At 64.0% G+C, this 457,552-nt stretch carries 412 protein-coding genes, 7 tRNA genes and 2 pseudogenes; 236 read left to right on the top strand and 185 right to left on the bottom strand.

The annotated features are described in order from the left end of the window. The first annotated feature begins 35 nt into the window (after positions 1-35). The 13 genes from DOM54_RS03305 (at position 36) to DOM54_RS03245 (ending at position 10,011) form a co-directional block, all read left to right on the top strand. Entirely contained in the window at positions 36-1,970 is a 1,935-nt protein-coding gene (locus DOM54_RS03305; protein ID WP_110715116.1) for a DEAD/DEAH box helicase, read from the top strand. Between the two features lie 107 nt (positions 1,971-2,077). After that, positions 2,078-2,155, top strand: coding sequence for a pyrroloquinoline quinone precursor peptide PqqA (pqqA, locus tag DOM54_RS20560; protein WP_075569317.1), 78 nt, complete (start codon positions 2,078-2,080; stop codon positions 2,153-2,155). 29 nt (positions 2,156-2,184) lie between these two features. Continuing rightward, positions 2,185-3,087 (top strand): pyrroloquinoline quinone biosynthesis protein PqqB, encoded by a 903-nt coding sequence (pqqB, locus tag DOM54_RS03295; RefSeq protein WP_240613743.1) that lies wholly within the window; start codon positions 2,185-2,187, stop codon positions 3,085-3,087. Beyond that, positions 3,084-3,914 (top strand): pyrroloquinoline-quinone synthase PqqC, encoded by an 831-nt coding sequence (gene pqqC, locus DOM54_RS03290; protein ID WP_110714953.1) that lies wholly within the window; start codon positions 3,084-3,086, stop codon positions 3,912-3,914. The genes pqqB and pqqC overlap by 4 nt, the downstream gene beginning before the upstream one ends. Next, positions 3,911-4,231 (top strand): pyrroloquinoline quinone biosynthesis peptide chaperone PqqD, encoded by a 321-nt coding sequence (gene pqqD, locus DOM54_RS03285; RefSeq protein ID WP_240613742.1) that lies wholly within the window; start codon positions 3,911-3,913, stop codon positions 4,229-4,231. Before pqqC ends, pqqD begins: the two co-directional genes overlap by 4 nt. After that, complete coding sequence (gene pqqE / locus DOM54_RS03280) at positions 4,228-5,352, top strand: pyrroloquinoline quinone biosynthesis protein PqqE (protein WP_110714952.1); 1,125 nt, start codon at positions 4,228-4,230, stop codon at positions 5,350-5,352. Before pqqD ends, pqqE begins: the two co-directional genes overlap by 4 nt. Before the next feature lie 113 nt (positions 5,353-5,465). After that, a complete protein-coding gene (locus DOM54_RS03275; RefSeq protein ID WP_110714951.1) occupies positions 5,466-6,431 on the top strand; it encodes a segregation and condensation protein A in 966 nt (321 codons plus the stop codon). Next, a complete protein-coding gene (gene scpB, locus DOM54_RS03270; protein WP_110714950.1) occupies positions 6,428-7,339 on the top strand; it encodes an SMC-Scp complex subunit ScpB in 912 nt (303 codons plus the stop codon). Before DOM54_RS03275 ends, scpB begins: the two co-directional genes overlap by 4 nt. 75 nt (positions 7,340-7,414) lie before the next feature. After that, entirely contained in the window at positions 7,415-8,281 is an 867-nt protein-coding gene (gene rluB, locus DOM54_RS03265) for a 23S rRNA pseudouridine(2605) synthase RluB (protein WP_110714949.1), read from the top strand. 87 nt (positions 8,282-8,368) lie between these two features. Then, positions 8,369-8,444, top strand: a tRNA-Lys gene (locus tag DOM54_RS03260). A 21-nt stretch (positions 8,445-8,465) separates the two neighbouring features. Further along, a tRNA-Lys gene (locus DOM54_RS03255) sits at positions 8,466-8,541 on the top strand. 61 nt (positions 8,542-8,602) lie between these two features. Continuing rightward, a tRNA-Lys gene (locus tag DOM54_RS03250) sits at positions 8,603-8,678 on the top strand. 88 nt (positions 8,679-8,766) lie between these two features. After that, the gene (locus DOM54_RS03245) at positions 8,767-10,011 is read left to right on the top strand and encodes a serine hydrolase domain-containing protein (protein ID WP_110714948.1); all 1,245 of its coding nucleotides are present in this window, start codon (positions 8,767-8,769) and stop codon (positions 10,009-10,011) included. A 10-nt stretch (positions 10,012-10,021) separates the two neighbouring features. Here the strand turns inward: DOM54_RS03245 and DOM54_RS03240 are convergent, their stop codons facing one another. Further along, entirely contained in the window at positions 10,022-11,485 is a 1,464-nt protein-coding gene (locus DOM54_RS03240; protein WP_110714947.1) for a M48 family metalloprotease, read from the bottom strand. Between the two features lie 62 nt (positions 11,486-11,547). Between DOM54_RS03240 and DOM54_RS03235 the strand changes: the two genes are divergently transcribed. Further along, positions 11,548-11,916: a sulfurtransferase TusA family protein gene (locus tag DOM54_RS03235; protein WP_338067004.1), complete on the top strand. Its 369-nt coding sequence runs from the start codon at positions 11,548-11,550 to the stop codon at positions 11,914-11,916. After that, on the top strand, positions 11,913-12,998 hold the full coding sequence (locus DOM54_RS03230) for an AI-2E family transporter (RefSeq protein WP_110714946.1): 1,086 nt from the start codon (positions 11,913-11,915) through the stop codon (positions 12,996-12,998). Before DOM54_RS03235 ends, DOM54_RS03230 begins: the two co-directional genes overlap by 4 nt. 18 nt (positions 12,999-13,016) lie before the next feature. Here the strand turns inward: DOM54_RS03230 and DOM54_RS03225 are convergent, their stop codons facing one another. Next, complete coding sequence (locus DOM54_RS03225; protein WP_110714945.1) at positions 13,017-13,487, bottom strand: peroxiredoxin; 471 nt, start codon at positions 13,485-13,487, stop codon at positions 13,017-13,019. Positions 13,488-13,864: 377 nt separating this feature from the next. On the opposite strand from DOM54_RS03225, the gene dapA reads away from it, so the two are divergent. The 4 genes from dapA (at position 13,865) to purC (ending at position 17,387) form a co-directional block, all read left to right on the top strand. Beyond that, on the top strand, positions 13,865-14,749 hold the full coding sequence (gene dapA, locus DOM54_RS03220; protein WP_110714944.1) for a 4-hydroxy-tetrahydrodipicolinate synthase: 885 nt from the start codon (positions 13,865-13,867) through the stop codon (positions 14,747-14,749). Positions 14,750-14,808: 59 nt separating this feature from the next. Next, entirely contained in the window at positions 14,809-15,762 is a 954-nt protein-coding gene (bamC, locus tag DOM54_RS03215) for an outer membrane protein assembly factor BamC (protein WP_110714943.1), read from the top strand. Continuing rightward, entirely contained in the window at positions 15,762-16,583 is an 822-nt protein-coding gene (locus tag DOM54_RS03210; protein WP_240613741.1) for an MBL fold metallo-hydrolase, read from the top strand. The genes bamC and DOM54_RS03210 overlap by 1 nt, the downstream gene beginning before the upstream one ends. Positions 16,584-16,673: 90 nt before the next feature. Continuing rightward, the gene (gene purC / locus DOM54_RS03205; RefSeq protein WP_110714942.1) at positions 16,674-17,387 is read left to right on the top strand and encodes a phosphoribosylaminoimidazolesuccinocarboxamide synthase; all 714 of its coding nucleotides are present in this window, start codon (positions 16,674-16,676) and stop codon (positions 17,385-17,387) included. Positions 17,388-17,510: 123 nt separating this feature from the next. Here the strand turns inward: purC and DOM54_RS03200 are convergent, their stop codons facing one another. Further along, positions 17,511-18,077, bottom strand: a complete 567-nt coding sequence (locus DOM54_RS03200; RefSeq protein WP_110714941.1) for a peptidylprolyl isomerase — start codon at positions 18,075-18,077, stop codon at positions 17,511-17,513. A gap of 112 nt (positions 18,078-18,189) precedes the next feature. Here DOM54_RS03200 and DOM54_RS03195 point away from each other — a divergent pair, with 112 nt between their 5' ends. Then, positions 18,190-18,711 (top strand): GNAT family N-acetyltransferase, encoded by a 522-nt coding sequence (locus DOM54_RS03195; RefSeq protein ID WP_110714940.1) that lies wholly within the window; start codon positions 18,190-18,192, stop codon positions 18,709-18,711. Between the two features lie 5 nt (positions 18,712-18,716). Here DOM54_RS03195 and tsaA read toward each other — a convergent pair whose 3' ends face one another. Then, entirely contained in the window at positions 18,717-19,529 is an 813-nt protein-coding gene (tsaA, locus tag DOM54_RS03190; RefSeq protein ID WP_110714939.1) for a tRNA (N6-threonylcarbamoyladenosine(37)-N6)-methyltransferase TrmO, read from the bottom strand. A gap of 185 nt (positions 19,530-19,714) precedes the next feature. Between tsaA and DOM54_RS03185 the strand changes: the two genes are divergently transcribed. From DOM54_RS03185 to fabF, 4 genes are all read left to right on the top strand, one after another. Beyond that, positions 19,715-20,275 carry a cupin gene (locus DOM54_RS03185; RefSeq protein ID WP_110714938.1) on the top strand — a complete coding sequence of 187 codons (561 nt, stop codon included), beginning with the start codon at positions 19,715-19,717 and terminating at the stop codon, positions 20,273-20,275. Between the two features lie 42 nt (positions 20,276-20,317). After that, entirely contained in the window at positions 20,318-20,812 is a 495-nt protein-coding gene (locus tag DOM54_RS03180; RefSeq protein ID WP_110714937.1) for a GNAT family N-acetyltransferase, read from the top strand. A gap of 73 nt (positions 20,813-20,885) precedes the next feature. Further along, positions 20,886-21,464 (top strand): winged helix-turn-helix transcriptional regulator, encoded by a 579-nt coding sequence (locus DOM54_RS03175; RefSeq protein ID WP_110714936.1) that lies wholly within the window; start codon positions 20,886-20,888, stop codon positions 21,462-21,464. A 12-nt stretch (positions 21,465-21,476) separates the two neighbouring features. Next, on the top strand, positions 21,477-22,739 hold the full coding sequence (fabF, locus tag DOM54_RS03170; RefSeq protein WP_110714935.1) for a beta-ketoacyl-ACP synthase II: 1,263 nt from the start codon (positions 21,477-21,479) through the stop codon (positions 22,737-22,739). A gap of 124 nt (positions 22,740-22,863) precedes the next feature. Here fabF and DOM54_RS03165 read toward each other — a convergent pair whose 3' ends face one another. After that, positions 22,864-23,658, bottom strand: a complete 795-nt coding sequence (locus DOM54_RS03165) for an SDR family NAD(P)-dependent oxidoreductase (RefSeq protein ID WP_110714934.1) — start codon at positions 23,656-23,658, stop codon at positions 22,864-22,866. A 398-nt stretch (positions 23,659-24,056) separates the two neighbouring features. Here DOM54_RS03165 and DOM54_RS03160 point away from each other — a divergent pair, with 398 nt between their 5' ends. The 5 genes from DOM54_RS03160 to astB all read left to right on the top strand — a co-directional run bounded on the left by DOM54_RS03160 (position 24,057) and on the right by astB (position 30,420). Beyond that, complete coding sequence (locus DOM54_RS03160) at positions 24,057-25,271, top strand: aspartate aminotransferase family protein (RefSeq protein ID WP_110714933.1); 1,215 nt, start codon at positions 24,057-24,059, stop codon at positions 25,269-25,271. A gap of 26 nt (positions 25,272-25,297) precedes the next feature. After that, positions 25,298-26,392: an arginine N-succinyltransferase gene (locus tag DOM54_RS03155; RefSeq protein ID WP_110715111.1), complete on the top strand. Its 1,095-nt coding sequence runs from the start codon at positions 25,298-25,300 to the stop codon at positions 26,390-26,392. Beyond that, a complete protein-coding gene (gene astA, locus DOM54_RS03150; protein ID WP_110714932.1) occupies positions 26,392-27,411 on the top strand; it encodes an arginine N-succinyltransferase in 1,020 nt (339 codons plus the stop codon). The genes DOM54_RS03155 and astA overlap by 1 nt, the downstream gene beginning before the upstream one ends. A gap of 181 nt (positions 27,412-27,592) precedes the next feature. Beyond that, positions 27,593-29,062 carry a succinylglutamate-semialdehyde dehydrogenase gene (gene astD / locus DOM54_RS03145; RefSeq protein WP_110714931.1) on the top strand — a complete coding sequence of 490 codons (1,470 nt, stop codon included), beginning with the start codon at positions 27,593-27,595 and terminating at the stop codon, positions 29,060-29,062. Beyond that, positions 29,059-30,420 (top strand): N-succinylarginine dihydrolase, encoded by a 1,362-nt coding sequence (gene astB / locus DOM54_RS03140; RefSeq protein ID WP_110714930.1) that lies wholly within the window; start codon positions 29,059-29,061, stop codon positions 30,418-30,420. The genes astD and astB overlap by 4 nt, the downstream gene beginning before the upstream one ends. A 9-nt stretch (positions 30,421-30,429) precedes the next feature. On the opposite strand, the gene DOM54_RS03135 is transcribed toward astB, so the two are convergent. The 3 genes from DOM54_RS03135 to DOM54_RS03125 all read right to left on the bottom strand — a co-directional run bounded on the left by DOM54_RS03135 (position 30,430) and on the right by DOM54_RS03125 (position 33,326). Continuing rightward, positions 30,430-31,479 (bottom strand): SPFH domain-containing protein, encoded by a 1,050-nt coding sequence (locus DOM54_RS03135; protein WP_110714929.1) that lies wholly within the window; start codon positions 31,477-31,479, stop codon positions 30,430-30,432. Positions 31,480-31,484: 5 nt separating this feature from the next. Then, positions 31,485-31,940 carry a nodulation efficiency, NfeD-like protein gene (locus DOM54_RS03130; RefSeq protein WP_110714928.1) on the bottom strand — a complete coding sequence of 152 codons (456 nt, stop codon included), beginning with the start codon at positions 31,938-31,940 and terminating at the stop codon, positions 31,485-31,487. 183 nt (positions 31,941-32,123) lie between these two features. Next, entirely contained in the window at positions 32,124-33,326 is a 1,203-nt protein-coding gene (locus DOM54_RS03125) for a CynX/NimT family MFS transporter (protein ID WP_240613740.1), read from the bottom strand. A gap of 161 nt (positions 33,327-33,487) precedes the next feature. Here DOM54_RS03125 and DOM54_RS03120 point away from each other — a divergent pair, with 161 nt between their 5' ends. After that, on the top strand, positions 33,488-34,015 hold the full coding sequence (locus tag DOM54_RS03120) for a TetR/AcrR family transcriptional regulator (protein ID WP_110714926.1): 528 nt from the start codon (positions 33,488-33,490) through the stop codon (positions 34,013-34,015). A 135-nt stretch (positions 34,016-34,150) separates the two neighbouring features. Further along, positions 34,151-35,449, top strand: a complete 1,299-nt coding sequence (locus DOM54_RS03115) for an MFS transporter (RefSeq protein WP_162619746.1) — start codon at positions 34,151-34,153, stop codon at positions 35,447-35,449. A gap of 49 nt (positions 35,450-35,498) precedes the next feature. On the opposite strand, the gene DOM54_RS03110 is transcribed toward DOM54_RS03115, so the two are convergent. The 8 genes from DOM54_RS03110 to DOM54_RS03075 all read right to left on the bottom strand — a co-directional run bounded on the left by DOM54_RS03110 (position 35,499) and on the right by DOM54_RS03075 (position 43,203). Next, complete coding sequence (locus DOM54_RS03110) at positions 35,499-36,041, bottom strand: ureidoglycolate lyase (RefSeq protein WP_206018988.1); 543 nt, start codon at positions 36,039-36,041, stop codon at positions 35,499-35,501. A gap of 9 nt (positions 36,042-36,050) precedes the next feature. Further along, positions 36,051-37,442, bottom strand: coding sequence for an amidase (locus DOM54_RS03105; protein WP_110714924.1), 1,392 nt, complete (start codon positions 37,440-37,442; stop codon positions 36,051-36,053). Continuing rightward, complete coding sequence (locus DOM54_RS03100) at positions 37,439-38,122, bottom strand: DUF2848 domain-containing protein (RefSeq protein WP_110714923.1); 684 nt, start codon at positions 38,120-38,122, stop codon at positions 37,439-37,441. Before DOM54_RS03100 ends, DOM54_RS03105 begins: the two co-directional genes overlap by 4 nt. Before the next feature lie 103 nt (positions 38,123-38,225). Beyond that, positions 38,226-39,506, bottom strand: coding sequence for a TRAP transporter large permease (locus DOM54_RS03095; protein ID WP_110714922.1), 1,281 nt, complete (start codon positions 39,504-39,506; stop codon positions 38,226-38,228). Next, a complete protein-coding gene (locus DOM54_RS03090; RefSeq protein WP_110714921.1) occupies positions 39,506-40,129 on the bottom strand; it encodes a TRAP transporter small permease subunit in 624 nt (207 codons plus the stop codon). The genes DOM54_RS03095 and DOM54_RS03090 overlap by 1 nt, the downstream gene beginning before the upstream one ends. A gap of 59 nt (positions 40,130-40,188) precedes the next feature. Beyond that, positions 40,189-41,235, bottom strand: a complete 1,047-nt coding sequence (locus DOM54_RS03085) for a TRAP transporter substrate-binding protein (protein WP_110714920.1) — start codon at positions 41,233-41,235, stop codon at positions 40,189-40,191. Between the two features lie 74 nt (positions 41,236-41,309). After that, positions 41,310-42,125: a putative hydro-lyase gene (locus DOM54_RS03080; protein WP_240613739.1), complete on the bottom strand. Its 816-nt coding sequence runs from the start codon at positions 42,123-42,125 to the stop codon at positions 41,310-41,312. Positions 42,126-42,303: 178 nt separating this feature from the next. Next, positions 42,304-43,203: a LysR family transcriptional regulator gene (locus DOM54_RS03075; protein WP_110714918.1), complete on the bottom strand. Its 900-nt coding sequence runs from the start codon at positions 43,201-43,203 to the stop codon at positions 42,304-42,306. Between the two features lie 350 nt (positions 43,204-43,553). On the opposite strand from DOM54_RS03075, the gene ilvD reads away from it, so the two are divergent. From ilvD to DOM54_RS03055, 4 genes are all read left to right on the top strand, one after another. Next, positions 43,554-45,263 (top strand): dihydroxy-acid dehydratase, encoded by a 1,710-nt coding sequence (gene ilvD / locus DOM54_RS03070; protein ID WP_110714917.1) that lies wholly within the window; start codon positions 43,554-43,556, stop codon positions 45,261-45,263. 263 nt (positions 45,264-45,526) lie between these two features. Further along, positions 45,527-46,708 (top strand): cobalamin-independent methionine synthase II family protein, encoded by a 1,182-nt coding sequence (locus DOM54_RS03065; protein WP_110714916.1) that lies wholly within the window; start codon positions 45,527-45,529, stop codon positions 46,706-46,708. 97 nt (positions 46,709-46,805) lie between these two features. Continuing rightward, entirely contained in the window at positions 46,806-47,240 is a 435-nt protein-coding gene (locus tag DOM54_RS03060) for a hypothetical protein (RefSeq protein ID WP_110714915.1), read from the top strand. 82 nt (positions 47,241-47,322) lie between these two features. Continuing rightward, a complete protein-coding gene (locus DOM54_RS03055; RefSeq protein ID WP_167406499.1) occupies positions 47,323-47,817 on the top strand; it encodes a metallophosphoesterase family protein in 495 nt (164 codons plus the stop codon). A gap of 9 nt (positions 47,818-47,826) precedes the next feature. Here the strand turns inward: DOM54_RS03055 and DOM54_RS03050 are convergent, their stop codons facing one another. After that, positions 47,827-49,041 (bottom strand): PQQ-dependent sugar dehydrogenase, encoded by a 1,215-nt coding sequence (locus DOM54_RS03050; protein WP_110715108.1) that lies wholly within the window; start codon positions 49,039-49,041, stop codon positions 47,827-47,829. A 172-nt stretch (positions 49,042-49,213) separates the two neighbouring features. Here DOM54_RS03050 and DOM54_RS03045 point away from each other — a divergent pair, with 172 nt between their 5' ends. Continuing rightward, on the top strand, positions 49,214-50,314 hold the full coding sequence (locus tag DOM54_RS03045; protein ID WP_110714914.1) for an AbrB family transcriptional regulator: 1,101 nt from the start codon (positions 49,214-49,216) through the stop codon (positions 50,312-50,314). 125 nt (positions 50,315-50,439) lie between these two features. Here DOM54_RS03045 and DOM54_RS03040 read toward each other — a convergent pair whose 3' ends face one another. After that, positions 50,440-50,805 carry a hypothetical protein gene (locus DOM54_RS03040; RefSeq protein WP_162619745.1) on the bottom strand — a complete coding sequence of 122 codons (366 nt, stop codon included), beginning with the start codon at positions 50,803-50,805 and terminating at the stop codon, positions 50,440-50,442. A 412-nt stretch (positions 50,806-51,217) separates the two neighbouring features. On the opposite strand from DOM54_RS03040, the gene DOM54_RS03035 reads away from it, so the two are divergent. Continuing rightward, a complete protein-coding gene (locus DOM54_RS03035; protein WP_110714912.1) occupies positions 51,218-52,699 on the top strand; it encodes an amino acid permease in 1,482 nt (493 codons plus the stop codon). A 130-nt stretch (positions 52,700-52,829) separates the two neighbouring features. Here the strand turns inward: DOM54_RS03035 and DOM54_RS03030 are convergent, their stop codons facing one another. The 10 genes from DOM54_RS03030 to DOM54_RS02985 all read right to left on the bottom strand — a co-directional run bounded on the left by DOM54_RS03030 (position 52,830) and on the right by DOM54_RS02985 (position 61,867). After that, entirely contained in the window at positions 52,830-53,600 is a 771-nt protein-coding gene (locus DOM54_RS03030) for an ABC transporter substrate-binding protein (protein ID WP_110714911.1), read from the bottom strand. Between the two features lie 163 nt (positions 53,601-53,763). Continuing rightward, positions 53,764-54,882: a succinylglutamate desuccinylase/aspartoacylase family protein gene (locus DOM54_RS03025; protein ID WP_110714910.1), complete on the bottom strand. Its 1,119-nt coding sequence runs from the start codon at positions 54,880-54,882 to the stop codon at positions 53,764-53,766. Between the two features lie 67 nt (positions 54,883-54,949). Next, positions 54,950-55,771, bottom strand: a complete 822-nt coding sequence (locus tag DOM54_RS03020; RefSeq protein WP_110714909.1) for a transporter substrate-binding domain-containing protein — start codon at positions 55,769-55,771, stop codon at positions 54,950-54,952. 46 nt (positions 55,772-55,817) lie between these two features. Next, positions 55,818-56,549 (bottom strand): ABC transporter permease, encoded by a 732-nt coding sequence (locus DOM54_RS03015; RefSeq protein WP_110714908.1) that lies wholly within the window; start codon positions 56,547-56,549, stop codon positions 55,818-55,820. Continuing rightward, entirely contained in the window at positions 56,537-57,253 is a 717-nt protein-coding gene (locus DOM54_RS03010; RefSeq protein ID WP_110714907.1) for an ABC transporter permease, read from the bottom strand. The genes DOM54_RS03015 and DOM54_RS03010 overlap by 13 nt, the downstream gene beginning before the upstream one ends. Before the next feature lie 13 nt (positions 57,254-57,266). Beyond that, positions 57,267-58,037 carry an ABC transporter ATP-binding protein gene (locus DOM54_RS03005; protein ID WP_110714906.1) on the bottom strand — a complete coding sequence of 257 codons (771 nt, stop codon included), beginning with the start codon at positions 58,035-58,037 and terminating at the stop codon, positions 57,267-57,269. A gap of 321 nt (positions 58,038-58,358) precedes the next feature. After that, positions 58,359-59,354 (bottom strand): succinylglutamate desuccinylase, encoded by a 996-nt coding sequence (locus DOM54_RS03000; RefSeq protein ID WP_110714905.1) that lies wholly within the window; start codon positions 59,352-59,354, stop codon positions 58,359-58,361. 229 nt (positions 59,355-59,583) lie between these two features. Beyond that, the gene (locus DOM54_RS02995; RefSeq protein WP_110714904.1) at positions 59,584-60,615 is read right to left on the bottom strand and encodes an SMP-30/gluconolactonase/LRE family protein; all 1,032 of its coding nucleotides are present in this window, start codon (positions 60,613-60,615) and stop codon (positions 59,584-59,586) included. A 99-nt stretch (positions 60,616-60,714) separates the two neighbouring features. Continuing rightward, positions 60,715-61,299, bottom strand: coding sequence for a lipocalin family protein (locus DOM54_RS02990; RefSeq protein ID WP_110714903.1), 585 nt, complete (start codon positions 61,297-61,299; stop codon positions 60,715-60,717). Between the two features lie 127 nt (positions 61,300-61,426). After that, entirely contained in the window at positions 61,427-61,867 is a 441-nt protein-coding gene (locus tag DOM54_RS02985) for a hemerythrin domain-containing protein (RefSeq protein WP_110597951.1), read from the bottom strand. Between the two features lie 212 nt (positions 61,868-62,079). Here DOM54_RS02985 and DOM54_RS02980 point away from each other — a divergent pair, with 212 nt between their 5' ends. After that, complete coding sequence (locus DOM54_RS02980; protein WP_110714902.1) at positions 62,080-63,840, top strand: IlvD/Edd family dehydratase; 1,761 nt, start codon at positions 62,080-62,082, stop codon at positions 63,838-63,840. Between the two features lie 31 nt (positions 63,841-63,871). Here DOM54_RS02980 and DOM54_RS02975 read toward each other — a convergent pair whose 3' ends face one another. Continuing rightward, a complete protein-coding gene (locus DOM54_RS02975; RefSeq protein WP_110714901.1) occupies positions 63,872-64,600 on the bottom strand; it encodes a GntR family transcriptional regulator in 729 nt (242 codons plus the stop codon). Between the two features lie 329 nt (positions 64,601-64,929). Here DOM54_RS02975 and DOM54_RS02970 point away from each other — a divergent pair, with 329 nt between their 5' ends. The 10 genes from DOM54_RS02970 (at position 64,930) to DOM54_RS02925 (ending at position 77,022) form a co-directional block, all read left to right on the top strand. After that, entirely contained in the window at positions 64,930-65,910 is a 981-nt protein-coding gene (locus DOM54_RS02970; protein ID WP_110714900.1) for a tripartite tricarboxylate transporter substrate binding protein, read from the top strand. Between the two features lie 32 nt (positions 65,911-65,942). Beyond that, on the top strand, positions 65,943-66,422 hold the full coding sequence (locus DOM54_RS02965; protein WP_110714899.1) for a tripartite tricarboxylate transporter TctB family protein: 480 nt from the start codon (positions 65,943-65,945) through the stop codon (positions 66,420-66,422). A gap of 58 nt (positions 66,423-66,480) precedes the next feature. Further along, the gene (locus DOM54_RS02960) at positions 66,481-67,989 is read left to right on the top strand and encodes a tripartite tricarboxylate transporter permease (RefSeq protein WP_110714898.1); all 1,509 of its coding nucleotides are present in this window, start codon (positions 66,481-66,483) and stop codon (positions 67,987-67,989) included. A 29-nt stretch (positions 67,990-68,018) separates the two neighbouring features. Further along, positions 68,019-69,137, top strand: coding sequence for a mandelate racemase/muconate lactonizing enzyme family protein (locus tag DOM54_RS02955; RefSeq protein WP_110714897.1), 1,119 nt, complete (start codon positions 68,019-68,021; stop codon positions 69,135-69,137). Positions 69,138-69,199: 62 nt separating this feature from the next. Then, complete coding sequence (locus DOM54_RS02950) at positions 69,200-70,120, top strand: dihydrodipicolinate synthase family protein (protein ID WP_110714896.1); 921 nt, start codon at positions 69,200-69,202, stop codon at positions 70,118-70,120. A gap of 77 nt (positions 70,121-70,197) precedes the next feature. Continuing rightward, positions 70,198-71,364 (top strand): alpha-hydroxy acid oxidase, encoded by a 1,167-nt coding sequence (locus DOM54_RS02945; RefSeq protein WP_110714895.1) that lies wholly within the window; start codon positions 70,198-70,200, stop codon positions 71,362-71,364. A 409-nt stretch (positions 71,365-71,773) separates the two neighbouring features. Next, positions 71,774-72,202: a hypothetical protein gene (locus DOM54_RS02940; RefSeq protein WP_206018987.1), complete on the top strand. Its 429-nt coding sequence runs from the start codon at positions 71,774-71,776 to the stop codon at positions 72,200-72,202. After that, on the top strand, positions 72,195-73,388 hold the full coding sequence (locus tag DOM54_RS02935; protein ID WP_240613738.1) for a hypothetical protein: 1,194 nt from the start codon (positions 72,195-72,197) through the stop codon (positions 73,386-73,388). Before DOM54_RS02940 ends, DOM54_RS02935 begins: the two co-directional genes overlap by 8 nt. A gap of 24 nt (positions 73,389-73,412) precedes the next feature. Further along, on the top strand, positions 73,413-76,238 hold the full coding sequence (locus DOM54_RS02930) for a bifunctional diguanylate cyclase/phosphodiesterase (protein WP_110714893.1): 2,826 nt from the start codon (positions 73,413-73,415) through the stop codon (positions 76,236-76,238). Between the two features lie 10 nt (positions 76,239-76,248). Then, the gene (locus tag DOM54_RS02925) at positions 76,249-77,022 is read left to right on the top strand and encodes a PEP-CTERM/exosortase system-associated acyltransferase (RefSeq protein ID WP_206018986.1); all 774 of its coding nucleotides are present in this window, start codon (positions 76,249-76,251) and stop codon (positions 77,020-77,022) included. Positions 77,023-77,097: 75 nt separating this feature from the next. Here the strand turns inward: DOM54_RS02925 and DOM54_RS02920 are convergent, their stop codons facing one another. Then, positions 77,098-78,192, bottom strand: a complete 1,095-nt coding sequence (locus tag DOM54_RS02920; RefSeq protein WP_110714891.1) for a tartrate dehydrogenase — start codon at positions 78,190-78,192, stop codon at positions 77,098-77,100. A gap of 7 nt (positions 78,193-78,199) precedes the next feature. After that, positions 78,200-79,081, bottom strand: a complete 882-nt coding sequence (locus DOM54_RS02915) for an alpha/beta fold hydrolase (RefSeq protein WP_110714890.1) — start codon at positions 79,079-79,081, stop codon at positions 78,200-78,202. A 114-nt stretch (positions 79,082-79,195) separates the two neighbouring features. Between DOM54_RS02915 and DOM54_RS02910 the strand changes: the two genes are divergently transcribed. Continuing rightward, a complete protein-coding gene (locus DOM54_RS02910; protein ID WP_110714889.1) occupies positions 79,196-80,110 on the top strand; it encodes a LysR family transcriptional regulator in 915 nt (304 codons plus the stop codon). Between the two features lie 289 nt (positions 80,111-80,399). Here the strand turns inward: DOM54_RS02910 and DOM54_RS02905 are convergent, their stop codons facing one another. Continuing rightward, positions 80,400-81,359 carry an ABC transporter substrate-binding protein gene (locus tag DOM54_RS02905; protein WP_420852726.1) on the bottom strand — a complete coding sequence of 320 codons (960 nt, stop codon included), beginning with the start codon at positions 81,357-81,359 and terminating at the stop codon, positions 80,400-80,402. Positions 81,360-81,490: 131 nt separating this feature from the next. Beyond that, entirely contained in the window at positions 81,491-82,732 is a 1,242-nt protein-coding gene (locus DOM54_RS02900) for a TauD/TfdA family dioxygenase (protein WP_240613737.1), read from the bottom strand. A 218-nt stretch (positions 82,733-82,950) separates the two neighbouring features. Here DOM54_RS02900 and DOM54_RS02895 point away from each other — a divergent pair, with 218 nt between their 5' ends. After that, the gene (locus DOM54_RS02895; RefSeq protein WP_110714888.1) at positions 82,951-83,826 is read left to right on the top strand and encodes a LysR substrate-binding domain-containing protein; all 876 of its coding nucleotides are present in this window, start codon (positions 82,951-82,953) and stop codon (positions 83,824-83,826) included. 68 nt (positions 83,827-83,894) lie between these two features. Then, positions 83,895-84,335, top strand: coding sequence for a hypothetical protein (locus DOM54_RS02890; RefSeq protein ID WP_110714887.1), 441 nt, complete (start codon positions 83,895-83,897; stop codon positions 84,333-84,335). A 10-nt stretch (positions 84,336-84,345) separates the two neighbouring features. Here DOM54_RS02890 and ltaE read toward each other — a convergent pair whose 3' ends face one another. Further along, entirely contained in the window at positions 84,346-85,359 is a 1,014-nt protein-coding gene (gene ltaE / locus DOM54_RS02885; protein WP_110714886.1) for a low-specificity L-threonine aldolase, read from the bottom strand. Between the two features lie 169 nt (positions 85,360-85,528). On the opposite strand from ltaE, the gene DOM54_RS02880 reads away from it, so the two are divergent. Together DOM54_RS02880 and DOM54_RS02875 are read left to right on the top strand one after the other, a co-directional pair. Continuing rightward, positions 85,529-85,825 carry a YciI family protein gene (locus tag DOM54_RS02880; protein ID WP_110714885.1) on the top strand — a complete coding sequence of 99 codons (297 nt, stop codon included), beginning with the start codon at positions 85,529-85,531 and terminating at the stop codon, positions 85,823-85,825. Positions 85,826-85,830: 5 nt separating this feature from the next. Continuing rightward, positions 85,831-86,175: a hypothetical protein gene (locus DOM54_RS02875; RefSeq protein WP_110714884.1), complete on the top strand. Its 345-nt coding sequence runs from the start codon at positions 85,831-85,833 to the stop codon at positions 86,173-86,175. On the opposite strand, the gene DOM54_RS02870 is transcribed toward DOM54_RS02875, so the two are convergent. Continuing rightward, on the bottom strand, positions 86,165-86,929 hold the full coding sequence (locus DOM54_RS02870) for an SDR family oxidoreductase (protein ID WP_110714883.1): 765 nt from the start codon (positions 86,927-86,929) through the stop codon (positions 86,165-86,167). The genes DOM54_RS02875 and DOM54_RS02870 overlap by 11 nt on opposite strands. Before the next feature lie 100 nt (positions 86,930-87,029). Between DOM54_RS02870 and DOM54_RS02865 the strand changes: the two genes are divergently transcribed. After that, on the top strand, positions 87,030-87,971 hold the full coding sequence (locus DOM54_RS02865; RefSeq protein ID WP_110714882.1) for an AraC family transcriptional regulator: 942 nt from the start codon (positions 87,030-87,032) through the stop codon (positions 87,969-87,971). A 230-nt stretch (positions 87,972-88,201) separates the two neighbouring features. Here the strand turns inward: DOM54_RS02865 and DOM54_RS02860 are convergent, their stop codons facing one another. Both DOM54_RS02860 and DOM54_RS02855 read right to left on the bottom strand, forming a co-directional pair. Further along, on the bottom strand, positions 88,202-88,582 hold the full coding sequence (locus tag DOM54_RS02860) for a sirohydrochlorin chelatase (RefSeq protein WP_206018985.1): 381 nt from the start codon (positions 88,580-88,582) through the stop codon (positions 88,202-88,204). Positions 88,583-88,652: 70 nt separating this feature from the next. Next, complete coding sequence (locus tag DOM54_RS02855) at positions 88,653-89,558, bottom strand: LysR family transcriptional regulator (RefSeq protein ID WP_110714881.1); 906 nt, start codon at positions 89,556-89,558, stop codon at positions 88,653-88,655. A 116-nt stretch (positions 89,559-89,674) separates the two neighbouring features. Here DOM54_RS02855 and DOM54_RS02850 point away from each other — a divergent pair, with 116 nt between their 5' ends. From DOM54_RS02850 to DOM54_RS02840, 3 genes are all read left to right on the top strand, one after another. After that, positions 89,675-90,265, top strand: coding sequence for a flavodoxin family protein (locus tag DOM54_RS02850; RefSeq protein WP_110715104.1), 591 nt, complete (start codon positions 89,675-89,677; stop codon positions 90,263-90,265). 124 nt (positions 90,266-90,389) lie between these two features. Then, positions 90,390-91,445, top strand: a complete 1,056-nt coding sequence (locus DOM54_RS02845; protein WP_110714880.1) for an aldo/keto reductase — start codon at positions 90,390-90,392, stop codon at positions 91,443-91,445. A gap of 85 nt (positions 91,446-91,530) precedes the next feature. Then, positions 91,531-91,821, top strand: a complete 291-nt coding sequence (locus DOM54_RS02840; RefSeq protein ID WP_110714879.1) for a DUF1330 domain-containing protein — start codon at positions 91,531-91,533, stop codon at positions 91,819-91,821. 42 nt (positions 91,822-91,863) lie between these two features. Here DOM54_RS02840 and DOM54_RS02835 read toward each other — a convergent pair whose 3' ends face one another. Then, positions 91,864-92,748, bottom strand: a complete 885-nt coding sequence (locus DOM54_RS02835; RefSeq protein WP_110714878.1) for a sirohydrochlorin chelatase — start codon at positions 92,746-92,748, stop codon at positions 91,864-91,866. A 486-nt stretch (positions 92,749-93,234) separates the two neighbouring features. Here DOM54_RS02835 and DOM54_RS02830 point away from each other — a divergent pair, with 486 nt between their 5' ends. From DOM54_RS02830 to DOM54_RS02810, 5 genes are all read left to right on the top strand, one after another. After that, the gene (locus DOM54_RS02830) at positions 93,235-93,804 is read left to right on the top strand and encodes a TetR/AcrR family transcriptional regulator (RefSeq protein WP_110714877.1); all 570 of its coding nucleotides are present in this window, start codon (positions 93,235-93,237) and stop codon (positions 93,802-93,804) included. A 61-nt stretch (positions 93,805-93,865) separates the two neighbouring features. Continuing rightward, positions 93,866-94,342, top strand: a complete 477-nt coding sequence (locus DOM54_RS02825; protein WP_110714876.1) for a nuclear transport factor 2 family protein — start codon at positions 93,866-93,868, stop codon at positions 94,340-94,342. A gap of 390 nt (positions 94,343-94,732) precedes the next feature. Beyond that, positions 94,733-95,194 (top strand): Rrf2 family transcriptional regulator, encoded by a 462-nt coding sequence (locus DOM54_RS02820; protein WP_110714875.1) that lies wholly within the window; start codon positions 94,733-94,735, stop codon positions 95,192-95,194. Beyond that, positions 95,178-96,074 (top strand): NAD(P)/FAD-dependent oxidoreductase, encoded by an 897-nt coding sequence (locus DOM54_RS02815; RefSeq protein ID WP_110714874.1) that lies wholly within the window; start codon positions 95,178-95,180, stop codon positions 96,072-96,074. The genes DOM54_RS02820 and DOM54_RS02815 overlap by 17 nt, the downstream gene beginning before the upstream one ends. Before the next feature lie 17 nt (positions 96,075-96,091). Further along, positions 96,092-96,766, top strand: a complete 675-nt coding sequence (locus DOM54_RS02810) for a class I SAM-dependent methyltransferase (protein WP_110714873.1) — start codon at positions 96,092-96,094, stop codon at positions 96,764-96,766. Between the two features lie 380 nt (positions 96,767-97,146). On the opposite strand, the gene DOM54_RS02805 is transcribed toward DOM54_RS02810, so the two are convergent. Then, the gene (locus tag DOM54_RS02805) at positions 97,147-97,992 is read right to left on the bottom strand and encodes a M90 family metallopeptidase (RefSeq protein ID WP_110714872.1); all 846 of its coding nucleotides are present in this window, start codon (positions 97,990-97,992) and stop codon (positions 97,147-97,149) included. Positions 97,993-97,995: 3 nt separating this feature from the next. Then, complete coding sequence (locus tag DOM54_RS02800) at positions 97,996-99,558, bottom strand: bifunctional GNAT family N-acetyltransferase/carbon-nitrogen hydrolase family protein (protein WP_110707858.1); 1,563 nt, start codon at positions 99,556-99,558, stop codon at positions 97,996-97,998. A 242-nt stretch (positions 99,559-99,800) separates the two neighbouring features. Here DOM54_RS02800 and DOM54_RS02795 point away from each other — a divergent pair, with 242 nt between their 5' ends. The 3 genes from DOM54_RS02795 to DOM54_RS02785 are packed head-to-tail and all read left to right on the top strand — an operon-like array spanning position 99,801 to position 103,003. After that, a complete protein-coding gene (locus tag DOM54_RS02795) occupies positions 99,801-100,964 on the top strand; it encodes a porin (RefSeq protein WP_110714871.1) in 1,164 nt (387 codons plus the stop codon). A gap of 10 nt (positions 100,965-100,974) precedes the next feature. Next, a complete protein-coding gene (locus DOM54_RS02790) occupies positions 100,975-101,403 on the top strand; it encodes a type 2 periplasmic-binding domain-containing protein (protein WP_110714870.1) in 429 nt (142 codons plus the stop codon). A gap of 4 nt (positions 101,404-101,407) precedes the next feature. After that, the gene (locus tag DOM54_RS02785) at positions 101,408-103,003 is read left to right on the top strand and encodes a sensor domain-containing diguanylate cyclase (RefSeq protein ID WP_110714869.1); all 1,596 of its coding nucleotides are present in this window, start codon (positions 101,408-101,410) and stop codon (positions 103,001-103,003) included. A 63-nt stretch (positions 103,004-103,066) separates the two neighbouring features. Here DOM54_RS02785 and DOM54_RS02780 read toward each other — a convergent pair whose 3' ends face one another. Continuing rightward, the gene (locus DOM54_RS02780; protein ID WP_110714868.1) at positions 103,067-103,687 is read right to left on the bottom strand and encodes a flavin reductase family protein; all 621 of its coding nucleotides are present in this window, start codon (positions 103,685-103,687) and stop codon (positions 103,067-103,069) included. Positions 103,688-103,800: 113 nt separating this feature from the next. Then, positions 103,801-104,049 (bottom strand): GlsB/YeaQ/YmgE family stress response membrane protein, encoded by a 249-nt coding sequence (locus tag DOM54_RS02775; protein ID WP_110597918.1) that lies wholly within the window; start codon positions 104,047-104,049, stop codon positions 103,801-103,803. A 213-nt stretch (positions 104,050-104,262) separates the two neighbouring features. Here DOM54_RS02775 and DOM54_RS02770 point away from each other — a divergent pair, with 213 nt between their 5' ends. Further along, the gene (locus tag DOM54_RS02770) at positions 104,263-105,204 is read left to right on the top strand and encodes a TIGR03571 family LLM class oxidoreductase (protein WP_110714867.1); all 942 of its coding nucleotides are present in this window, start codon (positions 104,263-104,265) and stop codon (positions 105,202-105,204) included. Between the two features lie 90 nt (positions 105,205-105,294). Here DOM54_RS02770 and DOM54_RS02765 read toward each other — a convergent pair whose 3' ends face one another. Next, positions 105,295-106,020 (bottom strand): dienelactone hydrolase family protein, encoded by a 726-nt coding sequence (locus DOM54_RS02765; protein ID WP_110714866.1) that lies wholly within the window; start codon positions 106,018-106,020, stop codon positions 105,295-105,297. A gap of 210 nt (positions 106,021-106,230) precedes the next feature. Between DOM54_RS02765 and DOM54_RS02760 the strand changes: the two genes are divergently transcribed. Beyond that, positions 106,231-106,755 carry a YgjV family protein gene (locus DOM54_RS02760; RefSeq protein ID WP_110714865.1) on the top strand — a complete coding sequence of 175 codons (525 nt, stop codon included), beginning with the start codon at positions 106,231-106,233 and terminating at the stop codon, positions 106,753-106,755. Between the two features lie 268 nt (positions 106,756-107,023). On the opposite strand, the gene DOM54_RS02755 is transcribed toward DOM54_RS02760, so the two are convergent. Next, positions 107,024-107,452: a winged helix-turn-helix transcriptional regulator gene (locus tag DOM54_RS02755; protein ID WP_110714864.1), complete on the bottom strand. Its 429-nt coding sequence runs from the start codon at positions 107,450-107,452 to the stop codon at positions 107,024-107,026. 102 nt (positions 107,453-107,554) lie between these two features. Between DOM54_RS02755 and DOM54_RS02750 the strand changes: the two genes are divergently transcribed. Then, positions 107,555-108,676: an NADH:flavin oxidoreductase gene (locus DOM54_RS02750; protein ID WP_110714863.1), complete on the top strand. Its 1,122-nt coding sequence runs from the start codon at positions 107,555-107,557 to the stop codon at positions 108,674-108,676. 135 nt (positions 108,677-108,811) lie between these two features. On the opposite strand, the gene DOM54_RS02745 is transcribed toward DOM54_RS02750, so the two are convergent. After that, entirely contained in the window at positions 108,812-109,501 is a 690-nt protein-coding gene (locus tag DOM54_RS02745; protein ID WP_110714862.1) for a glutathione S-transferase family protein, read from the bottom strand. A 208-nt stretch (positions 109,502-109,709) separates the two neighbouring features. On the opposite strand from DOM54_RS02745, the gene DOM54_RS02740 reads away from it, so the two are divergent. Continuing rightward, positions 109,710-111,518 (top strand): assimilatory sulfite reductase (NADPH) flavoprotein subunit, encoded by a 1,809-nt coding sequence (locus tag DOM54_RS02740; protein WP_240613757.1) that lies wholly within the window; start codon positions 109,710-109,712, stop codon positions 111,516-111,518. A 59-nt stretch (positions 111,519-111,577) separates the two neighbouring features. Here the strand turns inward: DOM54_RS02740 and DOM54_RS20490 are convergent, their stop codons facing one another. Then, a complete protein-coding gene (locus DOM54_RS20490) occupies positions 111,578-111,703 on the bottom strand; it encodes a hypothetical protein (protein ID WP_276309658.1) in 126 nt (41 codons plus the stop codon). On the opposite strand from DOM54_RS20490, the gene DOM54_RS02735 reads away from it, so the two are divergent. After that, positions 111,702-113,477 carry an NADPH-dependent assimilatory sulfite reductase hemoprotein subunit gene (locus tag DOM54_RS02735; protein WP_110714860.1) on the top strand — a complete coding sequence of 592 codons (1,776 nt, stop codon included), beginning with the start codon at positions 111,702-111,704 and terminating at the stop codon, positions 113,475-113,477. The two genes, DOM54_RS20490 and DOM54_RS02735, sit on opposite strands and share 2 nt — an antisense overlap. Positions 113,478-113,498: 21 nt before the next feature. Here DOM54_RS02735 and DOM54_RS02730 read toward each other — a convergent pair whose 3' ends face one another. Together DOM54_RS02730 and DOM54_RS02725 are read right to left on the bottom strand one after the other, a co-directional pair. Beyond that, positions 113,499-114,332, bottom strand: a complete 834-nt coding sequence (locus tag DOM54_RS02730; protein WP_110714859.1) for a citryl-CoA lyase — start codon at positions 114,330-114,332, stop codon at positions 113,499-113,501. A gap of 14 nt (positions 114,333-114,346) precedes the next feature. Next, entirely contained in the window at positions 114,347-115,507 is a 1,161-nt protein-coding gene (locus DOM54_RS02725; protein WP_110714858.1) for a CaiB/BaiF CoA transferase family protein, read from the bottom strand. Between the two features lie 131 nt (positions 115,508-115,638). Here DOM54_RS02725 and DOM54_RS02720 point away from each other — a divergent pair, with 131 nt between their 5' ends. Beyond that, positions 115,639-116,304, top strand: a complete 666-nt coding sequence (locus DOM54_RS02720; RefSeq protein WP_110714857.1) for an IclR family transcriptional regulator — start codon at positions 115,639-115,641, stop codon at positions 116,302-116,304. A gap of 101 nt (positions 116,305-116,405) precedes the next feature. Here DOM54_RS02720 and DOM54_RS02715 read toward each other — a convergent pair whose 3' ends face one another. Then, on the bottom strand, positions 116,406-117,398 hold the full coding sequence (locus DOM54_RS02715) for a Bug family tripartite tricarboxylate transporter substrate binding protein (protein ID WP_206018984.1): 993 nt from the start codon (positions 117,396-117,398) through the stop codon (positions 116,406-116,408). A gap of 339 nt (positions 117,399-117,737) precedes the next feature. Between DOM54_RS02715 and rluF the strand changes: the two genes are divergently transcribed. Beyond that, positions 117,738-118,781: a 23S rRNA pseudouridine(2604) synthase RluF gene (gene rluF / locus DOM54_RS02710; RefSeq protein ID WP_110714856.1), complete on the top strand. Its 1,044-nt coding sequence runs from the start codon at positions 117,738-117,740 to the stop codon at positions 118,779-118,781. A 9-nt stretch (positions 118,782-118,790) separates the two neighbouring features. Here the strand turns inward: rluF and DOM54_RS02705 are convergent, their stop codons facing one another. The 6 genes from DOM54_RS02705 to DOM54_RS02680 form a co-directional block, all read right to left on the bottom strand. Next, entirely contained in the window at positions 118,791-119,192 is a 402-nt protein-coding gene (locus DOM54_RS02705; protein WP_110714855.1) for a GlcG/HbpS family heme-binding protein, read from the bottom strand. Positions 119,193-119,308: 116 nt separating this feature from the next. Continuing rightward, positions 119,309-120,574 carry a glycolate oxidase subunit GlcF gene (gene glcF / locus DOM54_RS02700; protein ID WP_110714854.1) on the bottom strand — a complete coding sequence of 422 codons (1,266 nt, stop codon included), beginning with the start codon at positions 120,572-120,574 and terminating at the stop codon, positions 119,309-119,311. A 15-nt stretch (positions 120,575-120,589) separates the two neighbouring features. Next, positions 120,590-121,741: a glycolate oxidase subunit GlcE gene (gene glcE / locus DOM54_RS02695; RefSeq protein ID WP_110714853.1), complete on the bottom strand. Its 1,152-nt coding sequence runs from the start codon at positions 121,739-121,741 to the stop codon at positions 120,590-120,592. Between the two features lie 36 nt (positions 121,742-121,777). Next, positions 121,778-123,277, bottom strand: a complete 1,500-nt coding sequence (gene glcD / locus DOM54_RS02690) for a glycolate oxidase subunit GlcD (RefSeq protein WP_110714852.1) — start codon at positions 123,275-123,277, stop codon at positions 121,778-121,780. A 188-nt stretch (positions 123,278-123,465) separates the two neighbouring features. Next, entirely contained in the window at positions 123,466-125,163 is a 1,698-nt protein-coding gene (locus tag DOM54_RS02685; RefSeq protein WP_110714851.1) for an L-lactate permease, read from the bottom strand. A gap of 343 nt (positions 125,164-125,506) precedes the next feature. Further along, entirely contained in the window at positions 125,507-127,858 is a 2,352-nt protein-coding gene (locus tag DOM54_RS02680) for an FdhF/YdeP family oxidoreductase (RefSeq protein WP_110714850.1), read from the bottom strand. 235 nt (positions 127,859-128,093) lie between these two features. On the opposite strand from DOM54_RS02680, the gene DOM54_RS02675 reads away from it, so the two are divergent. Then, entirely contained in the window at positions 128,094-128,804 is a 711-nt protein-coding gene (locus DOM54_RS02675) for a glutathione S-transferase N-terminal domain-containing protein (RefSeq protein WP_110714849.1), read from the top strand. Positions 128,805-128,934: 130 nt separating this feature from the next. After that, positions 128,935-129,620, top strand: a pseudogene (locus DOM54_RS02670) (glutathione binding-like protein). Positions 129,621-129,730: 110 nt separating this feature from the next. Here DOM54_RS02670 and DOM54_RS02665 read toward each other — a convergent pair. The 8 genes from DOM54_RS02665 to DOM54_RS02630 all read right to left on the bottom strand — a co-directional run bounded on the left by DOM54_RS02665 (position 129,731) and on the right by DOM54_RS02630 (position 138,139). Beyond that, a complete protein-coding gene (locus DOM54_RS02665; protein ID WP_338067003.1) occupies positions 129,731-130,687 on the bottom strand; it encodes a D-2-hydroxyacid dehydrogenase family protein in 957 nt (318 codons plus the stop codon). A gap of 81 nt (positions 130,688-130,768) precedes the next feature. Next, positions 130,769-131,623: an amino acid ABC transporter ATP-binding protein gene (locus DOM54_RS02660; RefSeq protein WP_110714848.1), complete on the bottom strand. Its 855-nt coding sequence runs from the start codon at positions 131,621-131,623 to the stop codon at positions 130,769-130,771. Beyond that, positions 131,616-132,281, bottom strand: coding sequence for an amino acid ABC transporter permease (locus tag DOM54_RS02655; RefSeq protein WP_110714847.1), 666 nt, complete (start codon positions 132,279-132,281; stop codon positions 131,616-131,618). The genes DOM54_RS02660 and DOM54_RS02655 overlap by 8 nt, the downstream gene beginning before the upstream one ends. 23 nt (positions 132,282-132,304) lie before the next feature. After that, positions 132,305-132,946, bottom strand: a complete 642-nt coding sequence (locus tag DOM54_RS02650; RefSeq protein WP_110714846.1) for an amino acid ABC transporter permease — start codon at positions 132,944-132,946, stop codon at positions 132,305-132,307. A 97-nt stretch (positions 132,947-133,043) separates the two neighbouring features. Beyond that, positions 133,044-133,955 carry a transporter substrate-binding domain-containing protein gene (locus DOM54_RS02645; RefSeq protein WP_240613736.1) on the bottom strand — a complete coding sequence of 304 codons (912 nt, stop codon included), beginning with the start codon at positions 133,953-133,955 and terminating at the stop codon, positions 133,044-133,046. A 206-nt stretch (positions 133,956-134,161) separates the two neighbouring features. Then, positions 134,162-135,118: a CobW family GTP-binding protein gene (locus DOM54_RS02640; protein ID WP_110714845.1), complete on the bottom strand. Its 957-nt coding sequence runs from the start codon at positions 135,116-135,118 to the stop codon at positions 134,162-134,164. Continuing rightward, the gene (locus DOM54_RS02635) at positions 135,111-136,739 is read right to left on the bottom strand and encodes an amidohydrolase (RefSeq protein WP_110714844.1); all 1,629 of its coding nucleotides are present in this window, start codon (positions 136,737-136,739) and stop codon (positions 135,111-135,113) included. Before DOM54_RS02635 ends, DOM54_RS02640 begins: the two co-directional genes overlap by 8 nt. Next, positions 136,736-138,139 (bottom strand): sodium/glutamate symporter, encoded by a 1,404-nt coding sequence (locus tag DOM54_RS02630; RefSeq protein ID WP_110714843.1) that lies wholly within the window; start codon positions 138,137-138,139, stop codon positions 136,736-136,738. Before DOM54_RS02630 ends, DOM54_RS02635 begins: the two co-directional genes overlap by 4 nt. Before the next feature lie 249 nt (positions 138,140-138,388). Between DOM54_RS02630 and pdxR the strand changes: the two genes are divergently transcribed. Beyond that, on the top strand, positions 138,389-139,849 hold the full coding sequence (pdxR, locus tag DOM54_RS02625; protein WP_110714842.1) for a MocR-like pyridoxine biosynthesis transcription factor PdxR: 1,461 nt from the start codon (positions 138,389-138,391) through the stop codon (positions 139,847-139,849). Positions 139,850-139,976: 127 nt separating this feature from the next. Here the strand turns inward: pdxR and DOM54_RS02620 are convergent, their stop codons facing one another. Beyond that, entirely contained in the window at positions 139,977-141,293 is a 1,317-nt protein-coding gene (locus tag DOM54_RS02620) for an aspartate aminotransferase family protein (protein ID WP_110714841.1), read from the bottom strand. Positions 141,294-141,596: 303 nt separating this feature from the next. Here DOM54_RS02620 and DOM54_RS02615 point away from each other — a divergent pair, with 303 nt between their 5' ends. Beyond that, complete coding sequence (locus DOM54_RS02615; protein WP_206018983.1) at positions 141,597-142,373, top strand: sulfite exporter TauE/SafE family protein; 777 nt, start codon at positions 141,597-141,599, stop codon at positions 142,371-142,373. A 145-nt stretch (positions 142,374-142,518) separates the two neighbouring features. Further along, positions 142,519-143,280, top strand: a complete 762-nt coding sequence (locus DOM54_RS02610) for an SDR family NAD(P)-dependent oxidoreductase (RefSeq protein WP_110714840.1) — start codon at positions 142,519-142,521, stop codon at positions 143,278-143,280. 116 nt (positions 143,281-143,396) lie between these two features. Here DOM54_RS02610 and DOM54_RS02605 read toward each other — a convergent pair whose 3' ends face one another. The 3 genes from DOM54_RS02605 to DOM54_RS02595 all read right to left on the bottom strand — a co-directional run bounded on the left by DOM54_RS02605 (position 143,397) and on the right by DOM54_RS02595 (position 146,282). Beyond that, on the bottom strand, positions 143,397-144,227 hold the full coding sequence (locus DOM54_RS02605; RefSeq protein ID WP_110714839.1) for a Tim44 domain-containing protein: 831 nt from the start codon (positions 144,225-144,227) through the stop codon (positions 143,397-143,399). 141 nt (positions 144,228-144,368) lie between these two features. Further along, complete coding sequence (gene yaaA / locus DOM54_RS02600) at positions 144,369-145,151, bottom strand: peroxide stress protein YaaA (protein ID WP_110714838.1); 783 nt, start codon at positions 145,149-145,151, stop codon at positions 144,369-144,371. A gap of 93 nt (positions 145,152-145,244) precedes the next feature. Further along, on the bottom strand, positions 145,245-146,282 hold the full coding sequence (locus DOM54_RS02595; protein ID WP_110714837.1) for an NADP(H)-dependent aldo-keto reductase: 1,038 nt from the start codon (positions 146,280-146,282) through the stop codon (positions 145,245-145,247). Between the two features lie 316 nt (positions 146,283-146,598). Between DOM54_RS02595 and DOM54_RS02590 the strand changes: the two genes are divergently transcribed. After that, positions 146,599-147,114 carry a tetratricopeptide repeat protein gene (locus tag DOM54_RS02590; RefSeq protein ID WP_110714836.1) on the top strand — a complete coding sequence of 172 codons (516 nt, stop codon included), beginning with the start codon at positions 146,599-146,601 and terminating at the stop codon, positions 147,112-147,114. A gap of 123 nt (positions 147,115-147,237) precedes the next feature. Continuing rightward, positions 147,238-147,747, top strand: a complete 510-nt coding sequence (locus DOM54_RS02585) for a 3'-5' exonuclease family protein (RefSeq protein ID WP_110714835.1) — start codon at positions 147,238-147,240, stop codon at positions 147,745-147,747. A gap of 197 nt (positions 147,748-147,944) precedes the next feature. Here DOM54_RS02585 and DOM54_RS02580 read toward each other — a convergent pair whose 3' ends face one another. From DOM54_RS02580 to ybaK, 5 genes are all read right to left on the bottom strand, one after another. Next, entirely contained in the window at positions 147,945-148,916 is a 972-nt protein-coding gene (locus DOM54_RS02580; RefSeq protein ID WP_110714834.1) for an NAD(P)H-quinone oxidoreductase, read from the bottom strand. A 166-nt stretch (positions 148,917-149,082) separates the two neighbouring features. Next, positions 149,083-149,634: an LOG family protein gene (locus DOM54_RS02575; protein ID WP_162619744.1), complete on the bottom strand. Its 552-nt coding sequence runs from the start codon at positions 149,632-149,634 to the stop codon at positions 149,083-149,085. Between the two features lie 57 nt (positions 149,635-149,691). Beyond that, complete coding sequence (locus DOM54_RS02570; RefSeq protein ID WP_110714833.1) at positions 149,692-150,213, bottom strand: DUF501 domain-containing protein; 522 nt, start codon at positions 150,211-150,213, stop codon at positions 149,692-149,694. Then, positions 150,182-150,511 (bottom strand): hypothetical protein, encoded by a 330-nt coding sequence (locus tag DOM54_RS02565; protein WP_110714832.1) that lies wholly within the window; start codon positions 150,509-150,511, stop codon positions 150,182-150,184. Before DOM54_RS02565 ends, DOM54_RS02570 begins: the two co-directional genes overlap by 32 nt. 8 nt (positions 150,512-150,519) lie before the next feature. Continuing rightward, the gene (ybaK, locus tag DOM54_RS02560) at positions 150,520-151,002 is read right to left on the bottom strand and encodes a Cys-tRNA(Pro) deacylase (protein ID WP_110714831.1); all 483 of its coding nucleotides are present in this window, start codon (positions 151,000-151,002) and stop codon (positions 150,520-150,522) included. Positions 151,003-151,087: 85 nt separating this feature from the next. Here ybaK and DOM54_RS02555 point away from each other — a divergent pair, with 85 nt between their 5' ends. After that, entirely contained in the window at positions 151,088-151,420 is a 333-nt protein-coding gene (locus tag DOM54_RS02555; RefSeq protein WP_110714830.1) for a hypothetical protein, read from the top strand. A gap of 6 nt (positions 151,421-151,426) precedes the next feature. On the opposite strand, the gene DOM54_RS02550 is transcribed toward DOM54_RS02555, so the two are convergent. Then, positions 151,427-151,873, bottom strand: a complete 447-nt coding sequence (locus DOM54_RS02550) for a hypothetical protein (protein ID WP_110714829.1) — start codon at positions 151,871-151,873, stop codon at positions 151,427-151,429. 39 nt (positions 151,874-151,912) lie between these two features. On the opposite strand from DOM54_RS02550, the gene DOM54_RS02545 reads away from it, so the two are divergent. After that, positions 151,913-153,079, top strand: a complete 1,167-nt coding sequence (locus tag DOM54_RS02545; protein ID WP_110714828.1) for a MalY/PatB family protein — start codon at positions 151,913-151,915, stop codon at positions 153,077-153,079. 66 nt (positions 153,080-153,145) lie between these two features. Here DOM54_RS02545 and DOM54_RS02540 read toward each other — a convergent pair whose 3' ends face one another. After that, the gene (locus DOM54_RS02540) at positions 153,146-154,081 is read right to left on the bottom strand and encodes a tetratricopeptide repeat protein (protein WP_110714827.1); all 936 of its coding nucleotides are present in this window, start codon (positions 154,079-154,081) and stop codon (positions 153,146-153,148) included. Between the two features lie 106 nt (positions 154,082-154,187). On the opposite strand from DOM54_RS02540, the gene DOM54_RS02535 reads away from it, so the two are divergent. After that, positions 154,188-154,994 carry a DUF3750 domain-containing protein gene (locus DOM54_RS02535; RefSeq protein WP_110714826.1) on the top strand — a complete coding sequence of 269 codons (807 nt, stop codon included), beginning with the start codon at positions 154,188-154,190 and terminating at the stop codon, positions 154,992-154,994. A gap of 126 nt (positions 154,995-155,120) precedes the next feature. Here the strand turns inward: DOM54_RS02535 and DOM54_RS02530 are convergent. Continuing rightward, positions 155,121-155,197 (bottom strand) — tRNA-Met (locus tag DOM54_RS02530). Between the two features lie 28 nt (positions 155,198-155,225). Beyond that, positions 155,226-157,994 (bottom strand): DUF349 domain-containing protein, encoded by a 2,769-nt coding sequence (locus DOM54_RS02525; protein ID WP_110714825.1) that lies wholly within the window; start codon positions 157,992-157,994, stop codon positions 155,226-155,228. Between the two features lie 245 nt (positions 157,995-158,239). Between DOM54_RS02525 and minC the strand changes: the two genes are divergently transcribed. The 4 genes from minC (at position 158,240) to sbcB (ending at position 161,698) form a co-directional block, all read left to right on the top strand. Further along, a complete protein-coding gene (gene minC / locus DOM54_RS02520; RefSeq protein WP_110714824.1) occupies positions 158,240-158,980 on the top strand; it encodes a septum site-determining protein MinC in 741 nt (246 codons plus the stop codon). Positions 158,981-159,026: 46 nt separating this feature from the next. After that, entirely contained in the window at positions 159,027-159,848 is an 822-nt protein-coding gene (gene minD, locus DOM54_RS02515) for a septum site-determining protein MinD (protein WP_110597870.1), read from the top strand. Beyond that, positions 159,845-160,114, top strand: a complete 270-nt coding sequence (gene minE, locus DOM54_RS02510; protein WP_110597869.1) for a cell division topological specificity factor MinE — start codon at positions 159,845-159,847, stop codon at positions 160,112-160,114. Before minD ends, minE begins: the two co-directional genes overlap by 4 nt. 90 nt (positions 160,115-160,204) lie before the next feature. Continuing rightward, positions 160,205-161,698, top strand: a complete 1,494-nt coding sequence (gene sbcB / locus DOM54_RS02505; protein ID WP_110714823.1) for an exodeoxyribonuclease I — start codon at positions 160,205-160,207, stop codon at positions 161,696-161,698. Between the two features lie 92 nt (positions 161,699-161,790). Here sbcB and DOM54_RS02500 read toward each other — a convergent pair whose 3' ends face one another. Both DOM54_RS02500 and DOM54_RS02495 read right to left on the bottom strand, forming a co-directional pair. After that, positions 161,791-164,703, bottom strand: coding sequence for an insulinase family protein (locus DOM54_RS02500; protein WP_240613735.1), 2,913 nt, complete (start codon positions 164,701-164,703; stop codon positions 161,791-161,793). A gap of 83 nt (positions 164,704-164,786) precedes the next feature. After that, complete coding sequence (locus tag DOM54_RS02495) at positions 164,787-165,461, bottom strand: SOS response-associated peptidase (protein WP_110714822.1); 675 nt, start codon at positions 165,459-165,461, stop codon at positions 164,787-164,789. Positions 165,462-165,747: 286 nt separating this feature from the next. Here DOM54_RS02495 and DOM54_RS02490 point away from each other — a divergent pair, with 286 nt between their 5' ends. Further along, on the top strand, positions 165,748-166,362 hold the full coding sequence (locus DOM54_RS02490; RefSeq protein ID WP_110714821.1) for a TetR/AcrR family transcriptional regulator: 615 nt from the start codon (positions 165,748-165,750) through the stop codon (positions 166,360-166,362). Then, the gene (locus DOM54_RS02485; protein WP_110714820.1) at positions 166,359-168,260 is read left to right on the top strand and encodes an MFS transporter; all 1,902 of its coding nucleotides are present in this window, start codon (positions 166,359-166,361) and stop codon (positions 168,258-168,260) included. Before DOM54_RS02490 ends, DOM54_RS02485 begins: the two co-directional genes overlap by 4 nt. 243 nt (positions 168,261-168,503) lie before the next feature. On the opposite strand, the gene DOM54_RS02480 is transcribed toward DOM54_RS02485, so the two are convergent. Continuing rightward, positions 168,504-169,787 (bottom strand): HlyC/CorC family transporter, encoded by a 1,284-nt coding sequence (locus DOM54_RS02480; RefSeq protein WP_110597864.1) that lies wholly within the window; start codon positions 169,785-169,787, stop codon positions 168,504-168,506. Positions 169,788-169,891: 104 nt separating this feature from the next. Beyond that, positions 169,892-170,695 carry a cytochrome C assembly family protein gene (locus DOM54_RS02475; protein ID WP_110714819.1) on the bottom strand — a complete coding sequence of 268 codons (804 nt, stop codon included), beginning with the start codon at positions 170,693-170,695 and terminating at the stop codon, positions 169,892-169,894. Positions 170,696-171,012: 317 nt separating this feature from the next. Between DOM54_RS02475 and ffh the strand changes: the two genes are divergently transcribed. The 12 genes from ffh (at position 171,013) to DOM54_RS02415 (ending at position 182,957) form a co-directional block, all read left to right on the top strand. Then, positions 171,013-172,410: a signal recognition particle protein gene (gene ffh / locus DOM54_RS02470; protein WP_110714818.1), complete on the top strand. Its 1,398-nt coding sequence runs from the start codon at positions 171,013-171,015 to the stop codon at positions 172,408-172,410. A gap of 135 nt (positions 172,411-172,545) precedes the next feature. After that, on the top strand, positions 172,546-172,797 hold the full coding sequence (gene rpsP, locus DOM54_RS02465; RefSeq protein ID WP_071231752.1) for a 30S ribosomal protein S16: 252 nt from the start codon (positions 172,546-172,548) through the stop codon (positions 172,795-172,797). A gap of 74 nt (positions 172,798-172,871) precedes the next feature. Continuing rightward, on the top strand, positions 172,872-173,408 hold the full coding sequence (gene rimM / locus DOM54_RS02460) for a ribosome maturation factor RimM (protein WP_110715097.1): 537 nt from the start codon (positions 172,872-172,874) through the stop codon (positions 173,406-173,408). 79 nt (positions 173,409-173,487) lie between these two features. Next, complete coding sequence (gene trmD / locus DOM54_RS02455) at positions 173,488-174,267, top strand: tRNA (guanosine(37)-N1)-methyltransferase TrmD (RefSeq protein ID WP_110714817.1); 780 nt, start codon at positions 173,488-173,490, stop codon at positions 174,265-174,267. A 132-nt stretch (positions 174,268-174,399) separates the two neighbouring features. After that, entirely contained in the window at positions 174,400-174,756 is a 357-nt protein-coding gene (gene rplS, locus DOM54_RS02450; protein WP_110714816.1) for a 50S ribosomal protein L19, read from the top strand. Positions 174,757-174,886: 130 nt separating this feature from the next. Continuing rightward, on the top strand, positions 174,887-175,774 hold the full coding sequence (xerD, locus tag DOM54_RS02445; RefSeq protein ID WP_110714815.1) for a site-specific tyrosine recombinase XerD: 888 nt from the start codon (positions 174,887-174,889) through the stop codon (positions 175,772-175,774). Between the two features lie 2 nt (positions 175,775-175,776). Further along, complete coding sequence (locus DOM54_RS02440; protein WP_110714814.1) at positions 175,777-176,523, top strand: DsbC family protein; 747 nt, start codon at positions 175,777-175,779, stop codon at positions 176,521-176,523. Between the two features lie 177 nt (positions 176,524-176,700). Then, positions 176,701-178,017 carry a homoserine dehydrogenase gene (locus tag DOM54_RS02435; protein ID WP_110714813.1) on the top strand — a complete coding sequence of 439 codons (1,317 nt, stop codon included), beginning with the start codon at positions 176,701-176,703 and terminating at the stop codon, positions 178,015-178,017. A gap of 79 nt (positions 178,018-178,096) precedes the next feature. After that, on the top strand, positions 178,097-179,485 hold the full coding sequence (thrC, locus tag DOM54_RS02430) for a threonine synthase (RefSeq protein WP_110714812.1): 1,389 nt from the start codon (positions 178,097-178,099) through the stop codon (positions 179,483-179,485). A gap of 51 nt (positions 179,486-179,536) precedes the next feature. Continuing rightward, the gene (locus DOM54_RS02425; protein WP_110714811.1) at positions 179,537-180,157 is read left to right on the top strand and encodes a glutathione S-transferase family protein; all 621 of its coding nucleotides are present in this window, start codon (positions 179,537-179,539) and stop codon (positions 180,155-180,157) included. A 7-nt stretch (positions 180,158-180,164) separates the two neighbouring features. Beyond that, a complete protein-coding gene (locus tag DOM54_RS02420; protein ID WP_110714810.1) occupies positions 180,165-181,970 on the top strand; it encodes a single-stranded-DNA-specific exonuclease RecJ in 1,806 nt (601 codons plus the stop codon). Between the two features lie 375 nt (positions 181,971-182,345). Beyond that, positions 182,346-182,957 carry a YitT family protein gene (locus tag DOM54_RS02415; protein ID WP_110714809.1) on the top strand — a complete coding sequence of 204 codons (612 nt, stop codon included), beginning with the start codon at positions 182,346-182,348 and terminating at the stop codon, positions 182,955-182,957. Positions 182,958-182,996: 39 nt separating this feature from the next. Here the strand turns inward: DOM54_RS02415 and DOM54_RS02410 are convergent, their stop codons facing one another. The 3 genes from DOM54_RS02410 to DOM54_RS02400 form a co-directional block, all read right to left on the bottom strand. Continuing rightward, positions 182,997-183,431, bottom strand: coding sequence for a VOC family protein (locus DOM54_RS02410; protein ID WP_110714808.1), 435 nt, complete (start codon positions 183,429-183,431; stop codon positions 182,997-182,999). Positions 183,432-183,541: 110 nt separating this feature from the next. Continuing rightward, entirely contained in the window at positions 183,542-186,067 is a 2,526-nt protein-coding gene (locus DOM54_RS02405) for a heavy metal translocating P-type ATPase (RefSeq protein ID WP_240613734.1), read from the bottom strand. Further along, positions 186,064-186,507 (bottom strand): MerR family transcriptional regulator, encoded by a 444-nt coding sequence (locus DOM54_RS02400; protein WP_110714807.1) that lies wholly within the window; start codon positions 186,505-186,507, stop codon positions 186,064-186,066. The genes DOM54_RS02405 and DOM54_RS02400 overlap by 4 nt, the downstream gene beginning before the upstream one ends. A gap of 314 nt (positions 186,508-186,821) precedes the next feature. Here DOM54_RS02400 and DOM54_RS02395 point away from each other — a divergent pair, with 314 nt between their 5' ends. Next, complete coding sequence (locus DOM54_RS02395; protein WP_110714806.1) at positions 186,822-188,129, top strand: OmpP1/FadL family transporter; 1,308 nt, start codon at positions 186,822-186,824, stop codon at positions 188,127-188,129. Between the two features lie 283 nt (positions 188,130-188,412). Continuing rightward, positions 188,413-191,880, top strand: a complete 3,468-nt coding sequence (locus tag DOM54_RS02390) for a hypothetical protein (RefSeq protein ID WP_110714805.1) — start codon at positions 188,413-188,415, stop codon at positions 191,878-191,880. 97 nt (positions 191,881-191,977) lie between these two features. Here DOM54_RS02390 and DOM54_RS02385 read toward each other — a convergent pair whose 3' ends face one another. The 14 genes from DOM54_RS02385 to DOM54_RS02320 form a co-directional block, all read right to left on the bottom strand. Then, on the bottom strand, positions 191,978-194,113 hold the full coding sequence (locus DOM54_RS02385; protein ID WP_110714804.1) for a M13 family metallopeptidase: 2,136 nt from the start codon (positions 194,111-194,113) through the stop codon (positions 191,978-191,980). A gap of 77 nt (positions 194,114-194,190) precedes the next feature. Further along, positions 194,191-196,689, bottom strand: coding sequence for a TonB-dependent receptor (locus DOM54_RS02380; protein WP_206018982.1), 2,499 nt, complete (start codon positions 196,687-196,689; stop codon positions 194,191-194,193). Positions 196,690-197,189: 500 nt separating this feature from the next. Further along, positions 197,190-197,591: an ExbD/TolR family protein gene (locus tag DOM54_RS02375; RefSeq protein ID WP_110714803.1), complete on the bottom strand. Its 402-nt coding sequence runs from the start codon at positions 197,589-197,591 to the stop codon at positions 197,190-197,192. 51 nt (positions 197,592-197,642) lie between these two features. Beyond that, positions 197,643-198,359, bottom strand: coding sequence for a MotA/TolQ/ExbB proton channel family protein (locus tag DOM54_RS02370; RefSeq protein ID WP_206018981.1), 717 nt, complete (start codon positions 198,357-198,359; stop codon positions 197,643-197,645). A 41-nt stretch (positions 198,360-198,400) separates the two neighbouring features. Continuing rightward, positions 198,401-199,264, bottom strand: coding sequence for an energy transducer TonB (locus DOM54_RS02365; RefSeq protein WP_110714802.1), 864 nt, complete (start codon positions 199,262-199,264; stop codon positions 198,401-198,403). A 620-nt stretch (positions 199,265-199,884) separates the two neighbouring features. Further along, entirely contained in the window at positions 199,885-201,780 is a 1,896-nt protein-coding gene (gene pepF / locus DOM54_RS02360; protein ID WP_110714801.1) for an oligoendopeptidase F, read from the bottom strand. Between the two features lie 61 nt (positions 201,781-201,841). Continuing rightward, positions 201,842-203,446, bottom strand: a complete 1,605-nt coding sequence (locus DOM54_RS02355; protein ID WP_110714800.1) for an ABC transporter ATP-binding protein — start codon at positions 203,444-203,446, stop codon at positions 201,842-201,844. Positions 203,447-203,456: 10 nt separating this feature from the next. Further along, a complete protein-coding gene (locus DOM54_RS02350; protein ID WP_110714799.1) occupies positions 203,457-204,416 on the bottom strand; it encodes an ABC transporter permease subunit in 960 nt (319 codons plus the stop codon). A gap of 76 nt (positions 204,417-204,492) precedes the next feature. Then, positions 204,493-205,419: an oligopeptide ABC transporter permease OppB gene (oppB, locus tag DOM54_RS02345; protein ID WP_071231767.1), complete on the bottom strand. Its 927-nt coding sequence runs from the start codon at positions 205,417-205,419 to the stop codon at positions 204,493-204,495. A gap of 71 nt (positions 205,420-205,490) precedes the next feature. Beyond that, complete coding sequence (locus tag DOM54_RS02340) at positions 205,491-207,053, bottom strand: peptide ABC transporter substrate-binding protein (protein WP_162619743.1); 1,563 nt, start codon at positions 207,051-207,053, stop codon at positions 205,491-205,493. 128 nt (positions 207,054-207,181) lie between these two features. Beyond that, complete coding sequence (locus DOM54_RS02335; protein WP_240613733.1) at positions 207,182-208,738, bottom strand: peptide ABC transporter substrate-binding protein; 1,557 nt, start codon at positions 208,736-208,738, stop codon at positions 207,182-207,184. Between the two features lie 158 nt (positions 208,739-208,896). Then, positions 208,897-209,880, bottom strand: coding sequence for a C40 family peptidase (locus tag DOM54_RS02330; protein WP_110714797.1), 984 nt, complete (start codon positions 209,878-209,880; stop codon positions 208,897-208,899). 53 nt (positions 209,881-209,933) lie between these two features. Beyond that, positions 209,934-211,532, bottom strand: a complete 1,599-nt coding sequence (locus tag DOM54_RS02325) for a peptide ABC transporter substrate-binding protein (protein WP_110714796.1) — start codon at positions 211,530-211,532, stop codon at positions 209,934-209,936. A 253-nt stretch (positions 211,533-211,785) separates the two neighbouring features. Further along, a complete protein-coding gene (locus tag DOM54_RS02320; RefSeq protein ID WP_240613732.1) occupies positions 211,786-213,366 on the bottom strand; it encodes a peptide ABC transporter substrate-binding protein in 1,581 nt (526 codons plus the stop codon). 210 nt (positions 213,367-213,576) lie between these two features. Between DOM54_RS02320 and prfB the strand changes: the two genes are divergently transcribed. From prfB to DOM54_RS02285, 7 genes are all read left to right on the top strand, one after another. Next, positions 213,577-214,675, top strand: a protein-coding gene (prfB, locus tag DOM54_RS02315) for a peptide chain release factor 2 (RefSeq protein WP_110707787.1) whose coding sequence is annotated in 2 segments (ribosomal slippage) — positions 213,577-213,651 and positions 213,653-214,675 — 1,098 coding nt in all. Because the reading frame shifts where the segments join, the coding sequence is not laid out codon by codon here. Positions 214,676-214,870: 195 nt separating this feature from the next. Next, positions 214,871-216,400: a lysine--tRNA ligase gene (gene lysS / locus DOM54_RS02310; protein ID WP_110714795.1), complete on the top strand. Its 1,530-nt coding sequence runs from the start codon at positions 214,871-214,873 to the stop codon at positions 216,398-216,400. 165 nt (positions 216,401-216,565) lie between these two features. Next, positions 216,566-216,952 carry a hypothetical protein gene (locus DOM54_RS02305; protein ID WP_110714794.1) on the top strand — a complete coding sequence of 129 codons (387 nt, stop codon included), beginning with the start codon at positions 216,566-216,568 and terminating at the stop codon, positions 216,950-216,952. Between the two features lie 46 nt (positions 216,953-216,998). After that, positions 216,999-218,387, top strand: a complete 1,389-nt coding sequence (locus DOM54_RS02300) for an MFS transporter (RefSeq protein ID WP_110714793.1) — start codon at positions 216,999-217,001, stop codon at positions 218,385-218,387. Positions 218,388-218,458: 71 nt separating this feature from the next. Beyond that, complete coding sequence (locus DOM54_RS02295; protein ID WP_110714792.1) at positions 218,459-218,770, top strand: BolA family protein; 312 nt, start codon at positions 218,459-218,461, stop codon at positions 218,768-218,770. Beyond that, positions 218,767-219,633, top strand: a complete 867-nt coding sequence (locus DOM54_RS02290) for a hypothetical protein (RefSeq protein ID WP_110714791.1) — start codon at positions 218,767-218,769, stop codon at positions 219,631-219,633. Before DOM54_RS02295 ends, DOM54_RS02290 begins: the two co-directional genes overlap by 4 nt. 55 nt (positions 219,634-219,688) lie before the next feature. Next, positions 219,689-220,183 (top strand): GNAT family N-acetyltransferase, encoded by a 495-nt coding sequence (locus tag DOM54_RS02285; protein WP_110714790.1) that lies wholly within the window; start codon positions 219,689-219,691, stop codon positions 220,181-220,183. A gap of 124 nt (positions 220,184-220,307) precedes the next feature. Here the strand turns inward: DOM54_RS02285 and DOM54_RS02280 are convergent, their stop codons facing one another. Both DOM54_RS02280 and rsmD read right to left on the bottom strand, forming a co-directional pair. Continuing rightward, on the bottom strand, positions 220,308-220,511 hold the full coding sequence (locus tag DOM54_RS02280) for a cell division protein ZapB (RefSeq protein ID WP_110602144.1): 204 nt from the start codon (positions 220,509-220,511) through the stop codon (positions 220,308-220,310). A 110-nt stretch (positions 220,512-220,621) separates the two neighbouring features. After that, positions 220,622-221,254 carry a 16S rRNA (guanine(966)-N(2))-methyltransferase RsmD gene (gene rsmD / locus DOM54_RS02275; protein ID WP_110714789.1) on the bottom strand — a complete coding sequence of 211 codons (633 nt, stop codon included), beginning with the start codon at positions 221,252-221,254 and terminating at the stop codon, positions 220,622-220,624. A 128-nt stretch (positions 221,255-221,382) separates the two neighbouring features. Between rsmD and ftsY the strand changes: the two genes are divergently transcribed. The 4 genes from ftsY (at position 221,383) to rpoH (ending at position 225,631) form a co-directional block, all read left to right on the top strand. Next, positions 221,383-222,864, top strand: a complete 1,482-nt coding sequence (ftsY, locus tag DOM54_RS02270) for a signal recognition particle-docking protein FtsY (RefSeq protein ID WP_110714788.1) — start codon at positions 221,383-221,385, stop codon at positions 222,862-222,864. After that, positions 222,861-223,529: a cell division ATP-binding protein FtsE gene (gene ftsE / locus DOM54_RS02265; RefSeq protein WP_110602150.1), complete on the top strand. Its 669-nt coding sequence runs from the start codon at positions 222,861-222,863 to the stop codon at positions 223,527-223,529. Before ftsY ends, ftsE begins: the two co-directional genes overlap by 4 nt. Beyond that, a complete protein-coding gene (gene ftsX, locus DOM54_RS02260) occupies positions 223,526-224,506 on the top strand; it encodes a permease-like cell division protein FtsX (protein WP_110714787.1) in 981 nt (326 codons plus the stop codon). The genes ftsE and ftsX overlap by 4 nt, the downstream gene beginning before the upstream one ends. Before the next feature lie 258 nt (positions 224,507-224,764). Then, positions 224,765-225,631 (top strand): RNA polymerase sigma factor RpoH, encoded by an 867-nt coding sequence (rpoH, locus tag DOM54_RS02255; protein ID WP_110714786.1) that lies wholly within the window; start codon positions 224,765-224,767, stop codon positions 225,629-225,631. Positions 225,632-225,751: 120 nt separating this feature from the next. Here the strand turns inward: rpoH and slmA are convergent, their stop codons facing one another. From slmA to DOM54_RS02180, 15 genes are all read right to left on the bottom strand, one after another. Then, on the bottom strand, positions 225,752-226,372 hold the full coding sequence (slmA, locus tag DOM54_RS02250) for a nucleoid occlusion factor SlmA (RefSeq protein WP_110714785.1): 621 nt from the start codon (positions 226,370-226,372) through the stop codon (positions 225,752-225,754). Positions 226,373-226,495: 123 nt separating this feature from the next. Next, a complete protein-coding gene (gene argB / locus DOM54_RS02245; RefSeq protein WP_110714784.1) occupies positions 226,496-227,398 on the bottom strand; it encodes an acetylglutamate kinase in 903 nt (300 codons plus the stop codon). Positions 227,399-227,490: 92 nt separating this feature from the next. Continuing rightward, on the bottom strand, positions 227,491-228,909 hold the full coding sequence (locus tag DOM54_RS02240; protein ID WP_110714783.1) for a phosphomannomutase/phosphoglucomutase: 1,419 nt from the start codon (positions 228,907-228,909) through the stop codon (positions 227,491-227,493). 43 nt (positions 228,910-228,952) lie between these two features. Continuing rightward, entirely contained in the window at positions 228,953-229,504 is a 552-nt protein-coding gene (locus tag DOM54_RS02235; protein WP_110714782.1) for a YaeQ family protein, read from the bottom strand. A gap of 46 nt (positions 229,505-229,550) precedes the next feature. Then, entirely contained in the window at positions 229,551-230,027 is a 477-nt protein-coding gene (gene dut, locus DOM54_RS02230) for a dUTP diphosphatase (protein WP_110714781.1), read from the bottom strand. 83 nt (positions 230,028-230,110) lie between these two features. Beyond that, entirely contained in the window at positions 230,111-231,370 is a 1,260-nt protein-coding gene (gene coaBC, locus DOM54_RS02225) for a bifunctional phosphopantothenoylcysteine decarboxylase/phosphopantothenate--cysteine ligase CoaBC (RefSeq protein WP_110714780.1), read from the bottom strand. A 105-nt stretch (positions 231,371-231,475) separates the two neighbouring features. Continuing rightward, positions 231,476-231,871 carry a hypothetical protein gene (locus DOM54_RS02220; RefSeq protein WP_110714779.1) on the bottom strand — a complete coding sequence of 132 codons (396 nt, stop codon included), beginning with the start codon at positions 231,869-231,871 and terminating at the stop codon, positions 231,476-231,478. 96 nt (positions 231,872-231,967) lie between these two features. Beyond that, a complete protein-coding gene (gene uxuA, locus DOM54_RS02215) occupies positions 231,968-233,143 on the bottom strand; it encodes a mannonate dehydratase (protein ID WP_110714778.1) in 1,176 nt (391 codons plus the stop codon). 2 nt (positions 233,144-233,145) lie between these two features. Continuing rightward, positions 233,146-234,639 carry a mannitol dehydrogenase family protein gene (locus DOM54_RS02210; protein WP_240613731.1) on the bottom strand — a complete coding sequence of 498 codons (1,494 nt, stop codon included), beginning with the start codon at positions 234,637-234,639 and terminating at the stop codon, positions 233,146-233,148. Between the two features lie 4 nt (positions 234,640-234,643). Continuing rightward, positions 234,644-235,924, bottom strand: coding sequence for a TRAP transporter large permease (locus DOM54_RS02205; RefSeq protein WP_110714777.1), 1,281 nt, complete (start codon positions 235,922-235,924; stop codon positions 234,644-234,646). Further along, positions 235,924-236,499, bottom strand: a complete 576-nt coding sequence (locus tag DOM54_RS02200; protein ID WP_110714776.1) for a TRAP transporter small permease — start codon at positions 236,497-236,499, stop codon at positions 235,924-235,926. The genes DOM54_RS02205 and DOM54_RS02200 overlap by 1 nt, the downstream gene beginning before the upstream one ends. A 79-nt stretch (positions 236,500-236,578) precedes the next feature. Further along, on the bottom strand, positions 236,579-237,562 hold the full coding sequence (locus DOM54_RS02195) for a TRAP transporter substrate-binding protein (protein ID WP_110714775.1): 984 nt from the start codon (positions 237,560-237,562) through the stop codon (positions 236,579-236,581). A 100-nt stretch (positions 237,563-237,662) separates the two neighbouring features. Next, the gene (locus DOM54_RS02190) at positions 237,663-238,685 is read right to left on the bottom strand and encodes a Zn-dependent oxidoreductase (RefSeq protein ID WP_110714774.1); all 1,023 of its coding nucleotides are present in this window, start codon (positions 238,683-238,685) and stop codon (positions 237,663-237,665) included. A gap of 57 nt (positions 238,686-238,742) precedes the next feature. Next, positions 238,743-239,954: a D-mannonate dehydratase ManD gene (gene manD / locus DOM54_RS02185; RefSeq protein ID WP_110714773.1), complete on the bottom strand. Its 1,212-nt coding sequence runs from the start codon at positions 239,952-239,954 to the stop codon at positions 238,743-238,745. A gap of 29 nt (positions 239,955-239,983) precedes the next feature. Continuing rightward, a complete protein-coding gene (locus tag DOM54_RS02180; protein WP_110714772.1) occupies positions 239,984-240,688 on the bottom strand; it encodes a GntR family transcriptional regulator in 705 nt (234 codons plus the stop codon). Positions 240,689-240,919: 231 nt separating this feature from the next. Here DOM54_RS02180 and radC point away from each other — a divergent pair, with 231 nt between their 5' ends. The 7 genes from radC to DOM54_RS02145 all read left to right on the top strand — a co-directional run bounded on the left by radC (position 240,920) and on the right by DOM54_RS02145 (position 245,499). After that, positions 240,920-241,594: a RadC family protein gene (gene radC / locus DOM54_RS02175; protein ID WP_110714771.1), complete on the top strand. Its 675-nt coding sequence runs from the start codon at positions 240,920-240,922 to the stop codon at positions 241,592-241,594. Positions 241,595-241,902: 308 nt separating this feature from the next. After that, positions 241,903-242,139: a 50S ribosomal protein L28 gene (gene rpmB / locus DOM54_RS02170; protein ID WP_110602189.1), complete on the top strand. Its 237-nt coding sequence runs from the start codon at positions 241,903-241,905 to the stop codon at positions 242,137-242,139. Positions 242,140-242,150: 11 nt separating this feature from the next. Beyond that, complete coding sequence (gene rpmG / locus DOM54_RS02165; protein ID WP_035472447.1) at positions 242,151-242,306, top strand: 50S ribosomal protein L33; 156 nt, start codon at positions 242,151-242,153, stop codon at positions 242,304-242,306. 109 nt (positions 242,307-242,415) lie between these two features. Further along, the gene (gene mutM / locus DOM54_RS02160; RefSeq protein WP_110714770.1) at positions 242,416-243,231 is read left to right on the top strand and encodes a bifunctional DNA-formamidopyrimidine glycosylase/DNA-(apurinic or apyrimidinic site) lyase; all 816 of its coding nucleotides are present in this window, start codon (positions 242,416-242,418) and stop codon (positions 243,229-243,231) included. A 229-nt stretch (positions 243,232-243,460) separates the two neighbouring features. Further along, complete coding sequence (locus tag DOM54_RS02155) at positions 243,461-244,651, top strand: class I SAM-dependent rRNA methyltransferase (protein WP_110715090.1); 1,191 nt, start codon at positions 243,461-243,463, stop codon at positions 244,649-244,651. A gap of 27 nt (positions 244,652-244,678) precedes the next feature. Beyond that, positions 244,679-245,008, top strand: coding sequence for a putative signal transducing protein (locus DOM54_RS02150; protein WP_110714769.1), 330 nt, complete (start codon positions 244,679-244,681; stop codon positions 245,006-245,008). 50 nt (positions 245,009-245,058) lie between these two features. After that, positions 245,059-245,499, top strand: a complete 441-nt coding sequence (locus DOM54_RS02145) for an acyl-CoA thioesterase (RefSeq protein WP_110714768.1) — start codon at positions 245,059-245,061, stop codon at positions 245,497-245,499. 58 nt (positions 245,500-245,557) lie between these two features. On the opposite strand, the gene DOM54_RS02140 is transcribed toward DOM54_RS02145, so the two are convergent. The 3 genes from DOM54_RS02140 to DOM54_RS02130 are packed head-to-tail and all read right to left on the bottom strand — an operon-like array spanning position 245,558 to position 248,792. Next, a complete protein-coding gene (locus tag DOM54_RS02140) occupies positions 245,558-247,072 on the bottom strand; it encodes a sodium:solute symporter family protein (RefSeq protein WP_110714767.1) in 1,515 nt (504 codons plus the stop codon). Then, on the bottom strand, positions 247,065-247,346 hold the full coding sequence (locus DOM54_RS02135; RefSeq protein ID WP_110714766.1) for a hypothetical protein: 282 nt from the start codon (positions 247,344-247,346) through the stop codon (positions 247,065-247,067). The genes DOM54_RS02140 and DOM54_RS02135 overlap by 8 nt, the downstream gene beginning before the upstream one ends. 54 nt (positions 247,347-247,400) lie before the next feature. Continuing rightward, on the bottom strand, positions 247,401-248,792 hold the full coding sequence (locus DOM54_RS02130; protein WP_110714765.1) for an amidase: 1,392 nt from the start codon (positions 248,790-248,792) through the stop codon (positions 247,401-247,403). A 347-nt stretch (positions 248,793-249,139) separates the two neighbouring features. Here DOM54_RS02130 and ald point away from each other — a divergent pair, with 347 nt between their 5' ends. The 7 genes from ald (at position 249,140) to DOM54_RS02095 (ending at position 258,684) form a co-directional block, all read left to right on the top strand. Beyond that, entirely contained in the window at positions 249,140-250,258 is a 1,119-nt protein-coding gene (gene ald / locus DOM54_RS02125; RefSeq protein WP_110714764.1) for an alanine dehydrogenase, read from the top strand. A gap of 201 nt (positions 250,259-250,459) precedes the next feature. After that, on the top strand, positions 250,460-251,257 hold the full coding sequence (locus DOM54_RS02120; protein ID WP_240613730.1) for an IclR family transcriptional regulator: 798 nt from the start codon (positions 250,460-250,462) through the stop codon (positions 251,255-251,257). A gap of 5 nt (positions 251,258-251,262) precedes the next feature. Continuing rightward, positions 251,263-252,552 (top strand): NAD(P)/FAD-dependent oxidoreductase, encoded by a 1,290-nt coding sequence (locus DOM54_RS02115; protein WP_162619742.1) that lies wholly within the window; start codon positions 251,263-251,265, stop codon positions 252,550-252,552. An 84-nt stretch (positions 252,553-252,636) separates the two neighbouring features. Continuing rightward, positions 252,637-254,055, top strand: coding sequence for a Na+/H+ antiporter NhaC family protein (locus tag DOM54_RS02110; protein WP_110714761.1), 1,419 nt, complete (start codon positions 252,637-252,639; stop codon positions 254,053-254,055). 122 nt (positions 254,056-254,177) lie between these two features. Further along, positions 254,178-255,191, top strand: a complete 1,014-nt coding sequence (locus tag DOM54_RS02105) for a tryptophan--tRNA ligase (RefSeq protein WP_110714760.1) — start codon at positions 254,178-254,180, stop codon at positions 255,189-255,191. Positions 255,192-255,509: 318 nt separating this feature from the next. Continuing rightward, a complete protein-coding gene (locus tag DOM54_RS02100; protein ID WP_110714759.1) occupies positions 255,510-256,724 on the top strand; it encodes a YeeE/YedE family protein in 1,215 nt (404 codons plus the stop codon). Between the two features lie 277 nt (positions 256,725-257,001). Continuing rightward, a complete protein-coding gene (locus DOM54_RS02095; RefSeq protein ID WP_110714758.1) occupies positions 257,002-258,684 on the top strand; it encodes an NAD-dependent malic enzyme in 1,683 nt (560 codons plus the stop codon). A 432-nt stretch (positions 258,685-259,116) separates the two neighbouring features. On the opposite strand, the gene acnA is transcribed toward DOM54_RS02095, so the two are convergent. Further along, on the bottom strand, positions 259,117-261,879 hold the full coding sequence (gene acnA, locus DOM54_RS02090; RefSeq protein WP_110714757.1) for an aconitate hydratase AcnA: 2,763 nt from the start codon (positions 261,877-261,879) through the stop codon (positions 259,117-259,119). Positions 261,880-262,270: 391 nt separating this feature from the next. Between acnA and DOM54_RS02085 the strand changes: the two genes are divergently transcribed. The 3 genes from DOM54_RS02085 to trxB all read left to right on the top strand — a co-directional run bounded on the left by DOM54_RS02085 (position 262,271) and on the right by trxB (position 264,345). Then, a complete protein-coding gene (locus DOM54_RS02085) occupies positions 262,271-262,477 on the top strand; it encodes a zinc ribbon domain-containing protein (RefSeq protein WP_110714756.1) in 207 nt (68 codons plus the stop codon). Between the two features lie 149 nt (positions 262,478-262,626). Then, a complete protein-coding gene (locus DOM54_RS02080) occupies positions 262,627-263,229 on the top strand; it encodes a peroxiredoxin (protein WP_110602207.1) in 603 nt (200 codons plus the stop codon). 162 nt (positions 263,230-263,391) lie between these two features. Next, positions 263,392-264,345, top strand: a complete 954-nt coding sequence (trxB, locus tag DOM54_RS02075; protein ID WP_110714755.1) for a thioredoxin-disulfide reductase — start codon at positions 263,392-263,394, stop codon at positions 264,343-264,345. An 81-nt stretch (positions 264,346-264,426) separates the two neighbouring features. On the opposite strand, the gene DOM54_RS02070 is transcribed toward trxB, so the two are convergent. After that, on the bottom strand, positions 264,427-264,705 hold the full coding sequence (locus DOM54_RS02070) for a SlyX family protein (protein ID WP_110714754.1): 279 nt from the start codon (positions 264,703-264,705) through the stop codon (positions 264,427-264,429). 140 nt (positions 264,706-264,845) lie between these two features. Between DOM54_RS02070 and DOM54_RS20485 the strand changes: the two genes are divergently transcribed. After that, a complete protein-coding gene (locus tag DOM54_RS20485) occupies positions 264,846-265,328 on the top strand; it encodes a cold-shock protein (protein ID WP_110602212.1) in 483 nt (160 codons plus the stop codon). 63 nt (positions 265,329-265,391) lie between these two features. Here the strand turns inward: DOM54_RS20485 and DOM54_RS02060 are convergent, their stop codons facing one another. Genes DOM54_RS02060 through DOM54_RS02040 form a run of 5 tightly spaced genes read right to left on the bottom strand, consistent with a single transcriptional unit; the run spans position 265,392 to position 269,409 of the window. Beyond that, positions 265,392-266,327: a cation diffusion facilitator family transporter gene (locus tag DOM54_RS02060; RefSeq protein WP_110714753.1), complete on the bottom strand. Its 936-nt coding sequence runs from the start codon at positions 266,325-266,327 to the stop codon at positions 265,392-265,394. A 49-nt stretch (positions 266,328-266,376) separates the two neighbouring features. Then, positions 266,377-266,769 carry a hypothetical protein gene (locus DOM54_RS02055; protein ID WP_110714752.1) on the bottom strand — a complete coding sequence of 131 codons (393 nt, stop codon included), beginning with the start codon at positions 266,767-266,769 and terminating at the stop codon, positions 266,377-266,379. After that, complete coding sequence (gene dapE, locus DOM54_RS02050; protein WP_110714751.1) at positions 266,753-267,934, bottom strand: succinyl-diaminopimelate desuccinylase; 1,182 nt, start codon at positions 267,932-267,934, stop codon at positions 266,753-266,755. The genes DOM54_RS02055 and dapE overlap by 17 nt, the downstream gene beginning before the upstream one ends. 31 nt (positions 267,935-267,965) lie before the next feature. Beyond that, positions 267,966-268,991, bottom strand: a complete 1,026-nt coding sequence (dapD, locus tag DOM54_RS02045) for a 2,3,4,5-tetrahydropyridine-2,6-dicarboxylate N-succinyltransferase (RefSeq protein WP_110714750.1) — start codon at positions 268,989-268,991, stop codon at positions 267,966-267,968. Between the two features lie 58 nt (positions 268,992-269,049). Then, positions 269,050-269,409 (bottom strand): ArsC family reductase, encoded by a 360-nt coding sequence (locus DOM54_RS02040; RefSeq protein WP_110714749.1) that lies wholly within the window; start codon positions 269,407-269,409, stop codon positions 269,050-269,052. A 212-nt stretch (positions 269,410-269,621) separates the two neighbouring features. On the opposite strand from DOM54_RS02040, the gene copM reads away from it, so the two are divergent. Then, positions 269,622-270,029: a CopM family metallochaperone gene (copM, locus tag DOM54_RS20480; protein ID WP_276309657.1), complete on the top strand. Its 408-nt coding sequence runs from the start codon at positions 269,622-269,624 to the stop codon at positions 270,027-270,029. Positions 270,030-270,056: 27 nt separating this feature from the next. On the opposite strand, the gene DOM54_RS02030 is transcribed toward copM, so the two are convergent. Both DOM54_RS02030 and map (DOM54_RS02025) read right to left on the bottom strand, forming a co-directional pair. Further along, positions 270,057-272,732 (bottom strand): [protein-PII] uridylyltransferase, encoded by a 2,676-nt coding sequence (locus tag DOM54_RS02030; protein WP_110714748.1) that lies wholly within the window; start codon positions 272,730-272,732, stop codon positions 270,057-270,059. Positions 272,733-272,774: 42 nt separating this feature from the next. Then, positions 272,775-273,566 (bottom strand): type I methionyl aminopeptidase, encoded by a 792-nt coding sequence (gene map / locus DOM54_RS02025; RefSeq protein WP_110602224.1) that lies wholly within the window; start codon positions 273,564-273,566, stop codon positions 272,775-272,777. Between the two features lie 523 nt (positions 273,567-274,089). On the opposite strand from map (DOM54_RS02025), the gene rpsB reads away from it, so the two are divergent. The 18 genes from rpsB to tilS all read left to right on the top strand — a co-directional run bounded on the left by rpsB (position 274,090) and on the right by tilS (position 295,112). After that, positions 274,090-274,821 (top strand): 30S ribosomal protein S2, encoded by a 732-nt coding sequence (gene rpsB, locus DOM54_RS02020; protein ID WP_110602225.1) that lies wholly within the window; start codon positions 274,090-274,092, stop codon positions 274,819-274,821. A gap of 168 nt (positions 274,822-274,989) precedes the next feature. Then, positions 274,990-275,859, top strand: a complete 870-nt coding sequence (tsf, locus tag DOM54_RS02015) for a translation elongation factor Ts (protein WP_110714747.1) — start codon at positions 274,990-274,992, stop codon at positions 275,857-275,859. A gap of 155 nt (positions 275,860-276,014) precedes the next feature. After that, positions 276,015-276,770: a UMP kinase gene (gene pyrH / locus DOM54_RS02010; RefSeq protein ID WP_110602227.1), complete on the top strand. Its 756-nt coding sequence runs from the start codon at positions 276,015-276,017 to the stop codon at positions 276,768-276,770. Between the two features lie 10 nt (positions 276,771-276,780). Further along, positions 276,781-277,338: a ribosome recycling factor gene (gene frr / locus DOM54_RS02005; protein ID WP_110714746.1), complete on the top strand. Its 558-nt coding sequence runs from the start codon at positions 276,781-276,783 to the stop codon at positions 277,336-277,338. A 63-nt stretch (positions 277,339-277,401) separates the two neighbouring features. Continuing rightward, positions 277,402-278,163, top strand: a complete 762-nt coding sequence (gene uppS, locus DOM54_RS02000) for a polyprenyl diphosphate synthase (RefSeq protein ID WP_110714745.1) — start codon at positions 277,402-277,404, stop codon at positions 278,161-278,163. Next, positions 278,156-278,956, top strand: coding sequence for a phosphatidate cytidylyltransferase (locus DOM54_RS01995; protein ID WP_110714744.1), 801 nt, complete (start codon positions 278,156-278,158; stop codon positions 278,954-278,956). The genes uppS and DOM54_RS01995 overlap by 8 nt, the downstream gene beginning before the upstream one ends. A gap of 7 nt (positions 278,957-278,963) precedes the next feature. After that, the gene (ispC, locus tag DOM54_RS01990) at positions 278,964-280,184 is read left to right on the top strand and encodes a 1-deoxy-D-xylulose-5-phosphate reductoisomerase (protein ID WP_110714743.1); all 1,221 of its coding nucleotides are present in this window, start codon (positions 278,964-278,966) and stop codon (positions 280,182-280,184) included. Then, positions 280,184-281,539: a sigma E protease regulator RseP gene (gene rseP / locus DOM54_RS01985; RefSeq protein WP_110714742.1), complete on the top strand. Its 1,356-nt coding sequence runs from the start codon at positions 280,184-280,186 to the stop codon at positions 281,537-281,539. The genes ispC and rseP overlap by 1 nt, the downstream gene beginning before the upstream one ends. Before the next feature lie 157 nt (positions 281,540-281,696). After that, positions 281,697-284,036, top strand: coding sequence for an outer membrane protein assembly factor BamA (bamA, locus tag DOM54_RS01980; RefSeq protein WP_240613729.1), 2,340 nt, complete (start codon positions 281,697-281,699; stop codon positions 284,034-284,036). Between the two features lie 97 nt (positions 284,037-284,133). Next, the gene (locus DOM54_RS01975) at positions 284,134-284,637 is read left to right on the top strand and encodes an OmpH/Skp family outer membrane protein (RefSeq protein ID WP_110602239.1); all 504 of its coding nucleotides are present in this window, start codon (positions 284,134-284,136) and stop codon (positions 284,635-284,637) included. A gap of 22 nt (positions 284,638-284,659) precedes the next feature. Next, positions 284,660-285,700 carry a UDP-3-O-(3-hydroxymyristoyl)glucosamine N-acyltransferase gene (lpxD, locus tag DOM54_RS01970; protein ID WP_110714741.1) on the top strand — a complete coding sequence of 347 codons (1,041 nt, stop codon included), beginning with the start codon at positions 284,660-284,662 and terminating at the stop codon, positions 285,698-285,700. Positions 285,701-285,849: 149 nt separating this feature from the next. Continuing rightward, entirely contained in the window at positions 285,850-286,293 is a 444-nt protein-coding gene (gene fabZ, locus DOM54_RS01965; RefSeq protein WP_110714740.1) for a 3-hydroxyacyl-ACP dehydratase FabZ, read from the top strand. After that, positions 286,290-287,057: an acyl-ACP--UDP-N-acetylglucosamine O-acyltransferase gene (gene lpxA / locus DOM54_RS01960; RefSeq protein ID WP_110714739.1), complete on the top strand. Its 768-nt coding sequence runs from the start codon at positions 286,290-286,292 to the stop codon at positions 287,055-287,057. Before fabZ ends, lpxA begins: the two co-directional genes overlap by 4 nt. 10 nt (positions 287,058-287,067) lie before the next feature. Next, positions 287,068-288,237: a lipid-A-disaccharide synthase gene (lpxB, locus tag DOM54_RS01955; RefSeq protein ID WP_110714738.1), complete on the top strand. Its 1,170-nt coding sequence runs from the start codon at positions 287,068-287,070 to the stop codon at positions 288,235-288,237. 8 nt (positions 288,238-288,245) lie between these two features. Further along, positions 288,246-288,869, top strand: coding sequence for a ribonuclease HII (gene rnhB, locus DOM54_RS01950; protein WP_110714737.1), 624 nt, complete (start codon positions 288,246-288,248; stop codon positions 288,867-288,869). 162 nt (positions 288,870-289,031) lie between these two features. Then, entirely contained in the window at positions 289,032-292,541 is a 3,510-nt protein-coding gene (gene dnaE / locus DOM54_RS01945; protein WP_110714736.1) for a DNA polymerase III subunit alpha, read from the top strand. A gap of 123 nt (positions 292,542-292,664) precedes the next feature. Then, complete coding sequence (accA, locus tag DOM54_RS01940) at positions 292,665-293,618, top strand: acetyl-CoA carboxylase carboxyl transferase subunit alpha (protein WP_110714735.1); 954 nt, start codon at positions 292,665-292,667, stop codon at positions 293,616-293,618. Between the two features lie 186 nt (positions 293,619-293,804). Next, the gene (gene tilS / locus DOM54_RS01935; protein WP_110714734.1) at positions 293,805-295,112 is read left to right on the top strand and encodes a tRNA lysidine(34) synthetase TilS; all 1,308 of its coding nucleotides are present in this window, start codon (positions 293,805-293,807) and stop codon (positions 295,110-295,112) included. Between the two features lie 13 nt (positions 295,113-295,125). On the opposite strand, the gene DOM54_RS01930 is transcribed toward tilS, so the two are convergent. Next, a complete protein-coding gene (locus tag DOM54_RS01930) occupies positions 295,126-296,634 on the bottom strand; it encodes a Ppx/GppA phosphatase family protein (RefSeq protein ID WP_110714733.1) in 1,509 nt (502 codons plus the stop codon). A 192-nt stretch (positions 296,635-296,826) separates the two neighbouring features. Here DOM54_RS01930 and DOM54_RS01925 point away from each other — a divergent pair, with 192 nt between their 5' ends. The 5 genes from DOM54_RS01925 (at position 296,827) to folM (ending at position 302,244) form a co-directional block, all read left to right on the top strand. Then, positions 296,827-297,159: a thioredoxin family protein gene (locus DOM54_RS01925; protein ID WP_110714732.1), complete on the top strand. Its 333-nt coding sequence runs from the start codon at positions 296,827-296,829 to the stop codon at positions 297,157-297,159. 569 nt (positions 297,160-297,728) lie between these two features. Next, entirely contained in the window at positions 297,729-298,988 is a 1,260-nt protein-coding gene (gene rho, locus DOM54_RS01915) for a transcription termination factor Rho (RefSeq protein WP_110602257.1), read from the top strand. A gap of 222 nt (positions 298,989-299,210) precedes the next feature. After that, complete coding sequence (ubiD, locus tag DOM54_RS01910; RefSeq protein ID WP_110714730.1) at positions 299,211-300,728, top strand: 4-hydroxy-3-polyprenylbenzoate decarboxylase; 1,518 nt, start codon at positions 299,211-299,213, stop codon at positions 300,726-300,728. 20 nt (positions 300,729-300,748) lie between these two features. Then, positions 300,749-301,555 (top strand): FAD-binding oxidoreductase, encoded by an 807-nt coding sequence (locus DOM54_RS01905; RefSeq protein WP_110715087.1) that lies wholly within the window; start codon positions 300,749-300,751, stop codon positions 301,553-301,555. Beyond that, entirely contained in the window at positions 301,552-302,244 is a 693-nt protein-coding gene (gene folM, locus DOM54_RS01900) for a dihydromonapterin reductase (protein ID WP_110714729.1), read from the top strand. The genes DOM54_RS01905 and folM overlap by 4 nt, the downstream gene beginning before the upstream one ends. Before the next feature lie 23 nt (positions 302,245-302,267). Here the strand turns inward: folM and DOM54_RS01895 are convergent, their stop codons facing one another. Next, positions 302,268-302,975 (bottom strand): anti-sigma factor, encoded by a 708-nt coding sequence (locus DOM54_RS01895; RefSeq protein WP_110714728.1) that lies wholly within the window; start codon positions 302,973-302,975, stop codon positions 302,268-302,270. Further along, complete coding sequence (locus DOM54_RS01890) at positions 302,954-303,508, bottom strand: sigma-70 family RNA polymerase sigma factor (protein WP_110714727.1); 555 nt, start codon at positions 303,506-303,508, stop codon at positions 302,954-302,956. The genes DOM54_RS01895 and DOM54_RS01890 overlap by 22 nt, the downstream gene beginning before the upstream one ends. A 181-nt stretch (positions 303,509-303,689) precedes the next feature. On the opposite strand from DOM54_RS01890, the gene DOM54_RS20475 reads away from it, so the two are divergent. The 3 genes from DOM54_RS20475 to DOM54_RS01880 all read left to right on the top strand — a co-directional run bounded on the left by DOM54_RS20475 (position 303,690) and on the right by DOM54_RS01880 (position 307,246). After that, on the top strand, positions 303,690-303,815 hold the full coding sequence (locus DOM54_RS20475; protein WP_276309656.1) for a hypothetical protein: 126 nt from the start codon (positions 303,690-303,692) through the stop codon (positions 303,813-303,815). Between the two features lie 130 nt (positions 303,816-303,945). After that, complete coding sequence (locus DOM54_RS01885; protein WP_110714726.1) at positions 303,946-305,013, top strand: 3-deoxy-7-phosphoheptulonate synthase; 1,068 nt, start codon at positions 303,946-303,948, stop codon at positions 305,011-305,013. Between the two features lie 103 nt (positions 305,014-305,116). Further along, positions 305,117-307,246: a PhoX family protein gene (locus DOM54_RS01880; RefSeq protein WP_110714725.1), complete on the top strand. Its 2,130-nt coding sequence runs from the start codon at positions 305,117-305,119 to the stop codon at positions 307,244-307,246. Positions 307,247-307,333: 87 nt separating this feature from the next. Here DOM54_RS01880 and ppk1 read toward each other — a convergent pair whose 3' ends face one another. The 15 genes from ppk1 to DOM54_RS01800 all read right to left on the bottom strand — a co-directional run bounded on the left by ppk1 (position 307,334) and on the right by DOM54_RS01800 (position 323,573). Beyond that, positions 307,334-309,544 (bottom strand): polyphosphate kinase 1, encoded by a 2,211-nt coding sequence (ppk1, locus tag DOM54_RS01875; protein ID WP_110714724.1) that lies wholly within the window; start codon positions 309,542-309,544, stop codon positions 307,334-307,336. A 39-nt stretch (positions 309,545-309,583) separates the two neighbouring features. Next, complete coding sequence (hemB, locus tag DOM54_RS01870) at positions 309,584-310,591, bottom strand: porphobilinogen synthase (RefSeq protein ID WP_110602289.1); 1,008 nt, start codon at positions 310,589-310,591, stop codon at positions 309,584-309,586. 173 nt (positions 310,592-310,764) lie between these two features. Beyond that, entirely contained in the window at positions 310,765-311,532 is a 768-nt protein-coding gene (gene tatC / locus DOM54_RS01865; RefSeq protein ID WP_110602290.1) for a twin-arginine translocase subunit TatC, read from the bottom strand. Continuing rightward, the gene (gene tatB, locus DOM54_RS01860; RefSeq protein ID WP_110714723.1) at positions 311,529-311,936 is read right to left on the bottom strand and encodes a Sec-independent protein translocase protein TatB; all 408 of its coding nucleotides are present in this window, start codon (positions 311,934-311,936) and stop codon (positions 311,529-311,531) included. Before tatB ends, tatC begins: the two co-directional genes overlap by 4 nt. 5 nt (positions 311,937-311,941) lie before the next feature. After that, positions 311,942-312,223: a Sec-independent protein translocase subunit TatA gene (tatA, locus tag DOM54_RS01855; protein WP_110710429.1), complete on the bottom strand. Its 282-nt coding sequence runs from the start codon at positions 312,221-312,223 to the stop codon at positions 311,942-311,944. A 39-nt stretch (positions 312,224-312,262) separates the two neighbouring features. Continuing rightward, complete coding sequence (locus DOM54_RS01850; protein ID WP_110714722.1) at positions 312,263-312,604, bottom strand: phosphoribosyl-ATP diphosphatase; 342 nt, start codon at positions 312,602-312,604, stop codon at positions 312,263-312,265. Positions 312,605-312,707: 103 nt separating this feature from the next. Continuing rightward, positions 312,708-314,330: a ubiquinone biosynthesis regulatory protein kinase UbiB gene (gene ubiB, locus DOM54_RS01845; RefSeq protein ID WP_110714721.1), complete on the bottom strand. Its 1,623-nt coding sequence runs from the start codon at positions 314,328-314,330 to the stop codon at positions 312,708-312,710. Beyond that, positions 314,327-314,950, bottom strand: coding sequence for a ubiquinone biosynthesis accessory factor UbiJ (locus DOM54_RS01840; protein ID WP_110714720.1), 624 nt, complete (start codon positions 314,948-314,950; stop codon positions 314,327-314,329). Before DOM54_RS01840 ends, ubiB begins: the two co-directional genes overlap by 4 nt. 11 nt (positions 314,951-314,961) lie before the next feature. Next, on the bottom strand, positions 314,962-315,708 hold the full coding sequence (gene ubiE / locus DOM54_RS01835; protein ID WP_110714719.1) for a bifunctional demethylmenaquinone methyltransferase/2-methoxy-6-polyprenyl-1,4-benzoquinol methylase UbiE: 747 nt from the start codon (positions 315,706-315,708) through the stop codon (positions 314,962-314,964). Positions 315,709-315,932: 224 nt separating this feature from the next. After that, positions 315,933-316,316, bottom strand: coding sequence for a gamma-butyrobetaine hydroxylase family protein (locus DOM54_RS01830; RefSeq protein WP_110714718.1), 384 nt, complete (start codon positions 316,314-316,316; stop codon positions 315,933-315,935). Positions 316,317-316,417: 101 nt separating this feature from the next. Next, positions 316,418-317,794, bottom strand: coding sequence for an ATP-dependent protease ATPase subunit HslU (gene hslU / locus DOM54_RS01825; RefSeq protein ID WP_276309655.1), 1,377 nt, complete (start codon positions 317,792-317,794; stop codon positions 316,418-316,420). Between the two features lie 14 nt (positions 317,795-317,808). Continuing rightward, the gene (hslV, locus tag DOM54_RS01820) at positions 317,809-318,327 is read right to left on the bottom strand and encodes an ATP-dependent protease subunit HslV (protein ID WP_110602302.1); all 519 of its coding nucleotides are present in this window, start codon (positions 318,325-318,327) and stop codon (positions 317,809-317,811) included. 313 nt (positions 318,328-318,640) lie between these two features. Then, a complete protein-coding gene (locus DOM54_RS01815) occupies positions 318,641-319,339 on the bottom strand; it encodes an SPOR domain-containing protein (protein ID WP_110714717.1) in 699 nt (232 codons plus the stop codon). A gap of 3 nt (positions 319,340-319,342) precedes the next feature. Beyond that, positions 319,343-321,028 carry an arginine--tRNA ligase gene (argS, locus tag DOM54_RS01810; RefSeq protein ID WP_110714716.1) on the bottom strand — a complete coding sequence of 562 codons (1,686 nt, stop codon included), beginning with the start codon at positions 321,026-321,028 and terminating at the stop codon, positions 319,343-319,345. 292 nt (positions 321,029-321,320) lie between these two features. Continuing rightward, entirely contained in the window at positions 321,321-323,573 is a 2,253-nt protein-coding gene (locus DOM54_RS01800; protein ID WP_206018980.1) for a primosomal protein N', read from the bottom strand. Between the two features lie 204 nt (positions 323,574-323,777). Between DOM54_RS01800 and rpmE the strand changes: the two genes are divergently transcribed. Continuing rightward, positions 323,778-323,993, top strand: a complete 216-nt coding sequence (gene rpmE, locus DOM54_RS01795) for a 50S ribosomal protein L31 (protein WP_110603446.1) — start codon at positions 323,778-323,780, stop codon at positions 323,991-323,993. A 333-nt stretch (positions 323,994-324,326) separates the two neighbouring features. Further along, positions 324,327-325,598, top strand: a complete 1,272-nt coding sequence (locus DOM54_RS01790; RefSeq protein WP_110714714.1) for a malic enzyme-like NAD(P)-binding protein — start codon at positions 324,327-324,329, stop codon at positions 325,596-325,598. 105 nt (positions 325,599-325,703) lie between these two features. Here DOM54_RS01790 and DOM54_RS01785 read toward each other — a convergent pair whose 3' ends face one another. Together DOM54_RS01785 and DOM54_RS01780 are read right to left on the bottom strand one after the other, a co-directional pair. Beyond that, a complete protein-coding gene (locus DOM54_RS01785; RefSeq protein WP_110714713.1) occupies positions 325,704-326,450 on the bottom strand; it encodes a DUF481 domain-containing protein in 747 nt (248 codons plus the stop codon). Between the two features lie 91 nt (positions 326,451-326,541). Next, positions 326,542-329,064, bottom strand: coding sequence for a penicillin-binding protein 1A (locus DOM54_RS01780; RefSeq protein ID WP_110714712.1), 2,523 nt, complete (start codon positions 329,062-329,064; stop codon positions 326,542-326,544). Positions 329,065-329,300: 236 nt separating this feature from the next. On the opposite strand from DOM54_RS01780, the gene pilM reads away from it, so the two are divergent. The 10 genes from pilM to DOM54_RS01730 all read left to right on the top strand — a co-directional run bounded on the left by pilM (position 329,301) and on the right by DOM54_RS01730 (position 342,992). Continuing rightward, complete coding sequence (gene pilM, locus DOM54_RS01775) at positions 329,301-330,350, top strand: type IV pilus assembly protein PilM (RefSeq protein WP_110714711.1); 1,050 nt, start codon at positions 329,301-329,303, stop codon at positions 330,348-330,350. Beyond that, positions 330,347-330,916: a PilN domain-containing protein gene (locus tag DOM54_RS01770; protein WP_110714710.1), complete on the top strand. Its 570-nt coding sequence runs from the start codon at positions 330,347-330,349 to the stop codon at positions 330,914-330,916. Before pilM ends, DOM54_RS01770 begins: the two co-directional genes overlap by 4 nt. Beyond that, the gene (locus DOM54_RS01765; protein ID WP_240613727.1) at positions 330,913-331,599 is read left to right on the top strand and encodes a type IV pilus inner membrane component PilO; all 687 of its coding nucleotides are present in this window, start codon (positions 330,913-330,915) and stop codon (positions 331,597-331,599) included. Before DOM54_RS01770 ends, DOM54_RS01765 begins: the two co-directional genes overlap by 4 nt. After that, complete coding sequence (locus DOM54_RS01760; protein WP_110714709.1) at positions 331,596-332,147, top strand: pilus assembly protein PilP; 552 nt, start codon at positions 331,596-331,598, stop codon at positions 332,145-332,147. Before DOM54_RS01765 ends, DOM54_RS01760 begins: the two co-directional genes overlap by 4 nt. 11 nt (positions 332,148-332,158) lie before the next feature. Beyond that, positions 332,159-334,225, top strand: a complete 2,067-nt coding sequence (locus DOM54_RS01755; protein ID WP_110714708.1) for a type IV pilus secretin PilQ — start codon at positions 332,159-332,161, stop codon at positions 334,223-334,225. Further along, on the top strand, positions 334,225-334,785 hold the full coding sequence (gene aroK / locus DOM54_RS01750) for a shikimate kinase AroK (protein WP_110714707.1): 561 nt from the start codon (positions 334,225-334,227) through the stop codon (positions 334,783-334,785). The genes DOM54_RS01755 and aroK overlap by 1 nt, the downstream gene beginning before the upstream one ends. A 5-nt stretch (positions 334,786-334,790) precedes the next feature. Then, complete coding sequence (gene aroB / locus DOM54_RS01745) at positions 334,791-335,903, top strand: 3-dehydroquinate synthase (protein WP_110714706.1); 1,113 nt, start codon at positions 334,791-334,793, stop codon at positions 335,901-335,903. 620 nt (positions 335,904-336,523) lie between these two features. Further along, complete coding sequence (gene gltB, locus DOM54_RS01740; RefSeq protein WP_110714705.1) at positions 336,524-340,975, top strand: glutamate synthase large subunit; 4,452 nt, start codon at positions 336,524-336,526, stop codon at positions 340,973-340,975. Between the two features lie 94 nt (positions 340,976-341,069). Continuing rightward, positions 341,070-342,500, top strand: coding sequence for an FAD-dependent oxidoreductase (locus DOM54_RS01735; protein WP_110714704.1), 1,431 nt, complete (start codon positions 341,070-341,072; stop codon positions 342,498-342,500). A gap of 252 nt (positions 342,501-342,752) precedes the next feature. After that, entirely contained in the window at positions 342,753-342,992 is a 240-nt protein-coding gene (locus DOM54_RS01730; RefSeq protein ID WP_162619741.1) for a hypothetical protein, read from the top strand. A gap of 34 nt (positions 342,993-343,026) precedes the next feature. On the opposite strand, the gene DOM54_RS01725 is transcribed toward DOM54_RS01730, so the two are convergent. After that, positions 343,027-344,220, bottom strand: a complete 1,194-nt coding sequence (locus DOM54_RS01725; protein WP_110714702.1) for an NAD(P)/FAD-dependent oxidoreductase — start codon at positions 344,218-344,220, stop codon at positions 343,027-343,029. Positions 344,221-344,471: 251 nt separating this feature from the next. Here DOM54_RS01725 and DOM54_RS01720 point away from each other — a divergent pair, with 251 nt between their 5' ends. The 4 genes and pseudogenes from DOM54_RS01720 to eno all read left to right on the top strand — a co-directional run bounded on the left by DOM54_RS01720 (position 344,472) and on the right by eno (position 349,927). After that, positions 344,472-345,782, top strand: a complete 1,311-nt coding sequence (locus DOM54_RS01720) for a solute carrier family 23 protein (RefSeq protein WP_110714701.1) — start codon at positions 344,472-344,474, stop codon at positions 345,780-345,782. A gap of 123 nt (positions 345,783-345,905) precedes the next feature. Beyond that, positions 345,906-346,628: pseudogene (locus tag DOM54_RS20340) on the top strand (gamma-glutamylcyclotransferase). 141 nt (positions 346,629-346,769) lie between these two features. Beyond that, complete coding sequence (locus DOM54_RS01705) at positions 346,770-348,428, top strand: CTP synthase (protein WP_110714698.1); 1,659 nt, start codon at positions 346,770-346,772, stop codon at positions 348,426-348,428. Positions 348,429-348,634: 206 nt separating this feature from the next. Further along, entirely contained in the window at positions 348,635-349,927 is a 1,293-nt protein-coding gene (eno, locus tag DOM54_RS01700) for a phosphopyruvate hydratase (protein WP_110714697.1), read from the top strand. Between the two features lie 94 nt (positions 349,928-350,021). Here eno and fdxA read toward each other — a convergent pair whose 3' ends face one another. After that, a complete protein-coding gene (gene fdxA / locus DOM54_RS01695) occupies positions 350,022-350,345 on the bottom strand; it encodes a ferredoxin FdxA (RefSeq protein WP_110714696.1) in 324 nt (107 codons plus the stop codon). A gap of 83 nt (positions 350,346-350,428) precedes the next feature. On the opposite strand from fdxA, the gene DOM54_RS19940 reads away from it, so the two are divergent. Together DOM54_RS19940 and DOM54_RS20555 are read left to right on the top strand one after the other, a co-directional pair. Continuing rightward, positions 350,429-350,749 carry a hypothetical protein gene (locus DOM54_RS19940; RefSeq protein WP_162619740.1) on the top strand — a complete coding sequence of 107 codons (321 nt, stop codon included), beginning with the start codon at positions 350,429-350,431 and terminating at the stop codon, positions 350,747-350,749. Positions 350,750-350,764: 15 nt separating this feature from the next. Continuing rightward, positions 350,765-351,061 (top strand): DUF1203 domain-containing protein, encoded by a 297-nt coding sequence (locus DOM54_RS20555; RefSeq protein ID WP_420852728.1) that lies wholly within the window; start codon positions 350,765-350,767, stop codon positions 351,059-351,061. 15 nt (positions 351,062-351,076) lie between these two features. On the opposite strand, the gene mutS is transcribed toward DOM54_RS20555, so the two are convergent. Further along, on the bottom strand, positions 351,077-353,656 hold the full coding sequence (mutS, locus tag DOM54_RS01685) for a DNA mismatch repair protein MutS (RefSeq protein WP_110714694.1): 2,580 nt from the start codon (positions 353,654-353,656) through the stop codon (positions 351,077-351,079). Positions 353,657-353,872: 216 nt separating this feature from the next. Here mutS and DOM54_RS01680 point away from each other — a divergent pair, with 216 nt between their 5' ends. The 10 genes from DOM54_RS01680 (at position 353,873) to DOM54_RS01635 (ending at position 361,851) form a co-directional block, all read left to right on the top strand. Further along, positions 353,873-354,058 (top strand): hypothetical protein, encoded by a 186-nt coding sequence (locus tag DOM54_RS01680; protein WP_110598906.1) that lies wholly within the window; start codon positions 353,873-353,875, stop codon positions 354,056-354,058. A 202-nt stretch (positions 354,059-354,260) separates the two neighbouring features. Next, complete coding sequence (locus DOM54_RS01675) at positions 354,261-354,842, top strand: CinA family protein (RefSeq protein ID WP_110714693.1); 582 nt, start codon at positions 354,261-354,263, stop codon at positions 354,840-354,842. Between the two features lie 128 nt (positions 354,843-354,970). Beyond that, positions 354,971-356,035, top strand: coding sequence for a recombinase RecA (gene recA, locus DOM54_RS01670; protein WP_110714692.1), 1,065 nt, complete (start codon positions 354,971-354,973; stop codon positions 356,033-356,035). 28 nt (positions 356,036-356,063) lie between these two features. Continuing rightward, on the top strand, positions 356,064-356,573 hold the full coding sequence (locus DOM54_RS01665) for a regulatory protein RecX (RefSeq protein ID WP_110714691.1): 510 nt from the start codon (positions 356,064-356,066) through the stop codon (positions 356,571-356,573). 380 nt (positions 356,574-356,953) lie between these two features. Next, the gene (alaS, locus tag DOM54_RS01660) at positions 356,954-359,557 is read left to right on the top strand and encodes an alanine--tRNA ligase (RefSeq protein WP_110714690.1); all 2,604 of its coding nucleotides are present in this window, start codon (positions 356,954-356,956) and stop codon (positions 359,555-359,557) included. Positions 359,558-359,616: 59 nt separating this feature from the next. Next, complete coding sequence (locus DOM54_RS01655) at positions 359,617-360,861, top strand: aspartate kinase (RefSeq protein ID WP_110598897.1); 1,245 nt, start codon at positions 359,617-359,619, stop codon at positions 360,859-360,861. 229 nt (positions 360,862-361,090) lie between these two features. Further along, positions 361,091-361,288, top strand: a complete 198-nt coding sequence (gene csrA / locus DOM54_RS01650; protein ID WP_075570877.1) for a carbon storage regulator CsrA — start codon at positions 361,091-361,093, stop codon at positions 361,286-361,288. A 217-nt stretch (positions 361,289-361,505) separates the two neighbouring features. Next, a tRNA-Ser gene (locus DOM54_RS01645) sits at positions 361,506-361,598 on the top strand. A 54-nt stretch (positions 361,599-361,652) separates the two neighbouring features. Beyond that, positions 361,653-361,729: transfer RNA gene (locus DOM54_RS01640), tRNA-Arg, on the top strand. Between the two features lie 45 nt (positions 361,730-361,774). Next, positions 361,775-361,851, top strand: a tRNA-Arg gene (locus DOM54_RS01635). Positions 361,852-361,924: 73 nt separating this feature from the next. Here the strand turns inward: DOM54_RS01635 and DOM54_RS01630 are convergent. The 7 genes from DOM54_RS01630 to DOM54_RS01600 all read right to left on the bottom strand — a co-directional run bounded on the left by DOM54_RS01630 (position 361,925) and on the right by DOM54_RS01600 (position 369,258). Continuing rightward, positions 361,925-362,935: a tRNA dihydrouridine synthase gene (locus DOM54_RS01630; RefSeq protein WP_110714689.1), complete on the bottom strand. Its 1,011-nt coding sequence runs from the start codon at positions 362,933-362,935 to the stop codon at positions 361,925-361,927. Between the two features lie 327 nt (positions 362,936-363,262). Continuing rightward, positions 363,263-364,768 (bottom strand): tripartite tricarboxylate transporter permease, encoded by a 1,506-nt coding sequence (locus DOM54_RS01625; RefSeq protein ID WP_240613726.1) that lies wholly within the window; start codon positions 364,766-364,768, stop codon positions 363,263-363,265. An 82-nt stretch (positions 364,769-364,850) separates the two neighbouring features. Next, on the bottom strand, positions 364,851-365,384 hold the full coding sequence (locus DOM54_RS01620; RefSeq protein ID WP_110714688.1) for a tripartite tricarboxylate transporter TctB family protein: 534 nt from the start codon (positions 365,382-365,384) through the stop codon (positions 364,851-364,853). Continuing rightward, the gene (locus DOM54_RS01615) at positions 365,381-366,394 is read right to left on the bottom strand and encodes a Bug family tripartite tricarboxylate transporter substrate binding protein (protein ID WP_110714687.1); all 1,014 of its coding nucleotides are present in this window, start codon (positions 366,392-366,394) and stop codon (positions 365,381-365,383) included. Before DOM54_RS01615 ends, DOM54_RS01620 begins: the two co-directional genes overlap by 4 nt. Before the next feature lie 120 nt (positions 366,395-366,514). Then, positions 366,515-367,045 (bottom strand): chromate transporter, encoded by a 531-nt coding sequence (locus DOM54_RS01610; RefSeq protein ID WP_110714686.1) that lies wholly within the window; start codon positions 367,043-367,045, stop codon positions 366,515-366,517. Then, entirely contained in the window at positions 367,042-367,623 is a 582-nt protein-coding gene (locus DOM54_RS01605) for a chromate transporter (protein WP_110714685.1), read from the bottom strand. Before DOM54_RS01605 ends, DOM54_RS01610 begins: the two co-directional genes overlap by 4 nt. 3 nt (positions 367,624-367,626) lie before the next feature. Next, entirely contained in the window at positions 367,627-369,258 is a 1,632-nt protein-coding gene (locus DOM54_RS01600) for a gamma-glutamyltransferase family protein (RefSeq protein WP_110714684.1), read from the bottom strand. 199 nt (positions 369,259-369,457) lie between these two features. Here DOM54_RS01600 and DOM54_RS01595 point away from each other — a divergent pair, with 199 nt between their 5' ends. After that, positions 369,458-370,144, top strand: coding sequence for a GntR family transcriptional regulator (locus tag DOM54_RS01595; RefSeq protein WP_110714683.1), 687 nt, complete (start codon positions 369,458-369,460; stop codon positions 370,142-370,144). A gap of 39 nt (positions 370,145-370,183) precedes the next feature. Here DOM54_RS01595 and DOM54_RS01590 read toward each other — a convergent pair whose 3' ends face one another. Both DOM54_RS01590 and DOM54_RS01585 read right to left on the bottom strand, forming a co-directional pair. Beyond that, positions 370,184-370,795: an IMPACT family protein gene (locus DOM54_RS01590; protein WP_110714682.1), complete on the bottom strand. Its 612-nt coding sequence runs from the start codon at positions 370,793-370,795 to the stop codon at positions 370,184-370,186. Continuing rightward, positions 370,795-371,268, bottom strand: coding sequence for a LexA family protein (locus DOM54_RS01585; protein WP_110714681.1), 474 nt, complete (start codon positions 371,266-371,268; stop codon positions 370,795-370,797). Before DOM54_RS01585 ends, DOM54_RS01590 begins: the two co-directional genes overlap by 1 nt. Positions 371,269-371,455: 187 nt before the next feature. On the opposite strand from DOM54_RS01585, the gene ccmA reads away from it, so the two are divergent. The 13 genes from ccmA (at position 371,456) to DOM54_RS01520 (ending at position 386,183) form a co-directional block, all read left to right on the top strand. After that, on the top strand, positions 371,456-372,091 hold the full coding sequence (gene ccmA / locus DOM54_RS01580) for a cytochrome c biogenesis heme-transporting ATPase CcmA (RefSeq protein WP_281430351.1): 636 nt from the start codon (positions 371,456-371,458) through the stop codon (positions 372,089-372,091). Continuing rightward, positions 372,088-372,810: a heme exporter protein CcmB gene (gene ccmB / locus DOM54_RS01575; protein WP_110714680.1), complete on the top strand. Its 723-nt coding sequence runs from the start codon at positions 372,088-372,090 to the stop codon at positions 372,808-372,810. The genes ccmA and ccmB overlap by 4 nt, the downstream gene beginning before the upstream one ends. A 52-nt stretch (positions 372,811-372,862) precedes the next feature. After that, the gene (locus DOM54_RS01570; RefSeq protein WP_110714679.1) at positions 372,863-373,594 is read left to right on the top strand and encodes a heme ABC transporter permease; all 732 of its coding nucleotides are present in this window, start codon (positions 372,863-372,865) and stop codon (positions 373,592-373,594) included. 57 nt (positions 373,595-373,651) lie between these two features. Next, positions 373,652-373,831 (top strand): heme exporter protein CcmD, encoded by a 180-nt coding sequence (ccmD, locus tag DOM54_RS01565; RefSeq protein WP_110714678.1) that lies wholly within the window; start codon positions 373,652-373,654, stop codon positions 373,829-373,831. After that, on the top strand, positions 373,828-374,283 hold the full coding sequence (gene ccmE, locus DOM54_RS01560; RefSeq protein WP_110714677.1) for a cytochrome c maturation protein CcmE: 456 nt from the start codon (positions 373,828-373,830) through the stop codon (positions 374,281-374,283). The genes ccmD and ccmE overlap by 4 nt, the downstream gene beginning before the upstream one ends. 33 nt (positions 374,284-374,316) lie before the next feature. Then, entirely contained in the window at positions 374,317-376,326 is a 2,010-nt protein-coding gene (locus DOM54_RS01555; RefSeq protein WP_110714676.1) for a heme lyase CcmF/NrfE family subunit, read from the top strand. Continuing rightward, entirely contained in the window at positions 376,323-376,853 is a 531-nt protein-coding gene (locus DOM54_RS01550) for a DsbE family thiol:disulfide interchange protein (protein ID WP_110714675.1), read from the top strand. Before DOM54_RS01555 ends, DOM54_RS01550 begins: the two co-directional genes overlap by 4 nt. Continuing rightward, positions 376,841-377,371 carry a cytochrome c-type biogenesis protein gene (locus DOM54_RS01545; RefSeq protein WP_110714674.1) on the top strand — a complete coding sequence of 177 codons (531 nt, stop codon included), beginning with the start codon at positions 376,841-376,843 and terminating at the stop codon, positions 377,369-377,371. Before DOM54_RS01550 ends, DOM54_RS01545 begins: the two co-directional genes overlap by 13 nt. Continuing rightward, positions 377,368-378,651, top strand: coding sequence for a c-type cytochrome biogenesis protein CcmI (ccmI, locus tag DOM54_RS01540; RefSeq protein ID WP_110714673.1), 1,284 nt, complete (start codon positions 377,368-377,370; stop codon positions 378,649-378,651). The genes DOM54_RS01545 and ccmI overlap by 4 nt, the downstream gene beginning before the upstream one ends. A 77-nt stretch (positions 378,652-378,728) precedes the next feature. Then, the gene (smc, locus tag DOM54_RS01535; RefSeq protein WP_110714672.1) at positions 378,729-382,232 is read left to right on the top strand and encodes a chromosome segregation protein SMC; all 3,504 of its coding nucleotides are present in this window, start codon (positions 378,729-378,731) and stop codon (positions 382,230-382,232) included. Between the two features lie 209 nt (positions 382,233-382,441). Next, positions 382,442-383,716 carry a cell division protein ZipA gene (gene zipA, locus DOM54_RS01530; protein ID WP_110714671.1) on the top strand — a complete coding sequence of 425 codons (1,275 nt, stop codon included), beginning with the start codon at positions 382,442-382,444 and terminating at the stop codon, positions 383,714-383,716. 155 nt (positions 383,717-383,871) lie between these two features. After that, a complete protein-coding gene (gene ligA / locus DOM54_RS01525; protein WP_110714670.1) occupies positions 383,872-385,917 on the top strand; it encodes an NAD-dependent DNA ligase LigA in 2,046 nt (681 codons plus the stop codon). Beyond that, positions 385,914-386,183: a YheU family protein gene (locus DOM54_RS01520; protein WP_110714669.1), complete on the top strand. Its 270-nt coding sequence runs from the start codon at positions 385,914-385,916 to the stop codon at positions 386,181-386,183. The genes ligA and DOM54_RS01520 overlap by 4 nt, the downstream gene beginning before the upstream one ends. A gap of 108 nt (positions 386,184-386,291) precedes the next feature. Here DOM54_RS01520 and DOM54_RS01515 read toward each other — a convergent pair whose 3' ends face one another. Beyond that, complete coding sequence (locus DOM54_RS01515) at positions 386,292-387,605, bottom strand: 2-hydroxycarboxylate transporter family protein (protein WP_110714668.1); 1,314 nt, start codon at positions 387,603-387,605, stop codon at positions 386,292-386,294. Positions 387,606-387,952: 347 nt separating this feature from the next. Between DOM54_RS01515 and DOM54_RS01510 the strand changes: the two genes are divergently transcribed. After that, a complete protein-coding gene (locus DOM54_RS01510) occupies positions 387,953-389,554 on the top strand; it encodes an ATP-binding protein (RefSeq protein ID WP_240613725.1) in 1,602 nt (533 codons plus the stop codon). Positions 389,555-389,557: 3 nt separating this feature from the next. Then, on the top strand, positions 389,558-390,289 hold the full coding sequence (locus DOM54_RS01505) for a response regulator (RefSeq protein WP_110714666.1): 732 nt from the start codon (positions 389,558-389,560) through the stop codon (positions 390,287-390,289). A gap of 286 nt (positions 390,290-390,575) precedes the next feature. On the opposite strand, the gene mnmC is transcribed toward DOM54_RS01505, so the two are convergent. The 3 genes from mnmC to DOM54_RS01490 all read right to left on the bottom strand — a co-directional run bounded on the left by mnmC (position 390,576) and on the right by DOM54_RS01490 (position 393,653). Beyond that, positions 390,576-392,597, bottom strand: coding sequence for a bifunctional tRNA (5-methylaminomethyl-2-thiouridine)(34)-methyltransferase MnmC2/FAD-dependent 5-carboxymethylaminomethyl-2-thiouridine(34) oxidoreductase MnmC1 (mnmC, locus tag DOM54_RS01500; protein ID WP_110715082.1), 2,022 nt, complete (start codon positions 392,595-392,597; stop codon positions 390,576-390,578). A 205-nt stretch (positions 392,598-392,802) separates the two neighbouring features. Next, entirely contained in the window at positions 392,803-393,102 is a 300-nt protein-coding gene (locus tag DOM54_RS01495) for a YciI family protein (RefSeq protein WP_110714665.1), read from the bottom strand. Then, a complete protein-coding gene (locus tag DOM54_RS01490; RefSeq protein ID WP_110714664.1) occupies positions 393,102-393,653 on the bottom strand; it encodes a septation protein A in 552 nt (183 codons plus the stop codon). Before DOM54_RS01490 ends, DOM54_RS01495 begins: the two co-directional genes overlap by 1 nt. Positions 393,654-393,763: 110 nt before the next feature. Between DOM54_RS01490 and DOM54_RS01485 the strand changes: the two genes are divergently transcribed. Both DOM54_RS01485 and DOM54_RS01480 read left to right on the top strand, forming a co-directional pair. After that, positions 393,764-394,687: a PHP domain-containing protein gene (locus DOM54_RS01485; protein ID WP_110715081.1), complete on the top strand. Its 924-nt coding sequence runs from the start codon at positions 393,764-393,766 to the stop codon at positions 394,685-394,687. Between the two features lie 115 nt (positions 394,688-394,802). After that, positions 394,803-395,423: an L-threonylcarbamoyladenylate synthase gene (locus tag DOM54_RS01480; RefSeq protein ID WP_110714663.1), complete on the top strand. Its 621-nt coding sequence runs from the start codon at positions 394,803-394,805 to the stop codon at positions 395,421-395,423. A 62-nt stretch (positions 395,424-395,485) separates the two neighbouring features. Here the strand turns inward: DOM54_RS01480 and DOM54_RS01475 are convergent, their stop codons facing one another. From DOM54_RS01475 to DOM54_RS01465, 3 genes are all read right to left on the bottom strand, one after another. Beyond that, complete coding sequence (locus DOM54_RS01475) at positions 395,486-396,286, bottom strand: 5'-nucleotidase, lipoprotein e(P4) family (protein WP_338067002.1); 801 nt, start codon at positions 396,284-396,286, stop codon at positions 395,486-395,488. Between the two features lie 322 nt (positions 396,287-396,608). Further along, complete coding sequence (locus DOM54_RS01470; RefSeq protein ID WP_110714662.1) at positions 396,609-398,276, bottom strand: methyl-accepting chemotaxis protein; 1,668 nt, start codon at positions 398,274-398,276, stop codon at positions 396,609-396,611. A gap of 111 nt (positions 398,277-398,387) precedes the next feature. Continuing rightward, positions 398,388-399,290 carry an ion transporter gene (locus DOM54_RS01465; RefSeq protein WP_110714661.1) on the bottom strand — a complete coding sequence of 301 codons (903 nt, stop codon included), beginning with the start codon at positions 399,288-399,290 and terminating at the stop codon, positions 398,388-398,390. A 213-nt stretch (positions 399,291-399,503) separates the two neighbouring features. Here DOM54_RS01465 and DOM54_RS01460 point away from each other — a divergent pair, with 213 nt between their 5' ends. After that, positions 399,504-400,070 carry a heme NO-binding domain-containing protein gene (locus DOM54_RS01460; RefSeq protein ID WP_110714660.1) on the top strand — a complete coding sequence of 189 codons (567 nt, stop codon included), beginning with the start codon at positions 399,504-399,506 and terminating at the stop codon, positions 400,068-400,070. Beyond that, the gene (locus DOM54_RS01455; protein ID WP_110714659.1) at positions 400,067-402,016 is read left to right on the top strand and encodes a GGDEF domain-containing phosphodiesterase; all 1,950 of its coding nucleotides are present in this window, start codon (positions 400,067-400,069) and stop codon (positions 402,014-402,016) included. Before DOM54_RS01460 ends, DOM54_RS01455 begins: the two co-directional genes overlap by 4 nt. A gap of 57 nt (positions 402,017-402,073) precedes the next feature. Here the strand turns inward: DOM54_RS01455 and DOM54_RS01450 are convergent, their stop codons facing one another. Beyond that, the gene (locus DOM54_RS01450) at positions 402,074-402,973 is read right to left on the bottom strand and encodes a CYTH domain-containing protein (RefSeq protein WP_110714658.1); all 900 of its coding nucleotides are present in this window, start codon (positions 402,971-402,973) and stop codon (positions 402,074-402,076) included. Positions 402,974-403,149: 176 nt separating this feature from the next. On the opposite strand from DOM54_RS01450, the gene DOM54_RS01445 reads away from it, so the two are divergent. From DOM54_RS01445 to glrR, 6 genes are all read left to right on the top strand, one after another. After that, positions 403,150-403,830 carry a TIGR00153 family protein gene (locus tag DOM54_RS01445; protein WP_110598834.1) on the top strand — a complete coding sequence of 227 codons (681 nt, stop codon included), beginning with the start codon at positions 403,150-403,152 and terminating at the stop codon, positions 403,828-403,830. A gap of 55 nt (positions 403,831-403,885) precedes the next feature. Next, a complete protein-coding gene (locus DOM54_RS01440; RefSeq protein ID WP_110714657.1) occupies positions 403,886-405,154 on the top strand; it encodes an inorganic phosphate transporter in 1,269 nt (422 codons plus the stop codon). Between the two features lie 311 nt (positions 405,155-405,465). Then, a complete protein-coding gene (argA, locus tag DOM54_RS01435) occupies positions 405,466-406,776 on the top strand; it encodes an amino-acid N-acetyltransferase (protein WP_110714656.1) in 1,311 nt (436 codons plus the stop codon). Between the two features lie 820 nt (positions 406,777-407,596). Further along, complete coding sequence (locus tag DOM54_RS01430; RefSeq protein WP_240613724.1) at positions 407,597-409,156, top strand: sensor histidine kinase; 1,560 nt, start codon at positions 407,597-407,599, stop codon at positions 409,154-409,156. Next, the gene (locus tag DOM54_RS01425) at positions 409,141-409,683 is read left to right on the top strand and encodes a hypothetical protein (RefSeq protein ID WP_110714655.1); all 543 of its coding nucleotides are present in this window, start codon (positions 409,141-409,143) and stop codon (positions 409,681-409,683) included. Before DOM54_RS01430 ends, DOM54_RS01425 begins: the two co-directional genes overlap by 16 nt. A 204-nt stretch (positions 409,684-409,887) precedes the next feature. Further along, positions 409,888-411,267: a two-component system response regulator GlrR gene (glrR, locus tag DOM54_RS01420; protein WP_110714654.1), complete on the top strand. Its 1,380-nt coding sequence runs from the start codon at positions 409,888-409,890 to the stop codon at positions 411,265-411,267. A 357-nt stretch (positions 411,268-411,624) separates the two neighbouring features. Here the strand turns inward: glrR and DOM54_RS01415 are convergent, their stop codons facing one another. Further along, on the bottom strand, positions 411,625-412,572 hold the full coding sequence (locus tag DOM54_RS01415) for a LysR family transcriptional regulator (RefSeq protein WP_110714653.1): 948 nt from the start codon (positions 412,570-412,572) through the stop codon (positions 411,625-411,627). Positions 412,573-412,674: 102 nt separating this feature from the next. Here DOM54_RS01415 and DOM54_RS01410 point away from each other — a divergent pair, with 102 nt between their 5' ends. Beyond that, complete coding sequence (locus DOM54_RS01410; RefSeq protein ID WP_110714652.1) at positions 412,675-413,481, top strand: NAD(P)H-dependent oxidoreductase; 807 nt, start codon at positions 412,675-412,677, stop codon at positions 413,479-413,481. A 14-nt stretch (positions 413,482-413,495) separates the two neighbouring features. Here DOM54_RS01410 and xseA read toward each other — a convergent pair whose 3' ends face one another. After that, positions 413,496-414,872: an exodeoxyribonuclease VII large subunit gene (gene xseA / locus DOM54_RS01405; RefSeq protein WP_110714651.1), complete on the bottom strand. Its 1,377-nt coding sequence runs from the start codon at positions 414,870-414,872 to the stop codon at positions 413,496-413,498. 73 nt (positions 414,873-414,945) lie between these two features. After that, the gene (locus DOM54_RS01400; protein WP_206018979.1) at positions 414,946-415,713 is read right to left on the bottom strand and encodes a sulfite exporter TauE/SafE family protein; all 768 of its coding nucleotides are present in this window, start codon (positions 415,711-415,713) and stop codon (positions 414,946-414,948) included. A gap of 419 nt (positions 415,714-416,132) precedes the next feature. Here DOM54_RS01400 and guaB point away from each other — a divergent pair, with 419 nt between their 5' ends. The 4 genes from guaB (at position 416,133) to DOM54_RS01380 (ending at position 423,716) form a co-directional block, all read left to right on the top strand. Continuing rightward, complete coding sequence (gene guaB, locus DOM54_RS01395) at positions 416,133-417,602, top strand: IMP dehydrogenase (protein ID WP_110714650.1); 1,470 nt, start codon at positions 416,133-416,135, stop codon at positions 417,600-417,602. 130 nt (positions 417,603-417,732) lie between these two features. After that, positions 417,733-419,307: a glutamine-hydrolyzing GMP synthase gene (gene guaA, locus DOM54_RS01390; protein ID WP_110708139.1), complete on the top strand. Its 1,575-nt coding sequence runs from the start codon at positions 417,733-417,735 to the stop codon at positions 419,305-419,307. 281 nt (positions 419,308-419,588) lie between these two features. Then, positions 419,589-423,266 carry a YobI family P-loop NTPase gene (locus DOM54_RS01385; protein ID WP_206018978.1) on the top strand — a complete coding sequence of 1,226 codons (3,678 nt, stop codon included), beginning with the start codon at positions 419,589-419,591 and terminating at the stop codon, positions 423,264-423,266. Between the two features lie 72 nt (positions 423,267-423,338). After that, complete coding sequence (locus tag DOM54_RS01380; protein ID WP_240613723.1) at positions 423,339-423,716, top strand: alpha/beta hydrolase family protein; 378 nt, start codon at positions 423,339-423,341, stop codon at positions 423,714-423,716. Positions 423,717-423,864: 148 nt separating this feature from the next. Here the strand turns inward: DOM54_RS01380 and DOM54_RS20175 are convergent, their stop codons facing one another. Further along, positions 423,865-424,212, bottom strand: a complete 348-nt coding sequence (locus DOM54_RS20175) for a hypothetical protein (RefSeq protein ID WP_167406496.1) — start codon at positions 424,210-424,212, stop codon at positions 423,865-423,867. An 83-nt stretch (positions 424,213-424,295) separates the two neighbouring features. Continuing rightward, a complete protein-coding gene (locus tag DOM54_RS20170) occupies positions 424,296-424,637 on the bottom strand; it encodes an ArsR/SmtB family transcription factor (RefSeq protein ID WP_167406495.1) in 342 nt (113 codons plus the stop codon). A 206-nt stretch (positions 424,638-424,843) separates the two neighbouring features. Between DOM54_RS20170 and nosP the strand changes: the two genes are divergently transcribed. Both nosP and DOM54_RS01365 read left to right on the top strand, forming a co-directional pair. Beyond that, a complete protein-coding gene (nosP, locus tag DOM54_RS01370; protein ID WP_110714647.1) occupies positions 424,844-426,076 on the top strand; it encodes a nitric oxide-sensing protein NosP in 1,233 nt (410 codons plus the stop codon). Beyond that, positions 425,991-427,445, top strand: a complete 1,455-nt coding sequence (locus DOM54_RS01365) for a hybrid sensor histidine kinase/response regulator (protein WP_110714646.1) — start codon at positions 425,991-425,993, stop codon at positions 427,443-427,445. Before nosP ends, DOM54_RS01365 begins: the two co-directional genes overlap by 86 nt. Before the next feature lie 9 nt (positions 427,446-427,454). On the opposite strand, the gene DOM54_RS01360 is transcribed toward DOM54_RS01365, so the two are convergent. Next, on the bottom strand, positions 427,455-428,192 hold the full coding sequence (locus DOM54_RS01360; RefSeq protein ID WP_110714645.1) for a response regulator: 738 nt from the start codon (positions 428,190-428,192) through the stop codon (positions 427,455-427,457). Positions 428,193-428,324: 132 nt separating this feature from the next. Here DOM54_RS01360 and exaC point away from each other — a divergent pair, with 132 nt between their 5' ends. From exaC to DOM54_RS01330, 6 genes are all read left to right on the top strand, one after another. Continuing rightward, positions 428,325-429,845 carry an acetaldehyde dehydrogenase ExaC gene (gene exaC, locus DOM54_RS01355; protein WP_110714644.1) on the top strand — a complete coding sequence of 507 codons (1,521 nt, stop codon included), beginning with the start codon at positions 428,325-428,327 and terminating at the stop codon, positions 429,843-429,845. A 245-nt stretch (positions 429,846-430,090) separates the two neighbouring features. Beyond that, a complete protein-coding gene (adhP, locus tag DOM54_RS01350) occupies positions 430,091-431,119 on the top strand; it encodes an alcohol dehydrogenase AdhP (RefSeq protein WP_110714643.1) in 1,029 nt (342 codons plus the stop codon). Between the two features lie 340 nt (positions 431,120-431,459). Continuing rightward, entirely contained in the window at positions 431,460-432,443 is a 984-nt protein-coding gene (locus DOM54_RS01345) for a DUF1852 domain-containing protein (RefSeq protein ID WP_110714642.1), read from the top strand. 117 nt (positions 432,444-432,560) lie between these two features. Continuing rightward, positions 432,561-433,589 (top strand): methionine synthase, encoded by a 1,029-nt coding sequence (locus DOM54_RS01340; protein ID WP_110714641.1) that lies wholly within the window; start codon positions 432,561-432,563, stop codon positions 433,587-433,589. 121 nt (positions 433,590-433,710) lie between these two features. Further along, on the top strand, positions 433,711-434,187 hold the full coding sequence (locus tag DOM54_RS01335; protein ID WP_110714640.1) for an NYN domain-containing protein: 477 nt from the start codon (positions 433,711-433,713) through the stop codon (positions 434,185-434,187). A gap of 114 nt (positions 434,188-434,301) precedes the next feature. Further along, a complete protein-coding gene (locus DOM54_RS01330; RefSeq protein ID WP_110598784.1) occupies positions 434,302-434,754 on the top strand; it encodes a DUF2846 domain-containing protein in 453 nt (150 codons plus the stop codon). A gap of 357 nt (positions 434,755-435,111) precedes the next feature. Here DOM54_RS01330 and DOM54_RS01325 read toward each other — a convergent pair whose 3' ends face one another. Both DOM54_RS01325 and DOM54_RS01320 read right to left on the bottom strand, forming a co-directional pair. After that, positions 435,112-435,609 carry a lipocalin-like domain-containing protein gene (locus DOM54_RS01325; RefSeq protein WP_110714639.1) on the bottom strand — a complete coding sequence of 166 codons (498 nt, stop codon included), beginning with the start codon at positions 435,607-435,609 and terminating at the stop codon, positions 435,112-435,114. Positions 435,610-435,648: 39 nt separating this feature from the next. Beyond that, complete coding sequence (locus DOM54_RS01320; RefSeq protein WP_110714638.1) at positions 435,649-436,482, bottom strand: SDR family oxidoreductase; 834 nt, start codon at positions 436,480-436,482, stop codon at positions 435,649-435,651. Between the two features lie 108 nt (positions 436,483-436,590). Between DOM54_RS01320 and DOM54_RS01315 the strand changes: the two genes are divergently transcribed. Then, on the top strand, positions 436,591-437,490 hold the full coding sequence (locus tag DOM54_RS01315; RefSeq protein ID WP_110714637.1) for a LysR family transcriptional regulator: 900 nt from the start codon (positions 436,591-436,593) through the stop codon (positions 437,488-437,490). A 175-nt stretch (positions 437,491-437,665) separates the two neighbouring features. Here DOM54_RS01315 and DOM54_RS01310 read toward each other — a convergent pair whose 3' ends face one another. Next, a complete protein-coding gene (locus DOM54_RS01310) occupies positions 437,666-438,055 on the bottom strand; it encodes a nuclear transport factor 2 family protein (protein WP_162619739.1) in 390 nt (129 codons plus the stop codon). A gap of 156 nt (positions 438,056-438,211) precedes the next feature. Here DOM54_RS01310 and DOM54_RS01305 point away from each other — a divergent pair, with 156 nt between their 5' ends. Next, the gene (locus tag DOM54_RS01305; protein ID WP_110714635.1) at positions 438,212-438,841 is read left to right on the top strand and encodes a TetR/AcrR family transcriptional regulator; all 630 of its coding nucleotides are present in this window, start codon (positions 438,212-438,214) and stop codon (positions 438,839-438,841) included. A 184-nt stretch (positions 438,842-439,025) separates the two neighbouring features. Here the strand turns inward: DOM54_RS01305 and DOM54_RS01300 are convergent, their stop codons facing one another. The 5 genes from DOM54_RS01300 to DOM54_RS01280 all read right to left on the bottom strand — a co-directional run bounded on the left by DOM54_RS01300 (position 439,026) and on the right by DOM54_RS01280 (position 443,071). After that, on the bottom strand, positions 439,026-439,280 hold the full coding sequence (locus DOM54_RS01300; protein ID WP_162619738.1) for a GNAT family N-acetyltransferase: 255 nt from the start codon (positions 439,278-439,280) through the stop codon (positions 439,026-439,028). 48 nt (positions 439,281-439,328) lie between these two features. Continuing rightward, positions 439,329-440,837, bottom strand: coding sequence for a DUF2252 domain-containing protein (locus tag DOM54_RS01295; protein WP_110714633.1), 1,509 nt, complete (start codon positions 440,835-440,837; stop codon positions 439,329-439,331). Positions 440,838-441,029: 192 nt separating this feature from the next. Further along, positions 441,030-441,779, bottom strand: coding sequence for a type I methionyl aminopeptidase (gene map, locus DOM54_RS01290; RefSeq protein ID WP_110714632.1), 750 nt, complete (start codon positions 441,777-441,779; stop codon positions 441,030-441,032). Continuing rightward, positions 441,776-442,366: an SbtR family transcriptional regulator gene (locus DOM54_RS01285; RefSeq protein WP_110714631.1), complete on the bottom strand. Its 591-nt coding sequence runs from the start codon at positions 442,364-442,366 to the stop codon at positions 441,776-441,778. Before DOM54_RS01285 ends, map (DOM54_RS01290) begins: the two co-directional genes overlap by 4 nt. 117 nt (positions 442,367-442,483) lie before the next feature. After that, on the bottom strand, positions 442,484-443,071 hold the full coding sequence (locus DOM54_RS01280; protein WP_110714630.1) for a TetR/AcrR family transcriptional regulator: 588 nt from the start codon (positions 443,069-443,071) through the stop codon (positions 442,484-442,486). Between the two features lie 157 nt (positions 443,072-443,228). Here DOM54_RS01280 and DOM54_RS01275 point away from each other — a divergent pair, with 157 nt between their 5' ends. Further along, on the top strand, positions 443,229-443,990 hold the full coding sequence (locus tag DOM54_RS01275; RefSeq protein WP_110714629.1) for an SDR family NAD(P)-dependent oxidoreductase: 762 nt from the start codon (positions 443,229-443,231) through the stop codon (positions 443,988-443,990). 203 nt (positions 443,991-444,193) lie between these two features. Here the strand turns inward: DOM54_RS01275 and DOM54_RS01270 are convergent, their stop codons facing one another. Next, a complete protein-coding gene (locus DOM54_RS01270; RefSeq protein WP_110714628.1) occupies positions 444,194-445,213 on the bottom strand; it encodes an AraC family transcriptional regulator in 1,020 nt (339 codons plus the stop codon). A 62-nt stretch (positions 445,214-445,275) separates the two neighbouring features. Here DOM54_RS01270 and DOM54_RS01265 point away from each other — a divergent pair, with 62 nt between their 5' ends. After that, positions 445,276-446,481 carry an MFS transporter gene (locus DOM54_RS01265; RefSeq protein ID WP_110715077.1) on the top strand — a complete coding sequence of 402 codons (1,206 nt, stop codon included), beginning with the start codon at positions 445,276-445,278 and terminating at the stop codon, positions 446,479-446,481. A 166-nt stretch (positions 446,482-446,647) separates the two neighbouring features. On the opposite strand, the gene DOM54_RS01260 is transcribed toward DOM54_RS01265, so the two are convergent. After that, a complete protein-coding gene (locus DOM54_RS01260; RefSeq protein WP_110714627.1) occupies positions 446,648-447,544 on the bottom strand; it encodes a LysR family transcriptional regulator in 897 nt (298 codons plus the stop codon). Positions 447,545-447,687: 143 nt separating this feature from the next. On the opposite strand from DOM54_RS01260, the gene DOM54_RS01255 reads away from it, so the two are divergent. From DOM54_RS01255 to lldD, 3 genes are all read left to right on the top strand, one after another. Next, positions 447,688-448,329, top strand: coding sequence for a glutathione S-transferase family protein (locus tag DOM54_RS01255; protein ID WP_110714626.1), 642 nt, complete (start codon positions 447,688-447,690; stop codon positions 448,327-448,329). Between the two features lie 28 nt (positions 448,330-448,357). Then, the gene (locus tag DOM54_RS01250) at positions 448,358-450,022 is read left to right on the top strand and encodes a pyridoxamine 5'-phosphate oxidase family protein (protein WP_110714625.1); all 1,665 of its coding nucleotides are present in this window, start codon (positions 448,358-448,360) and stop codon (positions 450,020-450,022) included. Positions 450,023-450,219: 197 nt separating this feature from the next. Then, positions 450,220-451,416: an FMN-dependent L-lactate dehydrogenase LldD gene (gene lldD, locus DOM54_RS01245; RefSeq protein WP_110714624.1), complete on the top strand. Its 1,197-nt coding sequence runs from the start codon at positions 450,220-450,222 to the stop codon at positions 451,414-451,416. A gap of 81 nt (positions 451,417-451,497) precedes the next feature. Here the strand turns inward: lldD and DOM54_RS01240 are convergent, their stop codons facing one another. The 3 genes from DOM54_RS01240 to DOM54_RS01230 form a co-directional block, all read right to left on the bottom strand. Beyond that, complete coding sequence (locus DOM54_RS01240; protein WP_110714623.1) at positions 451,498-452,931, bottom strand: PQQ-dependent sugar dehydrogenase; 1,434 nt, start codon at positions 452,929-452,931, stop codon at positions 451,498-451,500. Next, positions 452,928-453,356, bottom strand: a complete 429-nt coding sequence (locus DOM54_RS01235) for a DUF2231 domain-containing protein (RefSeq protein WP_110714622.1) — start codon at positions 453,354-453,356, stop codon at positions 452,928-452,930. The genes DOM54_RS01240 and DOM54_RS01235 overlap by 4 nt, the downstream gene beginning before the upstream one ends. 221 nt (positions 453,357-453,577) lie before the next feature. Beyond that, positions 453,578-454,597, bottom strand: coding sequence for an NAD(P)-dependent oxidoreductase (locus DOM54_RS01230; RefSeq protein ID WP_110714621.1), 1,020 nt, complete (start codon positions 454,595-454,597; stop codon positions 453,578-453,580). A 94-nt stretch (positions 454,598-454,691) separates the two neighbouring features. Here DOM54_RS01230 and DOM54_RS01225 point away from each other — a divergent pair, with 94 nt between their 5' ends. The 4 genes from DOM54_RS01225 to DOM54_RS01210 form a co-directional block, all read left to right on the top strand. Next, positions 454,692-455,345 (top strand): TetR/AcrR family transcriptional regulator, encoded by a 654-nt coding sequence (locus DOM54_RS01225; RefSeq protein WP_240613722.1) that lies wholly within the window; start codon positions 454,692-454,694, stop codon positions 455,343-455,345. Then, entirely contained in the window at positions 455,346-455,723 is a 378-nt protein-coding gene (locus DOM54_RS01220) for an ester cyclase (protein WP_110714620.1), read from the top strand. Positions 455,724-455,807: 84 nt separating this feature from the next. Beyond that, the gene (locus DOM54_RS01215) at positions 455,808-455,948 is read left to right on the top strand and encodes a DUF2256 domain-containing protein (RefSeq protein ID WP_110714619.1); all 141 of its coding nucleotides are present in this window, start codon (positions 455,808-455,810) and stop codon (positions 455,946-455,948) included. Positions 455,949-456,063: 115 nt separating this feature from the next. Then, on the top strand, positions 456,064-457,552 hold a 1,489-nt coding region (locus DOM54_RS01210), incomplete at its 3' end, for a mechanosensitive ion channel family protein (protein ID WP_110714618.1).

Raw genomic sequence — 457,552 nt, 5'->3', positions numbered from 1 at the left:
TTCCCCGGCCGCGAGACCTGAGTACCATGCCGCTCATGCCCAGATCCTCCGTCACCTACGCCGCCCCTCGACTCCGCCCCTATCAGCGCCAGGCCGTCGATAACGTCATCGAACACTTCCGGCTTAGCGACGATCCGGCGGTGGTCGTGTTGCCCACCGGTAGCGGCAAGTCCCTGGTCATCGCCGAACTGGCCAGGCTCGCTCGCGGCCGCGTGCTGGTGCTGGCCCATGTGCGCGAGCTGGTCGAGCAGAATCATGCCAAGTACCTCGCTTACGGCCTGGAGGCGGACATCTACAGCGCCGGCCTCAAGCGCAAGGAGAGTGAGCTCCAGGTGGTGTTCGGCTCGGTGCAGTCGGTGGTCAACGGGCTGGACGATTTCACCAGTGGCGAGTTCACGCTGCTGGTGATCGATGAGTGTCACCGCCTGTCGATTTCAAAAGAGGCGCTGGCTCGCGGTGCCGGCAACACCGAGGATGACCGTCGGCGCAGCGTCTCGACCTACGAGAGGGTGATCGCGCGGCTGCGCGAGGCGCGGCCCAACCTCAAGGTGCTGGGACTGACGGCAACGCCCTATCGGCTCGGCGAGGGTTTTCTCTACCACCGCCACTACCACGGCATGGTGAAGGGGCCGGAGGATGCCTTCTTCCGCGACTGCGTATTCGAGCAGCCGCTACGGGTGATGGTGCGTCAGGGCTACCTCGCCGAGCCCAGGCGCATCGATGGCGCCCTGGCGTTCTACGACTTCTCCCGGCTGACGCCACAGCGCAATGGTCAGTTCGCCGAACGTGATCTCGACGGCGTGGTTCGAGGCAATCGTGCTACGCCACGGATCGTTGATGACGTGATCGAGCGTGCCCGCGATCGGCAGGGCGTGATGATCTTCGCCGCCACCGTCGCCCACGCCGAGGAAGTGCTGGGGCTGCTGCCTGGGGAGGAGAGCGCGCTGGTGACCGGGGCGACGCCGGGGCCGGAGCGAGAGCGATTGATTGCGGCTTTCAAGGCCCGCGAGCTCAAGTACCTGGTCAATGTGGCGGTGCTGACGACCGGCTTCGATGCGCCGCACGTGGACGTGATCGCCATTCTGCGCCCGACCGAATCCGTGGGGCTCTATCAGCAGATCGTCGGTCGCGGCCTGCGGCTCTCGCCGGGCAAGACCGACTGCCTGATCCTCGACTATGCCGGCAACCCCTGGGAACTCTACGCCCCGGAGATCGCCCAGGCACGCCCGGACGGCGAGAGTGAGCCGGTGCAGGTCGAGTGTCCCGAGTGCGGTTTTGCCAATACCTTCTGGGGCAAGCGCGACGGTGAGGTCGTGATCGAGCACCATGGTCGGCGCTGCCAGGGGCTCGTTTATCGCGCCCAAAGCCGCGCGAAAGGCGCAGAGCCAAAATCGACGAGAGAATCGGCTGTCGGCGCGGGGTCGGGCGCCAATGCAAGCGAGAGCGCGGGGTCGGGTGCGATGAAAAGCCAGTGCACCTTCCGCTTCCGCTTCAAGGTGTGCGAGCAGTGCGGCGGCGAGAACGACATCGCCGCCCGCGTGTGCGGGCAGTGTGGCGAGCGACTGGTCGACCCCGACGACAAGCTGCGCGATGCGCTCAAGCTGCGTCACGCCAAGGTTCTGCGGGTCGGTGGCATGCAACTGACGGCGACCACCAACGGGCGCGGCGTGCCACGGCTCAAGGTGACCTATCACGATGAGGACGGCGACACCCTGGACGAGTGGTTCGGACTCGACACGCCGGGGCAGCGGCATGTGTTCGAACGCGTCTTTCTGCGCCGGCATCTACGTGCACCGGGTAGCGGCTGGCAACCTCGTTCGGCCGAGGAGGCCGCCGAGCAAGCGGCACGCCTGCGCGCGCCGGACTTCGTCATCGGTCGCAAGACCGGACGTCATTGGCGGGTCGACGAGAAGTTGTTCGACTATGTCGGGCGTTATCGCACGGCGGACACGGCCGCCGCCGAAGGATGAAATTGTTTTCTTGCTAATAAAGTCATTGGGCCAATCGCGACCTTTGACTAGAATGAAGTGGCGCTCGTTCGAGCGTTTACCCCAACCCGAAAGCCAAGGAGCTCCCCATGAGCTGGACGACCCCTGAAGTGAAGGAAATCTGCGTCGGCATGGAAATCAACGACTACATGCCCGCTGAGTTTTGATCCCGCAGCGAGACCCGCGCGGCGGCGCTGTGCTGCAGCTGCGTGTACTGGGGGCGGCCGCCGGTGGCGGTTCGCCTCAGTGGAACTGCCGCTGCGATGTCTGCCGCCTGGCCTGGAAAGGGGATCCACGCGTCTCGCCACGCACCCAATCCTCGATCGCCGTCAGTGTCGACGGCGAGAACTGGGCGCTGATCAACTGCGCGCCCGATATTCTCAAGCAGATCCAACAGACGCCGGCACTGCATCCGCGCGAGGGTCGTCGGCATACGCCGATCGCCAGCGTGCTGCTGACCAATGCCGATGTCGATCATATCGGCGGCCTGCTCAACCTGCGCGAGAGCTCGCCGTTCCGGCTGCTGGCAACGCCGATAATTCAGGATGTGCTGCGCGGCAGTCCGATCTTCGAGGTGCTGAACCCAGACTACGTCAGTCGTGAATCGATCGTCCTGGGCCGGCCGTTTGCCCTGCTCGAAGGTCTGCAAGCGCGGCTGTTCGCGGTGCCCGGCAAGACCGCGCTCTATCTCGAGGGCGACCAGGTCGAGATCGGCGTCGAAGACGAGAGCACCGTAGGCGTCGAGTTGACCAGTGGCGACAAGCGGGCCTTCTACATTCCCGGCTGTGCGGCGATGACCCCGGCACTCGCCGCGCGCCTCGATGGTGCCGACCTGCTGCTGTTCGACGGCACGCTGTGGCGCGACGACGAAATGGTGCGGGCGGGCGTCGGCCACAAGACGGGCCAACGCATGGGCCACATGTCGATGTCCGGGGAAGATGGCAGCATCGCCGCGCTGGCCGACCTCTCGCTGGGCCAGCGTGTCTTCGTTCACATCAACAACACCAACCCGGTGTTGATCGCGGGCTCTCCCGAGCGCCAGGCCGCCGAGGGCGCCGGCTGGGAGATCGCCCATGACGGCATGGAGCTGAGCTGTTGAGCCTCTCTTTCGAGAATCATCCGGATCTCGTCGAGCCGCTGAGCGTGGAGGCGCTGGAAGCCCGCCTGCGCGAGGTGGGCGAGACGCGCTATCACCATCGTCATCCGTTCCAGCTGATGCTGCAGAACGGCGAGCTCGACAAGCGCCAGGTCCAGGCCTGGGCGCTCAACCGCTACTACTACCAGGCGATGATCCCGATCAAGGATGCCTCGCTGATGGCGAGGCTCGACGATCCCGAGCTGCGTCGAACCTGGCGCTCGCGACTGGTCGACCATGACGGCGAAGCGCCGGGCGAGGGTGGCATCGAGCGCTGGCTGAAGCTGACCGATGGTCTCGGGCTGTCGCGGGAACTGGTCGTCTCGACCCGCGGCATCCTCCCGGCGACGCGCTTTGCCGTCGAGGCCTATACCCACTTCGTGCGCGACCGGACGCTGCTGGAAGCGATCGCCTCGTCGCTGACCGAGCTGTTCTCGCCGATGGTGATCGGCCAGCGCGTGCGCGGCATGCTCGAACACTACGATTTCGTCTCCCGCGAGACGCTTGCCTACTTCGAGCCGCGGCTGACCCAGGCGCCGCGGGATGCCGAGATGGCGCTGGACTACGTCAAGCGCCACGCGGTGCGTGCCGATCAGCAGCAAGCGGTGATCGATGCACTGCGCTTCAAGTGCAGCGTGCTGTGGGCAATGCTCGATGCGCTCCAGCACGCCTACGTGGGCTCCGGCTCGGAGGGCTCGGGCCAGGTGCCGCCGGGCGCCTGGGGCAGTGGTGTCGAAGGGCAGGAGATCGAGGGCGACGGCCTGAATGACCACGGGGGGCTTGCTCGGTGAGTGCCGATACCGATAGCAATGGCGACGCCGGCGGCGTGCCCGGTCTTCACGAGTCCGACGTGGTCAAGATCCCGCGTGGCGTGCGGCTGCGCGAGGACAAGACCCGCGGTGGCTGGGTGCTGCTGGCGCCGGAGCGGGTGTTCCAGCTCGATCCCATCGCCCAGCAGGTACTGATGCGTGTCGACGGCGAGCGCGATATCGCCGCCATCGTCGACGATCTGGCGCAGGCTTTTGCCGCACCGCGGGAGCGCATTCTCGGCGACGTGCGCCGCATGCTCGCCGACCTGATCACCAAGAACGTTCTGGAAGTGACATGAATACCCGGCCGGAAGCGCACCAGTCGCCCCCGATGCCGCCGGCGCCTATCGGCATGCTGGCGGAGCTAACCCACCGCTGCCCGCTGCAGTGCCCGTACTGCTCCAACCCGGTCGAACTGACCCGCAAACGCGAGGAGCTCGAGACCGAGACCTGGCAGCGAGTCTTTGCCGAGGCGGCCGAGCTCGGCGTGCTGCAGGTGCATCTTTCCGGCGGCGAGCCGGCGTTGCGCCAGGATCTGGAAGCGCTGGTGGCGAGCTGTGCCGAACATGGCCTCTATTCCAATCTGATCACCGCCGGCGTCAATATCGGTCGCGCGCGTCTCGAAGCGCTGGCAGACGCCGGGCTCGATCACGTCCAGCTCTCGGTGCAGGGTGCGACGGCGGAGGTCAACGATCATATCGCCAACCTTCCCGGCGCCTTCGACAAGAAGCTGGCCTTTGCCGCCGAGGTGACCGACGTCGGGCTGCCGTTGACGCTCAACAGCGTGATCCATCGTGCCAACCTGCGTCAGATCCCCGATCTGGTCGAACTGGCACTGGAACTGGGCGCGCGGCGCCTCGAGATCGCGCACGCGCAGTATTACGGCTGGGCGCTTCAGAACCGTGGCGCGCTGATGCCGCCGCGGGAACAGGTGATGGAAGCGCTCGATCTGGTGGAAGCGGCCCGCGAGCGGCTCAAGGGCAAGTTGGTGATCGACGCCGTGGTGCCGGATTACTATGCGCGGCTGCCCAAGCCGTGCATGAACGGCTGGGGGCGCCAGTCACTCAATGTGACGCCCGCGGGCAAGGTGCTGCCGTGCCACGCCGCCGAGACGATCCCCGGCCTCGCGTTCTGGAACGTGAACGAACATTCTCTTGGGGATATCTGGCAGCATAGCCCCGCCTTCAACGCCTATCGCGGTACCGACTGGATGCCGGACGCGTGCCAGAGCTGCGAGCGGCGCGAGATCGACTGGGGCGGCTGCCGCTGCCAGGCCTTGATGTTGACCGGTGACGCCACCCAGATGGACCCGGTCTGCGAGCGCTCGCCCTATCATGACGAGATCCAGACGCTGGCGATCGTCGATTCGAAGCGAGACGACGACTTCACCTACCGGCGTTTTTCGCGCCAGCCCGCTTGATACTTGGCCGGAGCGGTGTGGCCATCGCCGAACCGTCGACTTCGTGCCGATAGGCCAGCGTCGCCTGCCTTGTTAGACTGCGGTCACTATCCATCAGCGATCCGGGAGGCGGCGTGAGCGTGATCGAATCCGAACAGCCCGATGCCGCCGAGGCGTCGCCATCAGGGCAGTTGCCACTCGACTTCGTGGTCCGGGTCAACGGCGAACGCCTGACCGAGCTGCCGCAGGATCTCTATATCCCGCCGGAAGCGCTCAAGGTCTTCCTCGAGACCTTCGAGGGGCCGCTCGACCTGCTGCTCTATCTGATCCGGCGGCAGAATCTCGATATCCTGGCGATCAACGTCGCCGCCATCACCCACCAGTACGTCGAGTACGTGGATCTGATGCAGGCGATGGAGATCGACCTGGCCGGCGAGTATCTGGTGATGGCCGCGATGCTCGCCGAGATCAAGTCGCGCACGCTGTTGCCGCGGCCGCCCAAGGGCGACGAAGACGACGAGGAAGCCGACCCGCGCGCCGAGCTGAGCCGGCGGCTGCAGGAGTACGAACAGCTCAAGCTCTCCGCCGAGGAGCTCGACACGCTGCCACGCATGGGGCGCGACTGGTATCCGGCACAGGCGGCGCTGCCGGAACTCGAACCGCGGGTGGTCCATCCCGACGTATCGCTGAACGATCTGCTCGGGGCCCTCGGCGGCATGCTCAAGCGGGCCGATCTGCGCCAGACCCACCGGATCAGTCGCGAGGTCCTCTCGACCCGCGAGCGGATGCTGTCGATCATGGCCAGACTGAACGCGGATCGCTACACGCCGTTCGAGGCACTGTTCGACCTTTCCGAGGGCCGCGCCGGGGTCATCGTCACCTTCATGGCGATTCTCGAATTAGCGCGTGAGTCGATGATCGAAATCGTGCAGAATGCGCCGCTCTCGCCGATACACCTGCGGGCCAGGCTGGCGGTCGAGGACGGCGCCGCAGGCGACGATGGCGATATCCCGGGCGAGCCGGCTTTCGAGACCGGGACGTCCGCGCCGGCGAGCGGCATCGAGGCATCCGATAACGGCGACGGCGAGATCCGGGCATGAACCGTCTGACCGACCCTTACGTGACCCCAGCGCTGGACGAGATTCTGGAGGCGGTACTGCTGGCCGCCGGCGAGCCGCTCTCGCTGGAACGGATCGAGGGGCTGTTCGGCGACGGCCCGCTCGGTTCGGGGCAGCCGCCGTCCCGTGCCGCCATCCGCGAGTCGCTGAACAAGCTCGGCGAACGGTTGATGGCGGGCGGGGCGCTGGAGTTGCAGGAGTCCGCCTCGGGTTATCAGGTCAGGATCCGTCAGCGCTACTCGCCGTGGGTATCGCGGCTGTGGGACGAGAAACCGCAGCGATACTCGCGGGCGCTGCTCGAGACCCTGGCGCTGATCGCCTACCGCCAGCCGGTCACCCGCGGGGACATCGAGGAAGTGCGCGGCGTGGCGGTCAGCAGTTCGATCATGCGCACGCTGGTGGAGCGGGGCTGGATCCGGGTCGTCGGTCATCGCGACGTGCCGGGACGGCCGGCGGTCTACGCGACTACCCGGGCGTTTCTCGATGACCTGGGGCTGCAGACGCTGGATTCGTTGCCGCCGATGCATGAACTCAAGTCCTTCGAGACGTTCGAAACGGCCATGCACCAGCCGTTCGCCGATGTGCCCGACGGCGTCGCTGCCGATGCCGGTCCCGGCGCCGACGAGGCGGACGGTAGCAATGCCGAAGCCGGCGTGGATGACACCGCGTCTTCCGACGACACAACGGCCGGCAGAGAAGATTCATCGGTAACGTCGGAACCTGCTTCCGACAATGACGAACACGCCGAGATGGCGTCCCCCGGCGAGTCGCTGAGTTTTGCCGAGCTCGAGGCGCGACTGGCCGAACGTGCCCGCAGACGTCGGGATGAATCGGAGGTGCCGGGTAGCGGCACCGATTCGGACCCCGATGGATCGGACACGGACATCTGACAGTCGCCGCCTCGAGCCGGGCTGCCGACAGCCCGGGCGGAAGCTGGCGACTAGCCGAAGAGGCAATGAAGCATCATGACGGATACCAACACCGAGAAACTGCAGAAAGTGCTGGCGCGCGCCGGATATGGCTCGCGACGCGAAATGGAAGCCGCGATCAGCGCCGGCCGGATCAAGGTCAATGGCCAGGTCGCCAAGCTGGGCGACCGCGTCGGCTCGCGCGACCGCGTGGCGCTCGACGACCGGGCCATCAACCTGCGCGCCGTCGAGGAGGTGCCTCGCCGGGTCATCATGTACAACAAGCCGGAAGGCGAGCTGTGCACGCGCAAGGATCCGGAGGGGCGGCGGACCGTGTTCGAACGCCTGCCGCGACTGAAGGGCGAGCGCTGGATCGCGATCGGCCGCCTCGACATCAACACCAGCGGGCTGCTGCTGTTCACCACCGACGGGGAGCTGGCCAACCGGCTGATGCACCCCTCGCACCAGATCGAACGTGAATATGCCGTTCGCGTCATGGGCGAAGTGAAGCGTGAACACGTGGTCGCCATGGTCGAGGGCGTGATGCTCGAGGATGGCCCGGCGCGCTTCTCCGATGTCCAGGAGTTCGGCGGCGAGGGCATCAACACCTGGTTCCACGTCGTGATCCTCGAAGGTCGCAACCGCGAGGTGCGGCGGCTGTGGGAGTCCCAGGGCCTGACCGTGAGCCGGTTGAAGCGAGTCCGCTACGGCAATATCTTCCTCGACAAGCGGGCCAAGGCCGGCGAGTGGACCGAGATGACCCAGGACGAGATCGACGAGCTGTCGAACCTGGCTGGCCTCGAACCGCGCAAGGTGCCCGAGCTGACGCCGGACGAGAAGAACCGCTGGAGCCGCGACAAGAACAAGCGTCGCCCGGTGACGGCGATGAAGAAACCGCGTCGCCCGCGTCGTCAGGACTCCTGATTCCGGCGTTGCGACATCGGCCGCGGGGCGGGAAAAAACGCTTGCCTGCTCCGAGGCTTATGAGTAATATGTGCGCCCAGTCGGAAGGGGTCGTTAGCTCAGTTGGTAGAGCAGTTGGCTTTTAACCAATTGGTCGTAGGTTCGAATCCTACACGACCCACCACTTTCCGACGGGTCGCACGATGGGTCGTTAGCTCAGTTGGTAGAGCAGTTGGCTTTTAACCAATTGGTCGTAGGTTCGAATCCTACACGACCCACCATCGATCGCTCCCCCGCCGTTTCGGCAGCACTGCACAGCGCCCGCTGTCAGTGTCACGTCTCGGGTCGTTAGCTCAGTTGGTAGAGCAGTTGGCTTTTAACCAATTGGTCGTAGGTTCGAATCCTACACGACCCACCATTTCGATGATTTCCCACTTCGCCGACAAATCGATGCACCTCTTCGCGTGGCTGTGTTACTGATTGAGGATTCCCTAAGGAGCCCCCTCATGACGTCTCGTCCGTCCCAGCCAGATTTCGCCCGTTCTGCCGATGCGACTCGCCTCGAACCGTCCCGGTCCGACGCCATCTACCGTCATGCCGGCGAGCCGATCGGTGACATCGAGCAAGCCTACAGTGGCCGCCTGGCGCCCGATCTGGCGGTGAATACCTTCCGCAATATCGACCGCTTGTTTCCCTCGCGGATCATCGCCGCGGGTGCTTCTCCGCGTCCGCTCGGGCAGGCGCCGACGTGCCTCGATGGGGTGGTCGCCAGCATCAACGGCGAGGCTTACGATCTCTACGACTACCTGGCGTTGAACAGTGTCACCGGCCTGCTGGTGCTACGACGCGGCGACATCGTCCATGAGACCTACCAGCGCGGTAATCATCGCGATACCCGCTGGATGTCGATGTCGGTGGCCAAGTCCGTCTGTTCGACGCTGGCCGGCATGGCCATCCGGGACGGTCTGATCCGCGAAGGCCTGGCCGCACAGGTGACCGATTACGTACCGCTGCTGGCGGGAAGCGCCTACCAGGGCGTCAGCCTGCGCGACCTGCTGATGATGGCGTCCGGCGTCGCCTGGAACGAGACCTATACCGACCCCCGATCCGATCGTCGCGCGCTGTTGAAGGCGCAGATCGCCCAGCAGCCGGGCGGGGCGATGAAGGTGATGGCAGCACTGCCTCGTGCCGCCAAACCGGGCACGCGCCATAACTACAGCACCGGCGAGACGCAGATTCTCGCCGAACTGGTTCGGCAGGCCGTTGGACGACCGCTGGCCGACTATCTCTCGGAGAAACTGTGGCAGCCCTACGGCATGGAGAGCGATGCCAGCTGGTGGCTGGCGTCCGCCGACGGCGTCGAGATCGGCGGCAGTGGCATCGCGGCAACCTTGAGAGACTACGCACGCTTCGGTCAGTTCATGCTCGATGGCGGCAGGATCGAGGGTCGATCTCTGCTACCCGATGGCTGGATCGACGCCGCCACGCGCCCCACGACACTCGCCGGCGGCGATTCGCTGGAATACGGCTACATGTGGTGGACCGCGTGGACGCCATCGTCGCGCCGGGATCGCGCCTTCGCCGCGAGGGGCATCCACGGCCAGCTCATCTACGTCAACCCGGCGCGTGGCATCGTGATCGCTCAGAACGCCGCCGCGCCGAAACCGCTCGGCAGATTGGTGATCGATCCGATGGTGTTCTGCGACGCGGTCGTGGCACATCTCGAGGGGCAGGCCGGCGTGCCAGCCTGAGGCCATGCGGTCAGAAACTCCGCATCGTCTCCCGGTAGCCGAGGAAATCCTTGCGTCGTTGCTCGACGCGGCTGGCCATGGCGTAGTCGCCACTCCGTTTGGCGACATCCTCGGCGGAGTCGATCTGACGAATGGCGGTGTCGATGCGACCCTCGAGCTGGAGCTGCTCGGCGCGAGCCAGCTGGCCCCAGGCATCGCGGCCGGTGCGGCCGGCCGCCTCGGACAGCAGGCCGAACACGTTGGGGTCCTCCGGATACTGCTCGCTCATGTCTCGCAGCACGTCGAACGCCTGTGTCGGCGCCGTCTGCACCAGCGCCTCCGCCTGCACCCACTGTGCCGGATAATAGCCAGGAGAGAGCCGCAGGATGTGTCGTGCTCTCGCCAGCGCGTCCTGGTGGCGCCCGGCGTCGTAGGTGACCTGGGCGGCGGTGGCGGGGATCATCGAAAGGTCGGGATAATCTCCGGCAAGCTCGTCGAGCGTCTTCAGCGCCGCGTCGGGACGCCCCTGTTGTGCATCGGTGAGCGCTTGCAGGTAACGCACGGCAGCCGCTGGCGGGTCATCCTGCTCGAGTATTGTCATTGCCTGGGTCGGGTTATCCCGGTTGAGCATCAACAGTGCTCGCCCGCGGATCATGGCGTAGGTCGGATCGTCCCGGTGGGGCGGGGAGGGCAACTGGTCGGCACGGGCCTGGGTGTCGCTGATCCGCGATTCGGTGACCGGGTGGGTCAGCAGGAATTCGGGGGGATTGCCGCCTTGAAGCGCGGCGAGCTTCTGCAATGTGCGGAACATTTCCGGCATCGCCTGCGGGTCGTACCCGGCCTTGGCCATGGCGCTGAGGCCGACGCGATCGGCCTCCTGTTCGAACCGGCGGGAGTAGGCGAGCTGATCCTGCATGAATGCCGCCTGAGAGCCCATCATCGCGGCGATACCCGCGCCGCCGCCGCCACCTGCCGCGAAGATCATCCCGGCCAGCATGGCCGCCATGGTCGGTAACTGCGTCTCCTCGACCCGCTCCATGCGCCGGGCATAGTGGCGCTGGGCCAGGTGGCCCAGCTCGTGCGCCAGCACCGAGGCGAATTCGTCCTCGTCGGGCGCGGTGGCGAACAGACCGGCGTTGACCCCGACCACGCCACCCGGTACGGCGAAGGCGTTGAGCAGGCGGCTGTCGACCATCGTCACCACGAGGTTCTCGTTGACGCCGCTGTAGGGCACCAGCTTGGCCAGCATCGAGCGCACATAGGTCTGCGTGATCGGATCCTGCCACGGATCGGTCTGGGCACGAAATTGACGCAGCCAGGCCCGACCCAGACGATATTCGTCATTGGACGTGACGGCGGCGCTGGTACTGCCGAGATCCGGGAGCTGGTAGCCTTGCTGAGCGTGCGCGGGCGGCAAGGCGCCGGCCAGCCCCGCGGCGAGCAGTGAAACGGCCAGCAGGCGCCGCTGGAATGATGTCAGTCGTTGACGGTTCATGCTGACGATCTCGTTCCTCATTCAGGCTGAAGCCGGGGTGGCCGATGGTGGTCTGCGCTATCATGCGTTCGACCGCAGCTTGTGGCAGACGTTGCCTAGAAAAGCCGGGCGTTGCAACAGCCGTCATGCCGGGCCTGTCGCGCGAGCGCGCCTCTTTTCCAACCAACCTGGGGTATGTCATGTCTCAACAGCCGGATCGTCGACTGGATGCCTCCGGTCTGAACTGCCCATTGCCGCTGCTGAAAGCCAAGCAGGCGCTGGCGGACATGCAGGCCGGGGAATTGCTCGAAGTGATCGCGACGGATGCCGGTTCGTGGCGGGATTTCGAGAGTTTCGTCGAGCATAGCCGACATACGTTGGTCGGGCGCGAGGAGAATTCGGGTGTGTATCACTACTGGCTGCGTAAAGCCGATGGAGAGGCGCGAGCATGAGTTTGAAGGGCATCCTGCGTAACTGGTTCGAGCGATACCTGTCCGACGAAGAGGCCATCGTTCTGCTGGCGCTGCTGATCGGCGGCTTTGCCATCGTCATCTGGCTCGGCGGTGCGCTGGCCCCGTTCTTTACGGCGCTGGTGGTCGCCTTCCTGCTGCAAGGCGTGGTGGCCTGGCTGGAACGTCGGGGGTTGCCTCGGCTGCTGGCGGTGGGGCTGGTCTTTCTGCTGTTCGTGGGCGCGCTGCTGGCGTTGGCGCTGATCGTGATGCCGCTGGTCTGGAACCAGCTGGTCGAACTGGTGAGGGAGGCCCCCAACATGTTCGCCAGCAGCCAGCGCTGGCTGGGTGAAATGCAGGCCAGATACCCCACCATCGTCACGCCGGATCAGGTCCAGGGCTGGATCGCCACGGCCGGTCACCAGGCGTCGCAGCTTGGCCAGCGCGCACTGACGTTCTCGCTGGCGTCGCTGGGCAACCTGATGGCCGTGATCATCTATCTGGTCCTGGTGCCGATCCTGGTCTTCTTCATGCTCAAGGACCGCGAGCGGCTGGTCGACTTCATGCTGTCGATGCTGCCCGGCAAGCGCACCCTGATGACTCGCATCTGGCAGGAGATGGACGACCAGATCGCCAACTACGTGCGCGGCAAGACGATCGAGATCATCATCGTCGGCAGCGTGGCGTTCATCGTCTTCTGGGCGTTCGGGTTGCCCTATTCGGCGCTGCTCGGCCTCACCGTGGGCCTGTCGGTGCTGGTGCCCTACATTGGCGCAGCGCTGGCGACGCTGCCCGTGGCGGCGGTGGCCGGCTTCCACTTTGGCGTCGGCGACCAGTTCTTCTACGTGCTGGTGGCTTACGCCGTCTTGCAGGCGCTCGACGGCAACGTGCTGGTGCCGATTCTGTTCTCGGAAGCGGTCAACCTGCACCCGGTCTCGATCATCCTGGCGGTGCTGTTCTTCGGCGGGCTATGGGGATTCTGGGGCGTCTTCTTCGCCATCCCGCTGGCAACCCTGATCAAGGCGCTGGTCCAGGCCTGGCCGCGCGGGGAGTCGGACCAGGCCGTGATCACGGAAGAGAGCTGATCGCCGCCATGGCTGTGTTCAGCCGTTCAGCTCCCGCGCTGCTTCCAGCACCTCGTCGACGTGGCCGGGAACCTTGACGCCACGCCATTCGCGGGCGAGCTTGCCTTCCGCGTCAATCAGGAAGGTGCTGCGCTCGACGCCCAGGTGTTCCTTGCCGTACATCTTCTTGAGCTTGATCACATCGAACTGGCGGCAGATCGCCTCGTCGCGATCCGAGATCAGCTCGAACGGGAAACCCTGCTTGGCCTTGAAGTTCTCGTGGGACTTGAGACCGTCCCGCGAGACGCCGAAGACGACCGTGTTGGCGGCCTCGAACTCGCCGATCCTGTCGCGGAAGTCGCCGCCCTCCGTGGTGCACCCGGGCGTGCTGTCCTTGGGGTAGAAGTAGATCACCACCTGTTTTCCACGATAGTCGCCGAGCCGAAAGGGCGTGTCGCCGGTCGCTTCGGCGGAGAAGTCTTCTACGGGTTGTCCAACGCTGAGAGTCATGAGGCGCTCCGAAACCGGGAAGTGAATGGCGAACGATAGCCGATCCTGGCGGTCAATGCTCGGTAGCCGAGGCCTTGCGATGCGCCGGCAGTCGCGCCGATCGCGGCGACAGCCGGCCTGGCGGCTGTACACGCTGGGGCTGCCTGAGTACCATCTGGGGGCGTGAAATCGCGCCTGGGCAGGCGCCACGACCGCATCGACATCATGTCTGACGTGCTGGAGCCCGAGACCGGAACGCGTTGGCCTGGCCTGCACAGGGCACGCCAGCGATTCGGGTGTCGGGGTGCATCCGGCCGGCAATTCGGTTTCCGGCCGTTCGATATCGATTGGACAAGGCGGCCGGCCGCCCATCCGGTCACAGTAGAGAGAGCTGCAAGATGATCACAGGCAGTATCGTTGCCATGGCGACGCCGATGAAAGCCGGTGGCGAGATCGATTGGGAGGCGCTGCGCCGTCTGGTCAATTTCCATCTCGAACACGGCACGGACGCCATCGTTGCCGCTGGTACCACCGGCGAGCCGACCACGATGTCGTTTGCCGAGCATTTCGATGTCATCCGCACGGTGGTCGAAGAGGTCAACGGCCGGATCCCCGTCATCGCCGGCACGGGAGCCAACAACACCTCGGAAGCGGTCGAACTGGCCCGCTATGCCAGTGAAGTGGGTGCCGACTGCTGTCTTTCGGTGGCGCCTTATTACAACAAGCCGACCCAGGAAGGCTTGTATCAGCATTTCAAGGCGGTCGCCGAGGCGAGCGAGCTGCCGATCATTCTCTACAACGTTCCCGGACGGACCTGCTCGGATATCTACAACGAGACGGTTTTCCGGCTGGCGGAGCTCGAGCGGATCATCGGCCTGAAGGATGCCACCGGCAACCTGGAGCGTGCCGAGGAGTTGATCGACCGCCTCGCGGGCAGCGGCTTCGCTCTCTACTCCGGCGACGACGCCACCGCCTGCGATTTCATGCTGATGGGCGGCCATGGCGACATTTCGGTCACCGCCAACGTCGCGCCGAAGTCGATGCACGATCTCTGCGTCGCGGCGACCAGCGGCCAGCGCGAAAAGGCGCACCAGATCAACGCGCGCCTGGCGCCGCTGCACACGGCGCTCGGTATCGAATCCAATCCGATTCCGGTCAAGTGGGCACTCAATCGCATGGGATATGCCGAGACCGGCATCCGGCTGCCGCTGACCTGGCTTTCCGAGCGCTATCACGGCAACGTCGGCGAAGCGCTGCAACTCGCCAATATCGAGACGACGTGAAATCTGCCGACGTGGTTCGAATCGCCAACCAGCCCATTGCTTCAAACAAAGGTGGATGCATGAAGCCCATCCTCAAATGGATGCCTCTGATGTTGTGCTCGTCGCTGGCCCTCTCCGGCTGCGGACTTTTCCAGGACGGTTACTATTACGACCGCAATGCCGAGTATCAGACGGCGGAGATGGCCAAACCGCTGGAGCTGCCGGCTTCGCGCAATCAGGTGCGTTACCAGGATTCGATGCCCGTGCCCCAGGCCGACAGCGATTTCTCCACGTCGGACGCCGTCGACGATGCGCCTCGTCCGCAGCCGCTGGCATCGGGACAGGGCGACGAGCAGCCCTATGCCGAGCTGCGCCAGGCCGGTAGCGAGCACTGGCTTCTGGTCGATGCCGCGCCGGCCAGCGTATGGCCACGGCTGCAGGGCTTCGCCGTCGATCACGGCGTCAACCCGACGGCGATCAATGCCGCCGCCGGTCGCATCGAGGCGGCGCAGGGTAGTGTGAGTCTGCGCCAGGGCCTGCGTAGCGGCACCAGTGAGGTCCGCTGCGACATCGGCGGCAGCGCCCAGTGCCTGAGCTCGATCAAGGCCTACTTGGACAGCAACCACACCGCGGATAGCGGCGTCTCGCTGGCCGCCCAGCCGCTCGATCAGAGCGAGCGCGTGAAGCTGCGCAATCGCGGCGGCAACTGGGAGCTCGACCTGGCACTGGATGGCGAGCGCGCCTGGTCCGAACTCTACTATCAGTTGCAGAATGGCTTCGACAGCAACCGCCTGACGGTGACCGACCAGAACCGAAGCGCGGGCCAGTTCTTCATCGACTACCTGCCGCAGGATGCGGATGACGGTGGCTGGTTCAGCTGGTTCGGCAGCGATCCGCAGCCCAGCCACTATCGTCTCCAGCTCGACTCGAGCGCCGGCAACAGCGTGGTGACGGTGGCCGGCGCCGATGGGCAGCCGGTCGAGCCTGCCACGGCCCGGGAGCTGCTGGATGCCATCGCGTCCACGCTGCGGTGATGCCACTGCCGTCGATGCCCGCTCAGCGGGCTCTACCGGGGCCGCGCCCCGAACCTGGGCTCAGCTTCGCCTCGCTGGGCAGTGGTAGCAAGGGCAACGCGACCCTGGTCAGCGACGGTGAGACCCTGGTTCTGGTGGATTGCGGATTTGGCGTGCGCGAGGCGGAAAAACGCCTCGCCCGTTTCGGCGTCCACCCTCGCCAACTGGCCGCCATACTGGTCACGCACGAGCACAGCGACCATATCACCGGAGTCGGCGCGTTGGCGCGGCGCCATCAGTTGCCGGTCTATCTCAGTGCCGGCAGTTGGCTCTCCGGCAAGCTCGGCGACGTACCCTGTCACCAGCTTCTGGTGCCGCAGGCACGCTTCGCCATCGGCGGGCTGGAGATCGACCCGGTCACCGTGCCCCACGATGCCCGCGAGCCGATCCAGTTCTGCTTTCGCGCCCACGGTCGCCGTCTTGGCGTGCTGACGGATCTAGGCCACCCGACATCCCACGTGGTCGATGCCTTCAGCGGCTGCGATGCGCTGTTCCTGGAGTGCAATCACGATCCGCGGATGCTGGCCGAGGGGCCTTACCCGCCGCATCTCAAGCGACGGGTTGCCGGGCGCTGGGGACATCTGGCCAACGCTCAGGCGTCGGACCTGCTGCGGCGGCTGGGACTCGACCGGCTGCAGCGGATTGTCTGCTCGCACCTGTCGGCGCAAAATAACCACCCCGAGCGGGTACTGGAGGCGTTGGTGCCATTGCTCGACGGCGATGAATCGCGTCTGCTGGTCTCGACCCAGGATCGGGGTATCGACTGGCAGCAGGTGGCGTAACGTTGGCTCCCGCCCACCCCGTCGCCACACCACGCTACACACCCTCTTCATGAACCTGCTGCCCCACGGGGCCGCGACGGAGACAGCTCCATGCAAAAACGCGATCTTCTCTATGCCGGCAAGGCCAAGTCGGTCTACCTGAGCGACGACCCGCAGCGGCTCGTCCTGCACTTCCGCGACGATACCAGCGCCTTCGACGGCAAGAAGAAAGAGGCGCTCGAGCGCAAGGGAATGGTCAACAACAAGTTCAACGCGTTCATCATGGAGAAACTCCAGGCGGCCGGCATCCCCACGCATTTCGAGCAGTTGCTGTCGGACACCGAGTGCGTGGTCAAGAAGATGGAGATGATCCCGGTGGAGTGCGTGGTGCGCAATCTGGCCGCCGGTGGTCTGGTGCGCCGTCTTGGTGTCGAGGAGGGTATCGCCCTGAACCCGCCGACCTTCGAGCTGTTTCTGAAGAACGACGAGAAGGGCGATCCGATGATCAACGAGTCGCTGGCGGAGACGTTCGGCTGGGCGACGCCCGAGCAGCTGGCGACCATGAAGTCGCTGACGTTCCGGGTCAACGATGTGCTCAAGCAGCTGTTTCTCGACGGTGGCATGCTACTGGTGGACTACAAGCTCGAGTTCGGTCTCTTCGAGGGCGAGATCGTGCTGGGCGACGAGTTCTCGCCGGATGGTTGCCGACTGTGGGACGCCGAGACGCGCGAGAAGCTGGACAAGGATCGCTTCCGTCAGGGCCTAGGCGGTGTGATCGAGGCCTACGAAGAGGTGGGGCGCCGTCTCGGCATGACCTTCGGTTGAGCCTTCGCCTGCCGTTCGAGCGACGAAGCCCCGGCGTGGTGACGCCGGGGCTTCGTCGTGTCGGGCCCGTGATGCCCGTGGGCCGTGGCGGGAAAGCGGCGCCTCGGGGGGGCGTCGCCGGGATCAGTCCAGGCGCTCGGCGCCGGTTATCGTGATTGGGGTCTTGGGCACGTCGGCATGCGGGCCCTGGCGTCCGGTGGGCGTCTCGGCGATCTTGTCGACCACGTCCATGCCGGACACGACATGACCGAACACCGTGTAGCCCGGGTTGTAGAGATCGCGATAATTCAGCGCTCTGTTGTCGACCAGGTTGATGAAGAATTGGCTGGTGGCGGAATCCGGGTTGGCGGTGCGCGCCATGGCGATGGTGCCGCGGGTATTGTCGAGACCGCTCTTCTCCAGTGCGATCGGCGGGTGGGTCTGCTTGGGCTCGAGTTCCGCCGTCATGCCGCCACCCTGGATCATGAAGTCCTGCATGACACGGTGGAAGACCGTGCCGGCGTAGAAGTCCTCATCGACGTAGCGCAGGAAGTTCTCCACCGTCTTGGGCGCTGCCTGGGTGTCGAGCTCCACCTCGATGGGCCCCTGGCTCGTCTCCAGGCGCACGTGGGGATGGTCGGCATCGGCGAGCGCCGGCAGCGAGAACAGGGTCAGGGCGGACAGGCACAGCGGGATCAGCGACTTTCGCATCGAAGGCACTCCAGTCTTTCATCGAAGCTCGCCAGCCTAGCGGCATCTGGACGGGCTTGCCAGCGCCGACCGGGGCGTCTACACCGCCAACGGGCCAATGACGAGGTGAAACATGACACGCCATGAGACCGATCGACTGATCCTGAGGAAGCCGGATAGCGCCGATGGACCGCGGCTGTTCGCCATCTACGGCGATCCCGAGACCCACCGCTTCAATCCAGCCGGCCCCCATACCGACGCCACGGTATCGATGGCGGTGTTGAGCGGGTGGCTCGACCACTGGCAGCGCCACGGCTTCGGGATATGGGCCATCGAGGAGAAGGCGAATCCGGGAGGCGTCATCGGCTTTGGCGGCCTGGGCTGGACGAAAGAGGCGGGTTGGGGCTGGATTCTGAACCTGGGATATCGCTTCTGTCACGCCGCGTGGGGCAAGGGGTATGCCACCGAGATGGGCCAGGGGGCGATCGACTACGCGGCCGAGCGACTGGCGGCGGACAGGGTGCACGGCCTGGTTCGCCCGCAGCACGCGAAATCGGTTCGGGTCCTGCACAAGCTGGGCTTCCGCGACGTCGGCACGCTGGAAGACACGCCGGGCGAGCCGGCCAGCCTGGTGCTCGAGCGACTGCTGCGCTGAGCCAGTCAGCGCGGCTCGATCGCTGCTACCCGAATTTCGGTGTCGCCGTCGCGCTCGTCGACCAGAAAGCGAACGTTGACGTCGCGCAGCAGGACGCCATACGGCCTCGAGGCGCCCTGCCGGGCCGTGGCGCTGCCGTGGTAGGCGGGGCGCGGATCCTGCGCCAGTACCTCCTCGATCAGCCGAGCCAGCGACTGGCCGTCGGCGTGCCGACGAAGCGCTTCGCCGGCAGCAGCATCGAAGACGACGCGGCAGCGGGGCGGCGAGGCGGGGGCGAAACCGGCATCGGCGTCGGGGCGGGACTCCGCCCAGGGGAGATACGGCTTGATGTCGAGGATCGGGGTGGCATCGCACAGATCGTGCCCCCGCAGGTGCAGCTTGACCCGGCTCTCGTGCCCGGCCAGGCGCGAACCGGCGATCGGCGAACGGGCCCGCGAAGGGCGCGGGCTGCACTCCACCTCGACCAGTTCCACCAGTGACTGGCCCAGTCGATTGGGACGGTGAGTGCTTCGACTGGCGAATACGCCGACACGACGATTGCCGCCCAGGCGCGGCGGCCGAACCCGCGGTTTCCACGTCAGCGGGCTGCGATCGAAGAGGAACGTCAGCCAGAGATGGCTCATTGTCTCGAGGCCCTCGACGGCAAGCGGGTCGTCGAAAGGCCGCGCCAGATATAGAATCGCCCGCGCCGACGGCGCCAGCCCAGGTTGCCGGGGGACTCCGAACTTGTCGGGATAGTCGCTGGCCACGTGACCGATCGCCTCCAGCGTGAGGGTGTCATCGGGCGAAGGGGAGCCATGGCGGGGCGCTGGTGTCATCGAATCACGCTTCTCAAGGTGAAATTGGGTATTGGTGCCATACTGCAGTGACGTTAGGGCTGTCGACGTATCGGCGCGAACCGGGTTGCGGTGCCGGCGTGGCCGTGGTCGAGACGTCGACAGCCCCCAAGCTCACCGGGCACGAGAGTGGTTAAGGCTCGCATGATACCAAGGAGAGGTGTTGGATGAGTTTCTTGCATGTATATCACGAGGCGGACGGTGATCAGCCGCTGTTGAGCAGCCACGATGCCTATCGTATCTCTCTCGAACTCAGCTCCATCGAGGTCTATTTCGATCGGCTCGAGTTGACGGAGCTACCGGTCGGTGTCGATCGTCGCCAGCTCATGGTGCTGAACAACGATGCGGCGGAGGAGATCCAGCAACTGAGCGGCCGCCGTTATTGCGACCTGCGCGGCATGAGCCCGCAATACCCCGATCTCGAGCTCAGGCGAGAGTTGTTGTGCACCGAGTCGGCGAGCGATGAGGAGGCCTGGCATCTGTTTTTGAGGGGGCAGGCGATCTTCTACTTTCATCTCGACCATCGGGTGTATGTCGTCGGCTGCGACCGGGGCGATCTGATCTCGGTGCCGGCAGGGCTGCCGCACTGGCTGGATATCGGCCCGGAGCCCGACTTCCTGGTGATGACGATGTGCAATGTCCCGTCCCATGACGTGATCGCGACGGCGAGCGATATCGCGCTTCGGTTTCCACGCTTCGAGACGCTCGTCGACGCTGTAACGGCTTGAGACGGCCGCCATGCCATCCTCGATGGCAGGAGAGAGATCGCCATGCTCGAACGAATTCGCTTTCGCCAGGCCCTGCCCAGAGACGCCTCGGATCAGGCCGAGGTCTTTCACCATGCGATCATGGAGGGGGCCGCCGGACACTACACGCTGGCCCAGCGCGAGGCCTGGGCCGGCTCGCTGCCGCGCACCGCGGAGGCGTGGGCGGCACGTCAGGCCCTCTATCCGACGCTGGTCGCCGAGTGTGATGGCCACTGCATCGGCTTTTGCGAGCGCGATGCCACGGCTGGCCGCATCGAGACGCTCTATGTCTGGCCGTCGGTAGCGCGCCAGGGGATAGGCGCACGCCTGCTGGCGCTGTCCGTCAAGGCGGTACGGGAAGCAGGCGTCGCGGAGGTGTCGATCGAAGCCAGCCTCATGTTGGCGTCCTCGCTCTCCGGGCGCGGCTGGGAGACCCTCGGCGAGGAGTGGGTCGAGCGTCGTGGTGAACGGCTGCCGAGGGTGTGCATGCGCCTTCCGGCAGTGTCGTCCGGCGAATAGCGGGGGGATTTCGTGATGGCGGTCCCGGACGGGATTCCCTTGTGGCGGAAAATTCGGTAGAGTCGCTTCCATAATGAAAGTGACCGATGATAGCTCACCCCTCTGCCCGGTAGCCCGCGCGCTGACGTGCGTTGGCGACAGCTGGACCCTGCTGATCCTGCGCGACGCCATGCAGGGCGCGCGTCGTTTCGACGAGTTCCAGCGCGGCCTGGGTATCGCTTCCAGCATGCTGACGCGACGGCTGGAGCGCATGGTCTCCAACGAACTGCTCGAGAAACGCTGCTATCAGCGGCATCCGCCGCGTCACGAGTATCATCTGACGGCCAAGGGCCACGATCTCGCTCCGGTTATCCTGACGCTCTACCGCTGGGGCGAGCAGCATCTGCCGATCGAAGCCAGCGGCTTTCAGCTTGTCGATCGACGGACCCTGGACCCTGTCGAGCCAATCCTCTACGACCGATGCCACGATCGACCACTGTCGCCTGGAGACGTGTGTCTGGCCCCGGGGCCCGATGCCAATCCGGCGGTCCATGCCCGTGTCGAACGTATGCGCAACGCCCTCGGACGAGGCGATTTTCCCGACTCGCAGCCAGCGGCGGCGCGCGCCGACTGCCGGGCCGCCATGGCGGCGAGTGACTCGATCAATGAATGAAAGGACATCGTCATGCGACGTATCGTAGTGACCGGTATGGGGCTTCTCACGCCACTGGGTTGTGGCGTCGAGACGGTATGGCAGCGCCTGCTGTCGGGCGCTTCCGGTCTGCGCAAGCTGCCGGCGGAGATCGTCGAGGGGCTGGCGGCCGGCGTCGGCGGGCCGGTGCCGACGATCGCCGAGGACAGCGCGGGTTTCGACCCCGACGCCACCATGGATCCGAAGGAGCGGCGCAAGATGGACCGCTTCATCCAGATGGCCGTCGCGGCGGCGGAAGAGGCGCTGGCCCAGGCCAACTGGTATCCGAAGACGGAAGCGGAACAGGAGCGCACCGCGACCCTGATCGGCTCGGGCATCGGCGGCTTCCCGGCGATTGCCGATGCCGTGCGCACCACCGACAGCCGTGGCCCCCGCCGCTTGTCGCCGTTCACGATTCCCTCGTTCCTGGCCAACCTGGCGTGTGGCCAGGTGTCGATTCGCCATGGCTTCAAGGGTCCGCTCGGGGCGCCGGTGACCGCCTGCGCCGCCGGCCTGCAGGCGATCGGCGACGCCGCACGGATGATTCACGCAGGCGAAGCCGATGTCGCCCTCTGCGGCGGCAGTGAAGCGTGTATCGATCGTGTCAGCCTCGGTGGCTTTGCCGCCGCCAAGGCGCTGTCGAGCCATTTCAACGACACCCCCGAGCAGGCTTCCCGTCCCTTCGATCAGGCGCGGGACGGCTTCGTCATGGGCGAGGGTGCCGGGCTGATCGTGATCGAGACGCTCGAGCACGCGCTGGCGCGTGGCGCCACACCGATCGCGGAACTGGTCGGCTACGGCACCACCTCCGACGCCTACCACATGACCGCCGGTCCGGAAGATGGCTCCGGCGCGGCACGGGCGATGAAGATTGCGCTGCGCCAAGCCGGGCTGGAGGCGAGCGATATCCAGCACCTCAACGCCCACGCCACCTCGACGCCGGTGGGCGATCGTGGGGAATTGGCGGCGATCCATGGCCTGTTCGGCGATCACTCGCCGGCGATCAGCGCCACCAAGGCGACCACGGGCCACCTGCTGGGCGCTGCCGGCGGGGTGGAGGCGATCTTCACCGTGATGGCGCTACACGATCAGGTGGCACCGCTGACCCGCAACTACACCGAACCCGACCCGATGGCGGCGGATCTGGACGTGGTTCACGGCGAGTCGCGCAAGATGCCGATGGAGCATGCGATCTGTAACGGCTTCGGGTTTGGCGGAGTGAACGCCAGCGCTATCTTCAAGCGCTACGAGGGCTGAGACGGGCTGCGCTTGGCAGCGTGGCTACGAGCTACGAGCTAAGAAGAAAGCCAGCGACAGATGTCGCTGGCTTTCTGCTTTACGGCAAACCGCGGGCGCAGGCTGGCTATCGCGGCTCGCGGCTTCAGGCCATGGTATCGACGATGCCGCCCTCCACCCGCATCGCGGCGCCGGTGGTGGCGCTGGCCTGGGGCGAGGCGAGATAGACACTGAGATTGGCGACTTCCTCGACTTCGGCCACGCGCTGGATGATCGACGACGGCCGATTCTCCTTGACGAAGTTGGCTTCCGCCTCGGCCTCGCTGATGCCCTGCTGGCGAGCGATATCGGCGATCATCTTGCCGACGCCCTCGGACTTGGTCGGTCCGGGAAGCACGGCGTTGACCGTGACTTGGGTGCCGGCGAGCACCTTGGCCAATCCGCGGGAGATCGACTGTACCGCGCTCTTGGTCATGCCGTAGTGGACCATCTCGGCGGGAATGTTGAGCGCGGACTCGCTCGACAGGAACTGGATTCGGCCCCAGTCGCGCTCTTTCATTCCCTTGGCGTAGTGACGCGACAGCCGCACCGCGCTCATCACGTTGACGTCGAAGAACTGCTGCCACTCCTCATCCGGGATCTCGAAGAAGTCCTTGGGCCCGAAGATGCCGACGTTATTGATCAGGATGTCGCAGGAGGGCTTCTGGTCGATGAGTGTGCGGCAACCCTCGGCCGTCCCCAGGTCCGCCGCGACCCCGTCCACGGTTGCATCCGGGAGCTTGCGCTCGAGCTGGGCGATGGCGTCGTCGACCCGCGCCTGGGTACGCCCGGTGACGGTGACGGCTGCACCGGCGCCGGCCAGCCCCTCGGCGATGGCCAGTCCGATGCCGGCGGTGGAGCCGGTGACGATGGCGGTCTTGCCTGTCAGATCGATTTTCATCAGATCTCTCCTCTGTCCTGCGCTGTGGTCTGCGTTTCGCGCGAGTCACGCCGTCTCGAGAGCGAGGGTGATGGCTCCGACGAAAGTCGCGGGGGTACACTTCGAGATCGGGGCATTGGCAGCGAACACAACCCCGTGAGGTCTTTCAGCGTGGGACGCTTTTCGCAATTCGCCGTCCCATTGCTGAAAGCCGCCTGACTGCCGCCTCCTTATACTCAACTGAAACAACCCTAAGGAAACGCTGAATAGATCGACGAGCAGGATGAAGCGCAAGACGCACGGAGCGCAGGAGCCGGAGCCTATGGGGTATAGGTGAGGATTCCGAGCACCGCGCAACGCAGCGATTCGCCTGCGCAGGCATTTATGCAGTGCTTCCCTAAACTTCCAGGGAGAGAGACATGGCCGCGAGCCCGACACGTGACGATTTCGACCACTACATGACCCCCAACTATTCGCCACAACAGGCGATTCCGGTGCGCGGCGAAGGTAGCCGACTGTGGGATCAGGCGGGCAAGGAGTACATCGATTTCGCCGGCGGTATCGCGGTCAATGCGCTAGGGCATTGCCATCCGGCGCTGGTCGGCGCGCTGACCGAGCAGGCCAAGAAGCTGTGGCATCTCTCCAACGTCTACACCAACGAGCCGGCACTGGCGCTGGCCAAGCAAATGGTCGAGCGGACCTTCGCCGACAAGGCGTACTTCTGCTCTTCCGGCGGTGAAGCCAACGAAGCGGCGTTCAAGCTGGCACGGCGGTGGGCGTTCGACAACTTCGGCGAGCGCAAGCACAAGATCATCTCGTTCAAGCAGGCGTTCCACGGCCGCACGCTGTTCACCGTCAGCGTCGGCGGTCAGCCCAAGTACTCCGAGGGCTTCGGTCCGATCCCGGGGGGCATCGTGCATGCCGAGTTCAACGATCTCGACAGCGTGCGCGCGCTGATCGACGACGATACCTGCGCCATCGTGGTCGAGCCGATCCAGGGCGAGGGCGGCGTGACGCCGGCGACGCCTGAGTTCATGCGCGGTTTGCGCGAACTGTGCGACCGACACCAGGCGCTGCTGGTCGTAGACGAGGTGCAATCCGGCGTCGGCCGCAGCGGCAAGCTCTACGCCTACATGCACTACGGCGTGACGCCGGACATCCTGACCACGGCCAAGGCGCTGGGCGGCGGCTTCCCGATCGGCGCCATGCTGACCACCGACCGGGTGGCGCCATCGCTGGCGGTGGGCACCCATGGTTCCACCTACGGCGGCAACGCACTGGCCTGCGCGGTGGGACTGGCGGCGCTGACCACTATCGACACGCCGGAGGTGCTGGCTGGGGTCGAGCGTCGTCATCAGCTCTTCCGCGAACATCTCGAAGTGATCAATCGCAAGTTCGGCGTGTTCAAGGAGATTCGCGGCATGGGGCTGCTGATCGGTGCCGAGATGAGCGACGACTTCGAGGGCCGGGCGCGGGATATTCTGCCGCTGGCCATCGAACAGGGCTTGATGGTGCTGGTCGCCGGCCCCAACGTTCTGCGCATGGCGCCGTCGCTGGTGATCCCGGAAGCCGACGTCCAGGAGGGTATGGCGCGTCTCGAGATCGCCATCGGGCAACTCGTCGAGCCGTCATGATCGACGCCGACGTGGTTTCAGGTGCGATGGAGCAGGGCGCGTCACGTAGCGTCGGTCACCTGCTGGTTCGTCCGGCCCGGCCGGGCGACCTGGCGGCGATCGAGCGGCTCGCCGGCGGCTCCACACCCAGGTTGACCAACCTGCCTGCCCATCGCGACCGGCTGGAGGAGCGAATCGCCCGCTCGACCCGCGCACTCTCCCATAACGTCGATTTCCCCGGCGACGAACTCTACACCTTCGTGCTCGAGGACCGGGATCTGGGCGAGATCGTCGGTACCGCCAGCATTCGGGCCCAGGCGGGAGCGCAGGACGCCTATTACACCTACCGCCAGGAAACCCTGATCCACGCCTCTCAGCAGCTCAACCTGCGCCACGAGGTGCAGACGCTGTCGCTCTCCCACGAGATGTCCGAGGTGTCGCTGCTGTGTGCGCTGTCGCTGGACGCGCGCTACCGCGGCACCAGCGCGGCAACCCTGCTGAGACGGGCCCGGCTGATGTTCATCGCCCAGTACCCCGAGCGCTTCGCGGAAACGCTGGGCGTCGCCTTTCCGGGCTATCTGGATGAGGAGGGCGGATCGCCGTTCTGGGACAGTGTCGGCCGACATTTCTTCGAGCAGGGCTACCACGAGATCAACCTGTTGGCGGGCGTGCGCTCGAAGAGCTTCATTGCCGAGGTGATGCCGCAGTTCCCGCTCTATCTGCCGCTGCTGACGCCGCAGGCCCGGGCCGCGATCGGCCGCGAGCATCCGGCCCACGAGCAGGCGTTGCAGGAGATGCTGGCCGAGGGATTCGTGCGGTCGCGCCATGTCGATATCTTCGACGCGGGGCCGGTGGTAAGGGGAGAGCGCCAGCGGCTGCATACGCTGACCCACTGTGGCTGGCACCCGGTACGGATCCGTCCGGCCGCCTCGTTGCCGGATGCGGAGCCGGCGATGGTGGCCAACCAGCAGTTGGCGGACTTCCGCTGCACCGTGGCGCGCTACGCGCTCACGCCGACCGGCCAACTGCTGCTGTCCGAGGAGCAGGCAGCACTGCTTGGCGTCGAGGAGGGGCGTGCGGTACTGGTCGCGCCGCTGGCGTTACCCGATGTCGAAGACGCGTTGGACGAGGGAGAACTGTAATGCGCCTGCGACCCATTGGGCACCACGATATCGACGAGCTGCAGGCACTGGCCCAGGAAACCGGGGTCGGTTTCACCTCGCTGCCCAACAGCCGAGAATTCCTGGCAGCCAAGATCGCCAACGCGGTGGCGGCTTTCGAGGGCCGAGTCCCCGAGTCGGAGCGACTCTATTTCTTCGTACTCGAGGATGAGCAGAACGGCGAACTGGCCGGATGCTGCGCGATCGAGGCCGAGGTTGGCCGCGAGACACCGTTCTATCACTACCGTGTCGGCAAGCTGGCCCACTCATCGGTTCAGCTCGATCTGCATCGCACCATCGATACGCTGTTTCTGAGTTCGGATCACACCGGCGATGCCGAGGTGGCTTCGCTGTTCCTGCGTCCGGCCTATCGCCGCGATCGCAACGGCACGCTGCTCTCCAAGGCGCGCTGGCTGTTCATGGCGGAGTTTCGCGACTGCTTTCCGGCCAAGGTGCTGGCGGAAATGCGCGGCGTGTTCAGCCCGGAGGGCGTCAGCCCGTTCTGGGAGAGCCTCGGCAGCCACTTCTTCCCGATGGAGTTCAAGCAGGCCGACCAGCTCACCGGGCTGGGCCAGAAGAGCTTTATCGGCGAACTGATGCCGAAGTACCCGATCTACACGCCGTTCCTGCCTCAGGCGGCGCGGGAGTGCATCGGCCAGGTCCACGAGCACACCCGGCCCGCGCTGGAGATGCTCAAGAAGGAAGGGCTGCGCTGGGAAGGCTACATCGACATCTTCGACGGTGGCCCCACGGTCGAGGCCTACATCGACGACGTCCGCGCCATTCGCCACTCGTCCTGCGTCACGGTGGAAGTCAGCGGCGACTCTCTCGCTCAGCCCGAACGCCCCGGCTGGATGGCCGCGACCACCGGCATGAGCGACTTCCGCTGCAGCTGGATCGGGCGCGGACCCGACGAGGATGGGGTGATCGCGCTCACCAGCGCGGAAGCCGAGCGGCTGGGCGTGACCAGCGGCGACGCGCTGCGGGTGCTGGAAACGTAACCCGGCTGCGCCGGGAGCTATAAGCTGTAAGGAAAACCAGCTTTAAGCCGTAAGAAAGGTCAAAAGCGAAAAACCGATTGTTGGATTTCGTGGTGGTGGTTTGACTTTGGCTTGCGGCTTGCGGCTTGCGGCTTGCGGCTTATGGCTTATGGCTTACCCATGAATCATCAGGAGCGACCTAATGCACGCCAAACAACAACTGCTGATCGACGGCCGCTGGATCGACGGCGCCGCCACGCGTTTCGACAAGCGCGATCCCGTCTCGGGTGACTTGCTGTGGCAGGCCGCGGCGGCGTCTCCCGAGCAGGTCGACGAAGCGATCGCGGCGGCGCGGCGTGCGTTCCCAGGCTGGGGGCGGCGGCCATTCGCCGAGCGCCAGGCCATCGTCGAGCGCTTCCGGGACGAGCTGGAAGCCAATCGTGAACCGCTGGCCCGGAGCATCGCCTTTGAGACCGGCAAGCCGATCTGGGAGGCGCGCACCGAAGTGGGCGCGATGATCGGCAAGATCGCGATCTCGCTCACCGCCTACCACGAGCGCACCGGCGAGCGTGCCCGCGATGCCAGTGGCACGCGGGCCGTGCTGCGCCATCGCCCTCACGGGGTGCTGGCGGTCTTCGGCCCCTACAACTTTCCGGGCCACCTGCCCAATGGGCATATCGTGCCGGCGTTGCTGGCGGGCAATTGCGTGGTGTTCAAGCCCAGCGAGCAGACGCCGATGACCGCCGACCTGACGCTGCAGTGCTGGGAGCGGGCGGGGCTGCCCGCCGGCGTGATCGATCTGGTCCAGGGTGCGGCGGAAGTCGGGCAGGCATTGGCGGGCAGCGCCGCTATCGACGGCCTGCTGTTCACCGGCAGCGCCAAGGTCGGCGGCCTGCTTCACCGCCAGTTCGGCGGTCAGGTCGGCAAGATCCTGGCCCTGGAGCTGGGCGGCAATAACCCGCTGGTGGTCAAGGATGTGCGTGATCTCGATGCGGCGGTGCTGACCGTCGTGCAGTCGGCATTTCTCTCCGGTGGCCAGCGCTGCACCTGTGCCCGCCGCCTGATCGTGCCGGAAGGCGAGGCTGGCGATCGACTGGTCGAAAAGCTGGCACGAACCATGGCCGAACTGCGCGTGGCGGAACCTTTCAGCGAACCGGCGCCGTTCTACGCCGGGCTGGTCAGCCCCCAGGCCGCGGAGGGGTTGCTCGAAGCGCAGCGTGACCTCGAAGCCCGAGGCGGGCGCGTGCTGGTGCGGATGCAGTCACTGCAGGCGGGGACCAGCCTATTGTCACCGGGCCTGGTGGATGTCACCGGCTGCGACGTACCCGACGAGGAGCATTTCGGTCCGCTGCTCAAGATCCATCGCTACACGGGCTGGGATGAGGCGATCGCACTGGCCAACGACACCCGCTATGGGCTCTCCGCCGGTCTGATCGGCGGCGATCAGGCCGACTGGGACGACTTTCTGCTGCGAATTCGCGCCGGCATCGTCAATTGGAATCGCCAGACCACCGGGGCCTCCAGCGATGCTCCCTTCGGCGGCATCGGCGACAGCGGCAATCATCGCCCCAGCGCCTACTACGCAGCGGATTACTGCGCCTATCCGGTCGCCTCGATGGAAGCGGATACGCTGACCATGCCCGCGGAGCTGCCGCCCGGAGTCACGCTATGAGCCGCGACGGTGTGAAGGACGACGTCCTCGAGGTCAACTTCGACGGCCTGGTCGGACCGACCCACAACTACGCCGGGTTGGCTCACGGCAACGTGGCCTCGATGCGCCATGGCGGGCTTGCGTCCAACCCCCGCGAGGCGGCGCTGCAGGGCCTGGCCAAGATGAAGTCGCTGATGGATGCCGGCTACGCCCAGGGCGTACTGCCGCCCCAGCAGCGCCCGGATCTGGGCGCGCTGCGCTCGCTCGGCTTTGCCGGCAGCAACGCCGAGGTGCTGGCGCGGGCCGGGCGAGAAGCACCGCAGATCCTGCGGGCGGTCTGCTCGGCCTCGTCGATGTGGACCGCCAATGCGGCGACGATCACGCCGAGTCCCGATGCGCCGGATGGCCGGGTACACTTCACCCCGGCCAATCTGCAGTCGAGCTTCCATCGCTATCTCGAGCCGGAGACCACGGGCCGGGTGCTGGCGGCGATCTTCCGCGATCCGGCGCACTTCGCCCATCATTCGGCGCTGCCGGCGACCCCGGCGTTCTCCGACGAGGGCGCGGCCAACCACACCCGGCTCTGCGGCGACCACGGCGAGCCCGGCGTGCATCTCTACGTCTACGGGCGTCAGGCGTTCGGCGGCGAGCGCGGCCCGCAGCGTTATCCCGCCCGCCAGACCCTCGAGGCGAGCCAGGCGATCGCGCGTCAGCACGGCCTGACTGATGCGCAGACGGTGTTCGCCCAGCAGCACCCCGAGGCGATCGATGCCGGGGTGTTCCACAACGACGTGATCGCGGTGGGCAACGGCCCGGTACTGCTCTACCACGAGATGGCGTTCCTCGACGAGGAGCAGACCCTGGATGCGCTGCGCAGCCGAATGGCCACGCCGCTGATCCCGGTGCGCGTCCCCAGCGAGGCGATCAGCCTGGAGGAGGCGGTCTCGACCTATCTGTTCAACTCGCAGCTGCTCACCAACCCTGGCGGCGACATGACGCTGGTGGTGCCGGGCGAGTGCCAGGAGAACGAGACGGTGTGGCGGGCGATCCAGGATCTGCTGCTGGCCGGGCACAACCCGATCGGCGAGATCCTGGTCAAGGACGTCAAGCAGAGCATGCGCAACGGGGGCGGGCCGGCGTGTCTGCGTCTGCGGGTGGCGCTCTCGGCGCAGGAGCGCGGCGCCCTGGGCGGGCGCGTGCTGCTCGATGAGGGGCTGCACGCCGAGCTGGTGGCGTGGGTCGAGCGTCACTACCGTGACCGGCTGACGCCCGACGATCTGGCCGACCCGCAGCTCGCCGAGGAGACACTGGCAGCGCTGGACGAACTCACCCGCCTGCTGGGCATCGGCAACGTCTATCCATTTCAACTGGCGACATGAGCCTGCCGCTCAGCCTTGCCCCGCGGCGCCACCGACCATGCCGCTGCGCAGGTCGGCGCCACTCTGGCGGTTTCTGACGTGCTGGCTCACCACCTCTTCCGGTGAGCCGGCCATCTCGCGGAACATCCCCATGCTGCCCAGCAGGGCGGAAGACTCGTAGGGGACGAACACGCGCTCGCCATCCTTGGCCATGGTCGGCAGGGCCTTGATGTAGCTCTGGCCGAGCAGGTAACCCACCACGGTGCGCTTGTTCTCTTCCGTCTCGCCGATGGCACTGAGCACCAGCTTGATCGACTCCTGTTCGCCCTGGGCGCGCAGAATGGCGGACTGCTTGTCGCCTTCGGCATTGAGAATCGACGATTCGCGCTGACCCTGGGCCATGGCGATGGCAGCGGATTTCTCGCCCTCGGCTTCGGTCACGGTGGCGCGTCGTTTACGCTCAGCCGCCATCTGCAGGCGCATGGCGCTCTCGACCTCTTCCGGCATGGCGATGTCCTGCACCTCCACGCGAGAGATCTTGACGCCCCATTTCGAGGCCGGCTCCTCCATGGCGGACTGTATGGCGTTGTTGACCTCGGCGCGGGATTCGAACAGCTTGTCGAGCTCCATCTTGCCCACTACCGAACGCAGCGTGGTCTTGGCCAGCACCTCGACGGCCTGGCTCATGTTGGCGACTTCATAGACCGCCCGCTTGGGATCGATGATCTGATAGTAGAGCGCGCCATTGATCGTGACCGTCACGTTGTCGGTGGTCACCACCGGCTGGCCCGGGAAGTCCATCACCGTCTCGCGACGGTCGATGCGAATCTCGTCGGTGGCGATGGGGTAGTACTCTTCGCCCTGCTTGCGATAGCGGATCATGCTGATGGCACGGGGTTGCTCGATGAATGGGATGATGATGTTGATCCCGCTCTCGAGCAGTCGGTTGAAGGAGCCCAGTCGCTCCACCACCATCACCTCCGACTGGCGAACGATCACCAGTCCCTTGACGATGAGCAGCACGCCGATGGCGACGATGATCAGGCTGATGATCAGACCCGGGCTGGCGAGAAGATCCATGAGCGTTACTCCGTAGGACGCTTCAGCGTGACGATGGCTTCGGTACCGTCGAAACGCTGAAAGATGACCGGGCTGCCGAGCGGCAGTTCGGTGGTATCGGTATCGGCGACTCTCAATCGATAGAAGTCGCCATTGATCTTGAGGCCGGTCGCGCCATCGAAATCGCGCTTGAGCGTGCGGTACTCGTTGCCCTTCTCGACGCCGGTGCCGGTGGTGCCGTAGTCGACGCCCGGCGGCGAGAACCTCGGTCGGATCACCTTGACCACCAGCGGCAGCAGCACGCCGGCTGCAAATCCCAGCCCGAGCAGTTGCCAGGTCATCGAGGCACCCAGCCAGGCCAGCAGCGCCGCGATGGCGGCAGCGATCGCCAGTGCCAGCAGCACCAGGGCACCGGAGGCCAGCTCCGCCAGCCCCAGCAGCAGGGCGACGGCCAGCCAGACATAAGCCACGTTCCAGTCCATATCGATTCCCGACGCGCGGTGATGGAAGAGAGGAGGTTGCGATGGGCAATCGAGGCCTGATGGGCGGGTTCCCGTCACCGATTGCAGCACGATCCCGAAGTTTGCCCGCATTCGACCGGCCAGCGTATCAGAGATTGCCGACAAGGGCGGTGAGCGTTTGCCGCCAGCCTGTTCCCCGGGAGGTCAGTCGTCTCCCAGCTTGACCATTCTGGGCCGGCCGATCAGTACGCCGGCCACGCTCTGGCCGGCGAGCAGCACGATCAGAAAGATCAATGACAGCTGCCAGTCGCCGCTCAGGCCGTGCAGGGCGCCGAACAGTAGTGGGCCGCTGGCACCCATCAGATAGCCGATGCTCTGGGACATCCCCGAGAGCATCGCGGCATGCTGGGGCTGACGGGTACGCAGCACGATCATGGTCAGCGCGAAGGCGAAACAGCCGCCCTGGCCGGCGCCCAGCAGCACCGCCCACAGTAGTGGCGAGGCCGCTGGTGCCAGTAGCAGGCCGAACAGCGCCAACGCCACCAGCGAACAGAGCCCGAGCACCAGCAGGCTGTGATGGGTCAGCCGCGAGGCCAGGCGGGCAACGATGTAGCTGCCCGGAATGCTGGTGAGGTTGATCAGCGACAGCATGATCCCCGCGGTCGCTTCGGGGACGCCGGCCTGGATCGCCACCGCCGGCACCCAGGTCTGCAGCGTATAGAAGCTCAGTGACTGGGCGCCCATGAACAGCGTCAGGGTCCACGCCACCGGACTGCGGAACAGGCGCGACATGGGCGGCCGACGGGAGGCGGTCGGTTGCTCGGGCCCCAGCGACAGCGCCATGCGCCACCACACGATGGCGGATCCGATTCCGAAGGCGGCCCACAGCCAGATCGGGGTGGACCAGCTTCCCGAGGCGTTCATCAGCGGGATGGCGCTCCCGGCGCTGATCGTGGCGCCAACGCCCATCATGACCGTGTAGAGACCCATGGTACGGCCCAGGCGGTCACCGCGATCGCGCTTGACCAGGCTCGGCATGAACACATTGCCGAAGGCGATACCCATTCCTGCGCACAGCGTGCCGAGCAGCATGACTGTCAGGCTCTCGACGCCGCGCATCACGCCGCCGACAGCGATCAGCGTGATCGCGCAGGCGATGGCGCGATCGAGCCCGACACGGTCGGCGAACCCCGGCGCCAGCGGCGACAGCAGGCCGAAGCAGAGAATCATTCCGGTGGTGAACAGGCTCGCCGTGCCGGCACCGATGGCCAGTGTCCCCATGATCGGTTCGAGCACCGGCCCGATCACCACGATCGGTGCGCGCAAGTTGATCGCCGCCAGACCGAAGGCCACAAGCCATAGCCAGGCGGGCAGCGATCGAGCAGCAGGGGGAACGGATCGGGACACGGTTGGCGGCCTCCGGTAAAGGGGGCGGCATCTTAGCATTTTCCTGCCAAGGGGCGGATCCGACCTTGCGCGAAGCGCCCGGCACAGGCGGACCGCGAAGATGGCCGAAGACCGGTGAATCGGGCCTTGCACGAGTAAAGTTATCGTTTTACATTGGGGTCATGGACATTCGCACACGACTGATCGACACCGCCGAGCAGCTCTTCGATCGCCATGGCTTCACCGCCACGGGGATGGACCGGCTGACCCACGGCGCCGGCATCTCCAGCCGCACGCTCTACAAGCATGTCGGCAGCAAGAACCGCCTGCTGGCGATCGTCCTCGACGAGCGCGATCGTCGCTTCATGCGCTCGCTGGCGAGCGCCGTCAGCCTGGATGACCTGTTCGGGGCGCTGGGCGCGTGGTTCGCCGACGAGGGCGCGCGGGGCTGTCTGTTTCTGCGCAGTTGGGCCGAGACCGGCGGCGACGTGCCGGAAATCGTCGAGGCCATGACGCGTCACAAGGCGCGGCTGCGGCAGCGCATCGAAGAGATCGTCGAAGCGGAGACCGGGCGTCGCGACGACGAACTGGCCGAATCGATTCTGCTGCTGGTCGAAGGTGTGACCCACGCCGCGACCTATCGGGGTAGCGCGACCGTGGACGTGGCTCTGCGAGCGGCGCGGCGGCTGGTCGAGTCCGCTATGGTCTGACCGCAGGAAATTGCTCTCTCCGGCTCGATGTCGGCGGCTGTGTCACGAGCGTGGGGAAAACGATCATTTTACATCAGGGGCGTCGTCTTGGGATCGTCACTCGAGCCGGATTCGGTAGCCAGGGAGGATTGCATCATGACTCACCAGGAACGTCGGCTCATCGTCGCGGGGACGCTACTGATCGGTGTGAGCTACGGCCTGGCACGCTTCGCCTACGGCCTGTTCCTGCCCAGCATGCGCGAGGATGTCGGGATGGGTTCGACAATGGCGGGGGCCATCGGCAGCGGTGCCTACGTGGGCTACTGTTTCGCCATCGTGATCAGCGCGCTACTGGTGGAGCGGCTCGGCGCTCGAGCCATTGCCGTTGCCGCGGCCCTGGTCGCCGCGACGGGAATGGCGGTCATCTCCGTCAGCACCAGCGCGCCGTGGCTGGCCGGCGCCATCCTGCTGGCGGGAGCCAGCACCGGACTGGCATCGCCACCCATGGCCCAGGCCGTCTCGAGTTCGATCGCAACCGACCGCCAGGGCCGGGCCAATACCGTCATCAATGCCGGTACCAGCCTCGGCGTCGCCATCTCCGGCCCGGTGGCGTTTATCGCCACGGGGCAGTGGCGAATCGCCTATGCCGCTTTTGCGGTGGCCGCTTTGCTCAACGCCGTGCTGTTGTTCGTCAGCGTGCCGCGTGCCGGGACGAGCGAAGCGCGTGACGACACCGCCTCGAAGGCAGCGGGCAGGCCGAACCGAGAAGGAGTGCGGCGGGCCTCGGCCTGGCGCGTGATGGTGGCCGCGATGGGCATGGGCATTGCCAGTGCCGCCTACTGGACGTTCTCGAGCGAGGCGCTGCTGACGCAGGGGGAGTTCTCCCAGGCGCTGGCCAACAGCGTCTGGATTCTGATTGGCGTCGCCGGCCTGGTCGGTGGCCTTGCCGGGGATCTCGTCAACCGCTTCGGCATCAATGGGGTGCACCGGGCAACGCTGCTCGCGCTGGCACTTGCGCTGTCGCTGCTCGCGCTGATGCCCTCGAGCCTGCCGGCCGCGCTGGGGTCAGGCGCCCTGTTCGGGGCGAGCTACATCATGCTCACGGGTATCTATCTGGTCTGGGGCGTGCGCCTCTACAGTGACCGTCCCGCCATCGGGCTCGGGTTGCCGTTCTTGATGATCGCGGCGGGCCAGATCGTCGGTTCGCCACTGGCAGGCTACCTGATCGGCAACCACGGCTACGCCTTCTGTTTCATCGTCTTCGCGTCGATCGCGTTGGCGACGATGCCGATCGGATACCGGTCCGCGCGAGGGGCGCAGGCCGATGCCGCGCCGAAAGCGACGGTATCGAGCCGGCCGGGCGTGCCACTGCAGCACTTCTATCTGCCTGCCATGCCGCCGCTGGGACTGATCGACAAGATCGGCCGGCTCGCTCGTCGTGGGTCCGGACGTTGATGAGGTGACTAAGGCCCGGGTGCGTGATGCATCTCGACGCGTGGCGACATCACCGTTGGAGATCCAGCTCGATCGCGGCCGGCAGCGGTGTCAACCGGCTCTCGCTACCGGCCGCGCCTTCGGTCAGCATGGCGATCAGCTCCCGAGTGGTGGAGTGACGGGTCAGCATCAACGCCGTAACCTCGCCGTCGAGTGCCCTCGTGGCATGCCAGCAGCCGGGATGCATCGACACGCCCAGGCCCTGGGGCAGCCGAAAGGCTTTCAGCGAATCGATATCCGGACCGCCGTCGTGATCGAGACAGACGATCTGCACGAGATCGCCGCCGTGGATCGGCACGACGGCCTGATGGGTCAGCCGATGCATCTCCAGCTTGTCGATGCGCGATGAGTTATCGCGATAGTGCACCCAGAGCACTTCAGCGGGACCGCCATCGATGCCGGTGTCGAAGCTGAGCTGGTGGACGAAATCGCTGGCTGCAGAACGATATCCCGGCTCGCCTTCGGCAAGATCGGCGGGCCACCCCATCACATCGCCATAAGGGGCGAATGACGTCGGCGAGAGTGCGTCGATCGGTAGCGTCTTGATGTCCACGCGCTCTCCTCAGCGGGATTGATCGGTGTCTTGCAGCATCGCTTCCACCACGCAGGCATGCTGCAACAGCATGGTATCGTCGCCCTGGGGGCGCGATAGCATCAGGCCGATGGGAAGCTCGGCGCCGGTCGCGACGTAGGGCAGCGAGATCGAGGCCGCGTCGAGATAGTTGAAGACGCTGGTATTGCGCAGCGCCAGCCGGTTGGCGCGCTGGAAGGCGGCGGCATCGTTCTCGAGCGCGGCCCGTCTCGGGGGCAGCGTGGCGACGGTGGGCAGCAGCACCGCATCGAAGCCGGTCATCTCCTGTTCAAAGCGTTGCTGCCAGCCCGCTCTTGGCCACAGGCGCTGCAGGTAGTCCGCGGCGCTGATGTCCCGGCCGCCCTTCAGGCGTTCGGCGATCAAGGGGTCGTAGTCGGCTTCGGCGCGGGCGAGCTGCTCGCGATGCAGCGCGGCCGCTTCCGGTACCACCAGGCCACCCTGCTGGTTGATGGCCAGCGCCGCGTCGATCGCGGTGAACGACACTCGCTCGATATGGCACCCCTGGGCCTCGAGTACCGCGATCGCGGCCTCGAAGCCGTCACCCACGGCGTCGTCCAGTTCGCTCAGCAGGCCGCCTGCTGCCACTGCCAACCGCAGCGGTCGCGGCGTGGCATCCAGCGCCGGTAGCGGCCTCTCGGCCAGAATCGACCAGAGGCTGGCGCAGCACGCGACGCTGGGCGCGATCGGACCCACGCAGTCGAGACTCGGTGCCAGCGGATAGGCCCCTTCACCGGGCACGCAGGCCTGGCTCGGCTTGAAGCCGGTCAGACCGCAGAACGCCGCCGGGATCCTGAGCGAACCGCCGGTATCGCTGCCCAGCGTGGCGGCGGCGAGGCCGAAGGCGACCGAGGCGGCGCCACCCGAGGTCGAACCGCCGGTGACGCGTTCGCCATCGAACGGATTGGGGGGCGTGCCGTAGTGTTGGTTGAGGCCGAGCCCCGAGAATGCGAACTCGCTCATGTTGGTGCGCCCGGTCAGCAGCGCCCCGGCGCGTCGCAGACGCTGGACCGCCGGCGCATCGCGACTGGCTGGCGGGTTGTCACCCAGCACGCGGGAGGCGGCCTGGGTCACCTCGCCTTGGACATCGAACAGATCCTTGATGCTGATCGGCACACCCGCCAGGGGTTGGGTGGGATCGACCCGCGCCAACCGGTCCCGCAGCTTGTCGGCATCGAATTCGATATAGGTCGTGGCGGTGACCTCGGCCCGTGACCGTGCCCGCTCGATCAGTGCCTCCAGTGCCTGGGTGGGGGTGAAGTCGCCGCTGTCGATGGCCGCCTGCCAGTCGTGCAGCCGGCGTTGGCCGGCAGGGCGATCCCAGAACGCGCGTGCGTCATCTTGTGACGTCTCGGGCGAGCTCATTGCGCGACCTCGAGCTCGATGACGGTGTAGCTATGGCTCAGGCGGCGGTTCAGCACGGGGTCGGTGAGCGTCATCGAGAAGCGCGGGCTGGGGCGGATACCGCCGATGGCTGGCACCGTGCCGCACAGCAGCAGCGTGTTGGGGGCCAGCGATTCGCCCTGCTTGAGTGCGGCGGGCAGCTTGGCCAGTAGCGTCTCGATATCCAGCAGCTCGGCCAGCGTGCCCTGCTGATAGGTGACGACCTGGCCGTTCTCTTCGATCTCGCTGGCCAGTTCCAGCGCATCCCAATGCTCGCGGATGGCCGCTAGCGGCCAGGCCTGTCGGGCGACCGGCTTGGCGCAGAGCTGCTTGGATTCGGCGACACCGACCGCCTCGAGTTTACGGTCGGTGTGGTCGGAGGCGAGCGTCACCCACAGCCGGCCAGCGCTGTCGCTGACGAGGCAGACCTCGGCTTCGCCGGAGCCGTCGCCGCCGAGCATCTCGACGTTTTCAGCCTGGGTCAGCAGTTGCGCACTGGCCCGATAAAAAAGCGGCACGCTGGAGGGCGGCTTGACGCCGATGGCGGCCAGTTCGTCGATATGATGTTGCACGTTCGCCTGATCGCGGCCTGCCCAGCCGGCGATCGCCAGCCGTTCGGGTGTGACGGTGAGCGTGTCTTCGGGGGTATCGAAAGTCAGCATGAGCGGTTCCTGAGTTGTCGTTGGAGCGGCCATTGGCGTCGGCTGCCGCGGGTCATCGATGGCACGGCGTAGCGATAACGCGGCGCCTCGACGACGCGGCGGATCAGAGCGAGTTCGGCAGCCATAGGGCGATGCCGGGGAACAGAATCAGCAGCACGGCCATCACCACCATGGCGGCGATGAACGGCAGCGTGCCGACGATCACGTCGGAGAACGGCTTGCCGCGCCGGGCTGCCTGCACGATGTAGAGGTTGAGGCCGACCGGAGGAGTGATCAGCGCCATCTCGACGAACAGGATCATCACCACGCCGAACCACACCTTGTCGAAGCCCGCGGCGAACAGCAGGGGCGCGATGATCGGCAGCGTGATCACCATCATCGATAGCGTCTCGATGAAGAAACCGAGAACCACCAGCAGCGCCAGCACGCAGAGCAGCAGTGCCATCGGCGACAGGTCCAGTTGCGTCAGCAGTTGCGTCAGTTGGTTGGAGAGACCGGCCGAGGCGAGCGCGAAGTTGAGAAACGAGGCTGCCAGCATGATGAACAGGATCATCGAGGTGGTGCGCACGGTATTGTCGAGCGCTTCGGTCAGCATGCGCCAGTCCAGTCGCCGATTGAACGCCGCGAGCATCAGCGCGACCACCACGCCGATGGCGGCGGCTTCGGTGGGCGTGGCCCAGCCGGTGTAGATCGAGCCGACGATGGCGACGAACAGGATCAGCAGCGGCAGCAGGAACTTCAGATGGCGCAACCGCTCCGGCCAGCTCGAGCGACTGCGTGGCCCACCCAGCGATGGCTTGAAAGCGCAGAACAGGATCGCCGTCAGCATGAACAGGCCGGTCAGCAACAGCCCCGGCAGCAGCCCGGCCACGAACAGCTTGGGGATCGAGGTCTCGGTGAGGAAGCCATAGACGATCAGGTTGATCGACGGCGGAATCAGAATGCCCAGCGTGCCGCCGGCGGCGATGCTGCCGCAAAAAAGCCGTGGGTGATAGCCGAGCTTGTCGCCCTGCGGCAGCGCCACGGTGGAGATCGTGGCCGCGGTGGCCACGGAGGAGCCCGAGGTCGCGGAGAACAGCATCGAGGTCATCACGTTGGCATGCAGCAGGCCGCCGGGCAGCCAGGAGAGCCAGTGATCCATGGCGCGATAGGCGCGTTCGGCGATCCCCGCGCGGACGATGATCTCACCCATCAGCACGAACAACGGAATCGCGATCAGCAGAAAAGAGTCCGCCGCCGACCACAGGTTCTGGCCCAGCGCCCGCATCAGCGGGAAGAACGAGAAGAATTGATCGATACCGAAGGCGAGCAGGAACAGCGTGATGGCGACCGGGATGCCGGTCAGCAGCAGCGCCAGAATTCCGATGGAGAGATAGGCAAGCATCAGGATTTCCCTCCGGTTGCGGCGTTGTCGTGCACGCGGACCTCGAGCGAATCGGCCTCGAGCTGATCGGCGTCGTGGCCCATGCCGATCAGCGTGCGAATCGTGGCGCTATCGCCGCCGGCCGCCGCCAGCAGGGCGCGAATCGCAAGCACCGCCGCCGACACGGCAAACCAGGTGTAGCCCAGCACCCAGACCAGTTGCGGTATCCACAGCGGCGTCGACAGCGGCGTGTTGGCGGTGGTGTGGTTGGAGAGTGATCCCGAGAACACCGGCCAGGCGTGGATGACAATCATCCAGCCGACCAGATTGACGGCGAGTATCGAGAGCAGGTCGAGCGCTGCCCGGGCGGCGATCGGCAGCTTCGAGTAGCCGACATCGATGCGGATATGGGCACGTTCGACCAGCGTGTGCGAAAGCCCCCAGGCCGAGAGAACGGCGAGGACATAACCGGCATATTCCTGGACGCCTTCGAAGGAGCGGCCCAGCAGTTTGCGGCTGACGACCTCCATGATGACCATCACCACGACGGCCAGCAGCAGCAGGCCGATGAGTCGAGCGGCCCAGCGCGAGACGAGGCGGACGGCGCCCACGAGCGCGTCGAACAGAGAGACGAGAGCGAGCATGTTGGATACCTGCCGACGGGCAAGGGCCGAGCACCGGCGTGCTCGACCCTGTTGCCCGTTTACTTGACGATGGGGAGTGCGACGAGCGGCGCGACGTTCTCGTTCCACAGCGAGATCGTCTCATCATCGATCCGCGAGGCCCAGCTCGGCAGGACGGCACTGACCAGCGCCTGGTGGGCGCGCTCGCGGTCGGCATCGGTCACCTCGACCAGGGTCATGTCGCCCGGATTGCCGTGCTCGCACTCGCCATTGCCGGTCAGGCAGGCGATGCCCTGCTGCTCGTCCTTGGCCAGGTTGTTCCACACCGGATCGATGAAGCCGGGTTCGATCTGGTCCTCGATGGTCTGCTTGGTCTGGTCATCCAGCGAGTTCCAGGTGTCGTTGCTGACCGCAGTAATCACCGTGTCCCAGCCACCGATCGGCAGCGGCAAAAGGTAGTCGGCGACGTCCTGCCAGCCGGAGTTGTAGCCGGACAGCGAGCCCGTCACGGCACAGTCGATCACCCCGCGCTCGAGCGAACCAGGCACTTCATTGAAGGCCATGACCGTGCTCTGGGCGCCGATGGCGGAGAGGAACTCCGCCGTGGTGCGGCCACTGGCGCGGACCTTCTTGCCCTGCAGATCGCCGAGGCCCTTGATCGGCGTGTTGCAGAACACCACCTGCGGCGTGTTGGGCGCGATCGCCAGCACATGCGCATTGTAGTGAGACTGCATTGTCTTCTCGGCGATCGGCATGAACGCCTCGCTGACCTCACGAGCCTTCTCGGGGTCGGTGGTCATCATCGGCAGGTCGAGCCCTTCCAGTGCCGGCGCTTCGCCGCCGACGTAGTCGGAGAAGGTCATGCCGACATTGAACAGGCCGTTCTTCAGGTAGGTGAAGACATCACTGCCTTCGATACCCATCTGATCGAAGGTCGTCATCTGGACCTGGATCTGGCCATCGCTCGCCTTGGGCAGGGTCTCGGTCCAGAACGGCTTCTCGAAGTTCTTGTGCAGGGAGACTGCGCTCCAGGTACCGACGACGTTGAGGCTGGTATCGGCGGCGGCGCCCTGGACAAGGCCGGCAGTCAGGGCGGAGAGCGTGAGGCCAAGCAGTGTCTTCTTCATGGGAGTCTCGCTTGTTGAGGTTGTTTTACGAGTCTTCGGCAGGCGCGAGCGGCGCGACTACCGCGATATCGCCGCTACCGATACTTCAGGCGATAGTTGGGAATGTCGGTGATCAGCATGTGACCCGGTGCGTGGGCCATGGCGAAGGGTAGTTTCGCATTCATCAGCGCGATCTGCGGTGTCACCCCGCAGGCCCAGAATACCGGGATGTCGCCGGTTTCCATCACCGGAGCATCGCCGAAGTCCGGCTGGTGGATATCGTCGATGCCGATCAACTCCGGTCGCGCCAGATGCAGGGGCGCGCCATGAACGCTGGGCATGTCGGTGGTGATCTGCACGGCGCGGATGGCCTCGGCCGGTGACATGGCGCGCATCGACACGACGTAGCTGCCGTGGAACGGGCCAGCGGGGATCAGCGGAATGCGGGTCCGGTACATTGGCACGATGGTGCGCGCGGCCATATGGCGAACCGGCACGCCCTCGGCGATCAGCGACTCCTCGAACGAGAACGAGCAGCCGATCGAGAAGGTGACCAGGTCGTCGCGCCAGCGGGAGACGAGGTCGGCTGGCTCGTCGACCAGTTCGCCATGTTCGTAGACGCGGTAGCGCGGCACGTCGGTGCGCAGGTCGATCGCCTCTCCCAGGGCCTGCGGATGGAAGCTGCCCGGTTCGCTGACGTCGAGCACCGGACAGGCGGCGCGATTGGCCAGGCAGAAGCGCAGGAAGTCGGCAGCGTAGGTTTCGGGAATGATGACCAGGTTGGCCTGGGCGAAACCGTTGGCGATACCGGTGGTGGTGGTGGGCCAGTCACCGCGGCGGATGGCGGCGCGCGCCTCGGCCGGAGAGACGGTGGCGTCGAGAGAGAGCATGTTGTCGATCCTGGTTGTCATTGTCGTGGCAGCCTTGGCCGGCAGAACCGGGTGGCGCCTTATGACATCCCACGCTATGGGTTCACGACGCATCAATCCAATCGATTTTTATGATTCTTATTCATCGGTAAAACCTTTCAACGCCAGGTTCATCGATAACGCCCTCCATCATGAGACCATCGGCAACGCCCTGGCAGCGTCAGGCGTGCTCGCGCTGATCCCGTTGCCCGAGTTCGATCGCCAGGTCGATGACACCATCGGCCAGCGCCTTGTCGATGTGCTGCGGCCAGGAGGCCGCGAAGTCGAGCCGAGGCAGATCACAGGGCAGGGTGATGAGCTCGCCGCGGGCGATCTCCTGCTCGACGATGCGGGGCGGGATGGCACCGACGCCGATACCATCCAGCGCCAGGCGTACGATGGTCCAGACCGAGCCGGAGCAGTGCAGCTTGATCCGCTCCAGGCGCTGCTGATGCAAAAGCGACTGCAGCTCCCGGTAGGGGCGGCTGTCGCTGGCGAAGGTGATCAAGGGCGTGCCGGTACGCGCCAGCGCTTCCAGGGTGAACGTCTGGGCCGAGAAGCCCAACTGCGGAGTGGCGATCAGGCCCGTGGCATAGTGGCATAGCGGCCGACTGAGGATGTCCTGGGCATCGACCGGTCCCAGCGTGAAGGCCATGTCGATCTGGCGATTGAGCAGCCGGTTGGCGAGTCCCGGCGTGCCGTCCACTTCGAGCTGCAGCGTCATGTCGGGGAAGCGGTTGGCGAGTTCGGCGATGAACGCCGGCAACCAACTGTGGGCGATGGTTTCGACCACGCCGAGGCGCAGGACGCCCTGGAACGGGTTGTTGGCCTCGAGCATCGCCATCGCTTCCTGGCGCGTCTCCAGCATGTGCTGTGCGTGGCGGTAGAACTGTCGACCCTTGGGCGTAGGTTGGATCGGGCGCTGGGCGCGATCCAGCAGTGGCCCGCCGACGAACTCCTCGAGCCGGGCAATACGATCCGAGATGGAAGGCTGGGTCAGGTGCAGGTGCTGTGCGGCAAGGCGGAACGATCCCAGGCGTACGATCCAGACGAAGGCTTCGATTTCCTTGAAGTCGAACATGGCGGGCTCGCTCGGCGTGCGGTGAAGACGGCAGACGTGATGCCGGCCAGTATTGCACGGATGGCCGCCCTCGAGAGACGCGCGATTTCCGCCATCGTCGGATGTCCGCGCGCGCTCGGTGCCGTTACAATGGGCCACCCTTTCTGCATCGGGCGCGTCCGATTCGCTTCACGAGAGCCGCTTCACAAGAGCCATCGCGTCCGAGCATTGTCATGTGACCGTGACACCTCGACGCCTGCCGACCGTCATCTTTCGAGGCATCGTTTCAGCCGGCATGTGTCGCTCAACCTTCGCCCGACGAGGCAGCCAGACCGCCCTCGAGGCGAACAGCCGAAATACAGGAGCGCTTGATGAGTCAGGATTACCCGGAAAATACCGATCACCGTCGCCGCCACTCCGCCAACGTGGTCGATGGCCCCGGCAAGGCCGCCAGTCGTGCCATGCTGCGCGCGGTGGGCTTCACCGACGAGGACTTCAAGAAACCGCAGGTGGGCATCGCCTCGACCTGGAGCCGGGTGACGCCGTGCAACAGCCATATCAACGTGCTGGCGGAAGCGGCCAGCGACGGTGCCGACGCTGCCGGCGGCAAGGGCGTGATCTTCAATACCATCACCATCTCCGATGGCATCGCCAACGGCACCGAGGGCATGAAGTACTCGATGGCCTCGCGGGAGATCATCGCGGATTCCATCGAAGCCGTCTCCGGTTGCGAGGGCTTCGATGGCGTGGTCGCGATCGGCGGCTGCGACAAGAACATGCCGGGCTGCATGATCGGGCTGGCGCGTCTCGATCGGCCCAGCATCTTCGTCTACGGCGGCACCATCCAGCCGGGCGCAGGCCATACCGATATCGTCTCGGTGTTCGAGGCGATGGGGGCCTACTCCCAGGGCAACAAGTCGCTGATCGAGGTCAAGCAGATCGAGGAGACCGCGATTCCGGGGCCGGGCTCCTGCGGTGGCATGTATACCGCCAACACCATGGCCTCGGCAATCGAGGCCATGGGCATGAGCCTGCCCAACTCGTCAGCCCAGGAGGCGGTCTCCCAGACCAAGCACGACGACTGCCGCGCCGCCGGCGAGGCCGTGCTCAAGCTGCTCGAGCTGGATCTCAAGCCTTCCGACATCATGACCCGCAAGGCGTTCGAGAACGCCATCACCGTGGTCATTGCCCTCGGCGGCTCCACCAATGCGGTGCTGCACCTGCTGGCGATCGCCAACACCGTCGGCGTCGAGCTCACGCTGGACGATTTCACCGAAATCGGCAAGCGGGTGCCGGTGCTCGCCGACGTGCGTCCCAGCGGCCACTACATGATGAGCGAGCTGGTGGCGATCGGCGGCATCCAGCCGCTGATGAAGGTCCTGCTGGATGCGGGCATGCTCCACGGCGACTGCGTTACCGTCACCGGCAAGACACTGGCCGAGAACCTGGCGGACGTGGCGCCGTATCCGGTCGACCAGCAGATCATCAAACCGCTGGACAAGCCGGTCAAGGCGAGCAGCCACCTGCGGATTCTCTACGGCAATCTGGCGCCGGAAGGTGCCGTGGCCAAGATCACCGGCAAGGAAGGCACTCGCTTCACCGGTCGCGCGCGCGTCTTCAATTCCGAGGAGGAGGCCCAGGCACGCATCAACGACCTGACCGTGGTCGCCGGCGATGTCGTAGTCATCCGCTACGAAGGACCCAAGGGTGGCCCGGGCATGCGCGAGATGCTGACGCCCACCTCCGCGATCATGGGCCGCGGCCTGGGCGACAAGGTGGCGTTGATCACCGACGGCCGCTTCTCCGGCGGCAGCCACGGCTTCGTGGTCGGCCATATCACGCCGGAAGCGTTCGTTGGCGGGCCGATCGGCCTGGTCGAGGATGGCGACGAGATCACCATCGACGCCGAGAACGATGTTATGACCGTGCATATCGACGATGCCGAGATGGAGCGGCGTCGCGCGGCCTGGCAGCGTCCGGCACCGCGATACACCCGCGGGACGCTGGCCAAGTACGCCAAGACGGTCAGTTCCGCATCGAAAGGCGCGGTCACCGACCTGCCCGAAGCACTCGAGGACTGAGGTGCTGGACGATTGAGGCGGCTGGCGCGGTCGCCTCCGCAGAATGAACGCCCCGAGGTTCTTCCTCGGGGCGTTTTTCGTGGCTAGGCGACTGCTGGAGCGAGTCATGAGCCCGGTTCATGATCGAGCTGCACAACTTTCATGCGGCTGCACGTCTATTGCGTCTCTGGCTTGGGTATCCTGGCGGCCTGCCTCTTCGGTGGCGCCATGCCAGCCGATCCGCTCGCCACCGCCGAACCGTTCTATAACGCCAGGGAATTGCCATGCAAGCCAGTCGCGACCGCATCATCACCACTCATACCGGCAGCCTGCCGCGCACCCCGGCGCTGTCGCGCATGCTGGTGCTGCGGGAGCAGGGCAAGCCGGTGGATAGCGCAGCGTTCGAGGCTGAGGTCGCGCGCTGTCTCGACGGCGTGATCGGCGCCCAGCTCGAGGCGGGACTCGACAGCATCAACAACGGCGAGGCGCCGCGAGTGGGCTTCTCGACCTACGTGACCGAGCGCATGAGCGGCTTCGGCGGCGAGGGTCGGCGCAAGCCGACGCTGGATATCCAGAAGTTCCCCGGCTACGCCGAACACATGGCGCGCCAGATCGGTGTCTCCGAGGATCTGGCCAAGGTGTGGAACACACCGCTGGCCCAGCGTGCGGTGCACTACGATCCGACACTGGCCGGGGTCAAGGCGGAGCTGGCCTCGTTTTCGGCGGCGCTTGCCGGCAAGCCGGCACCGCTGGAGACTTTCATGACCGCGGCCTCTCCCGGCGTGGTCACCACCACCATGCTGCGCGCCCAGGACAACCCCGACTATCCCACCGACCGCGACTACGTGCTCGCCGTCGCCCGCGAGCTGAAGCGGGAGTACGAAGCGATCGTGGCGGCAGGACACGTGCTGCAGCTGGATGCCCCGGACCTGGCCATGGAACGCGTGATCCTGTTCGGCGACGCCGACCTGGGCACGTTTCTCGAACGCGTCGAGTTGCACGTCGAGGCGATCAACCTGGCGCTGGAGAACATTCCGGCGGACAAGGTTCGCCTGCACGTCTGCTGGGGCAACTGGCAGGGCCCGCACCAGGATGACGTGCCGGTGGCCGAGCTGCTGCCGATCCTCTACCGGGCCAAGGTGGGGGCGTTGAGCATCCCGCTGGGCAATCCGCGTCACGAGCACGAGACGGTCTCGTTCAAGACCCATCCGCTGCCGGATCATATGCTGCTGATGCCGGGGGTGATCGACGTCACCACCAACTATCTCGAACACCCCGAGGTGGTGGCCAATCGCATCTGCGCCTCGGTCGATGCCATCGGCGATCGCGAGCGTGTCGTGGCCGGCACGGACTGTGGTTTCGGCACCTTCGCCAGCTACGAGTTCGTCGCCCAGGACGTGGCCTGGGCCAAGCTCAAGGCGCTGAGCGAAGGTGCGGCGATCGCCAGCCGACGTCTCTGGGGGTGAGGAGTTACTGCCTATCGCGGTCTCGGCGTCGATGACTTTGCAGATCGCGAGGCTCTCCTATACTGCGAGGGCAAATGGCACAACAGGGAGAGGTGCAATGGCGACCCAATGGATGAGGAATGCCGGGCTGGGCCTGGTACTGAGCACGGCGATGTTCGCCGGTGGCGCCGTGGCGCAGGACAAGACGAGCGATCAGCCCAACGTGAACAAGCAGGAGGGGGCGCAGACCAACGAGCAGGAGCCGGCCCATGAAACCGAGACGCAGGCGGAGGGAGCCCCCAAACTCGCCAAGGCGTGTCTCGATCTCGCCCTGCAAAAAGACGAAGGTAGCGAGAAATTTCGAGGCAATTCGATCTACGAGAACAACGCCAAGGACTACGACGCCGATGAGCTCGAGAGGGGAGATACCTTCGAGCTGCGAGTCGATCTGCTCGGCGAGGGCAATGCGAAATACAACCTGACCTGCCAGATCGATGCCGATGGCAACATGACTTACGAGGGCATGGGCAAGTCGACCAGCGTCAAATCATGAGGCGGACTCGTGCAACGCTTCAGACGGCCCCTCGGGGCCGTTTGTGTCTGCACTCCTCGACCGTTTCATCAGGAGATCATCGGTGAGCCTCACCGCGGACATTGTCGAGACGACGTCTCCGGTCGGGGTCATCTCGGATACCCACGGGTTGCTGCGGGACCAGGCCCTGGCGCTGCTGGCGGATTGTCGCCCGTTGATTCATCTGGGTGACGTCGGCGATCCGGCTATTCTCGAACGTCTGGCCGAGCTGGCGCCGGTCTATAGCGTACGCGGCAACATCGACCGGGAGGGGGTGTGTTCGACACTGCCGTCACACCGCCTGCTGGTGATCAACGGCCGGCCCCTGCAACTGGTCCATGATGTGGCGGACGTCGACGAGCGGATGGCGTGCGAGTCCGTGCTGCACGGCCACTCGCACAAGCCGCGCAACGAGTGGCGGGGAGAGGGCGGCGAGCGGAGGCTATGGTTCAACCCCGGCGCAGCGGGCAAGCGCCGATTCAGCCTGCCGATCACGCTGGGCAAACTGTGGATCGACGCCGACGGTATTCGTGGCGCGATCCTCCACCTGCCTCCTTGAGCCCGGCAATCACTCGCCGTCCGGGGTGATCCGGACCAGCGCGCCGTTGCTCGAGTCCGTCAGCACCCAGAGCGCGCCGTCGGGGCCCTCCGCGACATCGCGCACGCGCCCCAGTTGCTCCAGCAGACGCTGTTCGCCACTGACGCGCTTGCCGTCGAGTGTCAGTCTCACCAGCCCGCCCGGCGATAGCGACGCGATGACGAGATCTCCCTCCCAGCCTGGGAAGCGACCACCCTGGTAGAACGTCATGTCGCCGGGCGCGATCACCGGATCCCAGTAGTAGATCGGCTGCTCCATTCCCTCCCTGGCGGTCACGCCTTCACCGATTGGCGCGCCGCTGTAATCCTCGCCATAGGTGATGACGGGCCAGCCGTAGTTGTTGCCGGCTTCGGGGACGTTGAGTTCGTCGCCGCCCTTGGGCCCGTGTTCGATGGTCCAGAGTTCACCGGTGGCGGGGTTCAGCGCCGCGCCCTGCACGTTGCGATGGCCGTACGACCAGATCTCGGGCAGACCGCCATCGCCGTCGGCGAACGGGTTGTCGTCGGGAATCGAGCCGTCGGCGTGGATCCGCACCACCTTGCCCAGATGCGTGTCCAAATCCTGGGCCAGTTGGCGGGGTTCGGGTAGCGAGCGTTCGCCCAGGGTCACGTAGAGTCGATTCTGGTCGTCCCAGGTCAGCGTGGAACCGAAGTGCTTGGTGGAGCTCCAGGCCGGCGTCTGGCGAAAGATGACTTCGACGTCGCTCAGCCGGGCGTGGTCCTGGCTCAGGACGCCACGGGCGACCGAGGTGCCGTTCTCACCGTCGCCCCTGGGCTCGGCGTAGCTGAAGTAGATTCGTCGGTTGCTGGCAAACTCCGGGTCGAGCACCACGTCGAGCAAGCCCCCCTGGCCGCGGGCATCGATCTCCGGCAGGCCCTCGATTGGCGCGGACAGCGTCCCGGCATGCAGGTCGACGGCACGCAGTCGCCCGGCGCGCTCGGTCACCAGTGCCATGTCGTTGTCGACAAATGCCAGGCCCCATGGATGGGCCAGACCCTCCGCTACCGGCGTTGCCGTGAGCGTGACATCGTCATCGAGTGCCGGCGCGCGGGTCTGGCCGTCGAAGGCCGGGGTCTGATCCGGCGCATTGGGCGCGCCGCTCCGCACCGGCTCTGCAGCGAAGGCTTCACCGCCAAGTGACAACAACAGTGCGGCACCGGGGAAGGTCACGAGATTTCGAAGCATGTCGGTCTCCATGGCAGGGGCTGGCATCGCGTCTAATTCATTGACTGTAGCAGCCTTCCGGGCCGGCGTGAGCGGTGACGCGTCGCTGACAGTTTGAAACCAAAGATTGTCGACAAACGATGCCGCGATTTGGTCAAAGTTGATATCATTAGCCTTTTATCGGAGTTCGAACTTGCCCGCTGATCCCCCCGTGCCCCGCAAGCCCTCATCTCGCTTCCGCCCCCCGACGTGGTTGCGATGGCTGCTGCTCGTGCTCGGCTGCGTCATTGCCAACCGGTCGTTGAGTGCGGTGCATATGCCGGCCGGCGGGTTCATCGGCCCGATGGCGGTATCGATTGCCTACGGAGTGCTGGTCGGTGGCCTGAAGTTGCCTCGCACCGGTTTCAAGCTGAGCCAGGGCGTGATCGGCGTGCTGATCGCCCAGACGCTGACCCTGTCGGTCCTGTTCAAGATCCTCGATGCCTGGCCGGTGATGCTGGTCGCCACGGCGATCACGCTGCTGCTGAGCCTGGGGGTGGGCATAGGGCTGGTGCGTTATGGTGGCTTGCCCGGCTCGACGGCGGCCTGGGGCACGACGCCGGGAGCCGCCGCGGCGATGGTCGCGATGGCCGAGGAGAGCGATGCCGATCCGCGGATCGTGGCGGCGATGCAGTACGTGCGCGTGGTCTGCGTCGTGCTGGTGGGGGCGCTGGTCAGCCACTACTTTGGTGTGACGGATAGCGCCGGCAAGGGGCACGCTGCCAACCTGCCTGCCAGCCTGGGAGAGCTGGGCAGCTTCGTTGCCACGCTCGCGGTCGTCGTCGGCGGGGTGTGGTTATTCGACCGGCGGTTGCCCGCGGGCGCGTTGCTCGGGCCGGTAGTGCTGGGCAGTGTGTTGAGCCTGAGCGGTCTCATCACCATCGTGCTGCCCCAGCCGCTCCTCGAACTCGCGTACGGCGTGATCGGCGCCTACGTGGGATTGCGCTTCGACCGGGAGACGGTCCACAACATTGCGCGCGCGCTCGGCAAGATGATTTTCGCTTCGCTGGTGCTGATTGCGCTATGTGCCGTTTCTGCCTGGCTGATGACGCTGCTGATGCATACCACTTTCATCACCGCTTATCTGGGCACGAGTCCCGGCGGTCTCGATTCGATGACGATCATCGCGATCGATACCCATGCGGATGTGGGGTTGGTGGTCGCGTTGCAGACGCTAAGGCTGTTCACGGTCGTATTGGTCGGGCCGGGGATGGCGAGGCTGGTCGCGCGGTTCGCCAAGCCATCGGCGACCTGATGGGGATCTCGAGGGTCGGTCTCTTTGACTCTATCCAGGCGAAGGTTGGGCTGGTGTGGGACGTTCGGCGGGCCACCTGCTGATCGACGCCGGATGGCTTGGCACGAGCGGCTTATGGGCAACGCCTAATGAAGGCTCCATTGCCAGCGCTTGTGCTTTTGGCGCGGGGCCGGGGTGTGGCTGCGCACACGGCTGACCCAGGCCTGGCGCGACTCCCAGCGTATCAGGTAGACGGTCTCGCCATCGCGCAGCGGAGGATTCGCCGGATCGATCAGGACCGCGTCGAACCAGCGCGAGAGATGATAGACCTGGAGCTTGCCCGTGACGGGGTGAGCGGCCACCTGGACGGCGGCTTCCGCGCCGCCGCCGCTATCCGGTCGAAGCGACAGTGCCCACCAGCCCGGCATGCGGTGTCGAAAGATCACGGCGAGCGAGCAGAGCGCCAGCCAAAAGAGGATCTCTCCCGAGGTTGTATTGAACCATGACTCCATGGAATCCCCCTGCGACTCGGTGGCGATAGCCTCCAATGATGGGCAATCGTCCTTTTTATGCGACGCCTTCGAGGGCGCCGTCTGTCTCTGGTAGACCTAGCGTTACTCAGCACGATACGGATAGCCAGTGCCACTCTCCACATCAGAACGGTAAACAATTGCTGCCTTACGTAGCGGTTCCCGGTGATTGTTGCGGTGATTTTCCACCGCGCGAGACGGTTCTCCTCGTCACATTTTCCTGGACACTGTTCCATCCGCGCCAAGGGGTTTGCGGACCCGTGGGGTCTGCAGTATTTCTGAAAGCGCAAGGTCTCCTCGCACCTCGAGGGGAAGCGGGATGCGGGATGCAGCGGCCGGTTTCACCGCCCTGCACCGACGACAACAAGGACAACGACAGTGGCGAGAGGCGGATATGAAACAGCAACACTCCAACATTCAATACCGGCAGGAAGACGCCAGTTACTTCGAACAGCGCGGACTGAGCCGATATGCCGGCCCCTGGTCGCTATGGGCGCTGGGCGTCGGCGCGGTCATTTCCGGTCACTACTCCGGCTGGAATCTGGGGCTTTCCATTGGCGGCTGGGGCGGCATGGCGATCGCGACCGCGTTGATTGCGATCATGTATCTGGGGCTGACATTCTGTATCGCCGAGATGTCCCCGGCGTTACCCCACACGGGAGCGGCATACTCCTTCGCGCGCTCTTCGATGGGACCCTGGGGTGGCTTCATCACCGGTCTGTGCGAGAACGTCGAGTACATCCTGACGCCGGCGGTCATCGTCTTTTTCATCGGCTCCTATCTGGGCAGCATCTTCGAGACGCCAGCGGCGGTGCAGCCGCTATGGTGGGTGATAGGCTATATCCTGTTCGTGGGACTCAACATCGTGGGCGTGGAACTGTCGTTCAAGGTGACCTTGACGGTGACGCTGATGGCGCTGGCGGTGCTGATCGTGTTCTGGGTATCGGCGATTCCCAACATCGACTTCTCCACCTGGGCGCTCAATATCGGTAGCGACGGTGAACTGCTGGAGGGCGGCGGCGGACCGTTGTTGCCGATGGGCCTCGGCGGCGCGCTGGCGGCGATGCCTTTCGCGGTGTGGCTGTTCCTGGCGATCGAGCAGTTGCCACTGGCGGCGGAGGAGTCGGTCGATCCCACGCGAGACATGCCCAAGGGCATCATCCTGGGCATGATCACCCTGATCGTCTCCGCCTCGATGGTGCTTTTCCTCAACCCTTCACTGGTCGGCGTCGGGGCCTACGCCCTCGGCCAGAGCGGTGAGCCGCTGCTGGACGGTTTCGCCGCCATCTACGGCAGCGGCCTGGCCAAGATCCTGGCGCTGGTAGCGATCATCGGACTGATCTCCAGCTTCCACACCATCATCTTTGCCCAGGGGCGTCAGATCTACTCGCTGTCGCGTGCCGGCTACTTTCCGACCTGGCTGTCGGTCACCCACGGCACCCGCAAGACGCCGCACGTAGCGATGATTGCCGGTGCCTGCCTGGGGTTGGTCATCATGCTGACACTGTTCATCGGCCTGGGGATCGACCAGGGGTCGGCGGTGATCGGCGGCACCTTGCTCAACATGGCGGTGTTCGGCGCCATGTGCTCCTACATCGCCCAGGCTGCCTCGTTCATCCTGCTGCGCAAGAATCGCGCCGACATCCCACGCCCCTATCGCAGTCCTTTCGGGGTGCCCGGCGCCTGGATCACCATCGTCATCGCGCTGGTCACACTGTTTTTCCAGTTGAGCGATTCCACCTACCGGGTCGGCATCCTCGGCGTCATCGTGTGGTTCGCCGTCGCGATCACCTATTTCGCGCTGGTCGGTCGTCATCGGCTGATCCTGTCGCCGGAGGAGGAGTTCGCGATGGCGCAACGCGAGGCGACGAGCTAGAGCGTCGAGGCGGCGGTCGCGTTACGGCAGGGAAGCCGATCGCGTTGACTGGCAGAAACGACAAGGCCCCGATCCAGGAACCGGGGCCTTGCGTTCGAGAGTCGGGCGTGGGACGCCCGCCGTCGACCTTCTACTGCTGGGTCTTGAAATACTTGTCGTAGATCTTCTGGTAGGTGCCGTTGTCCTTCAGCGTGGCCAGGGCGTCGTCGAAGCGCTCGGCGAGCTCCTTGTCGCGGGGACGGAAGGCAATACCGAAGCCTTCGCCGAAGTATTTTGCCGGCTCGCTGATCATGTCGCCGACGGTGACGTAGTCGCCATCCTTGCTGTCCAGCAGCGTGGACTTGCCCACCGGGAAGTCGAGGAAGGCGATGTCGACGCGTCCGGCATCCATGTCCAGCACCAGGTCGTCGGCGGTGGTGTAGCGGCTGATGTTGGCCACGTCGCCGTACATGTCGGTGACGTAGTTGTCCTGCAGCGTGCCGCGCTGGACACCGATGGTCTTGCCCTTGAGCGACTCGGGGTAGGTGGTTTCGATACCGCTGTCGGCAGCCGCGAACCAGGCGGAGGGCGGCTTGATGTACGGATCGGAGAAGAGCACGGTCTGGCGGCGCTCGTCGTTGATCGTCATCGACGACATGATGGCGTCGTACTTGCGTGCCAGCAGGCCGGGGATGATACCGTCCCAGGCCTGGACGACCCACTCGCAGTCGGCGTTGATCTGCGCGCACATGGCGTTGCCGAGCTCGATGTCGAAGCCGGTCAGTTCACCGTCCGGGGTGCGATATTCCATCGGCTCGTAGGGAACGTCGACACCGATACGCAGCTGTTCGGTGTCCTGGGCCTGGACGACGCCCGCGATCAGCGCGGCGCCAAGCAGGCTGGTGGTCAGCAGTTTTTTCATGGATCGCTTCTCTCTCGTGATGCGTGTGTTCTTGTGTGTTGCGACTCGGTCCCGGTTCGTCCGGCGCTTCGTGGGCGGCGAACGATCCACGACATCCGATGGATGACAACCGCAGCATAACGAAAGCTTACACGGTTGAATATCACCGCGATCAACGCCTGATTCACGGCGCCAGCAGGTAGCCGCTGCGGTGACTGTGGTGGCCGGCGATATCGGCGACGATCATGCCGGCCGTGGCCATGCGGCGCTGGCTGCGAGCGTAGAACATGCCCGCCTGCGGCGCGCGGACCGGCTCGACGCGATCGCTGATCGGGTCGATGATCTCGGCGATGAGCTGCCCCGCCTCGACGGTCGTTCCCGGCTTGGCGTGGAACACCAACAGCCCCCCGATCGGGGCGTGCAGGAAGTCCATTGCCGCCAGTTCGGTGGCGGGATAGGCCAGCTCGGGCAGGGGTGGCGCCTCGCCGGCGACGAGTCCCAGGTGGCGGAGCCAGTCGATGATCGCCTGAGCGTCGTGAGCGGCGAGGTCGTGATCGACGTCTCGCTGTCCGCGCAGCTCCAGGGTTACCGACTGGCAGCCGTAATCGAGCGGGAAACGGTCGCCGAAGGTCTGCCGAAGCCGTTCCCAAACCAGCGTGAAGCACTCGTCGAACGACTGTCCGCCGGAGTCGGTCGCCAGCATGCTCGCCTTGGCGCCGAAGTAGCGTGCCAGTGGCTCGAACACCGGCCATGCCGCCGGGGTGGTATAGAGATGTTCCACCGCATCGAAATCGCAATGCAGGTCGAGCACGAAGTCGGCATGGCAGGCCAGCCGCTGCAGGGTCAGTCGCATCGACTCCAGCGTCGTCGTCGGCGTCATTGCATCGAGCGCGGCCTCGAACCGGTCGCGGATCAGGTCGCGATTGTGGGCGATGTCGTCGTCCAGCGCGGCGTCCAGACCATCGGCGATCTCGTCGGCAACGTTGGCGTAGCGGCGATTGAAGTTGGTCAGACTCTCGAAGTCATAGCGGCCCAGCGGCGTGTCCATCAGTTGCTGGTCCAGGCCGACCGGGTTGGCTACCGGGACGAGGGTGACGCGGCAGGCCAGCAGGCCCTGAGCTTCGAGTTCGGCCAGGCGCTGTTTCAGGGTCCAGGCCACCAACATGCCGGGCAGTTCGTCGGCGTGCAGGGCACCCTGAATGTACAGGTGGCGCTCGGCGTCTGCCGGGCCGTAGTGAAAGCTGTCGATCTGTCGCTCGGTGCCCGGCACCGGGCTGATCAATGGGTGTTTCCGATGTTCCACGACGCTTCCTCGGCTCGAGAATCGATAGGTCCGGTCGCTGGCGCGGCAACGACCGGGCGGGGCTGGGTTACTGGGCGCAGTCGGCTTCGCTGGGTCGGACCGAGAGGTCGTAGTCGAAGTACTCACCCATCAGCTTGTCGAAGGTACCGTCGGCGTACACTTCGCAGATCGCCTTGTCGAACTTGGCGGCCAGCGCCTTGTCGCGCTGGCGGAACGCCATGGCGGCACCCTTGCCGAAGATCGACGTCGGCGTCTTGATGCTGTCACCGAGCTGCTTGTAAGGGCTGTCTTCCTGGCGGAAATCGATGGCGTCGTTGGCGATCGGAAAATCCTCGAACGTCAGATCGAGTCGGCCGGACTTGAGATCGTTGACCACCTCCTGAGAGGAGCCGTAGCGGTGGATGTCGAGGACGTCACCGTACTCCTGAGTGACGTAGACGTCGCGAATGGTGCCGCGCTGCACGCCCACCGAGAGGCCCTTGAGCGAAGCCTTGTCGTCGATGTCGATATCGCGATCCCGGGCGGTGATCCACACGCTCGGCGTGTTGTAGTAGGGCAGCGAGAACATCACCTGGCGCTCGCGCTCCGGGGTGATCGCCATCGAGGAGAGAATCGCGTCGTACTTGCGTGCCAGCAGGCCGGGAATGATGCCGTCCCAGCTCTGTTCGACCCAGCTGCACTCGAGATTGGCGCGAGCGCACAGCTCGTTGCCGAGGTCGATCTCGAAGCCCTCGAGCTTGCCGTCGGCATCGCGCATGACGAACGGTTCGTAGGGCACGTCGATGCCCAGGCGAACGGTGTCCTTGTCGTCCTGCGCCATGGCCTGGCCGAGGAACTGGCCGGAGACGAGTGCGCCGGCGAGCAGGGCGCTGGTGATCCACTTGTTCATATTCGACTCTCTTGTGATTGGTGGTTGATGATCGGGAATCGGGCCGTCAGGCGCCCCGCGGTCGCAGGTGGGCCAGCAGGCGTTTTTCCAGCCGGCGGAAAACGAACATGATACTGAAGGTCAGGCACAGATAGATCAGGGCGACGAAGATGAAGGCCGGGAAGGGGGCATAGAAGCGTGCGTAGACGTAGTAGGCCGCCCCGGTCAGGTCCATGATCGTCACCACGCTTGCCACGGCGCTGGCGTGGAGCATGAAGATCACCTCGTTGCCGTAGGCCGGCAGCGCGCGGCGGAAGGCGCTGGGCAGGATGATACGACGCATCATCAGGCCCTTGGACATGCCGTAGGCACGTGCCGCCTCGATCTCGCCCTTGGCGGTGTTCTTGATCGCGCCACGGAAGATCTCGGTGGTGTAGGCCGCGGTGTTCAGCGTGAACGCCATCAGCGCCGGGTAGAAGGCGTCCTTGAACACCTCCCAGAAGATGGTGTCCTGAATGCCATTGAAGAACACCACGCCGTAGTAGACCAGATAGAGCTGGATCAGCAGCGGGGTGCCGCGGAAGACGTAGGTGTAGGCGTATATCGGCCATTTGATCCACCACCGCTTGGAGCCGCGGCCGATCGCCAGCGGTACCGCCAGCACGATGCCCAGCAGCAGACACAGGAACACCAGCTGCACCGTGGTGACCAGACCGTTCCAGTAGAAGCCCAGGGTATTGGCGGTGAAGATCGCGTTGCCCGCGAGCAGTTGGGTGAACCAGGCGTTCAGTTGGTCCATTCGCTGGCCTCCCCGAAACCGGTGCTGTAGCGCTTGCTGAGCTTGGCGAAGCCCCACTCCGAGAGCGAAGCGATGAGCAGGTAGATTCCCGCCACCGGCAGCATGAACAAGAACGGCTCATGGGTCGCCTTGGTCGCCTCGGCGGCGACCCGCACCATGTCGGTCAGGCCGATGATCGAGACCAGCGCAGTGGTCTTGAGCAGCACCATCCAGTTGTTGCCGATCCCCGGCAGGGCATGGCGCATCATCAGTGGAAACCGGACACGGCGGAAGGCGAGCAGCGGACTCATGCCGTAGGCTCGCGCGGCTTCCATCTGTCCCTCTTCCACTGACTGGAAGGCGCCGCGGAAGGTTTCGCCCATGTAGGCCCCAAAGATCAGGCCGATGGTGATGACACCCGCCACGAAGGCGTCGACGTTGATGAAGATGTCGATGTCGAAGGCGTAGTAGAGCTGGTCGGTGAGCATGTTGATCCCGATCTGCCCGCCGTAGAACAGCAGCATCATCAGCACCAGATCCGGCACGCCGCGCACCAGCGTGGTGTAGAGCGTGCCGATGCCGTGGATCAGACGGTTGCGCGACAGCTTGGCGCTGGCGGTCAACAACCCCAGGACGACTGCCAGTATCAGCGATAGCACCGCCAGTTCGACGGTAACCAGCGCCCCCTCAAGCAGCCGCGGGCCGTAGCCTTGCAGGTCGATCATGATGGTTTCCGCCTCAGTGCTTGGGCGCCAGGAACTGGCGCAGGCGCTCGGAGCGCGGGTTGTCGAGGACATCGGCCGGGGCGCCGACCTCTTCGACCACGCCCTGGTGCAGGTAGATCACCTGGCTGGAGACATCCCGGGCGAAGGCGATCTCGTGGGTCACCAGAATCATGGTGCGGCCCTCGTCGGCGAGATCGCGCATGACCTTGAGGACGTCACCGACCAGTTCCGGATCGAGCGCCGAGGTCGGTTCGTCGAACAGCATGACCTCCGGGTCCATCGCCAGTGCCCGGGCGATGGCGCCGCGCTGCTGCTGGCCGCCGGACATCTGGGTTGGAAAGTAGTCGGCGCGCTCCAGCAGGCCGACGCGGTCGAGCAGGGCGCGGGCCTCTTCGATCGCCTGTTTCTTGGGCTTCTTCAACACGTTGACCGGCGCCTCGATAACGTTCTCGAGCAGGGTCATGTGCGACCACAGGTTGAAGTTCTGAAACACCATCGAGAGCTTGGCGCGAATGCGCTCGACCTGCTTCCAGTCGGCGGGCTCGCGGCCGTGCTTGGTGGCGCGGAAACCGATGGTCTCGTTGTGAACGATCAGTTCGCCTTCGTCGGGCTGTTCCAGCAGGTTCATGCAGCGCAGGAACGTGCTTTTCCCGGAACCGGAAGCACCGATCAGCGTGATGACGTCGCCTTTCTGTGCCTGGAGAGAGATCCCCTTGAGTACCTCGTGATCGCCGAAGCGCTTCTTGATGCCCTTCGCTTCCAGGGGAATGGGGGTCGCGGCCATGATGTTGTCCACCGAGTGGGTTGGCTGGCGGGAAGCGGCACGGCGTCAGATGGCCCGTCTTGCTGTCGACCGTGCCATCGTCGATGGCGTTGGCGACGCCGACTCCCCGGCGAAAAATGCGGCGATTCTAGCAGTTTCGCCGTTAGGTTCCAGATAACGCCAGGTCGGAGCGTCGACGGGGGCGGGGCAGGGGTAGGTGATCGAAGTGTAAGTCTTTGTTCATTTTGGAAAACTCCTGAATGGTGTTGTCATTGTTTAGCGAATCGAAAATCGTCGTGGGCGAGTCGGCGATCGCGGTCGTCGATGCTGTCGCCGCCAGGTCTAGCCGGGAACATCGCAGGGTCGAACCAACAGCACCGCGCGCGCACCGAGCTCGACTTGGGCATTGGGAAAGACCACCGATAGCGGCGCCTCTTCCACCACGAAGGGGCCTGCCTTCTCGTCCTCGGCCAGCCTTTCTCCCACCGCGAACTCGCTGAAGTTGGCGACGTCCTCGGCGAACGTGAGTCGGAAGGCGTCGCTCGTACGCATTAGCTCGAAGGCGACCTGGAAGAACCGGAGGTCGGCCACGTCGCCACCGGCCGGCGGAACGCCCTGCGCCAGTGTGGCGAGCCAACTCCGCATGCCATCCAAGGCATCGAGGTCGTTGGCGCCGAATGGACGTACCTTGCCGAGTTCCAGCGTATAGGCCTCGGCAGCGTGGTAGTGGCGCGAGTAGTGGGAGAAGGTCCAGCTATGTCGATGCTGCAGCAGTACGGCCTGCATGCCGGCTGCCGCCAGCGCCCGCCACGCCGAACGAGGCTGGGTCCCTGCCTCTCCTTCCGTATAGGGCTCCACGGCGAAGCGCGGATAGCGACTGTCGCGTATGGCGGTGTGCAGGTCGAGATGCAGCGGGCAATGATGATGGCGCGCGAAGAAGCTGTCGACCGCATGCATCAACGCCCGCGCTCGCTCAGGCTCCTCTCCCTCCTGGTCGAGCCCACGCCGGAACAGGCGGTTGAGATTGGTGGTGACGAAACGGGTCTGCGCGCGAATCGAGGGAATGTTGCCAAGGATGACCAGCAGCGGCGCACCCAGCGCGACGCGCCCGGCCTCCAGCGCGGCGAGCAGTTCGCCGACCAGCTCGATGGGCGCGGTCTCGTTGCCGTGGATGCCCGCGGAAATCACCACGCTGCGCGCATCGGAAGCGGCCACATCCGGTACCAGTTCGAGAATCCCCTCGCCATGGAGCCGGTAACGACCGCCAGGTAGCCGGCCACTGGCGGGTCGACCGGCGACGCTGCCGTCGAGCGTTGCCGAGAGCCAGTCATCGAGCATGGATATCTCGGGGCATCGAGGCGCTGTGCGAACTCTCCCGGCAACCGGGAGAGGAGGAGGTCGGCGCGAACAGAGGTTGGATCGGGTTCATGCCGATTCTCGGCTGTTGTCAGGGAACGTCCAGCTTACCCCGATCGTGGGGCCCGGCAAGCGGCCTCGTCGATACGCTGAAAAAACGCGGCCTGATCTTGAAAGCCAGCGGCACCGGATTCAGCGACGACGCTGGCATTCATACGCCGCGGGTCCCGGTGTAGAGGGTATAGATGGAACGGCTCGCCGCCATCAGCAGCCGGTTGCGGTGTTCGCCGACGAAGCAGAGATTGGCGCACACTTCCGGCAGCAGGATCCGGCCGATACGGTCCCCGTTGGGAGAGAAGATCGAGACGCCGTCGTGGCCCTTGCCGCCGGATGTCGCTGCCCACAGGTTGTCGTCCTGATCCAGGGTGATGCCATCGTAGGTCTCGGCATCCTTGCTCGACACCAGGGTTTCGCGGTTGCTGAGCGACTGGCCGTCCTGGGAGAGCGCCCAGCGCGACACCGTTGCCGGGCGGTCGGGAAAATGGGAGGGAGCGGTATCACTGGCATAGAGTGTCCGGCCATCGCCGGACAGGGCGATACCGTTGGGTTTGCCCAGTTCGTCGCTCAGCAGCTTGGGGGTGTCCAGCGTGTCATCGACATAGTAGATCGCCGGCTTGATCTCCAGCGCGCGCTTCTCGCCCTCGTAGTCGACGTGGGCGCCGTAGCCGGGATCGGTAAAGATCACCCCATCGTTGGGCAGGATTACCAGGTCGTTGGGGGCGTTCAACCGCTTGCCCTGGTAGCGGCTCGCCAGCACGGTGGTGGTGCCATCCCATTCGTAGCGCACGACCCTTGCCGGTGAGTGCTCGCAGGCGACCAGGCGGCCGTGGTGGTCGAACGCATTGCCGTTGGAGTGACCCACGCCTTCGCGCAACACGCTGACCTGGCCGGTCATCTCGTCCCAACGCATCTGCCGGGCGCGGGGAATATCGCTGAAGACTGCGTAGCGGCCGACCGCGTTCCAGGCGGGACCCTCGAGCCATAGTCCGCCGGACCAGTGGCGCTCGAGCGGGGTGTTGAACAAGTAATAAGGCTTGAAGCGGTCGTCCAGCACCTGCCATGCCTCGTCGGGATAGCGAGTGGGCGGGGCTTGGGTGGTCTGGGCCAACAGGCCGGGCGAGAATGCGGCAGAGACGCCGATCAGGGCAGAGTTACGCAGAAGCTGTCGACGATCGAGGGGCATGGCGGGCTCCAGATGAAAATGGTTGTACCCACTATAGAACGTCTTTCGGCAATGACCGCCGGAGGCGCCGGGATGTCGACCAAAGCACGAGCGGCAGGCTCAAGCCCGTGGTTTTCCCGAACCGCCGGCTCGCGGGCAGGCATCCGGATCCTGGGTGACCTGAATCAGCTCGTCGACCGGAAACTCGAGCTGGCGGGCCTGCGAGATCAGCGCCGTATAGGTGGGCTCGTCCAGCGTCGGATCCCGTGAAAGTATCCACAGGTAGTCCCGGTCCGGGCCGGCGACGAGAGCATGTTGATAACTTTCGTCCAGCGCCAGCACGCTGTAGCCTGCGTAGAAAGGACCGAAGAAGCTGACCTTCAGATGGCCGACGCTGGGGTCCCCGGCGAAGCTGGCGTGCCCCTCGGCGCTTTCCCAACTGCCCTTGGCAGGGTCGTAGCCACGATTGACGACGCGGATGTCGCCGTCGGCGCGGCGAGTGTACTCCGCGGTGACGCACTCCAGGCCTTCCTCGAAGCCGTGGTCGAGCCGGGCGATTTCGTACCACTGGCCTAGATACTGGTCTAGCTGAAAGTCACCGACGGGTTGCGTACCTTCGGGGACGCCCGTGCAACCCGCGAGCAAAGTGAAAGGGGCGAGCCAAGTCAGTCGCGGATATCGCGGGAGTCTCGAGGGCAGCAACATGAGGATCCTTCCTTTTATGGCTGTTGCTGAGAGTTTTCCGACAGGAAAAAGTTGCACCTCCGCTGCCGGATCCCGGCGACTAGCGTGACGACCGCTCCGGTCGGAGCGGTCGACGGATGTTCGCCATTCAGCTGGCTTCCCGGCTCTCCATCTCATGGCGGTAGGTCTTGGCCAGATCGGCCTTCTTCGAGTCGTCCAGCGCCCGCCCCGCCAACTGGAACACTTCCTGTTCCTCTTCGTCGAGGTGGTGCGTAACCAGGTGCTGGAGTTTCTTGGCACTGGCCAGCCAGCCCGGCGAGTCGTATTCGGTGGCTTCCAGCGTTTCCAGCAACTCGTCGATCTCGTGATGTTCGGCAACGCTGTGCCGCGCCTTCTCCTGGGTCATGTCGTATTCCATCATCGGAATATAGAGCGCCCGCTCTTCGGCGGCGGCATGGTTCTCGAGTTCGGCGCGCAGCCGTTTGAACAGCTCGTCGCGGCCTTCACTGTCGCCATGGGTCTTGACCAGCAGGTCCAGCAGGCGGCGCTGCTTGTCGTGGCTCTCACGCAGGTCTTCGAAAAGCGTCATCGTCTTCATCCTTGTGTCGCGGTCCTTGCGGGTATCGGCAGCGGTTCGTGGCCGCCGCTCGCCACAAGGTTAGGCGATAAGGGTCGTTGCTGCTAAATCCGGTTCACGGTCCTGTCACGGGGAGGCTGCGGCTTAAGTCGGATGTCATTGCCGCGCCAACTGTGATTACCTGTGTCAATAATATTATTAATAATATTGACGATGAGGGTGCCATGACGACCAACTCAGCTAGCGACAAGCGGCATGACAATCCGGACGAGGTGCGCCAGACAGGGCTCAACCAGGGCCTGGTCAACTACGGCGATGCCGGTTTCTCGCTATTCCTGCGCAAGGCGTTCATCAAGGGAGCCGGCTACAGCGACGATGCGCTCAATCGTACCATCGTCGGCATCGTCAATACCGGCAGCGGCTACAACCCCTGCCATGGCAATGCCCCGCAACTGATCGAGGCGGTCAAGCGTGGGGTGATGCTGGAGGGCGGGTTGCCGATCGAATTTCCGACCATCTCGATAGCCGAGAGCTTTTCCACGCCGACCAGCATGTATCTGCGCAACCTGATGTCGATGGACACGGAAGAGATGATTCGTGCCCAGCCAATGGATTCGGTGGTCCTCATCGGCGGGTGCGACAAGACCGTCCCCGCCCAATTGATGGGGGCGGCTTCCGCCAACCTGCCGATGCTCGAGCTGGTCACCGGCGCCATGCTGACCAGCGGTCACCGCGGCGTCCGGGTGGGGGCCTGCACCGACTGTCGTCGCTACTGGGGCATGTATCGCGGCCAAGAGATCGACGACCAGGAGATCGAAGAGGTCAACGCCAAGCTGGTCGGCAGTGTCGGCACCTGCTCGGTCATGGGGACGGCCAGCACCATGGCGTGTATCAGCGAGGCGCTGGGGGTCGCTCTGCCCGGCAGTGCCTCGCCGCCGGCAGTGACTGCGGATCGCATGCGTGTCGCCGAGGCGACCGGCCGCCAGGCCGTGATCAACGCGCGGGCGGGCGTGACACCGGACAAGATACTGACCGAGAAGGCGTTCGAGAATGCGCTGCGCGTGTTGCTGGCGATCGGAGGTTCGACCAACGGCATCATCCACCTGACCGCGATCGCCGGGCGCATGGGTATCGATATCGATCTGGCCGCCTTCGACCGCATGAGCCGCGAGACGCCGGTGCTGGTCGATCTCAAGCCGTCGGGCCAGCACTACATGGAAGATCTGCATCGTGCCGGCGGACTGCCCACCGTGCTGCGCGAGCTGAAGCCGCTGCTGCATCTGGATGCCATGACCGTGACCGGTCGCACGCTGGGGGAGGAGATCGACGCCGCGCCGGCGTTCGAGCAGCGGGTGGTGCATCGCTTCGACGCGCCGCTCTACCCCGCCGGCGGGATCGCGTTCGTGCGTGGCAACCTGGCGCCCGGTGGCGCGATCATCAAGCAGTCGGCCGCCGATGCCCGACTGATGGAGCATGAGGGGCGTGCGGTGGTGTTCGAGGATGCCGAGGACATGGCCGCGCGAATCGACGATCCGACGCTGGACGTGACGGCGGAGGATGTTCTCGTGCTCAAGCGTATCGGCCCGGTGGGTGCGCCGGGAATGCCCGAAGCCGGGTATTTGCCGATTCCGCGCAAGCTGGCCCGGCAGGGCGTGCGCGACATGCTGCGAATCTCCGACGGTCGCATGAGCGGCACGGCGGCGGGCTCGATCGTGTTGCACGTGACGCCGGAAGCCGCCCTCGGCGGGCCGCTGGCGCTGGTCGAGAACGGCGACCGGATTCGCCTGAGCGTCAGTGAACGGCGCCTCGAGCTGCTGGTCGACGAGGCGGAACTGGCCCGGCGCCGGGAGGGCTGGCGGCCAGTCGCGCTGACCGCCGAGCGGGGCTATCGCAAGCTGTTTCTCGAGCAGATCACCCAAGCGGACCAAGGCTGTGATTTCGCCTTCCTGCGGCCGCCGACCATCCAGCGCCGGGTGCCGAAGTGATGGCGGGCCTCGAGGCCCGCCATCACTCTTGTCAGCCGCCTTCCCGAATCCGATAGAGATGCAGGTAACGCTCCTTGGAGGGCTGGAGATGCCGGTAGCAGAGTCGGTGTAGCTCGGCGCGATCCTGGCGCTCGAGCGCGTCGATCATGGCCAGATGCTCGTCCCGGGCCAGCAGGATGGCTTCACGGTCGGTGGTGCCGATGAAGCGGATGGCGTGGGCCTTCTGGGCGAACTCGTTGATCGTGTCGGCGAGGTAGTCGTTGCCGCAGGCCGCGAACAGGGTGCGGTGGAAGGCGATGTTGTGGTGAAACACCGCGCGCAGGTCGCCGCTCTCCACCGCGGCGCTGTGCCGAGCCTGTATGTCGGTCAGGGCCTCGATCAGCGAAGGCGGCGCCGGCATCGGGATACGATCCGCGGCGGCCTCCTCCAGGAGCTCGCGCATGACGTAGATTCCCTCCACCTCTTCGGGTGTATAGGACTTGACGAAGGCCCCGCGATTCTTGATCCGTTCCACCAGGCCGGCGTTCTCGAGCTGAAACAACGCCTGGCGCACCACGTGGCGCTTGCCGGCGAAGCGCTGCATCAGGTCTTCCTCGACCAGTCTCTCCTTCGGATGCGCGCGATTCAGCACGATATCCTCTTCGATGGCCGAAACGATATCGGCGACGCGCACCCCCTCGACCGGGGGTTCCGCGTGTTCATCGGCGAGACGATGGCCGGGGGCGGCGGAGGTCGGTTTGGCGGTGTCTCGCTTTGGCATGAATGTGTTCCCGTCACGATGAAGTTCGCGTCACTCGGTCGGCCATTGTCCGCAGCGGGCAGGGGGCGGAGCAAGCGCCCGTGCTGGGGTGACAGTCCCGCTCCACGGCTGGCTGCAGAATCGATTCTGCCATGCCGACTTCGAAGATGACCCTGCTTTTTCGGCCTTTGGCGTCATTTTGCAGGATGTTACTGCTTTAGTCGCTATTGGCGTCAATATTATTGACAATTTGATCGATAAATTAATACGTTCTTTCTGGCACGACAAGCCGGCAACACGAAGCGTAGGTACGACAACGACAAATTGACTCCGTCAGAGAGGAATCGACCATGCACGCCAAACCCCTCCGCCATTGGCTGACGATCGCCGCCGTGGCCATCAGTCTGTCTCCCCTGGCGCAAGCCGCCGATTACGTGGGAGGCGACGAGATCACCGTATTGCAGGGATTCAAGCCGGGAGGCGGCAGTGACGCCCTGGCTCAGCTGGTACAGCCACGGCTGAGCGAGATCCTCGGTGTCGATTTCGTCAACGAATACATGCCTGGTGCCACCGGGGCCGTCGCGTGGACGCGTCTGGCCAAGCAGTCGCCCAACGACGGCAGCACCATCAGCATCACCAACACGCCGATGCTGATGACCAACTACATCATGAACGATGCCATCACCTACAAGACCGATGAGATGACCCCGATCGCCAACGTGGTGACCGATCCGGGCATCGTCGTCGTCAGTGCGGACAGCCCCTACCAGACCATCGAGGATCTGTTCGCGGCCGCCGAGCAGAGCCCGGGCACCGTGACCATCGGCAATTCCGGCGTCGGTGGCGATGACTTCTTCACCACCATCCTGCTCGAGCAGGCCAAGGGGTTGTCGTTCAAGAAGGTGCCGTTCCAGGGTGATGGCCCCTCCGCGACGGCGGCCATGGGCGGCAAGATCGACGCCAGCTTCAACAACGTGGGCAACGTCTACGGTCAGGTCGAGTCCGGCAACCTGAGGGCGCTGGCGGTGTTCGCCGAGAAGCGTCTGACCAGTCTGCCCGACGTCCCCACCATGAAGGAGAAGGGCGTCGACGTGGTGGCGGGCTCCTCGCGCGGTTACAGCGCGCCGGCGGATATCCCGGCAGAGGCCCGGCAGCAGCTGATCGAAGCGTTCCAGACCCTGGCCAAGGACCCCGACTTCCAGGCCCAGGCGGAAAAGCGCGCCATGAATCTCGATGTCGTCACCGGTGACGACTACCGCGCCATGATCGACAAGATGGAGAGCGACTATCGGGAAATCTGGGACTCGGTCAAGGATCAGGTCGGCCGTTGAGCGACCGGCGAGTTGCCGAGGAGGAGGGCGCCATGAACGTCAGTCGTCTGCTGCTGGGAGTATTCGGCCTCGTCGTGGCTGGCGTCTTCTTCCTCGACGCCAGCCAATACCCCCGCGCCGCCGCCGAGATGCCGATGATCTACGCCGTGGCCGTGGCGCTCATGTCGCTGGCGATGGTGGCCAGTGAGCTGCGCCTGCGACGCCAGGGACCGGCCCTTCGCGAGCCCGCCACCGAGGCATCCGCCATGGCGCCGGACGACGCGCCGCCGCCGCCTCGGCGCTGGATGGCGGTCGCTGTCATCTTCCTGCTGGCGGTGGGATATGTCGCCATGATGACGACGCTGGGCTACGTGCTGGCCACGGCGCTGTTCTTGGCCCTGTCGCTGTCGATTCTGCGCACCGTGAAGTGGACCTTCGCGGTGATCGCCGGGGCGCTGTTGATCGCGATGGTCTGTCTGGTGTTCGTGCAGTTCCTGGGGCTGCCGATTCCGCTGCTGCCGAGCTTCCTTTAAACCCTGGCCGAAGCGGGTGGCCACGACGCTCGGTTCGGGCACAGGAGAGTAGACACGCATGGATTCCTCACTGGTGATGATCGGGCTGACCAACGTGATCAGCGTCAACAACATCGCCTGCATTCTGGGTGGCACCCTGCTGGGGCTATTCGTCGGGGCGATGCCTGGGCTATCGGCAACGATGGCGCTGGCCCTGCTGCTGCCGCTGACGTTCAGCTTCGATCCGGCGACCGGGCTGAGCATGCTGGCCTCGCTCTACGTCGGGGCCTCCTACGGTGGCTCCATCGCCGCGATCCTGCTGCGTACGCCGGGCACGCCATCGGCGGCGGCGACCGTGCTCGACGGCTTCCCGCTGTCGCAGCAGGGCAAGGCTGGACAGGCGCTGGGGATCTCGCTGTTCGCCTCCTTCTTCGGCGGGCTGATGAGCGGCATTGCGCTGCTGACCGCAGCCCCGCTGCTCGGCACCCTGGTGCTTGAGTTCGGCCCGGTGGAGCTGTTCGCCATCGCCGTGCTGGGCATTACCATCATCGGCTCGCTGGCTCAGGGGTCGGTGATCAGCGGTCTGCTCTCCGGTGGGCTGGGACTGCTGCTCAGTACGGTCGGGATGGACCTGACGACCGGCACGCCACGCATGACGTTTGGCCAGATCAATCTGTTTGCCGGAATCGACTTCACGGTGGCATTGATCGGCCTGTTCTCGGTGCCCCAGGCGTTGACGCTGATCGAGAATTCCCATCGGGGCGGCAAGGTCGCGAGCCGTATCACCGACCGGTTGATGCCGCGCTGGCGCACCATCAAGCAACTGATGCCCAACATCCTGCGCTCCAGCGGCATTGGCATCGTCGTGGGCCTGATTCCGGGGACCGGCGGCGATACCGCGAGCTGGTTTGCCTACAACGAGGCCAAGCGCTTCGCCAGGGACAAGAGCCGTTTCGGCAAGGGCGAGATCGCCGGGGTTGCCGCGCCGGAGGCGGCCAACAACGCGGTCGTCGGTGGTGCGCTGATTCCCACCATCGCCCTTGGCATTCCGGGAAGTTCCTCCACCGCGATCCTGCTCGGCGCGCTAATGGTGCAGGGCATTTTGCCGGGCCCCAATCTGCTCACCGACTACGGCGATGTCACCTACACCCTGATCTGGGCGGTGATCCTCGCCAATATCGCGCTGCTGGTGGTGGGGCTGGCGTTCACCAAGATGAGCGTGTCGGTGACCCGGATTCCCGATGGCTTCATCGCCTGCGCCATTCTGACGCTCTGCATCATCGGCGCCTTCGCCATCAACAACAGTCTGTTCGATGTCGGACTGATGCTGGGCTTCGGCCTGTTCGGCTACTGGATGAGCAAGGCGGGCGTCTCGCCGGCCCCGATGGTGATCGGTCTGATCCTGGGGCCGGTGATGGAGACCAGCTTCCAGCAGTCGATGCTGATCGGCAATGACAGTTTCGGTGTGTTCCTGGAGAGTCCGATCGCCACCGTCCTGCTGATCCTCGCGCTGCTCTCGATCCTGCAGGCGACACCTTTCTTCCGCTGGCTGCGCGTGCCGTTCAAGCGTCGCCTGAAACCCGATTGATGCCATCCCAAACATTCGGAGAGTGAGCGATGACCAGAATTACCGAGGTACAGGCGCGAACGGTCAATGTCGCGCTGGACAACCCGACCAGCTTCTCCAACCGGCAAGTCCTTAAGCGGGACTACGCCCTGGTCAAGGTGACCGGGGACGACGGTATCAGTGGCATCGGCTTCTGCTATGGCGGCAACAATGCCGGCCACCTGGTGACGCAGGCGGTGCGCGACCTGCTCAAGCCGGTAGTAATGGGGCAGGACGCTCATCGCGTCGAGGGGCTATGGCAGGAGATGTATGAGAGCCTGTTGCATGGCCGCGCCGGCTCGGTGATGCGGGCGTTGAGCATCCTCGACGTGGCGTTGTGGGACCGTAACGCCCGCGCCGCCGGCCTGCCCCTCTACCAGTTTCTCGGCGCCAGTGACGAACAGAGTGTGGCGGCCTACGCCAGCGGCGGTTATTACCTGGACGGCAAGACGCCGGCCAAGCTGGCGGAGGAGATGACCGGCTACGTCGAGATGGGCTTCCGGGCGGTCAAGATGAAGGTGGGGCGCGAGGATCTGGCTGGCGAGGAGGCGCGCCTGGCCGCCGTTCGAGAAGCCATCGGCCCCGACGTGCTGTTGATGATGGATGCCAACAACGCCTGGCAGGATCTCCCTTCGGCCCTGGCATTTGCGCGAATGGCTGAGCCCTACTCCCCCTATTGGATCGAGGAGCCGTTCAGCCCGGACGACATCGACAACCACCGCCGCCTGGCCGAGCGCACGCCTATTCCGGTGGCGACGGGCGAAATCGAGGCCGGTCGCTGGCGCTTCAAGGAGCTACTGGACAAGGAAGCGGCGATGATCCTGCAGACCGACGCGGCGGTCTGTGGCGGAATCACCGAATTCCGGCGGATCGCGGCCACTGCGGCCAGTTACGGCGTGGAGATCTGCCCCCACTGGTTCCATGACCTTCACGTCCATCTGGTCGGCTCGACGCCGAATGCGCCTTTCGTCGAATTCTTTGCCGACGACCAAGTGCTTAACTTCCGTAGATTGATCGATACCCAGTTGACCTTCGGTGACGGGCGCCTGCATCTGCCACGAGCGCCGGGGCTGGGATTCGATTTCGACGAAGCCGCCTTGTCGCGCTACGCCGTCGAGCCCTGGTCCTGAGTCGACCCGGCCTATCGTCACCATCACTCTCTAATCACCCTGTCTGCCAGAGGTCTGCGCTCATGCCGAATGCGCCCTGCGGTACCGTACTTTCGCCAGTCATCACGCCATTTCGCGATGACCTCTCGCCGGATGCGGCGCGCTTCGTCGAGCACTGTCGCTGGCTGTTGAGCAACGATGTCGGCCTGGCGATCTTCGGCACCAACTCCGAGGCCAACTCGCTGTCGGTGCAGGAGCGACTCGAGCTGCTCGATCACCTGGTCGCGGCAGGGATCGACACGACCCGGCTGATGCCGGGCACCGGCTGCTGCTCGATACCCGATAGCGTGGTCCTGACGCGACATGCGGTGAGCCAGGGGGTGGGGGGCGTGCTGATGTTGCCGCCGTTCTACTACAAGGGCGTCTCGGAAGAGGGGCTGTTCCGGTTCTATTGCGAGGTGATCGAGCGCGTTGGCGACGAGCGGCTTCGTCTCTACCTCTACCATATTCCGCCGGTGGCGCAGGTTCCGATTGGCCTGGGGCTGATCGAGCGACTGCTGAAGCGCTACCCCGAGGCCGTGGCAGGGATCAAGGATAGTTCGGGTGACTGGGCCAACACCCAGGCCGTCATCGATGCCTTCGGAACCCAAGGATTTAGAGTCTACGCGGGCAGCGAGCGCTTCCTACTGCCCACGCTGCGGGCCGGCGGCGTCGGTTGCATTAGTGCCACCGCCAACGTCAATCCTCGCGCGATCTCAGCGCTGGGCGGCAGTTGGCAGGGCGACGATGCCGATGCGCGCCAGCAGGCGCTGAACGAGATTCGCGATATCTTCGAAAGCGTGCCGATGATCCCGGCCCTCAAGGCCGCCACCGCCCATTTCAGCGACGATTCCGGCTGGGACCGGCTGCGACCGCCGCTGGTCTCGCTCGACGAGAGCCAGCGCGACAAACTGCTGACGGCCCTGAAGCGGGTCGATTTTGTGATGCCGGGGCTGGTCGGGTGACGATCGCTATCGGCGTCGACATCGCCGGCGTCGCCGCCGTAATCTCGAACTCTCTGCTCAACGCGTAAGGATCCTTCGTGACGCGCCAACAACGCCGCCTGTCCCGTATTCGCAACTTCCTGGACCTCGAACGTGCCGGCAAACGCCATCTTCCCCGGCCGATCCACGGATACGTCGCCAACGCCGCTGAGGAGGGCAAGAGCCTGGCCGCCAACCGCGCGGCCTTTGACGATTACTGTTTCCTGCCGCGAGCGCTGATCGATGTCTCATGCGTCTCCCTGGAGACAGAACTGCTGGGGCGACACTACGCGGCGCCGTTCGGTATCGCCCCCATGGGGATCAGTGCGCTATCCGCTTACCGGGGGGATCTAGCGCTCGCTCGGGCGGCGGCAAGGGCCAATGTGCCGATGGTCATGAGCGGTTCGTCACTGATTCCCATGGAAGAGGTGGCTGCGGTCGAGGGGTGCGACTGGTTCCAAGCCTATCTGCCGGGAGACGAGCCTGGCATCGAGGCGCTGATCGCTCGGGTCGAGCGCGCCGGCTTTCGCAATCTGGTCATCACCGTGGACTACCCCGTTCCGCCCAATCCCGACAACAACCGGCGCAGCGGCTTCTCGTCCCCGATTCGCCCGACTCTTCGACTGGCACTGGATGGCTTGGTCAAGCCACGCTGGCTCTACGAGACGTTCTACAAAACGCTCCGTCACCACGGCATTCCGCACTTCGAGAACAATCACGCGACCCGGGGCATCCCGGTCATCTCGCGTCACGTCAATCGCGACTTCTCGGGGCGCTCGCACCTCGACTGGAACTATCTTGCCCTGGTGCGGGAGCGATGGCCGGGAAACCTCGTGGTCAAGGGCATCCTGCACCCCGAGGATGCCCAGCGTGCCAAGACGCAGGGCGTGGATGCCATCATCGTTTCCAACCATGGCGGCAGACAACTGGACGGCACCATCGCTCCCTTGCGCGCGCTCCCCGAGGTCATCGAGGCCGTGGGCGACCTTCCTGTGATGATCGATAGCGGTTTCCGACGCGGTACCGATGTGTTGAAGGCACTGGCGCTGGGGGCCCGCTTCGTCTTCTTCGGTCGTCCTTTCAATTATGCCGCCGCCTACGCCGGAGAAGCGGGCACCAGCCATGCGATCCATCTGATGCAGGAGGAGATCGCGCGGAACATGGCGCTGCTTGGCATTACGGACATTCGCCAGATGAATATGAGCCGGCTACGCAGGGTTCCCTGAGATTCCCGCCATCAGTCATCACCTCCCGACAGCGCTTCACAACGCTCCACGATCGGCCTGGTCGCTGGGCGAGTCACGGCAATATGAGTATGCTGTGATGGAAGCTCTGCGGATTGGCGGGCGAAGTCAAGGCTGCCTTTCTGGCCACGCCAGGCAGTGTCCAGGGCAGCGCATAATAATGCGGTAGTAGGGGACAGCAACGATGCTGAAAGAGAAAGCCGGTAGCCTAATCCATAAGATGGCCGCCGTTCCCAGAGTTATTCCGAGACTATCAGGCACTCCAACCTGCGATGCTGGGCGATGAAAAAGACCGGGTCGTAGATGTCTCTGAAATGCAATCGATTTCGGGTCGGGGTGTGTCTTTGACAAACATCATGGCGGAAGCAGACATGTCGGGGAGTCGTGACGCATGCGGCGGACACTGACCGGCTGTGTGCTGCTGCTCTCTCTGTTATCCGTGAATAGTTTCGGAGACGAGCCAGCAACCGTCGTTATCGCCAACAGGACGGTAATGCAGGCCTCTCTGCCGCTAGAGACATTGAGAGCCATTTTCGCGATGCGACAGAGAACTTTCCCCGATGGGCAGGCCGTGCACGTCTTCGTCCTGCCGGACGACAACCCGATTCACGAGGATTTTTCCAAGAAAATCTTGGGTGTCTATCCGCATCAACTTCGACTCGCCTGGGACCGTGCCGTATTTTCCGGTACCGGGCAGGCCCCCAACGAGGTCGCCAGCGAAGCTGAAATGATCGAGGAGGTCGCCTCCACGCCCGGCAGTGTCGGATACATCAAACAATCAAGCCTGACGGACCAGGTTCGGGTGCTCGACATTGAATAAACTGAAACCGCTCTCAATCGCAACTCAAGCAGCGATATCCCTGATGCTCGCGGCCAACGCCCACGCCGTGGAAATGTCGGACACCTTCCAGGTTCATGGCTTCATGAGTCAAGCACTCATCGTGACCGACCATAATGATTTCTTCGGACCCAGTAGCGAGGGTGGTGGAAGCTGGGAGTACACCGAACTAGGCTTGAACGCCTCTTTTCGACCGCTAAACAACGTGTTGGTGGCGGGTCAAATGCTGGCTAGGCAAGCCGGAGATGATGGCGAACTGAATGACCCCGAGCTTGATTATGGCGTGGTGGACTATCAGTTTCTGACTGATAACCAAAATACAGTTGGCGTGCAGTTTGGACGATTCAAGAACCCGTTCGGACTATACAATCAGGCCCGAGACGTGGCGATCACCCGCCCCAGTATACTGCTGCCACAGTCTATATACTTTGATCGCACTAGAAAGCCGGCGTTAAGTTCTGACGGCGTCATGGGCTACGTTGAGCGGCGCATGGACAACAGCGTAGTCAGGCTCCAGGTCGGCGTCGGAAACCCCAGGTTCGATAGCCAAGTGGCAGGATCGTTATTAGGCAGTAACGGCTTGGGGGACTTTTCTGGAGAAACTTCCTACATTGGCCAAGCAAGATATGAGTACGGTGGCGGTGCCATCGTTCTGGCGCTGACAAACGCTAGGGTCAAAGCCAAGTTCGACTCCGCGGAAGAAGCGCCGGGAAATGGTGACTTCCTCTTCGTGCCGTGGATTTTTTCTTTTCAATATAATCAAGAAAACTGGTCCTTTACGACCGAATATGCGCTGAGAAATCTGAAAACAGAAAAATTCTCAGATCCTTATAACTACAATATTACCGGTGAAAGCTGGTATGTCCAATATTCAAGAAGGCTGAATGTCGACTGGGACTGGATCGTGAGGTATGACTCGTACGTCGTGGACCGTGATGATAGAAGGGGGGCTAGTTTCGCGGAACAGTCCCGTCGGCCTGCGTTTTCTCGATATGCAAAGGATTGGACAACCGGTCTTCAGTGGCAAGTTTATCCCAGGTTTCTTCTGTCGTCAGAGCTACATCATATTGAAGGCACGGGATGGGTGCCTGTGGTTGGTGAGGGGGCGTCTGAAAAGCAGGATAAATATTGGAATATGTTGCTATTCCAGGCTTCCTATTTTTTCTAATGACGCCAATTTAAGGCCGGTTAAATGCACAATCGAAAGAATGTTTTTCGGATTAGTCTAAAATGGAGGGCGTTGGTATTTACTAGCTTTTTGCTGCTGGCATTGGCAAGCCTTGTTGCATGGGTGAGCAATCACGCCTTGGTACAGCAATTTAGTCAATCTCAAAAATCGTTCTATGATCGCCAGCGGTATGAAGTATCCCTGACTTTACAAAGTTCGGCGGATGCCATGCGGCAAATAGCTAGCCTATTGGCATCTTCCCCCAGCCTGAGTCATGCCTTACTTGAGGGCGACGCCTCGGACATAGAATCGGCTTTATCACCTCAGTGGCCCACGCTCCAGTTAGATGCCGGACTCGATGACGTCAGTGTCTACGATAGCGATACTAAAAGTGTAATAACACTAGGGCAGGGACAGCCTGATAGTCAAGCCGCTGTAGATGCCGAATGGCTTGGACAGGTGATCAAAGAAGAAAAGCCAATGAAGAGGCTAGCCTGCTACCGAGAGTGTCGCCAATATGTGGCTGTTCCTGTGCTGGCAGAAGGCATGGACGCCGGCGTCATCATGGTTTCCCGTTCGCTTGCCGATGTGACTCGCTATATGCAAAGAAGCTCCGGTAGCGAAGTTGCGCTGTTAGTTACTGCCTCGGGGTTGACCAGATTTGCCAATGACAGGTTTTTGGAAAGCTGGAATGCGAATTTGATTGCCTTGACACATGAAGATACTAGCTGGCCGCTGCTTAAATCCATCGCTGGCGGTATAACGTTCTCCGAGGTTGATGGAAAGGTCGCTCGATATACCGAGGATAACAAGGTCTTTGAAGTCATTGCGATCCCCATCGATAAAGACAATCAGCAAGTGGGCGAAAAATCCGGATATTTCTTGCTGGTATCGGATGTTACGGCTCAGATAAATTCGATTTCCAGCACTACGCGTATGGTTCTTTTGATTGCACTGCTGGGTTGGTTGGCTTCGGAAGTGATTCTGTTCAGCATGTTGAAGAATCGAATGGATAGGCTAAGAATAATTAGTCGAAAGCTTCCCTTGTTAGCACAGCGACGATACGACGTGATGCGAGATTCGATGCCGCCAACGAAGGCCTTCTTCCTGGATGAGCTTGACGTTCTGGAGGGCACGGCAATCGAACTGGAAACCAAACTTGAGGGTATGGAGCAAGAGATAAACCTTCGGGGAGTCGAGCTGGAAAACCGTGTGAAGGAGCTGGCAAGAGAACGTGACTTCGTGTCAGGCCTTTTCAATACCGCTCAAGTTTTAATCGTAATTCATAACCGAAATGGTCATATCACCTTGACCAACCGGTTTTGCGAATGGCTAACAGGACAGTCGTCTGATCAGCTGTCTGATAATAAATTCCAGGATGTCTTTGCGGCAGACCTGGTTAATATTGATGAATTTTTTGATGGTGGTGGTCAACAGGAAAGCAAGTTAGTCTCGGGGGATGGCGAGATCAGAACCATCGTCTGGTATCACACTCCCCTGGAGACAGAAGATCGTGGTTCCCATCAGGAGCTCATTTCTGTCGGGGTGGATATTACCGAGCGAAAGCTGGCAGAAACGAGACTGCTCTGGTTGGCCAGTCGAGATTCTCTGACCGAGCTTTACAATCGACGGTTTTTTGAAGAAGCCTTGTCTCGCGCCGTTACACCCAGCTCGTTTGGCGCAGTTCTTTATCTTGATCTGGACCGCTTCAAGGAAGTTAACGAGACTAGCGGACATCAATCGGGCGATCAGTTGCTACGGTCAGTCGCAGCGGCCTTGTCGGAACTGGGGCGGGGTAATGTCGTGGCGCGTTTGGGAGGGGACGAGTTCGCTATTCTCCTCGAGCATGCATCCCAACAGAGTGCTGTCGATATGGCTCAGCGAATTGCGGACCATCTGGAACAGAAGACTCTGCATGTCGAGGGTCGTATCCATCGCGCCAGCGCCAGCATTGGTATTGCGCTCTATCCGGCTAACGGGGCTTTTCCCGATGAACTGATGGCCAACGCCGATTATGCGATGTACCAGGCGAAAGTCGATGCAGCGCAGCGTTGGTATCTCCTGTCTCCCGAGCAGCAGGGACGGGAGGAGATAAAACAGCGCGTTTATTGGGTAGAGATGATCCGCAATGCGCTACTCAATGACGATTTTGAACTCATGGTCCAGCCAATTTTTCGTTTGTTCGATTTCGACGTCCAACACTATGAGGTTCTACTCCGGCTAAGAGATGCCAACGGTGAAAACTTGTCTCCCGGTATTTTCATACCGGTCGCCGAGCAGAGTGGGCAAATCGTTGCGGTCGACAAATGGGTGTTATCGAATGGCATTCGCTTGATGTCTACGCTTGCCGACACCACGGCCAATTTGGCTATCAATTTATCAGGACAGTCTTTGCATGACGGTGACTTGACTGATTTCATGAAGCATGAGTTCTCGCGTCATGCGGTTGATCCTGCCCGGATCATCATCGAGGTCACCGAGACTGCAGCCGTGACCGATTTTGCCTCAGCGAGATGTGTATTGGAGAGCATCCGGGCTTTAGGTTGCAAGGTGGCGTTGGATGATTTTGGTGTTGGTTTTAGCAGTTTTCACTATCTGGGTCAGTTTCCTGCCGACTATATAAAAATAGATGGTTCGTTTATTCAAAAGCTTCCCGAGAGCGAAGAAAGCCAGTTGATAGTCAAGGCCATCGTGGATATCGCTAAGGGGATGGGCAAGAAAACTGTCGCGGAGTTTGTCGATAGGTCTGAGCTGTTGCCGTACCTTCGTGGATATGGTGTTGACTACGTTCAGGGGTTTTATCTGGGAAGGCCCACCACGATAGCGGATGCAGAATTTTATAAGGGATAAGGGGGCTGGAGTGGAGAATGATTTTTTTGATCTTTTTAGTGTCGTCTTTGCCGCGTCCGAAAGTGACCGCTCGCGGGTTTTTTCCCTCAGGCACAAAGTTTATTGTGAAGAGCTGGGTTATGAGCCTATTGACGCGAAGAACCGGATCGAACGGGACGAGTTCGATGGTCGATCTCTCCATTGCCTGATTGAGCACCGGGCGACAGGACTCTCCGCAGGATGTATGAGAATCGTGTTTCCCGATAACTGGGATGAGGGTGGCTATGGTCTACCAATCGAGGAACATTGTCGTGAACACGGGGTCGCTATAAAGCTCGACTCCAAGGTCCGGTCCGAGGATCTTTGCGAGATATCTCGCGTGGCGATCCCGAGCTATTTTCGGTCCAGCAGGGTTGAAGAAGCGGCGGTGGATGGGTTTGGGGAGTTCGTTTTCTCACAGCAGGAAAGGCGCTTTTTCCCGATGATTGGCGTTAGCCTTTTTTTATGTGCTACGGCATTTACCGGGCTGATAGGACGCTTTCACGTTCTTGCGATGATGGAAAATCGTTTCCAGAGGTTACTGGCGAGGTCGGGGATTCGCTTTTCCCAGGTATCCCAGCCAATCCATTTTCGGGGTGAGCGGGCGGCATTTTATATCGATCAGCGACATGCCGAGTATGGCATGCGAAGCTCGATTCTTCCCTTGTATCGCTCGATCCAGAAGGACTTGTCACGACAAATCATGGAGAAGGGCAGCGTTCCTGGCATTTTGGGTACCGGAACGCTGTGCAAGATATTGAACTGAGGCTTGCTGCCGTCGATCACAGCGATGTCATCATTGACAGCGGCGACGACCCGAATCGCCGCCGCCTGTCATGCTTCAGCCAATCGCTGCGGCGATCTTCTCGCCGAGGCTTCGGGTTGTGCCTTTCCCTTTCAGGTCTGGCGTGAGCGCCGATTTGTCATCACTGGCCAGGACTTGCTCGATCGCGCTGACCATCGCATCGCCCGCCTCCTTGTAGCCCAGGTGCTCTAGCATCATCGCGCCACACCAGATCTGGCCGATCGGGTTGGCGATACCCTTGCCGGCAATGTCCGGGGCGCTGCCGTGGACCGGTTCGAACAGGCTCGGGAACTTGCCCTCGGGATTGATATTCGCCGAGGGCGCGACACCGATAGTGCCGGTGCAGGCGGGGCCGAGGTCGGAGAGAATGTCGCCGAACAGGTTGCTGGCAACGACGACATCGAACCAGTCCGGGTGGAGCACGAAATTGGCGGTCAGGATGTCGATGTGGAACTGATCGACGCTGACGTTAGGATACTTCCCGGCCGTCGCTTTCACCCGCTCGTCCCAATACGGCATGGTGATCGAGATGCCGTTGGACTTGGTCGCGGAGGTGAGTTTCCGGCGCGGTCGACTCTGCGCCAGCTCGAAAGCGTATTTCAGCACCCGATCGACCCCGGTGCGTGTCATCACGGTCTCCTGCATGACCGTCTCACGATCGGTGCCTTCGAAGATCTTGCCACCGATGCTCGAATACTCACCCTCGGTATTTTCCCGCACCACGTAGAAGTCGATGTCACCGGGCTCGCGGTCGGCCAGCGGGCTCTTGATCCCTGGCATCAGGCGACAGGGCCGGAGGTTGATGTACTGATCGAAGTGGCGCCGGAACTGCAGCAGGGAGCCCCATAGCGAAATGTGGTCCGGCACCTTGTCCGGCCAGCCTACCGCGCCGTAGAAAATGGCATCGAAACCGGAGAGCGTCTCGAACCAGTCATCCGGCAGCATCTTGCCGTGCTCGAGATAGTAGTCGCAGCTGCCGAATTCGAAGTGCTCGAACTCGAGGCGGATATCAAAGCGTCTGGCGGCTGCCTCCAGCGCGCGCAGCCCCTCCGGAACCACCTCGGTGCCGATGCCGTCGCCGGCGATGACGGCGATCTTGTGGGTATTGGCTTTAACAGCGTTTTGAGCCATGACTGGCTTACCTCATGAAGTGGGTGAGTTGCTGGAAGAGCGCATCCGGCGCTTCCTCGGGAAGATAATGGCCACAGGGCAGGGCGCCACCCTCGACGCCGTGACTGGAAACCGCCCGCCATTCGCCTACGGCATCGAAGCAGCGCTCGATCACGCCGTGCTCGCCCCACCACACCGCCAGCGGAACCTGAAGATGCCGGCCGGCATCGCGGTCGGCGCGATCGTGCTCCAGGTCGATGGTGCGGGAGGCCCGATAGTCCTCGCACAGGCCATGGGCTGCCCCCGGGAGCGCCAGGCAGCGTTGATACTCGGCAATAGCGCGTGGGGCGAACGGGCCTAGCCCCGCATGGCGGCCCCCCATGATCCGGGTGACATAATCGCCGGGTGCGGCTTCGATCCAGGATTCCGGCAGCGGCCGGGGTTGAATCAGGAAGAACCAATGCCAGTAGGCCGTGGCGAAAACGAGATCGGTGGCTTCGTACATCGCCAACGTTGGCGCGATATCCAGCACCACCAGCTTGATCACCCGATCGGCGTGATCCAGCGCAAGTCGGTGTGCGACTCGTCCGCCGCGATCGTGCCCGCAGAGGAAGAACCGCTCGAACCCCAGCGCCCGCATGACCGCGACCTGATCATGTGCCATCCGGCGCTTGCTGTAGTTGAGGTGCTGTTCGTCTCCCTCCGGCTTGCCGGAATCCCCATAGCCGCGCAGGTCGTTCGCGACCACGGTGTAGTGCTCGGCGAGTCTGGGGGCGAGAAGATGCCAGATGACATGGGTCTGCGGATGGCCATGAAGCAACAGCAGCGCCGGGCCTGCGCCCCCGATCACGCCATGAATGGCGATGTTCGGTTCTACCTCGATATCGAATTCGCGAAATCCTTCGAACATCGGCCTGGCCTCGCTCCTGGGTTCGTGGGGTCGCCGAGATCAGTGTAGACGCTGCCGGATTCGGGATAATCCGGTTAAGATCGAAACCACTGTTGCGTTCAAGTGGAGAATTCGATGTCCGCGGTCGATGATCTGGCCTTCTTTCAGCGGGTCGCGCAGGCCGGCAGCTTGACCGGCGCGGCCCGGGAGCTGGGGCTGTCACTCTCGGCGGTCAGCAAGCGGCTGCAACAGCTCGAGCGACGCCTCGGCGTGTCGCTGGCGGCGCGAACGACGCGCCGGTTATCGCTGACAGCGGAGGGTGAGCGCTATCTGCAGCGCGGAGCGATGATCCTCGATGACCTGGGCGATCTGGAAAATTCGCTGCGGGACCAGGGCGCCGTGCTCTCTGGGCGACTGAGAATCAACGCCACCTTCGGCTTTGGCCGGCGTCATGTGGCACCGCTGATCTCGCGCTTTGCCTCGCGTCACCCTCAACTGGAACTGCTGCTGGAGCTGACCAGCTTTCCGGTCGGCCTCGACGAGCAGGGATTCGACATCAACATTCGGGTGGGCGAGCCCCCGGCGTCGCGCTGGATCGCCAGGCGGTTGCTAGCCAATCGCCGGATACTCTGTGCCGCACCCGGTTATCTGGCGAGCGCGCCCAGGCTCGAACGACTGGAGGACCTGGCTCACCACCGCTGCCTGATCGTGCGGGAGAATGATACCGATTACTCGCTATGGCGGTTCGAGGCTGCCGATGACACCCGCGCCCGGCGTGCCATTCGTGTCCATGGCCGGCTGGCGAGCAACGATGCCGAGGCGATGACGCGCATGGCGCTCGATGGCCACGGGGTATTGTTACGCTCCTGGTGGGACGTTCACGAGCATCTGGCAAGTGGCGAGCTGACGCAGGTGCTGCCGCAGTGGCGGGGGATCCGGGCGGATTTCCACCTGCTCTATGCCGAACGGGCTAGGGACAGTGCCCGGATTCGGCAGTTCGTCGATTTCATGATGGCCGAGATGGCGGGGCGAGTGCCGCCGCTGCCTTGATCGGAAGGACACGGCGCCAGGGGCCAATGCCAGACAGCCGGACAGGAAATGTCGGGGAAGATTTTTGCGTCGCGCCAGCGACGACACAAAGGGTGGACGCCAGGAATGGCAGGGCAAAAAAATGCCCACCAGGGGATGGTGGGCAAGTAAGGGATCATTCAAGGGAACACCTACTCAGAGTCGGCCCTGTTCCATTAGTTCCGGGCGAAGACAAAAAAATCGCCACGAATTTGTAACGGTTTTTTGCCATGTCAGCCCATGGCACGACGGCGCTCCCCGAGGTCCTGATCTACAACGAGAATTTTTCCCGCACCGCGTCCCAGGCCGGCTCGCCCCCGCGGGTCGTGACACCCTCCATCATGGCCTCGATGCGATCCGGATGGTCCTCGATCCAGGTCGTGGCGACCTCTTCCATCGGCTTCTCCTCCTGACCGTACTGCTTGATCATCCAGCTCTGCTCCTCGGCGGAAAACGAGAACTGGTCGAAGAAGGTCACCAGATTCGGGTTGGCCTCGGCGTAGTCGCTTGCCATCAGCGTGCGCACGTCGCTGGCACCGTTGCCCTCGCCGAACAGGTTCTTCGAGTCACTGAGGTAGTGCATCGGCAGCTCGAGGTTCATCCAGTGCGGTGTCCAGCCGACCCAGACGATGGGTTCCTCGTTGGCAATGTGGCTCTTGGCGGCGCTCAGCATGCCGACGGTGCTGGTGTCGACCAGGGTCCAGTCCCCCAGGCCCCAGGTATCGTCCTCGATCGCCTTGTTGAGGATTTCGCTGGCGGCGGAGCCGGCACCGAACCCGTAGATCTCGCCGTTGAACTCGTCGCGATGGGCGTCGAGATCGGCGAAGGAGGTGACCCCGCTGTCGTAGACATAGTCCGGCACCGCCAGCGTCATCTGTGCGCCGGTCACGTTGGTGGCCAGGCGGGTGATACTGCCATCGGCTTCCAGTGGCTCCAGCATCGGGTTCTGGGCTGGCAGCCAGGCGCCCAGGAAGACGTCCACGTCGCCGGAGTCCAGCCCCTGATAGATCACCTGCAGACCTATCTCCTGGGCCTTGCCCTGATAGCCCAGCGGCGCCAGCAACTGGCGGGCGATCTCGGTCTTCACGGTGATCCCGGGCCAGGACGGGACGCCGAAGTTGATGGCTTCGTCAGCCGCCACTGCCGAACCCGTGCCGGCCAGCATCACGCCGGCACTCATCATCAAACCGGTGGTCAGCGTCAGGGCGGAAATCGTCTGCGGTCGTTTCATTTGTTGTCTCCTGTCGTTCCCTAGTGGGCGTATGTCCCCTGGCCAGAATGTCCCGGGGATACACGCGGAAGAGCCGCCCGGTCATGCAGTGATGACGTCGGGCGGCTCGTATCAACGCCGTGCCGTGGGGTTCATCTCGACAGCACGCGCAGATGTGATTGCAGCATGTCCAGGTCGAGATAGGTGCCCTGGAGATGGCGCTTGCCGGTATTGGGGTCGAAGGCGTTGCGGCCGTGCAGCACGCGGCGGTTGTCGAAGGCGACCATCTGACCGGGTTCCAGCGTCAGTTCCACCCGGCCCTCGGGGCGACGCAGAATCTGCCACAACGCACGATAGGCGTCATACCACGCCTCGATTTGATCCGACGGCAGGCTCAAGGTGTCGCGAATCCAGTTGTTGAAGCGGATCTCGCGGGGGCGGCCTTCGCCATCCAGATCGATCACCGGCTCGCGCACGGCGATATCGTGGCCGTCGTCCTGGAAGCGGAAGTCGATGGGCGTTTCCGACAGTACCCGGAAGGCCTCGGGATTTTCCGCCCGCAGGGTCTCGGCGGCGGCGAAGCCGTCGGCAAAGCTGGACTCGCCGCCCTCGGCGTCGTTCTCCAGGCAGTAGAGCAACTGGATATCCGGCGGTTGGCGCCAGTTGGGCAGGTCGGTGTGCAGTTCGAGGCCGATCGCCGTATAGGCGGCATTGTTCGGATTGGGGACCGAGCGCACGTCGAACCGGCCGCCGAAGTTGGTCGAGCGCATCGGGCCGATGCTCTCGGCGATGCGTGAGACTTCCTCCAGCTCGCACGGCCCCTGGTCGAGCATGACCAGACCGTCACGCAGCAGGGCGTTGGCCCAGCGGCTGCGGCCGTCGCTGCCATCGACGAAGTCGGCATGGCTGACGTGGCTCGGCGTGAAGCGCGTCGGCCACGGCGTCGGTGTCGGCAGCAGCGTGGCGAGTTCCTGTCCGGGGCAGCGCTGATAGAGCCAGCCGGCATCGAAGCGCGACACGTGGCCATCCTGCCAGGTCAGCGTCAGTGCATTGGCACCGAACTCGAAAGAGGCCAGCGCGTCATCGCCGTCGAAGCGCTCCCACAGAGGGTCGTCCAGCAGCTTGTAAAGGCGCTCACGGGTCAGCGGGTGGCGGCACTGGTCGCAGGCGCAGTGGTCACGCAGCCACATCATCGGAAACTGGCCGGTACGGCCGTCGGACCAGGTCAGCGTCAGGCGACGTGCCTGGCGCGTCACGCTATCCAGCGTGGCGGCCGGCGCGCCACCGCCCTGGCGATAGCGGCGCAGTTCGGCCATATCGATGGGCGTCTGGCCCTGACGAGCAGTCAGAGCGTCGTTGAAGGCGCCTCCGGATGACAAAAGAGCGGATGACAAAAGGGCACTTCCTCGATGGCTGTCGCGGCCATCTTCGTTAGTAACGTGTGTTATTGCGTTTCACTAGGATGCGGATTGCTTCAGGCCATGACAAACGATTAATCTGGACGCTAAGGCCAAGCTTGGCTAATGACCGGCTTTGTCTATTAGCCCAACGGCTGATTTCGGTAACGCGATTGCAGCCAGCCCCCTTCCGCAAGACGCTTTCAGGAAACGAGATGTCCGAACTTCCCCCGGTACTGTGGTTGCAGGCGTTCGAGGCGGCAGCGCGAACGCTGAGCTTCACCGAGGCGGGGCGGGAGCTCGGTGTCACCCAGTCGGCGATCAGCCAGCGCATCCGGCTGCTGGAGGATCGCGTCGGGCAGTCGCTGTTCGTGCGCTATCCCCGCAGCCTGGCGCTGACCCCCGCCGGACAGGCGTGGTTGCCCAGCGTGCAGGGTGCCTTCACCCGTCTTGCCGAAGGCACTTCGGAAGTCTTCGGTCCCAGTCCGGGGGCACCAGTCACGCTGCGCGCCACGCCGGCCATGCAGCAGACCTGGCTGGCGCCGAGGCTGATCCACTTCCAGCGGATGCACCCAGAGATCACCCTGCGCCTGGTCAGTGCGATCTGGGCGGACGATTTCGGCGCCGAAGGGGCGGATCTGGAGATTCGCTACGGCCATGGCGACTGGAACGACGTGACGGCGGAGTGCCTGGGCGAAGAGCGGTTGCTGCCGGTCTGCTCGGCCGCGCTGGCGGCGGAACTGGAGACGCCCGAGGATCTCGCCGGCAAGACGCTGCTGCACGCGGCGGGATTCGCCGCCGGCTGGCCGCGCTGGCTGGTGGAAGCGGGGTTCGCCGGCCTCGAGCACCGGTGCCAGGCGATGATCTGCGATACCCACGTGACCACGCTGGCCCTGGCCTCCTACGGCGGCGGTATCGCGCTGTCGCATCGCCGCCTGCTCGAGGCCAGCCGCGATCTGGTGGCACCGTTCGAACTCGACATGCCGACCGACGAAGCCTTCTGGCTGGTCCGGCCCAGCCGTCGGCAGCTGCGGCCGGCGGCGGCGGCGCTGTGGGAGTGGCTCTCCCAGACCAGCGAGTCCCCGCCGTGAATCCGCGCCCGGAATCGCGGCGGGCGCTACACTATGCTGACGCAGCAGATTCTCACCGGAGGTGGACCATGCGCACGCTCTTCACGCCCGCCAAGCGCCGCAACACGCTGATCGCGACCTGTCTCGCGCTGATCGTGGCCAGCGCGACGCTGGTCAGCGCTCCCGTCGTCGCCGATGGCGTCTCCGTCGTCGATCCCCAGACCGGCCACCGCGTCAGGCTGCCGGACAACGACCGTGACGGACGCGCCGACTACGTGCCCAAGCGCCTGGATGTCCACGTCAGCCCCGGACTGACCTATCCGCGGGAAACGCGAGAACAGCGGCCCAGCGGTGGCGGCTCGATCTGCCACGGCAACGATGGCGGCTCGACCCTCTCCACCGCGCGGCGGAACTGCGACCCCAGTGCCCCGGCCGGCGATGGCGGCGCTCAGGATGCCCCCGGCGGCGGCGCCAGCTCGCCGTCGACACCGACTCGCCCCAGCTCCTCCTCGTCGACTCAGCTCAACTGAGCGAACCGCCTCAGCCGCGTCTGAAATACTCGCCAACCACGTCGACGACGCGGTCGATATCGGCCATCGAGACATCGCGGTGGGTGACGAAGCGCGGCGCGTAGAGCGCGCCGACCAGAATGTCGCGCGCTTTCAGCCAGGCGTGCAGGTCGGCCGGGTCGAGCGCCGCGCGAGTGAATTCGACGAACACCATGTTGGTGGCCTGTGCGGTCACCGTGATGCCGTCGATCTCCGCCAGGCCCGCCGCCAGACGCTCGGCCTTGGCGTGGTCTTCCACCAGCGGCGCGAGCTGATGCGCCAGCGCGTATTCGCACGCCGCCGCCAGCATGCCGACCTGACGCATGCCGCCGCCGACCACCTTGCGCCAGCGCCGCGCCGTCTCGATGAAATCGGCAGCCCCGACCAGTACCGATCCCGCCGGAGCCCCCAACCCTTTCGAGCAGCAGATCGAGATCGTATCGAAGGGCGAGCACAGCGATTTCAGGCTGGCACCGGTCGCCGCCGCCGCATTGCCGATTCGCGCCCCGTCCAAGTGAGTCGCCAGGCCGAAGCGCCTGGCCAGGGACGTGGCCGCTTCGACATAGCCGGCGTCCAGGACCTGGCCGTGGAAGGTGTTCTCCAGCGTCAGCAGGCGCGTGCGCGCGAAGTGTGGATCGATCGGTTTGACGGCGGCCTCGATCTTCTTCAGCGGCAAGGTGCCATCGGCCTCGTTCTCGATCGGCTGCGGCTGGATACCGCCCAGCACCGCGGCGCCACCGCCCTCCATGCGATAGGTGTGAGCCTGCTGGCCGACGATGTACTCGTCGCCGCGCTGGCAGTGGCTCAACAGCGCCACCAGATTGCTCTGGGTGCCGGAAGGGAAGAACAGTGCTGCCGCCTTGCCGGTGCGCTCGGCAGTATAGGCTTCCAGGCGCGCCACGCTCGGGTCGTCGCCCCAGACGTCGTCACCCAGCGGGGCGTCGAACATCACCTGGCGCATCGCCTCGCTGGGGCGGGTGACGGTATCGCTGCGGAGATCGATCATGGCATTTGGCCTTTTGCGCGGGGGACTTGAGTGGTTGAAGGATTGTAGCGGCAATGATGGCGCGTTGCGGAACCCAGGATTGTCATCGCCAGTGCCGATTTGTCTCGTCAGGAGGGCTGACGCATGATGCAGATCATCTTCGAGAACGTCTAAACGACAGGAGAGGCGCATGAAACAGTACGCCGTGGTGGCCTATGACTATACCGACGCCGAGGCGCTCGATCGCCGGCTGGCCAGTCGCGATGCGCATCTGGCAGGGGTTCGTGAACTGGCCAAACAGGGAAAGTTTCTCAGCGGCGGTGCGATCCTGAATGATGAAGGCAGGATGATCGGCTCCAATGCCCACTTCTGCTTCAGCGACCGGCAGGCGTTGGATGCCTGGCTCGAGAGCGAGCCCTATATGACCGGGCGGGTGTGGGAGCGCGTCGACATTCGCGAAGTGAAACTCTTCGATCCGAACGCCTGAGAACCATGACCGACGCTCAACTCCTGCCCGCGCAGGTTCGCCAGCTGCTAGAGACGGCGCCTCGCCAGACTCTGCCGCTGACCTACCAGCAACTCGCCGAGGCATTGGCCCTGCAACCGCCGCGCACCATCCAGCGTGTCGCCCAGGCACTGGAGAGCACGATGCGCGAGGATGCCCAGCATGGCCGGCCCTTTATCGCCGCAATGGTCGTCAGCCGCCGTGGGGAAGGGCTCCCGGCGCAGGGTTTCTTCGATCTCGCGGTGGATCTGGGGCGATTTCCCGCCGAGCCGTCACGGCAGGCCGAGGTCTGGCGGCAGGAGGTCGAGCGCGTGCTGGTGGCTATGGCGTAGGAGTCGTTGGGAGGCCAGCTTCCCGCGCCCATTCAAGGGCGTCTGCACCTGCGGGAATGCGCATCGGCGCGGCCGGATCGGTTGCCGCACGCCAGACCGCCTCGGCTACATCCCGCGCATAGGTGACCGGGCCCGATTCGTCGCTGATCCGGGCGATCGTCTGCTGAATCAGATCCGCGTAGTCAGCACTCTCCAGCCCGTGACGATGCGCGTTGTCACCGAACTGCGTCTCGGGCGAACGGCCCGGCAGCACCACGCGCACACCGATGCCGAACGGTGCAAGTTCGATAGCCAATGACGCCGAGAACGCATTCACCGCGGCCTTGCTGGCCGTATACATCGATAGCAGCGGCAATGCCTTGAGCGTGACGCTCGAGGTCACATTGATGATGGTGCCGGCGCCCCGAGCACGAAATTGCGGCAGGAAGGCTTGGGTCATCGCCATGGTACCGATGGTGTTGGTCTCGAACAGCGCACGTGCCAGGTCCGGGTCGGTGAGCTCGAACGGTGCGGCCGCGCCCACGCCGGCATTGTTGACCAGTACGTCGATCGGGCCGGCGGCGTCGACGGCCGCGGCTATGCTGGCGGGATCGGTCACGTCGAGTGCAAGCACGCGTAGACGATCGGAGGTCGGTAATACATCCGCGCGCGGCGTGCGCATGGTGGCGATGACATGCCAGTCGCGCTCGAGAAAATACCGCGCGATCTCCAAGCCGAAACCGGACGAACAACCCGTGATCAGAACCGTCTTCATGGGAACTCCTTTGATCCGAACATTGAGCCACACACGATAGGCGTCACTGACCGCACTCACTACAATCCATAATCCAAATTTCATTGGCGAGAGTCCGATCATGATCGATCCGTTGGCCGAGGTGGTTTCCCTGCTGCAGCCCAGCATGCGGTTTTCCAAGCTGATCGTCGGTTGCGGGCCTTGGCGCGTGCGCCGCAGTGATCCGGGCGACTTGTTCTATTGCGTCGTGCTGGAAGGCGAGTGCCTCTCCTCCCCCGGTGCCGGGGAACCGATCCATCTCACTGCCGGTGATTTCCTGCTGGCCCCATCGGCGCAGGACATCGTCGCGTCCAGTCATCCGCCACCGCCACTCGATGTCGAGAACTGGCCGGTCGCCATCGGCGACGGCGTATTCCGGCTCGGCGCGGCGGATGCGGCGCCCGATGTGCGCATGCTGATCGGCCATTGTCATTTCGAATCGCCCGACGCGGCGTTGCTGGTCTCGCTGTTGCCGCAACGCGTGCATATTCGCGATCAGCGGCGACTGGCGATGCTGGTCAAGCTTGTCAGCGAAGAGTCGCGCGCCGATCGGCCGGCGCGCGATATGGTGCTGTCGCGGCTGCTGGAAGTATTGATGATCGAAGCGCTGCGAGTCACCGGAGAAACAGCGGCCTCGCCCGGCCTGGTGCTCGGGCTCGCCGATAATCGCCTGGCGAACGCGATACGCGCCATGCACGCCGAGCCGACACACGCGTGGACGGTGGCAGAATTGGCGCGGCAGGCGGCGTTGTCACGGTCGGCTTTCTTCGAGCGCTTCAAGCAGACGGTCGGCCTTGCGCCGATGGCGTATCTGCTCGCCTGGCGCATGGCGCTGGCCAAGCGAATGTTGAGAAACGATCAGAGTCGTATCGCCGATGTTGCCGAGCGGGTTGGCTACAGTTCGGCGAGCACCTTCAGCGTTGCCTTCACGCGCCACGTTGGCACGCCGCCGACGCGGTACGCCAATGACATAAAGCCGCTAGAAGCGAAATCAGATCAGTCGTCACAGGATCAGGGTCAGTGACGACCTTGGACTGCTTACGGACAAAAGTTGGATGCTTACATCGGGCGCCATCCAATGACTCGCAAAAACACTACCGGCTCGGCGCTTCTTCGATTTCGCGGTAGAGCTAGGGCGGTTCCCCACCGATCCGGCGCAATATGCCAAGGCCTAGCGGGAGGAGTTCGAGCGCGTGTTGGCGGCGATGAAGTAGAGAACTGCGGCAAACACTCCTTCCCCAGCCGAGGTGCGGGTCAGTCGTCCTTTGTGCTGATCGCCGGCAGTTCCATCAATAGCGGCCCACCGGCCAGCGCCTGCTGCAGGCGGGTGGCGAGGAGTTCCAGGATGGCATCGTTCTCGCCCACCAGCCGGGTCGTCACGACGTTCAGGCCAGGGGCGCGAGACATCGCCTGGGCGCAGATCTCGGCGATATCGCCGCCTTCACCGGCGTCTCGGCCCGGCGAAAGAAACAGCATCGAGAGGATCACGTCGCCGTCGGCCAGGGCCGGCGAAGCCAGCAACGTCTCCAGCAGCGGCTCGTTGAAGCGATAGGCGCCGTCCCACGGCGTATCGAACATGATCCGGCGCATCTCTGCGCTGGGGCGGGGGATGGTGTCGCCGCGAAGGTCGCTCATGAAGTTGGCCTTGTCATGAGAGTGATCGGCGTCGATATGTTACTGCTGGTTGGGTCACGATAGCTGGCGGTCAATCGAAGTAGGGTTTCAGCACTGTCTCGATCCAATGCATGAAGACTCTGACGCGCTGCGACAGATTACGCCGATGGGCCACGACGAGCGACGCGGCGAGAGGCTCGGGGCGCAGATCTGGCAGAACCTCTATTAGCGCACCCCGTTGGATGTGATGCGCGAGCGACAAATATCCCGCCTGGATCAATCCCATCCCCGCCAGTCCAGCCGCGTGATAGGTCTGCACACTATTGACGTGTATCGCGCTTGGCAGCGTAAGCGTCGCATAGCTGGAGCCGTCCGGATATTCCCATCCGGCAAGCCGGGTACCGAGCGTTTGGGTATAGTGAATCATCCGATGACCCTGGCTTTGCAGGTCATCGAGCGTGTTTGGCATGCCGTAGTCCGCGAGATAGCCAGGGCTCGCAGCATTGATCATGCGCAGCTTGCCAAGTGGCCGAGCCACCAGCGTCTCATCGATGATCGGGCCCAGGCGGATCACGCAATCGAATCCTTCCTCGACGAGATCGACACGCCGGTCCGTGCTGGAAAGTTCCAGTTCCAACTCGGGGTGCGTTTCCATCAGTTGAGGTAATGCGGGTATCACGACGCTTTGCGCCAATTCGGTTGGCATGTCGACCCGCAGTCTCCCCCGTAGAAGCCCCGCTTGATCTGCGAACATTGACTGTAATTCTTGTACTTCGGCCAGCAGGTCGCGTGCACGTGAATAGAAGGCGCGTCCCTCTTCAGTCAGTTGGACCCGCCGCGTGGTCCGATGCAGGAGAGTCGCGCCGACATCCCGCTCGAGTTCACGAATCGCCGTTGAAACACGCCCCTTTTGAATACCCAGGCTCTCGGCGGCACGAGTGAAGCTCGTCATTTCGGCGACACGGGAAAAGATCAAAAGGGCGTCGAGATTCTTCATTGTTCACCAAAAGTGTAACAGTGCGTTCTATTCCGCGTAATTTATAACTCCGTGGCGACACAGTAAATTCATTTTCCATATTGTCCCTGAAGGACGATGAAATGGAGAGAGCCGACATGACGCAACGAACACCATCGACTAACACAGTCGTCGTCTACCACTCTGGCTATGGACATACCGAGCGTATGGCGAAAGCTATTGCTGAAGGCGCCGATGCCGTGCTGGTTGCGATCGATCCCGACGGCAACATCGACGATAAAGCCTGGGATACGCTGGCCGAGGCAGATGCGATTTTGTTTGGCTCCCCCACCTATATGGGCGGTCCAAGCTGGCAGTTCAAGAAGTTCGCGGATACCTCATCGAAGCCGTGGTTCGAAGGTCGGTGGCAAAACAAGATCTTCGGCGGCTTCACTAACAGTGCCAGTGTCAACGGCGACAAGCTGAATACGCTGGAATACTTCTTTCTGTTAGCCGGGCAGCACGGCGGCATTTGGGTCAGCATGGATATCAAACCGGCCAACGTGAAGGCCTCGAAGCGAGATGATCTCAATCGTATGGGCTCCTATATCGGGCCCATGGCGCAGACGCCTGCCGACGCGTCACCTCAAGAGATGTCGCCTGGGGATCTCGAGACGGCACGCTGCTATGGCGCGCGCGTCGCTCTGATCGCCGGGCAGTTCAAGGCAGGAAAATACTCTAGCCACTGAAATCCGTGGCGCTGTCTGAAAAGTCGGCGAGCGCAGGTTTTTTTCATAAAAGGCTAGTGCGCGGGCTGCGAGAGAGAGAGTGGGCTCTTGGGTGTTTGTTCAGCCCATCCAGAGGGAAAAGATCATGAAGTATAAGCAACTGGGCCGCACCGGCCTGTATGTATCCGAGCTGTGCCTCGGCACCATGACGTTGGGCGGCAACGCCGATGCCGGCATGTGGAAGTCGATCGGTGCGGTCAGGCAAAACGAGGCGAACCAGTTGATCGAGCGCGCGCTGGCCGAGGGAGTCAACTTCATCGATACCGCCGATATCTACTCCTTTGGCCAATCTGAACGTGTTGTCGGGCAGGCGCTGAGAGACCTCGGCGTACCCCGTAGCGACGTCGTGTTGGCGACGAAGGCTGGCGGTGTGATGGGCCCGAAGCCCAACCAACAGGGGGCGTCTCGCGGGCATATCATCGATTCGGTGCAGCAAAGCCTGGAACGGCTGCAGGTGGACCATATTGATCTTTACCAGATTCACGCCAGCGATCCTGTCACGCCAATCGAAGAAACGCTGCATGCCCTCGACGATCTCATCCGACAGGGGCTGGTTCGGTACGTCGGCGTCTCGAATTGGCGCGCTGGAAAGATCGGTAAAGCGCTCGGGTTGAGTGCTGCACTTCATGCCACGCGTTTCGAGACGGTCCAGGCTTATTATTCGATCGCCGGGCGTGACGTTGAACGTGACCTGGTGCCACTCGTGACCGAGGAGCAAATGGGGCTGCTGGTCTGGTCGCCACTGGCTGGCGGTTTATTGTCTGGAAAATTCGGCCCCGGGGCGCCCACCGAAGAAGGTTCACGACGTAGTCATTTCGATTTTCCCCCGGTCAATCTTGATCGCGCCTGGCCGTGTGTTGCCGAAATGCGTGCGATCGCCGACGCGCGGGGCATTTCGGTCGCTCGGACCGCGCTCGCCTGGTTACTCGCCAAGCCGCATGTCACCAGTGTCATTATCGGCGCCAAGCGAGTCGGACAGCTCGAAGATAATCTCGGCGCGGTCGATGTCGTTCTCACCGAGGAGGAGCTTGCCCGGCTTGAGGCCGTAAGTGCGCTACCTCCCGAGTATCCCGGTTGGATGATCGATCATCAGGACGCGACTAGGTACCCGCAACCTTTTACGCCTGTCGCGTCGAACTAGCATCGGCTTCTGTACCTTCGACATTGTCAGGCATCACCACGCTCTGCATCGAAGGCAATACACCCGCAGCGAAAGAGATATTACTATGCCCAAAGGTTATCTGATCGGACATGTCAGTATTACGGATGCAACGGTCTACGCCGCTTATGCAAAAGCCGCCGATGACGCCATGAAGAGTTTCAGCCCGAAGGTCATTGCAGCGTCGGGGCTTTATGAAAATCTCGAAGGCGAGGCCCATGAGCGACATGTGATCTTTGAGTTCGAGTCGTTCTCCGAGGCCAAGCGGTTCTATGAAAGCCCTGACTACCAGGCCGCCAAGGTTCTGCGTGCCGAAGCCGCTACCGGAACCTTTGTCATTGTCGAGGGGACTTCCTGATCTGGACTGCGATGTCGCCAAAGGGGGGCGTTTAGGCAAGACTCATGAGTGGGGGCGGAGAGCGCAAGTAGAGACCTGTCTCGCGGGCATCTCTATCAGCAGCGGCCCGCCGGCCAGCGCCTGCTGCAGGCGGGTGGCGAGAAGTTCCAGGATGGCGTCGTTCTCGCCCACCAGCCGGGTCGTCACGACATTCAGGCCAGGGGCGCGAGACATCGCCTGGGCGCAGATCTCGGCGATATCGCCGCCTTCACCGGCGTGCCGGCCCGGCGAAAGAAACAGCATCGAGAGGATCACGTCACCTTCGGCCAGGGCGGGGGAGGCCAGCAGATCCTCCAGCAGCGGCTCGTTGAAGCGATAGGCATCGCCCTCGCGGCGCTCCATGGAGGCAAAGGTCACACACTCGGCCTCATCGGCCAGCAGCGCGCTCAGTTGCCCGGTCAGGTAGTTGCGTACCGCCGAGACCTCCGGAATCGGGCTGCCGTGATCGACCAGCACCACCTTGGGCCGGGACTGGCCGCTAATGCGCTCGCGCACGTTATCGGCGAGAAGTTGCGCCAGGCGCAGATCCGGTGCCAGCAGCGTATCGACCAGTGGCGGGGCGACCTTCACCGACAGCAGCGGGTAGCTGGCCTGCACCTCGGCCAGACGCTCCGGCAGGTAGCGGGTCAGCGCCTGGCTGGGCCCGAAGAAGAAGGGCAGGATCAGTAGCTCGGTTACGCCCTCGGCCGCATATCGTTCGGCCAGCGGCCCTACCGAGACGGCCTTCTGCCCGCCGAGCTGCTCGGGCGGAATCTTGAACGAGTGCAGCAGCGATGCGGCCTCGACCGCCTCGCCCGTGGCCTGGCTCAAGGCGTCGGCAAGGCGACGCAGGTTGAGCGTCGCGGCAGGGCGCAGGGAACCGTTGTCAACGAGCAGAATCTTTCGCATGGGACCTCAAAGCTGGCGCAGATGGGTGTCAAATCAAGCCTTTCGCGGCAAGACGAGCCGACACGAAACCAGCATAACCGGGTTTTCCCGATAGGGAAAAATAGCGAAGCGGTGGGCCTATGGCGCTCTGGTTTTCCCTATTGGGAAACTGGGTAGCCTTTTGAATGGTCTGATCAGGTGAAATAGCTAGTTGGTCCGCTTTCGGCAAAGAGCAGACATGCGGAGCTATGAGATTAACGCAGCTATGCCCCCATTTATCCTTAGCTCAACCCCCTTGTTCACGCGGACGCGCATCCGACGCTCGCTCAACCGAGGTCGCCCCTGCTATGTCTTTCGATGAGGAAATTGACTGTCACATCCTCGTCTGCCCCAGAGGAGGGACATAACGCAGTGCCATGAGGTTAGAAAATTTGTTCAGGTGATACTTGATCGAGGAGAACGATCGTTCTACCATGGATCTACACGCTCCCGACTACTGGTCTTCCCGTGAAAAAAGCCCCTGCAGATACCCGTGAAAAGATCCTGGCGACCGCCGACCAGCTGATTTATCAGAATGGGATCTACGCCACAAGCATGGACCTTCTAGTGAAAACCTCAGGAGTATCTCGGAAAAGTATTTATCGCTACTTTATTACCAAAGATGACATGGCGGAAGCGGTGCTGAAGGTTCGGGATATACGGTGGATGTACTGGTTCAGAACTGAATGCGACAAGGGGGGTACCCCGCAGGATCGTATCCTGAATATGTTCACCGTGCTCAAAGGCTGGTTCGAGTCAGAAGGGTTCCGTGGTTGTGCGTTCATCAATACGGCCGGAGAAGTTGGTGACCCAGATGATCCCGTTCGCCAAATTGCAAAACTGCATAAGAAAAAGTTGTTGGATTATATATTTGAATTAACCGAGCAGTTGAGTACCGAACAGCCGTTTCTGTTAGCTAAACAGTTGCTGGTACTAGTGGAAGGCGCAATTACCATGGCACGAGTCATGGGCGACTACAGCGCCGCGGGCAGCGCAAGGGAAGTCGCGCAGTTGCTGCTAAAACAGGCTTCGCGCTAAGGGCCTGAGCTTCAAATACGCTAACTCAACTGACCGATCCACTTTACTTGGAGACACCATCATGTCTAATGCCCAAACTCGCCCGCCACTTCCTCCTTTCACTCGCGAAACCGCGGTTGAAAAAGTACGACTCGCTGAAGATGGCTGGAACAGCCGCGATGCTGAGAAGGTCTCGCTTGCCTATACGCTGGACACCAAATGGCGTAACCGCACCGAGTTCGCTACCAATCGCGAAGAAGCTAAAAGCTTCCTCACGCGCAAATGGAAAAAAGAGCTGGATTATCGTCTGATCAAAGAGCTCTGGGCTTTTACCGACAATCGCATCGCCGTGCGTTATGCCTACGAATGGCACGATGATTCGGGCAACTGGTTCCGTTCTTACGGCAACGAAAACTGGGAATTTGAAGCAGATGGTCTGATGCACCGTCGATTCGCCTGCATCAATGACATGCCTATCAGGGAAGACGAACGCAAATTCCATTGGCCACTGGGGCGCCGCCCTGATGATCACCCAGGCCTGACAGAGCTGGGCCTGTAATTACACTGACCACCCCAGCCCCTTCATACACCAAGGGGCTGGAGTGATGAGCAGTGAAACTTCTGGCAGGTTGCTTGGGTAGCGTATTTTCGAACATTAGCTTCGATTTTGGTGGCCTGACTATCAGCAACTTTCGGCCAGCAGCAGTCTCTTGCTATCGGCTGCCTCCGGCCATGAGCTGGCATAGGGTTCATCAGAACTAGCGCACATATCAACGCGGTTATTCGTTTTTTTGGCCTGTTAGACGTCTTTGTCTTCAAGGTTTAGTGTTATCGCGACGATCGCTAGAGCTTGATCTTGAGCGGCTGGTTTCAAGAGTCTCTCAACGGCATGGATCTCTAATCCACTGCCGTCTTGAATAATAAACCTATATGTAACATGATAGGTTACATGAAAAGAGATAGCCGCCTTTCCTCAGTCCTCCACGCACTGCTGCACATGGCCGAACTCGACGATCCGATGACGTCCGAGCAGTTGGCCCGATGCCTGAATACCAACCCGGTCGTGGTACGCCGCACCATGGGCTTCCTGCGTCGGGCCGGAATCGTTGTGTCCGATCGGGGTCACGCGGGAGGCTGGCGTATCGCCTCGGACCTTGCCGCCATCACATTGCGTGATTTGCATAACGCGCTCGGCGAGCCGGACGTCTTCGCCATCGGCCATCGCCATGAAGCACCCGACTGTCTCGTGGAGCAGTCGGTCAATGCTGCACTCGATGAAACGTTTGCCGAGGTCCAAGCTCTCCTGCTCAAGCGTATGGCGCACGTCACACTCGCCGATCTGGCCGACGACTTCGCTCGGCGGCACACGGTTCGGAATTCACATCACAAGGAGCATGAACAAGATGCATGATGTCATCGTCATCGGCGGCGGCTATGCCGGAATGGCGGCCGCGTTACAGTTGCTGCGTGCGCGACGGCGCGTGCTCGTCATCGACGCCGGTATGCGCCGCAATCGTTTCGCCCGCCATACGCACGGATTTCTCGGCCGGGACGGTATACCGTCAAACCAGATCGTGGTCGAGTCACGCGAGCAACTGGCGATGTATCCAGATCTGGTTTGGGTTGATGACGAAGCGGTATCGGTCAGCGGAGTCCGGGATAATTTCGAAGTGTCTCTGCGTCGTGGTCAGATCCATCCGGGTCGCCGTATTCTTTTTGCCACCGGCGTTCGAGATACGCTACCGGCCATCGAGGGCATTGAGGCGCGCTGGGGCCGTTCGGTCTTCCACTGTCCCTACTGCCACGGCTACGAGCTTGACCAAGGGCCGATCGGGGTTCTCGGCAGTAGCCCGATGTCCGCGCACCAGGCCGAACTGCTGACCGAGTGGGGCACGATCACTTTCCTCCCGAATGATGCGACCGCCTTGAACGATACGAAGCGCGACGCGCTGCAAGCGAGCGGGGTCACCATCGAAAACACGGCGATCGAACGGCTTGAGGGCGAGGCCAATGTTCGTCTCGTCGATGGCCGGCTGCTTTCTTTTGTCGGTCTGTTCGTCTCGACGACCGTCTCGCCCGTCAGCGATGCGCCAGTTCGCGCCGGCTGCGAACTGGAAGAAACGCCCTTGGGCACGATGCTCCGAACCGACGCCACCCAACAAACCACGATCCCCGGTATCTATGCCTGCGGTGACGTGACCGACATGCCACACTCGGTCTCACTGGCCATCGGCAGCGGTGCGATGGCCGGGGCCCAGGTGCATTTCTCGCTCGTCTGGCCCGACGCCTGAAACCGGAGAGACAACAAATGACCATCCCACAACATCCCGGCGATGCCGCGACCTATGCTGAGCGCGTGACGCAACACGTACCAGCGCTGCATGACCTGCATCGGATGACCGGGCTTTTGCTGGCCGAGCGCGTGCCAGCATCGGGTCGCATCCTGGTGCTCGGGGCCGGCGGCGGTTTGGAGCTGCGCGCGCTGGCCGAGCGCTATCCGGGCTGGCGATTCGACGGCGTGGATCCGTCGTCGGTGATGCTCGACCAGGCACGCGAGACGGTCGGCGATCTGATGGACCGGGTTGCCCTTCACGAAGGCTATATCGACGATGCGCCCGAGGGGCCGTTCGATGGCGCGGTTTGTCTTCTCACGCTGCATTTCCTGGCGCGTGATGAACGATTACGGACGCTATGCTCACTCGGCCGCCTTCTTCGATCTGGTGCACCGCTGGTCGTCGCGCATCACAGTTTCCCCAACGACGATGCCCAGTCCGATCTCTGGCTACGCCGCAACGCCGACCTCCTGATTTCTCGAGGCGTGGCACCATCGCAGGCCGAGCAGGGGATCGAGACGATGAAGACCCGCCTACCCGTCCTCAGTCCGTGGGAAGACGAAGGGGTGCTCCGAGAAGCCGGCTTCGGCGCGGTGCAGCTCTTTTTTGCCGCTTTTACGTTCAAAGGCTGGGTGGGTGTACGAGACTGAGCCAGTGGCAATGGCTCGGGCTCGAGCCTGAATCGTGACCGTGGCAGGTCACTTGGCCGAATTTTGAGTCGAGCCTCTGTATACGTACAGGTCACAATGGCTAACTTAATGATAAGTGCCTTTTTCTGGTGCTAGGTATGCTTTACGAGGGCGTGCTAAATAGCGCGAATTGCTGCAATGGGTCGCAAGCCGCCTTGATCTTCTTATGCCAATCCCCTAGCCGCGTTTTCTCGCCGCACCGCCTGATTGGTATCTGTACCAATGTTTCCTCCGCGTAACGCCTCTAAGACCAATTCTCTAGTCAGGGTTGGCTTGGGCGTTATGGTCAGTAGGACGCGGTAACTGATATGGGGCGATAAGCATCGGGGAGTAGTGAAGGATCAATCCTGAGGCTGATCGGCCCCAGCCGCTTGACGGCGCTCAAATCGCACCAGCGGTTCCTGTCGGAAGTAGCGGTTCAGGAGGTCGAGCAGGGCGGGATAGACGGCGGCCAGTTGATCCGGGGCGGTGAAGAAGAGTTCACAGCAGACCGCGAAGCATTCGCCGGGGTGGGTGGCGGCGTAGTCGTCGATGGGGGTGGGTTCGTCGCGGGCGAGGTGGGCCTGCAGATCGTCCCACACCGCGGTGAAGACGCGATGCCACTCCTGGGTGGTGACATCACTGTTGGCGGCGAGCGGGGGAAAGCCGTCGACATCCTGCGAGTTGCCCAGGTCGAGCTTGTGGGCGAACTCGTGAATGATGACGTTGTAGCCGGTGTAGTCGCCGCTTTCGGCGACATCGGGAATTGCCAGCACCACCGGGCCGCGCCAGGAGGTTTCCCCGGCGCGCTCGTCGACGTATTCGTGCATCACGCCGAAGTCGTCCATCTCCTCGACGTGGCGATGAAAGGCGTCGGGCAGCAGGATGATCTCGGTGACGTTGTCGAAGGCGGCGCTGGCGTCGCGATCCGACCAGCCCAGGGTGAGCAGGCTGGCCTGGGCGGCGATGGCGAGCAGGGCGGCATCGTCGATCTCGGCCCCGTCACCTGCTACCCAGCGCTTGCTCTGCAGCAGTTGCCAGGCGCGCGGACCGAGACGCTCGGCAGCGGCGTCGTCGAGATCGGCCAGCAGCGGCAGGCCGTGGCGAATCGGTCGCCACGCCTCCGGGTCGAACGGCTGGCGCGAGCGTTGTCGGGCATCGCGCCGGCGGCCCCACCAGGCTTTCCACGAACCACTCCGCAAGCCCATCGATCAGTTCTCTTCCTGGCGCGCCCCGGATTTCCACGACCAGTCGCGCAGGCGCAGATCGAACAGGTCGAGACGGCGATCCTTGAGGTTGGTCACCGCGCCTTCGGAGCGCACCAGCTTGAGCTTGGTCAGGTCGAGATCCGAGAACATCACCATTTCGGTGTTGGGCGTGGTTTCCGACAGCACCGCATCGTGGGGGAAGGCGAAGTCCGACGGCGAGAACACCGATGACTGGGCGTACTGGATGTCCAGGTTCTCGATCGAGGGCACGTTGCCGACGCTGCCGCAGACCACCACGTAGCACTCGTTCTCGATCGCGCGGGCCTGGGCGCAGTGGCGCACCCGCAGGTAGCTGTTCTTGGTATCGGTCCAGAACGGCACGATCAGGATATCCATGTCCTGCTCGGCCAGCAGCCGCGGCAGCTCCGGGAACTCCACGTCGTAGCAGATCAGGATGCCGACACGGCCGGCATCGGTCTCGAACACCTGCAGCTCATCGCCGCCCTCGACCACCCAGTCGCGCCGCTCCTGTGGGGTGATGTGCAGCTTGGCCTGGCGATCGATCTCGCCGTCGCGGTGGCACAGGTAGGCAACGTTGTAGAGCTTGCCATCCTCGCCCAGCTCGACCATCGAACCGGCCACGATGTTGATGTTGTAGGAGATCGCCATGCGCGAGATCTCGGTCTTGAAGCGCTCGGTGAAGCCGGCCAGGAATTGGATCGCGGCGACCTGATCGGTCTGGTCGGTCAACCCCATCAGCGGGGTGTTGAACAGCTCCGGGAAGACCGCGAAATCGCTCTGGTAGTCGGAGATCGCGTCGACGTAGAACTCGACCTGCTGCAGCACCGCTTCCACCGAGTCGAATTCGCGCATCTGCCACTGCACCGCGCCGACGCGAACCTGGGTGCGGCGGGTCTCTATGATCCGGCTGGCCGGTTCATAGAGGATGTTGTTCCATTCGAGCAGGGTGGCGTAGCCCATCGACTTCTCGTCTTCGGGCAGATACTTGGTCAGCAGGCGCTTGACCAGGAAATCGTTGGCCAACTGGAACGACAGGATCGGGTCGTAGAACTCCTTGCGCGCGACCCGATCGATGTACTCGGCGGGGGTCATCTCGTCGGCGTGCTGGTGGTAATTGGGAATCCTGCCGCCGGCGAGAATCGCGCGCAGGTTCATCGAGCGGCACAGGTCCTTGCGGGCTTCGTAGAGGCGTCGGCCAAGGCGATAGCCGCGGTAGGCCGGATCGATCAAGACGTCGAGCCCGTAGAGCGCGTCGCCGTTGGCGTCGTTGAGGATGATCTCGCGATGCCCGATCAATTCGTCGTACTTGTGCGGGTTGGAGAAGCGGTCGTAGTCGACCAGCACCGTCAGCGCGACACCGACGATCTTGCCGTCGTCCTCGATGATGATCTGGCCGTCGGCGAACTCGCCGATCAGCTTGTCGATCGTGAGCTTCGACCAGGCGCCGCCGATGTCGTCGTAGACGGCATCCATCAGTCGCTTGAGCTGCGGGTAGTCCTCGGGCGTGAGGTTGCGCAGATTGAGGTGCAGTTCTTCCAAAGACATTGAGCGCCTGACTCCATCCGGGAAAAGAAATAGGGCGTCGCCAACCAGGCTCTGACCACCGGGCGTTTAATGACAAAGTCTAACACGCCGAGTTCCCCGCGCCCCCGCAGTATCGGGATCTGAATCATCGAACCTCGGCTAATCGACCCTTCAGAAAGACGCCGGCCTGCCGACAATGTTACCCGCGAACCTAATTTTTCTTTGCGACGGCGACAGGTCGAACGCGCCGCCGGAGATGCTGCATGAGACGATTACTTCCGGTCTGCCTGGGGCTGATGCTGTCGGTGACGAGCGTCGTCGCCGAGGCCCGGCCGCTGACGGACGATGGCCGACTGACGTTCAGCGGCTTCGGCACCCTGGGGCTGGTACACAGCAATCAGGGCGATGCTGGCTTCATTCGCGACATCAGCCAGCCCAAGGGCGCTGACAAGGGCTGGAGCGCGCGCAACGATTGGCTGCTCGGCGCCCAGGTCGGCTATCGCTTTACCGATGAGCTGGATGCGGTGGTGCAGGGCATCAGCCGCTATGGACAGGACGGCAACTATCGCCCCGAGGTGAGTTGGGCGTTCCTGCGTTACCGGCCGGATCCCAGCGTTCAGTTGCGCGTCGGGCGGCTGGGGTGGGACGTGTATCAGCTCGCCGACTCGCGCTACGTCGGTTACGCCTACCCATGGGCGCGGCCGCCGGTGGATCACTTCGGCATCCTGCAACTGACCCATATCGATGGCGGCGATGTCACCTTCAAGCAGCCGGTCGGCAGCGACCTGTTGCTGCTCAAGCTCTATGCCGGGCGCTCGAGCAGCAAGATCTATCTGATCGACGACCTCTCCGCGGATTTCGATGTCGACAGCGTCTACGGTGGTCATGTCGACTACGAGACGGGGCCGTGGCGATTCCGGACCAGCTATACCGAAGTCCACTCCGATGTCGGCTTTTCGGGCAGCGTAGCCGACCAGATCGAGCAGATCCCGTTTCTCGCTCTCGATGCGGATACCGTTCTTGGCGATATCTTTGGCTTCGACCGGATTCGGTTATTCTCCCTGGGAACGCTCTATGATCGCGGCCCGCTGCAGGTTCAGGTGATGTGGAACCGCAGCCAGACCAGCCGCCACGAGGGACAGATCGACTCGGGCTTCGTCTCGGTGGGATATCGCATCGACCGGGTAACACCCTATGTGGTGGCATCCCGCGTCGAGACATCGTCCACCAACCCCGATAACAGCGATATCGATCAGCGGACCTGGTCGCTGGGGGCACGTTACGACGTGACCACCAACATGGCACTGAAAGCGCAGTTCGATCGTATCGATACGCGGAGCCCGGGCTTCCTGTGGCGACAAGACGACAGTGACTGGAACGGGGGCTGGAGTTCTGTCTTCAGCCTCGGTCTGGACTTCATTTTCTAGGGGAATGTCCATGAACCGAGTCCAAAGGCTTCTCATCGCCTCCACCTTCTCCGCCACCCTGGTCGTTGCCGTTCCCGTCAGCGCCGACATCGCGGTGGTGGTCAATGCCGGCAGCGGTATCGATCGGCTGACCCAGAGCGACGTGGTCAATATCTTCATGGGACGCTACCGCAAGCTTCCCACCGGCAACGTTGCGCTGCCCGTGGATTCCACCACGCTCAAGGCCCGTTTCTACCGGGCGCTGGTCAACAAGAATCTGGCGGAGATCAACTCCTACTGGGCCAGGCTGGTGTTTTCCGGCGAGGCATCGCCGCCGCAGCAGATCGCCACCATCGATGACGTGCACCAGTTGGTGACCCAGAACATGAATGCCTTGAGCTACGTCGATGGCGCCCAGGTATCCGACGACATGCACGTCGTGTTGATGTTGAGCGAGTGATCGCATGTCTCGCCTGTTGTTGCTGCTGCACACTCGGCTAGCGCTGCGTACGACCGCGATCATCCTGCTGATCGTCACGCTGTTGGGCGTCGTGTTCCTCGCCCTGGCGGTCTATCTGCGGGCGGAGAGCGTTCAGCGGGAGCAGCAGTCACGGATTCAGGAACTGCTGACGACGGTGGAGCGAACCGCGCAGATCGGCTGCTTCCTGGGCGACCGGCATCTGGCGCAGGAGGTGACGGATGGCCTGCTCAGCAACAATATCGTCAGCGCCGTGAGCATCGACGCCAGCGACGGCACGACGCTTGCCAGCGGTCGCGTCGATCCGGAAGGGGAGCCGGCGCCCAGTGTCGTCCGAGACGTCTTCTCACCGTTCGAACCGGGGACGTCGGTCTGCCGGATCACGGTGGCGCCCGACCAGGCCTTTATCGACAAGCTCGTGTCGCAGGCCTCGACTTTCATCGGCGGAGCCTTGCTGCTGCAGTTGGTCGGCATCGGGCTCTGTGTCGTGCTGGTGGTGGTGCGGTTCGTCACCCGGCCGATCACCGGTCTCTCGCATCGGCTGAGCGAGCTGGAGGCGGAGACCGGACAGCAGTTGCAGGCACCGCGCGGCAACAAGGACGACGAGATCGGCCAACTTGTCATCAGCGTCAACGCCATGATCGACAACTTGGTCCAGAGTCTGGGCGAGGAGCGGCGGCTACGGCTCGAGCGCGAGGTCGAGGAGCGCCGCTATCGGGCAATCTTCGACAACGTGGAAGCGGGGATCTTCGAGCTCGACAGCGCCGGCTTCGTCCGCTCGGCCAACCCCGCGTTCCGGCGGCTGTTCGACATGGCGACCGGCACCGATCTGGAACGCCACCCGGTCGCTTTTGCCTCGCTGGTCGGCGATGGCGACAGTGCCACGCACGTTTTTGCCGTCGACGACGAGGCCGGCGGGTACGAGCGCCAGTGGGAAGTGGCGCTGGACAGCGGCGAGCAGCAGCGCTGGTTCAGCTTGATCCTGAGCTCGCTCGAGACGGGGCGGCTGCAAGGGGTGGCGCACGACGTTACCGAGCGCAAGAAAGCCGCGGACGCCGCCGAGAAAATGGCGATGACCGACCCCTTGACCGGCTTGGGCAACCGTCGGGGCTTCGACCACCGCCTGGCAGTGATGGCGCGTCATCATCGTCTGTATCCGGAGCGCTGCCATGCGCTGATCACGCTGGATTTCGATCATTTCAAGCAGATCAACGATAGCTACGGTCATCAGGTCGGCGACCGCGCACTGTGCCATGTCGGCGGCATTCTGGCCGGGCTGATGCGTCAACGTGACTACGTCGCCCGCCTGGGAGGCGACGAGTTCGTCGTGCTGCTGGAAGGGTGCGACCAGCGCAGTGACGTCGAGGTCGTGCTGGAGCGTTTTCTCGACCGCCTCCGGAAACCGTTCGAGGTGGAGGGCGATATCGAAATCGTGATCGGAGTCAGTATCGGTATCGCCATGGTGGGGCTGGATACCGAGGATGCCGAGCAGGCAGTCCGGTTCTCCGACATCGCGATGTATGCCGCCAAGCGTGCCGGCCGCAATACCTGGCGGTTCTACGAGCCCGTCACCCAATCCTGATTCGTCCTCGGGCCAGAATCACCAACTGCCGGGATTCACTACATTCCCCTTGGCCTCCGCCCGTCAGTTCGGCCGGTACATCTTGAAGTTCTGGTCCTGGCTGATCTCGAAATAGTCCGCCGGACCGCCGCCACGCAGGATCGGCCGGGCGGCGGCGGTCTGGTAGACGCCATCTTCGAGTAGTGTCGGATCGATATGCACGCCGACCACCTCACCCAATACCATCCAGGTTTCCAGCTTGTCGCCGGCGGCGGACTGTAGCTGCAGCGTCTGGGTCAGGCGGCACTCGAACACGACCTGGGCCTCCTTCACATGCGGGACGCTCACCACGCGCGACGCGGCCGGCGTCAGCCCGGCGAGTTCGAATTCATCCACCTCGGGTTCCACCGCCGCGCAGCTGGCGTTCATTGGCTCCGCCAACGCACGAGTCGCCAGTTGCCAGCAGAATTCGCCGGTCGCCTCGATATTGCGCACGCTGTCCTTGTAACCGACGCTGGCGAAGCCGACGATCGGCGGCGTGTAGTTGAAGCCGTTGAAGAAGCTGTACGGGGCGAGATTCAGATGGCCCGCGGCGCTGCGGGAGGAGATCCAGCCGATGGGTCGGGGGCCGACGATGGCGTTGAACGGATCGTGCGGCAGGCCATGGCCACGGCTGGGTTCGTAGAAGTGAGCATCGGTAGGCATCGGACGTCTTTTACTGAGAGTAGGCTGTCATTGAGGGGGGCGAGTCTGGGCAATCGACGGTCGATGGCGACGAACGCCACCGATCGGAGTTCGGTTTCACGGGCGCAGGTCGGTCACTTGCGCACGATACGATAGATGCCGAGCAACACGATCGCGCCGATCACGGCGATCACGAAACTGCCGAAGTTGAAACCGGAGACGTCACCGAAACCGAGTGCGGTACCGATCCAGCCGCCGACGACCGCGCCCAGAATCCCGAGAATGATGGTAACGATGAAACCACCCGGATCCTTGCCCGGCATGATCAGTTTGGCAATGGCTCCGGCGATCAGGCCGAAGATGATCCACGCAATAATTCCCATGGCGTCTATCCCTGTTGATTCATGGTAAGTCTTTCATGCCAGTGGCATGCCGTCCTGACATGCCTTCTCGGAACCTAGTCGTAGTACGGTGAAACGACAAGCGAAGATCGCGGCTATCATCATGTCCTGCGCTCGGATTCCGGGCATCATGGTGCAGCAGTCGCCCCCGTGAGATGCGTCTGCAAGTGTCAATCGGTGGGGAAGGAGGGAATCATGCTTGGACAGGCGATCGCTCGGCGGGTGTGGGAGCCGGATCGGTTGTCGATCGGATTGACGCTGCCGCTGATGCGGCGCGGCCAGGCGATGGTCGACGTCGTCGAACAGCGGCGCTTGGCCAGACTCGCCGACGCTGCTGGATTTCGCGCGCTGTGGATTCGAGACGTGCCGCTCAACAGCCGCGACTATCCCGACCCGGTTGGCCATCTGGATCCGTGGAGCTGGCTGGGGGCGTTGGCGGTGGAAACGAGCCGGGCCGCACTGATCAGTGGCGCCATCGTGCTCACGCTGCGGCATCCCCTGCATATCGCCAAGGCGGCGGCATCGGTTGCCACGCTTTCGGAAGGTCGCTTCATCCTGGGATTGGGGTCCGGCGATCGGCCGCCCGAGTTTGCCGCCTTCGGCGAGGACGTCGCCGAGCGGCGGCGGTTGTTCGCGGATCACTGGCAAGTCGTGGCAGAAGCGCTGGGCTCGCCGCAGCGAGTCGTCCCCGACCGCCGCGAGGCGGATTCTCCGGAATTCCAGCTGCGGCCGCAGCCACCGGAGCCCGTGCCGCTACTGGCGGTCGGTTCGGGTGGCCAGAGCGTCAACTGGATCGCCCGCCACGCGATCGGCTGGATGACCTATCATCGTGAACCGGCCCAGCAGCTCGATCGTTACCGGATGTGGCGGGCGGCGGTAGAGCAGAGCGTGCCCGGCGAATTCCGCGGATTCGGCGAGGCGATGCGTCTCGAGCTCGACGCCGATCCGGGCGCGCCGGCGACGCCGATCGACCTGGGCTATCGTGCCGGCCGTGATGCCCTCGTCGAGGTCTTGGACGCACTCAAAGGGATGGGCGTGCACCACGTGGCGCTGAATGTAGGTCTCGATGAGCGGTCGACCGACGCCGTCATCGAGGAACTGGCCGCTCACGTCCTGCCGCGTTTTCATCGGCCCTGATGCATCGGCCCTGATATATCGGCCTTGGCTCATCAGCCCCCAACCGTTCAAGCGTCGCGCCGGAACGCTCGCCACGTTCCGGGTGCGGCCCTACTCGGTGTGGCTGGCCAGGAACGTCAGCGTGCGGCCATGGGCCAGCGCGGACGCATGCTGGTTGTAGCTGGCCCGCGACCAACAGTTGAAGCCGTGTTCCGCACCGCCGTAGAGGTGGACCTCGATATCCGTGTTGCCGGCGAAGGCCTGGCGTGTCTGTTCGACGTGTTCCAGCGGGATGTGGTCATCCTCGGCGCCGAAGTGGAACTGGGCCGGGACCTTGAGCTCGTCGGCACGCGGCAGGTATTCGGTCACCCCGCCGGCGTAGTAGCAGATCGACGCATCGACGCCGGCATCCAGGCCGCAGAGGTAGGAGAGCACGCCGCCCATGCAGTAGCCGACCGAGGCGACCGGGCCGTCGCAGGTGGGGCTCGCGCGCAGCGCCTTGATCGCGGCACGGAGATCGCTGATCGCCGTGGGGTAGTCCAGCGCCTGCTTGTGGGCTACCGCCGCTTTCCAGTCGTCACCGTCGTAGCCGAGTTCCACGCCCGGCTCGTCGCGCCAGAACATGTCCGGTGCGATCACGGTATAGCCATCCATGGCGTACTGCTCGGCAACGCCACGAATATGGCCATTGACGCCGAAGATCTCCTGGATCAACAGGATCCCGGGGCCCTTGCCCTTGTGTGGAAGGGCCTGGTACGCCTTGAAGGTCTTGCCGTCTTCGGCGGTGATCTCGATCCATTCGGTCTTGATGTTGGTCTGGGAATCGCTCTGGGACATGGGGTTCTCCTGGTGGGCGGTTGCTGTAAGTCGAGATGAAGGGTGAAGCCCGAGCCAGGAAGTTTAGCAGGGCAACGACACTTTGCCGCGCGGACCCGGCTCGCGACATGACGAAGCGGAGAAGCCGAAGGTCTCGGCGTGAAACGTGCAGCCATTGCGCCTACGCTAGGCGCTTCGCCCTTCATCCCGAACTTGGCCGTCAGGAGTCGCATGGACGCACACAGCCCGACCTGGATCGCCGCGCAACTGGGCGGTTTCGTCGCCCTCGGCTTCATCATTGCGGCGTTCGCCAGCCGCCAGGACGATCGGCTGCTGCTCTACCTCATCTTCGCCAATGTCGCCTTCGCCGTGCATTTTCTGCTGTTCGGGGAGGCGGTCGCGGCCGGCATGTCGGGCCTGGTCGTCGTCCGGATCTGGCTGGCACGGCGCTTTCCGCGACGCCAGCCGCTCATGTGGCTGGTGCTGATCGCGACGGTGGCGGTCGCCGTGGCGACCTGGCACTCCTGGTACGATATCTTCCCGCTGCTTGCCGCCGTCTTCGGCACCCTGGCGATGTTTCTGCTGCGCGGCCTGCCGATGCGGGTATTGCTGGCGGGAGTGGCGCTGTGCTGGCTCGCCAACGCACTGATCATCGGTTCGATCGGTGGCTTCATCGCCGAGTTGCTGGCGCTGGGCACCAACCTTGTCACCATGTGGCGAATCCACTGCGCCAAGCGCCGGCCCGAGTCAGGCTGACAACGCGGTGCGAGACCCTCTCTTTGCTGCAGGCCGAGACCGGAGTGATCAATCGGGACATCCCCATCGAGACGACCATCGACGGGAATGCCCAAGTGGCCATGATCAAGGTGGTGTGGCAGGCGCTCACCGAGTCGCTCACCAACATCGTCACTTCGCCGATCGATTCCCTGCAAGCGCTGACAGGGGGGATGGTTGAACCGGTGATATGCGCTAACCGACGGTCGCCACTCGAAGACGTCGTCGCTGGAGGGTTCCCTCGCAGCGTCTACCAGCGGCGATCGCCGATAGCCTGCCGGTCGCCAACGTCGTCAGGTTCGCTCTCCAGCGCCTGTTGGCGCGCATCGTAATCCCTTCGGGCCGTTTCGACCTGGTGATGGTATTGCAGCGTCCATTGATGCAGCGCCTGGAAAGGCGCCTTGAGCGTCCGGCCAAGCGGTGTGATCCGGTACTCCACGGCCACCGGCGCCGACGCGATCACGCGGCGTTCGACGATACCATTGCGTTCCAATCGACGCAGCGTATGGCTCAGTGCCTTCTGGGTGATGCCTTCCAACTGGCGCTTGAGCGCGTTGAAGCGCAGCGGTTCGTGGCACAGTGCGGCCAGCACCAGCACGGACCACTTGTCCGCGATCTGGTCGAGAATCACGCGGCTGGGGCAACTGGCCGCGGCTGTCGGACACGGTGAATCGGGCATGTGGTTTCCTCGAGGATACCTGGTGAGTTGAAAGTGGCCGGTGGGTATCAGGTATAAATCCTATACCACGATTCTCAACTCATCATCATCTGGAGCATTGTCATGGCCTCATCCAATGTCGACGCGCTGTTTCGGCCCTTTCAACTGAAATCGCTATCGCTCAAGAACCGTATCGTCATGGCGCCGATGACACGGTCGTTTTCGCCCTCGGGCGTGCCCGGGGACAACGTGGCCGCCTATTATCGTCGGCGGGCCGAGCACGAGGTCGGCCTGATCCTGTCCGAGGGCACCACCATCGATCGGCCGGCGGCGCGCAACGAACCGAACATCCCGTTCTTTCATGGCGAACAGGCGCTGGCGGGTTGGCAAAAGGTCATCGATGGCGTGCATGAAGTGGGTGGCCGCATGGGGCCTCAGATCTGGCATGTGGGCTCGGTCGCCAGTTTTCTCACGGACTGGGTGCAGGACGTACCGGTCGAAAGCCCGTCCGGTCTGGTCGCACCCGGTCAGCCGCGCGGCGAAGCCATGAGTGAAGAGGCTGTCGCCGATACGCTTGACGCCTATGCCCGCGCTGCCGCCGACGCCAAGCGGCTCGGTTTCGATACGGTCGAAATTCACGCGGCCCATGGCTATCTGATCGATCAGTTCTTCTGGGCGGCCACCAATCAGCGCAGCGATCGCTACGGCGGTGCCACGCTCAAGGAGCGTTCCCGCTTTGCTGCGGAAGTCGTCAAGAGCGTGCGCGAAGCCGTTGGCCCCGATCTGCCGATCATCCTGCGCGTCAGCCAATGGAAACAGCAGGATTTCGACGTACGCCTGGCCAATACGCCGGATGAAATGGCGGCCTGGTTGTCCCCGCTCGTGGAGGCCGGCGCGGATATCCTGCACTGCTCGCAGCGGCGGTTCTGGGAACCGGAATATCCGGAACTCGATGGGCCCGAAGGCCTGAATTTTGCCGGCTGGGCCAAGAAGCTCACGGGGGCGTCCACGATCAGTGTCGGCTCGGTCGGTTTGTCCGGCGACTTCATGGGCGCCTTCAGCGGGGAGAGTTTCACCCCGGCCAGCCTGGACAAGCTCGTGGCCCGGATGGAGCGCGACGAGTTCGATCTGATCGCCGTCGGTCGCGCCTTGCTGAGCGATCCGGCGTGGGTGAAGAAAGTGCATGCCCGCGATGAGAAATCGCTAACCGACTTCACCAAGGAAGCGTTGGCCGAGCTGTACTGACCCGCCTTTGATCTCCGCAACCGGTTCGGACCGTCGCAGGGTGGTCCGGCAGCCGGTCGGCGCGCGAGATCGTATCATTTCAATCCGACCCCGAAAGCTCTCGAGTAGACGGGGTCTTCCCTCGAAGGATCGGCTTCAGGCTTGTTGGCGTCGATCCGCGATGATACGCCGGCCACGAACGCAGTCGGCTTCGTGCGGCTCATCGGCCCACGGTTCGGCGATGCCCTGTTCGACCCATTCGGCTACCGCCGGATGCGCGAGCAGACGTTCGACATAGGCCATCGGGGCCGTGCCGAGTTCGATGCCGTAACCGCGAATACGCACCGCGACCGGGGCGAACATGGCGTCCACGGCGGTGAACGCGTCGCCGGCGAGCCACGGTCCGCCGAAGGTGTCCAGACCCTCCCGCCACAGCGTGTCGAGCCGAGTCAGATCCTTGTCCAGCGCCGCGCTCGGCGCGCCCAGGTCGATGCTCAGCGAGCAGTTCATCGAACACTCATCGCGCAGGGCGGCAAACCCGGCATGCATCTCGGCGCTGGCGCAGCGGGCCCAGGCCCGGGCGGCGCTGGCGACCGGCCACACGCGCGGGTGAGCCTCGGCCAGGTACTCCAAGATCGCCAGCGACTCCCATACCACCAGGCCTTCGTCGTGAAGGCAGGGGACCTTGGCGGTGGGCGAGAAAGTCGCGAAGGCGCTCTGCTGGCCGTCACCCTCGAACGGGGTCATGACCTCCTCGAACGGAAGTTCCAGCGCCCGCAGCAGCACCCAGGGCCGCATCGACCAGGATGAGTAGTTCTTGTTGGCGATGAAGAGTCGATAAGCCATGGCTGTCTCCGGGCGAGGTGGACAACCGAGTATGCGAGGATCGGCGGCCGACGAGAAGCCCTCATGATCTCATCGAATAACGAAAGTGCGTTTTAGCCTTTTTGATTGTCGACGCTTGCCCTAACACTCATTGGGTATTCGCTTCCGGTCCGGGCGCACTACCGACGGTTCCGGCCATTTCGTCAACGGGAGGACAGGCGTGGCGCCGATGACACTGACCGACACCAACAGTCCGTTGAGCGCCGACCAGGCCAGGCGCGTGCAGCAGGCACTGGTGGATCTGAACGACGCACAGCGCCAGTGGTTGAGTGGCTATCTGGCGGGGTTGGGTGCCCAGTCGGCCGGTGACTCGCCGAGGGGCGATTCGCCATCGTCGTCGGTCGCCGCCACGGCGCTGACCGTGCTTTATGGCAGCCAGACCGGCAATGCCGAGGCGGTGGCGGAGCTGGCCGCCGAGCGCGCTCGCGCCAAGGGCTTCGACGTAACCCTCACCAGCATGGCGGAGGCCGGCAAGAAGACGTTGAAGGCGGCCGAGCGGCTACTGGTCGTGGTCAGTACCCAGGGCGATGGAGATCCGCCCGACCCGGCGCTCGAGTTTCACGAACTGATGATGGGCCGCAAGGCGCCGAAACTGACCGGGACGCGCTTTGCCGTGCTGGGGCTGGGTGATGCCAGCTACGAGCACTTCTGCCAGACCGGCAAGGAGTTCGACGCGCGCCTGACCGAGCTGGGTGGCGAACGACTCAGGGATCGCGCCGATTGCGACGTCGATTACGAGGAGCAAGCCGAAGCCTGGATCGATGAGGTGCTCGCGTCGCTGGCTGGCGATCTCAAAGGCGCCCCGCTCGACAGTGCCGCCCTTGCGACGACCGCCGCGGCGAAGGAGGGCGCTCAGGCCCAGCCGTCGTATTCGAAGAAACACCCGTTCATGGCCGAGGTGTTGACCCGTCAACCGCTCAACGGGCGCGGTTCCGACAAGCAGACCTTGCATTTCGAGCTGTCGCTCGAGGACTCCGGCCTCGACTACCTGCCGGGCGATGCGGTCGGCGTGGTGCCACAGAACGATCCTGCTCATGTCGACGAGTTGATCGCGATGCTCAACCTCGACGCCGAATCCCCGCTGGACGAGGGCCGGGTGCTGCGCGACGCGCTGCTGACCGATTTCGAGGTGACCACGCTGACGCGCCCGTTTCTCAAGCAGTGGGCGCAGTGGTCCCAGGCACCCGAGCTCCAGCGCCTGTTGGGCGAAGAGGCCCGCGACGAGCTTCGTGAATGGCTTCATGGGCGCCAGCTCATCGACGTGGCCGAGCAGTTTCCGGTTGAGGGGATCGATGCCGCGCAGTTCGTCGCGGCACTACGCAAGTTGCCGCCACGGCTCTATTCCATCGCCTCGAGCCAGGCAGCGGCAGCGGACGAGGTGCACCTCACCGTGGCCGTGGTGCGTTACGAAACCCATGGTCGGGCTCGTAACGGCGTGACGACCACTTATCTGGCCGACCGGGTCGAACCCGGTGACCGGATACCGATCTACATCGACCACAACAAGCAGTTCAAGCTGCCGGACGATGACGAGGCGCCGCTGATCATGATCGGTCCCGGTACCGGCGTCGCCCCGTTTCGCGCTTTCCTGCAGGAGCGCGAGGAGCGTGGCTCCGGCGGTGACAACTGGCTGTTCTTCGGCGATCGGCACTTCCGCAGCGACTTCCTGTATCAGGCGGAGTGGCTCAAGTGGCGACAGCAGGGGCTGCTGACGCGGCTAGACGTCGCCTTCTCCCGCGATCAGGCCGACAAGGTCTACGTTCAGGACAGGCTGCGCGAACAGGCCGAAACGCTATACGCCTGGCTGGAAGCGGGGGCGTATGTCTACGTCTGTGGCGATGCCGAATTCATGGCGCCGGACGTGCATCAGGCGCTGCTCGACGTCATCCGCGAGCAGGGTGGGCATGGCGAGGCCGGTGCCGACGACTATCTGCGCCAACTGCAGCAGGAGAAGCGTTATCAGCGCGACATCTACTAGAAAACCGACTGTACTTGCCCACTCGTCGCTGACGATCGGTCATCGCTGCTCATCAACGATCACGTCTTCTCCGCTTGAGCGCCGATGCTTGCCTGGTCTCGCTGTCGAGCGATCACGCTTCCGGCGATGGCGACACGACGATCCGGTAGATACGACACCTGGTTCCAGTTGAAGGAGGTCGACATGGACATCATCGCCAAACTGCGTGACATCCCTCTGGATGAGCTGCATCCCAACGAGCGACTCAAGGTGGAGAGCGACTATCTGCGCGGCACGCTGGAGGAGAGCCTGGCAGAACTCGCCACCGGCGCCGTCGCCGAGGACGATACCCAACTGACCAAGTTTCACGGCTTCTACCAGCAGGACGACCGCGACCTGCGCGACGAGCGGCGTCACCAGAAACTCGAACCGCTCTACAGTTTCATGGTACGGCTGCGCCTGCCTGGCGGGCTGGTGACCCCCAAGCAGTGGCAGACGCTCGATGACGTGGCTTCACGCTACGCCAACGGCACGCTTCGCATCACCACACGCCAGACCTTTCAGTACCACGGCGTGCTCAAGGAGAATCTGCGCCCGCATCTGCAGACCATCCATCAGGCGATGGTGGATACCATTGCCGCCTGCGGCGACGTCAATCGCAACGTGATCTGTACCGCCAATCCGCATCGCTCCGCCATTCATCGCCAGGTCTACGAGTTGAGCCACCAGATCAGCGCTCGCCTGCTGCCACGTACCCGGGCCTACCACGAGATCTTTCTGGGCGAGGAGCGCGTCGCGGGCGGCGCCCAGGAGCGCGAACCGGACCGCAGCGAGCCGAAGGCCGGCAGCGGCCAGGGGGCGCTCGATCCACAGGAGCCGCTGTACACGCGCCATTATCTGCCGCGGAAATTCAAGGTGGCGTTGGCGATTCCGCCGGAAAACGACGTCGACCTGTTCGCGCATGATGTCGGCTTCATCGCCGACGTGGTGGCGGGCGAATTGCGCGGCTTTACCGTGTGTATCGGCGGCGGCATGGGCATGACCCACGGCGAGCCGACGACCTTTCCACGACTCTCCGATCCCATCGGATACTGCTCGCTGGCAGCCGTTCCCGCCGTGGCGGAGGCGATCATGCGGGTCCAGCGTGACAACGGCAATCGCCGTGATCGCAAACGTGCGCGACTGAAATATACGGTCGAGGAGATGGGGCTGGACGCGTTCAAGGCCGAGGTCGAACGCCATCTTGGTGAGGCATTGGCGCCGGCGCGGGACTATCACTTCGACGACAATGGCGATCGGCTGGGCTGGATCCAGGGCGACGATGGCCTGTGGCACTACGGCCTGTTCGTCCAGAACGGGCGTATCGCCGATTTCCCCGACGGCCCGCAGCTGCGCACCGGCCTGCGCGAGATCGCCGAGCAGCATGATGGTGACCTGGTGCTCACCACCAACCAGAACGTGATCATCACTCAGGTCGACGCGTCTCGCCGTGAAGCCATCGATGCGTTGCTGGACCGGCATCGACTGGGTGTGGAGACCTCTCCGCTGCGACGTAACGCCATGGCCTGCGTGGCCTTCCCGACCTGCGGTCTGGCGATGGCGGAAAGTGAGCGCTATCTGCCGTCACTGATCGACAAGCTCGATACCGTGATGGGGGACGCCGGGCTGGCCGACGACGCGATCATCGTGCGCATGACCGGCTGCCCCAACGGCTGTGCGCGACCCTATCTCGCCGAGATCGGCTTCGTCGGCAAGGCGCCGGGACGCTACAACCTCTATCTCGGTGGTGGCTTCAGCGGCCAGCGTCTCAACAAGCTCTACCGCGAGAACATCGATGAAACGACCATCCTCGAGACCCTGACGCCGCTGATCCAGCGCTACGCCGCCGAACGCGAGGCGGACGAACCGTTCGGAGACTTCGTGATTCGCATCGGCGTGATCAAGGAGACCACCGCCGGGCGCGAGTTTCATGGCGCTTGAAGGGACGCCGGTCGAGAAAGGCTAGCCCCGCTCCGGCACTGGGCGCGCTGCGGGGCCGCCATAGGGCCACAGCCAGCCCTTGGGTATTGGGCCCTTGTTGCGCCCGCCCTGGCACTGTTGCTCCCAGGCGTGGGCGAGAATGCCCACCGAGCGGGAGAGGCAGAACAAGCCGCGAGCCAGCGGGGCCGGGAAGCCCAGCTCGGCGTAGATGACGGCGGTGGCGCCGTCGATGTTGAGCGGAATCGGCTTGCCCTTCATGGCGATGAGCTGGCGCTCGACCTCCCGGGCGATAGCGACGAAATTACCGTCCACCTCACCGCGTTCCGCGGCTTCCTCGACCAGTTGCAGCAGTCGTGGCCCGCGGGGATCGACCGGATGAAAGCGGTGGCCGAAGCCGGGAATGATCCGGGTGCGCTCGCGCTGCCAGGTGGCGATGCCTTCCTGAACCGCTATCTCCAGAGGGTGCCCGCCGATCTGGTACTCGAGGATCGACTGGTAGAGTTCGACGGCCTGCTCGCCGGCGCCACCGTGGACGTCATCGAGCACGTTGACCGCGGAGGCCATGGCGTTGTTGAGACTGCTGCCGCAGGTCATTGCCATCCGGGCGATGGCGATGCTGGGTGCCTGAGGACCATGGTCGACTGCACTCATCAATGCCGTTTCCAGCAACGCGGCCTGGGCGCGGGTGGGTAGCTCGCCGCGAGTCATCAACCAGACCATGTCGGCAAAGCCGACGTTGCCGATCAGCTCCTCGATGGGATAGCCGCGATAGCGGATCTCGCCGGGGCGCATATCGATGATGTCGGTTTTCCACCACTGCCGGGCCTGATATTCCGGGGTGTGGGTATCGGTCATGAGGTATCTCCGGTTTATTCGTCGTTGGCGGCGTGGGTGGGCAGCAGGAGGTCGTTGTCCTGGCCGAGCCGGGGCGGTGGCGAGGCGACGCGAGGCGACTGGCCGTCGAAACGGTATCCGCCGCTGACCACGTCCAGCGGCCGCCCGAGGCTACTGGTGTCGAAACGCTCGATCAGCCCGCGATCGCGAACCTGGGGGTGCGCCAAGGCTTCGGCGACGCTGTAGACGGGGCCGGCGGGCACGCCGGCCTCGACCAGTCGTGGCCACCAGTACTCGGTCGTCTTTCGTTTCAGTACCGCTTCGAGGCAGTTGCTCAACGCCTGCCGGTTCTCCAGGCGTGCCTGGCGCTGGGCGAAGCGGGCGTCGGTGAGCCATTCAGGGTGTTCGAACAGGTGGCAGATCGCTTCGAACTGCTCCTGCTTGTTGGCGGCGATATTGATCAGCCCGTCGGCGGTGGCGAAGGTGCCGGAGGGGCTGGCGGTGACGTTGTCGTTGCCCAGGGGCTGCGGCGGCTTGCCTGCGATCAGCAGGTTGGAGACTGCCCAGCCCATGGTGGCGAGGACGGACTCGAGCATCGATATATCGACGAAGTGCGCCTTGCGCGGGCGTTCGGCCAGGGCGGCATTGATTGCCATCGCGGCGGTCAGGCCGCCGACCGTGTCGGCCAGGGGATAGCCGACCCGATAGGGCGCGTTGTCGGGTGCGCCGGTAATGCTCATCACCCCGGCCATGCCCTGGATGATCTGGTCGTAGGCCGGATAGTTGGCCAGCGGCCCATCCTGGCCGAAGCCGGAGATCGCGCAGTAGACCAGCTCGGGGTTGGCCTCGCGCAATGTCTCGAAGCCGAGCCCGAGACGCTGCATGACGCCAGGGCGAAAGTTCTCGACCACTACGTCGGCCGTCGCCACCAGCGCCAGGAAGGCGTCACGATCGTCAGGTCGCTTGAAGTCGAGCGTCACCGAACGCTTGCCGGCGTTCTGGGCCAGGAACGAGACCCCCATCAGTTCCCTGTTGAGTGCGGGATCGGCGCCCAATTGGCGCGCCAGGTCACCACCCTGGGGCCGCTCGACCTTGATCACTTCGGCGCCGAGATGAGCCAACTGGTGACAGCAGAACGGCCCGGCCAGCACATTGGTCAGATCGAGCACCCGATAACCGGTCAGTGGTGATGACATTGTTTCTCCTGATGAAACGGTTTCTTTTAGAGAGAATATGATTCGCTTGGACGAGTTGCAATACCGTTTTGTCTGTCGCAACATTCGCCATTAGTTCAAGTCCTACTGACCCTGATCGAAAGGAGCGTTCCATGGCCCAGCGACGTGTCGAAGCCGTCGAGCGAGCGCTGACGCTGCTCGAAGCTTTCTCCCAGGAGCGGCGAGAGTTCTCTCTGACCGAACTCGCCAACGCCTCGGGGTTCTACAAGAGCACTATCCTGCGGTTGATGGCTTCGCTTGAGCATTTCGGCTATGTCACCCGCGACGAACGCGGCATCTACCGGGTCGGCCCGGCGGTCTCGCGCTTGGCCCCGCTGGCGGGTGACGGGCCGCAGCTCGAGAATCTGGTAAGACCGATACTCGAGTCGCTGCGCGACGCCAGCGAGGAGACGGCGTCCTTCTATGTCCGCGATGGCGATCACCGGATCTGCCGGTTGCGCGAGAACGGCCGGCTGGAGGTCAGGCACCACCTGGAAGAGGGCGTGAGACTGCCGCTGGGGCGCGGTGCCGCCGGGCGGGTGCTCAATTACGAAACCCCTCGCGGTCAGGTTGCGGTGTCGAGCGGCGAGCGCCAGGCCGGGCTGTCGGCGGCGGCCATCGGTATCTATAACGGCGAGGGGGAACTGATGGGCGCGCTGGCACTATCGGGCCCCAGCGAGCGCTTCAACCTGGCGGCCAAGGATCGCCATGTCCCGCTGCTGTCCCAATATGCGCCGCGTCTCGAACGCCAGTGGCCGCGCGCATTACGGGCTTCCTGAGAGACTGGGAGGATGGGGCCGTCCGTGCGGCCGTGCCCGCGAGCTGGCATCAGTGGTTCGGATGGCTCGAAGCGATGAGCCACCCGAACTGCGGTGCCGGCTTACTGGATCAGGCCGACTTCCTTGGAGATCTCCTCGATATCGGCGATCTGCTGATGCACGTACGTCTTGAAGGCTTCGCCGCTGCGGTCGAAGGGGATCAAGCCATTCTTGCTCATGACTTCCTTCCACTCCGGGCTCTCGTAGACCCTGTGCAGCGTCTCTTCCCACCAGGCCACATCCTCGTCGGAGAGTTTCGGCGGCAGGTAGAACCCGCGCCAGTTGATGCCTTCGACATCCACGCCCTGTTCCTTGGCGGTGGGGAATTCACTGAGCGCACCGGGTAGACGACCCTCGGCAAGCACGGCGAGTACCCGCAGGTCGCCGGATTCGACGAAACCGAGGATTTCCGAGGCATCTCCGGAGAAGGCGTCGATATGACCGCCGACGACCTGGGTCATCGCCTCGCCACCCCCGTCGAACGGCAGATACTTGATCTTGTTCAGCGGTTGGATGCCGTCGGCGCGCGCCATCATCAGCACCTTGAGGTGATCCCAGCCGCCGCTGGCACTGCCGCCGGCGAAGCTGACGCTGGAGGGCTTCTCCTCCATCGCGTCCAGCAGTGCCTCGAGGCTCTGATAGGGGGAGTCCTTGCTCACGGCGATCACGCCATAATCCGCGCCGACGGTGCCGGCCCAGTTGACCATGTCGGCATCCATGCCGGGGAACTGGTGCTGGGCCAGGCGGGTGGTGGTCGAGGTCGACGCCGAGACGATGACGTCGTTCTGTCCGGCCCGCTTGGTGACCACGTGGGAAAACGCGACACCGCCGCTGGCACCCGGCATGTTGGTGGTCTGTACGCTGCCGTTGATGGCACCGATCTCGCTCAGGACCTGACCCACGCTGCGGCAGGTGAAGTCCCAGCCGCCGCCAGGATTGGCAGGGGCGATGCAGTCGATCTTGCCGCTCGGACCGGCTGCCTGCACCAGCATCGGCAGCGTCGCCAGCGAGAGTGCGAGGCACAGCGCGGAAGGCTTCAAGGACAACAGTTTCATGGCGTCTCCGTTATTCTCTTTTATAGAACGTGTTGCGACAGTAGAAATTAGGGCCGCCGAGTTGTCGGGTCAATCCCGACGCCGTCAATTGCGACTAAAGAATATCGTCAGTAGATATATTGTTCTGTTTGGTAGAATTTTAGACGAGAGGCCGGCTCGAGCGTCCCGAGCGGGAGACCGAATCCTGACCCGGTGACAGGTCATCAGGCGGTTTTCGAACGTCGGCCGGTTTTATCGTTACGGAGGAAGCGTCAAACTGTCCGGGTACATCATCCTCTTGGTGGCCCATCGGTCGCGGCCGGATGCTGAGTCACCTTTCTTCTGGCTGGACGACCCTTTATGGCGTTACGACAATCGACCCGTATCAACAAGTACATCAGCGAAAGCGGGATGTGCTCCCGCCGTGAAGCCGATCGCTTCGTGGAGCAAGGCAACGTGTGGATCAACGGCCGCCGGGCCACCACCGGTGACCAGGTGACGGCGGGGGATCGGGTCAAGGTCAATGGCCAGGAGATCGAGCCGCGGGAGGCGGAGGATCTGGTCCTGATCGCGCTGAACAAGCCGGTGGGGATCGTCAGCACCACCGAGTCCAGCGAGAAGGACAACATCGTCGAGTTCATCAAGCACGGGACGCGGATCTTCCCGATCGGCCGGCTCGACAAGGACTCCCAGGGGCTGATTTTTCTGACCAACGATGGCGACCTGGTCAACAAGATCCTGCGCGCGCACAACCATCACGAAAAAGAGTATCGAGTGACCGTCGACAAGCCGGTCACCGACGACTTCATCGAGGGCATGCAGCGTGGCGTCCCCATCCTCGGCCAGGTGACCAAGCGCTGCCAGGTGCGTAGGGAGTCGACCTTCGTGTTCACCATCACCCTGGTACAGGGGCTCAATCGCCAGATACGCCGCATGTGTGAATATTTCGGCTACGAGGTCACTCAACTGATCCGTACCCGGATCATGAACGTCTCGCTCAAGGGGTTGGCGCTGGGCGACTGGCGGGATCTCTCGCCGAAGGAGATCGAGACCCTGATCGCGCTGACCCGCGACTCCGGTGGCGAGGCCGAGCCGACACAGGTGGCCAAGCCCGCGCGCAGCGGCAAAGCCGCGAAGCCGGCGACCAAGGGGCGCCAGCCGGGAGCCGGCAAGACACCTTCCCGGGGCAAGCGCTCCGGCCCGAAAAGCGGCGCTGCCGGCAAACCTCACCCCAAGGCGAGATCGGCCAGCGGCGGCAAACCTGGCACCCAGGGCAAGCCGGGCACCAAGGGCAAACCCGGCGCCAAGGGCAAGCCGGGCATCAAGTCCGCGGCCAAGGGGCGTGGCGGGAAGCCGAGCGCGCCTTCCACCAAGCGCACGCGCGGCAGCGGTAAGAAGCGCTAGGCGTTGGCTTCAGCCAATGGCTTTCGCGCCGGCCTTGGCCACCTGTACATCCTGCTCCGGCTTGACCCCGGAGATGCCGACACTGCCGATCACCTGGCCGTCGTGAATGACCGGCACGCCGCCAGAAAGCAGCGCGGTCATTGGCGCGGTCACGAAGGCGGTGCGGCCATTGTTGATCATCTCTTCGAACACCTGGGTCTCCTTGCGTCCGATGGCCGCGTTGCGGGCCTTCTCGGTAGCGATACCGGCGCTGAAGGGGGCGGCACCGTTCATCCGTCGCAGGCCGAGCAGGTGGCCGCCATCGTCGGCGACGGCGATGGTGACTGCCCAGCCCTGGGCTTCGGCTTCGGTCTGGGCGGCATCGAGGATGGCATTGACATCGTTGAGTTCGAGTGCGGCTTTGGTCTGCATGGTGGGGCTCCAGTTTCATCGTGAGAGTAGCGTCGGGCTACGAGCAAAAGCGAGAAACCAACCTGCCGGGTGCCGTAGCGGGCTGGCCTTGCATGGTCTCGAGTGAGTCGCCGGCGCTACGCCGTGAGCGCTTCGTCGACGACCTCGATCCAATGTCTTACCGGGGTTCGTCCGGCGCTGTTGAGATGACTCTGACAGCCGATATTGGCAGTGACGATGGTCTGCGGCGACGACGCTTCCAGCGCGTCCATCTTGTCGTCGCGCAGGCGTCGGGCCAGGACCGGTTGGGTGATCGAATAGGTGCCGGCAGAGCCGCAGCAGAGGTGTGAATCCCGCACCGGTGCGAGATCGAATCCCAGTCGGGCGAGCACGCCTTCGACGGCGCCCCCCAACTTCTGGGCATGCTGAAGCGTGCACGGGCAGTGGAACGCCAGTCCTGCGGACGCGTCACTCGTATTCAATGATTCCAGGTCCTCCTCGCGCAATATCTCGACCAGATCCTTGGCCAGCTCGCTCACGCGTCTGGCCTTGGCGGCATATTCGGGATCGTCGGCGAGCGTCTCGCCGTACTCCTTGACGAAGGCGCCGCAGCCGCTGGCGGTCTGGATGATCGCCTCCACTTCGGCTGGCGAGGAGGTCGCCTCGCCGCGCCGGTCGATCAGCGGCCACCAGGCATCGATATTGGCACGCATGCGATCGCGACCGGCGGCCTGGGCGTTGAGGTGGAAGTCGATGGCGCCGCAGCAGCCCGCTTCCGGGGCGGGACTCACCCCGATGCCGAGACGATCGAGCACTCGGGCCGTGGCGTCGTTGGTATTGGGCGCCAGGCCGGGCTGGACGCAGCCTTCCAGGATCAGCATCTGGCGGGCGTGTCGGGTCGGGTCGGGCCGCACCCGGCGAGGCTGCTGGCGTGGGGGGATCTTGTCGCGCAGGTCGTGAGGCGCCAGCGGGCGGAACGTCTGCCCCAGGGCCAGCAGCGCCTGGAACCGCTTGGGCTCGACCAGCGCAACGCGCAACCCCAGTCGCAGGGCGCGCTCGCCGGGCCGGCGGCCGACCCGGCGGTCGACTTCGGCACGCCCGATATCCAGCAGCTTGTGATACTCGACGCCGGAGGGGCAGGTGGTCTCGCAGCTGCGGCAGCTCAGGCAGCGGTCAAGGTGCAACTGCGTCTCCTGGGTGACCTGATCGTCGCCGTCGTCGCTTTCCAGCAGCTCCTTGATCAGATAGATGCGACCGCGCGGGCCGTCGCGCTCGTCACCCAGCAACTGGTAGGTCGGGCAGGTGGCATTGCAGAAGCCGCAATGCACGCAGGTACGCAGAATACGGTCGGCCTCGTGGATATGGGGCTTGGCACGGGCGGCCTCGGAAAAATGGGTCTGCATGGGGTAGAGGTCTCCTCACCACTCGGCGTAGAGCCGGCCAGGGTTGAAGATCGCCTGCGGATCGAGCCGTTGCTTGAGCTGGCGGTGGTACTTGGCCAGCACCGGTGGCAGGGGCGTGAAAGGTGAAGCGCCGTTGGCGTTCGGGGTGAAGCGCGTGGCATGGCCGCCGGCGGCAATCGCGGCCTCCTTGATCGCCGTGTCGTCACCGCCGCTGTGCTCCGCGGGGACTCGCAGCCAGCGCTGGGCACCGGCCCAGTCGACCAGCCAGTCACCGTCGAGCGCCGGCGTACGCGCCAATGCCGGCAGCGACAGGCGCCACAGGACATGCGCGTCGTTATCGAAGACGCCGAAGAAGGGCAGTTGCAACTCGCGCAACTGCGACCAGAAGCGCGGATCTTCCGTTTCACCGCCAAGGCGTTGGCGCGTCGCCGAGACGGAGCCCTCGCCACCTTCGAGGCGCAGGTGCAGCGCTTCGCCATCGTGGGCGGCGCCGGTGATGGGCATCGGCTCGCGGCCCCAGGCCGTCAAGCGCTCGAGCGCTTCGGTCAGCGGCAGTTCGAGTCGCAGGCAGGCGTGAGCGTGAGGAATGGGAAGCACCTTGAACGAGACTTCGGTCAGCACCCCGAGCGTCCCCTGGGCGCCGACCATGAGCCGGGACAGATCGTAGCCGGCGACGTTCTTCATGACCTCGCCGCCGAAGCGCAACTGCTTGCCTTCAAAGGTGATGAGTCGAACGCCGAGTACGAAATCCCGCACGGCGCCGGTCCACGGGCGACGAGGACCGGAAAGCCCGGCGGCGACCATGCCGCCGACGGTGGCGTCATCGCCGAAGTGTGGCGGCTCGAAGGCAAGGCGCTGGCCGTTGTCGGCAAGCGCTCGCTCGAGATCCCCCAGCCGCGTGCCGGCGCGGACGGTGGCGACCAGTTCTACCGGATCGTAGTGGACGATGCCGTGATGGCCGGTAGTGGAGAGCGCCTGCGCCGTCTCGACCCGGCGGCCGTAGAACGCCTTGGTGTTGCCGCCGACGATGCGCAGCGTGGCGCGCTCGGCCTGGGCTCGCGCCACCTGTTCGCACAGGGCTTCGCTGTCGTCTCGGCCGGCGAGGGTATCGGGGCCGGGCTCGTTCGGCGGCGTGTACTCCGGCCGCTGGTCCTGCAGGTGGGTCATGGCGATCTCCTTGCGTTTCTCATGCCGTCGCCGACATCAGAATCGCGGCAGTTCGGGGTGCGGCAGTTCGCCGTGATGGACGTGCATGGCGCCGAACTCCGCGCACCGTGCCAGTGTCGGAATGTTCTTGCCGGGGTTGAGCAGACGGCGTTCGTCGAAGGCAGACTTCACCGCGTGGAACAGGGTGATCTCGTCGGCGGCGAACTGAGTGCACATCTGGTTGAGCTTTTCGCGACCGACGCCGTGTTCACCAGTGATGCTGCCGCCCGCATCGACGCAGAGTTCGAGAATCCTGCCGCCGAGCGCTTCCGTGGATTCCAGCTCGCCGGGCTGATTGGCGTCGAACAGGATCAGCGGATGCAGGTTGCCGTCGCCGGCGTGGAAGACGTTGGCGACCCTGAGTCCGTATTGGGCCGAGAGATCGTTGATACCCTTCAGCACCCGGGGCAGTTCTCGTCGCGGTATGGTGCCGTCGATGCAGTAGTAGTCCGGCGACATGCGGCCGACGGCTGGAAACGCCGCCTTGCGACCGGCCCAGAATAGCTGGCGCTCGGTGTCGTCCCGGGCGAGCCGGATCTGAGAGGCGCCCGCCGTCTCGAGCAACTGGCGGACTCGCTCGCAGTCGGCCTGGACGTCACTCTCCACACCGTCGAGCTCGCACAGCAGGATCGCCTGGGCGTCGACCGGGTAGCCCGCGTGGACGAAATCCTCGGCGGCGCGAATCGCCAGGTTGTCCATCATCTCGAGACCGCCGGGGATACAGCCGGCGGCGATGATATCGCCCACCGCCTTGCCGGCCCGCTCGACATCGTCGAAGCAGGCCATCAGCACCTTGGCCACTTCCGGCTTCGGCAGCAGTCGCACCGTCACTTCGGTGATCACGCCGAGCATGCCTTCCGAGCCCATGAACAGCGCCAGCAGATCGTAGCCAGGCGTGTCCAGCGATTCGCCGCCGAGGGTCATGCGCTCGCCCTCGATGGTGACGATCTCCACGCTCAGCACGTTATGGACCGTGAGGCCGTACTTCAGGCAGTGAACGCCGCCAGCGTTCTCGGCTACGTTGCCGCCGATGGAGCAGGCGATCTGCGAGGAGGGATCGGGGGCGTAGTAGAGGCCATGGGGTGCGGCCGCCTCGCTGATCGCCAGGTTGCGGACTCCTGGCTGGACCCGGGCGAGGCGGGCATCGGCATCGACGCTCAGGATCTTGTTGAAACGCGACATCACCAGCAGTACGCCCTTCTCCAGCGGCAACGCGCCGCCGGAGAGCCCGGTGCCGGCACCTCGTGTCACCACCGGTACGGCATGCTCGTAGCAGACCCGCATCAACGCCTCGACCTCGGCCAGCGTCGTCGGCATGGCCACCAGCATCGGCAGCACGCGATAGGCGGACAGCCCGTCGCACTCGAACGGGCGCAGGTCCTCTTCGCGGTCGAGCAGGGTCAGCCTGGGCGCCACCGCCATGATGGCCGCCATCAGGCCGGACTTGTCGACGGTGGCGATCTCGCCATCGATGCGCTCGTCGTAAAGCAGTTCCATGGCGTCTCCTCGCTGGGGCGGGTGCCGCTGGCGGTGGTGAAGATCCGGTTTGTGGAAGGTCTTTCCACAATGCGATGCGGTCATTCTGTGGAAGGCCGCCGGTGACGACCATTAGCCAATAGCCCAATGGGTTGGAAAATGGTCAGACCATAAGAGAGATCCTCCCGGCCGCAGCCGGGAGGATGGGCTCAACTGCCCATGAGCGGGTCGGTGAAGCCGAAGACGTAGAAGGCCAGCAGCCCGATGATGCCGGCGAACAGGCAGTAGTAGAGCGTCGGTAGGATCGTCTTGCGCAGCGTGGTGCCCTCGCGGCCGAGCAGGCCGACGGTAGCCGAGGCCGCCACCACGTTGTGGATCGCGATCATGTTGCCGGCGGCGGCGCCCACGGCCTGTAGCGAGACCATCATCGCGGTGGAGACGCCGAGCACCTCGGCGACGTTGAACTGGAACGCCGCCAGCATCAGGTTGGAGACGGTATTGGAGCCGGCAATGAAGGCGCCCAGTGCGCCGACCGCCGGGGCGAACAGCGGGTAGATCTGACCGACGCCATCGGCGACCAGTTGCGCCATGGCGACCGGCATCGAGACCAGGTCGGACTCGTTGACGCCGGAGTTGATTAGGATGCGTACCATCGGAATGGTGAACAGCAGCACGAAGCCGGCACCGAAGATGGTCTTGGAGGACTCGGCAAAGGCCGCCGTGACCTGCTGGCCGCGCATCCGGTGCAGGAAGATCGTGCAGATCACCGCGATCAGGATGATGCCGCCGGGGAGGTAGAGCCATTCGACGCTACCGGAGATGCCCTGCTCGCCGAGGATGTTGCTCCAGCCGGTACTGATCGAGGAGAGGCCTGCCTTGACCGAAGGGATGGTGCGCGAGATCACCAGCAGAATGGCGACGATGACGTAGGGCAGCCAGCCTCGCAGCGTCGACATCGGCGCGCGGCCGGCGACGTCGTCGACCTTGATCTCGATGGTGCCGAGCCACTCGGCGGGCCACTTCGAGCGCTCCGGGAAATCCCAGGTATCCTTCGGCAGCAGGAAGCCCTTGCGTGCGGCCGGCACTACGATCGCCAGGCCGATCAAGCCGCCCAGCAATGACGGAAACTCCGGGCCCAGCAGGACGCCGACCAGCATCGACGGCACCACGAAACAGACGCCGACGAACAGCGCGAAGGGCGTGATCGACAGGCCTTCGGTCCAGGAGCGGTTCTCGCCGAAGAATCGCACCATCACGACGACCAGGATCAGCGGCATGAACACGCCGATGATGCCATGAGTGATGACCACCTCGGAGGTGATCAGGCGGAAATAGGTTTCCCAGGTCGAGCCGTTGGCCGTGAGCTGTTCGGCGATCGCCGACTGGTTCACGCCGCCGGTGACGCCAACCACGATCGGCGTGCCCACGGCGCCGAACGAGACCGGCGTCGACTGCAGCATCATACCGACAACCACGGCAGCCAGGGCGGGGAAGCCCAGCGCCACCATCAGCGGCGCGGCCACGGCGGCCGGCGTACCGAAGCCCGAGGCGCCCTCGATGAAGCAACCGAACAGCCAGGCGACGATCAGCGCCTGCACGCGGCGATCCGGACTGATGCCGGAGAAGCCGTTGCGAATCGCCATGATGCCGCCCGAGTGCTTCAGCGTGTTGAGCAGCAGAATGGCCCCGAAAATGATCCACAGCAGCGAGACGGTCATGATCAGGCCTTGCAGCGTGGAGGCCAGCACGCGGGTCGCGGTCATGTCCCAGACCAGCAGCGCGATCAGTACCGCGACGACGAACACGATCGGCATCGCCGTTCGTGCCGCCATCCGGAACCCGATCAGCAAGACACCTGCCAGCACCAGCGGCAGGAAGGCAAACAGAGAGAGAAGCGTGTGATCCATATCGAGAGCCCCTGAGTCGTTATTATCGGCTTCGTTTGTCGCCAGGAAGGTCATCGCCGGGTGGCGACGGAACCGGTCAATCCACTCCGCAGGCCGGTCGCGGCGATTGACTCGGAAGATAACCACAGACGGAGGAGCTGCCAATCATGGGTAAATGGTATTACCAATAGCCGGCAGGTGGTGCCGGTATTGGCCAAATGACTGACTGTGAAGCCTTTTCAGGCCAGCTGGCGGAACGATATCGAGCGTTGGCGGGCGCTGCGTTGCGACTAATGGACATCGCCGCCTACCGGAGGGCAGGCGGCGACGGTGCTGGGAAGGCGAGTCAGGCGAGAGCGCGGCATCAATCGGTGGCGAGCATGCCGGTTTCCGCCTCTACCGCCTCCGTGCTCATCAACGCAAGCGTCACCGGGATCGACTTGCCGGCGATGGTATTGCTCTGCCTGTCCCGGTTGCCGACGGGAATCAGGTCGTTGACCTCCGGATAGTAGGCACCGAGACAGTTCTCCGGCAGATCGTAGGCGATGATCTTGAAGCCCGAGACCTGACGCTCGATGCCATCGTCGCTCACCGTCTTCAGCGTGACCTTGTTGCCGGCCTCGAAACCGTGCTTCTCGATGTCGGCGGGATTCATCATCAGCACCATGCGGGTGCCGTAGATGTCCCGGTAGCGGTCGTCATAGGAGTAGACGGTGGTGTTGAACTGATCGTGCCCGCGGATTGAGAGCAACTGGAAATGGGCGTCCCCCGGCTCGGAGGCATCTTCGGTGAGGTGGTCGGCGGGGAACAGGAAGTGAGCCTTGCCGGAGTCGGTGTTCCAGATGCGATCGCGGGCGGCGATATCGAGATGGAAAACGCCCTGGTCGTGCAGTCGCTGATTGAAATCGTAAAACGTCTCCGGCTGGGTCGCTTCGATCTTGTCTCGGACGCGGGCGTAATCCTCGCTCAACCACTCCCAGTCGACCTTGGGATTGGGGGCGAAGGTTGCCTTGCCCAGGCCGGCGACGATGGCGATTTCGGAGCGCAGATGCGCTGACGCCGGCTCGAGCGCGCCCTTGGAGCCTTGCACATTGCACATGCCGTCCTCGATGGTGATGGTTTGCTCGACACCGGCCTGGACGTCCTTCTCGGTTCTTGCCAGCGCCGGCAGCAGGTAGGCCGCCTTGCCGTGAATCAGGTGGCTGCGGTTGAGCTTGGTGGCGATCTGCACCGTCAGCGGGATGTTCTCGACGTGGGGGGCGATGCGAGCCTGGTCGGCGATGGCGCGGAAGAAGTTGCCTCCCATGCCGAGAAAGGCGTCCACCTCGTCGCGCAGAATCGCCTCGCAGCAGAGCGCCACGTCGTGGCCGTGCTCGCGCAGGCATTCGATGCCGAACACTTCGTCCATCTTCGACAGGAATGCCTCGCCGGACTTGTGGAAGATCCCTACGGTCCGATCGCCCTGGACGTTGGAGTGGCCGCGCACCGGACAGGCGCCGGCACCGCGACGGCCAATGTGACCGCCCATCAGCAGCAGGTTGAGAATCTGGTGGATGTTGTCGCCGCCACGGATGTGCTGGGTAATGCCCATCCCCCAGCAGCAGATCACGCGCTCGGCACGGATCCACGCTTCGGCGGCCTGCTCGATCGCCGTCCGTTCGAGACCGCTGTGGCGCTCGATTCGCTCCCACGGTAGATGGCGGCAGTGAGTGGCAAACGCCTCGAAGCCATCGGTGTGCATCGCGATGAAGTCGTGGTCGATGACACGCTCGCCGCCGCTGTCGCGGGCCTCGTCGTCGACCTCGAGGATGCGCTTGCAGATGCCCTGGATCGCGGCGATATCGCCGCCGATGCGGACCTGATGATACTGCGAGCTGATCGGCACGCCGTGGTTGGTCAGCATGTCCCGGGGCGTCTGCGGATTGGCGAACTTGACCAGCGCCCGCTCGCGCAGCGGGTTGAACGTGATCACCTCGGCGCCGCGCAGGCGCGCCTCGTGCAGCAGGCCCATCATCCGCGGGCTGTTGGTACCGGCGTTCTGGCCGAACAGGAAGATGCAGTCGGCGTGTTCGAAATCCTCCAGCACCGTGGTCGCCTTGCCCACGCCGATGCTCTGGGGCAAGGCCACGGTGGTCGTCTCGTGGCACATGTTGGAGCAGTCGGGGAAGTTGTGCGTGCCCAGCATCCGACCGTAGAGCTGCCACAGGAATGCCGCTTCGTTGGAGGTGCGACCCGAAGTGTAGAGCTCGACCCGTTTCGGGTCGTAGGATTTCACCTGCTCGCCGATCTCGCGGAACGCCGTCGTCCAGTCGATCGGATCGTACTTGTCGGTGTCCGGGTTGTAGCGCATCGGGTGGGTCAGGCGGCCCTGCTTCTCGAGGGCATGGTCCGACCAGCCGAGCAGCTCGGCAACGGTATGGCTGGCGAAGAACTCCGGCGTGGTTCGTGCCGCCGTAGCTTCCCAGGCGACCGCCTTGGCCCCGTTCTCGCAGAACTCGGCCGGTCCGGGTTTCGCCGGGTTGGGCCAGGCACAGCTAGGGCACTCGAACCCGCCATCGGGGTGATTGATCTTGAACATCAGGCCGTTGCCCTTGAACGGCACCTTCTCGCGCAGGAAATGTGCCTCCGTGGCCTGGATCGACTGCCAGCCGCCGCCGGGTGCATCGTGTTTGCCTTGGCTACCGTGCAGTTCATCGTCCTTGAGTCGGCGTACCATGATCCACTCCTTCGTGATCGATCTGAGGTGGTAAACCCGCCGTGCTCCCGCTTGAAAAGGTGACTCGCAGGCTCACGGTATGACTGCTATCCGTAACAGTATGGCAACGAATTTCGATTCGCGCCGAGGCAATCTGGATCGGGCGGGCGCCAGTTCAGGGTTTGACGGTTCCCCCTCCCTTGGACATGCTGCGAGCACTGCAGCCGTAACAACCGTATAAAACGAGGAGTGTGGCATGAGCCGTAAAATGTTCGATCTGTGCGGGCGCGACGAGCGACTGCGATTCTCGCCCTACTGCTGGCGGGTCAAGTATGCGCTGGCGCATAAAGGGCTCGATTGCGAATTCGTGCCGTGGAAGTTCACCGACAAGGAGGCGATCGCCTTCTCGGACCAGACGAAGGTGCCGGTCTTCGTCGACGGTGACCAGACGGTCGTCGACAGCTATGAAATCTTCCGCTATCTCGATCGGGTCTACCCGGACAAGCCGCTACTGGGTGATGCCACGGCCGAAGCCCGGGCGCGGTTCTTCAAGTTCTACGCCGAGCGTTCGCTGGCGCCGGGAGTCATGCGCACGATCCTGATGGATGTCTTCAACGCCATTCACCCGGACGACCGCGACTACTTCCGCACCTCGCGCGAAAAGGCGTTCGGCCGCACCCTGGAGGAGATGCATTCGCCGAGCCAGGGGCTGTCGATGCTCGACCGTGCGCTGGAACCGATGCGCGGGCGACTGGATGAATCGCCGTTCCTGGACGGCGACGAGGCCGGCGCCGCGGACTATCTGGTGGTGGGCGCGTTCATGTGGGCGAGGGTGACCTCCGCTGCCGACCTGGTCTCCAACGCCGATCCGGTCTACGCCTGGTTCCAGCGCATGCTGGATATACATGATGGCGTGGGCCGCAACGCCACGCGGATCGTCGACGTCGACGGCGCCTATGCCAATTGATCACGAGCGTTGACCGAGCGAGCAGGCGCTTTTGAACCGCCTGGGGCGACGTCGCGCGAGACGCCGCCCCCCGCAAAGCCTATCCTGACAGCATCCGGCTTATCGCCGGGCGTCACGACAGGAGCCTGTGATGATCGATCTCTACTACTGGACGACCCCCAACGGTCACAAGATCACGCTGTTCCTCGAGGAAGCGGGGCTCGACTACCGGATCCATCCGGTCAATATCGGCAAGGGCGAGCAGTTCACGCCTGAATTTCTCGAGATCGCCCCCAACAACCCATCCCCGCGATCGTCGATCGCGCCCCGGCCGACGGCGGGCAGCCGTTGTCGCTGTTCGAATCCGGCGCGATCCTCGAGTATCTGGCCGACAAGAGTGGCAAGTTTCTGCCCAAGAGCGGACGCCAACGCTATCGGGTGCTGCAGTGGCTCCACTGGCAGATGGGCGGGCTGGGGCCGATGGCGGGGCAGAACCACCATTTCCGCCACTATGCGCCGAAAAAGATCGACTACGCCGTCGAGCGCTACATGAACGAGACGTCGCGGCTCTACCGGGTGCTCGACAAGCAGCTCGATGCCAACGACTACGTGGCCGGCGACGACTACTCCATCGCCGACATGGCGATCTGGCCGTGGATCAAGCCGTTCGAGAAGCAGGGTCAGGACATGGAGGACTACCCGAGCCTGCAGCGCTGGTTCGAGCAGGTCGGCGAACGCGATGCGGTGAGACGCGCCTACGCCAAGGCGGAGGAGATCAATCCCGCCAACAATGTCGAGATGACCGACGAGGCGCGCAAGCATCTGTTCGGACGGTGATATCGATGCAACTGCGTTCAACCCGGTCGGTCATGCATCTGGCTCGATCACGACTCTCCCGGCTGCGGCCGGGAGAGTCGTTTCTGGGCCGTCGGTTTTGACTTGCCCGATCAGGGTGAAAAGAATTCCCGGACCTGGCGAAACGCGGTCGAGAAATAGAGTTCGTAGGTGTCCTTCTCGACGAAGCCGATATGCGGTGTGGCCAGCACGCGGGGGTGTGCCTGGTAAGCGCTGGCGCCGTCGGGTTCGTTCTCGTAGACATCCAGCGCGGCGCCGCCGGGGCGGCCGGCGTCCAGCGCGTCGAGCAGCGCCCCCGGTCGGATCAGCTCGGCGCGGCTGGTGTTGACCAGCAGCGCGTCGGCGCGCATCGCGGCGAGGTCCGCCGGCGTGATCATGCCGCGCGTATCGTCGTTGAGCTTGAGGTGCAGGGTGATCACGTCGCAGCGTGCGAGGAAGGCGTGTCGATCGGGCTCGAATTCGACGCCCAGCTCGAAGGCGCGCCCGGCGCTGCTTTCGCGACCGTGGGCGACAACGTTCATGCCGAACGCCTGGGCGTAACCGGCGACCCGGCTGCCGATCTTGCCCAGGCCCCAGATGCCCAGCGTACGCCCATGGACGGCGTGGCCCAGCGACTCCGCCTCCAGGCGCTCGTTGGTGCGCTGCCAGTCGCCCTCGGCCTGGCGGGCGAGATAGCCGCCGAGGCGCCGACAGCCCGCCATGATCAGCAGCCAAGTGAGCTCCGCCGGCGCGACCGGGGAGCCGCCGCCGTCGCGAACGGCGATGCCCAGCGCCTCGCAGGCAGCGACGTCGATGGCCGAGGAGAGCCGCCCGGTCTGGACCACCAGCTTCAGGTTCGGCAGCTGTTCCAGCAGTTCGCGGGTCAGCGAGGTGCGCTCGCGGATCAGGATGATGGCGTCGCTATCGGCCAGACGGGCGGGCAGCGCCTCGGCGTCGAGATGCCGATGTTCGATGTCCAGGCGCACGTCGCTGCCGTCGAGTTCGTGGGCGGCGTCGAGAAAGGCACAGCATCCCTGATAGTCGTCCAAGACCGTAACCGTTATCGACATGACAGCTCCCTCGAAAAGATGGCGTTGTCGCATTGTTGGCACTTTCGCCGTCGGCTGTCGAGTCGCTTTCGCGGCCTGGGCTCAACCCTCGTTGCGCTCCAGGAACTGCCGCACCCGCTCGGTACTGGCATGGGTGAAAAAGGTCTCCGGGTCGGCCTGCTCGATGATCAGCCCCTTCTCGAGAAACACCACCTGATCGGATACGGCGCGGGCGAAGGCCATCTCGTGGGTGACGATGACCATGGTGTAGCCCTCGGCGGAGAGATCCTTGATCACCGCCAGCACTTCGCCGACCAGTTCCGGGTCGAGCGCCGATGTCGGCTCGTCGAACAGCATCACCTCCGGCTGCATCGCCAGGGCGCGAGCGATCGCCACGCGCTGTTTCTGGCCGCCCGAGAGGGTGCTGGGATAGGCATCGGCCTTGGGCGACATGCCGACCTTCTCCAGCAGGTCGCGGGCGAGCGCCTCGGCCTCGGCTTTCGACTTGCCGAGCACGTGGATCGGCGCTTCGGTGACGTTGTGCAGCACGTTGAGATGCGGCCACAGATTGAAACTCTGGAACACCATGCCGGTGCGGGCGCGAACCTTGGCCAGCTCGCGCACCGGCATCGGCCGGCCGGCATCGTTGACGCCGATGCGCTGGCCGCCGATATGGATGCTGCCGCTGTCGGGGCGCTCCAGCCAGTTGATGCAGCGTAGCAGTGTCGATTTGCCGGAGCCGGAGGAGCCCAGGATCGTCACCACGTCGCCCTCGCGCACCTCCAGGTCCACGTCGCGCAGGACCTCGACGCCATCGAAGCTCTTCGAGAGATGGCGAATCGACACCGCGATCCGGTCGCTGCGGGCTGCGTCATCGGGCGCGGTTCTTTCGAGCGCGCTCTGTTCGGGCGTGGGTTGTCCAGACCCGGCAGGTCCAGACGTGCTTTTCTCAAACATGGTCGAATCCCCGTTTGGCGCTGAAGCGGCCACACTGCTTGATGATGATTTCCATGACCACGCTGACCGCCCAGTAGAAGCCGATGACCACGATGAAGGCCTCGGTAGGAATGAAATAGGTTCCCGACAGGCTGTTGGCCGCGGCGGTGAGTTCCTGCACGGTGATGATCACCAGGAAGGCGGTATCCTTGAGCGCGTAGATCAACTGGTTGCCGAGCAGCGGCCGGGTCTGCATCACGATCTGCGGCAGGATCAGGCGGAAGAACATCTTGCCCTTGGTAAACCCGTGGGCCTTGGCGGCTTCGACTTGGCCGGGCGGGAAGGTCAGCCGCGCGCCGCGAAATATCTCGGCGAAGTAGCAGCCGTGATAGACCGCCAGTGCGCCGACGCCGGACCACCAGGCGTCCAGCCGGATATCGAACGCCGGCAGGCCGTAGTAGAGCAGATATACCAGGATGAGGAACGGCAGCATGCGCATGGCGTCGATGAACACCCGGACCGGCACGGTGAGCCGGGGCCGACTGCCCTCCAGCAGATAGAGCATGCCGCAGCCGATCGCGAATGCGGCGCTGATCGACAGGCCGAAGATCGCCATCGTGCTGGCGAAACCGGACCAGAACTGATCCCGCGCGCCCCACAGAATTTCCCAGTTGCTCATGATCTCTCCTTGGCGTTATCCGATCACATGGCCAGCCGGTTGGCACGGCGCTCGGCGATACGCTGCAGCCAGACCAGGCAGCCGATGACCGCCATGTAGAGCGCGCAGGCCACCAGGATGGGGGGGAGGGGTTCATAGGTCACCGCGGAAATGCGGTTGGTCACGCGGGTCAGGTCGACGATACCGATCACCGCGATTGCCGGGCTGCCCTTGATCAGGAACGACATCTCGTTGATCAGGCCGGGAAGACTCGTGATCATCATCTGGGGCAGCATGATGCGGCGAAAGGTGATCCAGGGCGTCATGCCGGTGGCCATGGCCGCTTCGCGCTGTTCCCGGGAGAAGTTGCGGAACGCGCTGCGCCAGATTTCGGCGTTGAAGGCGGTGGTGTTGAGCGTCAGGGCGAGAATGCCGGCGACGTTGCGATTGAGGCTGAGACCGAAAGTCGGGGCGCTCAGAAAGATGAACAGCGCCAGCGTGACCAGCGGGGTGGCCCGCGCCAGGCTGATGTAGAGCACCAGGATCTGGTCGACCACGGGGATCCTGGCTATCCGGATCAACGCGATGATCAGCCCTGCGATCACCCCCATGGCGATGGAGACGCCAGAGATCCAGATCGTCGTCCAGGCACCGTCCAGCAGCATTTGCCAGGCACTGGCGTTCATGATGCGTCCTCCACGAGACTTCGAAGCGATTGACGCCGCGGACCCGCCGCAGCGTCATGCCGGTGGTTCGTTGCCGATGGCGCAACGAGCCGATGGCTTACTTCATGTTGCTGAATTGCAGCTCGTGGAATTGATCGACGCTGGTCAGCGGCTCGGTGGGCAGGTCGGGGAAGCTCTCGCCGAACCATTTCTCCTGCAGCTCGGCCAGGCGGCCGGTGTCACGCATATGGTCGAGGAAGCCATTCATGTACTCGAGCAGCTCCGGGCTCGACTTCGGCATCGGCCAGGAGACGTATCCCGGACCGGACACCGCTGGCCCCTTGGCGAAGACATCCGGCTTGGATGCCACCAGCGTATTGACCGGCACGGCGGAGTCGATGACGAAGTCGAGACGGCCGTTGGCCAGGTCGGCGAAGGCTTCCGGGTAGGACTCGTACTGCACCACCTCGCCCAGTTCGCCGCCACTCTCCTTGAGCATCTTCTCGAGTTCCGGCAGGCGAGACAGCAGTACGCTGCCGGCCTGCACGCCCAGCTTCTTGCCGCTCAGGTCCGCGACGCTCTGGATGCTGTCATCGCCGGCGCGAGTGATCGCGAAGTGCTGCGCCGAGGCATAGGGAGCGGTGTAGTTGAAGACGCGCAGACGCTCGTCGGAGACAGAGGCGCCGGTCAGCGCCATGTCGTACTGGCCGGTGGAGACGGCCGCGAGCAGGCCGGTCCAGGGCAGGATGTCCTGGTCGACGTCGAAGTCCGCGTATTGGCGCAGTTCCTCCAGCATGTCGGCGTTGAAGCCAACGGGATTGCCGTTGTCGATATAGTTGAAGGGCGCGTAGTTATCCTCGGTCGCGACACTCAGACTGCCGCGGCTCTCGATCTCCGGGAGGTCGGCGGCAAGCACCGTCAGCGACAGGCTCGACAGTGACACGGCCAACAGCGTGCCGGCCATGGCTTTCGCGGCCATCCGGGACAGGCGCGAACCGGAAGCCGTTTTGCGGGCGGAGAATCGCATCATGTAGGTCACCCTCTATGTTGTTGTTGAACGCTATTGTTGTTGGACTTGATGGATCGCGGGTCCGTGCCGATCGCTGATCGGCCAGACACGCCATGGCATTGCGCCTTGGCGGCGTATCGTGGTTCCACCCTAAAGAATCCCGAGGCGGTGGCTATAGAGCCAGTTGGCGACAGTCGTCTGGCCAGATTGGCGTTGTCGCCAGCCCATCAGCCGAGAGCTGCCAGGGCCTGTACCAAGGCCGCGAAGGCGTCACCCTTGAAGCCGATGCCCACCAGCGTACCTGCGCCCGGTCGCAGCGTTGTCGGTGTCCACTCGGCGCGACCGCCGCTCCACTGGAAAACGTAGTGGCGACCATCGGCCTTGAGAAATCCCTTCGCCCGGGCCAGGCCGACGGCATGATCAGCCAGGATGGCCTCCAGCGCCGAACGCGACAGCGACGCTGGGAGATCGATCGCAAAACGCTGCCAGTCAGGTTCGTTGCCGTGGGCCCTGGCTCTGGTGGGGCGGTGTTGCCATGTCGGGCAACGATTCGACGTCGAGGCCGAGGTCCCACGATCGGGGGCGGGAGGAGGCTCCGATGTCTCCTGTGTCGGGAGAGATGGGCCGGTCTCGAGGAGGGCCGTGGAATTGAGGGCGCGGAGTCGATCCGCTTGCCGTTGCCGCGCGTCGGCATCGAGGCGCTCGCCACGATTGGTGCAGAGAAGATCGGCACTCCGGATCTGGTCGGCCACCAGGTCCGCGACCCGCGCATCGGCGAGGCGCTGGCCAAGGCTTGCCAGGTCGACCAGGGTCACGGTGCGCGCCAGGCGAAAGCAGCGGGCCACGCGAATCATGTCGGCAATCCGGCGTGGCCGGGCCACGCCGCTGGTCTCGATGATCAACGCGGCGGGCGGATCCGACCAGCGGCCGATGCGCGAGAGCTGGGTTCCCAGCTCATCGCTCAACGAGCAGCACAGGCAGCCGCTGCTGAGCTTGAGCAGTCGTTCTCCGGCGTAGTCGATCAGCTCGGCATCGACGTTGATGGTGCCGAAATCGTTGACCATGACCAGTGTGCCAGGCGTCACGCCGTCCCGCAGGTGAGCGTTGAGCCAGGTGGTCTTGCCGGCGCCTAGATAGCCGGCGATCAGCGTGACCGGTATCGGGTCGGCCATCGGTTCAGACATTGTCGAAGACGCGGCCGCCGACGACCGTGGCCGCCACGCGGATCGATGCCAGCCGGTCCAGCGGGACGTCGCGGGGATCCTCGTCGAGCACGGCCATGTCGGCGAACTTGCCCACCTCCAGGCTGCCGACGCGATCGTCGAGCTTCAGGGTGTAGGCGGCATCCAGCGTGATCAGGCGCAGGGCGCGTTCCACGCTCAGTGCTTCGTCGGGCCCCAGTACCTCGCCGTTGGCGGTCTGGCGAGCGACGGCGCACCATGCCGTGAACAGAGGCGCCAGCGGCGTGACCGGGGCGTCGCAGTGGGCGGCGATGGGGATGCCCAGGCGGTCTGCCGAGGCCAGCGGTTCGAGACGCTGGCAGCGTTCGAACCCCAATGTGCGGGTACGGTGAATGTCGCCCCAGTAGTAGAGGTGGTTGGCGAACATGTTGAGACACACCCCGAGTCGTGCCGCGCGTTTCAACTGGGCGTGGCTGATGATCTGGCAGTGCTGCAGGGTGTGGCGGTGATCGGCGCGGGGCCAGAGCTCCAGTGCCGACTCGATGGCATCCAGCATCAGCTCGACAGCCTCGTCGCCGTTGGTGTGGATATGCAGTTGCAGCCCGGCCTGATGGTAGCGGTGGACGATCTCGGTCAGCCGCTCCGGCTCGGCGTTCCACATCCCGTTCGGCGAGCCGTCGTGGTAGCCCGGCCACATCAGGCGCGCGGTGTAGCCCTGGATGGAGCCATCGGTCATCAGCTTGACCAAGCCGAACTGCAGCTTGTCGCTGCTCCTTTCGCGACAGCCCAGCACCCGTTCGATACCGTCTTCCGGTGTATAGGTCAGTGCACTCATGGCCGGCGCCAGGCGCATCGGGACGTCGTCCCGGCGGCAGGTGCGTTGCATGCTCTCGACGCCGGTCTCGCTGAGCGGGTTGTAGAGGTCGGTCAGCGTGGTCACCCCGTGACGCTGGCCGATGCGCGCGTAGCGCTCCAGCGTCGCCGCTTCGCTGCCGCGATCGAAAAGATCCAGGTCGAGCGTGTCGAAGATCGCGAACATCGCTGCCATCTCACGCAGCTCTCCATTGGGGCGGCCGTCGTCGAAGGTGACCACGCCCTCGATGTCGGCGTGAGACTCGAGGCCGGAGAGACGCAGCATGGCGCTGTTGACGGTCATCATGTGCAGGTTGGCGTGGATCACGACGATCGGCCGCCGGTCGTCGACGGCGTCGAGGTCGTTGCGATCCAGGCGGCGATCCGGGAAGTAGATGGGATCGAAGCCCCAGGCGATCAGCGGCGTGGCGTCGTCGAGCTTGGCCAGTTGTTCCCGGAGATGTCGCTGGAGCCGGTCGATATCGGTCAGTCCCGGCCAGGTGTGGCCGTCAGGATCCTGGCGCGGGAAGAATCCCGCGTAAGGGTATTCCCACAGCACCCCTTCGAGGGCGTGACTGTGGCCCTCGACGAAACCGGGCAGGATCACCTTGTCGGCGAAGCGCTCGTCGAGTTCGCAATCGCCCAGATCGGCCAGCGTTTCCAGCGAGCCGACGCCGAGAATCCGACCATCTCGCACCGCGACGTGGGTGGCTTCCGGCAGCGAGGGGTTCATGGTCAGAATGCGCCGGGCGGAGAAGATACGAGGCTTCATGAGGGGCTCGGCTCCTGAACGGAAGGTGTCCGGTCATCCCGACGTCGCTGCCACTTGAGCAGCAGCGGGATGCAGATCAGCATCAACAGCAGGTAGCCGCCGAAGATCGCCAGATAGCTCCAGGTGCCGAGCGTCGGGGCGATGGGAGCAACGAAGAACAGCGTCGGGATATTGACCACGATAATGGCGATATTGAAGAACGCCAGCTCCTTGGGCACCGAGGTACTGAAGTCCGCGTCCAGCATGCGCAGCAGCAGCAGGCCGGTACCGGTCGAGCCGCAGCAGCAGCCAAAGGCGGTGACGGCGCGCTCCGGCCCGAGTCGGCCAATGAGCTTGCCGATCGCCATCGCGCCAAGGAAGGTGGCCAGCGTCACGACCACCGCGACCAGCAGGATCGGGATCAGCAGGGCGGAGAGCACCGCGATCTGAATGCTCATCAACGTGGCGACGACCATGAAATCCACTGAGCCGCTGGTGATCCGCTTGAGCGTGTCGTCATCGACCTTGTCCGTCCAGCCGAAGCGATCGATCGCCATGCGCATCAATACGCATACTGTCAGGCCGTGAATGAAGAACAGGTTGTAGCTGAAGAAGACCGAGAGCACCTGGTTACCTGCGACCAGCGGCTGCATCACGGTCAGCCAGGCGTAGGTGATGACATAGGCCACTCCCAGCAGGCCGAGATGCCAGGCCAGCGAGTCCACGGTACCCGAGTGCGAGACCTGCTTGCCGGCGGAAGGCTGGGTCTGCGGGGTGTGGAAACCGCGGATGAAATCGTCGTCGAGCGTCGAGGTGCGGTTGGCGTTGAGGCCGCGCTTGAGAAAGTAACGCGCGGCGGGCACGCCGACGGCGAAGGCGGCCACGAAACCCAGCGACGCGAAGATCACGCCGACCTGGGCGGCGTTGGCAATCCCGTAGTCATTCTCCCAGATCGTACCGTAGGTCAGCGCCTGCCCTGGCCCCTGCGTGAACCCGTGGGTGACGATGGCGCCGAGCAGCGGGCTGAGATCGCTGCCGGTGATCAGGTCGTAGCCCGCCATCACGCCGTAACCGATCACGGCCTGCGCGCCGAGGCTGGCGGTCCAGATCAGCGTCAGCCACAGCCCGCCGGCGACGATGCCGTGACGTTTTTCGCCGGCCGCTGGCTTGGGGCTGCCCGTCAGGCATAGCGACATGAAGCTCAGGGTGAAGAAGTGGAAGGCCAGGGCGGTAAAGTCGGAAGGTCCGTAGCCGGGGATCAGCCCCGTGGAGAGGCAGGCAAAGCCGACGATGCCGGCAACGATACTACCCGGGATCAGGCTCGCTCTTAGCCACGGAAGACGGCTGCGCAGCAGGCTGCCGGCGACCAGCAGAGCGGCGATCAGCGCGAAGGCGATGACGCCGTGGAAGGTACTGCCCATGATCTTGTCCTCGTGATTGACGTTGTTATGTCGGCTATCCGAGCCACTTCGGCGGCGCTGCGATGACCCCGGCGTCGGCTGGGTGACGTCGTGGATGTCATACTAAAGTCCGTCACCGTGGTGCTACAGGACAGATTCCCCCCGTGGTCGAGACAGTTGGCGGTGCCTTGGCCTTCCCCGACCGCGTCGCCAGCGGCGATGGCGCGGATCTTGCAGGAGTGGTGTGTCGTCTTTCAGCGGGAGCTCGGCATGCTCGACCACTACTTCCATCTCGATTTCGATGTTCAGCGCGGCCTGCAGGAGCAGCTGCGCGAGGCGCTGCTGGATGCCATTCATACCGGCACGATTCCCACCGAAGAGGCGCTGCCGTCCTGTCGCAAGCTGTCGCTGCAGTTGGGTATCTCGCGCAACACCGTGGCGCTCGTCTACGAAGGGTTGGTGGAAGATGGTTACCTGGTCAGCCGTCCGCGTAGCGGATACTACCTCCACGATGCTTATCATGAGCCGGATGCACCGGAAATGGGCCGCTGCTCCCGAGACGAGGTCGTCGATGCACCCTCTTGGGGCAGTCGTTTTACCCATCGGCCGAGCCATTTGCAGGGTGTTCTTCGGCCCAGCAACTGGATGCACTACGAATTTCCTTTCGTCTACGGCCAGCTGGATACGCGCCTGTTTCCACTGGAGCAGTGGCGGGAGACCTCACGCCTGCTGCTGGGCGGCCGGCGAGAGCGGCACTGGCTGAGCGATCGCTACGATCAGGATGATCCGATGCTGATCGAGCAGTTGCGTACCCGGGTGCTGCCCAAGCGAGGCATCCATGCGCGCAGCGACGAGATCCTGATCACGCTGGGCTCGCAGAACGCGCTTTTCCTGATCGCCCAGTTACTGTTCGATGCGAGAACCCGGGTAGCGATGGAGAACCCCGGCTATCGCGAGGCCGCCAACGTCTTCCTGCGTCAAGGGGCACAGTTGTGCTATCAGTCGATCGACAGCGAGGGCATGTGCCTGGACGCGGCGGCGGCGAACAGCGATTATCTCTACGTGACGCCCAGCCATCAGGGGCCGACCGGCGTGACCATGAGTCGGCGCCGGCGCGAGGCGTTGATCGAGCAGATCCAGCGTCGCGACCAGATCGTGCTGGAAGACGATTACGATGCGGAGGTCAACTTCGACCGGCACGCCCAACCGGCGCTGAAGGCGAGCCGAGCAGGGTCCCGCGTGATCTACATGAGCAGTCTGTCGAAGCCGCTCTCGCCTGGACTGAGGTTGGGCTACGTCGTGGCGGACGCGGAACTCATCGAGGAGTTGCGCGCGCTGAGGAGACTGATGTATCGACATCCGCCTTCCGGTCTGCAGCAGCAGCTCGCGCAGTTTCTCTCCCAAGGGCACTACGATCGCTATCTGCGGCTGTTCGCCGATGAGATGCGTCAGCGTTGGGAGATCATGGATGCTGCCATCGGCCGCGAGCTGGCCGATTGCCGCCGAGTGGGCGGCGATCATGCCAGCGTGTTCTGGCTCGAGGCGCCCGAGGCTGTCGATACTCAGCGGCTGGCATGGCAGGCGGCCCAGCATGGCGTGTTGATCGAACCCGGGTTTCAACACTTCTTCGACCAGGTGCCGCCGCGCAACTACATGCGCCTGGGGTTCGGCGCCATCGACGCCGAGCGAATCGAGCCGGGGATTCGATCCCTGGCGCGGGCTTTCGGCTAGACGCGACGCGAGCACCTGCCGCTCGGCGCGGGGACAACGCGCGAGGGCGAATCGATCGCCGCAACACGACAGACCGCCATGGCCATGGCCACGGCGGTCTGTCGTTGGGACCGGGGCTGAGGGACGATCAGGCGAGTCGAGCGCTGGCCTCGCCAAGCACCGTGTCGAGAATCGCCAGCCCTTCGGCCACTTCCGCCTCGCTGACGATGCACGGCGGTACCACGTGGACACGATTTTCGACCACGAACGGCAGCAGGCCCTTGGCGATCAGCGCACGCTTGATCTCGCCCATCTCGGCGGCCGGCAGGGGCGAGCGGGTGGTGCGATCGCTGACCAGTTCGAGCGCATGGAAAACGCCCAGGCCACGGGCTTCACCGACGACGGCGTGCTGCTGTGCCAACTGCTGCAGGCCAGCGGCCAACGGGCCATTGCCGACCCGATCGGCATTGTCCACGATGCCTTCCTCGCTCATCGCATCCAGCGTGGCGACGATCGACGCCATCGCCAGCGGATGTCCGGAGTATGTCAGGCCGCCGAAGAACATGTGGTCGTCGAAGTAGCGACAGATCTCATCGGAGATGATGACGCCACCCGCGGGGACGTAGCCGGAATTGACACCCTTGGCGAAGACGATGAGATCCGGCTTGGCGGAAAAGTGCTCCAACGCGAACCATTTGCCGGTGCGACCGAAACCCGCCATGACCTCGTCGAAGATCACCAGGATGCCGTGCTGGTCGGCCAGCTTGCGGACACCTTCCATATAACCCTTGGGCGGGATCAGTACGCCGGCCGTGCCGGGGATCGATTCCAGCAGAATCGCGGCGATGCTGTTGGGCCCTTCACACTCGATCACTCGCTTCAAATGTTGCAGGGCACGCTGGCACTCTTCTTCCTCGTTGCCGGCCCAGAAATCGCTGCGATAGAGGAACGGGTTGAAGAAGTGCGCATGACCGCGGGCGAATTCATTGGGGACGCGACGTGGATCGCCAGTGGCGACGATCGCGGCACCGGTATTACCGTGATATGAGCGATACGCCGAGAGGATCTTGTCGCGGCCGGTGACGGCACGCGCCATTCGCATGGCATTCTCGTTGGCGTCGGCGCCGGCGTTGGTGAAGAACACCTTGCCGAAACCTGCCGGTGCCCGGGCCAGGATGCGCTTGGCGGCTTCGCCGCGGGCCAGGTTGGCGTGGGCAGGAGCGACGGTGGTCAGCTGTTCCGCCTGCGCCTGAATCGCGGCGATAACCTTGGGATGCTGGTGACCGATGTTGGTATTGACCAGCTGGCTGCTGAAATCCAGATACTCCTTGCCCGCGTAATCCCACAGCCGACAGCCCTTGCCTCCCGCGATCACCATCGGCGAGAGATTGCCCTGAGTCGACCAGGAGTGAAACACGTGCTGGCGATCGAGTTGCTGGACGATGTCGTTGGAAATGTCGGTCATGGCAAGGTTCCTGTTATCGGTGCCGGAGGGCAGGCGCGCGAGTGGGCGTTGAAATGCGTGTCGGGATGACGACGCGTCAGCCGTGAGCGCTCGGCCACGAGCGACAGGCCAAGCGCTGACAGCCCAGAGACTAAGGGGCGTCATACGAATCTCTTAGAGCCAGAATGTGTCGGGCCTCGTGACAGACGCATCGGGATGTCCCGTGGTGATGGGGAAACTGGCCCTACCCAGCGCAGGAGCGGCTGAGTATGGTTGCTGCCATGTCGAAAGGTCGCCTGCGCTCAACGGGAGGGAATTCCGCCGATGTCGTCGATGCCCCTGTTGTGGCCGGCCATCACCCTGGCATGTTTTGCCGGTCTCGTCAGAGGTTACTGCGGATTCGGTTTTGCGATGCTGATGGCGCTGGGGCTGATGCTGTTCTTGCCGCCGCTCGAGGCCGTGCCGCTGGCGCTGCTGCTCGATCTGATCACCAGTATCGGGCTGTGGCGGCGGGCTTGCCGTCTCGCCGACTGGCCGCGACTGCGTCGACTGCTGCTTGGCATGCTCGCCGCGACCGTGGTCGGCGTGAGCCTGATCACCTCCATCCCGGCTTCACCCATGCGGATTTCGATCGCCCTGTTGGCACTGGCGGGAGCATTGGCGCTGCTATGGCGTCGTGAACCGCCCCAGGCGCTCGCGGTCACCGATAATGCGACGGGCGGGGGGCCGACGCCGGCCGGTCAGCTATCGAGCGTCGTCGCCGGTGGTATATCCGGGCTTTGCATGACCCTGGCCTCCTCCGGTGGCCCCCCGTTGATGCTCTACCTGCTGCACCAGCGGATGCGTCCGGTGGCACTGAGAGCGACGGCTATTCTGTTCTTCGCTGCCAGCAGTGGCGCGTCGCTGATCGGGCTCGGGCTGGCCGGAGGGTTGGACGGGACGACGCTGTCTCGGGCGGCGTGGCTGCTGGTGCCAGCCCTGCTCGGCAATGCTCTGGGGCAGTGGGCCTTCGAGCGTTCGCCGCCGCGCTCGCTCAAGGTCACCGTGGCGCCGCTTTTGATCGTGCTATCGATATGGGTGCTGGTTCGGGAAATCCTGTAGGGCGGGCCCCGCCCGCTCGAGCGCGCCTGCGTATCGTGATCGCCGGCTGCACCCTGCATGGTGAGGGTTGTCGGGATGAGTTTCAGTCGTTAACGAAGGACGCGGTCATGCGTCCGGTCACTCGAAGTCAGACAAGGAGAATGCTGTGAGCGATGTTGCTTTCATTACCGGTGCCACTTCCGGGTTCGGGCGTGCCGCGGCCCATCGTTTCGCCGAGGCCGGTTGGTCGCTGGTGCTGTCCGGGCGTCGCGGCGAACGCCTCGATGCGCTCGAGGCGGAGCTGGCCGACAAGGTGGCGGTGCATGCCATCGTGCTCGACGTGCGCGACGACGAAGCCGTGCAGAGGGCGGTCGACGATCTGCCCGAAGGCTTCAAGCGGGTACGCACGCTGGTCAATAACGCCGGACTGGCGCTGGCGCCTCAGCCGGCCCAGAAGGTCGCGCTGAAGGACTGGCACACCATGATCGATACCAACGTGACCGGGCTGGTCAACGTGACCCATGCGCTGCTGCCGACGCTGATCGAGGTGGGTGAAGGCGCGACGATCATCAACGTGGGGTCCATCGCCGGACAGTGGCCGTATCCGGGCAGCCATGTCTACGGCGCTTCCAAGTCGTTCGTGAAGCAGTTCAGCTATAACCTGCGCTGCGACTTGCTGGGTACCGGGGTGCGGGTCACCGACCTGGCCCCGGGTATCGCCGAAACCGAGTTCACGCTGGTGCGCACCGGCGGTGATCAGGTCGCGTCCGACAACCTTTATCGCGGCACGACGGCGCTGACTGCCGAGGACATCGCGGAGCAGATGTTCTACATCTCGACGCTGCCCGCGCACATCAACTTCAACCGTCTGGAAGTGATGCCGACACGTCAGGCCTGGTCGGCGTTCGCGATCGATCGCGACGACTGAAGGCGATCGCGTCGCCATCTCGGAGCTGATGGCGCCAACGATGCGCCACCATGAGAAAGACCCGAGCCTGTCAGTGCAGGGCTCGGGTCTTCTTGTTGAGGATAGGGCGAAACTTGTCAGGCGTTCGGATTCTGCTCGATGCCCTGGACGTACCACGGTGCACCGTCACGCAGCGCCCGCTTCAGGTGCCAGGTTTCGTTGAACTCGTTCTCCTCGCCATTCTCCTCCAGGACGCCGTGGAACAGCACGGTGGCTTCGGCTTCGTCCTTGAACTCCTGCACGCTGCCGAGTTCGGCAAACAGGCGCACGATCTCGGTGCGGTTGTTGGCCGGCTGCTCCATGCGCTCCGTTTTCAGCAGGTTGTAGAGCTCGGGGGTGACGTACTCCTGGATCCGGCTCAGGTCGTTGTTGTCCCAGGCGCGCTGCAGGGTGGTGAAGTGCTCCTTGGCGCCGGCCAGGAAGCGCTCCCGATCGAACCATTCCGGCTCGGAGGCGATGCCGCCGGTGTTCATGCCCGGTGCGCCGCTGCTCATGAACGGGGCCGGCTGGGCGCTGGTGTCGTGATGCGGTTGACCCTCATCGCGATGACCGGCCGGGGCGTGCCGCCGACGGCCTGCCAGCAGCCGGAAGCCGATGAAAGCGACCAGCGCGATCAGCAGGAAGTCCATCATCCGGAACCCGTCGAAGGCGCCACCGAAGAACAGCGACGCCAGCAGGCCGCCCGCGAGCATCCCCGCCAGCGGGCTGGCGAAGCGCGACAGTCCGGCGCTGGGCTGGCGGGGTGGGGCGGATGCGTTGGTGCGCGTCGTGGTCGGGGTTGGCTGCTGTACCGAGCGCGAGTAGGAACCGAAGCTCTTGCCGCCACCCATACGGCGAGCCTCGGCGTGATCGACGGCGGCGGCAAAGCCGAGCATACCGACCATCAACATGACGAGCAGATGACGCATGGCGTTCTCCTGAAAATCAGCGTTATTGCGTGTCGAGTGACGATGTCGCGCACTCGTTGCTGCGGGCATTGTTGCAGACGGGTGTGAATGGAAGCTGAACGGCGTGCCATTCGCTCCGATTCTTTGGTCGCATCTCTCTATCTATTCACGATCCCGTTCGCGGCGGCGGAAGACAGGTTTACCCGGCTTGGACTCATCGGGCGCATGGCGGTAGCCGGCGACATCGAACTCGGTCAATGCCACGGGGTCCTCGATTCGTTCACGAACCAGCCAGGCGGCCATCAGGCCACGGGCCTTCTTGGCATAGAAGCTGATGATCTTGAACTGGCCGTTCTTCTCGTCCTGGAATACCGGCGAGACCACGTCGGCCTGGAGTCTCTTGAAGTCGATCGCCTTGCTGTATTCGTTGGAAGCGAGGTTGACCAGCGTCGAGCTGCCGCTGGCCGCGACGGCCTGGTCCAGGTCGGGCGTCAGCCGCTCCCGCCAGTAGGCGTAGAGATCCTTGCCGGCGGCATTTTCCAGCGGGATGCCCATTTCCAGACGATAGGGCTGGATCAGATCCAGCGGTCGCAGCATGCCGTAGAGCCCGGACAGAATCCGTAGGTGATCCTGAGCAAAGGCGTTGTCTGCCTGGCTGAAGGAGGTCGCCTCCAGCCCGACGTAGACATCGCCCTGGAAGGCCTGCGCTGCTGGCTTGGCGTTATCCAGCGAGAACGGTGTCTTCCAGTCGGCGTAACGGGCGGCGTTGAGCCCGGCGAGCTTGTCGCTGATGCCCATCAGCTCTGAAAGCTGCTGGGGGGAATAGCCGCGCAGGATATCGATCAGCTCGCGACTCAGGTCGAGATAATCGGGCCGGGTGACGTCCCGGGTCGTCGGGGGCGTCTCGAAATCCAGGGTCTTGGCCGGAGAGAGGATGCTGAGCATGGCGCGCTTACCCGTGTTGGCAGTGGCGTTATCGGTCGCCGGCGGCGGCGACCATCAGGACCGAGTTTCGGAAACGAGTCTCAGGGCCGAGTTTCATGGGCAGGGGTTGGAAATTCGTCGATGCACGCCCTCGATCGCCTCGAGGACTTCGGCGGACAGCTCGAGTCCATCGCTATCGATATTGGCATCGAGTTGCTCGAGCGTGGTCGCACCGATGATGTTGCTGGTGACGAAAGGCCGCGAGGTCACATAGGCCAATGCCATCTGGGCCGGGTCCAGGCCGTGCCCGCGGGCGATGTCGACGTAGGCCTGGGTTGCCTCCTGCGCGAGCTCGGAGGTGTAGCGGGAGAAGCGCTCGAACAGCGTCAGCCGGCCCTTGGGCGGCTTCTGGCCGTCGAGATATTTGCCCGACAGCACCCCGAAGGCCAGGGGAGAGTAGGCCAGCAGGCCGACGGACTCGCGATGGGCGATCTCGGAGAGGCCGATCTCGAAACTGCGGTTGAGCAGGTTGTAGGGGTTCTGAACGCTGGCCACGCGCGGCAGGCCCTGGGTCTCGGCCAGATGCAGGCAGCGCATGACGCCCCAGGGCGTGTCGTTGGAGAGCCCGACGGCGCGGATCTTGCCGGCATCGACGGCCTCTTTCAGTGCGCCCAGGGTCTCCTCCAGCGGCGTCGCGTCGCTATCGTCGCCCGGCAGGTAGCCCAGTTGGCCGAAGCAGTTGACGTGACGGTCCGGCCAGTGGAGCTGGTAGAGATCGAGATAGTCGGTCTGCAGGCGCTCGAGACTTGCATCCAGCGCCTGATGAATCTGTTCGCGGGTGTGTCGCGGACCGCCGCGCAGATGCGCCATGCCGCGTCCGGCACCCGCTGCCTTGCTGGCGATGATCAGATCGTCGCGCTTGCCGCGCTGCTTCAGCCAGCTGCCGATGTAGGCCTCGGTACGGCCCTGGGTTTCCGGCTTCGGCGGCACCGGATACATCTCGGCGGCGTCGATGAAGTTGATGCCGGCGGCGATGGCACGATCGAGCTGCTCGTGCGCCTCGGCCTCGGTGTTCTGTTCGCCGAACGTCATGGTGCCTAGACACAGGCGCGAGACCTGCATGCCAGTCTTGCCAAGGGGGCGTCGCTGCATGTTGCGCTCCAGATAGGGAAAACGGATGTTGACGAGCCTGAAACGTCACGGAAAAACCGTTGGAAATCGTATGTTACTGGCGCCGTCGGAAAGCGGCAAACCGGCGCCGGGCGCGAGGGGTTGAGTCGCCACGCGGGCAGGCGTATCCTTGCGGCCTTTCGCCGCCCGGCCTCGGCCGAGCGCGCCTGTGAAGAGTCGATTCCGATGCGCCATAGAGCCTTGCCTGGTGTTGCGGTAATAGAAAACAAGATGCGTCCAGATCGACACGGTAGTTCGGACCGTTAACGGGTCCCAGTCTCCAGGGTCACTGTCAGTTATGCCACAGACGTTTTCTTTCTTTACGCGATTCGAGTTCCGTCTGGCCACGCAGCTCAGCCACACGCGCTGGATGACGCGGTCACCGGGCAAGCAGCGATTGATGCTGCGCTGGTTCAAGCGTTGTGCCGATGCCGGCCATGTGCCGGCGCGATCGCTCTACGGCCGGGTGCTGATGCACCGGGGCATCTCTCCCCGTGACAAGTCCACGGGCGCGCGTTACGTCCTGCAGGCGGCCCAGCAGGGGGATCGTCATGCGCAATACCAGGCCGGACGCATCTACGAGCTGGGATGTTCGCAGTACCAGCCCAACGAGCATCACGCGGTGACCTGGTACGCTCGCGCGGGAGAGAATGGCCATCTCCAGGCCGCCAAGCGGCTGGCCGATGCCTACCGGCACGGCGAGCTGGGCCTGCCCCGTGATCCCGCTCGTGCGGACGACTGGCAGCGCTGGACCCGCCAGCTCAGCGAAGACAGCCCCGCCGGCGAGGCGCCCGCCGCGCTCGCGGCGCACTGAGACGCACGCCACCTCTCCGGGCCTCCCGCCGCGTGACTTTCCTCCAGCCCGGTGGCGGGATGAAGTCGCGCTTCAACACTGTCATGATGGCGCATCATCGGCGTCGCAAGATGAGACGGCATCATGGAAGGAGCCCGTGACGTGTTGCTGCCCACCCTGCTAGATATCGAGGCCTCCGGTTTTGGCCGCGGCAGTTATCCCATCGAGGTCGGCCTGGCCCGGCCCGATGGCAGCCGCTGCGCATTCCTGATCCAGCCGGTGCAGGAGTGGACCCATTGGGACCCCAAGGCCGAACTGCTGCACGGGATATCCCGCGCTCGCCTGATCCGCGAGGGCCATCCGCCGATCGAGGTCGCACGCTGGCTCAACGACGAACTGGCGGCGACCGGCATCGCTTACAGTGATAGCTGGGGCTACGACAATACCTGGCTATCGCTGCTTTTCGATCAGGCCCGCATGCTGCCGCGGTTCCGGCTGGAGGCCTTGCGGCGCCTGCTGAGCGAGGCCCAGACCGAGTGCTGGGCCCAAACCAAGGAGCGGATCGCTGCGGAGTATGACATTCGACGTCATCGTGCCGGCGACGACGCCCGGCTGCTGCAGTTGACCTACAAGGCCACGCTGGGCGTCGACTAGCGGCTGTGTACGAACACTGCCTTGCTCGGCAACACGGCGTCAGCCGGGTCGCGACATCCTTGTCGCTCTCTTCGTGCGGCGGCGCTGTCCAAATCGTCGATCCTGACGACTTGTCGCCGATTTCTGCCTTGGCTGCGCGCCCCGGTCTGGCCTTCGCCCCCCAACTTTTCGCACAGACCCCGGCATACTGCGCCGGCTCATCCCTCGCCGCTGACGCTCAGCAGGATCTTGCCGGTATTGGCGTTGTCGGACAGATGCTGCATCGCCGTCTCCGCTTCCTGTACCGACCAGGTGCCGGCGATCAGGGGCTTGATCTCGCCACTGGCCAGCTTGGGCCACACATGGGCATGGAGCGCATCGAGAATGGCACCCTTGGCTCTGGCCGAGCGCGAGCGCAGAGTCGAGCCGATCAGGCGTTGGCGCTTCATCAGCATGCGTCCCAGATTGACCTGCGCCTCGACTCCGCCCATCAGTCCGATCAGCACCAGACGGCCATCGGGGTTGAGAACGGCCAGGTCCTGCGCGATGTAGTCGCCGCCGACCGGGTCGAGAATCATGTCGGCACCGCCCCAGGCCTTGACCGCGTCGACGAAACTGCCGTCGTGACGGTTCCAGCCGGCGTCGGCCCCGAGCTGGTAGCAGGTCTCCAGCTTGCCGGCGCTGCCCGCGGTGACGAAACAGGGGTTGCCGAAGACCTTGCAGAGCTGGATGGCGGCGGTGCCAACGCCACTGGCGGCGGCGTGCAGCAGTACGCGCTGGCCGTTCTGCACCGCCCCCTCCATGTAGAGATTGAGCCAAGCGGTGGCGAAGACTTCCGGTAGGGCCGCCGCCTCCCGCAGACCCAGGCCCTGCGGGATGGGCAGCACCTGGGCCTCGTCCACCGCCACCTGCTCGGCATAGCCGCCGCCGGCAAGCAGCGCGCAGACGCGATCGCCGCGCCGGAAGCGTTCGACGCCGCGGCCGATTTCGATGATCGTTCCGCTGACCTCCAGCCCGGGGATCTCCGAGGCACCCGGCGGCGGCGGATAGTTGCCGCCACGTTGCATCAGGTCGGCCCGGTTGATGCCTGCCCAGGCGACTTCGATGCGCACTTCACTGGCGCCCAGCGCGCCGGGATCATCGTGCTCGCGCCAGATCAGTTGGCCGGATTCGATGGCGATGGCGTGCATCGGTGTGCTCCTCCTTGATGTGATCACTACACTCTAGCAGCCCGGCGATGGCCACGCCGTTGTCATATGCCAGCGCCATGCTGGCAGCCACCCACGTAGGAGAGGGGATGGCTCATGATCGGCACCGACGCGGTGATGCCGGTCCTGAGTACGACTGAGCCAGGCGTCAGGCGGCCGGGTCGCGATCCGCCGCCAGCCGGTCCAGCAGTGATTCGATATCGGCGTCAGCGACCAACGCGCGACGGGTCGAGGCATCGAGAAAACCGTGTTCGACGGTGGTATCGAGAAAGGTCAGCAGTGGCGAATAGAACTCGGCGACATTGAGCACGCCGATCGGCTTGTGATGGAGGTCGAGGTAGCGCCAGGTCCAGATCTCGAACAGCTCCTCGAACGTGCCGATCCCGCCGGGCAGGGCAACGAAGGCATCGGCATGAGCAGCCATGGCGGCCTTGCGCTCGTGCATGTTGTCGACTCTGATCAGCCGGGTCAGGCCATGATGCGAGACTTCACGCTGAACCAGATGTTCCGGCATGACGCCGATCACTTCACCGCCCTCGGCGAGGCAGGCATTGGCGAGTTTGCCCATCAGGCCATTACGGGCGCCACCGTACACCAGCCCCCAGCCGCGTCTGGCGATCGCCGCACCCAGCGCTTCCGTCGCCGCGGCGAAGCGGTCGTCATTGCCTTCACGTGAACCCAGGTAAACACAGATCTGCACGCTATCGCTCCTGAGAAAAACCGATGGAAAGTGTAAAGGTACCGCCCCTATCCCCGCTCAGGGAATGCTGGCGGCTACGTCGTGCTCGGCATCGAGCCAGCGGCCGATGGCGTTGTCGCCGCACAGGTGGTGGGCGTACTGGGTATGCAGGCAGCGCACTTGATCCCAGTTGGTGATGCCACCGACACCCCGTTCGCGCATCAGCGGCGCGAAGCCGCGCCGTTCGATCTCCGCGCGCTGTTCGTCGGTCATGAAGTGCCAGCGCTGGCGGACGTAATCGGCATGGCTCTGGTGATAGCTGGCGAGCCATTCGGGATCCTGCTGCAGGTGTGCCTCTAGCTCCTTGATCACGCCGCTGGCTTCGAGGCGTGACAGCACCACCTTGAGGCGCTCGCAGGAGAGCCAGTAGAGCGTCGGAAAGGGCGCATCGTCGACGATCGGCGCCATGCGCAGGACCAGCGGACGCCCCTGGCTATCAGTGGCGGCGACCGCCTCGAGGCCGCGGGGCGGGCGGCCCAGTTGCTCGGCGATGATCGCCAGTTGGGCATCAGTCGGGTTCTGATCGGTGTGAATCACCATCGGGGAAATCCAGTATGACCTTGTTGGAACGAGCCACGGCGCGGTAGAAGGCCTGGCTCAGTTGCATCGGCGTGGGCGAGTAGAGGTATTCGCGCAGCAGGTAGTCGCGGGCGCGCTCGACCAGCACGGTGTGCAGTCGATTGAACGGCGCATCATAGTCGTAGGGGTCGGGACCCGGCAAACGCAGATGGGGGTAATCGGCCAGACGCTCCATGAAGTAGTGTTCCAGCACGCGCTCGACGGCACGATGGCGATCGAGGTCGTCGGGGTCGATCCACAGGTCGAAGTCGATCGACATGCGAAGGGCTACCCGCGCCGCGCCAGATCCGCGGTGCGAGCCGCGGTCAGGGTGATCAGGTCATCGCGTGCCAGCGACAGTTCCAGCCCGCGCCTGCCGCCGCTGACATGCAGCGTCTCGAGCGTCAGGGCGCTTTCGTCGAGAAAGGTCGGCAGGCGTTTCTTCTGGCCCAGCGGGCTGATGCCACCGACCAGGTAGCCGGTGGCACGCTCGGCCACCGGGACATCCGCCATCCGCGCCTTGCGGACGCCGGCGGCCTTGGCCAGCGCCTTGAGATCCAGTGTGGCATCGACGGGCACTAAGGCAACCACCAGGCTGTCGTCGTCGAGCTGGGCGAGCAGCGTCTTGAACACGCTGGCTGGTGGTAGCGAGAGCGCCCGCGCGGCATCGAGGCCGTAGGAGCCTTGGGCGGCGGTGTCGCTCGCCAGCTCGTAGCTGGTGACCTGGTGGGCCACACCGCGTGACTCGAGCAGGCGGATCGCGGGGGTCATGGCGCGACGGCCATTGTGACCGGGACGGGTTGCGAGAAGCCAGCGGAGGTTTCTAAGCTGATCACGCTATGGAGACTCCCTGTCGATGGTGATGAATGCCGGGATGACCGAACGCTGCGCACTGTGCCAGCGTTCCGCGTCGCTGACGCGTCATCATCTCATTCCCAGAACGTTGCACCGCAAGCCGCGCTATCGCAAGCGTCATGGCCTCGAGCGGATGCGTACGGCGGTGCTGTGGGTCTGTCGACCGTGTCATTCCCACCTCCACCGCACGCTGAGCGAACGCGAACTCGCCGACCATTATGCGAGTCGTGAGGCGCTGTTGTCGCATCCCGATATTCGTGCCTTCGCCGAATGGCTGGGCAGCAAGCCTGCGGGTTTCGTGCCGAAGTCGCCGCCGCGTGGTGCCGGTCGCTGACCGGCATCAAATCAGCCGCAGGCCGCGATAGTCCTGCCAGGCCTCGGCCAGCGGCTCCGCCAGGCAGTCGCGCAAGTGCCCCGGCAAGCTGGCGTGTGCCGTCTCGCAGGCCTCGAATTCTCGATTGTGCAGCCAACAGTAGGCCCAGGCGCAGGCTTCGTCGTGATCACGGGGCAGCGGCTTGGCGGGCATCTGCACCAGCAGGAACAGCGCCGTTCTGGCCGCCCAGCGCGGCGGGGTGGCGTCACCGCTCCAGTGGGTCAGCGTGTCGCCGTCCGGCGTCGACTCGGGCTCGCCCAATTTGGCGATGCGCGCCGTATCGGCCAGAATCATGGCCAGACGGTCCGGGTCCGCCTGGCCCAGCATCAGCCAGTGGCCGACCAGTTTCGAACTGCCGGCCAGGACCCGAGCGTAGAACGGTCGGGAAGAACTCTCGTCAGGCCGCTCGCACATGTTCGTCAATCCATTCATTTCGATGATGAGATCACTATCGTGAATTTCGATTTTGCCACGCGTATCGATCGCCGCCAGCATCCGACCAAGAAGTGGCAGCAGTATGAGGAGGACGTGCTGCCGCTGTGGGTGGCCGACATGGACTTCCGTTCGCCACCGGCGATTCTCTCCGCGCTGGAGGCCCGCGTCGAGCACGGCGTGTTCGGCTACGGTGATGTTTCCGCGGCGCTGAAGCAAACCCTTTGCGAGTGGAGTCGGCATCACTACGACTGGCCGATCGAAGCCGAGTGGCAGTGCTGGGTGCCCGGCGTGGTACCGGCACTCAACCTGGCCGCCATGGCCTTCAGCGAGCCGGGGCAGGGCGTGCTCACGGCGACACCGATCTATCCGCCCTTTCTGAGCGTGGCGAAAAACACCGGGCGCGAGGCCCAGACTTTCGAGCTGGCGGAGCCGGCGGCAGCGGGCGAGCCGTGGCGGCTCGATCTCGCAGCGCTCGAAGCCGCCATCAGGCCGAATACGCGGGTGCTGCTGTGGTGCCATCCGCACAATCCGACCGGGCGGGTCTGGAGCGCCGATGAGCTTCAGGGCCTGGCCGAACTGGCGGAGCGCCATGACCTGATCGTGCTCTCCGACGAACTGCACTGTGATCTGATTCTCGATCCGTCATTGCCACACCAACCGCTGGGACAGCTCTGCCCGGCGTTGGCATCGCGACTGATTACGTTCTGGGCGCCGTCGAAGACATTCAATATCGCGGGCTTGTCCTCGGCCTGCGCGATCATCAGTGACGATGCGCTGCGCGATCGGTTTCGGACCGCGGCGGCCGGTCTCCTGCCCAGCGTCAACGTGCTGGGGCTCAGCGCATCGCTGGCGGCCTATGCGGATTGCGAAGCGTGGCGCCAGGCGCTTCTCGCGGAGTTGCGCGGGAATCTGACCATGGTCGAAGCGCACGTTTCGCGCTGGCCAGGCGTCACGATGTCGACGCCGCAGGCGACCTATCTGGCTTGGCTGGATCTGCGCCGAAGCGCATTGGCCGACGCCCCGCAGCAACGGCTGCTCGAGGAGGCTCGTGTCGCGCTGTCCGATGGTGCGGCTTTCGGCTGGCCGGGCTTTGTCAGGCTCAACTTCGGCATGCCGCGAAGCTGGCTGGAGGAGGCGCTGCTGCGTCTGGATCGTCTACTGGCTGACGAGTCCTCCCGGAGATAAGCTGCAAAACGCCCGGCGCCGATGATGGTCGGTGCCGGGCGTCTTGCCGTCCGTTTCCGGCGTCGATCAATAGAGCATGGCGAACAGGCGACGACGATAGGCCACCGTCAGCGGGTGATTCGCGCCCAATGCATCGAAGACGCGCAGCAGCGTCTTGCGGGCGGTATCTTCACCGTAGGCGCGGTCGCTCTTCATGACCGCCAGCAGTGCCTCGAGGCCGGTTTCGTAGTCACCGTCGGCGATCCGGCGCATCGCGCGTTGATAGCGCGCTTCGCTATCGTCGCGCTCCCCGAGGCCATCGATCTCGGCTTGGCTCAAGGCCTCCTCGCCAAACTCGATGCGGGCTCGCACGCCGCGGGCCTTGGCGGCATCGCGGTGTTCCGGCGGCAGCGCGTCGAGAGCGCGCTTCGCGTCGTCGACCTGACCCGCGGCTACCAGCGCTCCGGCCAGGTCGATCTGATAGTCGTAATGCTCCGGGTACTGCTGAATCAGTTCTCGGTAGATGGCCTGGGCGGTTTCGTTGTCGCCGGAGGCCAGCGCTGCCTCCGCCATCTCTTCCGGGCTCTGGGATGCCTCCGCGGGCGCTTCCAGATATTTTCCCAGCCACTCGCGTACCTGCTTTTCCGGTAGCGCACCCTGGAACTGGTCGTAGAGCTGGCCTTGGGAGATAAGCTTGACGTCCGGCACCGAGCGTACGCCCAATTGCGAGGCGATCTGCGGGTACGCCTCAATGTCGAGTCGGGCCAGCACGAACGCCCCGGCATATTCCTGGGCCAGCTTCTCCAGCACCGGCTTGAGGTTCTTGCAGGGTTCGCACCAGGACGCCCAGCTCTGCAGCAGCACCGGGTGCTGCATCGAACCTTCGAGCACGACCTGCTGGAAGTTCTCCAGCGTGACGTCGACGATGACGTCTTCCGGGGCGACAGCGTTGCCGGCACCGTTGTGGCTGCTTTCTTCCGGGCCGGTCAGCGGCTGCCCGGTGCGAGGATCGACGATAGCCATGCGAAAAACCCTTGATGTTCGATTCGAGATTGGGGACTGTTATGCGGGTTGTCCCGTATCGATTCAACCCCAGCGATCGACTTAAGCTTCGGAACCTGCCTCCTCGATGCCTCTTCCTCGTCCACTCAAGCGCGTTCTGGCAAGCGTGACGGTACTGATCGTCCTGATCGTGGCCCTGCTGTCGGGGCCGGCCTACATGCTCGCCTCCCAGCAGGTGCCGCTGCATGCCAACTGGCATGACGCCGATCGTTCGTCCAGTGGACTGGCTCCCGACCCGGGCGAGGTCAGCGAGGCGGTGGTCCAGGTCTATGCAGCGCGAGCCTTCGAATGGCGAGGCGCCTTCGGCGTGCACACCTGGATCGCGACCAAGACCGAAGGTGCCGAACGCTATCGCGTCTATCAGGTGATGAGCTGGCGCCGACCCACGGTGGAGTCCGGATACGCACCGCCGGATCGCCGCTGGTACGGCAACCCGCCGACGCTGCTCGCCGAGCTACGGGGCGACAGCGCGGCGCGGGCGATCGAGCGGATCGAGGAGGTCGTGCCCGACTATCCGGAATCCGATCGCTATCGGATCTGGCCGGGTCCCAACAGCAATACGTTCATCGCCTGGGTCGTGAGACAGGTTCCGGAACTCTCCGTGGACTTTCCGGCCAATGCCATCGGCAAGGATTATCTGCCGGGCCGGATTGTGGCACAGACACCCTCGCACACTGGCTACCAGTTCTCGCTGGGCGGGCTGTTCGGGCTGATGCTGGCTTGGGACGAGGGTTTCGAGCTCAACGTGCTGGGGTTGACGGTCGGATTCGACGGCCAGTCGCCGGCGTTGAAACTGCCCGGTATCGGTCGTGTCGGCACGGCCCAGCCGACGGGGAGCTCGGGAGAGAAAAGCGTCGATCAGGACGTCCGGTGATCACGGCGAGGAGTGTCGATCGGTGAGCGGGCCTGACGGAAGAGAGATCGGCGTTGTCGGGCGCTGCGTGGGGAAAGGTCCAGGCAAAAAAAACCGGCGCCTGGGGAAGGCACCGGTTAAATAATTTGGTAGCGGGGACCGGATTTGAACCGATGACCTTCGGGTTATGAGCCCGACGAGCTACCAGACTGCTCCACCCCGCATCAATGTGTGGCGTATTATACGTATGGATTAGACGTTGTCAATGGCCTCTGCCTCATGATGGCGACCATTTTGTCCCAGATGCGCCATCACCCCATCGAAAGCCGGCTCGTAGCGCTCCCAGATCTCCATCGTCAGCGGCGCTGTCGCCATCAGGCGCAGCAGCGTCTGCCGGAGTTCCTCTGGGGGCGTCGGCGGGCGGCCGAGGCCATCGTTGAGACGCGCGACCTGCACCTCGAGGCGCAGTGGCTCCAGGGCTTCGGGGATGGCGTCCCCCGCCAGTAGTGCCAGTTGGACCAGGCAGCGTTGCAGGGTCTCCTCGGCCTGGGCCGGTGACTGCAACTGGCGCTGCTCGGTCCGGGACTCGATGGCCTGGCGCAGGTCTCCGGCGAGTTGGCGGGTGTCGAATTCTTCCTGCAGTGATTGACGCATCCAGTGGCGGTAGTCCGGCCACTGCGTTGCTTCTTCCACCAGCGCGAGACGATCGAGCGTGATCTCGCGGGCATGGACGATGCCCTGCCAGCGCTTTTCCATGCCGTCGCTGCGCCGGCTTCGGGGCAGCGGTGCCAGCCGTTGCGCTTCCGCCAGGGCCGCATCCAGCACATCACGCTCTCTGGCGGAACTCGGCTGCCAGGCGTCCACGCGATCGATCAGCGCCTGCATGTCGTCGAAGCGCTGTTGCTGACGCGACTGCTGCTCGCCGCGGGCGGCGTCACGGGCCGCGAAAATGTCGTCGCAATGACTCCGGAACTGGCGCCACAATGTCTGTTCGATGCCCTTGGGGGCGCGGCCAAGCTCCCGCCAGCGCTGTTGCAGCGACTTGGCCTGCTCGGCACGTTGGCTGGCCGGGGCCGAATCTTCCGCCAGTTGTCTTGCCTGCTCGACCAGGTCGCGCTTGTGTCCGGCGACATCGCCGGCGCGTTCATCGATCAGAGACTGCAACTGCCGACGCAGACGGGCGTAACGGCGGCCAGTCGAGGCTGCCTGACGCCGCGGTACCGGCCAGTGATGGTCCCACTGCTCCTGGGCAGCATCGCGGACCTTGCGCAGCCCATCCGGGTCGGCATCGGCGGAAGGATTGGCCAGCAGGGCTTCCAGCTGTTCGCACAGGGCTTCCCGGGCGGTGAGGTTTTCCTGTTCCCGCGATTCGAGCTCGGCTTCCCACTCCGCCAGTTGATCGTGCAAGGCATCGGAGGCGGTGCGGAAGCGCTGCGACAGTTCGCGGGTCGCGGCGGCATCGCCGAGTTGGCGCCACTCCCGGATCAGTTGCTGATGATGGCGATGGCGCTCTGCATCGGGACGCTCCTGCGCCCCGGCCAGCGCTTCTATGGCAGCCAGCAGGGCTTCGCGCTTCGGGGCTGCGGCGAATCCCCGCCAGTCCCTCAACTCGGCAAGGCGGGCGGTCTGCTGCTTGTATCGCTGGTCATGAGCCGGCGTCAGTCTCTGGCCGCTGGCTTCCAGATGCTGGCGGATACGGCGATGCAGTTGCGAGGCCGGCCGATAACGGCCCTGGTCGAGTTCCTGTGTCAGCGCCTCGAGTTGGGCCTCGATCTCCGCCTCCGGCCAGCGGCTTTCACTCTTGGCGGCGTTCTCCGCGTCCGCGCCACGCTGGTCGGCTGCCGCCTGACGCTGGGCATCGAGCACCAGTTCGGTCGGCGGCAGTTCGTCGGGCCACGCCAGCCGGTCGAGAACCGGCGGCAGCGGTTGTTCGCCCTTCAGACCCGCGCGAAGGGTGGGCGCTTCGGCCTGAAGTCGCTCCCAGGCCTGCCAGATCGACTGCGCGCGATGATCGAGGGCCAGGTAGCGTTGCTGAAACGCCTCGCTCACGCCGTAGTGGTCCGAGATGTTCTGCCAGCGCTCCTCCTGCAGATGCCATTTCCCTTGCAACGCCTGCAGTACCTCGGGAGTCAGGCGCTCTGACTCCATGACAATCTTCAACGCCTGGTCGAGGGCGTCGAGGATGCCCTCGCGGGTCGTCTGCGCCTCGGATTTCTCGCGCTTGACGCGTTCGATCTCGCGGTGTCGATGCTGGTGTTCGGCGATTCGCTGGCGGCAGCGTGTCACAGCGGCATCGAACCTCGCACGCTGGGTCTCGTCGGCGTTGCCCGTCAGCGTCTCCCAGCCCTTGATCCAGTGCTTCAGGCGCGCCTCGAACATCGGCTCCCAGGGACGGTGAGCCTGGGCTTCCAGCGTCTCCAGCAATTTTTCGCGCTCGGCCTCTTCCCGGCTCTGCTGCTCGGCATCGGCACGCAGACTCGCCAGCCGCTCGCGGGCCAGACGGGCCACCTGCTTGTCTCGGCGAGCCTGCTTGATCAGCAGTGCCAGCCCCTCTGGAGAGGTGACGCGTTCCGCCGCGGCGTGACGCACCGCGGTGATGCCGTTTTCACAGGCGTGGTGAATCAGGCGGTCCTCGTCGTCGATACGGGCCAGGGCGGACAAGCGCAGGGTCAGGTTGTCACCATGGCTGATCAACGCATCGACCAGCGCGAGATCCTGCAACGCTTCGACCTTCGCCAAGCGGGTATTGAGGTCCGGGCTGGGCGATACCCGGCCGCCAAGCAGGTCGACGAGACGCTGGAAAGACTCATCGGTGGGCGACTGGCTGTGCCACTGGAACAGCGGATCGAGATCCTGCACCCGAGCCAGCGCCGCCTGGCGGACGTGAGCCGATTCGTCCAGCGCGAGCCGGCGGAGCGTGTCGAGTTCGCCCGGGCTCAGCTGTGAAGCGGCTTGGGCTCGGACGGCGGGATCCTTGTGTCGCCAACGGGGGGAGAACAGGCGTTGAAAAAGTCCTGGCATGGCCGGTGTGGCATCCTGAAAAACGACGGGCTGGCAGAGGCCGATCACGCAATTTCGCGGAATCGACGGCAACTGTCTATCTAACCATCTGACGGCCGGTGGTAAAAGCCCGTTTCGCCGGTGGCGTCGGTGGGTAGCGACACCTGACAAAAGGTCTGAGTGGCCTTATGATCGGTTGCAGCGGCGTCCGCCCTCGCTTAGCTTAGGGCCTGTAAACGCCATTTCCCCCGCTGCGGAGTTCGGTCATGAGTCTCAACAGGGATCGGGCAGACACTGCCTTTACGTTCAAAGGCGGCATGCTGCCGATGACAGTCATGGAACTGGCCAGCGGCGATCCGGAGCGCATTCGCGCGCAATTGGCTGGCAAGGTCAGTCAGGCACCGGCCTTCTTCCAGCATACTCCAGTGGTACTGGGCGTCGAGCAGCTCGACGAACCCCATCTCGCCCTCGAGCGAATCTGCGCCGTGTGCCGCGCGCACAAGCTACTACCGGTGGCGGTGCGGGGTGGTTCCGACCCGATCAAACAGTCGGCATGGGCGTTGGGCCTGGGCTGGTTTCCGCCGCAGGAGAGCCGCCCGCGGGCCGTCGAGACTCGAGCCGTGGAAGCCGCGGCCGAGACGGAGTTGCCGGTGCCGCCGCCGGAGGCGTCCGTGCAGGCGGGAGGGCGCATCCATCGCGGGACGGTACGTTCCGGTCAGCAGATTTCCGCCTCGGAAGGCGATCTGGTCGTGATCGGCGCCGTCAATCCCGGCGCCGAGGTGCTGGCGGCGGGCAGCGTGCATGTCTACGGGTCGTTGCGGGGGCGGGCCCTGGCCGGTATCCACGGTGATCGCGAAGCCGGTATCTTCTGCCATGACCTGCATGCCGAGCTGCTCTCCGTGGCGGGAACGTACAAGCGCCTCGAGGATATCGATCCAAAGATGCTGGGGTGCTCGGTGCAGGTGCAGCTCAAGGAAGACCAGTTAAGGATCTCGGCGCTGACCTGAATGGCGCGGGAACGATCAATAGTTATCGGGCAACAGGAAGTTCATCTTGGCCAAGATCATCGTTGTAACATCCGGTAAAGGTGGCGTCGGTAAAACGACCAGTGCGGCAGCCATTGCCACGGGCCTGGCACTGCGCGGCAACAAGACCGTGGTCATCGACTTCGACGTCGGTCTGCGAAACCTGGACCTGATCATGGGCTGCGAGCGTCGTGTCGTTTACGACCTGGTCAACGTCATCCAGGGCGAGGCCGGGCTCAAGCAGGCCATGATTCGCGACAAGCGCTCGGAGAACCTGCATATCCTTCCCGCTTCCCAGACACGAGACAAGGATGCGCTGACGCTCGAGGGTGTCGAGAAGGTGTTGATGGACCTCTCCGAGGAGTTCGACTACATCATCTGCGACTCCCCCGCCGGCATCGAGCGCGGTGCCCAGTTGGCACTCTACTTTGCCGACGAAGCGGTGGTGGTGACCAACCCGGAAGTTTCCTCGGTACGCGACTCCGATCGCATCCTCGGGTTGCTCTCCTCCAAGTCGCGTCGTGCCGAGCAGAACCGGGACCCTATCAAGGAGCACCTGCTGGTCACGCGCTACAACCCCAACCGGGTCGACGACGGCGACATGCTCAACCTGGAAGACATCCGCGAGATCCTGGCGATCGACTTGGTCGGTCTGATCCCGGAGTCGGAGGCGGTGCTGCGTGCCTCCAACCAAGGGGTGCCGGTGATCCACGACGACAAGAGCGACGCCGGTCAGGCATACGCTGACACTGTATCCCGTCTGATGGGTGAAGACGTGCCGCTTCGTTTCCAGTCGGTGCAGAAACGCGGGCTGATCGCACGCATGTTCGGAGGAGGAGGCCGCCGGTGAGGCTACTCGATTTTCTCAAGGGCGAACGCAAGAAATCCGCATCTGTTGCCAAGGAGCGGCTGCAGATCATCGTTGCGCACCAGCGTGGGCATCGGGGACAGCCCGATTACATGCCGATGCTCGAGCAGGAGCTGCTCGAGGTGATCCGGCGCTACGTCAAGGTCGACCAGGACGCCATCAATATCAGCCTCGACAGCGACAACGACTGCTCGGTGCTCGAACTCAACGTCACGCTGCCCAACGAGGGCGAGACCGTCAAAGGCTAGGTCCGGCGATGCGGTAGCCGCCGGGTGGCGGTGCATGAGTCGCACCACCGGCTGTGCTAGGCTTGGCCTTTTGCGCAGCCGGAGAGCGGAATGGCCAACAGCGGAGCGGTCCGTAACAGCAAAGCCCAGCCTCAGGCAGAACCCACCTTCCTTTGGCACGACTACGAAACCTTCGGCGCCGACCCTCGTCGGCATCGGGCTTCGCAGTTCGCGGCGATTCGCACCGATGCCGAGTTCAACGAAATCGGCGAGCCGCTGACACTCTACGCGCGTCCGGCCGACGATGACCTGCCCACTCCCCAGGCTTGCCTGATCACCGGCATCACCCCCCAGGCCGCCATGCGTCGCGGTCTTCCCGAAGTGGAGTTCGCCGCCCGTATCCAGGCCGAGATGAGCGTGCCCGGCACCTGCTCGCTGGGTTACAACAGCCTGCGCTTCGACGACGAAGTGAGTCGTCATCTGTTCTACCGCAACCTCCTGGATCCCTATTCCCGGGAGTGGCAGAACGGCAACTCGCGCTGGGATCTGATCGACGCGGTGCGTGCGTTCTATGCCGTGCGCCCGGAGGGCATCGAGTGGCCCAAGCGCGAGGATGGCGCGCCCAGCTTCAAGCTCGAGCACCTGACCGCCGCCAACGGCATCGAGCACGCCGGGGCGCACGATGCCTTGGCTGACGTGCGGGCCACCATCGGCCTGGCGCGGCTGTTGCGGACGCAGAACCCCAAGTTCTTCGATTATCTGCTGTCGTTGCGTCAGAAGCGCCGGGTGGCCGGACTGCTCGACGTCGACACGCGCAAGCCGATGCTTCACATCTCGCGGCGCTATCCCGCCAGTCGCGGCTGCAGCGCGCTGGTGGTGCCGCTGGCGGCGCACCCCTCGAATCCCAACGGGATCATCGTCTATGACCTCGCGGTCGACCCGGCGCCGCTGTTCTCGCTGACGCCCGAGGAGATCCGCGCGCGCATCTTCGTCAGCGACAGCGAGCTGGCCGAGGGCGAAACGCGGATTCCGTTGAAGGTGGTTCACCTCAACCGAAGCCCAGTGCTGTTGCCGATCGCCACGGCCGACGAGACCGTGACCCAGCGGCTGGGACTCGACCGGCCGCTGTGCGAGCGCCATTGGCAGGCGCTGGTGCAGAATCCGGAGTCCTCCCGCAAGGCGGCGATGGCCTTCGCCGAGCCTCCCGCCGATCCACCGCAGGACCCCGATCTGATGCTCTATTCCGGTGGCTTCTTCTCGCCGCATGATCGCCAGGCGATGGAGCGGGTCCACGCCACGCCGCCGGAGGCGCTGGGACAGACCGGCTTCGCCTTCCAGGATCCGAGGCTGGAGGAGATGCTGTTCCGCATGCGTGCGCGCAGCTATCCAGAGACGCTGGAGAGCGAGGAGAAGGCGCAGTGGGATGCGTTCCGCTGGTCGCGCATGAACGACCCGCAGAGTGGCGGCTTCACCCTAAAGGAGTTCGCCCGCGAGATCGAACGGCTCAACCAGACCCCGCTGGGAGATCGCGAACGCCAGGTGCTCGAGGAACTGGTGATGTACGTCGAGTCGATCATGCCGGAGCAGGCCTTCGACGCCTACTGAACCACGGGCCGGAACGCCCGAAGAGCAACATGAGAACGCAAGCCGCCCCGGANNTCCGGGGCGGCTTGCGTTGGTGTCGACGCTCGCCGCAGCTACCGCTGCGACAGCGGGACGAAACCTTTCGTCAACGCATCCACGTCGCTGGCCTGGTCGCCGGCGTCTGCGGTGACATCGAGCGCTGGGTTGCGGCGCAGTGCCTGCCAGGCGCGGCGAATATCCGATGCGGTCAGCTCGTCGACCGTGGCGGCCAGTTGCTGGCGTCGGTCGAAGTCGGCCTGCGGGTAGGCCAGCGTTTGCCAAAGGCGGTCGGCTCGTGACGAGAGCGACGGGTCACGCTGCAGCAGCTGTTGGCGCACGGCTTGGCGATAGGGCGCCAGATCGTCGTCGCCCAGTGCGGCGATGCGCTGGTCGAAAGCGGCGAGGAAGGCATCCATCCGCTGGCCGATCGTTGCGCTGGAGGCGCTGGGGGACTGAACCAGCATCATCAGGCCCGGCGCGTTCATGAACGGCGCGTAACCGGCGCTGACGATATAGCCGAGCTGCTCGTCGGTGCGCAGCTTGGCGAAGAAGGGCGGTCCGATCAGTTGTCCGATCACGGCCAGGCCGGCCTGGTCTTGCAGCGAGAGGTCGGGGCCTTGCAAGTAGCGCAGCACCGCCGAGTCGCCGCGAGCCGTTGCCGGGTGCAGTGCCGGGGCGTTTGCGGGAACGTCGAGCACCGTCAACGGCGGAATGGCACTGGCGCGGAGTTCGGGCGATAGGGCATTGGCAACCAGCAGCCCCTCACGCTTGGCGAGGGGGGCATCGAGATTGCCCACCGCCATGGCCTGGAGATAGAGCCTGTCGAGGAATTGCCGGCGGTAGTCGCGCACGTCCTGGGCATCGATACCGTCGATCGCCGCCAGCATGTTCGCGGTGCTGACCTGCGGGCGCATCAGGGCCTCGCCCAGGGTACGCTGCATCTGCTGGTAGAGCGCGTCCTGGGGCGCGTTTTCCCAGTTGCGCTTCAAGCCTTGCTTGACCCGCTCGACACTGGCGTCGGTGATCTCGCCCTGGCGCAACTGCTCGACAACGGTCTTCATCAGGCGGTCCTGGTGATCGCGCCAGCCGGAGAAGGCCAGCGTGATTCCGCGACCGTGGGCGTAGGCGGCGAACTCCTGCCCGGCCAGCGATGCCGGATAGAAACGCTCGTTGAGGCCGTCGTTCAGCCAACCGGCGAGCAGCCGGGTCAGCACCGCATGCCGGGCGTCCCGGGACGCATCCGGATTCTGCAGGCTGAAGCGCCATTCGACTCGCGGTGCGCCGAAATCGCTATCGGCCTGATGCCAGATCTCGACGCTGGGGGAGTCGACCAGGCGGGCGGGTTCGTCGCTCTCGAACGGGTGAACGCTCAGGTCCTCGGCGATGTACGGATTGGCGTCGGGCAGTCCCAGGCCATCGAGGGGAGCGCCTGCGGGCCAGCCATCGCGTCGGGTCAGGGTGTAGGGCGTCGAGAAGTAGCGGGTCGTCTCGTTACCCGTCACGTCCGGGCCACTGTAGACCCGCAGCAGGTTGTCGGGTGTCAGGCGCCCGAGAATGTCATCGATGGCTTCCGCGTCGAACCGATCCATGCGGTAGGGCGCGTACTGCACGTCCTGGAGGGGGTAGTGGGCCAGGCTCATCGCCATGCCCCTGACGGTGTCGATCGGCTCGCTGCGCTGCTGGAAGCGAAAGCTCTGCTCGGCCAGCTTGGCCTGTTCCCGGTAGCGCCAGGCCTCGACCCCGTGGTCGCGGATGCGCCGGATCTGATCGAACAGGCTGGCCTGAATGTCGTCGAGATGATGTTCGCCCTCCGGCGTCAGGCTGATCGAGACGTCGAACAGCGCGTGCCGACCGTCACCCGCGCGGGTACCGGCGGACAAGCCGTCGGCCCAGCCCGCCTTGCGCAGGGCTGCCAGCAGGCTGCCTTCGCCCTCGTGTCCGAGCAGGTTGGCAAGATAGTCGTCCGGCTTGTCGGTGTATTCGAGGGTGGGGTCGTCGATGGGGAAGAGAAATTCCAGCTGACGACGCGCCTCGTTGCTCTTGATGCGAATCGACGCCGGCAGGTCACCGGCCCTCGCCAACGGCTGATCGACTACCGGCTTTTGCAGGCCGCGATCGGGTATCGCGGCGAAACGTTGGCGGACCTGCTTCTCCATGGCATCCAGCGGTTCTGGAGAGAGCGCGGTCAGGTGCATGACATTGGCATCGTAATGGCGCTGGTAGAAATCGAGCAGCGCCTGTCGCAGTGGCCTGCGGTCGCTGTTGAGCGTCTCCAGACTGCCGACCGAGAAATGGTTGAGCGGATGCTCTGGGTTGAGCGCCTTGCCCAGCGCCTCGTCGATGCGACGAGCGTCATCGTCGCGCCTGGCCTGGTATTCGGAATTCACCGCGTGGCGTTCGCGATCGACATAGTCGGGGTTGAACTGCGGAGAGATGAAGAACTGCGAGAATCGATCGAGTGCTTCGGAAAAGGCGCCTGGATCCACATCGAAGTAGAAGTTGGTGTCCTGGTCGGCGGTGAAGGCGTTGTGGGACCCCCCGTTCTGGGAGATGAAGCGCTGGTAGCCGTCCGGATCCGGGTAGCCCTCGGTGCCCAGGAACAGCATGTGTTCAAGGAAGTGCGCCAGCCCGGGCATGTCGGCCGGGTCATTGTTGCTGCCCACCGAGACGTCCATGGCCGCCGCAGCCTTGTCGGCCTCGGGATCGCTGATCAGCACGGCCTGCAGGCCGTTGTCCAGGGTGATGGCGCGATACTGGCGGTGGTCATTCGGGCTTTGGATGATGGGGCCCTGAACGAGCGCGACACGATCGGCCGATTCGGGATCGGGAGCGGCGGTCGCCGCACCGGGACTTGCCAGCAATCCCAGTACCAGTGCCATCGCCAGGCAGCCGGCCAGGTGCCAGGAGCCCCGCGCGAGGCGTTGCGGCAAGGTGACGCCGGTGGGCGCCGAGTAATGGCGCGTGGAGTGGAGACGGGGTTCCTGCATACGAACTCTCTCGCTGATGACCAGGGGTGAAGTGCAAGCCGGGGTCTTGAAGTGATGGATCGATGCCTGCCGCGGCGAGGCATTCATGGGGTCCAGACGCGCATGGGGCCGATGGGATAGCCGCAGGCCCACTCCTGATGCGCGGGGTCGTTCACCTGCTTTGATACCGGAAACGCGCCCAACAGTTCCCTGTCGGCCGGGCCGATGAGCCTGCGGACCGACGCTGGCGACGTATCCGGAGAGAGCCAGGCCTCGGTCTGTCGGGGGGCGATGACCACGGGCAGGCGATCGCTGATGGGGGCGATGACTTCCGTGGTGGGTACCGTGATCAGGGCAAAGGAGTCGCGTGCCGTGCCGGCGTCCGGCGCATGGCGGCTCCAGATGCCGGCCAGCAGCAGTGGCGACCGGTCGACATGGGTTACCAGGAAGGGCTGTTTGCCTCGCAGCCCGTTTTGCCAGACGTAAATGCCGGTTACCGGGAGCAGGCACCGGCGCTCGGCCAGGGCCTCGCGGAACATCGGCCGCTCGTCGAGCGATTCGGCACGGGCACAGTGAGGCGCTTGATCCAGTACTTTGAGCCATGTGGGAGTGAGCCCCCAGAACGCGTCACGCAGCACGCTGGCACCCGCTTCGTGGCGCAGAATCGACAGCCAGCGGCGCGGCGCCAGGTTGGGGCCGAACACGGGCGGGTCGATACCACGAAAAGCGGGGCTTGCCGGATGACGGGTCCAATCGTCGACATGCAGCCGACCAGCCATGGTGTCTCCTCTTGAAGGTTCGGGTGACGAGGGCAACAGCCTATGCCACCGCTGGCGCCGGGCCAAGGCGTTATTCACTCGGGAAGGAGGTATGAAGGCGATCTTTCCGCCCGGAGGTCGGGGGCGTAAAACCCTTACGAAATCGTCACGTTAATCCGCTCGGCGCTTGCGTTTACGTGGTATGGCGATATGCTGGGAAACGCTGTTCGATTTTAAGTCGACAACAATATTTTCCGGCTTCCGAATCATCGGCAGCGATTCGACATCATTCCGAGCGAGGAATTTCATGGCTCGACCGCGACAGCACGCCCCCGAGGCGCTCCATGCACAGGTCATGGCGGCCTGCGATGCCTGGCTGCGAGAAAATCCCGTGCACACGCTGTCGCTGCGCTCACTGGCTCGCGATGTGGGCTGCGCACCGAGCACACTGCTCAAGCTCTACGGCAGCTTCAGCAACCTGCTGCAGTACGTCAACATCGAGACGCTCGACAGAATGGGGGCAGCGGTATCCTGGCTCGAGGACGCCGATCCGGAGCCTCAGCTCAAGGCCCTGGCGACGGCATACTGGCAGTTCGCCCAGCATGAGCCTCATCGCTGGCAGATGCTGTTCGAGTATCCGCTGGCGGACGAGGGGGAGCTCGACGAGCGCCAGAGTCATATCATCGATGCGCTGTTCCTCCGCGTCGAGAGCGCACTCAAGGCCCACCAGCCGGCACTCGACGATGCCGCTGCCCGGCGCATGGCAAGAACGCTCTGGGGCAGTGTGCATGGCCTGGTCCAGTTGGGGCTCAATGACCGCCTCGGTTATTGGCAGGGGCAGCCGATGGAAGTGGGCGAACTGCTCGACCAGCTGTTGTCGATGACGCTGAATGGCCTGCGCTACCTGTCGGACGACTCGTGAAGTCGGGGTTACTGGCCCAGCGCCGCTTTGCGCCGTTCTTCTGGACCCAGGCCCTGGGTGCCTTCAACGATAACCTTTTCAAGAATGTCCTGCTGCTGCTGCTGACCTTCGTCGCCGTACCCCGCTACGGTTGGGACACGGGATTGCTGAACAACCTGGCAGCAGGACTCTTCATCCTGCCATTCTTCCTGTTTTCCGCCTGGGGCGGCACGCTCGCCGATCATCTCGACAAACAGAGGCTCGTCCGTCGGCTCAAGCTGCTGGAACTGGTCACGATGATCGCGGCTGCGGCAGCGGTCTGGTTCGAGTTGTTCGGCCTGCTGCTGGCACTGTTGTTCATGATGGGCACGCAGTCGGCGCTGTTCGGTCCGGTCAAGTACGCCATCCTGCCGCAACACCTTGCCGCCACCGAGTTGGTCAAGGGTAATGCCTGGGTCAACCTGGGCACTTTCGTGTCGATCCTGCTGGGTACCCTGGCGGCCGGCGTACTGGCTTCGCTGGAAGGCGCGCTGGGAAGGGCGGCCATCGCGACCAGCCTGGTGGTGATAGCCGTGGTTGGCGTCGTCGTCAGCCTGAGGATCCCGGCGGCGCCTCCGAGCGTGGCCGGGCGCGTGCCATGGCGCCCGCTCTCCGGTACCTGGCGAGTGCTGCGCGAAGGTCTTGCCGAGAAGAAGGTTCGTCCGGCGCTGATCGGCATCAGCTTCTTCTGGTTTCTGGGCGCCTGTTACCTGACCCAACTGCCGGCATGGGTGAAGGACGTGGTTCACGGCAGCGAGGGCGCCGTCATCTTCCTGCTCGGTGCCTTCGCGATTGGCGTGGGCCTGGGGGCGCTGCTCTGCTCGCGGTTGTCGGCGGGGCGGCTGGAACTCGGCCTGGTGCCCATCGGCGCGCTGGTCATCGGTGTCTCCGGGCTCGAGCTGGCTGCGCAGTCGAGCTTCGTCGCGGAACGCCTGACCCTGGTCGAACTCCTGGCGATGACTGATTTCTGGCGCATGAGTACGCTGCTGGCGCTGGTGGGACTCGGCGGCGGTCTCTATAGCGTACCGCTCTATACCCTGATGCAACTGGCCAGTCGCGAGGAGCGCCGGGCCCGCATGATTGCCGCCAACAATATCCTCAACGCGCTGTTCATGATCCTCTCCGCCGTGTTCGGGATCGTGGTGCTGAGTGTGATGGAGCTGTCGCTCTTCACGCTGTTCGCCTGCCTGGGCTGGTCGGCCCTGCTGGTGGGCGTGGCACTGCTGATGCGAAACCCCCGGCCCGCGCTGCGGCTGCTAATTTTCGCCCTGGTTCAAATGCTTTACCGGCTCCGGTGTCGTGGTCGACAGCATGTACCCGCCACCGGGCCGGCGCTGGTGGTCTGCAACCATGTCAGTTTCATGGATGCGCTGGTACTCGGTGGAGCCTGCCCTCGTCCGCTGCGCTTCATGATGGATCGGCCGATCTACGAGAACCCCTGGGTTCACTGGTTCTTCCGGATCGCGGGCGCCATTCCGGTCGACTCCGACCGCCGTGATCCTGGCGGCGTTCGACGCGCGCTGGAAGAGGTCAGTCGGGCGCTGCGCAATGGCGAGGTGGTGATGATCTTTCCCGAAGGGCGGTTGACGCCGGACGGCGACGTGCACGCTTTCCGGCGGGGCCTGGACCTGGTGCTGGCGCGGGATCCGGTGCCGGTGGTGCCGGCGGCGCTGTCGGGGCTGTGGGGATCTTGGACATCCAACAAGGATGGCAAGGCGCTGACCAAGTGGCCGCGCCGGCTGCGGGCGCGAGTGCTGCTGGTCTTCGGCGAGCCGATTCCCGCCGGTTACTCGCCGAGGAGAACCCTGGAGCGTCGGGTTCGAGGGCTCAAGCGGGCGGCCGATCAGAGCTTGTCCCGAAAGCTGGGTGGTCCGATCTAGGCCCTGTACGAAAAACCGTCCGCGCTCGGCAATACGGCGTTAAAGATCGGCTGGAGCGCCAGCCCTAGCTCGGCACCCCCGGTCAAAATGCTCATTGATACCCCGTAAACGGATGCGCCAGCCCGGTCGATCTTCGCCGATTCTTGCCTAGGCTATGCGCCCCGGTCTGGCCTTCGCACGCCGATTTTCCGTACAAACCCTAGCGCCGTTCGCGGTCATCATTCTGTCCGCGCCGTTGTCGTCTCATTCGCCGCTGCGCCGGCGCACGCCCTGCTGCCAGCAGCGCACCGAGGTGATCAGGTTGTCCCCGATCTCGAGGATCTCGAGGCGGGTCGCGCCGATCTGCAGGCAGGCCTGGGCGTCGGGGAAGGACTCCAGCTCCTCCAGGATCAGCCCGTTGAGGGTCTTGGGGCCATCCGTCGGCAGCTGCCAGCCGAGTGCCTTGTTGACCTCGCGGATATTGGCCGTGCCCTCGATGATATAGCCGCCATCCGTCTGCGGGTGAATGTCCTTGTAGGTGCCGGCGACGTCGGTGGTGAACTCGCCGACGATCTCCTCCAGGATATCCTCCAGCGTGGCCAGCCCCTCGACATCACCATACTCGTCCACCACGACGCCGATGCGGCGCTTCTGCTGCTGGAAATTGAGCAGTTGCGTGTGCAGCGGCGTCGACTCCGGGATGAAGTAGGGTTCCCGTGCTTCCTGGACGATCGCGGCCTTGTTGAGGTCCGGTTTGGAGAGAAAGCGCGAGGCGTTACGCAGATGCAGAATGCCGATGATGTTGTTGATGTCGCCCTTGAAGATCGGCAGCCGGGTGTGCTGGCTCTGGCGAATCTGGGCGAGCAGGGTCTCCAGATCGTCGTCCAGGTCGAGGCCCACGATTTCATGACGGGGCACCATGATGTCGTTAACGGTGACGTTCTCGAGATCGAGAATCGACAGCAGCATCGCCTGGTGGCGGCTGGGGATGAGCGAGCCGGCTTCGTGCACTACGCTGCGCAGTTCGTCGCGGGTCAGGTTGTCGGCGCCGGCGTCCAGGTGGCGGACGCCGATGAGCCTTAGCAGGCCGTTGGAGATGGCGTTGACCAGCCACACCACCGGGTAGAGCAGCCGCAGCAGCGGCGCCAGGATCAACGAGGCGGGCAGCGCGATGCGGTCCGGTTTGACGGCGGCGTAGGTCTTGGGCGTCACTTCGCCGAAGATCAGCACGACGATGGTCAGCACCAGGGTGGCGATGGCCGGCCCGGAGACGTCGCCGAAGAAATGGATGGCGACGATGGTGGCAATGGAGGCGGCAAGGTTGTTGACCAGATTGTTGCCGATGAGGATCACGCCCAGCAGGCGGTCGGGGCGCTTGAGCAGCTCGACGACGCGGCTGGCCGAGCGAGAACCGGCGTTGGCCTGATGATTCAATCGATAGCGATTGATCGACATCATGCCGGTTTCCGAACTGGAGAAGAATGCTGACAGGCAGACCAGAACAAACAGCAGGCCCAGCATGAGGCCCAAGGGTATGTCGTCGCTCAAGGCGGAGAATTCCTCATGGAGTTGTCAGGTTGTTGTAGGGCGTTAACCGGAGCCTGTCAACGCGGCCGATGACCGCGCGACTGAGTTTCCGGCCGGGCGAGCGCTCAGGCGTTGTAATGGAAGATGTATTCGAGCATGAACTTGGTGCCGAAGAACGCCAGTACCAGCATCGCGGCACCGGCCAGCGTCCAGCGTACCGCCTTGGGTCCGCGCCAGCCGAGAAGATGATGCCCCGCCAACAGGCCGGCGAATATCAGCCACGCCAGCAGCGACAGGATGGTCTTGTGGGCCAGGTGCTGGGCGAACAGGTTGTCGACGAACACGAACCCGCTGACGATGGCGACCGTCAGCAGCAGCATGCCGCACCAGATCAGCTCGAACAGCAGTTGCTCCATGCGGGTCAGCGGCGGCAGTACCTGCACGATGCCGCTGGTCTGGCGGCGCTTCAGGGCGTGGTGCTGAAACCCGAGCAGCGCGGCCTGGACCGCGGCAATGGCCAGGAAGGAGAACGCGGCGATCGAACTGAGGATATGGAAATAGAGGCCGGGGGAGACCCCGGACTCGATCATCCGGCTGGGCATGCCGACCACGCCGACGATGGTGATGGCGGCCAGCGGGAAAACGCAGACGCCGGCGTTGAGCACGGGCTTGAACAGGCTGGCGGCCAGCAGCAGCGCCACGACCAGCCAGCCCACCAGTGCGGCACTCTGGGTCAGCCCCAGATGCAGGCCGTGCGGGCCGATGATGGCCAGGGCGACGATGAAGGTGTGGCAGCCCAGCGCGACCAACCCGGCGCTGCGTACCCAGGTCGGGCGTTCGGCGACCCGTCGGGCAAGGCTCAGGCTCTGCCATAGTCCGGCGGCGAGATAACAGGCAATAGCGACAAGGGCGAAAGGAAGCGCCGGCATCGGTGTTTTGGCCTCGTGGGCGGTCTTCGAGCAGCCGCCATGACGATGAAAAGAGTGCGAGATGCGGATGCGCCTGGAGCGGTTGCCGCTTCAGCGCGGCCTTACAAGCGGCAACGGATCCTGAATGATAGGCCATCGCGTTTCGCCGCCACTATACCCAATCACCGCCAACTCGCCCAGCCATCGACTGGTGGCACCCCGCTGCATGGAGCCTGGCTGCATCCATGCGTATAATGCTGGCCACATTCCTTTCCAGTGGCGTCGCGAGCTCGAGTTCGAGCCTCTGTGATGCCAGGCATCGCTGCCCGGAGCGTTTCATGTTCGAAAGTCTCTCCAATCGCCTGTCGCAGACGCTCAAGTCGATCACCGGCCAGGCGCGTCTGACCGAAGACAACATCAAGGACACGCTGCGCGAAGTCCGTCGGGCGCTGCTCGAAGCCGATGTCGCGCTGCCGGTGGTCAAGGACTTCGTCGACCGGGTGCGCGAACGCGCGGTCGGGCAGGAAGTCTCCAAGAGCCTTTCGCCGGGTCAGCAGTTCGTCAAGATCGTCCAGCAGGAGCTGGAGTCGATCATGGGCCAGGCCAACGAGGCGCTGACGCTCAAGGGCACGCCCGCCGTCGTGCTGATGGCCGGCCTGCAGGGCGCGGGCAAAACCACTTCCGTCGCCAAGCTGGCCAAGTACCTGCGCGAGCGCGAGCACAAGAAAGTGCTGGTGGTCTCCGCCGACGTCTACCGGCCGGCGGCCATCGATCAGCTCGAGACGCTGGCGAGGGAAGTGGAGGTCGATTTCTTCCCGTCGACCAGCGCCCAGCAGCCGGTGGCGATCGCCGAGGCGGCGATCAAGCACGCCAGGATCCAGTTCCACGACGTGGTGATCGTCGACACCGCCGGCCGGCTGGCGGTGGACGAGGCGATGATGGCGGAGATCCAGGCCCTGAATCAGGCGATCCAGCCTCAGGAAACACTGTTCGTCGTCGACGCCATGACCGGTCAGGACGCCGCCAACACCGCCAAGGCGTTCCATGACGCGCTGCCGCTGACCGGGGTCATCCTGACCAAGGCCGACGGTGACGCGCGCGGCGGCGCGGCGCTGTCGGTGCGTCATATCACCGGCAAGCCGATCAAGTTCATGGGGATGGGCGAGAAGGTCGACGCCCTCGAGCCGTTTCATCCCGATCGCGTGGCCTCACGCATTCTCGGCATGGGCGACGTGTTGTCGCTGATCGAGGAGGCCGAGCGCAACGTCGACAAGGGCAAGGCCGAGCGGCTGGCCAAGAAGGTCAAGAAGGGCCAGGGGTTCGATCTCGAGGACTTCCGCGACCAGTTGCAGCAGCTCAAGAAGATGGGCGGCATGGGTGGCCTGATGTCCAAGCTGCCGGGCATGGGGCAGATGGCGGAGATGGCCCAGAACAAGGGCGCCGAGCAGGAGTTCGGCAAGCTCGAGTCGCTGATCAACTCGATGACCCCGCAGGAGCGCCGCAAGCCCGAGATCATCAACGGCTCGCGCAAGCGGCGTATCGCCATGGGCGCGGGGCTGCAGGTGCCCGATCTCAATCGACTGCTCAAGCAGCACAAGCAGATGCAGAAGATGATGAAGAAAGCCGGCCAGAAGGGCGGTATGCAGAAGATGATGCGCGGCATGTCCGGCATGATGGGGGGCGGAGGCCCCGGCGGGATGGGTGGCATGGGCGGCGGCGGTTTCCCCCGGCGCTGACTCGCCCACCCGCAACAAAAGGTTTCCAATACACGGTGTTTTCCGTAGAATGCTGCGTCTTCGTCTCGGGCGAGTGTCCGAGAAGACTCGATTTCGTGGCGTAACGATTAACTTAACCGAAGGATTATCAACGCAATGGTAACCATTCGTCTGGCACGTGGTGGCGCCAAGAAGCGTCCCTTCTATCACCTGACCGTCAGCGATTCTCGCGTTTCTCGCGATGGACGCTTCATCGAGCGCGTCGGCTTCTTCAACCCGGTCGCCCGCGGCCAGGAAGAGCGCCTGCGTGTCGATCTGGACCGTATCACCCACTGGCAGTCCCAGGGTGCACAGGTCTCCGATCGCGTCGCCGAGCTGGTCAAAGAAGCTCGCAAGGCCCAGGCCTGAGTTCGATCGTCATGCCGCAGGCGGCTCGCAAGACACTGTCGGGTGAAACCTTGCCGAAAGATTCCGAGCAGGACATGCCTATGCAGGGTGACGAGACGCAACTGGTGGTGCTGGGTCGATTGACCAGTCCGCACGGCGTGAAAGGGTGGCTCAAGGTCTACTCGTACACCAGCCCGGCCCAGGGCATCTTCGATTATCCGATGTGGATACTGTCGATGCGGGGGCAGCAGCAGTCGCGGCGTCTGCTCGAGGCGCGGCCGCAGGGCAAGGGTCTGGTGGTGCGACTGGAAGGTATCGACACGCGGGAACTGGCCGAGCAGTGGGCCGGTGCCGATGTGGCGGTGGAAAAGACGGCGCTACCCGAACTGGATAGCGGCGAATATTACTGGCATCAGTTGGAAGGGCTCGACGTGGTGACCCGCGACGGCGTCAAGCTGGGGCGCGTCGATCACTTGTTCGAGACCGGTGCCAACGATGTGCTGGTGGTCAGGCCCTCCGAGGGGAGTCTCGACGATCGCGAGCGGCTGCTGCCGTTCCTGCCTGACGACGTCATCGTTCAGGTCGATCTGGCCGATCGCGCCATGATCGTCGATTGGGACCCCGCTTTCTGACGATGTCAGGGCTGGCACCCGGTGCCGCTGTCCAGGTCGGTGAGAGCCAGCGTTCGGCAACGGGTAGGAGAAGCGTACCGTGTGGATTGGTGTCGTATCCCTGTTCCCGGAGATGTTCGAGGCGATCACCCGGCATGGTGTCACCGGACGCGCCGTGGAGCGGGGGCTGCTGGAGCTGGCGTTCTGGAATCCCCGGGACTACGCCACCGACCGTCACCGCACGGTGGACGACCGCCCCTATGGCGGTGGCCCCGGCATGCTGATGAAGGTCGACACCTTGCGCGGGGCGTTGGCCGAGGCGCGCGCCGGTGCCGAGTCCGCCGGCCATCGGCCCAGCGTGATCTATCTGTCTCCCCAGGGGCGCAGGCTGGATCAGGCTGGAGCGCGGGAGTTGGCAACGCGTGACGGGCTGATCGTCGTGGCGGGTCGTTATGAAGGTATCGACGAGCGCGTGGTCGAGGCCGATATCGATGAAGAGTGGTCGATCGGCGACTACGTTCTCAGCGGTGGCGAACTGCCGGCCATGGTGATGATCGATGCGCTGGCCCGGGAAGTGCCCGGGGTGCTGGGCCACAGCGATTCGGCCAGCGAGGATTCGTTCGCCGATGGCTTGCTGGACTGCCCGCACTACACGCGGCCCGAGGTGATCGACGGCCATCGTGTCCCGGACGTCCTGCTCAGCGGCAATCACGAGCTGATTCGTCGCTGGCGATTGAAGCAATCCCTCGGGCGCACCTGGCTCAGGCGCCCGGATATGCTGGAGAGCCGAACGTTGGATCGCGAACAGCGCAAGCTGCTCGACGAATTCATCGACGAACACGCCGCGGGAAGCATGTCCTCCCGCGACGGCGGTGCATGAGACGGTAGGTTCTCGCACAGAGTGACCGTCGACATGTGTCATCCACGAGTCCGATTCCGCCCCGACCGTTCGTCGGACGGGCGCCGGGATCACGAAACGCCCCAGGGGTGTTTCTTCAACGAGGAGCAAGACATGAGTAGCAAGAACAAGGTGATCCAGGCGCTCGAGAACGAGCAGATGAGCAAGGAAATCCCGACGTTCGCGCCCGGCGATACCATCGTCGTCCAGGTCAAGGTCGTGGAAGGCAGCCGCGAGCGCCTCCAGGCTTTCGAAGGCGTCGTCATCGGCAAGCGTAACCGCGGCCTGAACTCCGCCTTCACCGTGCGCAAGATCTCCCACGGTGTCGGCGTCGAGCGTACCTTCCAGACCTACAGCCCGCTGGTGGCCGGTATCGAAGTCAAGCGTCGCGGCGACGTGCGCCAGGCCAAGCTCTACTACCTCCGCGAGCGCAGCGGCAAGTCTGCCCGCATCAAGGAAAAGCTGGGCTGATCCGGTCCGCGCCTCCGACTGGAGGCGCATCTGGCTGGTCCGCAGGAAACCCCGCGAGTCGTTCGGCTCGCGGGGTTTCCGCGTTATGATGGTGCTTTTGGCCACATAGCCCCTTCCATCACGGAGTCGCATGAACGATCACGACCGACGCGATGCCTTCCTCGATGCGCTGTGGCTGGAGCGCGGCGTCAGCGAGCATACGCTGAGCGCCTATCGCCGGGATCTGACGGCCTGGATCGGTTATCTCGAAGCGCAGGACGAACGGCTGCTGGCGCCCGGCGACAGTACGCTGGTGGCGTTCGTCGACGTCTGTCGTGAGCGCTACCATGCGCGTTCCATCGCCCGTCAGCTCTCCTGCCTGCGGCGCTTCTACCGCTGGGCCCTGGCGGAAGGGCTGATGAGCCACGACCCGCTGGCGGAGGTTCAGGCACCGCGAGTGCAGCCGGGACTGCCATCGACGCTCGAGGAGCACGATGTCGATCGCCTGCTGCTGGCGCCGGATGTGGAGACCGCGCTGGGGTTGCGTGATCGCGCCATGCTGGAAGTGCTCTACGCGTGCGGGTTGCGGGTATCGGAACTGGTGGGGCTGACCCTGAGCGCGATCAACCTGCGCCAGGGGGTCGTGATGGTGCGTGGCAAGGGTGAAAAGGAGCGTCTCGTGCCGTTGGGGGAAGAGGCCTTGGCTTGGGTCGACCGCTATCTGCGTCAAGGCCGCAACGAGCTGATGCAGGACATTCGTCAGCCGCCGCTGTTCCCCGGCCGGCACGACGGTTTCATGACCCGCCAGACCTTCTGGTACCGGCTCAAGCACTACGCCCAGCTGGCGGCCATCGACAAGCCGCTGTCACCCCACACCCTTCGCCACGCCTTCGCGACCCATTTATTGAATCATGGGGCCAATTTACGTGTCGTACAGTTGCTGCTGGGTCACAGTGACCTGTCGACCACGCAGATCTATACCCACGTGGCCCAGGCGCGCCTGGAAGCGCTGCACGCCCAACACCACCCAAGAGGTTGAACATGAGAAGTCGTTTACTGTCCGCACTTGCCCTGGTGGGCGTGGCTCTGGCGCCGAATGCGTTAGCCGAGCCTCCCGCCGACCTCGCCGACAAGCTGAATGCCCACGGTGGCCAGCCGCTGCCGATCGAGGCCATCGACGACTCGCCGGTGCCGGGGCTCTACGAGGTACGCCTGCGCGGCGGTAACACGCTCTATTCGGACGCCGACGGGCAGTACCTGATCGTCGGCGACCTCTACGAAAACGCCGATGACGGCATGGTCAACCTGACCGAACAGGCCGCCAACCAGCGCCGCAAGGCCCTGGTCGACGCTGTTCCCGAGGACCAGCGGGTGATCTACAAGCCGGCCGGCGAGGTCAAGGCCAAGCTCACCGTGTTCACCGACCCCACCTGCCCCTACTGTCACAAGCTGCATGCCGAGCTGTCCCAGCTCAACGACATGGGAATCGAGGTAGACTACCTGGCCTTCCCGCGCATGGGACCCAGTTCGGACGCCGCACGGCAGCTCGCCCAGGTATGGTGTGCCGACAACCGTTCCGAGGCGATGAGCGCTGCGTTCCGCGGTGACGAGGTGGAGGCGCCGAAAAACTGCGATGCGCCAATTGCGTCCCAGTACCGACTCGGTGTCGAGTCCGGTATCCAGGGGACGCCCGCGATCATCTTTCCCGACGGTAAAATGGTACCCGGCTACCTGCCGGCGAAGCGCCTGGCGGCGATGCTCGACGTGAATGCCGACAGCGACGGCTGACGCCTGGCGTGAATCCCCTCGAGTCAGCTTGACAAGGGGGGCTGGGCTTTCTACCGTGACCGCCCTTCAGGGCGCTTTGTGGATGAAATCCGTTCGACAAAGAACAGGTGCCGCGACCGCGGTCACCGCTCCGTGGGGTGATGCGACCAGTACAATCGAGCAGGGGAGAGCGACATCTTGGATCCGGTGAGAGTGGGTATCTGCGGGCTGGGCACCGTGGGCGGTGGCACCTTCGACGTTCTGACGCGCAACGCCGACGAGATCGCCCGGCGCGCGGGTCGCCCCATCGTCATCGAGCAGGTGGGTGCGCGTCGTGACAATCCCGATTGCGACACCTCCGGGGTCAAGGTGACGCGTGACATCTTCGAGGTCGCACGCAATCCCGATATCGATGTGCTGGTGGAACTCATCGGCGGCTATGACGTCGCCCGAGAGCTGGTGATGACGGCGATCGAGAACGGCAAGCACGTGGTCACCGCCAACAAGGCACTGATCGCCGTCCACGGCAACGAGATCTTTCACGCGGCCCACAAGAAGGGGGTCATCGTCGCCTTCGAAGCGGCCGTGGCCGGCGGCATTCCGGTGATCAAGTCGCTGCGCGAAGGTCTCGGCGCCAACCGTATCCAGTGGCTTGCCGGCATCATCAACGGTACCGGCAACTACATCCTGACCCATATGCGCGATGAAGGGCGGGCGTTCGAGGACGTCCTCGCCGAAGCCCAGGCGCTGGGCTATGCCGAGGCCGACCCGACCTTCGACGTCGAGGGTATCGACGCCGCCCACAAGCTGACGATCCTCGCCTCCATCGCCTACGGCGTGCCGCTGCAGTTCGATCGCGCCTATACCGAGGGCATTGCGCGGATCACTGCCGAAGACGTCGAGCAGGCCGATAACCTGGGCTACACCATCAAGCATCTGGGCATCACCCGGCGTGGCGACAACGGCGTCGAGCTGCGCGTTCATCCGACGTTGATCCCCAAGGAGCGGCTGCTGGCCAATGTGCATGGGGTCAAGAACGCCATCGCCGTGATGGGCGATGCCGTGGGGCCGACGCTCTATTACGGTGCCGGCGCTGGCGCCGAGCCCACCGCCTCGGCGGTCGTTGCCGATCTGCTCGACGTGGCCCGCAACATCGCCACCGCCCATAGCTACCGGGTGCCCTACCTCGCCTTCAGCGGCGTCAACGACGAGGCCAACGCGCTGCCGATCCTGCCGATGGAAGAGATCGTCACGGCGTACTATCTGAGGTTGCTGGCGGTGGATCGCCCCGGCGTCCTGGCGCGGGTGGCGACGATCCTCGCCGAGCAGGGTATCTCGATCGAGGCGATCATCCAGAAGGAAGCCACTGAAGGCGAACTGGTGCCGATCATCCTGCTGACCCACCGGACCCGCGAGAAGCACATGAACGAGGCGATCCGTCAGCTAGAGTCGCTGGCCGATATCGCCGGACCGGTGACGCGAATCCGAGTCGAGTCGCTGGACGAGCAGGAATAATCGCAGCCACGAGTCACGGGCTTCGAGCAACATCAGCTCGGGACTCGCGGCTCGAAGCTCGCCACTCACGGAGTGAAACATGCGTTATATCAGTACGCGCGGCAAGGCGCCGGCGCTGAATTTCGAGGAAGTGGTGCTGACCGGCATGGCCTCCGATGGTGGCCTCTACGTACCGGAAGATGTGCCGCAGCTCTCGCCCGATGAACTGGCCTCGATGGCTGGGCTCTCCTACGCCGAGATCGCCTTCCGTGTAATGAAGCCCTTCGTTGGCGGCGAGATTGATGACGAGACCTTCCGTGAGCTGGTGCGCGATGCCTACGCGACCTTCAGTCACGATGCGGTCGTGCCACTCAATCAGCTCGATGCCAACCATTTCCTGCTTGAGTTGTTCCACGGACCGACGCTGGCGTTCAAGGACGTCGCGCTGCAACTGCTGGGGCGCATCCTCGACCACTTCCTGGCCAAGCGCGGGGAACGGGCGGTGATCATGGGCGCCACCTCCGGCGATACCGGCTCGGCGGCGATCGAGGGCTGTCGCCACTGCGACCACCTCGACATCTTCATCCTGCATCCGCACAACCGGGTCTCCGAGGTGCAGCGACGCCAGATGACCACGGTGCTCGCGGACAACGTCTTCAACATCGCCATCGAGGGCAACTTCGACGACGCCCAGGCGATGGTCAAGGCGAGCTTCGCCGACCAGGCCTTCCTCGACGGTGAGCGGCTGGTGGCGGTCAACTCGATCAACTGGGCGCGGATCATGGCTCAGATCGTCTACTACGTGGCCGCCGGCGTGGCGCTCGGGGCACCGCATCGCGAGGTCAGCTTCTGCGTGCCCTCGGCCAACTTCGGCAACCTTTTCGCCGGCTACATGGCGAGTCAGATGGGCCTGCCGGTGAAGCAGTTCATCATCGCTACCAACGCCAACGACATTCTCCACCGTACGCTCGCCGACAACGACTTCTCCAAGCGTGAATTGGCGGCGACGCTGGCACCGTCCATGGATATCGTGGTGTCGTCGAATTTCGAACGGTTGCTGTTCGATGCCTATGACCGCGACGGCGACGCCGTCCGCGACCTGCTCGAACGCTTCCAGCAGGAGCCGGCCGTGCTGGCGGACGCGCCTCTGGCCAGGCTGCGCGAGAAGTTCTCGAGCTTCAGCGTCGACGACGACACCATCCTCGAGGCGATCCGCGATGCGCACCATCGCACCAAGGAGCTGCTCGACCCGCATACCGCCACCGGTTACCGGGCCGCGGAGCGCGCACGTGCCGATGCCGTGACGCCGATGATCACGCTGGCGACCGCGCATCCGGCCAAGTTCGCCGAGGCGGTGGTCAAGGCAGGGTTTCCCGGCGTGCCGCTACCACCGCACATGGATGATCTGCTCGAGCGCGAAGAGCGCTACAGCGTACTGCCTGCCGAGCTGAAAGCCGTGCAGGCGTTCGTCGCCGACAACCGGCGCTGAGCTGAAGCGCACGGCGCGAAACGCCGTATGGGGCAGCAGGGAGAAATAGTCATGTTGAAGATATGGGGACGGGCGAACTCCACCAACGTCAAGAAGGTGTTGTGGTGTGCCGCCGAGCTGGAACTGCCCTTCGAACGAATCGATGCGGGCGGCGTCCATGGCGTGGTCGACGAACCCGCCTACCGGGCCATGAATCCCAACGGTCTGATCCCTTGCCTACAGGACGGCGACTTCGTACTTTGGGAATCGAACGTGATCGTGCGCTATCTCTGCGCCAAGTATGGTCGCGACTCCCTGCATGACGCCGATCCCGCAGCGCGTGCCGAGGCCGACAAGTGGATGGACTGGACGACATCGTCGCTGGCATCCCCCTTCCGGGACGTGTTCTGGAATACGGTGCGCCTGCCGGCTGGGCAGCGCGACGACAAGGCGGTCGAAAAAGGACTCGCCGGCTGCGCTGCGCTACTCGCCATGGCAGATCGGACATTGGCCGAACAGCCCTTTTTATCGGGGTCGGAGTGGGGGATGGGGGATATCCCGCTGGGCTGCTTCGCCTACGCGTGGTTCGAAATGAATATCGAGCGTCCCGACCTGCCGCATCTGGCTGCGTGGTATGCGCGGCTGCAGTCGCGCCCAGCCTATCGCCAGCATGTCATGATCGCACTCACCTGAGTTCCAGATGCCTGTCCTTTCGACTTCGCCCGAGGCGATTCGCGACCATTCCCGTCGCCGCATTCAGCCGCGCCCCCGTGACGAAGGCGTCTATCGGCGCGGACTGACCGCCGGGCTATCCGAGCTTCAGGCGCGGATTCTCGCCGGTCGCCTGCACGGCCATGACGGCCCGTTGGAGGCGCTGACCGCGCCGGCGCTGCGCTACCTCAACCATCCCGAGCAGCTCTGCGACGCTAGGCGTGGCGCCGAGCGCATCGCGCGGGCGGTGAGCGAGGGCGAGCACATCGGCATTCTGACCGACTACGATGTCGACGGCATCACGTCTCACGTGGTGATGCTGCGCTCGATGATCGAGCTGTTCGGCGTGTCGTCGACAAAGCTGCACAGCCTGATCGGCCATAGAATCAACGACGGCTACGGCATCAGTCTGCCGCTGGTCGAGCGTACCCTGGCGCTGAAGCCGCGCCCCAGCCTGGTGGTCACCGCCGACTGCGGCTCCTCGGACGAGCCGCGGATCGCTCGGCTGCGCGAGGCCGGCATCGACGTGGTGGTGACCGATCACCATGCGCTGCCGGTGGAGGGTCCCCCGACTTCCGCCTATGCCACCATCAATCCCACGCGCCCCGACTGCGGCTATCCCGACAAGACCATCGCCGGTTGCATGGTCGCCTGGCTGATGATGTCGCTGACCCGCTCGGTGCTGATCGAGCAGGGCGTGCTCTCCGCGTCGACGCCCAAGCTCGCCCCCTGGCTCTCCTACGTTGCCCTGGGCACGGTGGCCGATTGTGTCTCGCTGGGGGCGAGCGCCGCCAATCGCGCCGTGGTGACTTACGGCTTGCGGCTGATCAATCGGATGGAGTCCGCCTGCTGGCGGGTGATGGCCGAGCGCCTCGGTGCCGACAGCGTGCCGTTCGACGCCGAGACCCTGGCGTTCCAGATGGGGCCGCGCATCAATGCCCGTTCGCGCCTGGACGACCCCTACGCCGCGCTGCACTTCATGCTGGCGGAAGAGGACGGCGTGGCGCGTCAGCATCTTCAGGTCCTCGACGATGACAACCAGGCACGCAAGGCGCTCGAGGCGGAGATGGTCGAGAGCGCTCGCGCCCTGGCCAGGCCGCAGCTGGAGGAGAACTGGCCGGCGCTGGTGATCCATCTGCCGGAAGGGCACGCCGGCGTGCAGGGCATCGTCGCCTCGCGGCTGGTGCAATCCTACGGCCGGCCGACGCTGGTGCTGACGCCGGCGACTACACCGGACATGCTGACTGGCTCGGGGCGCTCGATCGACGCCCTGCATCTGCGCGATGCGCTGCAGCGCGCCCACGAGCTCTCGCCGTCGAGCCTGCCGCGTTTCGGCGGGCACCGGGGGGCAGCCGGCGTGGGCGTACCTCTGGCCGAGAGGGACGCGTTCCAGCGCGCATTCCTACAGGCGGTGCGGGAACAGCTCGGCGAACGGGAGCTGTTCCCGGTAGTCTGGACCGATGGCCCGTTGGCAGCCTCGCAAATGGGCCTTGCGACGTTGGAGGAGCTCGAAGCGCTGGCGCCATACGGGCGTGAGTTCGACGCGCCGCTGTTCGAGGGTGAATTTTTCGTCGAGCAGCTGCGCGCGGTGGGCGCCGAGGGCAATCATCTGATGCTCGAACTCTCCTGCGACGCGGTCGTCTGCCGCGCGATCTGGTTCCGCGCGCTCAACCCCGGCGAGGCCGCGCCGATCTCGCTGGGCGACAGGGTGCGCTGCGCCTTCAAGCTTTCCCGCAACCGCTGGAAGGGGCGCGAGTCGTTGCAACTAATGGTCGAGCACGCCGAGCGCCTTTAGGGTTTGCACGAAAAGTCACCGAGCGTAGGCAGTTTCCGTACAAAGCCTAGGAAAATATTGACTAAACGGCTGCGCGAACTCGGCGTCCCCGGTGGATCACTGCGTCGTGCGGTGCCGGGGCGCCGGTCCGATCGGGATCCTCACCGATATCCCACAGGCTCCGGTTGACTCGAAACCCGTGGTTTCTCGCCGCCCCCGGTTCCTCCGCTCGCCGATTTGTCCCGCGTGTCCTCGGCTTACCGGGGCAAGGGATGCCCGCTGACTTCTTGCCGTCCGTTTCATAGACTTGCCGTTATAATCCCCCGGAGGCGCCACAAGCGCCGACGCTAAATTCGGCTGCCTATCCGGCGGCAAAACGACAACAAGGGGTTCCGCATGGAACGGGTCTATCGCCACCGTCCCCACGAGGACGTGCTGGCCATTCTGCTGGGGGCGTCCTGCGCTGCCCTCGGCTTGGCGCTGTATCATCATGCTCACATCCTGATCGGCAGTACCGCGGGGATCGCGCTGCTGGTGACCTACGTCACCGGATGGAACTTCGGGCCGGTCTTCTTCTTCGTCAACCTGCCGTTCTACTGGCTGGCCTGGCGGCGCATCGGTCACCATTTCACGTTCAAGACCTTCGGCGCGGTGGCGCTGCTGTCATGGATATCCTGGATGCTGCCGGGCTGGATGGAGATCGGCGCGGTCGAGCCCTTGTTCGCGGCGCTGGCGGGGGGAAGCCTGATCGGCCTGGGCGTGCTGTTCCTGTTTCGGCATCGCGGGAGTCTCGGCGGCTTCAACATCCTCGCGGTCTATCTGCAGGATCGCTACGGCTGGCCGGCGGGAAAGGTCCAGATGGGGCTGGACGGCCTGATCATGCTGGCTGCGTTCTTCGTACTGCCGGTCACCAACGTGCTCTACTCGGTCGTCGGCACCGTGGTGCTGGGCGCGATTCTCACCATCAACCACCGCCCGGGGCTCTACACCGGGGTCAGTCAGAGTTGAAGGGCCGGGTGCGGAAGACGCCTCGACCGGCGATGGCGTTCAATAGTTGGGCCACAATCCCGGTGTGACCAGCTCGAGCAGGTGGTCGTCAGGATCGCGAAAATAGAGACTCACGCTTCCTTTCGGCCAGCGTGTTTGGCCTTCGATCGCAATGCCGTGCGCGGCGAGATGCACCTCCCAGGCGTCGAGACTTTCGGCCGGAATCGCCAGCGCCAGGTGTTGGCGACCCTCGCCGTCGTGAGGCGGGATGGTGCCCATGTCATCCGGCAGCTGGACTGTCTCGCCGGTCTCGCCCTGCTGGAACACCAGCAGCATGGTGTTGCCGGTGGGGTAGGCCGTGAAGCGCTCGTCCTCGAGATGAGATTCGAGCCCGAGCACGTGGGTGAAGAAGTGCCGGGCCCGCTTCATGTCGGCCGTGTAGAGAACGCTTTCGATGACGCCGCCCAGCGGTGGCGCGTGGTGGGGTGAGGTCATCGCTTTCTCCTTGCTGGCTTCGCCCTTGGCTGGCTGCGATCAGCCGCGCAGCCAGAACCACCAGACGATGAACAGAATCACCGCAATGCCCAGGGTGTTGAGCAGAAGTGTCATGCTGTCGCTTCCTTGGCGTCGATCTCGTTTGGGTGGCGTTCAGCGCCACCGGGTCGCAACCGCCGTAGTCGGTTGGCGTTGCTGACCACCGTCACCGACGACAGCGACATTGCCAGTGCCGCGATCATCGGCGACAGCAGCAGCCCGGTGAGCGGGTAGAGTATACCGGCGGCGATCGGGATACCCAATGCGTTGTAGCCGAACGCGCCCCACAGGTTCTGCTTGATGTTGGAGAGCGTTGCGCGGCTGATGGCGATGGCGTCACCGACGCCGTGGAGCGAGTTTCGCATCAGCGTCATGCCGGCGCTCTCGATGGCGATATCGGTGCCCTGGCCGATGGCAAATCCCACGTCGGCCTGGGCCAGTGCCGGGGCATCGTTGACACCATCTCCGACCATGCCGACACGCTCGCCTGCCTGCTGTAGCTCGGCGATCACTCGCTGCTTGTCTTCGGGCATCAGCTCGGCGCGCACGTCATCGATCCCCGCTTCGCGGCCGATGGCTTCTGCAGCCGCTCGATTATCACCACTGAGCATCACCACTTTCAGCCCCTCCTTCTGCAGCCGGGCGATCGCCGGGCGGCTGTCAGGACGCAGCGCATCGCGAACCGCGAACAGCGCCGCCAATTGGCCGCCAACGGCGAGATAGACCACGTTGGTCGCCTCGGCTTGCCACCTCTCGACCTCGGCTGCGGCGGCGGCGAGGTCGATGTCGTGCTTCCGCATCAGCGCTGCGTTGCCCAGCAAGACTCGGCTGCCATCGTCCAGCGTGGCGACAACGCCGCGGCCGGTCAGGCTCTGGAAGTCGTGAAGCGCCGGGCCAGCCGTGGTATCTCCGACATGGGCCATCAGGGCATCGGCCAGCGGATGCTCCGAGCCGCGCTCCAGGGCACCTACCACGGCCTTGCTGCGGGATTCATCCTGCCAGTAGCGACTGTCGGTGACGCTCGGCTTGCCGACGGTCAGTGTCCCGGTCTTGTCGACGACCAGCGTGGTCAGGTGGCTGGCCGTCTGCAGCGCCTCGCCGTCGCGAATCAGCACACCGTACTCGGCGGCCTTGCCGATCCCGATCATGGTCGAGATCGGCGTTGCCAGGCCCAGTGCGCAGGGGCAGGCAATGATCAGCACGGTGGTCGCCGCCACCAGCATGTGCACGAATTGCGGTGGTGGACCGACATTGAGCCAGATCATCGCCGAGGTCACGGCGATGATCATCACGCAGGGCACGAAGATCGCCGAGACCTTGTCTGCCAGTGCGCCGATCGGCGGCCGCGACTCCTGGGCACGGGAGACCTGGTCGACGATGCGGCCCAGCCGGGTGTCTTTACCGACGTGGGTCGTGCGGTAGATCAAGCCGCCCTTGCCGTTGACGGTGCCGGCGCTGACCAGATCTCCCGGGGCCTTGCGAACCGGCGCCGGCTCCCCGGTGAGCATCGATTCGTCGATAAAGCTCTCGCCATCCTCGACCTTGCCATCGACCGGGAGGCGCTCGCCGGGGCGTACCCGAATTCGATCGTCGACCTGCACTTGGTCGATCTCGACGTCGTGCTCCTCTCCACCTCGAATCACCCGGGCCGTCTTGCTCTGCAGATCGAGCAGGCGAGAGAGCGCCTGGCTGGTGCGTCCACGGGCACGCAGCTCCAGCGTCTGCCCGACGCCGATCAGGCCAATGATCATCAGCGAGGCCTCGAAATAGAGATGACGCGACCCTTCGGGGATGGCGCCGGGGGCCAGGATCACGGCCATCGAGTAGAGCCAGGCCGCCGCGCTGCCCAGGGCGATCAAGGTATCCATGTTGGCCTGATGATGGCGAAACGCCTTCCACGCCCCGTCGAAGAAGCGCCGCCCGGCCGTCGCCATGACGCCCAGTGTGACAAGCCCCAGCGCTAGCCATATCCAGCGCTCGCCACCGACGAGTTGCGGGGTATGGGCGAACATCGCCAGCATCATCGGCACGCCCAGCGCCAGGCTGACGGCGGATTCGATGGCATGGCGACGTGCCTGACGGTCTGCATTCTGCTGACGCTTGATGGCAGCCTGGCGGAGGTCCTCGATCGGTGATGCGCCGTAGCCGACCTGCTCGACCGCCGCGATCAGGTCGGCGGTGGTGGCCTGGCCGCTGACCTGGGCCGTCTCGCTGGCAAAGTTGACCTGGGCATGCTGCACGCCCGGCGTCCTGGACAGCGCTTTTTGAACCGCGTTGACGCAGCCGGCGCAGGTCATTCCACTGATCGACAGGCGTTGTTGTCGCCCGACCTCCGACATCGACTCCGTTTCGTTGGCCACCGCGGACGAGGTCGGGAGATCGGCTTCCCCGGGGATCTCCTCGTCCGGAGGGTAGCCGGCCTCGGCCAGTATTCGGGCGATTCGGTCCCGCGGCAGCTTGCTGGCGACCTCGAGACGCTTGTTGTCGGGTTCGCCGCTGATGCCGGCATCTTTGTCCTCGGCCTGGACGGCGCTGCGCATCCGGCCGACGCATCCCTGGCAGTGCATGGCCTCGATGCGATACGAGTAGCGGCTCATGGATGTCTCCTCGCGGTGGCAGGGCACTCACCCCCGGTTGCGGGCGACTGCTCGATCAGGCGGCAGATGCTGTGGCCGTCGGGTGTGCCGTCCGGCAGGTTCGCCCACTCCTCCATGGCCCGCTCCATGCGATCCGCCAGGGCCTGAAGTGCCTGAATCCGGGCGTGGATCTGGGGCAGACGGGCGGCCAGCAGGTCGCGCACCAGCGGACAAGGGGAGTCGCCCTGATCCGCCTGTTCCAGAATGTCGGCGATCTCCTTGAGGCTGAAGCCCAGGGTCCGCGCCCGCTGGATGAACCGTAGCCGCTCGAGATCCCGCTGATCGAACAGCTGGTAACCATTGTCAGGGTCGCGGCGTGGATTCAGCAGAGATTGGCGCGCGTAGTGGCGCACCGTCTCGGGAGTGACGCCTGCCGCCCGGGCCAGTTCGGTGACTTTCATTGGATATCCTCGAGGGGCTGTCATGAACATGAGTCTAAAACCTGGGTGTTACCCGTGGGTCAAGGCATCACAGCAGGCGTTTGTCATCACTGTCGAACGGCTATAGCCGTTGGTCTTACGACCAAAGAAATCCCCAAAACTCGATTAAAACGACCGTTTGCTAATTGACGCTAAACCGCCATTCCGTCACAACGGGAAGCGACAAGTCGAGCCTTTCCCTCGCCGGGAATTGGCTTGGAGAACAACGGAATCACCGACCGCATGACAGGCGAGCAAGACGCTGCGGCGGCTTCCTGGGTCCAGGGGAACCAATCATGATCATTCGCTATCGTCGTCTATCGCTGGCCATCGCCTTGGTGAGCGCCGCCGCCTCCGGTCAGGTCATGGCCGGCGCCTTCCAGCTCCAGGAACAGAGCGTCAGCGGCCAGGGTACCTCCTGGGCCGGACGCACCTCCAACGTTCAGGATGGCTCCATCGTCTTCGGCAACCCGGCTGGCATGTCGTTCCTCGACCGCGCCCAGGTCACCGCGGGTACCCACTACATCGATGCCAGCTCGGACATCAGCAATGACAGCGGCACGCAGCCGGCGCTTACGCCGGGTGGTGTCGCCGCGGTCGACACCGGGGGCAGCAGCGACGGTGACATGATCCCGCACAAGGCGGTGCCATTCGGCTACTACGTACAGCCGATCAACGACCGCTGGAGCTTCGGTCTCGGCGTCTATGCCCCGTTCGGCCTGGTTACCGACTACAGCGACGACTTCAAGGGGCGCTACTTCGGCAACTACAGCGACCTGGAGGTCATCACCGCCCAACCCACGCTGTCGTATCGCTTCAACGACAAGTTCGCCATCGGGGTCGGCGTGACCTACAACCACATCAAGGGGGAGCTGGAGAGCAAGACGCCCAACCCGCTCAACCCGACCGCCGGCGGTGACGGTACCGTCAACGTCAAGGGGAACGACGACGCCTGGGGCTACAATATCGGCATGATCTACCGCCCGGTGGCGTCCACCACCCTGGGTCTCACCTATCGCTCCAAGGTCGAATACCATCTCACCGGCGACGTCGATGCCTCCAACGTCTTCGGCGGGGTCGGTGCAGGTGGCCCGGTCTTCCTCAACGCCGACGGCGACGCCTCGCTCAACATCACCCTGCCCGAGACCATCGACTTCTCGGTGACCCACCAGCTCGACGATCGCTGGACGGTGATGGCCGGGGCGACCTATATCCGCTGGAGCCGCTTTGACCAGTTGGTGGTCGACAATGAATTGGGGCTGGATATCAACGAGCAGCAGGACTACCGCGATACCTGGCAGTACGCCGCCGGCCTCGCCTACCAGCTCAATTCGGCCTGGACCCTGCGTGGCGGTATCGCCTACGACCAGTCGCCGGTCAAGGATGCCCACCGCAGCCCACGCGTACCCACGGCTGACCGGACCCTGGTCTCGATCGGCGCCGGCTGGACGCCGATCCCCGACCTGACCATCGACGCCGCCTACAGCTACATCTGGGAAGATCGCGCCGACGTCGACCTTCAGGACGAGAACGGCACCTCCTATCAGGCCGAATACGACAACTCGCTCAACCTGTTCGGCGTGCAGGCGACCTATCGCTTCTAGGACCCAGGTTCGTCTGTCGACGCTCCCGTTCTACCACAATGCGACCCCGGCCTTGGCCGGGGTCTTCGCGTGATGGGGGGCGTGACCGTCTGGCGGCGTATCGACGTCGGCAATCGGTCACTCGAGTCCTTGGAGATGCACAACTGTCGTCAGTCGTTTCCGAATCGTTACACAATAAAAAAATTAGTCACTCATTCACCCTGTCTGGGCCATGGGGAGGCGAGATACTGAATGGTGTCCAGTCGGCCGATTCAGGCTTCCCTTCCCGTTCAGGAGACTATCGATGGCCCCCGCCGTTAACTCAGATCGCGAAATCGAGACACCAGATACCACTGGCGCAGCGGCCGGCTCTCCGCGGTGGCTGTCGACGCTGGTCAGCGCCATCGCCTCGGACAAGACCAACGGCGAGGCAACAGAGACCGGCGATGCGGATAAGCCCGAGCAGGCCTCCGATACCTCACTGAGCGCCGAGCAGATACGCGACAAGCACGATATCCCGGATTTCACCGGCGACGGCCTGATGGAGGCCGAGGTCGATGACACGGACGATGACGGCAACCACAAGACGGTGGGGCAGAAAGCCGCCGAGGATTTCATCCAGGGGATCCGCGATGACGTCAAGAGCGGCAAACTTGGCGAAGACTCGGACGAAGCGAAGCTGGTCGATCTGATCGATGCTCAGGGGGCCACCGATCATGGCTACGATCTCTACGGCTACGTCGAGCTGATCGAGTCCGGCGGTTCGACCTATCGGCAGACACAGACGGAGCCGACACATCTCACCGGTGACGATGCCAAGGCGATCATCGACGAGGACGAACTGGCCAAGCAGATATCCGAGCTGATGCAGAAGGAGAGTATCAGCAAGCGCTATGACGATTCGCTGCAGGGGGCTATCGAGAGCGTCCCCGACGACAAGCGTGAGGCGATCAGCGACAAGGTCAACGAAGCGCTGTTCGACGCCGACGGCAAGGCCAACCTCGATTTCGAGGATTACGTCATTGCGATGAAGGAGAAGGCGGAAGCGACGGACGACGAGGCGCTTTCGGACGGGATTCAGGCTGAAGTCGACAACTACTTCGAAGCCCTGCAGGCGCTGGAGCCGGATCGCTACAAGGACCGGAAGCAGACCTTCGACCAGAACATGATGACCCATCAGCTCGATGGCTACATGGAAAATCCCGACTCGGTGGATGCCGAAAATGTCAGCACGGGACTGCGTGACACCATCGATATCGTGCAGGGGGGTATCAACAGCGCGCTTCAGCACCTGGACAAGACCGACAAGTCCTACAATGCCTATCAGACCCTGAATCGCGACCTGGAATCGTTCAAGTCTTCCCTATCCAATCTGTCGGCGGGCGAGCACAAGAAACTCGCCGAATCCCTGCGCCTGGCGACTGAGGTCACCAACCGGCCGGGTATTAGCCAGGCGGAAAAGAACAAGCTGTTCCAGAAGATCGTCAATGACAACCTGACCGCGCTGCCGGAGGCGGAAAAAGGAACTTTCAAGAAGGTTCTCGATTCGGCCAGCTCCAGCGGTACGCTGGGTGCCATGAGCGGGATGATGAGCCTGATCAGCGGTGGCATGCAGATATCCAACGGCGGTTGGGACGAGATGACCACCGATGAGCGGGTAGGCGCCGTCCGCGATCTGGTGGGCGCGCTCAGTTTCGGCAACGATTTTGCCAAGTTCGGTTCGAATCTCATCGAGACGCTGGGCGGGAAGCGCGAGGTGCCCGGCATCGAAGGTGGCATGCCGCGCGCCAATGCGACCGCCTGGCTTGGGCTGCTGGGTGACAACTTCCCGGATATCTGGAAATCCGGTGCCGATGTCAAAGCCGATCTCTTCGCCGAAAACATCAGCCTGCGCGTGGATAACGGGTCTCGGAGTCTCGGCAATCAGGGCATTCCACTCGACGATCTCGATGAGAACGGGCGAAGAAACTTCGACAAGCTGGCGGAAAACCTGGGCAACCAGATGATCGACACCGGTACCAGGTCCTCTGGCACCGATATTGCGAAGAAGGTCGGGCGCTCGTATCTGCGCTTCATGGGGGGGGCGGGGCTGGACATCACCGGTGGCGTCATGGATCTCGTCACCGGCGTCAAGAAGCTCAAGGATGCCGATACGGCCTTGGAAAAGGCTGGCGCCGGTATTCAGATCGGGCTGGGTTCCTCGACCACCGGCATGGCGCTTGCCAACACGGTGTCGATGTTTGCGCCCAGCGGCAGCAATCTCGCCGCCAATCTCGGTGGTATCGGTACCCGCGTGATGAGCGGGATCTTCATGGGGGCGCGCGTGGCTGGTCCCATCCTGGGCGTCGTCGGCACCATCTTCGGCGTCGCCGGAACGCTGATCGCCGAAGCGATCAATCATCAGAAAATGCAGAAGCTGACCGACTCCCAGGGAGAGTTCTTCAAGGATCTCTCCGAGTACGGCGTGACCGAGGAGGATTGGGGCGACAAGCTCGAGTTCGCCCGCTACGAGTCCTACATGTACGGCGGGCGGGACTCGCCCGACGACCAGTCGATCTTCGACTATCAGTCGAAGGAGTGGCAGCACTTTCAGGATACCGAGGGCGAACACGGCAGCTCGCTCTCCCGGCTGGCGCCCCATCTGCACAAGGACGGCGATCCTGGCACCGAAAATCTGTGGGAGAAACATCTCACCGGTGGCACCACGCGGCAGACCGGCAAGGACCATATCAGCAAGACCGACGACTGGCGCCCCTGGAGCGACACCGATATGGAGGCGGGCGACGAGGGCTTGGGCACCGACGAGCTGCGGCGAAACTCCCGCATGGACGCGATGATGACGCTCTATGGCAAGGATTTCTTTGATGCCCATAAAGCAGAAATCGACACCATCGCCGCCGTGTGGGACGACTGGAACGGCAGCGATGCCATCGTCAGCCGAGATGATCTTCGGGATATCGTGGCGGACGAGGGAAAGAGTCAGGAGGAGCAGGACGCTGCACAGTTCCTGCTTGACGAGAACGGCTTCTACGACGGGTTGGACTCGTTGAAACACGGCGGAGACGGTGACGCCAAGATCAGCACCAACGATCTCGACACCTGGCTGGGAGAGCTCGGCAAGGACAGCGTGGAGGAGTATCGACAGACAGCGGCGGCCAACGATTATGGTTCCGCGTTCTTGCAGGATCACTCGGCTGAACTCCAGACGATCGCCGAGCGCTGGAATGACTGGAACGGCAAGGACGATATCGTCAGTCGGACGAATCTTCAGAAGATCGTCGACGATGGCGGCAGGAGCGATGCCGAGCATGATGCGGCGCGTTTCCTGCTCGAGAACGAGGGATTCTTCAACGCCCTGGACACCTTTCAGAAAGGCGGCAACGGCGACGGCAAGATCAGTACGAAAGATTTCGACGACTGGTTTGCCACCATTGGTGAAGGTGACCTGGATGGCTATCGTCAGGCCTCGGTCGTGGGAGATTACGACATCGATTTCTATCGTGACAACGAGGAGGCGCTGACAGTGGCGATCAACAGTTGGGACGACTGGAACGGCAAGGACGATATCGTCAGCCGCGATGATCTCGAGAAGTTCGCCGACGACAAGGATCGCGACGAAAGCGAACAGGAAGCGGCGACACTGCTATCCGAGGACCAGGGGCTGTTCGCGGTGCTCGATACCTTCAAGAAAAGCGATGGCAGCGACGGCAAGATCAGTACCAAGGATCTCAACGCTTGGCTCGAGACGATCGGCGTCGAGCGGCGCGCCTGAGATCGGGCAGCCACTCGACGCAAGCTGACGGACTCACCTCCCGGCCATCTGGCCGGGAGGTGTCGCTCGGGCTGCTTTTCTTCCATCCGAACCGAGGCTACCAGATCACCACCCGCTTTTCGGTCGGCAGGTAGAGGTCGTTGCCGGGCACGACATCGAAGGCGTCGTACCACGCATCCATGTTGCGCACGATGCCGTTGACCCGGAACTGCGACGGCGAGTGGGGATCGCTCTGGACCCGATTGATCATCTCCTCCTCGCGCATCAGGCGCCGCCAGACCTGGCCCCAGGCCAGGAAGAAGCGCTGGTCGCCGGTGAAGCCGTCAATGACTGGTGCGGTTTCGCCATCGAGCGAGCGATGATAGGCGCTCAGGGCGATGTTCACGCCTCCGAGATCGCCGATGTTCTCCCCCATCGTCAACTGCGGATTGAGCGAATAACCCGGTATCGGTTGGTACTCCGCATACTGTTGCCCGAGGCGCTCGGCCAGTTGGTCGAAATGCGCGGCGTCGGTCGGCGTCCACCAGTCGGTCAGCATGCCGGTACCGTCCGACTTGCGGCCCTGGTCGTCGAAACCGTGGCTCATCTCATGACCGATCACCGCGCCGATGCCGCCGTAGTTCACCGCCGGATCGGCGTTGGGATCGAAGAAGGGCGGTTGCAGGATCGCCGCCGGAAAGACGATCTCGTTGCGTGACGGTGCATAGTAAGCGTTGACGGTCTGCGGGGTCATGAACCACTCGTCCCGGTCCACCGGACCGCCGAGCTTGGCCAGATCATCCTGCCAGTGCCACTGGCGTGCCGCTCCGACGTCGCCGTAGAGATCGTCGGCACGAATGGTCATCCCGGCGAAGCTCTCCCATCGATCGGGATAGGCGATCTTGGCGGTGAAGGCGTCGAGCTTCTCCAGAGCCCGCTGACGGGTCCGGTCGGTCATCCAGCTCGCCTGGTGTTGCAGACGATCGCGATAGGCGTCTTCGAGATTGGCGACCAGTGTCTCCATTTCGCGCTTGGACTGGGGCGGGAAGTGCAGCATCACGTAGAGCTTGCCGGCAGCCTGGCCCAGGAAGTCGTTGATCAGCGATACGCCGCGCTTCCAGCGCTCGCGCTGCTCCGGCTGGCCGGAGAGACGCTGGCCGTGGAAATCGAAATGCGTCTGGCTGAAGTCGCTGGAGAGATACGGGCTGTTGGCATCCAGCAGTCGGAACGTCGCATAGGTCTTGAGCGTCGACAGCGGCGTTTCGTCGTAGAGCCGTGCCAGGCCGCGAATGGCGGTATTCTCCGCGAGCACGACCTGGGGCTGACCGGCAAGACCGCTGGCCGAGAGCCATGCCTGCCAGGGAAAACCGGGAGCATAGTCGTCGAGTCGATCCAACGGCAACGGATTGTAGGTCAGGTCGCGATCCCGTTGTTTCGCCGGCGCCCACTCGATCTCCGCCATGGCGGTTTCCAGTTCGAGGATGCGCTGTGCGCTCTGCCGGGGATGGGGCTGCCTCGCCAGTGTGAGCAGCCTGCCGATGTAGCCGAGATAGGCCTGGCGAATCGCGTCGAAGCGCGGATCGTCGCCGAGGTAGTAGTCCCGCGTGGGGAGAGCCAGCGGGATCTGCGAGAGATAGGCGATATAGCGATCCGGCGCCTTCACGTCGATATCGACGCCCAGGGTGGCGATGGTCGGCACGCCAAGACGACTGTCGGCGCTGAACCGAGCCAGACCCGCCTTGCTCTCGATTGCCGCCAGGCGTGTCAGGTCCGGCATCATCGGCGAGAGGCCCTTGGCCTCGATGGCGCCCTCGTCCATCCAGGCGTGGTAGAGATCGCCGAGGCGCTGCTGGGGTGAATTCGGCGGCGTATTGGCATCGTCGAGCTGGCGGAGGATGTCATGCACCTGCTGCTCGGCCCGGTCTGCCAGCGCGGTAAAGGCGCCGTAGTTGGTGCGATCGGCCGGGATCGGCGTGCGCGCCAGCCACCCCCCGTTGACGTAGTGGTAGAAGTCGTCGCCAGGGGCGACGCTGGTGTCGCGGGCGCTCAGGTCGACGCCCCAGCTTCCTAGCGCGGCAGAGGCGGTGGCCGATGCCGACGCGTGGGAAGGCGCAGATGTGCTCGGCGCTGTCGAGGCTGTTGATTCGCCCGGATTGCCAACGGCGAAGACGCTCGAACCGGAGGTGCCGGCGATCATCAGAAGCATGATGGCGCAGCGGATCGCCGACGGTGGCAGGAAGTCTCTATCAGTCATGACGTCTCGGTAGTTCGGGTGAAAAAAAGCCGCTGCATGAGGCAGCGGCAATCGATCGTTAAGGAACGCGTTGCCCGTCAGAAAGCGTAATTGAAACGGGCGTAGACGGTACGACCCAGCGCGTCGGCATAGCGGGCATCGTAGCCGAGCTGGCCAACTTCCGGCTGGTTGGAGAACGGCGGGTCGCGGTCGAACAGGTTACGCACACCAACGGTAACTGTCGGGCCGGCGGTGAAAGCATACGAACCCAGTGCGTCCCAAGTCGTGTAGGAACCGACTTCACTGTTAGTGGAGGTATCGTAGTCGTCATAACCCGTCATGTAGTGGTTGATTACACCGGCCCCCCAGTGGCCCTTGTTCCAGTTGACGGAAAGCTTGTGCTTCCAGCGAAAGATCGTGCCGTAGCCGGCGCGGTAGTGTCCGACGCGGCTGACGTAATCGCCATCTGGCGTTTCCTGGAAGTCATAGCGATCGACGTAGGTGCCGGTGTAGCCCACCGTAAAGAAGCCGTAGCTTGTCGGCAGTCGGTAGTTCGCCGACACGTCGACACCGTTGGTCTTGGTGGTGCCAAGGTTTTGATAGCGAACCGGGATGTAGTCGATTGACCCATCGTCGTTACGAATGATGGTGTCAGGCTCGTTGGCGATAACGTAATCGGAAGTCGGCAGGGCAACCTCGTTCTCGATCTCGACCCACCAGAAGTCCAGACCCGCCGAGAAGCTCTGAAACGGCTGATAGACGAAGCCGAGAGTCCAGTTCTTGGCCTCTTCCGGTTTCAGGTCCTCATTGCCACCCTGCTCCTCCAGGAACTGGGTGTTACAGTCACGACTGGCGACGCCGCCGTTGGCGGGCGAGCCCCCGGGGCAAAGTCTTGGATCATTGAGGCCGCCTGGCGAGAACGTTTGCGCGGCGGGATCATAGAGCTCGTAGAGCGACGGTGCGCGAAAGCCTTCGCTATAGGCCCCTCGAACCAGCAGTTGCTGGAAGGGTTGCCAGCGGAAGGAGATCTTGGGATTGGTGGTATCGCCCACATCGCTGTAATCGTCATAGCGCACTGCCGCCGTGACCTCGAGCCCGTCGATGATGGGCACGTTCAGTTCAGTGTAGATACCTTTGACGTCACGGCTCTCGTTGATCGATGCATCTGGCGAGAGTCCGCCACTGGTCGCACGAGAGGCTACGTCGGGATCGGTCTCGAGCTTCAGTCGCTCGTGGCGGTAGTCGGCGCCGACGGCGATGGCCGAGGAGCCGGCCCCGAACCAGTCGCCGATCTCACGACTGAGTTTACCGTCCCAGGCGTAGACATCGTTCTGGGCGGTCCATACCAGTCCACTGGCCTCGGCATCCGCCAGGGCCTGTCGGCCGGCAGCAGTCAGCGGGTCGGTGGAGAACGGATCGATCAGTCCATTATTGAAAGCGTCTTGTAGGTCATTGTCGTCGAGATAGCCGCTGCGATAGTTCAGGTCAGTATCACTGCGGTTCCAGGAAACGGCGCTATCGTAGTTGAACCCGGAGAAATCGCCGGTGAAATCCAGTACCAGACGCTGGGCGTCGATGGTGTTGTCGGTCACACGGGGGCCAGCGGGGATGCCACGCCACCGTACGTCGATCGGTTGGGTTGGATCGAGCGCGGGATCGTTCGGATAGAATGGGGTTCCGGGCTGAATGACCGGACCACCGGAAGTCGGTGATGGCGCGCTCAGTGAGGTGTTTTTATTTCGTGACCACAGGTAGGAGAGGGAGGCCGTGTGGTTCTCTGCCAGCTTGGCAGCGGCTCGAGTGTAAAGCGAGGTGTTCTCCGTCTTCTGCTGGATTTGCCCGTACCGACCGTAGTCATAGGTACAGGTGCCGCCGCCGGTATCGACCAATCCTTCTCCGTCACACCCCTCTCCGGCAAGCGGGTTGCCCGCCACGCCGCCCTGATAATAATTACCAGGATAAGCGAAAGAGGACGTGCCGTTGATACCGCGCGCAGGATCATAGATCTGGCGGATACTGCCACGGTCGGTGTAGTCGACGTCATCCTGCTTGCGGTATCGCATCGATCCCATGATGTTGAAACCGTCTTTCTCGAGATCGCCGTTACCCCAGGTCGCGCTGATGTCGCCGCTATCGCCACCACCACTATGGGTGGGCGCGTCATAGCCGAGTTCAACATTTCCACCAGTAAGATTTTTCTTGGTGATGAAGTTGATGACCCCGCCAATGGCATCGGTTCCGTAGATTGCCGAGGCGCCATCACGCAGGACCTCGACGCGCTCGATGGCACCGAAAGGAATCGAGTTGAGGTCGACGGCACTGCCGTCCAGCGAGTTGTTGGCCAGTCGGCGACCGTTCAGCAGCACCAGTGTCTTGTCCGTGCCGATACCGCGCAGGTTGGCGAAACTGGCTCCGCCGGTAATGGCCGTGCCTGTACCAAACCCAGGCCCGTAGCTCGTGTCGTTGGCCGAAATTTGCGAAAGCAGTTGTGCGGTTGAAGTAATGCCCTGCTGCCGCATCTCTTCAGCCTCGATGATCGTTACCGGGACGGCAGTCTCGGCATCGGTCCGGGCAATTGCCGAACCGGTCACTTCCATCCGGCCGAGATCCTGAGTCGGTGCCGCTGCGGGCGCCGCGACGGCCGCGGCAGGGGCGGCAGCCGCAGCGGGTCCCGCTTCGGCAGGCGCTGCCGCTGCCGGCTCGGCAATCTCGTCGGATGCACCGGCCGGCGGGGCGACATAGTCATCGTCACTGCTCTGTGCCATGGCCAGTGGTGCCGCCGCGGCAAGAATCAGGCAGGTCGACACCAGTAGTGAAGACCTTTGCCACAGGGCCGGTCGCATCATCGAGAGTCGCCAGCCGGATTTTGAGCAAAGAGATTCCCTGGGATGCTTGGCATCCCAAATTTTTGGCGTTGTCATTATCAGGGTGTTCCTTGAATAGCAGTTGTTGGTATTCGACGTTCAATGGCTGTTATTCGGGGGCTCTACGCGATTGTTGTCGTTGAGTGTCTATTCTCCCTTTTCAGTGAAACGAATCACGCCAGGCAGGCGTCCCGAGCGTCGCGAGGCGGTGTATCCCAGGCAATCTTTGGAGATCACTGCTGGGTGAGAACGGCAACCTTCTGGATACCAGAACGCTCCAGCGCCGCCATGGCCTTGGCGACGGTGCCGTACTCCACTCCTTCATCCGCCTGTAGCTGTACAGCCTGATCGGGATTGTCGTCATGGGCCTGGACGAGCGCCTGCTCCAGGTCTTCGAAGCTGTACTCCTTTTTGCCAATGAAATAAGCGCCATCGGCATCGACGCTCACGACCATTGGCTCCCTGGCCTCGGGGGGCGCGACCGCCCCTGTCTTGGGCAGGTTGACGTGTACGGCATTGGTCATGAGCGGTGCGGTGACGATGAAAACCACCAGTAGAACGAGCATCACATCGACCAGTGGGGTGACATTCATCTCGCTGAGAACTTCATCGTCGTCGTGACTGGAAAAAGCCATTTCACATTACCTTTTCATGAACGGATTGAGGCTGATACCGATAACTCGAGATCAACCCATTGCTGGGGAAGGCGACGGTATTTCGGGGGCGACAGGCCTGGACGTGTGGCTTTGAAAGGCGTGCTGCTGGGCCAGGCTGTAGAAGTCGTGAGCGAAATCATCCATCAGCGATACGTTGAGTTTCAGCCGGCGTGTGAAGTAGTTGTAAACGAGCACTGCCGGCACTGCGGCGGCGATACCGACCCCCGTCGCGATCAGCGCATGGCCGATGGGGCCGGCCACGGTATCTAGCCCCGCCTCGCCGGTTTCGCCGATGGTGATCAGGGCTTCCATGATGCCCCACACCGTACCGAACAGACCGATGAACGGTGAGGTGCTGCCGATACTGGCGAGGATCGCCAGCCCGCCCTCCAGAGAGCGGCGTTCGCGCTGGATCTGTTGTCTCAACGTGCGTTCCAGGCGATCGGATCGGTTGATCTTCTGGGCCAGGTCCTGATTACGGGGAGAAATGTCGCGCCCGGTGATGACGTCGAATCCTGCACGGGCGATCGATGCCATGGTACCCGGACGTTTTTCGCTGATCGACTCGCCCTCCTCCATGCTCTTGGCCTCCCAGAAAGCTTTCTGAAAACGCTTGTTTTCGACCCGATTACGAGCGAACTGCAGGCCCTTGATCAGCAGAATCGCCCAGGTCGCGATAGAGAAGACGATCAGCGTCCAGAGCACGCCGGGTACGATCATGGCGGTGATGTCATTGGATTCCATCATGGTGTTTTTCCTTGCTGAAAGTGTTGCATCGTTGTTGTTCGTCAATTGGGCAACTGAAACGCGATAGTCTGCAGCGCCCAGCCCTTGATCGGTGTATCGCCCCGTTTGGCTGGCTTGAACGTCCAGCCGCGAACCGTCTCGACGGCGGCTTCGTCCAGTTCCCTATGACCACTGGATTGAATGACCTGTACCTGACCCGCCGTGCCATCGGGCATGACCAGGATCTTCAATTGCACGTTGCCCTCGTAGCCGCGGCGCAGTGCGAGTGACGGATAGCGTGGCGGCGGGTTGCCCAGGCTCTGCATGCCGGATACGGCAGGTGTGACCTCATTGCTGGACGCTGCGCTTGCGCTTTCAGTCGGCGGAGAAGGCTGGCTCGGTGTCGATGCAGGCTTCTGGGGCGCTGGCTTGGGCGCGGGTTTCGGTGGTGGCTCGGGCACGGGCTGAGGTTCCGGCTCTGGCTGAGGTTCCGGTTCCGGTTCCGGCTCGGGTTCGGGTTGCGGTTCGGGCTGAGGCTGCGGTTCGGGCTCGGGTTGTGGCTCAGGCTGAGGTTCCGGTTCCGGCTCAGGCTCCGGTGCCACTTCCTCTTCAGCGGGCGTGACGGCAACGTCATCCACGACCGGCGTCTCCTGAACGGGCGGCGTCTCCTGAACGGGCGGCGGCGGCGGCGGCGGCGGCTCGGGTGGCGGCGCGCTGGTCAATGAGACGGTCACCTCCGATGCCTGGGATGCCTGATTCGGCAACACTTCAGCGGCAACCAGGGGTTGGCGATTCAATGACCACCAGATCAATCCATGGATAAGCACCGAGATCGCTATCAGGACCAAGACTTCAGGCCGAGATATCGAGTGTCTGTGTTTCGGCGTCACTTCCCCAGCGGGAAGCGCGTTGTCAATCGCGGTCATATTGTCTCGATTGTTCTAGTGACTGCTTGTTGGTGACTCCGCGACAGGAGCCACAATCCCTTGTTGGAAGTTGCAGCAATATATGTGCCAATCGGTGCGAATATGGCTGAGGTGGAAAGCAATATTGCCGCTGGGCGGTGGCGGCGGCACTGAATATTTTATACAAAACCGATGGTTTCAGTTTTGGCTCAAGTAAACGATTGTTTTATTGGCGAAATGACGTTGGAAACCTCAAAGGAGAGTAGTCATCTTGGTTGAAGAGCCGCGGGGCGGCGTCGTAGATTCCTTAACACCTGTTATGCTGCGGCGAGTGATGTCGAAGAGGTTTTTACGGCTTTCTACCAACAGGGCTATTGCCGGCCGATTGTGTGTGTTTTCTTGCACTCGATAAGTGCGAATTCTGGCGATTCGCACTGCAAAAAAACATGCGTTTCGTGAATAATGTGATAGAAAAAACGCATGCCGATCATGGTCATTATACCCGGTATCTAAAGTAGATACGGTTGCCAGCTTCGATGGATGTAAGCAAAAAAACGCCCTCGATATGAGGGCGTTGATGCGTAGCGGCGGTGTCATCATCCTGGCTGGAACTCTCAATCCGAGCGTCTTCTACCCGCTCGTCAGCCGACCTTGTCGAGAGCGGCTTCGGCTTCATCGATTAGCTTGTTCATCGTGTCATCGAGTTTGTCGTAGGGTGCCGGCGTTGCAAGGTCCAATCCCGCGTTCTTCAATAACTGATAACCGCTTTGCGCGCCGCCCTGGGAGAGCACGTTGAGATATCTGTCTCGCCACGTCTGGGGATTTTCCTCGAGACCTTGGGCAAACACCTGTGCCGCCGTGATAGAGGTGGCGTATTGGTAAACGTAGAAGTCGTAGTAGAAATGCGGGATGTAAGCCCACTCGGCGTAGTCCGCCTCGTCGATGTCGGTAATACCCTGGTCGACGCCGTAGTACTTGCGCAGAATCTCACCGTACATTTTCGTCAGGCGATCACCGGATAGCTGTTCACCGTTCTCGGCTGCCTGGTGAATGGCCAGTTCGAACTCGGCAAACTGGGCCTGACGGAAGTAGGTTCCGCGAATGGCTTCGAGTGCCTGCCCGATGTAGAAGAGCTTCTCCTGTGGGGTCTTGGCCTGCTGAATCATGCGATCGACCAGTAGCTGCTCGTTGGTCGTGGACGCGACTTCGGCGGTGAAGATCGGGTAGTCCGACGTTGCATACGGCTGGCTCTCCGTGGTCAGCATGCTATGTACACCATGGCCCCACTCGTGAGCGTAGGTCGATACATCGCCGTAACTGCCATTGAAGTTCATCAGCACGTAGGGATGAACGTCGTAGGCCGAGCCGTTCATGTAGGCGCCGGAGCGTTTGCCTTGACTCGGATAGGCGCTGGTCCAGGCGGAGTTGGTGGCCTGTCCGATTAGCTCGGCGTAATGCGGGCCAAGCGGCGTCGTCGCTTCCCGGGTCAACTCGCGTGCATCATCGAGATCGAATGTTCTGTCGAGTTCGGCCAGTGGCGGGTAGATATCGTAGTAGTGCAACTGATCAACGCCGAGAATGCGCTGGCGCAATCTGAGATAGCGGTGCAGCGTGTCCAGGTGGGCGTTGGTCGAGTCGATCAGTTGCTGGTAGACCGCTGGTGGAATGTCATCGCGAGACACCGCGGCGGCCATCGCGCTGTCGTAATGGCGCAGCTTTGCTTCGGTGACATGCTGCTGGACCTGGGCATTGAGCAGTGAGCCAAATGTGGAGGTGTACTGTTGCCAGGCTGGCCAGTAGGCCTCGAACACCCGCTGACGCACATCGCGACCCTTGGATTCTCGCCACTGGCCGTAACCCGCCGCGTCGAGGCGCACACCCTTGCCGCCGATCTCGATGGTGGGCCACTCGATATCGGAATTCGCCAGCAACGAATAGGGCGTCTCGTGGCTCATTACCGGGCCGAGGGCGGCCAGTGCGGTTTCGGTCTGCTCGGAGAGCGTGTGTGGCGCTTCACGAATCACGTTTTCCAGAAAGCGGCGGTGATCCTGAAGTTGCGGGTTGGAGAGCCAGCTCGAGAGGGTGCTTCGGTCCATTGCGATCAGCGTCGGACGCAGATAGCCGATGGCTGAGTCGAACCGCGCCATCAGTTGCTCGGCTTGTCCCTGACGCTCCTGCGCCTGGCCGTCACGTAGATCCTCGTCGGCCTGGAGGGACGCATAGGTCTGGACGCGGTTGGCGGATTTTTCCACCGAGCGAATGGCATCCAGTGCCTTGGCCAGCGCCTCCGGGCTGTCGGTCAATGTCGTCTGATAGTCATGGAGGGTCTGGATACGGCTATCCACCTCCTTTATTGCATGCTGCCAGTCGTCGAGCGAGGCGAAGAGATCGGTGAGATCCCACTCCCCATTTTCGGCGGACGGCGGCTGTGACTGCGCCAACGCGCCCGTGGAAGCCATGATCGATGCGCTGGTCAGGAGTGTGCCAAGGATCAATGACGAGACTGTCTTGTTGGGGATGAATCTGCTGGAAACCACGATACCCTCTTGAGTCGATTGTTGTTGTTGATCGTCTTTCTTCGTCCGCAGGGAGGTAACCTCAGGCCGCGACTTCGCTCTCCAGAAATGCTGCCTTCAGCAGCGCCTGGGTATAGGGTTCTCGAGGATTCGAGAAGATCGACTCCACCGAGCCGTGTTCGATGACGCGCCCTTCCTTCATCACCATCACGTCGTCGGAGAGTGCCCGAACCACCGAGAGGTCGTGGCTGATGAACAGGTAGGTCAGGCCGTACTTCTTCTGCAGGTCTCTCAGCAGGTCGATGACCCGGACCTGAACCGAGCGGTCGAGCGCCGAGGTCGGCTCGTCGAGCAGCAGCAGCTCGGGTTTCAGGATCAGCGCGCGGGCGATGGCGATCCGCTGGCGCTGGCCACCGGAGAACTCATGCGGGTAGCGGTTGCGCATGGCCGGATCGAGGGCGACCTCTTCCAGTGCGGCGATGACCTCGGCCTCGCGTTGACGGCGATTCAACTCGGGATGATGAACCTTGAGACCTTCACTGATGATGTCGCCCACGGTCATGCGCGGGGAGAGCGAACCGAAGGGGTCCTGGAACACCACCTGCAGACGCGAGCGCAGCGGACGCATGCTGGATTTGTCGAGCCCGGAGATGTCGCTCTCCTCGAAGCGGATGTCGCCTTCGGATTTCAGCAGTCGCAGCAGGGCGCGGCCGAGCGTCGATTTGCCCGAACCGGATTCGCCGACGATGCCCAGGGTCTCGCCGCGGCGGATGGAGAGATCGATCCCGCGTACCGCCTCGAAGTACTCGCTCTTGCCGAACAGGCGCTTCTTCAGTGCGAAGCGAACCTTGATGTCCCGCCCGCTCATCAGCACCGGTGCGTCTGCCGGGGCGGGTTCCTTGCGCCCGCGCGGGATCGCGTCGAGCAGCATGCGGGTGTAGTCGTGCCGAGGATTGTCGAAGACCTCCCGCGTGCGGCCGGTTTCGACCACTTCGCCATACCGCATCACGGCGACGTGATCGGCGAAGTGGCGAACGATGCTCAGATCGTGGGTGATGAACAGGATTGCCATGCCGTATTCGGCCTGCAGCGACTTGAGCAGATCGAGGATCTGCGCCTGCACGGTGACGTCGAGTGCCGTGGTCGGCTCGTCGGCGATCAGCAGTCTGGGCTCGCAGGCCAGGGCCATGGCGATCATCACGCGCTGGCGCTGGCCGCCAGAGAGCTCGTAGGGGTAGCTGTCGATGCGCCGTTCCGGCTCGGGAATGCCGACCTGATTCAACAGTTCCAGGACGCGCTGCCGATTGGCCTGTCCCTTGAGCTGCTTGTGCCGGATCAGCACTTCACCGATCTGCTTGCCGATCCGATGCAGCGGGTTGAGCGAGGTCATCGGCTCCTGGAAGATCATCGAGATGTCGTTGCCGCGCACGCGGCGCATGCGCTTGGGCGTGACCTCCAGCAGGTTCTCGCCGTTGAAGCGGATCGCGCCGGTGGTCTTGGCGAGCTCGGGCAGCAGGCGCATGGCGGCGGTAGAGGTGACCGACTTGCCGGAGCCGGACTCGCCGACCAGCGCCATCGTCTCGCCCTCGGCGATGGTGAAGCTCACGTCCTTGACCGCCGTCACCGGCCCGGTGGGCAGCTGGAACGTCACGCTGAGCTTGTCGATTTCCAGTAGTGATTGCGTCATCGAGTTATCCTCAGCGTGTGCGCGGGTCAAGGGCGTCTCTCAACCCATCACCCAGGAAGTTGAGACAGAACAGCGTGGCGGCGAGGAAGAACGACGGCACCAGCAGCATCCACGGGGCGCTCTCCATCATGTCGACGCCCTCGGAGATCAGCACGCCCCAGCTGGTCAGCGGCTCCTGCACGCCGAGCCCCAGGAACGACAGGAAGCTCTCCAGCAGGATCACCTTGGGCACGGTCAGGGTGACGTAGATGATCACCGGGCCAATGGCGTTGGGAATCAGGTGGCGGGTGACGATCTTGGTATCCCGCACGCCCAGCGCATGGGCGGCCTCGATGAATTCGCGACGCTTCAGCGCCAGGGTCTGGCCGCGCACGATGCGGGCCATGTCGAGCCACTCCACCGCGCCAATGGCGGCGTAGATCAGGAAGATGTTGCGGCCGAACACCACCATCAACAGGATCACCAGGAACATGAACGGCAGCGAGTACATGATGTCAACGAAGCGCATCATGAGGTTGTCGACGCGGCCGCCCAGATAGCCCGAGATGGCGCCGTAGAGCACGCCGATCACCAGGCTGACGAAGGAGGCGACCAGTGCGACCGAGAGCGAGACACGGCCGCCATAGAGCACCCGGGTGAGCAGGTCGCGGCCGTTGGCATCGGTGCCCAGATAGTGGGCACCTTCCAGCGTCGGTCCGGTGCCGAAGGCGTTCCAGTCGACCTCGGCCAGCCCCCAGGGCAGTAGCCACGGACCGGCGACGCAGACCACGATGATGGCGATCAGCAGGCCCAGGCTGGCCATGGCGGCACGGTTCTGGGTTAGGCGCCGCCAGGCATCCTTGGCCAGGCTTTCACCCACGGGAGCCGCGGCGGCTTCCGGTTCCGGAGCTCGTGGCGGGTTGGGGCCGCCAGCGGGCAGCGGGGCGCCATCCCGCTGGTCGCCGCTGTAGGGCTTGGAATCAGACGTCATTGGCGGCCTCCCCGGTGGCACGAATGAATGGCGTTGAGGCTCGGTCGTTTTTCATGAGTGGGTCATTGTTCATGAGTCAGTCGTCGTAACGAATTTGAGGGTCGAGTGCGGAGTAGAGCAGGTCGACGATCAGGTTCATCAGCACGATCAGCACGCCGTAGAAGACCACGGTGCCCATCACCAGGGTGTAGTCGCGGTTGAGCGCGCCCTGGACGAAGTAGCGGCCGATCCCCGGGATGCCGAAGATCTGCTCGATCACCACCGAACCGGTGATGATCCCGGCGATGGCCGGGCCGAGGTAGGACATCACCGGCAGCAGGGCGGGGCGAATCGCGTGGCGCCAGATCACTTCGCCCTCGTTGAGACCCTTGGCCCGCGCAGTGCGAATGAAGTGGCTGCCCAGAACCTCGATCATGCTGGCGCGCATCATCCGCGCGATATAGGCGATCTGCTGGATCGACAGCGCCACCACCGGCAGGACCAGGTTGGGCAGGGCGCCACCGTTCCAGCCCCCGGCCGGCAGCCAGCCCAGCAGCACGCCGAACACCAGTGCGAAGATCGGTGCGATCACGAAGTTGGGAACGGCGATACCGGTCAGCGCGGTACCCATGACCAGGTAATCCACGGTGGAGTTGCGCTTGATCGCTGCCGCGATCCCCAGCGGCAACCCGATGATCAGGGCGAGTAGAATGGCCAGCCCGCCGATCTCAAGGCTGACCGGGAACCCCTGCATGATCAGCTCGGTGACCGAGAAGTCCTTGTACTTGAACGACGGTCCGAAATCGCCCTGAAGCAGGTTGCCCATGTAGCGCAGGTACTGCATCGGCAGCGGCTCGTCGAGATGGTAGGCGGCCATCAGGTTGGCCTCGATCTCCGGCGGGAGCTGGCGCTCGCCGTCGAACGGGCCGCCGGGCGCCACACGCATCAGGAAGAACGAGATCGTGATCACGATCAGCAGCGTGGGAATCGCCTGCAGCAGGCGCTTGAGGGTGTAGATCAGCATGTGTTGCGGTCTCTTCTCGGCTTGGCTGCGGTCATGCGTAATTCACTCATCGGCATCGTCATTCAGAGGGGTCATTCGGGATCTTCGAAGTGCATCCAGCGGCTCAGGTGATCGTCCATTGGGCTCTCTCTCCAGCCGAAGAGCGACGGCGAGACCAGTGCCGGTCGAATGTAGAAATAGAGTGGCAACATGGCGTAGTCGTCCAGCAGAATGCCCTCCGCGTCGGCCATGAGCCGCGCGCGCTTGTCCAGATCCAACTCGTTCGAGGCGCGCTCCATCATGGCGTCGTAGTCGGCGTTGCTATAGCCGGAGTGATTGTTGGGCACGCCGGTGCGGAACAGATCCAGAAAGTTACTGGCGTCGTTGTAGTCGGCGTTCCACGGCGCCATGCCGATCTGGAAGTCGCCCTGGCGCAATTTCGAGTAGTAGACGGCGGCGTCACTGTTGGTGAGCGTGACCTCGACCCCGAGCGGTTTCCACATTGCGGCCATGGCCACCGGGATGCGCTTGGTGTCCTGGTTGGTGATGTAGTCGATCGTCAGATGCAGCGGATTCTCAGGGCCGTAGCCGGCCTCTTTCATCAGCGCTTTCGCCTTGGCAAACCGCTCATCCATCGGTTCGTGAGCGAAGTCGAACTTGGGGCCGTCATAATGGCTGATTGCGGTGGGCACCAGGCTGTAGGCGAGGGGCTGATTGAGTTTGGTGATTTGCGTCGTGATGATGTCACGACGAACGGCAAGGTTGAGCGCCTCGCGAACACGGGGATCGTTGAGAACACTGCCCGGGCGCTGGTTGAACGCGAAATAGAAGGTCGCCAGCGTCGGCGTTTCATGCAGCGCGTCGGGCAGATTCTCGCGTGCCCACTCGATGCGATCGGTCGGCACACTGCTGGTCATGTCGACCTCGCCGGCACGAAAGCGATTGAGGGCGGCGCGACCGTCGTCGATGGGCAGAAACCGGACCTCGTCGAGCGCGACATTGGCGGCGTCGTGGAAGTCGGGGTTCTTCACTGCGGCGATGTGGTCGTGGGAGACCCACTCGGTCAGTTCGAAGGCGCCGTTGGAGATCATGTGACCGGGCTTGGTCCAGTCGCTGCCGTACTGCTCGATGGCGACGCGTGGAACCGGGTAGGTCGATGCGTGGCTCAGCATCTCCAGGAAATAGCCCGTGGGGCGGGCCAGCGTGACACTCAGCGTGTGGTCATCGCTGGCCTCGACGCCAAGCACATCGGCTGGTTGTTCGCCCTGGTTATAGGCACGGGCGTTGAGGATTGGATAGAGCATGTAGGCGTAGGGGGCGGCGAGTTCCGGGCTGAGGATTCGACGCCAGGCATAGACGAAGTCGTCGGCGGTCAGCGGCGTTCCGTCCGACCATTTTGCATCGCCACGCAAATAGAAGGTGTAGTTCAGCCCGTCGTCGGAGATGTCCCAGGACTCGGCGACGCCCGGGATCGAGCCGCCGTCGGCATCTCGCGTGAGCAATCCCTCGAACAGATCCGAGATGATGGCCGACTCCCAGGTCCCGGTCATCAGTTGCGGGTCCAATGACGAGGGTTCGGCCCCATTGGCGCGACGCAGAACCTGCTTGCCCCCTTCGATATCAGCCACTGCCATCGGCGGCATCAGTGTGAACATCGCGCAGCTCGCGATAATGAGCAGTTTTCTGATTGTTGTTTTCGTCATGCCTGATTCCGCCCTCGCTCCAGCGGTGTCTCTTGTTGTTGTCATGAGTGCATCTCTGCCAACGCCCCTCGAGATGGGCCTCAGTTCCCCTGCGGCAGCGAAAGCCACCGAGAAAGGTGCCGGTTGAGCGCGTTGTCTTCCCAGCCATCCAGCTTGGGGTTGACCAGGTTGCGCGAGACGTCGACGTAGATCGGTGCCACCGCATAGTCGGACAGCGCCTGCCGCTCTGCCTGCTGCAGCAGCTGCTGGCGGGCGTCTTCGTCGGTCTCGCGGCTGGCTTTGGCCATCAGATCGTCGAACGCCTGGCTGCGATAGCCGCCGTAGTTCTTGGGCGAGTCGCTCTGCAGGATGCCGAGGAAGTTGCTGGCGTCGTCGAAGTCCGCGACCCAACTGCCGCGACCGACATCGAAGTTGCCATTGGCGAGCTCGGCGTAGTGGACCGCGCCCTCGGCATTGATCAGTTGCGTCTCGACCCCGAGTGGCTGCCACATCTCGGCCAGTGCCACGGCGATGCGCTTGTTGGCTTCGGTGGTGGAGTAGCGCAGCGTCAGTTCGAGCGGATGATCGGGGCCGTAGCCGGCGTCCGCGAGCAGACTCCTGGCCTCGGCAATCCGCTCATCCATCGGCCGATCCAGGCCAGGCATGGTCTGGGCATCGTAGTGGCTGACGCCGCCGGGGACGAAGCCGCTGGCCGGGGAGACGACACCGCCCATGATCTTGGCGGCGATCACGTCCCGGCGGATTGCCAGATTGAGCGCTTCGCGCACGCGCTTGTCGGCCGTCGGATGGCCATCGCGCTGGTTGAGCGCGAAGTAGTAGTTGGCCAGCTGGGGCGCGAGATGCACGGCGTCGGGCAGGTTCTCCTGCAGCCACTGGTATCGGTCCGGCGAGAAATCACGAACGATGTCGAGACCGCCGGCGCGGAAGCGTTGCAGACCGGCGCTGCGATCCTCGACCGGATAGTAGTCGACGCCATCGAGGGCGACGTCGTCGGCGTCGTGGAATTCGGGGTTCTTGCGCGCCGCGATGTGATCGTGAGAGGTCCAGCTTGTCGGGGTGAAGGCGCCGTTGGTCGCGATATGATCCATCTGGGTCCAGTCGTTACCGAACCGCTCGACCAGGTGGGAAGGCACCGGCGACGCGGCGATATGTGCCAGCAGCGTCGGGAAGTAGGGCGTGGGCTGGTTCAGGGTGATCTTCAAGGTCTTGGCATCGACCGCCTCGACGCCGAGTTCGGGGGCGTCCTGCTCGCCCTTGGTATGCGCTTCGGCGCCGCGAATCGGATAGAACAGGCTGGCGTAGACGGCACCATTGGCCGGATCGAACAGACGCTGGAAGGCGAGCACGAAGTCCTTGGCGACCACGGGTTCACCATCCGACCAGTTGGCGTCGTCGCGCAGCTTGAAGGTATAGACGGTGCCGTCGTCACTGATGTCCCAACGGCTGGCGGCGCCGGGGATGTACTCGCCGGCCGGGTCCAGCGTGACCAGGCCCTCGAACAGGTCGCCGAGGACGTCGTTCTCCCAGGTGGTACCCCCGATCCGGGCGGTATCCAGCGAGGCCGGTTCACCCTGGATGCCAATACTCAGCGTGGCGGCCCGGGCGGTGTCGACGGACAGGGCTGTCGCCAGGCTCACGGCCGCGAGCAGGGGAAGAACGAGCCTGGCGGTTCTTCGATGTGAGCCGTATCTGGGCTGTGTGCGCATGATCGAGTCCATCCGTTGTTGAGCGTTTGTTATTGCCGGGGCTGTTGGTGCATTCGCCGTTTTTGGCACCCCGTCTCGATCTTAAGTCTTCAGGTTCCTGCTGGAATAGTTCCCGCTGGAATCGCCGTTCCCGGATCGCCCAGGTCGAGATAGCGACGCACGGCGCAGAGCTGCGTTTCGTATCGACTGCCCAGCAGTCGACGACATTCGATTCGGGCGTTGTTGGTCGGCGCGTGCAGCATGCGGTCATCGCCGAGGTAGAGCGCCACGTGGTCGACCACCAGCCGGCCTGCGTCGTTGGGCTTCTCGAAGAACAGCAGATCGCCGGCCTGGCGTTCGTTCAGCTCGATGGGATGCCCTGTCTCGACCTGATCGTGGGCGTCCCGAGGCAGTGTGATGCCGATGGCAGCGAACAGGCTGTGAACCAGCCCCGAGCAGTCGTAGCCGAAGCTCGAGTTGCCGGCCCACAGATAGCGCAGACCGTCGAAGCGCCGACCCAGCGTTTCCAGCGTCGCGGCAGTCGCCGGCAGGCCCTCGCCCGGCAACTGGGCACCGTCGCGTGGCAGCCAGCCGCGTCCCAGCGATGTCTCCACCCAGACGCGGGACGCTCTCCGGTCAGCGACGTCCGTCACCGGTTCGGCCAGTTTCAGCCGAGTCAGAAAACTCAGTTTCAGCGAGCGTCCCTGGGGCAGACCCTGCAGCCAAGCGATGGGAGCGATCACTACCACCGACTCGGCATCGGCCGGGCAGCCCGCTGCCTCGACGAGCTGTGTCGCCGGAATCCAGCCGGGGTAGCCGCGCTCGTCCAGCGAGGACCGCTGGCTCGGGACCACGACGCGACACCAGTCATTGCCGTGGCCATCACGATGGCGCTCGAGTATCTCGACCGGCGTGTCCAGCAGCACCTGGGTGGCGAGCCGCTTCTCCTTGCACAGTGCCAGGCGAGTCTCGTCGTCCAGACGGGAGAGCCAGCGCTCGAGCAGTGCCGGGTTGCCCAGCGCCGGGGCATCGATGGCCCGCGGCGCTTCGGGGGAGGTCCACAATCCCGCCACGGCGACGGCGACACAAGTCATGTCGATGCTCCTGGATGACTCATGTCGGCGCCCCTGCAAGACAGCTCAAGCCGTTACTCGGTGAAGTGAACCCAGCGGGACGGATGATCGTCCTCGACGTTGTCCTCCCAGCCCTCGAGCTTCGGATTCACCAGGTTGCGGGTGACGTAGGTCAGCATGGGGATGAACGCGTAGTCGTCCAGCGCCACGTTCTCCGCCTTTTCGAGCAGCTTCTCGCGGGCATCCAGATCCTGGGTCTGGGCGGCCTGATCCATCAGCTTGTCATACTCCGGATTGGAGTAGGCACCGTAATTGTTGCCGACGCCGGTGTGCAGCAGGGTGAGGAAGTTCTCGGCGTCGTTGTAGTCGGCGATCCAGCCGGCACGGGCGACATCGAAATCCCCCTGCTGGATGGTCTGGTAGTGGACGGTGGCCTCGGAGTTGACCATCTGCACGTTGACGCCCAGCGGCTTCCACATCGCGGCCACGGCGATGGCGATCTTCTTGTGCTCGTCGCTGGTGTTGTAGCGCAGGCTCAGATTCAGCGGATGATCGGGGCCATAGCCCGCTTCCTGCAGCAGTTTCTTGGCCTTGGCCATGCGCGCGTTCATATCGTCGCTGCCCAGGTCCATATGCTGGGCTTCGTAGTGACTGGTGCCCGGTGGAACCATGGCGGTGGACGCCTTGAAGCTGCCGGCCATGATCTGCTCGGAGAGCACGTTGCGACGCACGGCAAGATTGAGCGCTTCACGCACGCGCTTATCGTTCGTCGGGTGCCCGTCGCGCTGGTTGAGCACGTAGTAGTAGGAACCCAGCATCGGACTCATGTGGGTGGCGTCCGGCAGGTTCTCGGTCAGCCACTGATAGCGACTGGAGGGGTAGTCGCTCAACACGTCCAGTTCGCCGGCACGGAAGCGCGAGATGCCGGCGTTGCGATCTTCGACGGTGAAGTAGTTGACGCCATCCAGGGAGACATCGTCGGCATCGTAGTAGGTCGGGCTTTTCTCGACGCTGATCTTCGACTGAGAGATCCAGTCAACCGGCTTGAACGCGCCGTTGGTGGCGATATGGTCCAGCTTGACCCAGTCCTTGCCGTACTCGTCGACCAGATGCTTGGGCGTTGGATAGGCCGTGTAGTGGGTCAACAGTTGTAGAAAGTAGGGCGTTGGGTGGTTGAGGGTGACCTTGAGCGTCTTGCCGTCATCGAGAGATTCCGCCCCCAGCGTATCGGCGGCCTTGTCGCCGGTGTTGATGGCTTCCGCATTGACGATCGGATAGAGCATGTAGGCGTACTTGGAGGCGTTCTCCGGCGCCAGTAGATGCTGCCAGCCGAACACGAAGTCCTCGGCGGTGACCGGCTCGCCGTCCGACCATTTCGCACCTTCCCGCATGTGGAAAGTATAGGTCTTGCCGTCGTCGGAGACCTCCCACTTCGTTGCCATGCCCGGCAGCAACTCACCATCGGGTGACTGCTTTATGAGGCCCTCATAGACGTCCATCAGCACCTGGGATTCCCACACGCCGCCGGAGACCTGGGAGGTGTCGAAGGAGGCGAGCTCGCCCTGGACACCGATACTGAGGGTCTCGGCCAGCGCCGGCGATGCCATCAGCGAGGTGGCCAGCGCCAGGGCACTCAGGGGAAACAGGGTGCGGGGGAGTTGCAGCTTCGACATCTTTGAAAAGCTCCGACTTGTTGTTGTGAAAATCCGTTGTGAAAGGCTCGTTGTAGGGCGATCGCCACGAGCGTGCCATCAGTGAACCGGCTAATGATCAGCCCGGGGATCGATGCGACACCTTCGCGCGAACCTCATGATCCGTCTAATTCAAATGCTCGATAGTCCGTTTCATCTCATGCATATAGGTGCGCGAAGGCGGCAGTGACGCCGCCCCCGTTGTGATTTCGGTCACAGTTAGACGTTGGTCTCGTCACTCCGGCAGCTCGATCCAGCGCGAGGCGTGCATGTCCAGCGCGTTGTCGTTCCATCCCTCGATTTCGGGATTGACCAGGTTGCGCGAGCTATAGGTATAGATTGGCGTCAGCGGGTAGTCGGCCAGCGCTAGCGCTTCGGCCTGCTGCATCAGCTGCGCCCGCTTGCCCGGGTCCTGCTCGGCGTCCGATTGGCTGACCAGCTGATTGTAGTCATCGTTCTGGTAGGCGCCGTAGTTGTTGGTCTCCGCCGACAGCAGTTGGAGGAAGTTCTGGGCGTCGTCGTAGCTGGAGATCCAGGCGGCGCGGGCAACCTGGAAATCGCCCTCCATGAGGTCGGCGTAGTGGACGTTGGCTTCGGTGTTTCTGAGTTCGACATCGACGCCCAACGGCTTCCACATCGCGGCGACGGCCACGGCGATCTGACGGTGCTCGTCGCCACTGTTGAACCGCAGGGTCAGCTCGAGGGGCTTGTCCGGGCCGTAGCCGGCCTCTTCCATCAGCGATTTGGCCTTGGCCAGACGGCTGTCCATGTCGTCATCGAGCCCGGGCTGGGACTGGGCGTCGTAGTCGCTGGTTCCCGGCGGTACCAGCGAGGTGGCCGGCTCGACGCCGCCTTTCAGCAGTTGCTTGGCGATGACGTCGCGGCGAATCGCCAGGCTCAGCGCCTCGCGGACGCGCTTGTCCGCCACCGGCGAGCCGTCGCGCAGGTTGAACACGTAATAGTAGGTGCCCAGCGAGGGGAACAGATGGGTGGCATCGGGCAGGTTTTCGGAGAGGCGCGGATACTGCGCCGCCGGATAGTCACGCAAGATATCCAGTTCTCCGGCACGAAAGCGCTGGATGCCGGCGTTCTTGTCCTCCAGCGGGTAGTAGTCGACGCCATCCAGGCTGACGTTGTCGGCATCATGGAAATGATCGTTCTTGACCGTCTCGAGCTCGGTGTTAGAGACCCACTTCACCGGCTTGAACGCGCCGTTGACCGCAATGTGGGAGGGGTCGCTCCAGTCGTCGCCGAACTCGTCCACCACATGCTTGGGGATCGGGTAGGCGAACGGCAGCACCAGTGTCTTGAGGAAATAGACAGTGGGGGCGTTGAGGGTGATCTGGAGCGTCTTGCCGTCGTCCAGGGATTCGACGCCCAGCGAATCGAGCGGCTTGCTGCCAGCGTTGATCGCCTGAGCATTGACCACCGGATAGAGGCGATGGGCGTAGTTGGACGCGGTCTTGGGGTCGACCTGATGACGGTAGGCGTAGACGAAGTCGTCGGCGGTCAGCGGCTCGCCGTCGGACCATTCGAGGCCATCGCGAAGGTGGAAGGTGTAGGTCTTGCCATCGTCGGAGATCTCCCAGCTTTCGGCGGCGCCGGGGATGATCTGGCCGTCGACATCGATGGCGATCGGGCCCTCGAAGATGTCCCGCAGGACATCCTCTTCCCATACGCCGCCAGTGATCTTGGCCGGGCTCAGTGACGCAGGATCGCCGGAGATGCCCATGTGCAGCGTGGCTGCCTGGATGGGCAGGGCGCTCAGGGTGGCTGCGAAACCGATGGTGGCTGCCAGGCGAGTCGGTGATATCAAAGTGGGATCCCTCGAACGGTGATGGATGATCAGGTTTTTTATTCTTTCCACCTTAGCGCATCGTCTCGATTCGCACAGCGTGAGACGGTCGACGGCGGGATGACGCTATGGCGGGGTTTGGCTACAATAGGCGTCCTTTTTTCGGCGAGTCGATCACCCCCGTTTTCCGGGAAGGCTCGACGCGCCGGTGGCGACGTTGGCAGGAGCCCCATGCAAGAGATCAATCCGATCAACAACCTCATCAAGGACCTGTCCGAACGGACAGACGTCCTGAGGGGGTATCTTTGACTATGCCGAGAAGAAAGACCGGCTAGAAGAAGTCTCCCGAGAGCTGGAAAACCCGGACGTCTGGAACGATCCCGACTACGCCCAGAAACTGGGCAAGGAGCGGGCGTCGCTGGAAGCCGTGGTCGAGACCATCGATACCCTCGACAGTGGCCTGGCCGACAACCGCGAGCTGCTCGAGCTGGCGGTGATGGAGGAGGACGACGCCACCATCGACGAGGTGCGCAAGGAACTGTCGTATCTCGAGGGACAGCTCGACAAGCTGGAGTTCCGGCGCATGTTTTCCGGCGAGATGGACGAGAACAACGCCTATCTCGACATCCAGGCCGGCTCCGGCGGCACCGAGGCTCAGGACTGGGCCAACATGCTGCTGCGCATGTACCTGCGCTGGGCCGAGCACCACGGCTTCAAGGCCGAGCTGACCGAGGTCTCCGCCGGCGAGGTCGCGGGCATCAAGTCCGCCACCATCCATGTCCAGGGCGAGTACGCGTTCGGCTGGCTCAGGACCGAGACCGGTGTCCATCGGCTGGTTCGCAAGAGTCCGTTCGACTCCGGCGGCCGGCGGCACACCTCTTTCGCGTCGGTGTTCCTCTCTCCGGAGGTGGACGACAGCTTCGAGGTCGAGATCAACCCGGCCGATCTGCGCACCGACACCTATCGCTCCTCCGGCGCCGGCGGCCAGCACGTCAACACCACCGATTCGGCGGTGCGAATCACCCACGAGCCGACGGGTATCGTGGTGGCCTGCCAGAGCCAGCGCAGCCAGCACGCCAACCGCGACTTTGCCATGAAGCAGTTGAAGGCGAAGCTGTGGGAGCATGAGATGCAGAAGCGCAACGCCGCCAAGCAGCAGGCCGAGGAGAGCAAGGCCGACATCGGCTGGGGCAGCCAGATTCGCTCCTACGTCCTGGATGACCAGCGGATCAAGGACCTGCGCACCGGCGTGCAGAGCAGCAACTGCGACAAGGTGCTCGATGGCGATCTGGATCAGTTCATCGAAGCGAGTTTGAAGCAAGGGCTTTGAGAAAGCCCGAAGAGCGGCACTTCGTGCCTGGAAGCTGGAAGAAGTAAGAAAGAACAAGGGCAAGACATTACCAAGCCATTGAAAGGCTTTGGCAAGGTGGTCTGATCTTAGCTTCTAGCTTCTAGCTTCTAGCTTCTAGCTTCTAGCTTCTAGCTTCTAGCTTCTAGCTTAATTTTCTTTTCGACAGGCGACGACATGGCGAACCAGGACAACCCGCAATCTCCTTCCGATGCACAGCATGAAGCCCAGGAAGAAAATCGGCTGATCGCGGAGCGCCGTGGCAAGCTGGCGGCCCGCCGCGAACGTGCGGCGGAGCAGGGCGGCAGCGCTTTCCCCAACGATTTCCGACGCGACAGTCTGGCGGCGGACCTGCAGGCGGAGCTGGGCGACAAGGAGAAGCCCGAGCTCGAGGCGCTCGACCGCCAGGCTGCCGTTGCCGGCCGCATCATGCGCAAGCGCGGGCCGTTCGTGGTGATCCAGGACGCTTCCGGCCAGATCCAGTTCTACGTCGACAAGAAGGGACTCCCCGCCGAGTTGCTGGAAGACATCCAGAGCTGGGATATCGGCGATATCGTTGCCGGCCGCGGCCCGGTGCACAAGTCCGGCAAGGGCGATCTCTACGTGATGCTGGTCGAGGCGAAGCTGCTGACCAAGAGCCTGCGTCCGCTGCCGGACAAGTTTCACGGCCTGACCGATCTCGAGGCGCGCTACCGCCAGCGCTACGTCGACCTGATCATGAACCCGCAGTCGCGGCGGGTATTCGAGGTGCGCTCCGGCGTCATCGCCGCGATCCGCCGGTTCATGGTCGAGCGGGGTTTCATGGAGGTCGAGACGCCGATGCTGCAGCCGATCCCCGGCGGTGCCACGGCGCGACCGTTCACCACGCACCACAATGCGCTGGATATCGACATGTACCTGCGCATCGCACCGGAGCTCTACCTCAAGCGCCTGGTCGTCGGCGGCTTCGAGCGGGTGTTCGAGATCAACCGCAACTTCCGCAACGAAGGCCTGTCGACGCGGCACAATCCCGAATTCACCATGCTCGAGTTCTACTGGGCCTACGCCGACTATCGCGACCTGCTCGACTTGACCGAGGCGATGATCCGCGACGCGGCCGAGCAGGTGCTGGGCACGACCACCGTCACCTACCAGGGCACTGACTACGACCTGGGCCAGCCGTTCCGCCGCCTGACCCTGCGCCAGTCGATACTGGAGCATGGCGACGGGCTGGGCGAAGCGGATATCGATACCCTCGACGCCGCCAGGGCGACCTGCGAGCGCCTGGGCATCGCGACCAAGCCAAGCTGGGGGCTGGGCAAGCTGCAGACCGAGATATTCGAGGAGGTCGCCGAAGCCAGGCTCGATCAGCCGACCTTCATCACCGAGTATCCGGCCGAGGTCAGTCCGCTGGCGCGACGCAACGATACCAATCCCCATGTCACCGACCGGTTCGAGTTCTTCGTCGGTGGGCGCGAGATCGCCAACGGCTTCTCCGAGCTCAATGATGCCGAGGACCAGGCCGAGCGCTTCGCCGCCCAGGCCGCCGAGAAGGATGCCGGCGATCTCGAGGCGATGTACTACGATGCCGACTACGTGCGCGCGCTGGAGTACGGCATGCCGCCCACTGCAGGCGAGGGTATCGGCATCGACCGGCTGGTGATGCTGCTGACCGACAGCCCGTCGATCCGCGATGTGCTGCTGTTCCCGGCGATGCGCCCGGAATAATACGGAGCTACGAGCTTGCGAACGTTGCGTTTCTGTTGAGGCTTGCAGTCGCGGCTCGCGGTGCAGCCGGACAAGAGTTATTGGTCAGGGGCGCAGCGAGCGCCCATAATGGCTGCGGTTCGAATTCCGCCGACCCCGTGCGGTTCCCAAGAAGAGGTGACACCGATGAAGCTGCTCAACCGTTCCGCGCTGAGCGTCAAGCCGACCCAGGCGTTCGTCGACTGGGTCAACTCGTTGGAGCCGACAGTCGGTGAAGACGACCTGACGCTCGACGACATCGCTGGCGAGAATACCGTCTATCTCATCCCCGAGATGGATACGCCGGAAGCCCTGCAGGCCTATGTCGGAGAGCGCTACTACGACATCCTCGAGACCGAGCTGCGAGCGTGGGAGGAGGATGAACGCCAGTGGCCGGAGAGCCTGGACTGGGCGCTGTTCGAGACGTTTCTCACCCTGGAACACAGCTATCTGGCGGTGGACCTCGATGACGAAGCCGAGCTGGAAACCTCCGAAGTCGACGACGAACTGCTGATGGAGACCGACGAGGAGTGAGGTTGCGGATGTCACTCGAGGGCGATGCTCAGCGCTTCTTCAGCCCATGCTGAAGCGACTATTCGAGGAGCGGCCGGGGGACGACGGTCTCCCCGGACGTGAACGCAAGCTGGCGCTGCTGGCGATGATCACCGGCACCCAGATGGCCGTGCTGGACAACGGCATCGTCAACATTGCCCTTCCCACGCTGGCCAAGGAGCTGGCGATCAGCGGCGCCGAATCGATCTGGATCGCCAACGTCTATCAACTGGTGACGGCGGCGCTCCTGTTGACCTTCGCCGCGGTGAGTCGACGCGTCGGGCGTCATCGGCTCTATATCGGCGGGCTGGCGGTCTTCACCGTGGCGTCGCTGGGCTGTGCGCTGGCCCGTTCGTTCGAATTTTTGCTGGTGATGCGGGGGCTGCAGGCGATCGGCGCCGCTGCGATGCTGAGCATCGGACCATCGCTCTATCGCATCATCTTTCCTACCCGTCTGCTGGGGTCGGCCATCGGGCTGAGTGCGCTGACGGTGGCGTTCGGCATCGCCGCCGGGCCATCGCTGGGGGGGCTGATCCTGCACCTGGCGAGCTGGCCGTGGCTATTCGCGATCAACGTGCCGATCGGGCTGCTGGCGCTGACGCTCGGGGTTCGCGCCTTGCCGCGGGAGAAGGCGATTCCGGGGCGGATCGATATCTGGGGCGCGCTGATGTCGATCGTCATGCTCAGCGGCAGCGTCTTTGCGCTGGATCAGTTCGGCCACGGGGAGGGCGGTGTGCTGGCCCTGGCGACGCTGGCACTCAGCGTGATCTGTCTGGTGGGATTCGTTTATCGCCAGCGTCATGTCGCCAGGCCGCTGGTGCCGCTGGCATTGTTCGTCGAGCCGCGCTTCTCGTTCGCTGCGGTGGTGTCGATGTTCGCCTTCCTGGCCCAGGGCGTGGCGTTCGTGGGGCTGCCCTTTCTCTACCAGACCGTCATGGGCGTCTCGCCAATCATGTCGGCGGTGCTGTTTACGCCCTGGCCGCTGGTGATCATGATCATCGGGCCGCTGGCAGGGCGCCTGGCTGACAAGGGCAACCCGGCGCTGATCAGCTCGACCGGTCTGGGGTTGTTCCTGCTCGGCATGCTGGCGTTGACCGGCCTTGACGCCGACTCGAGCTACCTCGACGTGATCTGGCGCACCGCGCTCTGCGGGGTGGGTTACGGCCTGTTCCAGGCGCCCAACAATCGCGAGATGATCGGTAGCGTGTCGGTTGATCTCAGCGCCAACGCCTCCGGCGTGCTGGCCTCGGTACGCACCTTCGGGCAGTCGCTGGGTACGGCCTTGGTCGGGCTGATCCTCGGTCTCTCGTTCGGTTCGCTCACGCTGTCGCTGTGGGTAGGATGCGCATCGGTGTCGATCGCACTGGCATTGAGCCTCTATCGCACGCCGATGGCCGCCAAGGGCCTTCGGCGCTGAGCCTTGCTCGAGGCTCACCCAATCCCCGAGCAAGGCGTTACAATGATCCGGTTGGTTCAGGAGGAACTGTCATGAGTGTTCAGGCACGTATCGAAGAGAAACTCGCGACGCTCGAGCCGGTCGAGATGACGGTCGAGAACGAGAGCCACATGCATCATGTGCCACCGGATTCAGAAACCCACTTCAAGGTGACGCTGGTGTCGGATCGATTCGCCGGGCTGATGCCGGTCAAGCGCCACCAGTTGATCTACAGCCTGCTCGCCGATGAACTCGCCGGCCCTGTCCATGCGCTGGCACTGCATCTCTACACGCCGCAACAGTGGTCGACCCGTGGCGGCGTACGCCCGGATTCGCCCCACTGTCGCGGCGGGGGCGGCCAGTGATCGGCGATCCGCAGCGGCTGCAGTATCTCGAGGCCATGGGGATCGCCACCTGGGCCTCGCGGTATCGCTTCGTCAATGCCAAACCGACCGAGCAGGTCGAATGGGAAGTTGCTACCGAGCCGGAAAAACCGGCGCCGGGACAGCGGCTGCAGGCGTTGCTGGAGACGCCGGCACGACCGGTCGAGCGCGACCGGCCCGTCGCCGATGCGTCGCCGACGCAACAGGCCGCGGCGCCGCTGTCGCGCGCCAGGGCCCTGCTCGGCGAAGACGCGCCCCGGATCGAATCGCCGCGGCCGTCTCCCGACCGCACTGCCGATCCCGACACGGCGGTCTTCTCGGCGCCAACGGTCTCCGGGGACGGGCAGCCCCCCGTGGACGTTGCCAAGAATGTCGTGCCCGCTGCCGAACCGCTTCGGTTCACCTTGTCGCTCGCGGTCATCGGTGAGCGTTGGTGGCTGCTGCTTCCCGGCGAGCGGCCGATCTCCGCCGCGGGGCAGGCGCTGCTGGGGCAGATGCTGCAGAGTGCCGGCATGCCCGCCGGTGGAACGCCGCTGTCGCGTCTGACCTGGCCGTTGATGGACCTGCCGGCCAGCGATCCCACCGATGAGGCGCGTGAAGGTATCCAGGTCTTCTGCGCCGGGCAGGCGCATCGCCACGGCATGAAAATCGACGGCGCCATCGCCGTCGGCGACGAGATCTGGTCGTCGCTGCTGAGCGATTCGGCGGACGAGAGCGATTGGACCTGCCATCGCCTGCCGCACCCCGACGACATGCTGGGTTCGGCCAATGCCAAGCGTGAGTGCTGGCCCTTGCTGCAGGCGGCGGGAAGCGCCTGGCGCCAGGGCTTGGCCTCCCCCGAATAGCAGCTCCCGCCTGCCGGAACCGGAGAGCTGGAACGATCCTCCTCGAGTCACGCCCATGCCTATCGACGCTTTTCCTTCCGAGGCCTCCCCTGGCGGAGCCACTCCGGTCCGGCTCGGCGCCGACGACCTGCCGGCGTTGATGGCGTTCGAGCGTCGGGCCAACGATGACGCCTGGTCGGAAGCGCTGCTGGAAGCGGCGTTGAGGGACGACGGGTATTCGGTCTGGGGCATTCGATCGGCCGACGACAGCACGCTGTGGGCCGTCGCCATCCTGGCCTATCTGCCTTTTGACGCCGAACTGCAGTCGATCTGCGTGCTGCCCGATGCGCGACGCCAAGGCCTGGCATGGAAAATGCTAGAGTGGGTGATGCGATGCGCCCGTACCCGGGGGGCCGAGCGCCTGCTGCTGGAACTGCGGGAATCGAACCTGGCGGCGCGGAGACTGTATGAGCGTGCCGGCTTCAGGATCGATGGCCAGCGTCGCGGTTACTACCGCCGTGACGATGGACGTGGAGAGGATGCGCTGCTGATGTCGCGGGATCTGGTCTGACGCGATCGATCGAGGATGCCCGGTCGGACGCGAGGGCAACTTGGCAGGGTGCCCCGGATGGAGAGGCAGCGGTGGACGGGTTGCTGCGCGGGACGGCCTGTGCCGGTCGCCCCGTGCCGCCGTCTCAGCCGTTGTCGCTGGTGGAGGCGCTGTCAAGCGATTGCAGCTTGTCGAGCAACCCTCCGAGGCGCTGTTCCCACTCCTCGCGCTCCTGCTGGAAGCGCGCATTCTCCGCCTTGAGTTCTTCATTCTCCATCTTCAGCATCTCGATGCTGTCGACGGCATCCTGAATCTTCTGTTCCAGTTTGGCGAAGATTTCACCATTCATCTCTACTCTCCTTGAAAGTTCGTGACTCGTTCCCGAGGCATGGCCGCTGGTTCGATGGCCGCAGCCTACGTGGCGCCGAGGCCGGCGACAAGCGTCTCGAAGTGGCGACGTCAGCCGGCATCGGGTTGACGTCTGAAAAGCCGCCCATGACTGTCTCCCGCCACGATTTCGCGATGTAGTTGCCAAGGCGTCGGCGGGGACCAGACGAGCTCGTGTTCCGTCTCGACATAGACGACCGCGTCGGACGCCAGCCAACCGCCCAGTTCGAGGTCGAGGCAGGTCTTCGTGGCAAGCCCCTGGCGGAAAGGGGGGTCGAGAAAGACGAGATCGAACCGGTTGGGCGTCGTCGCCAGGAACCGTTCGACGGGGATTCCGACGACGTCTCCGGCGGCGCCCAGCATGGCGATATTCGCTTCCAGCGCCTTGGCCACCGGGGCGGTGGATTCGACGAACGTGGTCTGGGCCGCCCCTCGCGACAACGCTTCCAGGCCGAGTGCGCCGGTGCCCGCGTAGAGATCCAGCACCTGCCGTCCGGCAATATCGAAAGCCAGCCAGTTGAACAGGGTCTCGCGCACCCGGTCCGGTGTCGGGCGCAGGCCGGGGCTATCCGGTATCGACAGCTTGCGGCGACGAAATTCGCCGCCTATCAGGCGCAACTGGCCACGGCCACCGCGAGCGGTGGCTTGAGAGGGCTGGCGCGAGCGAGCGCTGTCGGAAACCCGGCGTGGGCGGCGTCGATTCATGGCGCGCAATTGTACCCCCGCAACACTCGCGGTGATAGGATGAGCTCTCGATAACGATATTCTCCGAAGCCGTGACGATCGACACTGATGAGTGGCGCGAGCACGGCTTTTCAGCAGTGAAGCCATCCATGTTCGGACTATTCAAGAGTCGTAAAAAGCAGCAGGAAGAAGAGGCGCGCCGGCGCGAGTCGGAACGGGCCGAAGCGGCGTCAGAACAAGAGCAACCGGAAGCTGGCGTGGCCGAAGACCGGGAAGGAGACGTTGAAGACGAACGCTCCACCGGTGCCGGCGAACCGCAGCCATTGGCCGGACAAGGGGGCTCGTCAGTCGCCGGGGAGGCCGATTCCGGGAGCGCCGACACCTCACCTTCGCAGGAGTCAGCGGCCTCGTCGACGGTGGCAACCGCAGCCCCTGCCACGGCGTCGGCCGTCGAGACCGAATCTCCCGATCGACCGGTGCCGGTGGACTATCAACCCTCGCCGGTCGAGACAACGGCCGCCGAGGAGTCGCTGGGCCGCCAGTCGCTGGGCCAGGAGTCGCCGCAATCGGCCCTGCAGGAGTATCCCGCAGATGGCACCCGCGAGGCCGATCTGGCAACCGACGTGACGCCGGCGCCTTCGGCGGAGACAGCGGCAGAGCCGAGTCCGCCCGCACCGAAGGAGAAGCCCAAGGGCGGCTGGCTTTCGCGTGTGCGTGCCGGCCTCGGGCGCACCCGAGCCAACCTGACCGACGGCATTGCCGACCTGCTGCTGGGCAAGAAGCAGATCGACGATGAGCTGATGGAGGATCTAGAGACCCAACTGCTGCTGGCGGACGTGGGAATCGAGGCCACCAGCGAGATCATCGAGCGTTTGACCGGTCGGGTATCCCGCAAGGAGCTGGCCGACGCCGACGCCTTGTACCGCGCGCTGCAGGAGGAACTGGCGGCGTTGCTCGAACCGGTTTCCCAGCCGCTGCAACTGCCGGCCAAGGGTGAAGGGCCGTTCGTGATCCTGATGGTCGGCGTCAACGGCGTCGGCAAGACCACGACCATCGGCAAGCTGACCCAGCGTTTCCAGAACGAAGGGCGCAGCGTGATGCTGGCCGCCGGCGATACGTTCCGCGCCGCGGCGGTGGAGCAGCTCAAGGTCTGGGGCGAGCGCAACCGGGTACCGGTGATCGCCCAGCATACCGGCGCCGACAGTGCTTCGGTCATCTACGATGCGGTCGCCGCCGCGCGCGCGCGCAAGGTCGATGTGCTGATTGCCGATACCGCCGGTCGCCTGCACAACAAGAGCCATCTGATGGAAGAGCTCAAGAAGGTGCAGCGGGTCATGGCCAAGCTCGACGCCAGCGCCCCTCATGAAGTGATGCTGGTGCTCGATGCGGGAACGGGACAGAACGCGATCTCCCAGGCGACGACGTTCGATGAGGCGATTCCGGTGACCGGCATCACCCTGACCAAAGTCGACGGCACCGCCAAGGGTGGCATCATCTTTGCCCTGGCCAAGAAGATGGGAACGCCGATTCGCTTCATCGGCGTCGGCGAGTCGCTGGAGGATCTGCGCCCGTTCGACGCCCAGACGTTCGTCAAGGCGCTGTTCGGACGGGACGGCGACGCCGACTCATGATCGCGTTCGAGCACGTCGGCAAGCGCTACGGTGGTCGTTTCGAGGCGTTGGCCGATATCAATTTCCGGGTCGAGCGCGGCGAGATGCTCTTCCTCACCGGTCACTCCGGTGCTGGCAAGAGCTCGCTGCTGCGGCTGATCATGCGGCTCGAGCGTCCCTCGCGAGGCCGGGTGCTGGTCGCCGGCCACGATCTGGATCGGTTGCATATCAGTCAGGTTCCCTACTACCGGCGTCAGATCGGCGTCGTCTTCCAGGATCATCAGTTGCTGTTCGATCGCGATATCTTTGCCAACGTCGCGCTGCCGTTGACCATTCAGGGCGTCGAGCCCATCGATGCCGGCAGGCGCGTGCGGGCCGCGCTGGACAAGGTCGGGCTGCTGCATCGCGAGCGAGCGCTACCGATCGAACTCTCCACCGGCGAGCAGCAGCGCGTGGGCATCGCACGCGCGGTGGTCAATAAGCCGGCGTTACTGCTGGCCGACGAGCCGACCGGTAATCTCGACCCCCAGCTCTCCGCCGATATCATGCGGCTGTTCGAGGATTTCAATCGCATCGGTACGACGGTACTGGTGGCGAGCCACGATCTCGCCCTCATCGCCCGGTTGCGCCACCGGGTGCTGAAGTTGCGGGACGGCCGTCTCGTCGGCGATGGGGAGGCGGCATGAGCGAGCGCCAGTCCACCGGCGCCTCCCGGCGCGGTGCCCAAAAGCCCACGCGTCGGTCGTCCGGCGGCGGCCGGGCCTGGCTGCGGCATCATCGGGCCATGATGAGCGACAGCGCCCTGCGCCTGGTCAGGCGCCCGATATCGACATTGCTGACCATGCTCGCGATCGCCATTGCGTTGATCCTGCCCGCGGGTTTGTGGCTGGCGCTGGATAGCGCGCGCCTGGTCGATGCCGAACTGGACGAGAGCGCCACGCTGACAGTCTATTTCGACGCCGATGTCGATGAATCCCGGGCCATGAGCCTGGCGACCGAAGTCGGCGAGCAGAGCGGCGTTGCGGGGACTCGCCTGGTGACGGCGGCTGAGGGGCTGGCGGAGTTCCAGCAGACGCTGGGGGTCGAGGATGCGCTCTCCCAGCTCGACACCAATCCGCTGCCGGCGAGCGTCGTGGTGACCCCCTACAATACCGACCCCGCCGCCGTGCAGTCGCTGAGCCAGCGTCTGCAGACGCTCGATGGCGTCGACGAGGTTCGCCTCGACCTGGCGTGGCTGGATCGGCTTCAGCAACTGGCGGCGGTCGGCCAACGTGTCGCGCTGGCACTGGCGCTGTTGTTCGGCCTGGGCGTCCTGCTGGTGGTTGGCAACACGGTCAGGCTGGCGGTGGAGAGTCGGCGTCAGGAGATCGAGGTAGTGACCTTGATCGGTGCCACCCACGCGTTCGTGCGACGCCCATTCCTCTATAGCGGCGCTTGGTACGGGCTGGGTGGCGGGGTCCTGGCGCTGGTCATGCTGGTCGTCGGGGGCAATTGGCTGGCATCACCCGTCGCGGCGCTGGCGGAGAGCTACGGCGCCCAGTTCGCGCTGCCCTCCCTGGGCACCACTCATTCGGCTTTTCTGCTGCTTTTTAGTACACTATTGGGCTGGCTGGGCGCGTGGCTGGCCGTCGGGCGTCATCTGGCGGACATCAAGCCGCGCTAGGTTGGCAGCAGCGGCCCGAAAACTGGTCAAGGTGGGCGAAATACGGTAAGAAGGTCACCCAGGATGCTGGGCCACCACCAGGCGACGCCGGGTTTTCGAGTCATCGAGGCTGGCGAACTTCTTGAACTTTTGTCTAGATTGAGGGTCTCATCAGGTATCCTCGCAAACAGGCAGAACAACCTGTTGCGGCGTGTTTCCGGTGGATCGAGCCGACTGGCTCTCCCCATTGACACGTCGTCAACCATGGAGACAACGCACATGAGCACCAGTCTTCAATCCATCGGGAATCTTTCCCCGGGGCACGATCTCAACGGCTACATTCAGGCCGTCAACGGCATTCCCATACTGACGGCGGACGAGGAGCATGACCTTGCCGTGCGGCTGCACGAGGAGGATGACCTCGAGTCGGCTCGTCGTCTGATCATGTCTCACCTCCGCTTCGTCGTTCACATCGCCCGCAGCTATTCAGGCTACGGTCTGCCCCAGGCGGACCTGATCCAGGAAGGCAACGTCGGCCTGATGAAGGCGGTCAAGCGGTTCGATCCGTATCAAGGCGTTCGTCTGGTGTCGTTCGCGGTGCACTGGATCAAGGCGGAGATCCACGAGTATGTACTGCGCAACTGGCGGATCGTCAAGATCGCCACTACCAAGGCCCAGCGCAAGCTGTTCTTCAACCTGCGCAGTGCCAAGAAGCGTCTGGCCTGGTTGAATAACGACGAGGTCGATGCCATCGCCAAGGACCTCGACGTCAAGCCCAAGGTGGTGCGCGAGATGGAGGGCCGGCTGGCTTCCTATGACGCCGGCTTCGACGCTTCGCCGGGCGAGGACGACGAGCAGAGCTATCAGGCGCCGGCCCAGTACCTCGAGGATCACAGCTTCGATCCGGCGGCGCAGCTTGAGGCGGACGACTGGGAAGCCGACTATACGCGTCGCCTGCGGGAAGCGCTGAGCGAGCTGGATGACCGCTCTCGCGATATCCTGCAGCGACGCTGGCTCTCGGAGCACAAGTCCACGCTGCACGACCTGGCGGATGTCTACGGCGTTTCCGCCGAGCGTATTCGCCAGCTCGAGAAGAATGCGATGAAGAAGATCAAGCAGCAGCTCGGCGACACCATCGCGGCGTAGGCAACCCCGGGGCTGATGAATCGGGGGCGGCAAGCTCCAGGCAGGCCATCGCTTCAGGCAGAGACGCATAAAGCCCGGCAATCGCCGGGCTTTTTGCGTTCGGGCACTCCGGACTCGCCGCTAGACGGACGTCGTCTGGTGGGTCGTCGTGGTCAGCAGCCCACCGCCCAGCAGACGCCACTGGTCCTCCCAGTGGGCGGTGGGTCGGTAACGGAAATCGCTGCGCACGTACTGGCTGATGCGGCCCTCGACGAAGGCCGAGAGCAGGTTGGCGGCGGCGGAGACCGGCAGTTGCGGGCGCAGCCCCTCGCGCAGTTCGGCCTCGCGCAGGATCTGCTTCAACTGGGTTTCGAGCCGCTCGAACAGTTGCGACATGCGGGTGCGCAGCCGGGCGGTTTCGCCCGTCAGCACATCGCCGTCCATCAGCCGGCTGAGACCCGGGTTCTTCTCGGCGAAGGCCAGCACGAGCTGAACGATCGTCTCGCAGCGGACGAGAGCCGACGGCTCGTCGTCGAGGATGCGGCGGATACGCTCGAACAGGCTGGCTTCGATGAACTCGATCAGCCCCTCGAACATGCGCGCCTTGCTCGGGAAGTGGCGGTACAGCGCCGCCTCGCTGACGCCGACCTGGCGGGCCAGGGCGGCGGTGGTGATACGCTTGCCGCTGTCCTCCTCGAGCATCAGTGCCAGTGCCTGGAGGATCTGCTCACGGCGGGAGAGTTGGGGGGTTGCCTGCGTCATGGCGATTCTTATCGGTTGTCTCGTCGAGGCTCCTTCCTGGAGCGTCCCGGGTGCGCGTCGATTGTCTGGCACCCGGGAGGGCCTTCCACGCCCGCGATGTATGAAAAGAGGCTCTTGTCGGGTTCAGCCCCGATGATCGGTGATCTGGGTGCCGACCCCGGCATCGGTGAAGATCTCCAGCAGGGTCGAATGGACGACGCGGCCATCGACGATGACAGCGCTGCCGACACCGCCCTTGACGGCATCCAGGGCGCAACGGATCTTCGGCAGCATGCCGCCGTAGATTGTCCCGTCGGCAATCAAGGCGTCGACCTGCTCGGTCGAGAGACCGGTCATGACGTTGCCCTGGGCATCCTGCAGCCCCGCGACGTTGGTCAACAGCATCAGCTTTTCGGCCTTGAGCGCTTCCGCCACCTTGCCGGCGACCAGATCGGCGTTGATATTGTAGCTATGACCTTCGCGATCGACCCCGATCGGCGCGATCACCGGGATGTAGTCGGCCTTCGAGAGCATCTCGATCAGGTCGGTGGAGATGTGCTCGACCTCGCCGACATGGCCGATATCGATGATCTCGGGTTCGGCCAGTGCCGGATTGTACTGTTCGACCTTGAGCTGGCGCGCCCGGATCTGGGCGTTGTCCTTGCCGGTCAGGCCGATCGCCTTGCCGCCACACTGATTGATCTGGGTCACGATGTTCTTGTTGACCAGTCCGCCCAGCACCATCTCGACCACGTCCATGGTTTCGGCATCGGTCACGCGCATGCCGTTGACGAAGCGTGATTCGATGTTGAGCCGGGCCAGCAACTGGCCGATCTGCGGGCCGCCGCCGTGCACCACCACCGGGTTGATGCCGACCTCCTTCATCAACACCATGTCGCGAGCGAAGGAGTCGATCAGCTTGTCCTCGGTCATGGCGTTGCCGCCATACTTGACCACCACCGTCTTGCCCGAATAGCGCTGGATGTAGGGCAGCGCCTCCGACAGGATCTCGACCACCTGGCGCGGGTCGCGCGGGCTCTCGTTCATGAGGCGTTATCTCTCCAATGTCTGTGCGCCGTGAGCCTACCGGAACCGGCGGCGCGTTCCCTGTTGTTGCAGATGTCTCGTGCGCTGCGATCTCAGAACGGCAGTTCGACGTGCGGTGCTACCGCGAGCACCGCGGCGCCGAACCGCCGTTGGATACGCGCCAGTGCCGCCCGGTCCTTGCCCTCGAATCGCAGGACCAGCATCGGCGTGGTGTTGGAGGCCCGGCAGAGCCCCCAGCCATCGGGATAGTCGACGCGGATGCCGTCCAGCGTCGTCTTGATGCCATCCTGACCGAAGTCGCCATTCTCGGCCAGTCGCTCGACGATCGCGAACTTCTCCTCGTCGGTCACCGGGGCGTTCAGTTCCGGGGTGCTGACGTCCTGCGGAAACGCGCTGAAGTAGCGATCGGCATCCACCGTCTGGCGCGACAGAATTTCCAGCAGCCGGGCAGCGGCATAGAGGCCGTCGTCAAAGCCGTACCAGCGTTCGGCGAAGAAGATGTGGCCGCTCATCTCGCCGCCCAACTGCGCGCCGGTCTCCTTCATGCGTGCCTTGATCAGCGAGTGGCCGGTGCGCCACATCTCGGGCTCGCCGCCGGCCCGCTCGATGATCTGGGCCAGATTGCCGGTGCACTTGACGTCGAAGACGATACGCGCGCCAGGATCCCGCTCGAGCAGGTCGGTGGCGAATGCCATCATCAGCCGGTCCGGGTAGATCATCTCGCCGGCCGGCGTGACCACGCCCAGGCGATCGCCATCGCCGTCGAAAGCCAGCCCCACATCGGCTCCGGTCTCCCGGACCTTGGCGATCAGGTCGACAAGGTTCTCCGGCTTGCCGGGGTCGGGGTGGTGGTTGGGGAAGTCGCCGTCGATCTCGGCAAACAGCGGGACGGTCTCCGCCCCCAGCGCCTCGATCAGCCTGGGCCCCAGTTCGCCGGCGACGCCGTTGCCGCAATCCACTACCACCTTGAGCGGACGCCCGGTGCGGGACTGGTCGAGCGAGACGTCACCCAGGATGCGCTGAAGGTAAGCCTCGCTGATATCGCGCTGCTCCAGCGAGCCTTCGCCTTCGCTCAACTCGCCGCTGCGGATGCGCTCAAGCAGGCCAGTGATCGCCTCTCCGGAGATGGCGACGCCGTCGAGCACGATCTTGAAGCCGTTATAGTCCGGCGGATTGTGGCTGCCGGTCACCATCACGCCGCTACGGCTCTCGTCCAGCGTCGCGGTGGCGAAATAGAGGACCGGGGTCGGCACGCGGCCGATATCGATCACGTCCCTGCCGGCGGCGCGCAGTCCGCGGATCAGCGCCGCCTGGAGGCGAGGGCCGGAGTGGCGGCCATCACGGGCGACGATCACCGTCTGTTGACCCCTCGCCTCCGCTTCGCTACCCACCGCACGACCGATCCATTCCACGGTTTCCTCGGTCAACATCTCGTCGACGATACCGCGAATGTCGTAGGCCCTGAAGATCGAGGCCGGTACGTCGGTACCGGGCCGCTCATTCGTCGTCATGTTCCCATCTTCCTTTGTTTCGCGAACGGCTTCGACGCGAGATTCATGCCCAGCGCTCGAACTCCAGTGCCACAGAAGCCTGGCCGTCGGTCATCAGCCATTCGCCTTCCATCAGGGTGGCGTCGAGGCTCAGGTTGCGCTCGACGAGCGCGGTCAGCGCCGCCAGCGGCTCCGCCGGCGGGCTCCAGACCGCCACTCGGGGCAGGTCCCGAACATCGCTTTCGAGCTTCTTCCACCACTGTGCCGCACTGCGCGGGGCGTAGGGGTAGACCACTACTCGTTCCGCCCGGGAAAGGCCCTGCTTGATGCGCTTCAGCGACGGCTCGCCCAATTCTATCCACAAGAGGATTCGCCCATCCGGTGCCTTGAGCCAGAGATCCGGCTCGTCGTCGGTGCTCAGACCGCGCGTCATGGCGAGATCGTTGTCGGCGCCGATAGCATGCGCATTGTCGATGAATGCCAGCAGGCGCACCATCAGTCGCGTCGCCGTCTCGGAGGGGTGGCAGGCCACGGTCAGCGCATGATCGCCATAGTAGTGGCGGTCCAGATCGCTGACGTTGAGTTTCGCTTTATAGATGGTTGCGCTTAGCGCCACGTGAGATGTCCTTGCAGAGAACGGCTGTAGGGAGGCGGGGTGCGATTCACTGCCGGCCGGAGTGGCCGAACCCGCCGCCCGCGCGCTCGGTAGCAACGAACTCCTCGACGATGTCGAGCTCGGCCTGGACCACCGGCACCAGCACGTACTGCGCCAGCCGCTCGCCGGGCTCGAGCACGAACGTCTCCTGACCGCGGTTCCAGACCGAGATCATCAGCTCGCCCTGGTAGTCCGAATCGATCAGCCCGACCAGATTGCCGAGCACGATACCGTGCTTGTGGCCGAGGCCGGAACGCGGCAGGACGACGCCGGCCAGGCCCGGGTCACCGATGTGGATGGCCAGGCCGGTGCGGACCAGGGCCGTGTCGCCGGGCGCCAGCGTCAACGCTTCGTCTAGCAACGCGCGCAGGTCCATGCCGGCGCTGCCTGTGGTGGCGTAGTGAGGCAGCGGGTAGTCGTGTACCCGCTCATCGACGATCTTGACCGAGAGCTTGGGTCTGGCGGGCGAAGTGCTGAGTGACATGAAGCGTCGTTCCTGAGGGTGCATGAAGTGAGATGGGGAGCAAGCCACACAGCTTATCACCGCTGGGAGGCGGGCCGGATGCGCTAGCGCAGGCGATCGGCGATGTGATCGACGATGGCGTTGGCCAGTGCCGTCTTGGGCTGACGTGGCAACGCGTGGCGCTGGGTCCGCTCCCGCTCCCGCCACAGCAGCGTGGCGGCATTGTCGTCGCCGCCGAAGCCGACCCCCTCGAGGGAGACATCGTTGGCGACGATCAGGTCCAGGCGCTTGCGTTCGAGCTTGCTGCCGGCGTGTGTCTCCAACGACTGGGTCTCGGCGGCAAAGCCGACCGTGAACGGGCGGTCCGCACGCGCCGCGATCGTGGCGACGATATCCGGATTGCGTACCAGCTCGAGGGTCAGCCCGCCGGCGTCTTCGGTTTTCTTCAACTTGTGTTCGCTGACGGCGGCGGCGCGGTAGTCGGCCACCGCGGCACAGCCGATGAACAGATCGCAAGGCATTCGGGACTCGACCGCAGTCAGCATCTCCACCGCCGAGATCACGTCGATCCGTTCGACACCGGGCGGTGTCGAGAGCGTCGCCGGGCCGCTGACCAGCGTGACGCTGGCGCCACGCTCGGCGCAGGCCGCGGCCAGGGCGTAGCCCATCTTGCCGGAGCTGTGGTTGGAGAGATAGCGCACCGGGTCCAGCGCTTCGCGGGTGGGGCCGGCGGTGATGACCACGCGCTTGCCGTGCAGATCCCGGTGCACGGGCATCACCCGTGACGCCTTGTCCCGGGCCGGTTCGAGCTCGCCCATCAGCCGGGCAAGAATGGTGTCTGGCTCCAGCATGCGGCCGAGGCCGACGTCGCCGCAGGCCTGGTCGCCGGCGTCGGGACCCAGCAGCGTCCAGCCCAGTTCCTGCAGCCGGTCGGCATTGGCCAGGGTCGCCGGATGACGCCACATTGCCTGGTTCATGGCCGGCGCCATCAGGCAGCGGGCTTCGGTGGCAAGGCAGAGCGTGGTCAGCAGGTCGTCGGCGTGACCGTGGGCCAGCCGTGCCATCACATCGGCGGTGGCAGGTGCGATCAGGATGATATCCGCCCATTTCGCCAGCTCGATGTGGCCCATGCCGGCTTCGGCTTCCGGATCCAGCAGCGACGTCCGCACCGGCTCGCCGGTCAATGCCTGCAGCGTCAGCGGGGTAATGAAAGCCTGCGCGCCCTCGGTCATGACCACGCGGACTTCGGCCCCCGTCTTCTTCAACAAACGGGCGAGATGGGCGCTCTTGTAGGCGGCAATGCCGGCGCTGATGCCGAGCAGGATTCGGGTTCCGGCCAATCCCGGACCAATCGGTAGCGACATGGGATCTGTCCTGATGGTTCGGTCGTTACCATACCACTGCGGTTGCGGGTTGCGTAATGGTGCGCTGGAAGTGGCGACCGCCGTTGCAGCGGCCACCCGTGGCGATCACTCGGCGTTGCTGAGCTCGCCTTCACCGACGACCTCGTTGCCGTCGAGCCACTCGATGCTCTCGTCACCGTCGTGGCGAACGCCATAACAGGCCGGTTGACCATCGCCGTAGTCGAAGCACATGCGATCATCGACGATCGTGGCCTGGCCGGTATAGCCGTCGCCCTCGATCTTGCCGTCCTGGCGATAGACTTCGTCGTACTGCTGGCCGCCCGCCATGGCGCCCTGCACGCGATGCCCCCAGACCTGCTGCTGGATCTCGTCGCCGCTGAGTCGTTCGCCCTCGGCGGCGGTTGCCGTGGCCGCGAAGGCGAGCGCCGCCAGCGTGGCAGCCAGCCAGAGGATCGGCAATATTCGGGCCGTGGGAGGGACCGGTGATGTCTTGATCGGCATGGTTCATGAACCCCCGCGCTATTGCGTGAATGGTGGTCGTACGAGTCTGCCGTACTGAGAAGCTTACGTGGAAAGGCGTGAAGGAGATGCGTCGGGTCATCGACAGAGCCGCGCTATCGCAAGTTCCACCCCGCGCAGTTCGGCCAGCCCCTTGAGCCGGCCGATCAGCGGGTAGCCGGGGCGAGTGTCGCGGTGGAGATCGTCGAGCAGGTGGTGGCCGTGATCGGGGCGCATGGGCAGACGAGGACCGCCGTCACGCTGGCGACGCCGCTGTTCGCGAACCAGCTCGGCGATCACCCCGACCATGTCGACGTCGCCGTCCAGGTGCTCGGCCTCGTGGAAACTGAGCGGATCGGCTTCGCGCCGGGTCGCGCGCAGATGCACGAAATGGATGTAAGGCGCGAAGCGTCCGGCCATGGCGACGAGATCGTTGTCCTCGCGAACGCCGTAGGAGCCGGTGCAGAACGTCAGGCCGTTGGCGGGGCTCGGGGCGCTGTCGAGCACGAACTGGGCATCCTCGGCGGTCGATACGACCCGCGGCAGTCCCAGCAGTTCGCGGGGCGGATCGTCCGGGTGGATCGCCAGGCGCACCCCGGCTTGCTCTGCCGCGGGGACGACGGCCCGCAGGAATGCTGCCAGATTGGCGCGCAAGCGTTCGGCATCGATGCCACGATAGGCGGCAAGGGCATGGCGAAAGTCATCGAGGGTGTAGTGCTCCTCGGTGCCTGGCAGCCCGGCGATGACGGTGTCGATCAGGCGTGTTCGCGCCGCGTCATCGAGCGTGTCGAGGTAGGCTCTGGCAGCTTCCCGCTCGGCGTCGCCGTAATCCGCCTGTGCACCTTCGCGCCGGAGCAGAAAGAGGTCGAAGGCCGCAAAGGCCGTCTGGTCGAAACGTAGCGCGGTCCCGCCATGCGGCAACGGCCAGGCGAGGTCGGTGCGAGTCCAGTCGAGGATCGGCATGAAGTTATAGCAGACCACGTCGATACCGCATTCGCCGAGATTGGCCAGCGTCCGGCGGTAGCTCTCGATATAGTGCTCGGCTTCCGGCAGCCCTCGCTTGATCGCTTCATGAACCGGCACGCTCTCCACCACGGACCAGACGAGGCCGGCGGCTTCGATCATTCGCTTGCGCGCGGCGATCGCGTCCACCGGCCACACCTCGCCATTGGGAATGTCATGCAGTGCGGTGACGATGCCGGTTGCGCCGGCCTGGCGGATTTCGTCGAGGGTGATGGGGTCGGCCGGGCCGAACCAGCGCCAGGTATGTTCCATGATCAAGCGTCCCGATCAGAAGCGTTGAGGGTCAAGGCGGCAATGGCGGACTCCACGCCGTCGTTTTCCAGTCGCGCCAGTGCCGCGAGGATCTGCCGGGAGAACAGCCGGTCGTCGCGCATTGCCGCGGGAAACACGGCATCGAGGGCGAGGAAGGCGTCGATCAGCGCGGCGGGGTCGTCGCCGTGACGACGGTGGAGCGTCGCGAACGTCTCGGCCAGGGGGTCGTCCACCGGATGCGGCTGGTTGTTGAGATCAGTGCCGGCGGTGTAGCGAATCCAGGCCGCGATGCCGAGCGCGGTGGCGCGCAGGTCCGCACCGTCGTTCGCCGTCAGGCTTTCGACACCGCCGGCCAGCCAGCGCTGGGGTAGCTTCTGCGAGCCGTCCATGGCGATCTGCTGCAGCCGATGGCGCAGGCTATCGTTGCCGAAGCGGGCCAGCAGGCTGTCGGTGTAGGCGACGGCATCACTCCCTGCCGGCAGTGACAGCGTCGGGATCGCTTCCTGCTGCCAGTAGTACTGGAGCAACCCGCGAAACGCCGGGCGCGCGACGCCGGCATCGACCGTCTCGATGCCGGCCAGCGTGCCAACATAGGCGAGCAGCGAGTGGGCGCCGTTGAGCAGGCGCAGCTTCATGGTTTCGAACGGTGCGACATCGGCGACCATCTCGACGCCATCGAACTCCCAGTCCGGTCGGCCCAGCGGGAAATGGTCCTCGACGACCCATTGGCTGAAGGTCTCGCACACCACGGCGGCAGGGTCGTCGATACCCAATCCGGCCAGGCGCTTGCGGTCCGCGTCGGTCATCGCCGGCACGATGCGATCCACCATGCTCGAAGGGAACGCGACATTGGCCTCGATCCAGTCGGCTAGTGCCGACTCGCGATGCCGGGCCAGCGAAATCACCGCGCGACGCGTGCGCCGGCCGTTGTGGGGCATGTTGTCGCAGCAGAGCACGGTAAAGGGCTCGACGCCGGCCGCTCGGCGGCGAACGAGCGCTTCCACCAGCATGCCCGGGGCGGTATGAGGCGACCGGGGCTCGGCAATGTCGTGGACGATCGGTGGCGCGTCGGCCAGCAGCTCGCCGCTGCCCGGGCTGAGGAAATAGCCCTTTTCGGTCACGGTCAGTGTGACGATGCGAACCGCAGGGTCGCTCATCCGCGCCAGCAGTGCCTCCCGGTCCGGGCCATCCGGTCCTGCGTAGAGCGCTTCACGGATGGCGGTGACTTCCCGCAGGGTGACGTGTTCATCGTCGCTGTACTCGGCGACGTGGTAGCGGCAGTCGCCGTCGCGGAGCTGATCGACCAGGGTGCGATTGGCGCGGATATTGGCGCTGCAGATGCCCCAGTCGTCCGCACCGGCCCGATCGATATATCGCTGCACGTAGACCGCCTGATGGGCGCGGTGAAAGGCGCCCAGGCCCAGGTGGACGATACCGATCCCGCTCGGGGGCCGCCGGCTCGGCTTGCGCTCGATGTTGATGTCGGCTGCGATCACGAGGCTATTTCCCCATCAGCAGGTTGGGCAGCCACAGTGATAGCGCCGGCACGAACGATACCAGCATCAGCACGATCAGGTTGCAGATCAGGAACGGCACGATGGCTTTCGCTACCCGTAGCATGGGCAGCTTGCCGATGCTCGAGACCACGAACAGGCAGACGCCCACCGGTGGCGTGGTCAGGCCGATCATCAGGTTCAGTACCGCCATCACACCGAAGTGGATCGGGTCCATGCCGACCCCCGTCGCCACGCCAAGCAGGGCCGGGAACAGGATGATCAGCGCAGCGATGGTCTCCATGAATGCGCCGACGAACAGCAGGATCAGGTTGAGGATCAGGATGACCACGATCGGGTTGCTGCTGATGCCGAGAATCGTGTCGGCGAGCAACTGGGGGATCTGCTGGCTGGTCAGAATCCAGCCGAACAGGTTGGCCAGGCCGACGAGCAGCATCAGCGAGGCCGAGGTGATGACGGTGTCGGACAGGATCCCGCCCAGGTTGCGCCAGTTGATGCCCTTGTAGACGAAAGTGCCCACCAGCAGTGCGTAGAGACTGGCGACGATCGACGCTTCGGTCGGGGTGAACAGGCCGCCGATGATGCCGTAGAGGATGATGAAGGTCATCAGCAGCGCCCAGAACGCGCTGCGGCCTTCCTTGATCAACTCCCTGAAGGTGGCGCGCTTCTCCTTGGGGTAGCCGCGCCGCACCGCCAGCCAGTAGGCGGTGATCATCATCGCCACGCCCAGCAGCAGGCCGGGCAGCGCGCCGGCGAGGAACATGCGGCCGACGGAGATGCCGGAGAGCGAGCCAACGATGATCATCGGCACGCTGGGCGGAATGATCGGGCCGATGGTGGATGAGGCAGCCGTGATGGCGGCGGCGAACGGCTTGTCGTAGCCGGCCTTGGACATGCCCGGGATCATCACCGAGCCGATGCTGGCGGCATCCGCCACCGCGGTGCCGGAGATGCCGCTGAAGATCATCGAACCGCCGACGTTGGCCAGGCCCAGGCCGCCGCGAATGTGGCCGACCAGGGCGTTGGAGAAGCGCACGATATGCTGGGTGATATTGCCCACGTTCATCAGGTTACCGGCCATCACGAAGCCGGGAATGCAGAGCAGCACGAAGGAGTCGATGCCGGAAAACATGCGCTGCGGCACGATGGTCAACGAGATACCGCCAAGCATCAGGTAGGCGAGTGACGACACGCCGAGACAGAAGGCGATCGGCAGACCGATCAGCAGCAGGATCAGAAAGGTGGTGAAGAGAACGGCGATTTCCATCAGAGCGCCTCCTGGCGTTCACCACGAACCATGGCGATGATGCCCTCGGCGAGGCCGATCAGGCTGTAGAGCAGCAGCGTGGCGAACAGCACCACCGATGAGAAGAAGATGTAGAGCATGGGGATGCGCAGCGTCGGCGAGGTCTGGAACGCGCCGATCTGGGCGAACTGCCAGGCGTTGGGCAGCACCACCAGCGTGAAGGCGCACGTGATCGCCGAGACCAGCGCCAGGTAGGCGGCCCGACCACGGAAACCGAGCCGGCCGTGGAACAGCTCCACGTTGACGTGGCGATGACGGTGCTGCACCACGCCGGCACCCATCGCCACCATGTAGATGAAAAGGTAGCGGGTCAGCTCTTCGGTCCAGGAGAGCGTGATCGGCAGGAACAGACGCGAGGCGACCTGCAGCAGCACGGTCAGCGACAGGCCCACCAGCGCGATGACGGCCAGTGTCAGCAGAACGCGGTCGAGGGCGTTGGCCAGTCGGCCGATGGGGCCACCCAGTCGCGGAACGCGGGTCAGCGTCTCGAGGTTTTCCTGGATCTCCTGGTGAATCTCCGTCTGTGGTTGCGACATGGCGGTCTCCCGACGAGATGAGAAACGGGGGCGGCGAGCGCGCTGCCCCCGAGGTCATGGGCTCGTAACCCGCAGGGGATTACAGCGCCTGGATGGCCTTGTAGAGCGCTTTCTGCTCGTCGTCCAAGGCGTCGAGCACGGCAGGTTCGGCTTTCTTGGCGAAGGCGGCCTGATCCACCTCGACGAACGTCATGCCCTTGTCCTTGAGCGCCTGTTCGAGACGCTTCTGGTCCTCGACGAACAGCTTCTCCTCGTAGGACTGCATCTCGCTCGCGGCATCTCTCACCACGCTCTGCAGATCGTCCGGCATCGATTCGAGTTTCTGCTTGCCGATCACCACGTAGATCCAGCTGCGCACGTGGTCGGTCATGTCGACGTACTTCTGCACCTCGTTGAAGCTGGCGCTTTCGATCAGGCTCAGCGGATTCTCCTGGGCCTCGATGGTGTTCTGCTGCAGCGAGGTGAAGACTTCGCTGAACGCCATCGGGGTCGGGCGGGCGCCCAGCGCTTCCCAGGTGTCGACGAACAGCGGCACGTTGGGTACGCGAATGCGCAGGCCGTCGAGGTCGTCCGGGGTCTTGATGGGGCGATTGGAGGTGAGCTCGCGGGGACCGCGCTCGAACCAGGCCAGCGGCACCAGGCCGGTGCGCTCGGTGATCTGCGACTCGATCTGCTGGCCGACGTCGCCCTCCACGGCCTTGCGCATCTGGTCGGCGTCACGGAACAGGTAGGGCACGGCCATCATCGCCGCCTTGGGCGCCCAGTTCTGGAGGCTCTCGCCGGTGATGGTCATGTCGGCGGTGCCGAGCTGGATGCTGTTGATCACATCCATTTCGGTGCCGAGCTGCTCGTTGGGAAAGACCTGGACTTCGATCCGGCCGTCGGAGTTGGCTTCCACCCGTTCCTTGAACTTCAGCGCGGCCTTGTTCCAGATATTCTGCTCGTTGGCCAGATGGCCGAACTTCAGTGTGTAATCCGCAGCCATTGCCGCTTGGCTGCCCAGTAGCGTGGCCCCGAGGGCCGCGCCGGCCAGCAGATGCTTGAGGGTTGTCGTCGTCAACATGGCGTGAGTCTCCTGTCGCGTTGATACGCGTCGGTGTTGTTGTCCGGGCCAGCGCTGTTCCGGATCTCTTCCGGCATGGGTGGCGGACTCGAGCGGACGTTCAAGGCGAGATTTTCACCAGCACCTTGCGCGCCTGTTCCGGATGGTTCTCGAGCAGATCGATGGCACCGGGCATCTCGGTCAGGGGGACGCGATGGCTGATCAGCGCCTTGGGATCGAGACGACCCGTGGCGATATGCTCGATCACCTCCGGGAATTTGCGGTTGTTCAGGCGGGAGCCGACCAGTGTCAGCTCCTTCTTGATCACCTCCAACTGAACCAGGTCGCTGGGCGTCGGACTGAAACCCAGCAGGCCGATGCGCGCGGCGGGACAGGCCATGCGCAGTATTGTGGGCAGCATGGCCGGTACGCAGGCGGCATCGGCAATCAGCGGGATGCCCTCGCCCTCGGTAGCGGCCAGCACGGCCTGTTCGAGATCTTCGCTGCGGCCGTTGATGGTGTGACTGGCACCCAGCTCGCGAGCCGTGGCGAGGCGCTCGTCGAGGATGTCGGTGACGATCACCTGCTCCAGGCCCAGGGCGCGCGCCATCTGCAGCACGGTCAGGCCGATCACGCCGGCACCGATCACCAGCAGGCGGTCGCCGGGCCGAGGGTCCATCCGCGAAAGCACGTTGGCGGCGATGGAGTAGGGCTCGACCAGCGCGGCGGCATCGAGGTCGAGACCGTCGGGCAGTCGATGGGCGTTGGCCGCCGGCACGTTGACCTGCTCGGCGAAGCCGCCATTTCTGTGCACGCCGATCACCTGCATGGCGCTGCAGACGTTGGGACGACCGATCCGGCAGGGATAGCACCGGCCGCAGTTGACGACCGGGTCGATACAGACACGCTCGCCGACACGGGCGGGGTCGACGCCATCGCCCACGGCGCGGATGACCCCGGCGAACTCGTGGCCGGTGATCCGCGGGAACTGCACGAAGGCGTTGTCGCCATGGATGATGTGCATGTCCGAGCCGCAGATGCCGGCGAAGGCCACGTCGACGATCACTTCGCCCGGTGCCGCATTCGGTGCAGGTCGGTCGCCGATGGCGAATGCGTGTGGGGCGCTGACTTCAAAGGCTTGCATCGATGACGCTCCTGGATGTGTCGCGATCGCCCTTGCGCGGGCTCACATGTGCCCTGTTCACCAGTGCCACAGGGTGCCGTCCTCGAGCCGATTGACCGGCAGGCTGGCACGCTTGAACGGATAGCGAGCAGCGGCTTCCTCGTCGATGTCGACGCCATGCCCAGGCGTTTCGCCGACCAGGAAGTGGCCGTCCTCGAAGCGATAGTCGTGGGGGAACACGCTGTCGGTCAGCGGGTCGTGGGGCATGTACTCCTGGATACCGAAGTTGGGCACCCAGGTATCGAAGTGGATCGCGGCGCCGAGACACACCGGCGAAAGGTCTGTGGGGCCGTGGAAGCCGGTGCGCACGTGATAGAGCGAGGCCAGGTCGGCGATCCGGCGCAGCTGGGTGATCCCGCCGCCGTGGGTCAGCGGTATGCGGATGTAGTCGATCCACTGGTTCTGGATCATCTCGCGGCAGTCGTGGATCGAGTTGAACACCTCGCCGATCGCCAGTGGCGTGGTGGTATGTTCGCGGATCAGGCGCAGGCTCTCCTGGTTTTCGGCGGGCACGCAGTCCTCGAGCCAGAACAGGTGGTAAGGCTCGACCGCCTTGCCCAGGCGCGCGGCCTCGATGGGCGTCAGCCGGTGGTGGACGTCATGCAGTAGGTGCAGCTCGTGGCCGAAGCGCTCGCGTACCGCGGCGAACAGTTGCGGCACGTGGTTGAGGTATTTCTCGGTGCTCCAGACGTGCTCGGCAGGGAGTTCGGAATCGGCCGGCTCGTAGCGCTCGCCTTCACGCTTGGCGACACCGTAGATCGTCCTGATGCCGGGGACGCCGGCCTGGACACGGACGGCCTTGTAGCCCAGCTCGACATGACGGGTGACCTCCTCCAGGCAGCTGTCGATGTCTTTGCCGGTGCAGTGGGCGTAGGTCATCACCCGCTCGCGGCTCTTGCCGCCCAGCAACTGATAGAGCGGCATGCCGGCCGCCTTGGCCTTGATATCCCACAGCGCCATATCCACCGCACTGATCGCGCTCATGGTCACCGGGCCGCGGCGCCAGTAAGCGCCGCGATAGAGGTATTGCCAGGTGTCCTCGATGCGGCTGGCATCGCGACCGATCAGCGCCGGTACCACGTGCTCCTCCAGATAAGTCGCGACCGCCATCTCGCGGCCGTTGAGGGTGGCGTCGCCGATACCGTGAATGCCTGATTCGGTGATCAGCTTGAGCGTGACGAAATTGCGTCCCGGACTGGTGACGATGACGCGGGCATCGATGATTTTCATGGAATCTCCGGCTGGCGAAGGCGGCAGCCTCAGTGGGTGGCGAACAGGTCGGGGAAGCGATCGATCAGGCGTGGCAGCGAGGTCAAAAGCTCTCTCAGGTGCGCCTGCACGGCTCGCTCGGCGGCTTCCGGATCGCGAGCGTCGATCGCCGCGACGATGCTGGCGTGCTGGTCGACCAGCGTCTCCAGTGGTGTGCCGTCGGGCACGCTGATGTATCGGACGCGATCGAAATGCGCCTTGACCTCCTCGGTGAAACGCCAGGCGGATTCATGCCCCGCTTCCCGGGAGAGGGTCTGGTGGAAGGCTTCGTCGAGCACGTAGAAACGTTCGTAATCGCCACTGTCGATGGTTCGGCGCTGGCGCTCGACCAGTTCCAGCAGATCGTCCATTCCGCGTCGGGAGAGTCCCTGTTCGGCGGCCGACTTGGCCACCGCCACCTCGATCGCCTCACGCACGAAACGCGCGCTGTAGACGGCTTGTGGCGAAATCTTGACCACGAAGGTGCCGCGTTGGGGGCGGACCTCGACCAGCCCCGCTTCGGAAAGGCGGATGAACGCTTCGCGAACCGGCTGGCGGCTGACCTCGAAAGCATCGGCGATCTCCTTTTCGGAGAGTGCCTGGCCCGGTGCCAGTACCAGCCGGATGATGGCGTGACGCAGCACGCCGTAGAGCCGCTGGCGCACGTGTCCGGCATCCGAGGCGTTCCAGAGTGTCTGCAGGGTCGTCGTGGTCAAGGGCGCTCCGGTGTTCAAGGCTGACTATCTTGTCTGACTAGTATGGTAGTTCTTCTGGCACGTTGACGATTCGACTTTGGGCGCAGGGAAACGTGGTCACCGTCACAGTTCCAACCGGTTTTGCCGATGTCTCTTTTAATCAGCTACGAGCTACGAGCTACGAGCTACGAGCTGGCGCCGGGGCACTATGAAAGGAACCACGGCTTCGCGAACGAGGGAGATAACGCGGCGATGGGCATACGCGATTGGCCGGAGGGGGAGCGGCCGCGGGAGAAACTGCTGATGCTGGGGTCGACGGCACTGTCCGATGCCGAGTTGCTGGCGATCTTTCTGCGCGTCGGGGTCAAGGGGCGCTCGGCGGTGGATCTGGCGCGGGATCTGCTGAGCAGTTTTGGTGGGCTACGCCAGTTGCTGGAAGCGGATCGCCAGCGATTCTGCGCCGAGCATGGCTTGGGCGAAGCGAAGTTCGTGCAGCTCCAGGCTACGCTCGAGCTGTCCCGTCGTCATCTGGGTAGCCTCCTCGAGCGGGAAGCGGCGCTGACCTCGCCGGCGCTGGTGCGGACTTTCCTGAGCGCGCAGCTGCGTCATCTTGACCATGAGGCATTCGCGGCGCTGTTTCTGGACACCCAGCATCGGGTGATCCGCTTCGAGATCCTCTCCGAGGGCACGCTGGACAGCGCCTCCGTCTACCCGCGAGAGGTCGCCCGACGAGCGCTGGCGCACAATGCCGGTGCGGTGATCTTCGCCCACAACCACCCCTCCGGCGTGGCCGAACCCAGCGACGCCGACCGGCGGATTACCGAGCGTCTGCGCGAGGCGCTGGCGCTGTTCGACATTCGCGTGCTGGACCACTTCGTGATCGGCGATGGCGAGGTGATCTCCTTCGCCGAACGGGGATGGTTGTAGAAAAGCCTCGATTTCGAGATTCGGATGGGAAGGCGTGTCGGATTCGGGTAACATGCCGCGCCATGTTCTCGGGTGGTCGCCGCTCCAGCGGTGTATCGGCAACAGCCGACGCGGTGCTCGCAGGGCGTCGGCTGTTGCGAAGAGCAGGGGGCTCTGGTATAAAGTACGCCCTTTGAATCGGGGCATACGGTGACGGCCCGCCATTTCGAGCGTTTTGGAGATGGCAGGAAGAATCGCGAAAAGCAATCTCGACACCGAATGCCCGAGATAAACCGAACAACCCAACCCGCCAGTGGTCGGAGGCTTCCATGTCCCAAGTTTGTCAGGTTACCGGTAAGCGTCCGGTGACTGGTAACAACGTCTCGCACTCACAGCGCAAGACACGTCGTCGTTTCGTCCCGAACTTGCACACGCATCGTTTCTGGGTCGAATCCGAGAAGCGTTTCGTCAAGCTGCGTCTGTCCTCCAAGGGCATGCGCATCATCGACAAGAAGGGCATCGATGCGGTGCTCAGCGACATTCGCAAGCGTGGCGCCAGCCTTTAAGGAGTCGAGACATGCGTGACAAGATCAAGTTGGTGTCCAGTGCCGGTACCGGCCACTTCTACACCACGGCCAAGAACAAGCGTAACACCCCGGACAAGCTGGAATTCAAGAAGTACGATCCGGTCGTTCGCAAGCACGTCATCTACAAGGAAGCCAAGATCAAGTGATCTAGCTTTCCGCCAGTGCTGAAATGCCAGCGCTGGAATGACAGTACGGAAAACCCGGTCCTCGACCGGGTTTTCTCGTTTGTGGTAACCGAACCGCGAGAACAGACGCATGCCCGAGCTCCCCGAAGTCGAGACCACCCGCCGCGGTATTGCTCCCCACGTCGAGGGGTGGGAGATCGTCGAGGTCATCGTGCGCCAACGCAGCCTGCGCGTGCCGATCCCTGGCGATCTGGAATCGACGTTGATCGGTGCCCGGTTCGGCGAGCTTTCCCGGCGCGCCAAGTATCTGCTGCTGCCGCTGGCGGAACGCACCCTGCTGTGGCATCTCGGCATGTCCGGAAGCCTGCGCATCGCTCGTGTCGGCGACCAGCCCAAGAAGCACGATCATGTCGACGTGGTGTTCGAGGGTGGCAATATCCTGCGCTATCACGATCCCCGTCGCTTCGGCTTCGTCGACTGGCTGGCGGGAGGCGTCGAATCGGATACCCGACTGTCGAGGCTGGGGCCGGAACCGCTGTCGCCGGCGTTCGATGGCCAGCGACTCTACCGGCTTTCCCGGGGACGCCGCGCCGCGGTGAAGACCTTCATCATGGACAACGCGGTGGTCGTGGGCGTGGGCAATATCTACGCCACCGAGGCGCTGTTCATGGCCGGTATCGACCCGCGTCGAGCCGCCGGGCGCGTCTCGCTCGAACGTTTCGAGCGCCTCGTCGACGCGATCAAGACGGTGCTGGCGGCGGCGATCACCCAGGGCGGCACGACGCTGCGGGATTTCGTCAGTGGTAGTGGCGAACCGGGTTACTTCGCGCAGCGGCTCAACGTCTATGGGCGTGGGGGGCAGCCCTGCCGCCATTGCGGCCTGGAGCTGCGCCATATCGTGCTGGGGCAGCGCGCCACGGTGTACTGTGCGATCTGCCAGACCTGAACGCTCGCCGTCTCCGTCGGCATCTTGGCCGATGAAGCGGGAACCTTGCCGCTCACTCGTTTTCCAACTCGGGCGCGGTGGCTGGCCGATATATGCCTCCGAGGGTTGGGGAATTCGCGGGTGTTGTTAGAATGCGCCAGCATCTCCGTTCGATATCGCGCCGCCCGAAACGCTTTTTATCTCTTTTGCTGTTGTCCTTCCCGATGGAGCCCCGCCAATGGAGTCAATCGTGACCCAGACCCTGCGCCTCAAGAAGAATGCCGATCGTCGTCTCAAGGCGGGCCACCTGTGGCTCTATTCCAACGAGATCGATATTCAGGCCACACCGCTCAAGGGCCTGGAACCGGGGGCGCAGGTGACTATCGAGGCCGCCAACGGCAAGGCTTTGGGCGTTGCCTATGTCAATCCGAACTCGCTGATCTGCGCTCGTGTCGTCTCCCGCGATGCCGATGTTCGACTCGATCGCTCGCTGCTGGTGCACCGCTTCAATCAGGCGCTGGCGCTGCGCGACCGGCTGTTCGCCAAGCCGTTCTATCGTCTGATCCATGGCGAGGGCGACCTGTTGCCGGGCCTGATCGTCGATCGGTTCGACGACGTGCTCGTGGTCCAGCTCAATACCCTCGGCATGGAGACGGTGCGTGACGAGGTGATAGCGGCGCTCGACAAGGTACTTTCGCCGCGGGCGATCGTGTTCAAGAACGACTCCAGCGGCCGACGCCTGGAGCAGCTCGAGTCCGAAGTGGCGGTAGTTCACGGAGAACTGCCGGACGAGGTGCTGCTGGAAGAGAACGGTGTCCGCTTCTTGGCGCCGGTACTGGACGGTCAGAAGACCGGCTGGTTCTACGACCATCGCGCCAACCGCGCCTGGCTCAACGGTCTGGTCGCCGGCAAGCGGGTGCTCGATCTGTTCAGCTACGTCGGCGGCTGGGGCGTGCAGGCGGCGGCGCACGGCGCCAGCGAGGTCCTGTGTGTGGATGCGTCGCAGACGGCGCTCGACCGCGTAGCCGAGAACGCTGCCCTCAACGGGCTCCACGAGCAGGTCTCGGTCGGCCACGGTGATGTTTTCGAGGCCATGACGGCACTGCGTGCCGAGGGCGAGAAGTTCGATGTGGTGGTGCTCGATCCGCCGGCGTTCATCAAGAAGCGCAAGGATCTCGCCAATGGCGAGCGCGCCTACGCGCGTCTCAATCGCGGAGCGATGCGGCTGCTGGGTCGCGATGGCCTGTTGATGTCGGCCTCCTGTTCCATGCACCTGTTCGAGGAGCGTCTGGTCGAATGCGTGCGTGGCGCGGTTCGCCACCAGGATCGTCACGGTCAGATCATCTATCGCGGTGGCCAGGCCGGTGATCACCCGGTGCATCCGTCGATCCCCGAGACCGCTTACCTGAAAGCGCTTGGCGTGCGGGTGTTCCGGAATTGATGATCGCGACGATCCGGTTGCGGTGAGATGAACGTCGAACAGGTACGGGTCTTTCGTCACGCCAATGTCTTGTTGGTCAGTCATGTTCGTAACGTGATCGAGAGCGCCGGCGTTGCGGCCACGTTGCGCAACATGACCCTGGCCGGCGGGGCGGGCGAGCTGCCGCCCGATCAGTGCGAGGCAGAGGTCTGGGTGGCCGCCTCGGCCGAGGCGCAGGCGATCGAGCTGGTTCGAGAGGCTCTCGAGGGTCCCGCCACGGCCATGCCCGAGTGGCGCTGCCAGGGCTGCGGGGAACGGCTCGAGGGCGTTTTCGACCGTTGCTGGCAGTGCGGTCGCGACCGCCCGGATCGCAACTGATCCCCGTCGCTGCCATTGCGGCGTCGTCTGATTCAAGCCAGGAGGTTTGCATGGACTGGGACCTGCCCACGCCTTTCGTGATCGATATCGATGTCGAGCGCTCGAGCATCGATCACTATGGCCACGTCAACAACGCCGAGTATCTGCGCTGGGTCGAGCGTGCCAGCTGGGCGCACTCGCGCGCGCTGGGGCTGACGCTGGAGGACTATCGCGCGCTCAATCGCGGCATGGTCGTTCACCGTCATGAACTGGACTATCTGGCACCGGCCTTCGAGGGCGACCGCTTGCAGCTCTCGACCTGGATCGTCAGTTGCGATGGCCGTCTGTCGCTGGAGCGGCGCTTCCAGTTGCGCCACGTCGAAACGTCCCGCACGTTGCTGCGTGCGCATACCCGCTTCGTCTGCATCGATATGGAGAGCTGCCGGCCGAAACGCATGCCGTCGCGTTTCGCCGAGGTCTACGGGGGCGCCTGCGTCACTGCGGATCGCTGAAGCGCAAATTCGCCGAATCGAAGCGCCACCGGCCCCNNGGGGCCGGTGGCGCTTCGGCTCATGTGATGGTGGAAGACGTTGGCTCGCGTTCACCGGCCGAGCGAGATGTCGGGCGGCGCGGGGCGACGATCGCCATGAAGCGCGCGAGTGTTGCGTCGCTGGCCGGACGCGTGACCCGGGAAACGGCGACGAACAGCGGTAGATTGACGATCAAGCCCCAGGCGCCGGCGTGGACGCCGAGCGGGTTGGGCCACACCACCGTGAACAGGGCGGTCACGATGAACCCCGCCGACAGTCCACACAGCACCCCGGTTCGGGTGGCTCGCGGCCACACGAACAGGCCGATGAAGGCCGGCAGCATCTGGGCGGCGAAGCCGAGCCCGACCAGCAGGATCATGATCAGGTTGCCGGGATTGAGCATGGCCACCGGGCCGACGATCAGCAGCATGATCGGAAAGATCAGGTATCGCGCGAGCTGGCCGGTGCGTCGCTCCGAAAGCTTGAACAGCGGGCGGATCACGTCCCGGGTCCAGGTCAGCGCGGTGCCGTGGATGTAGGGCTCGCTGGAGGACATCGCGGCGGCCAGCGTGCCGGCGCCGAGCAGGCCGACCAGTATCGGTGGCATCTGCTGGAATGCCAGCTGCAGGGCGACGGTGTCGGCGCGCTCCAGGTCGGGCAGGCTGAAGATGCCAATGAAACCGACCACCACCATCGGCAGGATGACGAAGTAGTAGGTCGGCAGCCAACTGGCGCTGCGGCGGATGCTCTGGGCCGAGTCGGCGCTCATCCACTGCAGCCAGACCGGCTGCTGGAACGAGAACATCGAGACGATGATCGACGAGGTCCAGAAGGCGAAACTCATGTCGCCGAGGCCGCCCGGCAGCGTCAGGAAGTCGATATGGGTGTCGCGCAGGCGTTCGAAGACCCCGCCGAACCACCAGTCGCCGGTCAGCCGATGAGCTGCCCAGAGCCCGATCGTCCAGGCCACGATCAGCATCAGGCCGCCCTGAAACGCGTTGGTCACGCCGATGGCGCGCTGGCCGCTGATGAACAGATAGATCGCGATGGTACCCAGTACCAGCCAGATATTGAGCGTGAAGGGCAGCAGGCCGCCGCTCATCACTTCCAGGATGTAGGCCGCGCCGATGGTCTGGAGGACGGCATAGGCCATGGCGCCGATCGACATCACCAGTGACGTCAGCGCGCCGAGCAGCGGACTCTCGAAGCGATCCGCCACCGCCTGGGCCTGGGTGACGTGGCCGAGTCTGGCGCCGAACGCCCACACCCGGGGGCCGCAGTACCAGGCGATCAAGGCCAGATAGCTCAGGTAGATGACGACGTAGAATACCGGCACGCCCTTGCTCCAGGCCCAGCCCGGCGCGCCCATGAAGGTGTAGGCGCTGATGCTGCCGGCGCCCATCAGCAGATACATCACCACGGGCCCCATGCTGCGTCCGGCGACGCCCCACTGCTCGAGACTGTCCATGCGATGACTGCCGCGGGCACGAACCCCCAGCCACAGCGCCACGGCCACGTAGGCCAGCGTCATCAGCAGCGGAATCGGCTCACTCATCGACACGCTCTCCCGGTCCTGATGCGGCTTTCGTCGGATCTGCCTGGGTGATCGAGGTCGGCAGGGGCAGCAGCCGGTTGGCCAGCAGCATTACGCCGGTCGATGCGAGGATGATCAGGCAGGACCAGGCCGCCAGCGCCGGCAGGCCCAGTATCAGCACGGCGTGATTGGCCAGCAGTACGGCCGGCCACAGCCCGGCCAGGATGACCAGCAGGAAGAGGGCCAGCAGCGCCTTCCCTCTCCTCGTGGCAGGGCGGATCAAGCGGTGGTTCATGAGATGACTCCAGCATCTTGTGGTTGGCGAGGATACCGTGCCCAAGCCCCCGGTTCAGCTTCGTGGTGGTGTCGGCCAGTCGCGAATCGGCCCCCGCCACTGTTCGAAGAGCCGGGCGAGCTGCAGCACCCGATGATCCTCGAACCTTGGCGCGACCAGTTGAATGCCGAGCGGCAGGCCGTCGCGACCGAAACCGCCGTTGATGGACAAGGCCGGCTGCTCGCCCATGTTCCAGGGCAGCGTGAAGCCCAGGTGCTCGAACGGATGCTCCGGGTCGTTGGAGGGGTGGCCGTGCTCGGCGGGGAAGCTGTAGACCGGCGTCGTCGGGGAGAGTATGGCGTCGACATCGTCGAACGCGGCCTCCGTGGCACGGCGCATGGCAAAGGTCTGCTCGAAGCCGTGGACGACATCGACCGCGCTCAACTCGGCGCCGCGTGCCGCCCATTGGGTGATCATGGGGAAGATCCGGGTGCGCTGCGACGCGCTCAAGGCCGCCAGCGACTTCCACTGTCGCGCGCGCCAGAAATTGTCGAGGCCGTCGAGCATCTCGCGGGTCATCACCGGTGCTACCGGCACCAGCGTGGCCCCGGCGCGCTCGAACCCCGCCGCGGCGGCTTCCACGGCCGCCAGGAGCTGAGGATCGACGGCCATGCCGCAGCCGGCGTCGAGCATCACGCCAAGCCGGAGGCCCGACAGCTCGAGCGAGAGGTCCATCCAGTCGATCCGGGATGGCGGCAGGCGGGTCGGATCGCGGCGATCGGTGCGGGAGAGCGTGTGCATCATCAGCGCGGCGTCCTCGACCGTGCGGGTCATCGGTCCGGCACAACGCCCGGTATAGCAGGGGTCGATGGGAATGCGCCCCAACGTGGGCTTGAACCCGACCAGACCGCACCACGCGGCCGGAAGGCGCACCGAGCCACCAATGTCGGTGCCGACATGCAGCGGTCCGAGGCCGGCGGCGGCCGCCGCGCCGGCGCCGGAACTGGAGCCGCCCGGATTGGCGTCGAGCTTCCAGGGATTGCGGGTCAGCCCGTGAAAGGTCGAGACGCCGGAGGACATCATGCCGAAATCGGGGCAGGTCGTCTTGGCGAAGATCAGGGCTCGGTCTTCCCTCAGCCGTGCCGATGGCGGGGCATCGTCGCGGGCCGGCGTCAGTTCGGTGACCACGGTTCCCTGCGGAACCGGCACGCCGCGGGTGGCGATCAACTCCTTGATCGTGACCGGAATACCATCGAGGGGGCCCAGAGGCGCACCGTTACGCCAGCGTCGGGTGGCTTCGGCGGCCTCGGTCGTCAGCGTCGCCTCGTCGTAGGCATAGAGCGCGTTGATGTGAGGCTCCCAGGCCCGAATGTGGGGAATGAGCTCTGCGACGTAGTCGGCGGGCGAAAAGCGACCGTCGCGAAAACCGGTCAGCAGGGTCGTCGCGGATGCATCGAGGAGGTTCATGGTGAGAGGATCCCGTTGGCATTGTCGTGGGTATCGGTCTCCAGCATGCCGCGTATTGGCGGGCGTTCGCCACCGCCAATTGGCCAGCGCGGTGTAATGATCCAGTACCTGTCGGGCCAGGCCCGGTGGCGACGCAGCGTGAACTCACGTCGGCGCGACGATGGCAGGAGGTGTTAGTGCTGATTGGTTTGATCAACTTTTCATGACGCTTTTTTCAAGAATATTTTTTGCCAGAATCCCTATTTTAGTGAATTTGCGTCTTTTCTGGCGCGCTATCCCGTCCTTATCGCTGTTGTGCTGTAATCCCTGCGATCCTTCAATGACAACCAGAGATCGAGGCAACGACCATGCATATCGGCGTCCCCAAGGAAATCAAGAACCATGAATATCGCGTCGCCCTGACCCCGGGCGGCGTGCGTGAACTGGTGGCGCGAGGCCATCGGGTCCGGGTCCAGGCGGAGGCGGGGATTGGATCCGGCTATCCGGACGACGCCTATCGCGAGGCCGGCGCCGACATCGTGGCCGATGTCGATGCGCTATGGGCGAGCGCGGAGTTGATCCTCAAGGTCAAGGAGCCGCAGGCGGAAGAGGTCGCCCGGCTGCGCCCGGAGCAGACGCTGTTCACTTACCTGCACCTGGCCGCAGAGGAGACGCTTACCCGCGGCCTGATCGACAGCGGCGCCACCTGCATCGCCTATGAGACCGTCACCGACGATCTCGGTGGGTTGCCGCTGTTGGCGCCGATGAGTCGCGTCGCCGGCCGCATGGCCGTCCAGGCGGGAGCCCATAGCCTGGAGAAGGCCCAGGGCGGTGCTGGCATACTGCTGCCGGGCGTGCCCGGCGTGGCGCCGGCCAAGGTCACGGTGATCGGCGGCGGCGTGGTCGGCGAGAATGCCGCGCGCATGGCGCTGGGGCTGGGTGCCGAGGTGACCATCCTCGACAAGTCCCTGCCCCGGCTGGAAGTGCTCGACCATCGTTACCAGGGCCGGATTCGCACAGTCTATTCGACTACCGAGACGCTGGAGGCCGCGGTGCGCGAGTCCGACATGATCATTGGCGCCGTGCTGGTCCCCGGCGCGGCCGCCCCCAAGCTGATCACCCGAGCAATGCTCGGCGAGATGAAGCCGGGCAGCGTGCTGGTGGACGTGGCGATCGATCAGGGCGGCTGCTTCGAGACCAGCAAGCCGACGACCCATGCCGAGCCCAGTTACATGGTAGACGGGATCGTGCACTACTGTGTCGCCAACATGCCCGGCGCGGTAGCGCGCACCTCGACCCAGGCGTTGACCAACGCCACGTTGCCGTTCGTGATCGCGCTGGCCGACAAGGGCTGGAAGCAGGCCCTGGCCGATGATGCGCATTTCCGCGCCGGCCTCAACGTTCATGCCGGCCAGGTGACCTACACCGCCGTTGGCGAAGCGTTCGGGCTGGAAGTGGTTGCAACCGAGCAGATTCTGCAGGGCTGAGGTCGAGCACCCTCCGGGGCGGGGGCCAGCAGGCGAGATCGACCAATCAGCGGCGCCGACATTGTCGGCGCCGCTTTCGGTTTCAGGCTGTCGTCGTGCGGCCTTGGCTGACATGCAGTGGGTAAGAATCTCGCTATGTGAGACGAACTCGACAACACGTCTCGGTATGCTCGGCAGAGATCCCGGTTTCGAGTCGTCGACGTGCCATCAACTTCGCGTGAATCCTCCCAGACACCTTCCACCCTGCGCCATGTGATGGCGCTGCTGCGGGCGACCGCGGCGTGCGGCGCCCGCGGCGCTGGCATCGACGATTATCTCGATGCCACCGAACTGAGCCGCCCCACCATCTACCGGCTGCTCAAGGGGTTGCGCGAGGAGGGGTTCCTGCGCTCCTCACCGCTGCGTCATCGCTATCTGCTGGGTTACGAGCTGCTGGTACTCGGTGCCGAAGCGGGCAATGGCGGCAGTCTTCGCGATCTGGCTCGCCCCAGATTGCTCGAACTGGCGCAGCGACTTGGCGACAGCTTTTACCTGTTTGCCCACGACGGCCGCCACGCGGTCTGCCTCGAAGTCCAGAACGGCGCCTATCCGGTAGGCAGTTTCGTGGCCTCGATCGGCGGTCGCGTGCCGCTGGGCGTGGGGCAGGCTTCGATCGCGCTGCTGGCCTCGCTCGAGAGCCGGGAACGTGAATGGATCCTCGCGGCCAACCGCGAGCTACTGCAAGACCGCTACGAGATCAGCGTCGACGCCGTCGAGCGTGAGATCGCGCGTTTCCATCAGGCGGGCCACGCCCGCGGCGTCGAGGGGTCTAGCCTGCCGGAATTCACGGGCCTGGCGATTCCCATTCTCGACCACAGCGGACGCTGTCTCGGCGCCTTCAGTTGCTCGATGCTCAAGTCGCGGATGACGCCGGCTCATCGCCAGGAAGTGCTGGCGATGATGGCGGAGCAGGCCGAGAGCCTGGTGTCGCAGGCCCACGGTTTATTGCAGACGGAATGACGATCATGTCGAAAGCGGTTCAACCGTCCCATCTTCGCCCCTGCGGCTGGCAGGCGCTGCTGCCCGCCCCGAGCTCGCGACCCGAGCTCCAGGGGGATCAGGTCGCGGATCTGGTGATCGTGGGCGCGGGCTACACCGGCGTCGCCGTGGCGCGGACCTATCATCGTCTGGCGCCGGACCGTCGCATCGTGATGATCGATGCCGAGGCGGCCGGGGAGGGCAGTCCGGGGCGCAACTCCGGATTCATGCTGGAAATCGCGTTGGCCAACGATGCGTCCGCGGATCAACTGGCACGAATGTCGACACTCAATGCGCTGAGTCGTCGAGCGATGGCAACGCTCAAGGCGCAGGTCGACGAGCACGCCATCGACTGCCAGCTCCAGCGCACCGGTACCTATCGGGCCGCCCGGGGTGACGAGGGGCGACGTGCGCTGGCCCGGTATCGGGGTTTTCTGGAGGCCGCGGGGTTGTCTCACCAGCGCCTCGAGCGCGAGCAGCTCGACGCCGCGCTGGGCACCCGCTACTACGCCGAAGGAATCTTTTCGCCCGACTGCTATCTCGTTCAGCCGGCGGCGCTGATCCGCGGATTGGTCGCCGCGCTGCCGGAGGCGGTGGCGTGTCATGAACGAAGCCCGGCACTGGCCGTGCAACGGGACAATCGGGCGTGGCGGGTCAGCACCCCGAAAGGGTCGCTGCGGGCCCGGCAGGTGGTGCTCGCCAACAACGCCTTCGCACGTCCTCTGGGCGCCGATGCCTCACGCCTTACCGCCATCTACACCTACGCCGCGCTGACCGCGTCGCTCTCGCCGGGGCTGACGGCTGCCATCGGAGCCGGGCCCTGGGGGCTACTGCCAAGCCACCGGCTGGGGTGCACGTTACGCACCACGGCGGATGGCCGCTTGATGATCCGCGCCCAGTACAGCTACGAGCGGGAGAGGGACAACGCGGCCGTCGCCGCCGGACTCAAGTCGAGCCTGGTCGCACGCTATCCGGAACTGGCGGGCATTGAATTCGAGCGGGTCTGGGGCGGCACCACCGGCCTGACCTACAACGGTGCCCCGCTGTGGGGGGAAGTGGCGGAGAACCTGTTCGTGTCGGCGGGATGCAACGGCGGCGGCATCGTCAAGGGCACCTTGCTGGGCGAGGCCTTGGCGGAGCTCGCGCTGAAAAGGCGGGGAGTCGATATTCCCGGCCTCTTCGGCACGCCGAGCTGGATGCCGCCCGATCCCATTCGCAAGTTGGCCTTCGACGCCATTCGCTTCCACGAACAGCGCAAGGGGCGTGACGAGGCCTGAGCGCGCTTGGCCGCTTTCGATTGAAAGTCCATTACTACCGAAGCGTCATCGAGACCCACAACGCACAACAATCAAGGAGTCATCATGGACCCACAGGTGCACTACGGCATGCTGTCACTGTTGCCGGCTTGTCTTGCCATCGTCTTGGCGTTCGCGACGCGTAACACGATCTTCTCCCTCGCCGTGGCCTGCGTCGTCGGCGTCACGGTCATGGGGCGGGGGCTGTTCGGCTTTCCCAATCTGCTCAAGACGTCATTGGGGACCACGGATTTCTCCTGGATCCTGCTGCTGGAGCTTTTCATCGGTACCGTGATCGCCTTCTTCCAGCGCACCGGGGCGATCCGCAACTTCACCGCCTGGGTCGAGGCGCGCGCGCTGTCGCGGGTGCGGGTCCAACTGGTGGGCTGGTTCATGGGCATGTTCGTGTTCTTCAGCGACTATTTCAGCCCGCTGTTCGTCGGTTCCACCCTGCGCGGGCTCACCGACCGCTACCGCGTCTCGCGCGAGAAGCTGGCCTATATCGCCGACTCCACATCGGCGCCGGTCAGCGTGCTGGTGCCGATCACCGGCTGGGCGGTATTCATCTCCGGGCTCTTGATCGGCATGGGCCCGATCGATACCGCGGGGCAGGCCATGCAGGCGTTCGTCTACGCGGTGCCGTTCAATCTCTACGCCTGGCTCTCGGTGCTGGTGGTGGGGCTGGTGATCGTCGGCGTGGTGCCGCTGTTCGGCCCGCTCAAGCGCGCCGAGGCCCGTGCCCGGAACGAGGGCAAGGTGTTCCGCGACGGTGCCGACCCGCTGCTCGGCGAGGAGCTGACCGACCTGCAGCCGTTCGAGGGCGTGCGCACCAACCTGTTTCTCAACTTCGTGCTACCGGTACTGATCGTGATTGGCGTCGCCGTGAGCACCTTCGCGTTCATGGGCTCGGCCAAGACGATGGAGGCGTTCCTTGCCGCGGCGGTGGTGCTGGGGGTGATCATGCGGCTGCAGGGCATTCCCCTCAACGACATCATGAAGACCGCCACCGCCGGCATGAAAGGGGTGATGCCGGCAATCCTGATCCTGGCGCTGGCCTATTCGCTCAACCAGCTTTCGAAGGAGATGGGGACGGCCGCCTTCATCGTCGAGATCAGCCGCGACTGGCTGTCACCGACGTTGCTGCCCGCGATCACCTTCCTGCTGGCGGCGATCATCGCCTTTGCGACCGGCTCTTCCTGGGGCACCTTCGCGATCATGATGCCGATTTCGGTACCGGTCGCCTTCGTGTTTACCGGTGACACGCTGACGCCGCTGGTCTACGCTACCATCGCCGCGGTGGCCGGCGGCGGGGTGTTCGGCGACCACTGCTCGCCGCTGTCAGACACCACGGTGCTCGCCTCGACCGGCTCCGCCTGCGACCACATGGACCATGTGCGCACCCAAATTCCCTATGCGCTGGCGGTGGCCCTGGTCTCCCTGGCGATCTATCTGCTGGTGGGCGTGACCCTGGTCGATATCGGTTGAGTCCTAGCCTGCCCGCGCCTTGATGGCGGGCACGGCGAGGCGGGTTCGCTAAGGCACGGGCGGCAAGGTAAACTGCCGCCATTCGCCATTTCCCGTCCACTCTCCCATCGATCGAAGAGTTCATGAGCCAGCGACGCGTTCTTACCGGCATTACCACCACGGGTACGCCGCATCTGGGCAACTATGTCGGCGCGATCAAGCCGGCCATCGCCGAGAGCCAGAATCCCGACGTCCAGTCCTACTATTTCCTCGCCGACCTGCATGCGTTGATCAAGGCGCAGGACCCGCAGCGGGTGCAGCAGTCGCGGCTCGAGATCGCCGCCACCTGGCTGGCGCTGGGGCTGGATACCGACAACGCCATCTTCTATCGCCAGTCCGACATCCACGAGATCCCGGAGCTTGCCTGGCTGCTCTCCTGCGTCTGCGCCAAGGGGCTGATGAACCGCTCCCACGCCTACAAGGCGGCGGTGGCGGAGAACGAAGAGGGTGGTATTCCCGACCCGGATCGGGGTGTCACCATGGGGCTGTTCGGCTATCCGGTGCTGATGGCCGCCGATATCCTGATGTTCAACGCCCACCAGGTGCCGGTGGGGCGCGACCAGATCCAGCATATCGAGATGGCCCGCGACATGGCCGGGCGCTTCAACCATATCTACAAGGGTGACTACTTCACCCTGCCCGAGGCGATCGTCGACGAGAAGGTCGAGGTGCTGCGCGGGCTCGATGGGCGCAAGATGTCCAAGAGCTACGACAACACCATCCCGCTATTCGTCTCGGCCAAGAAGCTCCAGAAGCTGGTGCGCAAGATCAAGACCAACTCGCTGGAGCCCGGCGAGCCGAAGGACCCGGAAACCTGCACCCTGTTCCAGATCTACAGCGCCTTCGCCACGGCGGAAGAGAGCGCCGACATGCGTCGCCGCTACGCCGAGGGAATTGGCTGGGGCGACGCCAAGAACGAGGTGTTCGAGTACCTCGATGCGCAGCTGCGCGAACCGCGCGAGCGCTACGAAGCGCTGATCAACGATCCCGGCCATATCGAGCAGGTCCTGCAGCGCGGCGCCGAGCGTGCCCGCGCCGAAGCCAATGTCCTGATGGAACGGCTGCGGGTAGCGGTAGGGCTGGGGCGGTTCCAGTAGGCTTTGAGCCACGAGCCACGAGCCACGAGCCACGAGCCACGAAGCCACGACCGCGTCAGTTTCGGGGCGCGGTAAGGCGGCCACGAGCCGGCGCCGAGCGCTCGGGAAGCCAGCCAGGACAATGGCCAGCGACATGTGTCACTGGCGATTGGCACCAGCGGAACCCTACCCTGATTTCCGACGCCCGACGCCCGACGCTTTCGTCGATTCATCTATAACAAAACCGTCTATCCAAAGACCATTTCGTCGTTTTCGAATTCCTGAGTAAAAGACTAAAGTATCGTCCATTCGATTTTGGTCTATGAAAGGGGTTGTTTTATGACGACTTTGACGAAAACGGCACCGCCCGGCATCGGCCGGCTTTCGCCCAAGGCGTGGATAGCCGCACTGCTGCTGGTGCTGGGCGCGCTGGCCGTCGGCCTCGCCTTCGGTGGCAATCAGGGCTGGCTGATGCTGGTCGGTGGTGGTCTCGGCATCGTGCTTTATCACGCCTCTTTTGGCTTCACTTCGGCGTGGCGGGTGTTCATCACCGAGCGCCGAGGCCGCGGCCTGCGCGCGCAGATGGTGATGCTGGCGCTGGCGGTGGTGCTGTTCTTCCCGGCGCTGGGGGCGGGGACGCTGTTGGGCCATCCGGTCGAGGGTTTTGTCTCGCCCATCGGTGTTTCCGTCATCGTCGGGGCTTTCCTGTTCGGCATCGGCATGCAACTGGGCGGCGGCTGCGCATCCGGGACGCTGTTCACCGTGGGGGGCGGCAACGCTCGCATGGTCATCACGCTGCTCTTCTTCATCGTCGGCTCGGTGATCGGCACGGCGCACTTTGCCTGGTGGCAGAGCCTGCCGGCGTTCCAGCCGACCTCGATGATCGATCTGTTCGGTACCGGGGGGGGTATCGCCGCCAGCCTGGTGCTGTTTGCGGGCATCGCCGCAGTGACGGTCGTCATGGAGAAGCGTCGTCACGGACAACTGGAGCAGGCCTCATCGGTGGCGCCGGGACCGGGCCGCTGGCTGACCGGACCGTGGCCGGTTCTGGCCGGGGCGATCGGCCTGGCGCTGCTCAACTACCTGACCCTGGCGCTGGCCGGGCGGCCCTGGGGAATCACCTCGGCCTTCGCGCTGTGGGGCGCCAAGGCGTTCCAGGCCGTGGGCGGCGATGTCACCGCCTGGGGCTATTGGCAGAACCCCGGGCGCGCAGCTTCTCTCGACAGCAGCATCTTCAGCGATATCACCACGGTGATGAACATCGGCGTCATCCTGGGAGCCGCGCTGGCGGCGTCGCTGGCAGGGCGTTTCGCACCGAGCCTGCGCATTCCGCTACGTTCCGTGGCGGCGGCCGTGATTGGCGGGCTGCTGCTTGGCTATGGCGCCCGGCTCGCCTTCGGCTGCAACATCGGGGCCTACTTCAGCGGTATCGCCTCGGGCAGCCTGCATGGCTGGCTGTGGCTGGTGGCCGCGTTCGCCGGCAACATGCTTGGGGTGCGGCTGCGCCCACTGTTCTTCCCCGGCCCGGCCAAGCCGGTCGCGGCGAGCTGCTGAGCGACCGGGTCGCGACCCGATAAGCTTCGCCACGGCGGGGCTTGTCGTGCGCCGTTACGTCTTTGGTAAGGGGGGCCATGGCAGACATGCCATCGGCGGCGGCAGATGGCATACTGGTCGGCCCCGGTCGGCTTCGTCTCCTCCGGGGCGTCCGTCCGGTTGCGTGGCAGCCGCACGGTCGATAACGACAATGCGCCATCGGGCCCGCACCAACGACCGGTGAGATCGCCCGTCCGACAGGCGCGTTTCATTCGTTGGTTACCGCGAGAGTCGATTCATGTCCGATCACGCCAAGCGCCCGCTTTACATTCCCTACGCCGGACCGTCGCTGCTGGAAACACCGCTGCTCAACAAGGGTAGCGCCTTTACCCGTGACGAACGGGTCGAGTTCAATCTGGTGGGCTTGCTGCCGCAGAACGTCGAGAGCATCGAAGAGCAGCTCGAACGGGCCTATCACCAGTACACCCTGTGCCAGAACAACCTCGACAAGCATATCTATCTGCGGGCGATCCAGGACGACAACGAGACGTTGTTCTTCCGTCTGCTGGAAGAGCATCTCGAGGAGATGCTGCCGATCATCTATACCCCGACGGTGGGCGAGGCGTGCGAAGAGTTTTCCAATATCTATCGCAACCATCGCGGCCTGTTCATCTCTTATCCCGACCGCCATCGGATGGACGACATCCTGCGCAGTGCGACCAAGGACAAGGTGCGCGTGATCGTGGTCACCGACGGAGAGCGCATCCTCGGCCTCGGCGATCAGGGCATCGGCGGGATGGGCATCCCGATCGGCAAGCTCTCGCTCTATACTGCCTGTGGTGGCATCAGCCCGGCCTACACGCTGCCGATCACGCTGGATGTCGGTACCAACAACCAGAAGCTGCTCGACGATCCGATGTACATGGGCTGGCGTCACAAACGCGTGTCGCCGGATGAATATGCCGAGTTCATCACCCTGTTCATGGAGGCGCTGAAGGCTCGCTGGCCCAACGTGCTGCTGCAATTCGAGGATTTCGCCCTGACCAACGCGATGCCGCTGCTGGAGCGTTATCGGGACGAGCTCTGCTGTTTCAACGACGATATCCAGGGCACCGCCTCGGTCTGCGTGGCGACGTTGCTGGCGTCGTGCAAGGCCAAGAACGCCAAGCTCAGCGAGCAGACGATCACCTTCGCCGGGGCTGGGTCCGCTGGCTGCGGTATCGCCGAGCAGATCGTCATCGCGATGACGCGCGAAGGCTTGTCGGAAGCCGACGCCAGAAAACGCATCTTCATGGTCGACAAGGATGGCCTGCTGACCACCGACATGGAGGGGCTGCACAGCTTCCAGCAGCGGCTCGCCCACGATCCCGCCGAGTTGCGCTTTGACAGTGATACCCGCCTGTTGCTCGACGTGGTCCGCAATGCCAAGCCGACCATACTGATCGGCGTTTCCGGCCAGCGCGGCCTGTTCACCGAGGAAGTGATCAAGACGCTCAACGCCAACTGCGAGAATCCGCTGATCATGCCGCTCTCCAACCCCACCTCCAAGGTCGAGGCGGTTCCGCAGGACGTACTGGCGTGGACCAACGGCCAGGCGATGGTGGCGACGGGGAGTCCGTTCCCGCCGGTGGAGATCGACGGTCGCACGATCCCCATTGCCCAGTGCAACAACTCCTACATCTTCCCGGGCATCGGCCTTGGCGTGATAGCCGCCAATGCGACGCGTGTCACCGATAACATGCTGATGGCGGCGTCCAATGCGCTCGCCGACAGCGCGCCGATCGTAAAGACCGGCGAAGGAGCGCTGCTACCGGCGCTTGGCGACATCCGCGAGATCAGCCAACTGATCGCCTTCGCCGTCGGCAAGCAGGCCCAGCAGGATGGCGTCGCGCTCTCCTCCAGCGACGAAGTGCTGTGGGATGCGATCCATGGCCACTTCTGGTATCCGCGCTATCGGCAGTATCGTCGGCGTTCGATCTGATGTCGTGAGCGACGAGCTACGAGCTACGAACAAGCCCCGCCCGAGAGCGGGGCTTGTTCGTTGATGGATATTTCTCTCCACGCTCGAGAGGTGGCAGCCTTCGACGCCTCCGCAATAGCGCTGAACGCGGGAGCGATGAATCGGGTCTTGCGACATGGATGTCGCAAGAGGCGCGTTGGGCAGGATGCCCTTTTGCGCCGACCCGACTTCAGCGTGACTGCGTTCAGGGTTTCGCTATTGCGCTGCGTCAAGAAGGGGAGTGTGAGGGGCTTGCCCCTCACGACCATGAGCAGAAGGGAGGTTGGTGCCCGGTCAGTGGTAAATACGAGGAGATGAAATGAGTCGCCTCGTCCGTTTGGCACAGGATCCACGAAAAAGCCCCACCGATCGGTGGGGCTTCGCTGCCTTCTGTGCAAACGATGCGCTGCGCGCTTACAGCATGCTGCGCAGAACGTAGTGGAGGATGCCGCCGTGGCGGTAGTACTCCAGCTCGTTGGCGGTGTCGATGCGGCACAGGGCGTCGATCTTCTTCTCGCCCTTGTCGCTTTCGATGGTCACCTTGACGCTGGCGCCCGGGGTCAGGTCCGCCAGCCCTTCGATGGAGATGGTCTCGTCGCCGGTGAGCCCCAGCGTCTCGCGACTTTCACCCTCGGGGAACTGCAGCGGCAGCACGCCCATGCCGATCAGGTTGGAGCGGTGGATACGCTCGTAGGATTCGGTGATGACCGCGCGCACGCCGAGCAGCCGCGTACCCTTGGCCGCCCAGTCGCGGGAGGAGCCGGTGCCGTACTCCTTGCCGGCGATGACCACCAGCGGGGTATCGTCCTCGGCATACTTCATTGCCGCGTCGTAGATCGACATCTGCTCGCCGCTGGGCACATGCCGGGTGTAGCCGCCTTCGACGTTGTCCAGCATCTCGTTGCGGATACGCACGTTGGCGAAGGTGCCGCGCATCATCACTTCGTGGTTGCCGCGACGCGAGCCGTAGGAGTTGAAGTCCTTCACCGCGACGCCATGCTCCTGCAGGTACTTGCCGGCGGGGCTGTCCGGCTTGATCGATCCGGCCGGCGAGATGTGGTCGGTGGTGACGGAGTCGCCCAGCTTGGCCAACACGCGGGCATTCTTGACGTCCTCGACCGGCTTCGGCTCCTTGTCCATCCCCTCGAAGAACGGCGGGTGCTGGATATAGGTGGAGTCCTTGGACCAGGCGTAGACCTCGCTCTCCGGGAACTCGATCGACTGCCAGGCCTCGTCGCCGTCGAACACCTCGGCGTACTCCTTGCGGTACATCTCGGTCTTGACCTTCTCCACCGCCTCGGCAATCTCGGCCTGGGACGGCCAGATATCCTTCAGGAAGACGTCGTTACCGTCCTGATCCTTGCCCAGGGGCTCCTTGGACAGGTCCTTGCGGACGTTGCCGGCCAGGGCGTAGGCGACGACCAAGGGCGGCGAGGCGAGCCAGTTGGTCTTGACCAGCGGGTGCACGCGGCCTTCGAAGTTGCGGTTGCCAGAGAGCACCGAGGCGACGGTGAGGTCGCCGTCGTTGACCGCCTTCTCGATCGGCTCGGGCAGCGGGCCGGAGTTGCCGATGCAGGTCGTGCAGCCGTAACCGACCAGGTTGAAGCCGAGCGCGTCGAGGTCGCCTTGCACGCCGCCGGCGGCCAGGTAGTCGGTCACCACCTTGGAACCGGGGGCGAGGGAAGTCTTGACCCACGGCTTGGTGGTCAGCCCTTTCTCGTGCGCCTTCCGCGCCAGCAGGCCGGCAGCCATCATTACGCTGGGGTTGGAGGTGTTGGTACAGGAGGTGATGGCAGCGATCACCACGGCGCCGTGGTTGAGCGAGAAGGTCTCGTCGTCGTAGGTCACCTCCTGGCTGTCACCGGTGCGGTAATCGCTGCCGGTCCGGTAGCTTTCGCCGTCGGCAGGCGGGGCGCCAACCGCGGTATCGCCACCTTCGGACATCCACTTGCCTTGCTCTTCCTTCGAGGCGTCCGGCTTATCGCCGTTCATCAGCCCTTCGAAGGTGGATTTCAGGTCGGTCAGGGCGACGCGGTCCTGGGGACGCTTGGGACCGGCCAGCGAGGCTTCGACTTCATCCATGTCCAGTGCCAGCGAGTCGGTGAAAGTCGGCTCCGCTCCTGGTTCGCGCCAGAGTCCCTGGGCCTGGCTGTAGGCCTTGACCAGCGCGATCTGATCTTCGTCGCGACCGGTCAAGCGCAGGTAGTTGAGCGTCTCGTCGTCGACCGGGAAGAAGCCGCAGGTCGCACCGTATTCCGGTGCCATGTTGGCGATGGTGGCGCGATCCGCCAGTGGCAGGTCGTCGAGGCCGTCGCCGTAGAATTCGACGAACTTGCCCACCACGCCTTTCTTGCGCAGCATCTGGGTGACGGTCAGCACCAGGTCGGTGGCGGTAATGCCTTCCTTGAGCTTGCCGGTCAGCTTGAAGCCGACCACCTCGGGGATCAGCATCGACACTGGCTGGCCGAGCATGGCGGCTTCGGCTTCGATGCCGCCGACGCCCCAGCCGAGAATGCCCAGGCCGTTGATCATGGTGGTGTGGGAGTCAGTGCCGACCAGGGTATCGGGGAAGGCGTAGGTCTTGCCGTCGACCTCCTTGGTCCAGACCGTCTTGCCGAGATACTCCAGGTTGACCTGGTGGCAGATGCCGGTGCCCGGCGGTACGACACGGAAATTGTCGAATGCTTTCTGACCCCAGCGCAGGAATTCGTAGCGCTCCAGGTTGCGTTCCATCTCCATGGCGACGTTGTCCTTGAACGCGGACGCATCGCCGAAATGGTCGACCATGACGGAGTGATCGATGACCAGATCCACCGGCGATAGCGGATTGATCCGCTCTGCCTTCGCGCCAAGCTTCTTGACGGCATCGCGCATGGCGGCCAGATCGACCACGCCGGGAACGCCGGTGAAGTCCTGCATCAGGACCCGTGCCGGGCGATAGCCGATTTCACGGGTCGATTTGCCCTCCTTGAGCCAGTCGGCCAGCGCCTGGATATCCTCCTCGGACACGGTGGCGTCGTCGGCGTAGCGCAACTGGTTTTCCAGCAGGACCTTGAGTGTCATCGGCAACTTGTCGATGTTGCCGAGCGTCTCGGCCGCCTTGGGTAGACTGTAGTAGTGAAACGTCGTGCCGTTGACGTCGAGCGTCGCCAGCGTGTGACTCGGGTCGGTAGACATCAGGGTTATCCTCCTCATGGCGGCGGCTGGTCTCGATGATCGGCACCAGCCAGCCTGTCAGGTTCCGTAGCCACGATCCGACAGCGTTCCCGGCTGTCGACCGCCTTCGATGGGGTGTCTGTACACCGCTCTTGTGTCTGAATTTGTCTGGACTTCGCTGCCACGCCGAAGCGGGTCTCGCGAGAGGCTCGATAGTCGTCGGCATCACCCCCGCGACTGCCGGACGAACAGGTTGTCGACAATCATCATGGGCACGATAACATGCATTTTCAATTGGATGCTTCACGACTATCGTCCGGTGTGGCCTTGAAAGCGTATCCGATCGCCACCAACTCCAGCGTAGTTGGTGGAGAGACACTCTGCAGGTCAAGCGTCGGGCCGGAGGTAACCCATGGCACAGGATTCGCTCATCGATTGGCCCGTTCACTGTCCGTACTGTGATGCCCCCTTTTCCTTGTTGCTGGATTTGAGCGCAGGCGGCTACGACACCTGGGAGGATTGCGCCATCTGCTGCCAGCCGATCCATGTCGTGGTGGAGACAACGCTTTCCGGGGAACTGGAAGGGGTGACGCTGGCCAGCGACGACGACGTGGTATAGGTCCCGGTTTGATAGCGCGCGCAACGAGATTTGATAGTCAATTGCTATATGATTCATTACGCCAATCAAATTGGCCCATCAGTGGTTAGTCTTTAGTCTAGCCACTTCACCATTTGCCACCACACAACGACTCAACACAGGAGATGCCAATGAGCGTACTCGTAGGACGCCAAGCCCCGGATTTCGAAACTGCCGCCGTGATGCCGGATGGCTCCATCAAGGATGACTTCCGACTGTCCGACAGCAACGGCAAGCTACGCGTGCTGTTCTTCTGGCCGCTGGACTTCACCTTCGTCTGCCCGTCCGAGATCATCGCCCACGACAATCGTCTGGCGAAGTTCAAGGAACTCGGCGTCGAAGTGATCGGTGCCTCCATCGACTCCCAGTACACGCACCACGCCTGGCGCAAGACCTCGCCGGACGCGGGTGGCATCGGTGAAGTCGGCTTCCCTGTCGTGGCCGACGTCAAGCACGAGATTTGCCAGGCCTACGGCATCGAGCACCCGGAAGCCGGCGTCGCACTGCGCGCTTCCTTCCTGATCGATGAAGATGGCGTCGTCCAGCACCAGACGGTCAACAACCTGCCGCTGGGCCGCAACGTCGACGAGATGCTGCGCATGGTCAAGGCACTCAAGTACCATCAGACCCACGGCGAAGTCTGCCCGGCGGGCTGGGAAGAGGGCCAGGAAGGTATGAAGGACACCGCCGAAGGCGTGGCCAAGTACCTGGGCACCTACGCCGGCAACCTGTAAGCGGCACGATGTCAGAGGCGGCCCGTCGGGCCGCCTCTGTCGTTTCTGGTATCATGCTCGCCTATCGCGGTGTCCTGTGGCATGGCTCGGGTCCGGGACATGCCACAGGGTGTCGAATAGCGATACACGCCAACCGAATCGTTGATCTGAATCGAGGTAGTCATGAGCGACGCGCGTCACGAACGTCTGATTATTCTGGGCTCCGGGCCGGCAGGCTACACGGCCGCGGTCTACGCCGCGCGGGCGAACCTCAGGCCACTGCTGATCACCGGCATGCAGGCTGGCGGCCAGTTGACGACGACCACCGACGTGGACAACTGGCCCGGCGACGATGAAGGGGTGCAGGGGCCGGAGTTGATGGAGCGCATGCGCAAGCATGCCGAGCGCTTTCAGACCGAGGTGCTGTTCGATCACATCAACGAGGTCGAGCTGCGCGAGAAGCCGTTCACCCTCAAGGGAGACAACGGCACCTATACCTGCGACGCGCTGATCATCGCCACTGGCGCCAGCGCGCGCTATCTGGGGCTGCCCTCCGAGCAGCAGTTCATGGGGCAGGGCGTGTCGGCCTGCGCGACCTGCGACGGCTTCTTCTATCGCAACCAGCATGTCGTCGTGGTCGGTGGCGGCAATACGGCGATGGAAGAGGCGCTGTATCTCTCCAATATCGCCTCGAAGGTTACGCTGGTGCACCGGCGCGACAGCCTCCGCGGCGAGAAGATTCTGCAGGATCGCCTGTTCGAGAAGGTCGAGAACGGCAACATGGCGATCGAGTGGAACCATACGCTCGACGAAGTGCTGGGCGACGGCAGCGGGGTCACCGGGGCGCAACTCCGATCCACGCTGACGGGGGAGACCAAGCAGCTCGAGGCCATGGGTGTCTTCATCGCCATTGGCCATACCCCCAACACCGGTATTTTCGAGGGCCAGCTCGACATGGCCAACGGTTATATCCGTGTCCAGTCCGGTCTGGAAGGCAATGCCACGGCGACCAGTGTTCCTGGCGTGTTCGCGGCTGGTGACGTCATGGATCACGTCTATCGCCAAGCCATCACCTCCGCCGGTAGCGGTTGCATGGCGGCGCTTGACGCGGAGCGGTTTCTGGACGGCCTCGATTGAGGCAGGCCATCTCCGCCCACGACGAAGCCCGGCCGATGCCGGGCTTCGTTGCGTCAGGGCGGTGAACGGCGGCGATCGTGATCAGTAGTGCGGCGGCAGCTCGTCCTCGGGGCGTGGCATCTCGCCGCCCAGCTCGTCGATGGCCTGGCGCTGTTCGCTGAGCCGCTCGCGCATCAGCGCATTGACGCGGCCTAGCCGCTCGAGCTCGGTCGCCTGCTGTCTCACCAGGCGGTCGAGGGTTTCCAGCCAATCTTCCTGAAACGTCAAGCGGCTCTCGAGTGCATCGAGGCGAGCTTCCGAGGTCGTACGCGAGGACGTCTCGACCGTGCTAGACTGCCGACGCTGTGTGTCATCTTCCATTCACGGCACCTTTAGTTAGTAAAAGTCGATTAATAGTTAGTGAAAGTCGATTAACGATATTGGGTATGAAGACCGTTTCCGCGTTGTTGAGAAGGCGCGGTACGTTTTCCTTGTTCCGACGTCTAGAGATATGAGAATCCATGAATAGCAAGGTAATTTTGCGTTGTACGCTGATCAGTCTACTCCTCTCGATACCCTCGCCATTGCTGATCGGTCTTTTGATCACGCTGATCAGCAGCATGCTGGCCACCGACCTGACCTGGTTCTTGAACGTGGAAGGTGTCTCGGCGATGTATGGGGCGACGGTGATCGCCGTCTTCATCGTGCTTTGGCTGGGCACGCTGGCCATGGCGCTGCTGGCGCCAGCGACCCCGCGCGCGGTCACGGCTGCCATGCTGGCGGACGTGGAGAACGACGATCGCGAGCTGGGTGAAGTCAAATGGTTCAATGTCAACAAGGGCTATGGCTTCATCACGCGGGCCGACGGTGAGGACGTGTTCGTGCACTTTCGGGCGATTCGGGGCAAGGGCCACCGGACGCTCGCCGAAGGGCAGAAGGTGCGTTACCACGTGATCGAGAATGACCGCGGACTGCAGGCAGACGACGTGACCGTCATCACCTGACAGCCGCGGCTGGAGTGCCCGAAACCCCCGGAGGCTTGCCTTCGGGGGTTTTTCGTTTTCTGTTCACGCCCCGGAGGCCGATGGCGTCTCGTCGACCCCCGCGCGCGCCTCGGCCTCGACGAATACCCGCTTGACGCCATCGTGGGCCTGCTTGATCTCCCGGTCGAGCTTGGCGATGGCACGCTCGATGCGCTCCGCCGTGGCGCCGCGAGCAAAGCGAACGCTGAGGTTGACCAGGATGAAGTTGGGGCCCATGTGCATGGTCAGGACTTCGTTGACGCCCTCGACGCCATCGGCATCTCCCGCCAACTGGCGAATACTCTCGACCACGTGCTGGTTGGCGCTTTCTCCTATCAGCAGGCTCTTGGTCTCCATGGCCAGCCAGATGGCCGTGCCGCCGAGCAGCAGTCCGATGATGATCGAAGCGATGCCATCGAACAGCAGGATGCCGGTCCACTGCGACAAGGCAACCCCGGCGAGCGCGACCATCAACCCTAGCAGCGCTGCGGAGTCCTCGAAGATCACCACGAACATGGACGGGTCCTTGCCGCGCTGTACCGCCTCGACGTAGCCCCACTTGCCCTTGGTCTTGCGGAACTCGTTGAGCGCGAACGCCCAGGAGGCGCCCTCGAACAGGATACCCAGGCCGAGCACGACATAGTTGACCAATGGTGACTCGATCGGTTCGGGGTGCAGGACGTGGATCACACCCTCGTAGAGCGAGACGCCGGAGCCGATCGCGAAGATCAGCAGCGCGACCACGAAGCTCCAGAAGTAGACCTCCTTGCCGTGGCCGAACGGAAATTGAGGGCTCGGTGGTCGCTTGGCCCGCTTCATTCCCAGCAGCAGCAGAATCTGGTTGCCGGTGTCCACCAACGAGTGGATGCCCTCTGAGAGCATGGCGGAGCTGCCGGTGATCGCGGCCGCAACGAACTTGGTGACTGCGATGAGCAGATTGCCGCCCATGGCGGCATAGATGACTGGCTTGGATTCCGCCATGTGGGTGACTCCCTGTCAGATCGGCCGCGTTCCGGCGGCGACGGCGTGGTCAGCGGCCCGAGTCGGGCCACTCTATGGTGTGCTCGTGACCGTCCGGGGTTACCTGCCAGAACCGGTCGGGATCGTCACCGGGTTGCCAGCCACCCAGCGAACAGCGGGCCTCGCAGCCCAGCTCGCGAGCAGCGTCGCGCGCGCAGTCGGTATCCCTGGGCCAGGGAGTGGCGTCGCAGTCGAACCAGAGGCTGGCGTAACCATCGGCGGCGCGTTCGACCAGCATGATGCCGATACCCTGCTCGGCGCCGGCGGCCCTGCCACGCCAGATCCCCTTGCCGGCCCGGTCCAGCGTCAGGTCACCGTCGCCGAGAGCCTGACGCAGCCACTGGGTGATGGCTTCGACGTCGGCGACGGCCAGATAGATTTCGATATCAGGAAAGCGCTCCATGGGTTCCTCTGGCGAACAGCCGCTCGAGTGTCGTCTCGTAGATGCGGCTCAGGGTATCGAGGTCGTCGGCACGGATGCGTTCGTTGACCTGGTGGATGGTGGCATTGACAGGGCCCAGCTCGATCACCTGCGTGCCCAGTGTAGCAATGAAGCGCCCGTCCGAGGTGCCGCCAGAGGTGGAAAGCGTCGGGCGATGCCCGGTGATCGCCTCGCAGGCACATCGCGCCGCCTCGAGGAGCTCTCCCTCCGCGGTCAGGAAAGGTTCGCCGTTGAGGGTCCAGTCGAGCTGGTAGTCGAGCCCGTGGGCGGCCAGTTTGCGCTCGACCCGTTCACGCAACTGGAGCTGGGTGACCTCGCTGGAGTAGCGAAAGTTGAAGGTCACCTCCAGTTCGCCGGGAACGACATTGGTGGCACCGGTTCCTGCATGCAGGTTGGAGATCTGGAAGCTGGTCGCGGGGAAGAAGTCGTTGCCGGCGTCCCAGGGCTCGTCGACCAGTTCGGACAGGAGCGACAGCGCCTGATGAATCGGGTTGCGGGCCAGTTGTGGATAGGCCACGTGGCCCTGAATGCCGCGTACCCGGAGCACCCCGCCCAGCGATCCGCGGCGGCCGTTCTTGATCACGTCGCCCAGATGGCTGGTAGAGGAGGGCTCGCCGACGATGCAGTAGTCCAGCGGCTCGTGACGCTCGCGCAGTCGCTCCACCACGGCCCGGGTGCCGTGTACCGCCGGGCCTTCCTCGTCGGCGGTGATCAGGAACGCGATTCTGCCGTGGTGGTCCGGATGGGCGGCGACGAAGCGCTCGACGGCCGTCACCATTGACGCCAGGCTGCCTTTCATGTCGGCGGCCCCTCGCCCGCAGAGAAAGCCGGACTCATCAATGCGCGGCTCGAATGGCGGGTACTGCCACTCGCTTTCCGGCCCGCTGGGCACCACGTCGGTATGGCCGGCAAAGGCGAGCATCGGGCCGTGCTGGCCCCGGGTGGCCCAGAAGTTGTCGATGCCGCCGATCGACATCCGTTCGATCTGGAAGCCGATGCGTTCCAGGCGGTCGATCATCAGCGCCTGGCAGCCGTGATCGTCCGGCGTCACCGACGGTCGCTTGAGCAGCTCCAGTGCCAGCGTCAGCGTGTCGGAGGGCGCGGTCGTCATTGACGCTTGGGGCATGCGGGTCTCCAGGGCAGCCGGTCGGGCCGGATCAATTGTGAGCGTGCAGCGATTCATTGAGGGCGACGGCGCTCTTGTTGGTGCGGCACTCCAGGCGCCCGGTCACCGAGTGACGAATGAACAGCAGGTCGTCCTGGCCGGCGAGTTCGCGCGCGGCCACGGTCTGGACGGCTTCGCCCTTGTCGTCCAGGACGGTGACCTTGGAGCCGGCAGTGACGTAGAGGCCCGCTTCGACGGTGCAGCGGTCGCCCAGGGGGATGCCCAGGCCGGCATTGGCGCCGATCAGGCAGTTTTCGCCGATCCTGATCACCACGTTGCCGCCGCCGGAAAGCGTGCCCATGGTGGAACAGCCGGCCCCCAGGTCGGAGCCCTTGCCGACGAAGACGCCGGCCGAGATACGCCCCTCGACCATGCCGGGGCCTTCGGTGCCGGCGTTGAAGTTGCAGAAACCCTCGTGCATGACCGTGGTGCCTTCGCCCAGATGGGCGCCCAGGCGGACGCGGGCGGTATCGCCGATCCGGATCCCCTTGGGGACGACGTAGTCGGTCATCTTGGGGAACTTGTCGACGCAGTCCACCGAGAGCGGGCGTCCGGCCAGGCGGGCCTTGAGCCGCCGCGCGGGAAGTTCCTCGACGTCGATGGCGCCCTCATTGGTCCAGGCGATATTCCTGAGCAGGCCGAACATGCCGTCGAGCTGGGTACCGTGGGGCTTGATCAGCCGATGAGAGAGCAGATGCAGCTTGAGATAGACCTCCGGCACGCTGGCCGGCGCGTGATCTTCGTCCAGGAACACCGCGACCAGCGGGCGCTTGGCATCGACGAACGTCTCGGCGAGGTCGGCCTGATCGGCGGCGCCGGCTGCCCGCAGCGCCTCGGCGAGGCCGGTTGCGTGTTCCGGCAGGAAACTGACGACTTCCTCGCTGGCATCGGCACCCAGGGCCTGGCGCGCGGCGGCGACGAGATCGGCGGGGGGCTGATGCAGCGGCGCCGGATAGTAGACTTCGAGCCAGTCGCCCTGGCTGTTCTGGGTACCGATTCCTAGCGCGAAGCTCAACATCGCAGGTTCCTTATCGTGTTCGGTGAAGTATGTCGTGGGGCCGGTGCGAACCCGCCCGCTAGGCCAGTGTCGCGTAGCGGGCGGGATCGAAGCCGACAATTAGAGTGTCTTGGCCGGCAGGGTCGGTATGCTGCAGCAGCGGACGCTTGATCAGTGTCGGATTGGCCAGCATCAGTTCGCGAGCTCGCTCGGCGTCCAGCGGCTCCCGGTCCGTGGCATCGAGTTGCCGCCAGGTAGTGCTTCGGGTGTTCAACAGCGCCTGCCAGTCGGCATTGGCCAGAAAGGTGTCCAGGCGCTGCGGCCCGAGCCCATCCTCGCGGAGGTCGTGGTAGTGGTGCGAGATGCCCAGCTCTTCGAGCCGGCGGCGGGCCTTGCGGCACGTGTCGCAGGTCTTGATGCCGTAAACGGTGATGGTCATGTCGCTGGCCTGTCGGGCGCTGCCGGAGAAGCGGCAGATTATAGGCGCCCACGGACGGCGGCTCAAACCGCGTCACTGTGGCATCGGCCCGCTGTCGGTCGGGCGTGGTCGCCTGGGGCCGGCGGACTGGCAATCGAACGTACCGGATCGCGCTTGACCTATGGGTAACGCCAGGGTGCTAGCGTCGGGCTTTTCCTGGGGAGAAACAACGTATGATGATTTCGAAGCGCTGGTTGATCGGTATCGTAGCCGCCGGCTCGCTGGTTTTCGCCGTCAGTGGCCTGGCCCAGTCGCAGAGCGATGGCCATGGCGATCATCGGGCCCGTTCTGAAGCGCCCGTCCAATCCAGCGGGGCCAGCGGTGCTAGCGATGGCTATCGTGAGGCGGCGACCCGCATGCAGCACGACATGGAGCTGGCGAACAGCGGCGATCCGGATGTCGACTTTGCCCGCGGCATGCTGGCCCACCACCTGGGGGCAGTCGCGATGGCCAAGGTCGAGCTTGCCTATGGCAAGGATCCGGAAATGCGAGCGCTGGCCCAGAAGATCATCGAGGCCCAGCAGGCCGAGATAGAACAGATGCGGGCATGGCTGAAAGCCAACCCCGCATCGGTCGATTAAGGCGGCCTGGCGCCGGCGAGCCGGACGCTACACGTCCAGGACTTCGTAGAGACGCTCGCGCAGTCGTGCCTGGGCCTCGGGGTCGGTCAGCGGCCGGCCGTGCTTGTCGGTAATGAAGAACACGTCCTCGACCCGCTCGCCGAGAGTGGCGATCTTGGCCGTCGACAGCGCGATGTTCTGCTCCATGAAGATGCGGCCGACCCGAGCCAGCAGTCCCGGGCGGTCGGGGGCGATCAGCTCCAGCGACGTGCGCGCGTTGGCGGGATCCTGCTCGATGATCACTTCGACCGGCACCCGGAAGTGTTTTAGCTGCCGGGGCGTATGTCGGCTGACGATCTGCGGATAGTCGTCGGGATCGTCGAGCTCCTCGACCAGGTGCCGGCGGATCGTCTCCAGCCGCGCAGCGTCGCGGATGGCGTCGTCGTCGTCGTCCAGCAGGATGAAGGTGTTGAGCGTCCAGTCGTCGCTCGAGGTGGCGATACGGGCGTCGTGGATCGACAGGCCCAACTGTTCGATGGCGGCCGCCGTTGCGGCGAACAGGTCGTCGGCCGAGCGCGTATGAATGAACAGCTTGGTGCCGCCCTCGGTCATGTCCTCGCTGGGGGCGCTGACCAGGACCAGTGGCAGGTGATCGTCATGGTGGGCGAGAATGCCTTGGGTCTGCCAGACGATCTCGCTGGGCGTGTACTGCAGGAAATAGTCCTCGCCGAAGGTCTGCCAGAGTGCTGCGACACGGGTCACGTCGGCGCCGATGGTGCGCAGCAGTCCCAGCGCCTCCTCTCGGGTCTCGCTGACCCAGCCTTGCCGATCGACGGTGTTGTCGAGCCCTCGACGCAGCACCCGGCGTGTCTCGGTGTAGAGCTGGCGCATCAGCGAGGCGCGCCAGCCGTTCCATAACGTCGGGTTGGTGGCGCTGATATCAGCGACGGTGAGCACGTAGAGATAGTCGAGATGGGTCTCGTCACGCACGGTACGTGCGAAGGCGTGGATTACGTCCGGATCGGAAATGTCGCGTTTCTGTGCGGTCTTCGACATTAGCAGGTGGTGTTCCACCAGCCAGGCCACCAGTTGCGTGTCCCAGCCCGACAAGGCGTGGCGGCGGCAGAACTCGGCGGCATCGATGGCGCCGAGCTCCGAGTGATCGCCCCCGCGGCCCTTGCCGATGTCGTGATAGAGGCCGGCAATCCATAGCAGCTCGAGCTTGGGCAGCTTCTGGATCACATCGATGGCGACGGTATATTCGTCGGTGTCCCGCTCCTCGCGAAAACGCTGCAGGAAACTGAGCAGGCGCAGGGTGTGGGCGTCGACGGTATAGATGTGGAAAAGGTCGTGCTGCATCAGGCCGACGGCCTCGCCGAATTCAGGCAGATACTTGCCCAGTACCCCGTATCGATTCATGCGAGTGAGCTGGGTGGGGACGTCGCCGCCGCTGCGCAGCAGTTCCATGAACAGGCTCTGGTGGCGCAGGTCATCGCGGAAAGCATCGTCGATCAAGTGACGATGGTCGCGAATCTGACGGATGGTATCGGCCCGGACGCCCTCGATTTCCGGATGCTGGGCCATCAGCAGAAACAGTTCCAGCAGCGCGCCGGGGCGCCGCAGGAAGACGTTGGGGTGGCGGAGCTGGATATAGCCGCCCCGGCTTTCGAAGCGCGCGTTGATCGGCTTGGCCTCGAGTGCCTCGCCGGCGTGGAGAATCACTTCGTCGAAATGCTGCAGCAGCATGTCGTTCAGTCCAGCCAGGGCGGTGACGTGGCGGTAGTAGGCCTTCATGAACTGCTCGACGGCCAGTCGCTGCGGGGTATCGGTGTAGCCGAACAGCTTGGCCAGGGCGCGCTGGTGGTCGAACAACATGCGATCCTCGGCGCGTCCGGCGATCATGTGCAGGGCGTAGCGCACCTGCCACAGGAACGCCTGGCCCTGGCTCAGGATCCGCAGCTCGGCATCGTTCATGAAGCCTTGCGCGACGACATCTTCGTAACGCAGCGGGCCGAAATGGCGCTTGGCCACCCAGCCGATCATCTGAATGTCGCGCAGGCCACCCGGCGCGCTCTTGAGGTTGGGCTCGAGGTGGTACTCGGAGTTGTTGTGCTTGTAGTGACGGGCGATCTGCTCCTGCCACTTGCCCTCGAAGAACGCTGCCGACGACCACATGTGGCGGGTGGAAAGGCGCTCCCGCATGGCGCTGCGCAGCGCTTCCGGGCCCGCCAGGGTGCGGGTCTCCAGCAGGTTGGTGATGACCGTGATGTCGCTTCGGGCTTCCCGTTCGCAGTCATTGAGCGAACGCACGCTCTGGCCGACCTCGAGGCCGATATCCCACAGCAGGGTAATGAATCCGGTCAGTGACTCGCGATAGGGCGTATCGTCGTCCGTGCCGAGCAGCAGCAGCAGGTCGATATCGGAGTAGGGGTGCAGCTCTCCGCGACCGTAGCCGCCGACCGCCAGCAGGGCGACGTTGTCGTCCGGCCATTCGAACCGCTCCCAGGCGATCTCGAGCAACCGGTCCAGGCACCAGGCGCGGCCGTACACCAGGTCGCGGACATCGGCACCAGCGCGAAAACGGTCATCGAGGCGCTCGCGGATCGTCTTCAGCGCCAGCTTGAACAGCGCGACGGGTTGGGAGTCACGTGCCAGCGCCTCACGGAAGGCCGCTGCATCGAATAGTGTCTCGTCGGGTTGAAAGCGGTAGTGATGCAGCAGCATGCGACGGGCGTCTCCGGAGGCGGGGCGGCAGGCAGGCGACGATCAGTCCGTCAGGAAGCCGAAGTCTTCGTCGGAGCGGGCCGTCAGGACCTCCACGCCGGAAGCGGTGACCAGCAGGGTGTGTTCCCACTGCGCCGACAGGCTCTTGTCCTTGGTCACTGCCGTCCATCCGTCCTTCAGCACCTTGGTGCGGTAGCCACCGGCGTTGAGCATCGGCTCTATGGTCAGGCACATGCCCTCGGCGAGTTCGGCATCGGCTTCCGGTGCGTAGCCGTCATAATGCAGGACCTGTGGCTCCTCGTGGAAGCCTGCGCCGATACCGTGACCGCAGAAATCCCGGACCACGGAGTAGCCAGCCTTTTCGGCGTGGTTCTGGATTACCCGGGCGATGGTCGACAGCCTGGCGCCCGGTTTCACTTCGGCGATACCTTTATACAGGCTCTCCTGGGTGACCCGGCTCAGGCGCTCCCCTTGGATGGTGTCGCCGAGCACGAACATCATGCTGCTGTCGCCGTGGTAGCCGTCGGCGGTCTTCACGGTAATGTCGATGTTCATGATGTCGCCACTCTTGAGCTTCTTGTCGAAGTCGGGAATGCCATGGCAGACGACATGATTGATCGAGGTACAGATCGACTTGGGGAAGCCATGATAGTCCAGGGGGGCCGGGGTGGAACCCAGTTCCTTGACGATGAAGTCGTGACACAGGCGGTCGAGTTCGCCGGTGGAGACGCCGACCTGCACGTGCGGGATGATCATCTCGAATACTGCGGCGGCCTGGCGGCCGGCTTCGCGCATTTTTTCGATCTCGTCGGGCGTCTTGCGTGGAATGTTCATGCGCTCTCGCAATGGGGGGTCGATAGGGGCGATGGGGTGTCTCGGGCAGCGGTCGGCTGTCCCCGATGTTGCCGAGCTTCAGGGAAGCACAGGATAAAGGGTTGCGCGGGCGAATCACTGCGTTGCGCGGTGCCGGTCCGATCGGAGTCCTCGCCTATACCCCGCAGGCTCCGGTTTCTGTGCTCCGTGCGCCTTGTGCTTCATCCCGCTCGCCGATTGATTCAGTGCTTCCTTAGACGACCGGCGACTTCATCTTGCCTGTGTTCTATGGTATAAATCCGCGCGCTCGACTGCAATTGCCCGTCTACCGGTTCCGGCAAAGATGGCCGATCTGGCATCCGGCAGATGTCTTTATGCTGTCGCCAGGGTGGTCGAGCCAGTAGCGGCGACGGCCTTCGCACGAAGGTCGCGTCATCAAAAACACACACGCACCGACACATGGTCCCGGGTGCCGCGACGGTTTAGCCGAGCGGTCGGATCCATGGGGTGTGTGGAGGCCTAACCCGATTCTTCAGGAGTCATCATGGCACAAGTCAATATGCGCGATCTGCTCAAGGCAGGCGCACACTTCGGTCACCAGACCCGTTACTGGAACCCGAAGATGGGGCAGTACATCTTCGGTGCACGTAACAAGATCCATATCATCAACCTCGAGCACACGCTGCCGGCACTGCTGGAAGCGACGAGCATCGTCGAGAAGATGGCCTCTTCCAACAACAAGATCCTGTTCGTCGGTACCAAGCGTTCCGCCAGCAAGATCATCAAGGAAGAAGCCAATCGCGTGGGTCAGCCGTTCGTCAACCATCGCTGGCTGGGCGGCATGCTGACCAACTACAAGACCATCCGCCAGTCGATCAAGCGTCTGCGCGAGCTCGAGACCATGCGCGAAGATGGCACGTTCGAGAAGCTGACCAAGAAAGAAGTGCTGATGGCGACTCGTGAGCAGGACAAGCTCGAGCGCTCCATCGGCGGTATCAAGGAGATGGGTGGCCTGCCCGACGCACTGTTCGTGATCGACGTCGATCACGAGCGCATCGCGATCAACGAAGCCAACAAGCTCGGCATTCCGGTGATCGGTGTCGTCGACACCAACTCCAACCCGGATGGCGTCGATTACGTCATCCCGGGCAACGATGACTCCATTCGCGCCATCCAGATCTATGTGCAGGCGATCGCCGACGCCTGCGGCAAGGCGAAGGAAGGTCGTCCCGACGAGTTCGTCGAGGTGAGCGAGACCAGCGAAGCCGCTCAGTAATCGAGAAAACGGCATCGAGTCTGCGCTGAGCATGCTCCCGCAGGGCGGCAATCGGTTCGCCGGTATCGGCGCAGACACAAGGGGGCTCCATAGCCCCCTTTTTACACCCGGAGCGACGCTCGCGTGGCGTCGTTCGTCAGACGAAACAGCGATTCTCAGGGGTAGAACATGGCAGCTATCAGCGCTTCTCTAGTCAAGGAACTGCGTGAGCGTACCGGTCTCGGCATGATGGAATGCAAGAAGGCACTGACCGAAGCCGACGGTGACATCGAGCGCGCGATCGAGGATCTGCGCAAGAATTCCGGTCTCAAGGCCGCCAAGAAAGCGGGCCGGACGGCCGCCGAAGGCGCGATCCTGACCCGGGTCGCCGAAGACGGCAGCTACGCCGCGATGCTGGAAGTCAACTCGGAGACCGACTTCGTCTCCCGTGACGACAACTTCAAGAGCTTTGCCTCCAAGGTGCTGGCCAAGGTATTCGAGACCAAGTCCGAAGACGTTGCGGCCATCATGGACGGCGAGCTGGAAGACGCGCGCAACCAGTTGGTGCAGAAGATCGGCGAGAACATCTCCGTGCGTCGCGCGGTGGTCGTCGATGCACCGGAAGGCGGCGTCGTGGGTGCCTACGTCCATGGCGATCGTATCGGTGTGTTGAGCGTGCTCAAGGGCGGCAACCCGGAAGTGGCCAAGGATGTCTCCATGCACGTGGCTGCGATCAACCCGGTCGTCGCGCGTCCGGAAGATATGCCGCAGGCCCAGCTCGACAGCGAGAAGGCGATCATCCTGGCCCAGCCGGACATGGCCGGCAAGCCGGCGGAAATCGCCGAGAAGATGGTCCAGGGTCGCCTCAAGAAGTACCTGGCGGAGAACAGTCTGACCGAACAGCCTTTCGTCAAGGATCCAAACCAGACCGTTGCCGAATACGCCAAGACGGCAGGCGGCGAAGTGGTCGGCTTCACGCGCTTCGAAGTTGGTGAGGGCATCGAGAAGGAAGAGGTCGATTTCGCCAAGGAAGTGATGGAGCAGGCTCGCCGTAGCTGAGTTCCCGACAGTGCCTGGGATCGTGCGCGGGGCTCTTGCCTGTGGCCGGTCCCACTGATGGCGTGCGCGAAAGCGCACGCCATCGCGTATCCGGCGGATGAGAAAGATCGTCCGCCACCTGCCGAATCCGACTCGTCAAACCAGGAGAGAGCGTCATGCCTGAAGTCATCGATCGACCCAGCAAGCCCAATGAGCGTAGCGACAAGTCGAAGTACAAGCGCATATTGTTGAAGCTGTCAGGCGAGGCGCTGACGGGGGAGCAGGATTTCGGCATCGATCCCAAGGTGCTCGATCGCATGGCGCTGGAAATCGGCCAACTGGTGGGGATCGGTGTCCAGGTCGGTATCGTCATCGGCGGCGGCAACCTCTTCCGTGGGGCAGCGCTGCATGCGGCGGGCATGGAGCGGGTCACCGGCGACCACATGGGCATGCTGGCCACGGTGATGAACGCCCTGGCGATGCGCGATGCACTGGAACGTTCCAATATCCGCTCGCGAGTGATGTCAGCGATCCCCATGAGTGGTGTCGTCGAACACTACGATCGGCGCACCGCGATCCGCTACCTCACTTCTGGCGACGTAGTCATCTTCTCTGCCGGGACGGGTAATCCCTTCTTCACGACCGACTCGGCCGCCTGCCTGCGGGGCATCGAGATCGACGCCAACGTCGTGGTCAAGGCCACCAAGGTCGATGGCGTCTACGACAAGGATCCGGTCAAGCACCCGGAGGCCGTCAAGTACGAGCGTTTGAGTTACGATGACGTGCTGGATCAAAAGCTCGGGGTGATGGATTTGACCGCTATCTGCCTGGTACGGGACCATGACATGCCGGTTCGCGTCTTCGACATGACCAAGCCCGGGGCACTGTTGAATCTGGTGGTCGGTGGGCGAGAAGGCACGCTGATTGATTGAGGTTTAGGACATGATCGACGATATCAAGAAAGACGCTGGCGCACGCATGCAAAAGAGCCTGGATGCGCTTCAGACCAATTTCCACAAGATCCGCACCGGCCGGGCGCACCCGAGCATACTGGATGCGGTGATGGTGGAGTACTACGGCAGTCAGATGCCGATCAACCAGGTCGCCAACATCACGATCGAGGACGCTCGGACGCTGGCCGTGACGCCTTGGGAGCGCCCGATGGTGCCGAAGGTCGAGAAGGCGATCATGACCGCCGACCTCGGGCTCAATCCGGCCACGGCCGGCAACGTCATTCGGGTGCCGATGCCCCCGTTGACCGAGGAGACGCGGCGTAACTATATCAAGCAGGCGCGTGCCGAGGCCGAGAATGCCAGGGTCGCGATCCGCAGCATTCGCCGCGATGCCAATGGCGATCTCAAGACGTTGCTCAAGGACAAGGAGATCACCGAGGACGACGAGCGTCGCGGAGAAGAGGAAATCCAGAAGTTGACCGACAAGCACGTCAGTGAGATCGATCGGCTGCTGGAAACCAAGGAACACGACCTGATGCAGGTATGAGGGCTCGGGCGCTCGATGGCTTCGGCATGCGGGCGCCGCCACCCACCTGTCTTGCGAGCTATCATGACAGACACGCAGTCGCGTGACGTCCAAGCGATGCCGTCGATGCCCCGCCATGTGGCGATCATCATGGACGGCAACAATCGTTGGGCGCGCGCCAGAGGGCTTTCCAGCGCACAGGGACACCGCGCTGGGGTAGAGTCGTTGCGCGCCGTCATTCGGCGGGCGGCGGAGCAGCGTATCGAGACCCTGACACTATTCGCCTTCTCGAGCGAAAACTGGCGTCGTCCTTCGGCGGAGGTCGGTGCGCTGATGGAACTTTTCATGCTGGTGCTCAAGCGTGAGGTGAAGAGGCTTCATGAGAACGGTATCCGCCTGACCATCATCGGCGATCGCCGCCGCTTCTCGTCGTCCCTGCAGAAGCACATGAGCCGTGCCGAGGCGTTGACCCGCGACAACTCCGGGATGCATCTCGTCGTGGCTGCCAACTATGGCGGGCGCTGGGACATCGCGTCCGCCGCGCAGCGGCTGGCGCGCAAGGTCGCCGACGGGCTCATCACGCCCGAGGCCGTGGATGAAGCGGCGCTGGATCGCGAGGTTTGCCTGAGCCAGGAGCCGCCCATCGACCTCTGCATCCGCACCAGTGGAGAACAGCGGATCTCCAATTTCCTGCTGTGGCAGCTTGCCTATGCGGAGTTCGTGTTTGCCCCGGAACTCTGGCCCGATTTCGATGGTGCCGCCTTCGATGCCGCGCTGGAGGCTTTCCAGCAGCGCCAGCGCCGTTTCGGCATGAGCCAGCAGCAGGTCGAGGTTCAGGGTGCTTAAACAACGGATACTGACCGCGCTGGTGCTGGCGCCACTGGCTCTCGGCGGCCTGTTCGGCCTCTCCGGGGGCGGCTTCGCCGCCTTCACTGCGCTGGTGCTGCTGCTCGGGGCCTGGGAGTGGGCGCGCCTGGCCGGATTCGACGAGGTCAAGCCGCGACTGCTCTACACTTTCGGTCTCGGTTTGCTGCTGGTGATCGCATGGTGGTCGGGGTGGGCCGATGAGCGTTGGCCGCTATGGGCTGGCGCGCTCGGCTGGTTGGCCAACGCCTGGTGGGTCTCGCGCTATCCCGGCGCCACCGAGCAGTGGCAGCCTCCGGCGCTGCGCCTGTGCATGGGCATGTGGGTGCTGCTGCCCTGCTGGGTCGGGCTTTACCAACTTCGGCAGCAAGGCAGCGAGTGGTTGCTGTTCGTGTTGCTGCTGGTCTGGGTAGCGGACATCGGGGCCTACTTCGCCGGACGACGTTATGGTCGCCGCAAGCTGGCGCCGAGCGTCAGTCCGGGCAAGTCGTGGGAGGGCGTCTATGGCGGCTGGGTCGCGGTCGCGCTGCTGGTGCTCGGCTACACGGTGTGGCTGGCGCTTGACCTTGGTCAGGCGCTGGCCTTGCTGATCGTCGCGCTGGTGGTGGCTTTCATCTCCGTCATCGGAGACCTGCTCGAGAGCATGCTCAAGCGCTTCCGTGGCTTGAAGGATTCCAGTCACCTGCTGCCGGGTCACGGTGGCATTCTCGATCGTATCGACAGCTTGACGGCTGCCGTTCCTCTCTTCGCCCTGATCCGCCCCTGGCTGGGATAGCACATCGATGTCTTCCTCTTCCTGCAAGGTCACACTGCTGGGCGCGACCGGTTCCATCGGTCGCAGCACGCTGGACGTGATCGCTCGACACGCCGATCGCTATCAGCTTCACGCGGTGACCGCCCAGCGTTCCCGCGAGGCGCTGCTCGAGATCTGCCTGCGGTTCGAGCCGCAGAGGGCGGTGATCGGCACTTTGCAGGATGCCGAATGGCTGCGCTCCCGACTGCGGGAAGCCCGGTTGACGCAGATCGACGTCTCTCACGGGGAGGCTGCCCTGCTGGACGTGTCGCGAGCGGCCGAAGTGGACGTAGTGATGGCGGCGATCATGGGCGCGGCAGGACTGATGCCGACGTTGGCGGCAGTAGAGGCGGGCAAGCGCGTGCTGCTGGCCAACAAGGAGGCGTTGGTGATGTCCGGCGGGTTGTTCATGGACGCCGTGTCGCGTCATGCCGCCACGCTTTTACCCATCGACTCGGAACATAATGCCATTTATCAGTGTCTTCCTATGCAGCGTGACGGTCGCCATCGCGAGCTGACTCGTGAGGGCGTGTCGCGGTTGTGGCTGACGGCCTCGGGAGGACCGTTTCGAACCTGGTCGCTCGAGGCGCTGGAAGATGTCACGCCTGCCCAGGCATGCGCGCATCCCAACTGGTCGATGGGACGCAAGATATCCGTCGACAGCGCCACCATGATGAACAAGGGGCTCGAGCTGATCGAAGCGTGTTGGCTGTTTGATACGGCGCCCGCGCAGGTCGAGGTGGTGGTTCATCCACAGAGCATCGTGCATTCGATGGTCGGGTACGCCGATGGTTCGGTGCTGGCGCAGATGGGCAATCCCGACATGCGCACGCCGATCGCCTACGGCCTGGCCTGGCCCTCGAGACTCGATGCCGGTGTCGAGCCGCTGGATCTGTTCGCGATATCGCGTCTCGACTTCGAGCCGCCGGACGAGGTTCGCTTTCCCTGCCTGCGGCTGGCCCGGGAGGCGATGGAAGCCGGTGGCACGATGCCGGCGACCCTTAACGCCGCCAATGAAGTGGCGGTGCAGGCGTTCCTCGACGGGGAGCTCTCTTTCCCCGGCATCGCCAAGCTGGTGGAGGCCACGCTCGAGGCGACCGAGAGGCGAGCGGCGGATTCGCTCGACGTGATATTGTGCGAGGATGCACGGGCGCGGCGGTCGGCCGAGCACCTGCGGCATCAACGGTCTTTCCAGAGGGGGCGGGCGTGATGGACACGATCCAGAACGTGCTGGCGGTCATCGTCGTACTCGGCCTGCTGATCACGTTTCACGAGTTCGGGCACTTCTGGGTGGCGCGACGCTGCGGCGTGAAGGTCTTGCGCTTCTCGGTAGGGTTCGGCAAGCCGCTGTGGTCGCGCTTCGATCGCCACGGGACGGAGTACGCCATTGCCGCCATTCCGCTCGGCGGTTACGTCAAGATGCTCGACGAGCGCGAAGGCCCGGTGGCGCCGGCAGAGCAGGCCCAGGCATTCAATCGCAAGAGCGTCTGGGCGAGAATCGCGATCGTGGCGGCGGGGCCGATCGCCAATTTCCTGTTGGCTGTGGTCGCTTACTGGGCGCTGTTCGTCTACGGTGCCACCACCGTGGCGCCGGTGATCGGCGAGGTGAAGCCGGATTCCCTGGCCGCCCAGGGCGGGTTGCGCAGCGGACAGGAGATCGTCAGTGTCGACGGGCGCGAGACGCCGTCCTGGAATGAGGTCAATCTGCAGCTGATCGCGGCGATCGGCGCCAACGGCGAACTGGAAGTCACGACCCGAGATCCTTCGGGCGGTGCGACCCGAACTCACGCCGTACCCGTTCAGCAGTGGCTGGTGCGCCAGGATCCGCCGCAGCCGATGGCGTCGCTCGGTATCACGCCATGGCGTCCCGAGGTGCCGGCGGTGCTGGGTCGGGTGCTCGAGGACAGCCCGGCGGCTCGTTCCGGGTTGCAGGCCGGGGATCGCATCGTCAGCGTCGATGGCGGGCCGGTCGGCGACTGGGTCGCGTTCGTCGATGCGGTGCGCAGCCATCCCGGTGCCAAGCTGTCGCTGGAGGTCGAGCGGGACGGCATGACCCACGGCGTCACGCTGACGCCGGAAGCGAGGCAGGCCGAGGATGGCGAGGAGATCGGTTACGTGGGTGCCGCGTCGCGGGCGGTCGAGTGGCCCGAGTCCTACCGGCGCGAGATTCGCTATGGCCCGTTGGCGGCGGTGGGGCAGGCGCTGAACAAGACCGGCGAGATGACCTGGCTGACGGCGGATTCGATTCGCAAGATGATCGTCGGCTGGATCTCGCCCTCGAACCTCTCCGGGCCGATCACCATCGCGCGCATCGCCGGTGACTCGGCGCGCAGCGGCGTCGAGACGTTCATCGGCTTTCTGGCCTATCTATCGATCAGTCTGGGCGTGCTGAACCTGCTGCCGATCCCGGTGCTCGACGGCGGTCATCTGGTCTACTACCTGATCGAGCTCGTCAGGGGCAAGCCGGTATCGGAGACGGCCCAGGCCGTGGGCTTGCGGGTTGGCGTGGCGTTGGTGGGGTGTTTGATGGTGATGGCGCTCTACTTCGATTTGATGCGGCTTTGACGACGGGACGCCGTTGCCGGGCGGCCTGACGGCGCCGAGAACATCGGTGCCCGGGAAGACCCCATGAGTGGTGAGCGACGAGCTTGTCAGTCGTAGGGAGAAATGTATAAGGTGCCTGTTCGATACGCGGGCGGACCCCACAGAAGCGATTGATTGCATGAAACTCAAGACCATCGGATTGGCAGGATTTCTGCTGGCCAGCTCTCCCGTTGCGCTGGCGGCACCTTTTGAGATTTCGGATATTCGTGTAGAGGGGCTGCAACGCGTCTCGGCTGCGTCCGTTTTCAACGCGTTTCCCGTCAGCGCCGACCAGACGGTCGATGACCAGCAACTGGGCCAAGCCGCCCAGCAGCTGTTCGACACCGGGTTGTTCGACGACATTCGGCTCTCCCGCGACGGCGACGTACTGATCGTCAACGTGGTCGAGCGGCCCTCCATCGCCGAAATCAACATCGACGGCAACTCGCAGATATCCGACGACGACCTGCGCAAGGGGCTGACCGATGCCGGGCTGGCCGAAGGCCAGGTTCTGCAGCGCTCGACCCTGGAGGAGATGCAGCGCGAGCTGGAGCGACTCTATCAGTCCCAGGGTCGATACAGCTCGAACATCAAGACGTCCGTCGAGCAGCTCGAGCGCAACCGGGTTCGCGTCAACATCAATATCAATGAGGGTGAAGTCGCCAAGATTCGCCAGATCAACGTCGTTGGCAACGAGGCGTTCGACGACGACACGCTGCGTGATCTGTTCCAGCTCGAGGACAAGCCAGGTTGGTTCTTCGGCTGGTTCTCCGACGACGAGTATTCTCGCGAAGCGCTGTCCGGCGACCTGGAGACGCTGCGCTCCTGGTACCTCGATCGCGGCTATGTCAACTTCGCCATCACCTCGACCCAGGTGTCGATCAGCCCGGACAAGTCCCGCATCTTCGTCACCATCAACGTCGACGAAGGCAAGCGCTACAAGCTCGACAAGATCAATTTCGCCGGCGACCTGAAGATCGATGACTCCACCGCCCGGTCGCTGGTGACCGCCAAGCCGGGCGAGTACTACTCTCAGAGCAAGGTGACCGATTCCTCGGAAGCCCTGCGTCAGAAGCTCGGTGCCGAAGGCTTCGCCTTCGCCGATATTCAGGCCGTACCCACCGTCAACGAGGCGGGCGATACGGTGGATCTGACCTTCCGCGTCGATCCGGGACGGCGGGCCTACGTGCGCCGGATCAATTTCGAGGGCAACACCACCACCCAGGATGAAGTGCTGCGCCGCGAAATGGTGCAGATGGAGGGCGCACCAGCCTCCACCGACCAGATCTCGCAGTCGCGCCAGCGGCTCGAGCGGCTCGGTTTCTTCAAGCAGGTCGACGTGGATACCCGTCCGGTGGCCGGCGAGCCGGACCAACTGGACGTCACCTACAATGTCCAGGAGCAGCCGTCGGGCTCGATCTCGGCAAGTGTCGGTTTCTCGCAGAGCGCCGGCGTGATCTATGGGGCGGCGCTGTCGCAGAGCAACTTCCTCGGTACCGGTAACCGGGTCAACATCGGTGCGCAGCGAAGCGATACGTTCACCAATATCAACTTCGGCTTCACCGACCCGTACTGGACCCTCGACGGTATCTCGCGTGGTTACAACGTCTTTTATCGCGAAACCGACTACGAAGACTCCGATATCTCGACCTATTCGACCGACTCCTACGGCGGCAACATCAATTTCGGGTATCCGATCAATGATCTGTCGCGGCTGAACTTCGGCGTCGGGCTCGAGAACCTGTCGATCGATACCTACGACGACACACCCTCCGAAATCGTGCGCTACACCGACGATCAGGGCGAGGACTTCTTCAACTACAAGCTGACCGCCAGCTGGACTCGCAACGACCTGAACCGCGGGATCATGCCGACCGCCGGCAGCTACCAGCGCGTCTCGCTGGAAACCGCGCTGCCCGGATCGGACGCGGAGTACTACAAGCTGCGCTACCGCGGCCAGAAACTGTTCGAGCTCAACCCCGACTGGTCCGTCAAGTTCAGCAGCAATCTGGGCTATGCCGATACGCTGGGTTCCAACGATCCCTACCCGTTCTACGAGAACTTCTACTCGGGCGGTCTGGGCTCGGTGCGCGGCTACACGGGTAATACGCTGGGGCCGAAGACCACCGAGCGCAACGATGGCGATGACGATACCCTGGGCGGCAATGTGCTGGTCGAGGGCTCCGCGGAACTGATCTATCCGTTCCCCTGGGTCGAGGACCGCCGGTCGCTGCAGACCAGCATCTTCCTGGATGGCGGCAACACCTTCCTGACCGACTGCTACCCGGTGGTGTCAGGTGATGGCCCCTCCAACTGCAACAGCGGGGTCCATCTCGACGATCTGCGCTACAGCGTGGGCCTGGGACTGTCCTGGCTGACGCCGGTGGGACCGTTGACCTTCAGTGTCGCCAAGCCACTGAACGAGAAGGAAGGAGACGATCCGCAGGTCTTCCAGTTCTCGCTTGGCCAGACTTTCTAGTTCAAGCGCGGTGAGTTCGCGGCGTCGGGATGGCGCCGCGAACTCGAATTCAGATGTTTACAGACAGTAAGTCAGGCTCGTTCCAAGGAGATACCGCATGCGCAAGATAGCAGGAGTTCTGGGGCTAGGTTTGTTGACGATGGTTTCCGTCCCGGCAATGGCGACGGAGGTGGGCGTTCTCGACTGGCGCGAAGCGTTGATGTCTTCCAACTCCGCCCAGGCCTCGATGAACCAGCTGAAGAACCGCATCAGCGCCCAGCAGCAGCAAGCGGAATCACTGAGCCAGGAGCTGCAGCAACTGCAGCAGCGCCTGCAGAAGGATGGCGACGTGATGTCGGAGTCCGAGCGCAACTCGGTGACTCAGCAGCTGCGTCAGAAAGGCGGCCAATTCCAGCAGTTGCGTGGACAGATCTCGCAGGCGCAGCAGCAGGCCGAGCAGCAGTATCTGAAAGGGGCCAAGCCCAAGCTGGATCAGGCGATTCAGCGGGTCGTCGACGAGCATGACCTGGATATGGTGGTGGATCGCGACGCGGTGGTCTACTCGGGCGACAGTCTCGACATCACCTCCGAAGTGACGAAGATCTTCAATTCGCTCAACTGATGATTCAATCCGGCGCCCGCTCATGAAGAGAGAGACTTCCCGCTCTTACACGCTCGGTGAACTCGCCGAGCGTCTGGATGCACGCCTGGTCGGCGACGCGGATCTGCGTGTCGATGGTCTGTCGACGCTGGCCGATGCCGGACCGACGGATCTCGCTTTCCTGGCCAACCGGGCGTACCTGAAGTATCTGGCCGCGACCCGGGCCGGTGCCGTCCTGGTGCATCCTGCCCATGGCGAAAGCTGCCCGTGCCCCCGGCTGGAGCTGGACAATCCCTACCTGGGATACGCCAAGTTGTCGCGATTGTTCGATCCGCTGGTCAACCAGTCTCTCCGTGGCGTGCACGCAACGGCCGTCGTCGCGCCGGGCGCCCGGCTCGGCGAAGGCGTCGAGATTGGCGCCCACTGCGTCATCGAGGACGGTGTCGACATCGCCGATGATTGCGTGATCGGCGCAGGATGCTTCATTGGTGCCGACACCACGGTGGGTCGCGGCTCTCGCCTGCACGCCAACGTCACGCTGTATCACGGGGTGATCGTCGGTGATCGCGCCATTCTCCATAGCGGCTGTGTCATCGGCGGCGATGGCTTCGGCTTCGCCCACGATGGCAAGCAGTGGGAGAAGATCGCGCAACTGGGTGGCGTCGTGCTGGGCGACGATGTCGAGGTGGGAAGCTGTTCTAGCATCGATCGTGGCGCGCTGGGAGACACCCAGATCGGCAATGGGGTCAAGATCGACTCTCAGGTCCAGATCGCCCATAACGTGCAGATTGGCGATCACAGCGCCCTGGCGGGCTGTGTGGGCATCGCGGGCTCCACCAAGGTCGGTCGTCACTGTCTGCTGGGGGGAGGGGTCGGGCTCTCCGGCCATCTGACCCTGGCCGACGGGGTCCAGGTGACCGGCATGAGCCTGGTCACCAACTCGATACTGGAGCCCGGTGTCTACTCTTCCGGTACCGGTTCGATGTCGAATAGTCAGTGGCGGAAGAACGCGGTACGCTTCAAGCAACTCGACGAAATCGCCAAGCGGCTGACGCGCCTCGAGCGGGATATCCGCGATAGCTGAAGGGCTTGTACCCCAGGCCCCGTAGCACGCCGAAAGGCTGGCGGTCATCCTTTGCGCCTGTATAATGCCCGCCCACACGGGTGAACGCCGTTTTGCCGCCCCGTGCCTGCCTTCATGGCGGGCATTTCGTTATTTCAGAGGTTGTATTGATGATCATGGACATCAACCAGATTCGCGAATATCTACCGCATCGTTATCCATTTTTACTGGTAGATCGCGTGATGGAAATCACGATTGGCGAGTCGATCGTGGCGTACAAGAACGTCAGCATCAACGAACCTTTTTTCAATGGTCATTTCCCCCATCACCCGATCATGCCTGGTGTATTGATCATCGAAGCGATGGCCCAGGCCTGTGGCATTCTCGGCTTCAAGACGGTCAACAAATTGCCGGCCGACGGCTATGTCTACTACCTCGTCGGCAGCGATAATGTACGCTTCAAGCGCCCGGTCATGCCGGGCGATCAACTGCGGCTCGAGGCCAATGTCATCAAGGGCAAGCGAGGCATCTGGAAGTTCGCCTGCCGGGCCACGGTTGGTGACGAACTGGCCTGCGAGGCGGAAATCATCTGCGCCGAGAGGAAAATCGCTTGATTCATCCCTCCGCCATCGTCGATCCCTCCGCCCGACTGGCCGACGACGTCCAGGTCGGCCCCTTCAGCGTGATCGGCCCCGACGTCGAGATCGATGCCGGTAGCGTGATCGGGCCGCACGTCGTGCTCAAGGGGCCGACTCGACTCGGCAAGCGCAATCGGATCTTCCAGTTCGCGTCGGTCGGAGAGGACTGCCAGGACAAGAAGTACGCCGGTGAGCCGACGCGCCTAGAGATGGGTGACGACAACGTCGTGCGCGAGAGCGTGACGATCCATCGAGGCACCATCCAGGATCGCGGCGTCACCACCATCGGCGACCGCAATCTGTTCATGGCCTACTCCCACGTGGGACATGACTGCCTGATCGGCAACGACTGCATTCTCGCCAACCAGGCGACCCTGGCCGGCCATGTGACCCTGGGCGATTTCGCCATCATCGGTGGGCTCTCGGCCATCCATCAGTTCGCCCATATGGGCGAGCATGCGATGGTCGGCGGATGCTCAGCGATCACCAAGGACATTCCGGCCTTCATCATGGTCAATGGCAACCCGGCCGCGCCTCACGGTCTCAACTCCATCGGTCTCAAGCGCCGGGGTTTCTCGGCCGAGGCGATCAAGGCGTTGGGTGAGGCGTATCGCCTGGTCTATCGCAAGGGATTGACACTCGAGCAGGCCATCGGCGAGATCGAGAGCCGCTTCTCGCTCGACGAGACGCGCCGCTTCATCGACTCTCTCAAGGTTTCCCAGCGCGGTATCATCCGCTAGGAGCGGGCGGATGCGCGTCTATCTCGTGGCCGGGGAGCTGTCGGGCGATATTCTCGGCGCCGGCCTAATGCAGGCGCTCAGGCGTCGCCATCCTCGAGTCGAGTTCCGCGGCATTGGTGGCCCGCGAATGCAGGCACAGGGGCTCGAGTCGCTCTACCCGCTGGAAACCCTCTCGGTGATGGGCCTGGTCGAGGTGCTCAAGCATCTCCCGGGCCTGATCAAGGTGCGTCGTCATCTCAAGCGTGACGCCTTGGCCTGGCGCCCCGACATCATGGTCGGTATCGACGCCCCGGACTTCAATATCGGCCTCGAGCGGCAGCTGCATGACGCCGGTATCCGAACCGCGCATTACGTCAGTCCCTCGGTCTGGGCCTGGCGCCAGGGACGCGTCAAGACGATTGCCAAGGCGGTCGACGGCATGCTCACCTTTCTGCCGTTCGAGGCCGACTTCTACGCCGAGCATCGTGTGCCGGTCGCCTATGTCGGCCATCCGCTGGCCGACGAGCTGCCGCTGATCAACGATCGCGGCGCGGCGCGGCGAGCGCTAGGGCTGGCTACCGACGTGCCGACCCTGGCCCTGCTGCCGGGGTCGCGCGGCAACGAGATCCGCTTCCAGGGCGAGCTGTTTCTGCGCGCGGCATCGATGTTGCGCCAGCGCCTGGGGACGTTGCAGGTGGTCATCCCCGCGGCCTCCCGGGAACGACAGCAGGAGCTCGAGGCCCTGCTGGCCAAATTTCCCGACCTGGCCGCCGGCACGGTGATCGTCGAGGGCCGCTCGCGGGAGGTGATGACGGCTGCCGATGCGGTGCTGTTGACGTCCGGCACGGCGGCACTGGAGACGATGCTCTGCCATCGGGCCATGGTGGTCGCCTACCGCATGGCGCCAGCGACCTACTGGCTGGCGCAGCGGCTGGTCAAGACACGCTGGATCTCGTTGCCCAACCTGATCGCGCAGGAGACCCTGGTGCCGGAGCTGATCCAGGAGGCGGTGACCCCGGATTCGCTGGTCGAGACGCTGCTGCCCTGGTTCGAGGACGTCCGGCTGCGGTCGACACTCGAACAGCGTTTCGCGGCGATGCACGCCGGGCTGCAGCGCGGTGCCAGCGAGCGAGCCGCCGCCGCCATCACGTCACTGGTCGAGCACGGGGCGCTGGACGTCGAGCCACGGGAGGGGGAATGAGGGAAACCATGTCATCGAAATCTTTGCCATCCCTCTGGCCTGAGATCATCATCGAATACGAAGGACACCTGATCGCCGGTGTCGACGAGGTCGGGCGAGGGCCTTTGGTCGGCTCGGTCGTGGCCGCTGCCGTCATTCTCGACCCCGGGTCTCCGATCGACGGGCTGACCGACTCCAAATGCTTGAGTGCCGCGCGTCGTGAAGCGCTCGATCTCCGGATTCGCGAACGTGCGTTGGCCTTCTCGATAGCCGAGGCCTCGCCGCGGGAGATCGATTCGCTCAATATCTATCACGCCACGCATCTGGCAATGCGACGGGCGATCGACGCGCTGCCGACACCGGCCGAGTATCTGCTGGTCGATGGCAATCGGCTGCCTGGTCATGCCTGCCCGGGACAGGCCGTGGTCAAGGGCGACCTCCGGCATCCTGCCATCAGCGCGGCCTCGATTCTGGCCAAGGTGGCCCGGGACGCGCAGATGCTGGCTCTCGATGCGCGCCATCCGGAGTATGGATTTCGTCGTCACAAGGGGTATCCGACGCCGGAACATCTCGCGGCACTGGCCCGACTGGGTCCGCTGACGGAGCATCGCAGCTCCTTCGCGCCAGTCAGAGCGCGGCTCGCCGGCGTGTGAGCGCTCGCCTTGATCGATAGGGCCATTGTGGCCCGTACCGCCTTTGGGCATGCTGGTCCTGCCGATGTGCCGGCCGCGTCGATGCGTCCTGGCGTCGTCGGCCGCATGGCGGGATCGCCTGCCCGATATCCGAATTCATTCGCCGCCTGACTCGAGTTCGTCATGACAACACCCTTCGTTCACCTTCGTGTCCATAGCGAATACTCTCTGGTCGATGGCCTGATCCGGCTCAAACCGCTGATCAAGGCCACTGCCGAGGCCGGCATGCCGGCCGTGGCCGTGACCGACGACACCAACCTGTTCGGTCTGGTGAAGGTCTACAAGGCGGCCCAGGGAGCTGGTCTGAAGCCGATCATCGGCGCCGATCTGTGGCTGCACAATGCTCACGACGAGAGTCACCCCTATCGCCTGACGCTGCTGGCGATGAACGACACCGGCTATCGCAATCTGACCGAGCTGATCTCGCGGGCCTGGACCGACGGCCAGCGCCAGAACATGGCGATTCTCGACAAGGCCTGGGTCTTCGAGCAGAACGAAGGGCTGATCGCGCTGTCCGGCGCTCGGGAAGGGGAGATTGGGCGCTTCCTGATCGCCGAGCAGGTGACCACCGCGCGTCAACTGCTGGAAGAGTGGCAGCGGTACTTTCCCGGCCGCTTCTATCTCGAGCTCCAGCGTACCGGCCGCCAGTACGACGAGGAGTGCGTGCATCACTCCGTTCGGCTGGCCAGCGAGAGCGGCGTGCCGGTGGTGGCGACCAACGACGTGCGTTTTCTCGCGCGCGACGACTACTGGGCGCACGAGACCCGGGTCTCGATCGGCGAGGGCAAGGCGCTGGCGGATCCCCGCCGCGAGAAACGCTACAGCGAAGAGCAGTATCTGAAGACGCCCGAGGAGATGGCCGAACTCTTCGCCGATATTCCCGAGGCGCTCGAGAACAGCGTGATGATCGCCGCCCGCTGCAGCGCGAGCGTGCGTCTGGGCGAGATATTCCTGCCCGAATATCCGATTCCCGAGGGCCTGACCCAGGATCAATTCTTCCGCAAGATCTCCCATGACGGCCTTACCGATCGCCTGAACCAGCTGTTCGGCGGGGAGACACCGATCTACCCCGGTCGTTCGCTGGCGGAGCATGAGCCGGAATACCGCAAGCGACTCGATTTCGAGCTCGATATCATCCTCAAGATGGGGTTTCCCGGTTACTTCCTGATCGTGATGGACTTCATCCAGTGGGCCAAGGACAACGACATTCCGGTCGGCCCGGGGCGCGGTTCCGGGGCCGGCTCGCTGGTCGCCTACGTGCTCAAGATCACCGATCTCGACCCGCTGGAATACGACCTGCTGTTCGAACGCTTCCTCAACCCGGAACGTGTCTCGATGCCCGACTTCGATGTCGACTTCTGCATGGAGAAGCGTGACCGGGTCATTGACTACGTGGCCGACCGTTACGGTCGCGATGCGGTCTCGCAGATCGTCACCTTCGGCACCATGGCCGCCAAGGCGGTGGTACGCGACGTGGCGCGTGCCCAGGGCAAGCCCTACTCGATGGGTGACAAGCTCTCCAAGCTGATCCCGTTCGAGGTCGGCATGACCCTGGCCAAGGCGATCGAGCAGGAGCCGCAGCTCAAGGAGTATCTCGAGTACGACGAGGAGGCCGCCGAGATCTGGGAGATGGCGCTCAAGCTCGAGGGCATCACCCGGGGGACCGGCAAGCACGCCGGGGGCGTCGTCATCGCCCCGACCAAGCTCACCGACTTCTCGCCGCTGCTATGCGAGGAGAACGGCTCGGGGTTGGTGGTCCAGTTCGACAAGAACGACGTCGAGGACGCCGGGCTGGTCAAGTTCGACTTCCTCGGCCTGCGCACGCTCACCATCATCGACTGGGCCCTGGAAATGGTCGATGTGGTGCGCGCGCGTGATGGGGTCGGTCCGCTCGACATCAGCACGATCCCGCTCGACGACAAGCCAACCTTCGACATGCTCAAGAAGGCCGAGACCACGGCGGTTTTCCAGCTCGAATCCCGCGGCATGAAGGAGCTGATCAAGCGCCTGCAGCCGGACTCGCTCGAGGACATGATCGCCCTCGTCGCGCTGTTCCGTCCGGGGCCGCTGCAGTCGGGCATGGTCGATGACTTCATCAACCGTAAGCATGGCCGCGCCGAGCTGGCCTATCCCCACCCGGACTATCAGCATGAACTGCTCAAGCCGGTACTGGAGCCGACCTACGGCATCATCCTGTACCAGGAGCAGGTGATGCAGATCGCCCAGGTTCTGGCCGGCTATACCCTGGGTCAGGCCGACATGTTGCGTCGTGCCATGGGCAAGAAGAAGCCCGAGGAGATGGCCAAGCAGCGCGCCGGTTTCATGGAGGGCTGCGCCGACAACGGCATCGACAAGGATCTGGCGGGCAACCTGTTCGATCTGGTGGAGAAGTTCGCCGGTTACGGCTTCAACAAGTCGCACTCGGCCGCCTACGGCCTCGTTTCCTACCAGACGGCGTGGCTGAAGGCGCATTATCCCGCGCCGTTCATGGCGGCGGTGCTCTCGACGGAAATGGACAACCTCGACAAGGTCGTGCCCTTGATCGAGGAGTGCCGCCACATCGGGCTCACGGTGACGCCGCCCAACGTCAACGTCGGTGCCTACAAGTTCACCGTCGACGAAGACGGCCAGGTCGTCTACGGGCTCGGTGCCATTCGGGGCGTCGGCGAAGGGCCGATCGGCGCCATCGTCGAGGCGCGGGAAGCCGAGGGCGGATTCTCCGACCTGTTCGATTTCTGTCGCCGCATCGACGGCAAGCGCATGAACAAGCGCACCCTCGAAGCGCTGATTCGCTCCGGCGCGCTGGATACGCTGGGTCCGTCGCGAGCGGTGCTGGCGGCCTCCCTGGATGCCGCCATCAAGGCCGCGTCGCAGAACCAGGCCAACCAGAACCTGGGGATGATGGACATGTTCGGCGAGGCGTTCGTCGACGCCGACGAGAACCAGGACATCTATGCCGACTACCGGCACGCTCGGGACTGGAGCGACAAGGAGCGCCTGGCCGGCGAGAAGGATACCCTCGGGCTCTATCTCACCGGCCACCCGATCGATGAGTACGAGCACGAGCTCAAGCGCTTCGTGGCGACTCGCATCGTCGACCTCAAGCCGTCGCGCGAGCCCCAACGGGTCGCCGGGCTGGTCGTCGCGATGCGGACCATGAAGTCCAAGCGTGGCGGCACCATGGCGTTCGTCACTCTCGATGACCGAACGGGCCGGATCGAGGCATCGCTGTTCGGCGAGCTGTTCGACCAGGTGCGCGGAAAACTGACCGCCGACCAGGTGCTGATCATCGAGGGCGAAGTCTCCAGCGATGACTACTCCGGCGGTTTGCGTCTGCGCAGCAAGGACGTCACCCTGATGGCCGACGCCCGTGCTCGCTTCGGCGAGGCGGTGGAACTGTCCGTCGACGGCGGTCGACTCAACGGGCGTTTCTCCCGCACCTTGCACGACAGCCTCTCGCCGTGGCTGAGCGACTCCGGTCTGCCGGTGCGGGTGCGCTATCGCAACGCCAAGGCCAGCGGCTGTTTCGAGCTAGCGGCCTCGTGGAAGGTGTCGCCCAGCGACGAGTTGATGTCGGCACTTCGCGAGGTCGAGGGCTATGAAAACGTCGCATTACGCTACCGTGGCGGCTGACTGCGCACCGGGTGCGGTTGTTTGCCAACATCCGTGAAGGTGCGATAATCATCCGTTTCGCGGCACGCCAGTCGCCGGTATTTCAGAAATCGAAGCTTGCCAGGATCACACAGTAGAAGCTCTATGAATCCCAATTACCTAGACTTTGAACAACCGATTGCCGAACTTCAGGCCAAGATCGAAGAGCTGCGCCTGGTCGGTAACGATAGCCGCATCAGCCTGAGTGACGAGATCGGCAAGCTTGAAGAGAAGAGCCGCAAGCTCACCGAGCAGATCTTCCGCGACCTGACCGCCTGGCAGGTGACGCAGCTGTCACGCCACCCGCAGCGGCCCTACACGCTCGACTATCTCGACAGTATCTTCACCGACTTCGACGAGCTGCACGGCGATCGCCATTTTGCCGACGACGCGGCGCTGGTAGGTGGCGTGGCACGCCTCGACGACAAGCCGGTGATGATCATCGGTCACCAGAAAGGCCGCGACGTGAAGGAGAAGGTGCGACGCAACTTCGGCATGCCGCGACCTGAAGGCTATCGCAAGGCTTGCCGCCTGATGGAGATGGCTGAGCGTTTCAAGATGCCGGTGCTGACCTTCATCGATACGCCTGGGGCCTATCCCGGGATCGATGCCGAGGAGCGAGGCCAGTCGGAAGCGATTGCCTACAACCTGGCGGTGATGTCGCGATTGAAGACGCCGATCATTTCCACCGTCATCGGCGAGGGCGGTTCCGGCGGGGCGCTGGCCATCGGGGTCTGCGACGAGCTCCAGATGCTGCAGTATTCCACCTATTCGGTGATCTCGCCCGAAGGTTGTGCCTCGATCCTGTGGAAGAGCGCCGAGAAGGCCTCCGAAGCGGCCCAGTCGATGGGGATCACCGCCGAGCGGCTGAAGGAGTTGGGCTTCGTGGATACCCTGATCGACGAGCCGTTGGGCGGTGCCCACCGCAACCCGCGCAAGACCGCCGCCAAGTTGAGGGAAGCGCTGACGGGCAGTCTGGACCGGCTGCAGGCGATGGATACCGAGACGTTGCTCGAACGGCGCTACGGGCGGCTGATGTCCTACGGCGCCCCTCAGTAAAGATGACTGGCTGCGCTCACTCATACGGCGTTGAACGCTCGCTCGGACTGCTCATGTAGCGAACTACGCTGCGCATCCTCGCCCGCGCTCGCCTTGTCTGAGTGTCGCTCGCGCAGTCTCTCTGGGTTGAGGGCTGATCTGGTCGTCCTCGAAGCCTCTCTTCCTGTGCCCAGGAGGAGTTGAAATATGACGCTACAACGATTTGTCGATAACGCCCTGGTGAATCACATGCCGGGGCGTGTCGTCTGGGTGGCGCTCTCCGGCGGACTCGATTCCTCGCTGCTGTTGCACATGGTGGCACCACTGGCGCGTCGACACGGCATCGAGCTGCGGGCAATTCATGTCAATCATGGCTTGCAGGCGGCGGCGGGCGATTTCGAGCTGCACTGTCGGGAGCTGTGCCAGGCGCTGGCAGTGCCTCTGAGTGTGGCCCATGTCGAGGTAGAGCCGGCGGGGCGGGGGCTCGAGGCCGCGGCCCGGGAAGCCCGCTACCGGGCATTCGCGGAAACGCTCGCTGCCGGCGACCGGCTGTGGCTGGCACACCACGCTGACGATCAGGCCGAGACGTTGCTGTTGGCGGCGCTGCGGGGCAGTGGTGTGCGAGGTCTGGCGGGCATGCCGGCAACCCGCCAATGGCGGGGAATCCAGATCGAGCGCCCCTGGTTGACCCTGTCTCGTTCCGACCTCGTGCGCGAGGCCCGGCGCCGGGAGATCGTCTGGTGCGATGATCCCACCAACGTCGAGACGATGTTCGATCGCAACTATCTGCGCGCTCATGCCATGCCACCGCTGCGGTCGCGCTGGCCGAGGCTGGCCGAGGTCGTCGGGCGCAGCGCCGCGCATCTGCAGGAAGCCGATGAACTGCTGGGAGAGCTGGCGGCGATCGATCTCGCTGCGGCCGGTGGCGACCCGGAGCGGCTGCTGCTGACGACGCTGCGAATCCTGAGCCCGGCCCGCCTGCGCCTGCTGGTGCGCCATGCACTTCAATCGCAAGGGCTCCCCACTCCACCGGCCAAACGCCTCGCCGAGCTCGAGCGTCAGTTGCGCGCAGCGAGTGGGGACCGGTTGCCTGCCATCGCCTGGGCGGGGGGCGAGGCACGCATCTGGCGCGACCATCTGTTTCTGATGGCACCACCGGTAGCGATCGATCCCGAATGGCAGCGATCGTGGGATGGCAGGGCATCGCTCGAAACGCCCTGGGGCGTGCATTCATGGTCGCTCAGACCCTGGCCGCACGATCCGGCCAGGCCGGTGCTGCAAGTCGGCCTGCGCCGGGGCGGCGAAGCCATGCGCCTGGCCGGCCGGGGCCGGCGGGATATCAAGCGGCTGTTGCAGGAGGTAGGCATTCCACCCTGGCAGCGCGATCGGCTACCGCTGGTGTGGCACGGCGACGAGCTCGTGGCCGTGCTGGGTGCGCTGACTGCCGAGGGTTGGCGGCAGACGGCGCTGCCGATTCCAGCAGCGGCGCAGGCGCGGTTCGAAGACGACGGCTGAAGTGGCGCCGTGTTCAGACGTCGTAAGTCAGCGTCAGTCCCGCGGCCTTCTGGTATTCGGCCTCCTGCTCGAGGTCGTTGAGCAGTAGCGCCTGGAAACTGATCTCCGGTAGCGAGAGATGCAGATCGTCACCTTTGCAGGCTAGCTGGAAATCCACCGGCGCCTGTTCCGGACGCGGATGATTGAGCATGACCGCCAGCCGCAGCAGGCGGGCCAGCCGGCAGTAGGCGGGTTGTATGGCGCAGGGCAGCGCCTCGAGCTCCTTGTGGGCGAACTTGCGTCGATGCGCGCGGACCAGAAAGGCCAGCGCCTGCTGCTCGGGACGCGAAAAACCGGTCAGGTCGGAGTACTCGATGAGATAGGCACCATGGCGATGGAACTGGCTGTGGGAGATCGCCAGGCCGATCTCGTGCAACTGGGCCGCCCAGATCAGGAACAGCCGCTGCTCCTCACCGAGGGCCCATGACTCACGTACCTGGTCGAACGCGACCATGGCGGTTTCCATTACGTGGTCGGCATGGGAGGCCTCGACGCTGTAGCGCCGCATCAGCAGCTCCACGCTATGACGACGGGAATCCTCCGGGGTGTTGCGGCCGATCAGGTCGAACAGCACGCCTTCCCGCAGCGCGCCATCGGAGTAGCGCATCCGCTGGAGGTCGAAGGCCTCGAACACCGCGCAGAGGATGGCGACACCCGCCGGGAACACCCGCGCCCGGTCCTCCTTCAGGCCTTCCATGGCGACCTTGTCCAGTTGACCGAAGCCAATCAGTCGCTTGCGCAGCTTCATCAGGGCGTCGCGCTCGATCAGCGTGGCGTCCCCGTCTCCTCGTGCTCCGATCACGGCCGCCACCGCCTTGATCGTGCCGCTGGAACCGATCGGGTCCTGCCATCCCAGCCGGCAGTACTGGCGCTGGATGTTGGCCAGTTCGGACAGCGCGGCCATCTCGGCGCGTCGGAAACGCTTCTCGCTGAGCTCTCCATTGGCGAAGAACGCGCCGGTATAGGCGACACAGCCCATGTGAAGGCTCTCCAGCGCCTGCGGCTCGAAATCCTCGCCGATGATGAACTCGGTGGATCCGCCGCCGATATCGACGATCAGGCGTCGGCCATGGACTTCGGCCAGCGCGTGGGCGGCCCCCAGATAGATCAGGCGGGCCTCTTCACGACCGCCGATGATCTCGATTGGATGGCCGATCAGGGCCTCGGCACGGTCGATCAGCGCGTGCGCGTTGCGGGCCGAGCGCAGCGCATTGGTGCCGACGATGCGCAGGTCGGCGGCGGAGACACCGGCAACGAAGGGGGCGAAACGTTCCAGGCACGCCAGCGCTCGCTCCATGGCGGTGTCGGTGAAGTTCTCCTGATCGTCCAGTCCGGCCGCGAGCTGGACCTTCTCGCCCATCTTTGCGACGACCTGCAGTTGGCTGTCCTGATAGTTGGCCACCAGCAGGTGAAAACTGTTGGAACCGAGATCGATGGCGGCCAGACGGCGCGTCGCGTCGGTGGCGGTCGACTTCCCGCTCATGGCGTGGCGTCCTCGAAGGCTGGCGTAAAGGCGTGGGTGTCCGCAGGGCCGCAGCGACGCCACGTCGTTGCTGGCATCCAGGGTCCTGCGTCGGGTGGCTCAAGATTGCGGTGGGGGCGTGGCCTTGTCAATCGCCGGGGCGGCAGGCATGCTCGCCAGGCGAGGTCACTTTCACGATCGGGACGGAGGCTCATGCAGTCAGCGCGGCGTCATCTCAATAGCGAGACTTTCGAACAGCAGCGCGAAGCGCGGGAGTCGCCCTGGCTGGCGATCTTCGTCGCCGACTGGTGCCAGCCCTGCGAAACGCTGTTGTCGCGGCTCTCCTCGGTCTCTCATGAGTCGATCCGCGATTTGCCGGTGGGCGTGGTGGATGTAGACCGCGAGCCGACATTGGCCGAACGTTACGGGGTCAAGGGGACGCCCACGATGATTCTGTTCGTCGACGGGGAGCCTCGACTGACGCGGGTCGGAGCCTTGTCGGAATCGCAGTTGCTGCAGGTGGGCGAGGAGTGTACGCGCCATTAGGCTGGGTTCGACGACTGGCCTACCGCGTTGGACATCAGCTCGATAGGCGCGTTGATGCCCCGCGACGGGTCCGCCAGTCCGGTCCGGTTGCGCTGTTTGTTGCCGGATCTGGTCGTCGCACGCCTATTTCCCTGGCTGCCCTGGATGCGGAACTTGATCTTATGGCCCGCGATCTCCATATTCGTGACTTGCTTTCGGAAGATAGCTTGTCTACCATCTGGACGTTCGCCTGTTCCGAATGCTTCTTGACCGCGTCGCGGTCCCCCAAGTCGTCAGTCAATCCCAGTACCGATTCTCGGCCAGCGCCGATTTTTGGATAGCGACAACTCTTTCGGATGACTCTTTCCGCAAGATTGCAGGCGAATCGAATCGCTCTCCCGGCACCTTACGTCACACGCCAAGTCGGCATCCCGACCTGGTTGATGGCAGGGCCAACAGACCGTGCGAAGCGCCTAGCTTCTGGGACGACTGAACGCGCCGCGCGGCATTTGAACTGACCGCCTCTTGTCCTTCTTTTCTATCTCGGCAAAAGTCATTGCCTGCGACACGAGCCCTCTCTGACCGAACTCATGAATCTAACCGAACTCAAGCAAAAATCCGTTCCTGAACTGCTGGATATCGCCCGCGAGATGGGCATCGACAATCTGGCGCGCTCACGCAAGCAGGACATCATCTTCGCCATCCTGAAAAAGCATGCGAAGAGCGGCGAGGACATCTACGGCGATGGCGTCCTGGAGATTCTGCAGGACGGATTCGGTTTCCTGCGTAGCGCCGACTCCTCCTACCTTGCTGGCCCCGACGACATTTATGTCTCCCCGTCCCAGATTCGCCGCTTCAATCTGCGCAAGGGCGACTCGATCTCCGGCAAGATCCGGCCGCCGAAAGAGGGCGAGCGCTATTTCGCGCTGTTGAAAGTCAACGAGATCAATTTCGACAAGCCGGAAAACGCCAAGCACAAGATCTTGTTCGAGAACCTGACGCCGCTGTTCCCGCAGGAACGGATGGTGATGGAGATCGGCAACGGCTCCACCGAGGACATCACGGCACGCGTGATCGACCTCACTGCGCCGATCGGCAAGGGCCAGCGTGGCCTGATCGTGTCGCCGCCCAAGGCCGGCAAGACCTTGATGCTGCAGAACATCGCCACTTCGATCACCCGCAACAATCCCGAATGCCACATGATCGTGTTGCTGATCGACGAGCGGCCGGAAGAGGTGACCGAGATGTCACGCACGGTGCGCGGCGAAGTCGTGGCCTCGACGTTCGACGAACCGCCGGCGCGTCACGTTCAGGTCGCCGAGATGGTGATCGAGAAAGCCAAGCGTCTGGTCGAGCACAAGAAGGACGTGGTCATCCTGCTCGACTCCATCACCCGTCTGGCACGTGCCTACAACACGGTCGTGCCTTCCTCCGGCAAGGTGCTGACCGGTGGTGTCGATGCCCATGCGCTCGAGAAGCCCAAGCGCTTCTTCGGTGCCGCGCGTAACATCGAGGAGGGTGGCAGTCTCACCATTCTCGCCACGGCGCTGGTCGATACCGGCTCGAAGATGGACGAAGTGATCTTCGAGGAGTTCAAGGGCACCGGCAACATGGAAGCCCACCTGGATCGGAAGCTGGCGGAGCGTCGCGTCTACCCGGCATTCAATATTCGCCGCTCGGGCACGCGCCGCGAAGACCTGATTGCGTCCGAGGAAGAGATGCAGCGGATGTGGATTCTGCGCAAGCTGCTCAACCCGATGGATGACGTGGCCGCCACCGAATTCCTGATCGATCGTCTCAAGGATACCAAGACCAATCTTGAATTCTTCGAAGCCATGAAAAGACGTTGATTCTGGCTGGCTGCACTCGATGATGCTGTGTTGGAAAATCGCTCAAGCTGCTCATTTACTCTCGTAAACTCCGCGCTCTCGCGATTTTCCGCCTTGTCTCATCTTCGTTCGCTCACCCAGCTCTCAACGTTTCATGAGATCTATGGGGCAAAGCAGAAAATAGAGGGCAGCATGTTATGCTGCCCTCTTTGCGTTCTTGGATAGCGGGATGCGGGCAACGGTATGAAATATCACGATTTACGGGATTTCATCGCGGCGCTGGAGTCACGCGGTGAACTCAAGCGTGTCACGGTCGAGGTAGATCCCTATCTGGAAATCACCGAAATCTGCGATCGTACCCTGCGCGCTGGCGGACCCGCGCTACTGTTCGAGAACGTCAAGGGCAGTGACATGCCAGTGCTGGGGAATCTGTTCGGCACCCCCGAGCGGGTTGCCTTCGGCATGGGGCAGGAGAGTGTCGGAGCGCTGCGGGAGGTGGGCAAGCTGCTGGCGTTCCTGAAGGAGCCCGATCCGCCCAAGGGGCTCAAGGACGCCTGGGAGAAGCTTCCGATCTTCAAGCAGGTCATGAGCATGGGGCCGAAGACATTGCGCTCCGCGCCGTGTCAGCAGGTGGTGCTTGAAGGCGAGGATGTCGACCTCGACCGCCTGCCGATTCAGCACTGCTGGCCTGGCGATGTCGCGCCGCTGGTGACCTGGGCGCTGGTGGTGACCAAGGGGCCGCACAAGGCGAGGCAGAACCTGGGCATCTATCGTCAGCAGAAGCTCGGCAAGAACCGGCTGATCATGCGGTGGCTGAGTCATCGGGGCGGGGCGCTGGATTTCCGGGAGTGGCAGCAGGCCCATCCCGGCGAACCTTTTCCGGTGGCGGTGGCGTTGGGCGCCGACCCGGCCACCATCCTCGGTGCCGTGACACCGGTACCGGACACGCTTTCCGAATACGCCTTCGCCGGGCTGCTCAGAGGCTCGCGCACCGAGCTGGTCAAGTGCGGCCACGCCGATCTGGAAGTCCCGGCCTCCAGCGAGATCGTGCTGGAGGGCTTCATTTATCCGGACGACATTGCGGCCGAAGGTCCCTACGGCGACCACACCGGCTACTATAACGAGGTCGAGCATTTCCCGGTCTTCACCGTCGAGCGCATCACCCATCGGCGGGATCCGATCTATCATTCGACCTATACCGGCCGGCCGCCGGACGAACCCGCCGTGCTGGGCCTGGCACTCAACGAAGTGTTCGTGCCGATTCTGTGCAAGCAGTTTCCCGAGATCGTCGACTTTTACCTGCCGCCGGAAGGATGCTCCTACCGCATGGCGGTGGTCACCATGAAGAAGCAGTATCCCGGCCATGCCAAGCGCGTGATGATGGGCGTCTGGAGTTTCCTGCGCCAGTTCATGTACACCAAGTTCGTGATCGTGCTGGACGACGATGTCGACGCGCGTAACTGGGAGGACGTGATCTGGGCCATCACCACGCGCATGGACCCGGCGCGGGACACGGTGATGGTGGAGAACACCCCGATCGACTATCTCGATTTCGCCTCGCCGACGGCCGGTCTGGGGTCCAAGATGGGATTGGACGCGACCAACAAGTGGCCTGGCGAGACGAGTCGCGAGTGGGGCGAGCCCATCGTCATGGACCCGGCGATCAAATCGCGGGTCGACGAGCGCTGGGAAAGCTACGGTATCGATGTGCCGGTACCGCCGGCACGAGTGGGAAAGTCGAACGAAGACGGGGCGGCATGACGGCAAGCAACGAGGTGAACATGACGGTCAGAACTTTGACCTGCCAAGTGGAGTCCGTCGAGGATCTGACGCCCGATGTGTTCCGGGTGATACTGGAAGGACGTGCCGAGGCGATCGCGCATGCCCCCGGGCAGTATCTCGAGCTGGAACTGCAACCTGATACGTGGGTGCCTTTTTCGATCGCCTGTGCCGAAACCGGCGACGGGCGGCTGGAGTTGCATATTCAGCACTGGCCCGAGCGCACCCACTCGGCGCGTCTGCGGGAGCTTCTGACCCACCGCAACAGGTTGTCGGTGCGATTGCCCAGCGGCGAGTGCACGCTCCCTGCGGGGCGATCGGAGCCGCTGCTGCTGATCGCGGCGGGCACCGGTTTCGCCCAGATCAAGGCCATCGTCGAGGCGGCGTTGATCGAAAATCCCGATCGGGAGATATCGATCTGGTGGGCGGTGCGCGAGCGGCGCGATCTCTACGCCGAGACCCTGGCCCGGGAGTGGGCACTGAAGCATTCGAGCCTGACCCTCCACGCCGTGGTCGAGACACCGGAAGCCTCGTTCGAGAGCCTGCCCGGCATTCGCTGGCACACCGGGCGCATCGATCAGGTGCTGGCCGCCGAGATCCAGACCCTCGACGACGTCGATATCTATCTGGCCGGCTCCCCCGGCATGGTGTACGCCTGCGTTGACACCCTGGCGCCGCGGGGGCTGGTGGCAGAGCAGGTCCACTCCGACGTCTTCAGTTACGCCCCCCGCGTGCCCTTTCTGCCGCTGCCGGAAGCCGACCCCGAGACGGCGCCGCTCAGCCCCGGCGAGGAGAAGGAGCGCCCGTGAGCCAGTCCCCGATCCTGATCACCGGCGGAACGCAACGCTTGGGTCGTCACTGCGCCGAGCGGCTGCTCGACGACGGCCATCCGGTGATCGTCACCTATCGGCGAGAGCGGGAGACACTGTCGGGATTACGCGAGCGAGGCGCGGTGACGCTGGCGGCGGATTTCGGCAGCGAAGCCGGGATTCTCGATTTCATCGCCCGTCTCCGGGACAGCACCCCGAGTCTGCGCGCCATCATCCACAATGCTGGCGAGTGGCTTTCGGACCCCGAGCCCGAGGCAGCGGGAGCCACCTTCGAGCGCCTGTTCCGGGTTCACATGCAGGCCCCATACCTGATCAATCTCCATGCCAGAAACCTGCTGGAAGCCTGCCAGGAGCCGCAGCGCGATATCGTGCATATCACCGATAGCGTGGTAAGGCGCGGCGCGGCGGGACAGGCCGCCTATGCGGCAACCAAGGCGGGGCTCGAGAGCCTGACCCGGTCGCTCGCAGTACAGTTCGCGCCGCGAATCCAGGTCAATGCCATCGCACCGGGGCTCGTGATGCTGGGCGATGGCGAGGAAAACCGCGGCGAGGGGCAATGGCGGGTGCCGGGCCCGGGCGTCATCTACCAGACGCTACGCTATCTGCTCGACAACGACTTCGTCACCGGGACGGTGGTGCCGGTCGACGGTGGCCGTAGCCTGGTCTGAAACCCGGGGGGCACCGGCTCGCGCTACAGCGAGACGGTAGCGCTGCGAATCTGTACCAGTTTGCCCGCGTCGATCACCGGGCCGGTCGGTTTGCCGCCGGGCGCGCCGGCGCTGGGTTCCATGCTCACCGCGAAATCGGCGGTCTTCATCAGCCCCAGCATCTTGGCGGGCAGTTGCATGGTGGCTTCGCCATGGGCCGGCAGCATGCCCAAAGACACCGGCGTCCCGTTCTCCATCATCCATAGCTCACCGCCCTTGCCTTCCGGCATCGGTTCCGGCGATACCGTCTGCACCATCATCTTGCCGTTGAGCGTGGCGTTCAAAATCCAGGCCGTCTGGCCGTTGGGCTGGTTGATCACGAAGACGTACTCGCCGGGCATCATGGCCGGCTCCCGCGGCACCAGTGCCACGATCGCCAGGATCAGCGCCGCTGCAGTGGCGATGCCGCTGAACGCGCGCCAGAAACCCAGCCGTTGCAATGGCCCCGTCTTCAGCCCCAGGCGCGCCGCGATATCCGGCCAGATTCTCCTGGGCGGCGCGACGGGTTCCAGTTGCTGGTTGAAGAGCTGCAGCCGTTCCCGCCAGGCTTCGACGCTGTGCTGGAGATCCGCGCTGACCGCCAGCAGGGCCTCGAATTCGGCCCGCTGATCGCCCGTCAGGGTGCCCAGGACGTATTCGCCGGCAGCCATCTCGCGCTCCTCGGGATCGGTCAGGCGAAACGTGTCATGCATGCTTTCAACCTCTCCAGGCCTCTTCGGACCCAACTCTTGACGGTGCCCAGTGGCGTGCCCAGGTGCGATGCCAGATCGTGGTGGGTCAGGCCCTCGAAAAATGCCAGTTCGAGCGCCTGGCGCTGCTGCATCGTCAATTCGGTCAAGCAGAGTTGCAGCGACTCCGCCTGCTGATTGATATCACTCTCGCTCTCGAGATCGGATTCTCCCGGCAGCGTCTCGATGATGGCATCGCCGTCGGCCTCCTGCGGCCGCTGGCGCCTGAGCCAGTCGATACCGATGTTGCGCGTCAGCGTCGACAGCCAGGTCATCGGCCTGGCACGGCCGGCATCGTACTGGCCGGCCACCTGCCATACACGGAGGTAGACGAGTTGCAGGCAGTCCTGAGCCGCCGCTTCCTGCCTGACGATACGCAGCAACTGCGCATACAGATGCGGGCTGGTCGCGCGGTAGAGCTTTTCGAACGCAGGACCATCGCCGCGAGCGCAAGCCTGGAGATTGTCGATCAACACGTCATGAGGCGGGTAAGCCATGAAAGTCCTTTGAATTCTTTCTTTTTCTTGATTAGCAGTCTCGTCAACGGGATCGAACAAGTAAAGCCTGGAGAAATACCGTTCACGCTTTGGCATCAAAAGACTTGTCAAACCGTGCCGTCACGTTAGGATAGAGCCACGACTTCGTACACCACACGTCTGCGAGAAAGCGGAAAGCATCATGACCGAACGCCACGATATCGCCCAGATCGACATCGCCAGCCCTGCTGGCGATGCGATGGCGTTTGCGTTCTCCGGTTATGGCTATTGGTTTAGGACTGGCGTGCCCGCCGGTTGGTCGACATGACCTGAACCCGCGAGGCACGCCCGGACCTGGGCTGCCTCCTCGCTTCAAGAACCCCCGGATGGCAGCCCATCCGGGGGTTCTCGCGTTTCGGGTCTCAATCCTTGAAACACAATCATGAAAAGAGATCGTTATGGACGCTGCTACCTCCCTACGGAAACCGACCTCCTCGACACCAGGGCCGGCAAGACCGCTGCCCTTGCCATCGGCATACGAACTGCGCCAGAGACTGCCGGTGAGTGCCTCGCTCGCCAGGCAGATCGCCGACAATCGGCAGGCGGTTCGTGCCATTCTCGATGGTGAGGATGACCGTCTGCTGGTAGTGACCGGCCCCTGTTCCGTCCACGACCCCGTCGCCGCGCTGGAGTACGCCGAGCGGCTGGCAGCACTCGACAAGGTGGTAGGCGATCGACTGCTGCTGGTCATGCGGGTGTACGTGGAAAAGCCGCGCACGACGGTCGGCTGGAAGGGCATGGCCTACGATCCCCATCTCGACGGCAGCGACGACATGGCAGCGGGGCTGGCCATGGCGAGACGGCTCATGCGGGATATCGCCGAACTGGGGTTGCCGGTAGCGACGGAGCTGCTGCAGCCGATGGCGGGTGCCTATTTCGACGATCTGCTGAGTTGGGTGGCGATCGGGGCGCGTACCACCGAATCACAGATTCATCGCGAGCTGGCCAGCGGCCTGGCGGCGACGGTGGGCTTCAAGAACGGCACCCAGGGCAATGTCGACGTGGCGATTGCCGCGATGCAGTCTGCCGCGCATCCCCATCGCCATTTCGGGATCACGGCCGAAGGGTACCCGGCGATGATCGAAACCTCGGGAAACCCCGCCACGCATCTGGTGCTCCGCGGCGGCCAGGCCGGGCCCAATCACGACGCCGCCAGCATCGCCGCCAGTCGCCGGGCGATGTCGCAGGCAGGGCTCGAGGCGAGGATCATGGTCGACTGCAGCCATGCCAACGCGCGCAAGGATCATCGCCGCCAGACCGAAGTTCTCTACGATGTGCTGGAGCAGCGCCTGGCGGGCGACCGCAGCCTGATCGGTGTGATGCTCGAAAGTCATCTGTTCGAGGGAAAGCAGGCGCTCAACCCCTCGGCACTCCGCTATGGCGTCTCGATCACCGACGCCTGCCTGGGCTGGGAAGCGACCGACAGCCTGCTGACGCGAGCGGCCGAACGTCTGCGCTCGACCTGAACAGCCGGGGAGAGGGTCGTCGATCGCTTTCGACATCATTTCGTCATGTCTCCGGACTAGCCTCGTCACGACGATCAATCCGTGACAAGGCAAGGGAGATGACATGAGCCGGGACGTCGAAGATCATCGCATTCACAACAACAGCCACAACGTGCCTTTCGGCGATATCGTCGAGCGTCACCTCTCGCGCCGCCAGATTCTAAGAGGCGGCCTGGGGATGGCAGCACTCTCGATGATGGGCGGATTCGGCCTCGCTGGCACCCAGCGTGCCTTGGCCCAGGGCAAAACCCCATTGGCACTGGCGTTCGAGGCGGTTCAGGGATCGCGCACCGACGCGATCGTGGTGCCCGGGGGGTATCGGGCGCAAGTGTTGATTCCCTGGGGAACGCCGCTCAACGCCCGGGCGAAGGATTGGGCTGGGGATCTCGCCATGACCCCTGAGCAGCAGGCGAACAGCGTGGGCATGCATCATGACGGGATGCACGCCTTCCCGTTGGACCCGGAGAGTGCCTCTCGACGTTTCCTGCTCGCGCTCAACAACGAGTACATCGACCAGCAGGCGCTGTGGGCGCCGCAGGGAGGGCCGACCCAGCCGGAGGGCGTACGGCCGGCCGATGAAGTACGCACCGAAATCAACGCTCACGGTGTCACGATCGTCGAGATCCGGCGTCAGGACGATGGTAGCTGGATGCACGTGGCCGACTCCCCCTACAACCGGCGTCTCACCACGGCGACCCCGATGCTGCTGTCTGGGCCGGTCGCGGGCAGCGACTATGTCCGGACGCGCTACGCCACCGATGGCCGGCGAGCCCGGGGCACCAACAACAACTGTGCCAACGGTTATACCCCCTGGGGTACCTACCTGACCTGCGAGGAAAACTGGCCGGAAGTATTCGTCAACACCGGGGAGCGCTTCCCAGATGATGCCCGCCTGGGGCTGCCAACCGATCGCGGCCGCTACGGTTGGGAGACCGCCGCCGGCGATGGCGAGCAGGACGACGAGTTCGCGCGTTTCGATGTCACACCCGGCTCGGGAGAGGCGACCGATGACTATCGCAACGAGGCGCGGACTTTCGGCTACGTGGTCGAGATCGATCCCTACACCCAGGCAACGGCGACCAAACGGACGGCACTGGGGCGCTTCCGTCACGAAGGCTGCTGGCCGGGACCAGTGCGCGCCGGCGAGCCGCTCACGTTCTATACCGGTCACGACTCGCGCAACGAGTATATCTACAAGTTCGTCAGCGCGGCCAAGTGGGAGCCGGCCGATGCGCCCGAACCGGGTAACGAGGCGGATCGTCTGGCGATCGGCAGCAAGTACCTCGACGAAGGCACGCTCTACGCGGCACGCTTCGACGAGGATGGCCGGGGCGAGTGGCTGGCTCTGACGCCGGACGCCAGAACCCCCTCAGGTGAGACGCTGGCCGCGGCGCTGGGGCTGGCGGCTGACGATGCCGCCGGCATCATCATTCACACCTGCGATGCCGCTGATCTGATGGGGGCGACGCCGATGGATCGTCCGGAGTGGTCGAGCGTGGATCCCGTCTCCGGCGAGGTCTATTTCACGCTGACCAACAACGCCAAGCGCACCGCGGACGGTACCGAGGCCACTTTCACCAATGGCGGTGCGGCAGTCGACGAGGTGGGCAGCGGTTACGCGACGGCGCCGACCAACGCCGCCAACCCGGTAGCCGACAACGAGAGTGGTCATATCATTCGCTGGCGCGAGCAGCCGGACAACCGCTTCGCCTGGGAGATCTTCGTGTTCGGTAGCGACGCCGACGCCGAGACCAACCGGTCAGGCCTGACCCGGAGCAACCAGTTCGCGAGTCCCGACGGCCTGTGGTACGACGAGCGTGGCGATGGGCAGGGCATTCTTTGGTTCCAGACCGACAACAGCGACAATGTCGTGGCCGACTATACCAACGACCAGTTGCTGGCGGTGGTGCCGGGCGCGCTGTCGGCCGAGACAGGCGCGGGTTCGGTCGTCGGCGCCGGCAATCAGGACGGGCTCAAGCGCTTTGCCGTGGGGCCCAATGGTTGCGAGGTGACCGGAATCTTCGCGACGCCGGATCGCACCTCGCTGTTCATCAATATCCAGCATCCTGGAAATTGGCCGGCGGATGGCGACGCCCTGACCCAGGATGCGACCCGGGCCGCGAGTGGCCAGGTTCGGCCGCGCGCCGCCACCGTGGCAATCTGGAAGGAGGACGGCGGGCAGGTCGGCGTCTGACAACCGGCTCGAAACGACAAGGCCGGATGCGTGAGCGTCCGGCCTTGTCATGTCGGTGGAGCACGACCGGCCGACGGCCGGTCGTGCTCAAGCCTGGCTGGCGTAGGCGTAGAGCAGGGTCTCCTGAGCGCTGATCGGCTCGGCAGCTCCGGGATGACGAAGATGATACTGCCCCTCGGTGTCGAGCTCCCAGCTCTGGCAATTGTCCAGCAGGTAGGTATCGATATCCTTGCGCACCTGCTGAGCGACCTTCTTGTCCAGTAGCGGGAAGCAGGTCTCGACCCGGTGGAACATGTTGCGCTCCATGGCATCGGCGCTGGAGCACCAGACTTCATGCTTGCCGTCATTGTGGAAGTAATAGACGCGGGTATGTTCGAGGAATCGGCCGATGATCGAGCGCACCCGGATGTTATCCGAAATGCCTGGGATGCCGGGGCGCAGGCAGCACATGCCGCGAATGATCAGGTCGCAGGTCACGCCGGCCTGGGAGGCGCGGTAGAGCGCGCGGATCAATTTGGGCTCGGTCATCGCATTGCACTTGATGACGATCCTGGCCTTCTTGCCGTTCTCGGCCAGCTTGGCCTCACGATCGATCATCTCGACCAGCGTCTTGTGAAGCGTGAAGGGGGCATGCAGCAGGGTATTGATCTTGCGGGGCTTACCCATGCCGGAGAGCTGCTGGAACACCTTGTGCACGTCGTCGCATAGCTCGTCGTTGGCGGTCATCAGGCTGTAGTCGGTATACAGCTTGGCGGTCTTGGCGTGATAGTTGCCCGTGCCGAGGTGAGCATAGTGGCGCAGTTCGCCTTTTTCGCGCCGGACGATATGCATCATCTTGGCGTGAGTCTTGTAGGCCATTACCCCGTAGATGACGATGGCGCCCGCCTCCTGCAGTCGCGAGGCCAGCGCCAGATTGTCGGCCTCGTCGAAGCGCGCCCGCAATTCGATCACCACGGTCACTTCCTTGCCCCCGCGAGCCGCCTCCACCAAGGCGCCGACGATCGCGGAGTCGGCGCCGGTGCGATAGAGCGTCTGCTTGATCGCCATGACGTCGGGATCGCGTGCTGCCTGACGCAGCAGATCCTCCACCGGCGTGAACGACTGAAACGGATGATGCAGCAGGATGTCGCCCTGGCGAATGGCGGAGAACAGGTTCACCTCGCCGCGCAATGGCTTGGGCAGGCCGGGGGTGAAAGGCCGATAGCGTAGATCGGGTCGCTGGACGTCGCCGAGAACCGCCATCATGCGGGTCAGGTTGACCGGGCCATTGACGCGATAGAGATCCTCCTCGCCAAGCTCGAACTGCTTGAGCAGGAAATCGATCAGGCTGTCGGGGCAGTTGTCGGCCACCTCGAGGCGGACGCCGCTGCCGTAGCGTCTGGCCAGCAGCTCACCCCGCAGGGCGGAGGCCAGGTCCGAGACCTCTTCCGGATCGACCGAGAGGTCGGCGTTGCGGGTCAGGCGGAACTGGTAGCAACCCTCCACCTCCATGCCGGGGAATACCTCGTGGGCGTGGGCGTGGATCATCGACGACAGGAACACGTAATCGGTGAAGCCTGTCTCGCAAAGCGCTTCCGGCAGCCGGATCAAGCGTGGCAGCGAGCGAGGGGCCGGCAAGATCGCCATGCCGCCCTCGCGGCCAAAGGCATCGGTGCCCTCGAGCTCGACGATGAAGTTGAGGCTCTTGTTGACCAGCCGCGGGAAGGGGTGCGAGGGGTCCAGCCCGATCGGGCTGATCACCGGGGCGATCTCCTCCTCGAAGTAGTCGGCGACCCAGGCCGCCTGCTCGGGCGTCCACTGGGCGCGTCGCCGGAAACGGATCTTCTGCTCCTCCAGGGCCGGCACGAGGACGTCGTTGAGAATGCGGTACTGACGTTCCACCTGTTCGTGGCCGATGCGCGAGACCTCGCTCAGCACGCGAGTCGGCGTCATCCCATCGGCACCGGTCTCTTCATGAAACGACGCCAACTGGTGCTTGAGGCCGGCGACCCGGATCTCGAAGAACTCGTCGAGGTTGGAGGAGACGATCAGCAGGAACATCAAGCGGTCGAGAAGCGGATGCGAGGCATCCAGCGACTGTTCGAGGACGCGAATGTTGAACTGCAGGTGCGACAGCTCGCGGTTGAAGTAGAGCGCGGCGTCGTCGAGATCCGCCTGCGAGGAGGGCGTCTCCTTGGCATGGATCCCCTTGCGCGTGCGATTGACGCGCAAGGGTGGTGGCGGGGTCTCCTCTCCGCTGGCCGGTAGGGGGAGGTCGATCGGGCTGCTGGGCGTGTCCGTCGTGCCAGTATCCGTCATCACAAGTCTCCGGTACCGGGGCCGACACGCCCGCGGCCCTCAGGGGTTGAGCAGTTGCGCGGCGCGTTTGGCGAAGTAGGTCAGAATGCCATCGGCCCCGGCGCGCTTGAAGCAGGTCAGCGACTCCAGAATCACGCTGTCGGCATCGAGCCAGCCTTTCTCGAAGGCGGCCATGTGCATGGCGTACTCGCCGCTGACCTGGTAGGCGAAGGTCGGGACGCCGAACGACTCCTTCACCCGCTGGATAACGTCCAGGTAGGGCATGCCGGGTTTGACCATCACCATGTCGGCGCCCTCCTGGATGTCCAGGGCGGTCTCGTGGAGCGCCTCGTCGGTGTTGGCCGGGTCCATCTGGTAGCTGAACTTGTCCGCGCGGCCCAGGTTGCCGCTGGAGCCGATGGCGTCGCGAAACGGGCCGTAGTACTTCGAGGCGTACTTGGCCGAGTACGCCATGATCTGGGTCTCGTGGAGCCCCTCGCGCTCGAAGGTGGCGCGAATCTCGCCGATACGGCCATCCATCATGTCGGACGGCGAGATCACGTCGGCGCCGGCCTCGGCGTGCGACAGGGCCTGCTTGATCAGCGCCTCGATGGTGCGATCGTTGAGCAGGTAGCCGTTCTCGTCCGGCACCCCATCCTGGCCGTGGGTGGTGTAGGGGTCGAGCGCCACGTCGGTGATGATGCCGAGGTCGGGAAAACGTTCACGCAGTGCCCGGATCGCGCGCTGGATCACGCCGTCCGGGTTCCAGGCTTCGGCACCGTCGACGGTCTTCTTCTCCGGCGGCGTGAAGGGGAACAGATCGATCGCGGGGATGCCGAGTTCGACCAGTTCCTCGGTCTCGCGCAGCAACTCGTCGATGGAAAGGCGCTCGACCCCCGGCATGGATGACACTGGCTCGCGGCGATTTTCGCCATCGAGCACGAAGACCGGGAGAATCAGGTCGTCGGTGGTCAATGTCGATTCTCTGGCCAGGCGGCGGGAAAAGTCGCTCTTGCGCAGACGCCGCAGGCGGGTGGCCGGGTACTGACGCGACAGGGAATAACGCATGAATCTCTCCACGATAGGCGGCGAAGGGGCCTCACGGCCCCTTCGCGTCACCGACGATCAAGCTATCAGTGACGAATGACAAAACGATGACATCGGGACTTGACGCCCCCAGTATAACAACCGAGTCGACAGTCGGGATGGGGGCATTGTCGCAGGGGCTGCCACTGGACGAATCAGTCCGTGGGCTCTTCCGCTCGCCGACGCTGGACGAGGCGGCCGAAGAGGATCCCGACCTCGAACAGCAGCCACATGGGAACGGCCAGCAGGCTCTGCGAGATGATGTCCGGCGGCGTCAACAACATGCCGATGATGAAGCAGATCAGGATCACGTAGGGACGTTTCTTGCTCAAGCTCCTCACGTCGGCGATCCCGGTCCAGATGACCAGGAACGTGGCGATGGGGATCTCGAAGGCCACGCCGAAGGCGAAGAACATCTTCAACACGAAATTGAGGTAGGCATTGATGTCCGTCATTACCGTGACGTCCTGCGGTCCGGTGTGGACGAAGAAGCTGAACAGCAGCGGGAACACCACGTAATAAGCGAAGGCGGCACCGCAGTAGAACAGCAGGATACTGGAGGCGAGCAGCGGAAAGGCGAGCGCCTTCTCGTGCTTGTAGAGCCCCGGCGCGATGAATGCCCAGGCCTGATAGAGGATGAACGGGATCGCCGCGAAGATGGCGACCACCATGGTCAGCTTGAACGGGGCCAGGAACGGTGACGTGACTTCCGTCGCGATCATCCTCGAGCCGGCTGGCAGCAGCGCCACCAGTGGGTCGGCCACGAAGCGGTAGATGTCATTGGAAAAAGCGTAAAGACCGACGAATACCAGCACAACGACGATCACGGCCTTCAGCAGGCGCGAGCGCAGTTCTATCAGATGCTCGATCAGCGGGGCTTGTGACTGCTTTTCGTCTGGCGGTGGAGAAGAGGCATCGCTCATCGGGAAGCCGAATCCTTGTCCGCGGGTGAGGCGTCGTGAGGGGCGGACGAGGCATCATCCGATGCGGCGGGTGCTGGCCTTTCGACGCGATGTGGCTCGACGGCGGACGAAGCGGATGGGGCCTGGTTATCCCTCTTCTCGCCGCTCTCGAAATGCTTCTCGACGCTCCGGCGCGCCTGATTGACGTTCTCGTCCAGTTTTTTCTGCTGCTCGGCCAGCTTCTGGCGCAATTCCTCGGCCTCGAGCTGCGAGGTGATTTCCCGCTGCATGGTCGAGACGCTGCGCTTGATCCGCCCCACCCAGAGCCCTGCGGTGCGGGCAGCCCTGGGCAGCCGCTCGGGCCCCAGCACCAGCAGTCCGACGATGCCGATCAGCAGCAGCTCGAAGAAACCGATATCGAACATGCCGGTTACTTGCGCTCGACCTTGTCGTCGGACGTCTTGTGCGTCTCGTCCGTGCGACTGTCGAATGTGCTGTCCTGGGGAGTGTGAGTCGAATCCTGGGAGTGGTCGATGCTGTGCTGCGTGTTGCTCCCTTTCTTCTCCTCCTCGTCTTCGCCGACGGCTTTCTTGAAGCCCTTGACGGCACCGCCGAGATCGCTACCGACGTTGCGCAATTTCTTGGTGCCGAAGATCAGGATGATGATCCCGAGGACGATCAACAACTGCCAGATACTGATCCCACCCAGCATAACTTTCTCCTTACTGATGCGCGTTGACGCGATGATGATTCATGAGTCTCGTCGGCGAGAGGCCTTCTCGTCCAGTCCGGAAACGCCGAAGCGCCCGGCCAGTTCCGATAGCACTTCCCGATGATCGATATCGAGATGCGACAGCATGACCAGGCTGTGAAACCACAGGTCCGCCACTTCGCCGATCAGATCCTGGCGGCTCCGTGCATCATCTACCCGGACATCCTTGGCGGCAAGAAGCGTTTCGGTGGCTTCCTCGCCGACTTTTTCCAGAATCTTGTTGAGACCACGGTGATGGAGCTGGGCGACGTAAGAGCTATCGGGATCCGCATGGCGGCGAGCTTCCAGAACCGTTGCCAATCGTTCGAGAGTATCACTCATGAAATGACATTCCTGCGTATAGGGCTACATTGGCTTCGAGCTTCGAGCTTCGAGCTTCGAGCTTCGAGCTTCGAGCTTCGAGCTTCGAGTCATTATCCTGCGCTCAGCGCCAGATCAGTAGCAACACCCCCAGCCCGGCCGCCACCAGGACCGGCCAGGGTTGCTGTTCCGCCCAGCCCAGCATCGGTTGCCAGGCCAGGGCCACCGCCAGCAGGATGGCCCCCAGGCGGAGACGCCTGGCACGCGGCGCTGCCCGCTGGAAACGCGCTTCCAGCCCCGACAGCGCCTCCGTCTGCTGGCGATAGAGCCGGCGCTGCTGCTCGCGGTCGGAGAGCGCCTGGTGGGCGAGCACCGGCAGCTCGGGAATCTGGTGCGCCAGTTCCGGCGCGTGCTTCTGAAGCGTCTTCCAGAACCCCTTGGGTCCGGCGCGCTCGCGCATCCAGCGCTCGAGATAGGGTTTGGCAGTACTCCACAGGTCCAGGTCGGGATAGAGCTGGCGGCCCAGGCCTTCGATGTTGAGCAGGGTCTTCTGCAACAGCACCAGCTGTGGCTGGACCTCCATGTTGAATCGCCGCGCGGTCTGGAACAGGCCCAGCAGCACCTGGCCGAAGGAGATGTCCTTGAGCGGTTTCTCCAGGATCGGCTCGCACACCGCGCGGATCGCCGACGCGAATTCGTTGGCCCGGGTGCCTTCTCCGACCCAGCCGGATTCGATGTGCAGGACCGCGACCTCATAATAGTCCTGGCGGAAGAAGGCGAGCAGATTGCGTGCCAGATAGTCCTGATCCTCGCGGGTCAGGCTGCCGACGATGCCGCAGTCGATGGCGATGTAGCGCGGTTCGGTGGGGTTTTCCCGCGATACGAAGATGTTGCCGGGGTGCATGTCGGCATGGAAGAAATTGTCACGGAAGACTTGGGTGAAGAAGATCTCCACGCCGCGCTCCGCCAGTTTCTTGAGGTCGGTGCCCTGCGCGCGCAGGGCATCGATATCCGCGACCGGAATGCCGGTGATGCGCTCCTGGACCATGACCTGGCGGTGAGTCAGCGACCAGTGGATGGCAGGGACGTAGAGCAGCGGCGATCCCTGGAAGTTGCGCTTGAGCTGGGAGGTGTTGGCAGCCTCCTTGTTGAGGTCGAGCTCGTCGAACAGGGTCGCTTCGTAATCCTGAACCACCTCCACCGGCCTCAGCCGGCGCGCCTCGGGGATCCGCCGCATCAGACGCGCGAAGGTATAGAGCAGGCCGATATCCTCGCGCATGATGCGATCGATGCCGGGGCGGATGATCTTGACCACGACCTGCTCGCCGCTATGCAGTTCGGCCGCGTGGACCTGGGCGATGGAGGCCGAGGCCATCGGTTCGGTCTCGAACGCGGCGAAAGCCTCCTCGACGGTCTTGCCGAGCTCGACCTCGACCATGGCCCGGGCGGTCTCTCCAGGAAAGGGGGGAACCTGGTCCTGCAGGCGTTTCAACTCGTCGGCGATATCCGGCGGCAGCAGGTCGCGGCGGGTCGACAGCATCTGGCCGAACTTGACGAATATCGGGCCCAGCGACTCCAGCGCCAGCCGTAGCCGCTTGCCGCGCGAGTGATCGCCGATCGGAATCAGCCGGACCGGGGCAAACCGCCACAGCCAGCGAAGAACCGGCGGTAGTCTGTCCTGGGGAACCAGGCTGTCGAGGCGATAACGGGAGACGGTCCAGGCGATGCGAAATAACCGCAGACTCATGAATGCGACTCCCGACGGCGTTGCAACCTGGCCACTCTGGCCCCGACACGGTCGACGGATTGCTGAAGTTCGGTGAGGTGATCGCGCGCGACGGCGAGCTGGTCGTGACCTGCCAGCCAGCGCCGCTCCTCGAAGAGATAGTCGCGGAGATCCTGGCGCCATTCGGTGGCCAGGAAGCGCGCCTGACGATCGAGATGGCGGATGCCATTGGCGACGTCATGGGCGGTACCGTTGCCCACGAGTCCTGACAAGGCGTCTTCCCAGTCGATATCGAGGTCCATGAACAGGGTCTGGATCGGCGACAGCAACCCGGTCTGGCCGATCGACGGGAGCTGGCCGCTGAACAGCAGGCGCTCCGGCGAGTCGCCCGCCATCAACCGGGTCACCACTCGCCGGTCCACGGTGATGTCCAGGTCGTCCTCGTCATGCCAGTCGTGCACACGCCCCAGCGTGACGCCATCGGCGTGGAAGCCGACGCGCAGCCCCAACCGAGCCTCGGCGAACGTCAGCCGCAAGGTGTGTCCGGCCAGGTCGGCCAGCCTGGCGGGGGACGCCGGGTCGCGCCGCAACAGCGTGTTCAACGAGCGCTCCAAGGCGACCAGGGCGAAAGTCTCCACCATCTCGCCGGCCCTCAGAGCTTGATGCCGCGATGCAGCGCGACGATTCCGCCGGTCATGTTGGTGTACTCGACCCGTTCGAGCCCGGCGGCCTGCATCATGCCCTTCAGCGTCTCCTGATCGGGATGCATGCGGATCGACTCCGCCAGATAGCGGTAGCTGTCGGCGTCATTGGCGACCAGACGCCCCATCTGCGGGAGCAGACGGAAAGAGTACTGGTCGTAGGCCTTCGACAGCAGGCCGTTGACCGGTTTGGAGAATTCCAGCACCAGCAGGCGTCCGCCGGGCTTCAGCACTCGCGTCATCGAGCGCAGTGCCGCGTCCTTGTCGGTAACGTTGCGCAGGCCGAAGGCGATGGTGATGCAGTGAAAGCTGTTGTCCGGAAACGGCAGGCTCTCGGCATTGGCCTGGACGTATTTGACGTTGTCGCCAATGCCATGGTCGATCAGCTTGTCGCGCCCGACGCGCAGCATGGATTCGTTGATATCGGCCAGGATGACCCGGCCGCCTGGGCCGACGCGTTTCGCGAACTGGCGGGTCAGGTCACCGGTGCCACCGGCGATGTCGAGCACGCTGTGGCCCTGGCGAACGCCGCTGCGCTCGAGTGTCAGCTGTTTCCAGAGGCGATGAATGCCGAATGACATCAGGTCGTTCATGACATCGTAGCGCGCGGCCACCGAGTGAAAGACGTCGGCCACGCGGGCGGCCTTCTCGTCGACCGCTACCTTTTCATAGCCGAAGTCGGTCGTGCGCTTGTCCATGTGCTTTTCTCCGAGATGACGCGGGCGGCGAACGTGACGCCGTTGGGGCGGCGGCATCGCTGTGCGGGCGATGGGCAGCCGAGCGGCCCGAGCCGTGTGACCGACGCGCTCGAGCCGAGGCCAATCGATGTGAATCGACCGAGTCCGCATTGTAGCGTCTGGTCGTAAACTTGTCTGCGCGCATCGCGGCTGGCAGGTATCGGGGACGGAGGGACCGGCCGGCTTCAGACCTGATGAATCTGGATCACGCTGGGGTCTCGGGAGGCACCGGCACGATCGAGCCGGCTCAGATAGTTCTCCCACCACGCCTGCTGGTGGGTCGCCATGTCGTGGAGATACTCCCAGGTATAGAGCCCGGTATCGTGGCCATCGTCGAAATGCAGCTTGAGGGCGTAGCGACCGGCCTGGGAGATATCCAGCAGGCCGACGTGGCGCTTGCCGGTCTGCAACACGGCTTCGCTGGGATGATGGCCCTGGACTTCCGCCGAGGGCGAGTAGACCCGCAGCAACTCGATCGGCAGACGATAGGTCTGGCCGTCGGGATAGCCCAGTTCGAGCTCACGGTCGCCCTTGTGATAATGGACGCGAGTGGGGATGGGGGCGGGCATGGCAGACTCCTGACTTCGAGCTTCGAGCTTCGAGCTTCGAGCTTCGAGCGCCACTTGCGTTGGCAGCAAGTGGCGATCATCGTTGGCTCGCGGCTCGTGACTTAAAGGATATACCGCGACAGGTCTTCGTCTACCGCCAGTTCACCCAGCTTGTCGTTGACATAGTCGGCATCGACGACCAGTGGGCTGGCGAAATCGCCGCCCTGGAACGAGGCTTCCTCTAGCAGTCGCTCCATCACCGTGTGCAGGCGGCGGGCGCCGATGTTCTCGGTGCCGTCGTTGACCTGCCAGGCGATCTCGGCAATGCGCGAAATGCCGTCCTCGGTGAACTGGACATCCAGGCCCTCGGTGTCGAGCAGCGCCCGATACTGCTTGGTCAGTGCCGCCGAAGGTTCGGTCAGGATCCGCTTGAAGTCGTCCGGCGTCAGTGCCGTCAGCTCGACCCGGATCGGTAGGCGACCCTGCAGTTCCGGAATCAGGTCCGATGGCTTGGAGAGGTGGAAGGCTCCGGAAGCGATGAACAGGATATGGTCGGTACGCACCATGCCGTGCTTGGTGGAGACCGTTGAACCCTCGATCAGCGGCAGCAGGTCGCGCTGCACGCCTTCGCGGGAGACATCGCCGCCGCTGCCGGACTCGCCGCGCTTGGCGACCTTGTCGATCTCGTCGATGAACACGATACCGTTCTGCTCGACGGCTTCCAGCGCACGCTGCTTGATCTCCTCCTCGTTGACCAGCTTGGCGGCTTCCTCGTCCTGCAGCAGTTTCCAGGCGTCCTTGACCGGCACACGGCGGGTCTCGGTCTTCTGCTTGCCCATGTTGGCGAACAGGCTCTGCAACTGATTGGTCATCTCCTCCATGCCCGGCGGGGTCATGATATCGACGCCCTGGCTGGCCGGTGTCACCTCGATGTCGATCTCCTTGTCGTCGAGCTGGCCTTCACGCAATTTCTTGCGGAAGACCTGGCGCGTGGAGGAGTCGTCGCGGCCGGCATCGTATTCGCTGCCCCGCGGACGCGGCAGCAGGGCATCGAGAATGCGATCCTCGGCAGCGTCCTGGGCCTTGTGGCGCACTTCCACCTTGGCCTGCTCGCGGACCATCTTGATCGCCATCTCCATCAGGTCGCGAATGATCGACTCGACATCGCGGCCGACGTAGCCGACCTCGGTGAACTTGGTCGCTTCGACCTTGAGGAAGGGCGCACCGGCGAGCTTCGCCAGGCGACGGGCGATTTCGGTCTTGCCCACGCCGGTCGGGCCGATCATCAGGATGTTCTTGGGCACGATCTCGCCACGCATGTGCTCATCGAGGCGCATCCGGCGCCAGCGATTGCGCAGGGCGATGGCGACGGCGCGCTTGGCGTCGTGCTGGCCGATGATGTACTGGTCCAGCGAGTGGACGATCTCACGCGGTGTCATCGCCGACTGGGTCAACGCAGGCTGCGCGCTGGAGCGTTCTTGGGACGGTTTCTCAGACATGGGGTTCGGCCTCGTTACAGCTCTTCGAGCGTGATCTGATGATTGGTGAATACGCAGATGTCGGCGGCGATGTTGAGCGATTTCTCGGTGATCTCGCGGGCGCCGAGCTCGGTATTCTCGAGCAGTGCGCGGGCCGAGGCCTGTGCGAAGTGGCCACCGGAGCCGATCGCGATGATACCGCGCTCGGGTTCGACCACGTCGCCGTTGCCGGTGATGATCAGCGATGCCGTCTTGTCGGCGACGGCGAGCATCGCCTCGAGACGACGCAGCGCGCGGTCGGTGCGCCACTCCTTGGCCAGCTCGACGGCCGCCTTGGTCAGATGGCCCTGGTACTTCTCCAACTGGGCCTCGAAGCGCTCGAACAGGGTGAAGGCGTCGGCGGTGCCGCCGGCGAAACCGGCCAGCACCTGGCCGCGATAGAGACGACGAACCTTGCTGGCGTTGCCCTTCATCACCGTGTTGCCCAGTGACACCTGGCCATCACCGGCCAGGGCGACCTGATCGCCACGGCGCACGGATACGATAGTGGTCATACAGTTGACTCCTGATGACGCGCCGCCGGATAGCAAAGGCGGCGCCGAAAAAAACCTGTGCGATCGCGTTCCCGGTTGACGATGCCCGTCTCGAACGAGAAACGAAGAACGCGATGCGGCATGCCTCGAGAGGTGTGGGCGGAGAAGGGGGAAATCAAGCGACGGTTTACCGGCGACGTGCGCCAGTGACAGGCCGGCCCCGACGTGTCGCGCCGAACGAGGGCGCGGCGCGCATGGAATCCGGCAGACAAAAACGACCGACAAGCGATGTCGGTCGTTGGGATACAGCAGCAGCGGTACCGGGGCGTGGCGCCTAGTTCTGCAGGCGCAGCAGCAGCGGTTCGATGCCCTGGGTCACCATCAGATCCTGGGCCCTGGAGAGTTCGCGCTTATCCTCGTAGGGGCCGACCTGGACTCGGTGCCAGAGCTGATCGCCATTGGCGCGAACGTCGGTGATCTTGGCCAGCAGGCCGAAATCCTTGAGCCGATTGGCGAGGCGCTCGGCATCATTGATGTCGCGGAAGGACGCCGCCTGCAGTACATAGCGGCCACCGCTGGGTGTCGGCTGCTTGGTGGTGTTGGCGGCATTGTCGGCGGCGGCCTCCTGCGCGGCCTGGGGCGACGGCGCGGGCTCCGCGCTGTCGCTGTTGGGCGCGATGACTTCCGTCTCCGGCAGCAGCGTGTAGAACTCGAACGTCGGCGTGGCCGGCTGTTGGGGCGCGCTGCTCTGGCCGCCGGTGCCACTGCCGCCACCGCCTTGATCGGTGGGGGCCGACGTCTGGCTGGATGTCGGCCTGGGCACGACGGCTGCCACCGGTTCCGGCGAGGAGCGGTCCAGATACTGCGAGAGGGCAAAGCCGGCGATCAGGCCGGCAATGGCCCACAACCAGCCCGGAATGCCGCCGAGACCGCCGCCACTGTTCGAGGCGCGCGGGCGGGACTTGGTGGTCGCGCCCTTGGGGGAAGGGCGGGACGAGGACGAGCGGCTGTTCTGAGCGGGGCGGCGTGCCATGGTTTACATCTCCTCCGGGGCGCTGACGCCGAGCAGCGCCAATCCATTGCCAATGACCTGGCGTGTCGCCAGACCCAGCGCCAGCCGCGCATTGCGCAGCCCGGCATCGTCGACCATGACTTTCTGGGCGTTGTAGCAGGTGTGGAAATCACTCGCGAGGTCGGTCAGATACTGCGCGATCTGATGCGGCTCGCGGGCGCGGGCTGCACGCTCGAGGCTATCCGGATAGCGTGCCAGCCGATTCATCAGGGCTTTCTCCTGGGGGGCGTCGAGGCGCTCCAGGTTGGCCATCGCGACGCCATGGTCGAAGCCGAGGTCATCGTTCTCGGCCTTGCGTAGCACGCTGCAGACGCGGGCATGGGCGTACTGGATGTAGTAGACCGGATTGTCGTTGGTCTGCGAGCGCGCCAGATCGATGTCGAAGGTGAGCTGGGAGTCGGCGCGGCGGGCGGCGAGAAAATAGCGGGTGGCGTCACGGCCCACTTCATCGATCAGATCGCGCAGCGTGACATAGCTGCCGGCGCGCTTGGAGAGCTTGACCTCGACCCCGGAGCGGGTCACCAGCACCATCTGGTGCAGCACGTAGTCCGGCCAGCCTTGGGGAATGCCGACTTCCAGCGCCTGCAGCCCGGCGCGAACCCGGGTGACGGTGGAGTGGTGGTCGGCTCCCTGTTCGTCGATCACGGTGGTGAAGCCGCGCTGCCACTTGTTGTAGTGGTAGGCGACGTCGGGCACGAAGTAGGTGTAGTCGCCGTCGGACTTGCGCATCACCCGGTCCTTGTCGTCACCGAAGTCGGTGGTGCGCAGCCACAGGGCGCCGTCCGCCTCGTAGGTGTGGCCGCCGGCGACCAGCGCATTGACGGTCTCCTCGACACGGCCCTCGGCGTAGAGCGAGGACTCCAGGAAATAGACGTCGAACTCGACCCCGAATGCCTTGAGATCCAGGTCCTGCTCGCGACGCAGGTAGGCCACGGCGAAGGCGCGAATGGCGTCGCCGTCGTCCGGGTCGGCCTTGGCGGTGACCTCGCGGTCATCGGCAGTCACGGTTTCACCGCTCAGGTAGGCCTGGGCGACATCGGCGATATAGTCGCCGCGATAGCCATCCTCGGGCCAGCCCTCGTCATCGGGACCGAGCCCCCGGGCACGCGCCTGAACCGAGCGCATCAGGTTGTTGATCTGGGCGCCGGCGTCGTTGTAGTAGAACTCGCGGGTGACGTCGAAACCGGTCGCTTCCAGCAACCGGCAGAGGCAGTCGCCGATGGCGGCGCCACGACCATGGCCGACGTGCAGCGGCCCAGTGGGGTTGGCGGAGACGAATTCGACCTGGACCTTCTCGCCGGCACCGATCAGGCTGCGCCCGAAGGTGTCGCCGGCGTCGAGAACCTGGCTGACGATGCCGGCGATGGCGTCGGTGGCGGCAAAGAAGTTGATGAAGCCCGGCCCGGCGATCTCGGTGCGGCGAATCGCGTCGTTCTCCGGCAGCGCCGCGATCAGCTTGTCGGCCAGGTCGCGCGGCTTGCAGCCGGCCGGCTTGGCCAGCACCAGCGCCAGGTTGGTGGCATAGTCGCCGTGGGCCTTGTCGCGGGTCGGGTCGACCTTGATGGCGGGGCTCAGGTCGGCCGGCAGATCGCCTGCGCCCTGGAGCGTGGCGACAGCGGTGTCGAGCAGTTGGGTAATCGTCTCTTTCATGGGCTACTTCATCGTCGTGGGGCCAGGGCCTGAGGCCAGGGGCTCGACCCGGCGCGGGATTCCGCGAATCTGGACGTCGTGAACCTGCCGCCACGACGCTGGTAAAAGGCGGCCATTATCAGTGATTGGCGCAAGGCTTTAAACCCTGATGCTCAGCTTCGAGCTTCGAGCTTCGAGCTTTGAGCTTTGAGCTTTGAGCTTCGAGCTTCGAGCTTCGAGCGAAAAAGCCAGCGATGCTGCATTTTTCGCTCGAGGGCAAGATTTTGACTCCCGCGGCTCGCGGCTCGTGATATCAACTCAACGTCATCGGGTCGATATCCAGTGACCAGCGGACACGGCGCGAGGCGGCGCCCTCCATCCAGCCGACCAGCCAGGCGCTCGCCTCGTGCAGCGCGCTGCGTTTTTCCGCGGAGAGCATGAGCTGGACATGGTAGCGGTTCTGGCGGCGTTCCATCGGTGCGGGCACGGGCCCCAGGCAGTGCACCGGCGACTGGCGTTCGGCGAGCCACTGGCGGACGGCGTCGCCGGCAGCCTCCGCGGCCTGGCGGGCATCCTCCTCGCGAGTGGCCTCGAAACGCGCCAGCGCCAGGTAACGATAGGGGGGCAGACCGGCGAGGCGCCGCTCCTCGAGCATCTGGTAGGCCAGCGCATCGTAGCCGCTGTCCGCCAGCAGCCGCAGGTTGGGGTCGTCGGGATGCAGTGTCTGGACCAGAACGCGCCCGGCCCGGTCGGCGCGACCGGAACGACCAGCCACCTGGACCAGCAACTGGGCGCTCTGCTCGAGCGCGCGAAAATCGCTGGCATAGAGACCGGCGTCGGCATTGACCACCACCACCAGCGTCACGTGGGGAAGATGGTGCCCCTTGGCCAGCATCTGGGTTCCCACCAGCAGGCTCGGTTCGCCGCGTCGAATCTCGGTCAGCAGTTGGTCGAAGGCTTCTTTGCGCCGTGTACTGTCACGATCGATGCGATAGACGGGAGTGTCGGGGAACAGGGTGGCGAGCGTCTCCTCGCTGCGCTCGGTGCCGGCGCCGAGCGGCCGCAGGTCGGCACTGCCGCAACCTGGACAGGCGTCCGGCTGGGATGTCTGGTATTCGCAGTGATGACAAACCAGGCGCGGCGGCTGACGATGGAGCGTCATCCGAGAGTCGCAGTGGCGGCACTCGGCAATCCAGCCGCACTGATGACACGCCAGCGACGGCGAGAAGCCGCGCCGATTGATGAAGACCAGCACCTGGCCCTCGGCTTTCAGTGCCTGACGGATGGCGTCGATCGCCGGCGGGATCAGCCCGCCCTGGCGCTGCCTCCCCCGCAGATCGACCAGTTCGAGCTTGGCCGGGGCGTGGCGGCTGGGCCGCTGGGTCAGCCGAAGATGTCGATAGCGTCCGCTGCGCGCCTGGGCCAGACTCTCCAGCGATGGGGTGGCACTGCCCAGCAGGATCGGTACGCCATCGCGGTGGGCGCGCGCCATCGCCAGGTCGCGGGCGTGGTAGCGCAAGCCATCCTGTTGCTTGAACGAGCCGTCGTGCTCCTCGTCGACGATGATCACGCCGGGTCGCGCCAGCGGCGTGAAGATGGCGGAGCGGGTACCGATGACGATTGGCGCGCGCCCGCTGCGAGCGGCCTCCCACGCATCCAGGCGCTCCAGGTCGGTGAGGCCCGAGTGCAGCGCCACGACCGGTGCGCGAAAGCGCTTGCGAAAGCGCGACAGGGTCTGCGGCGTCAGGCCGATCTCGGGCACCAGCACCAGCGCCTGGCGGCCCTGGCCCAGGACCGCCTCGATCAGTTGCAGGTAGACCTCTGTCTTGCCGCTTCCCGTCACGCCATGGAGAAGGCACGGGTGAAAGCGGTCCAGTCCCTCGTGGAGCGCCGCGAGTGCGGCGGCCTGTTCTCGGTTGAGCGGCAGGGCCGGTTCGGCGAGCAGCGCACCCGACCAGCTCTCGCTGGCGGTCAGCGGTTCATGGATGCAAGTGACCAGCGACTTGTCGAGCAGCCCCTGCAACAGGGGGCGCGCATACCCCTGCGCGGTGATGGCGGAGGTGATCATGCCGTGGCGATGCTGGGCCAGCAGCCGGACCAGCTCGCGTTGGCGTGGTGCGCGGCTCAGGGCATCGAGGGCGGCGGCCTCGGGCGCATTGAGCTGCCATCGCTCGCGGCTGCGTGCCTCGAGCGGTCGTCCCTGGCGCAGTGGGCCGGGCAGGGCGTGATGCAGCGTATCGCCCAGTGAGTGTTGGTAGTAGCGGGCGGTAAATTGGCAGAGCCATAGCCAGTCAGCCGGTAGCGGCTCGTCGTCGAGCCGTTCCGTGATCGGTTTCAGTTGGCTGGCCGGCAGTTCGCTCTCCATCGCGCACTCCATCACGATCCCGACCAGGTAACGCCGACCGAACGGAATCTTGACCCGCAGGCCGGGGCACCAGCCGCCGGCAGGGGGCTGGCCCGCGGGGCGATAGTCGAACAGTCGCCTCAGCGGCGTGGGAACGGCGATACGAAGAATCCGAGGCACGGGCGGTGCCGCGCTCCCGGGGGCGGTACTGGAATCTGCCAATTGGCCTCCGTGAACAATTCTGCTAAAATGCGCCGCCTTCCGACGTAGGGTGCGTCTCTTATCCGTGATACCGCCATCGCTAGACGAGACGGGTTACGGGATTCTAGGCGGGCCGGTCGCGCGGGAGTGAACCGCGATTCCCTATCCGTGTACGGTGCCTGGCAACAGATCAGGTGGCGGTACACCGCAAAGCGAGGCTTCACGATGAAACAGTCTATTCATCCCGAATACAAGACAGTCACGGCGACTTGTTCCTGTGGCGCGACCCATTCGATCGGCACCACGGCCAGCGAAGACTTCCACGTCGACGTCTGCTCGCAGTGTCACCCGTTCTACACCGGCAAGCAGAAGCAGGCGACCACCGGTGGCCGCGTCGAGCGTTTCAACAAGCGTTTCGGAGCTGCGGTTCGTCGCGGTTGAGATCGCGTCACGCCGAGAACCGAACGGTTGTCGAGAAGCCCGCCTTCATGGCGGGCTTTTTCATGTCCGATCCTCGGATCCCGTTACCGGAAAGTGGGTGGGCGCTTCAGGCCGGGACCAAGGTCCGAGGCGGTGGATAAGGGATGTTTTATGGCTGGGCGTCCAGTTATAAGTGTCGCCAAATGCATCGAAGTGATTCAAACAGGCACTTAAAATTCGCGAAAGAGGGGTAAAGGGTGAAAGTTGTGTGGGTTGCCTTTTTTCTATAATCTGGCGCGACTCCATGGCACGACGATGCCGAAATACCACACCCTCCATCGGGAAACCTCTCTCATGAGTGACGATAAAAGACAGGCGGCGCTCGATTATCATGCCAAGCCGATTCCGGGCAAGCTGTCGGTCGAATTGACCAAGCCCACCGAAACCGCCAAGCATTTGTCGCTGGCCTACAGCCCCGGTGTCGCGGAACCGTGCAGGGAAATCGCCCTGGATCCGGAAAACGCCTATCTCTACACCGGCAAGGGCAATCTGGTGGCCGTCGTCTCCGACGGCAGCGCTATCCTGGGCCTGGGGAATCTCGGTCCCCTGGCGAGCAAGCCGGTCATGGAGGGCAAGGGGGTTCTGTTCAAGCGCTTTGCTGGCATCAATTCGGTGGATATCGAGGTCGAAGCCGATTCCGCCCAGGCCTTCATCGATACGGTGGCCAACATCGCCAACACCTGGGGCGGTATCAACCTCGAGGATATCAAGGCGCCGGAGTGTTTCGAGATCGAGACGGCGCTCAAGCAGCGCTGCGACATTCCGGTGTTTCACGACGATCAGCACGGCACCGCGATCGTGACCGCCGCGGGCCTGCTCAACGCCCTGGACATCGCCGGCAAGACACTGGCGACAGCGCGTATCGTCTGCCTGGGGGCGGGGTCCGCTGCCATCGCCTGCATGAAGCTGCTGATCGAGTGTGGCGCCCGGGCCGAGAACATCTTCATGCTGGATCGCAATGGCGTCATTCACAGCGGTCGCAGCGATCTCAACCAGTACAAGGCCCAGTTCGCCACCGAGACGCCGCTGCGTACGCTGGATGAGGCGATCGAGGGCGCCGATGTCTTCGTCGGTCTCTCCGGGCCGAACCTGTTCAAGCCCGAGCAGCTCGAGAGGATGGCGGCCAACCCGATCGTGTTCGCCTGTTCCAACCCGGATCCCGAAATTCATCCCGATGTCGCCCGCGCAACCCGCAGCGACGTGATCATCGGCACGGGGCGCTCCGACTACCCCAATCAGGTCAACAATGTACTGGGGTTCCCGTTCATCTTCCGTGGCGCGCTGGATGTCCGTGCCACTGCCATCAATGAAAGGATGAAGATTGCCGCCGTTCACGCGCTGAAGGATCTGGCGCGCGAGCCAGTGACGAAAGAGGTGCTGGATGCCTACGAACTGGACTCGCTGGAGTTCGGCCGTGGCTACATCATCCCCACGCCGGTGGATTCGCGTCTGCTGGAGAGGATTCCGGCGGCGGTGGCCCAGGCAGCGGTGGAGTCGGGTGTCGCGAAGAAGCCGTATCCCGCCCACTATCCGTTGAAGAGCGTCAAGCAAATCTACGGCCAGTAATCGGTCGGGTCGTGAGTGTGAAGATGCCGCCCGCGAGGCGGCATCTTCGTTTTCGGGATTCGGTCGGTCCCTTGTGCCTCGCGCTCTCCACGACGCCGTGGCTCGCTACCAGCTGTAGAGAATCGACACCGAGGTGGTGGTATCGGTGCGTGCCTCGGCGTCGGGCGGCGGGTGGGTATTGCTCTTGACGTCGTAGGAAACGCGCAGTGCAAGGTGAGAGTTCAACTGCGAGGTGATCGTCGACAGCGAGCGCGTGGTTACGCTGATGTGGGTCGCCTCCGCGGAGAGTTCTTGGTCGAATGCGATGTCGTCGCTGAAATTGTAGGTGTAGTCGAGTGCCGAGTAGGCCAGGGCCAGGTCGTCGCTGCCGCCCTCGGCGTAGGCGTCATGGCGATAGCCCGGCCCGACTTCCGCCGAGAGGGTATGCGTCGGCCCGACCAGTATCTGGCGTCCGTAACCGGCAATGGTCGTGAACTGCGAATCGTAGCCGCTGAATCGGTCACGCTCCCAGCGCGCAAAGCCGAACAGGTAGTTGTCGTCCGCAAGCTCGTAGCGTTCGCGGGCGCCAACCAGATATCGCTCCGACGTGGTGTTGTCGTTGTCCTGGACGCTGCGAGTCTCGGCACGAAAGGTGTGGGTATAGCGACCGGTGAGCCAGGTCAGGCGGCCCTTGGCGAGCAAGGTCTGGGTGTTGGTGTTGCCGGTCAGCTTGGTGTAGCCGAGTTCCGCGCTGCCACTGAAGTTGGGCGCATTTTCGTCCGGCGCCGGCGGCGCGTAGAAAAGCTCCGCATGTGATGGGGATGCCATCAGGCAGGTGACCAGCAGCCACCAGCGGCAACTAGGCAGGGGCATGACATCTCTCTCAGCTTCGCTGCGACGTCCTGGTGCGGTGAAGAGCGAGTGTGGAACGAATGGGTCGGGGTTCGAGGCCCCGACCAATGTATCAGAAGATGGCTTCGAAAGTGCCAGTGCCTTGCGAACCGCTCTCATCTTCCAGTTCAGGGCGAATCCCGCGAGGTTGGTACTCGGGCAGATTGTCCTTGCGGAATATCTCGCTGATGCCGCCGGACTGATCGTCATGCAGTCGCTTGCCGGTATTCGGGTCGATGCGTGCCTGGACGATGTCATCGGGCGCCTTCGGAATGACCTCGGGGGTTCCTTTCAGGGCCGGCCCCATGAATGCCTTCCAGATCGGCAGGGCAGCTTGCGCGCCATATTCCGCGGTCGTGGTGTTGTCATCCTTGCCAACCCATACCGTCGTGACGAGCGAGTTGTTGAAGCCGGAGAACCAGGCATCACGCTGATCGTTGGTGGTGCCGGTCTTGCCGACGATGTCGGCACGGTTGAGCGACAGCGCGCCGCGCCCGGTGCCACGCTCGATGACATCCCGCAGGATGCTGCGCAGGATGTAGAGCGCATCAGGGTCGACCACCCTGGGGGCGATGCGACGCGGTTCGCCGTCGACTTCGGTCTGGGTCGCATCGGGTGCGCAGTCGCGACAGGCCACCAGCGGGTTGGCCTTTTCGACCACGGTGTTCTGGCTGCCTTGGGTGACCTGTTGGATGTACCAGGGCGAGACCTGGAAGCCGCCGTTGGCCAGCACCGCGTAGGCGTTGGCGATCTCCAGCGGCGTCAGCGAGGCACTGCCCAGTGCCAGCGACAACCCGTGCGGCAGGCGATCCCGGGAGAAGCCGAAGCGCTCGAGGAAGTTGAGTGCGTTGTCGAGCCCCAGCGACTGCAGTACGCGGATGGTCACCAGATTGCGCGAGGTATACAGCCCGACCCTCAGGCGCGTCGGCCCCTGGAACTGGCGCTCGGCGTTCTCGGGACGCCAGTCGTCACCGCTGTACTGGGACATCACCACCGGGGCATCGTTGATGATCGTCGCCGCGGTCATGCCGCCTTCCTGCAGCGCGGCCAGATAGACGAAGGGCTTGAAGTTGGAGCCGACCTGGCGTTGCGCCTGAATGGCGCGGTTGAACTTGCTGGCGGCAAAGCTGAACCCGCCCTGCAGCGCCTCGATGGCGCCGGTCTGCGGGTCGAGTACCACGATCGCGCCCTCGGCTCCGGGGCGCTGTGACAGTCGCCAGGTGTCACCGCTCTTGAGGATGCGGACCAGGTCGCCGCGCTGGGCGATCGCCTCGGCATTGGCGGGCACGTCGCCGCGCCATTTGGCGCTATGGTAGACCCGGGCCCACTTGAGGCCGTCCCAGTCCAGCGTGATGACCTTGCCGTCGGCATTGAGCACGTGCATCTGCTTGCCGTCGGTCTCGGTCACGATGGCCGGCTGGAGAGGGCCGTATGCCGGCGTGCGTTCCAGCACCTTGAGCCAGTTGCTGACGTCGCCATCGACACCTTCGATGTTGGCCTCGCTGCTCTGGGCCGCCTGACGGGCGGTCTGGATGACCTCCGGTGACTCCGAGAGCTCTTCTTCCAGACCCTGCCGCTCGGTGCGATCCTGCGCTTCGACCAGGCTCGGAGGCACGTCCTTCTCCTCCGGGCCACGCCAGCCGTGGCGGGTGTCGTAGTCGATCAGGCCCTGTACCAGCGCATTGCGGGCTTCGGTCTGCAGACGACTGTCGAGCGTGGTCGTGATGCGGATGTTGTCGGTGTAGGCCTTGTCACCGAACCGTTCGACCGCGTAGGCGCGTGCCATTTCTGCGACATAGGGGGCGTCGACCTCAGACTGCGCGATGTGGCGGCTGGCCGTGATCGGCGCCTTGACGGCCTGTTCGTAGCTGGCCTGGTCGATCGAGCCGAGCTCGCGCATGCGGTAGAGGATCCAGTTGCGTCGGATCAGTGCACGCTCGGGGTTGGCCAGCGGGTTGAAGCTGGATGGGGCCTTGGGAAGGCCCGCGATCATGGCGTACTGCGGCAGCGTCAGATCGGCCAGCGGCTTGCCGTAGTAGGTATTGGCGGCGGCGGCGACACCGTAGGAGCGGTGGCCCAGATAGATCTTGTTGACATACAGCTCGAGAATCTCCGGCTTGCTCAGGATCTGCTCCATCTGCAGCGCCAGCAGGATCTCGCGAATCTTGCGGGTGAAGGTCTGATCCAGGGTCAGCAGGTAGTTGCGCGCCACCTGCATGGTGATGGTGCTACCGCCGGACTGGATGTCCCCCGACGAGGCCAGCTCCACCGCCGCGCGCAGCAGGCCTTTCGGATCGACGCCGGGGTGGTTGTAGAAGTTGGCATCCTCGGCCGCCAGCAGTGCATCGATCAGCGGTTTCGGGATTTGGTCGTAGCTGATCGGCATCCGGCGCTCCTCGCCGTATTCGCCGATCAGCTTGTTGTCCTCGGTGTAGATTCGTAGCGGTGTCTGAAGCTCGTAGTTCTGGAGCTGGCGCACATCCGGCAGGCCGGGCGCGAAATAGAGCCCTGCGCCGACGACTGCCAGCACGACTCCGGCGCACAGCGACAGCAGCAGCCAGAAGGCGGTCGTCAGTAAGCGGGTAAAAAGCTTCATAGAAAGAGGTAATCCTTGACTGGTGGCGGTCCGGCCGCGAGCGTGCCCGCTATCCCTAGCTTCGGACATGATTCAATACCGGGGCATTATATGGATGCGATAGAGCCGGGGCCAGTTTCGTACCCGCCGCTTCCTGCAAGCAACGAGAAATAAGTGTAACAAAATGTCTCAAGTTGCCCGTCGGGCCGCCGTTAACTTCGATTAGGATTTTCGAGTTCCGGCGAGGTGAGACAGTGTTGCGCTTGAAAAGATCCTCCCAAGGATTGGTCGGGGTGGACATCACGTCCGCCACCGTCAAGCTGCTGGAGTTGGAGCGTCACGCCGGCGGGCTGAGGATCGACAGCTACGCGGTGCGCCCTCTGCGCGAGGGGGCCGTCGTCGAGAGGCGAATCCGCGACAAGAGCGAGGTCGTGGATACGCTGCGCCGGGCGGTCGAGCATGCGCAACCGCGGTCTCGCCGCGCCGTGGTGGCGGTGCCCAACTCGGCTGCCATCACTCGGGTGCTGTCGCTCCCGGTCTCGCTCAGCGACGAGGAGATCGAAGCCCGGATCCAGATGGAGTCCGACAAGTACATCCCGTTCCCGCTCAACGAGGTTGCCTTCGACTTCCAGCGCATGAATCGCCATGCCCGCTACCCTGATCAGCAGGAGATCCTGCTGGTGGCCTGCCGTCTGCAGGATATCGAGACGCTTACCTCGACCATGGCAGCGGTGGGGCTGGAGGCGGTGGCCGTGGATGTGGAGGGCTTCGCGTTGGAGCGGGTCTGCCGCGCCCTGCGGGAGTCGGAGGAAGAGGATGACAGCACGGCGCTGGTCGACATCGGCGCCAATCTCTGCGCCTTCCACGTCCTCAAGGGTGGCCGGATCGTCTACAGCCGGGACAATCTTTGCGGCGGGCGGCAGCTCACCGACGCCATCAGCAAGCGCTACGGGATGAGTTTCGACGAAGCCGGCCGGGCCAAGAAGCGAGGAGGGTTGCCCGACGATTATCGACAGCAGGTGCTGTTGCCGTTCATCGACACCCTGATCCAGCACGTCGGCCGATCGTTGCAGCTCTACTACACCGCGGCGGGGCAGCAGCAGGTTCGACGTCTCGTCCTCGCCGGCGGGTCGAGCGCGTTACCGGGGTTCGCCGAGCGGCTGCGTGCCCAGAGCGGCCTCGAGGCGACGCTCGCCAATCCCTTTCACCAGATGCGGGTCCATTCGCGGCTGGATGTGGGTGCCCTGGCCGCGGATGCGCCGGCGATGCTCACCGCGTGCGGTCTCGCCATGCGGGCCCTGTCATGAGGATCGAGATCAATCTTCTGCCTTGGCGGGAGCAGCGCCGCGTCCAGCGGACTCGTCGGTTCAAGCAGGGTTTGATGCTGCTGCTGCTGACGGGCCTGCTGCTCGGCTGGGGCGTTTCCCTGCATGAGAAGTCGCTGGTCCGTGCGGGGCAGGCCCGGGTCGCGCTGATTCAGCGGGATACCGAAGCTCTCACCCGCGATATCCAGGCGATGCGCGATTTCCGCGAGCTGCGGGAGCGCATGCTGAAGCAGATCGAAGTGATCGGCGAGCTCCAGTCGAGCCGGCCGCTGACCATTCGTGTCCTCGATCAACTGACGGCCACGCTGGTCGATGGCGTCTACTACACCGAGTTGGAGCGCAAGGCGGACCGGCTCGAACTCAGCGGAGTCGCGGCGTCCAATCGTCAGGTATCCGACCAGATGCGGGCTCTGGATCACAGTCCGGCGTTCGATATCCCGCTGCTCTCGGACGTGCAGTCCGCGGAAGGACCCGCGGCGGCCAAGCGTTTCCACATGAGCGTCGATCAGCATCCGGTCGACGACAGCGTGGCGGGGGCCGGGTCATGAGGCGTCCGACGATGCGCTTCCGAGGGATGGCGGGGCTTCGCGCGACGGCGGGCGAACAGTGGCGTCAGTTGCGTGAACTACAGTGGCGCGAACTGGATATCAAGGAGGCCGGCAGCTGGCCCGCCGGCCTGCAGGTGATGATTGCCGCGGCGCTGCTGCTGGCGTCGTTCTGGGGTGCGCAGTGGCTGCTGGCCTCGTCGCCCAGGGAAGTGCATCAGCGGTTGATGGCGCAGGAGCAGCAGGCACTGCAGCGCTTCGAGACGCTCTCCTATCAGGCCGTCAATCTCCCGGCGATGAAGCGCCAGATGAGCGAGCTGCAGGCCCGTATGCAGCGGGTGCTCGAAATGCTGCCCAGCGATGCGGAGGTTCCGGCGCTGCTGGACGCCATCAGTGACGCGGCACGCGAGCAGCAGCTCGATATCGATAGCCTCAAGTTACGCCCGGCGGTGGAACGGGAGTTTTACATCGAGCAGCCCTTCGACATCCAGGTGCGCGGAGACTTCCATCAGATCGCCTCGTTTCTGGCTCGTGTCGCCGCCATGCCACGTATCGTCACGCTGCACGATTTCACGCTGACGCCCATGGAGGATCGTCTCCGGCTGTCGATGCTGGCCAAGACCTACCGGTATCGAGAGGACGCCGATCCCGGCGTGGATGCCAAGCCGGGGAGGGGGAAATCGTGAGCGTGAATCGCCTCCTGCTGGCCGGGATGCTCATCGCCAGTGGCCTGCTCACCGGGTGTCAGGATGCCGACCTGGGCGCGCTGGAGGCGCAACTGGATGCCCTGCGGCACAAGCCCGAGGGGCAGATCGCCGCGCTGCCGCAGATGCCGCAATACGCCACCGCCGATTACGACCAGAGCCAGCGCCGCAGCCCTTTCGTGGCCGAGCATGACGAGCAGGTCGAGCCGGTGGATAGGGCACCGCTACCCGATGCCGATCGACCGCGCCAGCCTCTCGAGGCCTTCGAACTCGATAGCCTGACCCTTGTCGGGACCTTGATGGTGGGCAACACCCCGTCGGGCCTGGTCGCTGCGCCGGATGGTCGAGTCCATCGGCTGTTCGAGGGCGACTATCTGGGCCGGGATTACGGCAGAGTCGTTGACGTCGAATCGAGGGCACTGGCGTTGGTCGAGACCGTGCGGGACCCCCAGGGGGACTGGACCGAATGCCGCCAGCGTCTGGCAATGGCACAACCAGAATCCGACGGTGCCAGCCGGCGGCAACCATAGCAGGGGAACCCATGACTCTTCGACGGCATTTCGCCGCTTTGATCGCGACGCTGATTCTATGGGCGGTGGCGTTTCCCGCCTTGGCGGCCTCCACTTTGACCGCGATGACATTCACCGACCAGGGCTCGGGCCGTCTGGACGTGGGCCTCAACTTCGTGGGTGGCGTTCCGGAGATTCGCGGCTATCGGACGGACTCACCGCCCCGGCTGGCGCTGGATCTGCTGGAGACCCGGAACGGTCTGTCCCAGCCGAGCTTCGCTATCGGTAGCGCCGGCGTCAGCGGGGTAAGGGTGCTGGAGGCCGGGGCGCGCACGCGCCTGGTGTTCGAGCTGGAATCGACGACCGGCTACCGGATCGAGCGAATGTCGGGTCGGGTCGTCGTTCACCTGGGGGTCGCCCCCGGCGTTTCGCCAGCGACGGTCTCGACCGCCGGAGGCATCGATGTCCCGGAGAGGGTCTCGGCGGAGCCCAGCATCACCGCGATCGATTTTCGTCGTGGCACGGGGGGTGACGGGCAACTGCAACTGGAACTCGATCGTGCCGGGGTCGCCGCCGAAGTCACCGGACAGGGGCGGCAGGTTTCGGTCACGTTGCCGGGTGTCACCCTGCCCGATGAACAGTATCAGACGCTTGATGTCGCGGACTTCGGCACCAGCGTCCAGCGTATCGTGCCGCGGCGCGGCGATGGCGGGGTGGCCTTCGACATCTCCGCATCCAGTGCCGTGGAACCGCTGGTGACGCAGAACGGGCGTCGCCTGACGATCGACCTGGCTGCCGCGGGGACGATCGAGCGCCCCGAGGCGGAGGATCGGCCCAGTTATACCGGGCATCGCATCACGCTCGATTTTCAGGACATTCCGGTCCGCGACGTGCTGTCGATCATTGCCGAGGAGTCCGGGCTCAACGTCGTGGCCAGCGACGGCGTGCAAGGGAACGTGACCCTCAATCTCACCGACGTGCCGTGGGACCAGGCGCTCGATCTCGTGCTGCGCAACCACGGCCTGTCGGCCCGGCGTGAAGGCAACGTAATGATGGTGGCCCCCACCGGCGAGCTGGCGAGCCTGCAGCGTCAGACGCTGGAAACTCGCGAGCAGTCCGAGCAGCTGGCGCCACTGAGCACGGAGTTCCTGCGGATTCGCTACGCCAAGGCCGACTCCCTCGCCGCGCTGCTGCGCGGCGGCGAGGGGATCGGGATGATGTCGGAGCGTGGTCGGGTCACCGTCGATCCGCGCACCAACACGCTGATCCTGCAGGACACTCGCGAGCAGTTGGACGCCATACGCCGGACCATCGACCACCTCGATGTTCCGGTGCGTCAGGTCCAGATCGAGGCGCGGATCGTGATCGCCCGCGACAGCGCGACTCACGAGCTGGGCGTCAACTGGGGACTTTCCTCGCCGCGGGGGCGTCACTTCGATCTGAGCGGGGCGGCCGACGGCAATCCTTCGACGGTGCCGACGACCTCGGACGATCCCGCGCCCTATGGTGGTGGATTGGCGGTCGACCTGGGCAACGCCACCAACCCGGCAAGCGCTTTCAGTTTCGGCTATCTCTCCGGGGACGTGCTGATCGACCTGGAGCTGCGTGCCCTGGAGAGCGAGGGCAAGAGCCAGACCATCTCCCAGCCCAAGGTGATTACCGCCAACCAGCGCACCGCGGTGATCAAGCAGGGGCAAGAAGTGCCCTACCAGGAGGCTTCCTCCAGCGGAGCGACGACCACCGAGTTCAAGGAAGCCGTGCTGTCGCTGGAGGTGACCCCGCAGATCACGCCCGATGATCGCATCATCATGGATCTGCGAATCAACAACGACGATATTTCCGATACGCGATTCGATGGCGCGCCGGCGATCGATACCAACGAGATACAGACCCAGGTACTGGTCGACAACGGCGAGACCGTGGTGCTGGGCGGAATCCTGACCTCCGAGCAGCTGCGTACGCTGTTCAAGACCCCGTTCTTGGGAGACATTCCGGTGCTGGGCAATCTCTTCCGCTATACCCAGGAAAGCAACGAGAAGGTAGAATTGCTGGTATTCATCACGCCCAAGATCATCGAGGACGGACTGGCCATTCGCTGATGCGGTCGCTTCCCAATCTTTTTCTCATCGGTCCCATGGGGGCCGGCAAAAGCACAATCGGCCGCCTTTTGGCGGCCGAATTGCAGCGCGAATTCCTGGATAGCGACCATCAGATAGAGGGTCGGTGCGGGGCGAATATCCCGTGGATTTTCGATGTCGAGGGCGAGCAGGGGTTTCGTGATCGAGAGACGGCCATGCTCGACGAACTCACCCAGCGCAGTGAAGTCGTGATGGCGACGGGCGGGGGCGCGGTCATGCGTGAAGTCAACCGGCAGCTGCTGCGAGAGCGGGGTACGGTGATCTACCTGGCCACTACCGTCGAGCAGCAGATTCGACGTACCTCGCGGGATCGCAACCGGCCGCTGCTGCAGAATGCCAATCCGGAGCAGGTGCTGAGGGAGCTGTTCGCGATTCGCGACCCGCTCTATCGCGCCACGGCGGATGTCGTCGTGCGGACGGATCGTCGCGGTCCCAGAAGCGTGGTCGGTGATATCCTGCGCCGCGTCTCCCGTCTCGCCGAGCCGCTCGGTGACTCGTCGCCACTCTCTCATCAGAGGTAATTCCCATGTCGTCAGTCTCTTCGCTTTCGGTGGAATCGCTGAGCGTGTCGTTGGGCGAGCGCAGTTATCCAATCCACATCGGCGCGGGCGTTCTGGCGAGTCGGGAACACCTGCTGCCGTACCTGGCGGGCCGCCAGGTGATGATCGTGACCAACGAGGTGATCGCCCCGCATTACCTGGCGGCGCTCAAGCAGACGCTGGCCGGTGCCGATCTCGAAATCCGGGAAGTCGTCCTGCCCGATGGCGAGGCGACCAAGACGCTGGCGTCGGTCGAGCGGATCTGGGACGCCCTGCTGGCGGCCGGCTTCAATCGTCGCTGCACGTTGATCGCGTTGGGTGGCGGCGTTATCGGCGACATGGCGGGCTATGCAGCCGCCAGCTATCAGCGCGGTGTCGCGTTCATCCAGATTCCCACCACGCTGCTGGCCCAGGTCGACTCCTCCGTGGGCGGCAAGACGGGGGTCAATCACCCGCGTGGCAAGAACATGATCGGCGCGTTCTGGCAGCCCCGGGCGGTGATCGTCGATACCGATACCTTGCGAACGCTGCCGGCCCGGGAGCTATCCGCGGGGTTGGCGGAGGTGATCAAGTACGGCCTGATCTGGGACCTCCCCTTCCTCGAATGGCTGGAGGAGAATCTGGCGGCACTCCGGGTGCTCGACGAGGCCGCCATTCGTCACGCCATTCGCCGCAGTTGCGAGATCAAGGCGGAAGTCGTCGCCGAGGACGAGACAGAGCAGGGCGTGCGGGCGCTGCTCAATCTGGGGCATACCTTCGGTCACGCCATCGAGGCGCATCAGGGCTACGGCAACTGGCTGCACGGTGAAGCGGTGGGTGCCGGCATGATGATGGCGGCCCGGCTATCCGCCGCCCGCGGCTGGCTGAGCGAGGCCGATGTCGAGCGCGTCGCGGCGATTCTGATCGCGGCGGACCTCCCGGTCACGGCGCCGGCCAACATGCAGGCCGGGGATTTTCTCTCTCGCATGCGTCTCGACAAGAAGAATCTCGACAGTCGGCTGCGGCTGATTCTGCTCGAGGCGCTGGGGCGCGCCGCGATCCGGGACGATACCGAGGCCGAGCTGCTCCACCGACTGCTGGAACGCTTTCCCCGAGGCTGAGGCGCCTCTTCCCCTATTCGGCTTTACCCCATCTCCCTTCCCCGGCGCTGTTCCGGCGCGGTTGTGCCGCTGGCGCCGGCCCGTGCCGTTCTCAGGGATCGTCCCAAGCATAGACACTGCCTCGGCAGTCCCGTCATAGCGTTCGGCGGGGTGGCCGCCCATGGCGCTCGCCCTGAGATAATCGGGGTATCGACGGCTGTTCTTTCCGGGCGTTGTCGATATAATTGGTATGCTCCATGCCGTATCGGTATGGGCGTCGCGCCTGGGTCTCACGATGATTCGGGCCATCCCGCACAAGGTATTGGACTTTGGTCTATGTTGGAGCCTAAGCCTTTGTGCTAGCAGTGTATTTTGATTGGGTTTTCCGCTAAGTCTTCGATTTTAAATGCATTTGCAGCGAGAAAGCCCGGCGCTCGAATTGCGCTGGAGGGGCTGACTGGCTATTCTGTCCGGCCTTTTTGCGGCCCGCCGGCCTCTGTGCTGTCGGCGGCTCGAGACGAAAATCGGGTCCATGGCGCTACTGGTAATCCAGTCGGAAAAATAAGAAAACCTTATATTATCTCTTTATACCGGACCGAATACAATACCCTGTATTCCGAACAGCTTTGTGAGGCACGCCCATGATGAGAGGTCTTCACCAGCCTGGCGAATTCCGCGACAACTGCGGTTTCGGCCTGATTGCTCATATGGAGGGGCAGGCCAGTCACGATCTGCTCAAGACGGCGATCGAGTCATTGACCTGCATGACCCACCGTGGCGGCATCGCGGCGGATGGCAAGACTGGCGATGGCTGCGGCCTGCTGCTGAAAATGCCGATGAGCTTCATGCGCGCGCTGGCCGAGGATCAGTTGGGTGTCACCCTGGGCGAGCGCTTCGCGGTCGGCATGGTGTTCTTCCCCGATGATGATGCTCGCGAGCAAAGTGCGCGCGAGACGCTGGAAGGCGAGCTCGCCGAGCGTGGCCTGAGCGTCAAGGGGTGGCGTGACGTGCCCACCGACCCGAGCGTGTGTGGGCCGATGGCTCTCGAGTGTCTGCCGCGCATCCGTCAGGTCTTCGTCGAAGGGGAGGTTTCTCAGTCCGATGCGGCGTTCAACGTCGAACTGTTCATGGCGCGTCGCCTGGCCGAGCAGAAGCTGCGCCAGGAAGAGGAGTTCTACGTCTGCTCGCTGTCGTCCAAGGTGGTCTCCTACAAGGGCCTGATGATGCCCGCGGACCTTCCCACCTTCTACCGGGACCTGGGTGACGAGCGTCTCGAGACCTCAGTCTGTGTCTTTCACCAGCGCTTCTCGACCAATACGGCGCCGCGCTGGCCGCTGGCGCAGCCGTTTCGTTTCATGGCGCACAACGGCGAGATCAATACCATCGAGGCCAACCGCGGCTGGGCCAACGCGCGCAAGGCCAACTTCGTCAGCGAACTGCTGCCGGATATCGACGGCCTCGACGAGATCGTCAACACCACCGGTTCCGACTCGTCGAGCATGGACAACATGCTTGAGGTGCTGCTCACCGGTGGCATGGACCTCTACAACGCGGTGCGCATGATGGTGCCGCCGGCGTGGCAGAACGTCGAGACTATGGATGGCGATCTGCGCGCCTTCTATGAATACAACTCCATGCACATGGAGGCGTGGGACGGGCCCGCCGGCATCGTGATGACCGACGGTCGCCACGCCGTCTGCATGCTCGACCGCAACGGCCTGCGCCCGGCACGCTGGGTGATCACCGACAACGGCTACATCACGCTCTCTTCCGAGATTGGCGTATGGGGCTACCAGCCGGAGTCCGTCGTCGCCAAGGGCCGTGTCGGGCCGGGCCAGATTCTCGCCGTCGATACCGAGACCGGTGAGGTTCTGCACACCGACGATATCGATCAGCGGCTCAAGTCCGCCTATCCCTACCGTCGCTGGTTGAAGGAACACGCCCACTATCTCGAGTCGGCACTGACCGAGCTGGCGCGATTCCAGCCGATGGAAACCGACGAGCTCAACGTCTACCAGAAGATGTTCTCGGTGACCTTCGAGGAGCGCGATCAGTTGCTGCGACCGCTCGCCGAAAGCGGCCAGGAGGCCGTGGGCTCGATGGGCGACGATACGCCGATGGCGGTGCTGTCTCGCCAGAACCGGCTGCTCACCGATTTCTTCCGCCAGAAGTTTGCCCAGGTCACCAATCCGCCCATCGATCCGCTGCGGGAAGCGATCGTGATGTCGCTGGAGACCTGCTGCGGGGCCGAGCTGAACGTGTTCGAGGCCACTCCCGAGCATGCCCACCGCCTGATCCTGACCACCCCGGTGCTGTCGCCGCGCAAGTTCACCGCGCTGGTGACCCAGGAAGATCCGGCGTTCGCCTCGGTGCGGCTGCCGTTGCACTACGATCCGGAGACCACCTCGCTGCGCCAGGCGCTGATGGCGCTCTGCCAGCAGGCGGAACAGGCGACCCGCGATGGCAAGGTGATCCTGGTGCTGTCGGATGCCGAGCTGGAAAAGGGCAAGCAGCCGATCCAGGCGCTGCTGGCCACCGGCGCGGTCCATCATCATCTCGCCAAGCTGGCGCTGCGTCCTCGTGTCAACATCGTGGTCGAGACCGGCTATGCCCGCGACGCCCATCAGATGGCGGTGTTCTTCGGCGTCGGTGCCACCGCGGTCTATCCGTACCTGGCTTATCAGGTGATGGCGGACATGCACCGCACCGGCGAGCTGGTCGGCAATCCGGCGGACGCCCGCGAGAACTACCGCAAGGGCATGCAGAAGGGGCTTTACAAGATTCTGTCGAAGATGGGTATCTCGCAGATCTCCTCCTACCGCGGCTCGCAGTTGTTCGAAGCCGTCGGTTTGGGGTCGGAGGTGATGCAGATGTGCTTCGACGGCATGATGTCGCGGATCGAGGGGACCGGCTTCAGCGAGCTGCAGATGCAGCAGGAGCTGGCCGCACGCGATGCCTGGATTCCCCGCAAGGGCATCCGCCAGGGCGGGCTGGTCAAGTTCGTCCACGGTCACGAGTACCACGCCTACAATCCCGACGTGGTGATGCTGCTGCAGCAGGCGGTCCAGCAGGGCGACTACGCCAAGTGGAAAGCGTTCGCACGGCTGGTCAACGAGCGTCCGGTGGCCACCATCCGCGACCTGCTGAAGCTCAAGCCAGCCCCCGAGCCGTTGCCGCTGGAGGAGATCGAGCCCGTCGAGAGTCTGCTGCTGCGCTTCGACAGCGCCGGCATGTCCTTGGGGGCGCTGTCGCCGGAGGCCCACGAAGCGCTGGCCCAGGCGATGAACGAGACCGGCGGGCGCTCCAACTCCGGCGAGGGCGGCGAAGACCCGGCCCGCTACGGCACCATCCGCTCCTCCAAGATCAAGCAGATCGCCTCCGGGCGCTTCGGCGTCACCCCGGCCTACCTGGTCAACGCCGAGGTGCTGCAGATCAAGGTGGCCCAGGGCGCCAAGCCGGGCGAGGGCGGCCAACTGCCGGGTGGCAAGGTCAACGAGATGATCGCGCGGCTGCGCTACGCCGTGCCCGGCGTGACCCTGATCTCGCCACCGCCGCACCACGACATCTACTCGATCGAGGATCTGGCCCAGTTGATCTTCGACCTCAAGCAGGTCAACCCGAGCGCGCAGGTCTCGGTCAAGCTGGTCTCCGAGCCGGGCATCGGCACCATCGCCACCGGGGTGGCCAAGGCCTATGCCGATCTGATCACCGTCTCCGGCTACGACGGCGGCACCGCGGCGAGCCCGATCACCTCGATCCGCCACGCTGGCAGCCCGTGGGAACTGGGGCTGCCCGAGGTGCACCAGGCGCTGCGCATCAACGGCCTGCGCGACAAGATCCGGCTGCAGACCGACGGTGGCCTCAAGACCGGTCTCGACGTGGTCAAGGCGGCGATCCTGGGGGCCGAGAGCTTCGGCTTCGGCACCGCGCCGATGGTGGCGCTGGGCTGCAAGTACCTGAAGATCTGCCACCTCAACAACTGCGCCACCGGCGTCGCCACCCAGCATCAGGAGCTGCGCGACGAGCATTTCCGCGGCACCGTCGACATGGTCAAGCACTACTTCCGCTTCATCGCCGAGGAAGTGCGTGAACTGATGGCGCTGCTGGGTGTGCGCCAGTTGACCGACCTGATCGGGCGCACCGACCTGCTCGAGATGCTGGAGGGCGAAACGGCGGCGCAACGCAAGCTGGATCTGAGCCCGCTGCTGGCCAACGACTTCGTGCCCAGGGACGCGCCGCAGTTCTGTCAGGTCAGCCGCAACGTGCCGCATGATCCCGGCGCCAAGAATCAGGAGGTGTTCGAGGCGCTGCTGCCGGCGATCGAGTCGAAGTCCGGCGGCGAGTACTCGTTCAAGATCACCAACTGCGACCGTTCGGTGGCGGCCCGGGTCTCCGGCGAGATCGCCAAGCGCTACGGCGAAGCGGGGCTGGAAGATGCCCCGATCACGGCGCGCTTCACCGGCGTCGCCGGGCAGAGTTTCGGGGTGTGGAACGCGCGCGGCCTGAACCTGTACCTCGAAGGCGATGCCAACGACTATGTCGGCAAGGGCATGAATGGCGGCAAGGTGGTGATCGTGCCGCCCAGGGCCAGCCGCTTCAACAGCCATGAGACCGCGATCATCGGCAATACCTGCCTCTACGGTGCCACCGACGGCAAGCTGTTCGCCGCCGGCATGGCCGGCGAGCGCTTCGGTGTGCGCAACTCCGGTACGCATGCGGTGATCGAGGGCGCCGGCGACCACTGCTGCGAATACATGACCGGGGGCCTGGTCTGTGTGCTGGGCAGGACCGGGATCAACTTCGGGGCGGGCATGACCGGCGGTTTCGCCTACGTACTCGATGAGGATCGCGGTTTCGTCGATCGCTACAACCATGAGCTGGTGGAGATCCATCGGATCAACACCGAATCGATGGAAGCCTACCGTCGCCACCTGCGCGAAGTGATTACCGAATACGTGGAAGAGACCGACTCGCCACGGGGGCATGCGATTCTCGAGGATTTCTCCGACTTCATTCGCCATTTCTGGCTGGTGAAGCCCAAGGCCGCAAGTCTCAACGGTTTGCTGGCCCAATCCAGGCGGCAGCCTGAATAAGAGTCGGTGACCGTCCGGTCCGGAGGTTCGGCCTCCGGGATACCGGCACCGACCGGAATCCGAGCGCGTCGTCGGCCCAGTGAGGAGAGGGAACATGGCAAACCGTTTGAGCAACGACTTTCAATTTATCGATGTGGGGCGGCGTGATCCGCAGAAGAAGGATGCACGCAGCCGGGCGAAGGAGTTCGCCGAGATCTACGAGCCGTACAAGCCCAGCGAGGCGGCCAGCCAGGCGCACCGCTGCCTGCACTGCGGCAACCCGTACTGCGAGTGGAAGTGCCCGGTTCACAACTATATTCCCAACTGGCTCAAGCTGGTCAGCGAGGGCAATATCCTGGAAGCGGCGGAGATGTCCCACCGCACCAACTCGCTGCCGGAAGTGTGCGGTCGGGTCTGTCCGCAGGATCGGCTGTGCGAGGGCGACTGTACGCTGAACGACGGCTTTGGTGCCGTCACCATCGGTTCGGTGGAGAAGTACATCACCGACACCGCGTTCGCCATGGGCTGGCGTCCGGACATGTCCAACGTGGTCATGACCGACAAGCGCGTGGCGATCGTCGGGGCCGGTCCGGCGGGCCTGGGCTGCGCCGATGTCCTGGTTCGCAACGGCGTCAAGCCGGTGGTGTTCGACCGCTATCCGGAGATCGGTGGGCTGCTGACGTTCGGCATTCCGGAGTTCAAGCTCGAGAAGCACGTGATGGAGCGCCGCCGCGCAGTGTTCGAGGAGATGGGCGTCGAGTTCCGGCTCAACACCGAGATCGGCCGGGACATCACCTTCGAGCAGCTCGACGCCGAGTTCGATGCGGTTTTCCTCGGCATGGGAACCTACAAGTACATGGTCGGCGGCTTCCCGGGCGAGGAGATGGATGGCGTCTACAAGGCGCTCGACTTCCTGATCGCCAATGCCAATCACCACATGGGTTTCGAGAAGAATCCGGCCGACTACGTCTCGATGCAGGGCAGGCGCGTGGTCGTGCTCGGCGGTGGCGATACCGCGATGGATTGCAACCGCACCTCGATTCGTCAGGGCGCGGCCAGCGTGACCTGTGCCTATCGCCGGGACGAGGAGAACATGCCGGGTTCCAAGCGCGAGGTGGCCAACGCTCGCGAAGAGGGGGTCGAGTTCCTGTTCAACCGCCAGCCGGTGGCGATCGTCGGCGAGGGCAAGGTCGAGGGCGTCAAGCTGGTGCGTACCCGCATGGGCGAGCCGGACGACAAGGGACGACGCAGCGCGGAAGTGGTTCCGGGTTCGGAAGAGATCCTGGCCTGCGACGCGGTGGTCATCGCGTTCGGCTTCCAGCCCAGCGAGATCGAGTGGTTCGATACGCATCAGATCGAGATCGACGAGCGCGGCCGGGTGCTGGCGCCGGAAATCCCGGCGCAGGTGGAGCGCTTCGCCTATCAGACCAGCAACGAGCGTGTGTTCGCCGGTGGCGATATGGTGCGCGGCTCCGACCTGGTGGTGACGGCAGTCTATGAGGGGCGCCAGGCGGCGGAGGGAATTCTCGACTACCTCAAGGTGTGACATCGGCCGGGCGCTTCGTGCGCTCGAGTACCGACTCGTGACGAGTCGCGAAGGACGCCAACGCTGGTCTCGACGCCAACGCTGGTCTCGACGCCAGCGTTGGCGTCTGTCGTTGATATCCCGAGCCGGCGCCGGTGACGCTCCTCGCCGACCCGAGCAAAAGAAGCGCCCGTCCCCGGCGGTGGTATAAAGTGAAGCCAGCCTTTACAGTGGCGCGCCCAACATGAACCGCAGACTTTGGAAGGCCAAACCATGATCAGGCTTGAACGTAATATCCTCGACCAGGCGAATACCCACCTGCGCGTGCTGGAAGATCACGTGCTGGATCAGGACGGTGGTGATCGGGCCATTCTGGTGAGCGGCCAGTTGAACGCGCTGTTTTCGCTGGCCAAGCTCAACGACAGCGGGATGTCGGACGAGTGTGTCGGTATGCTCGAAGAGATCGAGCGCCGCTCCAACATCCTGACCTCCCGCTTGCCGACGCGCGACTGAGGCGCCGCTCGGCTGACCGCAAGTCCGGCCCGCATCAGCTCATGGCGATACGGCCGACCAGGGTCTCGGCGCGCTGCGGCGAGGAGTCCGCGAGAACCTCTCGCGCTTCGTCGAGTCGGTCGGCGTCCAGATCGAGCAGCAGCACACCGGCCACCTTGTCGTTCTTCAGGTAGTAATAGATCCCCCGGTCGGAGTCGGGATCGGCGTCCTCGACGATGTCCAGCGAACTGTCCATGCGGCCCACCGCTTTCCAGGCGAAGTCGAAGACGTTGGAGTAGAAGTAGGGCGTGTGGTCGTAGGTCTCGTCGCTACCCGTCATGATGCGCCCGACCGTCTGGCCCATCTGGTTGGCGTTGTCGACGTGTTCGGCATGCCAGCGGCCGAGGATCCGATCCGGATAGGTCGCGACATCGCCGGCGGCGAAGATGGCCTCGTCCGCGGTGGTCAGGCGGGCGTCGACGAGAATCCCGCCGTCGGTCTCGAGACCGGCCTCCTCGGCCAATGCCACGCAGGGCTCGACGCCCAGCCCGAAGATGGCCGCGTCCGCTTCCAGGCTGGCGCCGTCGTCCAGCGCAAGGGTGACTCTTCCATCCTCTTCGCGTCCGCGGGTGACCTTGCGTCCGCCCAGGAGAGTAACGCCCGCGTCGAGGTATGCCCGGTGCAAGCGATCGGCGACGCTGGGCGGGAACATCGCGCCGCCCAGCACGTCCTCGGGATGGATCAAGGTGACCCGACAGCCGTTCTGGATCAGCGCCGCGGCCAGTTCCGTGCCGATATAGCTGCCGCCGACAACGGCGACATGCAGGCCCTGATCGGCGAGCCGCCGCACGCAGTCGTAGTCCTCGACGGTGCGGAAATAGCGCACGCGCTCGCTTGGCGGCAGATCGATCGTTACGGGGGCGCCACCGGTGGCCAGCAACAGCCTGCCGTAGCCGAAGGCATTGCCGCTGGCAGTCGTCACTGTCCGCTGCTGACGGTCGATGGCCGTGACGCGGGTGTCGGTGTGAAGTGTCGTGCCGGCGTGCTGTTCCGGCTGCATCCAGATCTTGTCATAACCGAAATCAGGATCGGTCCACAGTTTCTTCGAGAGCGCAGGGCGGGTGACCGGTCCGTTGGGTTCGGCGCCCAGGATACCGATGGTGCCCTCGGCATCACGCTCGCGAATGCCCTCCACGGCGTTGGCGGCAACCATGCCAGCGCCGACGATCAGATAGTCGTAATGTTGCATATCCACTCCTTGGCATGCCTTGAGGTTGGGGCCGTCGCTCCCGATGGCGTCGCTGGGGGGCTTGCCCGGCCCCGCGGGCGATGGTTTCAGCGTAGTTCACTCGTGACGCTCCATGCCAAGGGAGCATCCGGTCGGCGCTGACGTTAGAATGCGCGTCGGGCCGTCGCTCCGTCGGTCACGCTGAATTCCGCCGCTTCCGTGCGCTCGAATGCCGCCGGCGCCGCCCGGCCTTGCTCTGGAGAACAAACCCGATGTCATCCTGGTTTCCCCGCTGGCGGCGCGTCGATGCCGCTCGCCATCAAGGCCTGGTCGCGCCCGACGAGGCGTTGCCGCCGGTGCAGACGCTGCTGATGGGCATCCAGCACGCCGTGGCGATGTTCGGATCCACCGTGCTGGCACCGTTGTTGATGGGTTTCGACCCCAACCTGGCGATCCTGATGTCGGGCATCGGCACGCTGCTGTTCTTCGTGATCGTCGGCGGGCGGGTTCCCAGCTACCTGGGCTCCAGCTTTGCCTTCATCGGCGTGGTGATCGCCGCCACCGGTTATGCCGGCAGCGGCGGCAACCCCTCCATCGGTCTGGCGCTGGGGGGCATCATCGCCTGCGGTGCGATCTACACGCTCATCGGCATGGTGGTCATGGCATTGGGCACGCGCTGGATCGAGTACCTGCTGCCGCCGGTGGTAACCGGGGCGATCGTGATGACCATCGGCCTCAATCTGGCGCCGGTGGCGGTCTCCAGCGTGAAGGATTCCAGTTTCGACGCGGCGATGGCACTGGTGACCATCCTTTGTGTCGGCCTGGCCGCCGTGCTGACCCGGGGCATGCTCCAGCGGTTGCTGATCCTGACCGGTCTGGTCGCGTCCTACGCCATCTATGCGCTGGTCACCAACGGTCTCGGCTGGGGAGCACCGATCGATTTCTCGGCGATCGGTGCGGCCGACTGGTTGGGGGTGCCCGCATTCACGGCGCCGTCGTTCAGCCCCCATGCGATCGTGCTGATCGCGCCGGTCGCGATCATCCTGGTGGCGGAGAACCTTGGCCATATCAAGGCGGTAGGGGCGATGACCGGACGTGATCTCGATCCCTATATCGGTCGGGCCTTCGTCGGTGACGGCCTGGCGACGGTGGTTTCCGGGGCATCCGGCGGCACCGGCGTGACCACCTATGCCGAGAATATCGGAGTGATGGCGGTGACCCGGGTCTACTCGACCCTGATATTCGTCGCCGCTGCCGGTTTCGCCATCCTGCTCGGCTTCTCGCCACGTTTCGGGGCATTGATCCAGACCATTCCCGGCCCGGTGCTGGCTGGCACCTCGATCGTGGTGTTCGGCCTGATCGCGGTGGCTGGCGCTCGTATCTGGATCCAGAACGGTGTCGATCTGGGCGACAACGTCAACCTGATCGTGGCGGCGGTGACCCTGGTGCTGGGTGCCGGCAATTTTTCCATCGACTTCGGCGGCTTCACCCTCGATGGCATCGGGACGGCCACCTTCGGTGCGATTATCCTGCATCTGGTGCTGCGTCGTGGCGCCGGGCGCTGGCAGGACGTTGCCGGTTGATGCCGATCCGGGCTTCGTTTCGGGCCCATTGAACGTTAGTCTTGGGTGGCGCGCGGATCCGAGCCGTAGCGCGACCCGAACCACCCCGAACCCTTGTCGATCGCGTCCGAGATAGAGTCCCCAATGAGCGAGTCGCAGTCCCGCGATACCCATGCCGACGAACAGGCTCCCGCGACGCAGTCGATCGCGATGACGCGCGAGGTGCTGGAGCAGGACCTGATTCGCCGTCACTTCGAGCATGTCTACCCGGAGGTGGCGTTGAAGAGCCACCAGGAGCTGCGCAGCTCGATCCAGCACGTTCTGGCCACCGCGCCCCCTGGCGTCCAGTTGCGGGACGGGGTGTATCTCTTCGCCTATGGCTCGCTGATCTGGAATCCGTGTGTCGAGGTCGCCGAGCGTCACACTTGCCGGCTCTACGGCTACCATCGCGACTTCTGCCTCAAGCTCGATCACGGCCGGGGCACTCCCGAGACCCCCGGATTGATGCTGGCGCTGGCGCCGGGCGGTTCCTGCCATGGCGTGGCGCTGCGCGTCCCCGGCGATCACCTCGAGCGCGAACTGACGCTGGTATAGCGGCGCGAGATGCTGACCGGTGCCTATCGGCCTCGCTGGATCAAGCTGAAGACGGATGTCGGTCCGATATGGGGTGTCGCCTTCGTGATCAACCCGCACCACGAGCGCTATATCGGTCGCCAGCCCGACGAGACGGTAGTACACCTGCTGCGTACCGGCCGAGGCGTGCTGGGATCCTGCCGCGAGTACCTCGACAACACGGTTGGCGATCTTCACGCGCTCGGCATTCGGGACCGGCGCCTGGAGTCGCTGCAGCGCGCCGTCGCCGGCTGATGCGGCCCTGGGCGTGACGAGGGCGCGATCCAAAATTGAGCCTTTCGCACGAGTCTGGTAATCTGACGTCCCATCCTGGCCCGACTTTCTCCCCCGGGTCTTTTCTCACGAGCTTTACGACCACGATTCGACAGGTTTTCCATGACACGATATATCTTCGTGACCGGCGGCGTTGTGTCCTCACTGGGCAAGGGCATTGCGTCCGCTTCGCTGGCCGCGATTCTCGAGGCCCGCGGCCTCAAGGTCACCATCCTCAAGCTGGACCCGTACATCAACGTCGATCCGGGCACCATGAGTCCGTTTCAGCATGGCGAGGTGTTCGTCACCGAGGATGGCGCGGAAACCGATCTCGATCTGGGGCACTACGAGCGCTTCATCCGTACCAAGATGACCCAGAGCAACAACTTCACCACCGGTCGGGTCTACGAGCACGTGTTGCGCAAGGAGCGTCGGGGCGATTATCTCGGCGGTACCGTGCAGGTGATCCCGCATATCACCGACGAGATCAAGCACCGCGTGGTCAAGGGGGGAGAAGGCTACGATGTGGCGCTGGTGGAGATCGGCGGCACCGTGGGCGATATCGAGTCGCTACCGTTCCTGGAGTCGATTCGCCAGCTGCGTAGCGAAGTCGGCGCCAACCGTGCCCTGTTCATGCACCTGACGCTGGTGCCCTACATCAAGACCGCCGGCGAGACCAAGACCAAGCCGACCCAGCACAGCGTCAAGGAGCTGCGCTCGATCGGTATCCAGCCCGATATCCTGATCTGCCGCAGCGAGGTCGAGTTGGAGGAGAGCGAGCGGCGCAAGATCGCGCTGTTCACCAATGTCGAGGAGCGCGCCGTCATCCCGCTGCAGGATGCCGACACCATCTATCGCATCCCGTTGATGCTGCACGAGCAGGGTCTCGACGACATCGTCTGCGACAAGTTCCGTCTCGACGCGCCGCCGGCGGACCTGGCCGAATGGATCCATGTCCTCGATGCCAAGCTCAACCCGCTCAAGACGATCAACATCGCCATGGTCGGCAAGTACATGGAACTGCTCGACGCCTACAAGTCGCTCAACGAGGCGCTGATCCACGCCGGCATCCAGACCCGGGTGAAGGTCAATGTCGAATATATCGATTCCGAGCTGATCGAGCGCCACGGCACCGAACGCCTGGCCGGGAAAGATGCGATCCTGGTGCCGGGCGGCTTCGGCGAACGGGGCGTCGAGGGCAAGATCCAGACCGCCCGTTTCGCTCGCGAGAACGATATTCCCTATCTCGGTATCTGCCTCGGCATGCAGGTGGCGGTGATCGAGTTCGCCCGCCACGTGGCGGGTTGGGCCGATGCCAACTCCACCGAGTTCACCCGTGAGACCCAGCACCCGGTGGTCGGCCTGATCACCGAGTGGATCAATCCCGAAGGGCAGATCGAGCTGCGCGACGAGGCCTCCGATCTGGGCGGCACCATGCGCCTCGGCGGCCAGGAGTGCCGACTCAAGCCGGGCTCCAGGGCGCACGAGGTGTACGGCCTGGACACGATCACCGAACGTCATCGCCACCGTTTCGAGGTCAACGAGCAGTTCGTCGAGCAGCTCGAGGCGGCGGGGCTGGTCGTCTCCGGCAAGAGCGGTGATCAGGCGCTGGTCGAGATGATCGAGCTGCCGGATCATCCTTGGTTCGTGGCTTGCCAGTTCCATCCCGAGTTCACCTCGACCCCGCGCGACGGCCACCCGCTGTTCACCGGCTTCGTCAATGCGGCGCTGGAGCACAAGGCCCAGCGCCAGCGCCAGCACGGCATGGCCCATCAGGAATGACCGAGTGACCCGGCGGGGGATGAAGCGATTCATCCCCCGCTGTCGTTGGCGAGGCTGGACCTGGGATGCCTGCGCTGGCTAAGCTCCGGAACTGCTAACATGATGGAATCACCGCGCCCGGACCCTCACGCCGGGAACCGGGCGCTTCACGCTCGATGTACCGAGTGATCAACCGAAAGAGCTTTCAACCGACAGGACGACGTAACATGGCTGAGATCGTTGATATCCGCGCCCTCGAAGTGCTCGATTCCCGCGGCAACCCCACCGTGCAGGCGCAAGTCACGCTGAGCGGCGGCATCACTGGCAGCGCCTGTGCGCCCAGCGGCGCTTCCACCGGCTCTCGTGAAGCGCTGGAGCTGCGCGACGGCGACAAGTCGCGCTATCTGGGCAAGGGCGTGCTGAAGGCCGTCGACGCGGTCAATGGCAAGATCCGCGAGCGCTTGATGGGCATGGATGTCAGCGACCAGCGTGCCCTCGACGACGCCATGCTGGCGCTGGATGGTACCGACAACAAGGCCGGCCTGGGGGCCAACGCGATTCTCGCGGTGTCGCTGGCCGCGGCCAAGGCAGCGGCGGCGGAGAAGGGCGTGCCGCTCTATGCCCACATCGCCGAACTCTACGGCCAGCCGGGTCACTACACCATGCCGGTACCGATGATGAATATCCTCAACGGTGGCGAGCATGCCGACAACAACGTCGACATCCAGGAGTTCATGGTCCAGCCGGTGGGGGCGCCGAACTTCCGCGAGGCGCTGCGCATGGGGGCCGAGATATTCCATGCGCTGAAAAAGGTACTCTCCGCCAAGGGGCTCTCCACCTCGGTGGGTGACGAGGGCGGTTTCGCACCGAACCTCTCCTCCAACGCCGAGGCGCTGGCGGTGATCAAGCAGGCGGTCAACGACGCCGGTTACCATCTGGGCAAGGATGTCACCCTGGCACTCGACTGCGCCTCCAGCGAATTCTTCAAGGATGGCAGCTACGACCTCGCCGGCGAGGGCAAGCAGTACGACGCCGCGGGATTCACCGACTACCTGGCCGATCTCTGCGATCAGTATCCGATCGTCTCCATCGAGGATGGCATGGACGAGTCGGACTGGGACGGCTGGAAGGCGCTGACCGACAAGCTGGGCGACAAGATCCAACTGGTCGGTGACGACCTGTTCGTCACCAACACCCGGATATTGAAGCGGGGTATCGACGAGAAGATCGGCAATTCGATCCTGATCAAGTTCAACCAGATCGGCTCGCTCTCCGAAACGCTGGATGCCATCCGGATGGCCCAGGATGCCGGCTTTACCGCGGTGATCTCGCATCGCAGCGGCGAGACCGAGGACACCACCATCGCCGATCTCGCCGTGGGCACCGCCGCCGGCCAGATCAAGACCGGCTCGCTGTGCCGCTCCGATCGTGTCGCCAAGTACAACCGCCTGCTGGTGATCGAGCAGGAACTGGGTGACAAGGCCGCCTATCCGGGTCTGAAGGCCATAAAAGGGCAGTGATGTCTGCCTGATCGATTGAAACGCAAGAAGGCCGCTCAACGAGCGGCCTTCTTGCGTTCTTCGGCAACGAGTGTCCGATTTGCGTAATAGCAAATCAGCGTTCGAGCAGCTCGATCTTGTTGGGCTTGCCGTCCCACTCCTTGGCGTCTTCCGGCGGCTCCTTCTGCTCGGCGATGTTGGGCCACACTTCGGCGAGCTCGGCGTTGAGCTCGATGAACTGGCGCTGGCCCTCGGGCAGCTCGTCCTCCGAGAAGATCGCCTCGGCGGGACACTCCGGCTCACACAGGGCGCAATCGATGCACTCGTCAGGGTGAATGACTAGGAAGTTGGGCCCTTCGTAGAAGCAGTCCACCGGGCAGACTTCGACGCAGTCGGTGTATTTGCACTTGATGCAGTTCTCGGTGACGACGAACGTCATGGGTGATCTCTCCTGTTGTGGGGCTGGCCCTTCTTGTCACGGTCTTGGCGGATATTGGAAACGCTTGATAGAAATCACCGTGCATGACGGTGCCGCCGATGCTACTCGAATGGCGCCATATTCTAGGCGGCGGGCGCCAATCCCGGCAAGCCGGGCTTGGGAACATCGAGGAATGGTGTTATAGCTTCAGCGCCGAAAACGGCCGGCACAGCGCCAACGAAGAGTGCAGACTCCTGACGGCTTGCCTTGAAGGAGGACTGCCTGTGTCATTTCTTTTCATCGGTCTCGATGCACAATCGATCGATTTTTCCCATCTCGCCAGCCGCGGTCTCGCGACGCGCCTCGTCGTGACGCCAGATGCGAATCTGCCGTGTCGCGTAACACTCAACGACGCCAAGCCGTGAAGCTCGGTCTGGCTACTGCATTTCATGCACCACCCTGTCGATTCACCCTATCGGGCTACCGGGCCGGTCTTCGTTGGGGAGGGCGCTACCCGTCGCGTCTACCGAGGCGGTGGCGTGCCGCCCTCGCTTGCCAAGCGATCACTCTCGCTGAGAGCCTACGATGCAAAGGGTTTCCTCTCCGCCGCCACACTCTGCCATGGCAGTGACGTCTCGACCGAGATCGACGCGCTTCTCGAGGACGAACGCACCGACTCTCTGCACGTTCATTATTCAGCTCCTGGCTGCTTCGCTTGTCTCGTCGAACGGCAGTAGTGCGTTCGGGGGTTGCTAATTGGCCTCTATCTCCTTGAGTTCGTAAAGTAGCGCCAACGCCGCCCGCGGTGTCAGCGAGTCGACGTCGAGCGACTCCAGTGCCTCGAGTACCGGATGCGGTGTCGCGGCGAACAGGTCGGCCTGCTGTGGACCCGTGGGCTGGGCGTGCATGTCCGGCATCGCGGCAGGCTGCTCGAGACTGGCCAGCTTGTCGCGAGCGCGGGCGATCACACTTTGCGGCACGCCGGCGAGCTGGGCGACCTGCAGGCCGTAGCTCTGACTGGCCGGCCCCTCCTCGACGCGGTGCATGAAGACGATCCCGTCGCGATGCTCCGCGGCGGTGAGATGCACATTGGCGACGGTCTCCAACTGTTCGGCCAGCGCGGTCATCTCGAAGTAATGCGTGGCGAACAGGGTAAAGGCGCGCTGGCTGGCGAGATGCTCGGCGCTGGCCCAGGCCAGCGAGAGACCATCGAAGGTGCTGGTACCGCGGCCGATCTCGTCCATCAGCACCAGGCTCTCGGCGGTGGCGTTGTGGAGAATGCTGGCCGTCTCGGTCATTTCCACCATGAAGGTGGAGCGCCCGCCGGCCAGATCGTCGCTGGAGCCGATCCGGGTGAAGATCCGGTCCACCGGGCCGATCTCGGCGCTCTCGGCCGGAACGAAACTGCCGGTATGGGCGAGCAGGGCGATCAATGCCGCCTGACGCATGTAGGTCGACTTGCCGCCCATGTTGGGGCCGGTGATGACCAGCATGCGGCGATCGTCATCGAGGATCAGGTCGTTGGGCACGAACGGGTGCTGGCTGACGTGTTCGACCACGGGATGGCGGCCGCCGATGATATGGAAACCCGGCGTTTCCGAGAGCTGCGGACGCACGAACTCCAGGTTCTGGGCGCGCTCGGCGAAGGCGCAAAGCACGTCGAGCGCGCCCAGCGAGCGACCGGTGGCCTGCAGCGCGTCGAGTTCGGCATTGAGCGTATCGATCAGGCTTTCGTAGAGCAGCTTCTCCCGCGCCAACGCGCGCGACTTGGCCGACAGCGCCTTGTCCTCGAACTCCTTGAGCTCGGGAATGATGAAGCGCTCGGCGTTCTTCAGCGTCTGGCGACGGATGTAGTCCGCCGGCACCTCGCGAGCCTGGGCGCGCGGGATCTCGATGTAGTAGCCGTGAACCCGGTTGTAGCCGACCTTGAGGCCCGACAGGCCGGTGCGTTCGCGCTCGCGAAGCTCGAGCTGGACCAGGTAGTCGCCGGCATGCTCGGCCAAGCCGCGATACTCGTCGAGCTCGGCATCGAAGCCTTCACGGATGACTCCGCCATCCCGGATCACCACCGGCGGGTTGTCGATCAGCGCCTGGGTCAGGGTGTTGGCCAGTTCGGGATAGGGGTGGATATGGCGGGCGAGGTCGTCCAGTGCGCTCTCGCCCTCGATCCGCTCGAGATCGGCCTGCAGTGTCGGCAGCACGTTGAGTGCGTCGCGCAGGCGGGCCAGATCCCGGGGCCGGGCGCTGCGCAGTGCCACCCGGGCCAGTATCCGCTCGACATCGCCAACCTCTTTGAGTGGCTCGCGGATCAGCAGGTACTGGTCGGCGTCGAGCAGCAGCTGTACCGCTGCCTGGCGGGCACCGATCTGATGCCGGTCACGTAGTGGCCGGTTGAGCCAGCGCTTGAGCAGGCGCGACCCCATCGGCGTGACGGCCGTGTCGAGCACGCTGGCCAGGGTATTGTCGCCGCTGCCGCCGAGGTTGATATCGATCTCGAGATTACGCCGGCTGGCGGCATCGATCACCACCGATTCGTCACGGCTCTCGACGCTCAGCGCGGTGACATGGGGCAACCGGGAGCGCTGGGTGTCCCTGGCGTAGTCGACCAGCACGCCGGCGGCGACTAGTGCGGTTTCGAGGTGGGTGCAGCCGAAACCCCTGAGATCCGCGACCTCGAATTGGTCGCACAGCAGGCGATTGGCCGTCTCCAGGTCGAAATGCCAGTCGTTCTGACGTTTCAGGCCGCGCCGCTCTGTCAGCGACGGCGAGAGATCGAGACTTTCGGCGATCAGCAATTCCGCGGGCTGCAGGCGATGAATCTCGGCCAGCATGTCGGCCTCGCCATCGATCTCGAGCACGCTGAAGCGGCCGCTGGACAGTTCCAGCCAGGCGATGCCCCAGCGTTCGCCGGTGCGATGGAGGGCGACCAGCAGATTGTCGCGGCTGGCATCGAGCAGCGCTTCGTCGAGCAGCGTCCCCGGTGTGACGATGCGCACGACGCGGCGTTCCACCGGCCCCTTGGTCGTGCTCGGATCACCGATCTGCTCGCAGATGGCCACCGACTGACCGGACTTGACCAGGCGCGCCAGGTAGGACTCGACGCTGTGGTAGGGAATGCCCGCCATGGGGATCGGTTTACCGGCCGACTGGCCACGGGCCGTCAGCGTGATGTCGAGCAGTTGCGAGGCCCGCTTGGCGTCGTCGTAGAAAAGCTCGTAGAAATCGCCCATCCGGTAGAAGAGCAGTACATCCGGGTGCTCGCGCTTGATCTTGAGGTACTGCGCCATCATTGGCGTATGCTGGGTATTCTTGCTGGAGGCCGCTTCCTGCATGGTGTCTCGGAAACTCCGTCGATTCTTGGGACACAGAGGGGCATGGGAATGCCGGGTCGTACCGTAAGGGGCAAGGTTACCACGCGGCGGCTGGGTCCGGCACCGCGAGGCGGCGGGCGCCTTAGAGGGGATCATGCATCAGGTGTAGTGATTTCAGCCTGAGTACCCGCCGATAACTCGTTACAGTGTGTGAAATCGGCACTCGAGGACTCACATATGGCCCGGTTGGTGCTAAACCACCTCAGCGATTCCACGTATCGCCTGTTGGCTATCGAAGCCAACAAGCGTAACGTCAACCTCAGCGAACTGGCCGTCGTGCTGCTGGAGATCGCCGTCGCCGAACTGGCGGCGCGTCATCCGGCGATGATCCCCCCGGATCGGGATCCCCGCGAGCCGGACTGAACTGTCTCCCGCCGTCTCCTAGCCCCGTCAGGGCGTGCTCAACCCTTCGCGATACCCAGACATCCTCGCAGCACTCCTGCAACCATTGCACGAACCACGATTCTCCGCATACTGAATGGCGGTCGGTTTTCCGTTGGTGCTCAGTCGCTGCTATGCAGGGGAAAGGCAGCGAGTGGGACGAGCCCTGAGAGAGGAAGTTGCCATGACGAACGTGTCGATATCGCGCCAGGATGCCGAACCGGATCGCGAGGCGCTCTCCCTGCGCCTGGGGGAGGCCTGTCTGGCCCAGGGCGTCCGGCTGACCACCGCGGAATCCTGTACCGGCGGTGGCGTGGCCAGCGCCATCACGGCGATCGCCGGCAGCTCCGCCTACTTCGAGACTGGTTACGTGACCTATGCCAATGCTGCCAAGCGGCGCTTGTTGGGGGTGTCGCAGGCCACCTTGGAGGCCCATGGCGCAGTCAGCGAGCAGACCGTCAGGGAGATGGTCATCGGCGCCTGCCGTGACAGCGGGGCCGATCTCGGTGTCTCGGTCAGCGGTGTCGCCGGCCCGGCAGGGGGCAGCCCGGACAAGCCTGTGGGCACGGTGTGGTTCGCCTGGGGCAACCAGCATCACCAACGAGTGGAGCGTCACCACCTGCCGGGCGACCGTCGGCAGGTCCGGGAGTTGGCAGTTGCCGTGGCGCTGTCGGGACTGATCGAATCGGTGACGAAAAGTCGGCCCGGCGGCCCCGCGGCGACGAGTGGGGCGTCGGCGCCCGACGCTTCGCGACGGCGGGATTGAAAATCTTCGGCGGGGGATAGGCGAGAGCGCTTTTTTTCGCCATACTACTGTCTAACCATACAGTACGTGAGCCGAGCGCCGTGACCGGCGCTGCCTCGCCTCACTTCGTGCATCCACAGGAGACGTTCATGGCACAGGACGAAAACCGCAGCAAGGCACTCAATGCGGCACTGTCGCAGATCGATCGTCAATTCGGCAAAGGCACCGTGATGCGCTTGGGCGATACCCCGCGTACCGCGATTCCGGTGGTGTCGACAGGGTCTCTGGGCCTGGATATCGCGCTGGGTGTGGGCGGATTGCCCTACGGCCGTGTGGTCGAGATCTTCGGTCCGGAGTCCTCGGGCAAGACGACCCTGACGCTGTCGGTGATCGCCCAGGCCCAGAAGGACGGCAAGACCTGCGCCTTCGTCGATGCCGAACACGCCCTCGACCCGAGCTACGCCGAAAAACTCGGAGTCGATCTCGATGAGCTGCTGGTCTCCCAGCCCGATACCGGCGAGCAGGCTCTCGAGATCTGCGACATGCTGGTACGTTCCGGTGGCGTCGATGTCATCATTATCGATTCCGTGGCGGCGCTGACGCCGCGCGCGGAGATCGAAGGGGAAATGGGCGATTCCCACGTCGGCCTCCAGGCGCGCCTGATGTCCCAGGCACTGCGCAAGATTACCGGCAATATCAAGAACGCCAACTGCATGGTGGTGTTCATCAACCAGATTCGCATGAAGATCGGCGTGATGTTCGGCAGCCCCGAGACCACCACCGGGGGCAACGCGCTGAAGTTCTACTCCAGCGTGCGCCTCGACATTCGCCGTATCGGTTCGGTCAAGCAGGGCGACGAGGTCACCGGCAACGAAACCCGGGTCAAGGTAGTGAAGAACAAGGTCGCGCCGCCGTTCCGCCAGTCCGAGTTCCAGATCCTGTATGGCAAGGGTATCTACCATGCCGGCGAGGTGATCGATCTCGGCGTGCAGTGCAACCTGGTGGACAAGGCGGGGGCCTGGTACAGCTACAAGGGCAGCAAGATCGGCCAGGGCAAGGCCAATGCCGCCCAGTATCTCGAGGAGCATCCCGAGGTGATGGCCGAGATCGAGACGCAGATCCGGGCTCAGCTGCTCGCGGTGCCGGCGACCAAGGAGAAGGAACCCGAAGCGGCTGTCGCCGAGGGCGATGATTCCGGTGACACGCTGCTGTAAGCCACTGTCGCTGGAGACGGGGTGATGGATGGCTGAACGCAACGGCGCCTTCTGCCGCGAGGAGACCTCTCGTGATGAGGTCTCTCGGGAGGTGTCTCCCAGAGACATTGCCATTCGATTCCTGGCTCGGCGCGAGTACGCTCGTGCCGAGCTGGAGACGCGGATGAGCGCAAAGGGCCTGGACAGCGCGGATATCCGACAGGCACTGGACGATCTGGCGAGGGAGGGACTTCAGTCCGATGCCAGATTCGCCGAGGTTTTCGTCCGCTCACGCATCGCGCGCGGACAGGGGCCCGTCAAGATTCGAGTCGATATGGCACAGCGGGGAATCGATGAGTCGCTGATGTCATTGGCTTTCGAGAGCGAGGCCCCGGACTGGAACGAGCTAGCGAGTCAGGCCCTCGCCAAGCGTTTCGACTCACCGGGCTCGACGCCCAGAGATCGCGCCAGGAGAGAGCGCTTCCTGGCGGGACGAGGTTTCGAGTTCGAACAGGTTCACCATGCCATGAGACATGCCTGGCCGAGCGGCACCCCCTGACACCCCAGCGTAGACCCCTTGCCGGCCCAGGCCCCGGGCGGGGTTCCTTCTATATGTCTCCCTACCTCCTGCTCCTTCGCCGTGACCCGGCGACGGTTCGACGTTCCGAAGCCTCGTTGACGGGATGCCCCTAAGCGGTGTCCGGGCGCCCGCGATATTCGCAGGATCCCTCGCTCACTCGCCAATGGCTCGCCAAGCATGGCGAGGGTATCGGACAGGCGACAATGGTGTCGCACTCGACAGACTATCGGCCGACCACGTTATACTAATGCGCTTTGCGATGGCAGGAGAGGCGTTCACGGCGCCGCTCCATTGCCGGATTCTGCGTCGCCACGTGGTCTGCTAGCCGCCGTGGGCACGCCTATCGCCACGGATTGTTTATGAAAAGTGCAGATATCAGACAGGCTTTCCTGAGCTTCTTCGAGGAGCGCGGGCACACGATCGTACCTTCCGCCTCTCTGGTGCCGGAAAACGATCCCACGCTTCTCTTCACCAATGCCGGCATGGTGCCGTTCAAGGATGTGTTCCTGGGACGAGATCCGCGCCCCTACGTGCGTGCCACCTCGGCGCAGCGCTGCGTACGTGCCGGTGGCAAGCACAACGATCTCGACAACGTCGGCTATACCGCTCGCCACCACACCTTCTTCGAGATGATGGGCAACTTCAGCTTCGGCGACTATTTCAAGGCCGACGCCATTCGCTATGCCTGGACCTTCATTACCGAGGTCCTGGCGCTGCCCAAGGACAAGCTCTGGGTCACGGTCCATATCAGTGACGACGAAGCGGCCAGAATCTGGATCGAGGATATCGGCGTCGATCCGGCGCGGGTGTCGCGCCTGGATGAAGACAACTTCTGGCAGATGGGCGATACCGGCCCCTGTGGCCCGTGTTCGGAGATCTTCTACGATCACGGCCCCGAAGTCTGGGGCGGCCCGCCGGGAAGCCCGGAAGAGGACGGCGATCGCTACATCGAGGTGTGGAACCTCGTCTTCATGCAGTTCGACCGCGACGCTTCCGGCAAGATGAACCCGCTGCCCAAGCCGTCGATCGATACCGGCATGGGGCTGGAGCGCATGGCGGCGGTGATGCAGGGCGTCCACTCCAACTACGAGATCGACCTGTTCCGGAATCTGCTGCTGGCGGCGGCCCAAGTGACCGGTCATGACGACATCAAGACGCCGTCGCTGCGGGTCATCGCCGACCATATTCGCTCCTGTGCCTTCCTGATCGTCGACGGTGTCCTGCCGTCCAACGAAGGGCGTGGCTACGTGTTGCGTCGCATCATCCGCCGTGCGGTACGCCATGGGCACAAGCTGGGCGCCAGCGAGCCGTTCTTCCACAAGCTGGTGACAGCGCTCGACGCCGAGATGGGCGAAGCCTACCCGGAGCTGCATCAGGCCCGCGATCAGATCGAGCGGGTGTTGCTGAAGGAAGAGCAACAGTTCGCGCGGACGCTGGATCATGGCATGGGCTTGCTCGAGGAGGCGCTCTCGGCGCTCGAGGACGACGTACTTCCCGGCGAAACGATCTTCAAGCTCTACGACACCTACGGCTTCCCGTTCGATCTGACCGCCGACGTCTGCCGCGAGCGCGGCGTGACGCTGGATGAGGCGGGGTTCGAGCGCGAGCTGGAAGCGCAGCGCCAGCGGGCCCGTGCCGCCAGCCAGTTCGGCGGCGATGATGGTGCCGCCCTCGAGCTCGAGGGCAGCACCGAGTTCACCGGCTACGATCGGCTGGAGGATTCGTCGAAGGTGACGGCCATCGTCGATGAAGCGGGCAACGCGCTTGAGGCTCTCGAGGCGGGCCAGAAGGGTATCGTGGTGCTGGATCGCACGCCTTTCTATGCCGAGTCCGGCGGCCAGGTGGGCGATACCGGCTATCTCCGAACCGACGGTGGCCGCTTCCAGGTCACCAATACCCGCAAGCAGGCGGGGCATCACCTGCATGAGGGCGTGATGGTCGATGGGCGGGTGACCGTCGGCGAGAGGCTCTCACCGCAGGTGGATCCCGCGCTGCGGCTGGCGACCATGCGCAACCACTCGGCAACGCACCTGCTTCATGAAGCCTTGCGATTGACGCTCGGCGACCATGTGCAGCAGAAGGGGTCGCTGGTCAGCGCCGAGCGCCTGCGCTTCGATTTCAGCCATTTCGAGCCGCTCACGCCGGCGCAACTGGCGCAGGTCGCGCATATCGTCAATGCTCAGATCATGGCCAACGCGCCGACCCGAACCGAGCTGCTGACGCTCGACGAGGCCAAGGCGAAGGGGGCTCGTGCCCTGTTCGAGGCCAAGTATCTCGATAGCGTGCGGGTACTGACGATCGGTGCCGACGACTTTTCGATCGAGCTTTGCGGTGGCACGCACGTGGCCCGCAGTGGTGACATCGGGCCGTTCCATGTCGTTTCCGAGTCCGGCACCGCAGCGGGGGTGAGGCGTATCGAGGCGGTGACCGGCGAGGCGGCAATGGCGTGGTTCGAGGCCCAAGAGCGGGAGCTCAATACCGTCAGCGAACGCCTGAAGGTCAAGCCGGAGCAGGTCGTCGAACGGCTGGACGCCGTACTCGAAAGACAGCGGGGGTTGGAAAAGGAACTCGAGCGCCTCAAGGCCAAGCTGGCCAGCGCGGCGGGTAACGACCTGCTCGGGCAGGCGCAGCAGGTCGAAGGCGTCCGGGTGCTGGCGACCCAGCTCGAGGGGGTGTCGGGCAAGGAACTGCGGGGGCTGCACGATCAGCTCAAGCAGAAACTGGGGTCCGGTATCCTGGTGCTGGCAACGGCCCAGGAGGGCAAGGTCAGCCTGATCGCAGGCGTGACAGACGATCTGGTTGCCAAGGTCAAGGCCGGCGAGCTCGTCAATCACGTCGCCGCACAGGTCGGGGGCAAGGGTGGCGGACGTCCCGATATGGCTCAAGCAGGTGGCAGCGACCCGGCACGGCTGCCGGCGGCGCTGGAGAGCGTGCCGGCCTGGGTTGCCGAGCGGCTGGCCTAAATGCATTCACGACCGGCGCCAGCGCCGGTCGACAACGCTAGGGAGCATTGAGCAGACTCATGGCGCTATACGTACAGAAATTCGGAGGCACGTCGGTCGGCTCGGTGGAGCGGATCAAGGCCGTGGCGGAGAAGGTCAAGCGTGATCGTGACGCCGGCCACCGCGTCGTCGTCGTGGTGTCGGCGATGAGCGGCGAGACCAATCGCCTCATCGGCCTGGCCAGTCAGATCAACGAGGATCCGACCCCGCGCGAGATGGACATGCTCGTCTCGACCGGGGAGCAGGTCACGATTTCGCTGCTGGCCATGGCCCTGCATCAGTTGGGCGTGCCGGCAACCTCCTATACCGGTGCCCAGGTCGGCATTCGCACCGACAGCGCGCACACCAAGGCGCGCATCCAGCGCATCGAGACCGATGAACTCCAGGAAGATCTGGATGACGGCCAGGTGGTGGTCGTGGCGGGTTTCCAGGGGGTCGACGAGGAAGGCAACATCACCACCCTGGGGCGCGGCGGCTCGGATACCACCGGCGTGGCGCTGGCCGCGGCACTCAATGCCGACGAGTGCCAGATCTATACCGATGTGGACGGCGTCTATACCACGGATCCCAGGGTCTGCTCCAAGGCGCAGCGCCTGGAGCGGATCACGGTGGAAGAGATGCTGGAACTCGCCAGCCTGGGCTCCAAGGTGCTCCAGATCAGGGCCGTGGAGTTCGCCGGCAAATACAACGTACCGTTACGCGTGCTCTCGAGTTTCGAGGAAGGCCCGGGCACGCTCATCGTGGCAGACGAGGAATTCGAATCGATGGAAGAACCGCTCATCTCCGGTATCGCCTTCACTGCGAACGAGGCCAAGCTGACGCTGCTCAACACGCCCGACGTGCCCGGTGTGGCTTCGCGAATTCTGGGGCCGATTGCCGATGCCAACATCGAAGTCGACATGATCGTCCAGAACGTGGCGCCGGCTGGCGACTATACCGACTTCACCTTCACCGTCGCCAAGGGCGACTACAAGCAGACCATGCGGATTCTGCAGAACGACGTCATCCCGGCCTTGGGCGGAGGCGACCTGCGGGGCGACGAGAACATCGCCAAGGTTTCGCTGGTCGGTGTCGGCATGCGTTCCCATGCCGGCGTCGCGTCCAAGATGTTCCGCGTGCTCTCCGAAGAAAATATCAACATTCGGATGGTTTCGACGTCGGAGATCAAGATTTCCGTCGTGATCGACGAGAAGGCGATGGAGCTCGCGGTAAGAGCGCTACATACCGCTTTTGGCCTCGATAAAGACAGTATTCAAAGCGAATGATCGAATAACACCTTCACGAATGGCCCAGGCGTTCTACGCTAAGGGGGAGTTGGAAGGAAGCGAAGGAAACATGCGCTCTTTCAATGATGCCACGGGTTTTCATGGAATGGCGTCATTGGCCTGAGGGGCCGTATGGCGCATAATCGCTCCTCGGGTGGCACACCTGTCGTGCAGGAGCCCGAGAGCTTGACCCGAGAATGGAAGAAGGCCCTGAGAAGGAGATCAGATAATGCTCATCCTGACCCGTCGCGTGGGAGAGACTCTCATGATCGGCGACGACATTACCGTCACGGTTCTGGGAGTGAAAGGGAATCAGGTGCGTATTGGCGTGAATGCGCCCAAGGATGTGGCCGTCCACCGTGAAGAGATCTATCAGCGCATCCAGCGTGAGAAATCCGAGGACGAAGACGGCGATCCTGGCGCGTGAGTGCTGGATAGGCGCTCTGGTACCGTCTGGGCTGGTGAAGTCGTCCCCTTTATCGGCTCGGGCTATCTCTGAAACCCTCCTTCGTTCTTCCGTACTCGCCCTGGTGGCGCCAGCTTTCCGGTAACTTCTTCATCCTCTAAGGTTTTTAGGAATTTTTTTGGCCTATCGGCTGGACAAGGCCAAATGGAATCGGTAATCTACGCGCCGTGCTGATCGGGGAGAGGTGGCCGAGTGGCTGAAGGCGCTCCCCTGCTAAGGGAGTATAGGGTTTATAGCCCTATCGAGGGTTCGAATCCCTCCCTCTCCGCCATTTTCGCAAGTGCGAAAACCACGACCGGCACAGTGTGAAAGAAGCATGAATCAAGCGCCCGTAGCTCAGCTGGATAGAGTACCTGACTACGAATCAGGGGGTCGGAGGTTCGAATCCTCCCGGGCGCGCCATTCATCAAGCACTGCGCACCTGCGGTGTCACTTCACAAGATTCAAGCGCCCGTAGCTCAGCTGGATAGAGTACCTGACTACGAATCAGGGGGTCGGAGGTTCGAATCCTCCCGGGCGCGCCATACAGATGACACCCGCATGCTTCGGCATGCGGGTGTTTTCGTTTGTACGGTTGTCGTTGAGGGGCTTGTCGCGCTAGCCCGCCAGCGTCGAAGAAGCATGCGCCGCCGTTCCGGAGCTGGTCGAGTCCGACCTCGACCCAAGGTCGCTCAATCCGGCCACAAAGGGCGCCAGTGCGGTCTCTCGGCGCAGCGCGGTGAAACGCGCCGCGGCCTCGGAATCTCGCCCCCGCATGATGTTGAGCCACTGTTTCAGCAGCGAAACGATGACCTTCTCGGCCATTCCCGCGTCGCGTTTGGCGTCGGCATAGCGAATCAGCATGTCGCTGCGGGCCGACCATGGCGTCGGTGGCAGCCGTTCACCGCCGGTTTCCAGCCAATGGCGAATGCGCCGCGCCAGCCATGGGTCGGCGAGCATGCCACGCCCCAGCATGACGTCGCGGCAGCCTGACAGCGTGCGCGCCTTCCAGTAATCCTCGAGTGACCAGATATCGCCATTGGCCACCACCGGCACCCTGACGTCGGCGCGGATCCGGGCGATCCATTCCCAGTGGGCGGGCGGTCGATAACCCTCGCGCCGGGTACGGGCGTGAACCACCAGCTCCTCGGCGCCGCCGGCCTCGGCCGCTTGCGCGCAGGCCAGCGCCAGCCGCTTGTCGTCGAAGCCGAGCCGCAGCTTGGCGTTGACCGAGACACCATGCCGCTGGCTGACCTCGGCCACCGCGCCGACCACGGCATAGACCCGCTCCGGCGTCCTCAACAGCGAGGCGCCGCCGTCATGACGGTTGACGGTCTTGGCCGGGCAGCCGAAGTTGAGATCGAGACGCCTGGCACCCTGGGAGATTGCCTGTTCGGCGTTGGCCGCCAGGCCTCGGGGGTCGGAGCCCAACAACTGCAGCGTAACGGGAGTGGCGGAGGGAGTGACCGGCCCGGTGCTGCCCGCCGTCGCCAGCTCGGGGCAGTGGCGCAGGAAGACGCGCGGCGGCAATCGGGCATCGACGACACGCACGAATTCGGTAACGCACCAGTCCAGGGCGCCATCCTCGCTCAGCAGTGCTCGCGTGTCGCCATCGATGACCCCCTCCATCGGCGCCAGGCCGATACGGTCACGGGGCGAAGCAGACGGTTGGGAAAGGCGGACAGACCCTGACATGCGACCTCCGGGTGATCGGCGGCCACGCTAGGGCCTGCGCACACTATAACGCCGCGAGCCTAAGGGACGGGCCGGTGCTTCCGCAAGGCCTCATGACGAGCCAAGCGCTTGGAACCACCAGAACCCTAGGCTTGCACCTGGCCTCACGAAAAAACCGGCGCCGTCGCGGCCGCGTGGCTAGCGTGAACATGCCTTGCACACCTCTCGCCGAGGGCGAATGCACAGATGCGCGGCGGCCAGAAGAACCGACCGCACGCAGGCTCAGGCCCGGGCTATCGCCCGTTGCTGGAGCAGACGTCGAACGGTGAACGCCACCGACAGCACGGCGAGCAGCAGCAGGGCCGCCGAGATCGGCCGGGTGAAGAACAGCGTCCAGTCCTCGTCCGCCATCAGCGCACGTCGCAGATTGGTCTCGGCGATCGGCCCCAGGATGACTCCCAGCACCAGCGGGGCCAGCGGATAGTCGAGCTTTGCCAGCAGATAACCGACCAGGCCAACGCCGACCAGCAAGTAGAGGTCGGTGATGCGATTGTTGAGCGCCAGGGCACCAACGGCACAGCAGACCAGCACCACCGGCACGATGATCGACTTGGGAATCTCGGTGATCCGCAAGAACCAGCGCATGCTGATCAGGCAGAAGGCCAGAACCATGCCGGCGGCCAGGAACATTGCCAGGAACATGCCATAGACCAGGTCTGCACTATCCATGATTAGGCGAGGGCCGACGCTGATGCCCTGCACCATCAATGCTGCCATCAGCACGGCGTCGACGGCGCTGCCGGGGATGCCCAGCGCGATCATCGGTATCAGCCCGCCGCCGGCGGTGGCGGAGTTGCCGGATTCCGAGGCGACCACGCCATCGGCAATGCCGGTACCGAAACGCTCCGGCGTCTTCGAGGCGCGTTTGGCCTGGTCGTAGGCGATCAGGTTAGCGATGCTGCCGCCGGCCCCGGGGACCGCGCCGATGACCACGCCCAGCAGCGACGAGCGCAACAGGTTGCCCGGTCGGCTCAGGACCTCACGCATCACCGTGAATGGTCGGAAGTGCATGTTGCCGCTGACCAGCGACTCCCCGCGCTGAAGCGCCGTCGGGTTCTCGACCTCGCTGGCGAGCTGGCTGACGGCAAAGATTCCGATCAGCACCACCAGGAACGGGATGCCGGCCGCCAGCACATCGGCGCCGAAGGTGAAGCGCGGTACGCCCATCATCGGATCCTGCCCCACCGTGGCGATGAACAGCCCCAGGAGGCTCATCATCAACCCCTTGAGGATCGACTTGCCGACCAGGCTCGCCACCACCGTCACGGCGAACAGGATCAGCGAGAAGTACTCCCAGGGGCCGAGCTTGACGGCGATCATCGCCAGGGGCGGCGCGGCGACGATCAGCACCACGGCGCTGACCAGCGCGCCGAAGAACGACGCCCAGATCCCCAGCGCCAGCGCCCGGCCGGGCTCGCCCTTACGCGCCATCGGGTAGGCGTCGAATGTCGTCGCCACCGCGGAGGGCGTGCCGGGGATGCCCAGCAGCGCCGCGCTGATCAGCCCGCCCGAGCCACCGCCGACATAGACGGCGAGCATCGTGGCGACACCCTGCAGCGGCGGCATGGTGAAGGTGACCGGGAGTGTCAGCACGATCGCCATGGTGATCGTGAAGCCGGGAATGGCGGCTGCCACGACACCTGCCATGACGCCAATCATCATGCTGGCGAGTGTCGCCAGCGAAAACAGTTGTTCGACGCTGCTGAGCAGCGCATCGGTCATCGGCATGGAGAACCCTCTTGGCCCCTGGCTGTTGTCGGTATGGGGCTGTCGATCTATCGGGGATGAAGCTTCGGGTGACTGTCTTCCGCTACCACAGGTGGCCCGAGGGCAACGAGATCAGGAACACATGGCTGAACAGGGCGTAGAGGCCGAGACCGAAGACCGTCGCCACGAGACAGGCGATCAGCAGCCGGCGCCCGCGGCGCGCGCCCAGGATGACCTGGACCGCCAGCAGGAAGAGCAGCGACGCCAGCGCGAAGCCGATCCACGGCATGAGTAGCGCATAGACGCAGAAGGCCGCCAGCGTGGCGAAGGCCAGCCGCCGTTGGACGAACCAACGGCCGGCTCCCACTCGGGTCGCCGGATCTGTCTGGCGCAGCGCCAGCGCCGACTGGACAACGATCGCCAGGTTGAAGATCACCAGAGCGCCGAGGATCAGCCGGGGAAACGATCCGGCACCCAGCGGTTCCCACATCGACGACGGCAGGTCGCCGGCCTGCACGAACAGGCCGACGAAAAGGGCCGCCAGTGCGGCATTGAAGATGACGTTGGCGAGCGCCTTGCCACGTTCGCTACTGGCCTCCCGCTCGGGGCGGGAGGCCATGTCGGTGGTCTTGCTCATCGCGCCAACTTGCCCGAAAGGCGCTCGATCGTGCCGTCGACGTTGTCGAGGTAGTCGGCGTACGCCTGCGGTCCCATGAACTCGACCTCGGCACCGGCCTTGTTGACCCGATCGACGAACTCGGGATCCTCGGACATGGCCTCGAAGTCTTTGGCCAGCGTCTCGACCCTGGCAGGGTCGATCCCCTTGGGTGCGACAATGCCGCGATTGATGCTCATGTCGAGATTGTCATAGCCGAGTTCGCGGAAGGTGGGAACGTCGGGGGTCTGTTCGAGCCGCGCTTTACTGCCGACGGCGAGGAATCGCAGGTCGCCGTTCTTGACGAACTCCAGGCTCGACGAGATATCGCCGATCGACGCGTCGATATGGCCACCCACCAGCGACCGGATACGGGCACCGGTCCCCTCGAAGCCGACGTAGCGGAACTGGGCGCCGATGGCGTCCTCGATCATTGCCGCGTGAACATGGGGGATGCCACCGAGGGTGGCGCCGACGCGAATCTCGCCGGGGTGCGCCTTGGCGTACTCGGCGAACTCGTCGAAGGTCTTCCAGTCGCTGTCGGCGTTGACCACGAGATATTGCGGCGACGAGGCCAGCGAGGCGATCGGCTGGAAATCGTCCCAGTTGAGCGTCGTCAGGCCGGTGGCGTTGGCGGCCATCAAGCCCTCGTGGATCTGGCCCACGGTGTAACCGTCGGGGTCTTTCTGGGCGAGTTCCTTGAGCCCGATCGTGCCGCTGACGCCGGGCATGTTGATCACTGGCATCGGCTGGCCGACAAATTTCGGCGCCGCATTGGAGATGATGCGCATCAGGGCATCGCTGCCGCCGCCCGGCGACCAGGGGACGATGAATTCGATGGCGTGGTCGGGGTAGTCGTCAGCCTGGGCAGACTGGCTGACTGTCAGGGCGCCGGCACCGAGCCCGACAGCCAGGGAAGCGATGGCTGCCCCGGAGGCGAACAGCCGCCCCAGATGCTTGCGGGGGGCCGGGAGGAGTACGTCGTAGAACATGGGTTGTCCTTGTTTTGGTCTGTTGGTTTGACGTCGTATCGATTTTTGCTGAGTCGTTGTCTCTGTCGCTGCCTCTCTTCAGGATGTTGCCTTGTGGATGCGCTTCGTTTCAGCGCTCGTCTACCCGAGCAGCAGGCCGCCGTAAACCAGTCCGACGACGACGGCCCATACCGGATGAAGCTTGAGTCGCCACAGCATGACGACGGCAATCGCGGCGATGATGCCCGTGTGGATCCAGCCTGCATCATGGACACCCTCGTCGAGAAACGACCAGGTGAGATAGCCCATCAGTACCATGATCACCGGTCTCACCCACTGGCTCATCGACTTGACCTTGATCGAATCCCGGTAGCGATACAGCGTTCCCAGCGCGACCAGCATCAGGATCAGCGAAGGGGCGACGGTGGCGAAGGTCGCCACCAGGCCGCCGCCGATCCCGGCGACGTCATAGCCGATGTAGCCGGCCATCTTGGTCGCGATCGGGCTGGGCAGGGTGTTGCCGAGTGCTAGCGTTTCGGCGAACTGCTGGGAGCTCATCCAGCCGTAGCGGCCGACCACTTCGTTCTCCACCAGGGGGATGATCGCCGGCCCGCCGCCGTAGCCAACGATATTGGGAATGAAGAAAGCCAGGAACAGGTCCCAGTAGATCATGGCCTGGCCTCCCCGCTGGGCTCGCGCCGCCGCTCCGGTCGCAGCAGGGCGGCGATGAGGATCGCGCCGATCACCAGTCCCGGATGGATGTCGAGCCCATAGATCAGACCGCCGGCGACCACGCCCATGACCAGGGTCGCGATCCAGCCGAGCACGACTCGGGATTTCTGGAAGAAGTCCCAGGTCAGTTGGGCCATCATCACCATCACCACCGGGACGACGCCCTCGCTCATGCCCTGGATCCAGCGCTGGTCGCGATAGCGGGTGAACAGCCCGAGCAGCACCATCATCGCCACGATGCACGGCACGATGACGGCGACGACAGCATTGATGCAGCCCAGCACCCCGCCGACCCGATAGCCGATGGTACCGGCCATCTTGGTCGCGATGGGGCCGGGCAGCGTGTTGCCGATGGCCAGTACGTCACCGAACTCCTCATCGTTCATCCACCGATAGCGGGTCACCGCTTCGGCGCGGACGAGGGGAATCATCGACGGACCGCCACCGAAGCCGAGCAGCCCGATACGCAGAAAGGCGATGAACAGGTGGCGCTGGGTGGTGAACGAACGCTTGGCCATCGATCAGAGCACCGCAATGCTGGAGTCGGTGCGGGGCTCGGTGCCGCCGCAATACACGCCACTGTCCGGATCGCGCAGGATGATCTGGCCTCGACCGTAGGCGGTGCTGTCCACGGCCACCGTCATCTGGTGGCCGCGCAGGGACATCTCGCGGACCAGGTGCATCGGGTAGCCGGGCTCGATACCGATCTTGCGCCCGCCCATCCACTGCCATCGCGGTGCGTCCAGCGCCGCCTGCGGGTTGAGGCCGAAGTCGACCAGGTTCATCACGACCTGCATGTGTCCCTGGGGCTGCATGAAGCCGCCCATGACGCCAAACGGGCCGAGCGCGGTCTCCCCTTGAGTCAAGAAGCCGGGAATGATGGTGTGGAAGGTGCGCTTGCCGGGGGCCAGCACGTTGACGTGGTCGGCATCCAGACTGAAGCCGTGGCCGCGATTCTGGAGCGATATGCCGGTATTCGGCACCACCACGCCGGAACCGAAACCGTGATAGTTGCTCTGGATATAGGAGACCATGTTGCCGTCGCTGTCGGCGGTGGCCAGGTAAACGGTGCCGCCAGCTTGTGGCTGCCCGGGCCGAGGATCGAGCGCGCGTTCGCCAATCAGGGCGCGGCGGGTGGCGGCATACTCGTCGCTCAACAGCGCGTCGACGCTGGTGCGCATGTGCTCGGCCTGGGTGATGTGGTGATGGCCGTCGGTATAGGCCAGCTTCATCGCTTCCAGTTGGCGGTGCAGCAGCCATGGATCGTCGCGCACCGTGACGTCGAATCCTTCCATCATCCGCAGCGCCATCAGCGCGACCATGCCCTGGCCGTTGGGCGGGATCTCCCAGACGTCGATGCCACGGTAGTTGACCGAGATCGGGTCGACCCACTCCGGCGCATAGTCGGCAAGGTCGTCGGCGCGTAGATAGCCACCGGTAGCCTGAGAGAAAGTATCGATCTGCTGTGCCAGCTCGCCACGGTAGAAGCTTTCGCAGCGACTCTCGGCCAGCATTTCCAGGGTTCTCGCCTGGGCCTCGTTACGATGGAGTTCGCCCGGGCGGGGCGCGCGCCCATTGGGCGTGAACGCCTCCAGCCAGGGGGCGATGGCGGGATCGTCCGCCTTGGCGCGAAACTCGATCTCGGCGCGCTGCCAGAGTTGGCTGATGACCGGGGAGACGGGGAAGCCTTCCCGGGCGATGCGGATCGCCGGCGCCAGCAGGGTGGCGAAATCCAGTTTGCCGTACTGGCTCGAGAGTTCGGCCCAGGCAGCGGGGGTGCCGGGGACGGTGACCGGGGTCCATCCATGCAGGGGCATCTCGGCATGCCCCGCCGCCTTGACCGCGTCGGGCGTCAATCGCTGCGGCGCATGTCCGCTGGCATTGAGCCCATGGAGCCTGCCGTGTCCAGCCGCACCCTCGGCCAGCCACACCAGGGCAAAGGCGTCGCCGCCGATACCGTTGCCGCTGGGCTCGACCACGGTCAGCATGGCTGCCGTCGCGATGGCGGCGTCTATCGCATTGCCGCCTTGGGCGAGGATGTCCCGCCCAGCCTGACTCGCCTGCGGCTGAGAAGCTGCCACCATGCCGTGTTTGGCATAGGTGGCGCTGCGGCGAGAAGGGAAGGGGTTGTTATGGTCGAAGGCAATAGACATGGCAATACCCGAATTATTGTAGGGCGGTTCGTTGGATGCCGAAGGTCATTCGGTTAACGGATGCTAATCGGTTATGATGTAAAAAATCGATTTTTTACTATGGCGTCGTATTGTTGTGCAGGTCAAGCCCTTGATTGGCGAGACGCCAGGGGGCGATGCGATAGTGAGTCTTTGCCATTGAATCGGAAGGGTCGTGTCTATGGGAGCAGAAGCTGCCACCACCAACATGACGGCGAGCCAGCTGTATGCGGCGCTGAAGCGCGATCTGATCGACGGCCGTTTTACCGCGGGACAGAAGCTGGCGATCACCGTGCTCAGGCAGCGTTACGGCGTCGGCCTGAGCCCACTGCGTGAGACGTTGAATCGGCTGGCCGCCTATGGACTGCTGGAGCAGGAGAATCAACGTGGCTTTCGAGTTCCCGCACTCAAGCGTGCCGAACTCGACGACATCGCCGATCTGCGGCGACGTCTGGAGGGGCTTGCGCTGGCCCAGGCGCTCCAGGCGGGCGGCGACGAATGGGAAGCTGGCCTGCTGGCGGCGTTTCACCGCCTCAAGCGAGCCGACGAGACCCCGGGGCAGTTGGAACACTGGGAGCAGATGCACCTCCAGTTTCATCGCCACCTGCTCGAACCCTGCGGTTCGGCGTGGCTGCTGCGCTTCATCGAGCAGTTGCATGACCAGTTCGATCGATATCGCCGGATGGCGCCGGCCAACGACACGATCCGGGAGACGCTCAACCTCCAGCACGGCCAACTGGTGGAACTCGCCATGGCCCGCGATGTTCCCGCGGCTCGGGCACTGCTCGAGGAGCACATCCGGCTTTCCCACGAGGTGGCACGGGGGGCCTGCCGAGAGGATCAAACCCGCCCGGAAGAGGGGGACTAGCGGACGGGGATCATCGGGCCAGGGCCTCTCGCTCCCGGATCATAGGCGTACGAGCGCGCCCTTGAGGCGCTGCTCCAGTCGCGTCAGCGAGAGGCTGTCGTCGGCCGGCCACGCCAGCCTCAGGCGCGCTCCCTGGCTATCGTAATCGGCGTCGGTGACGGGGACGTCGTGCTCGGCCAGCCAGCGGCGGGCTTCCGCCTCGTTGCTGAAATCGACCTGGATCGCCACTGCGCGGCGTTCGGTGAAAGCGCGCCTGGGCAGCGTGTCGAGCGCCTTGAGCACGGCCTGGGTATAGGCGCGAACCAGACCGCCGGTGCCCAGCTTGGTACCACCGAAGTAGCGCGTCACCACCGCGCCGACCTGGCCCAGGCCGCTACCCTCCAGCGCCTGGAACATGGGGCGTCCGGCGGTACCGCCCGGCTCGCCGTCGTCGGAGAAGCCGATCGCAACCTGTTCGCCGGGCGCGCCGGCGATGTAGGCGGAGCAGTGGTGGCTGGCATCTGGATAGGCGAGGCGGGTCTCGCCCAGCAGGGCCTCGAAGGTGGTGTTGTCCGGGGCAAGGCAGAGCCGACAGATGAACCGGCTCTTTTCGATCTCGAGGGCTTCGACATGCCACGCCCCGAGGGCAAGATCGGGAATGGGGTAGCGCATCAGGCCGCCTGGGGAGGATTGCGCATCACGCCCATGACCAGTCCCAGCACTTGCACATCCTCGTTCTTGAGGTAGATCGGCGGCATCCTGTCGTTGGCCGGCTGCAGGCGGACCCCGGACTTTTCGATGAACAGCTTCTTCAGGGTCACTTCCTGATTGTTGATCAGCACCACGGCGGTCTCGCCGTTTTCCGCCGACTCGTAGCGCTCGATGATGATCACGTCGCCATCGAAGATGTTGCTGTCGATCATCGAGTCGCCACGCACGCGCAGCGCATAGGTGTTGCGACGGACCAGCTTGGCCGGGACGTGAACGGTGGCATTGTCGAGGCAGGCTTCCATCGGCAGCCCGGCCGCGACCTGGCCCAGCAGCGGTATCTCGACCAGGTCGGTCGCGTCGATGGGTTCCCAGTTGCCGTCGATCAGCGGCAGGTTCGGCTGGCGCTGGAGATAGCTCGGTGCGGCGTTTGTCATCGTCTTCTCCCGAGGTGGTATCGCCATCATAGCAAGGCAAGCGGCGGCGGCAAGCCGGCAACGACCCGTGACGTTAGCGGGCAGCGACGTTGCTGGCCGCGTATGGCGGGCCCTTGCGCCTTCGGTGTAGAGTGGCGCCTGCCGTGGCCGGCGCCGTCGGCGAAACCTGTCCGGATCGCGAGGTCGCATGGCGGTGAAGGTGTCATTGCGGGCCAATCGGCTCGCCTGCGAGCGGGATGACCGTTGGCTGTTTCGATCGCTCGACCTGCGGGTCGAGGATGGCCATATCCTGCGTATCGAGGGGGCCAATGGCAGCGGCAAGACGACGCTGCTCAAGCTGCTGACCGGGCAGTTGCCGCCGACCGAAGGGCGCATCGAGTGGCATGGCGAGCCGCTGGCCGCATCCCGCGAGGCCTTCCTGTCGCAGCTTCTCTATGTCGGCCACGCCCCGGGTGTATCGGCTGCGCTCACCGCCCAGGAGAACCTCGCCTGGGCCGCTGCCATGGCCGGCGTCAGGGCGCCCGATCTCGATCTCGAACGGGCTCTCGAGGCAGTGGGGCTGGCGGGCTTCGAGGATATCCCTGCGCGACAGCTTTCCGCCGGTCAGCAGCGGCGCGTCGCCCTGGCGCGGCTCGAACTGATTCCGCGCCCGCTGTGGATCCTCGACGAACCCTTCACTGCCATCGATCGCGAGGGTGTCGCCTGGCTGGAGCAGCGGCTGCTCGCGCACGGTGACGCGGGAGGCGCGGTCGTCATGACCACACACCATACTTTTCACGCTAACGGTCGTGTAGACTCGCTGCTCCTGGGAGAGGCCGCATGAGCGCGAATTCGGGCGGTTCGACAATCCTGCGCGGCGAGGTAATCGGCCTGTGGGGCGGTTGCGTCGCCCAGGTTCGACGCGAGCTGAAGATCGCGCGGCGGCGCGGCGGCGATCTGGTCAACCCGCTGATGTTTCTGGCGCTGGTGGTGATGCTGTTCCCGCTGGGGATATCGCCCGAGCCGGCGCTGTTGGCCAGCGTTGCCCCTGGATTGCTGTGGGTGGCGGCATTGCTCGCCATGCTGCTGTCGCTGGACGGCCTGTTTCGCGGCGACTACGAGGATGGCAGCCTCGAGCAGATGCTGCTTTCACCGCTGCCTCTTCCCGTGCTCTGCCTGGCCAAGGTTTTTGTACACTGGCTGTTGACCGGGCTGCCGCTGGCGCTCTGCGCGCCGTTGCTCGGCGTGCTGCTGGCGCTGCCGGGGGCGGGCTATCTGGCGCTGTTGCTGTCGCTTGCGCTGGGAACGGCAACGCTCAGTCTGATCGGGGCGATCGGCGCCGCCTTGACCGTCGGCTTGCCGCGCGGTGGGGTGCTGCTCTCCCTGCTGGTGCTACCGCTCTACATCCCGGTGCTGATCTTCGGTGCCGGCGCGGTGAAGGCGGCCATCGAGGGCGGGATGGCAGGGCCTGCGCTGGCGTTGCTGGGGGCGCTGCTGGCGCTGGCCGTGGCCGCGGCACCATTCGCGATAGCCGGCGGTCTGAGGATCAGTTTGAACGGCTAGCGAGACCGGCTGCGGCGGGACAAGTCTCGGCAAGAACATGGTGATATAGCGCATGTGGACATTCGTGCACAAACTGGGCTCTCCCAAGTGGAGCTATGCGATCTGCGGCAGGCTGCAGCCCTTCTTCTGGGTCGCCGCGCTGATCCTGCTGCCGATCGGCACGGTCTGGTCGCTGGCGATATCGCCCCCCGATTACCAGATGGGTGACAGCTACCGCATCATCTATGTGCACGTGCCCTCGGCGATCCTGGCCCAGAGCGTGTTCGTCGCCATGGCCCTGGCTTCCGCGGTATTCCTGATCTGGAAGATCAAGGTCGCCGACATGGCCGCCAGCGTGATGGCACCGTTCGGCGCGGCGATGACCGTCCTGGGCTTGTTCAGCGGTTCGCTGTGGGGCGTGCCGACCTGGGGCACCTGGTGGACCTGGGATGCGCGGCTGACCTCGATGCTGATCCAGCTGTTTCTCTACATCGGCGTGATCGCGCTGCGCGGCGCCTTTGGCCGCGGCGACCAGGGCGCCAAGGCGGTGGCGGTGCTGACGCTGGTGGGGGTGGTCAACATCCCGATCATCAAGTACTCGGTGGTGTGGTGGAACACGCTGCATCAGCCGGCCACGTTCAGCCTGACCGAGCGGCCCGCGATGCCGGCCAGCATGTGGATGCCGCTACTGGTGATGGTACTGGGATTCTACGGCTTGTTCATCGCCCTGACGCTGTACCGGCTGCGCAGCGAGCTGATCCGCCGCGAATCGCGGGCTCGCTGGGTACAGGCGCTGGCCGACTGACAACCCGGATCGACAGGGCGACGCCGACCCTGCCGGCATCAATCAACGGAACGTGACATGGCTTTCGATTCATTCGCCGCCTTCCTGACCATGGGCGGCTATGCCAAATACGTCTGGCCTGCCTGGGGCCTGGCGGTGCTGATCATCGTCGGGTTCATCCTGTGGGCCAGGTTCGAGCGGCGCCAGCTCATGCAAGCGCTGACGCGACGCCAGCGCCGCGAGGCACGCCCCTCATGAGAGCCAAACGTCAACGCCGGCTGATCATCGTGGTCGGGCTGGTGGCGCTGGTCGCCATCGCGGTGGGGCTCACCCTCTACGCGCTGCGCGCCAACATCAATCTCTTCTTCACACCATCACAGATTGCCGCCGGCGAGGCGCCCCGCGGCCGCACCATGCGTCTCGGGGGCGTGGTCGAGAAAGACAGCGTCGAGCGCGAAAGCGACTCGCTGGAGGTCACGTTCCGGGTCACCGATTTCGCCGAGGATGTCGAAGTCCGCTACGACGACATCCTGCCCGACCTCTTCCGCGAGGGGCAGGGCGTGGTGGTGATCGGCCAGCTTGACGACGCTGGCGAATTCATCGCCCAGCAGGTGCTGGCCAAGCACGATGAGACCTACATGCCGCCCGAGGTCGCCGAGGCGCTGAAGGCCACCGGCAACCTGCCGGACGGCAGCGTCCCGTCCTCTTGAGACGCTGCCTCGTCAAACGTTGCGAGTGACACCATGTTGATTCGAACTCTGCCCGAACTGGGACACTTCGCGCTGATTCTGGCACTCGCCATGGCCGTGCTGCAGGCGATCGTGCCGCTATGGGGCGCCGCCACCCGGCGCCCGCTGTGGATGGCGTTCGCCCAGCCCATGGCCTGGGGGCAGTTCCTCTTTCTGGTCTTCGCGTATCTCAGCCTGACCGCAAGCTTCGCGCTGGATGATTTCAGCGTCGCCTACGTCGCCAACAACTCCAACTCGCTGCTGCCGTGGTACTACAAGCTGAGTGCGGTTTGGGGCAGCCACGAGGGGTCGGTACTGCTATGGGTGCTGATCCTGAGCGGCTGGAGCTTCGCCGTCAGCCTCTTCTCCCAGCGTCTGCCGCGCGACATGCTGGCTCGCGTGCTCGGGGTGATGGGCTGGATCAGCAGCGGCTTTCTGCTGTTCATTCTGCTGACGTCCAACCCTTTCGAGCGCCTGCTGCCCGACGTGCCGACAGACGGCGCCGATCTCAATCCGCTGTTGCAGGATTTCGGTCTGATCGTGCACCCGCCGATGCTCTACATGGGGTATGTCGGTTTTTCGGTCGTATTCGCCTTCGCCATGGCGGCGCTGCTCGGTGGCAGGCTCGACGCAGCCTGGACGCGCTGGGCACGACCCTGGACCAACGTCGCCTGGGCGTTTCTCACCATGGGGATCGCACTGGGCAGTTGGTGGGCCTACTACGAGCTGGGCTGGGGCGGCTGGTGGTTCTGGGACCCGGTCGAGAACGCCTCGCTATTGCCTTGGCTGGCCGGCACCGCGTTGATCCATTCGCTGGCGGTGACGGAAAAGCGCGGCACCTTCAAGAACTGGACGGTACTGCTGGCGATCTTCACCTTCTCGCTGTCGCTGCTGGGTACCTTCCTGGTGCGCTCTGGCGTTTTGAGCTCGGTCCACGCCTTCGCCAACGACCCCTCTCGCGGTACGTTCATCCTGGCCCTTCTCGGTGTCACCGTGGGCCTGTCGCTGGCGATCTTCGCGCTGCGTGCTCCCCGGGTTCAATCCCTTGCGGGCTTTGGCTGGCTGTCGCGGGATTCGCTGTTGCTGATCAACAACATCGTGCTGGTGGTGATGACCGTCACCGTGCTGCTGGGCACCATCTATCCGCTGCTGCTGGATGCGCTGGGCCTGGGCAAGATCAGCGTGGGGCCGCCCTATTTCAATGCGCTGTTCGTGCCGCTGACGGCGCTGCTCTGCCTGTTCATGGGGCTCGGGCCGCTGGCACGCTGGAAGCGCATGCCGGGTCGGGAGCTCGCCCGGCGCCTGGGGGGAGCAGCCATCGTCGCGATGGTGGTCGCTGCAGTCCTGCCGCTTCTCTACGGCGGAAGCTTCAGTCTCGGCGTCACGCTGGGCTTGCTGCTGGCGCTTTGGCTGGCCCTGTCGTTGGCGCGGGATATCGTTGATAAAACCCGCCGCGGCCGGCTGGGCGGACTGAAGAAACTGACGTTGGCCTACTGGGGCATGGTGCTGGGGCACCTGGGGCTGGCGGTGACCATCGTCGGCGTGGCGATGGTGTCGCATTACAACATCGAGCGGAACGTGCGGCTGGCGCCGGGGCAGCATGTCGAGGTGGGCGGATATCAGTTCGCGATGACCGACTTTCGGGAGCGAAGCGGCCCCAACTACACCGCGGATACCGCCACCATCGAGGTGACCCGGCCCGGACGCGCAAGTTTCACGATGCAGCCCGAGAAGCGCTTCTATGTCGCCAGCGGCATGCCGATGACCGATGTCGCGCTGCGTCCGGGGCTGTTCAGCGACCTCTACGTGGCGCTGGGGGAGAAGCTCGACAACGGCGACTGGTCGCTGCGGATTCAGCTCAAACCCTTCGTGCGCTGGCTGTGGCTGGGGGCGCTGATGATGGCGGCGGGTGGTATTCTTGCCGTCATCGACCGTCGCTATCGCCGGGTGCCGAGGCGCTCCGCGGCGGTGCGCACGCACGAATCGATTCCACCCGGCGCCGGAGCGAGGGGGGATATCTCATGACACGTCGCCTGCTGCTGTTGATACCGTTGCTGCTGTTCGCCGCACTGGTGGTATTCCTTTATCGCGGCTTGGCCAAGGATCCCGCGGCGCGGGATTCGGCGCTGCTGGCCAGAGATTTTCCGGCGTTCAACCTGACCACGCTGGATGACCCGAATCGCACGCTGGACCGCTCGCTGCTCAAGGGCCAGGTGACCCTGGTCAATGTCTGGGGTGAGTGGTGCCCGACCTGCAAGCAGGAGATGCCGCAGTTGCTGGCGCTGGCCGATCGCGGCGTGCGCCTGGTCGGCGTCGATTACAAGGACACGCGGGAGAACGGGCGGCAGTTTCTCGACGAGTTCGGCGACCCGTTCGAGGTCTCGCTGTTCGACCCGGAAGGCACGCTCGGTTTCGATCTCGGGGTCTACGGCGCGCCGGAGAGTTTCCTGGTCGACGCCGAAGGGGTCATTCGCTACCACCACACCGGCTATATCACGCCGCAGGATGTCGAGGACGTGATCCTCCCCGAGGTGAACAAATGGCAGCCATGACCCGTCGACTCCTTTCGATCTGCCTGCTGGCGATCGTCATCCTGACGGGCACCGCGGCTATCGCGGCCATCGAAGTGCAGGATTTCGAAGATCCCGCCTTGATGCAGCGCTACGAGGATCTGACCACCCGGCTGCGCTGTCCCAAGTGTCAGAACGAATCGATCGGCGCCTCGAACTCGCCGATCGCCGCTGACATGCGCGAGCGTGTCGCCGCGCTGCTGCGCAATGGCCAGAGCGATCGGCAGATCGAGAACGCCATGGTCAGTCGCTTCGGCGATTATGCGCTCTACGATCCGCGGCTGGATGCGCGCACCTGGCTGCTGTGGGGCTTGCCCTTCGGCCTGTTGGCGATCGGCGCCGGCGTGGTGGCCGGCTTCGTCTTGCGCCGGCGTCGGCGGGATGGCCGCGAATCGGCCAGCGCCGTTCTGGACGAACACGAAAGGCGTCGACTCGAGGCACTGATCTCGCGTCACGACGCCGGTTCGCACGGCCGTCGCAATGACGGGGGAGCGCCATGATCCCGTTATGGACAGGTATCGTCGCGCTGCTGTTGCTGAGCCTGTGGCTGCTGTGGCTGCCGCTCCGTCGCGCCGCCGGTTTGCGTGACGCGCTGATGACGTTCGAGGCCGACGATCGCAACAATGCCGAGAACCTGGCGATCTATCGTCAACGGTTGGCCGCGCTGGAAGCGGCGCTGGCCGAGGGCGAGATCGACCGGAAGCGCTTCGCCGAGGACCGCCTGGAACTCGACCGGCGGCTTCTGGAGGATGCCGGCAGCACCGGTCGACGGCCGCTGCGACGCGTCCAGGCCGGCCGTTGGCTGCTGCCGGTCGTGGCCGTCGTGGTGATCGCCGGCACGCTAGGGTTCTACGATCAGACCGGCGATCGCCGCGATCTGGCGCTCTATCAGGTCATCCAGTCGCTGACTCATGCGCCGCCGGAGACGCGTCTGGCCGCCCTGGAAGTCGAGGCCCGGCGCCAGGATGACAATCCCAAGGCGTGGGCCGAGCTGTTTTCGCGCTATCGCGACAGCGGCCAGTTCGACAAGGCGATCATGACGCTCGAGCGACTGGTCGCGCTGCAGGGGCGCCAGCCGTCGCTGCTCGCCCAACTGGCGCAGATGAAGTTCTTCGCCGCCCACCGCACGTTGACCGATGAGGTCCAGGCGCTGGCCGACGAGACGCTGAAACTCGACCCGCGCCAGCCGACGGTACTCGGCATGCTCGGCATCGATGCCTTCGACCACGCCCGCTACCCACAGGCGATCGACTACTGGCGCCGCGCCATGGCCGGCTATCAGGATGCCGAGTCGGGTCAGGCGCTGCGCAAGGTGATCGCCGTTGCCCAGCAGCGCCTGGCCGCGGCCCGGGAAACGCCTGCCAATACGCTGGACACGGCGCCGGACGAGACGTCGCCAGTGGGGCCGACGTCGGCTGCTGCCGCAGCGGAGCAACTCTCGTTGCAGGTCGACCTGACGTTGTCGCCATCGTTGCAGGGGCGTCTACCGGCCGATACCCCGGTCTTCCTGGTGGCACGGGACGTCGATGGCCGCCGGCCGCCGCTGGCGATCTCGCGGACGACGCTGGGCGCCTTGCCACGGACGCTGACGTTGAGCGACGCCCAGGCGATGACCGCCGGCGCGCGCCTCTCCCAGGCCGATCGCGTCGATCTGGTGGCGCGCGTCTCGGCGACCGGCCAGGCAACCCCGCAATCCGGCGATCTATATGGTCGGCTCGACGGCGTCGAGGTGGCCGGTTCGGCGACGTTGGCGCTGGATATCGATCACGCAGTGCCTTAGGCTCTGCCGAAACCCGTGGCGGGTTGTCTTCGTCGGCGATCCGCCGCCCACTCGGTTTTCGGAGTTCTCTTTCCCGCATGCGCCTCAAGTCCATCAAGCTGGCCGGCTTCAAGTCGTTCGTCGATCCGGTCACGGTGCCGTTCGACAGCAACATGACCGCCATCGTCGGACCCAACGGCTGCGGCAAGTCCAACGTCATCGACGCGGTACGCTGGGTAATGGGGGAGTCCTCCGCCAAGACCCTGCGCGGCGAATCGATGACCGATGTCATCTTCAATGGCTCCACCGGTCGTTCCCCCATCGGTCAGGCCTCCATCGAACTGGTCTTCGACAATCGCGATGGCGAACTCGGCGGCGCCTATGCCGGATACAACGAGATCGCAGTCAAACGCCTGGTGACCCGCGAGGCGCAATCCAGCTATTTCCTCAACGGCCAGAAATGCCGTCGGCGCGATATTGCCGATATCTTCCTTGGCACCGGCCTTGGGCCGCGCTCCTACGCGATCATCGGCCAGGGCATGATTTCCCGGCTCGTCGAAGCCCGCCCGGAAGAGCTGCGCAACACGCTGGAGGAGGCGGCAGGGATCTCGAAATACAAGGAGCGTCGACGGGAGACCGAAAACCGCCTGCGACGGACCCAGGAGAACCTCGAGCGGCTCGACGACATTCGCGAGGAACTCGACAAGCAGCTCGAGCGGCTCAAGCGCCAGGCGGAGGCCGCCAAGCGCTATCGCACGCTGAAAGCCGAGGAGCATCGCCTGCGCGGCGAGCTGGCGATGCTGCGCGAACGCGCCCTGCGCAGCCAGCAGCGCGAGGAAGAAGCTCGCGTTCGCGACTGCGAGATCCAGGTCGAGCGCGAGATTCTCGGCCAGCGCCAGTGCGAGACGCGGCTGGCGGAGGGCCGGGAAACCCACGACGCCGTTGCCGCCGAGCTGGAGTCCCACCAGGCCGCGTTCTACCAGACCGGCGCTGACATTGCCCGGCTGGAGCAGTCGCTCGAGCACGCCCGGCAGCGGCAGCAGCAGCTCTCGGGTGACCTGGAGAGTGCGCAGCGGGAGCGGGACGCCCTGGCGCAGCTGATCGCACAGGACGAGGCGCGTCGTGGCGAATGGGACATCCGGCTCGAAACGCTGCTCCCCGAGATCGAGATGGCCGACGAGGCGCTGCTGACGCTGGAGATGCAGCTCGAAGACGCCGAGAACTCGGCGCAGGCCTGCCAGCAGCAGTGGGAGGCGTTCAGCGAACAGGATCGTGATGCCCGCCACCAGGCCGAGCGCGAGCAGGAGAGCATCCAGCGCCTCGAGCGTCAGCTCGAGGAACTGACCCGCGAGTTGGAGCGCCGCCGGCAGCAGCGATCGGAACTGCCGGACGTCGACGACCTCGATGACGAGAAAGCTTCGCTGCAGGAAGCGCTGGCCGTGCTGGATGAGCGCCAGCAGACGTTGGAGATTCGCCGCGAGGAGCGCCAGCGCTCCCGGGAACGTGCCCGCGAGGGCCAGGCCGAAGCACAGGCGGCCAGGGATGGAGAGCGCGAGCGCCAGCATCGCTGCCAGGGTGAAGTGGCGTCGCTCGAGGCGCTGATCGAGGCGGCTCTCGACGATGACGACGCCAGCCTGGCCGAACACCTCGCCGATCACCCACTGGGCAGGGCGCCACGAGTCGCCGAGAGCCTGGAGGTCACGGCCGGTTGGGAGCGCACCGTCGCCTGGGTGCTCGGGCCCTGGCTGAAGGCGCGTCTGGCCGAGCCGGAATCCGCCCGTGAGCCGCTGACATCACTGGCGAGCGGGGAGCTGCCGGTGGTGTCGCTTCAGGCCACGACGAGCGCGCCCGCCGAATCGCTGGGAGCCCGGGTCAAGGGGGCTGGGGCTTTGACGACACTGCTGGCGGCGATTCACTGTGCCGACGACACCGCGGCCGCGTGGCGGATGACGGCCGATCTTGGCCCGGGGCAGAGCGTGATCACCCGGGACGGTCTGTGGCTGGGGCGCGGCTGGGCCCGACGACTCGGTCGCGACGATGCCAACGCGGATAGCGTGTTGTTGCAGCGGCAACGCCGCGACGCACTGGTCGAAGAACTCGCCGCGCTCGACGCCACGCTGGTCGAGCGCGATTCGCGGATCGCCCAGTGGCAGGCCGAGATCGATGGCTGCGAGGCTGCACTGGAATCGCTGCGCCATGAAGAGCGGGAACTGGCCGACCAGCGTCAGGCGCAGTCGACCCGGCTGGCGGCGGTGGAGAGCCGGCTAGAGCATGTCGCTTCACGGCTGCGGGAGTTCGAAACCGAGCTGGCGCAGAGCCAGGACCGCCACGCGACGCAGCGGCTGGAGCTCGAAACCACGCGGGAGCGTTGGCAGCAGGCGCTCGACCGGGTCGACGCCAACGCTGCCGAGCGCGAAGTGCTGCAGACGGCGCGCGAGCAGAGCCAGGCGCGTCTGGGGGAGTTGCGTCAGCAACAGCGGCAGACGCATCAGACCCAGCAGCAACTGGCGCTCGAACGCCAGCGTCTCGAGGCGCAGCGCGGCGAGCTTCAGCAGCAGGTCGAGCGCAGCCGAGGCCAGCTCGCCCGCCTGGACGAACGCTGTGAGTGGCTTCGAGAGCAACGAGAGACGCTCCACGAACCCGGCGAGGATCAGCGTGAACGCCTGAAGCGGTTGCTTGAAACGCGATCCCAGCAGGAGGCCACGCTCGACCGCTGCCGGGATCGGGCCAGCCAGATCGGCGAGACGCTACGCCAGACCGAGATCGACCGACAGCAGCACGAGCGCAATCTCGAGGGGCTCCGCCAACGGCTGCAGGAAGCGCGGATGCAGGTTCAGGCCCTGACGCTCAAGGCCGATGCCCAGCGGGAGACACTGGCGGAGCAGCAGCAGGATGAGCAGACGCTGCGGGAGAATCTCGATCCCAATGCCACGGAATCGGCCTGGCAGACCCGCCTGGAGGAGACCGGCGAGCGCATCCGTCGCCTCGGGGCCATCAACCTGGCGGCGATCGAGGAGTACGAGCAGCAGAGCGAGCGGCGCGACTATCTCGAGGCCCAGCACGCCGAACTGAGCGAGGCGATCGAGACGCTGGAGCGTGCGATCAAGCGCATCGACCAGGAGACCAGGACCCGTTTCAAGCAGACTTTCGAGGAAGTGAATCGTGGCCTGATGGCACTTTTTCCCAGAGTCTTCGGTGGTGGGGCCGCATGGTTGACCCTCACGGGGGAGGATTTGCTGGAGACGGGCGTGGCGATCATGGCACGGCCACCGGGCAAGAAAAACAGCACCATTCATTTGCTGTCCGGGGGAGAAAAAGCGCTGACGGCGCTGTCCTTGGTATTCGCCATCTTCCAGCTCAATCCGGCCCCTTTTTGCATGCTCGACGAGGTAGACGCCCCCCTCGACGATGCGAACGTGGGGCGTTACGCGAAACTGGTCAAGGAAATGTCCGAGAGCGTGCAGTTCATCTTCATCACCCATAACAAAATTGCGATGGAAGCTGCCGAGAGGTTGATGGGCGTCACGATGCAGGAGCCGGGCGTCTCGCGTCTGGTATCCGTGGGTGTGGATGAGGCGGCGTCGATGGCAGAGGCGTCCTGAAGTTGGCAAAAATAGCCAAACCGGCTAAAGGCGTAATAGGATGTTCGACATCGAAGGGAATTGAAGGGTGATTGCTGATGGGCAAAACTTTGCTTGACAAAGAAAAAAAGTAGCCCATTTTTGACAAATCACGCTATGCTAGTGCCGACATGCAGAATGCATGTTGTCCTCTTCCAGCATAGTGGCACCGCGAACAGGCAAGACGACCCATGGAACTAAGAGAGTGGCTGATCATCCTGGGGCTGGTTTTGGTGGCGACCATCGTGATCGATGGCTTCCGTCGCCTACAGCGCCAACGTCGAGTTCCACGCCTAGATCAGGCGATGGGAGATAATGGAGTCGACGACGGATCCGAGACGGATCCGGAACAGGCGGCCCGCGAGGCCGAGGTCAACTGGGAATTGCCCAATGGAGGGGCACGTGTCCTGCGTCCGGCGACGTTCGAGCGTAGCGGCGACGGCTCGGAACCGGTCAGACCCTCAGAGCCCAAGCGACAGGAGCGGATTCCGGAAGAGAAGCTGCAGAGCAGCATACTCGACCGTAGTACGCGGTCGTCGTTCGCCGATATGCAGCACAACGTCAAGAGTGCCGTTCGCGCGGGCGCCAAGCGTGTCAGTGAGTCGGCCCAGCGCCTGAGCCACAAGCGCGAGGAGGCCCGGCGCGAGGCCGAGGAGACCCGCGCGGGAACGCCGGCGCGGCATCAAGAGCCTCATCTGCAAGAGCCTCATCTGAGAGCTGATGAAGTCGCCGGTACCGAAACGCCCGACCGTCTTCAGATCACGGCCCTGGTGCCGCCCGGTGATGGCCAGGCTGTCGCTGTCGATGCCGGTGCTCGGATGGCCGGGGAAGCGGAGGCGTCTCAGCAGCAGGATCGTCCGCTGTCAGCTGTGCGTGGCGAGGACGAATCGACCGCCCGCGCCGCGGTGCCGATGGAAGAGATCGAGGAGGCGCCACGCAACGATGTGGTGACTCAACACCCCGCCGTCGAACGTGCCAAGCGCCACCATGTGAGCGCGGCGCGGGCCAGGGAAACCCTGGCGCACTCCGAGGAGATCATCGTCATCAGCGTGCTGGCGAGAACGGAAGCGGGCTTCGACGGTGCCGATCTGCTCAACCTGATGCTGGCCTGCGGTTTGCGCTTCAGCGAGATGGGTATCTTCCATCGCTACGAAACCGAAGCCGACGATAGCGAATTGCAGTTCTCGATGGTCAATGTCGTCAAGCCGGGTGTGTTCGATCTGGATAGCATGCAGGAGATCGTGACGCCGGGCGTGACCTTCCTGATGCCGCTCCCGGGCGCCAACGACACGGCCGCGGCCTTCGAAGCGATGCTGGAGACGGCGATGGTGCTGGTACGCAATCTGGGCGGCGAGCTGAAGGACGAGAACCACAGCGTGATGACCGCGCAGACGATCGAGTTCGCGCGTCAGCGGGTGCAGGAGTTCGAGCGTCGCCACCGGTTGCATCGCTATCAGGCCAATTGACACAGCCTGACACGGAACGCGGTAGCGGTTTGACGACGGGGCCTTCGGGCCCCGTCGTCGTTTCCGGCGTTCGGTGATGGGCGCCACTGCGGCAGTCGCGACGGCCTTCCGCTACAATGCGTGTCACTTTTTGAGCAGCGATCGAACCGAGCGCCATGAGCCAGATTTCCCCAGCGGTCCGCGAACGGGCCAGTGCCCTGCGCCAGCAGTTGGATGACGCCAACTACCACTACTACGTCGAGGATTCGCCGCAGATCACCGACGCCGAATACGACAGGCTGTTACGCGAACTGCAGTCGTTGGAAACCGATCATCCCGACTTGGTCACGCCGGATTCCCCGACCCAGCGCGTCGGCGCGGCGCCTGCCGATCGATTCGACGAGGTGAGTCATGCCGTTCCCATGCTGTCTCTCAATAACGCGCTCAACGAGTCCGAGCTGCACGAGTTCATCAAGCGGACTGCGATCCGGCTGGAGCGTGATGCCGAGACGCTAGAATTCTGCTGTGAGCCCAAGCTCGACGGCCTTGCCGTTTCGCTAATCTATGAAAACGGACGACTGGTTCGCGGTGCGACGCGCGGCGATGGCCAGACTGGCGAAGATGTTACGTCGAACCTCAAAACGCTTCGCTCGATTCCCTTGAAATTGAGAGGCAGCGAGTATCCCGATCTCTTCGAAGTTCGCGGTGAGGTCTATATGCGTCACTCCGGCTTCGAGGCACTCAATGATCGGGCTCGCGAGGATGGCAGCAAAGTATTTGCCAACCCGCGAAACGCTGCCGCTGGCAGTGTGCGCCAGCTCGACTCAAAGATCGCGGCGAAACGCCCGCTCGAGTTCTGCGCTTATCAGTGGGTCTCTCGCGAGACCACTAGCATTGCCAATATCGACGCCTCGCACAGTCAGCAGATGCAATGGCTCCAATCCTGGGGTTTTCGAACCAGCCCTCTGTTGGACGTGGTCAAGGGCGACGAGGGCGTTATCGAGTTCTGTCGGAAATTGGGTGACAAGCGAGAGTCGCTGGATTACGACATCGATGGCGCCGTGATCAAGGTCGACAGTCTGCGCGATCAGCGCGAGCTGGGATTCGTCTCCCGCGCGCCGCGCTGGGCGATTGCCTTCAAGTATCCCGCTCAGGAGCAGGTGACGCGGCTGCTGGACGTCGAATTCCAGGTGGGGCGGACCGGCAAGCTGACACCGGTCGCCAAGCTGGAGCCGGTGCAGGTTGCCGGCGTGACGGTCTCCAACGCCACCCTGCACAACATGGACCAGATTGCGCGACTGGATCTCAAGATTGGCGACTGGGTCCGAATCTATCGCGCAGGCGACGTCATTCCCAAGGTGGTGGAGGTCGTCAAGGATCAACGACCCGATGATCTTTTAGAGATCGTGCTACCGGATCTTTGTCCGATCTGCGACTCCCGAGTCGAGAAGCTCGACGGCGAGGTCGATGCCCGCTGTTCCGGTGGGCTGTTCTGCCCCGCGCAGCGCAAGGAGGCGCTCAAGCACTTCGCCAGCCGCCGCGCGCTGGATATCGATGGCCTGGGCGAGAAGCTGATCGACCTGCTGGTCGAGCGGGACTGGGTCAAGACGCCGGCCGATCTGTTCCGACTCCGGGCCGAGCGGTTGGCGGAGCTGCCCCGGCTGGCGGAGAAGTCCGCCAACAATCTGATCGCTTCGCTCGACGCTGCCAAGCGTACGACCCTGGCCCGGTTCGTCTACGCGATCGGAATTCGTGAAGTGGGCGAGGCGACCGCGGCAAGCCTGGCGCGTCACTTCGGCTCTCTGCAGGCGCTGCGCGACGCTTCGTTGGAAGCCTTGAAGGCGGTCGACGATGTCGGACCGGTGGTGGCCCATCACATCCACACCTTCTTCCAGCAACCGCATAACCAGGAGACGCTGGACGATCTGCGGGCGGTCGGCGTCAGTTGGGAAGAGATCGAGATGGCCGAGCGTCCGCAACCGCTGGCGGGACAGACCTGGGTGCTGACCGGTAGTCTCGAGAGCATGACGCGGGACGAAGGCAAGGAGCGCCTGCAGGCGCTGGGCGCCAAGGTTGCCGGCAGCGTCTCCAAGAAGACCGCGACCGTCGTCGCCGGCCCGGGCGCCGGCAGCAAGCTGGCCAAGGCCGAGGAGCTGGATGTCGAGGTGATCGGCGAGGCGACGTTCATCGGGCGACTGGAAGCGTGGGAGGCAGAAGCATGAGCGGACGCTTTATCGAGATCCCCCATCGCATGTTGCCGGCGGAGACGCTGGACGCACTGCTGGAGACATTCGTCACCCGGCAGGGCTACGACACCACCGATGTGGCGACGGACATGCACGACTGGGTGCGTGACCTCAAGCGACAGCTGGAGCGAAGCGAGCTGCTGATCGTCCACGACCTGCAGACCGAGAGCACCGAGGTGATGACCCTGACTCAGTGGCGCAGTTTCGGTCGTGACCTCGCCGACGACGAGGAAGAGGGCTGAGCGTTCGTCGGCACGCGCACGGTACCCAACGAAACGGCGCCCCCGGTTGTGAGCGGGGGCGCCGTTTTACATCGTAATGCCATCACCCGGCTGGCTTGGGCTGGCGGTTCAGGTAAAGAACAGCGGTACCACGATGCTGGAGATCAGCAGGATCAGCGCACCGCCGAGGCGCGAGGAGATCTGTGCGAACGGCATCAGTTGCATGCGCTTGGCGGCGGAGAGTACCGCGACATCACCGGTACCACCCATGTTTGCCATGCACAGGCCGGCGGTGATCGCCGATTCGATCGGGTAGAAGCCGACCAGCTTGCCGACCAGGCCCGCGCCGAAGGCGGCGCCCGCCACCACGGCAAAGACAATCATCACGTAGGTGATGGAGATCGCATCGATCACCTGGCCGAGGTCGGTGTAGGCGATGCCGATACCGAACAGCAGGGCGAAGGTCCAGTTCTTGGCGACGAACTGAAACCACTGTGCAGCGGCTTCATTGATCGATTCCGGCACCACGTTGGCGATCTTGAGCACGGCAACCAGAATGATCATCAGCGCGTAGGGATGCAGCGGAATGAATCCACCCAGGATTTCACCGGCGACGAAGAAGGTCAGGGCGGCGATGACGCCGATGCCCAGTTTGGAGAGATCCGGCTTGCTTTCGCGCTCTTCGATCTCGACGCCCGGCATCATCTGGCCGTTGCCGGTCAGGCTCGGCATCCGGTTGGCCAGGCCATTGAGCAGGCCGGCAATGATGATGGCGAAGACGTTGCCCAGCGCCAGTGCCGGCACCAGGATCGAGATGTAGTAGCTGGCGGGCTGGCCCAGCAACTGCTCGTAGATCTGGCTCATCGGCACCGCACCGGCGCCCATGCCGCCGCCCATGATCGGCAGGGTAATGACCACGACCGCGTCCTGCGGCGAGAATCCCATGACCCAGCCGACGGCGATCGCGAACAGGGCGGCGAACAGGACGGCGCAGATCAGCGGCAGGGCGTAGCGCGAGCCGACCTTGACCAGCACACGGGAGTCCATGCCCAGGATACTGCCGGTGATCAGTGCGGCGATGTAGAAGTTGAGGAAGCCACCGCTCTTCATGAACTGGGTCACGTTGTCGACGACACCGGTCGGCAGCCACTGGACGTAGACCAGCGCCGCCGCGCCGAAGATGGCCAGGATGGCACCACCACCCAGGTAGCTCTTGACGATCGGCAGGCGATCGCCGATGAATCCCATCAGTTCGCCCAGGATCATCATGACCAACAGGGCGCCGATCATGCCGGTGGGTATCGTGTCCGTCGCCATGGAGACGACGAGAACCCCGGCCGCGATGGCGAAGAGCGGGAAGGGAATGCCGAAGATCGGCGTCGATAGCCAGCTATCTCGACGGCCAGAATCGGACGGCGCGGTTTGCGTCACGGTTGAAGTCATGGTTGGCTCCCCAAGGATTTTCGCCCAAAGGGCGGTAAGCGGTATTCTTGCCCCGATGAGCGGTACGCTGCCGAGGATAGAGGCCCCGAGGTGTCGACCAAGTTTTATGAAATTATTAAAGCCTTTAGAAACTATTGAAAGGTATGGGGTGGTGCGCGGCACACCCCCGGCCCGTAAGGTATACCACCATGGTCTAAAGGGTGCTCGGCCATGGTCGACAGGCCGGCGGGCATGCTTTCCCGCCGGCGCCTGCAGCAAAAGGAGTGGGTAATGAGTTCCGGATCTGTCCGATGCGGCGGACACGCTGGCGTCGTTGCCACGCCGCGCCCGCCCGCCGAGGACAAGGCGTGAAGCGGCTCCGCCTGAGTGCCCAGATATTCGTCCTGGTCGCCAGCATGATCGTGCTGACGCTCGGCGTCGCGCTGCTGCTTTTCAACTATCAGCTGCGTGCCAATCTGGAGGAGGCCCAGGGGGAGCGTGTGATGGGGCTCGCGGCGGTGCTGGCCGATCGTAACGACGTGCGCTCCGCGCTCATGGCCATGCCCATCGTCCATGATCCCGACTCCGAACTGCGGCGGCAGATCGAGGCGCTGCGCAATCGGCTCGGCGTCGATTTCATTACCGTGATGGATCGGAACCATTTGCGCTTGACGCATCCCGACCCCGGCGAGGTCGGGCGGCATTTTCGCGGCGGCGACGAGGGGCCTGCACTGGATGGCCAGTCCTACGTCTCCCGTTCGGAAGGCACCTTGGGTGTCAGTATCCGTGGTTTCTCGCCGGTACTCGATGGGCAGGGCGCGGTGATCGGCGCGGTCGCTACCGGGGTCACCCTGACCCGGGTCGGGCTGCTGCTGGCGGAGCGGCGTCAGGTACTGCTGCTGGGCATCGTGTTGCTGATGATGATCGGTGCCACGGGTGCCTGGTGTCTGGCACGGTACATCAAGCGGATCCTGCTGGGTTTCGAGCCCCACCAGATATCCCAGTGGGTCCAGCAGCGTCAGGCGATGCTGGCCTCTCTGCACGAGGGGGTGCTGGCGATCGATGGCGATTCGGTCATCACCATGGTCAACCCGGCCGCCGGCGAGTTGCTGGATCCGGCGGGCTCCGGCGATGGCTCGGGAATACCCGCATCCACGCTCACGGAGTTGTTCGACAGGGCCGCCCCCGCGCTCAACCGGCGCTTGACGTTGAACGGGCGCGCCTTGATCGTCAACCGCGTACCCATCCGCGGCGAAAGGGGCGAGGGGGGAAGCGTGGTGACGTTGCGGGACCGTAGCGAGGTCAACCGGCTGGCCGAGGAGTTGACCGGTGTCAGCCGCTACGCGCAGGCGCTGCGGGCGTCCACTCACGAGTTCAAGAACCGGTTGCACGTCATTCTCGGCCTGGTGCAATTGCGCGACCTGGGGCGTCTGGAGCGTTATCTGCGTGAGCTCGACGACACCTTGATTGCGCCGGCCGCGGCACGGGTCGCCGGGGTTCGGGACCCCGTGCTGGCGGGCTTTCTGCTGGCCAAGGGTAGCGAGGCGAGAGAGCGCCGGGTCGAGCTCGATATCGACCTTCAGAGCGAAATTCCGGCGCCAGACGAGAGCGAGGTCGTGCACCTGCTGGTGTCCATCATCGGCAATCTGCTGGAAAATGCCTTCGAGGCGGTCTCCGGTCGCGAGGTGCGCCAGGTGAGCCTGACCCTGGGTGTCGACGCCGGCGCGCTCTCGTTGCACGTGTCGGACAACGGCAGGGGCATGAGTGATAGCCAGCAACAGCTCGCCATGGAGCAGGGCGTCTCTTCCAAGGGGGCGGGGCGGGGTTATGGGCTGGCCATGGTCAAGGCCCATGTGGAATCGCTAGGTGGTACGCTGGCGCTCTATTCGACGCCGGGGCGCGGCACGCTGGTCGAGGTGACCGTGCCCTATGTGATGGACGTAATGCAGGTAACCGACGGAGTGACTTGATTCATGCGCGTGCTGGTCGTGGAAGACGATCCAATGGTAATGCGGCTCAACGTCGAGTTCCTCAACCGCATCGACGGCATCGATCTGGTCGCCCAGTGCGAGGACCTGCCGGCGGCGAGAGAGATTCTGGCGCGGGAGACCGTGGACCTGCTGCTGCTCGATGTCTATCTGCGCGAGCACAATGGCCTGTCGCTGGTGCGAGACCTGCGACGCCAGGCCCGCGATATCCAGATCGTGCTGATCACGGCAGCCTCTGAAATGGAGACCGTGAGGGAGGCCAAGCACCTCGGTGTCAGCGACTATCTGGTCAAGCCGTTCGAGTTCGAGCGCTTCAGGGAGGCCCTGACCCGCTGCCTGGACACGCACCAGCGGCTGTCCCGGCTGCCTGCACGCGCCCACCAGCGTGACCTCGACGCGCTGTTTCGGCGGGAGGCGACCACCATGCAACCGGCGCGCCCCGGCGACCTGCCCAAGGGCCTCACCGCCAACTCCCTGGCCCAGGTGGCCAGGGCCGTCGCCGAGCAGACGGGGACACCTTTCACCACCGAGACGCTGAGCGAGAATACCGGCATGTCGCGGGTGTCGGTGCGGAAATACCTAAAGCACCTGGTGGATCGTGGCGTGCTCGAAGAGTCTTTCCACTACGGCCAGATCGGTCGCCCCTCCTTCACCTATCGCTGCCTCGATGGCGAGACGCTGGCCCTGCTGGCGGAAACCGGCGCCGCGACCCCCTGAGAGTCAGAGTCCACCGTGACGGGCCTCGGCCGTCGGGAAAATCGACGAGCGATGGCCAGGTCCAGGCCCGTTCCCGACGTGCCAACGCACTTCCCACATTCCTGTGGGTCGCAAGGCAGATATCGGCGGCAAAATCCTCAGCCTTGACGATAGAGACAGCGCCGCTGCACTCGCTTGTCGGGCTGCCATTAGGACGCGTCGAACATTGTTCGCTGAACCGATCGCCACGCCGAGGGAGCTCGGGCAGCCATCTTCCAGACGAAGCGTCGACTGCCCGCCGCCCGGATCAGCGGCCTCGAATCAGGTCGGCAATGATCCGCCGGCCGGGGTGCAGATGATCTATCAGCTCGCGCTCCAGAGGCATCGGTTCGTCGTGAAGTCGGGAGGCGATCAGTTCGGCGCATAGCGGCGCGCTGACCATGCCCCGGGAGCCGTGCGCGGTGCTCATCCACAGCCCCGGATAGTGGCGGCCCGGTTGGCTGAACGTACGCCTGGCGTCCTTGCCCAGGGCGGCGTAGTCCTGGCGCCAGCGATCGAATTCGGGCAGCGGCCCGGCGTAGGGCGTCTTGTCCGGACTGGCGGCACGAACGCTGGCGCGCCCGCCGCACTCAGCCAGGGAGCGATCCCCAAGCGACTCCGCCAGCGCGGGGACCAGGTGCGCCAGTTCATCGAGATTGCATCGATGATCCGAGCTTCGCACCGTATCGTCATCATCGTTGGGCGAAAAGGTCGCGCCGAAGGTCAGCCGTCCCTCGCGCGGCGGCATGACATAGCCTTGGGCGCAGAGAACGCGATCCAGCGCTGGGGCCTCCCCGGAGCCGTGGCCCGGTGCCAGCGCCAGCGTGGATATCTGACCCCGGACCGGCTGTATCGGCAGTCCGTCGAGCCAGTGGCGGCTGGCGTGACCGGTGGCGAACACGACCTGATCGACGTGAAGCGACTCCTGTCCCAGCGCCAGCCGCCAGCCGGCGTCCGTCTCCCGCAGTGAATCGAGCCTGTCCTGGCGGACCGAGACCCCGGGTGTCGCGGCGAGATGGCGGCAGAGCGCGACGGGGTCGACCCAGCCCGCCAGTGGATAGTGCAGCGCATGCCGGTGAAGCGCCACACCGGCGAGGGTCGTCGCCAGCGAAGGGTCGCTGGCGGCAACGACGGCCGGCGGCAGCTGGTAATGGGACAGGAAGCGTTGCTGGCGTTCGACGTCGCCGGTTTTTCCCGCCAGTTGCAGCAGTCCGCAATCCGACCACCAGCGGCGCTCGGGGTCGAGACGCGCCAGCCAGCGCTGCGTGTAGAGCAGCGCAGCGAGATAGAATCGGCTCTGGAGGTTGGGCTCGACGGCCATTTTGACGTAGAGCGCGGCTTGGGGATTGCCGGAAGCGCCTGCCGCGATGCCCTCGCGATCGATCAGGGTCACCTGGCTACCTCGGCGCGCCAGTGCCGCCGCAACGCTGGTACCCGCGATGCCGGCGCCGATCACCGCCACATGGTCCGCCGGCCTGGGCGGCGGTGGCTGGAACCAGGGAGTGGCCGCTCTGGTCGAGGATCTCCGAAGTGCGGTCGGGGCGGCGGGATCATGCTCGCCCCGCAGCATCTCGCGCTTGCGACCGAATCCCGCTACCTTGCGCCAGCGAAAGCCAGCCGCGCTCAGGCCGCGGCGCACGAAACCGGCGCAGGTGAAGGTGGCGAACGTGGCGCCCGGCCGACTGGCGGTAGCCATGGACGTGAACAGTTCGGGTCGCCACATGTCGGGATTCTTCGAAGGCGCGAAGCCGTCGAGAAACCAGGCGTCCACCTGTCCGTCCAGGCGGTCGAGGCAGTCGGCGGCATCGCCGAAGTGCAGATCCAGGATGACGCGGGCGTCCAGTTGCAGTCGATGGACACCCGCCACCGCCGGTGGCCACTGCTCGAGCAGGACAGCGGCCTGATGCGATAGCTGTGGCCAACTGCGCCAGGCGCGCGCCAACGCCTCGTGGGTGAGCGGGTGCTTCTCGGTCGAGATCAGGTGCAGTCTTGCATCGGCGGGGGCGTTCTCGTCGAAACAGGCCCAGGCACACACCATGTTGAGCCCGGTGCCGAAGCCCGTCTCGCCGATCGTGAACGGGCGTCGCTCGCGCCAGGCCGCCAACCGCTGCGGCAGGTCGTTGTTGTCGATGAAGACGAAACGCGTCTCCTCGCGGCCATCCTGGCGCGAGAAATAGACATCATCGTAAGCGGTCGAGAACGGCGCTTCGACGTCGCCGTCGTCGGCCCGCCAGTCGAGCTCGGCATGTCGTATGGCCTGGCGATGAGAAGTGACCGGCTTGCCGTTCATGGTTTCCACGTCCGGGGATCATCGAACGACCCCTCAAAGAGGGGCCGATGGCGCGTTGTATGAAAATTGAACACTTTTCGCCAGACGGCGGTTTATCGGGAACGGAGGAAGGCGTCCGCGGGATCTTAACAGCGTTATCCACAGCAGGTGTGCAAAACCGCCACGCCAGGGGCTGTGGATAACCAGATCGCCGGAGGAGACCGGGCTACGGAAGGACCCGTTTGAACGGCTTGACCCGAACCTGGGCATAGACGCCAGCGGCGACGTATGGGTCGGTGTCCGCCCAGTGCTGTGCCGCCTCGAGCGAATCGAACTCGGCCACGATCAGGCTGCCGCTGAAACCGGCATTGCCCGGATCGTCGCTGTCGATGGCCGGGTGCGGGCCGGCGAGCACGAGTCGGCCCTCGTCTTTCAGCGTTTCCAGACGTTTCAGGTGCTCTGGGCGAGCCGAGAGCCGCTTGTCCAGGCTGTCGTCGACATCTTCACTGATAATGGCGTAAAGCATCAGGAGCCTTCCTTCGATTGTGATTGCGAGAGATGGCGAGCCAGGAACAGGGCTTGGCCGACCACGAACAGCAGGGTCAGTCCCAGCATGCCGAACAGCTTGAAGTCGACCCAGGTCGCCTCGTCGTAGTAGCTGAAGACATACACGTTGAGCGCGGCCATGGCGAAGAAGAACAGCACCCACGCCAGGTTGAGGCGCCGCCAGACGGCTGCCGGCAGCGACACCGCCTTGCCCATCATCCGTTGGACCAGCGTCTGGCCCCCGAACAGCGGCGAGAGCAGAAAGGCGACGCCGAACAGCGCATTGATGACGGTGGGCTTCCACTGAATGAAGGCCGGATTGTGAAAGGCGACGGTCGCGGTGGCCGACACGATCACGATGACCGAGGTGATCAGCAGCATCTTTTCGATGCGGCGCTGACGCCACCAGACGATGCCCAACTGCGCGACGGTAGCGGGGATGAGCACCATCGTGGCCATGATGATATCGCCGCTGACGTGATAGACGGCGAAGAAGATCGCGATGGGCAGAAAATCGAACAGCAGTTTCATACGGACTGGGCCTCCGGCGGGTGGTGATGGCGCGGACGATTGACCCCGTTCGCCGCGCCCCTCACCATAGTCGATCTATTCTGACAAAGACGCTGGCTGGCGTCATGCCCATGAGCGTTTTTCCCACCGATGACCCCGAGGCCCGCTCGACCGTGCTGTCCGATACGCTGGAAGGTATTCGAGGGATCGACTTGCATCTGCATTCCACGGCTTCCGACGGCAAGCTCTCGCCCGCCTCTCTGGCGGACCTGTGTCACGCGCGTGGCTTGACGCATGTCGCCCTGACCGACCACGACACCGTCGACGGCGTCGAGGAGGCGGCTGCGCAATGCCGGCTTCATGGTCTCTCCCTGCTGGCGGCGGCCGAGCTTTCCTGCCAATGGCGCGGTATCGCCCTGCATATCGTGGCGCTGCTGCCCGAGGGCGTCTCCCCGGCGCTGGAGGAGGGGCTGACGACGCTGGGACTCGCCCGCGACAGGCGAGCGCGGGAGATCGCCCATCGCCTGGAGAAGGTCGGCCTCGCCGATGGCCTCGCCAGGGCACGCCAGGCAGCGGGAAGTGAGCGCCCACTGGGGCGGCCGGATTTCGCAGCGGCTCTGGTTGCCGCCGGCGTGGTGCCGGACGTCAAGACCGCCTTCAAGCGTTACCTGGGCGCCGGCAAGCGGGGGGACGTCAAGATGCACTGGCCCGAACTTGCCACGGTCGTCGGATGGATTCGCGATGCCGGCGGGGTCGCCGTCGTTGCGCATCCGTTGCGCTACGGCATGACCCGGCGCAAGCGCGACCTGATGTTCTCGGCCTTCATCGATGCCGGTGGCGAAGCGGCGGAACTGGTCAGCGGCTATCAGAACCCGGACACGACCCACGACTTGGCTCGCCAGCTCGATTTCCACGGGCTTTACGGGTCCGTCGGCAGCGACTTTCATTACCCGGGAGGCCCTCTGGCGCCGGGAACGATCAGCCCGCCGCCGCGTTCCCACGTCAGGCCGGTCTGGTGTCACCCGGCGTTGCGACGCTTTGCCGGCGGCGAGTAGCGCCGCGTCTGTTACCCTGTGAAGCAGTAACGGCCTGAAGACAGCGGCAGTCCCCTGGACGGCCGTGACGTTTCGGGGGCGGCAGATTTCGACAGCGGTTCCAGGAGAGCGTGAGATGACCCAATTCTTCCAGATTCATTCGCAGAACCCGCAGAAACGCCTGATCGACCAGGCCATCGAGATCCTGCGCCAGGGCGGCGTGGTCGCCTATCCCACCGATTCGGGTTATGCCCTGGGTTGCCGGTTGGGCGAGAAGAAGGCGATCGAGAAGATCAAGTGGCTACGCCAGCTCGATGACCGTCACAACTTCACCCTGGTCTGTTCCGATCTCTCGGAGATCGGCACCTATGCCAAGGTCGACAACAGCGTCTTCCGGCTGCTCAAGTCGCATACCCCTGGTGCCTATACCTTCATCCTCAGCGCCACCAGCGAAGTGCCGAGATTGCTGCTGCACCCCAAGCGCCGTTCGATCGGCGTGCGCGTGCCGGATCACAAGATCACCCATGCGCTACTCGATGCCCTGGGCGAGCCGCTGATGAGCGTGACCTTGATCCCGGTGGGAGAGACATGGCCGATGACCGACCCGGAAGAGATTCGCGAGCGGCTCGGCGCCCACCTGGACCTGATCATCGACGGCGGCGCCTGCCAGTTGGAGCCGACCACGGTGGTCGATCTGCGCGAGATCCCTCCCGTGGTCGTGCGGGAAGGGCGCGGAGATCCGGCGCCTTTCCGCTGAGCGGACCCGGCAGCGGGCTGGCCGCCATCAAGGGCGGGACGTGCGGTGTCCCGCCTCCCGCGCTAGCGAGTCTTCAGGGGCGCTGCCCATGCCTCGAGATCGGCGTCGCTCCAACTGCCGTAACTGGCGTTGGGGAACATGATCCAGTCATCGCCGAAATGGGCATCGTCCTCGGCCACCAGCCGGTGCTGATCCTTCAGGTCGGCGTGATGGAAATCGCTGGAGAAGTCGGCCAGCGAATCGCCCAGTTGCAGGACCAGGTCGTGATCGCGCTCGATGGCGGCACGCCGCTCTCCCTTCGAGGGGCCCAGCAGCCGTACCTGGGCGTCATTGACCTGGGGAAGGTGCAGCGAGCGTAGCGTCGCGAGCGTCGACGCCTTGTTCTCCTCGTAGCGGTCGGAAACATAGAAAATCGTCACACCCTGGGAGTCGGCGTAATTCAGGAACTTGCGCGCACCGGGAATCAGCCGTGGGTGTCCCTCGCGCTCCCATACCTTCCAGGTATCCCAGCCGGTGAAGTCGTGACAGGCCTGCATGTCGCGAACCAGGAGCGCCGAGTTGTCGATGACGGTCTCGTCCAGGTCGGTCATGATCGCCAGGTTGTCCGCCTCGGGGTGAGCGGCGATCTTCTGCTGCAATCTCGCCGTGGCCAGGGCGTAGCTCTGTCGCTGCAGGGCATCGACTTCGGCCGACTGCTGCTGGTAGCGAAGGGCCATCGCGTAGGCCTCGGGGGCGCAGGCGTCATCGGCGGCAGCGGCCTGGGAGATCGAGGCGATACCCAGCATCAAGCCGGTCGTTGCTACCGCCCATGAGAGTCGACGCCGGGAGCTGTTCTTGTGGGTCGTGCTGTTGGTCTCGTGCATTGAAGTGTCCTTGAGCTGGCGGCACGGTGGCAGGGAAGCAGGGCAGGCGCGAAACATGGCTACGCGCCCCTTGAGGCATCGTGGCCCGGCCGGAAACAGGCGGCTGCACCGCGGAGATTCTCCGCCGTTGTCCCGGCGGTGCCTGGCCTCGCGCGGTCTCTCAACGAATACCATTCGATGATATCGGCGCCTGGCGCTGTGCGAGCTGCTCACAGGCGGGCGTTGCTCGTCGTTGCCATGGACTCCGATATGACGCCTCCTCGTGACTTGTCTGGCAAACCGCGCATCCGACATGTCTTCCGAGAAGGAGCCTGTGTCGCTGTCAAACCGGCAGCGCCGCCTGTGCCTCGTGGTGCCGTTTCACGGGGAGGCGGGGCCGATCCTCGGCCAGCTCCATGCTATCCGGCTCGGCGCTCGCCTGCATCCCGGCGTCGAGTTCCGCCACTGGCGCCTCCAGCGTGAACCGATTGCATTGCTCCTGCTGGCGCTGCGCCCGGGCGTCCAGTTCCTGGGTGGCCCTGAGCGTGCGTTCCGCCAGCGCAACGTTGCGCTGGGTGGCGATGTCGATGGCGTTGATGGCCTGATCGATCTGATGAATGCCGTCTCGCTGCTGCCGGCACGACAGCGCGATACCCTCCAGCAACTGGTCGAGGTGCTGGCCGGACCGCACGGCGGTGGCCATCGTCTCCTTGGCCTGGGTCAATACCTGGGCGCCTTTCCTGACCTGGATGTGCGTCCCCTCGATCTGGGCCCGGATGGTCCTGGCGGCCTCGGCAGAGCGCGCCGACAGGCTGCGAACCTCCTCGGCCACCACGGCGAACCCTCGACCCTGTGCCCCGGCTCGGGCCGCCTCGACCGACGCATTGAGTGCCAGCAGGTTGGTCTGGAAGGCCAGCGAGTCGATCATCCCGATCACTTCCAGCGACGATTCCGAGCGGGCCCGAGCCGCTTCGATCTCGACGACGGCCGTCGAGACCTGATCGCCGCTGGCATCGATCCGGCGCCGGTTCTCCTCCGACAGCGCCTGGCCCTGGTCGGCATGATCCGCGGTATGCGAGACGGTGGCGGTGATCTCCTCCATGCTGGCGGTCGTCTGCTGGAGTGCCTGGGCTTGTTGCCGGCTCTGGTCGTTCAGTGCGTGGCTGGCCTCGATCAACTCCTGGGCATCGCCTCGTACCGCCCGGCTTTCCCGCTGCAGTTGCGAGACCAATTCCAGCAGCGCGACCTGCATCGCATCGACGCCGGACTTGAGCAGCCGCATCTCCCTCGCGCCCCGGGGCGACAGGCGTTGGCTGAGATCGCCCTGGGCGATGTCGGCGCAGTGTCGCCTCACGTCGCCCAGCGGGCGCAACAGGTGGCGCTGGAACATGAAGAAGGCGAACAGGATCAACGCCAGCGTGACCACGGTCGCCGTGGTCAGCCCGACCTGCAGGAGATGCACGTCGCGCGCCATGGCCGCCGCTCCCGCCACCGCATTGGCTTTGGCGGTGGCGGACAAGCTGGCAAGACTGGCATCCACCGCGGCGGTCAGATCGTTGGCCTGCTTCACACTCGCTTGGTAGGCCGAGACATCCCACGCCTTCAGCGTATCGAAGCCGGGCTGGATGCCGTCGTCGATCAGCGCCTGGAAGCGATCGGCGAGATCGCTGCCCGGCGCGTCGGGGGGTGCCGGGGGCATCTCCGCGAGGCGCTGCTTCGCGCTCGCGAAGGTGGCCTGGGCCTGGGCCCAGGTCTGCTTGGCGGGCTTGACGCGCAGGCGGTTGTAATCGGTCTGATAGCTGTCCAGCAGGACTCGGGTCTGCAGCAGTTCGGCATAGAGTTCGCGCGCCATACCGAGCTGCACCACATTGAGGGTATAGACCGAATCGAAGGCGTTTCGCGCCTGTTTCATGGCGAGATAGCTGCCGCCGCCGATGACCGACATCAGCAGCGCGAACAGCAGCAGCATGGCAACGAGGCCACTGCGGAGCGTAGGACGAGGCGATTGCATGACAACTCCCGATAATGACGAACAGCCTGACGCGGCGTCGTGGGAGTCTGTCGTTCTTGTGTCACAGTTTGATGACAAAAGTTAACGTTGCGGTCGCCCCATGGCTTCAATTCAATCGCCTTTCTCGTGCGCCTCGGGAGATTCCGACGTCGTGTCGGAAGTCTCGCTGGAGGGCGCGTTGGGGTCCTCGGTCTCTTCATCGAGCCAGGTGCCGCAGAAACGGCAGTACTTGGCCCCGCGTTCGTGTCCCTCGTGACCGCAGCCCGGACAGGCTTCGTCCGAGTAGCGCTCGCGCTGGATCGACCGAATCACCTCGGCGGAGAAGACCCCGGTTGGGACGGCGATGATCGAATAGCCGAGAATCATCATGACCGCAGAGATGAACTGCCCCAGTGGCGTCACCGGTGCGATATCGCCGTATCCGACGGTGGTCAGCGTGACGATCGCCCAGTACATGGCCCTTGGCATGCTGGTGAAACCGGCCTCCGGCGGTTCGATCATGTAGATCAGCGCGCCGAAGATGGTGATGATCAGCAATATGGTCGTCAGGAACAGCAGGATCTTGCGTTGGCTGCGCTGCAGCGCTTCCACCAGCATGCGACCCTCGCCGACGAACTCCATCAGTCGCAGGACCCGGAACACGCGCAGCACCCTCAGCACCCTGACCACCAGCAGCGATTGTGCGCCGGGTATGAACAGGGCAAGCCAGGTCGGGAGTATGGCGAGCAGGTCCAGCACCCCGTAGAAGCTGCGCAGGTAGCGCAAGGGGCGGTCGAGGCAGTAGAGCCTGAGCGCCAGTTCCAGCGTGAAGATCAGGGTGAACGCCCATTCGATGAAATAGAAGATTCTTCCGTAGCGTGCATGCAGACCCGGCACGCTATCGAGAAAGACGATTCCCACGCTCACCAGGATCAGCGTGATCAGAACGATATCGAAAGCCTTCGCTTGCGGTGTGTCCGATTCGAAGATGATTTGAAACAGCCGCTTGCGTAGCTGTGAATCGCCCGATTGCATCAAGTCAGTTCCTGTCCCTGGTGATAGGCGGCGCATCGAGTGCGCTCGATAATGGATGCAGGCGGCACTCAACTTCGTGATTCGACCGCCGATAATGCTAATGATACTTCGATAACGCCGGCGACCATCGCCTGCATCCTGCGGAAAGCGACCAAGTAGCGTGGCACCGCTGACCGATGTCGGAGCGGTAACAGACTCCAGAGTGGTCTTGCCATGATCGGATTGATTCAGCGCGTGCTCATCGACCATATCGAAACCCGCTACGGCGCCTCGGTCGTCGACTCCATCGCCGCCCAGGCCGGCCTGGTCTCGTTGGGGCGGCGGATAGACGTCGATTACGACGACGCCGATACGCTGGCTTTCTTCGCTGCCGCTGGCGATTACCTGCAACTCGACCACGAGGCGTTGATGGCGCTGTATGCGGACCTGTTCGTCAAGTGGACACGCCGACACTACCCCATGTTCTTCTCGATGGCGGAGTCGGCGCAAGCCTTCCTGACCCGTCAGCCTGCCATCCATGCCTCGATCGGTGCCGGCATTCGCGATCCCGAACTCCGGGGCCGGGTCAGCGACAAGTTTCGTATCGTCGAGCAGGCACCGTCGCGTCTGGTGGTGGCGTATCGCTCGGGCAACGGGCTCTGCTCGCTCTATCACGCGCTGTTTTCGCGAATTCTCGAGGAGTATGCGCAAACCGGCACCATCGTTGAGACCCAATGTCGACATCGGGGCGATGACGGTTGCCGTTTCGAGATGACCTTCGGGGAGGCGCCGGCGCCATGAGTGACGCATCCTTGACCGACGCCGAAGCGCGCGAACGGCATCTGATCGCGGAGATCGACTCCATCAGCAACCAGCTGTGCCAGGCGGTCGATGGCCAGTTCGAATTTCACGTCCATACCGACAGCGATGAGATCGCGCTGCAGAAGATGGCGCAGCTCAATAATTTCGTGCTCGATTCAGTGCGTCGTACGATCCGCGATCTCAAGGCGTCCCGCGATGAGCTCGAAAGCCGGGTGCAGGAGCGAACCCAGCGCCTGAACCTGGTACTGACGGCGACCAACGACGGGGTCTGGGAGTGGGATATCGACAGCGGCCAGCTCACGCTCTCTCAACGATGGTCGAGCATGCTGGGACTGCCGCACGACGAAGGACGGCGTGGACTCGACGACTGGCTGGCCCTCATCCACGAAGACGACCGTGCCGACGTACAGCGGTCGCTCTACCAGCACCTCGACGGCCTTACCGCCTCGGTGACCGTCGAATACCGCATCCGTGACGCGCGCGGCGCCTGGCGGATGGTGCTGTGTCGAGGTCTGTGCCAGCGCAACGAGCGCGGGGTGGCCATTCGCATGGCCGGCACCCAGACCGACACCACGGAGCAGCGGCTCGGCGATCCGATGACGCTGCTGCCCAACGGTGCCTATCTCGAATTGCTCCTGCAGGAGTGTCTGGTGCGCTCGCCACGGCCGCCGCTGGCGCTGGTCAAATTCCAGCTGCTCAACGTGGCGTCGTTGTTCGACGGCATCGCCGTCGATGATGCCGTCGGCGCACTACGCAGGCTGGTCCAGCGAATGCGCCAGCAGTTGCCACCCAGAGTGGCGTTGATCGCGCTGCCGGAACATACCTTCGCCATGGTGTTCGAGACCGACGAGGTCGCGCGGCTGGACGAAGCCCTCGAACCGCTCGAGGCGTTGCTTTCGCAGCCGGTGGAGATCGACGGGCAGCAGGTCTGGCTGTCGCATGTCAGCGGGGTGGCCGTGCTTGATCCAGCCGAGCCGGTGAGCGTGGACGAGTGGCGTCACCAGTCCCGCCTGGCGCTGGCCAACGCGCGCCTGTCCGACGTCGGTTCGCGGCGCTACTACAGCGAGTCGCTACGCCAGTGGGAGCGCCAGAACAGCCGTGCGGAACAGTTGATCCGCGGGGCATTGGCGACGAACGGCGTGCGCTGCTTCGTGCAGCCGATCGTCGATTCATCGACGGGCGAGGTCCGCGGCTTCGAGGCCTTGATGCGGCTGTACGATCCGACGGAGGGCATCGTGGCGCCGGCGAGTTTCATCGAGGTCGCGGAGCGCTCCGGGCTGATCGCGCCGCTGTGGGAGATGCTGATGGAGCAGGCCCTACCGCTGCTGCGGGACGACATCGTGCGCGAGCGTTTCGGCGGTGATTTCCTGCTCAGCGTGAACCTGTCCACCCGTCAGTTGATGGATCCGAGGTTGCTCGATGACATGATCGCGGCATCGAGGCGCCACGGGGTACCCCATACCCGGCTGCAGATCGAAGTGACCGAAACCTCGGTGCTCAGCGATCCCATCAAGGCGTTCCACAGCCTGGATCGGATTCGGGAGGCCGGTATCAGCGTCGCCCTCGACGATTTCGGCAGCGGCTACTCTTCGCTGGCCCAACTGACTTCGATGCCCATGGATACGGTCAAGATCGATCGCGAACTGGTGATGAACGTCACCTCGTTGCCCCGCAAGCGCCACGTGCTGTCGGCGGTGGTCGCCCTCTGCCAGCGTCTCGATTACGGCATCGTCGTCGAGGGTGTCGAGGAGCGGGAGACCCTGGAGATCCTGCACGACTGGGGCGCTACCGACATCCAGGGTTACATCTACTCCCGGCCGCTGCCGCTGGATCGCCTGGTACAGGACTTTCGACCGCCCAAGCCTTACCTGGCCGGCTTGTCTTCGGTGTCACTGGCTCGCGGTACATCGCTCCGCGTGCCCTGAGCGACGCCTTGGATCGGGCCCCGCTCCAGCAAGTCCAGCTCCTTCGCGTCCTGGCAGCTACCGGTCCGGCGCTTGCCCGGCCAGTTGTCGAAGAGCCAGCCAGTCCCGGCTTCGCCAGGGGAGGTTTCCTTCCTGCAGGTCCGCCAGGATTCGCTCGCCGGCCTGCCGGCGCGAGGTGTCGTCGTCGATGGTCCATCGCTGGATCAGTCGCTCGCACTGGGCTTTGGCATTGGCGAGCCAGGCGCGGTCCTGGCTGTCCTGCCAGCTATCGATGGCGTCGATCAGCGAATCCACCGAGGCGTGTTCGGGGGCTGTCGGCTCCGGCCAGCGAGTGGCAAGGCTGGACGCCCTGCTGGCCTTGCTGTGATTGGCCGGGCGTGCCGGCAGGGGCGCTGCGGAGGGATCGGCCGGCGCGCACAAGGCGTCGGCCAGCGTCCACAGACATGCGGGATCCCCCCGCTTGAGTTCGAGTTCGAGCTCACGGATCGGCAGGGTGGCCGCCCCGACATCAATGGTGCCCTGGTCGAGGGCGATCTCGATGTCACACTCGTCATCCCGGTAATGCCAGAGTCGGCGCTCGAAGTCGGTCGTGAAGACCGGCCGAAGCGTCTCCAGCGCCAGCCCGGCGAGGGCGGGGTGCTCCAGGGCGCGAAGCCCCTTCACGTCGAGGCCGGCGGCGTTGCACTCGACCCCGTCCAGCGGCCACTCCCATTCGCCGCGACTCGACAGGCCGCCGTGGCTCTGCGCGGCGCTCTTGAGCGTCTGCAGACGCCGCTCGTCCTGGCGCCTGACGCGAAGGGCGACGCGTCGCGATCGCAGTGCCGATTCGGCGGTGTCGTAGTACTGGTTACCCAGCGACACCGTGCGGGAGGTCAACGTGCGGAGCAGCGGATGCTCGATCAGCAGGGCGGGGCCCTGGGATGATAGCGCCAGTTTGAGTTCGATCTCGTCGCTCATGCAGCTTCCTGATGGTGGCCGGTCGTGGGTTGCCGGTCTGAAGTCGCCCGTCCTGAAGCGGGGGCGGGATCACTCGCTCCACGACCAGGCCGGCGGCGTAACATGAATTTTTCATGACGCATCCAGACGCAATCATTATACTGGCGCCGCCACTTCCAACGCATCCAGGCCACGTTATGGTGAGTACCAATCCGTTCTCGGCGCTGTTTGGACGATCGCCGTTCCAACCGCTCCTGGCTCACATCGTCAAGACCAGCGAATGCGCCGGCCAGTTGCTGCCTTTCTTCGATGCCGCGCTGGGGGGCGACTGGGAAGAAGCTCGCAAGTATCGCGAGGCGATCACCCGGCTCGAGCACGAGGCGGACGAGCTCAAGACGCAATTGCGCCTCAACCTGCCCAACACCATGTTTCTGCCGGTGTCGCGTTCCGATCTGCTGGAGCTGATCAGCGTTCAGGACAAGATCGCCAACAAGGCCCGGGATATCACCGGGATCATGCTCGGTCGCAACATGAGCATTCCCGAGCCGCTGGCGGAGCCGATGCGCGACTACCTGCGGACCGCCGTGGACACCGTCGACCAGGCGCGCAAGGCACTGGAAGAACTCGAGGACCTGCTCGAGTCCGGCTTCGGTCGCAACGTCTCCGATGTGATGCACGAACTGATCAGGGAGCTGCACGATCTCGAGCACCAGGCCGACGACCAGCAGGTCGCGATCCGTCGCCAGCTGTTCCAGCTCGAGGCGGAGCTGCCACCGGTCGATGTGATCTTCCTCTATAAAATCATCGAATGGATCGGTGAGTTATCCGACCGCGCCGAGCGCGTGGGTAGCCGCCTGCAGATACTGACGGCCCGCTGAACGCGGGTCTTCGTCATTCTAAGCCTTCGTCACGCCACTCAAGCGAACAAAGCCTATGTCCATCATTGCGCAATACGGTGATGTCTTCATCATTCTCGCCTGTGTCTTCGGTTTCTTCATGGCATGGGGGGTTGGTGCCAACGATGTCGCGAATGCCATGGGAACCTCGGTCGGCTCCAAGGCGATCACCATCAAGCAGGCGATCATCATCGCGGTGATCTTCGAGTTCCTCGGCGCCTGGCTGGCCGGGGGGCAGGTCACCGAGACCATCCGCAAGGGCATCATCGACCCCGGCCTGCTGCAGAGTGATCCCCAGATGCTGATCTACGGCATGCTGGCGTCGCTGCTGGCGGCCGGTTCGTGGTTGATGATCGCGTCCATGAAGGGCTGGCCGGTCTCCACCACCCACTCCATCGTCGGCGCCATCGTCGGGTTCGCGGTGGCCGGGCTCGGGGTCCAGTCGGTCAACTGGGGGTCGGTGGGAACGATCGCGCTCAGCTGGATCACCTCGCCGCTGATCGCGGGGGTGTTCGCCTTCATGCTGTTCCGGTCCGTGCAGGTGCTGATCTTCGACAGCCCCGATCCATTCGCGGCGGCCAAGCGCTACGTACCGGGGTATATCTTCCTGGTCGGTTTCATCGTCTCGATGGTGACCCTGGTCAAGGGGCTGTCCCACGTCGGCCTGCACCTGACCTTCGGCGAGAGCCTGCTGCTGGCGGTGGCGTTCGGCGTCGTCATCATGATGTTCGGCCTGCTGCTGGAAAACCGGATCAATCGGGGCGACCGGCGGGCTCGCAGCAACTACGACTTCTCCAGCGTGGAGCGCATCTTCGGCGTGCTGATGATGTTCACCGCCTGCGCCATGGCCTTCGCCCACGGCTCTAACGACGTCGCCAACGCGGTCGGCCCGCTGGCGGCGGTCATCAGCGTGGTCGAGAACAGCGGCAGCGTGACCGGCTCGGCCACCATGCCGTGGTGGGTCCTGGTGCTCGGCGGCGGCGGGATCGTGGTCGGTCTGGTGACCTATGGCCACAAGGTCATCGCCACCGTCGGCACCGGGATCACCGAGCTGACCCCTAGCCGCGGTTTCGCGGCGACGCTCTCCGCCGCTTCCACCGTCGTGCTCGCCTCCGGTACCGGCTTGCCGATCTCGACCACGCACACGCTGGTCGGCGCGGTACTCGGGGTCGGGCTGGCGCGCGGCATGGCGGCACTCAACCTGCGCGTGCTCGGCTCGATCGTGCTCTCCTGGCTGATCACCCTGCCGGCTGGCGCGCTACTCTCCATCGCCTTCTTCTTCATGTTCAAGGGCATGTTCGGCTGACAGCTCGCGCTGCCCTGTGCCGGTCCGTCATTGACGGGCCGGTCTGCCGGCGCCGAGCACGCCGGTCCTGCTCTACCGGCCCCGAGATGCTCTGGTATAGTTGACGCAGACTCGTTTAAGAAGCGCTGAATAAATTGACGAGCGGCGTAAAGCACGAGGCGTGCGGAGCACAGGAACCGGAGCCTATGGGGTATAGCTGAGGATTCCGATCGGACCGGCGCCCCGGCACCGCACAACGACGTGATTTGCCCGCGCAGCCATTTATGCAGTGTGTCCTCAGAGCCCTGTCTCATTGCCGGAGCGTCAACCCCTTGGACTCGCGTTTTCCCTTCGTCGACTGGTTTCGCCACTCATCGCCCTATGTCAATGCCCACCGTGGCAAGACCTTCGTCGTTCTGGTGGAGGGCGAGGCGATGGCGTCGTCGTGGCGCGGGCAGTTGCTGCAGGATCTGGCGCTGGTGCACACCCTGGGCGTGAGGGTGGTGCTCGTCTACGGCATCCGGCCCCAGGTCGCCGCCGCTCTCGAGAGTGCCGAGGTCGAGCCGGTTCACGTCGACGGGCGCTGGGTGGCCGATCGCGAGATCATGGATCATGTCGAACGGATCGCGGCGGTCCACCGGCTCGAGCTGGAGGCCCAGCTCTCCCTGGGTCTGCCCAACACGCCGTTGCACGGCGTGGAGCTCACGGCGGTTTCCGGCAACCTGGTTTCGGCCAAGCCGCTGGGTGTGCGCGGCGGCGTGGATTTCGACCACAGCGGGGAAGTGCGCCGGGTCCGCAGCGAGGCCATCGAGAGCCTGCTCGCCGGTGGCAATCTGGTGATCCTGCCTCCTCTGGGCTACTCCCGTACGGGAGAGGTCTTCGACCTCGACGCCTCGGAAATCGCCCAGCACGTGGCGGTCTCGCTCAAGGCGGACAAGCTGATCCTGCTCGGCGAGTCGGCCGGACTGCACGACGACGACGGCCAGTTGCAGCGCCAACTGACCCCCGACGAGGCCGATATCCTGCGCGAACGGGCCAGCCCCGGCAGCGAACTCTCCCGCCACCTCAGTGCCGCCTGCGGCGCGGCCCGCCACGGTGTCGGCCGTACCCATCTGCTCTCGTGGCGCGATCATGACGCTCTGCTCGGCGAGCTGTTCACCCGCGATGGCGTCGGCACCATGATCACCCAGAATCGCTACGAGCTGCTGCGCCAGGCGGTGCTGGATGACGTCGGTGGCCTGCTGGCCCTGCTCAAGCCGCTCGAGGCCAGTGGCATGCTGGTGGCTCGAACTCGCGAGCGGCTCGAACACGAGATCGAGGATTACGTGGTGATCGACCGTGACGGCATGGCGATCGGCTGTGCCGCGCTGCATGGCTACACCGAAGCGAAGATGGGAGAGCTCGCCTGTCTGGCCGTGCATACCGATTATCGCCGGGGAACCCGAGGGGAGACGCTGCTGGCGGAGATAGAGCGTCGTGCGCGTCGCCGGGGGTTCACCCGGTTGTTCGCCCTGACCACCCATACCACCCACTGGTTCGTGGAGCGGGGCTTCTCGCTCTCCACGCCGGAAGCGTTGCCGGACCTCAAGCGCGAGACCTACGATCAGGCTCGGCGCTCCAAGGTACTGCTCAAGTCGCTGTAAAGCGACACTCGAAGCGGGCAGTTTCTCATCACGGCGTCTCCAAATGGAGACGCGTCAAGTATATGATTTTATTGAAATAGAAGAGAAAGGGTCAAAAAGCGTCGGTCAAAGCCGACGTTTTCGACCCTTTTTTTTCGTCCTTCCGCGGCCATCGGTGGCCAACGGCGTGAATACATGAAAGGTTGTGAATTTAAGTATATGATATTTATCGTTCTTTAGAATGTTGGCACGGCTATCGCAATAATCTAGATCGAGAGCGACGAGACGATGTCCTCGGACTTGTCTCGCCGAATCCTGGCAGGTGCCTCGACTACCCTGTGCAGGGCCTTCAGGATTCGTCAGCGTCCGCTCCACGCGATGTGTGACTTAGGTTGCGATGAGACGGGTGCGGCCCATCGGGCAAGGAGATGCACCACTTGGGCAAGGATGCCCCGGCAAGGATGCCTTCCCCCTCGTGAGAGGGGACCCATTGCAGCCGGCCGCCGGACCACACTCCGGCGACCGGCGCGAAGACGAAGCAGGCGGTTCGCCGCCCCGGTATTCGGTAGCCCCTGAATGGCTCAGTCGAATACTGGCTTCGGGGCCTTCGGGCCACGGGAGCGATCTCGAATAGCTGATTCAGGCAGTGTTTCAAGGTCGTTCTCGACCCTTCAGTTCCCTGCGTACCTTGGGCCGGCTCTGCCGGCCCTCTTTTTTTGAGTGGATTCCCCGCCCACGATCGGTACCGGCACTGTCGACCGGCGGATGAGATTCGGATTCGCGCTCAACGGTTCGATCTGAATGGGCTTTCAACAAAGATGTTATCCTTGCGGAACGATCCATGACCCCAATGGGTATCCTGCACAGAGCGAATCTCATGACCACCGAGCTCTCCCGACGTTGGCGGCCTCGCTCGCTTCTGCAATTGGTGTTGCTTGCCTTCGTCGTCGTCATGCTGCCGATAGCCGTGCTGATGTTTCAGGCCGGTCAGGCGTTGTCGCAGCTCTCGAGCCTGGCTGACCAGAGCGCTCGTCAAGCCGTCGAGGAGACCCGCCGCGCGCGCATGCTGAGCTCGCTGGCATTGCAGATGGAGCGCAGCGCCCGCCAGTATGCGGTGATCGAGGAGGAGGGCCTGCGCGATATCTACAATCAGAAGGCCCGACAGTTCGGTGAACTGCTCCAACAGCACGAGCCGCTGATGCGCGACAACCCAGACTTTCAGTCGCTGGTCGAGCGCTTCCGCCAACTTCGGGTGCTGCCGTCGTCCTCGGTTGACGATGATATGGGCGCGTTCTTGCAGCGGTTCTCGGGATTTGCCGCGGAGTCCGATGCGGTGAGGGACGCCACCAACGACCTGATCGACGCGCGCATCGCCGATATCCGCGAACAGGCCGACGCGGTGAAGGCTCGGCTGTGGATGCAGACCGCTGCCCTGGTTTCCGCCAGCCTGATGCTGATGCTGTTCTTCACCTGGCTGATCACTCGCCCGATCCGCCAACTCGAGCGACGGATCTTCGGCCTCGGCAGTGGCGATCACAGTGACACGCCGACCCGCATCCAGGGGCCCGCCGAGCTGGTCCAATTGGGCGAGCGGCTGACCTGGTTGTCGGGGCGCTTGTCCGAGCTCGAAGCGCAGAAGCAGCAGTTCCTGCGCCACATGTCGCACGAGCTGAAAACGCCGCTGGCCAGCGTTCGCGAGGGCACGTCACTGTTGTCCGACGGCGTGGCCGGGGAACTCAACGAACGCCAGAGCGAGGTCGTCAGGCTGATCGATGAAAATGGCCTGGAGCTGCAGACCTTGATCGAGCAGCTTCTGGATTACAATCTGCTGCAGAACAGTCGTCGAATGAAGGTCACCCAGTTCGATGTCGCCACGGTCATCCAGGAGGTTCTCTCCAAGCACCGCCTGGCACTCGACAACAAGGGCATGCAGGTCCGGAGTCCGCATCATCCGCTGACCTGGCAGGCGGATCGGGAGCGCACGGCCCGGGTGCTGGACAACCTGATCTCCAACGCGATCGCCTATGGCAGCGACGGTGGCGAACTGGTGATTCGCGCCACCCACCAGCGTGACTGGCTGGCACTGGATGTCGCCAATAGCGGGGAGCCCATTGCCGAGTTGGATCGCGAGCACCTGTTCGAAGCGTTCTATCAGGGCAGCGCGCGTCGGAAGGGGCCGCTCAAGGGCTCCGGTATCGGACTCTCGGTCGCCGCGGACTGCGCTCGATTGCAGGACGGGAAGCTGGCGCTGGTGGATGATACCGAATTGCCCGTCTGTTTCCGGCTCACGCTACCGTGGGCCAGCGCGCCGCTGCGCGGCGCGCAACACGATAATGAGGCCGCGCCGGACGATACGTTTCCGGGCGGTGAGGCAAGGAAAGAAACATGGTCAGTCAGATAAGAACGACGCTCGCCCTGTTCGGCATGATGGCACTGGCGGGCTGCCAGTCATTGTCCAGCGAACCCAGGCAGTATGGCTGCGGCGACATTCCCTCCTACGCCGACAATGTCTGCCTGGTCGACTCCTGGGTCGCGTTCGGGCTGGAAGCGCAGCGGGGCGATGACGAGTGGCGCGACGAGGTGCTGGAGCGGGTCGGTCGCAGCCGCATGGACCAGAAGGCCGTGCGAGCCGTGGTGCTCTCCTGGGATGGCCCCGCTCAATGGGCCCAGGCCTCGAATTTCTACAAGGCCTCGATCGGTTCGGCACCTGCCCGATTGCAGCCTCTGCTGCAGCAATGGCTGAACGAACTCGAAGAGCGTCGACAACTCTATGCCTCGCGAGGCACGAACGGGAGCCATCGGGCGGTAGACAACGATACGCGGGCACTGAAGCAGGAAAACGAGAAGCTGAGGCAACAGCTCAAGGAGATGTCGGACAAGCTGGAAGCGTTGACCGATATCGAGCGGACGATCAACGCCCGCGACTGACAACGCGCAAGCTGCGCACGACAACACTCACGTCAAACCAAGCCATCCGCGCGATGCCAGGCCATATCGGCGCGCGCGACCGCGTCACAACGAACGTGACACAGCCTGATCGGCAGCGATAAGGTACAAGCGGTGGCAGGAGGTGCCAATCCCATGTCATTGAATACAGAAGCTCAGAAGCCCCGCCCGGTACGAACGCCGGCCATGCAACCCGGCAAGAGCGATACAACGGCTCACATTCTGCTGGTCGACGACGATACCAGCCTGCTGAAGCTGCTCGGGATGCGTCTGGAAAGCCGCGGGTTCCGCGTGACCACCGCCGAGAGCGGTCGCGAAGCGCTGACGCATATCGAAGAGACCTCGCCGGACCTGGTGCTATCCGATCTTCGAATGGACGAGATGGACGGCCTGGCGCTGTTCCATGAGTTGCAGCGTCGCATGCCGGGGATGCCGGTGATCATCCTCACCGCCCATGGCTCGATCCCGGATGCCGTCAGCGCCACGCGCCAGGGCGTCTTCAGTTTCCTGACCAAGCCGGTCGATCGCGACGAGCTGTTCGAGGCGATCGACGAGGCGCTCAAGCAGACGCCGACCACCCGCGGCGAGGGGGGCGAGGCGTGGCGATCCCAGATCATCACCCGCAGCCCGCAGATGGAGCGTATTCTCGAGCAGGCCTACATGGTCGCCGCCTCCGACGTCAGCGTGCTGCTGACCGGCCCTAGCGGCAGCGGCAAGGAGTTGCTGGCCAACGCGATGCACCAGGCCAGCCCCCGCGCCGACAAGCCGTTCGTGGCGATCAACTGCGGCGCGCTCCCGGAGCAACTGCTGGAGAGCGAACTGTTCGGTCACGCCCGGGGCGCCTTCACCGGCGCGGTCAGCCAGCACGAGGGGCTGTTCCTGGCCGCTGACGGCGGTACGCTGTTCCTCGACGAGATCGGCGACATGCCGCTGCCGTTGCAGGTCAAGCTGCTGCGCGTGCTCCAGGAGCGCCAGGTCCGCCCGCTGGGCAGCACCAAGTCGTTCCCGATCGACGTGCGAATCATCTCCGCGACCCACCGCGATCTCGACCGTGCCATGCACGAAGGCGACTTCCGCGAGGATCTCTACTACCGCCTCAACGTGGTCAATCTCAAGCTGCCCCCGCTGCGGGATCGCGCCGAGGACATCCCGCTGCTGGCCAAGCACATGGTGGCGCAGGTTTCCGCGCGGCATAAGCCGTTCGTCAAGGGCTTCTCGCCCGAGGCGCTCAACCTGCTCGCCTCCAGCGGCTGGCCGGGCAATGTGCGCCAGCTCGTCAATGTGGTCGAGCAGTGCGTGGCGCTGACCAGCACGCCGATGATTCCGGAAGCGCTGGTCTCCCAGGCGCTGGCCGCCGAGGAGAACGCGCTGCCCTCGTTCAGCGAGGCGCGCGCCGGCTTCGAGCGTGGCTACCTGATCAAGGTGCTCAAGATCACCGAGGGCAACGTCACCCAGGCGGCACGCATCGCCGGGCGTAACCGTACCGACTTCTATAAGCTGCTCGCGCGCCACGACCTCGATCCCGGCAGCTTCAAGCCGAGCGCGATGCCGGAGCAGGCTGGCTGATCTCCGCCGGCCGGCACTCCGAACGCGCCAAGGCGTGGCAGCCGGCCCACTGAAACGACACGACCCCCTCGATGGGCGATCACCCGATTCGGCAAGACACTGTCGAATCGGGCTTTTTATTTCGCCGCTCTGCGTTGTAGCTGAAAGCCGCCCGCTCTCGCCTATCCGGCGTCCCCCAGTCAGTCCGGTCACGCTACTCATTTACCCGGCTTGGACTGGTACGCCAGCCCGGTCCGTCTTTGACTCGCGATATCCGCTCGTAGGTCATGCCGTCGCACTGTCCCGATCGTCAATCCTGACGATCTACCGCCGATTTTTGCCTGGCGATCGATCATCGATTTCCCAGACGACGCCGACTCAGGTGCCGGGTGGCGCAGGTACCGGCATCTCCCCGCCATCCTTCCCCGAAGCCGAAACCAACTCGCCGATCCGCTGGCGCAGCCATCGGTGCAGCGGGTGGGTGGTGGTGCGCTCGTGCCAGACCATGGCCATGTCGAAGCCGGGGACGGGTAGCGGCGGGGCCAGCAGCCGGACCCGGCCGACGCGGTCCCCGGCGACCCGGGTGGGGACCAGCGCGATCATGTCGCTGCGCGCAACGATCTCCGGCACCACCAGGAATCCCGGCGCCGACAGGGCCACGCGGCGGGACCGGCCGACGGCGGCCAGGGCGTCGTCCACGGGACCGTGAAAGCCGCCGCCTGCCGGCGAGACGATGACGTGCTCCAGCCGGCAAAAGGTGTCGAGATCGAGCGGTTCCGACAAGGCAGGGTGGTCCGGGCGCACGATGGCGACGTACTCCTCGCGATAGAGCGTGCGCATGCGCAGGTTTTCCGGCGCCGTTCCGGGGGTGGTCAGGGCCAGATCGACTTCTCCACGCGCCATCTGCGCCTCCAGGAGCCCGGTGTCGATCGTCCGCCAGGCGATCCTGAGCCCCGGTGCCTCCCGGCTCAGGGTCAGTGCCAGCGGCATCAGGACCGAGTACTGCACATAGTCGCTGGCGGCGATAGCGACCGTGGCCCGTGCCGTGGCCGGGTCGAACGGGCTGCCGGTGGCGATGACCTGGCGCACGCCCTCGATGGCGGCGTGCAGCAGCGCCTGAAGCTCCAGCGCGCGCTGGGTGGGGATCATGCCGCGCTGGGCGGGCAGCAGCAGCGGGTCGCCCAGCAGCTCGCGCAGCCGGGTCAGGCGGGTGGAGATCGCCGGCTGGCTGAGATGCAGCCGCTTGGCGGCGCGACTGACATTGCGCTCCACCAGCAAGGTGTCGAGGGTCACCAGCAGATTCAGGTCCAGTCGTTCGATATCCATTCTATTGATACCAGGCCATAAAATATCGGATTTCTACAATACCAGATGACGTCTCAAGATCAGGGTCCGAACCCGATCATTTCCAAAACGAGTAACCGGACCATGAGCCATATTCTGATCGTCCACGCCCACCCCGAGCCCCAGTCGCTGACCAGCGCGTTGAAGGACCTGGCGGTGGAGTTCCTGCAGGCGCAGGGGCATGAGGTGCAGGTCTCGGACCTTTACGCCATGGGGTGGAAGGCGAGCGCCGATCGCGAGGATTTCATCGACACCGTCGACCCGGAGCGCCTGAGCTACATCGCCGAGTCGCGCCACGCCTATGCCTCCGACACCCAGACACTCGATATCGCCGCCGAGCAGCAGAAGCTCTTGTGGGCCGACGCGGTGCTGTTCAGCTTCCCGCTGTGGTGGTTCGGCATGCCCGCGATTCTCAAGGGCTGGGTCGATCGGGTGTTCGCTTTCGGGTTTGCCTACGGGGTCGGTGAACACGGTGGGGAACGCTGGGGCGACCGTTACGGCGAAGGCGTGCTGGCCGGTCGTCGGGCGATGTTGATCCTGCCGATCGGCGGGCGCGCGCCCCACTACAGCGATCGCGGCGTCAATGGCAGCCTGGAGGAGATTCTGTGGCCGATCCAGCACGGCACGCTGTTCTACCCCGGGCTGGCGGTCATGCCGCCGTTCCCGGTCTATTCGAGCGACCGCCTGGACGATGCCGGCTGGCAGCAGGTAGCGACGGATCTCGAGCAGCGCTTGGCGGGGTTGTTCAGCGACGCGCCCATCCCTTTCCGGTGCCAGAACGGCGGGCACTACGATACCGATCAGCGGCTCAAACCTGGGTTGGGTCAAGGCGAGGGCGGGACGCGAATCCATCTGGTACAGCCGGGGGATCCCGAAGAGCGGCTCGCTTAGCGGCCGCGAATGGCTCAGCGCTTCAACCGCCGCTTCACCTCCAGCTTCAGGCGGCCCTCGCCGAGGCGGGCGGTGAGCGTCTGGCCCGGCTGGGTCTGGCTGGCGGCACGCACGACCTGGCCGTCGTCGTCCTGCAGGATCGAGTAGCCCCGCCCCAGCACGGCCAGCGGGCTGACCGCGTTGAGCTCCCGTGCGACCCCTTCGAGCCGATGGCGTTCCCGTTGCAACTGACGCTGCTGGGCGCTCTCCAGTCGCTGGCGTAGCTGGTTCACGCGCTCCCGCGATTGGCGCAAGGTACGGCGCGGGTCGTGGGGCGCGAAGCGCCGGGTGGCGGCCTCGAGCCGCTGACGATCCCGCTGCAGGCGCTGCTGCATCGCCAGTTGCAGGCGACGATCCAGCCCCGCCAGACGCTGGCGCTGCTGGGCGAGCCGTTCACCGGGGTGGCGCAGCCGCGCACGCAGGTGATCGAGGCGCTGGGATTCCACATTGAAGCGCCCGCGCCACGCCTGAAGGAGCCTTCTCCGCTGCTGACTCAGCCTTGCCTCGAGATCGCGGCGATCCGGCACCAGCCGTTCGGCGGCGGCGGAGGGGGTCGGCGCCCGCACATCGGCAGCAAATTCGGCCAGGGTCGTGTCGACCTCGTGGCCGATAGCGGCCATCACCGGCAGCGCCGAGTGGTGGATCGCCCGGACCAGATGTTCGTCGTTGAACGCCCACAGGTCTTCCAGGCTGCCACCGCCGCGGGTGATCAGGATCGCATCGAACGGCTCGGTCGCCGAACGCTCGGCATCCTGTCGTGCTGATTCATAACGTGCCTGGCGATTGACCAAGGCCAGCGCGCGGATCAGCGCCGGCGGTGCCTCGCGACCCTGCACCGGCGACGGGAACACGCTGACGCGCACCATCGGCCAGCGCGCCTGCAGCACCGCCAGCACATCGCGAATGGCGGCGCCGGTGGGCGAGGTGATCAGGGCCAGATGGCGGGGCGGGTAGGGCAGCGGTCGCGCGTTGGCGAACATGCCCTCGGCGCTCAACTGGCGCTTGAGCCGTTCGTAAGCCGCCATCAGTTCGCCTTCGCCGCTGGGCTGCACGGCATCGACGATCAACTGGTAGTCGCCACGCGGCTCGAAGATCGAGACGCGGCCGCGAACCTTGATCCGGTCGCCATCCTTCAGCGGCGTGCGCGACAGGCTCGCCCGGTTGCGGAAGAACGCGCACTTGAGCTGGGCCCTGGCGTCTTTCAGGCTGAAGTAGATATGCCCGGACGCGGGCCGCGCCAGCCCCGAAATCTCGCCCTCGACCCAGCAGTCGCCGAAGCCGCGCTCCAGCATCTGGCGGGCCTGGCGGTTGAGATCGCTGACGGAGAGGGGAGCTGGGGCGTTATCGGGCATCCGGGAGCCTGGTCGATGGCGTTGGAGTGATTGGCGGGCAGTGTAGCATCGACGCGCCTTTGGGCGCGCAAGGCTACAGCAGCTCCTTGCCGCCCTCAATCACCAGCAGCAACCCGCCCAGCACGACCACGCCATCCAGGATCAGGGAGTGGGAGCGCAGGGAGAGACGTCGTGCCAGTCGCTTGGCGAGAAACGTGCCCGGGACGGCACAGACGCCGATCAGCAGGGCCATGGCCCAGAGCGCTGGCGTCAGCGCCCCCGCGGCCTGGAACATCGATACCTTGGCGATGCCCAGCATGAAGGAGATCCCGGCATCGGTGGCGATGACGCTGGCACCGGTCAGGCCCGCCGAGAGCAGCAGCGAGATCAGCACCACGCCGGAGCCCGACGTCCCGCCCATCAGTAGCCCGTAGCCACCCGAGCCGATCGCCAACCCCGGCCTGCCCAGATGGCCGTGGCGCCGCACCAGCAGTGGCCGCAACGGCACGATCAGCATCAACAGCAGCCCGAGCCCCACGCTGATCATCGGGCCGGAGAGCCGAGTGTAGCCGTAGGCGCCGAGTAGGCAGAAGGGAAGGGCGAAGGCCACCACCCAAAACGCTCGAGTGCGGTCGAACTGATGGCGAAAGGCGGCGACGCGGCTGGCATTGGTGATCAGCGCCGACAGGCTGACGACCGGAACGACCGCCTCGGGGCCGATCATCGGAATCAGAATCGGCGGCAGCAACAAGCCGGTGCCGTAACCGCTGATACCGCCGATCACCGAGGCCAGGAAGGCAGTCGCCGCCACGCCAAGGTACTGGGTCGTGTCGAGGTTGGAAAAGATCAGTGTGCTATTCAAGGTAGGTACCCCTTGGGCATGAGGTAGCGGCTTGGGCCGCGAGCAGCCTATATCGATACGGAAACTATCCCCGGTCTTGCAGTCGCCGTCACCTTGCTCCCGTGCCCGATGCGCCTGGTGTATCGAGGGGGCTTGCGGAGAGCGCCCTCGGAGCGGGCTGGGCACTCGACGCCGGCAAGACATGGCCATGACCCGGCGAAACATCGGCCGGGGTAATCGATACCGACAAGCCTCACACGGGCCGCTTTCTGCCGCCCTCGCCTTGGCTTCCCGGCGCGATTGCCATTGAGAGGCACCGACCAAACGACTATAATGCGCGATTAACTTTTCGCGGCCCCGATTCGGTCCCACTGCATGCCTCATCGCGGTGCCGCAGGCTGTTACAGGCTCCCCACCACCTGCCAATTGGGTTTCCGACCATGCTACGTATAGCGCAAGAAGCTCTTACGTTCGATGACGTATTACTCGTACCCCGCTACTCGGATGTCCTGCCCAGAGACGTCGAACTCAAGTCCCGCCTGACCCGCAAGCTGACCCTCAATATCCCGCTGCTCTCGTCCGCCATGGATACCGTCACCGAAGCGCGCCTGGCCATCGCGATGGCGCAGGAAGGTGGCATCGGCATCATCCACAAGAGCATGTCGATCACCCAGCAGGCCGCCGAGGTCCGCAAGGTCAAGAAGCACGAGAGCGTCATCGTCAAGGACCCGGTCACCGTCGGTCCCAACGCCAAGCTGCAGGACCTGCTGGAGATGGCCAAGGAGTACGGCTATTCCGGCTTCCCGGTGGTCGAGGGCGAGACCCTGGTCGGTATCGTCACCGGGCGCGACATGCGCTTCCAGCCGGACCACAGCGACAGCGTCGAAGCGATCATGACTCCGCGCGACAAGCTGGTCACCGTGCTCGAAGGCACCGGGCTTGACGTGATCAAGTCCAAGCTGCAGGAAAACCGCATCGAGAAGATCCTGGTCGTCGACAAGGACTTCCACCTGCGCGGCCTGGTCACCGTGCGTGACATCGAGAAAGCCCGCACCTACCCGATGGCCGCCAAGGACGCCGATGGCCGCCTGCTGGTCGGCGCTGCCGTCGGCACCGGCCCGGAAACCCCGGACCGCATCGCCGCGCTGGTCGAAGCCGGCGTCGACGTGCTGGTCGTCGATACCGCCCACGGCCACTCCAAGGGCGTCATCGACCGGGTGCGCTGGGTCAAGGAGCACTACCCGGAACTGCAGGTGATCGGCGGCAACATCGCCACCGGTGACGCCGCCGTCGCTCTGGCCGAAGCCGGCGCCGACGCGGTCAAGGTCGGTATCGGCCCCGGTTCCATCTGCACCACCCGCGTCGTCACCGGCGTCGGCGTGCTGCAGATCACCGCCGTCGCCAACGTCGCCGAAGCGCTCAAGCCGTTCGACATCCCGCTGATCGCCGATGGCGGCGTGCGCTACTCCGGTGATATCGCCAAGGCGATCGTCGCCGGCGCCAGCACCGTGATGCTCGGCAGCATGCTCGCCGGCACCGAGGAAGCGCCGGGCGAAGTCGAGCTGTTCCAGGGCCGCACCTACAAGGCCTATCGCGGCATGGGCTCCATGGGGGCGATGTCCCAGACCCAGGGCTCCTCGGATCGCTACTTCCAGAGCAAGGACGAAGGCGTCGAGAAGCTGGTGCCGGAAGGTATCGAAGGCCGCGTGCCCTACAAGGGCCAGATGAGCGCCATCGTTCACCAGATGATGGGTGGCCTGCGCGCCTCCATGGGCTACACCGGCTGCCACAACATCGACGAGATGCGCACGCTGCCGGAGTTCGTCAAGATCACCGGTGCGGGCATTACCGAGTCGCATGTACACGATGTGCAGATCACCAAAGAAGCGCCGAATTATCGCGGCGCGTGATTGACCCGTTAGTCGGAAGAGGGAAGGGAGAAGTGGGAAGTGCATCTTTCCCCTTCGCTCTTTCCTCTTCATTCTTTTCCGGCCGTGCTTTTGTCTCGGCAATTGAAACCCTTACGGCGGTGGCCCCTTCATGACCGACATCCATTCGCACAAGATCCTGATTCTCGACTTCGGCTCCCAGTACACGCAGCTGATCGCCCGTCGCGTGCGCGAGATCGGCGTGTTCTCCGAGATCCGCGCCTTCGATATCACCGAAGAAGAGATCCGCGAATACAATCCCAACGGCATCATCCTCTCCGGTGGGCCGGAATCGGTCTCCGAACTGGGCTCGCCGCGCGCGCCGGAATGCGTGTTCGAGATGGGCCTGCCGGTGTTCGGTATCTGCTACGGCATGCAGACCATGGCCGAACAGCTCGGCGGCGCCACCGAAGGCTCCAACAAGCGCGAGTTCGGCTACGCCCAGATCAGCGTTTCCGCGGAAGACGACCTGCTCGGCGGGATCAAGGACCATGTCGATCACGATGGTGGCGCGCTGCTTGACGTGTGGATGAGCCACGGCGACAAGGTCGCCCGCGCCCCGGCGGAGTTCACCGTCACCGCTTCCACGCCGAGCTGCCCCATCGCCGCCATGACCTGGCCGGAAAAGCGCTTCTACGGCGTCCAGTTCCACCCGGAAGTGACTCACACCCTGCAGGGCCAGCGCATCCTCGAACGCTTCGTGCTGGATATCTGCCAGGCGGAAAAACTCTGGACCCCGGCGCAGATCATCGAAGACCTCACCGAGCGCGTGCGCGAGCAGGTCGGTGACCGCCACGTGCTGCTCGGCCTCTCCGGTGGTGTCGACTCCTCTGTGGTTGCGGCGCTGCTGCACAAGGCGATCGGCGACCAGCTTACCTGCGTGTTCGTCGACAACGGCCTGCTGCGCAAGAACGAAGGCGACCAGGTCATGGAAACCTTCGCCAGCCATATGGGCGTCAAGGTGATCCGGGTCGACGCCGAAGATGAATTCCTCGGCAACCTGGGTGGCGAGAACGACCCCGAAGCCAAGCGCAAGATTATCGGCAACACCTTCATCGACGTGTTCGACCGCGAAGCCGCCAAGATCGACGGCGTCGACTTCCTCGCCCAGGGCACCATCTACCCGGACGTGATCGAATCCGCCGCCAGCAAGACCGGCAAGGCCCACGTCATCAAGTCGCACCACAACGTTGGCGGCCTGCCCGAGACCATGAAGCTCAAGCTGGTCGAACCGCTGCGCGAACTGTTCAAGGACGAAGTGCGCAAGCTCGGCCTCGAACTCGGCCTGCCCTACGACATGGTCTACCGCCACCCCTTCCCGGGGCCGGGCCTGGGCGTGCGCATCCTCGGCGAAGTGAAGAAGGAGTACGCCGACATCCTGCGCGAAGCCGACGCCATCTTCATTGAAGAGCTGCACAACGCCGACTGGTACCACAAGACCAGCCAGGCATTTGCCGTCTTCCTGCCGGTGAAATCGGTCGGCGTGGTCGGCGACGGCCGCCGCTACGAATGGGTCATCGCCCTGCGCGCCGTCGAGACCATCGACTTCATGACCGCCCGCTGGGCCCACCTGCCGTATGAGCTGCTGGAGAAAGTCTCCAACCGCATCATCAACGAAATCAGCGGTGTATCGCGCGTGACCTACGACGTCAGCAGCAAGCCGCCGGCGACGATCGAGTGGGAGTGATTTTCTAAAGGTTCAAGGCTCACTGTCGTTATGCGTTAAAAAGCCCGCCATCGAGCGGGCTTTTTGCTTGCTTTCTTGCTCAATGAGACGAAGTCTGGTAACAATTATTAAATTGCTTTTTCTAATGGCGTGGCTGCGTCCCGTAAGCATGCAGGGGTGCTGTTAATAAAAGGCGGTGAGCCAGATGCGATTTTTAAAAGGCGGCGGATGTTTTTTTGTGGTTAAGCTGCAGGGGTTTTTGAGTGTTTTGAAAAAAACCGCTTAATATTGGTTTTTTTAGGTTGTATGGGAATAGAGAGTTTTCTGGCGAAGAATTGTTTGGCTCTGTTTATAAAAAATCTTGGAAGCTTGATGCTTTGACTCCCGAGTATCTTGAATCTGAGCATGAGGGATATGTTGAGACTATAGAGGCTGCTCTTGGAAAAAGCCATATACGGAACATAGCATTATCTGGGAACTATGGTGTCGGCAAGAGCAGTATATTAGGGGAGGTCGCGAGGCGCCAGAAGGGGCGTATTGTTGAACTTTCGTTGTCGACGCTCGCGCCGATCGAAGAATCCAAGATTGATGATTCGGTACCTATTCAAGCGACGACACCGACCAACCGCATCCAGCAGGAAATCGTCAAGCAATTACTATACAGGGAAGATCCTAATAGGATGCCGGCCTCTCGTTTTCGATGGATCGAACGCTTTCGTTTGAAACATGAGACGGTAAGTGCGTTGCTGCTAGGGAGCGTTATAGCTGTTATTTTCTTGTTAACAGGATGGACCGTAGAGATCGCCACTGCGTTAACTGCTCAGAGTGATATAGGCGTCTGGACTCATTTTATGGCAGCCGGCGTTGCGGCGATAGTTTTGCTGCTGGCTCGCTGGTTGTATCATGGGCGGCTTCATATCAAACAGCTTTCGGCGGGCTCGGCAACTGTCACTCTTGATGACAATTCCGTATCGTATTTCGATCAATATCTTGATGAAATTGTCTACTTTTTTGAGGTTTCAGGCCGGGATGTCGTGATCTTCGAGGATATTGACAGGTTCGATGATTCTCATATTTTTGAAACACTTCGTGCACTGAATACGTTGCTTAATGCCTCGCCGCAGATCAATAAGCCTGTTCGTTTTATATATGCTATAAAAGACAGTATTTTCGATAATGTGGGTCTAAGGTTAGAGGGGCGAAAGTTTGAGTCGAGTGTGTTCAAAGTCAATGACCCGGCACAATCCGAGAGTATGCGTGCTAATCGTACAAAATTTTTTGATCTGATTATTCCGGTGGTTCCTTTTGTCACGCATCGGAGTGCTCGTAATATAGCAGTTCAGTTGCTTGGCAAGATCGACCACAAGGTAGAGCCAGAGTTGCTAGATTTGTCTGCGCAATATGTGCCAGATATGCGACTCTTGAAGAATGTTTGTAATGAGTTTGTTGTTTTTCGGGATCGAATATTCTCTGGTGACGGGAAGCAGCTCAATCTCAGTGAGACTGAGCTATTCGCGATGATGCTCTACAAGAGCACGCACCTAACAGACTTCGAAACCATCCGGCTCGGCACGAGTAAATTAGATGTACTTTACAAGGTCAGTCGTGCGCTTGTGGCCGAAAACATCAAACGAATCGAGAGCGAGCTGCGCGTGCTTCGTCAGCGAGCTACACTGATCGATAGAGAGACTACACGAAGTGCAATTTTAGGTGAACGCTTGATTGCACACGTGCAGCGAACGGCAGAGGCAGTAGGCTACTCGACGCATAACGCAACGTTCTCTTTCGACCGGGCTAGCCGGTCAACGGAGGACCTTAAAGGAGCAAGCTTCTGGGCAGACTTTGCTAAGGCAAAGGAAGATGAGGCTGTGTTGAAGTGGAACGCTGCTACTAACTACGGTCGGGTCTCTTTGACGTTCAGTCGGAAGAACCTTGCAGCAGCTCTTGACGATACGTTGGACGCCGAGAGATGGGATGAAGCTGATCGTAAAGCGCTGAATGAGCAGATTGATGAGCGAACTGAAAATATCAGATTCCTGCGGAGTGCCGATCTCGGTGATCTCGTAAAGCGACCGGAGTTCCTTGTGGTGTATAAGCAGGAAAAGCAGTCTTTGGAGTCAATCGCAGAGGCGCTCTTGACTTTGGGTTTGGCTTGTCAGCTTGTCCGTGCCGGATACCTCAATCGTAATTTTACACTGTATACGTCCACGTTCCATGGCAATCGTGTGAGTCCGGCTGCGACAAATTTCATCATTCATCACGTTGAAAGAGACTTGATGGATGAATATTTTGAACTTGCTCCGGATGACGTGGATGCCGTTGTTCGTGAACGAGGCAAAAATGGGTTAAAGGAACCAGCGCTATACAATATTGCCATTCTTGACCGTCTTTTAGTGACTGATGTTAATGCGGCCGATATAATGACTCGCTCCTTGGTCGGCCTCGGGCTGAGTCAGAAAAGGTTTCTGCAGGCGTATCTGACTGCAGGGGAGCAGCGCCGGAGATTCTTGGAGCGATTTACGGGAGCTTCCACGCAAGTTCTCATCTATCTTGTGAGCCAAGCTGAGTTAGATGAATCTTCGAGAATAGAATTATTAGACGTTGCCCTTGCGCATCTTCCAGAGTCGAAGCGACGAACCGATGTCGCGGTGTCTGAATACCTGGCGGCGCACTACGCTGAGTTCTCTGTACTTACGTCTGATGCGACTACATCGACCCTGGCAGAACCTATCGGCGCGCTCTTTGCAGATGCAAGTGTCATTCTGCCTAGTTTGGAGGTGCTTGGTCGATATGTTCGGCCGTCATTCGTATCGCGCAACTTGTACAAGATTACGCACGAGAATCTCTCTATTGTCATTGATAATAAAGTAACGGTGGCGCTCGACGTCATTCGTGCAGCCAATAAGACGGTTTACGCTTATGTGCTTAGCCATTTACAAACGTATTTGGATGCCGTCGAGAATGCTTCTGCGACGATCGATGCAAGCGAAAACTTTATTGCTGTAATAGAGGATGTGCTCGAGCAAGCATCATCCTGCCTCGATGATGTTGTTGAACGCGCGTCTCCAGCTTGTGAGCTTGCAGACATCGCTGAGGCGCCTGAAGGGGTATGGCCGGCATTGCTCAAACACAAGCGAGTTCCAGCAACTTTCAACAACGTAAGCCGCTACTTCGTGGCTCTTGAGTCGGTGGATGCTCCACTAGGGAGGCTACTATCCGCTGCCGGAAAAATTTCAGAGACCGGTGTCGCTGATGAGGAGTTAAAGCCTGACTTGGCAATTGCTATTTTGGCGGCGACTATTTATCTTCCATCCGCAGCGCTACGTGCGGGGCTGGTGGCGAGTTTGAAGCTAAATAAACACCTCGATGTCGAGAATGTTAAGGTTGAGAAAGGTGATCTTTTTGCATTACTGCTGAAGCACGACATCATTGCGGACGAAGCAAAGTCCTACGAACATCTGGCAGCGACTGATTGGCCGACACGCAAGGGATTCATCCGCGAATCGAAGGATTTCTTGAGTTATATGACGCCAGAGCTAGTGAAGGGTGATTTGGAATTTCTTCTCAGCAGCAGTGAAATTAGCTCGGCAGTCAAAGTCACGGTTGTCGAACAGTCGGTAGAGTATGCTGAAGTGGCCGGGCCGAAAGGGCTTGAGGAACTAGCTCGATATGCTGCTCAAAATGAGCACGAAATTCCATCAAATATTGTGCAGCGGATGGCGGAGAAAGGCGTTGCATCGCAGTATGTTGTAAAACTACTCAGTTGTCACATAGGGTCGATCAGCAGTGACCAGCTTTTTATAGTCTTGCAGGCATTGAGTGGAGACTATCCAAAGCTCACTGAGGTTGGGCACGATAAACCTCGCATCCCCAATACACCTTTCGACCGTGCGCTGCTTGAGCGCCTCAAACTGGAAGGCATCGTTGGAAAGTATGATGATCAAGAATCACCGATCAAAGTGAATAAGAAATACAAGTGAGAAGGTCCTGAACAGACTCTGCTGCTGACGTTTTTAATTGCGAGAGACGGCGTACTAGGCATCGCCGATGCCGTGTCCGAGCACAGCACGCCGGACTGTATTTGCGGCGCGTTCGATGGGCGCACCTTTCGTGATGTGGGTGACCCCGGCTGGCAAGCGTGGGATGGCGCCGACCGCGCCTGGAACTGGCGCGGGTCGTCCGAGGCGTTGCTGCCGACCCAGCCTATTGAGATCGAGCGCTATGTCGGCCCGCTGCTCCTCAGTCACGGCACTTCGGATCGTGTCTGGTCGGTAGCGATGACCCGTCGGCTCGAAGCTCGCTTGCAGGCCCACGGCCGGTCCCCGGAGGTTCACTACTACGAAGGCGAAGACCATATACCGCGCAGTGAGGCGGAAAACACCCATCACACCCAATTGCTCGGCTTCTTCGCGCGCCATCTGGCGGGGTGAGTCTTGCCCCGATGCATGGGCCGAGCGGACCACGCACGGATCACTGGTGAGCGGGCGCCGCTGATGATCAGGTGTTAGGCGTATCAATGAAAACGGCCAGGCATATCGATGCCTGGCCGTTTTGCATTACGAGCTATGCCGGGCGAGATCAGCGAACGACGCTGACCGGGCCGTGGTCGTCGCAGTGGTCGCCATGCGGGTGGTGCAGGTGGCCATTGACCAGATAGTCGACATGGTCGCCGTGCGGCACGGCTTCATGGCCGCAGCCCGGGCCGTGCACGTGGTCGGCCGCGTGGTCGCCGCACTGATGGTTCGGGGTGCAGGCGTCCGGGTTCTGATCGGAGACTTCGATCACGTGCTCGTTGACGTGATCACCGTGCGGATGATGCAGGTGACCATCGTGGAGATAGTCCACATGGCCGTTGTGCTCGATCTGGGTGTGACCGCAGTTCGGGCCGTGCTCGTGGGGGTGATTGTCGTGCGTGTTGCAGCTCATCGTCGACTCCTGTTTCTGCGTAAGAACGCTTGTATGAGAAGGGCAGTGGGTGGCGCTTCGGCCCGAGCGAGGCATTCCCGTGTCTATGACGACTGGGCGTCCTCATCGGCATGCGCGAGCGCGTTGTCCATCAGTTGAACGACATGCTGGTCGGCCAGGCTGTAGTAGAGGTGCCGAGCATCGCGGCGCCGCTTGACCAGTTGAGCGTTCAGCAGTGTCTGCAACCGGGCGGAAACCGTCGAGAGCTTGGCATCTTCGCCAACCAGCTCGCCGACACACCGCTCGCCATCCTTCAAGCGGTAGAGCAGATCCAGCCGAGCGGGATCGCCCAGTGCCTTGAACAGCGCCGCACTGCGCGTCAGTTGGTCGGCGGAGGGCAGCGTGGGGGAAGTGGGCGATGCATGCTCATGGTTGCAGGACGTCATGTGAAATTCCAATATTCGATGTAACGTCGTTACGTTAATCGATGGCGGCCTCCTTGGCAAGAAGGCTCTCCGCCGTTCGTGGGCTGAAGAGCATTCCATTTAGGTGCCTTGCACAAGGGCTTTCGAGGGAGTGGTGTAGCCCCATTGTGAGCCCGCGCCTGCGCGGCCTACACTGCCAGCATCACTCCCTGTGCAGGTTCGCCGTCATGCTCGATGCGCCGACGCCGCCTTCGGTGACCCGCCCGGCGGGCGCCTCTTCGCCCGCCGCGGTGCTGCCTACCGCCTGTAGCCATGAGCCGGACCCGGCGCGCGCCGCGCGTGAACTGGCGCAGGCGTTGGCGGAACCGCTGGCAGGGGCGCACCTGGGCGCGGTGCTGTTCTTCTGCAGCGCCGAGTATCCGTTGGCGGCCCTCGGCGAGGCGCTGACAGCCGCTTTCGAGGGCGTGCCGGTCAGCGGCTGCACCACCGCCGGGGAGATCACGCCGAACGGTTACGCCCGCGGCGGCATCGTGGCGATCGGTTTCCCCCGCGCGCATTTTGCCGTGTCGACCGTACTGATCGACGACCTGGCGCACTTCGATCTGATCCGCGCTCAGCGCCTCACCGATACCCTGCTCAATGAGTGCCGCCATCAGGCGCTGGCGCCAATCGCCGGGCACAGCTTCGCGCTGACCCTGCTCGATGGTTTGTCGAGCAGTGAAGAGCAGGTGCTGGCCACACTGGATGCGGCGCTGGGCAGCATCCCCAGCTTCGGCGGTTCGGCCGGCGACGACAATCGCCTGGCGCATACCCACGTCTTCCACCAGGGGCGCTTCCATGATCAGGCGGCGGTGGTGGTGATGGTCAATACGCCGCTGCCGTTCGAGGTGTTCAGCACCCACCATCTGCGGCCGCGTGGCGAGAAGCTGGTGGTCACCGCCGCCGACCGCCAGCGGCGCACCGTGTTCGAACTCAACGCCGCGCCCGCCGCCGAGGAGTATGCGCGGCTGGTGGGGCGCCCGGTCGAGGCGCTCGACGAGACCGACTTCGCCCGCCATCCGCTGGCGGTGCGTATCGGCGAGGCGCACTACGTGCGCTCGATCCAGCGCGTCAACCCCGATGGCAGCCTGACCTTCTACTGCGCGGTGGAGAACGGCATCGTGCTTACCGCGATGACTCCGGCGCCGATTCTCGACGATCTCGAGACAGTGTTCGCCGGGCTGGAAGCGCGCCTGGGGCCGCCGGCACTGGTGATCGGCTGCGACTGCTTCCTGCGTCGCCTGGAGATCGAGGCGCTGGAGAGGGTCGCGGCGGCGGAAGACGTGTTGCGGCGCCATCGTACGGTCGGCTTCAACACCTATGGAGAGCAGCACCATGGGATGCACATCAACCAGACCTTCACCGGGGTGGCTATTGGACGCCCCGAGTGCCGAGACGGCGGAACCGGCGAGCGAGCGTGAGCGCGCGCTGGCCGAGGAGAACGCCCGCCTGCGGCGGACCTGCGCGGCACTGATCGAGCGCGTGGAATCTAGCGGGGTCGCCGGTGGCGCGCCCTACGCCGCCTTCGAGCACGCCGTGCTGCTGGCCGAGCAGGTGCGCGAGCGTACCGAGGCGCTGCACCGCACCCTCGACGAGCTGGGCCAGGTCAACGATCAGCTGCGTGACGAGATCGCCACCCGCGTGGCCGCCGAAGCGCGCCTGCGTGAAGCCAAGCGCGAGGCCGAGGCGGCCAATCTGTCGAAGACCCGCTTTCTGGCCGCGGTCAGCCACGATCTGTTGCAGCCGCTGAACGCCGCGCGGCTGTTCACCAGCGCGCTCGACGAGCACGAGGTGCCGGCGGCGTCCAAGCCGCTGGTCGGCCAGATCGGGCGCTCGCTCAAGGATGTCGAGGCGCTGCTGGGCACGCTGGTGGATATCTCGCGGCTCGATGCCGGCGTGCTCAAGCCGGATATCGCCGCCTTCGGCGCCGACGAGCTGCTCGATACCCTGGCCGAGGAGTACCGCCAGGTGGCGCAATCCCAGGGGCTGACCTTGCACTACGTACGCAGCACCGCGGTGGTCGACTCCGACCTGCAGCTGCTGGCGCGGGTGGTGCGCAACTTTCTCACCAACGCCATCCGCTACACCGCCACCGGGCATGTCCTGCTGGGCTGCCGGCGGCGCCACGACGGCCTGGAGATCGTGGTCGGCGACACCGGGCCGGGGATCGCCGATGATCAGCGCGAGGCGATCTTCCTCGAATTCCGGCGTGCGGCAGCGGGGCTCGACCGTGAGCAGCGCGGCCTGGGGCTGGGGCTGGCGATCGTCGATCGTATCGCCGCGATGCTGGGCCACCCGATCACTCTGCGTTCGCGGCCTGGGCAGGGCTCGGCCTTCTCGGTCCGCGTGCCCTACGCCTGCCGCGCGCCACGCCCCGCGACCCCGGCGGAGGTGATGCCGGGCAATGACCAGCTCGCCGGGGCGAAGGTGTGGATCGTCGATGACGACCCGGCGGTGCTCGAAGGCATGCGCGCGCTGCTCTCGGGGTGGGGCTGTCGCATCGCGGGTGGGCTATCGCTGGCCGCGCTGCGCGAGGCTGCCGTTGAGCTGCCCAGCCCCAACCTGCTGGTGGTCGATTACCACCTCGATGCAGCGGACGACGACGGCCTGGCGGTGCCCGAGCAGCTCCAGCGCGAACGGCCCGGCCTGCCGGTGCTGATGGTCACCGCCAATCATGATGCGGCGCTCAAGGCGCGGATTCGCGAGCGCGGCTACGCCTACCTGTTGAAGCCGGTCAAGCCGCTGCGCCTGAAGATGCTGTTGGTGTCGCTGGTCAGTCTCGCTTCTTAGCCGCGCCCCTTAGCGCGGCGGATACCGAGGATCGTCGAGATCCAGCGTCTGGGCGGTGAGAATCGCCTGCACCCGGCTGTTCACCCCCAGCTTGCGCAGGATCGCCGAGACATGGCTCTTGACCGTGGTCTCGGCGATCGCCAGGTCGCGGGCGATGGCCTTGTTGGACTCCCCCCGGCTGAGACACGCCAGCACCTGCAACTGCTTGGCGGTGAGCTGGGAGATGCCATCGCTGAGGGCGTCGCCGTGGGTCGCCGTGTGTGTGGGCGAGGTCGTATATGCCGATGTGGAGGTCGTGGATGCGGCCGAAGAGGCCAAGGCGCCCGTGGCGGCGTGGCGGGCGGTGGGGCGGCGCAGGATATCCGCCGGCAGGTAGACCTGGCCGGCGAGAATCTGGCGCAGTGCCGCCAGCAGATCGTCGCGCGGGGTCGACTTGGGCAGATAGCCCACCGCGCCCAGCCCCAGCGCTTCGAGCACGATATCGCGGCTCTGCTCGGCGGAGAGGATCGCCACCGGCAGCCACGGCAGCGTCTCGCGCAGCCGGCGCAGGCCTGCCAGGCCCTTGCTGTCGGGCAGTGCCAGATCGAGCAACAGCAGATCGAGCTCCTCCTGCGCCTCGGCCTGGGCGATCGCCTGGGCCAGGCTCGCGGCTTCCAGCACGCGGCTGTCGGGGAGGGCGGCGGCGATCGCACCGACCATGGCCTCACGGAACATCGGGTGATCGTCGGCAACCAGCAAGGTGTACATGGCGTCGGCTCCGGGGTGGCGTCTCCTCCCAAGGGAGGAGACGATTTCCTGCTTGAGGAGTATGTCGCAGCCTGGCGTCGTGACCAAGAATCGATCTGTGTCACGCATAACGATAACGTCAGGAGCACAGCCATGATTTACGCCAATCCCGGAAGCGACGGCGCCCTCGTCAGCTTCGACAAGCGTTACGGTAACTACATCGGCGGTGAGTTCGTCGCGCCGGTGAAGGGCCAGTACTTCGAGAATATCAGCCCCGTCACCGGCGAGGTGTTCTGCGAGATCCCGCGCTCCACCGTGGAGGATGTCGAGAAGGCGCTGGACGCCGCCCACGCCGCCGCCCCGGACTGGGGCAAGACCTCGGTCGCCGAGCGCAGCAACCTGCTGCTCAAGATCGCCGACCGTATCGAGCAGAATCTGGAAATGCTCGCCGTCGCCGAGACCTGGGACAACGGCAAGGCGGTGCGCGAGACGCTCAACGCCGACCTGCCGCTGGCGGTGGATCACTTCCGCTACTTCGCCGGCTGCATCCGCGCCCAAGAAGGCACCGCGGCCGATATCGACGCCAACACCGTGGCCTATCACTTCCACGAGCCGCTGGGTGTGGTGGGGCAGATCATCCCCTGGAACTTCCCCATCCTGATGGCGGTGTGGAAGCTCGCCCCGGCGCTGGCGGCGGGTAACTGCGTGGTGCTCAAGCCCGCCGAGCAGACTCCGGCCTCGATCCTCAAGGTGATGGAGCTGATCGGCGACCTGCTGCCGCCCGGCGTGGTCAATATCGTCAACGGCTACGGCGAAGAGGTCGGCCAGGCGCTGGCCACCAGCAAGCGGATCGCCAAGATCGCCTTCACCGGCTCGACCCCGGTCGGCTCGCACATCCTCAAGTGCGCCGCCGAGAACATCATCCCCTCCACCGTGGAACTCGGTGGCAAGTCGCCCAACGTCTACTTCGCCGACATCATGAACGCCGAGCCGGAGTTCATCGACAAGGCGGTCGAAGGGCTGGTGCTGGCCTTCCTCAACCAGGGTGAGGTGTGCACCTGCCCGTCACGCGCGCTGATCCAGGAGTCGATGTACGACGCCTTCATGGCCAAGGTGATCGAGCGCACCAAGGCGATCAAGCGCGGCAACCCGCTGGACACCGACGTCCAGGTGGGCGCCCAGGCCAGCCAGGAGCAGTACGACAAGATCCTCTCCTACATGGACGTGGCCCGCGAAGAGGGCGCCGAGTTCCTCACCGGCGGTGGCAAGGAGAGCCTGGAGGGCGCCTTCGGCCGGGGTTACTACATCCAGCCGACCCTGCTCAAGGGCAACAACAAGATGCGCGTCTTCCAGGAGGAGATCTTCGGCCCGGTGGTCGGCGTGACCACCTTCAAGGACGAAGCCGAGGCGCTGGCGATCGCCAACGACACCGAATTCGGTCTCGGTGCCGGGGTGTGGACCCGTGACATGAACGTCGCCTTCCGCATGGGCCGGGGCATTCAGGCCGGGCGCGTATGGACCAACTGCTACCACCAGTATCCGGCGCATGCCGCCTTCGGTGGCTACAAGAAGTCCGGCATCGGCCGCGAGACCCACAAGATGGCGCTGGAGCATTACCAGCAGACCAAGAATCTGTTGGTGAGCTACGACATCAATCCGATGGGCTTCTTCTAGAACCTGTCTGATAAGGACTGCGCTCGGCAATACCGCGTTAAAAATCGGCGTCAAGATGCTCATTTACACCCCGTAAACTCCGCTCTTTCGCCGATTTTTGCCTCGTCTTGCCTTCGCTCGTCGACTTCTCAGACAGCTTCTAGTAACCGTCTGACAAAGACGGGCGCCCCGCGGGGCCGGCTGCCTGGCCGGCCCCGTTCTTCAATAAGAAAACCTCTCCAACAAGAAAACCCAAGGAGCCTGTCATGGATTCCACGATGCAAGCCGCCGTGGTGCGTGCCTTCGGCGAACCTCTGGTCATCGAAGAAGCGCCGGTGCCGCGCCCGGGCCCCGGTGAACTGCTGGTCAAGATCGCCGCTTCCGGCGTTTGCCATACCGACCTGCACGCCGCCCACGGTGATTGGCCGGTGAAGCCCGAACCGCCGTTCATCCCCGGCCATGAAGGTGTCGGCCACGTGGTGGCGGTGGGCGCGGGTGTCACGCACGTCAAGGAGGGTGACCGGGTCGGCATCCCCTGGCTCTATTCCGCCTGCGGCCACTGCGAGCACTGCCTCGGCGGCTGGGAGACATTGTGCGAGTCCCAGCAGAATACCGGCTACTCGGTCAACGGCGGCTTCGCCGGCTATACGCTGGCCCAGGCCGATTACGTGGGTCGCATTCCCGATAACGTCGATTTCCTGGAGATCGCTCCGGTGCTGTGTGCCGGCGTGACGGTCTACAAGGGGTTGAAGATGACCGATACCCGCCCGGGGCAGTGGGTGGCGATCTCGGGCATCGGCGGCCTCGGCCACATGGCGGTGCAGTACGCCAAGGCGATGGGCCTCAACGTCGCCGCGGTGGATATCGACGACACCAAGCTGGCGCTGGCCGAGCGCCTCGGCGCCACGGTCACCGTCAACGCCAAGCAGCATGATCCCGCCGCCTATCTCAAGCAGGCGATCGGCGGTGCCCACGGGGCGCTGGTCACGGCGGTCTCGCCCAAGGCCTTCGAGCAGGCGCTGGGCATGGTCCGCCGGGGTGGTACGGTGGCGCTCAACGGCCTGCCGCCGGGGGACTTTCCGCTGTCGATCTTCGACATGGTGCTCAACGGCACCACGGTGCGCGGTTCGATCGTCGGCACCCGGCTCGACCTGCAGGAGGCGCTGGACTTCGCCGGCGAGGGCAAGGTGAAGGCCACGGTGCATGCCGACAAGCTGGAGAACATCAACGCCGTCTTCGATCGCATGATCGCCGGGAAGATCGAAGGGCGGGTGGTGCTCGATATGGCGAGTTGAGTGCGTCAGCGAACTGCCGCTCGGGGCGTGCCAAGGCACGCCCTTTTTTGTGGGTGCTGATCCGGATATCCGCTGGCTTGACAGGCGCCAAGGCGCTTTATCGTCGCAAGCCCGCGCTCTTCATGAGTGTGATTCATCTTGAGCTGAATTCTTATCGCTTTTCATGCATCCAGCCGCTCTGGCATAAATAGCGCATCGCTTCGACGGCAGCCGCCCAGGTGCCTGTCGCGGAGACGCCAGACACGGTAATGGCATTGACGGACGCAGGCCCTCTCAGGGCGCCAGCGGCTCTCTTGACCAATAGCTCGACCAACATCTCGACCAATAGGGTGCTTTCGCGATGAGTCACGACTTCACATTCGATATCAAGAGCGTTCGGTTCGACGAGCATTACCGTCCGGCCGAGAACACGCGCACCACCACCAACTTCGCCAACCTGGCGCGTGGGGAGCGTCGCGAGGAGAACCTGCGCAATGCCCTGACGATGATCGACAACCGCTTCAATGCCCTGGCGCATTGGGACAACCCCAGGGCGGATCGCTACGCCGTCGAGCTCGACATCATCACCGGTGAGCTGAGCGTGGGGGCCGAGGACGAGGACGACACCTTCCCGGCGATCGAGATGTTGAAGACGACGATCATCGACAAGCACACCGGCAAGCGCATTCCGGGCATGGTGGGGAACAACTTCTCCTCCTACGTGCGCGACTACGACTTCAGCGTGTGGCTGTCGGAGCACAACCGCGATCGCGCCGAATTCGGCATCCCCGAGGGCTTTGGCGATCTGCACGGCAAGCTGTTCAAGCGCTTCGTCGACTCCGACGCCTACCGGGCCTCCTTCGGCAAGGCGCCGGTGATCTGCCTCAGCGTCTCCAGCAGCAAGGTCTATCGCCAGACCGACAATCGCCACCCGGTGCTGGGCGTGGAGTATGAAAACGACGACTCCTCGCTGACGGATTTCTACTTCGGCAAGATGGGCCTGCAGGTGCGCTACTTCATGCCGCCGCATGCCGTCGCGCCGCTGGCGTTCTACTTCTCAGGCGATCTGCTGGCCGACTACAGCGATCTCGAACTGATCAGCGCCATCAGCACCATGGAGACGTTCCAGAAGATCTACCGCCCCGAGATCTACAACGCCAACTCGGTCGCGGGCAAGGTCTACCAGCCGAGCCTGGAGCATCAGGACTACTCGCTGACGCGCATCGTCTACGATCGTGAAGAGCGCAGCCAACTCGCCGTCGAGCAGGGCAAGTTCACCGAGCGGCACTTCATCAAGCCCTATCGCCAGGTGCTCGAGCAGTGGTCGGCCAGCTACTCTTTTTGACCGACTCGTGCCAATGGATCGACCCGCGCCAATGGGTCGATCCATTTCAGCGACGTTTTTTGATCAGCCCGTTACAACCATATTCTTTGCTCAACCCGTTATGAAGGTCATTTTTGCATGAAGACTCTGTTGCCCACATCGACCGCCGGTAGCCTGCCCAAGCCCGCCTGGCTGGCCAAGCCCGAGACGCTCTGGTCGCCGTGGAAACTGCAGGACGAGGAGCTGGCCGAGGGCAAGCGGGACGCACTGCGGGTCTCCCTGCACGACCAGCAGCGGGCCGGAATCGATATCGTCAGTGACGGCGAGCAGACTCGCCAGCACTTCGTCACCACCTTTATCGAGCACTTGAGCGGGGTCGATTTCGAGCAGCGCGAGATCGTCAAGATCCGCGACCGCTACGACGCCAGCGTGCCTTCGGTGGTCGGCCCCGTGGCGCGGGAGAAGCCGGTCTTCGTCGAGGATGCCAAGTTCCTGCGCCAGCAGACCGACCAGCCGATCAAGTGGGCGCTGCCCGGGCCCATGACCATGGTCGATACGCTCTATGATGGCCACTACAAGAGCCGCGAAAAGCTGGCCTGGGAGTTCGCCAAGATTCTCAACCAGGAAGCCCGCGACCTGGCAGCCGCCGGCGTGGATATCATTCAGTTCGATGAGCCCGCCTTCAACGTCTTCTTCGACGAGGTGAACGACTGGGGCATCGCCGCGCTGGAGAAAGCCATCGAAGGGGTCGAGTGCGAGACCGGCGTGCATATCTGCTACGGCTACGGCATCAAGGCCAACACCGACTGGAAGAAGACCCTGGGGTCGGAGTGGCGCCAGTACGAAGAGATCTTCCCCAAGCTGCAGGCGTCGAACATCGATATCGTCTCGCTGGAGTGCCAGAACTCCCACGTGCCGATGGAGCTGATCGAGCTGATCCGGGGCAAGAAGGTAATGGTCGGGGCTATCGACGTGGCCACCAACACCATCGAGACACCGGAAGAGGTCGCCGCGACCCTGCGCAAGGCGCTGCAGTTCGTCGATGCCGACAAGCTCTACCCCTGCACCAACTGCGGCATGACGCCCTTGTCTCGCCAGGTCGCGCAGGGCAAGCTGAAGGCTTTGAGCGCTGGTGCGGCGATCGTGCGCCAGGAACTCGCCCGCTAGCTTCGGCCGCTACAGCGAGTTCGACGTCGGTGAGCCATTAACGGCTCACCGACGCGTCTTGGTTCGCTGGAGGGTGTAAGAAAAGGCGCCGGCGCTCGGCCACCTCTGGAAATGCCGCCCCATGACCACGGTCGCGATCTTCGTCGACACCCAGAACGTCTACTACACCACCCGCGACGCCTACGCCAAGCAGTTCGACTATCGCCGCTTCTGGGCGCGGGCGACGGCGGGCCGCGAGGTGCTGACCGCGCGCTGCTACGCCACCGACCGCGGCGATCCCAAGCAGCGCGGCTTTCAGAACACCCTGCGCAGCATCGGCTTCGAAGTGAAGCTGAAGCCGTTCATTCAGCGCGCGGATGGTTCCGCCAAGGGCGACTGGGACGTGGGCATCACCCTCGATGCCATCGAGTATGCAGCCCGGGCGGACGTGGTGGTGCTGGTCTCCGGCGATGGCGACTTCGACCTGCTGGCGCGCAAGATCCGCGAGGTCCACGGCAAGCGGGTCGAGGTCTACGGCGTGCCCAAGCTCACCGCGCACTCGCTCATCAACGCCGCGAGCCAGTTCATCCCCATCGAGGGCGATCTGCTGCTGGGGTGATACGACCACGCGATACTCGGTCTATGAATCGTCTTTGTTAAGGAAATCCCTTCTGCGGTCGATACTTGGTTTGCCGAGACAAATACCAAGAAAAGATTCAAGAAGGGAACATAGATGTATCAAAAAGCGATGTTAGGCGCGCTTATCACCACGACGCTGCTGGCTTCAGGATGTGCTTCTGTGCCCATGGGTTCCAGCGATGAAGATCTTGCACTCAAGCAGTTCCCCGCACCCCCGAAGGGTGAAGCTGGCCTCTACGTCTACCGCGACAGCTTCATGGGCAAGGCACTAAAGAAGTCTATCTCTCTGGATGGCCAACTTCTTGGTGAGACGGCCAATGGCGTCTATTTTTATGAATTGATAGAACCGGGCGAGCACAGCCTGTCAACTGAATCCGAATTCAGTGACAATACGCTCGTCTTTACCGCGAGCGCCGGCGAGAATTACTTCGTTGAGCAGTATATCAAGATGGGCGTGTTCGTTGGCGGGGCAGGTCTCGAAATGAAGAGTAAAGACGAGGGCATGAAGGCTTTGCGGGGGTGCTGCCATTTGGCCGCACCGCAGTAGAGCGTATTCGCTATTCGCCAGGGGAGCCCTGAAAACCAGGGCCTCTCCCTATAAAATGAGTTCATGCCAACGCGTTGCTATTGTCCCAGTTCGTCGAGGTTTTTAGTCCAGAAATTGTGGTTGCATAGCACGATAGTGACATGGCGCTTGTTATCAATTTGGTGTTTGTCAGCGATCGTGCGGCACTTCTCGTTGGAGTTTGACTCTATTGGCGGGATATGGTTTTTCTTTGTATGGGTGTGGCAAGAGGCTCGCTCTCATCAACGACTCGACTTCATCGGCCCCCGGTCGTCCTACTTCGCCTCTGGTTATCATCGAAGGGTTCGTGCTCCCCGTTCTTTACTCGGCGCGCTGCCATTACTCGACGCGCCGCCATTCGATCTGGATCTGGGTCCCCTCGGGCCGCCGAAATCTCTCGGACATGCGGTCACCATCAACAGTAAGCGTCAGATCGTCAAGAGTCCGCACGCTGCCGACCCAGTTCGGGAATGTCGAACCCAAGACACGGTTTCCGCTAAATTCTCCATTGCTGTCGACAGTATAGGTGCCGAAGAATCCGATACTGCGTGACATCGCCATACGGTTCTCTTTATCCGTCCCCTCACCGCGAGCATTGGACGCAAAACGAGGCGTGTCGGCGTCGGTAAGTACCTCCACGAAGTGCATATCGGGCGTAAAGACGAGGAGACTGTTGGGTTTTTCTCCATAGGCGGGAATATTCTTGCCGCCAGGGTCGATCGTCGCCGACACCATTTTCCATGTGCCCAGTACCTGATTTTCAGCGCTGGTCTGTGCGAAGGCGAATGAGGACAAGGTGCCGAGGGCGAGCGCCAGCATGACGGGACGAATAGACATGTTTTTTCCTCTGTTCCTGGTGTCTGGGTTGCTGCGACTTCACGGAGCCTGGCGGTCGGCGGAATGGGCGACCTCCCGCTGCGCCTCGAGGGCCGATAGGCGCGCGGCGAGTGCCTGCGAGATCGACGCGTAGGCGGTGCTGCCCAGCGCCAACCGCAAGGGTGGCGTCGCGGTCTCGGCCGCGGAAATGATGGCGTCCACGGTGCGCGCCGCGTCACCCTTGATCTCGAAGCTTCCGTCGCTGATGGCACGACGGACAGCGTCGGCAGGCGTCTGGTCGTAGGCAGCCCTGGGGGTCGCATAAACGAGATTGGCGCCGAAATTGGTAGCGGTCGGCCCCGGCTCGGCGATGATGAAGTCGATACCGAAGGGAGCCATTTCCTGGGCCACGGATTCGACGAAGCCTTCGATACCCCATTTGGTGGCGTGATAGAGACTGAAGCCCGGATAGGCGATCTGCCCCCCTTCGGAAGAGACCTGCACGATCCTGCCACCGCCCTGTTCGCGAAGGTGGGGTAGGGCGGCGCGGATCAGTTGGATGGACCCGGTGAGATTGGTGGCGATCAGGCGCTCGATCTCATCTTCCGTAAGCTCTTCCGCTGCACCGAACAGGCCGTAGCCGGCATTGCTCACCACCACGTCTATCCGGCCGTGTCGCTGAAACGCGCCTTCGACGGCCGATGCCGTACTTTCCGGCTCGAGCAGATCGAGCGGGACCACATCCAGGCGTTCAGGGTACTCCCGCTCGAGTTCCGTCAGCGCCCCTTGGCGCCTTGTCGTTGCGACCACCGTATCTCCTTGGGCCAGCAGTTGCCGTGTCATCTCGAGGCCGAGCCCCGAGGAAGCGCCGGTGATAAACCACGTTTTCTTCATGCGATTACCCCTCTGCAAGTCTGCGAATGTAGGTCTGCGAATGTAAATCACGGGGATTGGTGTTATAAGATCTTCAATATGGGATGAGGTGGTGAGGAATAATCACGAATGGTGCGTCCCAGCCTGAATGACCTGGCCGCCTTCACGGCAGTGGCCAGTCACCTCAGCTTTCGCAGGGCGGCCGACGTCATGGGGGTCTCGCGCTCCGCGCTCAGCCACACGATCATCGGACTCGAGGGCAAACTGGGCGTCCGGCTTTTCAACCGGACGACACGCAGCGTGTCACTGACCCAGGCTGGCGCCCGGATGCTTGATCGGCTCCACCCGGTTCTTCAGGATCTCGATCAGGCGCTCGATACTCTCTCCGAGGAGCGCGGCACGCCGACCGGCACGCTGCGGATCAATGCCAACAAGAGCGGTGCCCGTATCCTCCTGAGAGACGTCGTGCCTCCGTTCCTGGATCGTTATCCCGACGTCGAGCTCGACCTGGTGTCGGAAGGACGTCTCGTCGATGTCGTGGAACAGGGGTTCGATGCCGGCGTACGCCTGATGGAGACGATTCCGCAGGACATGGTCGCGGTGCCGTTCGGGGGTGACGTGCGCTTCATCGCCGTGGCGGCGCCGTCCTATCTGGAACACAGATCGAGGCCGAGCACGCCCGACGATCTGCACGTGCATTGCTGTATCCGCCAACGCCTGCCCAGTGGAAAGCGCTATCGCTGGGAGTTCTCCAGACGGGGCGCCGAGCTGGCGGTGGACGTTCCTGGCAATCTCACTCTCGATGACAACGATCTTCTGGTACAGGCGGCCGTGGACGGGCGTGGCATCGCCTACGTTCCCGAGCACTTCGCCCTGGCGTACCTGGGATCGGGCCAACTCGTGACCGTCCTCGATGACTGGTGCCCGCCGACGCCGGGTCTCGCGCTCTATTATCCGGCCAACCGTCATGTGCCGGCGTCATTGCGCGCGTTCATCGATATCCTGAAACAAGCGAAGCGGACGCGGTAAGGTGGCCGCAGGGAAGGCGCTGCACGAAAGCGGTTCGAACTGGGCTTCTGCCCGAGTGTCCGAACCGTCTACCAGGCCCGGCAAGAGCGGTTGCTGTGATCACCAAGCGAGGCGTGCAGGAGGGATCGGCCTCCTGCACCCATGGTCGGGCGTGAAACGCGGGGCAACGACCCGATCAAGGATCCACTCGATCCAGGATCTCATAATAGGCCGAGAGGTCGAGCCACTCTATGCCGGATACCACCTTTCCGTCCTCCATCGACATGATGTACATGTAGCCATTAGCGTAGGGTTTACCATCCTTTGCGGTAGTGGCGCTGTCGATCTGGGCGAACACCTTGTCCCCGTCCGCCCAGACGCCACGCACGGTGATCCTCAGTGGCTCGGTGAAGCGGGAGAAAAGCGCCGCCTCAGCGTTGGTGAAAAGATCCTCCAAGCCGTTGTAAGTGCGGGCGACGGGCCCGTGTCCGGCGATCGTCCACTCGACATCCGTGGCGAAAATCGCCTCGAAGAATTTCGTGAAGTCACTTGTCGCAGCCGCAAGAGCGTCCTGGACGACTGCCAAGTTCGCTTTCTCCTGCTCTGAATATGGCACAATTCTCTCCTTGGATTGGACCGGCGTCCGGGGAGGGCGCGCCGGAATGTTTTGAACTGATCGTTCCAATATTAATATGGAACGATCGTTCCGTATTGTCAATGCCATGGAGGTAGCTGGAGCATCATGCCTTTGAATACGACGCCGCCCGAGCGTGGACGCCCTAAAGCGCCGGGCCGGCCCAGGGAGTTTGATCACAGCGCGGCGCTCACGGCGGCGATGCAGGTGTTCTGGAAGTATGGATACGCCGGTGCGAGCATCGGCACGCTCATTGCCGAGATGGGCATCAGTCGAGCGACGCTCTACGCTTCCTTCGGAGACAAGCAGCAACTGTTCAAGCAGGTGCTGGATCTCTATGAGCGCGAAAAGACGGCATATATGCTCGATGCTCTCGAACAGCCAACCAGTCGACGCGTGGCCGAGCACCTCTTGCGAGGGACGGTCGATCTTCAGACCAATACCGCCACCCCCAAAGGAAGCATGGGCGTTGTGCACTCGATCAGCTATGCGCCGGGCGACGAGAGCATCCGTGAATATGTGGCCGAGAGAGGGCGGTTCTGGCGCAGCAAACTTCTCGAGCGGTTCGAACGAGCTGACCAGGAGGGTGATTTTCCCGAAACCTGCAATCCTCACGGTTTGGCTATGCTGCTAAAGGCGGCAACCGATGGCCTGCTCGTGGCTGCAAGCTCAGGCGCCAGCGAGCATGAGCTGAACGAGACGGTATCGACCTTTCTGGAAATCTGGCCCGGCCGCTAGCCACAAACCCCGTCTCCCGGTTTTTCCGGCATCCGTCAGGCTGTCGATGTCATGTTCAGATTCCTCCTTCCCCCACGGCGGCAGCGTGGGCGAAGGGATCTCCCGATACCATCGGTCCCTGCTGGGTCGGGGCAGTGGCGACGTTGGGCGGCCTGGTATCGGACGAACGGGGACCGCCCCGGTTTCAGCCCAATGCCTTGTGCATGAGATAGAGATCGCAATCCGGATACTGGACGATGCCGGCGTGCTGCCAGCCGTACCGGGCGTAGAGCGTCTGGCTGTCCTTGGTGGTCAGATAGATTGTGTCTTCGCCCAGGCGCCGTGCCGCCTGTTCCACGCTCTCGATCAGCAGACCGGCGACGCCCTTGCCGCAAACTCGCTGAACTACCCATTCATCATCGGTTGATCGTGCCGGCACCACGGCGAACGGCGACAGCACCCTTGCCCGCCCGATCACACCGGCAGGCTGCCGCGCAGGGGTGGCGTCTCATCGGTGCACCCAGTCCAGATGCTCGAAGGCGCCGCGGGCATGATCCTCGCTGAACATCTCGTGGTCTCGCCGCACGCGGTCGGCGGCCTCGACAGCGAACTCCACCATGTCCTCGGTGAACAGTGCCGGTGGGCCGATGGCGTCGACGATGGCGGGTTCGATGTCGTAGTCGAGTCTGCCGGATTCGTCGGAGAGAGCATGCACGCGGGCCAGGACGCCACCACAGATGTGAGCGTAGTCCTTCCATTCGCTCTTGGAGAGATCGTCGAGATCGATATCGTCACGGAACGGGGCGCGTTCGCGGGAGAGATAACTCAGGCCATCGAACTCGACGTGACCGTAGAAGATATCACCGCGCACCAGATGCACGGCCTGGGCATGGCTGACGCGCTCGGCGAGGGAATCCAGCTCGTAGGGGGAGGGCGGCACCAGGCCGGACAGGGCGGAGCGCCGAGCCTGCTTGAGTTCGATGATTAGATCGTCCTTGCCCTCGCCGCCGGGGCCTTCGATCAGCACGTAGTAGCGGTTGAGCCCCAGCGAAGCGGTGCCCTGGCCGAGCCGGATCGCGACATCTTTCACGCGTACGCCGTCGCTATCGTGCGCTCGAGCGCGGGCCGGTATCTCGATGTCGTTGTCGGCGATCAGGCGATCCATGATCGCCTGGAACTCGTCACGGCGCGAGGAAATCGGCACCAGCTTTTTGGTCGGGCGGAATCCGCTGCGCGTCTCGTCGAGATAGTCGTCGGCCAGCCACTCGGCGCGATCTTCGTCGGCATCCTCGAACAGCTGGCGAATGAGCTTGGGTGCGTTGTCATGGCGCATTTCCTCGTCCTGCTCGGTGCCTTCCCGCGCCAGCCGCGCCATCTCCGCGATATAACCCTCCACGAATCGGCGCACGATCTTGAGGCGATGCTTGCGCTTGAGCTCTCCTTCGACCTCCGCGGCGATCATGAAGCCCACCGCGCCACGCTTGATGTCCCAGGTGAACGGCGCGTAATACGCTTCGTCGAAGTCGTTGACCGAGAAGATCGGCACGTTGTCGATATTGGGCATGACGCCGAAATTGCCCGGATGGACGTCTCCCAAGGCGAGCACGGTCGGCATCCAGGCGTCGTCGCCGGCCATGTCGCGGTAGAACAGCAGCGCGGTGCCGCGAAAGAACGAGAACAGCGAGTCGGAGAGCTTGTCGAACTTGATGCCTCCTTCCTCGGAGCCATTGGCGATCCGCATCCGGTGATCCTCGCGCAGTGTCTGGCGCAGGTGCCGTCGCCGCTCGTAGCCGGTCAGCGCGCGCGGTCGCAGGACGAATTCACCGTCGGCCACCGCTTCGGCCAGGCGCTTGAACGTCTTGAATCGCGTTGCAGCCTCCGGTGCGGGTTCCTTGGGCGGTTTCTGCTCGAGCGCCGCCGCCAGTTGCGCCTTGGTCATCGACGAGCGACCCTCGATGCCGCGTTGCTGGGCTTGTTCGTATAGCGCTTGGCGAGTGGGCTCCGAGGGTCGGGTCATGGGTGCTCCTGGTCGACGCGGACGGCAGTGGGTGAAGAGAGAGTCGATACGACCAGCATGAACGACTTCGAGCAATCGTGCATGGGGGGCGGCAGGATGGCAGGCGGGCGCCATCAGACCCGGCTCGCCAATGGTCTTCATCGGCAGCAGCCCATCCGTCTCGTCATACCCATAGCGCTGGCGCGCAGCTGATCAACCCGGCAGGGTAATGATGATTGCGCCGCGATCCGTCGCCACGACCGTATGTTCATACTGCACGGCGGGAGCGCTGGGTTCGCTGTAGAGCGTCCATCCGTCACTCCCTTCGGTGGCCCAGAGCCCACCCCGGGAGAGGAACGGCTCGACGGTCAGAACGAGCCCCTTGTTGATACGCCGCTGGTCATTTCGGGTCGGCCAGGTCGCGATTTCCTCGGGGTATTCGTGCAGGGACCTGCCCACGCCATGGCTGGCGAGATTGCGAATGAGCGTGTAGCCCCGGTCCGAGGCAAAGCGCCCTATCGCCTGGCCAATACCTGCCAGCGGCTTTTCGCTGCCGACCTTGGCAATGCCAATGTCCATGGCAAGTTTGCCGTCACGGCAGAGACGCTCCAGAGAAGGCTCCACCTGGGCGACACGAAAGGTTGCCCCGGTATCCGCGAAATAGCCGTCTTTCGACGCCGAAACATCGATGTTGACCAGGTCACCCCGCGCGATCACCCGCTCGCCCGGAACGCCGTGGGCGATCTCTTCATTGACGCTGATGCAGGTTGCGCCGGGGAAGTCGTAAATTGCCTGGGGTGCCGATATCGCACCCTCTCGCTCCAGCAACGCCTTGCCGATCTCGTCCAGCTCTCGCGTCTTCATGCCGGGCTCCATCGACCTCGCCATGGCGTGCATCGTGTTGGCGACGATGCGGCCGATGGCTTTCAGCCCCTCCAGTTCGGCCTGTTTGGTGATCGTCATTCCGGGGTCCTTTGCTGAATCGAGTTGTTCATCCGGCGCGAGCCTGCAGGCGGCGGCGCTGTCTCGGTGGGCGCCGTCGTGCCGGGTTCTGATCCCCCCCCGCTATGAGCGCCGGAGGAATCCGTCAGGATGGCGTCGGCAATGAGTGTGAAGAGATGATCGGCACGAGCCGCATGCGATGGCTGCTCGCGCAGCCAGGCGAGCGCCGCGATGAGATCGAACAGCTCCGCGCCACTCAGGTCATCCCTGGCCTTGCCCTCGGCTTGGGCGCGGGTGAGAAGGGCCGTGCCTGCCGCCCGCAGCATGACGCATGAGTCATGAAGCGCGGAATTCGTATCCTCGATGGCTCCCATCATCAACGCGATGATGCCACGTTGGCGGTAAGTGAACTCAGTGGTTTCTTGCATCCACGCCACGAGCGCTTCGTCGGCGGAGTCCGAGCTCTCGAGCACTTTGGCCCGCTCCGCCAGTGCCTCGAAGCTGGCGCAGCAACGATTTGAGTCGCCATCGACCGTCATCTGGGCACGGGCGAAATGACGATCAGCGGTGATCCATCCCTGCTGAGTGAAGGGCTGGCGGCAGCGCACGATCCGATCATGGGTCGTGCGGCATGGCGGGACAGTCCGATGGAGGCAGACTCTTGCACCTTCCTTGGCGCTTTCGCGCCATCGAACCTGGGGAACGGCAACTCCCCCCACTAACGATCAGGCGTTCGTCGGCCAGGTCGCCAGAGCCTGATCGGCTACCGCATCGAGGGCTTCTCGACTGAACCCGGACTTGGCCTGCACCGCCATGCCGTGGGTCACCGCCATCAAGAACGCGGCCAGCGCGGCGCAATTTGTGGTTGCCGGCAGATCTCCCTCCTGCTGCGCCCGTTCGAAGCGCTCGCGTAGCTGGGCTTCTCCCTTCGCGCGCGCTGTTATCAGCGCCTGGCGCACGGGTTCCGACTCGTCCGACCCCGCCAGCGCGCCATTCACGATGAAACACCCGCTGTGCTCCGGATGACGGGTATTCAGTTCGGCGACACCGCGCAGTACGTGCTCGGCGACGTCTCGGGAGGTTGACTGCGCGAGCGCCTCCGGCAAGAAACCCAATTGCTGCTCCTCGTAGCGCTCCAGGGCGCGAAGGAACAGGGCTTCCTTGTTGCCGAAGGCCGAGTAGAGTGCTGGCCGTTCGACCCCAGTGGCCCGGGTCAGATCGTTGTAGGACGCGCCTTCGTAACCCTTGCGCCAGAACACGCACAGCGCTGCCTCCAACGCCTGTTCCACATCGAACTCTCGACGTCGTCCCATGGGACTCTCCTTTATTTCGTAACGGCCATTATAAAACACTGGACAGTCGCGAGCCATTTCGTAATCATCGTTACCGTAACGATCGTTATTTAATTTGGGTCGTCAACGGTGAGGTCTCGATCCGCAGGCGACATGTCATCGGTCAGGAGGAGCAGAGATGGATCGGATATTGGAAGGCAAGGTCGCGCTGGTCACCGGCGGCTCGCGGGGACTCGGCGCGGTAACGGCAGCGCGGCTGGCGGAACTGGGTGCCGATGTGGCAATCAGCTACGCCTCTTCCGCCGACAAGGCGAATACGGTGGTGGAACAACTGAAGTCGACAGGGGCCCGCGCGATGGCGATCCAGGCGGATCAGGCCGATCTCTCGGTCGCCAGGCCGTTGATCGACGCCGTCATCGCCGAATTCGGCAAGCTCGACATCCTGGTGAACAACGCCGGCATCGCGATCCAGGGCCAACTGGTGGATGATCCCGAACTCGACGGGGAAAACTACAATCGTCAGTGGCAGGTCAACGTGATGGGAACCATCGCGATCACGCGGGCGGCGGCGCCCAGACTGACCGATGGCGGTCGCATCATTTTCATCGGTTCCCTGCTCGGCTCCTACGTGCCTTTCGCTGGCGTCGCCGATTACGCCGCCACCAAGTGGGCGCTTGCCGGCTACGCCAAGGGCATCGCTCGCGACCTCGGCCCGCGCAACATCACGGTGAATGTGGTACAGCCGGGCATCATGCCCACGGACATGGCCTCGGACGTGGCCGGTGAGCTTCCCGACCGTGACGCCATTCTGGACATGCACCCGATCCGTCGTATCGCGACCCTCGAGGAAGTGGCGGACATCGTCGGTTTCCTGGCCGGGCCTTCCGCCGGCTACATCAATGGCGAGGCCATCAACGTCGCCGGTGGTCTCGGCATCTGAGTACGGGTGTCATCACCTTGCTCCGCCGCTTTGCACCGCTAGTGAAGCGGCGGATGTCGTGTCTCCATGCTGGGAGAGGGGCGAAGCGCTGGCTGACACTCGTCTTGATCGTCGCACGCACTTCAACGCGACACCTCGATCCGGCGCAGACACGGCGGTGGCAGCAGTCCGCCTGCCCCGGCGCCTGCTTGACCATGAACGGATCACGACGCCAGACGACGCTTTCGGCGGCTGGCCCCCGGGGGTTGTCCGGTGACGCGCTTATAGGCGCGGCTAAAGGCTGCCTGCGAGGTATAACCGAGCCGCAGCGCCACCTCTTCGATATGAAGGCCGTCCTGAGTCAGCCACTGGCTGGCTAGCTGCATTCGCAACTCGGTGGCATAACGCAGCGGTGGCGTGCCGATGGTGGCTTGAAAGCGCTCGGCGAAGACCGAACGCGAAATATGGCACTTGGCCGCCAGCTCTCCCACGCTCCAGTTGTGAGTGGGTTCCCTGTGCAGGGCAAGAATGCCCATGGCCAATCTGGGATCGCGCAGTGCGGCGACCATCCCCGCGGCATTGTCGCAGCCGCACTCAACCCAACCACGGACGATCATCGTGGCCACCACATCGGCGAGCCGGGCTAGGACACCGGCGAACCCAACCCGTCCAGAGCAGATCTCGCGTTTCATGGCGGTGAGAATCGGCACGAGGTCGGGATATCGCTGCCCCGCGGCATCGACCATCATCACGTCGGGCATCAGCCGGCTCAGGCCCTGCATGCCACCGAGATCGAACGCCATGCAACCATGAAAGAGAATCGCGCCGGGTATGTCCTGCTGACTGGGACAGATATCGATGGCGCAAACCGCGTCGCCGAGCGAGGCCACCTCGAAGCTGGAAATATCCTGAACCGCGAGATCAAGGCCGGATAACAGCTGATGTGCGGTGCCGTGCGGCATCAGCACGGCATTGCCCGCCGACAGCTCATGCAGCGTGCCATCTTTCATGCGCAACAGGGCGTCGCCTACCGCGAGGAAGTAAAAATGGGCGTGGCCAGGCCTGTCTTCAAAGCTGAAACCAAATGACGGTCCTGTCTGAATACGACGGTACCTGACGCCTCGCAAGCGCATGCCGGTGAGCATTTCGCTGATGAGATCGGAGGAGAGGGCGAAGGGATCTGGCGTTGCCATAGGGGTAACCGCATTCGGGGTTTCAATCAAAAAATCAGGGTTTAGTGTCATGGATCATCCTGCACGCCGATCATAGACTGCCGCTCATCATGAATGCCAAGGGATATTCTCTGATGAACAGCAGTGCCTGTGGTGTGGTATCTGATGCCAACCTGGATCAAGCGGTCGAGACGGAGCCTACCTCGCCAGCCTGGATGGCCGTGTTGTCGCTGGCGATGGGGGTGTTCGGGTTGCTGACCGCGGAGTACCTGCCAGCCAGTTTGTTGACGCCGATGGCTGCTGCGCTCGAGGTGTCGGAATCGATGGCGGGGCAGGCCGTCACGGTAACGGCGGCGGTGGCGCTCTTTGCCGGTTTGCTGGTTCCACGGCTCACCCGTGGCATCGACCGACGTACGGTGCTGCTGGGTTTCACCGCGATGATGATCGTTTCGAATCTGTTGGTCGCCCTGTCGTCCAGCCTGGCCGTTCTATTGATCATGCGGGTTTTCCTGGGCGTCGCCCTGGGCGGCTTCTGGAGCATGGCGGCAGCGGTGGCCATGCGGTTGGTGCCGGCGGCGCTGCTGCCACGCGCCTTGTCGATCATCTTCAGCGGCATCGCTGTGGGCACGGTCGTGGCCGTGCCGCTCGGCAGCTACATGGGCGGGCTTTATGGCTGGCACAGCGCCTTTCTGGCGGCCGCTGCGGTCGGGATGACAACGCTCGTCTTTCAGTGGTTCACGCTCCCTCGAATGACACCCACGGGAACCGCTCGGTTAACAACCATACTGGAGGTGCTGGCTCGGCAGGGAATTGGCGTGGGCATGTTGGGTTGCATACTGGCTCACACCGGCCATTTTGCCTTGTTCACCTACATTCGTCCCTTTCTGGAGAGCACGACAGGTGTCGGATCGGATGCCCTCGCACTCATGCTGCTGGGATTCGGCGTGGCTAACTTTATGGGAACGCTGCTGACCGGCTGGTTGATGGAACGGAGTTTGAGAGGGGCTTTGATACTGATGCCACTCCTGGTCGGTATCTCCGCGCTGGCGCTGGTGCTGCTGCCTTCATCGATCGTGAGCCAGGCGCTACTGGTCGCTTTCTGGGGCATGGCATTCGGTGGCGTGCCGGTTGCATGGTCCAACTGGGTAGCGCAGGCCGTGCCGGACCAGACAGAGAGTGCCGGTGGCATGGTGGTCGCGTCGGTGCAGTCTTCCATCGCAGTGGGGGCGGCCGCGGGTGGGGCCATGTTCAGCGTCAGTGGCATCATCGGGGTGTTCGTGGTGGGGGCCGTCGTCATGCTGCTCGCATCGCTGCTGATCGCGCTATGGGTCAGGGCATAGACAACCTGAGCCTCGAAACCAATGGGGAAGATCGATGGGGACGACGAGGATCGCGGTAGCCCTGAATGCCGGCATCGTCCGGCGCCTCGTCCAGGCTCGCGAAGGTGGATTGTCGTTCTGGCCGGCTCCTCCTTGGTTTCGACCCATTGGTTTCACCCCACCGGTTTCAACGCAACACCTCGATCCGACGCAGGCGCGGCGCGGCGAAATCGATGAAGGCTCGAACCTTCGCTGCCGCGCGGCGCCCCTCCACATGCACGAGATGAATCGGCAGCGGGGCGGGCTCGTGCGCTTCCAGCACGGTCTGGAGCGTACCTGACTCGAGATCGGGCCCGACCTGATACGACAGCATTCGACACAGCCCCCAGCCTTGCCTGGCGATATCGATGGCCGCGGCGAGGCTGCTGACCGTGAGTCGAGGATTCACCCTGACGCCATGGGTGCTGTCCCGCCCGAACCGCCATTCGTCAAGGGGCAGGCTGGCACCGCTCGATATCACCCGATGGGAAGCGAGATCGCTCGGTGTCTGCGGACGGCCTCGCGTGGCGAAATAGTCCGGCGAGCCGCAGATGACACGGCGAACCTGGCCGATCCGGACCGCGGAGAGTTCGGATGAGGGCAGGTGGCCGATACGCACGGCGATATCCAGGCCCTCCTCGACCAGGTTGACGATGCGGTCGACCATCAGCACGTCAGCGCGAACCCGCGGATATTCATCGAGAAACTCGGTCAGCAGCGGCGCAACGTGGATTCGTCCGAACTCCTGCGGACAGGTGATTCGCAGCTGTCCGACCGGTGTGTTGGCCGCGCCCGAGGCCATGTCGTCGGCGGCTTGAAGATGCGCGAGGATGTCGCGCACTTCCCCGAGGTAGGTCCGGCCTGCCTCGGTCAACCTGACCTGCCGTGTCGAGCGGGTGAAGAGCCGAGCACCGAGAGCGGCCTCGAGGGTGTTGATGGCTCGCGTGGCGGAGGGGGCGCTTAGCCCGGTGGCGCGGGCTCCCCTGGCAAAGCTTTCGGCTTCGGCAACAGCGACGAAAACGTTGAGGGCCTGAAGGCGGTCCATGATGTCCAGCTCGGCTACAGAGACGTGATAGTTTTAGAATATAAAACAGTTTCTTTCATAACGACCCTATTCTTTCGTGATTCATGAGGTTCTAGAGTGACGTTTCCGATCACCCGATCATCATCGCGATGAAGGAGCCTGTCATGTCGAACGCCAATGCCCTTTCCGATGTCCCCGTAAAGCTCTATCGCAATCCCAAGTCGGGCCACTGCCACCGTGTCGAGCTGATGCTGGCCCTGCTGGAGGTGCCTTACGAAACCGTCGACCTCGACATGGCCAACGGCGCCCACCGAGAGCCCGCCTATCTGAAGCTCAGCCCGCTGGGGCAGGTGCCGGCGATCGAGGACAACGGCATCACGCTTTCGGATTCCAACGCCATCATCACCTACCTGGTCGAGCGTTACGGTGATCCTGCCCTCTGGATCGGCAACAAGCCGCTCGAGAAGGCTCAGGTACAGCGCTGGCTCTCGATTGCGGCAGGCGAGATAGCCGCCGGTCCCTGCGCCGCGCGACTCGTCACCGTGTTCGGCGCACCGCTCGATCATGAGGCCGCCAAGACCAAGGCGTATGGTCTGCTGACGATGATGGATGCCCACCTCGAGGATCGCGACTGGCTAGCGGCCGATCGGCCGACGCTGGCCGATATCGCCGGCTACAGCTATATCGCCCACGCCCCGGAAGGCGGGGTGAGCCTCGATCCCTATCCGCACGTCCGGGCCTGGCTGGTGCGTATCGAGGCGCTGCCACGCTTCATCGGCATGGCACGCTCGCCGGTGCTGGCTTGAATCGGGTAAGTTCGAACGGAGGCGAGTCATGAATCGCGAACCGCCGTCCCTGGAGACGCCATTCCACGCCGGTGAGCTTGAGGCGCAGCGGCGCGCCGGGGTGGAAGGCATTGCCCGTTCGGCCGGCAGCTTCATCCGTGACTTCATGCCCGAGCAGCATCGCGAGTTCTTCGCCCAGTTGCCGTTCATCGTCATGGCCACCGGCGATGCTCAGGGTCGTCCTTGGGTCACGCTGCTGGAGGGCGAGGGCGGCTTCATCGAGACGCCCGATGCGCGGACGCTGGCGATGGCAGCGGCGCCCGATGCCCAGGACCCGCTGGCCTCGGCAGTCATGGCCGGGGTCGACGTGGGCCTGCTCGGAATCGAGCTGGCAACGCGTCGCCGCAACCGGCTCAACGGGGTGGTCCGGTCGGCGCAGGAGCGTCTGGTCGTCGAGGTGCAACAGAGCTTCGGCAACTGCCCGCAGTACATCCGCGAGCGCGAGTGGCGGCGCGTCGAATCCGTGGCCGCGCCGGACGCCACCGTCTCCGAACGACTCGATAGCGGGCAGCGTGCGCGAATCTCCGCGGCGGATACCTTCTTCATCGGCTCCGTCGCCGGCTCCGTCCACGATTCAGACAGGGAGCCCAGCGCGAGCCGGGGTTACGACGCCTCTCATCGCGGCGGCGAGCCCGGCTTCGTGCAGGTGACCGAGAACGGAACGCTGTGGATCCCGGACTACGCCGGCAACAACTTCTTCAACACCCTTGGCAACCTGATCCAGGATCCCCGGGTGGGACTGCTGTTCGTCGATTTCGAAACCGGCGGCCTGCTGCAGATCACCGGCCGGGCCCGCATCGACTGGTCGCCGCAGCAGAGCCGAGATCCGAACGCCAAGCGCTGGATCGAAGTGTGCGTCGAGCAGGTCGTCGACCGGCCGGCCGCGCTGACACTGCGATGGCGGCGGGAGGACGAAGCCCCGCTGCGGTTGACGGTCGTCGACAAGGTGGCAGAAAGCGACCAGATCACCTCTTTCTACCTGGCCGAGCCGGAGGGGGGAGCGCTGCCGCCATTCCAGGCCGGCCAGCACCTGGCGGTCGAGCTGGAGGTGCCACATCAGCCGGGGCGGGTCGGTCGCAGTTACTCGCTCTCGGGATCGCCATCCGACGCGACCTATCGCATCAGCGTCAAGCGCGAGGCGCGGGGCACGGCGTCGCGTTTTCTGCACGACGGGATCGCTATCGGTGACTCCATCGCGGCACGTCCGCCGTCGGGTGAGTTCATCTTGCCCGACCGGCTAGGGCCGCTGGTACTGGTCAGCGCCGGGGTGGGGATCACGCCGATGTTGTCGATGCTGCACTCGGTGGTGGCGAAAGCGGAAAACGAGAGACCACCGGTCTGGTTCGTGCACGCCACGCGCAACGGCGGGACGCACGCCTTCCGGGCCGAGGTCGGGGCATTGGTGGCCAAGGCCGACAATGTGAAACGACGTATCTTCTATAGTGCACCGCGCCCGAATGACACGGCAGGTGTCGATTACGACATCCAGGGGCGAGTCACGCCCGACGACCTGCTCGAACTCGGCGCTGGGGCGGACGCGAGCTATCTGCTCTGCGGCCCGGCCCGGTTTCTCGCCGAGATCAGCGCCGGGCTGGAGGCGCGCGGTGTCGAGGCGGATCGGATCGACTTCGAGACCTTCGGCCCGGCGGGATGACACGGCAGCAGCGCCAGGGGCAGAAGCTCCGACTAAAGTCCTAATTTCGAGAGCCGCTCTTCTGCGAGGAGACTTGGTACGCTAGCGGCTCATCGCAGCTTCTGGTTTCCCTCGCCGTGCGTGGCGAGCTTATTTTTCATCGCTCCCGAGCCGAGCGACTTTTTCACTGCTCCCGAACCGAGCGTTAAGGCGAATCCATGATCATCTCAGGCCCTTCCGATTACCGCCGAGCTGCCAGGCGGCGTGTTCCTCGCTTTCTGTTCGACTACCTCGATGGTGGCGCGGTGACCGAGAGCACGATGCGGAGCAACGTCGAGGCCCTGCAGGCCATTCCGCTGCGCCAACGGGTGCTGCAGGGCGGTGGCACCCCAGCGCTCGAGACCGAGGTGCTCGGCAATCGCTGGAAGCTGCCGGTGGCGCTGGCACCGGTCGGGGCGACCGGCATGTACGCGCGTCGCGGCGAGGTTCAGGCCGCCAGGGCGGCGGAAAAAGCTGGTATTCCCTATACGCTGTCGACGGTGTCGGTCTGTTCCATCGAGGAGGTGGCGAAGGGCGCTGGCGGAGAGTTGTGGTCCCAGCTCTATGTGCTGAAGGATCGCGGCTTCATGCAGAACGCGCTGGAGCGCGCCTGGGCGGCGGGCATGAAGACGCTGGTCTTCACCGTCGACATGCCGCTGCCGGGCTCACGCTACCGCGACCGCCACTCCGGCATGTCCGGCCCCCATGCCAAACTGCGCCAGGCCGTCCAGGCGCTGACTCACCCCCGTTGGGCGTTCGACGTCGCGCTCAAGGGCAAGCCCTTGTCGTTCGGCAATATCGAGGCGTACACCGGCCGCGAGATGACCATGGACGACTACATGGGATTTCTGGCCAAGAACTTCGATCCCTCCATCAGCTGGAGCGAACTGGAGTGGATCCGCGATAGCTGGAAGGGCAACCTGATCATCAAGGGGCTGCTGGACAAGGAGGATGCTCGTGATGCGGTGCGCATGGGCGCCGATGGCATCATCGTCTCCAATCATGGCGGGCGGCAGCTGGATGGCGCCATCCCCACCGCGCGGGCATTGCCGCATATCGTCGACGCCGTCGGTGACGAGCTGACGGTGCTGGCGGACTCCGGAGTTCGATCAGGGCTGGATGTGGTCAGGATGCTGGCGCTGGGGGCCAAGGGGGTGCTGCTCGGCCGCGCCTATGCGTATGCGCTGGCGGCGGGTGGTGAGCGCGGCGTCTCGCATCTGCTGGAACTGATCGCGGCTGACCTGCGCGTGACCATGACGCTGATTGGGGCCCACTCGCCTGCCGATATCAATGCCAGCCATCTGGAATCGGCCGTGAAGTCGTTGGCGCGCGAGCAGGGTCCCGCGGTGGCGTCTCCGGAAACCGCAAGATTCTGAACGCGGGAAGTTACCGTCGGTCGTGACGACAATGCCCCGCTGGAGTGCACCGGCGGGGCATCGTGGATCTTGCCGTCGTGATCAGGTCGAGCTGTCGGTCTCGCCCTCGGCCGCCGGATCGTCGCTGGCGGTGTCGGCTTCCCCGCCAGTCATCGCGGATTCGTCCTCGGACATGGCAGCGCTTTCGTCGTCATTGGCGGGGCGGTTGGCGCCATCCCGCGTGACGCGCCACACCGCGTTGGTCAGGTCGTCGGCGATGATCACCGAGCCATCCGGCGCAACGGTCACTCCCACCGGGCGCCCCCGCGTCCTGCCGTCATCGGTGAGAAAGCCGGAGACGAAATCGATCGGGTCGCCGGCAGGCTCGCCGTTCTGGAACGGGACGAAGACGACCTTGTAACCGACGGGGTCGGCACGGTTCCAACTGCCGTGCTCGCCGACGAAGGCGCCATCGGTGAACTCGCCCCCGACGGCCTCATTGGAGAAGGCGACGCCCAGGGGCGCGCGATGTGAGCCGAGACTGTAGTCGGGGGCGATCGCCGACTCGACCAACTCCGGGTTTTCCGGCTTGACTCGCGGGTCGACGTGCTGGCCCCAGTAGCTGTATGGCCAGCCGTAGAAGCCGCCATCCTGGATGGAGGTGAGGTAGTCCGGCACCAGATGCGGGCCGAGCTCGTCACGCTCGTTGGCGACGGCCCAGAGTTGGTCCGTCCCGGGCTGGATGGTCAGCGCGGTGGGGTTGCGCACGCCGGTGGCGTAGGCGCGATGCGCGCCGGTCTCCGGGTCGATCGCCCAGATTTCCGCACGGTCGACCTCCGCTTCCATGCCTCGCTCGGTAATGTTGCTGTTCGAGCCGATACCAACGTATAGCGTCTGCCCATCGGCGCTTGCCGTCAGCGCTTTGGTCCAATGGTGATTGATCTCGGCGGGCAGCGGTGTCACGAGCTCGGGCTCGCCGCTGGCTTGGGTTTGGCCTTGCTGATAATCGAATCGGACCAGCGCTCCCTGGTTGGCCACGTAGAGATCGTTGCCGATCAGGGCGAGACCGTAGGGCGCGTCGAGATTCTCGGCGAATACCGTCTGTTCTTCGTAGGTGCCGTCACCATCGCTATCACGTAGCAGCGTCAAGCGGTTGCCACCCTTGACCGAGGTCTTGCCCTTGGCCTTGATCACACCGGCGATGAAGTCCTTCGGCTTGAGTTTCGGGGCGTGGCCGCCGCTGCCTTCGGCAACCAGGATATCGCCATTCGGCAGCACCAGTGTCTGACGCGGAATCCGGAGATCGGTCGCGATGGGCTGGATGCTGTAGCCATCCGGCACCGTGGGTCGCTTGTCATCCCAGGGCGCCTGCTCGGGGACGCCCATGTTGGGCAGCAGGCCGCGCTGGGGATCGGGCAGTTCCGGGTCGGCGCCATACTGCTGATCGTCGTCAGCGGCGTGGGCACTTCCGGCCAGCAGCAGGATCGACAAGGGGGCGGCATAACGCATGCGGGTTGATCTGTTGGCGTGTTTCATGAGTAACCTCCGCTCTTGCGGCTGGTGAATCCGATCCAGACGGCGGCGAACGCGAGCACCGCGACGACCACCGACAGGGTCAGGCCCGTTGGCATCATCGCCCAGGCATCCCGGGCGTGAACCAGCGCATTGACGAAGCCGAGGACCCAGGTCACCAGCAGCAGTACGAAGTAGAGTACGGAAAGGCCGCGGCTGCCGGCGGGGCGAAAGATCCCGATCAGCGCGCAGATCAGCGCAAAGCCGCAAAACACCAGCCCACCGGCGATCAGCCAGGACGAGAAGGTGGCCCACTGAATGTGGAAACTCGTGAAGTAGGCGTAGTCGCTCAGCGCGGCGCCCAGGAAGAGCGGGAAGCCGCCGGCAAGCAGCATCCCGTGGAGTGGATTCGGTCCTGTGCGGACCGGTCGTTCGTCGGTGGCAATCATGGCAAGCTCCTTTTGCTGGTCAAGCGAAGACACGTCACCGGGGCGACAAGGGCCTTTGCCGGGGAAGACATCCCGTCCAGTGGGTAAAGTGTAGTCGACTCGTCGAGCCCTCAACACGCCGATCACGCTTCCGTTTCCGCCGAGAGCATCGGTGGGAACGGCGATGGCGGCCAGGCCGGGGCTTCAGGATGAGTCTGTCGGCTATCCAGCGCGCGGGAGCGCTATTCGACGATTTCAGTCGGGGCTAGTGTCGAAATCTCTCCGCCAGCCTGCTGGAACCGATCGAAATAGCGGTGTGAATCCAGGAGCTGATACGGGAAATAGAGTCCGGGTGGCGTGGCAGGCCCGCCATCGAGTCCCAGCAGCCTCTCGAGCACCAGTGCCACCCCCAACCCGGTCAGCGGCATCTGGCCCTCGGGGTGGATCACGGCATGGCGCGTGCATAGCGACTGGCCGTCATGATCACGGCCGGCGAGTTCGACCAGAATCTCGGTGGACATCGGCTCGCCGCGTCGGCGGCTGGAACTGACGCCGATCGCGAGGTTGAATTCGACGTTCGGAGCGCCGGTCGCGGTGGCCAGGGCGACGACATCGTGGGGCGAGAGCGCGGAGGCTTCCATCTCGATGCCATCGGCGGCGAGGAAGGTGGTCTTGAGGTCATCCCCGGTTCGCCAGATCCAGGCGCCCTTGCGACGGACCTGAACGGCGGGAATGGCCTGCGTCTGGCGCTCGAGATCGTCGAATGCGGCCGGTCCGCCTTCGTCTTGGATGTCCAGCAGCGCGCCAAGCCGAATCGAATCGACGCGGCTGAACGCCTTGGCGAACTCGAGCGTGGGGATCGTCGTGGCGCCCACTAGCCATTCCGTGCCCAGCACCACTGGCGCGGCATCCGGCGCGTGCATGTAAGCCGCGATTTCCGGGCCGGTCTCATACAGGGCGGGTGAGATGCTGAGATAGGGGACCTTGCGGGCCTGGGCAAAGGCGAGCGCGGCGCTACTTGTATCGGTGAAATAGATCGCGACCGCGCTGATCGGCCGCTTGCCAAGGCCCAGATCGGCTGCGGCGAGATCGACCGTCACCGCTTCCGCATGGCCGATCTCCCGGGCCATACGCTGCGCCTTGTCGAGATCGCGGCCGCCGATCAGTAGCGGTACATCGGGGTATGAGTGGCGCAAGTATTTCGCCGTCTGGCGACCGACGATGCCGGCACCGCCAACGAGCAGAATGGGATCGGGTGTCATTGCGACGTCTCCTGGGATCGTGATAAACCTACCAAAAGTAGGTTGTGAGAAACGATAAGCTACTTTTGGTAGGTTATCAATGAGGAGTGATCGATTGGCAGGCGAGGAAAAAAAGGGCAATCCCCAGGAGCAGACGGAAAAGCCTGTATCGCGCCGGCTTTCCCGTTCCCAGCGGCGGCGGCAACTGCTGGATGTGGCGTTGACGATCGTTCGTGACGAGGGCGCCGACCGATTGACGCTGGGACACCTGGCGGCTCGAGCCGGGATCTCGAAACCGGTCGCCTACGACCATTTCGGTACGCGTTCGAAGTTACTCATCGAACTCTACAAGTCGATCGACCAGACACAGGCAGCGGCGCTCCAGGCCGCACTGACAACCGGCGAGCGCAGCATCGAAGAGACCATCGCCGCTCTCGCCTCGGCCTACATTCATTGCTACGCCGATACCACTGGCGAATGGCATGCGATCGGCGCTGCGCTGGCGGGGAGCGAGGAGAAGGAGGCGGTATATCAGGAGCTGCTCGATGGTTACGTCCAGCTGTTCGCCGCCGTGCTGAAACCGCATATCGATCTACAGCAGGCCGAGCTGGAGCGGCGCTGCATCGGCTTGATCGGTGCCGGTGAAGCCTTGTCAGGCGCGATGGTGCGCGGCAATTGCGGTGAGCCCGAAGCCGCAGAGACTTTCGCATCGCTGATTCGGGGTGGGTTGCGAGAGTCCTTGTCATGTCGATCAAACGGGGAGGCGTGAATGGACTTGAAGCCGCGCTATGAAGCTTATATCGCGTGTTTGAACGCGCGAGATCTGGACGGCCTCGATGAGTTCGTCAGTGATACCGTCATCCACAACGGTTCGGCGCTTGGCCTAGGGGGGTATCGCGAGATGCTCGCCGGCGACTACCGCGACATACCCGACCTGCGCTTCTCCGTCGAACGGCTGGTATCCGACGCCACGACCGTTGCCAGCAGGCTGTGTTTCGACTGTCATCCCAAAGCCGAATTCATGGGACTGCCCGTCGACGGTCGGCGGGTCGTGTTTCACGAGAACGTCTTCTATCGATTCGCCGAGGGGAAGATCCAGGAGGTGTGGTCGGTGATCGACAAGGCAGCGATAGAACTGCAGCTGTAGATTGCACGGCCAGTACCGTGCGTAGTCATTGATGCTTTTCGTTCGAAAACGGCGGCGTCAGACGAGGAAATTCGGCGAACGATCATGGCGCATCAAAAAACCAACCTCCCCACCAGGCTCTGTCCTGTCTGCCAGCGGCCGTTCACCTGGCGCAAGAAGTGGGCACGGGACTGGGAGAATGTCGTCTATTGCTCGGAGCGGTGTCGGCGCCAGGGACGAGACTGACCTGCACGGAGGCGCCTTCGGTGGTGTTGACCCATGTGATGGACGCGCTCCGGAGAAGTCGGGATGATCCGCCGGATGAACTACACGGATGACTCACTAGAGCGGTGACGCACGGATGAAGAAAATCGGCTCATGGCAGCGGTGGTTGGTGGCGGCATCGATATGGCTGGTATCCAGCCTGTGCCTGGCACAGACCCAGGATGCAGACGGCGTGCAGGACTGGTACGCCATCGATTCGCTGAATACCGGTCTGGGGAAGGCGCCGGGTTCCGTCAAGCTCAGAACGCCGCGGGAGTCGATGCGTACCTTCCGCGATCTGACCGACCAGGGCGATTTCGAGGCGGCGGCCCACATCCTCAACCTCGCCGATCTTTCCCCGCCGGCGCAGCGCGAGCGGGGCGCCGAGCTGGCCCGACAGCTCGCCGCCATCTTCCAGCGTGGCAAGTCGATCCGTATTTCGCACCTCTCCGGACGCCAGGATGCCGCCATCGAGGATCCTACCGGCGAGAGCCCCCATGCCGGCGAGCCACGTCGCGATATCGAGTTGGCCAGGCTCGCGGCCGATGGCGACACCTACGATATCCGGCTGGGTCGCTATCAACTGGATAGCGAGGAGCCGGTCTGGCTGATCATGCCGGAGAGCGTGGCGGCGATTCCCGTGCTCTATGACGAGTACGGCCCGGCGGCGTTCGAGCGCCACATTCCCGAGAGTCTCAAGAACTCCTTCGGGCCGCTCAGGATCTGGGAGTGGATCGCGATCCCGCTGGTGCTGCTGGTGGTCGCGCTGATCGGCAAGGGGGTCTATCGGTTGGTCGAGGTGATGACGCGCTGGTTGCCTTCCGGCTCGCCGAGCATCTTTGCCAAGCAGATTCGCGGCCCGGTGGCGCTTATCGTGATGTCGTTGCTGACCCAGGCGCTGCTCGACTATGTCGTCTCCTTCTCGGCGATCGCGACGACCACCCTGCGAGTGGTGCTGATCGCCATCCTGGCCTGGGGAATCGGGGCCGTCGGGCTGCGGCTCGTCGATACCATGATGCTGAAGATGACGCGTCGCCTCGCGGGGCAGATCGATGACTCCAAGCCCAAGGACGACCGCAAGCTGCTCACCACACTCTATGCGGTTCGACGCATCATCATTCTCATTCTGGTGACGGCGGTTTCGATCTATGTCCTTGGGCAGGTCCAGCTCTTCGAAACCCTGGGGCTGTCGATTTTGGCCTCGGCAAGCGTGCTGGCGGTGCTGGTGGGCGTGGCGGGGCAGGCCGTTCTCGGCAACATCCTGTCATCGTTTCAGCTGTCGCTGGCCAAGCCGATACGGGTCGGCGACCTGGTGATGTTCGAGGGGCAGTGGGCCTATGTCGAGGGGATCTTCTACACCCATATCCGGCTGCGGTTATGGAACGAGCGACGCCTGATCGTGCCGGTCACCTATTTCGCCTCGAAGGCCTTCGAGAACCTCTCATCCAAGAGTACCAAGGAGTATCGCAGCCTCGTGCTGACGCTGCACCTGAGCGCCGATATCGCGATCCTGCGCGACAAGTTCCTCGAGTTCGCCAAGGCCGAGGAGAACGTCATCGAGCATCACAAACTGCTGTGCTGCGTGA

Source organism: Salinicola acroporae (genome assembly GCF_003206615.1).
GTDB lineage: Bacteria > Pseudomonadota > Gammaproteobacteria > Pseudomonadales > Halomonadaceae > Salinicola > Salinicola acroporae.
The sequence above is the reverse complement of the archived record's forward strand: the minus strand, read 5'-3'. Positions and strand labels throughout refer to the sequence as shown.

Bases quoted from the DNA above. Each gene is read 5' to 3' on its own strand.
- hslV (WP_110602302.1), bottom strand. From the start codon at position 318,327: ATGACCACTATCGTATCCGTGCGCCGTGGCGATCAGGTCGCCCTGGCC.
- DOM54_RS02415 (WP_110714809.1), top strand. From the start codon at position 182,346: ATGGAACGGGTCTATCGCCACCGTCCCCACGAGGACGTGCTGGCCATT.
- rpmE (WP_110603446.1), top strand. From the start codon at position 323,778: ATGAAACAGTCTATTCATCCCGAATACAAGACAGTCACGGCGACTTGT.
- DOM54_RS01495 (WP_110714665.1), bottom strand. From the start codon at position 393,102: ATGCTTTACGCCATTATCAGTGAAGATGTCGACGACAGCCTGGACAAG.
- DOM54_RS02775 (WP_110597918.1), bottom strand. From the start codon at position 104,049: ATGGGAATTATTGCGTGGATCATCTTCGGCCTGATCGCCGGAGCCATT.
- DOM54_RS03175 (WP_110714936.1), top strand. From the start codon at position 20,886: ATGAAAGTGACCGATGATAGCTCACCCCTCTGCCCGGTAGCCCGCGCG.
- DOM54_RS01615 (WP_110714687.1), bottom strand. From the start codon at position 366,394: ATGTTCTACGACGTACTCCTCCCGGCCCCCCGCAAGCATCTGGGGCGG.
- map (WP_110714632.1), bottom strand. From the start codon at position 441,779: ATGACGATCACCAAACAGGCCGAACTGGAGGGGCTGAAAGCCATCGGC.
- DOM54_RS01680 (WP_110598906.1), top strand. From the start codon at position 353,873: ATGGCCCGGTTGGTGCTAAACCACCTCAGCGATTCCACGTATCGCCTG.
- smc (WP_110714672.1), top strand. From the start codon at position 378,729: ATGCGCCTCAAGTCCATCAAGCTGGCCGGCTTCAAGTCGTTCGTCGAT.
- DOM54_RS02970 (WP_110714900.1), top strand. From the start codon at position 64,930: ATGCACGCCAAACCCCTCCGCCATTGGCTGACGATCGCCGCCGTGGCC.
- DOM54_RS01675 (WP_110714693.1), top strand. From the start codon at position 354,261: ATGACGAACGTGTCGATATCGCGCCAGGATGCCGAACCGGATCGCGAG.
- DOM54_RS01610 (WP_110714686.1), bottom strand. From the start codon at position 367,045: ATGATCTACTGGGACCTGTTCCTGGCTTTCTTCATTCCCAATATCGTT.
- DOM54_RS01460 (WP_110714660.1), top strand. From the start codon at position 399,504: ATGATCGGATTGATTCAGCGCGTGCTCATCGACCATATCGAAACCCGC.
- DOM54_RS01730 (WP_162619741.1), top strand. From the start codon at position 342,753: ATGATCAGGCTTGAACGTAATATCCTCGACCAGGCGAATACCCACCTG.
- DOM54_RS02105 (WP_110714760.1), top strand. From the start codon at position 254,178: ATGAGCCAGCGACGCGTTCTTACCGGCATTACCACCACGGGTACGCCG.
- DOM54_RS02300 (WP_110714793.1), top strand. From the start codon at position 216,999: ATGCTGAAGCGACTATTCGAGGAGCGGCCGGGGGACGACGGTCTCCCC.
- DOM54_RS02400 (WP_110714807.1), bottom strand. From the start codon at position 186,507: ATGAAAGTCACCGAACTGGCCCGGGCGGCAGGCGTCACTCCCGAGACG.
- DOM54_RS01335 (WP_110714640.1), top strand. From the start codon at position 433,711: ATGACCACGGTCGCGATCTTCGTCGACACCCAGAACGTCTACTACACC.
- yaaA (WP_110714838.1), bottom strand. From the start codon at position 145,151: ATGCTCAGCATCCTCTCTCCGGCCAAGACCCTGGATTTCGAGACGCCC.
- DOM54_RS02535 (WP_110714826.1), top strand. From the start codon at position 154,188: ATGCCTCTTCCTCGTCCACTCAAGCGCGTTCTGGCAAGCGTGACGGTA.
- argS (WP_110714716.1), bottom strand. From the start codon at position 321,028: ATGAAAGAGACGATTACCCAACTGCTCGACACCGCTGTCGCCACGCTC.
- DOM54_RS01590 (WP_110714682.1), bottom strand. From the start codon at position 370,795: ATGCGCTACCCCATTCCCGATCTTGCCCTCGGGGCGTGGCATGTCGAA.
- DOM54_RS01345 (WP_110714642.1), top strand. From the start codon at position 431,460: ATGAGTCACGACTTCACATTCGATATCAAGAGCGTTCGGTTCGACGAG.
- mutM (WP_110714770.1), top strand. From the start codon at position 242,416: ATGCCCGAGCTCCCCGAAGTCGAGACCACCCGCCGCGGTATTGCTCCC.
- DOM54_RS02835 (WP_110714878.1), bottom strand. From the start codon at position 92,748: ATGCGAAAGATTCTGCTCGTTGACAACGGTTCCCTGCGCCCTGCCGCG.
- copM (WP_276309657.1), top strand. From the start codon at position 269,622: ATGATGATTTCGAAGCGCTGGTTGATCGGTATCGTAGCCGCCGGCTCG.
- DOM54_RS02895 (WP_110714888.1), top strand. From the start codon at position 82,951: ATGTCCGAACTTCCCCCGGTACTGTGGTTGCAGGCGTTCGAGGCGGCA.
- DOM54_RS02490 (WP_110714821.1), top strand. From the start codon at position 165,748: ATGGCTCGACCGCGACAGCACGCCCCCGAGGCGCTCCATGCACAGGTC.
- gltB (WP_110714705.1), top strand. From the start codon at position 336,524: ATGATGAGAGGTCTTCACCAGCCTGGCGAATTCCGCGACAACTGCGGT.
- DOM54_RS02285 (WP_110714790.1), top strand. From the start codon at position 219,689: ATGCCTATCGACGCTTTTCCTTCCGAGGCCTCCCCTGGCGGAGCCACT.
- DOM54_RS01455 (WP_110714659.1), top strand. From the start codon at position 400,067: ATGAGTGACGCATCCTTGACCGACGCCGAAGCGCGCGAACGGCATCTG.
- DOM54_RS01850 (WP_110714722.1), bottom strand. From the start codon at position 312,604: ATGAGTGATACTCTCGAACGATTGGCAACGGTTCTGGAAGCTCGCCGC.
- DOM54_RS01770 (WP_110714710.1), top strand. From the start codon at position 330,347: ATGAGGATCGAGATCAATCTTCTGCCTTGGCGGGAGCAGCGCCGCGTC.
- glcD (WP_110714852.1), bottom strand. From the start codon at position 123,277: ATGGAACTGCTTTACGACGAGCGCATCGATGGCGAGATCGCCACCGTC.
- DOM54_RS02525 (WP_110714825.1), bottom strand. From the start codon at position 157,994: ATGCCAGGACTTTTTCAACGCCTGTTCTCCCCCCGTTGGCGACACAAG.
- ispC (WP_110714743.1), top strand. From the start codon at position 278,964: ATGTCTTCCTCTTCCTGCAAGGTCACACTGCTGGGCGCGACCGGTTCC.
- DOM54_RS02240 (WP_110714783.1), bottom strand. From the start codon at position 228,909: ATGACGACGAATGAGCGGCCCGGTACCGACGTACCGGCCTCGATCTTC.
- rnhB (WP_110714737.1), top strand. From the start codon at position 288,246: ATGTCATCGAAATCTTTGCCATCCCTCTGGCCTGAGATCATCATCGAA.
- lldD (WP_110714624.1), top strand. From the start codon at position 450,220: ATGATCATCTCAGGCCCTTCCGATTACCGCCGAGCTGCCAGGCGGCGT.
- DOM54_RS02420 (WP_110714810.1), top strand. From the start codon at position 180,165: ATGCCTGTCCTTTCGACTTCGCCCGAGGCGATTCGCGACCATTCCCGT.
- DOM54_RS03085 (WP_110714920.1), bottom strand. From the start codon at position 41,235: ATGAAGAAGACACTGCTTGGCCTCACGCTCTCCGCCCTGACTGCCGGC.
- ftsE (WP_110602150.1), top strand. From the start codon at position 222,861: ATGATCGCGTTCGAGCACGTCGGCAAGCGCTACGGTGGTCGTTTCGAG.
- xerD (WP_110714815.1), top strand. From the start codon at position 174,887: ATGAACGATCACGACCGACGCGATGCCTTCCTCGATGCGCTGTGGCTG.
- DOM54_RS02115 (WP_162619742.1), top strand. From the start codon at position 251,263: ATGTCGAAAGCGGTTCAACCGTCCCATCTTCGCCCCTGCGGCTGGCAG.
- DOM54_RS02295 (WP_110714792.1), top strand. From the start codon at position 218,459: ATGAGTGTTCAGGCACGTATCGAAGAGAAACTCGCGACGCTCGAGCCG.
- DOM54_RS02890 (WP_110714887.1), top strand. From the start codon at position 83,895: ATGCGCACGCTCTTCACGCCCGCCAAGCGCCGCAACACGCTGATCGCG.
- ubiB (WP_110714721.1), bottom strand. From the start codon at position 314,330: ATGAGTCTGCGGTTATTTCGCATCGCCTGGACCGTCTCCCGTTATCGC.
- DOM54_RS03090 (WP_110714921.1), bottom strand. From the start codon at position 40,129: ATGCTCGCTCTCGTCTCTCTGTTCGACGCGCTCGTGGGCGCCGTCCGC.
- DOM54_RS01315 (WP_110714637.1), top strand. From the start codon at position 436,591: ATGGTGCGTCCCAGCCTGAATGACCTGGCCGCCTTCACGGCAGTGGCC.
- nosP (WP_110714647.1), top strand. From the start codon at position 424,844: ATGCTCGATGCGCCGACGCCGCCTTCGGTGACCCGCCCGGCGGGCGCC.
- DOM54_RS02580 (WP_110714834.1), bottom strand. From the start codon at position 148,916: ATGCACGCCATCGCCATCGAATCCGGCCAACTGATCTGGCGCGAGCAC.
- DOM54_RS02305 (WP_110714794.1), top strand. From the start codon at position 216,566: ATGAAGCTGCTCAACCGTTCCGCGCTGAGCGTCAAGCCGACCCAGGCG.
- DOM54_RS03240 (WP_110714947.1), bottom strand. From the start codon at position 11,485: ATGAACCGTCAACGACTGACATCATTCCAGCGGCGCCTGCTGGCCGTT.
- DOM54_RS01605 (WP_110714685.1), bottom strand. From the start codon at position 367,623: ATGGCCAAGCGTTCGTTCACCACCCAGCGCCACCTGTTCATCGCCTTT.
- DOM54_RS02100 (WP_110714759.1), top strand. From the start codon at position 255,510: ATGACGACTTTGACGAAAACGGCACCGCCCGGCATCGGCCGGCTTTCG.
- lpxD (WP_110714741.1), top strand. From the start codon at position 284,660: ATGAAGAGAGAGACTTCCCGCTCTTACACGCTCGGTGAACTCGCCGAG.
- DOM54_RS02680 (WP_110714850.1), bottom strand. From the start codon at position 127,858: ATGGTACGCCGACTCAAGGACGATGAACTGCACGGTAGCCAAGGCAAA.
- DOM54_RS01905 (WP_110715087.1), top strand. From the start codon at position 300,749: ATGACGGTCAGAACTTTGACCTGCCAAGTGGAGTCCGTCGAGGATCTG.
- DOM54_RS02880 (WP_110714885.1), top strand. From the start codon at position 85,529: ATGAAACAGTACGCCGTGGTGGCCTATGACTATACCGACGCCGAGGCG.
- DOM54_RS03230 (WP_110714946.1), top strand. From the start codon at position 11,913: ATGAGTTTGAAGGGCATCCTGCGTAACTGGTTCGAGCGATACCTGTCC.
- DOM54_RS01475 (WP_338067002.1), bottom strand. From the start codon at position 396,286: ATGCACGAGACCAACAGCACGACCCACAAGAACAGCTCCCGGCGTCGA.
- csrA (WP_075570877.1), top strand. From the start codon at position 361,091: ATGCTCATCCTGACCCGTCGCGTGGGAGAGACTCTCATGATCGGCGAC.
- bamC (WP_110714943.1), top strand. From the start codon at position 14,809: ATGAAGCCCATCCTCAAATGGATGCCTCTGATGTTGTGCTCGTCGCTG.
- DOM54_RS01830 (WP_110714718.1), bottom strand. From the start codon at position 316,316: ATGCCCGCCCCCATCCCCACTCGCGTCCATTATCACAAGGGCGACCGT.
- DOM54_RS02595 (WP_110714837.1), bottom strand. From the start codon at position 146,282: ATGCAGCGACGCCCCCTTGGCAAGACTGGCATGCAGGTCTCGCGCCTG.
- DOM54_RS01505 (WP_110714666.1), top strand. From the start codon at position 389,558: ATGCGCGTGCTGGTCGTGGAAGACGATCCAATGGTAATGCGGCTCAAC.
- lpxB (WP_110714738.1), top strand. From the start codon at position 287,068: ATGCGCGTCTATCTCGTGGCCGGGGAGCTGTCGGGCGATATTCTCGGC.
- DOM54_RS02860 (WP_206018985.1), bottom strand. From the start codon at position 88,582: ATGAGCGACCTTCGCGGCGACACCATCCCCCGCCCCAGCGCAGAGATG.
- DOM54_RS01215 (WP_110714619.1), top strand. From the start codon at position 455,808: ATGGCGCATCAAAAAACCAACCTCCCCACCAGGCTCTGTCCTGTCTGC.
- DOM54_RS02760 (WP_110714865.1), top strand. From the start codon at position 106,231: ATGGACGCACACAGCCCGACCTGGATCGCCGCGCAACTGGGCGGTTTC.
- DOM54_RS03105 (WP_110714924.1), bottom strand. From the start codon at position 37,442: ATGAGCTCGCCCGAGACGTCACAAGATGACGCACGCGCGTTCTGGGAT.
- dnaE (WP_110714736.1), top strand. From the start codon at position 289,032: ATGACAACACCCTTCGTTCACCTTCGTGTCCATAGCGAATACTCTCTG.
- aroK (WP_110714707.1), top strand. From the start codon at position 334,225: ATGCGGTCGCTTCCCAATCTTTTTCTCATCGGTCCCATGGGGGCCGGC.
- DOM54_RS02685 (WP_110714851.1), bottom strand. From the start codon at position 125,163: ATGGATCACACGCTTCTCTCTCTGTTTGCCTTCCTGCCGCTGGTGCTG.
- DOM54_RS03065 (WP_110714916.1), top strand. From the start codon at position 45,527: ATGCAAGCCAGTCGCGACCGCATCATCACCACTCATACCGGCAGCCTG.
- DOM54_RS03115 (WP_162619746.1), top strand. From the start codon at position 34,151: ATGACTCACCAGGAACGTCGGCTCATCGTCGCGGGGACGCTACTGATC.
- DOM54_RS01790 (WP_110714714.1), top strand. From the start codon at position 324,327: ATGAGTGACGATAAAAGACAGGCGGCGCTCGATTATCATGCCAAGCCG.
- DOM54_RS01295 (WP_110714633.1), bottom strand. From the start codon at position 440,837: ATGACCCGACCCTCGGAGCCCACTCGCCAAGCGCTATACGAACAAGCC.
- DOM54_RS03005 (WP_110714906.1), bottom strand. From the start codon at position 58,037: ATGGCCGCGACCCCCATTCCCCTGGAAGCGAAGGGCATCAAGAAGCGC.
- DOM54_RS01815 (WP_110714717.1), bottom strand. From the start codon at position 319,339: ATGGCACGCCGCCCCGCTCAGAACAGCCGCTCGTCCTCGTCCCGCCCT.
- DOM54_RS01260 (WP_110714627.1), bottom strand. From the start codon at position 447,544: ATGGACCGCCTTCAGGCCCTCAACGTTTTCGTCGCTGTTGCCGAAGCC.
- DOM54_RS03020 (WP_110714909.1), bottom strand. From the start codon at position 55,771: ATGAACAAGTGGATCACCAGCGCCCTGCTCGCCGGCGCACTCGTCTCC.
- DOM54_RS03120 (WP_110714926.1), top strand. From the start codon at position 33,488: ATGGACATTCGCACACGACTGATCGACACCGCCGAGCAGCTCTTCGAT.
- DOM54_RS01415 (WP_110714653.1), bottom strand. From the start codon at position 412,572: ATGGATATCGAACGACTGGACCTGAATCTGCTGGTGACCCTCGACACC.
- DOM54_RS01925 (WP_110714732.1), top strand. From the start codon at position 296,827: ATGCAGTCAGCGCGGCGTCATCTCAATAGCGAGACTTTCGAACAGCAG.
- DOM54_RS02200 (WP_110714776.1), bottom strand. From the start codon at position 236,499: ATGTCGCAACCACAGACGGAGATTCACCAGGAGATCCAGGAAAACCTC.
- DOM54_RS02785 (WP_110714869.1), top strand. From the start codon at position 101,408: ATGTCTCGCCTGTTGTTGCTGCTGCACACTCGGCTAGCGCTGCGTACG.
- DOM54_RS02325 (WP_110714796.1), bottom strand. From the start codon at position 211,532: ATGTCGAAGCTGCAACTCCCCCGCACCCTGTTTCCCCTGAGTGCCCTG.
- hemB (WP_110602289.1), bottom strand. From the start codon at position 310,591: ATGCGTTATTCCCTGTCGCGTCAGTACCCGGCCACCCGCCTGCGGCGT.
- DOM54_RS02665 (WP_338067003.1), bottom strand. From the start codon at position 130,687: ATGTCGATAACGGTTACGGTCTTGGACGACTATCAGGGATGCTGTGCC.
- ubiE (WP_110714719.1), bottom strand. From the start codon at position 315,708: ATGGACAAGCGCACGACCGACTTCGGCTATGAAAAGGTAGCGGTCGAC.
- guaA (WP_110708139.1), top strand. From the start codon at position 417,733: ATGACCGACATCCATTCGCACAAGATCCTGATTCTCGACTTCGGCTCC.
- DOM54_RS02550 (WP_110714829.1), bottom strand. From the start codon at position 151,873: ATGTGCGAGCGGCCTGACGAGAGTTCTTCCCGACCGTTCTACGCTCGG.
- uxuA (WP_110714778.1), bottom strand. From the start codon at position 233,143: ATGGAACATACCTGGCGCTGGTTCGGCCCGGCCGACCCCATCACCCTC.
- DOM54_RS01430 (WP_240613724.1), top strand. From the start codon at position 407,597: ATGACCCCAATGGGTATCCTGCACAGAGCGAATCTCATGACCACCGAG.
- DOM54_RS20485 (WP_110602212.1), top strand. From the start codon at position 264,846: ATGAATAGCAAGGTAATTTTGCGTTGTACGCTGATCAGTCTACTCCTC.
- DOM54_RS03235 (WP_338067004.1), top strand. From the start codon at position 11,548: ATGCGTTCGACCGCAGCTTGTGGCAGACGTTGCCTAGAAAAGCCGGGC.
- trxB (WP_110714755.1), top strand. From the start codon at position 263,392: ATGAGCGACGCGCGTCACGAACGTCTGATTATTCTGGGCTCCGGGCCG.
- ftsY (WP_110714788.1), top strand. From the start codon at position 221,383: ATGTTCGGACTATTCAAGAGTCGTAAAAAGCAGCAGGAAGAAGAGGCG.
- DOM54_RS01895 (WP_110714728.1), bottom strand. From the start codon at position 302,975: ATGCATGACACGTTTCGCCTGACCGATCCCGAGGAGCGCGAGATGGCT.
- DOM54_RS02375 (WP_110714803.1), bottom strand. From the start codon at position 197,591: ATGGCTTTTTCCAGTCACGACGACGATGAAGTTCTCAGCGAGATGAAT.
- DOM54_RS02910 (WP_110714889.1), top strand. From the start codon at position 79,196: ATGTCCGCGGTCGATGATCTGGCCTTCTTTCAGCGGGTCGCGCAGGCC.
- manD (WP_110714773.1), bottom strand. From the start codon at position 239,954: ATGAAAATCATCGATGCCCGCGTCATCGTCACCAGTCCGGGACGCAAT.
- DOM54_RS03050 (WP_110715108.1), bottom strand. From the start codon at position 49,041: ATGCTTCGAAATCTCGTGACCTTCCCCGGTGCCGCACTGTTGTTGTCA.
- DOM54_RS01440 (WP_110714657.1), top strand. From the start codon at position 403,886: ATGTCCATCATTGCGCAATACGGTGATGTCTTCATCATTCTCGCCTGT.
- DOM54_RS01780 (WP_110714712.1), bottom strand. From the start codon at position 329,064: ATGAAGCTTTTTACCCGCTTACTGACGACCGCCTTCTGGCTGCTGCTG.
- ccmB (WP_110714680.1), top strand. From the start codon at position 372,088: ATGAGCGCGAATTCGGGCGGTTCGACAATCCTGCGCGGCGAGGTAATC.
- thrC (WP_110714812.1), top strand. From the start codon at position 178,097: ATGCGTTATATCAGTACGCGCGGCAAGGCGCCGGCGCTGAATTTCGAG.
- frr (WP_110714746.1), top strand. From the start codon at position 276,781: ATGATCGACGATATCAAGAAAGACGCTGGCGCACGCATGCAAAAGAGC.
- DOM54_RS02365 (WP_110714802.1), bottom strand. From the start codon at position 199,264: ATGACCGCGATTGACAACGCGCTTCCCGCTGGGGAAGTGACGCCGAAA.
- DOM54_RS01630 (WP_110714689.1), bottom strand. From the start codon at position 362,935: ATGGAGGGGGTCATCGATGGCGACACGCGAGCACTGCTGAGCGAGGAT.
- tsaA (WP_110714939.1), bottom strand. From the start codon at position 19,529: ATGACACCAGCGCCCCGCCATGGCTCCCCTTCGCCCGATGACACCCTC.
- DOM54_RS02855 (WP_110714881.1), bottom strand. From the start codon at position 89,558: ATGAAGAATCTCGACGCCCTTTTGATCTTTTCCCGTGTCGCCGAAATG.
- DOM54_RS01320 (WP_110714638.1), bottom strand. From the start codon at position 436,482: ATGAAGAAAACGTGGTTTATCACCGGCGCTTCCTCGGGGCTCGGCCTC.
- DOM54_RS03180 (WP_110714937.1), top strand. From the start codon at position 20,318: ATGCTCGAACGAATTCGCTTTCGCCAGGCCCTGCCCAGAGACGCCTCG.
- DOM54_RS02355 (WP_110714800.1), bottom strand. From the start codon at position 203,446: ATGACGCAATCACTACTGGAAATCGACAAGCTCAGCGTGACGTTCCAG.
- oppB (WP_071231767.1), bottom strand. From the start codon at position 205,419: ATGCTGATCTACACCCTCAAGCGCCTGCTGCAGGCGATTCCCACGCTG.
- fdxA (WP_110714696.1), bottom strand. From the start codon at position 350,345: ATGACGTTCGTCGTCACCGAGAACTGCATCAAGTGCAAATACACCGAC.
- DOM54_RS02870 (WP_110714883.1), bottom strand. From the start codon at position 86,929: ATGAAGACGGTTCTGATCACGGGTTGTTCGTCCGGTTTCGGCTTGGAG.
- DOM54_RS02875 (WP_110714884.1), top strand. From the start codon at position 85,831: ATGACCGACGCTCAACTCCTGCCCGCGCAGGTTCGCCAGCTGCTAGAG.
- DOM54_RS03200 (WP_110714941.1), bottom strand. From the start codon at position 18,077: ATGCGAAAGTCGCTGATCCCGCTGTGCCTGTCCGCCCTGACCCTGTTC.
- DOM54_RS01220 (WP_110714620.1), top strand. From the start codon at position 455,346: ATGGACTTGAAGCCGCGCTATGAAGCTTATATCGCGTGTTTGAACGCG.
- DOM54_RS02720 (WP_110714857.1), top strand. From the start codon at position 115,639: ATGGCCCAGCGACGTGTCGAAGCCGTCGAGCGAGCGCTGACGCTGCTC.
- uppS (WP_110714745.1), top strand. From the start codon at position 277,402: ATGACAGACACGCAGTCGCGTGACGTCCAAGCGATGCCGTCGATGCCC.
- DOM54_RS01270 (WP_110714628.1), bottom strand. From the start codon at position 445,213: ATGACACTAAACCCTGATTTTTTGATTGAAACCCCGAATGCGGTTACC.
- DOM54_RS03135 (WP_110714929.1), bottom strand. From the start codon at position 31,479: ATGGATCTTCTCGCCAGCCCGGGTCTGATCATCAGCCTGATCATCGTC.
- DOM54_RS02655 (WP_110714847.1), bottom strand. From the start codon at position 132,281: ATGAGCAACTGGGAAATTCTGTGGGGCGCGCGGGATCAGTTCTGGTCC.
- ltaE (WP_110714886.1), bottom strand. From the start codon at position 85,359: ATGATCGATCTCCGCAGCGATACCGTCACCCGCCCCAGCGAGGCGATG.
- DOM54_RS02920 (WP_110714891.1), bottom strand. From the start codon at position 78,192: ATGGCTCAAAACGCTGTTAAAGCCAATACCCACAAGATCGCCGTCATC.
- ald (WP_110714764.1), top strand. From the start codon at position 249,140: ATGCATATCGGCGTCCCCAAGGAAATCAAGAACCATGAATATCGCGTC.
- DOM54_RS02950 (WP_110714896.1), top strand. From the start codon at position 69,200: ATGCCGAATGCGCCCTGCGGTACCGTACTTTCGCCAGTCATCACGCCA.
- DOM54_RS01785 (WP_110714713.1), bottom strand. From the start codon at position 326,450: ATGCCCCTGCCTAGTTGCCGCTGGTGGCTGCTGGTCACCTGCCTGATG.
- DOM54_RS02410 (WP_110714808.1), bottom strand. From the start codon at position 183,431: ATGACCTCACCCCACCACGCGCCACCGCTGGGCGGCGTCATCGAAAGC.
- DOM54_RS02735 (WP_110714860.1), top strand. From the start codon at position 111,702: ATGGACATCATCGCCAAACTGCGTGACATCCCTCTGGATGAGCTGCAT.
- DOM54_RS01340 (WP_110714641.1), top strand. From the start codon at position 432,561: ATGAAGACTCTGTTGCCCACATCGACCGCCGGTAGCCTGCCCAAGCCC.
- DOM54_RS02565 (WP_110714832.1), bottom strand. From the start codon at position 150,511: ATGTCGATCGACTTCGACCTGTGGATCGACCCCGACGACCTCGATCGC.
- DOM54_RS02930 (WP_110714893.1), top strand. From the start codon at position 73,413: ATGCACAATCGAAAGAATGTTTTTCGGATTAGTCTAAAATGGAGGGCG.
- ppk1 (WP_110714724.1), bottom strand. From the start codon at position 309,544: ATGACGGATACTGGCACGACGGACACGCCCAGCAGCCCGATCGACCTC.
- DOM54_RS02605 (WP_110714839.1), bottom strand. From the start codon at position 144,227: ATGCGTCATCTGCTCGTCATGTTGATGGTCGGTATGCTCGGCTTTGCC.
- DOM54_RS02380 (WP_206018982.1), bottom strand. From the start codon at position 196,689: ATGGAAGTGACCGGTTCGGCAATTGCCCGGACCGATGCCGAGACTGCC.
- mnmC (WP_110715082.1), bottom strand. From the start codon at position 392,597: ATGAACGGCAAGCCGGTCACTTCTCATCGCCAGGCCATACGACATGCC.
- rimM (WP_110715097.1), top strand. From the start codon at position 172,872: ATGCCTATGCAGGGTGACGAGACGCAACTGGTGGTGCTGGGTCGATTG.
- rpsB (WP_110602225.1), top strand. From the start codon at position 274,090: ATGGCACAAGTCAATATGCGCGATCTGCTCAAGGCAGGCGCACACTTC.
- fabZ (WP_110714740.1), top strand. From the start codon at position 285,850: ATGATCATGGACATCAACCAGATTCGCGAATATCTACCGCATCGTTAT.
- DOM54_RS02675 (WP_110714849.1), top strand. From the start codon at position 128,094: ATGAGCCGTAAAATGTTCGATCTGTGCGGGCGCGACGAGCGACTGCGA.
- glcE (WP_110714853.1), bottom strand. From the start codon at position 121,741: ATGACCCACCTGCAGGACCAGCGGCCGGAGTACACGCCGCCGAACGAG.
- DOM54_RS02840 (WP_110714879.1), top strand. From the start codon at position 91,531: ATGCCCAAAGGTTATCTGATCGGACATGTCAGTATTACGGATGCAACG.
- DOM54_RS01725 (WP_110714702.1), bottom strand. From the start codon at position 344,220: ATGCAACATTACGACTATCTGATCGTCGGCGCTGGCATGGTTGCCGCC.
- DOM54_RS02740 (WP_240613757.1), top strand. From the start codon at position 109,710: ATGACACTGACCGACACCAACAGTCCGTTGAGCGCCGACCAGGCCAGG.
- DOM54_RS01880 (WP_110714725.1), top strand. From the start codon at position 305,117: ATGAGCCGGGACGTCGAAGATCATCGCATTCACAACAACAGCCACAAC.
- DOM54_RS02730 (WP_110714859.1), bottom strand. From the start codon at position 114,332: ATGACCGATACCCACACCCCGGAATATCAGGCCCGGCAGTGGTGGAAA.
- DOM54_RS01490 (WP_110714664.1), bottom strand. From the start codon at position 393,653: ATGAAACTGCTGTTCGATTTTCTGCCCATCGCGATCTTCTTCGCCGTC.
- adhP (WP_110714643.1), top strand. From the start codon at position 430,091: ATGGATTCCACGATGCAAGCCGCCGTGGTGCGTGCCTTCGGCGAACCT.
- pyrH (WP_110602227.1), top strand. From the start codon at position 276,015: ATGCCTGAAGTCATCGATCGACCCAGCAAGCCCAATGAGCGTAGCGAC.
- scpB (WP_110714950.1), top strand. From the start codon at position 6,428: ATGAACCGTCTGACCGACCCTTACGTGACCCCAGCGCTGGACGAGATT.
- DOM54_RS02555 (WP_110714830.1), top strand. From the start codon at position 151,088: ATGGTGATGAATGCCGGGATGACCGAACGCTGCGCACTGTGCCAGCGT.
- DOM54_RS02765 (WP_110714866.1), bottom strand. From the start codon at position 106,020: ATGTCCCAGAGCGATTCCCAGACCAACATCAAGACCGAATGGATCGAG.
- dapD (WP_110714750.1), bottom strand. From the start codon at position 268,991: ATGTTGAGCTTCGCGCTAGGAATCGGTACCCAGAACAGCCAGGGCGAC.
- DOM54_RS02135 (WP_110714766.1), bottom strand. From the start codon at position 247,346: ATGAACCACCGCTTGATCCGCCCTGCCACGAGGAGAGGGAAGGCGCTG.
- DOM54_RS20170 (WP_167406495.1), bottom strand. From the start codon at position 424,637: ATGACGTCCTGCAACCATGAGCATGCATCGCCCACTTCCCCCACGCTG.
- DOM54_RS02865 (WP_110714882.1), top strand. From the start codon at position 87,030: ATGATCGATCCGTTGGCCGAGGTGGTTTCCCTGCTGCAGCCCAGCATG.
- ccmE (WP_110714677.1), top strand. From the start codon at position 373,828: ATGAGAGCCAAACGTCAACGCCGGCTGATCATCGTGGTCGGGCTGGTG.
- DOM54_RS02110 (WP_110714761.1), top strand. From the start codon at position 252,637: ATGGACCCACAGGTGCACTACGGCATGCTGTCACTGTTGCCGGCTTGT.
- DOM54_RS03130 (WP_110714928.1), bottom strand. From the start codon at position 31,940: ATGGACTGGAACGTGGCTTATGTCTGGCTGGCCGTCGCCCTGCTGCTG.
- DOM54_RS02280 (WP_110602144.1), bottom strand. From the start codon at position 220,511: ATGAATGGTGAAATCTTCGCCAAACTGGAACAGAAGATTCAGGATGCC.
- DOM54_RS03225 (WP_110714945.1), bottom strand. From the start codon at position 13,487: ATGACTCTCAGCGTTGGACAACCCGTAGAAGACTTCTCCGCCGAAGCG.
- DOM54_RS01330 (WP_110598784.1), top strand. From the start codon at position 434,302: ATGTATCAAAAAGCGATGTTAGGCGCGCTTATCACCACGACGCTGCTG.
- DOM54_RS01520 (WP_110714669.1), top strand. From the start codon at position 385,914: ATGAGCGGACGCTTTATCGAGATCCCCCATCGCATGTTGCCGGCGGAG.
- DOM54_RS01280 (WP_110714630.1), bottom strand. From the start codon at position 443,071: ATGGGACGACGTCGAGAGTTCGATGTGGAACAGGCGTTGGAGGCAGCG.
- DOM54_RS02620 (WP_110714841.1), bottom strand. From the start codon at position 141,293: ATGACCGACATTTCCAACGACATCGTCCAGCAACTCGATCGCCAGCAC.
- rsmD (WP_110714789.1), bottom strand. From the start codon at position 221,254: ATGAATCGACGCCGCCCACGCCGGGTTTCCGACAGCGCTCGCTCGCGC.
- DOM54_RS02350 (WP_110714799.1), bottom strand. From the start codon at position 204,416: ATGACGTCTGATTCCAAGCCCTACAGCGGCGACCAGCGGGATGGCGCC.
- DOM54_RS02370 (WP_206018981.1), bottom strand. From the start codon at position 198,359: ATGATGGAATCCAATGACATCACCGCCATGATCGTACCCGGCGTGCTC.
- DOM54_RS01550 (WP_110714675.1), top strand. From the start codon at position 376,323: ATGACACGTCGCCTGCTGCTGTTGATACCGTTGCTGCTGTTCGCCGCA.
- DOM54_RS01425 (WP_110714655.1), top strand. From the start codon at position 409,141: ATGGTCAGTCAGATAAGAACGACGCTCGCCCTGTTCGGCATGATGGCA.
- DOM54_RS01665 (WP_110714691.1), top strand. From the start codon at position 356,064: ATGGCTGAACGCAACGGCGCCTTCTGCCGCGAGGAGACCTCTCGTGAT.
- DOM54_RS01305 (WP_110714635.1), top strand. From the start codon at position 438,212: ATGCCTTTGAATACGACGCCGCCCGAGCGTGGACGCCCTAAAGCGCCG.
- DOM54_RS02715 (WP_206018984.1), bottom strand. From the start codon at position 117,398: ATGAAACTGTTGTCCTTGAAGCCTTCCGCGCTGTGCCTCGCACTCTCG.
- radC (WP_110714771.1), top strand. From the start codon at position 240,920: ATGGGCATACGCGATTGGCCGGAGGGGGAGCGGCCGCGGGAGAAACTG.
- DOM54_RS03165 (WP_110714934.1), bottom strand. From the start codon at position 23,658: ATGAAAATCGATCTGACAGGCAAGACCGCCATCGTCACCGGCTCCACC.
- glcF (WP_110714854.1), bottom strand. From the start codon at position 120,574: ATGCAGACCCATTTTTCCGAGGCCGCCCGTGCCAAGCCCCATATCCAC.
- DOM54_RS02650 (WP_110714846.1), bottom strand. From the start codon at position 132,946: ATGAACGCCAGTGCCTGGCAAATGCTGCTGGACGGTGCCTGGACGACG.
- DOM54_RS02635 (WP_110714844.1), bottom strand. From the start codon at position 136,739: ATGAAGCCTCGTATCTTCTCCGCCCGGCGCATTCTGACCATGAACCCC.
- DOM54_RS02190 (WP_110714774.1), bottom strand. From the start codon at position 238,685: ATGCAAGCCTTTGAAGTCAGCGCCCCACACGCATTCGCCATCGGCGAC.
- DOM54_RS01890 (WP_110714727.1), bottom strand. From the start codon at position 303,508: ATGGCTTACCCGCCTCATGACGTGTTGATCGACAATCTCCAGGCTTGC.
- DOM54_RS03075 (WP_110714918.1), bottom strand. From the start codon at position 43,203: ATGTTCGACTTCAAGGAAATCGAAGCCTTCGTCTGGATCGTACGCCTG.
- DOM54_RS03010 (WP_110714907.1), bottom strand. From the start codon at position 57,253: ATGATCGACCTGCAAGGCTACGGCCCGCGGCTGCTTGAGGGGGCGCTG.
- DOM54_RS03040 (WP_162619745.1), bottom strand. From the start codon at position 50,805: ATGGAGTCATGGTTCAATACAACCTCGGGAGAGATCCTCTTTTGGCTG.
- DOM54_RS01445 (WP_110598834.1), top strand. From the start codon at position 403,150: ATGGTGAGTACCAATCCGTTCTCGGCGCTGTTTGGACGATCGCCGTTC.
- DOM54_RS01240 (WP_110714623.1), bottom strand. From the start codon at position 452,931: ATGAAACACGCCAACAGATCAACCCGCATGCGTTATGCCGCCCCCTTG.
- DOM54_RS02725 (WP_110714858.1), bottom strand. From the start codon at position 115,507: ATGTCATCACCACTGACCGGTTATCGGGTGCTCGATCTGACCAATGTG.
- astA (WP_110714932.1), top strand. From the start codon at position 26,392: ATGCGCCTGCGACCCATTGGGCACCACGATATCGACGAGCTGCAGGCA.
- DOM54_RS01545 (WP_110714674.1), top strand. From the start codon at position 376,841: ATGGCAGCCATGACCCGTCGACTCCTTTCGATCTGCCTGCTGGCGATC.
- ftsX (WP_110714787.1), top strand. From the start codon at position 223,526: ATGAGCGAGCGCCAGTCCACCGGCGCCTCCCGGCGCGGTGCCCAAAAG.
- minC (WP_110714824.1), top strand. From the start codon at position 158,240: ATGAGTCTCAACAGGGATCGGGCAGACACTGCCTTTACGTTCAAAGGC.
- DOM54_RS03060 (WP_110714915.1), top strand. From the start codon at position 46,806: ATGGCGACCCAATGGATGAGGAATGCCGGGCTGGGCCTGGTACTGAGC.
- argB (WP_110714784.1), bottom strand. From the start codon at position 227,398: ATGAACGAGAGCCCGCGCGACCCGCGCCAGGTGGTCGAGATCCTGTCG.
- DOM54_RS02645 (WP_240613736.1), bottom strand. From the start codon at position 133,955: ATGATGCGATTCTCCGCCCGCAAAACGGCTTCCGGTTCGCGCCTGTCC.
- DOM54_RS01765 (WP_240613727.1), top strand. From the start codon at position 330,913: ATGAGGCGTCCGACGATGCGCTTCCGAGGGATGGCGGGGCTTCGCGCG.
- DOM54_RS03100 (WP_110714923.1), bottom strand. From the start codon at position 38,122: ATGCTGACTTTCGATACCCCCGAAGACACGCTCACCGTCACACCCGAA.
- DOM54_RS01410 (WP_110714652.1), top strand. From the start codon at position 412,675: ATGAGCCATATTCTGATCGTCCACGCCCACCCCGAGCCCCAGTCGCTG.
- ccmD (WP_110714678.1), top strand. From the start codon at position 373,652: ATGGCTTTCGATTCATTCGCCGCCTTCCTGACCATGGGCGGCTATGCC.
- DOM54_RS01585 (WP_110714681.1), bottom strand. From the start codon at position 371,268: ATGACAAACGCCGCACCGAGCTATCTCCAGCGCCAGCCGAACCTGCCG.
- DOM54_RS20490 (WP_276309658.1), bottom strand. From the start codon at position 111,703: ATGTCGACCTCCTTCAACTGGAACCAGGTGTCGTATCTACCGGATCGT.
- DOM54_RS01265 (WP_110715077.1), top strand. From the start codon at position 445,276: ATGAACAGCAGTGCCTGTGGTGTGGTATCTGATGCCAACCTGGATCAA.
- DOM54_RS02790 (WP_110714870.1), top strand. From the start codon at position 100,975: ATGAACCGAGTCCAAAGGCTTCTCATCGCCTCCACCTTCTCCGCCACC.
- tatB (WP_110714723.1), bottom strand. From the start codon at position 311,936: ATGTTCGATATCGGTTTCTTCGAGCTGCTGCTGATCGGCATCGTCGGA.
- DOM54_RS20475 (WP_276309656.1), top strand. From the start codon at position 303,690: ATGACCGAACGCCACGATATCGCCCAGATCGACATCGCCAGCCCTGCT.
- DOM54_RS01515 (WP_110714668.1), bottom strand. From the start codon at position 387,605: ATGACTTCAACCGTGACGCAAACCGCGCCGTCCGATTCTGGCCGTCGA.
- pqqA (WP_075569317.1), top strand. From the start codon at position 2,078: ATGAGCTGGACGACCCCTGAAGTGAAGGAAATCTGCGTCGGCATGGAA.
- DOM54_RS02495 (WP_110714822.1), bottom strand. From the start codon at position 165,461: ATGGCTGGTCGGCTGCATGTCGACGATTGGACCCGTCATCCGGCAAGC.
- dapA (WP_110714944.1), top strand. From the start codon at position 13,865: ATGATCACAGGCAGTATCGTTGCCATGGCGACGCCGATGAAAGCCGGT.
- DOM54_RS02030 (WP_110714748.1), bottom strand. From the start codon at position 272,732: ATGCTGCTGCATCACTACCGCTTTCAACCCGACGAGACACTATTCGAT.
- DOM54_RS03160 (WP_110714933.1), top strand. From the start codon at position 24,057: ATGGCCGCGAGCCCGACACGTGACGATTTCGACCACTACATGACCCCC.
- astD (WP_110714931.1), top strand. From the start codon at position 27,593: ATGCACGCCAAACAACAACTGCTGATCGACGGCCGCTGGATCGACGGC.
- DOM54_RS03210 (WP_240613741.1), top strand. From the start codon at position 15,762: ATGCCACTGCCGTCGATGCCCGCTCAGCGGGCTCTACCGGGGCCGCGC.
- coaBC (WP_110714780.1), bottom strand. From the start codon at position 231,370: ATGTCGCTACCGATTGGTCCGGGATTGGCCGGAACCCGAATCCTGCTC.
- DOM54_RS02975 (WP_110714901.1), bottom strand. From the start codon at position 64,600: ATGCCAAAGCGAGACACCGCCAAACCGACCTCCGCCGCCCCCGGCCAT.
- tilS (WP_110714734.1), top strand. From the start codon at position 293,805: ATGACGCTACAACGATTTGTCGATAACGCCCTGGTGAATCACATGCCG.
- DOM54_RS02140 (WP_110714767.1), bottom strand. From the start codon at position 247,072: ATGAGTGAGCCGATTCCGCTGCTGATGACGCTGGCCTACGTGGCCGTG.
- sbcB (WP_110714823.1), top strand. From the start codon at position 160,205: ATGGCCAACAGCGGAGCGGTCCGTAACAGCAAAGCCCAGCCTCAGGCA.
- DOM54_RS01235 (WP_110714622.1), bottom strand. From the start codon at position 453,356: ATGATTGCCACCGACGAACGACCGGTCCGCACAGGACCGAATCCACTC.
- DOM54_RS03035 (WP_110714912.1), top strand. From the start codon at position 51,218: ATGAAACAGCAACACTCCAACATTCAATACCGGCAGGAAGACGCCAGT.
- ffh (WP_110714818.1), top strand. From the start codon at position 171,013: ATGTTCGAAAGTCTCTCCAATCGCCTGTCGCAGACGCTCAAGTCGATC.
- DOM54_RS02750 (WP_110714863.1), top strand. From the start codon at position 107,555: ATGGCCTCATCCAATGTCGACGCGCTGTTTCGGCCCTTTCAACTGAAA.
- astB (WP_110714930.1), top strand. From the start codon at position 29,059: ATGAGCCGCGACGGTGTGAAGGACGACGTCCTCGAGGTCAACTTCGAC.
- rluB (WP_110714949.1), top strand. From the start codon at position 7,415: ATGACGGATACCAACACCGAGAAACTGCAGAAAGTGCTGGCGCGCGCC.
- DOM54_RS02070 (WP_110714754.1), bottom strand. From the start codon at position 264,705: ATGGAAGATGACACACAGCGTCGGCAGTCTAGCACGGTCGAGACGTCC.
- DOM54_RS03185 (WP_110714938.1), top strand. From the start codon at position 19,715: ATGAGTTTCTTGCATGTATATCACGAGGCGGACGGTGATCAGCCGCTG.
- zipA (WP_110714671.1), top strand. From the start codon at position 382,442: ATGGAACTAAGAGAGTGGCTGATCATCCTGGGGCTGGTTTTGGTGGCG.
- DOM54_RS03000 (WP_110714905.1), bottom strand. From the start codon at position 59,354: ATGCTCGATGACTGGCTCTCGGCAACGCTCGACGGCAGCGTCGCCGGT.
- DOM54_RS01885 (WP_110714726.1), top strand. From the start codon at position 303,946: ATGGACGCTGCTACCTCCCTACGGAAACCGACCTCCTCGACACCAGGG.
- ccmI (WP_110714673.1), top strand. From the start codon at position 377,368: ATGATCCCGTTATGGACAGGTATCGTCGCGCTGCTGTTGCTGAGCCTG.
- DOM54_RS02440 (WP_110714814.1), top strand. From the start codon at position 175,777: ATGAGAAGTCGTTTACTGTCCGCACTTGCCCTGGTGGGCGTGGCTCTG.
- hslU (WP_276309655.1), bottom strand. From the start codon at position 317,794: ATGTCTGAGAAACCGTCCCAAGAACGCTCCAGCGCGCAGCCTGCGTTG.
- DOM54_RS02845 (WP_110714880.1), top strand. From the start codon at position 90,390: ATGAAGTATAAGCAACTGGGCCGCACCGGCCTGTATGTATCCGAGCTG.
- acnA (WP_110714757.1), bottom strand. From the start codon at position 261,879: ATGTCTACCGACCCGAGTCACACGCTGGCGACGCTCGACGTCAACGGC.
- guaB (WP_110714650.1), top strand. From the start codon at position 416,133: ATGCTACGTATAGCGCAAGAAGCTCTTACGTTCGATGACGTATTACTC.
- DOM54_RS02570 (WP_110714833.1), bottom strand. From the start codon at position 150,213: ATGGTGATTCACACCGATCAGAACCCGACTGATGCCCAACTGGCGATC.
- DOM54_RS03030 (WP_110714911.1), bottom strand. From the start codon at position 53,600: ATGAAAAAACTGCTGACCACCAGCCTGCTTGGCGCCGCGCTGATCGCG.
- DOM54_RS02815 (WP_110714874.1), top strand. From the start codon at position 95,178: ATGAACAAGATGCATGATGTCATCGTCATCGGCGGCGGCTATGCCGGA.
- DOM54_RS01975 (WP_110602239.1), top strand. From the start codon at position 284,134: ATGCGCAAGATAGCAGGAGTTCTGGGGCTAGGTTTGTTGACGATGGTT.
- DOM54_RS03305 (WP_110715116.1), top strand. From the start codon at position 36: ATGCCCAGATCCTCCGTCACCTACGCCGCCCCTCGACTCCGCCCCTAT.
- DOM54_RS02630 (WP_110714843.1), bottom strand. From the start codon at position 138,139: ATGGGCAGTACCTTCCACGGCGTCATCGCCTTCGCGCTGATCGCCGCT.
- tatC (WP_110602290.1), bottom strand. From the start codon at position 311,532: ATGAGCGATGCCTCTTCTCCACCGCCAGACGAAAAGCAGTCACAAGCC.
- DOM54_RS02055 (WP_110714752.1), bottom strand. From the start codon at position 266,769: ATGGAGCGCTTTCCTGATATCGAAATCTATCTGGCCGTCGCCGACGTC.
- DOM54_RS02500 (WP_240613735.1), bottom strand. From the start codon at position 164,703: ATGCAGGAACCCCGTCTCCACTCCACGCGCCATTACTCGGCGCCCACC.
- DOM54_RS02340 (WP_162619743.1), bottom strand. From the start codon at position 207,053: ATGTTCACACTGATGCCGCCGATGGCAGTGGCTGATATCGAAGGGGGC.
- DOM54_RS02085 (WP_110714756.1), top strand. From the start codon at position 262,271: ATGGCACAGGATTCGCTCATCGATTGGCCCGTTCACTGTCCGTACTGT.
- DOM54_RS01275 (WP_110714629.1), top strand. From the start codon at position 443,229: ATGGATCGGATATTGGAAGGCAAGGTCGCGCTGGTCACCGGCGGCTCG.
- bamA (WP_240613729.1), top strand. From the start codon at position 281,697: ATGAAACTCAAGACCATCGGATTGGCAGGATTTCTGCTGGCCAGCTCT.
- DOM54_RS02850 (WP_110715104.1), top strand. From the start codon at position 89,675: ATGACGCAACGAACACCATCGACTAACACAGTCGTCGTCTACCACTCT.
- DOM54_RS01595 (WP_110714683.1), top strand. From the start codon at position 369,458: ATGGGAGCAGAAGCTGCCACCACCAACATGACGGCGAGCCAGCTGTAT.
- DOM54_RS01485 (WP_110715081.1), top strand. From the start codon at position 393,764: ATGAGCGTTTTTCCCACCGATGACCCCGAGGCCCGCTCGACCGTGCTG.
- aroB (WP_110714706.1), top strand. From the start codon at position 334,791: ATGTCGTCAGTCTCTTCGCTTTCGGTGGAATCGCTGAGCGTGTCGTTG.
- rpsP (WP_071231752.1), top strand. From the start codon at position 172,546: ATGGTAACCATTCGTCTGGCACGTGGTGGCGCCAAGAAGCGTCCCTTC.
- ubiD (WP_110714730.1), top strand. From the start codon at position 299,211: ATGAAATATCACGATTTACGGGATTTCATCGCGGCGCTGGAGTCACGC.
- rho (WP_110602257.1), top strand. From the start codon at position 297,729: ATGAATCTAACCGAACTCAAGCAAAAATCCGTTCCTGAACTGCTGGAT.
- DOM54_RS01250 (WP_110714625.1), top strand. From the start codon at position 448,358: ATGAATCGCGAACCGCCGTCCCTGGAGACGCCATTCCACGCCGGTGAG.
- DOM54_RS02770 (WP_110714867.1), top strand. From the start codon at position 104,263: ATGCTTGGACAGGCGATCGCTCGGCGGGTGTGGGAGCCGGATCGGTTG.
- DOM54_RS02060 (WP_110714753.1), bottom strand. From the start codon at position 266,327: ATGGCGGAATCCAAGCCAGTCATCTATGCCGCCATGGGCGGCAATCTG.
- pqqE (WP_110714952.1), top strand. From the start codon at position 4,228: ATGAATACCCGGCCGGAAGCGCACCAGTCGCCCCCGATGCCGCCGGCG.
- DOM54_RS02955 (WP_110714897.1), top strand. From the start codon at position 68,019: ATGACCAGAATTACCGAGGTACAGGCGCGAACGGTCAATGTCGCGCTG.
- ligA (WP_110714670.1), top strand. From the start codon at position 383,872: ATGAGCCAGATTTCCCCAGCGGTCCGCGAACGGGCCAGTGCCCTGCGC.
- DOM54_RS02990 (WP_110714903.1), bottom strand. From the start codon at position 61,299: ATGTTGCTGCCCTCGAGACTCCCGCGATATCCGCGACTGACTTGGCTC.
- DOM54_RS02780 (WP_110714868.1), bottom strand. From the start codon at position 103,687: ATGCCTACCGATGCTCACTTCTACGAACCCAGCCGTGGCCATGGCCTG.
- DOM54_RS01930 (WP_110714733.1), bottom strand. From the start codon at position 296,634: ATGAGCGGGAAGTCGACCGCCACCGACGCGACGCGCCGTCTGGCCGCC.
- DOM54_RS02195 (WP_110714775.1), bottom strand. From the start codon at position 237,562: ATGTTGACGACGACAACCCTCAAGCATCTGCTGGCCGGCGCGGCCCTC.
- DOM54_RS02205 (WP_110714777.1), bottom strand. From the start codon at position 235,924: ATGGAAATCGCCGTTCTCTTCACCACCTTTCTGATCCTGCTGCTGATC.
- DOM54_RS01230 (WP_110714621.1), bottom strand. From the start codon at position 454,597: ATGACACCCGATCCCATTCTGCTCGTTGGCGGTGCCGGCATCGTCGGT.
- DOM54_RS02150 (WP_110714769.1), top strand. From the start codon at position 244,679: ATGAACGTCGAACAGGTACGGGTCTTTCGTCACGCCAATGTCTTGTTG.
- DOM54_RS03155 (WP_110715111.1), top strand. From the start codon at position 25,298: ATGGAGCAGGGCGCGTCACGTAGCGTCGGTCACCTGCTGGTTCGTCCG.
- glrR (WP_110714654.1), top strand. From the start codon at position 409,888: ATGCAACCCGGCAAGAGCGATACAACGGCTCACATTCTGCTGGTCGAC.
- DOM54_RS02660 (WP_110714848.1), bottom strand. From the start codon at position 131,623: ATGTTTGAGAAAAGCACGTCTGGACCTGCCGGGTCTGGACAACCCACG.
- DOM54_RS02390 (WP_110714805.1), top strand. From the start codon at position 188,413: ATGGCCCCCGCCGTTAACTCAGATCGCGAAATCGAGACACCAGATACC.
- tatA (WP_110710429.1), bottom strand. From the start codon at position 312,223: ATGCTGGGTGGGATCAGTATCTGGCAGTTGTTGATCGTCCTCGGGATC.
- DOM54_RS02805 (WP_110714872.1), bottom strand. From the start codon at position 97,992: ATGGGCTTGCGGAGTGGTTCGTGGAAAGCCTGGTGGGGCCGCCGGCGC.
- slmA (WP_110714785.1), bottom strand. From the start codon at position 226,372: ATGACGCAGGCAACCCCCCAACTCTCCCGCCGTGAGCAGATCCTCCAG.
- ilvD (WP_110714917.1), top strand. From the start codon at position 43,554: ATGAGTCAGGATTACCCGGAAAATACCGATCACCGTCGCCGCCACTCC.
- DOM54_RS01555 (WP_110714676.1), top strand. From the start codon at position 374,317: ATGTTGATTCGAACTCTGCCCGAACTGGGACACTTCGCGCTGATTCTG.
- DOM54_RS02965 (WP_110714899.1), top strand. From the start codon at position 65,943: ATGAACGTCAGTCGTCTGCTGCTGGGAGTATTCGGCCTCGTCGTGGCT.
- DOM54_RS01755 (WP_110714708.1), top strand. From the start codon at position 332,159: ATGACTCTTCGACGGCATTTCGCCGCTTTGATCGCGACGCTGATTCTA.
- DOM54_RS02825 (WP_110714876.1), top strand. From the start codon at position 93,866: ATGTCTAATGCCCAAACTCGCCCGCCACTTCCTCCTTTCACTCGCGAA.
- ccmA (WP_281430351.1), top strand. From the start codon at position 371,456: ATGGCGGTGAAGGTGTCATTGCGGGCCAATCGGCTCGCCTGCGAGCGG.
- accA (WP_110714735.1), top strand. From the start codon at position 292,665: ATGAATCCCAATTACCTAGACTTTGAACAACCGATTGCCGAACTTCAG.
- DOM54_RS02705 (WP_110714855.1), bottom strand. From the start codon at position 119,192: ATGCAGACCAAAGCCGCACTCGAACTCAACGATGTCAATGCCATCCTC.
- map (WP_110602224.1), bottom strand. From the start codon at position 273,566: ATGAACATTCCACGCAAGACGCCCGACGAGATCGAAAAAATGCGCGAA.
- DOM54_RS03080 (WP_240613739.1), bottom strand. From the start codon at position 42,125: ATGACAACCAGGATCGACAACATGCTCTCTCTCGACGCCACCGTCTCT.
- dut (WP_110714781.1), bottom strand. From the start codon at position 230,027: ATGTCACTCAGCACTTCGCCCGCCAGACCCAAGCTCTCGGTCAAGATC.
- DOM54_RS02385 (WP_110714804.1), bottom strand. From the start codon at position 194,113: ATGACTGATAGAGACTTCCTGCCACCGTCGGCGATCCGCTGCGCCATC.
- DOM54_RS01720 (WP_110714701.1), top strand. From the start codon at position 344,472: ATGTCATCCTGGTTTCCCCGCTGGCGGCGCGTCGATGCCGCTCGCCAT.
- DOM54_RS01735 (WP_110714704.1), top strand. From the start codon at position 341,070: ATGGCAAACCGTTTGAGCAACGACTTTCAATTTATCGATGTGGGGCGG.
- DOM54_RS01655 (WP_110598897.1), top strand. From the start codon at position 359,617: ATGGCGCTATACGTACAGAAATTCGGAGGCACGTCGGTCGGCTCGGTG.
- alaS (WP_110714690.1), top strand. From the start codon at position 356,954: ATGAAAAGTGCAGATATCAGACAGGCTTTCCTGAGCTTCTTCGAGGAG.
- DOM54_RS02905 (WP_420852726.1), bottom strand. From the start codon at position 81,359: ATGAAACGACCGCAGACGATTTCCGCCCTGACGCTGACCACCGGTTTG.
- DOM54_RS02615 (WP_206018983.1), top strand. From the start codon at position 141,597: ATGTCGTCGATGCCCCTGTTGTGGCCGGCCATCACCCTGGCATGTTTT.
- DOM54_RS03245 (WP_110714948.1), top strand. From the start codon at position 8,767: ATGACGTCTCGTCCGTCCCAGCCAGATTTCGCCCGTTCTGCCGATGCG.
- rplS (WP_110714816.1), top strand. From the start codon at position 174,400: ATGAGTAGCAAGAACAAGGTGATCCAGGCGCTCGAGAACGAGCAGATG.
- DOM54_RS01360 (WP_110714645.1), bottom strand. From the start codon at position 428,192: ATGTACACCTTGCTGGTTGCCGACGATCACCCGATGTTCCGTGAGGCC.
- mutS (WP_110714694.1), bottom strand. From the start codon at position 353,656: ATGCAGGAAGCGGCCTCCAGCAAGAATACCCAGCATACGCCAATGATG.
- DOM54_RS02915 (WP_110714890.1), bottom strand. From the start codon at position 79,081: ATGTTCGAAGGATTTCGCGAATTCGATATCGAGGTAGAACCGAACATC.
- DOM54_RS02940 (WP_206018987.1), top strand. From the start codon at position 71,774: ATGCGGCGGACACTGACCGGCTGTGTGCTGCTGCTCTCTCTGTTATCC.
- DOM54_RS01470 (WP_110714662.1), bottom strand. From the start codon at position 398,276: ATGCAATCGCCTCGTCCTACGCTCCGCAGTGGCCTCGTTGCCATGCTG.
- rseP (WP_110714742.1), top strand. From the start codon at position 280,184: ATGGACACGATCCAGAACGTGCTGGCGGTCATCGTCGTACTCGGCCTG.
- pdxR (WP_110714842.1), top strand. From the start codon at position 138,389: ATGCTCGACCACTACTTCCATCTCGATTTCGATGTTCAGCGCGGCCTG.
- DOM54_RS01570 (WP_110714679.1), top strand. From the start codon at position 372,863: ATGTGGACATTCGTGCACAAACTGGGCTCTCCCAAGTGGAGCTATGCG.
- recA (WP_110714692.1), top strand. From the start codon at position 354,971: ATGGCACAGGACGAAAACCGCAGCAAGGCACTCAATGCGGCACTGTCG.
- DOM54_RS01480 (WP_110714663.1), top strand. From the start codon at position 394,803: ATGACCCAATTCTTCCAGATTCATTCGCAGAACCCGCAGAAACGCCTG.
- DOM54_RS02540 (WP_110714827.1), bottom strand. From the start codon at position 154,081: ATGGCTATCGTCGATCCTCGCACCGGGCAGCCGCTGACCGGCCCGGAA.
- rpoH (WP_110714786.1), top strand. From the start codon at position 224,765: ATGAGCACCAGTCTTCAATCCATCGGGAATCTTTCCCCGGGGCACGAT.
- DOM54_RS02080 (WP_110602207.1), top strand. From the start codon at position 262,627: ATGAGCGTACTCGTAGGACGCCAAGCCCCGGATTTCGAAACTGCCGCC.
- DOM54_RS01625 (WP_240613726.1), bottom strand. From the start codon at position 364,768: ATGCCGATGACCGATGCGCTGCTCAGCAGCGTCGAACAACTGTTTTCG.
- exaC (WP_110714644.1), top strand. From the start codon at position 428,325: ATGATTTACGCCAATCCCGGAAGCGACGGCGCCCTCGTCAGCTTCGAC.
- DOM54_RS01255 (WP_110714626.1), top strand. From the start codon at position 447,688: ATGTCGAACGCCAATGCCCTTTCCGATGTCCCCGTAAAGCTCTATCGC.
- DOM54_RS02220 (WP_110714779.1), bottom strand. From the start codon at position 231,871: ATGCCGATCAAGACATCACCGGTCCCTCCCACGGCCCGAATATTGCCG.
- DOM54_RS02755 (WP_110714864.1), bottom strand. From the start codon at position 107,452: ATGCCCGATTCACCGTGTCCGACAGCCGCGGCCAGTTGCCCCAGCCGC.
- DOM54_RS02980 (WP_110714902.1), top strand. From the start codon at position 62,080: ATGACGACCAACTCAGCTAGCGACAAGCGGCATGACAATCCGGACGAG.
- DOM54_RS03015 (WP_110714908.1), bottom strand. From the start codon at position 56,549: ATGGACCAACTGAACGCCTGGTTCACCCAACTGCTCGCGGGCAACGCG.
- DOM54_RS01620 (WP_110714688.1), bottom strand. From the start codon at position 365,384: ATGAGCAAGACCACCGACATGGCCTCCCGCCCCGAGCGGGAGGCCAGT.
- fabF (WP_110714935.1), top strand. From the start codon at position 21,477: ATGCGACGTATCGTAGTGACCGGTATGGGGCTTCTCACGCCACTGGGT.
- rpmB (WP_110602189.1), top strand. From the start codon at position 241,903: ATGTCCCAAGTTTGTCAGGTTACCGGTAAGCGTCCGGTGACTGGTAAC.
- DOM54_RS02960 (WP_110714898.1), top strand. From the start codon at position 66,481: ATGGATTCCTCACTGGTGATGATCGGGCTGACCAACGTGATCAGCGTC.
- DOM54_RS01365 (WP_110714646.1), top strand. From the start codon at position 425,991: ATGGGATGCACATCAACCAGACCTTCACCGGGGTGGCTATTGGACGCC.
- DOM54_RS02585 (WP_110714835.1), top strand. From the start codon at position 147,238: ATGGAAGGAGCCCGTGACGTGTTGCTGCCCACCCTGCTAGATATCGAG.
- DOM54_RS01600 (WP_110714684.1), bottom strand. From the start codon at position 369,258: ATGTCTATTGCCTTCGACCATAACAACCCCTTCCCTTCTCGCCGCAGC.
- DOM54_RS02405 (WP_240613734.1), bottom strand. From the start codon at position 186,067: ATGAGCCGCTACTCGTATCGCATCGAGGCCATGCACTGCCAGGGATGC.
- DOM54_RS02795 (WP_110714871.1), top strand. From the start codon at position 99,801: ATGAGACGATTACTTCCGGTCTGCCTGGGGCTGATGCTGTCGGTGACG.
- DOM54_RS02475 (WP_110714819.1), bottom strand. From the start codon at position 170,695: ATGCCGGCGCTTCCTTTCGCCCTTGTCGCTATTGCCTGTTATCTCGCC.
- xseA (WP_110714651.1), bottom strand. From the start codon at position 414,872: ATGCCCGATAACGCCCCAGCTCCCCTCTCCGTCAGCGATCTCAACCGC.
- DOM54_RS02425 (WP_110714811.1), top strand. From the start codon at position 179,537: ATGTTGAAGATATGGGGACGGGCGAACTCCACCAACGTCAAGAAGGTG.
- DOM54_RS02040 (WP_110714749.1), bottom strand. From the start codon at position 269,409: ATGACCATCACCGTTTACGGCATCAAGACCTGCGACACGTGCCGCAAG.
- DOM54_RS01705 (WP_110714698.1), top strand. From the start codon at position 346,770: ATGACACGATATATCTTCGTGACCGGCGGCGTTGTGTCCTCACTGGGC.
- lysS (WP_110714795.1), top strand. From the start codon at position 214,871: ATGGCGAACCAGGACAACCCGCAATCTCCTTCCGATGCACAGCATGAA.
- dapE (WP_110714751.1), bottom strand. From the start codon at position 267,934: ATGCCCCAAGCGTCAATGACGACCGCGCCCTCCGACACGCTGACGCTG.
- DOM54_RS02810 (WP_110714873.1), top strand. From the start codon at position 96,092: ATGACCATCCCACAACATCCCGGCGATGCCGCGACCTATGCTGAGCGC.
- DOM54_RS02395 (WP_110714806.1), top strand. From the start codon at position 186,822: ATGATCATTCGCTATCGTCGTCTATCGCTGGCCATCGCCTTGGTGAGC.
- DOM54_RS01450 (WP_110714658.1), bottom strand. From the start codon at position 402,973: ATGAGCGACGAGATCGAACTCAAACTGGCGCTATCATCCCAGGGCCCC.
- DOM54_RS19940 (WP_162619740.1), top strand. From the start codon at position 350,429: ATGACGGTGCCGCCGATGCTACTCGAATGGCGCCATATTCTAGGCGGC.
- DOM54_RS02800 (WP_110707858.1), bottom strand. From the start codon at position 99,558: ATGTCTTTGGAAGAACTGCACCTCAATCTGCGCAACCTCACGCCCGAG.
- DOM54_RS02590 (WP_110714836.1), top strand. From the start codon at position 146,599: ATGCCACAGACGTTTTCTTTCTTTACGCGATTCGAGTTCCGTCTGGCC.
- DOM54_RS03095 (WP_110714922.1), bottom strand. From the start codon at position 39,506: ATGCTTGCCTATCTCTCCATCGGAATTCTGGCGCTGCTGCTGACCGGC.
- purC (WP_110714942.1), top strand. From the start codon at position 16,674: ATGCAAAAACGCGATCTTCTCTATGCCGGCAAGGCCAAGTCGGTCTAC.
- ybaK (WP_110714831.1), bottom strand. From the start codon at position 151,002: ATGACCCCCGCGATCCGCCTGCTCGAGTCACGCGGTGTGGCCCACCAG.
- eno (WP_110714697.1), top strand. From the start codon at position 348,635: ATGGCTGAGATCGTTGATATCCGCGCCCTCGAAGTGCTCGATTCCCGC.
- DOM54_RS02745 (WP_110714862.1), bottom strand. From the start codon at position 109,501: ATGGCTTATCGACTCTTCATCGCCAACAAGAACTACTCATCCTGGTCG.
- DOM54_RS03195 (WP_110714940.1), top strand. From the start codon at position 18,190: ATGACACGCCATGAGACCGATCGACTGATCCTGAGGAAGCCGGATAGC.
- DOM54_RS02640 (WP_110714845.1), bottom strand. From the start codon at position 135,118: ATGTCTGAACCGATGGCCGACCCGATACCGGTCACGCTGATCGCCGGC.
- DOM54_RS02095 (WP_110714758.1), top strand. From the start codon at position 257,002: ATGTCCGATCACGCCAAGCGCCCGCTTTACATTCCCTACGCCGGACCG.
- DOM54_RS02330 (WP_110714797.1), bottom strand. From the start codon at position 209,880: ATGACTTGTGTCGCCGTCGCCGTGGCGGGATTGTGGACCTCCCCCGAA.
- rpmG (WP_035472447.1), top strand. From the start codon at position 242,151: ATGCGTGACAAGATCAAGTTGGTGTCCAGTGCCGGTACCGGCCACTTC.
- DOM54_RS20175 (WP_167406496.1), bottom strand. From the start codon at position 424,212: ATGAGCTGCAACACGCACGACAATCACCCCCACGAGCACGGCCCGAAC.
- DOM54_RS01840 (WP_110714720.1), bottom strand. From the start codon at position 314,950: ATGGTGGAGACTTTCGCCCTGGTCGCCTTGGAGCGCTCGTTGAACACG.
- rluF (WP_110714856.1), top strand. From the start codon at position 117,738: ATGGCGTTACGACAATCGACCCGTATCAACAAGTACATCAGCGAAAGC.
- DOM54_RS01325 (WP_110714639.1), bottom strand. From the start codon at position 435,609: ATGTCTATTCGTCCCGTCATGCTGGCGCTCGCCCTCGGCACCTTGTCC.
- DOM54_RS02130 (WP_110714765.1), bottom strand. From the start codon at position 248,792: ATGAACCTCCTCGATGCATCCGCGACGACCCTGCTGACCGGTTTTCGC.
- DOM54_RS02820 (WP_110714875.1), top strand. From the start codon at position 94,733: ATGAAAAGAGATAGCCGCCTTTCCTCAGTCCTCCACGCACTGCTGCAC.
- DOM54_RS01465 (WP_110714661.1), bottom strand. From the start codon at position 399,290: ATGCAATCGGGCGATTCACAGCTACGCAAGCGGCTGTTTCAAATCATC.
- tsf (WP_110714747.1), top strand. From the start codon at position 274,990: ATGGCAGCTATCAGCGCTTCTCTAGTCAAGGAACTGCGTGAGCGTACC.
- DOM54_RS02145 (WP_110714768.1), top strand. From the start codon at position 245,059: ATGGACTGGGACCTGCCCACGCCTTTCGTGATCGATATCGATGTCGAG.
- DOM54_RS02985 (WP_110597951.1), bottom strand. From the start codon at position 61,867: ATGACGCTTTTCGAAGACCTGCGTGAGAGCCACGACAAGCAGCGCCGC.
- DOM54_RS02995 (WP_110714904.1), bottom strand. From the start codon at position 60,615: ATGCCCCTCGATCGTCGACAGCTTCTGCGTAACTCTGCCCTGATCGGC.